Raw genomic sequence first — 448,602 nt, forward strand, 5'->3', positions numbered from 1 at the left:
CTCATAACCTGAAACTCAGAGGTTCAATTCCTACTCCCGCAAGCAAAAACACCGTGCAACATCAGATGTTTACGCACCGCCCTAGGGCGGTGTTCCTATTTGTGCCAATACTTCTAGAAGCACTGTGGAAGCAACGATAGGAAACTTCTTTTCGTAACTAGCCACTTACCCCCTCAGCTCTTTTTTGCCAACTTCTGTGCTTCGCCCACGGTGACCTTGCCGTGACGACCGATGGAAATCCTCTCCTTAGAGCGTGTTGAAGCATTCAGGGAACGAACAACTGGTTCGGCGAACTGCTGTCTTTGGTATCAACTATTTTGGTAATAAAACGATAGCCTGCGGCTTGACCCGCTTGGTGGGCGGGGAAATGGAGCGGCGCGGATGACCTGATCTCTGGCGGCGCGTTCGATTTCAGGTGAGCCAGAGCTATCGACGATATCAACCCAAGCCAGTGATCCATCAGGATTAATTTCGAAGAATACCTGCGCAAACCCGCGGACTGGGACATAGACGACGGGCGTTTGATTGAGGTGGACCAGGACTTGTCCGGCATAGTTAGTGGTATCGGAGTTTCCAACGCCGCGACCCGAGGATTGATTTCGGCCACTGCTGGTTCGGAACGGGTCAGCCCCTTCCTTTTGATAAAGGCTAAGCGGCGACTCCAATGTTTGCGTAGGGTTGCGCAAATTGTCGAAATTACTGAACCCATCGAGCGATTTTGGCGTATCCGTTGCGGGCCTTCTGTCCGGGAGGCGGGGGCGTTTGGAAACAGATACGGCCTGATCGGAAGGCGCGGCTTGTTCTTCTGGTGGCTCGTTTGTTGGCTCATCGACCGAACTTGGGATTTCTGGTTCGACTGCCGTACTCTCGAGTGGAGGGACCGGCGCAGTTGAGGCGTCTGTGGGCGGTAAAGCTGCCAAGCGCTCGGGTTCCGGATCGACCGCTGACGTTACGGAGGTATCTGCATCTGTGGCTGGTTCCGGATTGGACGGGGCGACCGGTTTGGTCGGCACCTCTTCTTGTAGCTCTGATCGTGGGGCGACGGGCGCTCCGACATCGGGTGAAGATACCTGCTGAGGATTGGGGGAAGCGACGAGTGTATCGCTGATCGGGATGTCGGCGGTATCGGGCTTAATAGTGTCTTCAACCGGAGGCTCGGGGCCTTCAGCAGAGTCCGGCTGCACCGGGTCCGTCGTGTCTTCGGTGAATTCCTCGAATGTGTTGCCAAGCTCGATCAAACTGACCGATTCCTCACTGGCCCGCAGTTCTGGCAGACTGGAACCGTAGAAACTGATCCCAAAGATATGCAGGACAAGCGAAAGCACACCCGCCAACGCAGCGATGGCCGCTGACTTCCGGATCATTTCAAAGCCTGCTGGGTCACGAGGTACACAGATGGCGCCCCATGCCGTCGAAGGGCACCGGTTACCTCCATCAATCGTTGGCCTGAAACATTGCGGTCGGGGACAATCCTGACGGGTCCGTCATCATGGCTGGCCATAAAAGCCTCAGGGTCGGTTTGCACTCCGCGAAAGCTGAGGATGCCATCAGCGTTCAAGACAAGCGCATCGGGAGGGTCGCGGCCTTCGAGTTCCGATGTGTCGACAAGCTGAAGCTCGGGATCAAGCGGTGGTGCCAGGGTGCCTGCAATCAGAAAGAAGATCAGCATCAGAAAGACGACGTTGATCAGAGGGATGGTCGAGTCTCGTTTGCGGCTTGGGCGACCAAAGCGGATCATCGGTCTACTCCAACACCGTGACGGTCAAGCCATCGCGGCCACGCAAAACAACCAGCAAATCCACAAGTCGTTGGGCGGACGTATCCGCATCGAGGCTTACCAGTGCCTGACCGGCCCCGATCCGCGTAGACAGTTCATCCAGCGCCAGTGTTTCGCCATTCAAAGTCACGCGCTCGGTACCGATCTGGATGAATATTCGCTCGACGGGTTCAGCCGATTCTGATGCGCCTGAGGTTGCGCTGCTGATTTCGATCTCCGCGAACTTTGAGAAAGTTGAAGACAACATGAAAAACAGCAACAGCAAAAAGATGACATCGATGAGCGGGGTCATCGACATCGGTCGTCTGACAAAGGGTTCCGTGTTACGCATGTTCAGCGTTCAGAATCTCGGTCCTGCCTGAGGCGGCCTGGTTCGAGTTGTTCGGGACCAGAACCGTACGCAGTGCTTTGTCCGCAAACACCCGTTCCCGGGCAGTTCGGCTTTCAAACCAAGACAAGACCATTGAAGTCGGCATTGCCACCGCAAGGCCAACGGCTGTTGTTACCAGAGCAACCCAGATGCCACCTGCCAACAATGAGGGATCGACAGAAGACCCGGCAGACTGAAGGCTTTGGAATGCATTGATCATTCCCAAAACTGTTCCGAACAGTCCAAGCAGGGGTGCAAGCTGGGCGACCGTATCCAAAAGCCGAAATCCGCGCTCCAGCCCGGCCAGTGCCAATCCAGCTTCGGCATCCAGTCGAGCGTCCAGATCAGGAGTGTCCGGCGCGTCCATGGCGGCTTCGACAAGCGGTGCAAGATAGCTGCTGCTCTGAGCGAGGCGCGCGCGTGCAGTGGCTCGATCTCCAGCATCCCAGGCCTGCAGCGCTTGTGACAGAACCTTGTGCCGACCTACGCCACAGGCAGCGAACTGCCAAAGCTTGTAAAGACTAACTGCTACGGTCAGGACCGACATGACAATAAGGATAGCCACAACGGGCCCGCCAAGGGTCAGGATCTCTCGAAGAGAAGAGAGAATATTCATCCAAGCAACTCCACTTCAATCCGGCTGCTGAGCGTTAGGGTCGATTGACAGATGTCGCTCTGGGAGCCTTTTACCACGCATGAACTCGCGCCATTGATCAATGCGCGCCCAACAGTCGTGCAAGACATCTCTGGCAGATCGAACTGACGGACACGTGGGCGATCCAAAGGTAAGTCGCGAAAATCAAAAAGCGAGAGGGTAACGACACTGCCTTCGGTGTCAAATATCACCGTCTCGAATACGGCTTCATCGATAGTGGTTCCGGATTGGTTGGTCACCAGAAAGGTCAATCTGCAGGCACTACCAACGTCTTCCAAGGCATTGAGCTCTAACGAAATCTCAGCGGCAGGTGCCTCAGCGGATTGGGCCAGAGCTGCAAAAGGAAGCAGGCATGCGAAACAGGTAAGCAGGACACGGAGAGATCTCATTGAAGGCACCTATATGCTTGGGCGAAGCGCGATTGCCTGCGTTGTATAGCCGACAATGGTCCTGTCATACCTGATAGTACAATCACTTCAAAGGAGCGCTGAAACGATTGTGACTTCGACCATGTTCGAAGTCATTTTCGAATAAGCTATTTAGCAAAGTGACGCGTAATACGGCAAAATGACGGAAAATTACCTCATTTCGTCAAGATACGATCTGCAATCCGAACAAGTCGCCCGTCATAATCAAAAGAAACACAGAATGGAGGCGCGTTTTGAGCTGGAGTATTTGCGTAGTCGGGGCGGGGAAGATCGGTCAGATGATCGCGACTTTGCTGAAAACCTCGGCACATTACACGGTGACTGTTGCCGATCACGATCTTGCGGCCCTGTCAGCATTCAAGAAGCGAGGCATTTCTACGCGGCAGATTGATGCCAGCGATAGCGCGGGCTTGGAGAAAGGCCTTAAAGGTTTTGATGCGGTGATCTCTGCCGCGCCGTTCTTTCTGACACCGGCAATTGCAAGCGCAGCTAAAACTGTTGGGGCGCATTACTTTGACCTGACCGAAGATGTCGCCGCCACCAACGCGGTGCGCGAGCTGGCGCAGAACAGCGAGACGGCATTTATGCCGCAATGCGGGTTGGCCCCCGGGTTTGTCGGGATTGCAGGCGCTGCGCTGGCGGCGGAGTTCGATGAAATCGACAGCCTGCATATGCGGGTCGGGGCGTTACCGCTCTATCCGACCAACGCGTTGAAATATAACCTGACTTGGTCAACCGATGGGCTAATCAACGAATACTGCAACCCCTGCGATGCCATTGTGAATGGCGAGAGGGTTAAGACAGCCCCCCTCGAAGATTATGAGCTGATCGGCCATGACGGAGTCGAGTACGAGTGCTTCAATACATCGGGCGGGCTGGGCACCTTGCCCGAGACGCTAGACGGTAAGGCGAAGGCGGTATCCTATCGCTCGATCCGCTATCCGGGCCATCGGGATATCTTGCGCTTGTTGCTCAGTGACCTGGGACTAGAGCGTCGCCGCGATCTGCTGAAAGAGATTTTTGAAACGGCCTTGCCGCGTACGGATCAAGACGTCGTGTTGGTCTATTGCACTGCAAAGGGCATCGTTGACGGCACGTTGCGTGAGAAATCCCTGATCAACAAGTCCTTTGCGCGCACCATCGATGGACAAGTCTGGAGTGCGATCCAAGTAACCACTGCGGCAGGCGTATTGGGTGTCGTCGATCTGATGCGGACAGGGGTTCTGCCCTCGAAAGGCTTTGTTCGGCAAGAGCAGGTAAAGCTTGCCGATTTCCTGAACACCGAATTTGGCCGGCTTTATCGCGCCGGTGACGTTACCGAACAAAACAAGGCGGCTTGAGATATGAAAGACATTATAATGACTGCTGAAACCACGCTTGCGAATTTGGACCTGACTGCAGCGGAGCTTAGCGGCGGGTCGCTGCGGGTAACCTCTCCGATAGATGGCAGCCTGTTGGCCGAGGTTCACGAAACTCCGGTTTCCGAGATGGGGGCCATCTTTGCCCGCTCGAAAGCGGCGTTCAAGGAATGGCGCGTTGTGCCGGCTCCGCGCCGGGGTGAGTTGATCCGACTGCTGGGCGAAGAGCTGCGGGCCGCCAAGGACGACCTTGGCGCGCTTGTCAGTTGGGAGGCAGGCAAGATCACCTCGGAAGGTCTGGGCGAAGTGCAGGAGATGATCGACATCTGCGATTTTGCAGTTGGTCTGTCGCGGCAGCTTTATGGTCTGACCATTGCTTCGGAACGCCCGGGTCACCGGATGATGGAAACGTGGCATCCGGCGGGACCGGTCGGAGTGATCTCGGCCTTTAATTTCCCCGTGGCGGTATGGTCGTGGAATGCTGCGCTGGCGCTGGTTTGCGGCGATCCGGTGATCTGGAAACCGTCCGAGAAAACGCCTCTGACCGCGTTGGCTTGCCAGAAAATCTTTGAGCGGGCGTTGGCCCGGTTTGGTGACGCCCCCGAGGGGCTTTTGCAGACCCTGATCGGTGGTGCCGATCTGGGTGAGGTGCTGGTTGCCAGCGAGGATGTGCCGATCATTTCAGCCACCGGCTCGACCCGGATGGGCCGCGCGGTTGCGCCGATCGTGGCGCAGCGCTTTGGCAAGTGTATTCTTGAGCTCGGCGGAAATAACGCGATGATCGTTGGGCCGTCGGCTGATCTGGAAATGGCGGTGCGCGCGATCGTATTCTCGGCTGTCGGGACAGCAGGGCAGCGCTGTACGACACTGCGGCGGTTGATTGTACACAACTCGATCCGCGAGGAACTGGTTGGGCGTCTGAAGAAAGCCTACGCAGGTCTGCCCATCGGTAATCCGTTGACCGAGGGTACGTTGATTGGGCCGTTGGTGGATGAAGCTTCGGGCAATGCGATGATCGCAGCGCTTGAATCAGCAAAGGCCGAGGGTGGTGCCGTGTTCGGGGGTCAGCGCGTGACCGAAGGTGTGCCGGGCGGTGTTTATATGCAACCGGCTATCGTTGAGATGCCTGGCCAGACCGCGACTGTGAAGGCCGAGACCTTTGCTCCGATCCTTTACGTCATGGGCTATGACGATTTTGCCGAGGCGATCGATATCCAGAACGACGTGCCACAGGGTTTGTCGTCCTGCGTTTTTACACTGAACATGCGCGAAGCCGAGCAATTCCTGACAGCGGCCGGGTCGGATTGCGGGATTGCCAATGTGAACATCGGCCCGTCCGGGGCCGAGATCGGTGGCGCATTTGGTGGCGAGAAGGAAACCGGAGGCGGGCGCGAAAGCGGATCAGATGCCTGGAAAGCCTACATGCGCCGTCAGACCAACACGGTAAACTATTCGGCCGAGTTGCCATTGGCGCAAGGTGTCAAATTCGACATCTGAACTCGAATGTCCGGCGGCACCTGATCGTGCCGCCGGATTCAATCAGCGAACAGGTAATCCAGTTGCATGATCGCTTTGGCCTGATCGGCACTGATCCCCAGAAATTCCGCAATAATCACCTCATTCTCCGAACGATCCGCCGCCTCACGCAAATGGAACAGCCCATCATTCTGGGTGCTGCGGATCAATTCGGATTCGTAAGACAGCGCGTTGCGAAGGGTCGGTAGCAGACGTGCAAGAGAATCCTGTGAGCTGTTCTGGCCCGCAAGACCGACACGATGGGCATGGCCCGTCAGATATTCATCTGAATAGGCACATTCGATTTCCAGAACTCGTGTTTGGGCCTGATCTGCACAGAAATCCTGAATGACGTCCAGATTGGCCGGATCTATGCAGAGTACCAGCCTGTCGCTTTGGAAATAATCGAACAACATACGTGCAACCGCCCGCCGATGGCGCGACCGCTTAATCAGGGTCGTCTCGATTCCACCCAAATCGGGCAATGGCGTATCCTGCTCATCATAGATGTATTCGATGCAGGGAATGGGGGTTTCGGATGCGATCTGGTCAACAAGCCGTTTGGCGACATGCCACTTCTTGCAAACAATCAAAAACGCCTGACGCTCGGGGCCTAACGTATTGCCGACCTCCCAAAAGCGCTGAGCGAAACGTCGTCCTACCCGACCGCGACCGGCAAGGAAGTGATACAGATTACGCCCTTCGTCCGAGATGTGGAACGTGACCCCTTCGCTGGCATAAAGCTGACCCAACCGTTCCTTCAACTCATGGGCCTCGGGGCTGATCTTGCGAGCGAACAGGTAGTTCTGCCCCAACAGCATGTCATAGTGATCATTGTAGAAGGTGACAGGCATGCCATAGTCGGAAAACATCAAAAATGTCAGTGTACGGTTTTCGATTTCCTGCTTCGGGACGAGGTGGCGAACAAGCGTCTGAAAGAACGTCTCGTCCGGAATCCAGGTGGTCGAGAAAAACCGGACCACATCGCGGCGTTGGCGCAGGAAGTCCAGAATCATCTCGACTGTGCGACGGCGCAGGCACCACCACTGGCTACCGATCTTGACCTGCAGGTCTGCAGGTGTGCCGCGGGTCAGACCGAAACGCTTTTGCATTTCGTATGCGGCATAGAACAAGCGCGGCTGATTGCGTTCGTTGAAATAGTGACGATAGATCAGCCGGTCTTCTTTCATTCCGGTCTTAATCCAATTGCTTTCGAAGAAGTCATGGCTTTCGATGAAATCCATGTCGCGTTCATCAAGAAAGCTGTGCACATACTCGGCGGTTTTAATTGCCATGCAATCGCCGGACAGCATGTAAAAATGGGTGACCCTTGGGAACTGATCCACCGCCGCCTGTAATGCATGGAGCGTGGCCTGAACCAGTGACCATTCGCCCCATCCGCATTTGATCCGCTTCGTTGCAAATGTGACATTGCGGTTATCTTTCAGGGAGTCGCGTATCTGCGCATAATCCGTATCGTTGGCGCGGGCGTCAAAATGGATCGCCATACAATCGCCGGCAGCCGTCAGCTGACGTGCCTGCGCAATGATCGCGTCAGGATCTTTGTGGCACAGCAAGATATAGGCAATCTTTGCCATTTGCGTCTCGTAATTCCCCGTTTCTGCCCAATTGCAACCGTGATACTGAGGATGAGCGATTGAATAAACAGAATATTTTTGGTTCTTTGGGTCAAAATGCCGGAGTATCAATGCGATAACTGGCTAAGGAGGCGCAGTAGATGGGTTTTCCCGGAACGTGGATGACCGAAAGTCAAAGCATGGTCTACCGTGTTGTGCCGAAATGCGCCTGCTCGACGATCGGGCAAATCATGTATTTCTCGGATCATGGCAGCTTCTTTGATGGTGACATTCACGACGCCAAGGACGGAATGCACAAGTGGGCCTTTGGTGCCAGTCAGGATCCGATTGCCAGAAATGTTCAATCGCACCAGTCCTATACGTTTACCTGCGTGCGTAATCCCTACACACGCATTCTCAGTTCCTTTTTTGACAAGATCTGTGGCATTCAGCGCAACGGCAAACGCTATCGCGGCAATCTGGTGCCAACGCTGATCTACAATTATGGGATCGAGGTTGGCGGTGACGATGGCAAAGGCGAGTTCGATCAGATCGCCAGTTTCCGCCGGTTTCTGTTATTTGCACGTGACACGATCCGTTGGCGGCGTCCGATGGACCCCGACATTCACTGGTCGGCCATGTCTGGCCATGTCTCGACGCTGATCGCTAATGGCGGGCGATATGATCGGATTTTTTGGACCGAGAAGTTCAACGATGGGATGCAGGGGGTGTTGGACAATCTTGAAACCTCGCATCCCGTGACTCTGTCCGAAATCCCGCGCTTCAACGAATCCGAAGGCCATGGGCCAAAACGCGTGCATCCGGTCGAGGATTACTTTGACGATTTGTCGATGCATCTGGTCTACGAGATCTACAAACAGGATTTTGAACTGTTCAAGTATGATTTCGAAAATCCCGCCAACAAAATGCCGACGGGTGAGATCGATCTAGATGAGATTCACGCCAAGCTGGGTGATTAAGACGCTCGAAGTGTGAGGCTCCCGCCCATCGTCAATGTCTCTTGTGAGACATCTCCTCTGGTTGGGCCCGGCGCCGCGCAAAGCGCGGCGCCGGGCCCAAATTCCGAAAGTGGAATCGGCGCAGCCGATTCCATGTATCGGGTGCGGGAGTATTCGCTCACCCGCAGTGCTTAGACCTGACGGACGGCCCCTTTCGCGGCACTGGTCGTCAATTTGGCATAGGCTTTTAGCGCGGTGGACACTTTACGCTTACGTGGTGCAACGGGCTGCCAGCCCTTCTCGTCCTGCTCTTCGCGCCGCGCTGCCAGGTCTTCGTCGGAGACCGCCAGATGGATGCTGCGGTTGGGAATGTCGATTTCGATCGTGTCGCCGGTTTTCACCAAACCGATCTCACCACCTTCCGCTGCTTCGGGCGAGACGTGGCCGATTGATAAGCCCGAGGTGCCACCCGAGAAACGACCGTCAGTCAGCAGCGCGCAGGCTTTGCCCAGCCCCTTGGATTTCAGATACGAAGTCGGATACAGCATTTCTTGCATTCCCGGCCCACCACGCGGGCCTTCGTATCGGATCACCACCACGTCACCTTCCTTGACCTTGCCGGTCAGGATGTCATTGACAGCCTGGTCCTGGCTTTCGCAGACATAAGCTGAGCCCGTGAATTTCAGGATGTTCTCATCCACACCCGCAGTTTTCACGATACAGCCGTCGCGCGCAATGTTGCCGAATAATACCGCCAGACCGCCATCCTGGCTGAATGCATGCTCTTTCGAACGGATCACGCCGCCTTCGCGGTCAGTGTCCAGCTCCTTGTAGCGGTTCGACTGGCTGAAGGCTTGTGTAGTACGCACGCCGCCGGGCGCCGCTTTGAATAGGTCCTGAGCCTTCGGGTTGTTGGCGACTTTGATGTCCCAGTTGGCAATCGCTTCGCCCATGGTTCCGGAATGCACCGTGTGACAATCCTCGTGCAGCAAGCCCGCGCGGCTGAGTTCACCAAGGATCGAGAAAATGCCACCAGCGCGATGGACGTCTTCCATGTGCACGTTTTCGATGTTGGGCGCGACTTTGCACAAACAGGGCACTTGGCGGCTCAGGCGGTCCATGTCGGACATGGTGAAATGCACTTCACCTTCGTGCGCGATGGCCAGCAAATGAAGCACCGTATTGGTCGATCCACCCATTGCGATATCCAAGCTCATGGCATTTTCGAACGCGTCGAACGTGGCGATTTCACGCGGCAGGAAGCCTTTCTCGTCCAGATCATAGTGGCGCTTGGTGATCTCGACGATGCGGCGACCAGCTTCCAAGAACAACTCTTTACGGTCGGCATGTGTGGCCAGGGTCGAGCCATTGCCCGGCAGCGCCAGACCCAGTGCCTCGGCCAGACAATTCATCGAGTTCGCGGTGAACATGCCCGAGCATGAACCACAGGTTGGACAGGCGTTTTCCTCGATGTGTTGAACCTGTTCATCGGTGAACCGGTCGTCGGCCGCAGCAACCATCGCGTCGACAAGGTCGATCTTCTTGGCGTCCAGGTCGGCGATGTCGATCTTGCCCGCTTCCATCGGTCCGCCCGAGACAAAGATCGCCGGGATGTTCAGACGCATGGCCGCCATCAACATGCCGGGCGTGATCTTGTCGCAGTTCGAGATACAGACCATAGCGTCCGCGCAGTGGGCGTTAACCATGTATTCAACAGAATCCGCAATCACCTCACGCGAGGGCAGCGAATACAGCATCCCGTCATGGCCCATGGCGATCCCATCATCGACCGCGATGGTGTTGAACTCTTTGGCGACACCGCCAGCGGCTTCAACCTCACGCGCAACCATCTGTCCCAGGTCCTTCAGGTGGACGTGACCGGGTACAAACTGGGTGAACGAGTTGACGATGGCGATGATCGGTTTGCCGAAATCGTCGTCTCCCATACCGGTGGCGCGCCACAGGCCGCGGGCACCGGCCATGTTACGGCCATGGGTGGAGGTTCTGGATCGGTACATTGGCATGATGCTGTATCCCTATTGCCCAAACTGCGATATTGGGTGTGTACGTTATAGCGCACGTATCATATGTACGTTATAACGCACAAGACAAATCGCAGGGCGTGGGTATGGAATCGGACGAACTAACGCTAAAACTAAGGGATGTGCGGGCGGCATCCGGGCTGAGCCTGTCAAAAGTCGCGGAACTCACCGGGGTCAGCAAAGCTATGCTGGGCCAGATCGAGCGTGGCGAATCAAGCCCGACCATCGCGACCCTGTGGAAGATCGCGAAGGGTTTCCAGCTCCCGCTGAGTGCTTTGATTGGTACTGCTGCAATGCGTGACACGACAGATGCCGATGTGTTCAGTACCGTGAGATTTCCAGGAAGCATCGAAGTCAAGATTGTCTTTCCCTTTGATCCCGCATTGGGGGCCGAAACATTTCATGTCGAGTTGTCACCCAATCAAAGCCACGAATCTCCGGCCCATGCAGCAGGCGTAACCGAAGAGGTTTTTGTTCTGAGCGGAGCTTTGGACGTGCTGCGAAATGGAAACTGGGTTCCGCTACAATCCGGTCAAGGGTTGCGATTTTCTGCGGATGTGCCGCATGGATACCGCGCTGGTGATCAGGGAGCTGCTTTTCTAAATATGCACCACTATTCGCAACCAGCGGAAGTTTCAGAATAGGAAAGCCCCATACAATGACCGCACTACTGGACAGTTTGACCGTCGTCGATGCCATCGGCTCATTCGGGGCTTTGATCGTTGTTGCGGCGTATTTTGCGACCCAGATGCGAGTGATGAACTCGGAGGATCTGGCCTTTCCGCTGGTGAATCTTATCGGTTCGGTGCTGATCGTGTTCTCACTGCTGCAGAACTTCAATCTGGCGTCGATGCTGATCGAAGGCTTCTGGATCATCATCAGCGTTATTGGGATCATCCAGTATTATCGCCTGCGTCGATTGCGATAAATCCAGTGTGGTCGGGACGCTAGCGCTATCCAGCCTTGAACCTGCATCCCGCCAAGTATAGGGAAAACCCAAGCTCGCTTAGGGGAGGCATAGATGCAGGACGATCCAAAAACCCTCGTTTCTACCGAATGGCTTGCCGCACATCTCAAGGATCCGGATCTAAGGATTCTGGATGGGTCGTGGTACCTGCCGCAGCAAGCGCGAGACGCCAAGGCAGAGTATGACTCTGCCCACATCCCTGGTGCGCGGTTCTTTGATATTGATGAGATATCCGACCATCGTTCTGACCTGCCGCATATGGCACCTCCGGTCGAGAAGTTCATGTCGCGCCTGCGCGCGATGGGCGTTGGCGATGGCCATCAGGTCGTGGTCTATGACGGCGCGGGGCTGATGTCGGCGGCGCGGGTCTGGTGGTTGTTCCGTCTGATGGGACAGGACAATATTGCCGTTCTGGATGGTGGATTGCCCAAATGGCAGTCCGAAGGGCGCGAGATCGAAGACCTGCCCCCCATTATTCGCGACCGTCATATGACGGTGCGGGTTCAGAACCACCTTGTCCGCGATGTGACGCAAGTTTCATCAGCCGCGAAGCTTGCGGATCACGAGATCATCGATGCCCGTTCGGCGGCCCGTTTCTTCGGGACCGAAGCCGAACCGCGCGAGGGGTTGCGCTCGGGTCATATCCCAGGCTCGCGCAACGTGCCTTTTGGAATGCTGTTGAACAAGAATGGCACGATGAAGTCGCCCGAAGACTGCCGCGCGGTTTTTGAAGATGCCGGCGTCGACTTATCGAAACCCGCGATCACATCCTGTGGCTCTGGTGTGACTGCCGCAATTCTCAGCCTTGCATTGGAACGCATGGGCAAGAAAGACCACGCGCTTTATGACGGCTCCTGGGCTGAATGGGGTGCCTTCCCAACCCTGCCCGTCGCAACCGGAGAGAACTGATGTTCGAGAACCTTAAACCGCAGCCAGCAGACAAGATTCTGGCATTGATGCAGATGTACCGCGACGACCCACGTGATCACAAGATCGATCTGGGCGTTGGCGTCTACAAGAATGCCGAGGGGGTCACTCCGGTGATGCGCGCGGTGAAAGCAGCTGAAAAGCGTATTCTCGAAGAGCAGGAGAGCAAGGCTTATACCGGTCTGGCTGGTGATCCAGCCTTTGCGGACGCGATGATCGACTTGATCCTCGGAAATTCTGTCCCGCGTGGCAACATTGCAGCCGTAGCCACCCCCGGTGGTACCGGAGCCTGCCGTCAGGCGTTTGAGATGATCCGTATGGCCAACCCCACCGCGCGTGTTTTCGTGTCGAACCCCACATGGCCGAACCATTTGTCGATCCTGAACTATCTAGGGATCGAGACAGTCCAATACCGTTATTTCGACGGAGAATCGCGTGGCGTCGATTTCGACGGTATGATCGAGGACCTGAAAACTGCCAATGCAGGCGACGTGGTTCTTCTGCACGGCTGTTGCCACAACCCAACGGGTGCCAACTTAAATATGGTGCAATGGCAAGAGGTCGTGAACCTGATCAACGCGCGTGGCCTCGTCGCAATGATCGACATCGCCTATCAGGGCTTTGGCGACGGTCTGGAAGAAGATGCGCAGGCAACCCGTCTGGTGGCATCGTCAGTGAAGCGCTGCCTGATCGCGGCGTCTTGTTCGAAGAACTTCGGCGTCTACCGTGAACGCACCGGCCTGCTGATGGCGATCAGTGACGATCCGGCACAGACTGCACTGAACCAGTCTACGCTGGCATTTCTGAACCGCCAGAACTACTCGTTCCCGCCTGATCACGGCGCGCGGGTGGTGACGACGATCCTGAATGACGATGCTCTGCGGGCAGATTGGGCGACCGAATTGGAAGATGTCCGCCTTTCCATGCTGGGCCTGCGTCAGCAACTGGCTGATGAGTTGCAGAGCCTTAGTGGATCGGATCGATTTGGATTTATCGCCCAGCATCGCGGCATGTTCTCGCGACTGGGGGCCGCGCCAGAACTGGTTGGAAAGCTGCGTGCCGATCACGGCATTTACATGGTCGGTGACAGCCGTCTGAACATCGCTGGTTTGAACGCCAATACTGTGCCCATTTTGGCGCAGGCGATTGTCGATGTCGGCGTCTGAGCGATATCTTTGAATGAACGAAAACCCGGGCGCGAACGCCCGGGTTTTTTTGTTTTTACTTGGTTGGCTATTAGCCTTTGGAGAATTCCGGATACGCTTCCATACCCAGTTCAGCCATGTCGAGGCCGTTGATCTCGTCCTCTTCGCTAACACGGATACCTACGGTGGCCTTCAGGATCGACCAAAGGATAAGAGCAGCACCAAAGGTGAAGACACCATAAGCAATGATCCCGGTCAGCTGAGTGATCAGGCTGGCTTCGCCATAGAAGATCACGGCGATGGTGCCCCAGATGCCAGCGAACAGGTGGACCGGGATGGCGCCGACTACGTCGTCGATCTTGAACTTGTCCAGCATCGGAACCGCGAAGACCACGATGATACCGCCCACAGCACCGATCCACAGAGCGCCGAACAGGGTTGGGGCCAGCGGCTCAGCAGTGATCGACACCAGTCCCGCCAGCGCGCCGTTCAGCACCATGGTCAGGTCGGGCTTTTTGTACAGCAGCTGTGTCATGATAAGGGCGGCAACGGCACCGGATGCAGCAGCCATGTTAGTGTTGGCAAAGATGCGCGATACGTCCGAGACATCTCCTACAGTGCCCATCGCCAGCTGCGAACCACCGTTGAAGCCGAACCAACCCAGCCACAGGATAAAGGTACCCAGAGTGGCCAGAGCCAGGTTCGAACCAGGCATCGGGTGCACTTTACCGTCCTTGTACTTACCGATGCGCGGCCCAAGGATGAGGGCACCTGCCAGAGCCGCCCAGCCACCGACCGAGTGCACGATGGTCGAACCAGCGAAGTCCGAGAAGCCTGCTTCGGACAGCCAACCACCACCCCACTGCCACGAGCCCGAGATCGGGTACATGATGCCGGTTAGGACAACAACGAAGGCAAGGAAGGGCCACAATTTGATCCGTTCAGCCACCGCACCGGACACGATCGAGGCGGTCGCTGCGACAAAGACCAGTTGGAAGAAGAAATCCGAACCGATTGAGGCGTAGTCAAGCGCCGCAGCATCTGCACCGACACCCACTGGGTCAAGCACGGTAGTCGAGAAGAACGGGCCCAGCCAGCCAGAAATGGTCCAACCATCACCGGGGTACATCAGGTTGAAGCCGATCAGCCAGTACATGATCGCGGCGATTGAAAACAGCGCGATGTTTTTGGTCATCTGCATCGCGACGTTCTTTGAGCGCACCAGCCCGCCTTCGAGCATGGCAAAGCCTGCAGCCATGAAGAACACCAGGAAACCGCCCATCAGGAACAGCAGCGTGGTGAATATATATTGGGTGTGTTGCGCGGGCTCTCCGGTAGCGGCCTCTTGCGCAAGACCCATCTGCGGCAGTGCGACGATCGCAGCGGCAGGGATGAGAGATTTCATCAGGTTCATTGTTAGTCCTCGAGTGATTGTGAGTAAGCGCGCTTAAAGCGCCTCTTCGTTGGTTTCCCCGGTCCGCACGCGCAGGGCTTGCTCGACATCGAGGACGAAAATCTTGCCGTCACCGATCTTGCCGGTCTTGGCGGTTGTGGTGATGGTTTCGACGATCTGGTCGGCCATGGTGGCGGGCACCACGATCTCAAGCTTGATCTTGGGAACGAAATTCACGGCGTATTCGGCACCGCGATAAATCTCGGTGTGACCCGATTGCGAGCCAAACCCTTTGATCTCAGTCACCATCATGCCGCGCACGCCTGCATTGGTCAGTGCTTCGCGCACCTCCTCAAGCTTGAACGGTTTGATTGTCGCAATGATCAGTTTCACGTCTTTCCCCTCTACTACTCCGGGCGGCCCGGCATTTTGCACCTGCAGAAAAATGCGCGACAGAGGTTCAGATGGAACGTTTTCGGAGGGTAAATGAGGGTAAAAAATCAGCAATTATGCACAATTTTTGCACAAAACACGCTATTTGGTGAAAATATAGGCAAACTTGTGAGGGGAAATACGGGTATTTCACACCTCTACATGGCCGTTCCGGCGGGGTATGGTGCCCCAAAAGCATAACCGGGCAGAGTTTGAGCATGACTGAGTCCAACCGTCGCAAATCGCGCCTTGTCGCGGATAAAAGGTACCCGTCCAAAGGCCGAAAGCCTGCGGCGACCAAGCGGGCAGCAAAACCTGCTGGTAAGAAGTCGACGGCCCGAAAAGCCGCTCCGCGCAAAACGGCGCGGAAGAAAACGCGGCGCAGTTCTGGTGGGAAGGGCGGTGGCATTTTCCGCCGGCTGTTCCGCTGGCTCTGGCGCATAATTTGGGGGATCACTTGGAGGGTCGGCGCAGTGGCGGGGTTGCTGTTGGCGCTGGCGGTGGGTGTTGTTTACACCTCATTGCCGGATGTCGATGCCCTGCTTGATGGGCGGGCACGTGGTTCGGTGACCTTGCTGGATCGCGACGGCAAGGTCTTTGCCTGGCGCGGCGATCAGTTTGGCGGCGTGATTACGGCGGATACAGTTTCGCCGCATCTCAAGAACGCCGTGATTGCAACCGAGGATAAACGGTTCTACCGCCATTTCGGCGTCAGCCCGCGCGGTGTCGCCAGCGCGGTACGCATCAACCTGAGCGAAGGACGTGGACCGCTGTCTGGTCACGGTGGTTCAACGATCACCCAGCAAACCGCGAAACTTCTATGCCTGGGTGTGCCTTATGAGCCCAGCGAATGGGAGTCTGAGGCTGCATATGAAGCCGATTGCCGTCAGGGTTCGCTATGGCGCAAGGCGAAAGAGGCAGTTTATGCGATTGCGATGGAGGTCAAATACTCCAAGGATGAAATTCTGACGATCTATCTGAACCGCGCCTTCCTCGGTGCGGGAGCCCGCGGCTTCGAGGCCGCCAGCCAGCGGTATTTTGGTATTTCGGCAGCCGAAGTGTCTCCGGCCGAGGCGGCAATGCTGGCAGGTCTATTGGTGGCCCCGACACGCTATGCGCCAACGAACAACCTGCAACGTTCACAAGATCGGGCACGTTTGGTGGTTGGGCTAATGGAGACTCAGGGCTATCTGAGCAGCGCGCAGGCCAGCGAGGCCCGCAGCCGTCCGGCGCAGTTGTCCGAGGCCGCTGCCGCGCGTGCTGGTGGTTACTTTGCCGATTGGGTCATGGCCAGCGGGCCTGAGTTTTTCACACGTAACACAACCGAGGACGTGGTGATCCGAACCACACTGGATCAGCGCATTCAAACGTCGGCGGAAGAGGCGCTTAAATTCATCTTCCAGGAGAAAGTGCGCGAAGGGTCCAAAGCGCAGGCCGCTATTGTGGTGATGTCAGCGGATGGCGCGGTTCGAGGTATGGTCGGTGGGCGCAAGACTCGTGTTTCGGGGGCGTTCAACCGGGCTACGCAGGCTCTGCGTCAAACGGGTTCGTCGTTCAAACCGTTTGTCTATGCGACGGCCTTGGAGTTGGGATATTCACCGCTGGACACGGTGATGGATGAACCAACGTGCTGGAACATCGCAGGTTCAGGTCAGTGGTGTCCGAAGAACTACACCAATAAGTTCTATGGCCGGGTGACATTAGCAGATGCGTTGAAGAACTCGTTGAATATTCCCGCAGTCAAAGTGGCGGATATCTCGGGGCTGGATAACGTGCGCACGGTTGCCAGTGGTTTTGGCCTTTCAAGCGATCTGGCCGAGGGCCTCGCGCTGGCGCTCGGCGCATCGGAAAGCACGCTGATAGAGATGACGGGCGCTTACGCTGGTATCCTGAACGGCGGTTCAGCGGTGGAACCCTATGGTCTGACCGAGTTGAAGCTGCTTGGTGAGACCGATCCAGTTATGATCACGACAACCGGTATTGGTGAACGCGTCATCAACGACAAGGCCGCCAAACAACTGACCTGGATGATGGAGCGTGTGGTCTCTGAAGGTACGGGTGGGCGCGCGAAGCTGCCGGGCTGGCAGGTGGCGGGCAAGACCGGCACGACCCAGGCCGCGCGGGATGCCTGGTTTATCGGATTTACCGCGGACTACGTTACAGGCGTTTGGATGGGGTATGATGATAATACGCCGTTGTCAGGTGTCACGGGTGGAGGCTTGCCGGCGGAGATATGGAAAGAGACCATGCTGCGCGTGACAGAAGGGATGACGCCCACGCCGTTGCCCATGCTGGCGCCGGACCCACCGGTCAGAACCGCGCAGCCGCAGCAACAGCGCCGTAAGAATCAAACCGGTTTGGACCGTGCGATCAACAACCTGCTGAACAACATCTTCGGAAACTGACAAACAAAAAAAGGCGGTGCACTGGGCGCCGCCTTTGATGTCTGAATGATCGTAAGATCAGACGCTTTCGTCCAGCGCTGCCAGAATTGCATCACCCATTTCGCTGGTTGAAACCGGCTCAACACCATCTTCGGCCAGCAGATCAGCCGTGCGAACGCCGTCGGCCAGAACCTTCTCGATCGCGGTTTCCAGACGATCCGCTTCGTCGCCCTGGTCAAAGCTGTAGCGCAGTGCCATGGCGAAGCTGAGGATACACGCAATTGGGTTGGCCTTGCCTTGACCTGTAATGTCCGGGGCCGAGCCATGAACGGGTTCATACATGGCCTTAGGGCGGCCATTCGCCATCGGTGCGCCCAGCGAGGCAGACGGCAGCATGCCCAAAGACCCGGTCAGCATCGCTGCGCAATCGGATAGTACATCGCCAAACAGGTTGTCGGTGACGATCACGTCAAACTGTTTGGGCGCGCGCACAAGCTGCATCGCGCCGTTGTCTGCATACATGTGTGACAGCTCGACCTCGGGGTATTCCTGACCGACACGTGTCACGACCTCGCGCCACAGGATGCCCGATTCCATCACATTGGCTTTTTCCATCGAGCACAGTTTCTTATTCCGGCGCATCGCCAACTCAAACGCGGAACGTGCGGCGCGTTCGATCTCGGATTCGGTGTAGCGCTGGGTGTTGATGCCAACGCGCTCATTGCCTTCTTCAAAGATGCCGCGCGGTTCACCGAAGTACACGCCAGATGTCAGCTCGCGCACAATCATGATGTCGAGGCCAGCGACCACATCCTTCTTCAGCGACGAGAAATCCGCCAGCGCGTCGAAGCACTGAGCTGGGCGCAGGTTGGAATACAGGTCCATTTCCTTGCGCAAACGCAGCAGTCCGCGTTCGGGTTTCAGGCTGAAATCCAGATCGTCATACTTAGGGCCGCCAACAGCCCCCAGCAGCACAGCGTCGACCTCTTGTGCCTTGGCCATGGTCTCATCCGATAGGGGCTTCCCGTGCGCATCATAGGCAGCGCCGCCGACCAGATCCTCGCTCACGTCAAATTGAAGACCGCGATTGGCGCCGAACCAATCGATGATTTTGCGCACTTCGGCCATAACTTCCGGGCCAATTCCGTCTCCGGGCAGGATGAGGAGCGAGGGGTTGGACATCGACAGTCTCCTTGCGTTTTGTCGCACAGGCCCTAGCGTTTGCGGCGCATCGGGTCAATGAGACGAACCCATCAAATCACGAGGAAACCACATGCTGACACCCGGAAATCCGGCCCCATCGCTAAAAATCGAAACAGTAAGCCATGGCACCTTTGATCTTGAGCGCGACACTGGCGAAAACGGAACGCTGGTGATTCAGTATCGCGGTCTGCATTGCCCGATCTGCGTTCGCCAAATGGGTGAGGTCGAGGCTGCGGTGGATGAATTCGCCGAGCTGGGGATTGAGGTGATCATGATCACCACGGATACCGACGAACGTGCGGCCGAGACGGTTGAGAAGGCCGGAGTGTCGAAGCTGCGCGTAGGATACGGCCTGTCCATGGCCGACGCGCGGGATGTCTGGGGCCTGAACATCTCGGTGGCTCGTGAAGGTAGTGCCGAGCCAGCGTTGTTCGCTGAGCCGGGACATTTCTATATCAAACCTGATCAGACCCTCTGTTACGTCTGGCAGCAGACAACGCCTTTTGCGCGACCGCCGATGTCGGACATCGTCGGCGGTTTAAAATTCACCTTGGCCAATAACTATCCTGCGCGCGGCACCTATACCGGCACGCTGTAGGCGGTTTTAAAGCCGGGCCTTCAACCCGTCGGCCAGCAGATCCCAGACTCTGCGAATGCGCGGGGTCTGTCGCATCGCCTGAGGGGCAGCCAGCCAGACCGGTAGCACCGGTATCTCGACATCAATATCTAGCACTTCGACCAGAGGATCGGACTGTGCGATGCTGAGTTGGCTGAAGCCCACCCCACACCCTGCGCGGATCAATTCCCAATAGGCAGTCTGGTTGTCGCATCGCGTGGCAAAGCTGTCCCGGCTGGCAGGCCAGCCCTTGTTCCGCATAGCGGTGATGATGTCTTCATTGGTGTCAAATCCCACAAGATCGTGCTGCATCAACTCTGTCGGGGTCATTGGTCGCCCTGCACGATCCAGATAGCTTTGGGCGGCGCAGAAACATAACGGCACCTCGCCGATATGCTTTGCCACGATGTCGACCTGTTCGGGCCGATACATGCGCACGGCAATATCGGCCTCGCGGAACAGCAAGTTTTCGCTGGCATCCGAGGCGACCAGATCAAGCTGAATGGCCGGTTCTGCCTCACGGATTGCGGCAAGTATCGGCGGCAACAGGTGATGCGATACAAATACCGAAGCGGTGATCCTGACCGACCCTTCCAGCTGTTGCGCCTGACCCGCTGCCGTCAGCCCCAGGGCATTGACTGCGCTGTACATCTGCTGCGCCATTGGCAGCACTTGCTGCCCCACCTCGCTGAGCGTCAGTCCACGCGCGTGACGATCAAACAGCGAGACCCCCAATTCTTCTTCCAGCGCATGCACCTGACGACCAAGCGTCGGCTGGCTGCGACCCAGTTGCTTTGCGGCTGCGGATAGTGAGCCGGTTTCGGCAACCGCCAGAAAGCTTTGAACTAAGGACCAGTCGGATAGTTGGAGTGTTTTAGCCATTCAAAAACGAATACATAATCTGCGATTTTTCGCAATTTCCAAAACATCGTGAATGAATAGATTGATCCGGAACGGAGGGATCAATGCCACAAACGGTACTTATTCTCGGGGCCACCGGTCGATTTGGACGCAACGCTGCAAGAGCTTTTTCGGATGCGGGATGGATTGTGCAAAAGTTTGATCGACGCAGGGAGGAATTGCGCACGGCGGTACATGGAGTAGACGTCATCGTGAACGCCTGGAACCCGCTTTACCCCGACTGGGCGGAGCAGGTGCCAGAGTTGCATCGTCAGGTAATCGCCGCTGCATCAGAGCGTGACTTGACGGTCATTGTCCCGGGGAACGTTTATGTTTTCGGTGCGGATACGCCCGGCCCCTGGTCGACCAGGACACCGCATCTTGCGCGAAATCCGTTGGGACGCATTCGGATCGAGATGGAAGAGGCTTATCGTGCCTCGTCGGTTCGGACCATCATGTTGCGGGCAGGTGATTTCATAGACACCACGGCCTCTGGCAATTGGTTCGATCAGATTCTCATCAAACACTTGCGGCGCGGGCGCTTTGTGTATCCCGGCAATCCGGATATCGAGCATGCTTGGGCCTATCTGCCCGATTTAACTCGCGCTGCTGTGGAGTTGGCAGAAATGCGCAGCCTGCTACCGCGTTTCTGCGATGTCCCCTATGCTGGATACACCTTGACCGGCAATGAAATGGCATTGGCGCTTTCGCAGGTTGCGGGGCGTGAACTCACCCTTAAACAGATGGCATGGTGGCCTTTGCATCTGGCCCGCCCGTTCTGGCGTATGGCGCCTCATTTGCTTGAGATGAGGTATCTATGGAATACTTCTCACCGGCTGGACGCACGCCTCTTTGATGCTCTGCTCCCGGAATTTGCGCAGACCGACCTAAATGACGCGTTGAGGAACGCCGTGTCTGAACCTGTGCAATATGAATCCCGCCAGCGATTCGGCACAGTCATACGGTCATGATCGAAGCCTATTCGTCGAATAGATCGACCCAGACAAGCCGGTGACGGCTTGCGGCGACGGCCGCGTCACGGGATGTGGGTTCCGGCCAGTAAATGCCCGCATCGTGCACACGCCAATCCGCCGAAGGTAGGACATAATCCACTCTCATCTCGCCAACGCCCTTCCACAAAACTGTTGAAGTTGACCCCGCAGGGTCAACAGGCATCGGATCCTGCAGTTGCGGATCGGCCAGAAGATTACGGATTGCTGATTTGCGACCCTCGCCTTTGTAAGGATCCTGGTTCGCATCACCTGCGATGACAAAACGGCCTGTAGGTTTCTCACCCAGATCACCGTTCAGCAAAAGCGACCAGAGCCGAATTTCATCCCGGTTGCGCAGTCCGTTCCGATCTTCAGGTCCATCAAAGACAGGCGGGCTGGCGTGAAACGTCATCAGGTTTAGGCGACCACTCGGGGTGTCGACCGGAACGACCCAATGCGATGTAGAAGACAGCCGCTGAACAGCCTGCGCTTGTGGTGATGGGAAGGGCTCTCCATCCTCGGCTGGCAGCTGGGCATTCGGCAAGTCGCGCCACCGCATCTGGGTGAATGACTGCACTTGATCAGTAGCGATAGGATAGCGGGACAGCACTGCCAGCCCATTCTGGCCGGTGAACCGCCCCCAGCCTTGTGCATCGCCCGGGCCGCCCGTCTCGCCGTCCCCATCCAGATCCAACGCGGTTTCGATCCCGGAATTGGGTTGCTCGGCGTAACTGTATCGATAATCCAAGCCGTTGCTTTTCAGCGCCTCGACCAGCGCAGCAAGGGCAAGCCCGTCTAAATCCCAATCGATGCCTTGCAGCGCGACGATATCGGGACGGGTTGTCATCAGCACCTCGATCACCGCAGCGACCTGAGGGTCGTTCCGCCGAATATCACGCAGCAACAGGCCGGGACCTTCGCGACTGAGTTCTGTATTGAAACTTGCGATGCGCAATGTCTCTGCCTGTGCCGTAAACGGCAACAGCAACAGAACCAGCAGTCGGATCATGCGATCTGAGTTGACTCGGAAGTTGAGTATGCGCGGCGCTTCTCAACGATCAGGCCGGCAATGCGCAGTGTCGCCATACCTCGCATGATCATGCTGGCAGGCAGGAATGCCCATGCGCAAAGCGTCCAGATCAATGTCTGCGGATTGCTGAGCGCGATCGGCGTGATGAAAGCAGCCATCAGTTTGATAAGGGCGGGAATCAGGAAAGGCAGCAAAGCCCCAATTGCGATGTTGAGCCGCCCGTCACGCTGCAGACGGGTGACCACATCACCACCCTTGGTTGGGTCAAACAGCGGTAGATTGGTCCAGACGTTGAACGCGCCGTTGCCTGTTGGCCATCCCCGAAGCTTCACTGCATAGGCAAAGCTGGCGATGGTAACCAAGGCCGCGACATAAGCGACGCTGGCGGAGATACGCACCAAATCTACGAGGGGCTGGCTGGCGTCGGCGGGCAGCATCAAAACCACCAGACGAACGGGGGAGTAGGGGAAATCCACCACATTCGCGACCATCAGGCCAACTGAATAAAACAGGCCAGTAAGTTCCGAGGGGGCATAGGCGTTTTTGCAGATCAGCGTCAGGAAGGTAACCATCGACATCAAACCGACAAAGCGCAGCCTGTTCACAGGTGGTGCGTCACGAAATTCGATAAAGCTTGGAAAGGCCGAGTTGTATTCCGAGAAAGTCAGGATAAACGCAAGGATCGCCAGAAAGACGACAATCTCAGTCCCATTCGACGTCGATGTAGGCAGGTACAACGCAGGGGTAAGCACCATAAGTGCTACCAATAATCCACGTATCGCCGCCCCCGTTGTGCGTGCAATCACTATCCGAACCCTTTTTCAAACCGGCGTAGTCGATTCTGTGCCGACTTATCGTCCAACTTGTGCTCACCGCTCGTTCGTTGGCGGCTACCTCATGGGTGCCAACTTTGCCGATAAGCGGTATTTCGCTCAAGCCAATGAGCAAATAACACGCAATTTCGGGCAAAATGATGGCGCAACTGGTGCGGGATTGCATCAATTTCGACGCAAATCCGACGTGTATCTCAAATTGATACCTACATGTTGTGGTGCTCTGGGTTTTTGCCCCAAGAATGCGAACAGGGCCGCGCTTGCGACCCTGTTAGGTTGAGTATCAACAGATTCGTCCCCAGAGTCATACCCAGGGGCGGGCCTGACTCGCATGATCTTCGAACTTGTCGATGTGATGGTCTTTTTCCATCGTCAGGCCAATATCGTCCAGACCGTTCAGCAGGCAGTGCTTGCGGTGTGGGTCAATGTCGAACTCGATGACCATGCCATCCGAAGTGGTAATCTGCTGATCTTCCAGATGCACGGTCATGCGGGCGTTTTCACCCTTGTGCGCGTCATCCATAAGAATCGCGTGATGCTCTTCTTCGACTACGATGGGCAGGATGCCGTTCTTGAAGCAGTTGTTGAAAAAGATGTCGGCGAAGCTGGTCGAGATCACCACCTTGATGCCGAAATCCTTGATCGCCCATGGCGCATGTTCCCGCGACGAGCCGCAACCGAAATTGTCGCCGGCCACCAGAATCTCGGTGTTGCGATAAGCGGGTTTGTTCAGAACGAAATCTTCGTTCTCGCCGCCATGATCGTGATAGCGCATCTCATCAAACAGCACGACACCCAGGCCAGAGCGTTTGATGGTTTTCAGGTGCACTTTGGGAATGATCATATCGGTGTCGATATTGATCAGTGGCATTGGGGCGGCCACCCCGTGGACTTTTTCGAACTTTTCCATTTCTACACTCCTGCGGGGTAGGGCCGCGCCCGTGCTCCGCGTTTAAGCTTCTTTCGCTTCTGTTGTTTCGTCCTTGGGTGCGTTCTTGACGAAGAACGCCATGAAGACCAATCCGAACCCGTTGAACAGCATCTCAATGCCCAGGAAGATCCCCAGTATACTCAGCAGAGCAGCCGGTTCCTTGCCCACATAGGTCCAGATGATGCCGGCGAGGATGATCGACAAGATGCCCGAGATCATCGTGGGCCAGAAAAACTGCGTTCCTTTCATCTGGAACGACAGAATGACCCGCGCGATGCCGCCTGCCATAAACAGGATCAGCATCACAGTTGCCAGCGTCAGCGTGCCCTGCAGCGGGTGATCCAGAAAGGACCAGCCCAGAAACAGCATGACCGCACCCATGATGAGTGACAGGATCTTGTTGCCAGTGCCTTCAACCGTGAAGCCACCAACGATCTGCATTCCGCCCGCAATCAATAGCAACACACCAGTTACTACTGTTACGGCAACGGACGCCACGACCGGTGCGCCCAATACGAACACCCCGAATGCTATGGACAAAAGTCCAAGCAGTAGCCATTTGACCCAATCACTCATGTTAGTCTCTCCATCAAATATCTAGATATGAGAGACTCTTACATCAATTCACGGACGTCTGTCAGCCGTCCTGTGATTGCCGCAGCGGCAGCCATTGCAGGGCTCAGCAGATGGGTACGCCCACCGCGACCCTGACGGCCTTCGAAGTTGCGGTTCGAAGTCGCGGCACAGCGCTCGCCCGGTTGCAGCTGGTCGGGGTTCATCGCCAGACACATTGAACAGCCCGCGAGACGCCACTCGAAACCGGCATCTTTGAAGATCTCGGCCAAACCTTCTTCTTCGGCCTGTGCACGCACCAAGCCCGAGCCTGGTACGACCATGGCGCGCATGCCGTCCTTGATCTTCTTGCCTTTCAGGATTTCCGCCGCAGCGCGCAGGTCTTCGATCCGACCGTTGGTGCAAGAGCCGATGAAAACAGTGTCGATTTCAACATCGCTCAGCTTTTGACCGGCTTCCAAGCCCATATACTCGATCGAACGGCGGGCCGCGTCGACTTTACCGCCTTCGAAATCTTCGGGATGCGGTACGGATGCGGTGATCGGCAGCACATCTTCGGGACTGGTGCCCCAAGTGACGACCGGCGCGATATCTTCACCACGCAGCGTGATGACTTTATCGAAATGCGCATCTTCGTCGGTGTAAAGCGTCTTCCACCAGTCCATCGCGGCTTCCCACTGCGCGCCTTTGGGGGCATGCGGGCGGCCTTTGACATATTCAAAGGTGGTCACATCCGGCGCGATCAGGCCAGCGCGGGCACCGCCTTCGATGGCCATGTTACAGACGGTCATGCGCCCTTCCATCGAAAGATCGCGGATCGCTTCGCCGCAATACTCGATGACATAACCCGTACCGCCAGCAGTACCGGTCTCGCCGATCACAGCCAGAGTGATATCTTTGGCGGTCACACCCGGCTGCAGTTTGCCGGTGATTTCGACCTTCATATTCTTGGACTTCTTCTGGATCAGAGTCTGGGTGGCCAGAACGTGTTCAACCTCGGATGTGCCGATGCCGTGCGCCAGAGCGCCGAATGCACCATGAGTCGCCGTGTGGCTGTCGCCGCAAACAACGGTCATGCCGGGCAGGGTCCAGCCCTGTTCGGGGCCGACGATATGCACAATGCCCTGACGGACGTCGTGCACAGGGTAATAGTGAATGCCGAAATCTTTGGCGTTCTTGTCCAGTGCCTCGACCTGAATGCGTGATTCCGGGTTTTCGATACCATTCACACGGTCCGGCGTGGTCGGAACGTTGTGATCCGGCACGGCGATGGTTTTTTCTGGCGCGCGCACCTTGCGGCCCGCCATGCGCAGGCCTTCGAATGCCTGTGGGCTGGTCACTTCGTGCACCAGATGGCGGTCGATATACAGCAGGCAGGTGCCATCATCGGCCTCGTGGGCGACATGGGCATCCCAGATCTTGTCATAGAGTGTTTTGGGGGACATCGGTCCTCTCCCGTATGTAATGAGAAATAGCTGGCGAGTTGGCTTAGGCCGCCGATAGGCGGGCCAAGACCGTGCGGGCAGCCCCAAAGAACCGTTCACGCAGACGCGCGCGATCTTCCAGATTCTGTTCTTGGGCCACATTGAGTCTCATACGCACCAGATATAACGGGCATTCGTGTCAATCAAGGTTCAATCCCAACCGTCTCACTGCGGGCTTGCATCATCCAGCATCGCTGTCCAAGCTGACCTGCAGGAGAGGTGAATGAACCAGGATTTACTACCGGAGACGCTCTCGGAGCTTTACGCCAACATGACGGCGGCGTTTTCCTCGCAAATTGAAGGTCTGGTCGAGTTGATCGTCACCCCAGGATGGCGGCAGTATCAACTCATCATCATCCTGTTTCTCTGGGCAATCTCATTCTTGCTGAAACTGCTGACGCAGGGCCGATGGGAAACCTGGGCGAGGGCCCGGGTGGGATGGCCGAAATGGCGTCTGCGGATATTGATCCAACTGATGCGCCGTCTGACGTTGGTCTATTTTGTGTTGCTGTCTGGTGGGCTTTATCTGGTGATGCAACAGGTCACATGGCCGTCGCGGAGCTATATACTTGGTGTCTTCGCAACGCTGGCTGTTGCATGGCTGGCCATCGCGTTGGTTTCGCGATTGGTGAGAAACCGAACGCTGCGACAAATATTTAAATGGTCTATGTGGGTCTATGCCACGCTGATTGCGTTGAACCTGACGGATGATGTAGCCGGTTTCCTAGACGGCGTCGCCATTTCAATCGGTGATCTTCATATCTCGGCGCTGGGCATCATCAAGGCTGTACTGCTGATCGGCGTCCTGCTGACTTTGGCGCGTGTCGGCACACGCGCGGCTGAGCGCGGCCTAACGAACAATCAAGACATAACACCATCGATGCAGGTTCTTCTGGCCAAGGGTATTCAGGTGCTGCTCTACGGGGCGGTGTTCATGGCGGCGATCCGCACCCTCGGGTTTGATCTGACTGGCATAGCGTTGCTGTCCGGGGCCATTGGCGTCGGGATCGGGTTTGGCCTGCAAAAAGTGGTTTCGAACCTGATCTCAGGCATCATCATCCTGATGGACCGGTCGATCAAACCGGGCGACGTGATTTCACTCGGGGACACATTTGGTTGGATTAACGCGCTGGGCGCGCGCTATGTCTCGGTGGTTACGCGGGATGGTCGGGAATATCTGATTCCAAACGAAGATCTGATTACCAATCAGGTTGTAAACTGGTCGCATTCCGACCGTTTCGTGCGGTTGGATCTCGATTTCGGCACCAGCTACGACGACGACCCGCACAAAGTCCGCGCGACAGCGATCCGTGCCGTCAAGACGGTTGGTCGAGTGCTGAGTGGAGGCAAACATGAACCTGTCTGCCATATCACTGGTTTCGGTGACAGCAGCGTGGACTATGTGTTGCGCTTCTGGATCAGTGATCCGAACAAGGGTCTGACAAACATTCGGGGCAATGTTTTCCTGGCGCTGTGGGATGCGTTCAAGGTCGAAGACATCTCGCTTCCGTTCCCGCAGCGTGAAATCCGCGTATTGGGCGGCCTGGAGGCCGACGCCGAGGTGCAACATCTCGCCAAAGAGTGACTGGATGTGGGGCGCAGCGTCGGCCCTTTCATTGAAATGTTGCAATCCCCTTGTTACCTTATTAGTACCCCGGCGCCGGGGTTTGGCGGCGCGCAGCAAAGGAGGACTATGTCCTGTCTCTACATACACAGGCGGGTTTGCCCGCCGATGATGGGGCCGATGTAATGGCCCACTCTCAGTCAATCAGCGACAAGCTGCTTGAACGTATCCTTTCCTCACTTTCCGATGACAAGGCCGAAGACGTCGTGCAGATCAACCTGCAAGGTAAGTCTTCTGTTGCGGATCACATGGTGATTGCCTCAGGTCGGTCGACCCGTCAGGTCTCGGCCATGGCGGAAAAGCTGACGGATCGCATCAAGCAGGAATTCGGTTTCACCTCGAAGGTCGAAGGCAAGGATGCCGGCGACTGGGTGCTGATCGATACGGGCGACGTGGTCGTTCATATCTTCCGCCCCGAAGTGCGTGAATTCTATCAGCTGGAAAAGATGTGGCTGCCTCAGGGCGGCAGCGCCTCGGCGAATTGAGGCGCCATCCCGGCCTGTATTGAGGGGCCGGAGGCGAGAGAGACATGCGTATCAGCATCGTTGCGGTTGGGCGATTGCGCGCCGGACCGGAGAAATCCCTGCTTGACGACTACCTGACCCGATTTGACAGGACCGGCCGCGCGCTGGGCCTTGGTCCTGCGAAGGTGATCGAGGTCGAAGACAAGAAAAACGCAGGCATAGGGGCCGAGGCGGCCCTGCTGCGCAAGGCGCTGCCCAAGGGTGTGGTGATCTGTACGCTAGATGAGCGCGGACGGGTGTTGTCCTCGCCTGATTTTGCAAAAAAGCTGGGTGGATGGCGCGACGCGGGCCGACAGGATCTGGCGCTGATCATCGGCGGAGCGGACGGAATAGACCCTAATCTGCGGGCGGAGGCTGATTTTTCCCTATCCTTTGGGTCAATGGTCTGGCCCCATATGTTGGTCCGTGTGATGCTGGCCGAGCAACTTTACCGGGCCGCGACCATCCTTTCAGGCGGCCCTTATCACCGGGTCTGACATGGCGCAGCTATTGATCGTCTACCACTCGCGCACCGGCGGCACCCGGCAAATGGCTGAAGCCGCAGCCGAAGCAGCGCGGGATGAAGCGAACACCATCCTGAAAACCGCCGATCAGGCCGGTCCGAACGACTTGCTGGCCTCCGATGGCTATATCTTCTGCGCGCCCGAGAACCTGGCCGCGATCTCTGGGCTGATGAAAGAGTTCTTTGACCGCTGCTATTATCCGGTGCTGGGTCAGATCGAAGGTCGACCCTATGCGCAGATGGTCTGCGCCGGATCAGATGGTGAGAATGCCGCGCGACAGATGGCACGGATCGCAACGGGGTGGCGGTTGAAAGAGGTGCAACCGCCCCTGATCATCTGCACTCATGCGCAAACACCCAAGGCGATCTTGGCCGAAAAGATCATTCCCGAAGAACAACTTGAAAACTGTCGTGAGGTTGGAGCGGCCTTGGCCGCAGGTCTCAGCCTCGGGGTGTTCTGAGGGTCAGTTCAGATCGACCACGGTCGTGTCTTCGCTCCAACCACCGACATTGTCGCGCGCCTGAATTTGCACCTGCGTGGTCCCGTCCGGGAGAACCACCCCGCCAAGTGACCGTGTAAAGGGCTGCTCATCGACATGAGGGTGATGCAGCACACGCATCCCCAGCTCGTTCCCCTGCATATCCAGAACACGCCAGCCGTCGGCATAGTCATCCCATCCGGTGTCGGAGTGGCGGATCGTGACGTCGAACCGCCAGGTATCCCCATTTGATTGGGCTGAAACCTGTTCGACCGTCGGAGGGTCGGCGAATGCGGGGCTGGCCAGTAAGGCGCTGAGAATCAGATATCGCATGGGGTCAAACTATGCTCTCGCGCATGGCATTGCGATCACGACTCTGTGTTTGGTGGCGCAGTCATGATTACGGTGCGTGAATGCGAGGCGAATTCGCGACGATAGAGCACACCGAATGTGACGATTGAGCTTAGGAACAAGGCTACCGGTCCAAGTATCCATGCAATTGAAGCCAACGCAAAATATGTCGCCCGCAACGCGCGATTGAAACTACGAGCCGCCGTGATGCAGATATCAGCGGATTGTGTGGCGCGTGGATAGGCCTGTGGATCATCGGGATCATTTGGAACAGCGGCCATCAGGATTGCGCAATACCCAAACAGGCGATGCGACCAGACAAATTTCAGAAAAGCGTTCGACAGAAAAAGCAGAATAATCAGTATCTTGATTTCCCAAACCATGGCAGGCGCACGGCCGATGGCAAGATCTTCAGCAACCCCAGCAAGGCGTTCGGTATTGCCAAGCAATGCCAAGCCGCCGCCTATTGCAATCATGATTGTCGAAGCGAAGAACGTGCTGCCCTGACGCATGGCCGAGATCACTTGTGCATCGAACACACGCGGCTGGCGCGTCACCATTTCACGCATCCAGACCTTGCGAAAATCATCCATCATCAATGAAACCGATGGTTTCTGAGAGGACGGATTTTCGATCCTCCACCCAATCCCCAGCCATGTCGCGAACAATAGCAAAACGGCTGCATAGTCCAGCGAGGAAAACAGTAATGTGCGGTCGATCCAGGTCATGCCGCGACACTATTGTTGGATTCGGCAACTTGCCAGTCGATAAAATTGGTAATATAATTTTACCAAATGGAGGATCAGCGATGGAAATGCCCAAGCCAAATCCGGATGTCTTAGCACGCAAGCAGGCATTGGTTGCGCGACTACAGCAAGTGCTGCCGAAGGATGCTGTTATCCATGAAGAGGCCGAGACCAGGGCTTATGAATGTGATGCGCTGACCGCCTATAAATGCCCGCCAATGCTGGCTGTACTGCCTTCGACCACGCAGCAGGTTTCAGATGTCTTGCGCATTTGCCATGAACTGGGTGTGCCGGTTGTACCGCGCGGCGCGGGCACGTCATTGGCGGGTGGTGCCCTGCCGACGGCAGATTGTGTGATTCTAGGCGTTGCACGGATGAACGAAGTTCTGGAAATCGATTACGACAACAGGTTTATCAAGGTGCAATCCGGCCGAACCAACCTGAGTGTAACCGGTGCCGTTGAAGAAGAGGATTTCTTTTACGCCCCCGATCCCTCATCCCAGCTTGCCTGCGCCATTGCCGGAAATATCGCGATGAATTCGGGCGGGGCGCATTGCCTGAAATACGGGGTGACGACCAACAATCTGATGGGTGTGACTATGGTCATGATGGATGGCAGCGTGGTCGAAATTGGAGGTGCTTATCTGGATGCAGGCGGGTTGGACCTGTTGGGTGTTATCTGCGGATCCGAAGGGCAATTGGGTGTCGTAACTGAAGCAACGTTGCGCATCCTGCGCAAACCTGAGGGCGCGCGGCCCGTTCTGATGGGCTTTGACGATAATGAAGTGGCCGGTCAATGCGTCTCTGACATAATCAAATCGGGCATATTGCCTGTCGCGATCGAGTTCATGGACCGCCTTTGTATTCGAGCCTGCGAGAATTTCGCCCAAGCGGGTTATCCTGATTGCGAGGCGTTGCTGATCGTCGAAGTTGAAGGATCAGAGGCAGAGATCGATAGCCAGTTGTCGAAGATTATCGAGATCGCCAAGCGGCATAATCCGGTTGAGCTGCGAGAAAGCCAATCGGCTGATGAAAGCGCCCGTATCTGGCTGGGTCGGAAATCGGCCTTTGGCGCGATGGGGCAAATCAACGATTATATGTGTCTGGATGGGACGATCCCGGTCTCATCGCTACCCTTCGTCCTGCGCCGGATCGGGGGGCTGAGCAAAGACTATGGCCTGCCAGTCGGCAATGTGTTCCATGCCGGTGACGGCAACATGCACCCCTTGATCCTGTTTGACGCCAACAAACCCGGCGATCTTGAGAAATGTGAAGCGTTCGGGGCGGACATCCTGAAGCTTTGCGTTGATGCGGGAGGCTGCCTGACTGGTGAGCATGGGGTCGGCATCGAAAAGCGTGATCTGATGACACACCAATATGAACCACAGGATCTTGAGGCGCAGATGGCGGTGAAAGATGTGTTTGATCCGAATTGGCTGTTGAACCCAGCCAAGGTGTTTCCGCTAAAGGCGTCTGCCACGCGCAGGATGGCCGCGGAATAGATGAGCCTTCCCCATCAATACCCAGAGTATATTCGAAAAGATGAAGTGCCATGACACCTGAAACCGAGGCTGAACTTGCGGACATCGTTGCCGGCCTGGATGGCCCAGTGCGTATTGCCGGAGGCGGCACGCGCGGCCTTGATGGGCCCGAGCCTGTGCTGAACCTATCGGGACTGCACGGAATCACACAGTATGAGCCGGGCGCATTGACTCTGGTCGCACATGCCGGGACTCCAGTGACTGAGATCGAGGCGGCTTTGGAGGCCGAGGGTCAGCAAATGGCGTTCGAACCGATGGATCATCGCGGTTTGCTGGGCACCACGGGGGAACCGACAATCGGCGGTGTTGTCGCGGCCAACATCTCGGGGCCGCGTCGAATTCAGGCGGGCGCGTGCCGGGATTTCCTGTTGGGCGTACGTTATGTCGACGGGTTGGGGCAGGTGATCAAGAATGGCGGGCGGGTGATGAAGAACGTCACCGGTTACGATCTGGTCAAGCTCATGGCGGGTTCCTGGGGCACGCTAGGGGTGCTGTCAGAGGTCTCGCTGAAAGTGCTGCCTAGACCTGAGATCGAGACCACTCTGGCAGTCGGGGCCGCTGATGTAGGAACCGCAGTTGATCTCATGTCCACTGCCCTGAAATCCCCCTTCGAGGTGAGCAGCGCAGCCTATGATCCACTGGATGGGCAGGCGCTGTTGCGGATCGAAGGATTTGCCGACTCTGTTGCCTATCGGGTAGGTCGATTGCGCGAAATCCTTGGGGGCGAATGCACCGAGTTAGAGAATTCGAGGAACCGCTGGGTCGATCTGCGTGATCTGCGTACATATCAGGATCTGGAAGGTGATGTCTGGCGCTTATCGGTGAAACCCGGCGATGCAGCCAGCCTTGCAGAACGGATCGACGCGGATCGAACCCTATTTGACTGGGGTGGGGGCTTGATCTGGGTATTGGTGCCAAAGGGCACCAATCTGCGTGCACGACTGGGTCACTTTGAAGGACATGCAACGCTGGTACGTGCAGAGGCTGACACCATCGTTGAATTTGGGCGATTCCAACCAGAGAGCACGCAGATTCAGGCTCTAACAAAGGCAATTCGGAAGAGATTTGACCCTCGGAACGTGTTCAATCCGGGTCTGATGGGGTAGGCGATGCAGACGAAATTTACCGAAAAGCAGTTGCAAGACCCAGCGATTCAGCGATCCAACGAGATACTCCGAAATTGTGTTCACTGTGGTTTCTGTACAGCAACCTGCCCGACTTATCAGGTGCTAGGCGATGAGTTGGACAGCCCTCGCGGGCGCATCTATCTGATCAAGGACATGTTGGAGAATGAGCGTGTTCCGGACGAAAAGACTGTCAAGCATATCGATCGCTGCCTATCCTGCCTCGCCTGCATGACCACGTGCCCCTCGGGCGTGCATTACATGCACCTCGTGGACCACGCACGGGAATATATCGAAGACAACTACAAGCGCCCGATCTCGGATCGTGCTCTGCGCTGGATATTGGCCAGAATCCTGCCTTATCCGTCACGCTTTCGCTGGGCTCTAATCGGGGCAAAGCTGGGTCGTCCGTTCCGGTTTCTGATGCCGGATGCCCGGCTGAAGGCGATGCTGGACATGGCGCCGAGATATATTCCACCGGTTAGTCGCAATGATGACCCTCAGAGCTTTGCAGCAAAAGGCGCTAAGAAGAAACGCGTCGCCCTGATGACGGGCTGTGCGCAAAAAGCGCTGAACACCGACATCAACGACGCCACGATTCGCCTGCTGACCCGATTGGGCTGCGAAGTTGTTGTCGCCGAAGGTGCCAGCTGTTGTGGCGCATTGACCCATCACATGGGTAAAACCGGTGAAAGCCATGCGTCTGCTGCAGCAAATATCCGGGCCTGGACACGCGAAATGGATGGTGATGGTCTGGACGCGATCGTGATCAACACCTCGGGGTGTGGTACCACGGTCAAAGATTATGGGCACATGTTCCGCAGTGATCCGCTGGCGGCGGATGCGGGGCGTGTATCCGCCCTGGCGATGGATATCAGTGAGCTTTTGGTGCAGCTGGAGATGCCGGACAGCGACAAGAAAGAACTGGTTGTTGCCTACCACGCGGCGTGTTCATTGCAACATGGGCAAAAGGTTACCTCTTATCCCAAGAACCTGCTGAAATCTGCTGGATTCACAGTGTTAGAGCCTAAAGATAGTCATTTGTGCTGTGGCAGTGCAGGAACCTACAACCTGATGCAGCCTGAGATTTCGGGTCAGTTGAAACAACGAAAAGTGCGCACGCTTGAGGCTAGAAACCCTGATGTTATCGCGGCAGGTAACATCGGATGCATGATGCAGATCGGCTCTGGGACTGACACGCCCGTTGTCCACACAGTCGAGCTGCTGGACTGGGCCACCGGAGGGCCGGAACCGCGCGCATTGCGCGACGGCATGGCTGGGGTACCCCAACTGCGCTGATCGATTGCTGCACCCGCGCATCAGGTCCGGTTGAATTTCATCCAAGGGGCAATTGCCCTATTTTCGCCGCACCAACGGCATACGAATCTTGGTCGGACCTCATGACCGGAGACCCGCGTGCGCAACTGGATCACGGCTATTGTCTTCAGCTTGCTGCCCTTGGCAGGACAGGCGCAGGATACTGGGCTTAGGAGCCTGGAAACCACCGATGCTGGGCGCGAGTGGATGGCAGTTGGTCGGCTGGATATCGACGGCACCGGGTTTTGTACCGGATCGCTGATATCTCCGACTCTGGTACTGACGGCCGCGCATTGTCTGTACGACAAAACCACAAAACAGCGAATTAATCCGGCCCGGATCGAGTTTCTGGCCGGTTGGCGCCTCGGTTCCGCCTCGGCTTATCGCCCGGCGCGTCGAACAGTGGTTCACCCCGACTATGTGTATGAAGGCAAAGTTTCTGCAACGCGGGTGCGTCATGATATTGCGCTGATCGAGCTGTGGCAGCCGATCCGCAACACCTCGGTCATTCCTTTCGAAACCGGACGTCGTCCTGCCCGCGGTCAAGAGGTGGGGGTTGTCTCGTACGCGCATGACCGCGCCGAAGCGCCAGCACTGCAGGAAGTCTGTTCCGTCATTGGGCGACAGGCTGGAATTCTGGTTATGTCCTGCAACGTGGATTTCGGGGCATCCGGTGCGCCGATCTTTTCGTTTGACGGTGAGCGGCCCCGCATTGTGTCGGTCGTTGCAGCGAAGGCCGAATTGCAGGGTCAACGCGTTGCGCTGGGCACCGCATTGGATGAATCGCTGGAATTGTTGCGGGCCGAGCTTTCGCAGGGGCGGGGTATGAACGCCACATTGGACAACAACACCAAAAACCTCGGAGCAAAGTTCATTAAGCCATGATGCGTGTTTTTCTAAGTATCACCTTGCTTGTTTCTATTCTCTTAACTGCCGCGCAGGCCCAGACCAGTGGCAAGCGCCGACTGACGGATCGCGATGATCTGTATGGGTGGGAGGCGGTCGGACGTCTGGATATCGGCGATCAGGGCTTTTGCACCGGTACTTTGATCGCAAAGGACATTGTGCTGACAGCGGCGCATTGCGCTGTGAGCAAGGCCACCGGAAAACCCTATGCCCCCGGTGAATTGACCTTTCGCGCCGGTTTGAGCGACGGTCAGGCGCTTGCGGATCGCAAGGTCATCCAGATTGCGACCCATCCCGATTTTGTTGCCAATGCGCCGGTATCGGCGTCACGTGTTCGAATTGATGTGGCTCTAATGCGGCTGGAAGAGCCGATTCCCTATTCGATTGCTGATCCGTTCGCCCTGCACAGCGGCCGCGTCAGCGACAGCGAAATCAGCGTCGCCTCGTATGGTCGCGGTCGGGCCGAGGCGATCACGCGCCAACGCTCTTGCCGCATCCTGCAACGCGGGCAGGGGCTGATCAGCTTTGATTGCGATATTACATTCGGTTCGTCGGGCTCCGCTATTTTAGCAAAAAAAGGCCCGCGTTGGCAGATCCTGTCGGTTGTTTCGGCGGGCGCATCGGATGGTCAACGCAAGATCGGCTACGGGATGGAGCTGTCGGGGATTGTCTCGGAACTCAAGGCGATATTGCGTCGTGACGCGCCCCGACCCACGGCAACAATCCGCAGATTGCAGCCGGGTTCAGCCAAGTCCAGTTCGGGTGCTAAATTCCTCAGCGCGGGCGGGTCTTGAACCCGGTCCTTTTACTTCCCATCTGAGTTTTACCGGATCGCCAAAGCTGGGGTCCGGCATAAATCACCGCCCGTCCATTTCGGAGGGCAATTTCGTGAATCGCTCAAAGATGAGGATACGACATGCGTACATTTGACTTCGCACCACTTCACCGCGCAACCATCGGTTTCGACCAGATTGCAGACATGATGGACCGGGTTTTGACCAATGACGTGGCTCAGCCCAGCTATCCCCCTTACAACATCGAAAAGACCGATGCTGATACCTACCGCATTTCGGTCGCTGTTGCCGGGTTTTCCGAGGCCGATCTGTCGGTTGAGGTAAAGGAAAATTCTCTGGTGGTTTCCGGCAAGAAAGCTTCGGACGAAAAAGAGCGCAGCTACCTGCACCGTGGCATCGCCACCCGCGCGTTCGAGCGCCGCTTTGCTCTGGCCGACCACGTTCGTGTCACCGGCGCGAGCCATGAAAACGGCATGCTGAACATCGATCTGAAGCGCGAAGTGCCAGAAGCGCTGAAACCGCGCCGGATCGAAATTTCGTCTGGCAAGGCCATTGAAAAGGACGTGGTTGACGCCAAAGCCGTGAACTGAGGCTGTTGATCACTTAGCGACAGTCCCGCCTCTCTGGGTTGTCGCACCACACGCCCCGCGTTCCTCCAGGCGCGGGGCGAAGTTGTATCCATCGCAACACGGACATGGTGGGCAACACGTTTTCACGAAAATCTGGCAATAGTTTAGGTCGTCAGGCTAGTCTCTTCTGGAACACTTCAATGAACTGAATTTCGTTCAGTGCCTTCAGAGGGAGACGAAATAGATGCGAATGAAATCCGTTTTTGCCGCTATAGTCTGTGCCGTTGTTGCATCGACCACACTGACCGCGACATCAACCCGTGCCAACGATACAGGAGCGCTTATCGCTGGGGTCGCGTTGGGTGTGCTGGGAGCGTCGATCGCCAAACACCATCACAAGCACGGATCAAAGTACCAGAAGCACCCGCATGTTTCGCCCGAGGAGAATGCGATCGGGCTTTGTATGCATCGGACCCACACCGCCATGAGCAATCAAGGCTACTATGCCGTCGATTTTGAGCGGACGCTTTCCTATACGACGAATTCTGATGGCATCGATCTGATTGATTTGGAGGTCGCGCGCTCGAAGGACAGCAATGATGCGCGGAGCCAAATAAAAGCCCATTGCGCTATTCAAGATGATGCTGTGGTCAATTTCCGGTATTCGAACTACTGAGCTTGCCATCGGCAGCTTCAACTTAAGAAATCCAAGAGCTTCTATTTTCCCTTCTGAAAACCAGCGGGCAATGTGTCTCGGCCTTGTCTCTGCGTCTATCTTTTTAGCGTCGAGTTTGTCACAGTCTTGGTGATTTGGAGACCCAAGGGGATGTAAATTGCCATAACATTCCCTATGTCATTGGATGATAAGAAGAATAGGGATAGCAGATGTCGAACCAGCAATTCGAAGCATTGATTCAAGAGACGCAACAGAAAGTCCGCGAAAGCCAGTCGCAGATTGAAGGCTTGACCTCACGGATCGAAGCGGCGCGTACCAAGATCGGAACCGCAGAGGCAGATATCGACATTGAAAATGCCACTTTGGAAGATGTGCACGCCCATACCGAGGTGATGAACGCCAACATCGCTGAGCTGATCATGGGGCTCGACGACGTGACCAACGCGTTTTCCAAGGATTTCGACGAAATGCGTTCGAAAACCGGGTGGGAGTCGTTCGTCGGCATCTTCGCCAAGGCCAAATCCGAGTCCATGCGGCAGGAACGCATGCGCACCGCCAATATTGATGACAAGCTGCAGGACCTGATCGCCAAGTCCGATGTGATCGTAAAGTTGCTGGAAGGGCAGTTGTCGGTACTGGAGGAACAGCGCGTCAAGGTCGAAGACAACCTGACTGTCACGCTGGATGACCGTGAGGCGACGGTGGCCGAGCTGGAAGCACTGCGCGCCGAGCTTCAGGGTATGGACCCGACGATCATTACTCTGGAAAACAAGATCAGCGTCGAACAGGACGCCGCCGCGCGCACCCAGCTGGAAACCGAACTGGCCGAATTGAACAAGCAATACAACGCCAAGGTTCAGGAAGAGCAGGTCAAGTTGGCCAAATCCCAGACGCTGGAACGCTATATCGAAAAGGGCAAAACCTGGGTCGACTCACTGCAAAACCAGGCGGCGACGCAGATGGTGCTGATCAACAAGCTGCAGACAGACACGCAACAACGCGTGGTGCTGTATGACGCCCTGACCAAGTCGCTGAAAACAGCGCAGCAGCAGGACGTGGCCCACCGCATCAACGAGATTGGCGTGCAGACGGACCAAGAGGCGCAGACGGCGATGGCCGCTATCGGCACCGCGACCAACCAGAAAATGGCCGACATGCTTGAGGCGCATGAGGACCACATGGTCTTCGCCCGCGACGTGCTGGAGAAAAAAGCCAAGGCCGATGAGCGTTTTGCCCGCCGGTTCGCCTCGATTGTCGAGAAGCATGATAAGAATTTGTATGGGGGTTGAGGAAAGGGTCGGGAGTTACCATGAAAACAACGACTCTTTTGCTTGCGACGGTCCTGTTTCTGACGGTGCTAACATGCCTGGTAATAGGTTCCGTGACTTATCAATCTGCAGGTTCCCCCAACTGGCAACTTGTTCAGATAGTTTCGGCTATTGGGTTGGGACTGCCGATATTCGCATGGCTTTGGGTTAGGATGTTCAACGTATTCTTCCCGCTACTTCTTTGGGTATCTTGGAAATACTTCTGCCTGATCGAATGGGCCTTCGGAATTCGAATTGGGGCTTGGTTCGGCAAGCAACTCATTGGCGATCCTATGATCCAAGGTAACGAAAGAGGATTCTGGCCTTTTTTGCATCGAGAAGTAGCGGGACCATTTGAGCCAAAAGAATCGCATGACTGACCCCACCCAAGACCATGTCGGCCTGACCGACACTTTCGCCTCACGCCGTTATTTCCGCAAATTCGAGGTGATCACCGTCCACCTTCTGCGCGTAGCCGCAACGATGGAGGCGGAGGGCGCGATCAGCAAGCAAGAGGTGCGGATCGTGTCGCGCTACCTTTCGGGGCTGCTCTACACCTTCCGCGCGCTATCCATGAAATACCTGCTGGTCGGGCGCGATACGGGGCGGTTCTTTGGCAGCCTCGCCATGGACAAGCGCGACAGCGGATTTCCGGTTGCGGCCGAGCTGTTGACGATGGCCAATGACGCGCAGCAGGCGCAGGTGCATCTGGCGAATATGCCCTCCGAGGATGATCTGAAAACCGACATGGTCCGCACGATCATCGGTGATCAGGAGATCCCGACCAAGCTGCAATTCGCGCTGTCCCAAAGGCTCTATTATGAGGAATTGCTGAAGGGTCAGCTGTTCTGGGCCCGCAATGATCCCGAATGTCACTGGATCGGGAATGAGGGCGAACGGCGTAAGTTCATGATCCACTGGGCGGTCTATGACAGCCAGATCAACCTGCCGGTCATTTACCTGATGCAGTTGGAGGACAGCGGCAAGACGGCGTTGCCCAAAGACCAGCGTCGCTGGCCAGAAGTACAGGCGCATCTGATGGCGCAATCACTGGGCGGACTGAAACTGGTCACCATCGCCAAGGGGTTTGATCAGGATTTCGACGACTTGCACCCCAAGCACCTGCGCCGCATCCACGTGGGGCCGATGTATTCCTCGGCCTATACCGAACAATCCGGCCCGCTGCGCCAGGTGCTGGAGGATGCGCAATCTCCGCAAGGTCAGGACTGGGCGCTGGCCTGGACCACCGAGGAACTGGAAAGCGAAGACGTGATCGAAGAGCGTGCCGGGTGGTTCTCGACCGTCGAACGCGAGGTTTTTGCCTTGGATTCGTTCGGTGGGCAGGGGGCCGAAACCGGGGCCACGCGCACCCAGCGGTCGATCATCGTGCCGCAACGTCCGTTTCAGGTGCTGGCTGAACGCAAGCCACCGGGCTTTGCCGATGTGCGCAAGTTTGTGGTCAGCAAGGCCGGTCAGGTGCTGAGATATTGAGACCAGAGGCGGGCTGAAACCCGCCCTACGTGATAAGAGTAGGCCGGGCTTCAGCCCGGCATTGCGAGGAAGAAGATGAGTTTGACGTCAGATCAGATGGAATTGCGCGAAGACGACATTCGTAAGCACTATCCGGCAGCGACCGCTTTGCTGAGCGGTTTCGAGCACGCTCCGCGTATTGCCAAAGCGGTTGAAACGACTGTCGAACGATCCCCTGGTGTCTCTACCGGGCGGCGGTTTCGGTCGACGACGCCGGGTCTGGTGACACGCCGTACTGCCCGCAGGGACGGGGTGCATCTAGTCGAACGGATCGAAGCGTCAGATGACGGGGATACTCTGGTCTCGCCGCCACAGGCGACTTCGCAACAGGCGATACGACGTGCCATCGCAATCGCTCTGGCCGTGGCCGAGGCTTATGCGGAACAGACTCCGCTGGCGGATCTGAAGCGCGCGAATTTGGCCGGAGATCTACCTGCCGCCCGCAAGACCGAATTCTCGGAACTGCTGACTGCCGAGGCTCTGATCACCTCGCACACCTTCGGCAATGCGCTGGCGTACTTGATGTCCTCGCATCTGGGAGAGACCACTGTCGATATCGGTGAGATCGAAGAGGTCCTGACCGACAACGGCCAACTCGCCTTGCACGGCGCGCTGTGGGAGTTGGACCAGACCATTGCCAAACACGCCCCCGATGATGCCCACCTGATCGCGGCCACCAGCGCCTATGCCGAGCAATTGATGGAGAAAGCCGCCCTGCGCGCGCAATCGGCCGGCCATCTAGCCCCGTTCCAGAATGCCGCGTGGCATATCGAGGCCGATGACCTGACGATCCGAGGGTTTGAACCGGCCTCCAAGGCCAAATCCACCACTCTGACCATGACGTTCAAGAAACCGAACGAGGTGGTCGGCAACCATATCGCCAAATATCAGGCCATGAAGCTGGCCAAGATGCTGATGGCATATGACTTTGATCGCCGTCTGAACCCGTTTGCGGAGCTTGGCGGGTTCATCTTTACCTTCATGGGCGACGGTAAACCGGGCACCGGAAAGACCACCCTGATCCAGATGATGGCCGGGCTGATCAACGACTATTGTCAGAACGCGGGCTATCCGTTTCGCTATCAAAACCTGAGCACCGATAATATCGACAGCTATCAGGGCAAATCCGGCCAGAACGCCAAAGCTTTCATCAACACGATCATCGACCCTTCGGTCATCGGTTTCGGCACAATCGACGATATCGACCAGCTTGCGGGCAAGCGCGGCGATCGGCAGTCGTCAGCCGGACAGTTGGAAATCACGGCCGTGCTGATGGAGAGCTTTGCGGGGGCCAACACCGTCGTGCGCGGCAACTGCACCTTTGGCATGTTCTCGAACTACCCAGAGAATGTGGACGACGCCCTACGCCAGCGGGCGGGCGCGCGGTTCCTAGTGGACGGTCCGCAAACGCGTGAGGACTACATCGACATCCTGCACCTGCTGATGGGCCGCAACCACGACATTCCGCTGGGCGAACACGACGCCTATGCCGCGCAGGAGATCAAAAAGGCCGTCGTCGCCAGTTTCGAAAGCCACGCCCGCCCGCATGAGGATGCCCTGCTGCAGGTCTTTGACCGCGTCTCCGGCGACATCGGCCAGATGGACACGATTGCCAAACTGGGCACCTACCTCAAAGCGATCCAACAGGCGGATGAGCGGTTCACCGGGCGCGCGATCAAGAACATCACCGACGCGGTCAAGGTCCGCGCGATGGATTTCGAACTGCCCGACGAATGGATGGAAAACCCCGACCTGTTCCTGTTCCGTGACTACGACACCAAGAAGGCCATGATCGAGGACCTGCGCCAGCCGATCACGGTTGAGATGGTGATGCAGGAAATCAACCGCTACGCCGACAGCGAGTTCCGCTATGCCGACAAGAGCGACGAGGTCGCCATCGAGAACGCGGTGCGTGAGATGGGTCGGATGGAGGAGGCTAAGCGGCGGTATCTGGAGGGGAAGGGGTGACTGAAAGTCTAGTCCACTTCCATGAGTTTAATCTGAAGAAGTCTGATCTTGGTTCGATGACCAAGGAAGAGATAGCTGTATTGGGTATGCTGTCTTACATCTGTAATGAACTTAACGTTTTCGCGCGGTTCCTCAGGCTTACGGAGCGGCAAGATGACGAAAGAGGTCCAGTAAAATTTGCTTCGGATCTTCAGTTCCATGTGGTCCTGAGAACGTTATCTTCCCGCGTTTTTGAGGCATACGAGTTCCTCAAAGAAGCAACCAAGAAAAATGAAAAGCTAGATCCGGAAATGCTGGCGCTCATCCAAAAAAGTACGGAAGAAATTGAAAGATTGGGCGCTTCGGAAGGTCACGCAATAAACCGCAACATTAGAAACGAAACGAGCTTTCACTATAAACTTAATACGGCCCTAAAAAATGCAGGAAGTCTGCCCTGCGATGCAGATGCATCAGTCTATGTCAATTCTCTGGACGGCAACACATACTTCGTGCTCGGAGAAAGCTTGGTGTTTTTTGAAAGACTGCGAAGGTTCTCCGCTGCTGACAAGAAATTTGAAGACCCTGAGATACTGGCAGAAAGCTGGATAAAATGGTCTTTAGAGGTCGTTATGCTTATCAAAGACTTACAAGCGAATTTGTTTGGTATCGTTCTGGATAGGGCGAAGAAAGTACCGAGGAAAACCCACTACTTCGTAAAATCCGAAGTCGTCGCAAAGGATAGGCGTGCAGTAATGCCAGTATTTATACAGAGCGACCAATGATCCGCCTCATCGAAAAAGGCCTGATGTTCGGCAACCTCGTCCACATTTCCAGCCCGGCTCTGGTCGAGCGGTATAACCGCGCGCTGCAGCATCTGTCGGGCAAAACCACGGCGCTGACGGATTTCCATGTCGATATCTCGGGCTATTCGCCGGAGGTGGGGATTGAGCTTGAGGACGAGCTCTACCTCAACCCCAACGGGATTAACCGGCAGTTCATCCTGCTGACGACCGAGCAGAAACGCGCGCCCCTTCTGAACGTCAAGTTCTCGACCTCGCGCGATATCCTGCGTGAGTTCATCGAGATGAACGAGGCGCAGCTGTTTGCTCTAACCGCCACCGATGCGGTGGCCGGAGAGCTGGTGAACTCGGTCATCAAACTCACCACCCCGCGCGACCTGTTGAACCTAAGCAAGATCGAGATCGAGGCCGACACCGTGGGCGGCACCCTGCGCAAAGCCCAGCAGCTAGCGGGCATGGTCGAACGCTTCAAAACCGAAGAGGATGCATGGTTCGACGATGTGCTGATCGCAAACATGATCGAAACGGCCAAGGAAACCGGCGACGTCACCCGCAACCCCGTCCGCCTGCGCCACACCGCATTCGAGCAGCGTAATTTCTGGACGGCACACTTTGGCGGGCTCTACCTGTTCCCGGATATGGATCACCCGGCGGCGATTTGCATAGGCGAAAAGCCCGACGATATGCCGATCAAATATATTTTTGACCCGTCGCAGCGGAACCAGATTGCCAAGTTTCTCGACTACAACGATCTGGTTGAACCTATCGTTAAGGCGCGCGGCGTGGATGCCGCAGCGATCTTACAACAGAAGATGGACTTTCTGACCATTTCTGCGGCTGCTGACGCAGATGTTGATCTGAGCGGGCTGGATCGCAGCGATATGCGACGACTGGCCCGCAATCACGCCGATCGCCTACCCGAGGCGTATCACGGCCTCGCACAACTGTTGCGCTGGGCGACGGATGGCGGGCGCTGGCCACGCATCACCTCGGATCATCCCGCTTATTTCTACACATTGCGCGCAGCCGATACGCCGAACCGCGATCTGGTGAATATGCTGTTGACCGAATTGGCTCCGCTGGATCCGCGGCAGATGTTCATCTGCCACAAGGAATTGTTTTATAGTACTTACAGGACCTGGCCCGAGACCAAGAAAGCCTATGTTGCCGACTTCCTTGCCCGCGAGTATCAGGTGGACAAGGCTGGTGCGCGGGCGGCTTTATTTGGTCATGAACCTGATATGTTAGGCAATGACCGGGTCAGCGAAACAGTGATCGCACGGGTCGGCCCTTGGGGCGCGGTCAGGAGAGATTAAGATGTTCGGAGCGTTGCGCCTGTTTCTGATCCTGCTGGTGATCCAGACGATTGCCTATTTCGCGCTGTCCTTTTATTCGCGCGGAGTTAGGCGGCGAAAGTTGGAGACGTGGTGGGACGAAAAGGGCAAAACCGGTAACAAAGAAGCGTTTGTTGCGCGTGGTTTGCACGTCTACGACAACTCATTCCGGCGCAAACTGATTTTGGGTGTCTATATTGTACCTTGGGTGGCGATTGGCGCGCTGATCTACATCGTGAATTACATGTGAGGGTTAAGGCATGGCCTATGTGAAATGGGCGTTCATTATCATCTTCTGGGGCACGATCGCCGTGATCTTGCAGTATTCCCTACCGCAGCACGATGTGGTGCGGATCGTCAACACCTATGAGGAACGTCAGGACCTGACGGACTGGACGCGAATCTTCTGGTCCGAGCCTGAAGATCAATCCACCAGCCTGTCAAACCGCGATGTACAGTTCATTCAGGCCGTACGCGCCAACGGGAAGCCGATTGTCTATCGCAACGAAGACACCGGTTGGGGCTGGCCGCCTTATTTCAAGTTCGACACTGCGAACCTTTACACCGAGGCCAACGATGCCAAGTCGACCAAAGATAACCCCGATTGGGTGGTCGTAACGCACTACGGCTGGCGGAATGAATTCATGTCGATTTTTCCCAACGCAATTTTCATCCGGCATGTCGAGGGGCCGGATGTCCGCATCATCCCGTGGTTCAATATTGTTTTCCTGACTGTGTTTGCTGCGCTGGTTTGGGCCATCTGGGTTCGATGGCGGCGGTTTCGGCAAAAGAAGATCGATCCTGTTTTGGAGAACATGGAAGATGGTCTTTACGCCGCTGGTGATGCAATAGATGAAAAGCGCAAGGGCTTTCGCCGCTGGCTGGACAGTTGGAAATCCAAGTAAAACCGTATACCAAAAGGCGCACGCTGTGGTCTGACTGCTCATCTCACGATGAACTCAGCATGAAGCGCCCCGGCAGCCTTGATGGTTTTCAGGATGTCGATCATATCGCGTGGCGACACGCCCAAGGCGTTCAACCCGGCGACCACTTCGGACAAGGTGGTAGCCTCGGGGATTTCTGCAAGCCCCGTTCCTTCTTCCTCTTCGATCCCAGCGTAGGTGCGCGGAACAACGACTGTTTCGCCTCGCGCAAACGGATTTGGCTGAACAGCAATCGGGGCTTCCTCGACTGTGAGGGTCAAGTTGCCCTGCGATACCGCCACGCGTGAAATCCTGACGTCCCGACCCATGACAATTGTGCCCGATCTTTGATCCACCACGACGCGGGCTTTGCTTTCGGGTTCGACCAGAATGTTTTCAATACGTCCAATGGCATGCGCGGTTGATACGGCCCGCGTCGCCTCAATGCTCAACTCCACAGTGCCGGAATCGCGCATGAGTGCGACCGCTCGGTTGAATTCCTTATTGATGGCGGCCTCTATGCGGCTTGCAGTCGTGAAATCCGGTTCTCTCAACGCCAGTCTGAATTGAGTCAAATCAGCAAGCTGAAAATCGATCTCGCGCTCCACACGCGCGCCCGAGGGTATGACGCCCGATGTCGGCACCCCGCTTACAACCGACGCTGCTTCGCCTTCAACCGCAGCGCCTCCGGCTAGCACTGTCCCTTGCGCCACGGCATAAATCTGACCATCTGCTGCATTCAGGGGTGTCATGATCAATGTCCCCCCAAGAAGTCCTTTGGAATCTCCGATGGCAGAGACGGTGACGTCAATCTGACCGCCGACGCGCGCGAAGGGTGGTAGGGTGGCGGTGACCAATACGGCGGCGACGTTTTTGGGGCGAAAATCTTCGCCATTCACGTTTACGCCCAGCCGTTCGAGAATGTTGGACATAATCTCTTCGGTGAACGGAGAATTGCGCAAGCCGTCACCGGTGCCATTCAGGCCAACCACAAGGCCGTAGCCAACCAGATCATTGCCGCGGACCCCGTCGAAATCCACCAGATCTTTCAGGCGTATAGCCCCGGCATTGGCAATGCACGGTAAGACTATCAAAAGGAATGCGAGTATCTTCATCTCAGGAAATTCACCAGTGACAGGTTGGCGTTGCGAACGGTCACGGAATACAGACTCTCCAGTTGGAACTGCACGGTTTGCAACTGTGCCGCAGTCTCATAGGGATCTGCAGCGATCAACGCATTGCGCGCATGCTCAGCGCTGGTCTTTGCGGCGGCGTTGCGCGTTGCGGCTTGCTCCACACGCGCCTCAGCCGCGCCGACCTGGGCGCGCAAATTGACCGTCGCATCCTGTGTATTGGCCAGCTCAACACCAAGCTGCGTGAACATTGCGGTTCGTAGATCAGGCGTCCATCCAAGCGCATCATTTGTGGCCAGAGCCGCAACCGCAACATCGCGCAAAGCGTCCTTGAGCGCGGGGTCTGTCGCAATGATCGGAAGCGTGATCCGCTCGTTCTCGGAAATCTGCATCGGAGCCAAGGTGCCCGTACCACCTTGATATATCACCGCATCAAATCCGGCGGGGTCGTTGAACCAATCCTCAGCGGCCTGTTGGATATCTGTTAGGGAGGTCAGCCCTATCAATTCGGCCTGCAGCGCTGTCAATAATGTTTCAGCGGAGGGCAGAGGTGAGACGTCAGTCGACGTTCCGGAATACAGGCTGCGCCCTCCCGCCCGCGTATTCAGGGCTGAGATCATTGTGTCGAGCTCATTTCGTGCCTGAACCGATGCTTGTTCATGTGTCACGGTCTGGTTCGCCGTGCCGAATGATAGCAGCGACGCTGACATCTCGGCGACCGAGCCGCTTAGCGTTGTCAGGCTCAATTGCATTGCGTCCGTGAATAGCCGCGCCTCGGCGGTGGCGATGGAAAGCGCGTCCAACCGTTCCAGGCTGCGATCTAGATCCAGTAGGTGCGAGTAATCACCACCCAGACGGCCCGAGACATCCTGCACCTTGCCGGTGGACATCTCATACGACAGTGTTTCGATTTGTGATTTGATCTCGGCGCTGCGAGTTCTGAGGGTAAGGCCGCGGGCCAGATCCCCGATCGAATTCAGTGTCATGTTCATAACCTCAACAGGGTATCCATCAGTTCATCCACGACAGCGACGATGCGTGCGTTTGCGGCATAGGCTTGCTCGATCTGCATCAAGCGCTGCAGTTCCGCGTCACTGTCAACACCTTGCTCCGCGACGACTTTTTGCATCTCCAGCTGCGCGTTTGCTGCAAAACTGCTGCGCTGGTCAGCTGTGTGTGCGTTTGCCCCGGCTTTGGAAAGCAACGCCTCGGCGATCTCCGCCGCGCGCATCGTGCCTGTCCCAAACCCCACGCTGGGGGCCGGGCGCGAGTCGGTCAGAACGGCCCCAAAAGCTTGCAACTGGCTGGCATCACCCGGCGCACCGGGGGTCAATGCCCCCAGACCCGCGCGTAATCTCCAGCTGTCACCCCCTGCATCCGGGTCGACCACAACATTTAGTGAGATGCGCGACGCAAGACCGGTTTCAGAAACCGGATCAAAGCGGCTGCCGTCATCCGTGAAGACGCCCGGATCGGTCGCGGCAGCGGTCGGGTCCAACCCGGTGGTTTCAAACCGCTCGATCAGGTCGCGGGCGACGGCGTCCAGATCGGCTTGCGCTTCGACGGTCAGTTCGTCGCGGACCGAGAACTGGGCCATCAATGCGCCGCCTCGGATTTGGGCGAACTCTCCGCTCACGCGAACGGGTCGGCCGTTGATCTCAAGCCCGGACAGCAACCCGTTGCCAACGGTCATATGCGGCATGGTATCGCCTGTGGTCGAGAACGAAAACTCGGCCGCGGTTCCTTCCAGCAGGATCAACCCGCCATCGGAATAAAGGGAAATCTGATCATTATCGCGCGCGATCGCGTTGACAGGCACCAACTCGTTGACTTGATCGACCAGAATCTGACGATGATCCAACAGCGCGCCAATATCACCGCCCGAATTGCGGACAGCGGGGATACGAGCATTCAGTTTCTCGATGTCTTTCAGAGTCTGATTCAGCGTATCGACCTGTTTGCCTATCGTGCGATCCGCATCGGATCGCATTTGCCGCACCCCTTCGGACGCTGTATTGAGCGCTGTGCTCAATGTACCGCCTGCACGGGCGGCCTGATCCAACCGTTGGGCTGAGCCGGGCAGGCTTGCAGCTGTAATCAGGCTGCTTTCGAATTGGGCCAGTCTGGCCGAGATCGAAGTGGCATCGTCGGCTGCCCCCAACAGTTTCTCGTAACCTGAATGAAATTGCGCCACGGTTTTGGCTGCCATCAGGTCTGCATCGGTCGCACGGCGGTTTGCGATCAGTACCGGATCCTGGTGCCGAGTGATACCAACGACACGAACGCCATTACCGGAAACTGTGCTGGTCGCCAATTCAAGCGATCTGCGGGCATATCCCGGGGTCAACGCGTTGGCGATGTTTCCTGAAACCACCGCCGCACCACGGCTGGCTGCGCTCAGCCCGCCCAGAGCGTTGTTCAGTGCTGTCGACATATTCATCGGACGCATCCCTTTCGTTGATCAATCATCAGATCAGCGTTTGATATTGGTGGTTTCCTGCAGCATCTCATCCACAGTCTGAATGACCTTGGCGCTTGAGGAATAGGCCCGCTGGGTCTGGATCATTGAGGTCAACTCGGTGGCGACATCGGTGGTCGATTCCTCGCGTGCGAAAGACACGAGATCGCCTGTCGGACCTTCACCCGCGTTCCATAAGAAAAAGGTGCCGCTGTCGCGCGAGGGGGCATAGGTCTGACTGTCCAACGCCGTCAGACCGTTTGGATTCGGCACATCGGCCAGCGGAATCTGGAACATCCGGCGGCTGACCCCAGTATCATAGAAAGCATAGACATAGCCGTTCTCATCAACCTGTACGCTTGTCATCGTGCCAACGGCCGAACCATCGCGTGTGATCGAAACCGGAGCAAAGGTATCGGAAAGCTGTGTAATGCCGTCCGCATCGCCGATCTGGCCGATGTTGATCTCCATCGGTCCGCCGGCGACGTTGACGACAACGCTGCCGTTTGCCGGGTCATAGGCACCGCCGGTCACGGCGGTGACGCTGGCTAGTGTACCACCGGCTGTACGGCTATCGGTGAAGGTCAGGGTATATTCTCCGATGACAGCGCCGCCCGAGGCTGAATCGCGCAATGTCATGGTCCATTCATTGCTGCTGCCGGTTGCAGGAACGGTGGGGACCAATTCGATATCGACGCTTTCAGACTTGCCCAAATTGTCAAAATACTCGACCGACAAGGGCTGCGTGTCACCCGGAGCACCGGCGTCGGTCGCTGTTGCAGGCAGGTTCATCCGCAGGTTCATGGATGTTGTGGGGGCGCCCGAAAGTTGATTAACGCTTAGCTGAATGGGTTCCAGAGCGGCGGGCGTATCCCTCGGGACGCTGGGGATCGAGCCATCTGAATTGGCACGCCAGCCAAGAAGTACAAGGCCGGATTGTGTGACCAGATACCCCTCCTCATTGGTGCGGAATGAGCCTGTCGTGGTCAGCAGCATCTCATTTGAACCTGACGCGATCTGCGAACTGGGACGGACAGGCAGCATGCCTCTACCGCGCACGGCCAGATCGGTTGAATTGTTGGTGTTTACCAACGATCCGCGCTGATCTATCAGGCGTTGGCTGGTGGTTCTGACCCCGCCTGCCGAATAGCTGCCGCCCTGACCAGACGTGACCATGGAGTGAAAGTCGGTCTCGACCCTTTTATAGCCAAATGTCGATGAGTTGGCGATGTTGTCAGAGATCGTGGCCAGCCTGTTGGCGTTGGCCTTCAACGCTGCCACACCGGCATTCAGCGAAGAGGATATGGTCATCGGTACGCCCTTTTGTTGCGTCATTCGTTGATGCAACACGTACCGCACTGGCCCTTAACAGCCGGCTAACAGCTAAAATGCTGTCTATCCTTTACCCCTTAAGGGTTGCGTAAAAAGATGATCTCAATCCGATTATTGCGTATCGCCATGGGGTTTTTATCCGAAAGCTCTCGGTCCGCGTGCCCAGTCACGCGGTCCAACCGCTGTGGCTGGATGCCTTTGTTCTGCAGCAGTTGGCGGGTGCTTTGCGCCCGCGCGGTCGACAGATCCCAGACCGGGTTATTCGCCAACACGACGGGCGCAGACCGCACATGCCCTTCTACCGCGATTGCGTTTGTCACCAGATCAGAAGACCGCGCTACCAAAAGTGTCAGCGCGCGCATCATTTGGGTTGGCGTGTCTGTCCCCGCTTCGAACAACGGTTGATCCTCAGTGGCGAACAGCTCGACCACCAGCCCTTCGTCGGTGACGCGGGTCACGATGTGCTTGCGCATCTTATCGGACACAAGGCTTTCCCCAGCGCGCCCCAACAACTGCGCCTCGAGCGACGAGAAATCTTCGAACGCACCCTTACCGCCGCCTTTCGCATCCACGCCGGTTGATCCGCGCGCCTGTTTCGCCTCGGTGGGGTTCCGATTGCTGGCACCTGATCCATCCATAACCATGGTTTTTTCCGAAAACATGTTGTCACCGCCGAAGGCACCATCGCCACCGCCCGAGACCGGATTGACCGGAATCGTGGGCGAAAAATAATCCGCCAGACCCTTGCGTTGCGTCTCGGTCGTTGCATTCAGCAGCCACATCAACATGAAGAACGCCATCATGGCAGTGACAAAGTCCGCATACGCGACCTTCCACGCACCACCGTGGTGAGCATCGCCACCCGATACACGTTTCTTCTTGATGATGATTGGCGCCGCATTGGATTGCGCACCCATCTCCACCACCTTCTATTCACCCGCTTACTGGCCTAGCAGGGCAGGTGTTAAGGTGGTCCTAACACTTAAAACTGTTCTGAATTCTAAGACTGCGACACCGGGTTTACACCAGCGCGCCTTAAAATCAGAGATAATCGATTAAAGCTGTTTTCGATACCATCGGGATCGGCCTTCGCAAAAAAGCTATCTAGCTCTTCGTGGACTCGGACGGCGCGATCCAACAAAGGATCTGTTCCTTCGGCATAGAGACCGGCTTTGATCATCACCTCAGATTGCTCATAACTGCCGACCAGCTTGCGGGTTTCTGTAATCAACTGGTTCTCATCTGCGGTCGCCGCACCTGGTAGGCTGCGTGATACGGATCGGCTGAGGTCAATCGCTGGGAAGCGCCCGCGTTCGGCGATGTCCCGGCTCAGCACGACATGTCCGTCCAAGACGCCGCGCAGAATGTCCGCAATGGGTTCGTCCATGTCAGAACCAGCGACAAGTACACTGAAGACTGCGGTGATGTCACCTTGATCGGCAGTTCCGGGACCCGCCCGTTCGCACAGGTTTGCAATCAGCGGCGTGACCGATGGCGGGTAGCCACGTAGCGATGGGGCCTCACCCATTGCGGCGGCAATCTCGCGGTGCGCTTCGGCAAAGCGGGTAACTGAATCGGCCAGAAACAGAACGTTTAACCCTTGATCCCGCAGGTATTCCGCCACCGACATGGCCGACCATGCGCACCGTCTGCGTATCAGGGCCGATTGATCCGAGGTTGCGGCCACGACGACCGATCGTTTCAGACCTTCGGCACCCAGGGCGTTCTCGACAAACTCATTCACTTCGCGCCCGCGTTCGCCCACTAATGTAACGACCACCGCATCCGCCTGGACGGAGCGGGCAAGCGTCGCCAGAAGTGTCGATTTGCCAACGCCTGAACCAGCGAACAGGCCGATTCGCTGACCCTGGACAATGGGCAGCATCGTGTTGAGGATGGCCAACCCGGTTTCCATACGACCACCCAGCGGCTTGCGCGATACCGCGGTTGGCGGGGCCTGTATAAGGTCACGTTCAAGCGTGCCAGGCAGTAGGGGCTTGCCGTCCAGAGGTTTGCCAAACGGATCGATCACCCGCCCAAGCCAATGCATTCCGGGCGCAAAGGCAGGCATCTGGTCGAGAGAGACCTGATCCCCCAGGCTTACGCCATCGGGTGCGGAGGCTGGCAGCATATGGATCGCGCCTGATTCGACATGCAGGACCTCGCCCGGCAGGTCCGGGCCTTTTTGTCGGCGCAGCGTCAGATGATCCCCGATCCGGGCTTGGGTGGTCAGACCATCGATTTCAACCACGCCGCGCGCAACACCGGTCACACGCCCGATATGGTGTACCGCCGACATCCTATCGAATTCGCATTTCAGACGCATCGGATCGAGATCGGCCATCGCAGGTCCTCCAAATAGATTTGTTGAAAACGGTTTCTAAAGGAATCGGGGTTAAGCCTTGATTGAAATTGATCGAGGGAGAAGCCCCGATGTTCAATGACCTGAACGTCTTTAAGACTGCGTACGCAATGGCAACCCATGCCGGACAACGGCAAGCGGTTGTCGCGCGCAACATGGCCAACGCGGATACGCCGGGATACAAGCCCCGCGATATTGAAGCCTTCCAGACAGCGTTTGAAAACACGAGCCGAGAGGTCGCGATGACCGCGACTCGGACGGGTCATCTGAATGGTGATGTGCGCGCTCAGCCTTGGGCTGAATTCACGGTCGCGGCTTCGAGCGATCCGAATGGCAATGGTGTTTCATTGGAAGAAGAGATGCTGAAAGCTGTCGAGGTCAAGCGACAACATGACCGGGCATTAGCGATCTACAAGTCTTCAATCGGTGTGCTGCGCACGAGTCTGGGCCGGGCATAGGGGGTTTCACGATGAGCGATTTTTCCTACTCGTTGGACGCGTCGGCTAGCGCACTGCGTGCGCAAGCAGCGCGGTTGCGTCATGTGTCCGAGAACATCTCGAACGCCGATACGCCCGGATACCGGCGTAAGACAGTCCCGTTTGAGACAGTCGAACGGGACGGAATAGAGATGGTCCAGGCGGGGCGCGTCAAACTCGATCGTCGCGACTTGAGCCGAATTTATGATCCTGGCCACCCTATGGCTGATGAGACTGGCCATTACAGAGGATCAAACGTCGATCTGATGATCGAAATAGCAGACGCCCGAGAGGCGCAGCGCAGCTATGAAGCCAACCTCAAGATGTTCGACCAGACCCGGCAGATGTCATCAAGTCTGATGGATCTACTCCGAAAATAAAGGAATACCAGAATGGATGTTCGCTCACTTACCGCCGCACAGAATTATACGGGTGCGCGCCCAGCAACGCAGGCCGCCCCCGAACATCAGGGGACAGCGCAAGGGCTGCGATCCTCGTTTCAGGATTTCGTGGCGACGCTGAAACAAAGCGAGCAAGTCACGCAATCTTCGATGGTTGGGCAGGCCGACCCGCACGCTTTGGTTCAGGCACTGGCGCAGACTGAGTTGGCAGTGGAAACGGCTGTGATTGTTCGGAACAAAGTCGTTGAAGCCTATCAGGAAATCTTGCGGATGCCGGTCTGAACGATGCTGAGCGAAGGTCTGTTCTACGACATCGTGCGCCAGGCGCTTTGGGTTGCAGTCATCACGTCGGTTCCGATCCTGGCGGTGGCGCTGATCTCGGGCCTTACAGTTGGTTTGTTTCAGGCCTTGACCTCGGTTCAGGAGATGACCCTGACCTTCGTGCCTAAGCTGATTGCAATCGTGGTCGTGTTCTGGATGTCGATGGGCTTCATGACCCAGACCCTTGTTACGTTTTTTACCGGGACATTGGTCCCGCTTATTGCCGGAGGTCGCTAATGGACACCGCTTATGTCACCTTGTCCCGCCAATCCGGTCTCATGGATGAGATGCGAATGGTGGCCAACAATATCGCCAATGCCAACACGACCGGGTATCGTCAGCAGGGGCTGGTGTTCTCCGAATTCGTCCGGGATATGCCGGGCAATCCTTCACTATCGCTCAGCCGTGCGCAGGTTCGAAACACTTCTCTGCAACAAGGTGTGCTGACCGAGACAGGCGGGTCCTTCGACTTTGCCATCGAAGGGGACGGGTTCTTTATGATCGAAACGCCCGCAGGGAACCGCCTGACGCGTTCCGGCAGTTTCTCACCCAATGCTGAGGGCGATCTGGTGACGATGGACGGGCACCGGGTTCTGGACAGCAATGGCGCGCCGGTCTTTGTCCCGCCCGACGCCGCAACGATCGATGTTGGCAGCGACGGCACGATGAGCGCCGATGGACAACTTCTGAGCCAGATCGGTGTCTACAACGTCGCCGATCCCGAAAACCTGGTGCGCGAAGGAAGCACACATTTTCGTGCAGGCGGGCAGGTGGAACCGGTGGGCGAACCGGTCGTGCTGCATCGGTTCCTCGAAGGATCGAATGTCAATGCCATTGGTCAGGTGACCCGGATGATTGAAATTCAGCGGGCCTACGAGCTCGGGCAGAGTTTTCTTGAGGCCGAAGACGAACGGGTTCGCGGGGCGCTTAAGGCATTGATGCGCTGATTACCGGAAGGAGAATACGACATGCGAGCATTGAAGATCGCGGCTACGGGCATGACCGCACAGCAGATGCGGGTTGAGACAATTTCAAACAACCTCGCGAATATGAATACAACCGGCTACAACACCCGCCGGGCCGAGTTTGCCGATCTGCACTATCAACAGATGGTGCGCGCCGGGGCGGTCAATGCCTCGGATGGAACGGTCCTTCCGACAGGTATACAGCTGGGGTTGGGCGTGCGCCCTGCCGCGGTCACCGTACAGCTGCAACAGGGTGGGCTCTCGGCAACGGGCAGTGATCTGGATATCGCCATCGAAGGGCGAGGTTACCTTGAAGTCACCATGCCGAATGGCCAATCCGCCTTTACCCGAGACGGAAGCCTGAAACGTTCGGCCGAAGGTCTGATCGTAACTTCTGATGGCTTTGCCGTTGCCCCTGAAATTACCATTCCAGACGATGCCAGATCGATCTCGATCAATGCGGCGGGTGAGGTCTATGCCTATTTCGATGATACGGCCGAGGGGCAGTTGCTGGGCGAGTTTACGCTGGCCAGCTTCTCGAACGCCAAGGGTCTTGAGGCCATTGGTAGCAACCTCTTCAAGGAAACCGAAGCCTCGGGCGCTCCGGTTGTCGGCACCCCGGGCGAAGATGGGCTGGGCACATTGCGGCAGGGCTATCTTGAGGACAGCTCTGTCGATGCGGTGCGCGAGGTCACGGAACTGATCGAAGCGCAGCGTGGCTATGAAATGAACGCCAAAGTTATTTCCGCCGTCGACCAGATGATGGGCGCGACCACGCAGGTGCGGTGATGCGCCTGTTAACCCTCATACTATGCATGATGCCGATGCCAAGCTTGGCCGAGATCGTTGTGCCGACCCGCACGATCCGCGCCAAAGAGGTCATTGTCTCATCCGACATCGAAGTCAAAACCTCTGAGGTCAATGGGGCGGTTCGTAGGCCAGAGGATCTTATCGGTCAGGAGGCACGTGTCGCGCTATATCCAGGTCGGCCAATCCGCCCTGCCGATGTCGGTCCGCCTGCGATCGTGGACCGAAACGATCTGGTGACGCTGGTGTTCGATCACGTCGCGCTATCGATCACTGCCGAAGGCCGCGCGTTGGGCCGGGGCGCAGCAGGCGAGCGTATCCGTGTCATGAATCTGGCGTCTCGCACAACAGTAACGGGCGTAATCCGTCCCGATGGACAAATTGAGGTTAAATGATGCCGAGCCTTTCGAAACCCCTGCTATTTGTCGTTCTGAGTGTTGCGGCGTGTGGACGATTGGACCACCTTGGCAAGCCGCCCAGCCTGACACCAAACACGGAATCGCCTGAGCATGTTGCGATGCTGTGGCCCGGACTACCTTTGCACAGCCAGCCTCAGCGAACCGTTGATCAGTCATCTTTGTGGAGTGGCGGTCAGCATTCCTTGCTTGGTGATCAACGGGCGATGAAAAAAGGGGATATTCTGACAGTCGTGATCGAGCTGGATGAAAAGGCCGAAATATCCAACGACACCAACCGGTCGCGGGCCGGGTCAGAAAGTCTTGCGGTGCCGGAACTCTTCGGCCTTCCTCAGCGCGCAGGTGAACGCCTGCCGGAAGGCGCCTCACTTGATGATGCCGTTTCAATTGACTCCGCTTCGGTCAGCAAAGGGAAGGGATCGGTCAAACGCAAAGAGAAACTGACCTTGCGCGTGGCGGCAACGGTCGTCGACGTGCTGCCTAACGGTGTGCTTTCGATTTCTGGATCGCAAGAACTGCGGGTGAATTTCGAACTTCGGGAACTGCTGGTCTCGGGCTATGTCCGCCCCGAAGATATCTCGCGCCAGAATGAAATCACCTATGACAAGATCGCGTCAGCGCGGGTGTCTTATGGTGGCCGCGGGCAGATCACGGATGTGCAGAAACCACGCTATGGACAACAGATACTTGATACCTTGCTACCGTTCTGAGGGCCGTTCTGATGGGAAAACTACTATCGATCGTTTTTCTGGTTTTCGGCCTGGCTGCCGGTGCGGGCGCCCGGATCCTATTGTCCCCGTCCGGGGAAGCTGAAGATCTTGCGGAGGCTGGGCAAAAACCCAATGAAGACAAGAAAAACAAAACTAAACCCGGCAAAGATGATCAATCAGAAACACATGAGTATCTGAAACTCACCAAACAGTTCGTGGTCCCCGTGGTTTCCGAGGACGAGATATCGGCGCTCGTCACCATGTCCCTCAGCCTTGAGGTGAGGCCGGGGATTGCCGAAGCGTTTTATGAGATCGAGCCAAAATTAAGGGACCGGTTTCTGCAAGTTCTGTTTGATCACGCCAATATCGGCGGGTTTGACGGCGCATTCACGCGGTCAGACAACCTGACGGCATTGCGCAATGCGTTGCTGGAGGTTGCGAGAAAGGATCTGGGCGAAGATGTCTCGCAAGTTCTGATCATGAGTGTCAGCCGACAGGATACCTGAACGGGTTGGGGTTACGATTCCAAAGCTTTAGATTGTCGCACGCGTCGCTTGTGTTCCTGCAGGCGGCGCGACAGATCGGCAACGGCCAGTTTGCGCCCAAATGCCCCACGCAATTCTTCCATTGCCGCAAGCTTTTGTGATCGCAGGCGCGCCAACTCGGTGTTCAGGTTGCGCCGTGTCAAAGATTCCCAGCCGTGCCACAACAGGTCTGCGCCGGTGACCTGATAGCCATCCGACTGTGAACTCGTCGATTTTACTTCGGCTAATTGAGAATCCAGACGCGTCAATTGCTGAAGCAACTGGGCTTCGCGCTGCAACAAAGGGTGCAATTTTTGGTGTTCCCGTTGATAAACAGCTTCAGCGACGGTCAAAAGGTTGTCCATGTGATCTTGCGTCATCCGACCTGACCCTTCGCTCGTTTGCGCATGGATTCGGCAAACCGAATAGCAGCTGCAACGGGTCGGTAGTATTCTTCGGTAATTTCCTGTCCGATCCCGACGGTCGCGTGCAATGCGCGTGCTGTTGGTGGATCGGAATGAATAGGAATGCCTGCGTCTCCGGCCGTGGCCCTGATTGTTGCCGCGATTTCATCTACCCCTTTGGCGACGCAAACCGGTGCGCTGCCACTTGCTCGCGACCATTTCAGCGCCACCGCATAATGCGTCGGGTTGACGATCACCACATCGGCCTTGGGCACATCCACCATCATCTGATTGGTTGCTATGTCCTGCGCGCGTTGGCGACGCTGCTGTTTGACGTGCGGATCACCCTCGGAATCCTTGGTTTCATCCTGAATTTCTTTGCGTGACATTCTGTTTTTGCGAAGGTGTTCGGCATGTTGCCACAGATAGTCGATCACGCCGATCGCCAGCGCGATCATTATGGCGATAAACAGAAATTGGCTTAGTAAGTTCGTCATCAACAGAATTGAGGATCTCGGAGCGGCTGCACTAGCTGTCAGAATCTCTGGCAGGTGGACGTGTAAAAATAGGGTCAGGCATGTTCCATAGATCAACAATTTAACAAAGCTCTTGGCGAATTCGAACAACCCGCCCCTGCCAAACTTGTTCTTTGCGTTTGAGACGATCGAGATGCGTGAACCGCGTGGTTTCAGCTTTTCCGGCGCGAAGATCAGTGCGCGCTGGGCGATCAGGCTGAGCAACACCGCGACTGCCGGAACGATAAACAACGCGGCGATTGGTGCCATAGTTGATCTCAGAATCCCAGCGACGGTGGATGTCGCGGGTCCGACGGTCAGCAAGATTGCGAATTGATCTGATTGGTCGATCAAGACCACGAACAGAGTCCCCAGATGCTCTGCCGTGAATTGACCCGTGAGCAAAAATGCGACGAGCAGTCCCATGTATGCAGCCACCACCGACAGATCATTGGACTTCGCCACCTCGCCTTTTTTGCGGGCTTTTTCCAGCTTTTGCGGGGTCGCCTCAAATGACTTATCACTGTCGTCGTCTGATGTGCTCATCTCAGCCCTCCCAGAGGATTTTGGAGAAAGGTAAACAAAGCGTCAGACCAGGTTGCCAGGATCAATGGTGCCCCGGCGAAAAGCAGGAAAAGGCCTGCGAAAGTGATTGCTGGGGCACCGACAAAAGCGACCATGAGCTGCGGCATGGCGCGGTTAATTACGCCCAGTGCGAGGTTGTAGATCAGCGATGCGATGACAAAGGGCGTCACCAGCGCAAAGGCCAGTCCAAAGCTGCGGGCGACTTGCGCAACGCCCCATTGCGACAGATCAGGCGCAGTTGGAAGCGCGCCCATCGGAAACAGCATATAGCTGTGGATCATGAACTGCGCTGCACGGATATGAAGGCCAAGCAATACCGCCAGCGCCAAGCCGGCCAGCGTCAGCAGATACCCCATCGCCGGGACAGGTTCTGCGGCCGCTCCGCCCAGGATCTGAGACAAGGATGTCGCTTGCGCCGCGATTGAACCTGCAGTTTGTAATGCAAGGACAAAAAGGCGCAACCCGATGCCGAGCATAAGACCGATCAAGACTTCGATGGTGATTAATCCAATCATTTTGTGAAAGCCCGGCATAACACCCGATGCGGGTATGGCGGGAATGACAATCATTGTGAAAGCAACTGCCACGCCCAGTTTGACCCGCACAGGGACGCTGCGTTCACCAAAGGCCGGTAGCAGCGAAACCAATGCGGACACACGAAGAAATACGGCGAACAGATGCCACAGGTTTTGCCCCAGATGTGGCAAAAGCTCTGACGGGACTGAGATCACGCGGGCACCGTTCCGACCAAGGCGGGGCGCGCCTCAAGCCCGATCTCTTCAAAAGACAGGACGGGGTTGGCGACGCCGCGCGCGTGCATAATGGTCCTGAGCAATCTGCGTCGGCGGGTCGTGGTTACGACCGCCGGGAACAACCCGTGATCTGCTGATTTTGCGACGCTATCGACAACTCCATCGGCCAGCTTATTGAACAGGTTGGGCGGTAGTGCCACGTCGATACCTGCGTTCGCGGCGTCGATCTGGTAGGTGGCAAATGTGTCCTCCCATTCCGGCGCGAGTTGGATCAGAGGGATCGAGCCGTCCTCGCGCTTCATGTCGGCAACCAGTTGAAAGCCCAGCCGCTGGCGGACCAGTTCGCAGATCCCTTCGGGCTGGGTGGTGGCCAATCGTGCTTCGGCCATGCTTTCAAGGATCAGCGCCATGTTTCGGATCGAGACCCGTTCGTCTAGCAACAGCCGCAGAACAGCATGCAGTGTGTCGATCGGCACCTTGTCTGGGATCAATTCGTCCAGCATTTTGCGGTTGGCTTCGGCTCGGGTCGGATCGCTGAGCCGCGTCATCTCGGACAGCAGGCGGCGAAGGGATTTCAGGGTCAAAAGGCGCGAGAAATTCTGTTTGATGATCTCTAGCAGATGGGTCGCCAGAATTTCAGGAGGGGTGACGATGGTGGCCCCATTCAGTGCGGCGACCTCCTGGTCCTTGGGCAATATCCAGCGCGCCGGGGCACCGTAGACGGGTTCGATCACATCGGTGCCATCAGGTAGAAAGTCGTGCCCGTCCTGTACCAGTGCGAGCACAAGTTCAGAATTCAGAACACCACGCGCCTGTTCGACCCCTTGTACTTTGATCACATAAGTTCCGGTCGGAAGATCGGCGCGGTCAGTCAATCGAATTTCGGGCAGGATAAGCCCAAAGCTTGAGGCGACATAGGTCCGCATGTTGGCGATCCGCGCGTCAAGGCCGGTACCGGGATTCAGCACCATGCTGACCAGATCGGGGGCGAATTCTAAGTGAACGTCGTCGAGGTCAAGGATATCACCGATGGCCTGTGAAACCGGAGTGTCAGACTCGGCCTCGGGCGTCTGTGCCTCTGCCTCGCTGGCGTTGCGTTTTCTGAGGCCTGAATAAGCCGCATAGCCCAGTACCCCGGCCCCAAGAATGAACGGTAAGAACGGCAATCCAGGCACCAGGGCGAACAGCACCATCAGAACCGCTACGGTGCCCAACGCCGCCGGGTGGCGTCCAAGCTGCGAGAAGATCGCATTGTCGGTTGCACCCTGCGTACCGCCACGCGCCAACAGCAAGGCGGACGCAATCGAGATGATCACTGCTGGTATCTGGGACACCAACCCGTCCCCAACGGTCAGGATTGCATAGGTTTCGAAGGCGGACGATACCGGCATCCCATGCACGATGACCCCCATGACCAATCCCATCACGAGGTTGAGAAGTGTGATCAGCAACCCGGCAATCGCATCGCCTTTGACGAATTTCGACGCGCCGTCGAGCGAACCAAAAAAGGTGGTTTCCTGCTGCTCGCGCTCGCGCCGTTCTTTGGCTTGCTGGTGATCGATGGCTCCAGCCGACATATCACTGTCGATGGCCAACTGTTTGCCTGGCATCCCGTCCAGCGCGAACCGGGCACCCACTTCGGCCATGCGGGCCGCACCCTTTGTGATGACCATGAAGTTCACGATCAGCAGAACGCCAAACACCACAAGGCCCAGAAAGATGCTGCCGCCCATGACAAACTGGGCGAAACCTTCGATCACGTCACCAGCGGCGTTGGTGCCGGTGTGCCCCTGACCGATGATCAGCTTGGTTGAGGACACGTTCAGCGACAAGCGCAACATCAGTGAGGCCAGCAGGATCGTCGGGAAGGATGAGAAATCCAGTGGCCGTTCGATGAACAGCGTCAATGTGAAGATCAGTATCGCCAGCGCAAAGGATGCCGACAGCCCCACGTCCAGTACCCAGGCTGGCATGGGCAGGATCATCATCACGATGACCGCCATCAGCGCCAGCGCCAGCAATATGGTCGGAGAGAACAAGGTGCGGGGATCGATACGGGGCACTATCTGCTCCTAATTGAAAGCGATAAAGGCGGTGGCTGTAGAGGTTTCGGGAACCAGTGACCCCAGCGCGTTCTGGCCGACCGGATGAGCGTTCAGCGGGATGAGCGGACTGGCAGATGCTGTGAATGGATCGCGTTCGTGGGCTGTGCCCGAGCCAACCAGCTGCGCCAGGACGGTCTGAAAACGGTCAGAATATGAGGCTGCGAGATGCTGCGTGCGCGAGTGGTAAGCCCCGGCAGCGGCGGGCCATGATCCAAGTTCCGCATAAAGCTGGGCCAGAAACCGTGCTGCATAGGTTGCGTTTTCATCCGGATCGAACATCGCGTCGATCGAGCGAAAAGCCTTACCATGCCAACGATAATTGATCTGAAAGCAACCGACATCAAAGCTGCGTACACCGGATTTGAAGATGTCGAACACGTAAGACTTTGCCTCAACCTCGGAGGCAAACCAATATCCCTGTCCTTCACGATTGACGGTCCATGGCCAGGGTTCCAGTGATCCGTTCTGCGTGCGGCCTGTTTCTACGCGGGCAATTGCCTTGAGAACATCAAGCGGGACGCCTTCGGCCTGCGCAGCCCGCCGGGCCGCTTGATCACACAGCGCCGATGTTGGCGATGCGTATCCGGCCTGCGCCAGAAGGGCCTGCGCCAAGAGCGCGGAAACTAGTAGGTTTTGAGTTGGCATTCTGCCGGTCCGGAATTCTAATCAGTCCGGGCCAAGCTATCCAATCATCTGTTTACAGAGAGTTAGCGCGCCTTAGTTTCGATCAATCTTTCGGCCAAAAACCACACTGGTGTTGGTACGCAATACGCCGGGGATGCGCGCAAGTTCGTCGACCAGAATGTCGAGATCTTCGATCCGTGGCGCTTCGGCGGAAAGCAGCAGGTCAAATTCGCCATTGATTGATAAACACAGTTTGACCTCGGGATAAGCTTCAAGCCGCTTGATGATCCGTGTGGTTTCTTTCTGCTGCACTTCAAGCAGAACGATGATCTGAACGCGTGGCGTATCTTCGGTTTCGCGCAGGACGACCGAGTAACCAGCGATGACGCCCCGCTCTTCCATTCGATTGATGCGTTCATGCACCGTTGTCCGCGCGACGCCAAGTGTTGTTGCAATGCGGGTCGTCGAGTCGCGCGCATTGTGCTGTAAGGCGGCGATGATGCGTCGGTCAAGCTGGTCCATTGCGGCTCCGGGTTCAGGCAACTTCGCCTCGGTTTAGGGTAGTTTGGTGTTTGGGCTCAAGGCTGGTGCGGATAACGGGGATGCAGTTCATCAATGATGATCGGATGCGCATGAGGTTTTGGCCCAGACAGGTGGGGGTGATCCTGTGGGAGGTCAGGATGGCCGTGAACCACCGCATTGTCTTCGCGCCGTGGCCAGGCAATGAGCACAAGAACCAGACCCAGAATCGCTGCGGTCGCCATTCCGGCCATGGCCACAGTTACGCCAAAGCGGGTCATCAGCCATCCGGCCAGGGGATAAAGCACCAGCCAGCAAGCATGAGACAGAGTGAACTGTGCGGCAAACACGGCGGGTCGATCTTCGGGGTGGGCTGATCGGGTCAGTAGGCGGCCCGAAGGCGTCAGCATGCTGGAATACCCAAAACCAATCAATAGCCATGTCGTTGTCAGCAAACCTAATGTCATCGGCAGAGTGACAGATAGCAGCGCTGCCACCGCCATGGTGCCCGTCGCCAATGATGCACCACCCAGCATGACGCGACGCTCTGGAATGTGATCCAGAAGGCGTGGCAGTGCAAATGCCGCGAGCATCGAACCGCCACCGAACCCGGCCAGCGCGATGGCAACGGCGCTTTCAGAAAGACCAAGATCGCCGCGCACGATCACGACCGTGTTGACGATGACCATCGAACTGAGCGCGGCCGCGCTCCAACTCAGCGCCAGCAGACCCCGCAGGCGCGGGGTTTTAAGGTAAATTCGAATGCCGCGCGTTGTGCGGTCATAGATGCCACGCGGCTGGGATGGTTTGGGTGAGGGCAAAGTTGCAGACACCACAAGCAGGGCCGAGGCGACAAAACCGACACAGGTGCCCAGAAACAGGCTGTCGAAACTGACGAACAGCAGCAAGGTGGCGGCCAGCATCGGGCTCAGCAGGCTTTCCAGATCGTAAGCCAGCCGCGACAGGGACAAGGCTTTGGTATAGTCCTGTTCGTTGGTCAGCACATCCGGGATGGTGGCCTGAAACGCGGGAGTAAATCCGGCTGAGGCGGATTGCAGCACAAAGATCAGCACGTAGACCTGCCAGATTTCGGACACGAAAGGCAGGCAGAGCGCAACCACAGCGCGCACCAGATCCAGTGCAACCAGCATCCGGCGACGATCCAGCCGCTCGGCAAAGGCAGCAGCAAGCGGGGCAACGGTGACATAGGCGATCATTTTGATCGTCAGGGCTGTGCCAAGGACCATCCCGGCGGCCTCTCCGGCCAGATCAAAGGCTAACAGCCCCAAGGCAACCGTCGCCAGCCCGGTTCCGGTCAGCGCCACGATCTGCGCGGCCAGCAGATGTCTGTAGGTGCGGTTTCTCAGGATGCTGAGCATTGTCGGAATTTCTCAATCGCGGTGTCGCCGATCCATAGTTCAAGTGTTGGCCACAAGGTCAAGGGGACGCTTTTCCAAGGACGGCGTTGAGTTTGCGGGCCAAACCGCCTATCTCGGGGCCGAAAGCGCACAAAGGACAATTCCGTGGCGAACCATCTGTATAAAAATGACCTGCCGGACGGGTTGGATTTGGGCCCCATCGTGGCCATTGACTGTGAAACCATGGGGTTGAACCCGCATCGAGATCGCCTGTGCGTGATCCAGATGTCAGGAGGGGACGGCAACAGCCATATCGTTCAGGTCGAGATTGGGCAGACGCAGGCGCCGAACCTCTATGCGATGCTGGAAAATCCGAATGTTTTGAAGCTGTTCCACTTTGGCCGCTTCGATATTGCTGCGATGTATCACACCTTCGGCGCTTTGGCCGCCCCGGTCTATTGCACCAAGATCGCCAGCCGCTTGGTGCGCACCTATACTGATCGTCATGGTCTTAAGAACCTGTGTCAGGAACTGATTGGCGTCGATATCTCGAAACAACAACAGATGAGCGATTGGGGTGCTGAAACGCTGACCGATGCCCAGTTGGACTATGCGGCATCGGATGTTTTGTACCTGCACCAACTGCGGGATGCACTGGACGGACGTCTGGCCCGCGAAGGCCGCACCGAAATGGCGCAGGCGTGTTTTGACTTCCTGCCAATGCGTGCGAAGCTTGACCTCGCAGGCTGGCCCGAAACCGATATTTTTGCGCACTCATGACTGACACCGAAGCATTCCTCAGAACCGCCCGGCAGGTCGTTACCGACGAAGCCCGCGCATTGGAGGTCCTTGCCGAAAGCTTGGACGAGCATTTCGCCGAAGCCGTGCAACTGATCCTGCAGGCCACTGGCCGCATCATTATCAGTGGTATCGGCAAATCCGGCCATATTGGCCACAAGATCGCGGCGACTCTGGCCAGCACTGGTACGCCCGCCTATTTTGTCCATCCCGCCGAAGCCAGCCATGGTGATTTGGGCATGGTATCGAAAGGCGATGTGGTCCTTGCGATCTCGAACTCAGGTGAAGCGCCGGAACTGGCGAACTTACTGGCCTTTACGCGTCGCTTTGGAATTCCGCTGATCGGGTTGTCGAGCAAGCCGGAAAGCACCTTGATGAAACAGGCGGATGTGCATCTGCTTATCCCGTCACTGGGAGAGGCCTGCGGCTTTGGGATGGTGCCTTCAATTTCGACGACGCTGGCCCTTGCGATGGGCGACGCGCTGGCGATTGCGCTGATGAAGTACCGGGATTTCAAACCCGAAGATTTCCGCGCTTACCACCCCGGTGGAAAGTTGGGGGCGCAACTGTCAACTGTGCGTGATCTGATGCATGAAGATTTGCCCTTGGTGACCGCTGGCACCCCGATGAGCGAGGCGCTGCTGGTCATGAGTCAGAAGAGCTTTGGTGTTGTGGGAGTCACTGATCAGGCAGGTCGTTTGCTGGGTATTGTGACCGATGGCGACCTGCGCAGGAACATGGACGGGCTATTGAGCAAAAACACCGAAGAGGTGATGACCGAAAATCCAATGACCATTGCGCCAAGTGCTATGGCGGAGGAGGCGGTTGCAATCATGAACGATCGCAAGATCACGTCACTCTTTGTGGTTGATCCTGACACAAATGGCCCAGCCTTGGGTCTGCTGCACATACATGACTGTCTGCGTGTAGGATTGGGTTAGGAAGATGGCTGAAGTTGATCGCCATTCCCGATGGGTGCAGTTCCTGAAGGTACTGCTACCGCTTGTGGCGATTTTGTTGCTGTCTTCTGTCTTTCTTCTTTCTCGCAGCGTCGACACCAATGTCTCGGTGCCGTTCAGTGATCAGGATATTGACGACCGGCTGACAGACCAGGTTGTTACGCGGCCCGACTATAAAGGTGTCACCCGCAAGGGCGAGGAAATCCGCGTCGAAGCCCGAAGGGCCAGTCAGGGTGGCGATGGCGACACACCGACGGCAGCCGAAGTGCAGGGCCGCTTCGGACTAAGCAACGGGGGCGAGATCACACTCGAATCCAACACAGGCATCATCAGGCCAGACAAGGGTACTGCAACGTTTGCAGGGGATGTGGTCATCACCACCAGAGACGGCATCCAGGTCACCACCGACCTGTTGAATACGTCGCTGGATGAAATACGTGGTGATAGCCCTGGACAGATTGACGGAACCGGTCCGATTGGCGACTTTACTGCCGGAAGAATGGTGTTTGGGACCGAAAAAAAGGACGGTCCGGTTCATATTCTTTTTACAGGCGGCGTGAAGTTGATATATGAGCCGCAAAAAGCAGAAAGATAACTTGTGTTCGATTTACGTGTCGCCTTTTTGTGTCTAGCCGTGGCTGTCGGAGCCACACCTGTTTCTGCACAAGAGGCTCAGGTGGCGTTCGGCTCTGTCAATGCCGACCCGACGCTGCCAGTCGAGGTGACGTCCGAGACATTGAACGTGAATCAGGAAGATGGATCGGCCGAGTTTATCGGCAACGTCATTGTCATCCAGGGTGAGATGCGCCTGACGGCAGACCGGGTTCTTGTCATCTATAACGAAGAACGCTCGGCCATCGAACGGATGGAGGCCACCGAAAACGTGGTTCTGGTCAGTCCGCCCGACGCAGCCGAGGGCGATTGGGCAGAATACACCATCGACTCCGGCGTGATTGAGATGAAGGGCAACGTGTTGCTGACGCAGGGCCCAAGTATCATCAGCGGCGACGAGATGATTGCAAATCTGACGACGGGAACTGCGACGATGTCAGGGCGTGTCAAAACCATTCTGCAACAAGGTGGCAACTGATGAACCGGCCCGAACTCTCCATCGCTGAAGGTTCTTCCGGTCTGAAGATCGAAAAGCTACGAAAGTCTTATCGCAAGAAGACCGTCATTCGCGATGTGTCCATGGAATTGAACCGCTCCGAGGTCGTGGCGTTGCTAGGCCCGAACGGATCGGGCAAGACCACCACTTTTTATTCTGTCGCGGGTCTGGTTTTCCCCGAAGCAGGCACGGTCACGATTGATGGGCAGAGCGTCACGACCCTGCCGATGTATCGTCGTGCCCGGATGGGGATCGGATATCTGCCGCAGGAGATGTCGATTTTCCGCGGGATGAGCGTTGAAGACAACATCGCTTCGGTTCTAGATATCACGGTTAAACATGCCCATCGCCGCAAGGAGCGGCTGGAAGAGCTGCTATCGGACTTTTCCATCGAACACCTGCGCCGAGCGCCTGCATTGGCATTGTCCGGCGGGGAACGCCGCCGGGTCGAAATTGCGCGCTGTCTGGCCGCCGATCCGAAATATCTGCTGTTGGACGAACCATTTGCGGGTGTCGATCCGATCAGTGTCGGTGATATCCGTCATCTAGTGGCCGATCTGAAAAAGCGTGGCATCGGAGTACTGATCACGGATCATAACGTCCGGGAAACGCTGGAGATTGTGGATCGGGCTTATATCTTGCATGACGGCCAGGTTTTGATGTCAGGCACGCCCGATGAAGTTGTCGAAAACGAAAATGTTCGCCGGGTCTATCTGGGTGAAAACTTCCGTATTTCATAAGGTTGTGCGGAGATGCGCCTGATGCATGACGGAAATCACGTATATACACACCTGTTTTGATTGACTCTTCCCTCACCTCTTGGCTCAATTGGCATATGGCATTTCTTCGGTTCCAAACTGGATCTCGATCTCCCTTCGTTGAAGGGCCGGGCCAACGGCAACCGCAGAACATGCCGATACCCCCCACCCGATAAAAACAAGTCAGTCGCGTTACGCGACGTCAGAATGGGTGTGAATTGTGAAGGAGATCACATGCGTTACCAAATCAGCGGAAAACAGATCGACATCGGCGCGGCCCTGCAGACCCATGTGCAGACCGAACTGGGCGAGGTCGTGGGCAAATATGCCCAGCGGCCTACAGACGCCAATGTCGTCTTTTCCCGTTCGGCGCATGAATATGTATGCGAAACCACCGTGCATCTGTCGACTGGCCTGACCGCACAGGCCAAGGCGCACGCGACCGAGATTTACGCGGCATTCGAAGGCTGCTGCGACAAGATGGAGACACAACTGCGACGCTATAAGCGCCGCCTGAAAGACCACCATAAGGATCGGTCCGAGCCGGTTGAACTCTTTGGCGCGTCCTCTTATATCCTCGCCTCTGACGAATCGGAGACGGCAGACGAACCCGAATCGCTGCAGCCCATGATCGTGGCTGAGATGGAAACCAAGATCCCATCGCTCAGTGTTGGTGAAGCCGTCATGCAGATGGAACTCGCTGGTGCTCCGGTACTGGTGTTCCGAAATGAGAACAAGGACGGATTGAATGTCGTTTATCGCCGCGAGGACGGCAATATCGGTTGGATCGATCCGTAACAGGCAAGACAAATCGGCCTGCCCCCGAATAGCCGGGGGCACGGCTTAGGAGCAAAATGATGGAGCTTTCGAGCATTCTAAAGCCAGAAGCGGTGCGTGTACTGTCCGCTGCTTCCAGCAAGAAGCGTTTGTTTCAGGAAATTGGCGATGTGGGCGCCGCGACGCTTGGGCTGGATGCTCAGGCGATCGTAGACAGCCTGCTTGAGAGGGAGAGCCTTGGCCCAACTGGTGTTGGACATGGTGTTGCACTTCCGCACGCACGGCTTTCCGAACTGGAATCGGTTTCGGGCGTGTTTGTCATGCTGGAAAAGCCCATCGACTTCGGGTCGGTCGACCGTCAGCCGGTCGATTTGGCGTTTTCCCTGTTTGCGCCAGAAGAGGCGGGGGTTGAACACCTTAAGGCGCTGGCGTTGGTCTCGCGCACGCTGCGCGAGCAATCGGTCTGCGCCAAGCTGCGGGCCAACCCTGACCCGGTAAAGCTGTATGCCATTCTGACTGAAGCGCAATCGATGCAAGCTGCCTGATTGGCCCACTTATCAACAAAAAAAGCCCCCGATTTGTCGGGGGCTTTTTTTTTTTGTTTCTTTAGCTGGCGTGATCAGCCGCCGGATCCCATTTCCAGCGTCCACCAGATCTTGCCACCGCCTTCTTGGTGCCAGGCGAATCCCATCTGGGTGGCGCGCGGGTCCATGATCACAGCACGAGGACCGGGTTCCTGCATCCATGCGGCCAGCGTTTCGGTCTCGGTCTCAAAGGTTTCCGAGATCGCTTCACCCAGGAATGTACCGAAGTAACCGGCACGCGCCGCGCGATCCAACGGAGACGAACCGTCCGAACCGAAATGCCATGGCCGATTCTGTCGCGCCATGTCTTTCGCATGAGTGGCGGCAGCTGCATTCAGTTGCGAGTTCAATTGGACCTGTTGCAAGCCAGATGCCTGCCGCAAGGCATTCACCGAATCCAGCATTCTGAACTGCAGCTTTTCAGGGTTGCCACGAATTTTGTACACGGATGGCAGCGGCCTGCCATCGGCGCCAATAGCGGATGTGCCCGAATCGGTACATGCCGCAAGTGCGACAAAACAAATCGCTAGTAGAGAAAGAATACGTGTCATGATCGGCCTAAATATTGTGTCGAGAAGGGAAATAGCCTGCTTGACCGCCCGGAGCAAACCTACAATGCCCCAACCTTGCGTGATTCTGCCGGTTTGATTTGCGACTGAAGCATTCTGGCCATAAAATGCCTTAGATTTTGCATTTGCTGTTAGCAGAGGACCGATCTCCATGGTCAAGAAACATATTCTTACATCGACGCGCCGGGGATTCCTGGCCGGTGCAACCGCCAGCTTGGCCTCGCCTGCGTTGGCTCAGTATATTCCGGGCGACCCGCTACGCCCCGCCCCGGAACCGGAAGCTCCGGTACGCCGCAATGTGTCGGGATTCCGTGCGCTGGACTGGCAGCCCTATTTTTCGAACACTCGAAACGGTGCTATTCTGGTGGATACCGTATCCAGAGCGCTGCATTATTGGTCAGATGATCAATCCGTATACAAACTGTACCCCTCTTCGGTGCCTCTGACCGAGGAATTGACCCGTCGCGGACGCACCAGTGTCATTCGCAAGGTGGAAGGCCCAAGCTGGTCACCGACGCCATCGATGAAGAAGCGCAACCCTGAATGGCCGGATTATATTCCGCCGGGTCCTGATAACCCGCTGGGAACACACGCTTTATATCTGAGCTGGAAGTACTATCGCATCCATGGCACCCACGATACGCGTAAAATTGGACGCCGGTCGTCGAACGGGTGCATTGGCTTGTTCAACGATGACATCGCCGAACTGTTTTCTATGGCCAAGGTCGGCACGCAAGTGTTGCTAATTTGACGACATTTTCGCGCACGAACCCGCTTGCGGGACAAGTTGCAATTGCAATCCGCCTGCATTGCTGATTAGAAAAACTCACGAGGTAAGTCTTAGATGCGTGGTTTCGCTATTGGGAATCGCGCAAATTCTGGAGGTTAATATGAAGAAACTCGTTCTCGCTGCTGCTCTGACTGCTGCTGCTTCGACCGCATATGCTGGCAACCTGGAAGAGCCGGTTGTTGAAGCACCTGTTGTTGTCGAAGAGACCCAAGGTTCGTCGCAGGGCATCATCCTGCCGCTGATCCTGCTGGTTGTTGTTGCCGCAGCTGTTGCAGCAAGCTAAGTCGACGAGACTTTATGCACTTAAAAGGCGGTGGTGCAAACCACCGCCTTTTTTCGTGTCTGGTGAAAGCGCGCGACTAGTCTAACCAACCACGCAGATTGTCTTCGATCACTTTACTCAGCGCGGCGATATGCGAATCATCGTCGTTAAGGCAAGGGATATAGGTGAACGATTCACCACCCGCCTCTTCGAAGCTCTCTTTGATCTCTTCGTTGATCTCTTCCAGCGTCTCAATGCAATCGGCAGAGAAGGCAGGTGCGATGACGGCGATGTTCTTCTTACCCTGACGCGCCAGATCAGCCACGTGATCGACGGTGTAGGGCTTCAGCCATTCTTCAGGTCCAAAGCGCGATTGAAAGGTCGAGATCAGCTGATCATCCGTCCATCCCAGACGCTCTTTCAGTAGCCTTGATGTTTTCACGCATTGGCAGTGATAGGGGTCCCCTTGCTGCAAATAACGCTGGGGCATCCCGTGATACGAGCAGACCAGGACATCCGGTTTTGTCTCTATATCTGCATAGGCGCGCTCGACCGAGCTCGCCAACGCATCGATATAGGCAGGTTCGTCGAAATAGGCCGGAACAGTTCGGCTGGCAGGCTGCCATGACTCTTTCATCAATGCGCGGAAGAACTGATCATTTGCTGTAGCAGTCGTGGCACCGGCGTATTGCGGGTAGAGCGGGAAGAACAGGATGCGATCACAGCCTTCTTCTACCATCTCCCGGACCTTCGACGGAGTTGAAGGATTGCCGTAGCGCATGCAAAAATCCAGCATCACCCGATCGCCATACCGCTGCTGCATCGCTGCGCGCAGCTTGGCAGTCTGATCTTTGGTGATCGTCATCAACGGGCTTTCGCCCTTATCGTGATTCCAGATTGACTTGTACGCCTCACCCGAACTGAAAGGCCGCTTGGTCAGAATGATGCTTTGCAGAATCGGCTGCCACTTCCACGCCGGGTAGTCGATCACGCGCTTGTCCGACAGGAACTCGTTCAGATACCGCCGCATAGGCCAATAACTGTAGTCATCTGGAGTTCCCAGATTAGCCAGCAGGATGCCGACGCGGCCCATCTTGACCTTGGGATGGTCTGCAGGGGCATGGGTTGGACGAGTGGCATCAAACATTGAGAGCTTCCTGATTTGTGGTGTCTGGCCTGAGATATAGGGAAAAGGCCGGTCGTCAATCGGGCAGTTTGCCCTCATCCGTACCTAGCGCATCAGCCAGCCGCATCTTGGCGGATCCCGGACGCAAAGGTTTGGGTTGGCTGTCATCGGGGGCCCAGCCCGTCAGACAGATCAGTTCAAAGGTTGCCGTCAGGCGGCCCTGTGGCGATGCGTAATGCCCGGCGTAGATGTCCTGCGCTTTGTCAAAAACAGCGCGTCGGGTCGGGTGTTTCAGGCGATCCGCCAAAGCGTTGGTTTCCCCCATCGCACGCAGATCACGCATCAGATGCACCAGATCGCGATATTCTGCGGACAGCGTCGCCTTGTCGGCGACCGGCAAAGCCAGCCCGGCCCGTTGTAGCAGCCCCCCCAGATCACGAAGCTCGGCCATAGGAGCAATACGGGGGCTGAGACCGCCAGTCACCTCGATCTCGGCTTGACCCAAGGCCGCGCGTAATTCCTGAAGGGTGTCACCCCCCAAACATACCGCCAGTAGCAATCCATCGGGTTTCATGGCGCGATGGCATTGGATCAGTTGCCCGACCGGGTCGTTTGCCCAATGCAGCGCCATCGCATGTATCACGAGATCATGCGCACTTGGCGTCAAGTCGAGAACATCTTCATCCCCAATTACCCGAGCCTCGGGCCACAACCCCTCCCAGATATGGGGGAAGGGGGTCACGACGGCGGGCGCCTTAAAGGTTTTGTTAACCATGGACAGACGATCCTGCACTTCGTCGACAGCGGCATGGTGCAGGAAAAGCGCGTCGTCCCGCGCGCGGCTGCGGTGAAGCGCAAGGACGGCGCGGTCAAACAGAGAGGGTGTAGTGTCGGACGGAAGCTTCATAAGCCGCAAGTATCGCATTCGTCAGGGGATTCAAACCGCTGTCGAGATGATCTACCCACCGCGTTGCCTGTCCTGCGGAGCACTGACCGAATCCGATTTCGGCCTCTGCGGCGCATGCTGGCGCGACACGCCGTTCATCGGTGGCACCGTCTGCGAAAGCTGCGGCATGCCACTTCCCGGCGCGCAGGACGGACACCGGATTGAATGTGATGACTGTCTCAGGGCACCGCGCGCTTGGCAGCATGGTCGGGCAGCGTTGCTGTATCAGGGGGGCGCGAAGGCACTCATACTTGCCTTTAAGCACGGGGATCGGCCTGAGCTGGCCCGCCCTGCCGCCCGCTGGATGGCCCAAGCCGGGCAAGAGCTGTTGCACCCGAACATGCTGATCGCACCGGTTCCGCTGCACTGGACCCGGCTGATCAAGCGTCGCTACAATCAATCGGCGCTGCTGGCGGGGCATCTGGGCCGGGAAGCGGAGTTGAGTGTCTGCCCCGATCTTCTGGTACGCACGGTACGCACCCCTGTTCTGGATGGAAAAACTGCGGTTGAGCGATCCCTTGCGTTGTCCAACGCCATATCCCTGCACCGAAAACGTGCTCCCATGATCAGAGGCCGGGATATTCTTCTGGTCGATGATGTTATGGCCTCGGGTGCGACGTTGGACGCCTGCGCGCGTGTCTGTCGCGCGTCGGGGGCAAATCATATTTTCGTGTTGGTACTGGCGCGCGTTGCCAAGGATGCCTAATTCGCCCAAGAATGTGCGAAACCCAAAGGGACGGAATATGAAGCCGGTAGAAATCTACACCTCGCCGCTGTGCGGCTTTTGTCATGCGGCCAAGCGGTTGCTGAAACAGAAAGGCGTCGAATTCAAGGAAATCGACGTGCTGATGCATCCGAAACGCAAACCTGAAATGATCCAGCGCGCGGCAGGAAAACGCACTGTGCCGCAGATTTTTGTGGGCACCACCCATGTTGGTGGGTGCGACGATCTTTACGAGCTTGAACGTCAGGGCAAGCTGGATCGCCTGCTGGCGGCTTGATGAAAACCGCTTTGCTGCAGATCACCGCGTCGGATGATCCGACCGAGAATCTGGACATGGTGCGAACCATGATGGCCGATGCGGCTGCGCAAGGTGCGCAGTTCATTCTGACGCCTGAAGTCACGAATTGCGTCTCAACCAGCACCACTCGGCAGCGCGAGGTTTTGCAGCATGAAGAGGACGATATCACTCTGGCGGGCCTTGGCGAACAGGCCGCCAATTTGGGTGTTTGGCTGCTGATCGGGTCACTAGCGATCAAAACGCATGATACCGATGGCCGCTTTGCCAACCGTAGCTTCATGATCGACCCGCAGGGGCAGATCGTGGCGCAGTATGACAAGATTCATATGTTCGACGTGCAGGTCACGGAATCCGAGACCTTCCGCGAATCGAAGAACTACCGCCCCGGCCAGAAAGCAGTGATTGCTGACACCGATTTCGGCAAGGTTGGTTTGACCATCTGCTATGACATCCGCTTTCCGCACCTCTATGCCGCTCTGGCGCAGGCCGGGGCACGGATTCTGACGGTTCCTGCCGCGTTTTCTCCCGTCACCGGCGCGGCCCACTGGGAAGCGCTGCTGCGTGCGCGGGCGATTGAGACCGGCTGCTGGGTGCTGGCTCCGGCGCAGACGGGTGAGCACCCTAAAACTCGAGGAAAGACCCGTTATACACACGGCCACAGTATGGTTGTCGCCCCGTGGGGAGAGGTGCTGATCGACGCAGGCACCGATCCGGGCATTCACTTTTTTGATTTGGATGATAGGTCTGTTACAGAGGCGCGACGACGCGTGCCTTCACTAACACATGTCCGCCCCTTTGACGGACCCTGATCCAGAACCGGACCATGACTGACGAAAAAAATGCCCTTGCGGTCACGCTGTTCAGCGAGATCTTGACCGCCGATCAGCTATTGCGCAACCGGCTGAGCCGGGTGCTGCCCAAGGGCATGGAAATCTCGCATTTCTCGGTGCTGAACCATCTGGTGTTTGTCGGCGACGAGCGCACCCCGGCGCAACTTGCCAACACGTTCCATGTGACGCGCGGGGCGATGACCAACACTTTGGCCAAGCTGGAATGGGCCGGTTATATCCACATCCGCCCCGACTGGGACGACGCCCGCCGCAAGATGGTCGCCATCAGCCCCGCAGGCCGACGCGCACGCGATCAGGCGATTTCCTCGATTGCCCCGCTGATCAACCGCGTGGTCGGAGAGCTGGGGCTGGAGCGGGTGCGCAGCACGCTGCCCGTGCTACGGGATTTGCGGTTGCAGTTGGAGGGGGAGTAGGGGCTTTACGCCAACTGCGCCAAAGGATCGTAAAAGATGACGGATGAAATTTGGGTTTCAGACATTACCGTCGGGATGGACCTGCAGAGGCCATTCCGGGCTCTTGTCCCCGATGATTTTCCTGAAGAACCAAGTGAACGCTTCAAGGCCTTCAGGTGGCAACCCGGATCAGGTTATCATGCGAATCTGTATCGTTGGCAGCGCCACGGGGAGCCGCTGGAGCAGCAGGATATCTTGCCGGATTTCTTTCAAGAGGTTGCTCCTGAAGATCATGATTTTGAGCCTCACTACGGGAAGTATTCTCCTGTAATCACTTTGTTTGGAATTCTGGCGATCCGATCAGATGTGGCTGATATCCTCAAAAATCTCGAATTAGGGCAAGGGGGGCTTTATCCCGTCAACCTGTTCGAAAGAGACAAGATCACACCGATTGAGCAGGACTACTCGATCCTGTGGATCGCAAACAAATCCGGCACGCTGAACATTGCTGAGTCAAAAAGTCTTCGACGAGCCCGACCCGACCGGGATGACCTTTTTCGACTTCCTGAATGGAAGGATGCCAAGCCCGGGGACGTTGTCTGCAATGCAGATGCGGCGTCCGGGATCGACATTTGGCGCGACCCGGGCGTACCACATCGCGTTTTTCTAAATGGGCATCTCAAACGCTCGTTGGACGAAGCTGGTTTTGCCTCAGCGTTTTACCTTCACCGTTTAGCCGTAAAATAATCAAGCGTAGGATGGGTTTTAACCCATCGCTTAAGATCGAAAACGCTTGCAAGATGGGTTGAAAACCCATCCTACCTAGGCTTCACACTCGCCGTCACGTAATTCACGCTCAAATCCCGGTCCGAGATCGACCAGCTCCACAGGATCGGGTTGAAGACGAACCCCTTGCGGTCCACCGGATCCAGCCCGGCCTGGCGCAGCAGGTCGAACAGCTCATCCGGGGTGATGAACTTGTTCCACTCGTGCGTGCCGCGCGGCAGCCAACGCATGACGACCTCGGCCCCGATGATGGCCATCGCGTAGGATTTTGGGTTGCGATTGATGGTTGAGCAGATCAGTAACCCGCCCGGTTTCAGCAATTGCTGCGATGCGGTCAGGAAACCCAACGGATCAGCGACGTGTTCGACCACTTCCATATTCAGCACCACATCGAACTGTTCGCCTGCGGCGGCCATGTCTTCGGCGGTAGTGTGGCGGTAGTCGATCTGCAGCCCCGATTGCTCGGCATGGATGCGAGCGACCGGCAGGTTGCCTTCGGCGGCGTCGGCGCCCACGACCGTGGCGCCCAAACGCGCCATCGGTTCGCTCAATAACCCGCCGCCGCAGCCGATATCCAGCAGGCGCAAGCCTTCGAAGGGACGCGGAGCTTTCAGATCACGGTCGAACTCGCCTGCGATCTGCTGTGTGATATAATCCAGGCGACACGGATTCAGCATGTGCAGAGGTTTGAATTTCCCATGCGGGTCCCACCATTCCGCAGCCATCGCCTCGAATTTTGCGATCTCGGACGGGTCAACCGTGTTCGGATGCGCTTGCATTCCTGTCTCCGTGTGCTCTTTTACGCTTAAGGACTATATAGGGCCGTAATGGATAAGTACCCGGACCAAAAGCGCGCAGTTCAATATCTTTACCCGCCGATCGATCCGTTCGATCAGCGCGTGGTCGATATGGGCGATGGGCACCGTATTTATGTGGAACAATGCGGTAATCCCAATGGGATACCAGTGGTGATCCTGCATGGCGGGCCGGGCGGCGGCTGCAGCCCGGCGATGCGACGGTATTTCAATCCGGATGCCTATCGGGTGATTCTCTTTGATCAGCGCGGATGTGGCCGGTCGCGGCCAACCGCGTCAGTCGAAAACAACACGACATGGCATCTGGTGGCGGATATCGAGCGTCTGCGCAAATTGTTCGACATCGAAGATTGGATCGTCTTTGGCGGCAGCTGGGGCGCGACACTGGCGTTGATCTATGCCCAAACACATCCAGATCGGGTAAATCGGCTGGTATTGCGCGGCGTGTTTCTGGCCACACAGGCCGAGCTGGACTGGTTTTATGGCGGTGGTGCGGGCAAATTCTGGCCTGAACAATGGGCCAAGTTCACCTCTCTCTTGCCCGAACATGAAGTAAATGACGCAATTTCGGCCTACAACAAGCGCCTGTTTTCGGGCGACCGCGCGACCGAGATCCTCTATGCCCGCGCGTGGTCACATTGGGAAAACGCTTTGGCTTCGATCCACACCAACGGATCGGTCGGGGAAAGCCCCGGCGAATACGCGCGAACTTTTGCGCGGCTTGAGAATCACTATTTCACGAACAAGGCGTTTCTTGAGTATGACGGGCAAATTCTGGATCAGATGGACCGGATTGCCCATATTCCCGGTCATATCGTTCAGGGACGCTATGACATGATCTGCCCACCGCAGGCTGCATGGAACCTGTCCGAGCGCTGGCCCAATGTCGAACTGAAGATGGTGCGGCAGGCCGGTCACGCCCTGTCAGAACCGGGCATCAGCGCGGAACTGGTTCGGATCATGGATCGCGTGTCGGAGGAAACGGTATGACTCGCATCGACCGTCGCGCATTATTTGCCTCGGGCGCCGCCGCCGCTTTGCTGGCGGCGACAGGAGCGTCTCTGGCCGATACGCCGAAACAGGGTGGCACCTTGCGGCTGGCGGTGCCACGCGACAACAGTCTGGAACAGGTGGCTCGGGGCGCAGTCTTTGACAGCCTGACCGAGATCGCGCCCGATGGTACCCTGCGCGGAGAGCTGGCTAAAAATTGGCAGACCGATGCTGATGCGCGGGTCTGGAACTTTGATCTGCGCGATGATGCTGTGTTCCACGATGGCACCAAGCTGGACGTGAACGATGTTCTAGCTGTTCTGGAAGATATTGGTCAGGCCGAGGCCATTGCACCTGATCGTGTGCAGCTGCAATTGGCCGAAGGCAACCCGGGATTACCATTCCTGCTGGCTGGGCCACGGTTTGTCATTGCGCGAGGGGGCGTGACGCCACTGGCTCAGGCCAACGGCACAGGATGCTACCGGGTTGAGCGGGCCGAGGATGAACGTCATTTCCGCGCACGCAGGGTGTCCAATCACTACAAAAGCGGAACGGCAGGATGGGTTGATACGCTTGAGATTATCGTGATCCCGGACGCCGGGGTGCGGGCCGAAGCATTGCGCGATGGATATGTAGATATCGCAGCGCTCCCGGCTGGTGAGGAGCTGACCGCGCAACGCGGGCTGCGATATCATCCGTCTGAGGCCGAGATGGCGTTGGCAATGGCCTCTCATGTCGGTATGCCGCGCCAGATCAGCCGGGCTGCGCTGGATGATGGGCGCATCGCCGAACGGTGGTGGCTGGCGTAAATTTGATCACGATTTGCGCCGGGGGTTGCAGACTCAGGAACTCCTGCGTATATGCAGTTGCAACAGCGGCGCGTCGGACTTCTGGTCCGGGGCTCCACCGGAAAATTCGACGGGCCGCGCGCCCGTTTTTTTGTGCCCGATAGCAGGGTAGAGAACCTGAATGACAAACGACCTGATAGCCAAAGCTGCCATCGACCGGCGACTGGCCGAGATCATCACCCCTGTGATCGAGGATCTGGGGTATGAGCTTGTCCGCATTCGGCTGATGAGCGGCAAGACCACCACGATGCAGATCATGGCAGACAAGCCCAATGGCGGCATCGAAGTGGATGACTGCGCCGAGATTTCCAATGCGGTCAGCGCCACGCTGGACGTCGAAGACCCCATTTTGGACGCCTACACGCTTGAAGTTTCCAGCCCTGGAATTGACCGCCCTCTGACCCGTCTCAAAGATTTTGAGACGTTCGAAGGGTATGAGGCCAAAATCGAAACCGCAGAACTGATCGACGGTCGCCGCCGCTTCAAGGGCGAATTGGCCGGGATCGAAGGGGATGAGGTTCTGATCAACATCCCCGAGGGAGACGAGACGATCACCATCGGTTTGCAATTCGACTGGCTGAGCGATGCCAAGCTGGTCCTGACCGATGATCTGATCAAGGAAATGCTGCGCCAGCGCAAAGACGCTGGTGCCCTGAACGAAAACGCTTTCGACGAGATTGAGACCGAAGGGTCCGAAGAGGAGACGAACTGATGGCAATCACCTCAGCCAACCAGCTGGAGCTGCTGCAGACCGCCGAGGCCGTGGCCCGCGAAAAGATGATCGACCCCGGTCTGGTTGTCGAAGCGATGGAAGAATCGCTCGCCCGTGCCGCCAAGAGCCGTTACGGCGCCGAGATGGACATCCGCGTGTCCATCGACCGCAAGACAGGCAAGGCGACCTTTACCCGGGTCCGCACCGTGGTCGAGGATGAAGAGCTTGAGAACTATCAGGCCGAGATGACCGTCGAGCAGGCCAAGCAGTACATGGAGGCGCCCGAGGTTGGTGACGTCTTCGTTGAAGAAGTGCCGCCGGTTGAAATGGGCCGTATCGCAGCTCAGTCCGCCAAGCAGGTCATCTTGCAAAAGGTTCGCGAAGCCGAGCGTGATCGTCAGTACGAAGAATTCAAGGATCGTGCAGGCACCATCATCAACGGTGCCGTCAAGCGCGAGGAATTCGGCAATGTCATCGTCGATCTGGGCGGTGCTGAGGCCGTTCTGCGCCGCAATGACAAGATCGGTCGCGAAAGCTATCGCCCGAATGACCGTGTGCGCGCCTATATCAAAGAGGTTCGCCGCGAGGTGCGTGGTCACCAGATCTTCCTGTCGCGCACTGCGCCGGAATTCATGGCCGAGCTGTTCAAGATGGAAGTTCCGGAAATCTATGACGGCATCATCGAGGTCAAGGCCGTTGCTCGTGATCCCGGCTCGCGCGCCAAGATTGCCGTGATTTCTTATGACGGCTCGATTGACCCCGTCGGCGCTTGCGTTGGTATGCGCGGCAGCCGCGTGCAGGCCGTGGTAAACGAGCTGCAGGGAGAGAAAATCGACATCATCCCGTGGAACGAAGATCAGCCGACTTTCCTTGTGAACGCTCTGCAGCCCGCCGAAGTTTCAAAGGTGGTTCTGGACGAAGAAGCCGGCAAGATCGAAGTTGTGGTTCCCGAGGAGCAACTGAGCCTCGCCATTGGCCGTCGTGGTCAGAACGTGCGTCTGGCCAGCCAGCTGACCAATCTGGACATCGACATCATGACCGAAGCCGAAGAATCGGCGCGCCGTCAGAAAGAATTCGAGGCCCGTACCCAGTTGTTCATGGAAACGCTGGATCTGGACGAATTCTTCGCTCAGCTGCTGGTTTCTGAAGGCTTCACCAACCTCGAAGAAGTGGCATACGTTGAAATCGACGAACTGCTGGTCATCGACGGTGTGGATGAAGGTACCGCGCAAGAACTTCAGACACGTGCACGCGAATTCCTGGAAGCTCAGGCCAAGGCGGCGCTGGATGCAGCCCGTGCGCTGGGTGCCGAGGACAGTCTTATTGAATTCGAGGGCCTGACACCCCAGATGGTAGAGGCGCTGGCCAAGGATGATGTGAAAACTCTGGAAGACTTCGCAACCTGCGCCGACTGGGAACTGGCCGGTGGCTGGACTACGGTCGATGGCGAACGCATCAAGGATGATGGTGTACTGGAGCCCTTCGGCGTGACGCTGGAAGAGGCGCAGGATCTGGTCATGACCGCGCGCATCATGCTGGGCTGGGTTGATCCGGCCGAGCTGGAGCAGGCCGAAGAAGACGGTGAAGCAACCGATGAGGAGGTCGAGGCCTGATCTCAGGCCTCGGGTGGCTGACATGGGTCGCGGTGGCGTCCATAAGGATCGGTCGGAAGGCCCTGAACGCAAGTGCATCGCAACGGGCGAGGTTCAGCCCAAATATGGCTTGATCCGCTTTGTGACGGGGCCGGATGGTCAGGTCTTTCCCGATGTCGCGGCGAAATTGCCGGGGCGTGGGGTTTACGTGGCGGCGGATCGTGCGGCGCTGGACAAGGCGGTGAACAAGAAACTGTTCTCGCGCGGGTTTAAGGCACAGGTGAGTGCCGCCAAGGACCTGACTGATGAGGTCGAGAAACAGGTGGCGCGTCGTGTGATCGAGCTGATCAGTCTGGCGCGCAAGTCCGGTGACGCGGTCGCCGGGTATGAAAAGGTCAAGTCGTGGCTGGACCGGGAAGAGGCCCAGGTGCTGATTCAGGCCTCAGATGGATCGGGGCGCGGCAAGTCGAAACTCAGCACGCCGCACTTCGGGAAATACATCGGCTGGCTGACCGCAGACGAGCTTGGGGCGGCATTTGGGCGCCAAACCGTGATTCATGCGGCCTTGGCCTCTGGCGGACTCGCCAAACGTGTTGTAGAGGAAGCGCAGCGCCTGCGTGGCTTGCGCGAAAAGGATGACGGCGGCAAGGGCCGCTCGGAAGGGTAAGAAGCTTTATGAGCGATAGTGACGGCAAAAAGACATTGGGTCTTCGTGGCGGGGCACGCCCCGGAAATGTGAAACAGAGTTTCAGCCACGGACGCACCAAGAATGTCGTGGTGGAGACCAAACGCAAACGCGTGGTCGTACCCAAGCCGGGCGCGACCAAACCAAGTGGTGGTGCGACACCTTCGGGTGATCCTTCGCGTCGCCCAGCGGGTATTTCCGATGCGGAAATGGCGCGTCGTATGAAGGCGTTGCAAGCCGCCAAAGCGCGCGAGGCTGAAGAGGCCGCTGCCCGCGAGGCGCAGGAAAAGGCGCGCGAAGAAGAACGCGCACGCCGCCGGGCCGAACAAGAGGCCAAGGAACGCGAGCAGCGTGAAGCTGAAGAGCGTGCCCGTGCCAAGGCCGAAGAGGAAGAACGCAAGCGTAAAGAGGCCGAGGAAGCAGCCCAGCGTGCTGCCGCAGCCCCGGCACCCGCCGAGCCCAAGGCCGCACGCAGCCCATCCAGCAAGCCTGCACCTGCTGCGGCACCGCGCAAGCAGGATCGCGAGCGTGAGCAGCGTGGCCGTGGCAAGGGCCGTGACGACAACCGCCGCTCGGGCAAGCTGACACTTGGTCAGGCCACTGGCGGCGAAGGCAATCGCCAACGCTCGATGGCCGCGATGAAACGCAAGCAAGAGCGGGCGCGCCAGAAGGCCATGGGCGGCACGGTCGAGCGGGAAAAGGTGATCCGCGACGTTCAGCTGCCCGAGGCGATCATGGTCTCGGAATTGGCCAACCGTATGGCCGAGCGTGTCGCTGACGTTGTCAAATCGCTGATGCAGATGGGCATGATGGTCACGCAGAATCAGACCATCGACGCTGACACCGCTGAACTGATCATCGAAGAATTTGGCCACAAGGTCACGCGTGTCTCTGATTCGGATGTTGAAGACGTCATCAAAGAGGTCGAAGACAGCGATGACGATCTGCAGCCCCGTCCGCCGGTCATCACCATCATGGGTCACGTTGACCACGGCAAAACCTCGTTGCTGGATGCGATCCGCGACGCGCGTGTTGTTGCCGGCGAAGCTGGTGGCATCACCCAGCATATCGGCGCCTATCAGGTGAAAACCGATGGTGGCACCACGCTGACCTTCCTGGATACACCGGGACACGCGGCCTTTACCTCGATGCGCTCGCGCGGGGCTCAGGTCACGGATATCGTGGTTCTTGTTGTTGCCGCCGACGACGCGGTGATGCCGCAGACGATCGAGGCGATCAACCACGCCAAAGCGGCCGAAGTGCCAATGATCGTGGCGATCAACAAGATCGACAAGCCCGACGCGAACCCCGACAAAGTCCGCACTGACTTGCTGCAGCACGAAGTGATCGTCGAGAAGATGTCGGGTGAGGTTCAGGACGTTGAGGTCTCGGCCATGACTGGTCAGGGTCTGGACGAATTGCTGGAAGCCATTGCACTGCAGGCCGAGATTCTGGAACTGAAAGCCAACCCAGATCGCGCCGCCCAAGGTGCCGTGATCGAGGCGCAGCTGGATGTGGGCCGTGGTCCCGTCGCCACCGTTCTGGTTCAGAACGGCACGCTGCGTCAGGGCGATATCTTCGTTGTGGGTGAGCAGTACGGTAAGGTCCGTGCGCTGATCAACGACAAGGGCGACCGTGTCAAAGAAGCTGGCCCCTCAGTTCCGGTCGAGGTTCTGGGTCTCAACGGTACGCCCGAAGCAGGTGACGTTCTGAACGTGACCGAGACCGAAGCGCAGGCCCGTGAGATCGCTGCTTATCGTGAGCAAGCCGCCAAGGACAAACGCGCCGCTGCTGGTGCCGCGACCACCCTTGAACAGCTGATGCAGAAGGCGAAGGAAGACGAAAACGTCACCGAGCTGCCTATTCTGATGAAAGCGGATGTGCAGGGATCTGCCGAAGCCATCGTTCAGGCGATGGAGAAGATCGGCAACGACGAAGTGCGCGTACGCGTTCTTCACTCGGGTGTTGGTGCGATCACCGAGACGGATGTCGGCCTGGCCGAAGCCTCTGGTGCACCGATCTTTGGCTTCAACGTGCGTGCGAACGCATCGGCGCGGAACACTGCGAACCAGAAGGGCGTCGAGATCCGGTATTACTCGGTGATCTACGATCTGGTTGATGACGTGAAAGCAGCCGCATCGGGCCTGCTGAGCGCCGAGATTCGCGAAAAGTTCATCGGTTACGCCGAGATCAAAGAGGTCTTCAAGGTTACCGGTGTTGGCAAAGTTGCCGGCTGTCTGGTCACCGAAGGTGTTGCCCGCCGCTCGGCTGGCGTACGCCTGCTGCGCGACAACGTGGTGATCCACGAAGGTACGCTGAAGACCCTCAAGCGCTTCAAGGATGAAGTGGCCGAAGTTCAGTCGGGTCAGGAATGCGGTATGGCGTTCGAGAACTACGACGATATTCGCGCCGGCGACGTGATCGAGATTTTCGAACGCGAAGAGGTCACGCGTACGCTGGACTGATCCGGTTCAGAGAAGAAACTTGAAGCAGCGGCCCCACGAGGCCGCTGTTTTCTTTTGCCGGTTACTCGCCGCGCGACGACAGAAACGTGCCCGATGGCATGATGATGTCGAAGTGGTGTTTACCCTTCTGCAGATCAAAACTGACCGAATGCCCGGCCTTGCGCAGTAATTCCGCGTAGTCACGGCTTTGGCGGATGAACTCGGGCGTATCCCGCTCGGCGACGGTTACCCTGTAACGCGGTCCCGGTGCGGGCAGGTTGAGGCAGGGTGAGAGATCGTGAACCTCGACCTTGGTCAGTTGCAGCGGATCATTCACCGAGGTCAGGCTGATCGGAACAAGGTCATAGATCCCGCTAATCAGGATCACATTGCGCACCCGCAGGCCAGCCTGCGCAAATGCCTTCGAAGACGTCGCCATCACCATCGCAACCAGATGGGCACCTGCACTGTGACCCGATAGCGTGATGTTTGATGGATCAAAACCCAGTGTTTCGGCCTGTGACGCAAGCCACAACAAGGCGGTACGGCATTCTTCGACCATCTGCCCCAATCTGGCATCGGGGGCGAGCGTATAATTCAGCGTGGCAAAGGCTTGCCCGTTCTCATGCAATACCGGTGCCATAGGGGCCGACTCACGCTGGCTAAGCGCCTGCCAATAGCCACCATGAATAAAGACATGCAAAGGCGCGTTGGCGCCAGGTGCGGGGAAGAAATCCAGAACTTGCGTCGGGCTGTCGCCATAGGAACGGTTTTCCTGCATCCTAATTTCAGACCGTGCCTGTGCGCTGAGGGCAGAATAGCTGGCTAGATATGGCGTCAGATCACCGCCAATCATTGAGCTAGGGGAATACTCCTGCTCAAGCTCTTCTTGGGTGAATCCGCGATACAGCATGGCCTATTCCCCAGTATACATCAGTTCGGTTCGCACGTCGTAGAGGTCGTGGAAGAACCGCAACTCCAGCGCCTTGCGCAGGAAGGCCACGCCGCTAGATCCACCCGTTCCGGGCTGCATTCCGATCACGCGCTCAACCGCGGTTGCATGATCGAATCGCCACCTCTGGAACAGAGATTCCACATCCATCAGTTTTTCGGCCAGCGCGTAAAGATCCCAGTATTGTTCCGTGTTGCGGAACACTTCGACCCAGATTTTGACGATACGCGGATCGCCGGAATAGGGCTTTGCGTAATCCCGCTCGATCAGCTCATGCGGCACGTCAAACCCTTGCCGGGCCAGCATCCGCAGCACTTCGTCATAGAGCGAGGGTTTGGTAAGAGCCGCGTTCAGCATCTCCATCACTTCTGGGTCATGCGCATGCACTTTCAGGGTCGCGGGATCTTTGTTGCCCAGAATGAACTCGATTTGGCGATAGCCATAGCTTTGAAAGCCTGACGAACTGCCTAATGCGTCCCGAAACGTCATGTAGTCCGCGGGAGTCATAGTCAGTAGCGTCTCCCACGCGGCGATCAATTGCCGTTGGATCGCCTTGATCCGGTCGAGGTTCTTCATCGCGGGACCGAAATCGTCCTGCTGCAGGAACCGGCGGACTTCGACAAGTTGATGGTGCATCAGTTTCAGCCACAGTTCGCTGACCTGATGAATGATGATGAACAACATCTCATCAGGTTGGGCCGGGTCCTGAAAGGTCTTTTGCAGGTTCAGCAGAGTCTTAAGTTGCAGAAAATCCCCATAGCTTTTGCGGTGAGTTTCTGTGAAATCGGTGACCAGAGACTCTTCGATTCCCCGTTCTGTATACCTGTCTTTGTCGCCCATGTGCTCCTCCAGACGCGCGGATTTATCCATGTTTAGGGACAAAACCCGCACGGTTCCAGAGCGTTAGGTCCAGTCCAGAACCACCTTGCCTGATTGACCGGATTTCATGGCCTTGAATCCCTGAGTAAAGTCATCGACTGCGAACTGGTGGGTGATTACGCGGCTGACATCCAGCCCGTTCTGCAACATGGCGATCATTTTGTACCAGGTCTCGAACATCTCGCGCCCATAGACACCCTTGATGGTGATAGCTTTGAACACGATGCGCGACCAGTCCACCGGAGATTTTCCGGGCGGAATCCCCAACAGTGCGATCTTGCCGCCCATCACCAGTGCTTCGACCATCTGGTCCAGCGCGGCTTGCGAGCCCGACATTTCAAGCCCGACATCAAAGCCCTGAGTCATGCCCAGTTCCGCGATGACATCCTGCAGATCCTCTTTGGACACATCAACGGTGCGTACCGTTGGTACCACGTGTTCGGCCAGTTTCAGGCGGTCGGGGTTGATATCGGTGATCACTACATGCCGAGCACCGGCATGACGGGCAACGGCGGCGGCCATGATGCCGATGGGGCCTGCGCCAGTAATCAATACGTCCTCGCCCAGCAGATCGAAGCTGAGTGCAGTGTGCACGGCATTGCCCAGCGGATCGAGGATCGCTCCGATCTCATCCGGTACATCGTCAGGCAGGGGCACCACGTTAAAGGCAGGCAGTTTCAGGTATTGCGCAAAGGCACCCTGTTCATTCACACCGATACCGCGCGTGCCGGGATCAAGGTGGAACTTGCCCGCACGGCTCTGGCGGCTGTCAGGGGTGATCAGATGCCCCTCGCCTGAACAGCGCTGGCCGACCGTCATCCCTGTCACGTTGCGACCCAATTCAACAATTTCACCAGCGAACTCGTGGCCGGTGATCATCGGGATCGGCACGGTGGCCGCAGCCCATTCATCCCAGTTCCAGATATGAATATCCGTGCCGCAAATCCCGGTCTTGTTGATGCGGATCAGAACCTCATCGGGGCCGATCTCGGGTACCGGGGCCTGCACCATCCACAGACCTTCCTCGGGCTTGGATTTCTCAAGGGCTTTCATCGTGTTGGGCCGCATCAGATTATCCCCAATTCTTTGCCGACCTTGCCAAATGCCGCGAGCGCCCGGTCTAATTCGTCGCGTGTTAGAGCCGCATTCATCTGCGTTCTGATCCGGGCCTGTCCACGCGGCACGACAGGGAAGAAAAAGCCCGAAACATAGACGCCTTCGTCAAACAATCGCGATGCCATATCCTGCGCCAGGGTCGCTTCACCCAGCATGACCGGAATGATCGGGTGTTCACCCGGAAGTAGGTCGAAGCCCAGATTCTCTAACCCGGCGCGCCAGTATTTGGCATTGCCGAACAATTGGGCGCGCAGCATGTCACCTTCTTCAACCAGACGGATTGCCTCAAGCCCTGCGGCAACGATGGACGGCGGCAGCGAGTTTGAGAACAGATAGGGCCGCGCCCGCTGCCGCAGCAGGTCGATCACTGGCTGCGGCCCGGCGATATAACCGCCGATTGCCCCCCCAAGTGCCTTGCCCAGAGTTCCCGTCAGAATATCCACGTCGACGCCGAAGTGGTCCGGCGTGCCCGCCCCGTTTGGCCCCATAAAGCCGGTAGCGTGGCAGTCATCGACCATCACGATGGCGTCGTATTCGTCGGCCAGCTCGCGAATCTTCGGCAGATTGGCCAGATAGCCATCCATTGAGAACACGCCATCGGTTGCGATCATGATATGCCGCGCCCCGTCCTCGCGCGCTTGTTTCAGCCACGCTTCGAGGTCGTTCATGTCGTTGTTCATGTAGCGATAGCGTTTTGCCTTACACAGCCGTACCCCGTCGATGATCGAGGCATGATTCAGACTGTCAGAGATAATGGCGTCTTCGGGCCCTAACAAAGGCTCAAACAACCCGCCATTGGCGTCGAAGCAGGCAGCGAACAGAATTGAATCGTCCTTGTTCAGGAACTTTGCCAGCTTCTGCTCAAGTTCGCGATGAATGTCCTGCGTACCGCAGATGAACCGGACCGAGGCCATGCCGAACCCCTTGGGCTCCATGACGCTTTTGGCGGCGTTGATCAGCGCGGGGTGATCGGCCAAACCCAGATAGTTGTTGGCGCACAAGTTGATCACCTGCTTGTCGCCCACCGTAATCTCACCGCCCTGAGGCGAGGTGATCATTCGTTCGCGCTTGTACAGACCCTCTGCCTCAATCTGCGCGAGTGTATCCGAAATATGGGACAGGAATGCATCAGCCATGGCGACCTCCGTTAATCTGAGTCGCACGTCTAACATAGCGGATGAAATTCCCAAATAGGAGAATTACAGTATTTGGGAAAAATATCCGTGAAGGCGGAATCTTGCCCGTTCAGGCGTTTTTTACGATCAGGAAAACGCGGGCCGGGTTTTCAGCGCTTATCGAATGCGTAATATCGGCGGCATACCGGGCGGTATCCCCTTGTTTCAGATCGCTGGATGCCGTTCCCGAAGTGACACGAACGGCGCCTTCCAGCACAGTCAGTTGCTCCCGCGCGCCGCGCGCATGAGGTTGGCTGTTCAGGCTCCCATTGGCCTGAAACTGAATATCATAGACCTCGTGTCCTCCGGCCTCTTCGGGGGGAGAGAGGATGCGAATCCGGCATTTCTCGCCCATATTGTCGATACTTGGCACTTCTGCTTGACGCAGCACTTCGATCTGGTCGGTCGTTTTGGCGTCTTCCAAAAGTCCGGCGAAATCCACCTGCAGAGCGCGTGTCAGGTTCCACAGGGTAGAAATTGTGGGGCTGCTTTCGCCACGCTCGATCTGGCTGACCATGGAACGGGAGACGCCGCTGAGGTTGGCGACCGCCTCAAGCGACAGGCCTTTGGCGCGGCGCGCCTCTTTCAATCGGGCGGGCAGGCGCGTCAGAATATCGTCTGTGTTTTCCGTCATGACGGAATCCATGGGTGTTGCGCAACGTAATGTCAATTCCGGCGTGACAGTGAGTCTAATATGAAGATCATGCTGCAGGTGCATAATGGGCGCGAGACTTGGAGGAGAAAACATGACGGACATAGTAATACTGGACGGTGCGCGCACAGCCATCGGGACCTTTGGCGGTGCGTTGGCCTCGACCGCTCCGATCGATCTGGCGACCGTGGCGACCGAGGCGGCAATGGAGCGTTCGGGCGTTGAAGGCGCGCAGATTGATCATGTTGTCTTTGGTCATGTGATCAACACCGAACCGCGCGACATGTATTTATCGCGAGTCGCCGCAATGCAGGCGGGTATTCCGAACGGGACTCCGGCGATGAACGTGAACCGGCTGTGCGGTTCGGGGGCGCAGGCAGTAGTGTCGGCGGTGCAGGCGCTGATGCTAGGCGATGCCGAGTTTGCCGTGGCGGGCGGTGCCGAAAGCATGTCGCGCAGCCCTTATGTCGTGCCGCAGGCCCGTTGGGGGGCGAAGATGGGCGATGTCAAATCGCTCGACATGATGCTGGGCGCGCTGAACTGCCCATTCGGCACCGGGCATATGGGGGTGACCGCCGAGAATGTGGCGGATGAACACCAAATCAGCCGCGAACAGATGGACGCGTTTGCGCTGACCAGCCAGACCCGTGCGGCTGCGGCGATTGAGGCCGGGTATTTCGACAGCCAAATCGCGCCGGTGCAGGTCAAGGTCAAGCGCGACATGGTCGACTTCAAGGTCGATGAACATCCCAAGGCCACCACTGCCGAGGCGCTGGCCGGATTGCGCCCGGTATTCCAGAAAGATGGGCGGGTGACGGCGGGCAACGCCTCGGGCATCAATGACGGCGCGGCGGCGATGGTTTTGGCGACAGCGGATGCTGCAGAAAAGGCGGGCTTGAAACCTAAAGCGCGCGTGATTGGCTATGCCCATGCCGGCGTGCGACCCGAGGTGATGGGCATCGGCCCGGTTCCAGCTGTGCAGAACCTGTTCGCAAAGACGGGTTTGTCTGCGGATGATTTCGACGTGATCGAAAGCAACGAGGCGTTTGCGGCGCAAGCTCTGGCCGTCAATCAGGAATTGGGTCTGGACGCTGCAAAGGTGAATCCGAACGGTGGGGCTATTGCGCTGGGCCATCCGGTGGGCGCCACAGGGGCGATTATCACGCTTAAGGCGTTGTATGAGTTGGAGCGTATTGGTGGATCAAAAGGTCTGATCACCATGTGCATCGGGGGCGGTCAAGGCATTGCCCTCGCCATCGAGCGGCTCTGAGTTGGACCGGGGCAAGGGGGGCTGTCTGCCCCCCCAATCGCGCCAGGGCGCGATTCCCCCCGAAGGTATTTTTGGCCAGATGAAGCGGTCGGGTTGGTTTAGCTGAGTGCGAAGATGACAAGCGTCGCGGCTATGCCTGCGGCCGCGCCGATCGCTGCTGGCAGAAGGTTTGCGATGAAACCCGGTGTCTTTGGGTCGTCTTTTTGGGTCTGGGCAATCAGGGCATTTTCCACCAGACCGGGCAAGCGGGGGCCGAAACGGGCAAGCACCAGGGCGGTTTTGCCGAAATCGCGCAGGGCGGCGCGGGGGCCGATGGATTGTTTGATGTAATCCTCGACCACCGGTCGGGCGACCTCCCAGATGTTCATGTGATCATCAAGCGAGCGGGCGACGCCTTCGACCACCACCATGGTGCGTTGCAGCAGGATCAGCTCGGTGCGGGTTTCCATGCCAAAGCGTTCAGTGACTTCGAACAGGTAGCTCAGCAGCCGACCCATCGAGATATGGGTGGCGTCCATGCCGAAGATCGGCTCACCTACCGCGCGCAAGGCGCGAGCGAATTCGTCGACGTCCTGATTGGCAGGCACATAGCCTGCTTCGAAATGGACTTCAGCCACGCGTTTATAGTCGCGGCGGATAAAACCAAAGAGAATCTCGGCATAGACCCGGCGAGTGTATTCATCGATATGGCCCATGATGCCGTAGTCATATGCGATAATGTCCCCGTTCGCAGCGACCTTGAGGTTGCCTTGGTGCATGTCGGCGTGAAAATAACCGTCGCGTAGCGCGTGCAACAGGAACAGGCGTAGCACGCGCTCAGCGAGATCGCGGCGATTATGTCCGGCAGCATCCAGCGCGTTGTTATCTCCCAAGGGAATGCCATCAGCCCAGCTGAGCGTCATGACGCGGCGGGCGGATAGCGACCAGACCACCGGGGGCAGCCAGAATCCGGCATCATCCTTGGTATTGGCAGCGTATTCCGAGGCGGCGGCACTTTCCAGACGCAGGTCCAACTCGCCGCGTACTACGCCGTCGAAATGCTCGATCACTTCCATCGGGCGTAGGCGGCGCGCTCCGGGGGCGCAAAGTTGCACCATACGCGCGGCGAAATAGAACGCGTCTACATCCTTGCGGAAGGCGCGCTCGATACCCGGTCTCAGGACTTTGACAGCAACGTCTTCGCCTGTGCTGGTCAGCGTGGCCTTGTGAACCTGAGCAATCGAGGCAGCGGCGATGGGTTCACTGAACTCGCTGAATATCTCTGACGTCGGTTGGCCTAACTCTTTCTCGACCTCTGCCATTGCTTCAGCTTTGGAAAAGGGCGGCAGCTTGTCTTGCAGAACACGCAGTTGCTCGGCCAGTTCATTTCCCACCACATCGGGGCGGGTCGAAAGTACCTGCCCGAATTTGATGTAAGCCGGACCCAATGCGGTCAGGGCACGGGTGGCGGGCGGCATCTCGGGGTCGCCCTTGTAGCCCAGCCATTGGAACGGTTTGCCAAGGGTATGCGCCAGAATACGTACGGCACGCGGTGCCTCGAATGCATCCAATACGACGTTCATGGCACCGGTACGTTCCAGTGTGGCGCCCGTCCGGACCAGGCGAATGATGTTGTGAGGGCCGCGCATCTAGATCTTCCAGCCAGAATGCAGTGCGGCAATGCCCATGCTCAGGTTGCGGTATTTGGCGTTTTCGAACCCGGCGGTGCGGACCATGTTCAGGAATGTCTCCTGATCTGGGAACTTGCGGATCGATTCCACAAGGTATTGATAGCTGTCGTAGTCGTTGGCGATCAGCTTGCCCATACGCGGGATGACATTGAAACTGTAGAGGTCGTAAAGCTTCTGCAGCCCGTCATTGGGTAACTGGCTGAACTCAAGCACCATCAGACGACCACCGGGCTTCAGAACGCGATAGGCCTCGTTCAGCGCCTCTTGCGGGCGGGTGACGTTCCGGATGCCGAAGGAGATGGTGTAGACGTCGAAGGTGTTATCCTCGAAGGGCAGCGCCATCGCATCGCCCACCACCCAATTCAGGCTGTCGGACATCTGGTCGGCCTCGGCGCGCTGGCGGCCTTCGACCAGCATCGGCTCGGTCAGGTCCAGCACGGTAGCATGGCCGTGGCCTGCGCGCTTCAGAAAGCAGAACGAGATATCGCCGGTGCCGCCCGCCACATCCAGAAGCCGCTGACCGGCGCGCGGGGCAAGCCAGTCCATCATCGCGTCTTTCCAGACCCGGTGGATGCCCATCGACATCACGTCGTTCATCACGTCGTATTTCGAGGCGACCGAATTGAACACGCCCTGTACGCGGCCGGCTTTTTCAGCCTCGCGCACGGTTTCGAACCCGAAATGAGTGGTCTTGTCGTTGGTGTCGGACATTTGCCTTGCCGTTTGTCGAATTTCGCCTCTGTTATAGGGCGATAAGAGGCGGGCACAATGCGGCCCTTTGGAATTGGAGCCCTGTAATGCCCGAATTGCCCGAGGTCGAGACAGTAAGACGCGGCCTGAGCCCCGCAATGGAGGGCGCAGTGATCGAAAGGGCGGATGTGAATCGCCCCGATTTGCGTTGGCCTTTCCCGGCTCGGATGGCCGAGCGGCTGACGGGGCAACGGGTGGATCGGCTGCGGCGACGGTCGAAGTACATTCTGGCGGATCTCAGCAGTGCCGAGACGTTGTTGATCCATCTGGGCATGTCGGGGCGGATGACGGTCTCTGGCGATCCGCTCGGACAGTATGCGCATGAGCATCCGATGGCGCAGAAACATGATCACGTGGTGTTTCATATGGCTAATGGCGCACGCATCACCTTCAACGATCCGCGCCGGTTCGGGGCAATGGATCTGCTGCCTACGGCAACGGCAGAGCAGCACAAGCTGCTATCGGTTCTGGGACCTGAACCGTTGGGTAATGATTTTCACGAACAGCACCTGATAGACGCCTTCAAAGGCAAGAACAGCCCGGTCAAATCGGCGTTGTTGGATCAGGGAATCGTTGCCGGTTTGGGTAATATTTACGTCTGCGAAGCGCTTTATCGCGGCAAGGTGTCGCCACGTCGCAAAGCGGGACAGATTTCTGCGCCACGCGTTGCGGCCCTTGTGCCGATCATCAGAAAAGTGTTGCAGGACGCGATTGAAGCGGGTGGGTCATCGCTGCGCGATTTCCGCCAAGCCGATGGAGAACTTGGATATTTTCAACACAGTTTCGACGTCTACGGCCGCGAAGGAGAGCCTTGTCGAACTGAGGGTTGTGGCGCTGAAATCAAGAGAATCACCCAGTCCGGTCGCTCATCCTTCTATTGCGCGCAATGCCAAAGATAACTTGATCCAGCGAAATCGCGTGATAAGGAATCGTACCTGAACGGAACAACCGGAAGCTTACACCTCATGGCTTTTGAGACGATCATCGTCGAAATCGAAGACCACGTCGCCCTTATCAAGCTCAACCGCCCCGATGCGATGAACGCGCTGAACACCCAGTTGCTGGGTGAGCTGTGCGAGGCGCTGGAAGATGCGGATAGCAATGACAAAGTGCGCTGCATCGTCATCACCGGCTCGGACAAGGCCTTTGCCGCCGGTGCGGACATTAAGGAAATGTCCGAGATGAGTTTTGTCGATGTATTCGACGTCAATCTGTTTGCAGACGCCAACGATAGGGTTTCCGCGATCCGTAAACCTATCATCGCTGCCGTTGCCGGTTACGCGCTGGGCGGCGGCTGTGAACTGGCGATGCTGTGCGATTTCATCATCGCTGCCGACACCGCCAAGTTCGGCCAGCCCGAGATCAATCTGGGCGTCATCGCGGGGCTTGGTGGCAGTCAGCGTCTGACCCGCTTCGTTGGTAAGTCCAAATCGATGGACATGAACCTGACAGGCCGCTTCATGGACGCGGAAGAGGCCGAGCGCGCCGGATTGGTAAGTCGGGTTGTGCCCGCCAAAAAGCTGATCGAAGAGGCAACCGGTGCGGCGCAGAAGATTGCAGAGAAATCGCAGATCACGGCCATCGCGGCCAAAGAGGCTGTGAACCGCAGCTATGAGCTGCCGCTGAGCGAAGGCATGCTGTTTGAGCGTCGGGTGTTCCATTCGATGTTTGCGACAGAGGATCAGAAAGAAGGCATGGCCGCGTTTCTGGAAAAACGTGCGGCTCAGTTCCGCGACAAGTGATCATAATCGTCGCTTAGTGATATTAGGCGGGCAGACCCCGCCTTTTTCCCTCATCACATACTGGAAGAATCAGCTTGGCAAACCTGCTAAACTTGGTTAGAGACCGCCGTCATACATGCGCGTGCGGCCCGCTTGGCCCGACTCACACTCGTGATTTCTGATCCGGTGCGGATATGTCCGTGGCGCGCAACCCAAGATAACCGTACCGAACAAAAGGTCAGAGACACATGGCAAATTCGCCCCAGGCAAAGAAACGCGCCCGTCAGAACGAAAAGCGCTTCGCCGTCAACAAAGCGCGACGTTCGCGCATCCGTACCCACCTGCGCAAAGTTGAAGAAGCGATCGCATCCGGCGACAAGGACGCGGCTACCGCAGCCCTGCGCGCCGCTCAGCCCGAGTTGATGCGTGGCGTTACCAAAGGCGTCTTCCACAAGAACACCGCAGCCCGCAAAATGTCGCGCCTGTCGGCGCGCGTCAAAGCGCTGGGCTGATTCTTTGGGAAAACGCGTCAAGCGTTGATTTGCGAAAAAGGCGTCGCTGATTGCGACGCCTTTTTCATTGTTGCCGGAAAGCCGCGTCTTCACGAAGCCGAGAGATTCTTTCGCCCAGAACCCCGAGTCAATATCAGAGTTTCGTTGCCCGGACCCTTGGGCTCTTGCTACGACTTAATCAGCGATTCACTCGCTTGGGGGGACAGGCTGTTCCAAGGATCTGACCGACGGGCATCGGAAAGATTTAGGAACGAATGTTCGAAAGCTGGCTTCGGTCAGTTGGACGATCTGCTCTGGGTCTCGGGTTAGCCGAAGATCCTGGCCCTGTCGATAAATTGGAATATCATGCGCATCCCGGATTCCGGGTGTGCCCCCATTTTGGGGCCGTGCTGTATTGGACTGCGATGATATTCGAGCGTACCCGCCAGACCATCAGGTTTGGCGTAACGTTCCCTTGTGTGTGAGCGCCATAAAGGCCCGTAATTCGGGACACATTAAAAAAGGCCTTAAGGCCAATAATGAATGGGATGCGTGAGGCGCCGAATGACACAAGAGAAATGGGGACAACTGCGTAGCAAATTGATGAAGGCGGTTGGGAAGAACAATTTTACCACCTGGATTGAACCCTTGGAGTTTCAGGAGTTGCAGGATGGTGTAGCGGTGTTCTCGGTGCCGACCAACTTCATGGGCAACTATGTCAGTCAGAATTTTGCGGACCTTATTCTCTATGAGCTGAACACATCGGGCGAAAAGGTTCAGCGCTTGGCGTTTCGCACAGCGGCCAATTCGTCAGCCCGTCCCACATTGGTGGAAGAGTCCAAGCCATCTCCCGCGCCAGAAACCCGGCCCGCTGTTACAGATACAGCCAATGATGCACTTGAAGCACTACAGGCTGCGCCACTGGATGCACGGTTTACCTTTGATAGCTTTGTTGTTGGCAAACCCAACGAACTTGCACATGCCGCAGCTCGCCGCGTATCCGAGGGCGGCCCGGTAACTTTCAATCCGCTCGTGCTCTACGGCGGTGTTGGACTGGGTAAAACCCACCTGATGCACGCGATTGCGTGGGAGTTGAAAACCAAGCACCCCGAGTTGAATGTGCTTTATCTGTCAGCAGAACAGTTCATGTATCGCTTTGTGCAGGCTTTGCGTGAACGCCGCATGATGGATTTCAAGCACTTGTTCCGTTCGGTCGATGTGCTGATGGTCGATGACGTGCAGTTCATCGCTGGCAAGGATTCGACGCAGGAAGAATTTTTCCACACGTTCAACGCGCTGGTGGATCAGAACAAGCAGATCATCATCTCGGCCGACCGCGCGCCGGGCGAGATCAAGGACCTTGAAGACCGCGTAAAGTCACGCCTGCAATGTGGCCTTGTCGTCGATCTTCATCCCACAGACTACGAATTGCGTCTGGGAATCCTGCAGAACAAAGTGCAGCAGTACAGCAGCACTTATCCCGATCTGACCATTGCTGATGGTGTATTGGAGTTCCTTGCACACCGCATCTCGACCAATGTGCGCGTGCTGGAAGGGGCGCTGACCCGCTTGTTCGCCTTTGCCTCGCTGGTCGGGCGCGAGATCGATATGGAGCTGACGCAGGATTGTCTGGCCGATGTACTGCGCGCCTCCGAGCGCAAGATCACCGTCGAAGAGATCCAGCGAAAGGTCTCGGATTATTACAACATCCGCCTCAGCGATATCATCGGCCCTAAACGCCTGCGGTCCTATGCGCGTCCGCGTCAGGTGGCGATGTATCTGTGCAAGCAACTGACCAGTCGGTCGCTGCCTGAGATTGGCCGTCGATTTGGCGGGCGCGACCACACCACGGTCATGCATGGCGTGAAGCGCATCGAAGAGCTGAAGTTGACCGATGGCCAGATTGCCGAAGATGTTGAGATGCTGCGCCGGGCCTTGGAAGCCTAAACCGCACTGAATCCTTGAAAAACACCCCGGGCTATTGCGTTCGGGGGGTTTTCTTGTGCGCTATTGTCCACGGTTGAGAATGATCTGGTGTGTTTCACGCGCGCTCCTCTTGACCACCGAGGCAATCCGACCCAGAAATCCGTAAAAAATCCTTGTGCCTCAGGGCTGAGACGCTAACGTGCCAGTCCCGCCTATTTCGGCACGCAAGTCAAAGGAACAGAGGGTATGAAGATCAGCATCGAACGCGGCACCCTTCTCAAGGCCGTTTCGCAGGCCCAGTCAGTTGTCGAACGTCGCAACACCATTCCCATACTTGCCAACGTGCTGATCGAGGCCGAAGGCGATCAGGCGCTGTTTCGTGCCACCGATCTGGACATCGAAGTGGTCGACAAGGCCCCCGCGCAGGTCGAGAAAGCGGGCGCCACGACTGTTGCGGCCACAACGCTACATGAGATCGTACGCAAACTGCCCGATGGGGCGCTGGTGACCCTAACCGCAGATAGTGCAGCTGGGCGGTTGACCGTGGAAGCGGGGCGCTCGAATTTTTCTCTGGCCACGCTGCCGAAAGAAGATTTCCCGGTTATGGCGTCTTCAGAATACCAATCGAACTTTACGGCGTCGGCGGCATTGTTGCGCCGGCTGTTCGATAAATCGAAGTTTGCCATTTCCACGGAAGAGACGAGATATTATTTGAACGGCGTTTACATGCACGTTGCGGATGGTTCCGAGGGCGGCAAGGTACTGCGTTGCGTGGCGACTGATGGTCACCGCTTGGCACGGATCGATGCGGATCTGCCGGATGGTGCAGCGGATATGCCGGGCGTGATCGTGCCCCGCAAAACCGTGGGCGAACTGCGCAAGCTGCTGGATGATGACGAGATGGACATCGCCGTCTCGGTCAGTGAAACCAAGGTGCGGTTTGCAACGCCTGACATCACGCTCACCTCGAAAGTGATCGACGGAACGTTCCCGGATTACACACGTGTCATCCCGCAAGGTAACACGCGCAAGTTAGAAGTGGACGCGGCTGAATTCGCGCAGGCCGTGGATCGTGTGGCGACAGTTTCGTCCGAGCGGTCGCGGGCCGTCAAACTGCAATTGGATGCGGATAAGCTGGTTCTGTCAGTGAATGCACCCGACAGTGGTGCGGCTGAGGAAGAGCTGGCAGTTGCTTACGGGGATGAGCGCCTGGAGATCGGGTTCAACGCTAAGTATCTGCTCGAAATCGCGTCTCAGGTGGATCGTGAAAATGCGGTGTTTATGTTCAACTCGGCAGGTGATCCGACGCTGATGCGCGAAGGCAACGACCAAAGCGCGGTATATGTCGTAATGCCGATGCGCGTCTGATTGCCTCGACTGGGTGATCTCTAACGAAAGAGAGGGGTCATGGGATTGGCCCTGACCGAGCTTACGGTCTCGCATTTTCGGTCTCATAAGCTGGCGCGCCTGTCGTTGGACGGGCGGCCAGTCGCGATCCATGGGCCAAACGGTGCCGGTAAGACCAACATCCTGGAAGCGGTTTCTCTGTTTTCACCCGGGCGCGGGATGCGGCGGGCAAGCGCCGCTGAGATGACACGGCGCCCCGAGGCGCTGGGGTGGAAGCTGATTGGGCTATTGAATGCGCAAGGACAGAATTTCGAGATTGAAACCTGGTCCGAAGGTGGTGCGGCGCGGCAAGTGCGGATTGATGAGAAAACATCAAGCCAGATTGAATTGGGAAAGCTGGCGCGGGTAGTTTGGTTAATCCCATCGATGGACCGTCTCTGGATCGAAGGGGCTGAAGGGCGGCGACGGTTCCTCGACCGGATCGCGCTGAGTTTTGATCCGGCACATGCCGAGGCATCTCTGACCTATGAAAAAGCGATGCGCGAGCGGAACCGGTTGCTGAAAGAACAAGTTCGCGATGCCCATTGGTACGCGGCGCTGGAAGGGCAGATGGCCGAGATGGGGCATCGCATCCACGCCGCGCGGTTGAGTGCGTTGGAGTATCTGCGCTCAGCACAGGATAAAGCTGAGACGGTCTTTCCGTCAGCGGATCTTGAATTGGTTCAAACCGAAGGTGCAATGCCTGAGACGGCGGAAGACTTGCGAGAAGCTTTGGATGAAAGCCGGTTTCGCGATCTGGCCGCCGGGCGGACTTTGGTCGGCCCGCATCGATCAGACCTGTATGGTGTATATTCCGCCAAGGGCGTTCCTGCCAAAGATTGCTCGACCGGTGAGCAGAAAGCACTGCTGGTATCGCTGATCCTATCAAACGCGCGAGCGTTGGCGGAGATGGTTGGAGCACCTCCTATTGTATTGCTGGATGAGGTGGCCGCGCATCTGGATGCGGGTCGGCGCGCTGCGTTGTATGATGAGATTTGTGCGCTGGGCGCACAGGCCTGGATGACGGGCACCGGGCCTGAGCTATTTGCGGAATTGGGGGATCGAGCCCAAACGCTGGTCGTTACCGAAGGCGACGAGGGCTCGGTCGTCAGCGTTTAGGCAGGCTCGCCGACTTTGCGTTCCCAAAGGAAGCCGCGCATCACTTCGTCGACCGGGGTTTTGGCCATGTGGTTGACGTAGTTCGACATGGTTTTTTGTGCCAGACCCAGTACGACATCCAGGACCGCACGGTGGGAATAGCCAGCGTCAAAGAAGGCCTGCAGCTGTTCTTCAGTCGGGTTTCCACGGGTTTCCATCACTTGCAGGGTAAAGGTGCGTAGCGCTTCCAGCTTGGCCGTGGGCAGCGGAGTTTCGTTGCGCAGCGCCTCGGTGATCTCGTCAGAGACTTTCATCATCTTTGCGATGCCGGTATGCGCAGGCACACAGTAATGGCATTCGTTTTCGACATTGATGGTTTGCCAGACAACGGTTTTTTCGTCGTTGTTGAAATCGGTCTGCAGAAACAGGCCGTGCAGAACCTGATAGCCTTCCAGATGCTGGGGGCTTTCGGCCATTACTTTATGAAGACCGGGCAGGCGGCCGAATGCAGCCTGAGATTTCTCAAGCAGCGGCTTGGACCCTTCCGGGGCGGTTTCTAGGTCGTGAGACGGGAAATTGGCCATGTCAAAACTCCTGTTTCTGGCGCGATGAGTCGTATTTAGGGTTTCTTGAGCGATCACTCAAGTATATATTTGAGCGAACGTTCAAGAATTGGTGAAACGATGCCCCGCAAACCCTCATATGACCGAGACGCGCTTATCGCGCAGGCGCGAGATATTTTCTGGCGTCACGGCTGGGCGGGGACGTCGCTTAAGGATCTCGAGCGAGAGCTGAAGCTGAAACCGGGCAGCTTCTACGCGGCATTCGGGTCGAAAGATGCGCTCTACGCCCTGGCGTTAGAGCGGTATACTCAGGAAGGGGTTGCCAATATGAAGGCTTTGGCGCAGGAATTGGGCCCGCTTGGTGCTCTTAAGGTGCAACCTCGTCGTGTGATCGAGGCGTCGGAACTGCCAACAAAAGCCTGCATGTTGGCGAAGACTTATGCGGAATTGCAAGCCAAAGACCATGATTTGGCTGATCAGGCGCAAACCCACATGGCTGACATGAAAGCTTGTTTTGCGGACCTCTTTCGCAGCGCGCAGAAGGCCGGAGAAATCGCGCCAAGTCATGACCCGGATCGCTTGGCGGCGCGCTATCAATCCGACCTTCTGGGGTTGCGATTGTCAGCCGAACGGGACGATGTGAACGCGGCAGAAATTGCCGAGGATATTGCAGCAGACCTTGATCGGCTTTGATCCGCAAATTAAGCGGATCAGAACCACAAAATATGGGGGGAGCACGTGACAATCCCCACCAGAAAACGTATAAGTTACCAAAATAATATAGGTACTAACGGCATGTCCGAAGACGCACAGGCACCCCAAGAATACGGCGCTGATTCCATCAAAGTTCTCAAAGGCTTAGAGGCAGTTCGCAAACGTCCCGGTATGTATATCGGGGATACGGATGATGGTTCGGGTCTGCACCATATGGTGTACGAGGTTGTCGATAACGGAATTGACGAGGCACTGGCCGGTCATGCCGACCATGTGACTGTAAAAATTCACGCTGATTCCAGCGTTTCGGTCAGTGACAATGGACGTGGAATCCCGGTGGATATCCACCCCGAGGAAGGCGTTTCAGCGGCTGAAGTCATCATGACCCAACTGCACGCTGGCGGTAAATTCGACAGCAACTCGTACAAGGTGTCAGGCGGTCTGCATGGAGTGGGCGTCTCGGTGGTGAATGCGCTATCCGATTGGCTGGAACTGCGCATTTGGCGGGCCGGCAAGGAACATGTGGCGCGTTTTGAGGGCGGTGAGACGGCGGAACATCTGAAAGTCGTCGGCGAGTGCGGCGATCGCACGGGAACCGAGGTACGATTTCTGGCCTCGACCAACACGTTTTCGAACCTCGAATACTCGTTTGAGACGCTGGAAAAGCGCTTGCGCGAGCTGGCTTTCCTGAACTCGGGCGTGCGGATCATCCTGATCGACGAGCGCCCTGCTGAGCGGCTGGAAACCGAGCTGTTCTACGAGGGCGGCGTCAAAGAGTTTGTCAAATATCTCGACCGGTCCAAGACCCCGGCGATGCCCGAACCGATTTATATCAAGGGCGAGCGTGACGATATCGGCGTGGAAATCGCGATGTGGTGGAATGACAGTTATCATGAGACCGTGCTGCCCTTCACCAACAACATCCCGCAGCGCGATGGCGGCACCCATGTGGCTGGCTTCCGTGGTGCACTGACCCGGACGATCAACAACTATGCTCAGTCCAGCGGGATCGCGAAGAAGGAAAAGGTCAGCTTTACCGGTGACGATGCACGCGAAGGCCTGACCTGCGTGTTGTCTGTGAAAGTGCCCGATCCGAAATTCTCGTCCCAGACCAAGGACAAGCTGGTCAGCTCTGAGGTGCGCCCGGCGGTCGAAGGTTTGATGAACGAGAAGCTGGCTGAATGGTTCGAAGAGAACCCGAATGAGGCTAAGGGGATTGTCGGTAAAATCATCGAGGCAGCATTAGCGCGCGAGGCCGCCCGTAAAGCCCGCGAATTGACTCGCCGCAAGACTGCGATGGATGTGAACTATCTGGCTGGTAAGCTCAAGGATTGCTCTGAAAAAGATCCGTCCAAGACCGAAGTTTTCCTGGTCGAGGGGGACTCGGCTGGTGGTTCTGCCCAGACCGGTCGGGATCGGCTGACACAAGCTGTTCTGCCTTTGCGTGGCAAAATCTTGAACGTGGAACGGGCGCGGTTTGACCGGATGTTGTCGAGCCAAGAGATCGGTAACCTCGTGATGGCGTTGGGCACCGGCATTGGCCGCGACGAATTCAACATCGAAAAACTGCGTTACCACAAAATCGTCATTATGACGGACGCAGATGTTGACGGCGCGCATATCCGCACCCTCTTGTTGACCTTCTTCTACCGTCAAATGCCAGAGTTGATCGAGGGCGGGTATCTCTACATCGCTCAACCACCACTATACAAGGTTTCTCGCGGTAAATCAGAGGTTTACTTGAAGGACCAGGCCGCGCTGGATGATTATTTGATCAATCAGGGCGTCGAAGGCGCAGTACTTAAATTAGGCTCGGGCGAGGAAATCATCGGCCAGGACCTGACCCGCGTAGTGGATGAAGCGCGCCAGCTGAAGCGTGTGCTGGACGCCTTCCCAACGCATTATCCGCGCCATATTCTGGAGCAGGCTGCTGTAGCCGGTGCCTTCGTGCCCGGCGCTGTTGATGCCGATTTGCAGGGCGTGGCCGACAAGGTCGCGGCGCGCCTTGACTTGATTGCACTGGAATACGAACGCGGCTGGCAAGGCCGCATCACACAGGATCACGGCATCCGCCTCGCGCGCATCCTGCGCGGTGTGGAAGAAGTGCGCACACTGGACGGCCCCATGTTGCGCTCGGGTGAGGCCCGTAAAACCGGCAGTTTCACCCAAAGCCTGCAAGAGGTCTACAACACCCCCGCAACGTTGGTGCGTCGCGATCGGGGTCAAGTCATACACGGCCCGCTCGACCTGCTGCGCGCGATTCTGGAGGAGGGCGAAAAGGGCTTGTCGCTGCAACGCTACAAAGGTTTGGGAGAGATGAACCCCGATCAACTCTGGGAAACAACGCTGGACCCGGACGCACGGACCCTGTTGCAAGTACGCGTGGATGATATGGTCGAGGCCGATGATCTGTTCACCAAACTCATGGGTGATGTGGTAGAGCCACGCCGTGAATTCATTCAAAAGAATGCTCTGAGCGTGGAGAATTTGGATTTTTGAGCGGTTGTAGGTCTCACATAGTGAGACGATTCGATACTCGATGTTCAAGGTTAGAACGGTACAGCCACGCTTGTTCAGAATCTCCGGTGGTTCGCGCCTAGATATGCCTAGCCGATACCGCAAATGCAGAAAGCGTCCGAACGGACAAGTAAACACCTCAGTTTTGCAGAAGATCTGATCATTGTTATTGTGGATGCGGAGTAATGCCGGTGTTCGAGGGGTGCAAAATGGCGCGGAGACTTCCAGGCGAGGGTGACAAGAAATTTTTGGTTTATGCAGGTACAGGTACGGACCTGATTTTTAATCACGGTATCGAGCTTCCGGGTTTTGCATCGTTTCCCTTGCTGGAGAAGCCTGACACCCGGGCTGTTCTGGCCGGACAAATGCAAGCGCTCGTGCAATTGGCCGGCGATATGGGTGTTGGGTGCATTCTCGACGCACCGACATGGATGGCCAATGCCGACCGTGCTGCACCTTTGGGCTACGATGCTGAACGTCTTCGTGAGGTAAACAAGGATGGTGTCGCACTGATGGAGGAGGTGCGCAATGCTTCTGGGCGGGAAGACGTTTTGGTTTCCGCCTGCGTTGGCCCAAGATACGATCCTTACACTGACGTCCCACCCATGACAGTTGAACAGGCGCGCAGCTACCACAGTGTGCAACTCGCTGTTCTGAAAGAAACCAGTGTTGATCTGGTGACCGCGTACACGTTCAACCGCCTAAGCGAGGCTGCTGGCTGTGTTCTGGCTGCAAGAGATATTGGTTTACCCATCATTTTGTCATTGGTCGTCGAAACCGATGGCTGTTTGGCTGACGGCACAAAACTTGTTGATGCCATAGACCAGATCGAAGCAGAAACAGACGGCGCAGCTCTGTTCCACATGGTCAACTGCGCACACCCGACGCACTTTGCCGACGCGCTCAACGCGCATCCAAGGCTCAAAGGTGTTGTTTCCAATGCATCAAGTTGTTCGCACGCAGAATTGGATGAGGCCGATACCTTGGATGAAGGAGATCCCGCGCAGCTCGGCCAAGAAATTGCGGATGTCCTGCGGGAAAACCCGTCTATCAGGGTGTTTGGCGGTTGCTGCGGTACGGATATGCGACACCTGAGGGAAATGGCTTTGGAGGTAGGTCGCAGATAGCGCTGCTATTTTACTTACGGCGGCGTATCACCGTATGCGTGAAGCTTGATGATAGGCTTTAACGGGAAAATCAGTGAACAGAGAAGAAATTCCGATAAAATGCAGGCGAAGCGTCAAGACAGGTGCTTGATTTTGCTTTGATAGACCGTGGACCAAACGCGTTCTAGGGTCAGGACTCATAGCCAATAGATAACGAGTGCTGCGAGGGCGATTGCTGACAGGAAAACCTTCGGGCACCTGTCGTAGCGGGTTGCCACACGCCGCCAATCCTTCAACCTGCCGAACATGATCTCGATCCGGTTGCGCCGTTTGTAACGACGCTTGTCGTACTTAACCGGTTTCTTCCGCTGCTTCCGGCCAGGGATGCAGGCGCGTATCCCTTTGTCTTTCAACGTTTCCCGGAACCAATCGGCGTCATAGCCACGATCCCCGAGCAGCCAATCGACATCCGGCGGGCTGCTCAGCAGTGCCCGCGCACCAATGTAATCGCTGACCTGACCGGCGGTGATGAACAGGTTGAGCGGACGTCCCCGACTGTCGCAGATGGCATGCAACTTGGTGTTCATGCCGCCCTTGGTGCGACCGATCTGGCGTCCACGCCCCCTTTTTTGACGCCCAAACTGGTTGCGGTACGGTGGGCCTTCAGGTAGGTGGCATCGATCATCACAGTCTTCTCTTCACCGTGTTCGGCAGCCAGACCGGCCATCATCCGGGCGAAGATGCCTTTGTCGCTCCACCGCTTCCAACGGTTATAGAGCGTCTTGTGTGGGCCATAAGCCGAAGGGGCATCGCGCATCTCAACCCATTGCGATTAATGAAGATAATGCCGCTCAAAACACGTCGATCATCAACGCGTGGTTTGCCGTGGGACTTGGGGAAGAAAGGCTCAAGACGCGCCATCTGCGCATCCGTCAGCCAGAAAAGATCAGAAATGGTCACCGCTCGATTTTCGAACCGTGAATCACGCAGCCAAGCGGAAATCAATGGGTCCTGACCCTAATGACCGCACTGCAGACTTTGCGGCCGAAGACATTTCTTGCACCAAGGTGCTGTGCCCAAAAAGTTAACAAATTAGACTGTTCCTCCAAGCCGATGTTTTTCCTATCGTTGGTGAGAAATTGCGTGTCGGGAGGTCTTAATGAACAAGCTTATCTCAGTAGCGGGTGCGGTCTGCTTTGCTTTCACTGGAGCTTGGGCCGACGAGCATGCCCCGCCCAACATTCTTGTCATCATGGCAGACGACGTGGGCTGGGCGAGCGTCGGCGTTTACCACGGAGGTGTCAAAAGCATCGAGACGCCGAACTTGGATCGCCTCTCATCTGAGGGCGCTCGTCTCACAGATTATTATGCCGAGCCAAGTTGTACTGCTGGTCGATCAGCTTTCATGACTGGACAATTGCCCATTAGGACGGGGATGCACACTGTAGGGCTTCCGGGCGATCCAATAGGTTTAAACCCAGATGACCCAACGCTTCCGATGTTCCTGAAAAAGTTGGGGTATACGACGGGGCAGTTCGGAAAAAACCACCTAGGCGACCTCAATGAGTTCCTACCGACTACAAAAGGTTTCGACGAGTATTGGGGCTGGCTGTATCACTTGAATGCTATGGAATATACGTCTGATCCGGATTGGCCAGACGACCCAGAGTTCAATGCGCAATTTGCGCCTCGCAACATCATTCATTCTTTTGCAACAGAAGAAGAAGACGAAACGGTCGACCCGCGATTTGGAAAAGTCGGGAAGCAGCGCATCATTGATGACGGGCCTGCGCCTCCGGAGCGCCAAAAGACTTTGGATGACGAAGTGACATCTTACACGAAGGACTTCATTTCCCGTGCAGTAGAGTCGGACACTCCGTTTTTTGTCTGGATGGCTCCTGCCCGTGCACACGTCTGGACCCATCTAAGCCCCGAATACGAAGCTATGTTGGGCAATGGGCGCGGACTTCAGGATGTTGTCATGAAGGAGTTGGACAACAACGTTGGTAACGTTCTCAGCCACCTTGAGGATCTGGGAGTTGCCGATAATACCATAGTGATGTTCACCGCCGACAATGGCCCGGAAACACTGACGTGGCCTGATGGTGGTACGACACCGTTTCATGGGGAAAAGGGTACTACCTGGGAAGGTGGCTTTAGAGTTCCTGCGATTATTCGCTGGCCGGGCAAAATTCCTGAAGGTCAAGTCTTGAACGGCATCTTCAGCGGAATGGACTGGATGCCAACATTTGTAGCTGCGGCTGGAGGTCCGACAGATCTAAGAGAGAAGCTCCTAGAGGGATATGAAGGCTATAAAGTGCATCTCGATGGCTACAACCAACTATCTTACCTGACAGGTGAGGATAAAGAGAGCAATCGCCGCGAGCTGATTTACTATCAGGGTACGGACCTCCAAGCAGTACGCTACAACGATTGGAAAGCGCACTTTGTCGTTCAAAACCATGGCTGGTCAGGCCCGAAGGAAGAGTTGGTCGCCCCCTTGCTTTTCAACCTTCGCCGCGATCCTTATGAGAAAGCTGCGGATGAAAGCGGGATGTACGTCCGCTGGATGGGCGAGAAAATGTGGGCATTCGGTCCAGCCGCCCGTCTAGTGCAGACACATCTCGCTACCTTCGAGGAGTTCCCTCCGCGCGGGAAGCCGGTCGCCAATCAAGACCATGTTGAGGAACAAACATCAACCGAAGGCGGCATCTCTCAGTAGAAGAAGCGAGGCATTCAATATGCTTTTCTGACAGTGGCGTGGGCATCCGGCTCGGATCATCGGATGCCCCAAAAACCGATTGGTAATTATGCAAAAAAGCAAAACCTCTACCAGAAGGAGTCCTCCATGAGTGCTAGATTAGTCCTTTTGCTTGCTGCCGTTGGTCTCGTGCCAATTGCGTTATCGTATGGTCTGATGCCAGGCAGTTCGATCCCAGTTTTGCTGGGCTTCCCGGTAGAAGGAACGAATCAGACGCATGTCTTCCGAGCGATTATGGGTCTTTATCTGGCAAACGCTTTGTTTTGGTTGGCAGCCGCTTCAAAACCAGAATTACAACGCCCCGCGCTGTGGGTTCTTTTTTTGTTTATGTCAGGACTGGCCGTTGGACGCATACTAAGCATCCTTATCGATGGAGTTCCGAACGGGATACTTCTCTTTTATCTTGCAGCCGAGATAGCTTTTGCAGCTCTGGCGGCGGTTTCTCTTAAAAAAGTACGGTGAAATAGGAAGTAGTAAAATGGTGAGGTTTGGCTTTGTTTTCTCGATGATTGCAACTCTATCAGTTTCGACATCCGCTTTTGCACAATCTTCATCTGCCCAGACTGCGGTGGACGAAAACTTCTTAGGGATTGAGACTGCCGTTGCCGAAGCGGGAGCTACTCCAATCGCATCGATAGATCACGCGCGCCTGGCCAAAGCCGAAGGCGTAGAAATGCCAGCATCTCGCGGACTCATTTTCTCTGTTCCAGAGATAAACACGCCCATTCTGAAAGGGAACGTGCGAGCAGGACTGGACCTTCCTTTTCGCGTACTTTCCTTTGCTCAGGATGGTAGCCCACAGATCGCTTACACAGACTCGCAATTTCTCAAAGTCCGGCATGGACTCACGGACGCTTCTTCGTTGCGTGCGTTTCAGAGCAAGATGCTCGAAGTTCTAAACGATTTGGAAGCAACACCAGCGCCGACCAACGGGTTGTTTACCGACTACGGGATCATCGAGCTGCGATCTCAGCTCAGCGTACCAGAGGCAGTCGAACGTCTCAGGACAGCCGTGATGGAGCAGGACGATACTGTCTGGTTTGGAGAAATCGATTTTGCGACCGAAGCTTCCCAACTGGGGGTGGCGCTACCGGATACGGTTCTCTTGCTGTTCGGCGGACCAGCACCCGGTGGCGTGGCAATGGCGGGCTTTCCAGCAATTGGTTTGGATGCCTTTTGCCAAAAACTACTGGTTTATGCGAATGAAGAGGGCGGCTCCGTAGTCATTTTCAATGACATCGCTGCCTTGGCGGAGTTGCACTACGGTTCTTCAGCCGAACCTCACCACGGTTTGAACAAACGGCTTACCGCAACATTTCAAAAAGCAATTGAGTAGCCGCTGTTAGGAAAACGCAATAGAAACCCGATGCCGTCGCGGTTTTGCCTAGCTTGCTTCAATATCAGGACTCGCGCTTCACAGCGGTCTAATCCAAGACTTCTTGTAACACTTCACCGCTCGCACCATTAGGACGTGCCGTGCTCAATAATGCAGACAGTGTGGATGCGAGAGCAGTCGTGCAAACACGGCGTGCGACTCGTTGCGGTTTTAAGTTCGTTCCAGCAAAGATAATCGGCACATGTGTGTCACCGCGCCACGGTGACCCGTGGGTGGATGTGACGGACAGACCATCGAAGTCTGCGATGAACCAGCCGGGTTTGAAGACTACGTATATGTTCCCGGATCGGGTGGGGTGGTAGTTGTTGCGGACCAAGCGCATGATGTCGGTATCGGGTTGGAGGTTTGCTTCGATAGCCGTACTGGGGACGGCGAATGCCACATCGGGAAAGGATAGAAGCTCTTCTGCAATAGCTGACTCCAGCGTGGGTAAATCAATATCACTGCGAGCCAATACTTCGGGGGCGATATTGAGATAGGGGTGATTATAACCTTCAAGCAATTTCCCGGTGATCCCAAACCGCTCCTTAAGCTTGGCTATCTGTTCCGTCGGGTCCCAGGTGTCCGGAGCAACAAGGCCAGTTCGGATACCAACACTCTCCAAATAGCCCGGCGCATCGGTGGTGCCGTGGTCCGCCGATAGAACGATCAAAACGTTTTCCAGCCCAATCCGTTCGTCGATAAACGCGAATAGATTCATGAGAGTCTGATCGAGGCGGTATATCGTGTCCTCGGCTTCAAGACTGGAGGGGCCAAACACATGGTTGACGTAATCCACGGACGAGAAGCTAATCGCCAGATAATCCGTTACCGCATCTTGCCCGATATCCTCGGCATCAATCAATCGTTTGGCAAATTTCGCCGTCAGATCGTCGCCAGCGGGACTAAGTGTTAATAAGGTCGTAAAGTAGGGATTTTCTAGCGGGTCAAACCCATTTTGCGTCGAGGAATAGCGATGAGGAAAGGTTATGCCGAACCCGGCGACATCCGTCTCCCATGGTTGGTTGTCGCGGTCGCCAAAGAGATAGGTTTCCTTTGGGTGCATCAACTCCCAAGAGGTTCCTTCAAAGGAGGCGCTCGGCGATGCGTCATTCCATGCGGAAACCCAATCCGGGTATTTGTCGTAGTAATAGGAGCTTGTGACAAAACGATTTGCGGCTTTTGAGAACCAGAAGGCTTTGCCGCTTTGTCCCGCCATTGTAATAGCCCCACGATCTTTGATTGAAACTCCAAAGACCTTGGCCGCACCAGCAGTGGAAGCGCTTAACTCGTCCGAAAGCGTCGTAACAAGCATAGCGCGTGGTGACCGGCCATCTGTGCCAGCTGCCGCCTGTGTTGGGTCAATTTCAATATCGTCATTGACGCCAGCGCCATCTCCAAGAAGCGCAGCGGTGCTGTCTTCAACGTTGTAGACAACGCGGTCCAAAGTTCTGTCAAACCAGATGTTTCCGATCATCCCGTGCACTGCCGGTGTTGCCCCGGTCGCCAATGTGGCGTGTCCGACAACCGTCTCTGTATTGGCATGGCAATGATGGGCGTCCAGATAGTGTACACCGTTTTCTAGTAAATACTTGAGGCCACCCTCCCCAAGATTCTCAAAGTAGCGTGTCGGCAGATCGCCCCGAAACGCGTCAACGGTCAGCTGCAAAACAAGACGAGGAGGTTCTTGCGCATACGCAGGAGCGATTGCAACCAACCACAAAGACAAACAAGCTCTCAGTGTTTTGGTCATCGTGTTTCCTTTCGCTGTATTGCGCAGCAGGTCAGTCGCGACTGCAATTGCGTGCTAGAACAACCCTCTTCAATACCAAACTGATAGCAAAAACGCTTCACGTCTACTTCTTCCGACCTATCGCGAAAGAGCCTGCAACACCCAAACCAGTGTTCATCTAAACAATTGCTTGGAACTGAGGTGCCCGGATCGGTTTTGATCCAAAACAAGGCTTTGAGTCTTTTGAGACACTAAACTCTGTGCCAGAAACCCTGTTTCAGGTGAAACGCTATGACCAAAAACCTATCGGTTTTTCTTATTTTGGCTGGTTTAGTAATTGCTGGTGCGTTGCTGTATGTCGTTGTTGCCGAGGATGGCGATGAATTGCCGGTCGGATTTGTGCAAGGAAACGGGCGGGTTGAAGCGGAACAAGTCGAAATAGCACCAACTAGTGCAGGTCGGGTTGCGAAGGTAACGGCAACAGAAGGCAGTATGGTCGCAACCGGTCAAATCCTGGCCGAAATGGACATAGATGAGCTATCTGCCGCCCTGGATCGGGCTAGAGCCGAAGTAGCCTTGGCAAATCAAACAAAGGCCGAAGCAGAAGCGCTCGTAGTGCAACGCCAAAGCGAACAGCGCAGGGCTGAGCAAGAGCTTGATCGTGCCACGGCGTTGCTGGCAGGACAAAACATCTCCAAAACTATTTTTGAAGATCGCGATACCACTCATAAGGTCGCTACAGCAGTATTGGGCGCCGCCAAAGCCCGAGTTGCAACGGCAGAAAGCCGTATTGCTGCCGCTGAGGCGGAAGTGCGCAGGATTGAGGCACAGATTGAAGACAGCGCTCTAGTGGCACCTTTGCCCGGACGCGTGCTTTACCGGCTTGCAGAACCCGGAGAGGTGGTTGGTGCGGGCGAACCAATCCTGACTATTCTTGGCCTTGAGAATGTTTACATGGAAGTTTTTCTTCCGGCGCGTGAAGCCGGACTTTTGCCCATTGGAGCTGAGGCTCGCATCGTGCTCGACGCTTTGCCGGAATATGCGATACCTGCATACGTGAGCTTTGTTTCTCCCGAGGCACAATTCACCCCCAAACAGGTCGAGACCCTGGATGAGCGAGAGCAACTGGTTTTTCGCGTTCGGGTCCGTATCCCAATAGACTTGGTTGAAAGTCGGATTGAGCACGTCAAAACCGGTCTGCGCGGTGTCGCGGTGATCCGGCTGAACCCAGCCGCTGCTTGGCCTGAGGCGCTTGAACAACGCATCCCGGAAGAGCTGTTCGAATGAGAGTAGAGGATAACGCCTGCGATATTCACATTTCAGGTGTTACGCACCGTTATCGCAAGCATGTTGCATTGGATTCTGTTTCGTTGGAACTGCCAGGCGGCCAGCTTGTTGGCTTTATCGGGCCGGATGGGGTGGGAAAGTCTACACTGCTTGGTTTGATCACCGGCGCAAAGAAACTGCAATCCGGCAATATCGACGTTTTAGGCGGCCCGATTGGCAATTCTGGCCATCGACACAGCATTTGCCCAGCCATCGCTTTCATGCCGCAAGGGTTGGGTCGAAACCTGTATCCGGAGCTGTCTGTACGCGAGAACCTCGAGTTCTTCTCAGGTCTCTTTGCTCAAGGGCATTCAGAGCGGGACGAACGTATCGCAGCGCTATTGGCTGCGACAGGGCTTGCGCAGTTTGAAGACCGTCTGATGGGCAAGCTCTCGGGTGGGATGAAGCAAAAACTAGGCCTTTGCTGTGCTTTAATCCATGACCCCAAACTATTGGTTTTGGATGAGCCAACGACCGGGGTCGACCCGTTGTCGCGTCGGCAGTTCTGGGCTTTGATTGACGCAATCCGAGAAAGAAACCCTGAACTGTCGGTGTTAGTGTCGACGGCGTACATGGAAGAAGCCGACGGTTTTGACCGGATTGTCGCAATGGACGCGGGTCAAGTCATCTTTCAGGGGAAGCCCGCTGAATTGAAAGGGAGTGATGTCGACCTCGAAGTAGCATATCGGCGTCTGAGAGCACGGAAGTTGCCCGTCGAACCGGCGGGGAAAAAAGAGAAGAATGAACAGATAGAATCTAGCCCAGTGATAGTTGCGCGTGGACTTACACGACGCTTTGGTGATTTCACGGCCGTAGACAACGTCGACTTCACAATCAATCGCGGAGAGATATTCGGGTTTCTAGGATCAAACGGTTGCGGCAAGTCCACGACAATGAAGATGTTGACTGGTTTGTTACCTTCCAGCTCAGGTGAAGCACTGTTATTTGGCAATCCTGTCGATGCGTATGATCGCAAAATGAGGCGTGAAATAGGCTACATGAGTCAGGCCTTTTCCTTATATGGCGAGTTGTCGGTACATCAGAACTTACAATTGCATGCGCGGATATTTGCAATTGCCGACCGTGAACAACGCGTTTCGGAACTCACTGAGCGCTTTGGGCTCGAGGAGCACCGGAATACGTTGGCGACGGCACTGCCCCTAGGGATCAAACAGCGACTGTCGCTAGCCGTAGCAGTGATCCACCGTCCGCGGGTGCTAATACTCGACGAACCAACTTCCGGTGTGGATCCAGAGGCACGCGATTCCTTCTGGGACTTGCTGATTGAGCTCTCTAGAAACGAGTCGGTTACAATCTTTGTGTCCACTCATTTCATGGGTGAGGCGGAACGCTGTGATCGCGTTTCTTTTATGCATGCTGGTAGAGTTCTAGCGGAAGGTACTCCGGCTGAACTGATCGCTGTTGAAGGGGCGGAAAACCTTGAAGACGCCTTCATTTCGATATTGGAAGCAGCAGAAAAACCAGTCTCTGTTGTCTCGCCAAAGGTGGGTTTTAGAACCAAATCCCACGCCGGGGGGGGAGCGTTTTCTCGTATATTGGCATATGCGCGGCGCGAAACCGTTGAAGTAGCTCGCGACCCGGTGCGTCTGGCTTTCGCGTTTCTGGGCTCTGCTATTCTAATGTTAGTTTTTTGCTTTGGAATTACGCTGGATATCGATGAGCTTGAATTCGCTGTACTTGACCTTTCTCAAGGGCCGGAGAGTCGTGCTTATTCGGCTGAATTCGCCGGATCGTCCTACTTTAAAGCCACATCGCCGCTGCAAAGCGCCAGCGAAGGGCGCGACCGTCTAGTGGCAGGTGAGGTCTCTCTGGTTGTTGAGTTGCCACCTGACTTTGACCGAAAGATGAGTACGGGTGAACCGACCCAGATACTTGCGACTGTAGACGGTGCTATCCCATTTAAGGGTGAGACGGTTGAAGGCTATGTTTCCGGACTGCACCAATCATTTCTCGCGGAATTTGCCCTTAACAACGGCAAAAGCCAGATAGGTATCGCCAGGATCGAACCCCGGTTTCGCTACAATCAGAGCTTTGAAAGCATCGCCGCGATGGCTCCGGCAATGCCTGCTATCCTACTGATTATGCTGCCAGCTGTTTTGACTGCCGTAAGCGTAGCAAGGGAACGAGAGCTGGGGTCAGTTGTCAATTTCTACGTGACACCAACCACGCGGCTTGAATTTCTAATCGGCAAACAAATTCCGTACATTTTGATCGCCTACGCAAATTTTCTGCTTTTGGCCGGAATGACCGTTCTTCTTTTCGGGGTGCCGTTAAAAGGAAATCCTTTCCCCTTGGCTGTTGGTGCCCTTCTTTACGTTTGGGCAACGACATCCTACGGGCTGTTGATCGCTACAATGACATCCAGTCAGGTGGCCGCAACATTTGCAACTGCCATCGCCTCAGTTGTCCCAACAATCCAGTTCTCAGGTCTGTTGCAACCTGTTTCAACGCTCGAAGGAGGCGCACAAGTGGTGGGCTCTCTTTGGCCTTCCTCATATTTCCTACACCTAAACGTTGGTGCCTTCACTAAAGGTTTGGGTTGGGAAGCCCTTGCGCCAGACATTCTGGCCCTCGCCTACTTCGGACCCGTTCTGACACTGATCGCAGCCCTATGCCTTCGGGCGCAGGAGAAGTGAATGCAGCGCTTCTACTGCATATTCTGGCTAGGCTTGAAGGAAGTGATGAGCCTGCGCCGTGATTGGGTGATGATGGCATTGTTGGTTTGGTCTTTCACGCTGGCCCCGATCATGGAAGCAACGGGAGTGGCAAGTTCTGTAAACAACGCCTCGATAGCGTTTGCGGATGAAGACGACTCGCCACTTTCTCGAGCACTTGCCACAGCGTTTTTTCCACCAGAGTTCCAACCGGTCGTCCAAATCGAACCCGGAAAAGGACCTGCTTACATGGATGCCGGGCGCTTTATTTTCGTTGTGGCTGTGCCCCCCGGATTCGAAAAGGATCTGCGCGCAGGGCGCAGTCCGGAGATTCAAGTTCTTATTGACGCAACCGCTATGGAACAGGCCGGTATTGGTGCAAACTACATCACCAGTATCTTGAGCGCTGAAATACATCGCTATGCAATAGGTATCGATCTAGTAGATGCTCCCTCAATCAGTGTCATTCTAAGAAGCGCCTTCAACCCAAACAGAGACACCGTACGTTTTGCTGGTATCGTTGCTTTGATCGGCCAGATCATGTGGCTCACAACTATATTGACCGGAGCGGCAATGATTAGAGAGCGAGAGCACGGGACCATTGAACATCTCCTTGCCATGCCGCTTGCTCCATTTGACATTGCCATTGCCAAAATTTGGGCGAATGCAGCAGTGGTTTTGGTCGCGGCTGGTCTTTCACTAACCTTTGTGATGCAGGGTTCTTTGGGCATCAGTATCGCTGGATCCAAGATGTTGTTTTTGGTTGGCACGGCGTTGTTTCTTTTTACTGCGACGGCGCTTGGGGTGTTTCTGGCAACCATTGCACGCTCTATGGCGCAGTTCGCGCTTCTGGTCATGTTGATTGTGCTGCCAATGCTAATGCTGTCAGGTGGAGAGACCCCAATTGAAGGTCAGCCAGCGTGGTTGCAGGCAGGTACTTTGGTTTTGCCGTCACGCCACTACATGTCAGCAAGTCAGGCTATTGTTTTCAAAGGCGCTGGTATTGAGACTGTCTGGCCGGAATTCGTTTGGATGACGTTGTTGGGAATTGCTTTGTTACTAATGAGCCTACGGCTTTTTCGGCGTTCTCTTACGCAGATCAGCTAACGCTCCAATCTGTTGGCTTTGACAGATTGGAGCGTTAGCTGATCTGCCTCTGAGGAAAGTTTGGATATCTGCTGGGCAGAAGTCAGGGCATCAGCGACTGTATGAGCGTTAGCCAAAAAATCTCTAGTCATGTTCGTACTATACGCCCCGACGGCTGGATTGCGATGCAATCGAGGTTTTCAAGGGCTATAGTCGCAAACTCAAAGGTTTGTAATGAAAGTGTGGATACCTTCTGCATCAAATGGGCAAGTCCAAGGCCTTCAAGCGACAAAAATCTCCGCCCGTTTCTGCACCCGACAAACTATGCATCCCAACTGGCACTAACGTTTCGATTGCAATTTAGAGCGACGAGATGGCCTTGATCACTGCTTTTCGGCTCTGAACAGCGCCGGTTTGTAGATACTCCATTGCTTTGAGAGCAGCTTCATGGGCTTGGACAGATGACCCGCCAACGCAATCTTCTACTACGCGGCAGAAGTAGTCTGATTGGTGGCCATCGACGAATGTGTAGTGCACACAAACATCTGTCAGCCCGCCGCACAACAAAAGTGTGTCTACCTTTAAACCGCGCAGCAGGATTTCGAAATCGGTGCCAAAAAATGCAGAATACCGTCGCTTCGGTACGATGTAGTCACCTTTGCGATATCCCATCTCATCTTTTGCAACTTCCGTTCTTGGATCACCTTCGAGACAGTGTATGTCTTCGTCACCATCCAGTTCCCTGCCGAAATCGACCTGATCGGGACGATGGACTTCCTGAACGAAGATGACGGGCACTCTGTTTTCATGCGCGGCGTCGACCAAGTCACGCGCAGCGATCATTCGCTGTTTGTAGCCCGGCATGTTGTCGATGGAGCGTACTTCGCTGTCATCAATAAACGTGCTCTTTTGAATGTCGATTACGATTAAGGCAGGTCTACCCTCGATCAGTTTCCTGGCTTGTTTGGTTTTAGTTGTCATGTTCGACCTCTGATTTGCCAGGTCGTCCTGAAAAAAAACGCCCTTGCTTGGCCGGGTCGTCCCAGCGGGCAGATCAAACTTGACTAAATGTGCAACTGATTACGGTCAAGGGTGTGCTGCGTTGTTGTGAAATGAAAAGCATGTGTCCGCGCCCGGGGCAACATTGACCGCAAAGCTGCCGCCAGGGGTAAGTGCTGTGAGTGTCTGCACCGAGCGCAGATTGAGCAATGATGCGAGCAAAACCGACGGCGGCTATACAACTTGACCCATCGTTCATAGTGTAAATGCATGAACAGATTTCGAAATGCCCAACCCTCTGATGCAATTCGATGCTTTGAGATCGAGACTGATGCCTATGAAGGCGACGAAGCAGCTACCCTCGAAAAGATAGCAAAGAGAATCGAGGTCTATCCCGATGGTTTCATTGTTCTCGAGGTCGAAGGCGAGATCGTCGGCTTTGTGAATTGCGGATGTGCATACGATGTCGAAATGTCTGATGAGGAATTCAAAGAGCTTAAGGGGCATGACCCCGGCGCGCCAAATGTCGTTATTATGTCTGTCGTCGTGGATCCGGCGCATCAAGGAAAAGGCCTATCGCGGGCATTGATGACAGAATTCGTCGGCCGCATGAGAAAAATGGGCAAATCCGCGATCTACCTTATGTGCAAAGAGCATCACGTCCCGCTTTATCAGAGATTTGGGTACAACTATCTGCGTCCATCAACCTCTGATCATGGAGGAATGACTTGGCACGAAATGTCTATGCAATTTTGAACCGTTGTTTGGTTGAGCCACGGTGAGTGGAAATTCAACCTAGCGGTAGGATTTCCCCTTCGTCCGTATAGCAATCGCTCGCGATATTCAGGCGAACGGCAGCGTCAAGCCCAAAGCAATCATAGTTCCTAGTGGAGCAGTCGCTTCGTTTGGACTAAGCCTCGCTTATGACCTTCGAGGCAGTCGCTTCATTGATAGCCAGAACAGTGTTGTACAGCGTAGCCAGTCGAAGAAGTGATTTTACGTCGACGTCGTGTGGCAACGCTGATAGTGGATCAATGAAAAAGATCAGTGTGTCGAGCTTCCCTTCGGCAATCATAGCGCCGATTTGAGCGTCGCCTCCCAGCGGACCACTTTTGAGACGCTTGATAGGCACGCCGACTTCATCTGCAATTCGCCCGCCGGTCGTGCCAGTCCCAAAAAGCTCCATCTTGCTCAATGCGGTTTTGTGGGATTTGGCCCACTTGACCATTGTGTCTTTCATCTGATCATGCGCCACAAGCGCGACTCGGTTGCGGCCGTTTGGACCGTCGCTCCCATTGCTCATGATGTTGCTTTCCTCGGTGTTGAAGTGTCCATAGCCCAACTCCATGCCAGCGGAGACTTACGCTTAAGTGCGCCACTCAAATGTTGCCGCATTCTGTAGGAGGCATCCACGGTGTTACCGGATTCCAGGAGTGTAAGGATTTCAAGATGCTCAGTACATTGTTCTATCAATCGTTGATGGTTCACTTCGGCTCGGTACTCCATAAGGCGTCGCATTCTATTCACGCGTTGGAGTGCCATGAGAAAGAACGGGTTTCCGGACAACTTGATGAGCTCCTCATGGAATAGAGCCCCGCTTTCTAGCAGCGCTTCTCCATTAACGGCGTCCATATCCATATCGAGCATTCCCTGCTGAATGCGCCGCTGTTCATCCAGGACTTTGTGATCGAGTTCAAACGAGGGCTCCAGCATGGCGGCTGGTTCTATCGCCATTCTGAACCTGTAAATCTCATCAAATGCCTCGGGTGTTTTTGCGACTGGAAGAAACCGCCAGCCGTAGCCTTCTTTGCGTTCAGCCCAACCTTCTCGAGAAGCGCGGATCAACAGTTCTCCGACCTTAGCTTTAGTCCAGCCGTACTTCTGCTTTAAGAACTGCTCAGTAACTTCTTCTGGAATTTCATTTGTTAGCCAATCGTTTGCAAGCAGTTGGTATTCGTCCAGTTCGCTCGGGTCGACAGTATCCAGGTTTTCTTTGATGGCTGGAGGCAACTTGTCGGCCACAAAGTACCCGCGGTTTTCCAGGCGGATGAGAACATCTTTTTCCTCTAAGGATATAAGCGCCTCGCGCACTGGGGTTCTGGATACGCCATACCTGTCGGCGACTTGCTGAGCGCTTATATGCTGGCCACCTTCAAGTGTACCCGCAACGATATCATGCAAAAGACGGTTCGATATCTTCTTTGACAATTCGCTGGCTCGCATCGGTACGCCTGACTCCTCTTTCCGCTCTCACCTACGTAGATTGCATCTGACAGCTAACATACAGCCAAATTTTAGGTTTTCTACACGTAAAAAGCCAAAGGAAGGTGGATTTTACACTGCTGAGACGATGATGTTCGCGTAAATTGGATTGGTTTTATGACTGTTTGAGCGAAGTTCTTTCATTTCAGGTGAGTGTCGATTCTTCGAAAACACACAATAAAACATATACTTGAAAGGTATCGGGGAATAGCAAGTTCAACTATTTTGGTTTTTCCGATTAAAAAAAGCAAAATAAGATTGGCTTTTTACGCATCAATATGCAATCAAAATAGCCAGTGCGGGATTCGCGCTGAAAAACACTTGGAAAACTGGGGAGGATTACCCGTGTTCATGAAATTTACTTGCATCGGTGTCATAGCTGCTGCGGCAGCCGTCGCCGGCGTGACTGGCGCGTCCGCCGAATTCAAAGCTGAAAGCCCGCAATGCATTGCGCCCTCAAATCCCGGTGGTGGATGGGACTTCATCTGTCGCACAACGGCGAAGTATCTCTTCGATCTCGGGATCATCGAGGATTCGATGCAGGTTACCAATATGAGCGGTGGGGGCGGCGGAGTTGCGTTCGCGCATGTCACGAAAGAGCGCAACGAAGACAACAACCTTATCGTTGCGGCTTCTATGAGTACCAGCGCTCGAATTGCGCAGGGCATCTACGAAGGCGCCCAACAGGATGACGTGCACTTTCTTGCCACTTTCGGAGCTGAATATGGAGCCATCGCTGTTCCAGCAGACTCAAAGTACACCTCTCTTTCTCAGATGATGGAGGACATTGTCGCAGATCCAAAATCAGTTGGGATCGCGGGTGGTTCGTCTGTGGGCAGTTTTGACCACATCAAGCCCATGTTGGTCGCCCGCGAAGCTGGCCTCGAAGATGTAACCCAGATGAAATACGTATCCTTTGACGGTGGCGGTGAAGCCATGACTGGCCTGCTTTCTGGTTCGGTCGAGGCGCTGTCTGGAGACTTCTCCGAGATGCTGGGTTTCCTAGAGTCGGGTGACATCCGCGTAATCTCGATCCTGGCTCCTGAACGTCTGAAGAATTACCCGGATATTCCTACTGCGAAGGAGGAAGGCTTCGACGTCGTTGGCGCGAACTGGCGCGGCCTTTACATGCCTGCCGGAGCAACTGACGAAGCTAAAGAGTTCTGGAAGAACGCGATCATTACGTTGACCGAGGATCCTGGCTTCCAGGCAGAGCTAGAAGCAGCTGCCATTGAGCCGTTCAACAACTTTGGAGACGACATGTACACCTTTGTTGAGGGCAGTATTGCGGACGTGACCAAGCTCTCGAAAGAGATCGGTATCATCCAATAAATGTCATGCGTGCCCAACCGGTCGCATCTGGATGGGCACCTAAAAGAAATTCCGGAAATCTGGGAGAAAACTATGAGTGACCGCATCTTCGGCGGTTTCGGGCTGGCCCTTGCGATATTCTATATTTGGGCCGCATCGATCATCAAAGACAGTTTCATGGTCGATGTCGTAGGTCCGCGCGCCTTTCCTTACATCGTGGGCACCGTTTTAGGCCTAACGTCGCTCTACTTCATTATCCGCCCGGATGAAGAGCCTAAGTGGCCAGGGTTGCGCGACTTTGCCGAGATATTGTTCGCCACTGCTGTGATGTTTCTGTACGCATGGTCTCTTTCCGAGATTGGGTTTGTTATCGCGACAACCTTTGCAACTGCCTACCTAACCTGGCGACTCGGAACCACTCCGCTTTGGTCGCTCGTCGTAGGCCTGCTGACAGCCATCGGTATCTACGTCGTTTTTCACCTAATCCTAGGCCTTTCTTTGGCCGAGGGACCATTGGGGTTCTGAGGGGTAGCCATGGAAACGCTTGCACTTCTTGTTGATGGATTCTCGGTTGCGTTGTCACCGCAAAATCTGTTCCTGGCTGTCGTTGGATGCTTCCTCGGCACTCTGATGGGAGCATTGCCTGGCTTGGGCCCGGCAAATGGGGTTGCTATCCTCATTCCGATTGCCTTCTCGCTCGGGCTTGGGCCCATCCCATCTCTCATCCTTCTTACAAGTGTCTACTACGGCGCCATGTACGGAGGCCGAATTAGTTCGATCTTACTAAACATCCCGGGCGATGAACCCGCGATGATGACGTGCCTCGATGGATATCCGATGGCAAAGAACGGTCAGGCCGGCGAAGCCTTGTCTTTAGGGGGCATCGCATCTTTCTTTGGGGCGTTTGTCGCAACAATTGGCCTGGTGATTTTGGCACCGCAGTTGGTCAAAATCGCGCTGCTTTTCGGACCAGCTGAGTACTTTGTCCTCTTTACAGTCGCATTTGCGACACTGGGTGGTGTGTCCTCTACGAACCAAGCCAAATCTGCTTTCGCAGCTGCACTAGGGCTGGGTATCGCGATGATTGGCAGTGATAGCCAAACAGGGTCGCAGCGCTTCACCTTTGGTGAAATCCACCTCTTCGATGGCATCGACTTCTTGATCGCTATCGTTGGATTGTTCGCACTGAGTGAAGTGTTGATTTTTCTCGAACATCACCGTGGCGGTGCCGTTGGATCAGCTGGCGCGACGAAAGTTGGGCGCATCTTGCCAGACTTCGGCATGATCAAGCGTTGCTTGCCTTCAATCGCTCGCGGCACTGGTCTTGGTTTCTTCTCAGGCGTATTGCCAGGTGCCGGAGCATCGCTGGGGTCATTCCTTGCGTACTCACTGGAGAAACAAAGCGTCGACCGGGATGGGAAATCCTTTGGAAAGGGCGATCCACGCGGTGTTGCAGCTCCGGAGGCAGGCAATAATGCGGCCGCTGGAGGCGCGTTGGTGCCGATGCTTTCGTTGGGCGTACCGGGCTCGGGGACTACCGCCGTTCTGCTGGCTGTTTTGCTGCAACTTAACATTACCCCGGGACCACTGCTCTTCACAAAGAATCCGGACGTGGTTTGGGGGCTGATCGCGGCCTTGTTCATCGGCAACATCATTCTGCTTTTGATGAACGTTCCGTTGGTCGGGTTGTTCACGCGCGTGTTGCTGGTGCCGACGCGCATTCTGATGCCTGTCGTCGCAATGATCTCGTTCGTTGGGATTTACTCGATAACGGGCTCCACCTTCGATGTAATGCTCATGGTTGGTTTCGGTTTTGCAGGCTGGCTTCTACGCAAGCTCGACGTGCCGTTGGTGCCAGTCATCCTGGGCATCCTTCTTGGCAACCAGATGGAAGTGAACCTTCGCCGTGCAATGACGATTTCGGACGGGGATTGGTTGGCGCTGGTGGGAAGCCCCCTCGCAATAATCCTCTGGCTTATCGCAATCGCTGGATTCGTATTGCCCATGTTTGTTGGCCGTCGGGTTAAGGACCGCATGGATGCGCAGCGCCATGACGAAGAGGCATCGGTGGGGGATTAGATCCACCAGATTTCAAGAATGACTGGCTTCGGCCAACAAGGAGACAAAAGATGCGTATCATGACATTGCCCTGCGATGGCATCGGACCTGAAATCATGGCGGCGACTTTGGAAGTCGTTGAGGCCGCCAACAAGAAGTACGATCTGGGATTAACGTTTGAAGAAGAAGAGTCCGGTTTTACCAGCCTCAGGAACCACGGTATCACTCTGCGTGACGACGTGTTGGAACGTGCACGAACTGAGTTCGATGGAGTCATTTTAGGGACGCAGTCCCATATGGACTACCCGCCAGTCGTTGAAGGTGGTCGCAACGTTTCGGCCGGGTTCCGTATCGGCCTCGATCTTTATGCGAATGTGCGGCCGGCCCGCAGCCGTGACTTTCTACCGAACAAAGCGCCCGGGATGGACCTTGTGATCATGCGGGAGGCGACGGAGGGATTCTATCCTGATCGCAACATGTACAAAGGCGTCGGAGAAATGATGCCCGATCCGGACATGGCTTTGTCGGTTCGCAAAATTACGCGACACGGATCAATGCGGATTTGCAGAGAGGCTTTCAAACTGGCCATGCAACGGAAGAAGAAAGTCGCCGCGATTCACAAGGCCAACTCTTTTCTCATGACCGACGGCCTGTTTCTGGAATGTTTCCGCGAGGTGGCGAAGGACTACCCTGAAGTCGAAACCGAAGAGTTGATTGTCGACGCATTTGCAGCGCTGCTGGTTCGAAAGCCGCACGAATATGATGTTATCGTCGCGACTAACTTCTACGGCGATATTCTCTCGGACCTTGCCTCTGAACTGTCAGGGTCTTTGGGGCTCGCTGGGTCGATCAATGCAAACGCTGAAACGGGCTTATGCTGCGCACAAGCACAGCATGGTTCTGCCCCGGACATCCAAGGGCAAAACGTTGCGAACCCGACATCACTTATTCTCTCCGCCGCTATGATGCTCATCTGGCTCGGCGAGCAGAAGGGTAGTCCGAAGCTTATGGAGGCTGGGCAAGCCATTGCGGATGCAGTTGATGCCGTCATCGATGATCCTGCAAAGCGCACCCGTGACCTTGGTGGCACCGTAAACACTGACGCCTTCGGGGCGCTTGTGGCCGAAATGGTCTCCAAGGAAACGATCCCGGCGTGATTGGATCTCCCGGTGGGCAAGCGTGCCCACATCAACTGGTGGCGTCGTTCCTTTCGGCGTCACCCGTCTTTAGCTGGAGCAACTATGAGACGACCAAGATTAGCGTTGATCCATGCAACCCGCGTTGCGATTGATCCAATCGAAGTTGCGGCACGCGAGCACTGGCCGGAAGCAGAAACCATTTCGATCCTAGAAGAGGGGTTGTCTTTAGACAGGTCTAAGCAAGTCGAATTGTCCGCCGATCTTTTCCGGCGCATCGTAGACCTTTGCCGGTATGCGGAAGGCGCTGACGCAGATGGTGTACTGTTCACGTGCTCAGCATTCGGAGCCGCAATCGAAAGAGCAGATTTCGAGGCGCTTATCCCAGTCATGAAGCCGAATGAAGCGATGTTCGATGCGGCTTTCTCATACGGTGATCGCATCGCAATGATTTATACTTTTCCTCCAGCTGCGGCAGGTATGGAAGAGGAATTTCTAGATGCTGCTAGGGCGCGCGGCAGCAATGCGGAGATTACGTCATACTATTGCTCTGGCGCGTTGGCTGCAAAGCAAGCGGGTGATGATGAAAAACACAATCGCCTGATTGCGGAAACCGCATCAAGTATCGACGAAACCGACGTTATTCTTCTAGCCCAGTTTTCGATGTCTGACGCCGTTGAGGATGTCCGTAAGACAGTACAGGTTCCAGTGTTGACCAGTCCACAGGCGGCGATTCACGAAATCCGACGGCGCGTCGAAGGCAATCAGTGAGGGAGGTTCAATGCTAATCGGTGTCATAGCGGACGATTTTACCGGTGCGAGTGATATTGCGAACACCTTGGCCAAGGGCGTTGAGCCGGAAGGTGGATTACGAACGGCTCAGTTCCCGGGTATTCCAACAACCCCGGCCAACGAAGAGATCGAAGCGGGTGTGATCTCGCTCAAAAGCCGCACCGCACCTGTCGAAGAAGCTGTTGCGGACAGCTTGCGAGCCCTGCGGTGGCTTAAGGATCAAGGATGCCAGCAGTTCATCTTCAAGTATTGCTCGACCTTTGATTCCACTAGGCTGGGAAATATCGGCCCGGTTGCGGAAGCGTTGGCCAACGAACTGGGCGCGCAAAAGGTGGTTTTCTGTCCAGCCTTTCCGACAACGGGGCGCACCATCTATCACGGCCATCTATTTGTGTTCGGCAAGCTGTTAAACGAGTCCGGGATGGAAAATCACCCTCTTACTCCGATGACGGATGCCAACATCAAGCGTTGGTTGCAGTATCAGACCCAAGAAGCGGTTGGGTTGGTTTCAATTGACGCCGTGACGCAAGGACCAGAGGCGATTGCTACTGCTTTGCGGAACGTCGACGAACGCTTTGTGATCGGTGATGCGATTTCGGACGAGGATTTGCTGGCCTGGGGCGAGGCTCTGAAGGATGCCCAGCTCATTACTGGGGGATCTGGGATAGCGCTGGGGCTACCCAAGAACTTCGTCAGAAAAGCTTCGTCCAAAAGAGGTGGCAGTGTATTCACAGGTATCGCTGGGCCCGCCGCTATCCTTGCAGGGTCTTGCTCAGGTGCGACCCGTGGTCAGATCGATGTTCATGCTAAATCCCATCCGACCTTCGCCATTGACGTTCCGGGTGTTATGTCCGGGGATGTGACTACGCAAACGCTTCTGGATTTCTTTGAAACGCATCCGGGTCAGGCACCGCTCGCCTATTCATCGGGAAGCCCGGATGATGTGCGGGCGATCCAAGACCAATTCGGTCAGGAAGCGGTTGCAGAAAAACTGGATAGTCTCTTTGAAGATACCGCCCGAGAACTTGTCCAAAAGGGCTACAAGCGATTGGTGGTGGCAGGGGGAGAGACGTCGGGAGCTGTTGCCAAGGCTGTCTCTGAGGCACTGGGGTCTCCGGCCATGTCAATTGGACCAGAGATAGACCCGGGCGTACCAGTCCTGAGCGTTGGAAAAACTAAACCCATTGCGCTGGCTCTAAAGTCTGGAAACTTCGGCGCTCCGGACTTTTTCCCGAAGGCCCTCAGAATGATGGGGGCCGGCAAATGAGTTCTGAAGAACAGGCACTAAGGCAGCAAATGTCGGAGCTGTGTGCCTCGCTGTTTGCACGTGGCTTTTCCGTTGGCACTGCTGGCAACGTCTCTGCGCGTCTGCACGACGGCATCCTCATGACACCAACCAATTCCACCTTGGGCGATATCGACACCGAGCGCATCGCCAAGATTGATTTGGATGGCAATCACGTCTCCGGCGACAAGCCGACCAAGGAAGTCTTTCTGCACCAAGCCTTCTATGAGACGCGGCCAGAAGCTGGCGCCGTGGTCCATCTGCATTCGACCTGGGCCACCGCACTGTCCTGTCTGGAAGACACCGATCCCAATGACTGTATTCCGCCGCTTACACCTTACGTGGTCATGCGCGTCGGCACGGTCAAACTTGTTCCATACGTTAAGCCGGGTGATCCGAACTCCGGTGATTTGATCCGCGAACTGGGCGGCCAGTATAGTGCGGTGCTGTTGGCTAATCACGGCCCCGTCGTTTCAGGGAAGGATCTGTTCTCAGCGGTCTGTGCAGCAGAAGAGCTGGAAGAAACAGCCAAGTTACTCTTGGCACTGCGAGGTATGCCAACCCGAATGCTGGATGTAGCTCAAGTTGCAGAACTCAAAGATTCTTTCGGAAGGATGTAATCCATCATGAAAACCGCTGACCTTATCGATCACCATGCGTCAGAGCTTACACTTGTCCACCTGCCGTTTCGGCAGTTCGGGATAAAACCATTCTTTGCGGCGCACATACAGACAGTGAAGTGCTTCGAAGATAACACGGAACTTAGGGCGCAACTGGAAACACCCGGTGAGGGGCGCGTCTTGGTTGTCGACGGCGGAGCATCAACGCGAATTGCAATTCTTGGCGATATGTTGGCTGATCTTGCGATCAAAAATGGATGGGCTGGTCTCATCCTGAACGCCGCAATTCGAGACAGTGCCGAAATCAATCAAATGGACACTCTGGTATTCGCCTTAGCGACCAGCCCCGTCAAAAGCGCGAAACGTGGATGGGGCGTAATCGGGGAGCCGGTGACTTTCGGTGGGGTTAAATTCCATCCTGGTGATTGGGTTTACGGCGATGCGGACGGCGTGTTGCACAGCAAGAAGCGATTGGTCTGATTTCAAGTTTCGCCAAATTCTCACAGCATGGCGCTATCATAGTCACGGCAGCTGTTGCTGGCTGGCTTGTATCGCTCACAGGCATTCCACTGGGGTGGATGATCGGGTCAATGTTGGTGACCATCGCCGGGTCGTTGAAGCAGTTTCCTGTCAAACTACCGGGCCCTATGTTGGACCTGGTAAGAGCAACTGTAGGTGTGATGTTAGGAGCATCCTTTACGCACGAGTTGCTTTCATCTTTTGGTGCTTGGTGGGTGTCACTGGCCTTCTTACTGTTAGCCCTTGGAATAATGTACGTCCTTGGTTTCTACCTTTTACGACGTATTTCGCGCTTTGATGCATTGACAGCTTCTCTTTGCGCAATGCCGGGTGGCATTGCCGAAATGGTGTTGCTGTCCGAGCAAAAAGGTGCGGATCAGGCTCGTGTCGCTATCGTTCATGCGTTGCGCATTGCATTAGCAATTTTGCTGATTCCGCTACTAATCAACCTGATTGCAGACTTCGAAGTCATTCCACCCGAAGCTCAAACACAGCTGGCTTCGATCACGTTCACCGATTGGATTTGGATCATCGGATGTATTGTTGTGGGAATGCTAGCACGGGGTAGGGTGAAGCTGCCGGCACCTATTGTGGTAGTGCCGATGATATTCAGCGCGGCCGTCCACTTGCTGGGATGGACAGAATTCGAGGTTCCGGTTTCTGTGACTGCGTTGGTGCAAATCTTCATAGGCATTAATGTTGGTGCACGGTTTTCCGGAGTGCCCATCAACGCGTTGATCGCGGCTCTAGGTGCAGCGGGCATGGTTGTCGCTCTCCAGATTTCTGTGGCCTTTTCAGGCGCATTGGCTGTTGCGAACGTGTTGGAAACAGACCCGGTCGCACTCGTCTTGGCCTATTCACCTGGAGGCTTGGCGGAGATGTCAATCATAGCGGTGAGCGTTGGTCGCGATGTTGCATTCGTCGGCGTGCATCACGTCTTTAGGGTCTTGGCGGCGCTTGTTTTGGCACCTGTCCTCATAGCGGCTCTGTCAAAGCGGGATATCAGGCACTGAGGAATCCGATGGAGTTCACTTGCTCAGCAATCGATGCCGCCTTTACTGCGAAGCTTGTATGTCGCCAAAGTACTGGTTGGCTGCCTGCTAGAAATTCGACCGAGCCGCGCTTCATTGAAAGGAATCTACCACAACCTCGCAGATGAGGTGTGTTGTTCGGTTTTGGGTTGAATTACTCCAGTCAAAATGCGCTTTTGATTAAATTTTGGTGCGTTCAAGTTGATCGAGCTATGCTAAAACAATCGAAAATTGAGCGCGTATGGTGAACCGTGCAAACTTATGCGCAAATCGTGCAAACTTATGCGCAATTGCTGTGCAAAATTATGGGCGACGACACCCAGATTTTCTGAATGAAATCAATGATAGGAATGCAGCGTTATGCGCGTCCCTACAGCGGTTGTAGGTTTGCGCATAACACTTCGCACACCCCATAAATTTGCGCAGTTCGCCCACAGTTTTGCACTGCGCGATTGTCGGCATTGGCGACGAATTCAATCAGTTTTGGCCTAGTCGTTGTGGTTTCGACCCTTTGCATTTCTCAATCCCGCAAAGGGCAACTCTAAGGAAACTTGGATTCTCGCGAAGGTCTGCGATGCGCAGAAAGCTGACATTGCAAAGTTGCCGTCCAAAGTTTCGCTTGCCCGACCTGACCGTCCCAGATGGTCGGAGGCTCTTCTTGGAAGTGCGGCACTTTAGATTGTTGGCCTAATTGAGGCAAATTTAGGTACAGAGCATTTTTGGGCTACGTCAGCCAACGTAAACGCCAGGGAATATGGGCAATACGAAATCCAATTATCCAGATGACAATTGACGAACTATTGGTCGACTAATCTCATTGTCCGAGTAAAACCTACCATGCGAGCCTCAGCGCTGCTTTCGTTTGACCGAAATAATGCATCCAGAATGTTTTGGATGCCTTGCAGGCACATCCCTTGCCATAGCGTCCACGTTTCCGAGGTGCCGCAACGCTCCGTTGTTCAGCAATACGCCTCGCCCAGCATCATACCGGCGCTGTCCAAATCCGCTGGCAACGCATTCCCAGTCTTCCTTGGCCGCCGCGTTGCGGAATCTCGGTAGGTCGTGCGGGTCATGTCGTCCAGGTGTTGCTGCGACGTGATCATGTTTCTTCGCATTGCTTTGGTGGGTTAAATGGTGGGTCACTTGTGTTGTGCTAGGTTGCTGGACACTACCGGTTGTCGGCCTCGGCTTGGGGCGCATGATTGTCACGACGCCTTGAGGTTTCGGATGTCCTGGGACTGCCACGTGAGTTGCCGTCGGTTTCGGCGTCAACTGTGGAACCTGGCTAGGAACCGCCGTGGGAACCTGATTGGGGGTTGCGGTTGGGGCAAGCGGTGGTGTCGCCGTAGTACCGCTGGGTTGCGGAACACGGCCGGGCACTGCGACCGGAATCTGGTTTGGTGTTGCAGTCGGGACGAGCGGTGGCACAGCAGTTTGTCCAGTGGGCTGAGGTGGGACCTGACCAGGAACTGCGACTGGTATTTGGTTTGGCGTTGCGGTTGGCACAAGTGGCGGTACCGCTGTTGGGCCGGTAGGTTGAGGCGGAACCTGGCCAGGGATAGCTATCGGAACTTGATTAGGAGTTGCAGTCGGAACTTGCGGCGGCACCGCGGTAGGACCGGTAGCCAATGGTGGAACCTGATTGGGAACGGCTGTCGGAACCCGGTTTGGTGTCGCGTTTGGTGCCAAAGGCGGAGTTAGCGTCGGCGCTACTATCGGTGTGGGAACCTGACCAGGAACCGCTATTGGCGTCGCAATAGGAACCTGACCGGGAATTGCGTTCGGTACCGCGCCCGGCGCAAGGACTGGAACAGTAACGGAAGTGGGTGTTTGCTGCGTTCCCTTAGGCGGCAACTGATTTGCCACCGGCTGAGTAGGGCCAGTAACTTGATTACCTGCCCCTTGCCCACCAGACTGCCCGCATCCTTGGCTCGACTGGTGCGGGTTCCCTACGCCTCGGCACCACCCGTAGTGATTTCCGCGGGCAACGACCTGGGTAGCGGCCAGTTCTGCGATCAAACAAGCTGCAGTAAGTAAAACAATGCGGTTCCGTTTCATAACATCCTCACCAACTTGTTGTCAGAGCAAGATACGCGCCAGGATCGCCAGATTCGGTTAAAGGGCCGTCTCTCAAAGGGACACCGACGTATCCGGACAGAAATAGGTTTCGCTTGAACTCGATGTCCAAACCCAGACCTGTGGATGCCAGTGTAGCATTATCAACTTCAAAACTCGCAGGGTCATTGTTCGAGATGTAACCCACGTCGAAAAAGGCAAAGGGCGTTAGCCGATGAATGCTCTGAGAGCTGGGGAAGTAGGAGTGAGATATTTCGAATATCGCAGAAATCCCGGAATCACCGTCTACTTCGTCAAATCGATATCCGCGCAAAGCATAACGATCACCAAGGAAGTACTCTTCAACAGAGGGCAACCGGTCTGTTGTGTACTGCCCCCAAATCTCGGTGCGCCAAGCTGTGTTGGGCGACAAGCCCGTAAGTGGGCTTTCGTATCCGACGCCGCCTCGTAGGTGCCAGAACGAAGAGTCCCCGTCGTCAAAGTTTGCGTCTGTGGTGTCGTTGTCATTGTCGCCAAAAGACAGTGTTAACCCGGCTTCAAGGGCTTGCCCTTTGGAATAGTTTTGCCCGTACAGATAGGTAAGGCCAACAACACTTGCGTCACTGGACAATGGAACGCCACCGCTAACAGAATCCGATTCTGAAAGGCGATAATCCAAAAGCAGGTATCCATAACGAGCAACATCGCGGATCACAGGATAACCCAACGCAAGGGTGAAGTTCTCGCCGTCAATATCTGTTCTGGCAAAGTCCCCTGAAATGTCGCGTTTTGCGTTGACGTTCCCATAAAAAATCTCACCGTATAGACCATTGCTGTTCAGCGGCGTGCGATAGGTAAGAGCGCCCCACAATGAGTGTTCATCGTCTTTGTCCCAATTGTAATTGCCTGATCCCTCAAATCGCAGCAAATCTCCGACGGTCAGCGTCGAATAAAACTCTTGTACGACATAAAAACTAAGCGCTTCTCCAAGCTCACGCGGAGGGTTGTCGAGTGTCGCACTACCGGCTTGTTTTCGCAGTGGCTCTCCCAATACTCTCAGCCGAGCACCAGTCTGATCCGGGTAATCAAGTTCGGTCGACAATTCCAAGTCAGGTATGTCCTCGGCCAGCATCACTGCCCGCTCAAATCGTTTCAGCGTTATGGGATAGGAGGTGGTGAGGGGCTGAAAAATCTTCTCTAGTGATTGGAATGTACGCGTATCTACACCTTCAATTTCGATGGTTTGAATGCGCCCTTCATTAACAATTATGCTCTGCCCATCAGGACCGGGCCAGGCCTCAGCCAAAAAATAACCGTCTTCTCGGTAGATCTGAGTGATCGTTGATGCGACGTCCACCGCTGTGATGCGCCCTGACCGATTGAAGGCCAATTGACCGGCAAAAGTTAACAGCTCATCCGTATCATACACCGTTACGCCGTTGACCGAGTGCCGTGATGCTATGTCCCAGGTTTGTGCAATGCTGTATTTTGGAACCGAAACAATGGCCACAAAAGTGCAAATGATCGCAATTACAACTGAGTTGGTTACGGGCATTTTCTACAACCTTTGCATGATTGAGAATGTTAGAGCCTAATCCTATTACGAGGTTTGAATGTCTGAGCTTGCCGTTATTCAAATTTGATCACGACTGGTGCTTTCGAGATACACAGCAAACAGACTACAATGCGCCTTCGTCGCCCAGGAACTCGATACCAGCGGTCGCGCCATCACTGTAGGCAATGCAATTCCAAGGAGCACGATCCTCGCCAACACCGACAGTGACTTGTGTTCCAGCCTCGCTAAACGCGGATGAGAGCACAACGACTTGCGAATTGTTCGTCGTCTTGGCTACATCTCGCAAACATGCTTGCTGAGCCGGTGTGAGCTCGGCGGACGCACTGGATGTACTCGCGTCGTCACAGGCCGCAAGCATTGCGAAACAAGTTGCGCCTGAAATCATCACCATCTTGTTGGTCATTTTCTTCTCCCTCTGGGTCCGTTGAAATTAGTGAAATTGGATGCGTTTATTTGAAGCTCTCGCGTCTGCGCAGCCAATAGAACTTACCTCGATCCTTTGACTATCTTTCCCAAAACTTGCCGCGTGGGGCTTGCTCGGCGGAACAACATTTCGTTGACCATCGGGGCCGCCAACAACGTGTGAAGGCCGAATGACGACACTGGCGAAAGCTAGAGCAAACTCTGGAAAGAGGGGGAGTACGTTAAGTTTCAGCATCGCGTCCTCCCAATGCTTGATCTTTGTTTGAGGACCTCCGACCGCCAGCACTCACTCCAGCAGTCGGAAGGGCCCGACAAATCGGGCGACAGCGACATCAACGGAGGTAAAATGAAAGTTGTGTCGAATTCGCATGTTTGAATCTATTTTTTCATAAATCAACATTTTTTCCGCGCGTAAATTTCTCTACGCTCTCGTACGATAGGCCTCTGCATTCAAACAAAAAGGTAAGTGAGAGCATCCATACAGGCGAGTTTGTTCTTCTAGGTGGCGAAACGTTTTGAGGCCGCACAGAGATTAAGAAAGGAATGAAAATGGGATTTAGTGAGGCCGTTAAAACGTGTTTTTCAAAATACTTCCAGTTCTCCGGCCGGGCTATACGTTCAGAATACTGGTGGTTCTTCTTGTTTGTGGTTCTCGTGAGTGCTGCTTTGGCTGTGCTCGATACGATCCTATTCGGGACTAACCCCGAGACAGGGCAAGGATCTCGGGTTCTGTCCTCTGTTTTTCAACTGGCTGTTCTCATACCTATGCTGGCCGCCGGTTGGCGAAGGCTGCATGATACAGGACGACCTGGCTGGTATTTGCTGCTGCCGATGGCGCTCAGCTTTACAACGCTTTTTGTTATGCTGGGTGGCGTGGCGTTCTTTTCGGTATTGGAGCAAGGAACCGAAAACCCCGATGCATTACGAGGACCCGCGGCAGTACTGGGCGTGACCGGTATTGTTGTTGTCTCAATTCTTCAATTGGTTCTGTCCATTCTGATGATCTGGTGGTTGACGCGCCCTTCGGAAGAAGGCGCAAACGAATACGGCGAACCTGTTTCCTGACCTGGTTGCCGGGGCAATTGGCCGGAATCTCAGGCTGAATGACAGTGCGAACCGTAACACCATGGAGAGAGAAAATGAGTTTCAAAACGATTTCCACTGGGACGCTAATGATGGTTATGGCGACCACTGCATCAGCGGAGTGGTCGTTCAACTCTGGGCCTATTCCCAATGCATTTATTCAAACCGGAAACATGACGCTGGAACTTCAGTGTAACCGTATTCGCTTTGCTCCGGCTGGATATGAGGACAGCCAGGACATTACGGACAAGCAGGGGCTTTCCATTCGTTTCTTGAAGAACGGAGCCACCGAAGTTGGAGCATTTCAGGTTGGCGCAGAAAACGCTGCCGTACAGATCGTTGATAACTATCCCGTCGAAGTCAGTTTCAATAGTCAAGAGGACTATGGTTTTGTACTGGGCCAGCTTGCGGCCAATGCATCTGTTAACCTGTCGATGATTGATCAAGATGTCAGCTACGGAATCTTTGACTTGAAAGGTTCCAGCGCGGCAATTCGGTCCCTTCGTTCCGCCTGCGATTCAGATCCTAGCCAGCGGTCCTCCTACGAACCCCCCGAAGGCATCGTATATTGTGGTGGCGGAGCGATAAAGCGCGTGATCGAACCCGTAATTTTGGACAACTCGGGGGAAGAGTGGGACGCGCGAGTAACAGTCAACGGCGAGTCGATCAGAGCCATGACTGCTTACAGTTACTTCGGAAATTCTGAGCCGCCAGCCGGATTTGTCGTGGCCCTGCTTGGGGAGGACAGGTCCGAGTTTCTGATTTTTAACGAAGGCTCGGCAAACTGGCTGGAATATGGGGACTACCGATATGATCAGTGCAATTGATACCTTGTGCCAACCAGCTTTCCAAATAGCGCGTCAGATGAAGTGTTTGGTCGCCGGGATTGTGCTTGCTTCGGGCCTTGTTTGGACCTCACCAGATGTCGCGGCTGATGTATCGCGCCTTCCGCCCGGTTTGCAGGCGAAGGTTGATCTGGCGGCACGAGCCTTTGCGGAATTCAACGACGCTCAATTTGACTTAGATTGGGGTGCGGTTGAAAAGGTCGATCTCGACGGAGACCTACAACGCGATTGGGTTCTGAATGAGTCCGGTCTTGCGTGTTCAAGCGCCGCCTCTCTTTTTTGCGAAACGGGGGGTGCATGTCGCACTTCCTGGTAGAAGAGGAGGCTCATTCCTTGCTCAATCAAGGCTGGACTGTTGCTGATTTTGGGCGTCAACGCGTTGTCCTCGCAAACGTCCATGGATCCAATTGCGACGGAATAAATCCCACGTCATGCGTCAGCGCCAGTGCTTGGGATGGCCAAGCAAACACTTGGCGCTCGTCTGCTAGTTATTGGGAGTAAGTTGCATTTGGGCATCGCAGATAAACCTGAGAGCCTGTTTGTTCAACGAGTTCTATGTAGCATGCAAACTTATGGGCAAATCGTGCAGACTTATACGCAAATACCGCGCAGAGTTATGGGCGAACTTCCAAGATTTTTTTAATGAAATCAATGTCGGTATTGCAGCGTTATGAGCGCACCTACAGCGGTTTGTAGGGGCGCGAATAGCTTTGCATTTCGTCTAAAGAATTGCGTATTTGGACCAAAGCCTTGGGTGCAACAGCCGCCCATTGAATTTGGCATCCAAAGATAATTCTGCACAGTGCAAATTCTAGTTGGATTCATGCCATGATCATGGCTCACGTGAAGCTTGAAGTCTGCCGCTTCCAGCTCAATGCAGCCTTTCGCGGTGCGACCCGCAACAGTATTCCGCAGTAGAGAAGATCAGGATCGTGCTGGACGGCCTAAAAGGCGAGGACAGCAATGCAGAGCTGAGCCGTCGTGAGGGCATCGCGCAGAGCGTTCCCTACTTGGCAAGTATAATTGACTGGATATGAATGATAACGATACGGAAAATCCATTTGTGTGTATTTTAGAAAGTGTGAAAGTTCATTTCGCATTGTGATGCTTAGTTAGGCTTATGAATTTGTCATCTACCTCTCTTTGGGTTGGCAGAATCCAGGTTTCAGCAGATACCGCGCCCGAAAAAGCGAGCCGCGTAAGCAAGCCCAATGTCTATTGGCCTTATCTGCCGCGCAGAGTTGGTCCTTCGTATTTGCTGGTAGTCAGGTAACGTTAGTTTGGGAGTAAGATATGGAATTACCAACACTAACGTACGAAATGATAGCCGTGCTGAGTCTATTGTCTTTTACGGTCTTACTTTTTGTTACCGAAATCATACGGATTGATGTCGCAGCAATTCTCGTAATGGTGCTGCTTGGTGCACTGAGCTATCTCCCTGGGCTGGGTAATCTAGCCGATGTATCTAAGCTCTTTGAAGGTTTCTCCTCCAACGCTGTGATGTCCATCATCGCAGTTATGGTAATTGGGGCGGGGCTTGATAAGACTGGACTTATGTCAAAGGTTGCGGCCTTGATCCTCAAGAATGGTGGCACGACAGAGGCCCGGATAATCCCCATAATATCAACAACGGTTGGTGTCATCAGTTCCTTCATGCAGAACGTGGGAGCTGCTGCGCTTTTTCTGCCTGTTGTCAGCCGCATCTCAGCACGTACAGAAATCCCGATGAGCAGGTTGCTGATGCCCATGGGGTTTTGCGCGATACTGGGTGGTACCATCACATTAGTCGGGTCGTCGCCCCTCATCCTGTTGAATGACCTGATTGTTTCGGCAAACTCATCCCTTCCTGCTAACCAGCAAATGAAGACATTTGGGTTATTTTCAGTCACGCCTATCGGTGTGATGTTGGTGCTGACTGGGGTGCTTTACTTTGTGCTCTTCGGTCGTTGGGTTCTCCCTGCGCAGCGGGATCGTGGAGAAGACGCAAGCTCAGCGCGGTCCATGCAGACCTATGTCGAAAACACCTATGGGCTAAGGGCTGATATGTTCGAAATACGTGTCCCGGAAGGCTCGATCATCATTGGGCAAACGCTCGCGGATCTAATGGTAGCCCATAACATGTACATTCTTGGCACGTCCTATCGTGGCCACAAGGTCATCGCGCCGATGGCTGATACCAAGATCGAAGCCCCGGCGCGGCTCGCAGTGCTTGGCCTGCGTCGGGTGGTTGAGCATCAGTTTGCTGAGCCTTACGGATTAGAGATCCTGCCCCAACTAGATGTCTTTGCGGATGATTTCGCCGCGACCCAATCCGGGGTGGCCGAGGTTGTTATTCCGCCCGGTTCTTCAGTGATCGGCCAGACTCCGATTGATTTGCGCCTCCGTCAGACACATGGTTTGTCTCTGCTGGCCATTCAGCGCGGAGAAGAAACACTGAGCCACGTTGAAACCGAGGATCATTCAGCTACGCATATCGGGCAAGTCCCTTTGCAGGCCGGTGATACGTGTGTGGTTCACGTGCAGTGGGATCGTCTGACACGACTGAAGTCAGACAGGGATTTCGTCGTTGTCACCTCGGACTTTCCCCAGGAAGAGTTGCGGCCCCACAAGGTCGGATGGGCGCTCGCCTTCTTCCTAATAGCGTTGAGCCTAATTCTGTTTTCAGATCTGCGCTTGTCGTTGTGCCTATTAATTGGCGCTGTTGGCATGGTGTTGAGCAGGGTGCTCTCGATTGACGAAGCCTACGAGTCGATTAGTTGGAGTACAGTTTTTCTACTCGCTTCACTGATTCCGTTGGGCCAGGCAGTCCAGAACACCGGCACTGCGGATTGGATTGCCGCGCATGTGTTGGCCCTTCTGAAGGGGTGGCCGATCTGGTCGTTGCAAGCAGGAATAGCCGTTTTGGCAACGGCATTCACCCTGGTCATGTCCAACGTAGGTGCGACCGTCCTGCTGGTGCCGTTAGCGGTTTCTATTGCGGTATCGGCGGGTGGTAACCCGGCTGTATTTGCCCTCACAGTAGCAATTTCAACGTCCAACTCATTTTTGATCCCAACACACCAGGTGAACGCGTTGATCATGGGCCCAGCAGGCTACCGGGTGGTGGATTTCGTTCGCTCCGGTGGAATTATGACTCTCCTTTTCTTGGTTGTCTCAATGACCGGGCTTGCGATTTTCTTCTGAGCCGCCTCTCGGCGATCCGTACAGAAGAACTCGCAATATAAGGTTTTTGAGACCAAATTTTTGGGCGCGGATTCAATACGTCTGCAAAAAGGGCCTCCTCCGCGAGGGACCGAAGTAATGTGTCCAACTCAACCAAACCTGAAGTCGGTATACGCTGGAACTGGACCGTTCTTGTTTTATCGATCACTGTTATTGGACCAAGACCGTCGGCATTTTTGGAGAGTTCACGATGAAGTTCCTTCGTACACCGGACCATCGGTTTGACGGGCTGCCAGATTTCAACTTTGGCCCGAACTATCTTGATGTGGATGACACCGAGGGAAGTCTTCTCCGACTGCATTATTTGGACGAGGGACCGGCTCATGCATCACCAGTATTGTTGATGCATGGAGAGCCAACCTGGTGCTTCCTTTACCGGCGCATGATTCCGTTATTCAAGGACGCTGGCCATCGAGTTCTGGCTCCTGATTTGATTGGGTTTGGAAGGTCGGATAAACCAACAGAGCGATCCGATTACACCTACCAACGCCATGTAGACTGGATGTCCGAGTGGTTGCGGAAAGTTGACCTGACGGGCATCACGTTGGTTTGCCAGGACTGGGGTGGTCTAATAGGCTTGCGGTTGGTTGCGAGTATGCCCGAGCGGTTCTCGCGCGTAGTTGTGGCAAACACGGCCTTGCCCACCGGTGACGCACCCTTGAGTGAGGCATTTCTTTCATGGCGGGAATACTCGCAGTCCGTGCCTGAATTTAATTCGGGACGCATTGTATTCGGCGGCACATCATCCAAGATTTCCGATGAAGAAGTCGCAGCATACAACGCTCCGTTCCCAGATGCGCGCTATCTGGCAGGCGCTCGAGAGTTTCCAGTGTTGGTGCCCGACTCGCCCGACAATCCAGCTTCAGAAGCCAACCGAGCCGCATGGAAAACCTTCAAGACCCTCAACACTCCGTTTCTGACTGTTTTTGGAGAAGACGACAGGGTTATGGCGGGCGTAGACAAACTGTTCCAAAGGTCGGTCCCTGGGGCAGTTGGTCAAAATCATATCCTTGTGCCTAGAGCGGGGCATTTCATCCAAGAAGATGCTGGCACTGAGCTAGCACATGCGACTTTGAAATTCATTGAGCAGACATAGCAGCTATCAGATTAGTGTCTTCCCCTGCGGCCTCAACTCACACTAAATTTGCGACGCAAATGCTCAGCTAAGGCTGTTATGCGACGTGGTTGGGCCCGGCTCGGTGGAAACATCATTTGCAAAGGTTTCGGCGGTGGGAGGAAGTCGCGCAAGACAGAAACAAGTCTGCCAGATCGAACATCGTCGCCCACATCCAGCTCGGACTTCAATACGACCCCATGGCCTGCAATCGCCCAATCGCGGATGAGTGAACCATCATTGACTATTCGATTTCCCTTTACCGAAACGCGCTGGGCATTTGGTCCTGATCCAAACTCCCAAACGTTGTCGATCATGTCGCCAAACCTCATGACCAAGCAGTTGTGGTTTAATAGATCTTCTGGTTTTTCAGGCGTTCCAAATGAGGCCAGGTAACTTGGGGACGCACAAACGAAACGTTGGTAGCTTCCCAGATTTCGCAACCTGAGCGAGCTGTCTGTGATGTTGCCGAAGCGAACGGCGAGGTCAAAACCCTGGCCTACGAGGTCGACATAACCGTCCGAGAGGGACAGTTCGATTGAGACGGCAGGGTTCTTTTCGGTGAATTCGGCAATAACCTTGGAGACAATGCTCCGTCCCAAGTCAATGGGCGCGCTTATGCGAATTGGACCAGACAGAGTTTCGGCGCCGTGCCGAACAAGTGTGTCCAGGTCCGCAACCTCACTGAGAACGTTTCTTGCTCCATTAGCGAGTGTCCGGCCTTCTTCGGTCAGGCTAATGGAACGGGTGGTGCGGTTGAACAAAACCACGCCGTAATGTGCCTCCAGAGCCGCGAGCCGTTCGGACACTGTCGTACTCGACAACCCTGTCTCGCGCGCCGCGGCCACTAGACTGCCTTTCTCGGATATGGTCAGAAACAAGCGAAGATTGTCAAAAAGCATTAAACGGAATTTCCGGATTATATGTTCGATCTTGCCCTGTTTATCCCGAAAGAACTGCGGCGTAAATCTTGCGCATCGCTCAAGAACACATGGGACCTATTCCAATGGCCAAGCTGACAATCGTCGCCAACATCAAAGCCAACCCCGACAAGATCGACCTCGTAAAGGCTGAGCTTATGAAGCTCATCGACATAACCCGTGCCGAAGAGGGTTGCATTAACTACGACTTGCATCAGGACAACGACAATCCGGCTCATTTCGTGTTCTACGAAAGTTGGGAAAGCCGGGAGCTTTGGCAAACCCACATGGGTGCTCAGCACCTTGCGGCTTACCTGGAAGCAACAGAAGGCGCCGTTGCAGAATTCACGCTAAATGAGATGACAGTCATCGGTTGATAAAGAACCGGACAAAGGAGCACGTTATGAAAGCCGTGGGATACCTTATGACAGGATCGATTGATCGGGCGGACGCCTTAATCGACTTCGAGGCCGACAAACCGACGCCAAAAGGGCACGACTTGTTGGTGAAGGTGCAGGCCGTGTCAGTGAACCCAGTCGATACGAAAATTCGTCAAAACCGTGCTCCTGCAGGTCCAGCACCTGATATTCTAGGGTGGGACGCAGTAGGGGTCGTCGAAGCCGTTGGCGAAGCGGTTGAGACTTTCAGTCCGGGAGATACAGTTTGGTACGCCGGGGCAATAAACCGGCCGGGAACCAATGCCGAGTTTCATCTGGTGGATGAACGTATTGTCGGGTCAGCGCCAAAATCCATACCTGCAAAAGCAGCTTCTGCGATGCCGCTAACGACGCTTACTGCCTTTGAGATGCTTTTCGACCGCTTGCGAGTCCAAAATGCCGTTTCCGGCGGAACCAAGACGTTGCTGGTTATTGGTGGCGCAGGCGGTGTCGGGTCTATCACCATTCAATTGGCGCGGGCCCTCACTGACATGACGGTGGTTGCAACTGCGTCCCGACCCGAGACACAAGACTGGGTTCGAGAGCTAGGCGCACACCAAGTCATCAACCACGCGGAACCTTTTGGCTCACAACTCAAGGCTCTCGGTATCGACAGCGTGGATTTCATCTATTCAACAAACCAGTCCCAGCTTTATGCTTCCCAAGCTGGAGAGGTGATGACGCCCCAAGGTCGCTTTGGGTTGATCGATGATCCTGAAACCTTCGACATCGCGCCGTTTAAACCCAAATCGATCTCATTGCATTGGGAGTTCATGTACACTCGGTCGCTTTTTGGGACTGGAGATATGAATCGTCAAAGCGAAATCCTGAATCGAGTCGCCGCGATGATAGACGATGGAAAGATCAGATCCACAGCGACCGATACACTTGGTAGGATCAATGCTACAAACTTAATGAAAGCGCATGCTATCCTCGAAAGCGGAAAAGCCAAAGGTAAGCTTGTGCTTGAGGGTTTTTAATGAGAATTGAACGGCTGGATCATGTGAATATTGTGACGACTAGGTTGCCTGAGATGGTTACTTGGTATGAAAATGTCCTGGGTTTGAAACCCGGGGCCCGCCCCGATTTTCCGTTTCCCGGAGCATGGTTGTATACGGGTGATGACGCCGTGGTTCATCTTGTGGGTCACGAAGGAACACCTAACGTTGGCTCCGAAGTGAAGCTCAAGCTCGAGCATTTTGCGCTCTCAGCCACGGGGTTGAGCGCATTCGAAGAAAAACTGATCTCGAGTCAGATCCAGTATCGCAAAACTGAAGTCCCTGGGACTCGAATGGTCCAAATCCATGTGGCCGATCCTGATGGAAATCACATTCATATTGACTTTGATGACACCGAGTAATTGGCCAACTTTCGAAATAGTCGGAGCACAAAATCAAGCTCGCAACTTCTTGTCGATTAGTAATTGAGATTCTTGCCGGGTTGCTCCCCGGAATTGCGTGGGCCAACATTTTTGGGTGGTACAAACGTCGATTTGGAGATCAGCATGCCGGACCTCGAAACAAACAAGAAAAACGTCATCGCTTTCTACGAAATGATGTTCAACGAGTGTCGACCTGCCGAGGCCATAGATATCTTTGTTGGGGAAACCTATACGCAGCACAACCCACATGTTGGCGACGGCAAGAAAGCGTTTATCGAATATTTCGAGCGCATGGCCGCCGAATACCCGGGAAAGCGTGTGGACATCAAACGTGCGTTTGCTGAAGGCGATCACGTTGTTCTGCATTGCCATCAAATCTGGCCCGATGGTCTCGAGTACGCAGGGATCGATATTTTTCGCCTGGATGCTGATGGCAAGGTTGTCGAACACTGGGACGTTCTTCAGGAAGTTCCAGCAAACAGCGAGAATGACAATGGTATGTTTTGACTTCGTCGTTCTGACAGCGGTGCATGGAACTTCGAAAGGGCCTGTCAGCTAAACCACCATAGTCAAAGGGCATAAGTCTGATCCAAGAGATCCGCCGAAGCGTATCTATCAAGAACCAATAAGGAAGGAGATAAATATGCTCCCGAAGAGTATTCTTGCGGCGACCCTTGGACTATTTGCAGCCACTTCGCTTCAAGCCGGAGTTCAAATTCGCTTCATAGAAGGCGCACCCAAAGACCGTTTTGTTCTGACAAATGTAGGAACGTGCGAAGTAGAAACCTCGACCGTCAAAATTGACTTGTCGCAATCTGCTGGACGTCTGATTTTCGACGTTACCGAAAAAGGCGCGGGTGTAGAGGTATTCCAACCGCTCGAATTCGTTGAGGGTGCGGATGCACTGCGTCAATTTCCTTCGGTCGTGGACGGGCAGAATACAATTGAACTTGAGATCGTTTCCCTCGCAGCCGGGGACAAATTAGCCTTTACCATCGATGTGGACGACACGATCGGGCAACGCGAAATCACCGTAACGGAGTCGGAGATTGAAGGCGCCACGGTGTCATATACCGACGCGGATGAGACCAGTACTGCGACCTTCTCTTCCGAAGCGCTTGTCAACGTGACGACCAAGGGCTGCTGAAAGCTATCCCACAATGTCGAATTGGATGGTCCGCATAGCATTTCTTGCGCTCGTGTTGGGAGGCGGCATCCTGATCGGGATATTGACCGCGCCTGGCGATTGGTATGCGCAGCTTTCTAAACCTGCTTTCAATCCACCAAATTGGATATTTGGCCCGGTCTGGACGGTGCTTTATGTCTTGATCGCCATGGCGGGTTGGCGCCAGTTCGAAACAGACCGAAGCTCGACTGCCATGAAGCTGTGGTGGGCACAGATGGGTCTAAACTTTTCGTGGTCCCCAATCTTTTTCATACTGCAACTACCGTGGTTTGCGTTTGTTGTAATTGCCGCGTTGCTGGCTGTCATCGTCATGTTCATCGCTCTGGTCAGGAGCTCGGATCAGGTTTCCGCACTAGCCTTCCTGCCGTACTTTGCATGGGTCGCATTTGCCAATGTCTTGAATTTTTCTATTGCAATACTGAACTGAGAAAAAACGATATGCGTGGAAACTTCGCTGGGCTTGTTTCAGGTCTTGTTATCATCGGATCTATAATGGCACAGGCTGATGAAAATCTTGCAGAAGACTTCTCCAAGTCTCCGGAGACGAGTTGGGACTACGTTGCCGACACCGTCATGGGAGGAGTTTCTTCAGGACAGGTGCAGTTTCGTTCGGAACGTGATGTTGCGTTCGCCCGGTTGACCGGAACCGTCAGCACAAAAAACAACGGCGGCTTTATCCAGTTCCGACGCAAGTTGTCTGATCGACCAGATGAGGGTGTATCGGGCGTCAGGCTGTTGGTACGGGGGAATGGCGAGCAATACTTCGTCCACCTCAGGACACGTGGCACGGTGCTTCCATGGCAATACTATCAGGCCGCGTTCGCAACTTCTGACAACTGGACCGAAGTCTGGTTACCTCTCTCAGGCTTCAAGGCTTCAGGTGCCATGTTGCGCGCTATTCCCGTTGCTGACGAAATCACCTCAGTTGGAGTTGTAGCCTACGGGAGAGATCACGAGGCCCGCGTAGATGTCAGCGAGATTGGTTTCTATTGAAGGTTTCCCAAGAGAGGGCTGCAATCTTCAAATAGGTCTGTTTGGAACCGCGCGGGATCTAAATTTACAAACCATCTTCCCGATGGAATACATTCCGTTGATGCCCGAGCATCAATTTGGACAGGTCTGATCAGGCTGCTCAACAACAGCAACCGACATTGCCAATCCAATTGTCTTTGCTCATCGTTTCCAAGCGACTAAATTGGGTCCATGGAAGAAGTCACTCGACTGACCGAATGGATGATTACAGAAGGTCGTCGCTCCGGTGATCCTGTAAAGGTGGTGTCACAGTTTTGTTCCTACTTGATCGAAGCCGGAGTGCCGCTATGGCGGGCAAACATTGGCCAGCGCTTTGCCAACCCATTGCTTATTGCCTGGGGGGTAGTTTGGACGCCTGAAGGCACCGACAGCTACGACGTCACGCATGAGACGATGTTGACAGATGGTTATGTCGGGAGTTCATTCGAGTATATTCTTGCGAACAGAAAGCCACTTCACAAAAGTCTCCGGCGACTGGACTCGGAAACAGAGCATTCATCCTATCTTGAATTTGCAGAGCAGGGTGGCACTGACTACTACGCTACTTTGCTCTATTACGGCGATGGATCGCTGCATGGATGTACGTTCGTTACTCAGGCAAAGGATGGATTCTCGCCCGAACAACTTAGGCTGATTGAAGCGGCCTTACCGGCCCTTTCTTCCGCCTTGGAACCTGTCACGATGCGAAAATCGTCTAAAGGTCTGCTTCGAACTTATTTAGGAGATGGACCTTCCGAGGCCGTCTGGAGCGGCAATATAAAGCGCGGAGAGCGAACAACTTTGGATGCCGTGGTGATGTTCTCTGATCTGCGAGGCTTTACAGCACTTTCCGAGACCTCTCCGGAAGAAGATATCTTCGACACGCTTAGCGACTATTTTGATCTGGTGGTTAAAGCCGTAGAGGACAACGGTGGAGACGTCCTCAAGTTCATGGGCGATGGCATCCTGTCGATCTTTACTATTGAAGCGCAAAAAGACCATGCCGACCGCTGCAGAATGGCGGCTCTTGCAGCGCAGAGTGTGCTGAGTGGTTTGAACGATCTCAACACCAGACGAGACGGGTTTCAAAAACCGCCTTTGGATGTTGGTATTGGAATTAACGTCGGGCAGGTCAGCTATGGTAATATCGGCAGCCCCGGCAGGCTTGATTTCACAGTTCTGGGCGGGGCGGTGAACGTTGCAAGCCGAATTGAAGGTTTAACAAAATCAACTGGTCGGAGAGTGTTGGCGACGTCAGCCGTTGCAAGTGCTGCTCCGAACATGTTCGTTAGCTGTGGGGATCACGAAATACGTGGCCTTGCGCAGCCCATTGAATTGTTCTTTCTCACTGAAGATGCACAATAATCAGCTATAGTTATTCAAAACAATCTACCTTCGGCATCTTACGAGATTAGACGATCGCTAGAAATGAAACACAAAGCGCAAAAATCCACTAAGGCGCGGCACGCTGAACGTAACTGTTTGCGTAACCGGAAAACGGGACTTGCCCGTTGTCGTTCAGCTTCCCTGGAATGATGAACATGGCCATTGACTTTGGTAGCAGGCATTTTCCCGCCAGCATTTGATGAAATGAATATCTAGTCTGTATTAAGAACTGGATATTGGGAAATATCTGCGACTGATGACCTATTTCTTTTTTGCTGCCATATTCGCAGGCGCCGGTGACGGAGCAGCGATCAAGTAGTTTGCAGAGACCTAAAGCTGGGACCCAATTGGTAAAATACTTAATAGCCCGGCAACAATGTGATCCCAGGCCGATCCTGTCGGCTCGAATTGGTATTCAAGAATGGTGCCATCATTGGCTCTTGTCGTCCATTTAAGCTGACCAGCTTGCTCGAGCGTCACGTTATATGTGTATGCGGGTAGTGCGTCGTCCAAGGCCCCCATCGTCTGCGCAGTCAATGCTGGCGAGTCAATCAGAATTCCCATCTCGGTGTTGATGTTGACAGATCGCGGATCCCAGTTGAATGAACCCACGAACAAGTACTGGTCATCAATTGCAAATGCCTTGGAGTGCAGGCCTGACCTGGACTGAGCCCAGTTAATACCGCGGCGTTGGACTTGATAAGCGTCGGGTCGCAGCTCGTAGAGTTCTACTCCACCGCGTAGTAGTGCTCGGCGTTTCTTGGCGTAGTGTGCGTAAACGGGTGCGACGTCGTTAGATGCAAGTGAGTTGGTTACAACCTTTACGTCGACCCCGCGGTTCTCGAGTTCGGTCAGCCATTTCACACCGTTGTTGCGCGGCACGAAGTAGGCGGACACGATGTTCACTTCACTGCTGGCATTCTCAAAGTACGGAAGCAATTGAGATGCAAGAACGGGACCTGAGTTCTCGAGGCCCGCGGCCTTTGAAGGCGGATCAGCATAAAGTTTCGCTGGCAGCCAATCCAGTAACAGGGCGCCATCCGCGAAGTTCTCTTTTGCCGACTTTCTGAGCGCTGCGCCGTACTGCGTTTGCTTCGCTTCCTCGACGAGTTCATTCAACCTGCTGCGTGCATCGCTCAGGTCAAATTCTTCGGGTTCTCCGACAACAACGCGAGCCGGAACTGCGAATTCGCTGTTCCAGTAAGCGTCAAAGCTACCTGACACTTCGCGTACAACTGGGCCTGCGGCCAGCACATCCAGATCAGCATAGTTCATTTCTTCCCGCGCCAAAAAATACTCGGCACCGATGTTTCTCCCACCCACAATCGTGAACACGTTGTCTGCTGTCATGGACTTGTTGTGCATTCTGCGATTGATGCGTTTGAAATCAGTCAGACCCGCGATCAAAAGGCTCTGATCTCGCCAGAACGGGTTGAATAGCCTTATTTCAATGTTTTTGTGATTGTCCAACGCGGCGGTCATCGCGTCGTAGCCGGACGTATCCATATCATCCAACAACAGCCTGACACGAACACCTCGATCCGCCGCTTGCAATAGGCTGGCAGCGAACAGGTGACCGGTTGGGTCGTCGTGCAGAAGATAGTATTGCGCGTCTATCGTTCGCTCGGCCGCAGTGGCCAACAACAGCCGTGATACGAGCGCTTCTTCTCCATCACTGATCAGCTTGATGCCTGACCGACCGTCTTTAGGATCCCCAAGGCGATTGGCCGCCTGACCCAGAGCAGTGCTGGAATTTGCCGGTAGCGCAGCAGATACAGTCTTTTCATACGTGCGGGTTTTCGGAGCGCAAGCGACAAGAAACAGCGCGCAATAAACACTAATCACGAACTTCCACAGCGCCATTGGCTTTCTCCAACCCTATGCCCTAGGTGACTACGCCCGAGCACGCGATTGCAAGTTTGTTCTTTGAAGCCTGAGGTTGTTTCGTTCGCTAGTGTTGATTTCGTAACTCTCACAAGCGCCATGTTGTTGGTTTGCGATTTCGACACACCCCTAGTTCCAACGGACTATGGCAGAACCCAGATGCGTCGAACCACACCGCTCGTAACCAGTTTCCGTGTTATAAGTCTTTGATCAGGTAAAATGATGCTCTCTGATTTTGGAAGTTTAGGTGCTCTTAGCATTGACGTGTTACGATTCCGCCCCACAGTTTTGATGCAGATTTTCGGAGCATCCTGAGTGTTTGTGAGGACCACCGCCTTAGTGATTTTTGCTGTGTCGACCCCGGCCACGGCATTGCAGCTTCGCGAAACAGGGCGTTATGAACTTAATCAGCCCGCAAGTCTTGACTACGATCCGACCTTTTGTGGGTTGTGGATTGCGAACGAGGGGCCCGAGGCAATTCTCGTTACATTGCAAGGTGATGAATTGCGCCGTATATCCAGCGATCTCTTTCGGATCAAAGCAATTGCTGTTGAAGGGGATCACTTGTTGCTGGGCGATGGTCTCGGCAGTCTTCAACGTGTCACCAAGGACGGATCACGCCTGGGAGCACCCTTCGAATTGGAAGGTGGTTTCGCGGATACGGAAGGAATTGCGATCAACGCCAAGGGACAGATCGTGACCGTAGAGGATGACCCCGAACGGTTGTCGTGGTTCACTTCAGAGGGTGCTTTGACGGCGAGGTTGGATACCATGAAGCTCTCTCCTCCCTTGAGTGAGGCGCAGGGGATTGCGATTGATCCGCGTACCGGCCACATGTTGATTGTTGATGACTGGGAAGGGTCAAACAGCCTGTATGAGTTCACGGCAGATGGCCAACTTCTCGCCCAGCAAAGTTTGTTGGAATTCGGAACCGATCCAGAAGGCATCGCCATTAGGCCGGGGTCCAATCAACTGTTCGTTGCATTCGACGGCGGCGCGAAGATTGTGACATTTGACTACACGCCCACTTTGCCTGAAGGATCGCCGCCGCTCCCGCCGGGCGCGGATTGCATGATGTTCTGAAAATTTGGTTGCTTGCTTCGGCTGGCACAGGTTTCGGCTAGTCGCGCTCGCTGTCCAAAGTTTCGCGTATGAGCGTCAGATTAGGCAATGATTCCTGGAACGGTTCAGGCCCGAGTTCGGACAAAACTGAAGCCAGGGATTCCGACATCCGCTCCATACAAGCTTTCAAAAACTCAGCGCCTTGCGGTGTAGGCCGAGCAATTTTCGAACGTTTGTCATTGGGGTTGGCTTCAAGAGTAACCAGGTCATGATTTTCAAGACTGGAGAGCATGTGCGTCATCGAAGTTTTAGGCACTTGAAACGCGTTCGAAAGTTGCTGTGGAGTTTCACCCTCGGGACGCCGTACCAGATGGCCCAAAATTCCGAATTGAGTCGCCGTCATTCTACCAGGCAAGAACGCTTCCAGCTTGGTCGAGATCAACTGATTGATGATCCCGACCTCGGTGAAGAATCGGTAAACTTCGGTGGTCTCATCTTCAGGCTTCATTCAGAATTCGTGTCTCCAGCGGCCAGCGGGGTGTGGCAATTGGTTCAGGTCCATACCCCAAACGCAGCAACATTTGCACCGTGTGGTCCGGTGACGCAAGAAGCTCATGCGCCAGAGCGTATTCATCGGCCATCTCAGGATATTCCTGAAGGGCCTGGCTGACAGGATGAACGCCTAGGCCCATTTCGGTTGTCTTCAGGTAGAAACGCATCAACTGACGTCCAGCATCAAGTTGATCGCTTCGCGTATTTGTGGCTGTCGCGAGGACTGCGTATTGCGGTGTCGCGTCTAGCATAGCGAAGTAGTCTTGCATGTGCGCCTGAGTGCCTGGGTGATCAACGTTCATCAGGGTCTCGTTGTCCAATAGGCCAGTAAGTCGCAGCGTTTCCAGCATGGGATCACGCAGTTCAATCCCGTCTGGGTTTGCGTTGATTTCTGCTTTGCCGATCCGCATCAGGTCGACGGATTCTCTAAGGGTCTGTGGAGTTCGCATTTCGATTTCAAAAGCGCGTTTTGTGAGGTCTCGAATACGGGCCACTAGATCCTCATCGGAAATCAGAGTGGCATAGTTTTCAAGGACCGATATTTCCGCCTCAGAGAGCCGCTGTTCAGTGTACGGTTCTTTATTTGAATGTCGGTTGAGGATTTGATCTGAGAGTGGATCGGATGCCCCGCCAGATACAAACATCGCTTCTGCGATAGGTCCGTCATTCCCACCTGGCAGTAACTCGACCTCTGTATCAAACCCCTGTGCACCTGCTGCTAGAACCATCGTCTCAACAAATGCACCGAGGCCAATATAGAGCTGGCGGTGGTAAGGATCGGTTTCAGGAAGCTCACGTTCAGGATCACGGTGGATGCGCACTTTGTCTTGCCCAACCAACTCGATCAGCCAAGGTTGCAAATTGTGCGGATTGGGGGCGAGAATTGCGTAGGACAAAGCAGCCTTGCGTGGGTCATCATACGGTTTTGGCGTCCACGGAGCTAAAGCTTCATGGGGCGTACGTGTCGTGAGAAACCCAGCCGCGCCCGTTGCCGCCAGTATTGTGCCTCCGCCTAGAATCTTGAGAAAACGTCTTCGGTTTGGCATCTTGACTCTCCAATAGTACGATATCGAACTAAATTAATACGAAATCGTACTATTTCAACCCCAATCGATGCAGTGATTGTTTGAGCGACTAGAAAAAAGAAAATCAGAGCAGCCGGAGGCAACTGCGGGTTGCCGTTATCGACAAGTATTCGGAGCGCCTTTAGTACCGGAAATAAGCAGTTACTTTAGTTGACTAACGACCGGATACGAGAAGATCAGAGGCTGTTGAGCCGATGCTTTTCGAGTATCTCGCAAAGCATAGCCTTGGCTTGCAGCCTGTGTTCTCGATGACGTTCACGGGCGACATCCGGACGACCTTCACTAATCGCTTGGAAAACAACCCGATGATCTTCATTGGATTTGACGGGCAGGGGTCTGATGAACAAGGTCGTTGCGCGCGCGCGGCGCACCTGGTCGCTCATCATGGCGACAATCGCTTCGACCCGTTTGTTGCCGCCCAACCGAACGAGCTCTTGATGAAATAACTCATCGGCCTCGGCCCAGGCTTCAAGATCTTCGGCTTCGATGGCTCGGTCCATCTTCGCAATTGATCCAGCAAGTACTGCCAGTTCATCTTCTGAATAACCCGCTTCGGCAGCGCGTTGTGCAGCGAGGCTCTCGAGCTCCGTCAGGATGTCGTAGATTTCACGCATATCGTCTGATGAAACCGGCAGTATCCGCACGCCTTTGCGGGGCCGCATCTCCAACAACCCCTTGCTTTCCAACATCAGCGCAGCTTCCCGTATCGGGGTGCGGGACATACCAAGGGTTTCGGCGAGTTCCGACTCCAGGTGGTCAGTTCCGGCTGCAAGTTCGCCGGACAGGATCATCTGCCGCAAATCCCTAACGGCGCGTTGCGTATTGGAAAGAGTTTTTGCGTCTTGACCCTTCACGGCGTCTCCAGGTTGATCTTTCGTCCCTCCGCAGCCGAAAGATAGATGCTCTCTTCGATGCGGATCACGTCCAAATAGTCTCGGGCCGTGTTTTCCAGCGGCGTGCCCTTTACAAGGCCTGAAACGACGTGACTTTGCAAGGCGTGGACGCAATCGCCGCCAAATCCATTATGATCGCTTGGAGGTAGAATTTGCTGCTGCGCCTGCTTTCCAAAAGCGCGGAGTTCAACTGAACCATCGCCGTTAAGAACCAATGATCCTGTTGTTCCTTCAATGAGGGCTTCACCCATAGTTTGACGCAGGTTTTTGGCGCTGTGGTCAAGACACCTGTTCCCATCGAACAGAGCTTTCAAACCGTTGGGATGATCAAACAGGATATAGCCGGCATCCTCACCCGCGATAATGGGGTTCACTTGGCGCAAGTCCGCATAAACTGCGCTGGGCGCATCGAACAAGAATCGGAATGTGTCTACCCAGTGAACTGCTGTTTCATGAACCAGGAAACGCGGCATGTCCTGAAAATACGGCTGCCGGTCAAGATAGGCGCGTGGTCCTTGTCCGTCGCCAGGCCGAAGCCGGAAAGTAGCTTGTAGAGGTGTACCAATTCGACCCTCGGTCATCGCCTCTTTGATCGCGCGATACCAAGGTTGAAAGCGAAAGTTCTCGTGTACAACAATAGTTGCTCCTACCGCTTCGGCCTCTGAAACAATTTTCTCAGCTTCATGCAACGACATGCAGAAAGGTTTTTGGCAGATCAACCACTTTATTCCAGAGTGCAGCGCCGTTCGGATGGCATCGGCCTGCGCCACAGGCGGGAGGATGATGTCAACGAGATCTGGTTTTTCCGCCTCCAGCATTTTTGACAGATCATCGTAAGCGACCAGTCCTGTTTCCTTCGCCTTGTTGATATCACGGTTGCAGGATGCAATCGGAACCGCTCCGGGCATTCGAGACCAGCTTTCGTAGTGGAACTTGCTGAAATACCCCGCACCTACGCACGCGACCGTGATGGCTTGTTGAGTATTCATGCCAACAATGCTTCCAATACCGATGAGGCTGCGTCCTGCGTTCCGGCGGTGCCACCAAGGTCACGCGTCAGGTTTTGACCGCTCTCAGTCACCATTTCCACGGCTTCCCGTAAACGTTCGCCATCTTTGGACAGTTCTGGATGATTATGGGTCAACCCTAACCATTCAAGCATCATTGCCGCAGACAAGATCATCGCGAAAGGATTGGCAGTGTTTTGTCCCGCAATGTCCGGAGCAGAGCCGTGACAGGGTTGGAACACGGCGTGGTTCAACCCGATATCTGCTGAAGGAGCCAATCCAAGACCGCCCATAAGGCCGGCGCCAAGGTCGGAGAGAATGTCTCCGAACATGTTCTCAGTGACCAAAACATCAAATTCCCAGGGTTTTTGAACCATCCATAGAGCGGTGGCATCAACATAAGCATGGTCTGCCTGCAATTCGGGATGGTTTGCAGCTTCTGCATCAAACATCGATCTGAAGAACGCAAAGGCGCGGAATACATTGGCTTTGTCGACACATGTAACTCGACCCCGACCGCGCCCGGTTCTTTTGCGGTTCTGGGCGAGTTCAAACGCAAACCGGAACAGTTTTTCGGACACCTCACGAGTGATCAGCAGAGTTTCACGTGCTTCGTGTTCGGTAACTTCTCCAGCGCCTTGGGTGAAGAACAGTCCTTCTGTGCTTTCGCGTATCAAGACAAAGTCGATCTCTTTTCCGGGAGGCAGCGCCAAGGGGGTCATTTGTCCGCTGCTAACCTTTACCGGACGTACGCCGGCAAAAAGGCCGAGCTGCTTCCGCAGGTCGATCTGTGGTGAAATCTCGGTTCCGTCAGGGTAGCGAACATCCGGCAAACCCATTGCAGATAGCAGAATCGCATCAGCCTTGCGTGCAGTTTCAAGTGAACCAGTCGGAAACGATTCTCCAGTTTTGGCGTAGTGGGCTGCGCCCGCTGGAGCGTCTGTAAACACCAGTTCGTAGGAAGGACTGCCGCGCGAGAGCTGACGCAGAATTTCAAGCGTAGGGGCCATAATTTCCGGGCCGATTCCGTCCCCGTGGAACACTGCCACATCATAACTTTTCTTCATCTTAGCCCGCTTCCTTCCCGTTTCGCATTCATAGCGCGATAGCAGCTTTCACTACAGTCCGTTGACAACGCATTCTTTAATGTATACGCAAATAAATGCAATAATAAACGCAAAGATGTTTGGGAGGACTTGGAAATGAAACTGAAGTTAGGGCAGTTGGCGGCCGCAGCCGTGATTGCAACCGGGATTTCAGGGGCTGCTACCGCGCAGGATTACCCTTACCGTGATATCACCACAGCTGTGGTCTGGGGGGCCGGTGGCGGCACGGACACGATCAACCGAATGATCATGGCCGAAATGGAAAAACACCTTCCAGTCTCGATCAGTGTGATCAACCAAACCGGTGGAGTCGCAGGCTCCAACGGCATGGTCTACGTCATGAACCAACCAGACGATGGCTACACATTGGTTGGTCTGTCTGAATCAAACGTCACCGCTGCTGTGCAGGGTGGTTGGGATAAGAAATTTGACTTTTGGTATCCGTTTATTGTTGGCGGATCACCCGATCTGATCTCGGTTCCGGCGGACAGCCCTTACAACACTCTGGAAGAACTGGTCGACGCTGCCAAAGCCGCTCCTGGCACTATTCCCGCTGCCGCGTCCGGCGCGGGTTCGATCCACCACTTGAATCTTCTCGCCATCGAGAAAGGGTCCGGTGCAGAGTTCAAGTTTGTTCCATACAAAGGATCAGCGCCCGGGCAGGAAGCGGCGATAGCAGGTGAGGTTGCGTTGGTTGTGACTTCGCTGGCTGAACAAGCTCCTTTGATCGAAGGCGGACAATTGAAGCCACTTGCGATGTTGACACCGGAAGATGCGCAGATTGCCGGAGCTACAGTGCCATCTGCCTTTGGCATCTATGACGGTCTCGACAAGTATCTGCCGCTAAAACAAGCCATCGGATTTGCCGTTCACAGCTCGGCTGGAGATGATGTGAAGGCGGCCCTCGGCGATGCGTTCGAGCAGGCGATTGCATCCGATACCGTCGCTGAATGGGCTGAGGCAAACAATTATGATGTCGGTGGTCAACACGGCGAAGAAGCTCAAGAATTGTTTGCGAACCTTGAGGCTACTTTTGCCTATACCTTGCAAGATTTGGGCGCTGCCACGGTCGATCCAGCCTCGCTGGGTATCGAGAAGCCCTAATCCGATCAACTTTGGAAGGGCGCGTCTGATCGCGCCCTTTCCTCTAGGAGGCAGGCATGGACAAAATCGACGAAACACTGGTCATGCGGACCCGCGATTTCTGGGCTGCGATTGTTCTAATAACAGTGTCCGTCTTTTTCCTTTGGAAGACGTTGGACATCCCACTTTGGGGTGAAAACCGCGCAGGTGTAAGTGGGTCGGACTGGTACAACTCGGCTGCAATTGTACCGTTGTTCATCTTCTGTGGATTGCTTGTGTTGTCCTTCGTCTTGCTGGCTAATTCGATCCGCTCAGGTGGAGCCCAGAACGCACTCACGGCTTTGGGGGTTGGATGGGATAAGTCGGAAGCCTATCGAGCAACAACAATAGGCCTGATCCTTCTTGCATACGTCGTCGGGCTGGTTCCCAGAGTGGACTTCATATTGTGCTCGGGGTTACTGATTACAGCTTTGACTTACGGCTACTACGGCGGTCACGCGCGGCGTGCTTTGGTAGCCTGTATTGCAGTTGTTTCTGCCGGGGTTTTTGCGTTCGCCGTGTTTCCCGCGCAGGCGGAATGGAATGCACACAGTGATGATTGGTTTACACTGGCCCTATGGGTCTCGCTATCACTTGTGGTGTTGACCAAAGCGGCTTCCGAACGCGTTTTGCGGTTTGTGCCAGTCGTCGCAATACTGGCCCCGCTGATCCTCGTTTGCGCGATGGCCTTTATTTTCCGACAGAACGTGCCCGCGCGCGGGGGGCTGATCTTCAAGCAAATCGAATACCACTACTACGTGACGCTTCGTCCGTTTTGGAAAGACTGACCGGATGGACTTTATCCTTTCGCAACTGGCTGGGTTTGGGACCGCATTCGTTGGTCTGGCAGTGGACCCGCTGACCTATCTGTATTTGATTGCTTCCGTGTTCCTAGGCATCACGTTCGGCGCCTTGCCCGGCCTGACCGCAACGCTGGCAGTGACGATCCTGACGGGATTTTTCGGCAACAAGATCCCATTGGACTATTCGCTTATCGCTTTGCTCGGGGCCTATGTCGGCGCGATTTACGGCGGCTCTTACCCGTCTATTCTGCTGAACATACCTGGCACAGCAGCCAGCGCGGCGACGGCCATGGATGGCTACCCTCTGGCCAAAGCAGGTCGAGGGGGCGAAGCACTGGGTCTGACCACAACGGCCAGCTTTATCGGTACGGTTATCGGGACTATCACGCTTTTGATTTTTGTCTGGGCACTGCTTTTGGTTTCGAAGAACATCGCGAGTCCGGAAAAAGCACTCTTGGCTTTGTTTGGCATCCTTCTATCTGGCACACTTATGAGCGAGGATCTGGTGATCAAGGGATGGATCGCCGGTCTGATCGGGCTTGCGATGTCCATGGTGGGACTCGACCCTCTGTTGTCTGAACCGCGCTATACTTTCGGCTGGTCTTACCTGTTGAGCGGGTTTCAGGTCGTGCCAGTTTTGATGGGGGCCTTCGCCATCCCCCAAATCATCGACGGCTTGAGGCATGTTGAGGCCGGGAAAGTTCTGGCCCTGAAAGGTCGCATCCTTCCGAACCTACGCTCCATCCGACGCTACCTGCCCACCATTGGCCGGTCAGGAGTGATTGGGACCGGGGTAGGAGCGCTACCTGGCGTCGGCGAAGATGTCGCCGGTTGGGTCAGCTACGGTGTCGGCAAGACCGTATCTGCCGAGGGCGACAAGTTCGGAAAAGGTTCATTGGAAGGTCTGCTATGCTCTGAAACAGCAAACAACGCCTGCATTGGGGGCGCGCTAATCCCGCTTTTGGTTTTGGGCATTCCCGGTTCACCACCCGCCGCGGCTTTGATGGGGGCTTTCAAGATCAACAACGTGATCCCGGGCCCCACGATAGACCCCGAGATCATTCTGCGCGTAGTCGCAATCCTAGTGCTGGCATCCCTGACTATGTTCTTGATGGGCCTGTTCACTGCTCGGGTCTTTATCAAAATACTCGCCATACCGCAGACCATCTTCTTGCCGGTTGTGATGGTTCTGACAACAATCGGGTCCTTCAGCGTCGGTGGTGGCATCAATGATCTCTACCTGATGCTTGGTGTCGGCGCCGTCGCCTATTTTATGAACCTGATGAAGTACCCAATCGCACCATTGGTCATTGGGGTAATACTGGGAAGCCTGTTTGACGAAACTTTCCGCCGATCGCTGTTCTTGTCGGACGGGGATCTTTCGGTCTTCTTTTCGCGACCCGGTGCGGTCATTCTACTTGTGCTCAACGTTGGTCTGATCCTCAGCCAACTGCCCGTGGCAAAGCGCGCTTTCTCACGTTTGAAAGGACTTTCCGTCTGATGTTTGTGGTTACCGTCACCTTCACTCTCAAGCCCGGTACGAGAGAAACCTTTTTGCCGCTAATGGTCGAAAACGCTTCAACCACTTTGCGTGAAGAACCCGGATGCCAGCAGTTTGACGTTTGCCTAGGCGACGATCCCGAGACAGTTTTTCTCTATGAGGTTTATGATGACAGCGTGGCGTTCTCCGCCCACCTGGAAAGCGCGCATTTCCAGTCCTTCGATACGGCTGTGGCTGATATGATCGCCACCAAGACTGTTCAACAGTATTCCGAGGTCATCCGATGAACGATTGGGAAATTCACGCCGTGAAATACGCGGATCGCAATGCCCGCACTCGACGCGACAGCTTCATATTGGATGACAATCACGATGCACCTCACGCGATGGACTATTTCGTTTGGGTGCTCAAGCGTGGCAACAAAGTTATACTGGTCGATACCGGATACGACAGCGACGAGGCAGCCGCCCGTGGTCGTCCCATTGCGATGGACCCACGCGAGGCTTTGCGCCCATTAGACATCATGCCTGAAGCGGTGACCAAGGTTATCGTGACCCATCTCCATTATGACCACGCTGGGGGGCTGCATATGTTCCCAAATGCGAAGTTGCACATGCAATCGGCGGAAATGGCCTTCGCCACAGGTCCCTGCATGTGCCACGACCACTTACGCGCGCCTTTCTCGGCGGGCCATATCTGCGAGGTCGTAAAGCGCCTCTATACAGGCAAGGTCGTGTTCTACGACGGAGAGGCCGAGATAGCAGATGGGGTGACCGTACACTGTATCGGCGGGCATTCGCGGGGGTTGCAATGTGTTCGTGTAAGAACAGCAGCCGGGTGGATGGTTCTGGCCTCGGATGCCTCGCATTACTACGAGAATTTCATGGCGCGAAAAGCTTTTCCCATCGTTGTCGATTTGCAGGACATGATGGATGGTTTCAAGACCCTAGAGAGGTTGGCCTCACATCCTCGACTTATCGTGCCCGGCCATGATCCACTTGTGCGCGAGATTTTTCCCGTCGGAGCAGCACCGCACATCCATAGGCTGGATCCAGGGCCGACGAAGGACATTAAGATATGCTAATCGGCGTCATAGCGGACGATTTCACTGGTGCGAGCGACATTGCGAACACCTTGGCAAAGGGCGTCGAGCCGGAAGGTGGATTAAGAACCGCGCAGTTTCCAGGTATTCCGGATACCCCGGCCGACAAAGAGATCGAAGCGGGTGTCGTCTCACTCAAGATCCGCACTGCACCTGTCGAAGAATCTGTTGCGGACAGCCTGCGAGCCCTGCGATGGCTTAAAGATCAAGGATGCCGCCAGTTCATCTTCAAGTATTGCTCGACCTTTGACTCCACTAGGCAGGGAAATATCGGCCCGGTTGCGGAAGCGTTGGCCAACGAACTGGGCGCGCAAAAGGTGGTTTTCTGTCCAGCCTTTCCGACAACGGGGCGCACCATCTATCACGGCCATCTATTTGTGCTCGGCAAGCTGTTGAACGAGTCCGGGATGGAAAATCACCCTCTTACTCCGATGACGGATGCCGACATCAAGCGTTGGTTGCAGTATCAGATCCAAGAAGCGGTTGGGTTGGTTTCAATTGACGCCGTGACGCAAGGACCAGAGGCGATTGCTACTGCTTTGCGGAACGTCGACGAACGCTTTGTGATCGGTGATGCGATTTCGGACGAGGATTTGCTGGCCTGGGGCGAGGCTCTGAAGGATGCCCAGCTCATTACTGGGGGATCTGGGATAGCGCTGGGGCTACCCAAGAACTTCGTCAGAAAAGCTTCGTCCAAAAGAGGTGGCAGTGTATTCACAGGTATCGCTGGGCCCGCCGCTATCCTTGCAGGGTCTTGCTCAGGTGCGACCCGTGGTCAGATCGATGTTCATGCTAAATCCCATCCGACCTTCGCCATTGACGTTCCGGGTGTTATGTCCGGGGATGTGACTACGCAAACGCTTCTGGATTTCTTTGAAACGCATCCGGGTCAGGCACCGCTCGCCTATTCATCGGGAAGCCCGGATGATGTGCGGGCGATCCAAGACCAATTCGGTCAGGAAGCGGTTGCAGAAAAACTGGATAGTCTCTTTGAAGATACCGCCCGAGAACTTGTCCAAAAGGGCTACAAGCGATTGGTGGTGGCAGGGGGAGAGACGTCGGGAGCTGTTGCCAAGGCTGTCTCTGAGGCACTGGGGTCTCCGGCCATGTCAATTGGACCAGAGATAGACCCGGGCGTACCAGTCCTGAGCGTTGGAAAAACTAAACCCATTGCGCTGGCTCTAAAGTCTGGAAACTTCGGCGCTCCGGACTTTTTCCCGAAGGCCCTCAGAATGATGGGGGCCGGCAAATGAGTTCTGAAGAACAGGCACTAAGGCAGCAAATGTCGGAGCTGTGTGCCTCGCTGTTTGCACGTGGCTTTTCCGTTGGCACTGCTGGCAACGTCTCTGCGCGTCTGCACGACGGCATCCTCATGACACCAACCAATTCCACCTTGGGCGATATCGACACCGAGCGCATCGCCAAGATTGATTTGGATGGCAATCACGTCTCCGGCGACAAGCCGACCAAGGAAGTCTTTCTGCACCAAGCCTTCTATGAGACGCGGCCAGAAGCTGGCGCCGTGGTCCATCTGCATTCGACCTGGGCCACCGCACTGTCCTGTCTGGAAGACACCGATCCCAATGACTGTATTCCGCCGCTTACACCTTACGTGGTCATGCGCGTCGGTACAGTCAAACTGGTTCCATACGTCAAGCCGGGCGATCCGAAATCTGGTGATTTGATCCGCGATCTGGATGGCAAATATAGTGCGGTTCTGTTGGCCAATCACGGTCCCGTCGTATCGGGAGAGGATCTGTTTTCAACGGTCTCTGCAGCAGAAGAGCTGGAAGAAACAGCCAAGCTGCTCGTGACACTGCGCGGCCTGCCAACCCGCCTACTGGATGCAGAACAAGTCGCAGAACTCAAAGAGACTTTCGGAAGGATTTGATCTGGCACCAAAATGGTGCGTGTGCAAACTATCGGGCAAATCGTGCAAAGTTATCCGGTGACTTACCTCAGCAGATCTCAAGCGATACAACCCAGCAAACGATTGGCGGAGAACGAGTTTTTCATAAGGCCACGTTCACCACTATAGACGGTACTGATAACTATGTCCTCTACCCTTTAGAGGTATCGACGACAGCGGGTGACTATTATGGCGGGGCAAGTAGCTGGTTCTTTTCGACGACCGGGCCTTGCTAGAAGGCGTTCCGCTTGCATTAGCCAGCATAAGCACAAGCAATCCGAACAAGATGAATTACGTATGCTTTGTCGATGGAACAGCAATCGAAACAGCCACAAGTAGCGTAATTGTTGAAGGCCTCTCAGGCGGTGATGAGATGATCCAGGCGGATGGGAGACCAGTTAAGATTTGATGGGTTGGCGCTAATGATGTGAGCCTTGCAGAATGCCTTGCAAATCAGAAGCTTTGGCCTGTGAAAGATTGATATGAATGCGCTTGGACGCGGAATCCCGAATTGTGATCTCTTTGTCTCGCAACAACACTAAGTTTCTAGCGGCCAAAACGGACTTTCGCTGCGGTGGAACGAATGTCGGTTTTTGGATTTCAGAAACTTAATGAGCGCTGATCTCCCCCGGTTTTTTCCCCTTGTTTATGCTGTGTTTGCCTTAGTAATTGGACTTTTTTGAACCAGTGATAAGTTCATTATTGACAATTTTGGACTCCATTTTACAGAATCGGCCATGATCCATCCAATTGATCGCAAGCTAGATATCGTTGTCCTGGTGAGTCCGCATTTCAATGTTTCGGCGACTACGTCTTTCGTGGATCCTTTCAGAATAGCCAATTACCTGACAGGTTCGGCTCGATTTTCTTGGACCTATGTCTCGGACCTCGGTGGACCAGTTGAGTCTAGCAGCGGCCTAGTCGTTGATACTGCCCCATTGGCGGCCGTGACGGGGCGCAAGCCCTGGCTGGTTCTGGTGAGTACAAGTTGGTCACCTGAACGTCACGGAACATCTCAGTTTAAGGTGGCCCTTCAGAAGTGGGAGGCGTGCGGAGCAATCGTTGGCGGCTTGGATACTGGTGCGATTGTTCTTGCGGCTGCTGGACTGCTTAAAGGCAAGACAGCGACGGTTCACTATGAACACATCGATGCCTTTGCTGAAATGGCCCATGATACCACAGTGTCAGAGAACATGATTGTTATGGATGGAAAGTTGTTCACTTGTTGCGGGGGTTCCGCAGCGACTGATCTGGGTTTGCGGTTTGTGCACTCTGTCGATGGTGAGAGTATCGCCAATGCATCTGCGCGATATCTTTTTCATCACAATGTACGCGGTGAGGGCCAATCACAGAACCCCAAAGACGTGGAGCCACTGGGGTATGTCACCTCTGGGGTGGTAAGGGACGCGATCGACTTGATGGAGGCACATTTGGAAGCCACTTTGTCGATCCCTGAAATATCAGCGAGGTTGAAGATTTCGCAACGACAACTTAGCAGATTGTTTCAGCAATATGTCCAGAAGTCGCCGATCGAGTACTACCGTGACATACGCCTTGATCGCGCGCGTGGACTAGTAACCCAAACAGAGTTGAAATTCAGCGAGATTGCAGAAGCATCAGGATTTAACGGGCAAGTTCATTTCAGCCGGGCATATCGAAGCCGTTTTGGCCTCACACCAACTGCAGACCGTATTGAAGGCCGTACTCCATTCGAGTTCCGCGCTTGGCCAATGTTCAAGCCTGATATTAAGTCCGAAGGTGTTGGGTAGCTTTTTGCATCGCGGTAAGCATCTTGTCGCGTTGCGCTGATAACTCTTCGGTACTTTGCCCCTGAGTTTGATCGTTAATGCCATCGACCAGTTTATTGATGACATCCTCATCAAGACGAGGGTTGCCCAGGTCGTCCCACCAGCCATTGAATGTATCCTTGAAATGGTCACAGAAGGCCCGCAGACCGCCGTCGCCTGCACCCAGGTGGAAAAGCGTCGTCGGACCCATCGCGGCCCACCGCAATCCGGGGCCGGCCCACATCGCTTTATCGATGTCTTCGACACTGGCAACGCCTTCAATCGCCATATGGACGGCCTCGCGCCATACTGCAGCTTGTAAGCGGTTTGCGACGTGTCCGGGCATGCCCTTCTTGATCCGGATCGTGACTTTGCCCAGGTCTTCGTAGAACGTCTCCGTTCGGTTCAGAACATCTGAACCGGTGGCGTCGTTCGCCGTCAACTCGACCAGCGGAATGAGATGTGGCGGGTTGAACGGATGACCTAAGATGAGCTTACTCGGATCGCGCCATCCCTGTTGGAGAGCCTCGAGTGTTAGGCCGGATGTTGAGCTTGAAACTATTGCATCAGCGCTCAACTCTGGCTCAACTTCCGCATAGGTGGAATGTTTGATCGGCAACCGCTCGGGCACATTCTCCTGAATGAACTGCGCGTTTCGCACGGCCTCAGCTGCGGTCGGTGCGAAGGTGATCGCATCTCGGGTGGCGTGGCCAACTTGGCCCAATTCTTCCAACGCAGGCCACGCCTTTTCAATGTATTTACGGACGGATGCTTCAGCGTTCGGATCGGGATCAAATACGGTCACACTGCGACCCGACGCGAGGAACAGCGCTGCCCAGCTTGCCCCGATGACACCGGCTCCGAGAATGGCGGTTCTTTCGATTTCCGACATCAGAACAGTCCCGGATTCAGGGGGGAGGCCGCAGTCATACCACCGTCTACAGTGAACAGTTGGCCAGTCGCAAAAGACGACTCGTCAGAAGCTAGCCAAACAGCCATCGCAGCAATGTCTGCGGGCTTACCAAAGCGTTTGACCGCATGGCGTGCCAGCGCGTCTGATCTAGCCTTTTCTGGGTCATGGGCGAGTTCGAATGCTGCGTCCAGCATGCCCGTCTCAATCCATCCCGGGCAGATTGCATTGCAGCGCACCGCAGGTCCATGGTCCACCGCGATAGAGCGTGTAAGCCCATGCACAAACGCTTTTGAAGCATTGTAGAGCGCCATCGATGGGTCAGCGGCATTGCCCGAGATCGAACCAATGTTGATGATCGAACCACCCTGAGACATTTTCGGAATAAAGGCGCGGCAACAGTTAAAAACGCCTCGTGCGTTTACTCCCATCACCAAATCCCAATCCGCGTCTGTGCTTTCGGTCACTGTTTTTTCGACCTGAACGCCGGCGTTGTTGACCAGGATATCTACCAGGCCGATTGTTCGGGCAGTACGTGCAACCGCTTCGGGATTGGATACATCCAGCGTATACCATGCTACGTGATCCGGTAGATCATCTGGCTTAGGGCCGCGCCCGCAGGTGGCGACAGCCGCACCTTCGGCTGCGAAGGCCTCAACGATGCCGCGACCAATGCCCTGTTTGCCGCCGGTAACAAAGGCGCGTTTCCCAGCTAACCGCATCAGTGTGCCACCATAACGTGACGGACTGCGGTGTAAGCATCCAGCGCATAGACCGACATATCGCTGCCCGTGCCTGAGCCCTTCATCGCGGCCCAAGGCATCTCGGGGGTCGCAACCCCATGCGTGTTTACCCAGGTGAATCCATAGCGCAACTTGGACGTCATTTGCATTGCTCTCCCAACATCTCGTGTCCAGACCGATGAGGCCAAACCGTAAGCTCCGGTGTTGGCGATCCTCAACGCATCTTCTGCCGCAGAAAACCGAGAGACAGTTACAACGGGTCCAAAAACCTCATTGCAGGCAATCTCTGCAGTGTTGTCGACATTGGCGATGACTGTCGGCTGGTAGAAAAAGCCGTCTTCTTCGCCAGAGGCCCCACCGGAAACGATTTCAGAGCTGCTGCGTGCGCGATCAACAAAACCCGCTACACGATCCCGCTGAGCCGCAGAGACAAGCGGGCCCATTTCCGTTCCTTCAGCTTTCGGTGCACCGATTTGGATCTGGCCAACCTGACCGGCAATCGCGGCCACAAGTTTGTCATAAACTCTGTCTGCAACCATCACGCGGCAAGGCTGTGCGCAGTCCTGACCGGCATTGAAGTAGCTGCCATATCGGATCGTCTCGGCCACAGCATCGAGATCAGCATCATCAAAGACAATGACTGGCGCCTTGCCGCCCAATTCCAGATGAACGTGTTTAATTTTCTGGGAAGCAGCCCGCATTGCAGCCATGCCTGTCGCCGGAGAACCCGTAACACTGATCCCCTCCATCTGTGGGCTGTTCATCAGGGTATTCCCCACGCCGGGCCCGCGACCATGGATCACGTTAAGCACACCTTTTGGCAGAACATCTTGTAACAATTCTGCAAGTCGCAGAGTAGATAGCGGCGTGATCTCGGACGGTTTCAATACCACCGAACATCCTGCCGCAATTGGTGCAGCAATCTTCCAGGACGCCATCATCAGCGGGTAGTTCCAAGGGGCGATGGCTGCGACAGGGCCAATGGGGTCGCGCCGGATCATCGACGTATGACCCGCGACATACTCTCCAGAGGCAGACCCCATCATGGTGCGCGCAGCCCCGGCGAAAAAGCGAAAGACATCAATCGTCAGCGGCATTTCATCATCATGAGCCGATGGCCAGGGTTTTCCCACATCTAGGCTCTCAAGTTCTGCCAACTCCTGGCTGTTCGCCTCGATAACATCAGCTATCTGAAGCAAGATTGCAGCGCGTTCTGCAGGGGTCGTAACCGAAAAGGTTTCAAATGCCTCTGCTGAGCCGCGCACCGCCGCCTCGACCTGTGCATCGCTGGCTTCTTTTACAGCACCGACTACCTCGCCTGTTGCAGGGTTCAGGACGTCCAAGGCCTCTCCGATCCCTTCGACCATTTCACCGTTGATCAACATGTTCGTCTGCATATGCATCTCCTTAGAAGCCAACCTGATCGCCGCCTTTTAGTGCGAGCCGCATGCGCGCTTCTGCTGGCGACGCGACCGTAAGGCCAAGGTTTTCAACGATTGATCGGATGCGCGTGACCTGTTCCGCGTTAGATTTTGCCAACTCACCCTTGCCGATGAACAGGCTGTCTTCGAGACCGACACGCAGGTTACCGCCCCGCATGGCGCTTTGGGTCGCAAATGGCATTTGGTGACGACCAGCGGCAAGGACCGACCATTCGTAATTCTCTGCTCCGAACAGCTTATCGGCTGTGTTGTGCATGTGGGTCAGATGGTCGGCATCTGCGCCAACGCCACCCAAGATGCCAAATACCATCTGAATGAAAAATGGCGGTTTAATCAGGCCCTGATCCACGAACCATTTGACGTTGTAGAGATGTCCAAGATCATAGCATTCGAACTCGAACTTGGTGCCGTGATCTCCACCAAGTTTTTCGATGGCGTAACGAATTGTTTTGAAAGTGTTGGGAAAGATAAAGTCTTCCGTCATCTCCAAAAATGGCCGTTCCCAGTCGTGCTGAAACTCGGTGTATTTCTGCAGCATCGGAAAGATACCAAAGTTCATGGATCCCATGTTGAGCGATGCCATCTCTGGGCTGGTAGATGTCGCCGCCCGCAGCCGCTCATCCATCGACATCCCCAAGCCGCCGCCGGTCGAGACATTCATCACAACATCGGTGGACTGCTTGATTACGGGTAGAAACTGCTTGAACAGCTCAGGTCGGGGATCGGGTTTTCCTGTCTCCGGGTGCCGTGCGTGCAGGTGAATGATTGATGCCCCTGCCTGGGCCGCCTCAATACTGGCCGTCGCAATCTCGGCCGGTGTAATCGGCAGATGCGGAGACATTGACGGCGTATGGATGCCTCCGGTCGGCGCGCAAGTGATAATGACTGGCTTGGGCATCAGAGCTTCATCTGCTGCACTTGTGCAGACAGCCCCCCGTCCAGAACCCACAACTGGCCAGAGGCATAGCGCGCCTCGTCCGAGGCAAGCCAGTTGACCAAATTTGCAATATCCTCGGGCGTCCCGTAGGTCCGCATTGGATGAACATCGCGCACGGCCTTTTGCAGCGTTTCAATGTTGCCACCTCCTCCGCCGGATCCATCGCCGTTGAAGAAGCTCTGCAGCATTGGAGTGTCGATATAGCCAGGGCAGATGGCATTCACCCGGATACCTTCTGGGCCATGATCGCAAGCCATTGCGCGGGTCAAAGCGTGAACTGCACCCTTGGTCGCGCAATAGGCCGCAAGCCCTGGATCTGCGATGAACCCGTCGTAGGAGCCAAAATTGATAAGGCTTGCGCTATTCCCTGTCTTCGCCGCTTCGCGCATCAATGGGATGGCGTATTTCGAGGTCAGGAACGTGCCCGTGGAATTAACCGCAAAGCTTTGATTCCATTCCTCCAACGTGGTCTCTTCAACCGTTTTTTCGATCTCGATCCCCGCCGCGTTCACTAGGATGTCCAACTTTCCGTGTGCGGCGCGCACATGATCCATCGCCGCAACCGAGTCTGCTTCTTGAGTCACATCCAGCTTAACAAAATGACTGCCATCATCATCGTGCTGATCTAACGACCCTTCCGGTGTGAGGTCAGCGGCAAATACCGTTGCGCCTTCTCTTAGAAACCGAGCGACAATCGCGCGCCCGATTCCACCGCGGGCACCAGTCACGAGAGCAACTTTTCCGTTCAGCATCATTGGTTTCAATCCTTCAATGGCGGATAGCGGTAGCGGCGTGCAGCCACTGTCCAATCCAAATTGTTGCGTACATACTGCTGACTTGCATCGGACGGCGGGTTGTAGTCCCAAGGCTCGCTGGCACCGGCCTCCATCGCGGCATGTAATGCACGGCGCGATTTTTGCGTGGCGATTATCTTCTTTCGCAAAGCACTGCCGTCCCAACGCTCGACGACTTCAGCTGCAAAACGAGTTTTCGCGTCAGAGTAGCTTGGGTCCGAAGCTAAATTCTTCGTTTCCATCGGGTCAGCACTCAGGTCATAGAGCTGCGGTGGGTCGCTATCACAATGAATATATTTTAAGGGCCCGCGCCGGATCATGATCACAGGATAGCCCGTCATCTCGGCACAGTATTCTCCGATCGCCTCATCAACTGGATCATCTTCACCCCGAGCCAGAGGCATAAGGCTACGACCGTCGATCGGCTCTCCGATCATCGCCTCATCACCGCCACCGAGGTCGATAAATGTCGGCAACAGATCGACCAGTGACACTGCATTCTGCGCCGTTCCAATCGCAATGCCCGGCCCGGCCATGACTAACGGAACTCGCGCGGAGTGCTCAAAGAAGTTCATTTTGTACCACAGCCCACGTTCACCCAGCATGTCGCCATGGTCGGCTGTGACAATCACAATGGTGCTGTCCAACTCGCCCGTTTCTTCGAGGGTTTGAACCAGCTCTCCGATTTTGCTGTCGAAGTAACTGACGTTTGCCAGGTAGGCATGGCGCGCGCGCAGGATTTCTTCCTCGGTCAGTGGCACATAAGACGCTTCGATCCCATCCAATAAACGTCGTGAAAAGGGGTCTTGATCCTCCAACGCGGGCACAAAGGCGGGCAAGTCAATTTCATCATCTGTATACAGGTTCCACCATTCTGGTCGGGCTACATATGGATCGTGCGGGTGAATGAAGCTTGCAACCATCGCAAAAGGCGCGTCATTGCCAAGCGCTTTGTCTCGGGCCGCATCGAACAGCCAGCGTTTGGCAGCAAAACCGACCTCGTCGTCATAGTCGATCTGGAAAGTCGCGTGGGCAACGCCGCTTTCCTTCACCGTTCGCATGTTGTGATACCACTTGTCGATCCGCTCGTCCGGGGCCTCCCAATCCGGGGTCCACGCGAAATCAGCAGGATAGATGTCGGTTGTCACACGATCCTCAAATCCATGCATCTGATCCGGTCCGACAAAATGCATCTTGCCTGCCAAACATGTACGATAGCCCAGCGATTTCAGATAATGCGCAAATGTCGGCACCGAAGCCTTGAACTCGGATGCATTGTCGTAAGCTGCGATGCGACTGATGTGCTGACCCGACATAAAGGAAAACCGTGAAGGCGCACAGAGAGGGGAATTGCAGTAAGCTGCATCAAAGCGCATGCCGCGCGCGGCCAACGCGTCAAGATGTGGCGTCTTGGCGACCTTATGCCCGTACGCCCCTGTGAAATGCGGAGCCAATTGGTCCGCCATGACCACAAGGATGTTTGGCCGCGTCACGTGGCACCTTTTGCGTAAGCGTCCAAGACTAAGCCATGGAAGTGATGAACGGCGTGCTCGGACTTGCCGGACCCGTCCGGGTCATTGACGATCCGACCTTGGGTGAACGCAGGTGTATTCATCCCGCGCTGCACACTTTCGACGAGGCTGATATCTTCGACCTGAAGTACCTCGTCCAGATAGCGAATTGCATCCAGCTCCATCGCGTCAGGTTCCGGCGTCTCAAGGAAGAAGTCATAGGTCTCAAGCGTCCGATCTGGCCCAACAGGGATAATGTTCAACACGATCATGCTGGACCGTCCCGGATATCGCATCAGGCAAGTGGTAGGATAGAGCCACCAAACCGCGTGGGTTTTTACCGTGGCGTTTGAGACGTCATAGGCGGTATTTGGACTGTTGCCTGCGTCAGCCATATGGCTGGAGTAAATGCCGTAGGTTGTAACCTTGTAGGTATCCATATCCACGAGGTCACAAAAATCCTTATGGGCCGTAGGGCAATGATAGCACTCAAGGAAATTGTCCACGACGTTCTTCCAATTCGACTTGATGTCGTAGGTCAGACGGTGGCCAAAAGTGAGTTGATCCACATCTGGTGCCCAATGGCGCACCTCGGTTTCCAGGTTTCCGGATTGCTCTGACAAAGAGGCAGCCGTCGGATCCAAATTGACAAAAACAAAGCCGCAAAACTCTTCGACCTGCACTTCGTCGAGGCAAATCTCATCCTTGTTGAAGTCTTCGAGGTTTTCAGTATGTGGCGCACGCGCCAATTGCCCGTCAAGCTTATAGACCCAGGCATGATAGGGGCACATAATCCGTGTGGTATTGCCTTCGCCTGATAGCAGTTCATGAGCACGGTGTTTGCATACGTTGTAAAAGGCGCGGAGCTTACCCTCTTTGTCGCGCACAACCGCAATAGGTTGACCGGCAATATCCACTGTTACATATGATCCCGGCTCTTGTGTTTTCTCGACATGACACACCCATTGCCAAGTTTTGGAGAGGATGGAGCGAAGGTCTGCGTCAAACCACTTGCGCTCGGTGTAGGCAGCAGCCTGCAATGAGCTGGAGCGCGATGGGTCAGCATGATAGCCAAAGAAAATTGCACCTGAATCAGTCATGATAGCGTCTCCGATGTTAGGTTAAATCTATTGCGCGTGGGATTCGAAGCTATGTTTAATCAGCCGCTAGTTTGATTATTTTCGCTAAGCATTTGGCTTTCGGGGACACCGTACTAACCCATCAAGCACTGCGTTTAGCTGCCAAGCGAATGCTGGGCCCTTGACTGCATCTGTTATGCGGTCATTCGTGCACACTGCAGGAATCGGCAAAATGGGCTCAAACCGAACATTCTCTGCACTGCGGTTGTGGGAATCTGGCGGAGTGTCTGGATTGCGGGACAAAGTCGCCTTTTGTTGACGCCGCTTTTGCTCACGCAGCATTTCCTCGCATCTGCGGCAGCGTCCTCTCGTTGGCGCAGAAAATTTCACGAGACCGGACATTGAAGCCATTCGGTTAGTCGGCTTTCAATCCGACCTTTCGCCGCGACCAACCTCAATCACCAAGGGGCGGACGAAGCCAACATTCATTCGTTGAACGCTTTCGACGGGTCGTCCAGTGTTAAAGGGCGTGAATCGCACATAGCTGTACGTGGAGTAGTATTGACCCTTTGGAAAAGGCTTGTGAGAACGTTCAAGCGACCGGAATTCGCTGGGCCTGATCACAGGAGCAGGGAAGCATTTATACGCAGCTTTTGTCAGGACTACAAAGCCTGGAATGATTATTGCATGGCGATAAGCACCGCAACCGAGTGTCTCAAACGTCCAGAAATGATATCAGAGTTATCGAAGGCTCACTCTGATTTCGTTGGCATATACGCCACTCCCGACATCGAGCTACAATTGATATCTTTCGGAACAGATGCATCCTTCGACCCAAGCAGGCTGACGTGCGGAACTGCGGAAATAGAAGGCTCTCGTCTGAAGCAACCGTTTTTAATCAAAAGTGTGCACGGGGATTGGTCTGATAAGTACATTGCACATAACAAGGAAAGCGTGGACGGCTCGTTTCGGCTAGAACAGATTTACTTTATAGATCCATTTCCTGAGGATAATAAGGAGAACGAAGCCGCTTTTCTTCCTATTTTGTGAACGTCAAAGTTGGGCTCTTCTGGCACCTTCGTCGCAAGATCTATGAACGACCGCTCCAGGATGGAGCTCCCTTTGCTGTGCGTCGTATGAATGGGCAAGATGCAGGACAAATCTGCCGTTCAACTTTTCTGTGGTGGTGTCTGCTTATCTAATAGCCGTATAATCCGTTCAGTCAGTTATGCTTGAACCAGAACAGGTAATTTGATCGTGCAATTTGGTGTTGTTGACCTTCAAACCTGACAAATTTGGATTTTCTATCAGGTCGCTGCTCAGACTCTCACATCGCTCGACGAACACCCACCTTGGCGTTAAGTTGCCCGAACAGGTTGGCGAAAATGATCAACCACGAAGGCACGGATTGGGCGGAGGCAACAAAGCATTATGCCTGAGAAAATTTAATGACATCGAGATTAACGCATTTCTTCCAAAAAGCACTTGGCCGTAAGCGCAATAGTCACAGGTTATCGAATGAGGACGAAAATTTCGTCGGCAGCGCAGCCGCGGGAATGTTGGCACAAATTCAGCACGAAACGAATATGCGCGCCGCGCGTGGGAACGAGCCGATCTCCGTTCGTCTTGTCCCCCAAGTGCCAGTACGGGATGCGGATGCCGCGGCGGGTTGGATCGGAGGAGGGGCTTGTCGGTTACTTTGCCCTCTGGCGCCATAGCTCGTGTAGAAGCGATTTCAGACCTGAATGTCGAGAGCTTCGCGCCAGGCGAGGACAGAAATCAGCACCAGGTTCTCGCCAATTGGACTGCCCGTGTAAGCGGCGGTCATTGGGGGCATCTACATAGGCAAACGGTTTCTTATCGCGGCTTGCTGGATGTTTCGCGGCATGGCGACCATTGAATGCTTGATGACCTGACGATTATCAGCGCCAAAACAGGAGGGTAATTCAGTGGCTGAAACGCGACCTCAAAACCAGTCATTTGAGCACTTATCGGAAATTGGACTCACAATGCGAGCAGGGAGCTGACATTTCAGTGTTTCGGCATTCACTTGAATTGCCACCAATCGCCAATGTCCCGAAAGGCACCAAAAGTACGGCAGTGCGTTGGCAGTTCATTTTGAGGCCGAAACGTCTTAGGCTGTGAAATGGGCCGTAAACGGAGGAACCAATCGTAATACGAACAATCGCACTCGCGCTTGTGGCAAGCGTCATTGCAAACCCTTCTTTTGCAACGTTTCTTGTTTCCTGCGAAGCGCCTGATGAGTCAGGCGTTGCGGTAGCATTTGGCTTTGGATCTGTACCCGGCCTTGCGATTATCAGCGCGACGATCCACGCGGATGGACAGGACTGGAGCATGACAGAGACAGAAGGTGCGCTGCCCATTGTTTTGGCGCAGGGGGCCTCGGAGAACACACACACATTGCTGGATTTCGCCGATCCTGAGTTTGATCGCATTGTTGCATCCGTGCGGCTGATTACGGCTGATGAAGGCGATGACCAAATCACCGTTGGCACGCTTAAGATCCCAGAGGTCGGGGTCTTTCCGCTGGTCTGCGAAGGACCATGACCCATATCTGTGCCAGAAACGTGTGGGCGGGGCAGAGAGAGAATTCCGATGCCCATGACCTGGTGAAAGAACATCCAGTTATAGCTTCATTCTCCGTTTTTTGGCGATCTCGGCCCGCCCTGACCTATAGATATGAGGTCAACACCCCGGACAAATTCAGACGTGGCATTTTCTAGCTGGATTCCACACCACGCCCACCCGGCAACCTTCTAGCGGCCACGCCACCTCAGGAGACAGTCGCATGATCCAAGAAATACAACAACCTGGAGATCCAGTAGCCGACATTCTCTTCAATTGGCTTCCATTTCTTGGGATGGTTGCGCTTGGCGTAGTAGGATTGATCATCACCGCGCGGGGCTATCGGCACTATCTCAATTCGACGTATCTAAAGCGAGCCGGCCGACCTGGGCAGGCGCGCGTGACCGACAAGTGGGTCAAGAAGGGCCACGTTGGTCGCAACGAACGGCATCGTACGAAACCTTCGAAACGTTACTTTCTGCGCTTCCAACTTTTGGATGACCCGCGCGCATTTTCCCTAAAAGAAGTCGCTCCGGTAGACCTTTGGAACGCGGTCGAGGTCGGCGACGCGGTCGACGTGCTCTATCACCCGAGGCGGCGCTTGATGCGCCTTGCTGCCTGGACGAAGTACAGCGGGACAAACGCAGGTGCGGCCCAGATGGCGATTGGTGCGATCATGCTGTCAGCAGCCATCGCTTCGGTTGCAGAAGGCGCAGTCTCCGCTTTGCGAAGTCCTGAGCAGCGCATTGCTGGCGAAAGATGGGTTCGCAGCAAGGCAGAGGTTTTGAACATGGGCAAGCCTGCGGATCCGTATCTGCGTATGTTTGCCCCAGGGTCTCGGATGATCCGTGTCGTGTTCGGAGAGACCCATGGCGGCGCATTCTTAGGGAATGAGCGCTTTATCCGTGTGACCCCAGCAGAAATTGAAACTTACGCCATCGACGACGAAGCGATCCTGGTTGCCTGGATGGACCCGGAGAATGAACTCAATGCCGTTCTGGACCTTGAGAGGCGTGACACAGATTTGCGCTGATTGTTTTGACTAAAAGTAAGGCGACAAATACACTCAGATGGCGAGTTGGCCCGAATTACGTGACTGATCTTGGTTGCAAAGAAAGTGCACTTTTGATTCTGGAAAAGTCGAAGTGCTGAATAACCAGATTGGCAATGCAAGCATCAATATCGCTTTATGTCTGCCGCATGTGAACACGTGCTGCGACAGCGCTCTCTGAAATTCAAAAATCTAGAAGGTCCGCGAGTCGCACGTTGATTATTGGTCTGATGCTGCGTTGTTGATGAATGTCCGGTTCGAAGGGCCTCGCCGCAGCAACTTGACCAGGATGTGTAGGTCGGCTTTAGGCCGGGCATGTAGCCTTAGATTGGAGGTACGGCGCGTTCGGTGACCAACTGTCTGGCCGCCACCCTTTCGCGATGTATCATGTACGGCCCTGCACTGATGATGATCGCAATGCCAATCAGGCTAAGCGTATTCGGGAAGTCATTGAAGACAAGATAGCCGAACAAGGTCGCGACCGGCAGCTCAAAATACTGCAGCGGTGCCAGCGTGACGGAAGGCGCAAAAGACAGCGCATAGGTCATCATCATGTGGCTCACCGTCGCGAAGAAGCCAGCGCCCAAAAGCCACAACAGAGCGGTGTCTGTTGGCCAAACGGGATCAAACAAATCAGAGCCGGAACCTTGCGCAACAATTAGAGCTGGAATGCAAAACAGGCTGGCGATCAGACCGGTGTGGAATTGCAGGGTCACGGGGTGCACCCGACGCGACAATCCCCGGGTCACAAGAATGTAGAAAGCGAAGGCAACTGCCGTTCCTACCGGAATAATAGCGACCGCGCCGAAAGCTGCGAAACTGGGCTGGATGACGAACAACACCCCGACAAACCCCACAAGCGCCGCGCAGACGCGACGCGGGCCGACATCTTCACCAAAATAGAACTTGCCGACCAACAAGACGATGAACGGGGCCACGAACACGATTGCTAATGCATCGGCAAGGGGCATCACCGCGGATCGCGGCAATGAAGCAAAATGTTGCGAACACCAACAGCAATGAGCGGAAAACCAGCACCATCACCTGACCTTTCGCCACGCGCAACGACAGTCCCATTATCCAGATGAAAGGCGCCATCAACGCGCATTGTACCACAAACCGAGCAGCCGTAATCTGCCCAACCGGCACACTGGTTGACGCGAGTTTCGCAGACACATCCAGCAAAGGAGCGGTTAGGCAAAACGCCAGCATCAGCGCAACGCCAACAAGTGTGCGATCCGGAGATTGAGGTATGCGTTCAGCTGAGGTCATCACTTTATTTAGAGATGTCGCCAAATGCGTGTCTGTTCTCAATACGACGACAGGCAAAAATCCCGCTATCCACGAGTTCGGGTTGAATTGGATATAGCGCTCGCGGCGAATGTCTCTTCTGACGGTCCGCACAGTCGCATCAGATGGCCGGGCCAAATGGCAGCTAGGGCCGTTATCACACATCCCAACAAACTGACTTATCGGAAGCTTTGTCCGCAGAGCGGTCATTCGGGGTGAGGCGATCAGTGTCTGCTGTGCGGACAAAGTTGCCATAGGCTCAATGGTTGTTGAGGACCGGTCTCAGCTCAAACCGGACATTCGTGACAAGACTTTGCAGTTTCCGAGATCAGGACAAAGCGGTCGATGACGAGAAGCTTAGAGTTTTCAAATTCCAGTATCGAAAATCAAAGGGCGCACGGCATCTTCTTACCTTCGAACAATAAAGGCTTGGCAAAGAAAAACGTACACTGCTCAAATTGAACTCAAGAAACGCTCAATTTCCACTAGGGCTTTAGGCCAGGCAGGATCATACTCTGGCATCGTGTTGTTTGCTGTTTCAAGGCCAATAAAGCGCGCATTCTCGATGCCGGAGGCGAATATCCTACCTTGTTCAACACTGTGCATCCTGTCTCGATTAGCGTGCATGACAAGAGCCGGACAGGTGATCCGCGGAAGTAGATCGGTTACGTCGACCCCTGCGACCAGTGGTCCAATCTTGAGCCAATCCTGATGGTCCATTGCCACTTTCATAAACTCTGCATAAGTGCGCTGGTCATGCGGACTTGCGGTTGGAGCAAAAGACTGGGCCATCAAGTCTCTTGCAGAAGGGTATTCATCGTTCCAGCCTTCAAGACTCATATCCATCATTGCTTGCCCAAGAGCGGCAATTCCAGGCTGTGAACGCACCGCGAGTCCTTGTGCAAATCCACCGAGTAGAACCAACCCCGAAACACGGTCAGGATTATGTGCGGCAAAAGCCGCCGCAATGGTTGCCCCAAAAGATATGCCAAACAATGGCATTTTTTCGATCCCGACTGCGTCCAGTACGGCCTCAACATCTTCGACGATTCGATTCAAAGACACATCCTGCACGCCCCGCTGGGACAAGCCATTGTTTCTACCATCAAACCGATAAAGGCAGTGATTTTCAGAAAGCAGCGGCAACCACCCGGCGATGGTGTTCATCGTCCAATCGTATTCCAGATGCCTGAGCCAGTTTGGTGTGACCAGTAACTTTCTACCGCTTCCAGTGGATGTCCAGGCAAGCGTTGTACCGTCTTTTGATTTTGCAAAGCGGACGTCTTGAGAGTTAGCCAGCAGCTTGTTCTTTGCGTGTCTTTTGTCACCATCTAAGTCAATAGAGTAGGCTTCCACTGGATTTGGAATTCCCTTCAACCGTATCGAGCTTTCTGGTCGCAAAGCAACCGCCAGCGAAGTTCCTGCAACTTCAGCAGCTGTCTTGCTGACGAGACAACTTCCAATATGCGCGCTGGACTGAAGGCGCGACGCAACATTCACGGCCTCTCCGAACAAGTCTGCGCCATTTGGCATTACGTCGCCAACGTGGAGACCTCCTCGAAGTGTTACGTCTTCATCTCTCATCTGATTGAAAATCTGGCTGGCAGCATTAATTGCGTCAGTGGCTGCAACAAACTCAACCAAAGCACCATCTCCCATCAGCTTGAATATTCGTCCATTGTTTTCATGGACCAACGGTCTGATCACATCGTCCAAAATGCGTTGTAGAGTGTTCAGCGTGGTCTCAGCATCCTCTGACATGCGCTTGGTATATTCGACGACATCGAGGCTTAGGATCGCAGCAATTTTCCGCTTCATCAGTCGATGTGATCCTTTTAGCTAAACCAATTCCTCTGAACCAAAATTAACAGACGAATAGATTTTTGTGGCTAAAACATGTGCCTGGGTATTTTGCTAAGCCGGCAAGTTCCAAAACTTGCGTTGAAACACACAGCCGAGCAAAATGTCTAATTGGCTGGCGAAACCTAGAATTGAGGTGGAGTGGTTAGCGCGTTTCGCGTTACTAACAAAGGTTCACTTTGCAATATCCATTCTGAAAGTGTCAGCCCGTTGCTCTCTTCATCTGTGACCGATGGCGGCCCGAAGCGGAACTTCGACTCTGAGCTTTGCAAAATCTAACAAGCGGACGGCCGCTTCCATTAGTGTGAATGGCTTGAAGGTATCGAGCGCTTCGCCACGGCGACAATTTAATAAAAAATGACTATGAGAAACAAGGTGGCTGAAACTGCTCTCTGACAGGAAACAGGTGTCCCCGCACACTTTCGCACAATTCGAGCTTAGCCCAATGTCTTGCCGGTGATGAAGGTGTACGAGCTTTCTACCAGATCGATGACGACATCCAACTCTTCTGGTGTGGTCGGTGTATATATCAAGACAAAGCCGCTCCACCCAGGACGTTGCTTGGCCCAAGGGTGAGCTACGGCCCAGCCAGCCTCAATTGCCCGCCGCGCCATTGCCGGATGCAGCGAAGCGTGCAAGCTGCCATCAGGATGCATATGCGCAAATTCAAACCCACCGACGATAGAGCTCGGTTGAGACAACAACATGTCGGGATCAAGCTGAAAACCAATTGCGCCAGGTAGTGATATGCGTGTGGGGCCAAGTGTAACCCCTGGGAATTGAGCAACTCGCTCCAGCAATAGCTGGGCCAATTCGGCATCAATTTTGACACCAATCTGAGTATGCGGTACGCCGCTTGTCGTTTCAGGACGGTGCGAGGTGCGCTCCGGCAAAGAGCGCTCTTGCGCGGACGCCATCGAGCACATCAATGCCACTACCGTCGTCGCAACCGCCAATGTTCTCAGGTGCACATTCATTTTGTTGTCAGCCCGTCAAAAGTAAAGATTGAGTGCTCAGCGCGGTTTCGGTGCCCCTGCACGCATCATTCAGCTTTTAACGCCTCGATATTGATCAAGAGATCTATTTCGTTGCTCACCGCTGGTGCAAAGGCCCCAAGTCCGAATTCAGACCGCACGATAGTCGCCGTTGCTGCCAGCCCCAAGGTTGGTGTGCCCTCCTTTTCGCCAAAAGGGTATGGCGCTGACTTGTTAAGCGTTGTTTCCAGAACAACAGGTTTGGTGATGCCATTCATGGTCAGGTCGCCAGAAATATTCGCGGAATTGTCCCCGGTGACTTCGATGCTGGTTGAGGCGAATGTGACCACGTCACCGTCAGTCGCGCCAAAAAAATCATCGGACATGAAGTGTTGCAAACGGGCATCCCAGCCCGTGATCATAGATTTTACAGGCATAGACACTGTGACAGATGATGCAGACGGATCATCTTCGTTGAACTTTATCTCACCGCTAAAACCTGAGAACATTCCAAATGTTTCTGAGAACCCGATGTGGTCGTAGCTGAACAATACCTGGCTGTGTCCAGGATCCAGCTCGTAGGTGCCACTCTCGGACAAAGCGGTTGTCGGGCCCATCGATAAGAGTACCGCCAGCGGGGTTGCTGCCACTTTGAACATTGATACGCTCCCATTTTGACAAGACGTGTTTGTGGAATTGAGTTTTGCGATTTAGGTATTGGCTGACCATACTTTTAGGGCAAAATGTTCTACAGCGCAACAAAATGTTCTATAGGAGGGGCGATTGAAAGAAGATCCCAGGCTGATCGCCACACGACAGGCCGCACTTGATGCGGCGCAAAGGATACTGATGGATGAGGGCGTGCTGCACGTAACTCATGGCGCGGTTTCAAAGGCAACGGGCATTTCGCGCAGCACACTTTACAGGCACTGGCCAGATGCGCGCGGTCTGCGTGATGCAGCATTCAGGCGCATCGCAACACCGCCTAACATACCACCCAAAACAGATGGCCCGCTGCGATCTGACCTGCGCTGGTTACTCGGAGTACTGATGGGAGCCTTGAACGACACACCATGGGGCCAAATTGCACCTCAAGTTGTCGCTGCTGCGTCCACCGATGCAGAAGCGCGCTTGGTGATCACTGAATTCATGAAAGACAGGTTTGCAAGTGTTGAAGCCGTGCTTTCAGCCGCAATAGATCGGGGTGAGATCGCCGCCGACGTTCCGGTTGACCAATTCATAGAACTGGCAGTCGCTGCACCTTATTTCCGCAAGCTCATTCGTCACGAGGCGCTGAACGAAGAATGGTTGGACAAACATGTCGATCTGCTTTGCAGTATCGCGAAAACCAATTCAGGACAGTGACCATCGCCTGACTTTGCAATCACAGCGACCTTCAACTGGCGCGAGATTTCGACAGAACAGCAAGTTGTGATCAATAGCCTGTCCAGCCAGTTCCTCATAACTGCTGCTCCAAAAGGTCTCGGCAAACGTTCCCTATGATCGTTCGTTGAGGATTGCAAAGTCTGCTTTCTGCGCATTTCTGTAATTCGGCCATCCTCAATTTTTTGGTAAGTAACGATCCAACAGAGCGTCGACCAACCCATCCTGAAGTTGGTAGCCAGTTGCTTCGTCCACGCGCAAAATGTCTTCAAGAATAACAAGTTGTTCCATGCCCGTCGTCATGGACAATCGCTTCGCCAGGTCGTCAATTTCCTTCGGCTCCATCAATGGGTGAACTGGCGCAAGTGCTTCCGAAAAAGCCGCCACTCTTCTGGCGCCACGCATTTTGACAGTTCCATCCTCAAGAGATGCCTTGAGTGATTCAGCTAAAAACTGCCGGAAGTGCGCCTCATGAACCCGAGAAAAATCCAGGTAGTAGCGCGCGACGACATGTACACGACTCCTGACGTCATCCAGCCCAAAAAGAAGTTCTGACGTTGGAGTGACATCTAGATCGAGCGTCGCATCCAAAGCCAAAACACTTGGGTCAGAAAAATAACGATAGACCGTCGCACGGCTGGTTTTGGCGCGTTCGGCAACTTTTGCCAGCGTGACTTCCTTGCCTTCCGACATCAGGTCACGTGCTGCCGATAGAAGTGCTTCTCGCGTCCGGTTGATTTGATTTGTACGAGGCGCCAATCTCAATCCCTTTGTGATACACTTGTCTCATAAGTAGATATGTGTATCATAAGTGCAGTGTTATTCAAGTAAAGGGAGTCGCAGCAATGACAGAACCTCGCCCGCGAATTTATCATCTTCTTGGGAACCTGCTGACCTTTCACGCCTTTCCCAGTGAGACCGGAGATCGTTGTACTATCATTGAGATAAAGACGGCGCCTGGTGCCGGTGCGCCGCCTAATCATCACGCTGGCGAAGATGAGAGCTTTTATGTGCTCGATGGAGAATTCGAGTTCTTTTTGAATGGCGAGACAGTCAACGTCAAATGTGGTGACTTCGTTAAGGTTCCGGACGGCGCAGTGCACGCCTTTACATGCACCGGAGAGCGGCCTGGCCGGCTACTTTGCATTAACGCCCCCGGCGCGATGCATGACACTTTTTTTACCGAAGCCGGTGAAGCAATGCCTGACGGCACGACTGATATTCCGGCACCAGATGGACCACCAGACATTCCGGCGATCATGGCTGTGGCAGGTCGAGTGGGAATGACGATCCTGGCGCCTGCGGACGTTCCCAGCTAACGAACGCGCGTGCATAACTCCGGGTTGCGAAACGGAGGCTTTGGAACAAAGCTTCTGCCGTACACCCTAACTTGTAATACTGGCTCAACCCGAAGCCGACATTCACGACGAGACCTTGCGATTCTGGATAGCCGACATTGGCGGCGCTTTCCAAAAAATGTCTTCTATGTGAACCTGAGCAATCGTTTAGGCGCAGGCGTGACAGCGGCTTAGATCGTCTGCTATGAGTGCTTGGTTGAATTCGTTTTAGTGTGAGAACGCTCAACTCAACATTCTTTCCGAAACGTCCTCAAGAAGGGTATGAAGATCGAATTCTTCACCTTTCTCTGCAAGCCCTTTGTCATGCAAAATGAAGGACAGCCCGTGCACGAAACTCCACAACAAAAAACCACGGCGGCGAACTTCGTCTGTGATTCCCGGTTCACCGAGACATTTTGCTACTTCAGTCAAAAGAATCCCGAAACTTTGCTGGCCGCCTTCCTCCAGCCGGGGATCCGCGATGCGGTCTGTGAAGCCGCCAAATTTCAGTCTGAAGATCCCGGGCTCATTTAACGCAAAGGCAATATACTCCATCCCTATGGCAGTAATGCGCTCGGGAGATCCTTCAGGAACGCCTTCTAGCGCAGTAAGCATTTTGTCTCGGTGCCGATCCATTCCCTCAAGGACAGTGGCGACCAGCATTTCTGTCTTGTCTTTGAAGTGCTTGTAAGGTGCCGCAGTCGATACGCCCGCGCGTCTGCACGCCTCGGATACGGAAAAACTGTCCGGACCTTTTTCTTCTACCAACTGTCGGGTTGCTTCGATCAGTGCAGCGCGGAGATCACCGTGATGATAGGCTTTCTTGCTGACGGAAAGACCAGCCGTTTGTCTGCTAGTCGAATGATTTTTTTCGATGCTGCTCATGATCCAACATGTGCCAGATCACGTATCTCTTGTCAAAGTAAGAACTTCTAACATATGTTAGAGACGCTAACTTGATGAGGTCCCCAAATGCCGAATCCTGCTAATTCATCTACTGAAGCGACCAAACCGAGCCTATTTGCACGTGTGTTACGCGGCACTGTGCGTTTGGGAGTGACCGTCAGTTTTATAGCCGTTGCAGCGGCCGCCGTTCACTTTGGCGCATCCGAGCTCACCCGTAGAGCGGAGGCGGTGCCCGCACCGGATGCCGCCGCTGTGACCCCGGTATCCGTGACGCCGATAACGTCCGAGAGCGCTTACACGGTCGACCGTGTGTTCATCGGGCAGGTCGAACCTCAGCGTTCGGCAGATATCTCTTTCGAGCTGAACGGGACGCTCGATCAAATTCTGGTGGATGAGGGTGACAAGGTTGCCAAAGGTCAACTTCTTGCGACACTGGACATTGCACTGCTGGAGGTCGAACGCGACCGTCTGACATCATCACGCGATGCCATTGCAGCCCAGCTTGCATTTGCAAGAAAGACGGTCGAGCGAAACGCGAAACTCATTGAACAAGGCTTTACCAGTCAAGCCCGTTTGGACGAAGCCGTTTCTCAGCAAGATGAATTGTTATCCAGAATTGGCGAGTTGGATGCGGCCTTGCGCGATGTTACCGTTCGGATTGAGAAATCCAGCATCGAGGCCCCATTTGCCGGTCAAATAACCGCGCGACACGTGGACGGCGGCGAAACTCTGCGCTCGGGCGAGCTGGTTCTAGGAATGGTCGAGGTCGTGTCGCCGCAGGTTCGGATCGGTGTTCCTCTCGATGTTGATCCGGCGCTTCTGACTGATGTTGAGATCGAAATATCAGCTAAAAGCTACCGGGCTGAGCTTGCAACCTTGCGGCCCGATATTGACCCGGTGACCCGAACCCGCACTGCGCTGTTCGATCTGAAAAACGCTCCCGACGTTGCTTTCGGACAAACCGCACGTGTGCATGTACTCGATCCTGTCCAAAGTGCGGGGACCTGGGTGCCCACAACATCGCTGAAGGAAGGAACGCGCGGGCAATGGACACTGCTGGTTGCCGACGCGCAAAAGACTGTGCGCCTGGCGACGGTCGAAGTGCTGCATGCCGAAGACGACCGCGTCTTTGTGCGTGGCGCGTTTCCGGAAGGCACCGTCCTGATCGATCAGGGTCCGCAGCGGGTGAGCGTTGGTCAGCGCGTCGCCTTCGACACTGGCGAGTAACGGAGCGATCTGATGGAAACCCTAACCTTTCGCCATCCCCGGCTGGTTGCTCTCATCATTTTGGTGCTTGTGTCTGCAGGGCTGTCTTCGTTCCTATCGCTTGGGCGACAGGAAGACCCCACGATCACCAACCTCTTCGCAACCATAACCACGCAGTTTCCTGGCGCAGACCCCGAACGGGTTGAAGCACTGGTTACCGCAGAAATCGAAGAAGAACTGCGAAAGATCGCCGAGGTGGATGAGATCAGTTCTGTCTCCCGCTCGGGCGTGTCGGTCGTTTCTGTTGAATTGCTGGAAACACTAGACGAAGCCACCATTGAGCAGGTTTGGGCCGAGGCTCGGGACGCCGTGGAAGATGCGCGCCAGAACTTCCCGGCAGGAGTATTGCCACCGGAATTCGATGCCGAAGGTATTGCTGCCTATTCCGCTGTCATTGCAGTTGCGGCCGAGGACCCCGACTTCCCGATAACTTTGCTGTCTCGTCATGCCGAAGCATTGGGTGACAGATTGCGCGCGATACCTGCGACACGAGCCGTCGACTATTTCGGTCAGCCAGAGGAAGAGGTGCTCGTAAGTGTCGATATGGACAAGGCCGCTGCGCTTGGGCTTGGCGCCGCCGAGATTTCCCAGCGGATCGCCGAAGCAGATGGGAAGGTTCAGTCTGGGCGGCTGCAATCCGATGTCGACCTAACCATTGGCGTCAGCGGAGAAATTGAGAGTCTGGATCGTATTCGGAGCATCGTCCTGCGTGAAAACGCGGACGGTGCAGTGGTGCAGCTCGGCGATATTGCCAGCGTAGACCGGGGCGCACGCGAACCGCAGTCCTCAATCGCTTTTGCCAACGGGATGCCCTCCGTTTTGGTCGGAATTCTGGCGCAGGACGGCGTGCAGATCGACCGCTGGACAGGCTTTCTACGGGATGAGCTTGAGGCCGGCGCCGCAGCGGTACCTTTGGGCATGCAGGAAATACTGCTGTTTGATCAAAGCCAGTACACGACGGATCGTTTGTCAGAGGTTGGGGTCAACATGGCCATTGGCGTGGCTCTGGTTGTGGCAGTTTTGTTTGTTACGTTAGGTGTTCGGGCAGCCGCGATCGTGGCTTTGGTTTTGCCGGTTGTCTCATTGGCGACCCTGGCGACGATGAACATGATCGGTTTGCCCATTCACCAGATGTCCGTGACGGGTCTGATCGTTGCCCTCGGTCTGCTTGTTGACGCAGCCATCGTGATGACCGATGAAATTCGACGTCGTCTGCAGGATGGGATGGAGCGACTTTCAGCCGTGCGAGATGCTGTTCGCCGGTTGGCCGCGCCTTTGCTGGCGTCGACCGTCACTACAGCGCTTGCCTTCACGCCGATGATCTTGCTGCCGGGACCCGCCGGCGACTTTGTCGGTGCTATCGCTATCGCCGTGGTGCTGATGCTTGCTTGGTCCCTGGTTGTGGCCTTGACTGTGACTCCAGCGATTGCGGGCTGGCTACTGTCCGATCGCCCAGACGCAGGAATGCTGAGCCGCGGTATCAGCATCCTGCCACTTGCCCGTATGTTCGAGGCCTCAATTCGATTGTCAGTCACCAATCCGGTGCGATCTATCGCGTTGGCATTGATCTTGCCGGTGCTTGGCTTTGCGGCCTTTCCAACGCTGACCGCGCAATTCTTCCCGGGCGTCGACCGCAACCAATTCTATATCGAAGTCGACATGCCGGGTGGAACGTCAATTGCCACCACCGAAGCAACCGCCCGCCAAATCGATGAAATGCTGCTGGCTGACGACGGCGTCAAAAGTGTCTACTGGACCGTCGGAGAGTCCGGCCCGGCATTCTACTACAACATCGTTGGAAACCGCTCACGAGAGCCTGGGTTTGCACAAGCTATGATCACGACCGGCACGGCAGACGACGCCGCCCGCCTTGTTGGAACTTTGCAGAGTCGTCTGGATACCGACTTTCCTGATGCGCAGATCATCGTTCGCAGTCTTGTTCAGGGCCCTCCGGTCGCCGCACCGGTTGAAGTCAAAATTCAGGGGCAGGACATCACGGTTTTGCGTGATCTGGGCGACGAGGTGCGTTCAGTAATGGCCAATCTCGATCTAGTAACCCAGGCGCGCGCCAGCGTGAACGGCGGCAACCCTCAAATCCGGTTCGAGATTGATGAGGTCAAAGCGCGTCTGCTGGGACTGGATGTGGCGGATATAGCTGGTCAGCTGGACACGGCGCTTGTTGGCATTACCGGTGGATCACTGATCGAAGGGACCGAACAGTTGCCGGTGCGTGTTCGACTGGGTGACGAGGTGCGATCAGACCTAAGCGCCATTGTCAGTATGCCCATCCTGCTGCCCAATGCTGCCGCCGTATCCGCCACAAGTGTTTTCCCTGCTGTGCCGTTGTCGGAACTAGCCAGGCCGGTGATCGAACCAGCGGAAAGCGTCATAACCCGAACGGATGGCGTGCGCGAAAACACTATCCAAGCGTTTATCGTCCCCGGTGTTTTACCCGAAGAGGCGTTGCAAGACGTACTAGAAGCGCTTAATGCGTCCGGGTTTGTGTTACCGCAAGGCTATTCGATGTCCTTAGGTGGCGACAGTGATGCCCGATCCAACACCGTGGGCAATCTGCTTGCCTCTGTTGGATTGATTGTCACACTCTCCATTGCGACCATCGTTCTCACCTTTAACTCGTTCCGGCTGACGCTCGTGACCTTGGTCGTGTGCGTGTTGTCTGCAGGCCTTTCAATGCTGTCGCTGGCCGTTATGCAATTCCCGTTCGGAATAACGGCGATTATCGGTGTCATCGGCTCGATCGGGGTTTCGATCAACGCGGCGATAATAATTTTAACCGGGTTGCAACAAGACGTTGACGCAAGCCAAGGCGACCGGGTGGCGATGGCGCGTGTTGTGACTGGTTCAAGTCGGCATATCATCTCGACAACGGTCACAACCTTTGGTGGTTTCCTACCCCTGATCATAGCTGGAGGAGCATTTTGGCCGCCATTCGCCGTTGCAATCGCTGGGGGCGTACTGTTGTCGACTGTCGTATCGTTTTATTTCACTCCGCCAATGTTCGCCCTGGTGCATCGTGGAAAGCTTGACCAACCGCTTGAGGCAAACAACCAGCATTCCCAGCCTCAAGAAGCTATTGTTGCGCTTGTGGCAGAGTGAGGTTCGAGACTACTTCTCCTTGCAAATTGGTATGTTTCAAAGCCGCCGTTGTTCGAAGCGGGGTTCACTTTCTGCTATGGGCCGCACCCCGGACTTTGCATAGTCTGGTTTCTGCGCATTGCTGTAATTGGGGCATCGCGCAGCATCGGTCAAAGTGGGCTCGGTGCAGACCTTCGCTGCGTTCCAGCTAACAGACCTCTTTGCGGACAAAGCGGACGTTCGAACTCAGACGCAATAATAACTCCGCGCACAATTGGCAAACAGGCTCAATGCTGTGATCAGAACCTGACCCTAAACGCCAGCCCAACCAATGGCGCTGTTTCATAGGTCTGACGACTAATTTCCGCTCCATTCGCATCATCTAGCGTCAGGCGGCCGTCAAATTCTGCGCCTGCAAATACGCTCAATGAAACTCCAGGATTTGGGTTGTATCCAACGGAAAGTACGACGGGGACACTCTTGTCCTCGCCCACCCCGTCCTGCGCGAGACCTTCCCCATCCAACCTGAATCGAATTCTCTCCGATCGTGCGGTTAAGGAAAGATCTATGGTCTCAGTCAACGTATAGCTCAGGGTCAACCCGGGGCCTTGTGTCGCTCCAATCCCTGAGCCAGTGTTCAAGTTCCAGCGATCATTTAGGTCCCAATCGATCAGCAGGGCCGGAAAAAAATCTGTACCACCATCGTCAAATTGAGAGAACGCGCCAAAGGCCGGTCCTATCGTCAGACGCTCGTTAAGTTGCCAAGCAATACCCGCAAAAACACCGTAGGTCCTGCCATCAGATGAGGAAGCTCCACTTTGATAATCCCACCTGATCTGCGGTGACACAAAAACTGTTGCTGTATCGCTCGCACGAAATCGCAGGGGAACAGAAACGCGAAAGTCACGGATGTTCTCCCATGGCTGATTGTTCGATTGACTGAAGCTATAGTCCAGCTTGCCGAAGCTGGTTGAAAGCCCAATGGAGTTTCCTCCTTCCAGATTGTAAAGTGCGGTAGCACGTAGAAATGCTCGGCTTGCAGAGAATTCACCGCCGTCGCTCAAATCCGCGTCCCCCTGAAACGCAGCAAGTCCATCAACCTGATACGCCCAACCTAGCCGGGGCTGCGCGGCTGAAGGTGACGCTGCAAATCCTAGAGAAATAGCTCCAAAGCAGCACGTCAGAAAAAGGTTTTTCATTTGGCATTTCCCACGTGACGCTGACTCCTTTTGGGTTGCCATTCCTGAACGAGCGTTTCAAGCCCCTTATGGTCTGCTCTGTGGACTGCGGAGACATGGCTACTCAATGACATATTCATACAATACGAAGCTTAAGCACTGACACTGATAACCTGTTGCCGAATGCAGTTTATTCAGCGTGATGAGCAAGCTTGCCATCCCATTCTTCTGTCGAAACTTTGGGTTCCGGCGGGTCCGCAATGTACGACGGCGTCATTATCTGTGTTCCGTTTTCATTAAACACATCGACAATGTTTTCGCGCAAATCGGACAAAATCTTAGGCAAGCTCGATCCGCGCGAAGTGTATGCGTTGATCTCATAATTGATTGCGTAGTCAGCCAGCTGTGTCCAAAGCACAAAAGGTTCAGGGTTCTTTCTTAACCCTTGAGTACGATGAGCTGCCTCTATCAGCATCGCTTTGATTTTCTTTGGTGGCTCCTCGTATCCGATCCCTACTGTCGTGTGAACCAACAGCCCTCGACCATCCACTTTGCGCGAATAGTTTACGACTTCGGAGTTGAGCAGCTGTGCATTTGGAATGCTAATCATCTCGTTCTTTATCGACTTAATGAGTGTTTCCATCAGTTTGATCTCGGTTACATCCCCAATCTTGTCGCCAACCTGAATTCGATCACCGACATTGGTACTGCGTCTATAGATGACAAACAGACCGGCCATCATATTCGAGACGACCGTATTCGACCCTAACGATACCATGATACCGGCAAGGATAGTCAGGCCTTGGAAAGCTCGAGAGTCAGATCCGGGAATATAAGGGTAGGCAAACACCAGCGCGATAACAATCAGCAAAGCCCTGCACAGCATTTTTGTTGGTGCAATCCAATGATCTTCAAAATCTTTCAGTTGGAAAGCACCGCTTTCGACGTTGTCGAAAAAAAGATCGAGGCCGCGAATTCCTAACCGTGTCACAGCTGCGATGATTGCGAGCATGATCAAGTTGGGGATATATTCAACAATTGCCAAAACGACGGTAACGAGCGGCTCGCTGACATACTTCAAGAGGATCTGGGCTATGCCCTGGGTTTCGGCAAAGGAGAGCAGCACCAATGAAAGGTAGTAGTAGAAAAAGAACAGAAACAGGACCCACATCAATATGTGTATTGAATAGACGATAATCGACGCGATTGCCCTGCTTCTCAAGAGTGATTTCGTGGCTTCCTCAACACCTTCAGCTCTCTTTTCCAAGATGTTTCTAAAGTAGTCTAATAACATTCGCCGCTTCGCAAAAAACGCATAAGAAGTGAGGGCAAAGACTGCTGTCCAAGCAAAGGCAGCCATCGCACTATCTACTCTGCCCTCATTGGACCGAGCATCTCGGTATTGAAGGATTGCAGCCTCAATCGCTTCGGACTGAAGCCCAGCTAGAACTTCAATAGCCATTTGTTCGTGCTCAGCATCAGCTTGGGTGGTTATCGTAACCATCTGCCCGTCAACGCGTATCATTTTCCCAAATTCGGCGTCCGATATCTCAAGCTGAACTGAAGCTTTCGTGGATGCATTGGCAACTTGAGCGATCCGCTCCTCAATTTTTCTCGCTCGTTCGGTTGCGGGCAGCGCACTTGAACCGCGAACCACGAACAATTCTTCGCCATCCACTATCACCGGCGCAATAAACTCGGGATCCTCTCTCTCTTCAGCCGGTGCGAGGATTTCTTCAGACTGTGCAAGCGCAAAAGTGCAGGAAAATAGAAGAGGCAGTAACCATAGCGTAAGAAACCTCATGATTTTGCTCCTTCTGCGGGAATAATATGCACATCGCGTTGCGGGAACGGTATAGATATGCCCTCTTTATCAAACCGCTCTTTTGCTTGACCGGTCAGGTCCCAATAAACGGTCCAATAGTCATCAGACTTGGACCATGGACGGCAGAAGATGTTGACGGAGTTGTCTCCCAACTCACCCACGAAAATTTCTGGTTCTGGTGCCTTCAGACAAAGCTGGTGATGCGCAACCAAGTCTTTGAGCACTTCAATTGCTTGGGCAGCGTTGTCCGAATAGGCGATACCAAAGACCAGATCGACCCGACGTTCTTCGGACGCACTTACATTGGTAATGACATCCCCCCAAATCTTGCTGTTGGGAACTATAATAATCTGGTTGTCGAATGTTCTGATCTTGGTTGAAACCACCGACATCTCATCCACAAACCCAGATGAACTGCCCACTTGGATATAGTCGCCAGTGTCGAATGGCTTGAGGACCATGATCATCAGACCGCTTGCGAGGTTTCCCAGTGTTTCCTGTAAGGCAAAACCTAGGATGAACGATAAACCACCGAGCACGGCAAAAAGCGGTGTGACGTTAACTCCGAACAAAGCTAAAACGACGAGTATACCAAGGACGAAAACGGCCCAGTATACGGCGGTGGCAATGAAGCGTTTCAGCATTCTGGAGATAGTTGGAATTTTGTTCAGACCCCGTTCAGTGACCCGGCGCACCATCCGAGCAATGAACATCATGGCCCAAACTGCCAACAAAACACCCAGACCGGCCATCAGCAGGCCTACGCCCCCATCCCACGAGAACAACCAGGCCCAAGCGTTCTGAAAAAGCGTTTGAAGGTCAGTAGTTTTTAGGGCTCCCGTTTTCAATGCGAGAATGTAATCAGTATGCGGTTCTAGATCTTCCGCCTTTGCGCCTTTCAGGGTCCATGCTTCGAGCACCAGGCGATACTTGTCGAGAATGTCTGATCCAGAGTCGTTCAAGGAGGACAACTGAGACCGCAAATTGTCTTCCCGAGTTCCGCTCGCCGACCGAAGTTGCAAGTTTATTTGCGCGACTTCTTCGAGCCGAGAGCGCACATAACTCTGCCAAGTACCAGCGACTTGGGAAAGCTCTTCCGCAGTTAGGGGAACAAGTAGGATCTCGAGATCGTCAGCCGCAATCATCTCATCAACGACTGCATTTATTAGATCGTCATTCTCGACTTCCACAGCCTCTTGGTCGGCCTCAGTCTGTTGCGCGCCGGCAGGAAAAGCACTCGCTAATGCCGCGAACCAAATGAATGACCAAATCGTCAACGTTCTCAGTGCTCGTCTCATCTGTCTGTCCCCTACTTCTTTAACGGTCGAAGAGAGCACACACAGACGTAACAAATCCAGAATTATGTTTATGTTTGAATATTTCCCTGTGATGAAAACCACAGATCTTTGGGTCGCTTTCGATATTGAGAACCGCTCAATTTGGCAGAACCACGGTTTTGCGAACGAAACTGAGATTTGCACGGAGAGGTCATAGATTTGCTGTGCACGTCGAATTTAGAGCTTTCTCTATTAGACCCATTAAGCCGAAAATAACGGCCTCCTGGCGACATCACTCACTTGCGTCTCCAGGAGGCAACCAGACAAGTCTGGCGATTGTGCGAGCAACAGAGGTAATACTAATTTGCCACGCATTCGAATACTTGAATCTAAAATACAACATTTCAAGTAATTTTACGCGCGCCAAAAAGTTTGCTCTCGCGTGCTTGAGAATTTCTTGTTTGTTTCAAACTACACATCCGCGACAGAAAACGTGGCTGCGCTGTGCAGATGGCAGGTGAAGAACTTTGACTGTAGCGAACAGAATTTGCGCTCATGCTAACTTGGTTGACTAACAGTGGCCAAGTGCTCATTCGACTTAGTCTGGCTAGTCCCATGGTCAGACTAAATCCCCGCGTTGCCCATCATCCCAGATAGAGGTGACGCGGGGAACTTTGATCCATCTTTCAATCAGTACCGTAACACCAACACCCCAAAACTACCGCCCGCGTTGTTCAATTGGTTTCCCTCCGAACGATGCGGGTTTTTTTGGGGATGGGGATATAATGAGTTTCCATTTTGCAGAGCAAACGACCGGACCTTCTACTTCTGGTTTGTCCATGGTGCACGTGTTGGCCTCATTACCACCTGCTTTTCAAACCATTCGAAAGGACCAGCCATTCATTTTAGTTTGAAGATTCGCGTTTACGGTTTTCCCTCATATCTTCATTCTGCAATATTATAATGGGATTGTTCCTATGAAAACGACAACTAAGACCCTTGTTGCCGCTGCCGTTCTTGCATGCGGAGCAACTGTAGGACATGCCAAGGACAAAAAATATTCTGCCAAAAGACAACGCAGAGTTCGTAAACTATGGCGAGGAATCCGGCTGGAATATATTTGTGGATAAGAGCCGAAATACTTGCCTGATCGAACGGGTGGATGAAAATACCAACGTTGTTCAAATGGGTCTGACCCCAGACAAAGATTTTGGCTACATGGGTGTTTTTACAAAGGCAGACATCGAATTTGAGGATGATAAAGTCTAGCTGCTCATGGACAACAAATTATACTATGGCGATACAACAGCGGCGCCACCTAATTTGGCGGACGGGTACAAAGGCGGTTATCTCATTGCCAACAATCCCGACTTCGTCACAGACGTGATGGAGCGCGAAACCATGATTGTAATGCCACAGTCTATTTTTGCCTTCGAATTAAGCCTTGCTGGCACCAAGAAGGCAATTGAAGCGGCGCGTGAGTGCAATGCTTCTCTGACCAACTGATCGGTGTCGATACTTCAAGGCCGTCCACTTTGTGGGCGGCTTCGTTTGTGACTGCGCGAACCCTGTGTATCGAGGAAGCCTATAATCGATTTCAGGCTTCAATTTCGATCAACTCTGTTTTGTAACTTAGATAGTTTGTCCCTTTGTTCCAAAATAACTTCTTAGAGGCGCAAAAATACGTCCGCTTCGGGCTCGAAGGGGACGTTCGCCTCACTTTACATGGGTGACTGCTTACTTCCCCAAGCACTCACATGGGAGTGAGCGATGACGCCCCAGTTACTGACCTGAGCCCGATGATCCTTGCGGGAGATTCAACTCAATCGACGACGATGGTGACGCTCGTCTCGGCTCGAAAGTCCGGTGGAAAGTCATCACTTATGCGACAATTGCCAATCACGAAATGCGGACGACTCTTGCTGCTCGCTCAATCTTCAAACGTCGATCTTTTCTGCGATATTCAGCGCGTCTTCCAATTCAACGCCAAGATATCGAACTGTGCTGTCAACCTTGGTGTGGCCAAGCAAAAGCTGCACCGCGCGTAGATTACCTGTTTTCCGGTAGATCAGTGCCGCTTTTGTGCATCTCAGCGAATGCGTGCCGTATTTGCTCAATTGAGGGAGGGCTTAAGCTGAACCGAAAAACGGACAGCATTTTCTCCAACCTTCTAAGTAGCCTTTCGTGTTCCCCGGCACTTGGGAAATTCCACGCACCCAAAGAAAGCACTACCCGATTTCCTGTTAGTGCGTTTGACCATATTAGCGCCGCATCTCGGGCAAGATGTTCGGCCTATTCGCCCGCTAGGCCTGTCTGTCGAGCTTTTTACTTTGGAAGCAGCCATCCTCTCCAGGTTTTTCAGGTGTTCTTTCTTCGTCTCCCTGCTGTTTTCCAATGCTATGTTGCGTAGTTTCGCTACGTACGCGGTCACTTGTACGTCCGAGAGTGCAATCTTCTTCTCGACTGCAATTAGCCTTCCGAGGTCTTGCAGTCCCCAAGCGACGCTTTCTGGCATCGCCGTTTTTGGTCGGGCCGAGCCCGTAAACACCACAAAGTTGTGTAAAAGACTTTCCTCAATACCCAAGATGACTTGGACGGCCTTCACGTGGGCATAGTTCTGCCGAAGCGGATTTTGAAAACTGCGGCGCTTGCCGCCTTTTAGCACTTGGGTCCAACTACGTTGGTCGGAACTGCCAAAAATCCGACCGGACATGTTCTTTGTCTCAACAACAAAGATGCCATAGCGAGAGATCAGGAGATGGTCGATCTGAGTAGTGCCACCGGCTACGGGAAGCGTTAAATCGGACAAGACCTGATAGTCTTTTTCGTTCAATACTGATGTGAGTGCTGAATGCACCCGACGTTCACCTCTGGCGCCTTTTCTTTCAGGTGTATTGTAACTTGCTTCAAGTGCCCAAAAAGCGGATTTCAACAGGAATTTTAGCATAACAATTCAAACCATTCCTTTGTTGAAGTTGATCTAACGCTGCACTGCTGTGCACCAGGCTCAGAATTTGAATGGACATTTTGTTACTTGGGTTTTTTGAAGTGCGACCGCTTGTTAGCGGGCGCCAAAAGGTTGTTAGATTATGACAAATCTGGTGCACCCTAAGTGCAAAGAAGATAGATTGTTTTGAGCAATGCGCACCAAACAAGAGCCTTTATACATCTCGAAGAAAAGCTATTGTCGAGCACTAAGTATCCGATACACGGACGCCCGACCTATACCCAGCCTACGCGAGATTTCCGTAGCGCCGATCCCTTCACTTGCAAGAGCAATCACATCAACCGACTTTGCCTTTGCCGTAGGTTTGCGACCCTTGTACTTACGCGTCTTTGCCTTATCTATTACTACCGCAAAGTACTTATACACTTGTGTGCGCAGTTCGCCGTGGTTCATGCCCGATGCTTCTATGTGCTTTGTTATTGTGTCGCCGCACACTGCAAGACGCCGTGCCAGAGTACCAGCCTCTTTAGGGCGTCGAGTACGTAAAGACACCCGAAGGGTCCTACGTGTGGTGCATGGTCTAGTGTGGGGTTTTGGTCTTGTGTCGGGCAGTGGCCAACGGAAGTAATAGATGCCGTGTCTGGACAGTGAGAGATACGCATGCAGCTTCATTTTGTGTCACGCCTGTGTGTCACACCGCTCTAATGCTTGCTATCTAGTTGTATTGTTAGGTTTTGGTGGAGCCTAGGGGATGCGATCCTGAGGTGATAGATTTGAATAAATTCAGTGGCTTAAGTGTAGGAAGATTCCTGCACTGTAACAACCCACTGTAACACTTTTTCAGTCGTTGGCAGAGACGCACGGTGCGATTTGCATCCTAGTGAAAATTGCAGTTTTATCCTCTGCCTCGTAGGTAGATGGCTGCAGAGAGGACCTTAGGAACAACGACCTTTGCGATTGGGATGCGACCGAAGCAAACTTTCGCTTCAGCTACTGCGATGGTTGCTTCCGTCGGCGCGGTGGACACGTATGAGTTTTAACCTAACCTACTTAATCTGTACGTCGCTTGTCCCAAAAGCTCCAGCGATCTCGTCCAATCTTTGTCGAAAGCGCCAAGATCAGAATAAATGGCCAAATATTTGATGCCCATATTCTAACCCGACTAACCGCGCCAAACTCCGTCTCCAAGTCCAGTTTTCGCTTGTTGCGTTCAAACACACCTCTAACACGGGAGAGTCGGCTTCGAAGCGCTTCCTCGAAGCTGGCCATCTGCTCTTGCGTGCCGTCTACATCGAACGGAAAAGTAAACAAGTATTCGGCCGCAAGAACGCTTTGGAGCCGGACACCGTTTGCGTCGCGACCAACTGTGCTTGGGATGTGAACCCTTACTGGGATGCTATCCAGAACCCTCTCGAATTCCTCAGAGAAATAGCAGCATGTCCGCGCTCTCGAGGCTCGCAGCGTTCCCGAAGATACAGCCGACTGCGCTGTCTTGTAGAGGCGTTTTTCGGTTTCGCAGAAGTCATACTTGTCCCAATTTGACGGCGAGCATTCGGATCGATTGGCCTCAACGTTTTCTAGATATCGATCCAAGCCAAGAATGATCTGCTCTTGCAAGTCATCTCTGACCGGTGCTTGGGAAAATAGTGAACGCGGGTTGTCGGCATAGTCGGATAAATCCTCGACCATGGCTGTCAAACGAGCATGGCGCTCACGCAAGTCAACTTCATACGTCGAAATATTCTCAGACAGAAAGAAAAGACCGACGCCAATCATACCTAGGGAGTAGTAAAAGAAGTCCACATGATCTCTATCCAAAGGGCCAAACAGGAAACTCACTCTTCCGCTTGATAAGCGAGGAAACAGAAGCGCATTCAAAATCGACACAACTAGGAAAATGAAAATATCCGCCTCTGACGTTCCATCCCGTACTAAAACAAACGCAGAAAGTGTAGGCACACAGATGAAAGCCAAAATCCGTAAGGCTTTCTTATAGTTGAAATTTATTTCTGGCCTCATTTGCACACTCATCAGTTGTGAGTGTACACTTATTGGACGTCACCGATGATCTGTCCAGACCTTCCAGGCCAGTCCACACGCACTACAATAGGTAAGGGTCTGTTGGCGGTCTCGTATTGAAAAGTTCAATACTACAGAGGCTAAAGGCCTGTAGCAGAATCGCCGTTGATCCGTTCATGTATTTAGCCAGAATTCGACGCGCCGAACTTGATGAGAGGCGTAGAAATCGGTATTTTGAGCTTCGAAACTGATGTTCAATGATTTCTTCTGAATGACCATTCTCTGGGAATAGCTTGTAACTTACCTACAGTACCTAGCCCGATTCAAACGAGATTTGGCCGCAGATGTCTCCAAGTGCCTGTATCGCCCCCCCGAGTACCTCGCGCAATCCAGAGCATGCCCCGCAGCAATCACTGCAGCACCAATGTCTTGTCCGTCCGCGTAACAAATACCAACCCAGCGATCATGGGTGCGCTCGCCATTGAGACTGCACTCGATGTTCTTGCCGCGTAGGAAGTTCACCATCCAGCGTTTAGCATCCTGACCAGAACGAGTGCCAAGCTCCGGCGCATCCACTCCGTTCAAACGGACCGGAGTGCCATCGACGACGATCGTGTCCGCGTCGCGTACTTGGAGGCCACCAGCGGCAGCAGTAGTGGCGAAAAATGCCAAGGCAGTGGTTAGCTTCTTGAACAAGGCGAGGTCCTCGGTGTCACATGTTAATCGATAATTTGGGTTGCTATGCGGGTATCCACGAGTTCTTCCTCGATAAGCGCATAAATTTCTTCGGGTGGGGTGTTCAGTGAGAACAGCATCAGTGAAGGGTCCACACCCAAGTCAATCAGGTGCTGCATCGTTTCTCCTTGCCCCTTCTGGATGCCCTCTACTGCGAAGACGACAGGTATTAAGCGAGGCTGGTCGTAGTAGTGCTGATGCATACCTACAATACCGCGAAGAGAGACGATGCGTTCCTCACCGCCTGCAAGAACGTAGGGACATGACGATACACACATCGAGCCAGCTAGAACGGCTGTAGCAAGCTCAGCACCTCTCACCTGCTTACCAATGGACAGTGCCTCGGAAACCACTCCTCCCGGGCTGTGGAGAGCCACAAGGTCGGGCTTTTCCTGCATGTCAGACAGGTACGAAGCGAAGCGGACCGAGTCGTCCACCTCTATCTGGCCGCTAAGAAGAAGTATTCTCCCCAGCCCTTCGACTTCCTGAACTGAGAAGTCCAATCGGTTTGGAAAGGCCTCTGGCACGGGTACGTCCAGAGGTCCATCCTGCGGCAAAAGCGACGGATCGCTGCGATCATTGCGATACTCTCGACGTTGATCGCCGGGAGATATCGGGCCAGTTGGGAGTTCAACGCGCTCCTTGAACGGGCTGGGCATTACACCAAGTACGTCCGACGCTATTAGAACGGCCGCAATCGCGAGCTGCAGGATCAGTACGTAGCGCAGCCCTGAACGAGGATCGAGACGACTTAGTAAGTTCATCAAGTTTCATCTTTTTGTGGAGTGGCGCGGTTGAGGATAGCTGCGTCGGCCACGCCCATTGTCGCCTCTACGTCCTTCATGGCGTTCATTGCGGCTCTTAGGTCAGCAAGTGTCAGAGTATCCTCGATGCTCATGCCGTCCTTGCCGCTGCGGATTGCGGCCTGTGTGATAGCCAGCACAAACACCAACACGGCGGGTAACAAGTCGATGGCAATAGCTCCTGCCCACGAAGGTACGAAGTTGTGGGCGTACTTGATTACTGCATCGGCGCTGGAAATCGGGTTGTACGCCGTCTCGATGGGCGGCTCCATGTCCAATACCTCGTCAGCGGCGTTCTTGAGTGTCTTGCTGCGTTGGTCCAGCGCATTCAAAACGGAGTTGATTGTGGACGATTGCGCGTCTCGTACGTCGGAACTGCGCCCATCAAGCTCTGGAAGTACGACCGAGGATGGCAGGTCCTCAGCAGCACGAGCAACAAGTGGTGCCACGCTGTACTGGTTGAGGCGCGAGATAACACCCGCCAGCTTAACGCTTTCCTCGGAAAACTGAACCGAACGGCGATCCACTGGACCGGGGGCTACAGTAAGCTCGCGCATCTTTGCGAGGATTTCGTTGCCTTGTTGGAAGGCTTCCTCGATAGGTTCTTGCTGCGCCGCGATCTGCTCTTCAAGGTTTCGCAACTCCTCAGCTTTTTGTGTCAGCACACGAAACACGGCACCCCGACCGGCGGTACCTGAGAGGTCTCCGGACTGCTCGAGTTCAGCCAGTTCTTCAAAACTCTGGCGGGCGCGTTCCACCTCGCGACCCAACGCTTGGCCACTGAGGGCTATGTCGTGGGCTTGTTCGAGAGCAGCTTGGTAGTCACGGACAGTGTTCTCCAAGTGTTGTTCGACTGCCGCCGAACCTGCCAGCGCGGCTGCGTTCAGCCAGCTAGACATGGCGATAATGGCGACAGAGCCAACAATCGTGGAGATCGTCAAACCAATGAAGCCACTAGCCGTACGCATTGAAGGAAGCAGGCGGAGCATGTAGCTCCAAAACACGAAGATGCCCACAGAGACAGCGATTGAGTACGCGACGGCTGCGAAGAAAGAAACCGCACCATTGTCTTCGAGCAATGAGGACACGCCGAGATAGGTGTAGATCCCAGATGCGATGGCTAGGACACCCAAGGCTGCGGGGGTAAAAGTGTCCAACCACGCAAGATGACCTTCTAGTTCTTTTGCGGTCCGAAGTCCCTTAGCTTCCTCAGCCGTCAAGCGATCCTTGTTCTCCGTCATTCTACAACATGCTCCACACTCATCACGCGATAGTTCGTCACTTAATCATTTATTAAGACTTTTCACCCTGGGTTGCACATCTGGACGATACGAATTGATTGCTTTTGCGAAACTGCCATTCTTCTGCGATTTTCTGCCAAATTGCGCCGCCAGCTCTAGAAGACGGGAAAAACATCAACCAACTGAAATTCCAGTTGCTATTCTGGGAGCGGCAATGAGCATAGATCAGATGCCTCGTTGTCACACGCGTGAATTCGCTCAGCGGGGTAAATCCGTCACATCTCCCTGAGTGAATATGAGGTGTCCCTAGCATATCAACCCAAACGTGTGCTTGGTTCCATCCTGATCCAGTGCGCAAAATTTGATTGACCTAACTCTTGGAGACCTGGCTCGTGGAAATCTTGATAGTTTTGGGTTTGGTTTTGGCTTTTGCTGTGTATTTGGCAATTCGCAGTAACAGGCCGGGCGATACAACTGCTCCGCCGAGTCAGTCAGGTGTGCATGAGATACCTAGATTGACTACGAACCTACGGCAGCGCACATCGCTGCCAGAGCGTTTTGATCCAGACCATACGGTCCCGAAACCCGACGCTACGATACTAACGGGTTCAGCGTACGTTGTAGATGGCGATACACTGGTCATTAAGAAAACACAGGTTCGTCTGTTTGGCGTCGATGCTCCCGAGATGAACCATCCATATGGCAAGAAGGCGAAATGGGCGCTCGTTTCGCTTTGCAAGGGTCAAAAAATTAGGGCTGAAGTGACCGAGCAAGACACCCACGGACGGACTGTTGCAAAGTGCTACCTTGAGGATGGCCGTGATCTATCCGCTGAAATGGTCAAACTTGGTCTAGCGATAGACTGGCCAAAATTCTCCGGTGGACAGTACCGGTCTATGGAAATGCCCGACGCTCGAAAGAAGCTATGGCTGGCAAACGCGCGGCAAAACGGACATATGGGGCTGTGGAAGCAATACGACGCGAAGCAGGCCGCTCGGAAAGTGAACAACTGACAGTACATCCAAAGCCGTAGCTGATATCGCTTAAGTAGGAGCGGCCACGGGGTTCACCCTGAGCCGCTTGAAACCTGTGATTTGAGGTTTTGAATTTGTCCATCGTCACCTCAAAACCTCAGGCATAGCTAAGTTACGGCTACGGGCAATTGCGCGAACTTCTGCGCTCAAGGCCGCGTGAGAGTTGTTGAGAGCGCTCACCAAATCAACCCGCTCCCAATGGCCGGGTTTAATCCACTGATCAGGATAAACCGCTTCGATCTGGCGAGCTTCCGCACGTACCTCAGTGGCAACCTGTTTGATACCAGCGAGAATAGACAGAGTGCGCTTCCAGACCTCAGTGTCGTCTGTCAGTGGTCCCGGAGTGTAGTCGGTCTTTGATGTCATGTTATTAGTCCTTTATCTGTTGACTAAGCAGCTTGATTGACTGCTGTTTTATCCATCGCTTGGTACTTCGCGAAGTGGACGGAACCCCTGTCGGGTTCCTTAATCGCGACACCTGCCCACCAACCGAGCGAACTCGGATGAAAGCAGAGGGTTTCTCCGCGATAGAATGTGATCTGGGTTTCGGGGTCGTGACCTTCGGCTATCAACTGGCGGCACACCTTGGGCGCCACGCCGCCGCGATCAACGCGGTAACCGTTGGGTGTCTTGAAACTGGTGCAGTCGAACATTCGACCGCCGATCTCGGCACCGTGCGAGCCGACAAACTGAGCTTTGATCATGAGTTGTCCTTTGGGTGTCATCACCCACACCTCGAGAAAGCCCTCAGATTGGGCCTGAGAGTTCTCCGGGGGTGGTCAAATTCTGGGAGTTGAGGGGCCTCGGGTATCGGTACCCCCGAGACGGGCATTAAGGCGCTCTATGGCGTATTGTTGCTGTTGGCGTTAGCGAAGCGCGACCGCTTCGAGTTCTTCCTCGATGATCTCGTCGAGGTACTCGGGGCCGCCCGCTAGATGAACCAGAGCTTCCTGAGATTGGGCGTAACCGATAGCAAGAGACCACCTCCAGTCCGTCATCGTCTGCCGATGGACAAGCGCGGCAATTGCGTAACCCGCCTCGCTGCCTGGGGGTAACTCTGAGGCTATCTGTTTGAGGAGTTGAATGCGGGGCAGCAGGTCTTTGACGTAGCGCCTTTGGTTTGATCTCTTGTTGATCTCGGCGCGTTTCTCGGGGGTCTTCCGGTGATACACGGCTTTCCGAGCGCAGTTTCCATGACAGTAGATCGCGCTGCGTCGCTTGTGAGATGGAATTGGTCCTGCGCAGTGGCGGCAGCTACGAGTTGTGTCGGGTGTTTCGCTTTGGGTTTCCATGGGCGAGCTTTCTTATGGTTGTAGTTGGGCGTCAGTGGATGCCTGCGGTCATTGCGTCGGTACGGTCGAAGGTTTCTTCGAGTTCAGCCTCGGCAGCTTCGGTTTGCTCGTGCTGCGCAAACGAGAACTTCTCGAGGCTTTCGTCGATCTCGAGAGGTACACCGAGTGTATCTGCAAGTTTCTGATAGAGAGCCTCGAGTGCAGCACGCTGGGCAGTCGTGAGGGTCTCAGAGAACTTGCCGGTCTCCCGGTCTCGGCCCCCCACTACGCCAATAAGGATATGGCTCCTGGTGAAGTTTTCTCGACCGACTGCGCCACACGTCAGGGGGTGCCTACAGAGTTCAATCGTACCATCGACTAGTACCAAGTAGTGCCAGCCGATGCCGAAGCGGCCGGTCTTGGCGTGTTCGACATCAATGGTTGCCGCATCAATTCGAGGATCGGCTGGATGATGGGTGTAACGGGCCATACAACCCGTGGTCTTGTCGCGGGGCAACGTAGCGAACATCGATGTCCGCAGGTAGGTGTCGGCTCTTTTGATCCTGAGCATCGGCCTTGGTTCCTTTCTTCACACGTTCTGCCCATACTTGGAGTTCACTTTGCGTCAACTGCCCCTCCCCTTTTGGTGAACGACCGTCTTCAATCAGATCGACGGTTGCATAGAAGTACTCCGGGTCGGCGCAGTTGCGGGGTTGGATATGGTTTAGGACCAGAGCGACGTCTGTGTCCCAAACCGTGTCGGCTAAGTCGTTATTCATCGGTGACCAAGGTCAGTGACCAAGCTGCTCTCGGATATGCTGCGCAAACTCGGTCCAAGTTATGCCGTCTGCGCGACCCGCTGCCCGATCCACGGCAAACTGGCGTACGCAACGATCAACACCGGGATGCGTGTCTGATGCCTGTTTCAGGAAATCGAAGCCATCTTGTCCAAGTTCCTGCATTGCGCTCTGTGTTGCTGCCTCGGTAATTGTGCTTTGGACATTCGCGAACATGGCGCGAGTGCTACCATCCACGTCTAGCTCCGATACCGAACCCTCAGCCAAACCGCGCATGGTTTCAGTAACCTCATCGACGGACATACCGGATATAGCAATCTGACCGAACGCTGTTTCATACGTCTGGGCTTCTTCCATCGTCATGATGCTGTCATCAAGCGAGGAGTTCAGCCCGTCGATGACATTGTCAAACTCATCATGACCCGTGTCGCTGCCTTTGGGTTCCTCGGGCGTCTCAACTACCGCCGAACTATGCTCCCGCGCTGCCCTTTGAGCCGCGCCAATCGACAGACCTTCGTCAAAGACGGTGTTGAGCAATCCAAGTTCTTTAGCCTGCGCGACCTTCATCGACATGCCCTGTACGTTGATCACGTCGCTGTCTCTGAGATCGCCCTGTGAGTGGACATCGCGTTGCGTGTTCTTGGTGTCGCGGACGGTGACGCCCCCGCTCACGTAGTCTGCGCTGGAAGCGTACGATTTGGCGGATGGCATCGATTGTTCAATGGGGCCGTTGCCGCCGAATATTACACGTGTGGTTGTCATTTTCTTTGATCCTTTGTTGGGGGGGGTGTCAGTGAAGACCGAGTTCGATCTCAGTCATTCTTTGAGGCGTTGGTGGGCTTGGGTTTTCGTCGAGAGGCAGACTGCTGATCGCCTTGTCCTTATCAAGCGACATGAGGTGAACGGGGCAGAGCCTTGCCAGAGCATCCAAAGCGAAGCCTTTGAGCCGCAGTCGTGTGAAAGCCATAACGAGCCGCAGCTTTGTGTCGTCGCCGATATCGCTTTCATGAAGTTGCGACAGGGAGGAGACCTGTCCATCACGACTCACGAGCTCTAACCATGCCCCGCCGATGGTGCTTTCTGTTACTTTGGTGGTCATCTTACGTGTACCTCTAGGTTTTGCGTTGCTGCGTTCATGGAGCGTTGCCTCGAGTATCTCGACCTTGTTCTTCCATCGAGCGAGCGTCTCCTCTGCTTTGATGATCTCTCGTTGTTCGGGGGTTAGTTCAGCCTGCCCAATCCCGTGAACTTCAGCACAGGATAAGCAGTTGTATTCATCGCCGAATGGAGCGGGGAACTTCACACCGCACGAGATGCAAGACTTGTAGTTGATCCTGCAGTCTTCAGAGATGCACCGGGTACACCTCGATGCCTTGGGTCTGTGGGTTTCGTGTTCTTCACCGCATGCATTGCAGGTCTTGAGGTACATCTGCCGGGGCGGCTTCTTGGGTTTTGCTCGCGGCATGTCGGGTGGTCCTTACGTGTCAAACAGCCAGCTTGGGTCTGGCATCGGAAGTGCCTTCAGCACTGCGTTGGGTTTGGCCGGGGGTGTCGGTCGGGGTGTTAGATCGGACACGGGGTCGAAGCCCTCGGGCCACCTTCCCGCGATCAGTCCAGAGGACCTGCGGATGACCTTGTGGTATCTCACGGGTATCGTTGGGGACCTCGGCAAAACGTGATCGAACAGGCTATCTCCGAGGAAGTCGGTACGCATTGAGCGCAGTGGTACGGAGACCGGTGGATGCGCATCACCAGAGGCAAGGAGACGACCGTAGGTGGTGGTTATGAATGCCGGTAGGTCTTTGTCAGTTCTATGCAGACCGAGCTTCTCAGCGGCCTTGAGGGTGTGTGTGCCGACAATGGCAAAGTCAGCGTAGTTCAGACGGTATTTCGAGTATCGAACATCGCCGGTCGGTACCTCATCCTTCTGACCGGGCGGAACACAAAGACCTTGGCGGCCCATGAACGTGCCACCAGCAAGGAAGACGTTATAGCGATGACCGGTATCGAGGAACTCTCGAGCGAGCATGTAGTGGACGAAAGCCCTGACGATCACTGACGGGTTCGGTTCATACCGCCTTCCGACCAATAGATGCGGCAACCTTGTTCTTGCTCGACCGTATCTCAGCGGAGCCATTCTGTACGTTGGGCGATCATCCCAATCGCCGTCACGATGGCGAGTGCCTCGGGCAAACCGAACAGCCTCGGTGATCTCTGATGGTGTTGGCTTGATGTGCTTTAAGACCGAGCGGGCGACGGTGTTGATCGCACCGCCGGCGACGAAGCCACCGAGGGGAACACCACGGTTCCTGACGACCGATTGGCAGCGGGAACACAGGCCCCATCGCTGCGGTGGTCTTTGTCTGAACTCGTAGGCTGGTAGTGGGTTGTCGCATGTGGCTGAGGCACAGGTGATCATTGTGGCCTCGCTAAGTTGTACGTTGGGATTATTCGGGGGTCTCTGCGAAACAGTCGCCAAGGAACAGAGACCCCCATCAGTTCGTCCATGTGTCATGCTCACAAAGACAACACGAACGGAGTGAAGCGGTAATAGGTCTCAGTACATCGACCCGTCAGGCAAGACGGGGATGCGTGTGAGACCTGAACCAGCATCGACCAAGGACCAAGATCGATGCGCTATAGGGATTAGGATTGATGGTTATCGGTGATGGACATTCACCGGACGTACACAGACGGGGAACTGTGAAGCCTTGAGAGGAACCTGATCGTGTAACTATAGGTATATCTCTTGGTATCTGTGTCTCATAAGGGGGCAGTAATTCCAACTCATTGATTTACAACGAGGTTTACCTTGAGAACTACTTACCAGTGATGATCATCAGCGCAGAGGAAATACTGGGGGTGAACCTGAGGTGGCGCTTGGGATGAAACTAAGAGATATAACTCTTGGTTCTCCTCTTACTTCATTGGGGAGGGAGAATTGGTTTGATCAACAACGCTGAGGTTATGCCGCTCGTTGAGCCGATTGTGATACCTAGAGGTATAACTTTCGTTTCTTCTGTCTCATGAGGGAGCTGTAATTCAGAACCCTTGTTTCATAGGGCCTTCGGGTAGTCCGGTCCTGGCCAGCAGATCACCAGCCGGGACGTTCCGAGTGTTTACTCAGTGGGGAGGGATTAGCCCACAAACCTGTGGCTTCTTGCCCTTAGTTTACGGATACAAAACGCTGCATTGAAAGGACAAGAACACACGCAAAGGGAGAAGGGAACTAAGTGTTCACCTCCAATCTGTCGATAATCCGTTTCACCTGAGCGGCACTCCAAGCACCGCCCCGCGCAGTCGCCACGCCTACCTTATCAAGCTCAGCAGCGATCTCTCGTAGCGACCTCCCAGCATCTCTCAGGGGTAGCACGAGGCCCCGAACTTTCTCAGCTCTTGCAGCAGCGTTGGCCTTTACAGCTTCGTTCCGCTTCATCGTAGCATCACGCATACCACCGAGCTTCTGACCTCGGGCCTTTGCGGTCTGCAGCGCAGCCTTGGTGCGCTTGGATATGAACTCACGTTCCTGTTCCGCCAATGCCGCGTAGACATGCAGTTGGAATTTGTCTGCATGAGGCATCGAAGCGACACGCAGAGACAGCTTCTTGTCGTCCATCAGCGTTGCAATGAAGGATACCTTGCGCGACAGACGGTCCAACTTAGCGACCAGCAACTCGGCCCCTGCCTGCTTCGCTAGGATGATCGCCTTGGTCAACTCAGGGCGCTCATTGTCTGCCCCGCTCAGGACGTCTGTGAACTCTCCTATGACCTCGAATGGTTCGTCTGAGTAGTTAGCCAGGAACAAGTCTATGTCGCGTGTCTGGGCCTCTAGGCCAAGCCCCGAGCGCCCCTGTTCGGTCGTGGATACTCGTCGATAGGTGACGTACTGCTTCATTGAATGGCCTTCCTCTGATGGCTCAATTCAAGCAGACAGGCGGCCCTGTTGCAATCGTCAAGGAAGGTTGTGCATGATACAGCGGGGCTTGCCGCAGGTACTATGTCCTCGATATTTTGTTTGCTCACATGGGCCACGGGGGGATGCCCTGCAGGAACACGTATGTGAAACTCAATCAGATTTTTGACCTGAAATACGAGCTCCTTAACTACATACCTAAATATTCTTTGACTGCCTGCGTTATTACCGACTTCGCTACTTCCTTACCTATCCCCCACGCCTCCACAGCTCCCTGCTTGAGCTTCCCTTGAAGCCAGTTCTCAGTGCCATCTTCGTTGAGTTTCTCGGGTGTAGTGCGAGCTATCTCTGCAAGTTCTCTTGCGTCTTGTTCCGGAATTCCATTGGCAGCCAGAGCGTCCACCAACGAAGAAACGTCGCCTTTTTTTACACTCACTTGCAATGCGACTTTATCTCCGGAAGCAGTGATGTTCGTCACGCCACCATAGATGACTTGTTGTGTAAGATGGGTAACCGTCTCCATGTCATTGGCGGATACGTCAGCAACTGCGCCACCGATTTCTATATCGACAACCGACGGTATTTCCTTCTCCAATTTCAGCACGAAATCCAAAGCCCTTGCTCGTACTGTATGCTGAATATTCAAAAAACAACCAATATCGATGTCGCTGTTAATACTAATGACCGACATACCTTCGAAAATCTTGCCTTCTAAAAGCAGCGCAAGGTTGCTGGCGTCTATACCAAACCTAGCTTTTTCTCCTTTTTCCTTCATTTGCTGATCGATTATGGAAAGGCTCGATCTGATCTCGTACTGAGTCCACGTCTTCCCGGCATGTTCCTCAATTAGGTAGCTAGGAATGGGTACATTATTCATTTGCCTGACGGCATTCACGAAAGTTCCCGTGTATGTGATTTTTGCTTCCCTATAACTTGGAACGGGGAGGCCATCCGGGTAGCCCCCTATTTCGTGTTGGACCCAATCATCGAGGATGTCTGCACCGAGTTTTGAAGCCAAGAATTTTAGCTTCAGTAGAACGAAACCAACGCTCTTGTCCTCATTAAGTAGTTCTGCCTGAAGATCGTGGATAAGTGCCATGATTTACCTATAAATTTTCTCAGAACATATGATACCTACCTGCCCACCACAATTGCCAAAGGCACTAGGATGAACCACGCCCGGGGCATGCACTAACTATCAAATTTAACCACCAGCCGAGTTGATCAGATACATTGCCAAAACGCAGTAAGAACCACCACTACGTTCCAAAAGTCTTACAAAGGCAATTCTTGGCCGAAGGAGAGCAAGTTTGGTACTCACAGAGAGGCCCTAGTGGTGAGTTTTACCCCCCATACCTGAAGAACATCTCCAAGGCATTTTATGCCCGCAACTACTATACGATCACGGATGGTTCCGAGCGCTCAGATGTAGTCGAGCGTGACTACTATGGGCAAATCGACAACTATCTAGGACAGGTAATTCCGAAAATAGTTGACTGCCTAAACCGCGAAGTCGCGCCGGTATTCGAAGGTCAAGCGTTGGACTCTGTTCGCCGTGTTGTGGTTGAGATGGCGAAAAGAACACCTGAATTCACAAAGAAGTATGATGAACATGCTTTAGGTCTCGAAATTGCCGACGCAACTCTCGCTGCGCTGCCAGATGACCCAGAGAACGAAGAACGAAAGGAAATGTTGTCGGCAAAGAATGACGCCCAGATGCTCAAAGCAATCGGGCGTTCCGTTCGTGTTCGTGCTACCATTGATGTTTCTGAAAAGGTTGAAGCAATTCTCAAAGAGTTCTCTGTCCGCTGGTCGACAATCCCGTCGCACCATTCATACATTCTTTCAAGTCGGATGGCTTATCAAATTGGGAACGGAGGTTCGAACGGTCTATCCAATCCCAATGCTGAACTTTGGATGCCAGTTTCGCCCAAATATGCACTCGTTCTTGTGAGAGACCCACAAAACGAGATCCCATTGATGCTCAAGGAAACCCCTGAGCATGTGAGGCAGGTAAACGAGTTTGCCGCTAGGAACAGCAACCAGATAGCCTCGCACAGCATGAAACTAATAGAGTCAATCACCGGTAAGAGAGCGGTCTTGCGAAAAGCTGAACGACCTTGAGTTTAGGTGCGGTCGAATAGTGCCATTGCTTTGTAATCGGCGTTGTCCACGGCTTCCTTCAACATCTCCAATCGGAAAACTCCGTCACCGTATCTTCCTGACATGCCTTGTTCCGCGTGACCTTGTATCGCGTTCATTATGTGAGGGAGAACACCACCATTGCGACAGGCATCCTCAAAATTGTGCCTGAAGGAGTGAAATGATGTCTTCTCTGTTTTCACACCGATACGCTCGAGGTAGCGGCTAAAGAATTTTGAGAACTCTCCCGACCTATACCCTGCGGCATCCACCTTGAGTTCAGGGAAGAGTTGATCCTCGTCTGCCTGCCGTTGCTTGGTTACAAACTCAAGGAACCCAAGCTCAACAAGTCGCCGGTGAATAGGTATCCGACGCCGACCGCTCGCTGATTTGACCTTTTGGCCTTCTGCTTCGTCCGTGATGTCTAAGAACATGATGCCGTCCTCTTCACGTACATCCTTGACGTTCAACTGACAGAGTTCGTTGAGCCTTGCACCCGTGAATAATCCGAGGAGCGGCAACCAGTATCGCGCAGTTCCACGCATGGAGTGATCTCCCGGTTCCGCGCAGAACCGTTCTGAACGGCAACCGGTGTATAGGGGGCTATTGAACAGCTTTGACAATTGATCCGTAATGAACGGGTCGCGTTGCTCACGGGCATTGATCGTCTCTTTGATCGTTAACCCTTTGAATAACCCGGTTCTGATCCCATCATGATGCGCCTCTGCCCAATTCCAGAAGGCACCCACACGACGCAGAGCTTTGTTCAAAGTCGCACTGCTCATCGGTGCCATACGCGCCTCAGCGGCCTTATCAGCGGCTTCGAGTATTGAGAGTTCTCTCACCTCGGGTTTCTTCTTCCAGTTCGCCGGGAGCTTGAGAAGGACCGTCTTGAAGCGCCGAGCATCGTCCTTGTTGTACAGAGAGAGGGCCTTGTCGCCTGCGATATCCTTGAAGGCGGCCATCCAAGCCAAATGATCATCGCGTACCTTGGGTGACCATGCGCCTCGTGACTTCTCCGCTTCCCAACTCGTTACCGCCTCAGACAGGAGAAGACCCTCCGAGTCACCGCCAGTTCCGCTAGGGGGAACGTCGGGGTAGGGCGGGGTAGAAACTGGGTTGCCAAGGTCTCTATCCTTCGTCGCCTCATGGGCTTCCACAGATGCCTCTTGGAGCGCCCTGATTAACCTTGGCCAACTTTGGGAACCCTTGGCCAATTTCAGGTCAATGCCTTCCCACGTGAGAATCTCCTCGGCCTCTGACCGGAAGAACTCATCGCGTTTGCCTCGAGCGAGGTTGGTTCGGTTGACCTCGTTCATGTCTTGTTTGACCTTTTGCCATTCCTCAAAGGTCGGGCGTGGCTCATAGGCGATGGGTTCGTCTGGATCGTCTGGGTCATCGAAGCCTTCCAGCCGAGCCTCTTCGTCTTCATCCAAGAGGTGATGCAGGTAGGCTTGCTTTGCCCGAGCTATCTGGATGGGGGTGAGTTCTTCCAAAGGCTCTTCCGCATCCTTCTCCTGTTTCCTGCTCTGCGCTCTCCGGTGTTCCTCAAACAGGCGGTCAATGCGGGCTGCTTCGATACGGACCCTAACGAGAGCTTCAGCCCTGTTTTTGGTGCGTAGAGAGAAGGTTTCTTCGACCTTACCGTACGAGTCAGCGATATCTTTGGGGACGGCTGCACGATGATAATAGGTCGATCCGCGGCGGTACAGACGGGGGTGTCCAGGCATCTTCTCAAGGTTCCTCACTGTAACACCTCAATGTAACAGACCCTTGGGAAAACCATTGAAAACCATGAAGTTATTGAGTTCAAAGCATATCATGGGGATTTGGTGGAGCCTAGGGGAGTCGAACCCCTGACCTCTTGCATGCCATGCAAGCGCTCTCCCAACTGAGCTAAGGCCCCATAAAGGTACCGTCGTAACGGTGGACGGACGTTTATGAGACGCCGTCGATGAGTGCAAGTCCTAAAATCGGAATCGGCAAAAAATTCAGACCGACTTCGCGGACCGGGTCGAGGCGGCGGGGCCGCCTCGGGATCCATCAGTTTTCGTCTTCTGACGACATGTCCTTTATATCGTCTAGTGAAACGTTGTCGCTGTCGTCATCGTCGTCTAGCAGATCGTCGTCCAATTCGACATCGACATTATCGTCATCATCCAAAACGATGTCTTCGTCCGACGACGCTTCGCGCGCCTTGACCGATGCGGCATCTTCAGCATCCGCGGCGATCATCCGGCTTTTTCCGGTATCCAGCTCCACGACCTCGCCCGTATAGGGGCTGACGATCGGGTCCTTGTTCAGGTCGTAAAAACGTTTGCCGGTTGTCGGGCAGACACGCTTTACGCCCCATTCTTCCTTGGGCATATCAAATCCCCTTGATATCAGGTGAATCTCATCAATGATTCAGGTCACCTGCCACATGCGGCAGGCACTGTCAAAGCCTTTGCGCAAAGGAGGCCCACCCATGGGGCGACACGCATTGCCCGGAACGCCTCCGGTGCCACTGACACTGCGCAAATCGGCGCGCGCACGGCGGATCAGTTTGCGAATTTCCCAATTGGATGGACGGGTTACGCTGACCTACCCGACAGGGGTGGCTGAAGCCGAAGCGCTGGATTTTGCACAACAGAAAGAGGGTTGGATCCGCGGGCACCTGCAGGATCGACCCAGCATTGAAGCAGTTGGCGTAGGGCAGTTCATTCCGATCGAGGGTACGGCGCGGCGAATCGTTCCTGCATCGGGGCGGAGGGTCTTGCTGAGTGGCGATGCGATCGGGGTTCCGCCCGGTGCTGAAGCACGGCGACTAGCGCGGTTTCTAAAAGAGCTTGCCCGCGATCGTCTGACCGGTGCGTGCGATGATTACGCGGCGATGCTGGGGCGGTCGTACAGTAGCCTTACTTTGCGCGATACGCGTTCGCGCTGGGGGTCGTGCAGTTCTGCGGGCGGGTTGATGTTCTCGTGGCGGTTGATCCTCGCCCCGACAGAGGTTCTCCATTATGTGGCCGCGCATGAAGTGGCGCATCTTGCCGAAATGAACCACTCACCTGCGTTCTGGGCGCAGGTCGAGCGTATTTTTGGCCCTTACAAAGAACCACGCCGCTGGCTGCGAGACAACGGGGCTGAACTGCACAGATATCGCTTCGACTCCGTCGCTTGACCTCGGCGCGATTTGTGATCACATAAACTCATGTTAACCTCACGCCCCGCCGAGTCTCATACGGCAACCCATGATCGCGTTTATCGCGCCCTCAGATCCCGCATCATGCATGGAGAGATTGCCCCGGGGCAGGCGTTGACACTGCGCGGGATTGGCAAGGAATTCGGTGTGTCGATGACTCCGGCGCGCGAGGCGGTGCGGCGTCTGGCGGCAGAAGGTGCTTTGTTCCTGTCCACCTCCGGTCGGGTATCAACGCCGGAACTCACGCGCGATCGGATCGAAGAGCTGGCGGCGCTGCGCGCGCTGCTTGAGGTTGAACTGGCCAGCCGGGCCCTGCCGCGCGCGCATATGGCGCTGATTGACCGGTTGCAAAGCATCAACATGGCAGTGGCCGAGATGGTCACGAAACGCGATGGGGTGGGATATATCCGTGCAAATCTGGAATTTCACCGCACGCTGTATCTACGCGCACAGGCCCCTGCGATGCTTGCCATGGCCGAAACTGTCTGGCTGCAGCTGGGTCCCACGATGCGTGCCCTATACGGTCGGTTGCGGAGGACCGAGCCACCGCACTACCATCGTCTGATCATCGCAGCGCTCAAGGCCGGGGATGAGCCTGGATTGCGACTAGCAGTGCGTTCGGATGTGACCCAGGGCTTGCGGCTGCTTGTGACCTGAGCGGCTTGATGCCCATCTTCCAATTCAGTTGATTTCGGATGTCGCTTTGCTGGCTTGAGCGACCGGGCTGCGCTATTCTGAACGCAAATCACAACAAGAGCAGATTTAACCATGATTAATCGAAGAGTGTTTTCCTTAGGGCTTGGTTCAACCCTGTTGGCGGCCTGTTCCACAGGCACCGCACCCAACAGTGCTCCGGCTTCGCGGATGCGTGCGGTTCCGAACGCAGGATGGGATGCCTGGGTGGCCAGTTTCAAAAACCGGGCAGCGTCACAGGGCATTTCACAAACGACCCTCAACCGGGCGTTTCAAGGCGCAGGATATTTGCCTGAAGTGATCGAACGCGATCGCAATCAGGTCGAATTCAAACGCTCGCTTGAGGATTATCTGGCGATTGCTGCCTCGGAAGAACGGATCAACACTGGCAAGCAAATGCTTGTGCGGCATGCAGGAACCCTGTCGCAGATCGAAGCCCAATACGGTGTCGACAAAGAGGTCGTCGTGGCTGTTTGGGGCCTGGAAAGCCGCTATGGCGCACGGCGGGGCGATGTACCGGTGATCTCGGCAACGTCGACTCTGGCCTATGACGGGCGGCGCGGAGCGTTTTTTGAGAAGCAACTGGTGGCAGCGCTGAAGATCATTCAAGAGGGCGATACGACCCCGTCTAACATGACCGGCAGCTGGGCCGGAGCGATGGGCCACACACAGTTCATTCCGACGTCTTACCTTGCTTATGCGGTCGATTTCACCGGCGACGGGCGGCGCGATATCTGGTCCGATGACCCAGCAGATTCACTTGCGTCAACGGCGGCTTATCTGGCACGTGCCGGTTGGGTGCGAGGGCAGCCTTGGGGCGGTGAAGTGGGCACGGTTTCGGGTACGCCGGCGGCAGTGCTGCAACCGCAGACGCCCGGCCCACGTATTGTTGTGTTCCGCAATTTTCAGGTGATCAAGCGCTACAACAATTCGGACAGCTACGCGATCGGCGTAGGTCATCTTTCTGATCGCATTGCTGGCGGCGCGCCGTTCCAAGCGTCATTCGGGCCGGATGCGACCGGTTTGACGCTGGAGGATCGTAAAGAACTGCAGCGCCGCCTGACATCCGCGGGCTATGACACACAAGGCGCAGATGGTGTTATCGGCAAGAATACTGAGGCGGCAATTAGCGCCTACCAGCGCGCCAACGGGTTGTCCGTGACTGGCCAGCCTTCGGTGGCTCTGTTGCAGCGGTTGGGTGGCTGACGGGTTAAGCCGCCAGCCCTTTCGAACCGATATCCAGGAACTTCTGACGGCGGTCCTTGATCAGGGCTGCCGCGTCTTTCCCATCAAGCTCTTCCAGCATCGAGGTAATTGCAGACCGCACGGCTTCGACCGCCGCCGGGCGGTTGCGATGTGCACCGCCCTTGGGCTCGGTGATGATGTGGTCACAAACGCCCAGCTTGTGCAGATCCTGAGCGGTAAGGCGCAACGCTTCGGCGGCCTCGCGCATTTTTTCGGCATCTTTCCAAAGAATCGACGCGCAGCCTTCGGGCGAAATCACCGAGTAGACCGAATGCTCCAACATCGCTACGCGGTTCGCAGTCGCAAAGGCGACCGCGCCACCAGAACCACCTTCGCCGATGATTACGGACACCAAAGGAACGCCAATCTTTAGGCACATCTCGGTTGAGCGCGCGATCGCCTCGGACTGGCCACGTTCTTCCGCCCCCTTGCCGGGATAGGCGCCAGCTGTATCGATCAAGGTGATTACCGGCAGGCCAAAGCGGTCCGCCATTTCCATCAGGCGTACGGCCTTGCGATAGCCCTCGGGGCGGGCCATGCCGAAATTGCGTTCAATCCGCGATTTGGTATCGCTGCCTTTTTCGTGGCCAATCACCATGACGGGTTGATCGTTGAATCGCGCCAGACCGCCAATTACCGCCAGATCGTCGGCAAAGTTCCGGTCACCAGCCAGAGGAGTGAATTCGGTGAACAGCGCATCCACGTAGTCGTTGCAGTGTGGACGTTCAGGATGACGCGCCACCTGACATTTCCGCCATGGGGTCAGATCGGCATACAGCTCGTCCAGAAGCTTGGCGGCCTTGGCGTCCAGCGCGGCGGCCTCTTCCGTCACATCCATTTCTTCATTGGCACGGGCCAGCGCGCGCAGCTCTTCAGCTTTGCCTTCGATCTCGGCCAGCGGTTTTTCGAAATCCAGATACTGGGTCATGACGCCTCTCAACGCGGAAGTTCCCTGCTATATGACCAAAGGTGGTCCGGGATGCAACTCAGCAAGATTTGTGGTCGCGGAATATGCGACCACGGACGGGCAAAGAGAAGGAAGGATACCGATGGCCGCCAGCTACGAAGATCGCGTGTTGCGCGTGTTGGCCTACATCCATGATCACCCCGCCGGGGATCTGTCGCTGGATGCTTTGGCCGAGGTCGCAGCCATGTCGCGGTTTCACTGGCATCGCGTGTTTCGCGCCATTACTGGCGAGACCTGCGCGCAGGCCACCCGTCGGATACGCCTGCACCGTGCCGCCTGCTGGCTGGTGCAAACAGACAGACCGGTTACGCGGATCGCGACCGACATTGGCTATCCGAACCAAAAATCCTTTGCGCGGGCCTTTTCCGAGGCCTACGGCAGCAGCCCCACCGCGTTTCGACGTGCGGGGCAAATACTGCCGGCCCATCCAATGTTCAAAACCGGAGGATATCCGATGCATCCCGTAACAACCCGAACCGAACCGTCCCGCCGAGTCATAGCGCTGCCACATAAAGGGGCGTATGCCGAGATTGGCCGCAGCTTTGAGGCCTTTGGTGCCCTATGCGAATCCCGCAAACTGTGGCCGCAAGTCGGCCCGATGATCGGGCTGTATCTCGACAGTCCGGACGATGTGCCCGAGGATGAATTGCGCAGTTTTGCAGGTGCTGAATTCTGCGGTGATGATACGCCCGAGGGGATGGAAGACCTTGAAATTCCGGGTGGCAAAACAGCGGTGCTGACCTTCAAGGGCCCTTATTCCGGCCTTCACGGCGCGTATCAGGCATTATTTGGCAATTGGTTGCCCGAGTTTGGCGAAGAACCTGCGGACCATCCGTGTTATGAGATCTATCTCAACGATCCACGAGAAACGGCCCCCGAGGATCTGTTGACCGAAATTTGCCTGCCGCTCAGGTAACCTAATTCGGCCACAGCACCGGATAGAGCGAGGCCACAAGCAGGGCCGCCATCGTCCAGTTGAAAACCAGCAATCGGTGCGGGTTTGTCAGGATTCGCGCCATTTGCTGTCCAAGAACCGTCCAGGTGCTGACCGAGGGCAGGTTAATGGCGCCGAACACCAGCGCGACCAGCAGAATGGCGTTCAGCGATTGTTCAGGCGCATAGGCGGCTGTCGCGGTTAACGCCATCGCCCAGGCTTTTGGGTTCACCCATTGGAAGGCTGCAGCTTGCAGGAACGTCATCGGGGTGCCCGCAGTATCGGCACCTTTAGCGGGCGCTGCATGGGCGATTTTCCATGCCAGATACAGCAGATACAGAACCGAAAGAACTTTCAACACGGTATGACTAATCGGATACCGGTCAAAGACCTGAACCAGCCCCGCCCCCACCAGAAGCACCATAAAGGTGAAGCCCAAACCGATACCCAGCATATGCGGGATCGTGCGGCGAAAGCCGAAATTCGCACCTGATGCCATCAGCATAAGGTTGTTGGGGCCTGGAGTGATTGACGAGACAAAAGCAAACGCGATCAGGGCCATCAGGATATCGTAGGTCATGGCTGCATTTTCTCGCTGAACCCGGCAAATGAAATTGCGTATTCGTGCGCTCAAAGGTTAATGTTGCAATAAATGGCGAAGATTGATCAGATCAACCAACATATATTGCAAGAGCTTTCGCGGGACGGTCGCATCAGCAACCTCGATCTTGCCGAGCGGGTGGGCCTGTCGCCCTCCGCTTGCCTGCGCCGGGTGCAGGAGCTTGAGCGGGCAGGGATCATTTCCGGCTACCGAGCGGTGCTGAACCCGGCGGCGCTGGGGGTGGGTTTCGTTGCCTATATCGGCGTTGGTCTGGGCGAGCACACAAAAGCGGCGCAGGAAGGGTTCGAAAGGGCCTTGCAACAAGCGCCCGAAGTGGTGGAATGTCACAACATCACCGGCACGATCGAATACCTGTTACGGGTCGAATGTGCCGATCTGCCTTCCTACAAAACCTTCCACACCGAGGTGCTGGGTACATTGCCGCATGTGACCTCGATCACCTCATATGTTGTGATGGGATCGCCTAAGGATATGCGTGCGTGACCATTAAAAAGTGATTTTTAACCATCTTGCGAGGTCAAAGTTCAGCGCCTAGTGTCATCTCAACAGGATCGTCGGCAGGGATTAACCCCGAAGCAGGCGCAAATTCAGGGAGTAGACCATGACATTTTTCCGCACCGGAGCGCTGGTGGCTGCCTTGGCAATGTTTGCCGGCGCTGCGACAGCAGCACCTTTGAAGTTACAGCCAGCTAGCCCTCAGCCCAGCCCAAAAGCCGGTTTGAACGTAAAATACAGTTGGGAAGGTAACCCGCCTCGCAAAATCCAGAACCTCTCGAAGGTCAATCATCTGCTGAAAAAGGCAAAGCCGGGTCAGCCCCTCCGAGGTTTGGACTACAGAGACACGAACGAAGGTGATCCTGTCCTGACCTACAATCAGGCGTTCAATGTTGCCGCGGAAATCAGCGGATATATCCGGTTTGATTCACCCGGAGTTTACGAGCTTGAGACCTGGTCGAACGATGGGATTGACGCCTGGGTCGGTGGTCAGCAGATCGGCTATGTCAACGGCCGTCAGGGCTGCGAAGCCAACCAACGCACCGAGGTCGAGGTGCCGCAGGCGGGTTGGTATCCAATCAAAATCAAGTATTTTCAGAAATACGGTACCTCGTGCCTGATGATGAAATCAGGAAAGAAGGGTGAGCGTTTCACATGGACACCAAACAATGTATTTGGACGCTGATCAGATCGATTGGGGCGCTCAGCTGAGCGCCCTTTTTTCTTAGTTACCCGCCGCGATTAATTCCGCCTGCGCCACAATAACCTCGGCTTGTTTGATCGAAGCAATATCGACCAAACGCCCTTTGTAGACCGTCGCGCCTTCGCCATTGGCTTTTGCCTGTTCCATGGCGGCCAGAATCTCGCGCGCTTCGGACACTGCTTCATCCGACGGTGTGAAGACCCGATTGGCCAATGCGATTTGCTTGGGGTGGATGGCCCATTTGCCGACCATCCCCAGCGTGGCAGACCGTTTGGCCTGTGCGATATAGCCCTCATCGTCTGAGAAATCGCCGAACGGACCATCCACCGGCAGCACGCCATGGGTGCGGCAGGCGGCGACAATTGCGGCCTGCGCCCAGTGCCACGGGTCGGACCAGTGCTTCTCACCCTCGCGCAGCATATAGTAGTTTTCCTGCGTACCCCCGATGCCGGTTGTTTGCATGCCCATTGAGGCTGCAAAATCTGCGGCACCAAGGCTCATGGCCTGCAGGCGCGGGGATGAGGCTGCGATTTCTTCGACATGCGCCAGTCCGGCGGCAGATTCGATGATCACTTCGAATGAAATTGGCTTGGTTCGGCCCTTGGCACGCTCGATTGCGGTAACCAGAGCGTCCACGGCATAGACATCGGCCGCGTAGCCTACCTTGGGGATCATGATCTGATCCAGACGGTCGCCTGCCTGTTCCAGCACATCAACCACGTCACGGTACCAATAGGGTGTATCCAGCCCATTGATCCGAACCGACATGTATTTATTGCCCCAATCGACTGTGTTCAGCGCCTCGATTACGTTAGCGCGAGCGGTATCCTTGTCGGAAGGAGCCACCGAATCTTCTAGATCCAGATTAATGACGTCTGCAGCTGATGCAGCCATCTTGGGAAATAGCTTGGTGTTCGAGCCCGGGCCAAACAGTTGGCAGCGATTGGGCCGGGCCGGAGCGGCAGGTTGGATGCGGAAGCTCATTTGGACCTCATGCGAGTAAGGAAATTGCGTTCAGGGTTGGTCATGGGATATTAAATTGCGCAATGCTGCGCAAGCTTGATTGTGCATATGCGGCAATGCGTATGCAGCAAGATTGAAGATACTGGCAAAATGGGGTGCTTAAAGTTTGATCAGTTTAAAAACTTCGAACAATCTTGTGTAAGAATGCCCAAATGCGCAAAAACTTCCCGCTGTGGGCTGGCAGGCAAGAAGAATTTGAGAAACCCTCGTCAAAACGGTTCTCTAGCTTAAGCCAGAATCAAAGGAGTGCACCGCAATGATCGAGACACCGTACCTGTTGTTTTTGGGCGATGCGCCCGACTTGTTGGCGGCCAAAGTGGCCATTGGTATCCGGGACTGGCGTCCTGAGAATGCAGTGGGTCAAATAAGGCTGGATGGTTGCAAGACTGATTTGGGTCTTACCGAAATGACACTTGCCGAAGGTAAAGCTGCTGGTGCCAAGACTCTTGTCATTGGTGTTGCCAACCGGGGTGGGGTCATCAGTGAGGCCTGGAAAGAGGTCCTGATCGCAGCGTTGGAAATGGGTTATGATCTGGCGTCGGGCCTGCACAACCTGCTGCGCGACGAAGGCGATCTGGTTGCTGCGGCACAGACTCACGGCTGCACGTTGCACGACGTCCGTGTGCCGACCGTAGGATATCCTATCGCAAACGGCCGCAAGCGTACCGGTAAGCGGTGCCTGGCCGTTGGAACCGACTGCTCTGCCGGCAAGATGTACACTGCGATGTCCATGGATGCTGAAATGCGCAAACGCGGCATGAAATCCACCTTCCGGGCCACCGGTCAGACCGGAATTCTGGTCACGGGTCAGGGCGTCCCGCTGGATGCGGTTATCGCCGATTTCATGGCGGGATCCGTTGAGTATTTGACACCGGACAACGAACCGGATCACTGGGATCACATCGAAGGGCAGGGCTCGTTGTTCCATGTGTCCTATTCTGGCGTGACCATGGCGCTGATTCATGGCGGTCAGCCCGACGCGCTGATCCTGTGCCACGAGCCGACCCGGACCAATATGCGAGGATTGCCTGAGTATTCGCTGCCGACGCTGGAGCAGTTGCGCGACACAGCACTGCCGCTGGCGCGCGTGGCAAACCCGGAATGCCAGGTTGCAGGAGTGTCGATCAACACCCAGCATCTGAGCGAAGACGACGCACATGCATACATCGCCAAGGTTGAGACCGAGATGGGTATCCCAGCAACCGATCCTTACCGGTTTGGTGCCGGTAAACTGGTGGATGCGCTGGCCGCACTGTGATCTAAGCAGGTTGCCGATCGCCCCTTGCTGTCGGCAACAGACACCACTTTCGATGAAAGGTTGAACGCGTGCAGATTGACGTTTCCCGCGATGTATTTCGGCTGGCGCAGGTATTCACTATCTCGCGCGGCTCACGGACTGAGGCAAAGGTCCTGACGGTTCGGATCTCGGATGGTGTGCATCATGGTTGGGGCGAATGCGTGCCCTATGCGCGCTATGACGAAACACTGGATTCAGTCGTGGCCGAGATTGCCGGCCTGCCCGACGTATTCTCTCGCTATTCCCTGATGGATCTGCTGCCTGCCGGCGCGGCTCGGAATGCAGTGGATTGCGCGCTTTGGGACCTTGAGGCGAAACGCTCCGGCAAACGGGCGTGGGAGCTGGCGGAACTTGCCGCACCGGGGCCTGAAGTTACGGCCTATACTCTTTCCCTGGACACTCCCGAGGCAATGCAGGCACAGGCGGCAGAAAATGCGTTCCGACCCTTGTTGAAGATCAAACTTGGTACACCGGACGACATGCCTCGGCTTGAGGCCGTGCGGGCTGGTGCGCCGGACTCCAAAATCATTATCGACGCCAATGAGGGTTGGTCTGCTGAAGTGTACGCCGATCTTGCGCCGCATCTTGTGCGACTGGGCGTTGCTCTGGTTGAACAACCTCTGCCAGCCGGTGAGGATGATGCGCTGATCGGTATGGATCGTCCGGTGCCGGTATGTGCCGACGAATCCTGTCACGATCGGGCCAGCTTGCCTAAGTTAAAGGGCAAATATGATGTGGTGAACATCAAACTCGACAAGACCGGCGGTCTGACCGAGGCGCTGGAGCTGCGCAAGGCCGCGCTGGCCGAGGGCTATGGCATCATGGTCGGATGCATGGTTGGAAGTTCGCTGGCCATGGCACCTGCAACGCTGGTCGCGCAGGGTGCGATGGTGACGGACCTTGACGGACCGCTTTTGTTGGCAGAAGACCGCGACACACCCCTGATTTTTGATGACGCCGGAGTGCATCCGCCCAAAGCGGCACTTTGGGGCTGAGGAGAAGAACATGACCCGCACCGTTTATGTGAATGGCGAATACCTGCCTGAAACCGAAGCAAGCGTCTCGATTTTTGATCGGGGTTTCTTGTTTGCAGATGCCGTCTATGAAGTGACCAGTGTGCTGGATGGCAAGCTGGTCGATTTCGAAGGCCACGCTGTGCGCTTGAAACGCTCGTTGGACGAGTTGCAGATGGCCGAGCCCTGCAGCAAGGATGAACTTCTGGAAATTCACCGCAAACTGGTCGAGCTGAACGACATCGAAGAAGGTCTGATCTATCTGCAGGTTTCGCGCGGCAGTGACGGCGACCGGGATTTTGTGTTTCCGTCAGCGGATACCAAGCCTACGCTGGTTCTGTTCACGCAGAATAAGCCAGGTCTGGCCGACAGCCCCGCGTCGAAGAAAGGGGCCAAGGTCATTTCGATCGATGACATCCGTTGGGGCCGCCGCGATATCAAAACCGTGCAATTGCTGTATCCGTCCATGGGCAAGATGATGGCGAAAGCGGCTGGCTGTGACGATGCCTGGCTGGTTGAAGATGGCTATGTCACCGAAGGCACCAGCAACAACGCCTATTTCGTCAAAAACGGCAAGATCGTCACCCGCCCGCTGTCCAACGACATTCTGCACGGCATCACCCGCAAGGCGGTTCTGCGCATGGCAGCCGAGGCGCAGATGGAGATTGAGGAACGCCTGTTCACCATCGACGAGGCGAAAGAGGCGGATGAGGCCTTCACCACTTCGGCCAGCGCCTTTGTCATGCCGGTGGTTGAGATTGACGGCGTGGCACTGGGTGATGGCACGCCGGGCCCGATTGCCAAACGCCTTCGCGAGATCTATCTGGACGAAAGCCGAAAGGCCGCAATCTAAAGCAAAGGCCCGCCAAAACGGCGGGCTTTTTCGTTTTCGGGGCGTCAGCCTTTTTTCGTGACGTTCTCTTCAAACGCGACCTTGAAGGCGGCTTGTTTCTCTGCGTTCGCTTCGGTCTGGTAGTTGGCCTTCCACTCATCCATGGTCATGCCATAGAAAATCTCGCGCGCTTCGTTTTTGTCCATGTCGATGCCCTTGGCATTGGCGGCTTCCTGATACCAGCGCGACAGGCAATTGCGGCAGAACCCGGTCAGATTCATCATGTCGATGTTCTGTACGTCGGTGCGATCCTGCATCAGATGCTGCTGCAAACGGCGAAACGCTGCGGCCTGAAGTTCGATTTCAGTTTGCTTGTCCATTGTCGGGCTCCGAATGATTGTCTTGCGTTCTGAACCTGACCTAGCAATCCGTGGGCCATGTTACAACGAACAGCGGGGGCCTTATGGCCCCTTGGAACGTCAGGTTTTGATGCTTTATGCCAGTTTGAGGGCCAGCCACGGCACAAGGCAAAAAATGATTGTCAGGATTTTGTAGTTCGCAAGATACCTGAAATAGGCCCTCTTTACGTCGGCCCGCTCCATTTGGAACATTCTGCCATGTACGCCTGCGATCCAGTCCTGCATGATGATGATCATCAGCGTGCTGAACAACAAAACCGCAATGTTAAGGGCGGTCATCCAGCCGAAGACAGTTGTCAGGAATTCCTGAGTCATGGTCGTCTCCTTTCCCTTAATATATGGGTGTCAGTATATTGGCTCACAATATTTCGAGGATCGGAAGCGGCACGAAGTGACCTTACGTCATAGTCCGCTATCGTTCAGTGCATCCTGCAGAATAACGGCCAATCGTTCGGCCCAGCTGCGTTGCCCGACATGATCCGCAATCAGATCATTACGCAGCTCGATCAGTGCATTAGGACGGCCGAAACTGCTGCAATGCTTGTCGATCGCATCGCCGGGTAGCACACCTGTATAGGGTTCATTTACCCCAACGCACAGATCATCCTCGGCGTTCAACCGGTTAATCAGCGGGCGCGAGAACCGCTCATCCGGTGTGTGCAAGACGCCGATGTGCCACGGCCGAGGATCGCGGCCACGGAGCTGGCGCGTAAAGGAATGCATCGAGATGATGACCGCATGCGGCAAGGCCGCAAGCTGTGCCAGCGCATCGTGATAGGGCCGGTAACACATATTTAGACGACGCTCACGCTCGGTCGCATCTGCGTGTCGGTTACCGGGGATGATCGAGCCGTCATAGAGCTTCATCAGCAGCGTCGGATCGTCCTCGCCCCGGTTGGGGTCAATCACGAGGCGCGAGAAGTTGGCTGCGATTACGGGGGCGTTCAGGACCTCACCCAGATGTTTAGAGACCTCGTAGGCGCCCACGTCATAAGCGATGTGACGCTCCATATCCTCGCGCGGCAGGCCTAGGTCTCCGCCGTTGATATCGGGCGGCACCATGTTGGTGGCGTGGTCGCAAGTAATCAGCCAACGCGACGGGCGATCCGCGCCGTGAACAAAAAACGGAGAGTATGTCATGAGCCTGTCATCTTGTTTGTCGCAGGTGTAGGACAGTTGCGTTGGAAAGGGAATTGCGCAATAAGCAGCCTGAGCAATGTTTGCGGTAACATTTACGCGTTTGAGGAGAGCCTGATCAATGCGACGCCTGAGAAATGTGAAAATCGTGGCGACGCTGGGACCGGCGTCCAATGACTATGACACCATCCGTGCGCTGCATGAGGCAGGGGCCGATGTATTCCGGCTGAACATGAGCCATGGCAGCCACGATGAGATTCGCGAGAGGCACCGTATAATCCGGCAGATCGAAAAGGATCTGGAAAGCCCGATCGCGATTCTGGCTGATCTGCAGGGGCCAAAGCTGCGCGTTGGCGTGTTTGCAAATGATGCGGAAGAACTGGAGGAGGGCGCCGCATTCCGTCTGGATCTTGATCCGGCAGCCGGGGATATCACCCGGGTCTGCCTGCCACATCCCGAAATTTTTGCCGCATTGGAGCCAGGTGCGCGCCTGCTGGTCAATGACGGAAAGATTCGTCTGATCGTACAGGATTGCGGACAGGATTTTGCACATTGTACCGTTGAAGTCGGCGGCACGATCTCGAACCGAAAGGGTGTGAACGTGCCTGACGTGGTGCTGCCATTGGCAGCGCTGTCGGCCAAGGATCGCGACGATCTGGAATTTGTCTGCCAACTGGGTGTGGACTGGTTGGCGCTGAGCTTCGTTCAGCGTGCCAAGGATGTGTTCGAGGCGCGCGCACTGGCGGATGGCCGAGCATCGATCTTGTCCAAGATCGAAAAACCTGCTGCGGTCGAAGCTTTTGACGATATCCTTGACGCCTCAGACGGGATCATGGTTGCGCGGGGTGATCTGGGCGTCGAACTGCCTGTTTCGGCAGTCCCCCCGATCCAAAAACGTCTGGTGCGTAAATGCCGTACAGCCGCGAAGCCTGTGATTGTCGCAACCCAGATGCTGGAAAGCATGATCGAAAGCCCAATGCCCACCAGAGCAGAGGTTTCGGACGTGGCCACCGCGATCTACGAGGGTACCGATGCAATCATGCTGAGTGCTGAATCGGCTGCTGGTTCTTATCCCATCGAGGCGGTTCAGACGATGAACAAGGTTGCCATCGAAGTTGAAGCTGACCCGACCTATACGCAGATTATTGCCGCGTCGCGTACCGCCAAGGGGACGACCATCGCTGATGGTATCGTGGCTGCGGCACGCGAGATTGCCGAAAAGACTGACATCAAAGCCATCTGCTGCTTCACTCAAAGCGGGACCACCGCCTTGCTCACCGCCCGTGAGCGTCCCGGTGTGCCTATCATCGCGATGACCCCCGCCACCGGCACCGCCCGCAGGCTTTGCCTGAGCTGGGGTTGTCATTGCGTCTTAACCCCTGAACAAGAGCGGTTCAAAGGTGCGGTCGTCAGCGCCGCTCGCGCCGCCCGATCGGGTGGTTTCGCCGCTGAGACTGATCAGATCGTGGTCACCGCCGGCGTCCCTTTCAATGTTCCTGGCACTACCAACATCTTACGTATCGCCCCTTGTGATGAACGGCTGATCTACAACACTGATCCGGGCTAAGCCCGGATCACCACTACTAATTTCAGTTTGATACCAAGCGTATGCCTAATATTTGGGCATATAATAATATTTATTTACAGTGCCTTAGAAGTTTGAGGGTTGTATCCAGCAATAATCTCTCTGTTTTTGCGTGTTTTTTCGGGATACTTGCCCTTAGGGCGGTCTACTCAAGCAAGTTCCAGGTTCCGGCTGCCCTGCCGGGGGCGAGGGCCCCGGCCAAAGCAACAATAACGGAGGAACGGCATGACAACGAAAATTGTCATAGGACTGGACGGGACAGAAACCGGAGAACGCGCGATCGCCTTTGCCAAAGACTTGGCCGGGCGTATCGGTTCATGCGAGCTTCTGGCGGTTTACGTCATCGAATGGTCTCCTTTCACATTCCAGACACCAGAAGAGAACGCCCTGCGCCACAAACGGCGCGAAGAAGAGGTTGCGTTAGCTACGTCACGGATCATCGAGCCAGCGGTCGAAGCGTTGAAGGCTGCAGGATTCGAGGCGCGCGGCATCGTCCGTCACGGAGATGTGGCGGAAACGCTGAATGCAATCACGGTTGAAAACGGTGGCTCCCAGATCGTTGTGGGTCGGGCCTCGGCAGATGGGTTTAAAAAACGCCTGTTTGGCAGTTCGACCCAGAACCTTGTCATGCACGCCGATGTTCCGGTTACGGTCGTGAACTGAGGGGAGAGATTATGATGAATATTCAGAACAAACTGAGTCTGGCAGCACTTGCCGCTCTGGTTGCGAGCCCCACTGCCGCACAGGAGGCGGTCGGGTTGGACGATAAAATCAACCAGGCCTTTGCTGATTTCACCGGGCCTTTCGTCAGCTTTATTTTTGCCCCGTTTCCGGGCACCGGGTTCCCTTGGATCGTGGGTTGGCTGGTCATCGCCGCGACCGTCTTCACGCTTTATTTTGCCTTTGTACAATTGCGTTTCTTCGGTCATGCGATCAGCCTTGTGAAAGGTGACTATTCTGATCCCAATGATGCGGGTGAAGTTAGCCACTTTCAGGCGCTGGCAACGGCGCTGTCCGGTACAGTTGGCCTCGGTAATATTGCCGGTGTTGCGGTCGCCGTCGGTATCGGCGGGCCAGGTGCAACTTTTTGGATGATTGTCGCAGGCCTGTTGGGCATGGCGTCGAAATTCACCGAATGTACGCTGGGTGTAAAGTACCGCAACGAATATGATGACGGCACCGTTTCTGGTGGTCCAATGTATTATATGTCGAAAGGGTTCAACGAACTTGGCCTGCCGGGCGGTAAAATTCTGGCCGTTCTGTTCTCGATCTTCTGCATCCTTGGCGCGCTTGGTGGGGGCAATATGTTCCAGGCCAATCAGGCGCATCAGCAGATCGCAGGCATCGTCGGAGATTACCCGGGCTGGATCACTGGCCTGGTCTTTGCAGGCATCGTCTTTGCAGTGATCGTGGGCGGCCTGAAATCCATCGCGCGCGTGACTGAGAAAGTCGTTCCTTTCATGGGCGTGATGTATGTGGCCGCGGCTCTGGTGATCATCCTGATGAACGCGGATCAGATCGGTTGGGCCTTTGGCCAGATCTTCGCAGGAGCCTTCACCGGTCTTGGTGTTGCTGGCGGTATGGTCGGCGCATTGATCCAGGGCTTCCGGCGTGCGGCGTTCTCGAACGAAGCGGGCGTTGGTTCTGCGGCGATTGCCCACTCGGCGGTTCGCACCAAAGAACCGATCACCGAGGGCTTTGTGTCTCTGCTGGAGCCGTTCATTGATACGGTTGTGATCTGTACCATGACCGCGTTGGTGATCATCATCACGCAGCAGCTGATCGTCGATCCGGAGACCGGAAACTATATGCTGAACGAAGCCGGTAATGCCATCGCAACGGTTGACGGAAACTCGGGCGTCAGCCTGACTTCAGCCGCCTTTGGCAGCGCGTTCAGTTGGTTCCCTTACGTTTTGGCAATCGCAGTAGTTCTGTTCGCCTTCTCGACCATGATCAGCTGGTCCTACTACGGCCTCAAGGCCTGGACCTACCTGTTCGGTGAGGGGCACACCAAGGAACTGGTGTTCAAGGTCATCTTCTGCATCTTCGTAGTCATCGGTGCAGCGGCTAACCTTGGCCCCGTTATCGACTTCTCGGATGCGGCGATCTTTGCCATGGCGGTTGTGAACGTCTTCGCGCTCTACTTCCTGATGAAAGTGGTACGTCAGGAACTGGCGTCCTACGCCGAACGGCTGAAGAGTGGCGAAATCCGCAAATTCGAACATTAATCCAAACTACCGGGGCGGCGCGCGTCGCCCCGGTGCCTAGCCAGCCTGCAAAAAGCGCAGATTCTGGCCCAAACCCCCTTGCCAGTATGACCGAACTTGCGTAAACGGCGCTTCTGATCGCGTGACCGGCCGAGATGGCATGCCGAGTCGCGTCTGAAACCGAACCCCGAAAGGAGACGGAAATGCCTAAGATGAAGACAAAGTCGAGCGCCAAAAAGCGCTTTAAGGTGACTGCGACCGGTAAGGTCCTTGCTGGCCAGGCCGGCAAACGGCACGGCATGATCAAGCGGACCAAGAAATTCATCCGCGACGCCCGTGGCAACACCACCCTGTCCGCCCCCGACGCCAAGATCGTCAAGGGCTACATGCCCTACGACCGCTAAGAGGAGATTAAGAGATGTCCCGCGTTAAAGGTGGAACCGTAACTCACGCCCGTCACAAGAAGGTCATCAAGGCTGCCAAAGGTTACTATGGCCGCCGCAAGAGCACCTTCAAGGTTGCCCGTCAGGCCGTAGACAAGGCCAACCAGTATGCAACCCGCGACCGCAAGAACCGCAAGCGCAACTTCCGCGCGCTGTGGATCCAGCGGATCAACGCCGCTGTCCGTTCGCATGACGAGGCACTGACATATTCGCGCTTCATTAACGGCCTGAACCTGGCCGGTATCGAAGTGGACCGCAAAGTTCTGGCCGACTTGGCTGTGCACGAACCGGAAGCGTTCGGCGCGATCGTCGCCAAAGCACAGGCCGCGCTGGCTGCCTGAACCTCTTTCGAGAGACAGTGAATGAAAGGCCGTCCCAGCTGGGACGGCCTTTTTTTTGAATCCGTAACGGGTGTCGATTGCGCCAGGTTGGCAAATTGAGCTCCCTAGGGCGATGAAGATAAATATCTCACCGCCTCCAACATCCTGGGCTGAATTGTACTGCAGAGAACGCACCAAGCTCCGGCATCAGGGTGCAATGGTTGATGCGAGAGATCCAATCCGCCTTGAGAAATGGTAGTGTGCAACGCCCGTGAAATGTCGTGAATTCAGTGGGATGATTTTATGAGATCGTTCAGACCATGGCAGGCATCGCAGGTGATGCCCGGTATGGGTGGCGGAGACGAAGGGATTCGAACCCTCGAGACGGTTTCCCGCCTACTCCCTTAGCAGGGGAGCGCCTTCGACCACTCGGCCACGTCTCCGCTGGCCGGTATATCCTTGCCTGTCATCCAGATACAAGGCGATTTTCTATGTCTGGAAAATTTTTCTGAATACCGATGATCAAACCCACAAGAAGGAGCGCTGGGGCTACCGGAAGCAGGGGTGCGAAACCCCCGAAATGCTGAAAAACATGCAAAACCTTGCCAACTCCACCTGTTCTGGCGCATATTTGTCTAGTTTTAAGGCTCTAATAACTATTCAGATTTAGCTTTCTGAGGCGACAGATATCGGGCATGGGGTGTTTGGCACCCTGGTAGGTACCTTTTGGGGGAAGGGGACTTGGGTTTGGCCTGGTTGAAATTGTTTTGTGTTTTCTTGGTTCTAGCGACGCTGCCTGCGTCGGCCATCGCATCAATCGGAAAAGTGCTCAGTGCTAAACCGGGCGCGGATATTATCCGGGCCGGTAAAAAGATACGCTTGCGTGAAGGGATGGATGTTGTTTCAGGCGATACTATTTCGACCGACAGATCAGGCGTGGTTCAATTGGTGTTCGTAGATGAAACCAAGATCGCGGTTGGTCCGAACGCGCGAATGATCCTGGATGTCTCGATGCTGCGAGGCAATCGGAAGGCAAAAAACTTCACCGTGCAGGCGCTGGGCGGCAGTTTCCGTTTCATTTCGGGCAAAAGCAGAAAGCGCGCTTATTCGATCAAAACGCCCGATGCCACCATGGCCGTGCGGGGAACGACATTTGACATGTGGATTACATCCGGCAGCCAAAGCGCGATGCTGGTAATCGAGGGCACCGTTCAGATGTGCGGCCGACGCGGGTCGTGCCGGTCGGCAAGCCGACAGTGCAGTCTCTTTGCGACCGGTTCGGGCGGTCAGGTGGGGCGCCCGATAGATCAGGAGCAGTATGACAAAGCGCTAAAAGGTGGTTTCCCCTTCATACGCTCGCAAACGCAACTGCTGCCACCGTTTCGGGTGAGTGCCGAAGGGTGTTCGGGCAGACAGGCTCAGGCCCTAAAGATTGAATCTGAAAGGCCAGAGCGGCGCGAAGCACGGCGGCAAACGGAACAAGGTCGTTCTGAGGTGTCGGCGGCCCGCGAAAGCGGGCGATCCGAAGCGCCAGACCGGGCCTCAGCCAGCGCCGAAGGGCGTTCCGGGACATCAGCGCGCGCAGGTGTAAGCGCCTCGGGTGAAACGAGAACATCCGTAAACGCATCCAGTGGAGATAGCGGTGGATCGGGTGTCAGGGCAACGGCGACGGCAGGTAACGCTTCAGCGATAGCTGGTTGGTAGCATCAGGTTACATATATTTTCATGTTCCCCTGCGCCTGGAAGGTGAACGTGGTGGGTAAGATAAGAGACAAAATTGGGCATCGATTAGTATTCAGGCTTGTGGGCTTGGCGCTGATCCTGATGGGCTGCTTCATTAGGGTCGCGGATCCGTATCCCGTTCAAATGTCCAGATTGATTTACTTCGATATCCTGCAGCGTATTTCACCACGGGCTTACAACCCGGATCTGCCGGTCCGCGTGGTGGATATTGATGAAAGGTCTCTGGCAGAATGGGGCCAATGGCCTTGGCCTCGTACCCTGTTGGGTCAGATGGTCGAACGATTGGGCGAATACGGTGCCGCTGCGATTGCCTTTGATATGCTGTTTGCCGAGCCCGACCGATACTCTCCGATGCGACTGTTGCAAGACCCGACCTTGTCCGGACTATTGCAGGTGGATCAGGCCGCGATCGATCTGGACAATGACGTCAGATTTGGGGACGAAGTTGCGAAATGGCCAGTGGTTCTGGGTGTGGCAGCCCGGCAAACCGATAGCGGTTCGGCCATTGTACCGAAGGCGGGGTTAGTCGAAATCGGAGAGAACCCCGCAGCTGGCCTTGTCAGCGTTGCCCACTGGACCTCTCTGGCACCGCCATTGGGGGAAGAAGCGGCCGGGATCGGGGGTGTTAATGTTTCGCCCCAAGGAAGTTTGGGTGTGGTGCGACGGGTCCCTGTGCTTTGGTCCGGGCCCAACGGTGTATTACCTGCGCTTGGGGTTGAAGCCCTGCGGGTGGCCATGGGCGAATCCGTTTATTTTGCCGAAGGATCGCAGGACGAGATCGGCATCATGCTTGAGGTTGGTCTGGGTGATTTTGTGCTGCCGACCACCGAGAATGGCGAGATTTGGGTGCGTTACAGGCGGGACAATCCTGGCCTCTATCTGTCGGCCGATGATGTCATGCGTAGCGGTAGTGATCCAACGCTTCAGTCAGAGATAGAAGGACGGATCATTCTGGTCGGCACCTCTGCGGCGGGCCTGTTCGATATGCGCGAAACGGCACTGGGTGAATCTGTTCCCGGTGTTTCGATTCACGCCCAGATTATCGAACAGATCATCCTTGGCGATGTGCTGAGCAGATCGGATGTTACCTCAGCGCTTGAGTTGTTGGCGTTCGTGATCCTGGGCGTCGTTGTCACAGTGGTCATGTCCAACTATGGGGCGGTCGCTTCTTTTGCTGCAGGTGGTGTGGCCGCATCGGCCGTGATTGCCATCAGTTGGTTGGCGTTCCAGAACCAGTCGGTTCTGTTTGATGCGACCTTCCCTTTGGCCGGAGGTATGGCCAATTTCGGGCTTCTGGCCGGGTACCTCTTTGTTTCGACCGAGCGGGAGAAGCGGGTGATCCGCCAGACTTTCTCGCATTATGTCGCACCGGAAATCCTCGATGAGATGGAGGCCAACGGGCATCAGCTGCAATTGGGAGGTGAATCTCAGGAGATCACGGTGATGTTTTCGGACATTCGGGGCTTCACGCCATTGTCCGAGTCTGTATCAGCCACCGATCTGGTGGCCTTGCTGAATGCGCTGTTCTCAGAGATCGGGGATCAGATTCTGGTCGAGCGTGGAACGATCGACAAGTTCATCGGCGATGCGGTTATGGCTTTTTGGAACGCACCGCTGCCCGTGGATGATCACCCGTGCCGCGCTGCTTTGGCCGCGCTGAAGATGCGCGGCGCGCTAGATAAGTTCAACACTTTGCCCATCATGCGCGGGCGTCCTCCCATCGCTCTGGCGACAGGCTGCGCAACCGGAGCCGCCTGCGTAGGCAATATCGGCTCGCGGCGCCGGTTCAATTATACAGTAATCGGAGATGTGGTGAATGTGGCAGCGCGGATCGAACAAAACTGCCGACATGTGGATTATGATATTCTGGTCTCAGACTCTATTCGCCGTGTCACCAATTCTGATCTTGCGCTGCTAGAGGCGGGCTTCGTGGATTTGAAAGGCAAAAGCGAGCCAGAGCCTGTTTATGTACTGGTCGGAGATCGAGAAGTTGCAGGCAGTGCATCGTTTCAAAAGCTGCAGACCGCACACATAGGTCTACTAGAGGCGATACGCGCACGGAAATCACAGACCGTAGTCGCTGGGTTGTGCAAGGAATGTGCCAAGCATGCGATGGCGGTTGAGCCAGGTTTGGCATCATTCTATCGCGCGCTACCGGGGCGCATGGCGGATTTCCGATCAGAGGTGCTTCATGCGCGGCCGGTGTTTAGTCATCATCATGGTCTGCGCGAAGGTGCAGAGTAAGTACTTCGCCATATGCTTTGGAAAAGAGAACGGGGCGCTGTTGAAAATCAACTGCGCCCCGCCGGAAGTATCAATCTCGCCCCCTCGAATACCATCTAAAACAACACGGGCTAAAACTTTCGATATATTCGAGATCGACCTTCTGTCCCCATATTTAACGAATTCGGCAGGGTAGACAGTGAAGAAGTTCACATTACCCTGAAATTGTTTAAATTTTTTCTTAGCGCCAGTCGAAAAACCCTGGTCCGGCCTGTATCAGCAGAGAGGCGGCCATTGTCTGACCCAGTTTTGCGCCGTCTTCGAGCGCCCCGGTGGCCTCTTCGCTGATCGCCTCGGAACCGTCCGGGCGCAGAACTTCTCCGCGCAAAGTAAGTTGGCCATCCTTAACCTGCGCCAAACCGGCGATCGGTGTTTCGCATGAGCCATCCAGCCCGGCCAGAAGGCTGCGTTCAGCCGCAAGGCGTTGGCTTGTTTCAACATGATGAATCGCCGCCAGCATCTCGGCGGTGCGGCTATCGTCGCTGCGCCGTTCAATGCCGATGGTGCCCTGCGCAATGGCAGGTAGCATGTCATCAGGCGATATAGCAGTCGCGGGGACGTCTTTCATATCCAAGCGGCGCAATCCGGCCATGGCCAGGAAGGTACAATCGGCCACGCCATCTGCCAGCTTCTTCAGGCGAGTCTGCACATTGCCGCGAAACTCGACCACTTTCAGATCGGGCCGCCGATTCAGCAACTGCGCCCGGCGGCGCAACGATGAAGTCCCGACAACTGCGCCCTCTGGCAGATCGTGAATCGAACTCAGAGTCGGCGAGATAAACGCGTCGCGCACATCTTCGCGCGGCAGGAATGTATCCAGCACCAGCCCGTCAGGCTGTTCGACGGGCATGTCCTTGGTCGAATGTACGGCGATGTCGATCTCACCTTTCAGCATCGCCTCTTCGATTTCCTTGGTGAACAGACCCTTGTTGCCAATCTCTTTCAGCGGCCGGTCCGCGTCGATCATGGCGCGGTTGTCACCGGTGGTCTTGATTACCACGATCTCAAACGCGTCCTCAGGCAGGTCGAAAGCGGCGCCAAGTCTCTGACGGGTTTCATAGGCCTGCGCCAGCGCCAGCGGAGATCCACGGGTGCCGATTTTCAGAGGCGATGCGGGGGTAGGCAATATCAGACTCATGTGCACAGCTTTAGTCGCGTCACATTGCCCTGACAATGGGGGCAGCGCTTGACAAATTGCCACTGAGGGCCGACGCGTTGCACCAAACCGGAACACTGGGGGCACGAATGGCCGAGACAAAGAAATTGCTACGGGCGCTGGCGGGGGAAGTGCAGGATGTGCCGCCGATCTGGATGATGCGGCAGGCCGGGAGGTATTTGCCTGAATATCGTGCAACGCGCGCGCAGGCCGGAGATTTCCTGTCTCTTTGCTATAACCCCGAGCTTGCCGCCGAAGTCACGCTTCAGCCCATTCGCCGCTACGGCTTTGATGCCGCGATCCTGTTTGCTGATATCCTGCTTGTGCCGCAGGCGCTGGGTGCAGATTTGTGGTTTGTCACCGGCGAAGGTCCTCGCCTTTCGACTATTACACGGGAGTCGGAGTTTGATACGCTGAAGCCGGTTGATGCAATTCATGAGACGCTCTCTCCGGTGTATGAAACCGTGCGTATTCTTTCGCGTGAGCTTCCTTCTGAGACAACTCTGATCGGATTTGCAGGCGCGCCCTGGACAGTGGCGACCTACATGATCGCCGGACGGGGCACCCCGGATCAGGGGCCAGCCCATGCGCTGCGCGAAGAAAACACTGCGCTGTTCGAGGCGCTGTTGGATCGGATCACGGCCGCGACAATAGAATACCTGTCTGCCCAAATCGAGGCAGGGGCCGAGGTTGTCAAAATATTTGATAGTTGGGCGGGATCATTGAAGGGCGAAGCGTTTCAGAAATACGCCGTAGAACCCTGTCGCGTGATTACTGCCGCCATAAAAGCCCGCCATCCGGGCATTCCCGTCATCGGTTTCCCACGCGAAGCGGATCAGGGTTACATCGGTTTCGCCAAGGCCACCGGTGTGGATTGTGTCGCGCTGGACAATTCTGTGTCGCCCGAATGGGCTGCTGCGAATGTGCAAGTCGATGGGTGTGTGCAGGGCAATCTGGCTTCATCGCATATGGTGACAGGCGGGCAAGCGCTTGTCGATGAGACGCGGCGGATTGTCGAAGCCTTCTCAAAAGGACCGCATATCTTCAATTTGGGTCATGGTATTACGCCAGATGCGGACCCTGAGAACGTTCAATTGATGATCGATACGGTGCGCGGGCGGTAAGCCTGGCGAGGGGGCCAGCCCCCTCTTGGCCTGCGGCCAATTCACCCCCGAGGTATTTTTAGCCAGATGAAGCGGGAGGAAGTTCGTTCAAAATCTCATTTGTATGCTCTCCGCGTTTGGGGCTGGGCCGCGGTTGCCAGTTGTAGGTTGAGAATCTAGGAGCGGCTGCGGCTTGACGTGTTTCGTCGTGGTCGACCCATGTTTGGCGAGCCGAATTCATGGGGTGATCTCGTGCTTCTTGTGGACTTAGGACCGGCGCAACGCAGGCGTCTGTCCCCTGGAATAGCGCCGCCCATTCGTCGCGCGGTTTTCTGGCAAAGACTTCGCTCAACCGTTCCGTCAGATTGGGCCAAGCGGTCTGGTCGTATTGCTGAGCGAACTCCGCATCATCGCTGAGCCCGAGGATGTCCAGGAAGTGAGCATAGAATTTTGGCTCTAGACATTGAACTGAGATGAAGCCGCCATCTGCGCAGGCGTAGGTTCGGCTCCAATGCGGTCCGTCAAGCAGGCTTTGACCCCGGGTGTCGGACAGGTTGCCGGTTTGGCGCAGGCTCATCAGCAAATTCATCATGTGTGCCGAGCCATCGTAGATGGCGGCGTCCACCACCGTGCCTTTGCCTGTGCTCCGGGCATTCAGAAGCCCGGCGAGCAGACCTGCAACCAGATACATCGCACCACCGCCGATATCCCCGACTAGTGTTGCGGGCGTCAAAGGCGGTTGGCCGGGCGGCGACGCGTAGGATAAAGCCCCTGAAAGGGCAATATAGTTGAGATCATGGCCCGCTGTCTCAGAAAGTGGGCTATGCTGCCCCCAGCCTGTCATTCGGCCATAGACCAGCTTTGGGTTCAGGTGATGACAGTCTTCCGGCCCCAGCCCCAGCTTTTCCATCACGCCGGGGCGAAAACCCTCGATCAGCGCATCAGCCGTTGCGATCAGCCGTTTTGCAACGCTAAGATCCTGCGGGTCTTTGAGGTCCAGTGCAATTGATCGTTTGCCGCGATCCAGCAGCGAACGTTCAGGCATACCCGGAGTGACGGCGGACCCTTTGCGATGGATGGTGATGATATCGGCGCCCATATCCGCCAGCAGCATGGCCGCGAAGGGGGCTGGGCCCAGCCCTTCGATTTCGATGATGCGTATGCCGTGCAGCATGTCTTCCTCCTGCGGCGCAGGGTTTCTGTTGGGCGGAGCGAATGCAAGCGAAGAATCCCGATCCAGTGCCTTGGTGTGAGCAAACTGGTTGCCTGCATCGATGTTTCAGGGCTAGGTCTTTGTGGTCTGCCGTAGGATTAAAAAGAGGTTGAGAGATGCAGTTAAGCGATACCCGTGAAATTCAGGCGCCGCCTGCCGCCGTTTACGCTGCGTTGCTGGACCCTGAAGTATTGAAAGCCTGCATCAGCGGCGCGCAGGAGATTACCGGCGATCCAACCGAGGGGTATAATGCGACCGTGGTGCAAAAGGTTGGCCCTGTGAAGGCGACTTTCAAAGGCACTGTGACCATGTCCGACATGGTTGAGCCTGAACGCCTGACCATCGCTGGTGAGGGCAAGGGGGGCGCCGCAGGCTTTGCCAAGGGAAGCGCAGATGTAACCTTCGCGCCCAGCGAGGCTGGTGGCACCCTTCTGACCTACGAGGTCGAGGCTAAGGTGGGTGGCAAACTGGCTCAGCTGGGCAGCCGCCTGATTGATGGGTTTGCCAAGAAGATGGCCGATCAGTTTTTCGCCAATCTTCAAGAATATTTCGAAGGTCCGCCACCGCAAGAAGACGCTGCCGAAGAAGAGACCAAGTCAGGCTGGCTAGGTCGCCTGACGGGACGAGACTGAACCCTGCGCACACGCGCATGGCACTGTGCGGAATTGGACTGTTCGACGATGGTCCGTCACGATAGGTTGCGGGGTCAGAACGAGGGTACGCATGACGACCATATTGTCGATCCGGGATTTGCGGAAGTCTTATGCCGATGGGTTTGAGGCGCTGAAAGGTGTGTCTCTGGACATTGAAGAAGGTGAGATTCTAGCGCTGTTGGGCCCCAATGGGGCGGGTAAAACAACGCTGATCTCGACTGTGTGCGGTATTACCACGCCGACTTCGGGCTCGGTCACCGTAGGTGGCCATGACATCCAGACCGAGTATCGCGCGGCCCGCAAGATGATTGGGCTGGTGCCGCAGGAAATCGCGCTGGAACCGTTCGAGAAGGTCTGGAACACTGTCCGCTTTTCACGCGGGCTGTTCGGTCATAGCGGAGACAACGCTAGGATCGAGGAAATCCTGCGCAAGCTGTCCCTATGGGACAAACGCCGTAACGCAATCAAGGAACTATCCGGAGGCATGAAGCGACGTGTGCTGATCGCGAAAGCCTTGGCGCATGAGCCAAGGGTGCTGTTTCTGGATGAACCCACCGCCGGCGTAGATGTCGAGCTACGTAAGGACATGTGGGAGATCGTGGCCGAATTGAAGCAGGCTGGTGTCACCATCATCCTGACCACTCACTACATCGAGGAAGCCGAGGCAATCGCCGACCGTGTGGGTGTCATCGACAAGGGTGAACTTTTGCTCGTGCAGGACAAAGACACATTGATGGCGCAGATGGGCAAAAAGCAGATTGAGGTCATGTTGACCGAGCCTATTTTATCGGTTCCCGACGTTCTGTCCGATCATCAACTGACGCTCAACGGTGCAGGCGATGCGCTGATCTATACTTACGACACCAATGCCGAGCGCACGGGCATCACCACTCTTCTCAATGATGTTGCACAGGCCGGTCTAGTGCTGCGTGATGTGCAGACGCGGCAATCGAGCCTTGAAGAGATTTTCGTCAACCTCGTGTCCGGAGAACCCGCATGAACTGGTCCGCTATTACTGCCATCTACCGGTTTGAAATGGCCCGGTTCTTTCGCACACTGGCGCAGAGTTTTCTGTCGCCGGTCCTGTCGACCTCGCTTTATTTCGTGGTGTTTGGCACTGCCATCGGCAGTCGCATTCAAGAGATTGAAGGCGTGTCCTACGGGGCCTTCATTGTGCCGGGTCTGATCATGTTGTCCGTAGTGATGCTGTCAATCTCGAACGCGTCCTTTGGCATCTACTTTCCCAAATTCTTGGGTACGATTTATGAGTTACTTTCAGCCCCCATCAATTTCATCGAGATTGTGATTGGTTATGTGGGCGCGGCCGCAACTAAGGCACTGTTTGTAGGTCTTGTCATTCTGGCCACTGCGACGTTCTTTGTGGACATTCGCATTGAACACCCGTTTGCCATGGCGGCTTTCCTGATCCTGTCCTGCCTCAGCTTTTCCTTGCTGGGTTTCATCGTGGGTATCTGGGCGGGTAATTTTGAACAGATGTCGCTTGTCCCCCAGCTTGTTGTGACGCCCCTGATTTTTCTGGGTGGGACGTTTTACTCGATCTCGATGCTACCTCCGCTTTGGCAGACGATCACTCTGTTCAACCCCGTGGTTTATCTGATTTCCGGGTTCCGCTGGTCATTCTACGGTATCGCAGATGTCCCGATATTTTGGAGCCTTCTGGCCATACTGGCCTTCACCGGAATATGCCTCGCGATCATTGGCTGGATCTTCAAAACCGGTTGGCGCATCCGCAGCTAGTGCGTTGCATTTTTGCCCATCAGGTGTGTGAAATTGGTTCACGTCGCGTTTATGGCGCTTCGGGTCTCTTGTTTACGGCTCCGGCGCGCTCTACATCGGCTTCCATGAAACTCAGCCTGCCCTTCATGAAAAAGCCGCCACTTGTGGCCGTTGTTCGCCTGTCCGGTGCCATTGGAATGGCCGGGCGAGGGTCGATGAACGCGACCGCTCTGGCACCGGTGTTGGAGAAAGCCTTTCGCAAGGGCAAGCCCGCTGCGGTCGCGCTGGAGATCAATTCGCCGGGCGGCTCCCCCGTTCAAAGCTCATTGATCGGTGCGCGTATCCAACGGCTGGCGGAAGAGCTTAAGATCCCTGTCTACGCCTTCGTCGAAGACGTGGCGGCTTCGGGTGGATATTGGTTGGCGGTTTCAGCGGATGAGATTTGGGCCGATGACAGTTCGGTTCTGGGGTCGATCGGCGTGATATCGTCGGGATTTGGCGCGCATGTTTTTCTGGCACGTCAGGGCTTTGAACGACGCGTACATACTGCGGGTCAGTCGAAATCAATGCTCGACCCGTTTGCTCCGGAAAAGAAAGAAGACATTGCACGGCTCAAAGTGCTGCTGGGCGATATCCACGAGAATTTCATAACCCATGTGAAATCTCGCCGGGATGGCAAGCTGGACAGCAGCGCTGATCTGTTCAATGGCGAGGTCTGGCTGGCCCGTCGCGCGCAACAGCTGGGCCTGATTGATGGTATTGCCCATCTGAAGCCCAAGATGCAGGAGAAGTTTGGCGACAAAGTCAGGTTCCGCCGCTATGGCCTGCGCAAACCGATCTGGTCGCGCTTTGGCGCGACGCTGGCGCAGGATGCCATAGCCGGTATTGAGGAGCGCGCTGCCTACGCGCGTTTCGGGTTGTAGAGTGATCATCAAAGCAGTCACCTTGTTCCTGATCGCCATGGGCGTTCTGGCGATGTTCGGCAAGCTACGCTTTCCTGGACAGAAACGATTGAGTTCTGCGAAATGTCCGCGTTGTGGGCGGTTTAGGATCGGCAAAGGCCCGTGTCCTTGCGAAGAAGGAGGCCGTGGATGACGGCATGGCTGTTCTCCGGCCTCGGGCTGCTGATCCTGTTGTTGGCAGGTGACGCGCTGGTGCGTGGGGCCGTGAACCTCAGCCTGCGGTTGGGGGTTCCCGCCCTGATCGTCAGCCTGACAATCGTTGCATTTGGAACTTCGGCCCCTGAGCTGCTGATAGCAATCAGCGCCATCAAGGAAAACGCGCCGGGCATTGCGTTGGGTAACGTGGTGGGCTCGAATACAGCGAATATCTTGCTGGTTCTGGGATTGCCCGCGCTTCTGGCGACCTTGCACACAAGTGAGTGCGACAGCCGCAAAAACTACATCTTCATGCTTCTGGCGTCGGTGTTATTTATCGGGTTGGCTTTTTGCGGGGTCTTTAATCTGCTCAGCGGGGCAATTTTGCTGGCTGCGTTGGCTCTGATCCTCGGCAACGCGTTTCGCGAAGCACATGCGCACCGTAAAGCCTGTGGTGAAGCTTGTGCCGATGAGGACGAGCTTGAGGGTCTTGAGGAAGCAGATCCTGACATGCCTTATTGGAAGGTGGCGATCTACCTGATCCTCGGCTTGATCGGACTGCCAATGGGTGCGCATCTGCTGGTCGAAAATGCGACCGTCATTGCCCGGAACTATGGTGTGAGCGAAACAGTGATCGGCCTTACGCTGATCGCGGTGGGTACGTCCCTGCCGGAACTGTCGACAACCGTCATGGCTGCCCTGAGGCGACAAGCGGATGTGGCACTGGGTAACGTCATCGGATCGAACATGTTCAATCTGCTGGCCATTGTCGGCATTACGACCTTGTTTGGGCGTATTCCCGTCGATCCTGAATTCCTGCGTTTCGATCTGTGGGTGATGCTCGGCGCGTCGCTCTTGTTGGTTCCTTTTGTATTCTTCAAGAAAGATATCACACGCGTCTGGGGCCTGATCTTGACAGCGCTCTATGTGATCTATGTTGCAAGCCTGTTAGCCTGACCTGACGAGGAGAATGAGCCCATGACCCGAGCATTGGTGACCGGTGCCGGTAAACGCCTTGGTCGTGCCATGGCGCTGTATTTGGCGCAGCGCGGAATGGATGTCGCTGTGCACTATTCCAGTTCGGATCAGGCCGCGCGTGAAACGGTTGATGAGGTTCAGGCGCTGGGCCGAAGGTCAGTTGCGCTGCAGGCCGATCTGCTTGATGAGGGGCAAGTCAGCTCATTGCTGCCGCGTGCAGCTGAGGCGCTGGGTGGTCCGATCACCTGTCTGGTCAACAATGCATCGATATTTGAGTATGACAATATACACACAGCTACCCGCCAAAGCTGGGATCGGCATCTCGACAGCAATCTGCGCGCACCATTCGTACTGACCCAAGCCATGGCCGAGCAGGGGTTGCAGTCGGAGCTTGATGATCAGGGAGAGCCTCTGGCGATTGGGCTGATCGTGAACATGGTGGATATGCGGGTGCGTAAACTGACGCCTGAGTTCATGTCATACACGATTGCCAAGATGGGGTTGTGGGCCTTGACCCGGACTGCAGCGCAGGCTCTGACACCCGCAATCCGTGTGAACGCGATCGGCCCCGGTCCAACGCTGCAGGGTCATCGCCAAAGTGATGCTCATTTTAGCGCTCAGCGGCAGAACACGATTCTGGAGCGCGGCGCGAACCCGTCGGATATTACTGCTGCGCTGGGATACTTTCTGGATGCACATGCCGTTACGGGGCAGCTTCTTTGCGTCGATGGTGGGCAACATTTGGGTTGGCAAACACCCGATGTTCTTGGTGTAGAATAAGTAAATCTGCTGCAAGTTTTGCACCGCTCTCATCTCTGTTACTCGAGCGTTACAAAAATGTCTTAATTTTCATACACTTGTCGCAGATCAAGAAAATTATCCTTTAAAAACAACGTCATAATTTCCTGCCTATTTTTTGTGCAGATCAACGAAAAGGCAAGGATTCAAGGGAAAATCGTGATGCCCCAAAAGTTATCTGCACAGTTATCCACAGAAGCCGTGGATTTGTTTTCTCTTGATCTGAAGCGCACAAGATTGCAGCCATGGTCAGAGAATCATATCTCAGACTCATGACCGCTAGCACTGATTCCGAATCGTCGACCCAAGCCAACGGCTATGCCTGCATTCAGCGTTATGTGAAAACGCTGGACAGCTCGCCGGGTGTGTATCGGATGTTGGATGGGGACAGCCGAGTTCTTTACGTAGGTAAAGCGCGAAACCTGAAGGCGAGGGTATCGAACTACACGCGCCCGGGGCACTCGGGTCGGATCGAGAAAATGATCGCCGCAACTGCCTCGATGATGTTTCTGACCACTCGGACCGAGACCGAGGCGCTGCTGCTGGAACAGAACCTGATCAAGCAGCTCAAGCCCAAATACAACGTATTGTTGCGGGATGACAAAAGCTTCCCGAATATTCTGGTCGCCAAGGATCATGCTTTTCCGCAGATCAAAAAGCACCGAGGGGCAAAGAAAGAAAAGGGGGCTTATTTCGGCCCCTTCGCCAGTGCAGGCGCGGTGAACAGGACGCTGAACCAGCTGCAAAAGGCGTTCCTGCTGCGGAACTGTTCGGATTCCATGTTCGATAGCCGGACCCGGCCGTGCTTGCTCTATCAGATCAAGCGATGTTCTGGGCCGTGCGTCGGACTGATCTCGGAAGCCGATTACCGTGAAAGCGTCAAGGATGCGGAACGGTTCCTGTCAGGCCGATCCACCAAGGTGCAGGAAGATCTCGCCCAGCAGATGATGGCTGCCTCCGAGGCGATGGAGTTCGAACGCGCCGCCGGTTTGCGCGACCGTATCCGGGCGCTAACGCAGGTGCAGACGTCTCAGGGCATCAACCCGCGCGGCGTGGCCGAGGCTGACGTCATTGGCCTCTACATGGACAGCGGTCAAGCCTGCGTTCAGGTGTTCTTCATCCGCGCCAACCAGAACTGGGGTAACCGCGATTTCTATCCGCGCGTCGGCCCGGATGTGTCACAGGCTGAGGCGATGGAAGCGTTCCTGGGCCAGTTCTATGACAACAAGGAACCACCCCGGCAGTTGATCCTGTCTGATGCAATCGAGAATGCCGATCTGATGCAGGAGGCATTGTCCGAAAAAGCTGGACGCAAGGTGGAAATCCTGGTGCCCCAACGCGGTGAAAAGCAGGAACTGATCGCCGGTGCCTTGCGCAACGCACGTGAATCGCTGGCCCGGCGGATGTCGGAAAGTGCCACGCAGGCCAAATTGCTGCGCGGCGTGGCCGAGGCCTTTGATCTGGACGGGCCGCCCAACCGGATCGAAGTTTACGACAACTCTCACATTCAAGGCACCAACGCCGTGGGTGGCATGATCGTCGCGGGCCCAGAGGGGTTCATGAAAAACGCCTATCGCAAGTTCAACATCCGCGGCGATGATCTAACCCCCGGCGATGACTTCGGCATGATGAAAGAGGTCCTGACCCGCCGTTTTACGCGCCTGCAAAAGGAAGATCCGGATCGGGACAAGGGGCATTGGCCCGATCTGCTGCTGATCGACGGTGGTGCAGGGCAGGTGAGCGCCGTGAATGAGATCATGGCCCAGCACGGGGTCGAGGATATCCCGATGGTCGGTGTCGCCAAGGGTGTCGATCGCGATCACGGCAAGGAGGAATTCCACCGCATCGGGCAGCGCCCTTTTGCGCTGAAACGCAACGATCCCGTATTGTACTTTATCCAGCGCTTGCGGGATGAGGCGCATCGCTTTGCCATCGGGACCCATCGCGCGAAACGCGCCAAGGCGGTTGGTGCAACGCCACTGGACGAAATCCCCGGCGTCGGGGCCGCGCGCAAACGCGCCCTGCTGACTCATTTCGGCAGCGCCAAAGCGGTGAGCCGAGCCAATTTGGCGGATCTTAAAGCCGTCGAGGGGATTTCAGCCGGGTTGGCGCAGAAGGTCTATGACTTCTTCCATGACAAGGGCTAGGCCTTTCGCCCCCGCCAAAGGATATAGAGGCCCGACGCCACGATGAGGGCGCAGCCAATCCACATGGTCTGATCCAATCGCTCGCCAAACATCACCACGCCCAAGCCGATACCGAACAACAGCCGCGAATAGCGAAACGGCGTCACAGATGAGACCTCGCCGGTGCGCATCGCCTTCATCAGCGCGGCATAGGCCATGACCCCCATCACGATCGCCCCGCCCATGTGCAGGCTGACATTAGGCGTCAGGGTTTGCAGCGATGTTCCTTCCCAGAATCGATAAGCCAAACCCGCGACAATGATGCAGAGGAAGCCATAGAACCCCAGAACCTCAGTGCCCAGTGTTGCGGGTGCGGCGCGGCTGGCCAGATCGCGCCCCGCAAAGCCGAGCATCCCCAGCACGGCAAGGATTGACAGGGCCGAGAAGCTGTCTCCGGTCGGTTGGATGATGATCACAACGCCAACAAGACCGATCAAAATGGCGCTCCATCGCCGCCAGCCGACGGATTCTCCAAAGAACAACGCGGCCCCTGCGACGACAACCAGTGGTGTGGCCTGAAGGATCACCGTAGCCGCGGACAGTGGCGTCAAAGCGATCGCCAATACATAGAAAAGCCGTCCAAGGATCTCGAAGACCACACGTACCTTCATCGGGCGCGACAACACGTCGGGCTGGAACAGTCGCGTGCTACGTACTGTGGCAACCGCTGCGTAGATTACTGCACCGCCCGCACCGAAGAGAACAAGCACTTGCCAGATCGGGATCGACGCCGAAGCCGCCTTAAGCAGCGCATCCTCCAGCGCGAACAGTGCCATTGCGGCGACCATCCAGGCGCTGCCGATCAGATTTGACCGGGGATCGGTTTGAATATGCGGTGTCATGTCAGCTCTGGGGTGTTGTCTGGTTGGCCAGCCGACAATCTGACGCCAAAGCAATCAAGTGCCAAGATGAAACCTGTAATGTGACCACCGCTGCGACGCTTTGACTTTTAAGACAGCAAACGCTTGTGCTGGGTCAGTTTTTTAAGACCCTGTCTTTTCTGTCTTGAACCGGCGATGTAGGGTCCAAGCCATGAAATGGAACCTGCCGAATATTCTGACTGTACTGCGCCTTGTGGCGGCCCCCGGTCTCGCCGTGATGTTTCTGTATTTCACCCGTCCCTATGCGGATTGGTTTGCTTTGATTCTGTTCCTGTCAGCGGCGATCACCGATTGGTTCGACGGGTATCTAGCGCGCGCCTGGAAACAGGAAACGAAGATTGGCGCCATGCTGGATCCCATTGCCGACAAGGCAATGGTGGTAATCGCGCTGATGATATTGGTGGGCTATTCGACTGAACACTGGACACCATGGCTGGTCCTGCCCGCGACAGTGATCCTGTTTCGCGAAGTCTTTGTCTCAGGCTTGCGAGAGTATCTGGGCGATGTGGCCGGAACCCTGAAGGTCACCAAGCTGGCCAAGTGGAAAACGACGGCACAGATGGTAGCGATCGCGATCCTGTTCTCGCAGGGGATATTCGAGCACCATTTTGTGATGGCCACGTTTGGCATGGATGCGACAACCATTGATCAGGTTCTGGCAGGGCAGGTCGAGGACCTGAACAACATCCGCTGGCATCTTGAGGCCATGTTCTGGTCAGGTCGTATCGGGCTATGGCTGCTCTGGATTGCCGCGACGCTGACATTGATCACGGGCTATGACTACCTACGTAAAGCCATGCCCCACCTGAAGGAGAGCTAACCGATGAACGTGTTGTATTTCGCTTGGATGCGCGAACGCATCGGCCTGCCGAAAGAGAAGATTGAAACTGAGGCCGCAACAGTCAGCGATTTGGTCGCGGAACTGAGCGCGCGTGAGGATCGCTATGCTGCTGCCTTTGCCGATCTGTCGGCCTTGCGCGTGGCGCTGGACCAAGAGCTTTCGGATTTTGACGCCCCACTGACCGGCGTGCGCGAGGTTGCGTTCTTTCCGCCCATGACGGGTGGCTAGAATGCGGATCGTCGTGCAGGAGGCCCCGTTCGATCTGGGGGCCGAAGCCAACGCTTTTGCCGCCGGGGACGATGCCAACGGGGCCATCGTGACCTTCACAGGCGTTGTGCGCGATCTGGCTTCGGGCGATCTGGATGTGATGGAGATCGAGCACTATCCCGGCATGACCGAACGCGCCCTAACCAAGATCGCGGAAGAGGCGCAAGCCCGTTGGTCACTGGGCAACGTTCTGGTGATCCACCGCCACGGAAGGCTTGCTCCGGGTGACCGTATCATGATGGTCGCCACCGCCGCACCGCACCGCAAAGATGCGTTTGAGGCGGCGGAATATCTGATGGATTACCTTAAATCTCGCGCGCCATTCTGGAAGAAGGAAATCACCACGTCCGGAGCAGAATGGGTGGTTGCCAAGGACGAGGATGAAGACGCGCTGACCCGCTGGTAGGGTGCCTAGTCTGCGTTGTTGATCCGCCCGCGCATCTCTTCGGCTTCCTGCCGCGCGGCGCGCAGCCCTTCCATTGCGGCATTCAACTCGGCTTCGGTTTGCGTCAGCTGGTTGGTTAGCTCTGCCTCACGCTGCTGAAGATATGTGATTGCCTGATCGCGTGTTTCTTCGGCCTCGTGCAGCTCCTGACTCATGCGGTCCAGATCGGCTACGTCGCTTTGGCGAACACGGGACAGCCGATGCGCCAGCCAGTTGGCGAACCAACCCATGCAGAAAGCTGCGAACAGGATGATGGCTGTGGCGATGATGAATTCTGTTCTGTTCAACTTACTGGTCCTCTGAGCCTGCATCCGGTGCGTCGGTTTCAGGTGTCTCGATTTCGGCCTCAGATTCGGCCTCGGCTTCCATCGCCTCCAGCCCGGTCAGGGTGTTGGCCACGGGTTCAGGACGGATCAGGCGAAACTCGATGCGGCGGTTCTCTTCGCGGCCTTCTTCGGTTTCGTTATCGGCGATGGGCTGCGTCTCGCCATACCCGACCGCAGAAAAGCTTGAGGTCGGCACGCGCCGTCCGCGCAATTCGTTCAGGATCGACTGTGCGCGCGACTGGCTGAGCTGCTGGTTCATCTCTTCACGGCCCTGACTGTCGGTATGGCCCTGAATCTCCAACCGGATGGGGCCACATTCGCGCAGGATGTCAGCGATCTGGTTCAGGGCATCGCGCGAGTCGGCGGCTACTGTGGCTGAACCCGGTTCGAACGCAATCTTTCTGGCGGCCTGTACCTCTGCCAGCTGCTCTTCGCAGACCTCAGGGTCGGGTGGCGCGTCGGCGGGTGCGGGCGGCTCCTGATAGGTGATTGACAGGGTGTAATCCTGCGCCTCGCCCAGCTTGTCCGACAGCATGCCGGCGATCCGGGCCTTGGCGTCGGGATCATGGCTGATGCCCGACAGCGCTACATTGTCCGGCGTAACGGTCAGGGCGCCATTGTGCAGTTGCGACAGTGCCTCCAGCCCGGCCAAGACGCGTATGGGCCAATCCGCGGGCAGGTCCGGTGCAATCCGGGTGGCTGTGTGCACCTGCAATGATCCAAAGGCGGCACGTGCAAAGCTGTCGGTCATTTCACGCAGCGTTTCGTCACTCAGACGGCCACGCAGTTGAACCAAACCCTCAGGGCTACGTGTTGCGACGAATTCAATAGGCCCAGTCGGGTCATCCGGTTCGGGTTCGGGAAGAATTGCATGCAAGGCGAAGACCTCGGGCAGCGTATTTTCGAGCTCTCCCACGATGCGGTCGAACTCCAAAGGGTTAGTCCCTTGTGTGGCAACTAGAGTGATATCTGCATCCGACAGAGTAACTGAACCCTGACCAAGTTCGGATAGCGCACGAATGCTGAGTTGCGCTGCATTCGCCCAACGCGGAGATGGTACGCCTAGCCCAATGGTGCAGGAATAGGGGCCGGTCAGTCCGGCCTCTCGTGCTGCAGCGACGATGATGTCGCGCGCAACTTCATCCTGGGCCGAGCACGCATCAAACTGCCCGCCATCTTCATCAATCAAATAGCGCAGCGTGAATGGTGTGATTACCGGGCGAGGTGCCGAAATCGAAAGGCCAATTCGCAGACCTGGTGGCGCGGCGCGGCTCAGGTCTTGTTCCAGCTGGTCTTTCTCTTGCTGGCTATCGGCAATGGCCGTGATACGCACCAACCCTGGGCTGGCAGATATCTTGGCCCGTGGCAAATCCGAGAGCGCTTCGATCGCATAGTCGATTGCCTGATCCCAACCGTCTGGCTTGGGATAGTCGGCACTTTCCATCAGGTCCGAGACTGACGCGTCCCGATCAAGGCGTTGCAGCCTGTCTACCAGATCATCGCGATCCAGTGCCGCAGGTACTAGCCCGATAATCGAAATTCCGCTGTCATTGCGCAGGATCTCGGTAGAAAAGCGGGGCGGTGTCAGATCGGCGGTGGGAGCAACCTCCATCTCGTCAATGACGCGCGAGGTGTCGACCTCGGTGCCCGCAGCGATCAGGGCGTTGAATCGGGTCGCCTCAGTCGGAGCTGTGCCGGTCAGAACGACACGCAGGCCATCGGATTCGACTTCGGCCCAATCATGGCCCTGCAAGTTCAAGGCCTTTCGCACGGCCAGTTCCGAGGCGTCTTCGATCTTGCTGACCGCAAATCCAGCGACCACCAGCGATAGCAAGGCGGACACCGCGAAAATCAACGCAACAGCTAGGGCGTAAGGCAAACGCATGGGCGAAATCGAGACTCCTCGGGCGGTTGGTTCCGGGAGTCATACAGAGCGCAGCACAGAGGTGCAATCAGAGGAAAAGGGCGACGCAGAGGAAGATCAGCGGAATCAAGCCGGTGTCACGATTGGCCCGGAAAAGCTGTAGCAATTTGGCGTTGTCCTCCGTGTCCAGCCCCCGCAATTGCCAGGCCAGATGCCACCCCATCGCCCAGGGCCCGCCAAGGGCGACCGCCAAAGCAAGAACCGATGTCCCGGGCAAAGCCGCGTCGATAATTGCAAAGGCCATTAGACTGACGGTTCCAATCAGAAAATACTTGAGCCAACGGGCGGTATCGGTGCCAAACAACCGTGCGGTGGACTTGATGCCGATCAGCTCGTCATCCTCGGCATCCTGATGGGCGTAGATCGTGTCGTAGAACAAAGTCCAGGCGATTCCTGACAGATAAAGCATGATCGCAGGCCAGCCCACGGTGCCGGTATGTGCAGCCCAGGCCAGCAATGCGCCCCAGTTGAAGGCCAGCCCCAGAAAAATCTGCGGCCACCAGGTAAATCGTTTTGCATAGGGATAGATGGTAACAGGCAGCAAAGACAAAACTCCCATCGCAATCGCGGCCCGGTTGAAGGTCAGAAGGATGGCCAGGGCCAACAGACATTGCAGCACCATCCAGAATACCGCCTGACGGACACTCACCTGACCCGAGGGAATCGGGCGCGACCTTGTACGCTCGACCTTCCCGTCAAACTCTCGATCGGTGATGTCATTCCACGTACAGCCCGCGCCACGCATCAAAAACGCACCAATGGCACAACCAACTGCGATCCAAAGATCCTCCCATCGTGGTGCGCCGTCGCTCAGGATGGCCAAGGCCAGACCCCACCAGCAGGGAATCAGCAGCAGCCATGTGCCGATGGGTCGGTCTGCACGGCTGAGCCGCAGGTAAGGGCGGGCAAAGGCGGGGGCGTGGGTGTCGACCCAATTGCCGGTTACGGCATCGGCGACCTGACCGTCTGGTGTTGGGGCATTGCCTTGCATATGTAGGGTCTCATGAATGCGAAGATCAGACTGTATGTAGAGCACCCTTTGGGTCCGGGGCAATCGGTTCCTTTGACGCGTGAGCAGGCGCATTATCTGTTCGGTGTCATGCGCCTGTCGGTTGGGGGCCGGGTCGCCCTGTTCAATGGCAGCGATGGCGAGTGGCAGGCAGAGGTTGCAGAAGCGGGCAAACGAGGCGGTATTCTGTCGTGCGTGGAGCAATCGAAACCTCTGCAATTACCGCCCGATCTGTGGCTTCTCTTTGCACCGATCAAGAAGGCGCGGACCGATTTCATCGTTGAAAAAGCAGCTGAAATGGGGGCCGCACGGATCATACCGGTTCAGACCGAATTCACCAACTCTGAGCGCATTCGACAGGATCGCTTGCAGGCCCACGCAATTGAGGCGGCCGAACAATGTGGCGGCACTTTTGTGCCTGAGGTCGCTGACCTCCAGCGATTGGATCGTATCCTGGGCGCGTGGCCCGATGATCGCCAATTGATGTTCTGTGACGAGGCTGAAGCCGGCTCGGCCCTGCGCTTGGCAGAGAATGAGAAAGGCAAGCCGTGGGCGATCCTGATCGGCCCCGAGGGCGGGTTTTCCGAGCCAGAACGTAAACGGTTGGCGGAGCTACCATTTACCCATGTGGTCAGCCTCGGCCCACGCATCCTCCGCGCCGATACAGCAGCCGTTGCGGCGATGACAATGTGGCAGCAAGCGTTGGGAGATTGGACGTGACGTGGCAATTGGCGCAGGAAACGGACCTGTCCAGGATCGACTCGTTTTTGTCCCAACATATCCAAACATCGATGTTCCCTTTGGCCAATCTACGGGATTTTGGCCTGTGCGGTACGCATCCCCGGTCGTTGAATGCATGGACGCTTGGCAGCCCGTTGCGTGCGGTCTTTGCCATAACAAATGAAGGCATGATCCTGCTGCAATGTCCCGACTGTTCGGATACCGAACTTGCCGCAGCGATTGACCTTATTCGAGGCCGGGCCCTGTTCGGCATCGCGGCTGAGGCAACGCAGGCTCGTCGGATAATGCAGTTGGCAGGTTGGGAGGGGCGACCCGCGACCCTGAACAGCGATGAGCCGGGGTTTTCCCTAGCGTTGGATCGACTTCAAATACCGGATTTCAGTGGGGCAGATCTCATGCCGCTTACTGATGTAGACCGTTCGGTCTTTGAAGACTGGCGAGAATGCTACCTCATCGAAGCCATGGATTTTGATGCTGTGCGCGCACAGACGCAGGCTAGGAAGGACATCAAGACCTATATCGAGCGGGATTCGCATCGAGTTTTGCTACAGAATGGCCTACCGGTCAGCATGACCGGCTTCAACGCCCGCCTGCCTGATGTGGTGCAGATCGGCGGTGTCTACACGCCACCAGATTTACGAGGGCGGGGCTATGCGCGTTTGGCTGTTGCCCTGCATCTGGTTGAGGCGCGCGACGCGGGAGTTTCCAGAGCTGTCCTCTTTGCGGCTTCCGATGCGGCCGCGCGTGCCTATATATCCATTGGGTTCCAGCCTGCAGGTCAATACTCGCTGATCCTGTTCAAAAACCCGGAGGACGTGGCATGAGTTTCTTTCGACCCGAAGCCAAACTGGCCCTGTGGCGCTGGCGCGAAGTGCTGGTTGCAGGGTTTGTTCTGATCCTCGGCCTCAGCTGGATCAGCGGCCCCGGCGGAATGCTGGCGTGGTTGGGGTGGCTGCTGATCGTCGTCTCGATGGCACTGGCGGTGATCGGAGTGCAACGCGCGCGCTTTCGCAATGGTGCGGGAGGACCGGGTGTGGTGACTATTGATGAAGGCCAGATCACCTATCTGGGCCCGCTCGACGGCGGCATCGTTGCAGCCCGCGAAATCGAGCGGTTGGCGTTGGATCCGACCTCGCAACCTGCGCATTGGGTTTTGGATCAGCCGGGGCAGCCGACCCTTCACATTCCGGTGAACGCCGAAGGGGCCGAGGCACTGTTTGATGTGTTCTCAGCACTTCCGGGGCTTAAAACCGAGCAAATGCTGTCGGAACTCAACGGTCGTGCGGCACATCCGGTGGTGATCTGGGAACGCACGCCGTCACGGCCTGCGCACCTTAGGCTGCATTGACACTGGCGCGGTTTGCGCTCAGGACTGACCGCCAAGACAGACACATCAGGATCGGAGCACGGGTCACATGTCCATCCCCCAGTCCGGCGGCGGACCGATCGAACGCCATGAGCAACTGGCCGAATATCTGGAATCGGGCTGCAAGCCCAAGGAAGATTGGCGCATCGGAACCGAGCACGAAAAGTTCGGCTATTGCAAAGACACTCTGAAACCACTGCCGTTTGAAGGCAAACGGTCGATTGTGGCCGTGCTGGAAGGTCTGCGAGACCGCCATGGCTGGGCTGAAGTGCGTGAAGCTGGACATTTAATCGGGCTTGAGAAGGACGGCGCGAACGTCAGCCTGGAACCAGGCGGTGCGTTGGAACTGTCCGGCGCTCCGCTCGAGACAATTCATGAAACGTGTGATGAGGTGAACACTCACCTGCGTGAAGTGAAGGATATCGCCGATGAGATCGGTGTAGGCTTTATTGGTCTAGGCGCAGCCCCGATCTGGACCCATGAAGAGATGCCGTTGATGCCTAAGGGCCGTTACCGGCTGATGAACGATTATATGGAGAAAGTCGGCACCATGGGCCGCGCCATGATGCGGCGCACCTGCACGGTTCAGGTCAATATCGACTTCGGGTCCGAGGCCGACATGGTGCAGAAGCTGCGCGTCGCGCTGGCCCTTCAGCCGGTCGCGACGGCGCTGTTTGCGAACTCTCCGTTTTTCGAGGGCAAGGTGAACGGCCAGAAAAGCTGGCGCAGTTATATCTGGCGGCATCTGGACGATGCACGGACGGGCATGCTGCCCTTTGTGTTCGAAGAAGGCTTCGGGTTCGAACGCTATGTACAATATGCGCTCGATGTACCGATGTATTTCGTCTATCGCGACGGCCAGTATATCAACGCGCTGGGCATGTCGTTCCGCGACTTCCTGCAGGGCAAACTGCCTGCGCTGCCCGGTGAGACGCCGACTCTGTCCGATTGGGCCGATCACCTGACCACGGCATTTCCCGAAGCGCGGATCAAGAAATTCATGGAGATGCGCGGCGCCGATGGTGGCCCATGGCGCAGGCTCTGTGCGCTGCCTGCCTTCTGGGTTGGTCTGACCTATGATCAAACCGCACTGGATGCCGCTTGGGATCTGGTCAAAGGCTGGGATGCCGAGACGCGCGAAGCGCTGCGGGTTGAGGCTGCCAAGGATGGCCTGCAAGCGCAGGTCGGCAACATCAACATGCATGATCTGGCGCGCGAAGTGGTCTCGATCGCCGGCGCCGGTCTGGCGTCGCGCGCGCGCTCCGGTGCGGGTGGTCTGGTGCAGGACGAAACGCATTTCCTGAACGCGCTCAAGGACAGCATCGATACGGGCAAGGTGCCCGCAGATGAGTTGCTGGATCACTACAATGGCGACTGGAATGGCGACCTGACCCGGATTTATCCCGAATACAGCTATTGATCCCCACCGTCCCGCTTGCATTCGCGGGGCGGGGCCGATAGCAGGTTGGCGACCAAATTCAGAGGGCGTCATGGACGATCTTAAGGCAAAATATCTGGGCCAAATCGCCGAAGCTGGCGATGAAAACGCGCTTGAGGCGATCCGCGTCGCCGCCGTCGGCAAAAAAGGCGAGGTCGCGCTGAAGATGCGCGAGCTAGGCAAGATGACCCCCGAGGAACGTCAGGTCGCAGGCCCCGCGCTGAACGCCCTGAAGGATGAGATCAACTCGGCGCTTTCTGCCAAAAAGGCCGCGCTTGCCGACGCCGCGCTGGATGAGCGTCTGCGCACCGAGTGGCTCGACGTTACACTACCGACCCGGGCACGTCGTCAGGGCTCGATCCACCCGGTCAGCCAGGCGACCGAGGAACTGACCGCGATCTTTGCCGAACTGGGTTTCTCGGTGGCCGAAGGGCCGCGGATCGAGACCGACTGGCACAACTTTGACGCTCTGAACATCCCCGGCCACCACCCTGCGCGGGCCGAGATGGACACATTCTACATGCACCGCGCCGAGGGCGACAATCGCCCGCCGCATGTGCTGCGCACCCATACCTCGCCAGTGCAGATCCGCTCGATGGAACTGCAGGGCGCGCCGATCCGCGTGATCTGCCCGGGCGGTGTCTACCGCGCCGACTATGACCAGACTCACACGCCGATGTTCCATCAGGTCGAGGGGCTGGCCATCGACAAGGATATCTCGATGGCGAACCTGAAATGGGTTCTGGAAGAGTTCGTGAAAGCGTTCTTCGAGGTCGACGACGTCGAGCTGCGCTTCCGCGCATCGCACTTCCCCTTTACCGAACCGTCGGCCGAGGTCGATATCCGCTGCTCGTGGGATAACGGTCAGCTGAAGATCGGCGAGGGCGACGACTGGATGGAAATTTTGGGCTCCGGCATGGTCCACCCCAAGGTGATCGCCGCCGGTGGGATTGATCCCGAGGTCTATCAGGGCTTTGCGTTCGGCATCGGTATCGACCGTCTGGCGATGCTGAAATATGGCATTCCGGATTTGCGGGCGTTCTTTGATTCCGACCTCCGTTGGCTGCGGCACTATGGGTTTGCGGCATTGGATATGCCGAATTTGCATGGTGGTTTGAGCCGATAGAGTGCGTGTTGGATAGCTGTCTGATAGCATGCCAAGACTGGTGGAAGCAGCGAGTTTCCAAAAGACCATTGGTTTGGTTCTTGGGTCTTTTTATCGCCAGTGTATTGCCTCTCATGCTCACTTCTTGGGTATGGGGTAACGACTCAGCGGCAATCTTTATTGTGTTTATTGGATCTTTACTGCTGTTTTTGCCTGGAATGATAGTTGCTGGCATGGAGTTTGCACGACCAGGTGCGTTTCAGCTTCGCGACAGAATTCAGAGAGAAAAGACGCGGGATTTGATAGACAAAAGGAAGGGCGGATTTTGGAATTGGTGGTGATCCGTTTGGTTTTCTGACCAGCGCGGCTTTGTGATTTGATCCGTTGTAGGGTGGGGTTTCACCCCGCCGTGGGGTGGTTGGTGGGGTGAAACCCCACCCTACACCAATAAGTTACGTGACAGGGCGGAGCATGTCGCTAGGCTCCGGCGTATGATCTATCAACTGCTTTTTCTTCTGCTGACCGCGACTCCAGCCATCGCTATGGGGCCGTGGAAATCTGACTGCCACGGCGATACTGCCTGTGAGATCGGCGACCGTTCTTACCATGTGCTGGAACCCGATGGCTGGGATGGCGAAACGCCTCTGCCGGTGCTGCTGCATTTCCACGGCTGGGCGCGGCAGGGCGATGTGGTGGTGAACCATGAACGTATCGCCGGGGCGACCAAGCTGCGCGATGTGCTGTTGGTGGCTCCGAATGGGCTGGGCAAAAGTTGGAACTTCTGGACTGCCGATACCGCAGACGTGCCGTTCGCAGATCGCGTGCTTGAGGACGTCGCCAAACGCTATCCCATTGATCTTGAACGCATATATGTCTCGGGTTATTCTTATGGCGGCGCAATGGCATGGCGCTATGTCTGCCAGTCGGGCAATGACATCGCCGCGCTGTTGGCGGTTGCGGGCTCGATCCGCCAGACCGAGGACTGCCCGGAAGCCCCGCGCGAGGTGCGCCATGTGCATGGGCTGGACGATACGGTGATGGATTTTCCCTTTGGCCCGGACGGCGATACGACCTATCCGGTGGCGCTGTGGAAGGCCAAGTTCAACTGCAACGGCGCGACCCCGCGCGGGGATTGGAGCGTGAAGCCGTTCCTGACGCTCAGCCGGGTAGAGTGGACCGATTGCGCGCAAGGGCAGGTGACACTGGACACCCATCCCGGCGGGCACTTTATTCCCCACGGCTGGATCGGCTGGCAGCTGGACGAGCTTTTGGGTCGCACCCCCACCTATCCGTGAGCCGCAGCGCTTGCACCTCGGCGCAATCTTTGCCATTGCCTGTGCCGACTGAATGTTTGCCGAAAAAGGCCCGCTGCAATGAAATTCACTCTGTCCTGGCTGAAAGACCACCTCGATACGGATGCGTCGGTTGATGAGATCGCCGAAGCGCTGACCGATCTCGGGCTTGAGGTCGAAGAGATCGTCAACCCGGCGGACCGTCTGGCGGGCTTTACGCTGGGCCATGTGAAACATGCCGAGAAGCACCCGGACGCCGATAAGCTGCGCGTTTGCACGGTTGAAACCGACGAGGGCGATCTGCAGATCATTTGCGGCGCGCCCAATGCGCGCGAAGGCATCACCGTGGTGGTTTGTAAACCGGGTATGTATATTCCCGGCCTGGATATCACCATCAGCGTCGGCAAGATCCGTGGCGTCGAGAGCTTTGGCATGATGGCATCCGAGCGCGAGCTTGAGCTGTCGGATGAACACGACGGGATTATCGAGCTGCCCTCGGGTGAGGTCGGTGATCGGTTTGTCGATTGGTTGGCTGAGAACGATCCGTCAAAGGTTGATCCGATGATCGAGATCGCGATCACGCCGAACCGCCCGGATGCGCTGGGTGTAGCGGGTATTGCGCGAGATCTGGCTGCACGTGGATTGGGCACGCTGAAGGTGCGTGACTATGTCCCCGTGCCGGGGGACTTTGAAAGCCCGATCAAAGTGTCGATTGATGAAGATACGCTGGATGGCGCGCCGCATTTCACCGGTCGGCTTATCAGGGGCGTCAAAAACGGCCCCAGCCCGCAATGGCTGCAGGACCAGTTGAAGGCGATTGGTCTGCGTCCGATCTCGGCCTTGGTGGATATCACCAACTATATGACCTTCGATCACAACCGCCCGCTGCACGTATTCGATGCCGACAAGGTGCAGGGTAACCTACGCGTTCACCGTGCCAAAGGTGGCGAGAAGCTGGTTGCACTGGATGAGAAAGAATACACACTACAGCCCGGCATGATGGTAATTTCGGACGACGAAGGCCCGGAATCTATCGCGGGCATCATGGGCGGCGAGGAAACCGGTTGTACCGAGGAGACCGTGAACGTCTTCCTTGAAAGCGCGTTCTGGGATCATGTACAGATCGCCCTCACAGGTCGGGCGCTGAAGATAAACTCGGACGCGCGGTATCGATTCGAGCGCGGCGTCGACCCGGAATACACGCGCGAAGGGTTGGAGCATGCGACGCAGATGATCTTGGATATCTGCGGCGGTGAAGCCTCGAATGTGGTCGAGGCGGGCAAAGCGCCGAACCACGCGCGGGCCTACAAACTGGACGCGGCGCGCGTGCAGTCCTTGGTCGGGATGGAGATTCCGGAAAGCGAGCAGCGGCAGACACTGACCCGTTTGGGCTTTCGTCTGGATGGCGAGATGGCGCATGTGCCCAGCTGGCGACCCGATATCATGGGGGAGGCCGATCTGGTGGAAGAGGTTGCGCGGATCGCTTCTCTGACCAAGTTGAAGGGTATTCCGCTGCCGCGTACGACAGCAGGTATCCCCAAACCGGTCATGACACCCACGCAGCGTCGCCAGTCGATGGCGCGCCGGACCTGTGCAGCGCTGGGGTACAATGAATGTGTGTCTTATACCTTCATCGATCAGGCCTCGGCAGCCTTGTTCGGGGGCGGTGACGCAGCAACCATGTTGGAAAACCCGATCTCGTCCGAGATGAGCCATATGCGCCCTGATCTGCTGCCTGGTTTGCTGCAAGCGGCGGCGCGCAATCAGGCACGGGGTTATGCCGATCTGGCCTTGTTCGAGGTCGGGCCGGTGTTCCACGATGGTGAGCCGGGGGATCAACAGACACAGATTACCGGCCTGATGGTTGGGCGTAGCGGTCCCAAGGATGTGCACGGTGCGTCCCGCCCGGTTGACTTGTTTGACGCGAAAGCTGACGCCGAGGCGGTATTGGCCGCAATTGGCGCGCCCGCGAAGGTTCAGATTCTGCGCGACGGCGATGCCTGGTGGCACCCGGGCCGACATGGAAAAATCTGTCTGGGTCCGAAAAAGGTACTGGGCGTCTTTGGCGAATTGCATCCGCGCGTGTTGCAGGCGATGGACATCAAGGGCCCGGCGATGGCGTTCACCATTTGGCCGGATCAGGTGCCGATGCCACGTAGATCCGGTGCGACCCGTTCTGCCTTGGAATTGCGCGACCTGCAGGCGGTCGAGCGCGATTTCGCCTTTGTTGTAGATGCGGATATCGAAGCTCTGACGTTGGTCAATGCGGCTGCGGGTGCTGATAAGGCTCTGATCGAGGACGTGCGCGTCTTTGACGAATTCATTGGCGGTAGCGTCGGCGAGGGCAAGAAGTCTTTGGCCATTACCGTAAGGCTCCAGCCGTCGGACGCGACCCTGAAGGAGAAGGATATCGAGGCGGTCAGCACCAAGATTGTCGAAAAAGTGGTGAAAGCCACTGGCGGCGTCTTGCGGGGATGAGTTGGTTTTCGCCTCCGGCGGGAGTATTTTTGAAATGATAAAGGGGCCATTGCGCCCCTTTTTCACGGGAGGAGAGAAAAATGCTGAAGGTCTATTTGTCCGGAGAGATTCACACGGATTGGCGCGAGCAGATCATTGCGGGCGCCGATGGGTTGGATGTTGAGTTCAGTAGCCCGGTCACCGATCACGGTGCTTCGGACGATTGCGGTGTCACGATCTTGGGGGCCGAGCCGAACAAGTACTGGCACGATCACAAGGGTGCTATGGTCAACGCGATCCGGACCCGCAAGGGCATATCAGACGCGGATGTTGTGGTTGTACGCTTTGGGGACAAATACAAGCAGTGGAACGCGGCATTTGACGCGGGCTATGCGGCAGCACTGGGCAAGTCGATCATTGTTCTGCACGGGGCTGATCATCAGCACGCGCTGAAAGAAGTAGATGCAGCAGCACTCGCCGTCGCTGAAGAACCCGCGCAAGTTGTTGAGATCTTGCGCTACGTTCTAACAGGCGCGCTGCCTGGGTAACCCGATGGCCCGTGGCGGCGGATTTGGATCCCGCCGCACAGGCCTTGGGTATCAATCCCGTGAGGGGATGTTCAGTCCTCTTTGCACTGCGGGTCGATCCAGGAACCTGTCCAGATAGCGCGTAACGTTGCCATAGCTTTCCCAGCCTATGACATCCTTGACGCCGTAATAATCTAAACCGCGCAGCCAGGGCGCGATTGCGATATCGGCGATCGAGAATTCTCCGGCGATCCAATCTTGGCCGTCCAGTTGCCGGTCGAGAACGTTCAGCAGGCGTTTGGCCTCGGACACGTAGCGTTCGCGCGGGCGGGGGTCTTCGATTTCAGCCCCTGCGAATTTGTGGAAATACCCAAGCTGGCCAAACATTGGTCCGATACCGCCCATCTGAAACATAACCCATTGGGTGACCCGGTGCTTGTCGCCTTTGTTCTGACCCAGCAGCTTACCGCTCTTTTCAGCGAGGTACAGAAGGATTGCACCGCTTTCGAACAAAGCCAACGGAGCATCGTCGGGCCCGTTGGGATCAATGATCGCCGGGATCTTGTTGTTCGGGTTCAGCGAAAGAAACTCCGGGCTTTTGACATCTGCATCGGCCAGTGTGACACGATGTGCCTCATAAGGCAGGCCGGTTTCTTCCAGCATGATCGACGCCTTTACCCCGTTGGGTGTGGGGAAGGAATAAAGCTGAATCCGCTCGGGGAACTGTGGGGACCATTTATTCATGATCGGGAATTGGATTGTGTCCAGCATGATGAGCTCCTTTTATCGCGCGTGTTGCAGTCAATCTGGTAATTTGTGGCGCTTTTGTAAGGTCCAATTCTGTGCGTGATCGGTCAGTCGATGTTTGCTGGGGAACAGCAGGGGGGAAAACTCGGAAATCCCGCACCTAGACCTGCGCGCAAAATTAGCCCAGACTTTTCAGCGATCCCGCGCCAAAAGGCGCGGGTTTGCTGTTGGCGCAAAGGAGAAGCGTGTGGAAGATGTCGTAACACAGGTGGGCGCATTTGGTCCGCTGATCATGAGCGCGATCAAAGCGTTGATCGTTCTGGTATTGGGTTGGATCGTTGCCGGAGCCATTAGCGGTCTGGTGCGGCGGCGGATCAACGCCACGCCACATATCGACCCGACTTTGGGGAATTTCGTTGCGAGCCTCGTGAAATGGGTGCTGCTGGCGATTGTCTTTGTCGCCGTTCTGGGCATTTTCGGAATCGAGGCGACCAGCATCGTGGCCATTCTGGGTGCCGCATCCCTGGCCATCGGTTTGGCGCTGCAGGGAACACTCAGCGATCTGGCCGCGGGCGTGATGCTGGTGGTGTTCCGGCCCTATAAGCTGGGCCAATATGTAGATATTGGTGGCACAGCGGGTACTGTGAAAGACCTGAACCTGTTCACGACCGAGCTGGTGACGCCGGACAACGTGCAGATCATCGTGCCAAACGGTCAGGCTTGGGGTTCGGTGATCACCAACTATTCCGCCCATGACACCCGCCGGGTCGATCTGGTGTTTGGCATCGACTACGGCGATAGCGCGGATGAGGCTATGAACATCATCCTGGATGTGGCCAAAGCTGACGATCGTATCATGGCTGATCCTGAGCCCTGGGTGCGCGTGACAAATCTTGGGGATAGTTCGGTTGATCTGACCGCGCGCCTGTGGTGCGCAGCGGCTGACTATTGGGATGTGAAGTTTGAACTTACCAAAGCGATCAAAGAAGCGTTTGACGCCAAAGGCGTATCCATCCCGTATCCGCATTCTGTGGAGATTCACAAAGAGGCGTAAGCCTCCCGCCCGTCGATCGGGCATTGAAATGCCCTCTTCCGGTTGGGCCGGGCACCGCGCTAAGGCGCGGTGCTTTTTTGCGCGAACCTTGGTCCAGAAAAAACAGCGCCGCGCTATTGGCGCGGCGCTGGGCCCAAGTCTGTAAAGCGTCCTTTGGAAAAGGACGCTTTCAGAGGCGGGAGCGCTCTTAGTTCAACAGAGTTGTTGGATCGACAGAGGCGATGTTGAGGGCGGTGCCCACCGCTTCGTAAGTCAGCTTGCCGGCGTGGACGTTCAAACCTGCCAGCAGGTGTGCGTCGTCCTTACAGGCCTGCTTCCAGCCCTTGCTTGCCAGCGACAACATAAACGGCATGGTTGCGTTGCCCAGTGCGATGGTCGAAGTCCGGGCAACCGCACCGGGCATGTTGGCGACGCAGTAGTGCATGATGCCGTCAACTTCGTAAACCGGATCGGCGTGGGTGGTGGCTTTCGAGGTTTCAAAACAGCCGCCCTGATCGATCGCAACGTCTACCAGAGCCGCGCCGGGCTTCATGGTCGACAGCTGTTCGCGCGAGATCAGTTTGGGAGCAGCTGCGCCCGGGATCAGGACCGCACCGATGACCAGGTCGGCATCCTGGATCAGCTCGGCTGTCGCACCAGCGGTTGAATACTGGTTCTTGAAGGTTCCGCCGAACACATCGTCCAGATAGCGGAGACGCGGCAGCGAACGGTCCAGTACGGTCACATCCGCACCCATGCCTGCGGCAATCTTCGCTGCGTGGGTGCCTACGACGCCTCCGCCGATGACGATCACTTTGGCAGGGCCTACACCCGGAACACCACCCATCAGAACGCCGCGGCCACCGTTGGCCTTCTGCAGAGTCCAGGATCCAACTTGCGGAGCCAAGCGACCGGCAACCTCGGACATCGGCGCCAGCAGCGGCAGGCCGCCATTGGAGTCAGTCACGGTCTCATAGGCAATCGCGGTGCAGCCGGATTCCAGCAGATCGTGAGTCTGGTCTGGATCGGGTGCCAGGTGCAGATAGGTGAACAGCAACTGACCTTCGCGCAGCATTTTACGCTCGACCGCCTGAGGCTCCTTGACCTTGACGATCATATCAGCCGTGGCGAACACTTCTTCTGCAGTGTCGACGATGCGGGCACCTGCCGCTACATAAGCATCGTTATCAAAGCCCGAGCCCATCCCGGCACCGGTTTCGATGATGACTTCGTGACCGCGGGCCACAGCTTCGCCAGCAGCGTTCGGGGTCATCCCGACGCGGAATTCCTGAGGTTTGATTTCCTTGGGGCAGCCGATTTTCATGTGAGACTCCATTCATAAACTGCCTAAATTATGGGCATAAATTGGCGCAATTTTTGTGAAACCCCACTTGCTAAACACACAATCTGCGGGAAAATATTCAGCGTATAGACAACTTGACGCAATGGATGTGCGCAAATGACGATTGACGCAACAGATCGGAAGATTCTGGCAGCCCTGCAGCGCAAAGGGCGGATGTCAAATTCGGAATTGTCCGAACAGGCGAATCTATCCCCTTCGGCCTGCCACCGGCGCGTGCAGCGACTTGAGGCTGAGGGTTATATCAAGGACTACGTCGCCCTGTTGGACGCACGGAAGTTGAACGTTCCAACCACCGTGTTTGTCGAGATCACGTTGCAGGGTCAGGCGGAAGAAGTGCTGGAGGCGTTTGAAAAAGCCGTAGCACGGATTCCGGATGTGCTGGAATGCCATTTGATGGCGGGCACGGCGGACTACATTCTGAAGGTCGTCGCAGAAAATACTGAGGATTTTGCTCGCATCCATCGGCAATACCTGTCTCGCTTGCCTGGGGTGGCGCAGATGCAAAGCTCATTTGCTTTGCGCACGGTGTTTAAAACCACGGCTTTGCCTGTCTGAAACCAACTATTGGGGGTTAGCCTTGCGTCAATTCTGCCGCTTGTATCTGTCGTGCGGTCGGGCCAAAATCCATGTTTCCGACCTTATGTACGACCTCGGCACTTTGCGCTGACACTCCGTGGTTACACTGGCCGTGTACGGTCCGAACCCGATGAACGATAAGGAGCAGACCTTGGCTTACGAAAACAACAGCACGCCGAAAGATTGGCTGGAAGCTGAACTGGAAGACACGCTGGACGAAGATTTCGAGATCGAATTCAGCGAGCCCATGCTTTCGATGGAAGTGCGCAAGATTTACAAGGACCAGCATCCTGACATGCTGGATCGCAAGGTCTATTTTCGCAACCTTTTGCGGCTGCAGGCTGAACTTATCAAAGTTCAGGATTGGGTGGTCCATACAGGGGCCAAGGTCTGTATTCTATTTGAAGGGCGCGACAGCGCCGGGAAAGGGGGTGTGATCAAGCGGATCACGCAGCGTTTGAACCCTCGTGTAGCGCGTGTGGTCGCCTTGCCTGCACCCAGCCGACGCGAACAAAGCCAGTGGTATTTTCAGCGCTACGTGCCCCATTTGCCTGCGGCCGGTGAGATCGTGTTCTTCGATCGGTCCTGGTACAACCGCGCTGGTGTTGAACGCGTGATGGGATTTGCCAACGAGGATCAGGTCGAACAGTTCTTTCAGGACGTTCCCGAATTCGAACGGATGCTGGTGCGGTCGGGGATTATCCTGCTGAAATACTGGTTCTCGATTACAGACGAAGAACAGCAATTGCGATTCCTGATGCGTATTCACGATCCGATGAAGCAGTGGAAACTGTCACCGATGGATCTGGAATCCCGCATCCGGTGGGAGGCATACACCAAGGCCAAAGAGGATATGTTCTTTCGCACCAACATATCCGAGGCGCCTTGGTATATTGTTGAAGGCAACGACAAGAAACGCGAACGGCTCAATTGTATCGAGCACCTGCTGACCAAGATCCCCTATGAGGATGTGCCGCAGGAAAAGGTCAATCTGCCGGATCGGCGCTATAACCCCGAATACGAACGGCGCATTTTGCCGGATGAGCTACACGTGCCTAAGATATATTGATTTGGCAGGAAAGTGGTGCGGGAAAAGGATCCCCGCACCTGAACGGTTTGATTAACCCCAATCAAATCCGCAGTTCGTTTCGAAAACAAACACGCCGCACATGTCGTCATTCATGTCTTCGACTGTGGCTTCAACGGTTTCGATCATGTAGTCAGCGAAGTCGGTGTCGAACACCAGATCGAAATCATCCATCTCCGGGGTCGTGTCAGCCTGCTGCACCGGAGACCATTCGAACTGGTCAAATTGGGCTTGCAGCGCATTAACAAACGCTTCGATCCCGGCAAGGAAGGCCTGAACGTCAAAGCAGTCCGCGCCCGGTGCACCATTGTCAACGACAACTTCAGGTGTTTCTGGCTCGGGTTCTTCGACCTCGGTGACGTCGGTCTCCGGAGTTTCGGGTTCCTCGACCTCGACGACTTCAGTATCCGGCACATCGGGTTCCGGGTCTTCAACTTCAGTCACATCGGTATCAGGCGTTTCCGGCTCTTCAGTTTCGGTCACGTCTGTTCCCGGAGTCTCCTCAACCGGGTCCTCGGTCTCGTTAACCTCAGTTTCTGGCGTTTCGTCTGCCGGTTGCTCGGTTTCCGTCACATCGGTGTCGGGTGTTTCGTCCGATGGTTCTTCGGTTTCGGTGACGTCTTCCTCCGGGGTCTCCTCTGCCGGTTCTCCGGCATCGGGAACTTCCGCTACCGGTGTTTCGTCAACTGGTTCCTCAGTCTCGGTCACATCGGTTTCCGGCACTTCTGGTTCGGTCGGGGTGGTAACCTCTTCCTCCTCTGGCTCAACAACTTCTTCAACCGGAGGCGTCACCGGCGGGGTGGTGCCGCCGTTATCAAGATCGACATCGCCCTGAGTCGCCGCAAAGTTCTGCGTCACCATGACGGCGTCGTACCCCTGCATGTCGCCTTCTTCGATCCCGATGCCGATATATTTGAAATCGGGGTTCAGAATGTTGGCGCGGTGACCGGGGCTATTCATCAGGTTCTCGTGCAACTGGGCGACATCATCGCTGATACCGGGTGCGCCACGCTCGGATTGCCAGGCGATGTTTTCTCCGGTGCGCCAGCTCCCGGACAGGTCGAACCCTGCGGCTTGCATCCGTTGGGTCGCGGATGAACCACCCTGACCGGTGTGGCTGAACCGGTCGGTGTCCAGCATCCAGCTGCTGTGGTCCTCGGAAGATTCGTTCAGGTTGCGTTCAAGTTCCAGGGGATCAAGACCGCGGGATGTGCGCTCTTGGTTGATCAGCGCGAGCATTTCGCGCTCGACCGTACTTGCTGTCGACATCAGTGCCTCCGTTTTTGGTTATGTCTGAGTGGACGGCCTCACTTACAGACGATCAAAGAACGCTGAATAGGGCGGGTACGGCGATGGGCGTTTTTCGGCGGCAGAATGCAACCGAACGGCGATTCGCTGCGCTGTAAAATGCCGACTGCGGCGATTGCATTAAAATCGGCAGGTTGCCGCGAGGGTAAAGCCGGGAATTGGCGGGATCATCCGCCCTAAAAACGACAAACCCCCGGGCAGGGCCTCGGGGGTCGTCAAATAGTGTCATCCAAAGCTGGACGAGTCGCAGTAAGCTCTTAGAGCAAACCTTCGCGCTGTGCTTTCTTACGTGCCAGTTTACGGGCACGGCGGATCGCTTCAGCTTTCTCGCGCGCTTTTTTCTCGGACGGTTTCTCGAAATGTTGCTTCAGCTTCATTTCACGGAACACGCCTTCGCGCTGCAGCTTTTTCTTCAGGGCACGAAGCGCCTGATCGACGTTATTGTCGCGAACACTAACCTGCATGTGGTTGTCACCACCTTTCTAGATAGAGTTGCAAGGAAATTGCAGGAAGTGGCCGTATAGCAAAGCACGCCTAACTTGTCTAGTACTGGACCCGCAGCCTCGGAGACCCGACATGACAGCAACCTATGAAGACACCAAAGAGAAGCTTCTCGATGCGATTCTGAACCATGTGCCGTTCGACGGCTGGTCGGAAACCAGCTTTCGTGCGGCCATCAGCGATTGCGATCTGGAGCCCGCGCTGGCCCGAGCGATCTGTCCGCGTGGTGCCGTCGATCTGGCACTGGCCTTTCATGCGCGCGGGGATGCCGCGATGTTGGAGCGGTTGAAATCCGAAGACCTGAGCGGTCTGAAATTCCGTGAAAAGATCGCCGCTGCCGTCCGTTTCCGCCTGCAGGCGGTCGAAGACAAAGAAGCAGTGCGCCGAGGTATGACTTTGTTCGCGTTGCCGATCCATGCCGCGGATGGGGCCAAGGCGGTCTGGGGCACCTGTGACCAGATCTGGACAGCGCTTGGCGATACTTCGGACGACGTGAACTGGTACACCAAACGTGCCACTCTGTCGGGCGTCTATTCTTCGACACTGTTGTATTGGCTGGGTGATGACAGCCCGGATTATCAGGCGACATGGGAATTCCTGGATCGGCGGTTCGAGGGCGTAATGCAGTTTGAGAAGTTCAAGGCGCAGGTGAATGGCAACCCGCTGCTGAAACCGTTTCTGGCCGTCCCCAACTGGCTTGCGGGTCAGGTGAAGGCTCCGACGAAGTTGCCCAACAACCTGCCCGGTTCGCTGTCATCGGGTAAATAGTCGCAGCGTTTCCACTTGCCGCTGGGCCTCTGCGTTTTCGCCTGCTAGGCATTGGGCAAAGGAGATATGCCCATGACCCAGACAATGCGCGCTGTCGAGATCACCGAAGCTGGTGGCCCGGACGTTCTGCAACTGACGGAACGCCCGATGCCGGAACCGGCAGAGGGTCAAGTGGTTCTGAAAGTCGCGTACGCCGGGGTGAACCGTCCTGATGCGCTGCAGCGGGCAGGGGCGTATGATCCGCCTCCCGGTGCAAGCGATTTGCCGGGGCTAGAGGCCTCGGGCGAGGTCATCGCCATCGGCTCGGGTGTCGAAGGTCTGGTCGTTGGCGATCGGGTTTGCGCCCTGTTGCCCGGCGGCGGTTATGCTGAATATGTCGCAACGCCCGCCGCTCATTGCCTGCCTGTGCCTGCGGGTATGGGTTTGAAAGAAGCTGCCTGCCTGCCCGAAACCTTCTTTACTGTTTGGTCCAATGTCTTCACCCGTGGCGGCTTGAAGCCGGGGGAGCGGTTTCTGGTCCATGGCGGTTCCAGCGGGATCGGCACGACGGCTATTCAGCTGGCCAATGCGTTTGGCGCCCGCGTCTTTGCAACCGCCGGGTCGGCTGAGAAATGTGAGGCTTGTATCAAGCTAGGTGCCGAAAAGGCGATCAACTATCGCGACGAAGATTTCGTGGCTGCGATGCGCGCCGAGGGCGGGGCGAACCTGATTCTGGACATGGTCGGTGGTGATTATATCCCGCGCAACATCAAGGCTTTGGCGGAAGACGGGCGGCTGGTTCAGATCGCTTTCCTGCAAGGTCCGGTGGTCGAACTGAACTTTGCGCTGATGATGGTGAAACGCCTCACCCTGACGGGCAGCACCTTGCGCCCACAAAGCGATTTGGCCAAGGCGCGAATCGCGCAAGACTTGCGTGAAGCCGTGTGGCCATTGCTTGAGGCCGGGAAGGTCGCACCGGTGATGGATTCAGAATTCGATCTTTCTGATGCCGCCGCTGCACATACGCGGATGGAAGCATCGGGCCATATTGGCAAGATCGTTCTGAAGGTCTCTGGTTAAGCTGCTGCCATGTAGTCAGGCGACCGCCCGGCGATACAGGTGCCATGTGGCGTGGCCTAGAACGGGCATGACGACGATCAGCCCCAGCAACATCGGGATCGCGCCCAGTACCAACATCGCGGCCACAATGGCCCCCCAGGTCAAGATCACACCCGGGTTCTGACGCAAGACCCGTACCGAGGTTACGACGGCCACGGGAACGCCCACTTTGCGATCCAGCAACAGCGGAAAGCTGACCACGCTTAGCGCCAATGCGACCAGTGCAAACAGGAAACCGGTGACGGTGCCGATGATGATCATGCTCCAGCCTGCTCCGGTGGTGAACACTTCTGTCACGAATGCCATGGCCGAGGCCGGAGGTTCTGGCCCTAGGGTTTGCGCGTAGATGCCTTGCGCGACCATCAGCCAGATCATCAATAGCATGACCAGATAGAAGCCCAGTGCCAGTATGGCTCCGAAGGAAGGCGAACGGAATACGCCGAACGCGTCTAGCCAATGAACGTCTCCGCCCTGTTCCCTCTTGCGACTGATCTCATAAAGCCCGACGGCGGCGACCGGCCCGATCAGGGCAAAGCCCATGACAAGCGGGGCCAGCAGGGGCACCATGTCTTTGTTGAGCCCAATACCGAACATCAGCAGACCTGCGATTGGATAGATCAGAACGACAAAGATCGCATCGGCCCGGGTTTCGAGAAAATCATTATATCCAGCTTTCAGGCATTCGCGCAGATCCTGCAGGGTCAGCGTATGCACCGTCGGCAGAGCCTGAACATCCGCGCTGCCGATCTCGGTCATGGATTCAGTGACATGATCGCTGGTTGCCCGCAGATTTCGGGCGACCCAGGTGATTGGGTTACCGATTGTCTTGTCCATGTTCATCCCCTTTTCTGGCGTGGGTGCGCCGCGGGATGCATCCGGCGTGGCAATTCGCGTGACCGGATCAGCCGGCAACGTCTGCCCAATTACAACGTCTCGTTGCATTATAGCACATATTGCGAAATTTTGCCCGATCACCCTTGCAGAGCCGGAAGGATTGCTCTGCCGCACAGGCGTGTTAGCTTTGTTTCCACAGGCAAGGGAGGCATTCATGCAGCAGACAGCACGCACAGTCGTCATACACGAATCCGGCGGCCCCGAGGTTCTTCGGATTGAGGATCGCCCGCTTGGCGATCCCGGCCCGGGTGAGGTGCGCATTCGCCATCATGCCTGCGGATTGAATTTCATCGATGTGTACCAGCGTACCGGCCTTTATCCGCTGGAGTTGCCTCATGCGTTGGGAATGGAAGCGGCCGGAGTCGTTGAGGCGGTAGGCGAAGGCGTTACGCATCTTGCCCCCGGCCAACGCGCGGCCTACGCCGCAGGCCCATCGGGAGCATATTCCGAAGCGCGCGTGATGCCTGCAGCACAGGTTTGTCCGCTGCCCGAGAGTATCTCGTTCCGCACCGCAGCGGCCATGATGCTAAAGGGCATGACGGTTGAATACCTGTTTCACCGCACAACGCCGCTGCGGCGCGGAGATACCGTGTTGTTCCACGCGGCTGCCGGAGGTGTGGGACTGATCGCCTGCCAATGGGCGAAATCCGAAGGCATCAAACTGATCGGGACAGCGGGAACGGATGAGAAATGCAGCCTGGCGCAATTCAATGGCGCGTCACATTGCATCAACTACCGGACCGAGAATTTTGTCGAGCGTGTGGCCGAGATCACCGGAGGCAAAGGGGTTGATGTGGTGATGGACTCCATCGGTGCGGACACGTTTGAGGGATCGCTGGATTGCCTGAAACCCTTGGGCATGATGATTTCATTCGGAAACGCTTCGGGGCCAGTGCCGCCTGTCGATCTGGGAATGCTTGCGCAGCGGGGATCTCTGAAGGTGACGCGGCCAACCTTGTTCACGCATATCTCGGATCACGCCACCTGTCAGGCGATGGCGCGACGCTTGTTTGGCAAAGTGGACGGGCGCGAGGTCAAGATCCATGTCGATCAGGAGTTTCCGTTGGATCAAATTGCTGATGCGCATCGTGCTTTGGAAGCACGACAAACCACCGGCAGCACAGTCTTGGTGCCCTAGTGGCACGGGCCCGGCGCAAATAGCCGGGCCCAACTTTCTCATCAAAACCGATATGCTACACGCAGTTGAACTGTAGTTGCGTCAACATCGACGCCCGATGAGTTGAAGTCGTCGAACTCATGATACAGAATCTCGCCTCCAACGCTGATATTGGGGGCTACGATCTGCTCATAGCCTGCGCCGATGAACCAGCCATCGTCACTGCCCAGATTATCGGTATCCGCATCGGCATAACCGGCGGTGCCATAAAGCAGGCCCTGCGGGTTCAACTTGTAGCCCGCGCGCGCTTTGAGCCGCCAGACATTCTCGACCGTGGCGGCGCCGGAAAGGTCTACGTCGCTCCAGTCATAGTCGAAGCCACCTCCGACGACCCAATCGCCCAGATCGTAATCATATCCAAGGATGATACCGCCGATCGCACCATCGCCGTCGACGCCTGATACGTTTGTGTCGATGTCCGCATAACCAAACTGTGCACCGCCGTAGAATCCAGTCCAGTTGCCTGAGGATTGCGCCATGGCGGATCCCGCAGCCAATACGGCGACCGAGGTGATCAGTGCCAATCTTCCTGTCATCGTCTCATTCCTTTCGCTCGAAACCTGCTGCCAATCAAATCTAATGGCAGCGTTATGATTGAATCTACGTTCCGGCCCTTAGGCCGGATCAGTGATGTTTTGACTGTCCCGAACAAATTTATTCTGGCCGGTGCCCCGGCGTGGGCCCACTCAGGTTGGGCTCTTTTCTCATATGCTAGATAGGGTGAAACATGATGCCTTCAAACGAAGATCGGCGGCAGATACGATCTGCCGCCGATGCACAAAGGTCTTGTCAGCGAATTATTGCTGTAGTTCAGCCGGGTCTTTGTCGGCGATGTCTTCCCAGTTCGCGCTGGCTTTCTCAACAAAGCCCGGAATGTCGCCTTCCCAACGCTCCTGAATGTCTTGTGACAGGTTCAGATACAGCTTGTTGTCGACGATTTTCCAGTAGTTCGGGTCACCATCGAACTTGAAGCCCATTGCGGTGCCAAATGCGCAGTAGCCGCCGTAGGCAGGCAGATAGGCCTCTGGGTTCGCCTCAAAAGCGGCTTTGTTCTCTTCTGATGCAAAACGGTACAGGGCGTCGTTGTGCAGCGTGGTGATTTTGTAATCACCCTTGGTTGCTTCGCCAACGGTGAAATAGGCGACCGGGTCATAGCCCTGCATTGCCAATCCGGTCGAGCTTGCGTTGATTTCGACGCCAGCCGCCATTGCTGAGCTTGCGATCGCAACAGACAGCGCGACTCCGCTGATGATGGATTTGAACGTGTTCATGACTTCACCTTTCGTGAATAGGCTCGCTGAAGAGCACTGTAATTTTGCCCGGGCGAACCGGATTTGATTGTCGCGACGCCTGTAATTGGCCGTCACAAAATCCCAGTTGGGGAATGGCCCGATCACGTTCAAAGCAATCAATTGTGATTGTGCAATCACAAAGACCGGTTGTTCATTCCTGCACGTCAGGCACCAGCGCCAGGACAAAATCGACCACCTTTTCCGCAGGCATTTCGCAGGGGCGAAGCAATGCGCCGCTTTTCTGTGTGAGATAAAGGTTCAGGCTGATGTAATCCGGCCCGCCCAATTGATGAGCCACCAGTTTGTGAGATTTCCCGCAGGCCATGATCTGATGCGATACCAAATATCGATGCGGCCCAACGGAACCGGTGAACGTGCCGACCGGCAGATCATGGAACGCTTTCAGAAACGCGCTGGGCGCTGTCACGATTTCCCGATTTTCGGTTCTGTCCCCGCCTTGATCCGCGCTAGGTTGTCGCTGTGCCGCCAGTAGAGCAGCAAGGTCAGAGCAATTCCAAGAACGAAGGTACTGCCATCTGTCAGCACCATGATCCAGGTGGTGGATAGGGCGGCGGCGGCCAGCGCACCAACGGATGAAATACGCCAGATCAGCGCCGCGACCAGCCATGTCAAGCAGCAGGCGACACCCACGCGCCAGTCAAGTGCCAGCCAAAGGCCCAGAAAAGTCGCAACGCCTTTGCCGCCTTTGAAGCCCAGCCAGACCGGAAAGCAATGCCCGAGGAACGCGGCCAACGCGGCGATCTGCGCGGCATCTTCACCAGCCAAAGCGCGTGCCAGCAGAACAGCAACGGCACCCTTGGCTGCATCAAACAGCAATGTCAGCGCTGCCGCTGCCTTATTGCCGGTTCGCAGGACGTTGGTTGCGCCGATATTGCCCGACCCGATTTGCCTCAGATTTCCCAGACCCATCACGCGCGCGACGATCATGCCAAAGGGTATGGAACCTAGCAGGTATCCCAACGCGGCCCACAGGATGAGCTGAGTCATTGTGCTGTCGATCAGGGGCATCAGGCTCTCCGGTACACTTCTTGTCCAGCGACATAGGTTGCGGTGACCTTACCCTGCATCCGCTGGCCGTCAAACGGTGTGTTCTGCGATTTCGATTTCAGCGTAAAGCGGTCCAGAACAAAGGGAACATCCGGGTCGAACAGTACCAGATCAGCGGGCGCGCCTTGGGACAGGCGACCACTCTCCAAGCTCAGCCGTTTGGCCGGATTGAGGGCCATGGCGCGGAACAGGGTCGGCAAGTCCAGCTGTTCGGAATGATATAGCCGAAGCGCAGCAGGCAGCAGTGTTTCCAGCGCCACCGCGCCCGAGGCCGCCTCTTCAAACGGCAGACGCTTGCTTTCCTCATCCTGCGGCGTGTGCATCGAGCTGATCGTATCGATCAGACCGGTTCGCACTGCTTCGATCACGGCTTGCCGGTCATCTTCGGATCGCAGCGGGGGCTTGATCTTGAAGAAGGTGCGATAATCGGACACGTCCAATTCGTTCAACGTCAGATGGTGGATCGAGGTGCCTGCTGTGATGTCCAGCCCGTTGCGCTTGGCGCGCTCCAGTGCGGGTAGGGCGCGGGCCGTGGTGATCTGATCGGCGTGATAGGCGGCCCCGGTCATTTCAAGCAGGGCGATGTCGCGGTCCAACCCCATACGCTCGGCCATAGGCGATACGGCGGGCAAGCCTTGCAGTGCGGCGAACTTGCCGCTGGTGGCCGCGGCTCCGCTGCTCAGGCCCGGCTCCTGCGGGTGGGCAATCACAAGAGCGCTGCAGGATTTGGCGTAGGTCAGCGCGCGTGAGAAGACCTTGGTATTGGTGATGACATGATCGCAATCGGTGAAGGCCACAGCTCCCGCGTCTTGCAGGAACCCGATCTCGGTCATCTCACGCCCTTCGCGCCCTTTGGTCAGGGCGGCCATCGGCAAGACGTTTACCGGCGCGTCCGCTTGCGCGCGGCGGGTGGCAAACTCCAGCGTTTCGGGTGTATCGACGGCAGGCAGCGTGTCTGGACGGGTGACGATGGTCGTCACTCCCCCGGCGGCAGCGGCCAAACCCGCAGATTTATAACTCTCCTTGTGTCGCTCACCGGGCTCGCAAACCTTAACGCCAATGTCGACGATACCGGGCGCAAGGCACTGCCCACCGCAATCGACCACCTGCGTGTCAGCGTCTGGGGCCGTGCCTTCATCAAGCGCTGCGATCCGACCATCGGCAATCTGCAGCCAGCCGATGCTATCTGTGCCAGCTTCGGGGTCGATCAGGCGAGCGTTAGTAAAAATCAGATTGCTCATGCCATGGCCCTTTCGATTGCAGCTTTGGTGGCGGCGGGGTCCGCCTGATATTTGATCAGGTGCTTGTCGCCGCCTTTTGTGACGATCTGGACAAAGCTGCCAATGGTATTGACCGCCTGAATTTGGTTCAGCGCCACCTTACGCGGACCAGGACCGGTGAGAGTGGTGCCCGTCATTTCCCACTTGGCGACCAGTTCTTCCGAAGCCAAATACCAAGCGCGGATGGTGATGGCGGCCAACCCTGCGGGCGCGCCGGTCCAGACGTAAGGGTTGCCTATCAACCAAAGCAAGACCATCGCGGCCGCCATTGCAAACGCGGCGAGCCATGCGTTGGTGCGGATATAAGCGCCCTTGTCTGGCGTGAATGTTACAGGATCAGCCACAAGGCACCTCCGACGGCGATCAGAATCAGTATGGCAATGACGGCTGAACCGATGCGGCTTGGTTTATTATCCACTGGCGGGCTTTGCGGGGCCGAGAACGGTTTTGCGCTTTCGGTCTCAATCGTGCCGCCGGACCAGTTGGTAGCCTCTTCGGTGAACAGGCCAATCAGATGCAGGCGGGGATCGAGGGAAAGGGTTGCAGATCGACCACCCAGCGCCGCACTGCGCAGGACCATCACCCAGCCTTCAATGGCGTCCAACTTCGCGCGATCCAACTGGTCTTCCGAGACACCACAGCCTTCGCTGAGATAGCCATAAAGCCCGAGATCTTCGAGGTCGGATACCGGAAAAATGTCGATCTGTTCTGGATCCAGCCCCTCGACACCCAACACCTGATCAACAGCCCCCGGTTCGCGCAGGAATTTCGCCTCTTCTGGGCGCATGTCCAGCGAGAACAGGCGGATCACGCCGCGCTCATGGGGGGCGATGGCCAGATCGTTCATGCGGCTTCTCGTACGTTGCGCGCTAGCAGGTCCATGGCGGCCATGCGGACGGCGACGCCCATCTCGACCTGCTCTTGAATAACGGATCGGTTGATGTCGTCCGCCAGCGTCCCGTCAATCTCGACCCCGCGGTTCATTGGACCGGGGTGCATCACGATGGCGTCTGGCTTGGCCAGCGCCAGCTTTTCAGCGTTCAGACCGTAGCGGTGATAATACTCGCGTTCCGAGGGGATAAAGCCGCCGTCCATCCGTTCCTTCTGAAGACGCAGCATCATCACAACGTCGACGTCTTTCAGACCCTCATTTATATCATCATAGATCTCGGCCCCAAATTCCGCGAATTGCGACGGCACCAGCGTCGGCGGGCCGATCAGACGGATGCGGTTTTCCATCTTGCCCAGCAAGATCAGGTTCGAACGCGCCACGCGCGAATGCGCCACGTCTCCGCAAATCGCGATGTTCAGCCGGTGTAGGCGGCCTTTGGCACGGCGGATGGTCAGCGCGTCCAGCAGGGCTTGCGTCGGGTGTTCGTGCCGCCCGTCGCCTGCGTTCAGCACAGCGCAGTTTACCTTCTGCGCCAGCAGGTCCACCGCGCCGGAATGAGGATGCCGTACCACCAGCAGATCGGGATGCATTGCGTTCAGCGTCATTGCTGTATCAATCAGCGTCTCGCCCTTTTTGATCGAACTGGCCTGCATCGCCATGTTCATCACATCCGCGCCCAATCGCTTGCCCGCAATTTCGAAACTCGCCTGCGTACGGGTCGAGTTTTCAAAGAACATGTTGATTTGAGTCAGGCCCGACAGCACATCGGAATGCTTAGCCGATTGCCGGTTCAGATCGACATAGGTTTCGGCCAGATCAAGGATAGCGGTGATATCGGATTGCGACAGATGCTCGATGCCAAGAAGGTGACGATGGGCGAAACGCATGGGCGGGCTCCTGTCTGACAATCGGACCGCTTATAAGAAGCCATGCAGGCCAAGGCAACCTAAGGTTCCGACCCTTCGGTTAGTTTCTCACATCCGCCTTCGGGCAGGCATTGTTCGCCGGGTTTGCACCACTTGCCGTAGCCGCAATCGATAGCCTTGATCGGAACGCAGCCCTGATGAGCCGAGCATTTAAAGCCGGGTCGGCATTGCGAACCGGTTTCTTCACACAGAAACCAGCCTGGGCGCGAACATCCGCCGCCCGGCAAGCAGGATGAACCGGCTCCGCAACTCCTGCCATCGGCGCAGGTTGTGGGTGGAGCGGGGACCAAATCCGGTCTGCTGCGCTCGCATTCACCGCGTCCGTTGCAGAAGCTACCACCGGGGCAATCCAGGCGCGAGGTGCACTTATTCGCCCCAGCAGGGGCGCAACGGGTTCCTCCTGCCACGCAGCGCTCGAACGGGCCGCAGGTGCGCCCACCTCCACAATAGGTGTGTCCCGGCGGGATACAGCGACCATCAAAGCTGCAGCGTTGGCCTGCGGGGCAGCAACCGCGCCCGCATTGCAACTGTCCGGCGCGGCATTGAGTATTCCGATCAAACAGCTGCGCACTCGCCGAACCGCCAAAGGTTGCCAGCAATAGAGCAATCAGAAGGAATCGCAGAAATGACAGCATGACCCTGCCATGGTCGGTGCGACCCTGTGCCATGGCAAGGTCTATTCGCTTTCCCTCGGTCAAAAGCTGGTTAGATTGAGGGTTATGGAATCGGGTTTGGACCATCATACCGCGCGGGCGCTGCTGGAATGGCAGATCGAGCTGGGCGCAACCGAGGCGATCGGCGACGCGCCGGTGGATCGCTATGCGTTGCCGGACAAAGCGGCCAAGGCTAAGAAACCAGCTGCGGTTGAACCTGCGAAAAAACCAGAACCGGTCGATGCCGCAGCTGTTGCAAAACAGGCGGCGAAAACCGCTGGATCGCTCGTCGATTTGCGTGCGGCGATGGAGGCGTTTGATCTTTGCGACCTCAAACGCGGCGCGCGGCAGTTGGTGTTTGCCGATGGCACCCCCGGTGCACGGGTAATGATCATCGGCGAAGCGCCCGGCCGTGATGAGGATCGCGAAGGTAAGCCCTTTGTCGGGCGCGCTGGGCAATTGCTGGACCGGATGCTGGCCGCGATTGATCTGGATCGGCGCGAGAATGTCTACATTACCAACGTGTTGCCGTGGCGGCCCCCGCAGAATCGCGATCCCAAGCCGGAAGAGATTGGCATGATGAAGCCGTTTCTGGAACGGCATGTGGCGTTGGCCAAGCCCGAGGTGCTCGTGGTGATGGGCAATATTAGCTGTCAGGCCTTGCTGGGCAAACGCGGTATCACGCGGCTGCGCGGGAAATGGGATCAGGCGCTGAACCTGCCGGTCATCCCGATGTTCCACCCGGCCTACCTGCTGCGTCAACCGCAGATGAAACGTCAGGCCTGGGCCGATTTGCTGGATTTGCAAGCAAGGCTGAGGGGCGCGGGATGAGAGTTCTGGCGTTTTCCGATCTTCATATGGCGCGCAACCGGGCCGCTGATCTGGTGGTCGCTAGCGCCGAGGCTGATCTTGTCATCGGTGCGGGGGACTTTTGCAATGCGCGGCGGGGCCTGAATGAAGCGATGCAGATGCTGTCGGTCATTGCAGCGCCGCTGATCCTGGTGCCGGGCAACGCTGAGAGCGCCGAGGAACTGACAGCCGCTGCGCCCGAAGGCGCGCATGTTCTGCACGGGACGGGCATGACATTGGATGGTCTGCGCCTGTTCGGGCTGGGCTACGGCGTGCCGGTGACGCCTTTTGGAGACTGGTCCTGCGATCTTACTGAAGCTGAAGCATCGGAACTGCTGGACCGGTGCGAGGCTGCGGATGTTCTGATCGCGCACTCTCCGCCAAAAGGATATGGGGATGTGACATCACAAGACGTGTCGGTCGGCTCGACCGCAGTTCGGGACGCGGTTGAACGCATCCAGCCCGATTTTGTCTTTTGCGGTCATATCCACGACAGTTGGGGATACCGCGGCATGCTCGGGCGGTCTCAGATCGCCAATCTGGGCCCAAAACCACATTGGTTCGAGGTAACAACGTGATCGAGACAGTGACATTGATGGCCTTCGTCCCAGCCGCACTGGTGCTGAATTTCACACCCGGCGCTGACATGATGTTCTGTTTCGGGCAAGGGTTACGGTCTGGGTCACGCCCAGCGATGATGGCCAGCCTCGGTGTTTCGACGGGTCTGATGGTGCAAGTTTTGCTGGCGGGGCTTGGACTTGGGGCGTTGGTATCAGCCGTGCCTTGGCTGTTTGACGTTATCCGGTGGATGGGCGTTGCTTATCTATTGGTTCTTGCATGGGGCGCAATCCGGAAAGGGGCAGTGTCGGACGATGCAGCAATCAAGCCTGCTCATTTCGCGTTTCGCGAGGGGTTGCTGGTGAACCTGACCAATCCCAAGGTCATTCTGTTTGTTTTGGCCTTTATCCCTCAGTTCGTGGACCCAGCAAACGGCCCGGTTCTGCTGCAATTCCTAACCTTTGGTGCAATTATCACCTTAGGCAGCATTCTGGTGAACGGGGTGGTCGGTATCTTTGCGGGCGGAGCAGGGCGCATTTTGATCTCAAACCCACGCGCTTCACGTATCATTGGATGGGTCACGGGCGGGATATTCGCGGCTCTTGCCATCCGGCTTGCCATTATGGAAAGGGCTTGACGACATATGTCGCGCATTGACGAAAGCATTGAGTTCATCCCCGTCCGCATTGCGGTTCTGACTGTGTCGGATACTCGCTTGCTGGACGACGACCGCTCGGGCCAGACGCTTGTCGACCGGATCGAAACGGCTGGACATTCAGTGGCGGACCGCAAGATCATTCAGGACGAACGCGCCCAGATTGCCGAGCAATTGCGCAGTTGGATCGCGGATCCTGAAATCGACGTCGTGATCTCGACCGGCGGCACAGGTCTGACGGGTCGCGATGTTACAGTCGAGGCGCACCGGGACGTTTATGAAAAAGAGATCGAAGCGTTTGGCACCGTTTTCACCATCGTGTCCATGGAAAAGATAGGTACTTCTACCGTGCAGTCACGCGCCACAGGCGGAGTTGCAGGCGGAACCTATCTGTTTGCGTTGCCGGGCAGCCCGGGTGCCTGCAAAGACGCTTGGGATGCGATTCTGGAGAAGCAGTTCGATTATCGCCACCGGCCCTGTAATTTCGTTGAAATAATGCCCAGATTGGACGAACACCTGCGACGGAAGTAGACTGGTTCTGCGTTTAACGGATCATAACCGCTTTGTGGCTTGGCATTTTTTGCGACCCGGCTACCTTTGCGGAAGGCAGCGTGTGCGACCAAAGGTGAGTGACCGATGCGATTTCTGCGGCAAAGCCTTGTTGGGGTCTTCCTGGCGTTTCTGACGCTGGGCCTGTTGATCGTTGCCGCACAGATGATCTCGGGCGCGGTTCAGGATGTGCTGACGCGGGACAATCAGGCACCTGAGGCGCGGGAACGCATATTCGCCGTTACCGTACGAACCGCCGAGCCGGAAACCGTCACTCCTTATCTGGAAGCGTTTGGCCAGATTCAAAGCCGCCGCCGGTTAGAGCTGCGCGCGGCCTTGGGTGGGCGCGTTGTATCACTGGCCGAAGATTTTGAAGATGGCGGTACTGTAACGGCGGGAGAATTGCTGGTCGAACTGGACCCAGCCGATATGCAATCTGCTCTGGACCGTGCCAAATCCGATCTTCTGGATGCCCAGTTTGAAGAGCGGGACGCCGAACGCTCGCTGCTGTTGGCGCAGGATGAGTTGAAATCAGCCGAGGCACAGGCCGAACTGCGTGACCGGGCGCTGCAGCGCCAGCAGGATCTGCAGACACGTGGTGTCGGGGCTGCTGCAAGCGTCGAAGAAGCGGAACTGGCCGCAACATCGGCTCATCAGGCAGTTCTCGCGCGCAGGATCGCTTTGGCGCAGGCCGAATCTCGTGTGGATCAGGCAACAACCTTGTTTGCGCGGGCTCGTATCGCGTTGGAAGGGGCCGAGCGTGACCTGGAGGATATGACGATCCATGCCGGGTTTGATGGGACGCTGACCGAGGTCACTTTGGTTGAAGGCCGCTTGGTCGCGGCCAACGAAAAGCTGGCCGAACTCGTCGACCCCAATGCGCTTGAGGTCGCGTTTCGGGTTTCCACCGCGCAATTCGTGCGGTTGCTGGACGCGCAAGGTGATCTGATCTCAGCCCCGGTGACTGTATCGCTTGAGGTCACGGGGACCGATCTCACTGCCACCGGCCGGATCAGTCGCGATAGTGGCGCGGCGGGTGAAGGGCAAACCGGGCGTCTGATCTATGCGCGTCTCGACGACGCGCCGGGATTCAAGCCGGGGGATTTTGTCACCGTTTCGATTGAAGAACAGCCGCTCGATAATGTGGTCCGTCTGCCATCCTCGGTTCTGGACGCCACGGGCAATGTGCTTGTTCTCGGCCCCGATGACCGGCTGGAACCGTTGGCTGTGCAATTGATCCGTCGTCAGGGCGATGAGGTGCTTTTGCGTGGTGAAGGCCTGGAAGGCCGCGAGGTTGTGATTGGCCGGACGCCTCTGCTGGGTTCGGGTGTACGTGTGCGGCCCCTACGGATTGAGGCGAATGCCGAAGCTGATCCGGGCATGGTCGAGCTTTCGGACGAAAAGCGCGCTCAGCTTGTGGCTCAGGTCGAGGCCAGTGATGCTATGTCTCAGGAAGACAAAGCCCAAGTATTGGGCCAGTTGAGCGAGGCCAAAGTGCCCGCCACCCTAATACGCCGTCTTGATGACAATCGGGCCGGAGGCTAAGCGCGATGATCCGCGACATTCCCAACGCGGCGGGCGGTATCCTCAGCTATTTCACCCGGCACCGGACTGCGGCCAATCTGTTGCTGCTGATCATGCTGGTGCTGGGGGCTGCCGCGATCCCCAACATGCGGGCACAGTTCTTTCCTGATGTGATTCTCGAACGCGTCGATGTGAACGTTCAATGGGACGGCGCAGGCCCCGAGGATGTCGACAATGGCATCATCCAATTGTTGGAACCTGCGCTTTTGGCGGTTGAGGGCGTTGCCAGCACGGAATCGACCTCACGCGAGGGAACGGCGCAGGTCAGGCTGGAGTTTGAGCCCAACTGGGATATGTCCCGCGCCGTCGAAGAAGTGCGGACAGCTGTCGATAGCGTCACCAACCTGCCCGAAGACGCCGAGGAACCAACGATCCGGCGCGGCGCTTGGCGGGATCGTGTCACGGATGTGGTCATCACGGGGCCCATCGAAGCTGAACAACTGGCCAAATTCACCGATGAATTGATAAGCCGCCTGTTTGCGGTTGGTGTCACGCGGACAACGATCCGGGGACTGGCCGCGCCGCGTGTGGTGGTCGAAGTCCCCACCGCACAGTTGATCGCCAATGATATCTCGCTTTCGGATATTGCCGAGGCCATTGCGGCAGAAGTCACCGCGAACCCCGCGGGCGATGTCACAGGTGCCAATGCGCGTATTCGGACAGGTGTTGAGAAACGCACCCCGGAAGAGATCGAAGGTATAGCCCTGCGCAACTTTGCCGATGGTTCAAAGCTGGTTGTGGGCGATGTGGCGGAAATTCGGGTCGAAGGGGTCACGCGCAACCGCAGCTATTTCGTCGGTGACAATCCGGCGATGTCGATCCGCGTCGACCGGTCCAATTTGGGCGATGCCATCGGAATTCAGCGCGATGTCGAGGATGTCGTGGCCGAGATGCAGGCCAGCCTGCCCGAAGGTATCACGGTTGAGCTGATCCGCACCCGCGCGCAAGCGATCACCGACCGACTGGATATTTTGGTCGACAATGGGCTGGTTGGGCTTGGGCTGGTGGTTTGTCTACTCTTCCTGTTTCTGAACGCCCGCATCGCTTTCTGGGTGGCTGCCGGTATTCCGGTGGCAATGTCTGCGGCGATTGCGCTGATGTATCTGGGCGGGTTGTCGCTGAACATGGTGTCTCTGTTCGGTTTGATTATTACCTTGGGCATCGTGGTTGATGACGCCATCGTCGTGGGAGAGCACGCCGATTTCCGTGCCCGCCGTTTGGGCGAAGCGCCAATCGTCGCCGCAGAACGCGCTGCCCGCCGAATGGCGATGCCGGTGTTTGCTGCAACAGTGACCACGGTCATCGCCTTTTTTGGTCTCACCGCCATCGGTGGCCGCTTCGGAGAGCTGATCCGAGACATCCCGTTCACGGTTATCGCTGTCCTGATTGCCTCACTGATCGAATGCTTCCTGATCCTGCCGAACCATATGGCCCATGCCATCGCGCATTCGGCTAAGGAGCATTGGTATGACTGGCCCAACCGGGTTGTGAACAAGGGCTTCCGCTGGGTGCGCGACCACCTGTTCCGCTCGCTGGTCGCGTGGGTGGTCTGGGCACGGTATGTGGTTGTTGCACTGATGGTGGTGATACTGGCCAGTCAGATCGCTCTGTTCATTCGGGGTGATGTGAATTGGCGGTTCTTCAACGCACCGGAACGCGGTTCGGTCACTGGCAATTTCATCATGGTCGAAGGCGCGACGCGTGCTGAGACGCTGGAAATGATGCGCATGGTCCAGAAAGCCACGGAAGAACTGGGTCAGGTTTACGAAGAACGCCATGGCCGCAACCCGATCGAATACGTTCTAGCCGAGGTTGGCGGTTCGGCCGGATGGGGGCTGCGCGCGGCGGATGGCAAGGATGACGATCTACTGGGCGGCATCTCGATCGAGCTGATCGATGCCGACTTGCGCCCCTATTCCAGCTTTGAATTTGTGGGCGAGCTGCAGGATTTCGTGCCGCGCCACCCGAAGGTTGAGCTGCTTAGCTTCCGTGGTTGGCGTTCAGGGCCCGGTGGCGACGCGATTGACGTGCAGTTCTATGGTGCGGATGTGAACACGTTGAAATCTGCATCCGAGGACCTCCAGGCGGAACTCGCGAAATACCCTGAAGTTTCAGCGCTCGAGGATAACCTCGCCTATGACAAGGAAGAGTTCATTCTGGACCTCACCGCGCAGGGTCAGGCGCTGGGTTTCCGCATCGAAACACTGGGCCGCGTGTTGCGAAACCGGCTGAACGGGATTGAGGCCGCGACCTTCCCGGATGGTCCGCGTAGCACCGAGATTCGGATCGAACTGCCTGAGGGCGAACTGACGGCTGATTTCCTCGAACGCACATTGATGCGGACTCCGGATGGCGTTTATGTCCCGCTCGCCGATATCGTCTCGGTCGAGCGTAAATCGGGTTTCTCGACCGTCCGGCGCGAAAATGGTCTGCGGGTCATCTCGGTGAATGGTGATATTTCCGAGGACGACCCGGCGCAGGCTGCCGAAATCGCCCGCGCCATGCGCGAAGAGATATTGCCAAACATCGCCGCCGAACGGCAGGTCGAATGGCGCATGGCTGGCCTGAGTGAGCAGGAGGATGAATTCCTGTCCGAGGCCCGCACAGGCCTGATCCTGTGTCTGACCGGAATTTATCTGGTATTGGCTTGGGTCTTTGCCAGTTGGACAAGGCCCTTGGTGGTCATGGCGATCATTCCCTTTGGCCTCGTGGGCGCGATCTGGGGGCATTACCTGTGGGGCGTGCCGTTAAGCATGTTCACCGTCGTCGGCCTGTTGGGCATGACCGGGATCATCATCAACGACTCGATTGTTCTGGTGACCACAATCGACGGATACCGGAAAGAGCGCGGGTTGGTGCCGTCAATCGTAGAAGGTACGGCAGATCGTTTGCGGCCTGTGATGCTGACCACGCTGACCACGGTACTGGGGCTGACGCCCTTGATGTATGAAAGTTCGCAGCAGGCGCAGTTTTTGAAACCGACCGTGATCACACTGGTCTATGGGCTGGGCTTTGGCATGGCCCTGATCCTGCTGCTGGTGCCTGCGTTGCTGGCCATCCTGAACGATATCTCACGCCCGATGACATCGATGAGACGGGCCTTGCGCGCGCCGGACAGGGTGGTGCGCAATGCCGTGCGCGCAACGGGCGCAGCGTTGGCGATCTGGCTGGGGGCCTCGATGATCTGGCCCGCAGTGACAGGTGCGCCGTTGGCGCTGCTCTCGGGTCTCTACCCAGCCGCCGAAGGTCCAGGTGTGCTGCAAATGGGCTTTGGTGTATTCGTGGCGGGTGCGACCGTAATCCTGCTGTTGGGTGTCGTGCTGTCCAGCGTGCTTTATGCGCGCTTGTCGGATCGGATCGAGGCTTGATCCATCTCTAAAGCTCGCCGCAAAAGATCGGGAACGCGGTCGCTCATTGGCAGGTCGCCGCTGGTGATCTGGTCCACCGGAAACCACTGAGCGTCCTGCGCGTCGTCTGCAGCGACAGGCGTGCCGGTTACATAGCGACACGCAACTCCGACCAGCAGGTAGTGCGCCCGGGTCTGCCCGCTATCATCGCGCAGCAAAAGGTCGAGATTGTCGAGATAGACCAAAGGCTCAGCAATCACACCAGTCTCTTCCCGCAGCTCGCGGGTGGCGGCGTCCAGAACCGTTTCACCCCATTCCACATGGCCGCCTGGAAAACCCCACAGCCCCTGATCGGGTTGCTTGCTGCGTTGCACCAAAAGTACCTGGCCATCGTGCAGCACGACAGCCAAGGCACCGATCTTTGGGGTCTGGCTCATCCGGTCAGCCTGCGCTGCATCCTTGGATATCGACAGCGTGGTTTGCCCCCAGAACCGTGATGCGCACTTCGGACCGATCCAGCGCAAATGGCCCGCCGGAGGCGCCGATAATCTCTGAGCTTGCGATCAGGGTGTTGCCCTGACGGCGTGTATCGGGCTGCGATGCCCAGAGTGCCGGGTTTCCTGGTTCAATGACGGCGAATTCGGACCCGCCCGCTGAAGGCATGGTGATACGCGCCTCGATCCGCATTCCGTCTGCAGTGGGAGTCAATTGGCACGTCGCATCCGCCACGCCTGCTTCGCGTTCGGAAAACGGGCGCTGGGCGAGGGCTGCGGCGATGGCCGGATTGCGTGCAGCGTCGGCATCCATTGTGTGATCGAATTCCAACCGACCCGGCACGCAGACATCCTTACACACGCCCAAGTCCATCTCGCCGCGCAAACGCACGGGTTTGGCAGGGTTCTTAGGCGTAATTTCAACGGGCAGTACAAGTTGATCCTCATACCCGACCGAGCGCAGCCCGTTCTGATCAAACACATGCGGCGCGGGCCATGTGAAGGCTATGTCAGCAATATTGCGAGAGCCTTTCCAATCAAACTGTGGCGGAATGCCCGCATCGCCGGGTGCGCGCCAATAGGTCTTCCACCCGTCCTTGAGCTTTAGACGCAAGGCCCCCTGATAGGTACCTTCGGCGGTTTTGCCGCCGTCCAACACCTCAAGCTGAACCAGATTATCAACCCCCTGCGCAGTGGCGGGGGCACCAAAACAAAGGCTGACGGCCAACACGGCTGCAGCAGATTTGCAAAGCGCTTTCATATGCAGAACATGCGCATTCCGGTCGGGATTGCCAAGTCACGTTCCGGTCACTTCTGTGAAATGCACGGAAATCCCGGCTGATCCCTTGCCATTCCCCGGTTCACAGGGTCATTCTAGGGATATCCTATGGCGCAAGAGATATCTGCTGATGGACCTTACGGGAAAACTGTTGATTGCGATGCCCGGAATGGGCGACCCGCGATTCGAGCATTCGGTCGTCTATATCTGCAGCCATGGTGATGACGGCGCGATGGGATTGATCGTGAATAAGCCTTCGGACTTGCGGATCAAGACCTTGCTGGAACAGCTCAACATTCCGTGTCGGATACCTGTAATTGGCGAACGGCTGGTGCAGTTTGGCGGCCCGGTCGAGATGTCGCGTGGCTTTGTCCTGCATAGCGCAGATTACGAGGCGAATCTGCATTCAATGCAGATTTCCGAAGATTTCAGCATGACCGCAACGCTGGATGTGCTCGAGGATCTGGCCTCGGGCAAGGGCCCGCTGAATTCGATGCTGACTTTAGGTTATTCCGGCTGGGGGCCGGGTCAGTTGGAAGATGAGATCGCGATGAATGGTTGGTTAACGACTGATGCGTCGTCGAAACTGGTCTTTGATGTCCCTGATGACGAGAAATGGGAGGCGGCTTTGGCCACGCTTGGTGTTGATCCGCTGACCCTTTCAGCCAGCGCAGGCCGCGCCTAATCGCGAGGGGCTGCTGCGCGGCGTAGACGGTCGTTGATGGCCGTACCTAATCCGTGTTGGGGAATAGGTGATACGGCGATTGGCCGACCGGTATCGTTAAGTTTGTGAAGGGCGGCAAACAGGTTGGCGGCGGCCTCGGGCAGGTTGCAGGTGCTGGAGAGGTTCAGATCACAATCAACGGGGCCAAAACCCAGCAACACCTCGTCCCCCTGCCGTGACCGGGCGTTCAGCCGCACCGGCGCGTCCGGCGCGTAATGGGATTGCAACTGCCCCGGCGCAGAAAGCAGATCGCCGGGTCGGTGGTGATGCAGTTCTGCCTTTAGAACCTCTTCGATTTGTTCCAATGCGACACCACCTGGACGCAACAAGGCAGGGGTGCCGGCCAGACCCACAATAGTGGACTCAAGCCCGACACCGCACGGCCCATCGTCCAGAACTGCGGCTATGCGTCCCTCCAGCCCCGCTCGGACATGGGCCGCCGTCGTTGGGCTGATCTGACCAGAGGGGTTGGCCGATGGCGCTGCCACAGGACCGTCAAAAGCGGCCAGTAAAGCCTGCGCTGTGGGATGCGCAGGCACACGAACGGCCAGAGTATCCAAGCCAGCTGTGACCAGCGACGAAATCCCGTGATCGGGGCGCAGAGGAAGAACCAGAGTTAACGGTCCGGGCCAGAAGGCATCAGCCAACAAATCAGCCTGATCGGTCCATTCGACGAAGCGTTTTGCGGTCTCGGTTGAGGCGACATGGGCGATCAGTGGGTTAAAACTGGGTCGCCCCTTGGCCTCATAGATCGCGGCCACAGCCTCGCCGTTCCGTGCATCGCCACCCAGTCCATAGACGGTCTCGGTCGGGAAAGCGACCAGCAGCCCCTGTCGCAACAGGTCAGCGGCCTTGGCGAGCCCGTCGGCGTTTGCTGGTAAGTCTTGAGTACCGAGAAGGGTCATGGATCGTGACGCCGCGTTTTGGTTGCTTGCAGTTCAGGTAACGGTAGGTAATCGTGCCAGCCCAGATGAATACCGGCGTGGGGCCGGGATTCCAACCCCACGCTGACAACTTGCCAGAACCAGAGGGAAACCATGCCCTATCGCGCCCCGATCTCAGACTATGAATTCCTGTTCCGCAACGTGATCGGCTTTGACCAGATCGCCGCGACCGAAAAGTTCTCGGAAGCCAGCGAGGATGTGGTTAGCGCCATTCTGACCGAAGCCGGGAAGATGTGCGAAGAGATCATGGCCCCGCTTCAACGCCCTGGTGATCTGGAACCCGCGCGGCTGGAGAACGGCGTGCTGCGGACCTCTCCGGGCTATGCCGAGGGCTGGAGGGCGATTGCCGAAGGCGGCTGGATCGGGATGAGCGGCGATCCCGAATATGGCGGTATGGGTCTGCCCATGACCATGACCACTGCCGTGAATGAGATGATGAGCGCGGCCTGCCTGTCGCTGCAACTGGCCCCGCTGATGACCCAAGGCCAGATCGAGGCGCTGGAGCATCACGCAAGCGATGCGTTGAAGGCGCTCTATCTGCCCAAGATGATGGCGGGTGAATGGTCAGGCACCATGAACCTAACCGAACCGCAGGCCGGATCGGATGTGGGCGCGCTGACCTCGAAGGCCGAAGACAATGGCGACGGCACCTATTCGGTGACCGGGCAGAAGATCTATATCTCTTGGGGCGACAACGACTTTGCCGAGAATGTCTGCCATCTTGTTCTGGCCCGCCTGCCAGACGGTGTTCCGGGAACCAAAGGGATTTCGCTGTTTCTGGTGCCGAAATACATACCCGACGAGAACGGCAACCCCGGCGTGGCCAATGACCTCAAGGTGGTCTCGCTGGAACACAAGATGGGTCTGCACGGCTCGCCCACCTGCGTGATGCAGTATGACGGGGCCAAGGGTTGGCTGGTCGGCAAGGAACATGGCGGCATGGCCGCGATGTTCACCATGATGAACAACGCGCGTTTGGGCGTTGGTGGCGAAGGTGTGGGTGTCGCCGAAGGGGCCTACCAGCATGCGCTGGCCTATGCGATGGAGCGTAAACAGGGCAAGACGCCCTCGGGCACCATCATCGACCATGCGGATGTGCGGCGGATGCTGATGTCGATGCGCGCGGATGTGTTTGCGGCGCGGGCGATCATGCTGGCCAACGCAGCTGCAATCGACATGGCGCAGGCCACGGGTGAGGCCGATTGGGCGGCACGTGCGGCGCTGCTGACGCCGATCTGCAAGGCTTTTGGCACCGAGACCGGCATGCGCGTTTCCGAGACCGGCGTTCAAGTGCATGGCGGCATGGGCTTCATCGAAGAAACTGGTGCTGCACAATATTATCGCGACGTCCGTGTGACCGCGATCTACGAGGGCACAAATGGTATTCAGGCCATGGACCTAGTAGCGCGCAAGATGATGGATGGGGGTGAGGCGGCCTCGAACCTTCTGGATGAGATCGAGGATCAAGCCGAGAAGGCGCGCGCCACGATGCCTGAACTTGCTGGTCCTGTTTGGGAAGCTTCCGAGTCGCTGCGGGAAGCGACGGAGTGGCTCGTTGCTCAATCGGATATGAACAACCGGTTTGCTGGCGCGGCTTCGTATCTAAAAGCGTTCGCGCGGGTTCTGGGCGGGCATTACCATTTGTCAGCGGCGCTGGCCGATCCCGATGGACCGCGCGCCAAGTTGGCACGTTTTTATATCAATGTGCTGCTGCCTGAACATACGGGCTTGCTTGCGCAGGCGCAGAACGGGGCGGATGACCTCTATGCCCTCAGCCCAGAGGAACTGGCGGTTTGATGGATGGCGAGGCTCCGCAAGTGATGCGATATCCGTGGGAGGAACCACCCGCTCCTGGCGAATGGGTCGAAGTTGCAGAAGGAGTTCTGTGGATCAGGCTGCCTTTGCCGATGGCGCTGGATCATGTGAATGTCTATGCATTGGATGATGGCGACGGTTGGACCATAGTCGACACAGGGCTTTCTTCAAAGAAAACACGGGGAATCTGGCAGACCCTGATGGAAGGGCCATTGGCTGGCAAACCCGTCCGTCGCGTTGTCGTGACTCATCACCATCCTGACCATGTCGGCAATGCGGGCTGGTTCCAGTCCGAGCATGGTGCAGAACTGGTCACCAGTCGTACCGCATGGTTGTTCGCACGTATGCTGACGCTGGATGTGCAAGAGAATTGGCCGAAGGAAACGTTGGATTATTACCGCAGCGCGGGGATGGATCCGGACGTGCTGGCCGGTCGGATGGCCGAGCGTCCGTTCAACTTTGCCGACGCCGTGTACCCTATGCCGCTGGGATTTACCCGTGTCAAACAGGGCGACGTGATCCGCATGGGTGGCCGCGACTGGGATGTTCACATGGGCAACGGCCATGCGCCCGAGCATTGCACCTTCTGGAGCCGCGAGGACAATCTGGTGCTGACCGGTGATCAGATCCTCAGTTCGATCAGTTCCAACTTGGGCGTCTATGCCACCGAGCCGATGGCCGATCCGGTGGCCGACTGGTTGGAGGCGTGCGAACGCCTGCAACCGCTGGCCCGGCCCGATCATTTGGTTTTGGGCGGGCACAAACTGCCGTTCACCGGGTTGCCGATCCGCATGCGGCAGTTGATCGATAACCACCACGGCGCGCTTGAGCGTCTGCTGAACGATCTCGATCAACCCAAAACCGCCGCCGAGTGCTTTGCCCCGCTGTTCAAGCGCCAGATCAGGGGCGGGGAATACGGCCTCGCGCTGGTCGAGGCGGTTGCACATATGAACCATCTCTACCACATTGGAGCGGTCACCCGGACGCGGCGCGCGGACGGAGCTTGGGAATATCAGCGCAAAGGGTAGAGCAATGGACAAGATCGAAACCTCAGCCGAGGCAGCGGAATCTGCGGCGTTGCCGCGGTGCTATGAGGTGCACGCCAACCCTGAAGCGGCATCGGGGAACAAGGATTTGCCCAAGCCATTGCAAAAGCCGGTCGAAAGCAAAAGCCCTGCTCAATGGGCCTATGAGCGGCTGATCATGTATATTCAGAATTTCGAGAAGACTCTGGATGGCGATCACGAGGTTGCCATGGGATTCACCGGTGGTGATGCCGGTGTAATGCGGATCGAGGGCATGGGCTATTTCGATCCGGATGTGATCACCTTCTATGGCTCGGACGGAGGCGGCGCCAAAACGCAGCTCGTCCAGCATGTCAGCCAGTTGAATGTGATGCTGCGTGCCTTGCCGAAATCGATCGAGGATAAACCAGCCAACCGCATTGGTTTCCGGCTGGCGGCTGATCTGGAAGAAAGCTGACGCCCACTCTTGCAATTCACACTTACGCAGCCTTGAATGGATAGACCATTCAGGAGGCAACCGCGTGACCAATTTCTCAGCCGTTACAACTGCCTACCGGGGCGCATGGGCGCGGCGGCGCGTGTTTGTGCCAGTTTATGTCGCTGTCCGGTTGCTGCTGGTTGCACTGATCGCTCCGGGCGTTGCCATTGCCGTCAATCTTGCTGTTTCATTGTCTGATCAATCGGCGCTGACGGATCAGGACATTGCGATGTTCCTGCTGTCACCAGCAGGCTTCATCGCGGCGGTTGTAGTTCTCAGCCTGTTCTTACTGGCCGAGGTCTTTGTCTTCTCGGTCATGGCCGGATCATTGCGGATGGGTGAAAGCGACCCGTGGCGCGCGGGCAGTGCTTCCATCCGGTTGATCCTGACGCGTTTACCTGCACTTTTTGGCTTTGCGGCGCGGTTCATTCTGCGTGTGCTGGTGCTTGCGCTGCCTTTTGTCGCCGTGGCTGGCCTGATCGCCTGGTGGATGCTGACTGAATACGACATCAACTATTACCTCACCTTCCACCCGCCTTCATTCTGGGTCGCAGTGGTGCTGATCGGATTTGTGGTGCTGTGTCTGGCTTGGGTTCTGATCCGCAGGCTCTCGGCCTGGGCGCTGTCGCTGCATCTTGTATTATTTGAGGGCTGCCAACCCGCCGAGGCCTTCTCCGCCAGCACGGATCGAATGGAAGGCAAACGCGGTCGCCTCAAGATCGAGCTTGGCCTTTGGCTTGCGATGCGTCTCGTGATCGCCGCACTGATTGCCTTTGTGGCCGGACTGTTGTTCGATCTGGTGCCGTTGCAGGAAAGCACGAACCTGCGCTTTGCGCTGATCTTCAGTATGATCGTAGCGGGCCTCTGGTCGCTGGCTGGGCTTGTGCTTGCAGCCGTCGCTCTGGGAGCATTGGCGGTTCTGCTGGATGGGTTCTTCGACACACAAGGCCGAGAGGTCCCTCATCCCGAACCCGGCAACCTGCGCGCGCCGCTTTACGCTGTGGTCGGTGGCGCGGCAATCGCCCTGCTGATCGGGCTCTGGTCCGGGCAGGAGTTGCTGGCCCGCATTCAGGCCCCCGATCATGCGGATGTCATTGGTCATAGAGGTGCGGCGGCGATAAGGCCGGAAAATACCATGGCGGCAGTGTTGAAGGCTATCGAAGATGGCGCCGATTGGGTTGAGATCGACGTTCAGGAGACCGCGGATGGTGTGGTCATCATCGCGCATGACAGCGATTTTATGAAACTGGCTGGTGTGCCGCTCAAGGTCTGGGACGCGACCATGGAGGATGTGGCCGAGATCGATATCGGCAGTTGGTTCGGCCCCGAATATGCCTCGGAACGGACGCCCACGCTGCGCGATGTTCTGGAAGCTGCGAAGGGCAAATCCAAGGTCATCATCGAGCTGAAATACTATGGCCATGACGTCGACCTGGAAAACCGAGTCGCCACAATTGTCGAAGAGATGGGGATGCAGGACGACATCGCCACCATGTCGCTGAAATACCCGGCAGTACAGAAGATGAAAGCGCTGCGCCCCGATTGGCGGGCAGGCGTTCTGGCCGCGACCGCCATCGGCAATCTGTCGGGGCTTGAGGGCGATTTTGTGGCCGTAAATGCGGCGACGGTGTCACCGGGCCTGATCCGCTCGGTCCATGAGGCGGGCAAGGACATCTATGTCTGGACGGTGAATGACCCGTTGCAGATGTCGGCGATGGCATCGATGGGGGTCGACGGGCTGATCACTGACCGCCCGGCCATGGCCCGTGAAGTGCTGCGTGTTCGTGCCGAGATGGGACCGGGCGAACGCCTGATGCTTTGGTTGGCGACGACATTCGGATTGTCCATTGATACTGCCGAGATGCGCGATGCGAACCCGTGAACTCACCCTCATTCTGGCCTGTTGCGCGCTGCCTGCAGCCGCGCAGGACCTGATGCGTAGCGTGGAAATGCCCGCTCACCGGGCGTTGGCCGACACGATAGAAGGCGCTGAACTGACCCCCTTCGAAACGGACGGCTGTTCGGGCGGATTATCTTCCAGCTGGCGTATGGTTGCCGAGACCTTTCCGAAGTTCAGTCTGCTTTATGAAGAACACCCGCCATGGGAGTACTGCTGCGTTACCCACGATCGCGCCTATTACAACGCAGGCGGCGCATCGCAGGCCGAGGCCAGCTTTGACGCCCGGCTCGCTGCCGATGACGCGCTGCGCACCTGTGTCAAAACCCACGGCGAAAGCCACGCCGATGAATACGCCGAACGTTATGACATGACGCCGGATCAGATACGCTCGGTTCATTCGATCACCTCCGAGGCGATGTTTCTGGCCGTGCGTTTTGGGGGTGGTCCCTGCAGCGGGTTGCCCTGGCGCTGGGGGTTTGGTTATCCAGGCTGCACGATTTTTGGACCAACTGCGCGCGAATGACGTCGTGACAGGCCCTGAGTTTTGCATTATCCAACATTTCAAATACGCGAATTGGGATTCTAATAAACATGGCTGATCACAAGCACGGCGAGATGGACATCACCGTTCAAACAAAAACCTTTGACGGTTTCATCAAATTCACCACGTGGTGCGTGGTGGCAATTGTACTCCTTTGCCTGTTCCTGGCGGTCTTTGCGGCCTAAACGGTACACGAGGCGCATCTCTTGTTCAGGATTCTGATTGCCTGCCTGCTGGCAGTGACAGTTGCGGGTTGCGCGGGATCGCAGCGCCCGCAGGCTGATCCCTCGGAAATCTCGGCCCGGTCCTATCGTGATCCGGGGCCATCGACACTGACGCTCTATACGATGATCAGCACGCGCACCGGGTCGGGGGCACACACGTCGCTGATGATCAGCGGGAGCGAGCGGGTCATATTTGATCCTGCCGGATCGTTCCGGGCGGATGTGGTGCCGATCAAGAATGATGTCCTTTATGGCATCACGCCAAATGTCGAACGCGCCTATCGTAGCAGTCATGCGCGCGAGACGCATTATGCCCGTATTCAGACGATCGAAGTGACGCCACAGCAGGCCGAGATCGCGCTGCAATTGGCCAAGCAAATGGGCCCGGTTTCGCAGGCTTTTTGTGCAAATTCGACCTCGCAATTGCTGCAACAGGTCCCGGGGTTCGAGCAAATCAAAACAACATTCTACCCGGTGAAGCTATCCGATCAGTTTGGTCAGATTCCAGGCGTTGTCACCACGGATTATCGTGAGAATGACTCGGCTGATCTGCAGCAGGGGCTGGCGGAAAACAATGCGCGACTCAATCAGCTTGAAGCGGTCTCAACCAACTAGGTAAAGCAGACCGTAAAGCGTGGCGGCCCCTGAAAAGATGGCCGCTATGACGTTTTTCGTTACAATTCCCACCGTCAACGCAACTGCCGCAGCCGCCATGCGCGGCATATCCGGTTGTCCTTCGGTGGCTGTCGGCCAGACTACCAAAGGTGCGATCAGGGCAGGCAGAATCGCCACTGCTGTGTATCTCAGGTGCCGCAGAAGCCAGGGCGGCATCGGGCGGTCGCCAACCAGCCCGATAAAGGTAAAGCGCAGAAGGTAGCTGCCTATCGCCAGACCTACGATGATGATCCACATGGTTGTCGGGTCGATCTGCGTCATGACTTTTTTCGCTCTAACATCAATTCAGCCTGCGCACCTGCCATCATCCCGGCTATTCCTGCGATCAACAGTCCAAGATTGAACGGCACTGCCACGCAGAGCAGGGCGACAACAATCGCCACCAGCGCGGCTACAACATGCGCCATGGTGCGCATCATCGGTCCGATCATGGACAAGAACGTGATCGGCAGCGCAAAATCCAGAGCCCAGCTTTCCGGAATCTGCGCCCCCAGAACAGCACCCAGATAAGTGGCGAGTATCCAAAGCGGCGTGATCGGCGTGACCGAGCCGACAAAGTACGCCATGCGCTGAGGCACGGACATATCCGGTTCTTTCTCGAATCGGACAATCGAACAGGCGTAAGACTGATCAACAATAAGATAGGCTCCAAGGGCCCGTTGCCACAGCGGAGCCGCCCCCAGATAAGGGGTCAGTGAAGCCGAATACATGGCCACCCGCAGGTTCACAGCCAGGGCCGAGATCAGAACGATAACCGTTGGTGTATTGTCCTGCAGCAATTGCAATGCGGTGAACTGAGCAGCGCCGGCAAACACGGTGGCGGAAAAGGCCATCGTCTGGATGATATCCAGCCCTGCTTCTGTGGCAAAAACACCAAACAGAAGGCCAAAGGGCATGGCGACGAAGATAAACGGCGTCCCGTCGCGAAAACCTTTCCAGAAGTATGACTTGGATGTGGCAGAGGCCATGGCTAAATCCTATGGTGACGCGAGCAGCAGTAGCCGTCTTGGGAAGGGGTTGCAATTGGCCACGGAGATCGACCTGTCAGACTACCTCATTGCGCCCGATCCGGGGGCTGCGCGCCTGACGCGCGGTGTCGAGGGTGTGGACCAGAATGGTGAGATAAGTCAGATCTCGGTGGTCGAGGAACGCCCGCTGACCATTTTCCTCAACTCACAGGAAATCGTGACGGCAATGACCATCGGCGACTATCCCGAATACCTTGCGCTCGGGTTTCTGCGTAATCAGGGGATGCTGCTTGCAGATGATGAAATTACTCGGGTCGACTATGACGACGATCTGGAAACCGTGGTCGTGCGTACCGCGCGTGAGACCTCATACGAGGACAAGCTGAAGAAGAAGACCCGTACCAGCGGTTGCGCAGTAGGCACTGTGTTCGGAGACATGATGGAGGGGCTAGAGGACGTGCGCCTGCCACAGGTCTCGGTGCGCACCTCGTGGCTGTATGAGTTGGCGTCCAAGATCAACCGCACCCCGTCTCTGTACCTTGAGGCGGGTGCCATCCATGGTACGGTGCTTTGTCATGAAAGCCACCCGTTGGTTTATATGGAAGACGTGGGCCGCCATAACGCAGTCGACAAGATCGCAGGCTGGATGCTCTCCGAGAGTGCGAGCGCGTCTGACAAGATCCTCTATACGACCGGTCGTTTGACCTCGGAAATGGTGATCAAAACGGCGATGATGGGCATCCCAGTTCTCGCTTCGCGATCGGGATTCACCGCCTGGGGTGTCGAGATCGCGCGCGAGGTCGGTTTGACTCTGATCGGCCGGATGCGCGGGCAGCGGTTCGTGTGTTTGTCGGGCGAAGACCGATTGGTGCGCGATGTTGATCCGTCGAGCGTGGCGATTGAGGACAAAAAACATCGCAGGAAAAGTGCCGATGGCTGAACAGTCGCAAAAACCGCTGGGGGTTATTCTGGCAGGCGGCCTCGCAACGCGAATGGGAGGCGGCGATAAAGGGCTGTTGCGGATCGGCGGGCAGAGCCTGCTGGATCGGGTGATAGACAGGCTGCGCCCTCAGGTCGGCGGGCTGGCTTTGAACGCCAACGGCGATGCCGAACGGTTTGCTCGCTTGAACTTGCCGGTTGTTTCGGACTCGATCGAGGGCTTTGCAGGACCGCTGGCCGGCGTTTTGGCCGGGCTTGATTGGGCCGCTGAACAGGGCGCTCAATCTATCGTGACGGTTGCGGCGGATACTCCGTTCTTTCCGCATGATCTTGTGGCGCAACTGGTGAACGCATCCAAAGGGCAGAAATACCCCCTTGTTCTGGCAACCACCCCGCGCACGAGTGACGAGGCATTAAAATCCGGCGGCGGCAAGCGGATCAATCGGCATCCGACCTTTGGGCTCTGGCCGGTAGTATTGCGCGATGATCTGAGGGAAGCGTTGAACGCTGGATTGCGCAAGGTTGTCCTGTGGACCGACCAGCATGATGGGCGAGAGGCGCTGTTTTCGGCCCAGCCGTTTGATCCGTTCTTCAACGTCAACACTCCCGATGATCTGGCCCGCGCTGAAACCTTGTTGGAGCAGGTATGAGGGTCTACGGCGTCACCGGTTGGAAAAACGCGGGCAAAACCGGCCTAGTGGAACGGCTGGTGGCTGAAATCACCGGACGTGGGTATACCGTTTCCACCGTTAAACATGCGCATCATTCCGTCGACGTAGACCATCCGGGTACCGACAGCCAGCGGCATCGCGCGGCGGGTGCGTCCGAAGTGCTGTTGGCATCCGGCCAGCGGATCGCACTGATGCAGGAGTTGCGCGGTGCGCCCGAGCCGAAGCTGGACACCTTGCTGTCGCGGTTGTCTCCTGTCGATCTGGTGTTGATCGAAGGCTTCAAACGCGAGCGTCACCCCAAGATCGAAGCGTTTCGCGCAGAACCCGGAAATCCGCTGATCGCCACGGATGATGACACGGTTCGCGCGGTTGCAAGTGATACGCCTTTGGAATTGGATTGTCCGGTGTTTGATCTGGATGATACGGCGGCCATTGCAGATTTTATCCTGGAAGAGGTCGGATTATGAGCACGCCGGATATCTCACCTCCGCCCTTGCGCAATGATTGTTTCGCCTTGCCTGCAGGGGTGAACTGGACACCCGTTGATGAGGCTCTGGCGCTTTTGCGAGACAGATTGTCGGTGGTAGCTGGGGTTGAAAACGTGCCCGTGATGCGGGCGGCGGACCGAGTTCTGGCGGTGGACGTGTCGGCCAAACGATCAAACCCGCCTCAGCCCAACACCGCTGTCGATGGGTACGGATTTGCCGGTCCGGTGCCGGACGGACCCTGTGTCATGCCATTGGTTGAGGGCCGGGCGGCTGCGGGTGTACCCTTTGACGGTGAGGTCCCAGAGGGCCATGCGATACGCATTCTTACCGGAGCTGCACTGCCAAAGGGTGTTAATACGGTCATATTGGAAGAGGATGTGACCTTTGATCAGGGGCACATTGCATTCCGAGGTCCGTTAAAACAGGGCGCGAACACGCGAAAGGCAGGCGAAGACGTGGTTGAAGGCGCGCTGACCTTGCCAGTTGGGCGGCGTTTAACACCAACGGATCTGGCGCTTTTGTCGGCGGTTGGTCTGGCTGAGGTTTCCGTCCGCAAGGTTTTGCGCGTCGGGGTACTATCGACCGGGGATGAGCTGGTCGAGCCGGGTGACAGCGCCGGACTGGGGCAGATTTATGATGCCAATCGTCCGATGCTGCTGTCACTGGTCGAGCGGATTGGATTCAAAGCGGTTGATCTTGGGCGCGCCGAGGATGATCGCGCGGCGCTGAAACAGCATTTGGATCGCGCGGCTCAGCAAGTGGATGTAATCCTGACCAGTGGCGGGGCCTCCGCCGGCGATGAAGATCACGTCTCGGCATTATTGCGAGAGGCCGGGGCGATGCAGGAATGGCGCATCGCATTAAAACCCGGGCGACCATTGGCGCTGGGCATGTGGGATCAGACGCCGGTGTTTGGCTTGCCGGGCAATCCGGTGGCAGCACTGGTTTGCACGTTGATCTTTGCCTGCCCGGCACTGAACCTGCTGGCCGGTGCAGGCTGGCAAGAGCCGCAAGGCTTCGACGTGCCCGCCGCGTTCGAAAAGCGCAAGAAACCGGGGCGTCGCGAATATCTGCGGGCGCGCATCCGTGAAGGACAGGCCGAGGTATTCCATTCGGAAGGATCTGGCCGGATCAGCGGGCTGAGCTGGGCCGAAGGCTTGGTCGAAATCGAGGACGGTGCCCGCGATATCAAGCCCGGCGATCTGGTGAGGTTCATACCCTACGGGAATTTTGGGCTTTAATCGAACGTCCCTGCGACACGCCCCACCAGCATGAAGGCACGCGCTGTGCGGGTTTCGCTCAGGGCTGTAAGCTCGGCATCGCTGGCATTAGGTTCGAACTCGACGATCATATGGTCAAAGCGGCGCAGGAAATGGTGTGCGGCATCGCGAAAGATCGGATCCTGTTTCATCCGCGCCGCAGTCAGCGCCAGTGACGAACGGTCCCGAATGCCACCCAAGGCAGCCACCGACCGCCCGCGCGCGCCTTGGGCAAATTGCCGCCAGACTTCGGGTCGCGCCATATCGGGGCGCAGGTCATCCATATAGATGCCTTCCTGGCTGAGAAGGGTCAGAACATCTTGTGAGGCCTGCACAAGTTTCGAGGTCTTGCGATCTTTCAATGCAAGCCGCAGCGCGTTAAATCCCTCGGCATCGCTTTGCGTCTCGGGGAAGTTCAGGGCGCGGATAAAGATGTCGGTGGGCAACGGGGGCGCCATTTCTTCCGCTGAGGTGCCAAGTTCCAACGAAGTCTGATTGGCCATGTCCGGCGCGGGCCTTTGGGTGCGCCCGGGTTCACCGCGATTGGTCGAGAATGTCGCCAGCGCGCTCTCGGTCTTTTTTGCGCTTTCGGCGATTTCATCCAGTTTCTTGCCGACCGTCGGCTCATACGTGCTGGCCGCGCGTTGTTGCTGTACGACATAGCTGTTGCGGATCGCATCGATGGCTGTCTGCAGGCGGGCGCTTTCTTCGCGCATCACGCGGCTGGCGCGCATCGCAAGGGCTGCGACCCAGATCATTGCGACCGGCATGAACACCGCCAGGAAGGTGACGATGAACCCTCCTTGTTGCCCGCCGGGCAGTACCAGAAACACGACCGACACCACCAGCCAGATCAGGCTGAGAACAACTGCTGCAATCTCGATCTCGGTGACCGAACGGTGCGCCGGACGGTCGTAGATACCCAGCGAGGTGGGTTTCTCGGGTTCTTGCTCAGGTTCAGACCCTGACATGACAAACGCTCCGGTCAGGCGTATTCGATACTCAGAACTTCATAAGAGCGCACGCCTCCGGGGGTGCGGACCTCGACACTGTCGCCTTCTTCTTTGCCGATCAGGGCGCGGGCGATGGGGGATTTGATGTTCAGAAGGCCCGCTTCGATATTGGCCTCATACTCACCCACGATCTGCCAGGTCTTTTCTTCGTCGGTATCTTCATCCACCAACGTGACCTTCGCGCCGAACTTGATGGCCCCTGACAGTTTGGCCGGATCAATGACATCTGCCAGCGACAGGATGCCTTCAAGCTCTTTGATGCGGCCTTCGATAAAGCCCTGCTTTTCGCGCGCCGAGTGGTATTCGGCGTTTTCTTTCAGGTCGCCCAGTTCGCGGGCTGAGGCAATCGCCTCGATGATCGCCGGGCGCTCGACGGATTTCAGATTCTTCAGCTCTGCCTCGAGCGCGGCATTGCCCGAAGGCGTCATGGGGATCTTTTCCATTGTCTTGTCGTCCACGCAGAAATTGTTACGCCCCGCCGCACAATAGCGTCGGGGCGAAGGATGGGTTGGCAATTACCTGACCCAAATGAGGCGTGAATTGCAAGAGGGGAGGTGTGCGTTGTCAGTAAACTCGCAACTTAGCGCCGCCGTTCCGGGGGGCGGGTGCGCCTGTGGCGCTGTCCCAACAATTCCCCATTTCGCCAGCGGCTGGCTTCGTGCCCAAGCCACAGCATCTCAATCATACTGAACCACTTCGAATTCGATGCCATTGTCATCTTCGAAATAGAACCGCTTGCCTGGCTCATAGTCTGCGTGGTTGTGCGGTTCAAATCCCGCTTTGCGGACCTTTTCCTCGGTGGCGTCGATATCCTCGACCAGCACACCTACATGGTTCAAGCCGCCCACGAAATCATAGCTGTTTTCGCCTGATGGCTTGGGATCGCCGGGGGCGTAGAGTGCCAGATAGGTATGTGGGCTGCCCACATGCACCGTATAGCCACCGGCAATGGCAGGGCCTTCCCAGCGTGTTTTCCAGTCGAAGACTTTCTGCATCCACGCCGCAGATGCCTTTGGGTCGCGGACCGTGAAATTAGTATGTTCCAGCGTCGCCATCATGGGATTCTCCTTCCAATTTGAGGCTTGTCCCGACTCACTGTAATTTCTAAACCTAACTTTAGGTCAAGAGATTTCTTTGGGAGGATGTAATGGTTTTTTCGGAAGGTCTGGCGATTGGAGCATTGGCCCGGCGCACCGGGTTGGCGGTGTCGGCGATCCGATACTACGAGGCGCAAGGTTTGATATCTCCATGGCGTAACGCGGGTGGGCAGCGGCGTTATCAGCGCGCCGATATCCGACGGCTAAGCTTTGTGATGATCGCGCAGCAATTCGGTCTGACTTTGCCCGAGATCCGCGAGGTATTGTCGGGCTTGCCAGGAAACCGCACACCGACGCCTCAGGACTGGAAGAGTATCAGCGAACGGCTGCGCACGCATCTGGATCAGCGAATCGATACGCTGATGCGACTGCGCGACAATCTGGATGGATGTATTGGTTGTGGCTGCCTCAGCCTGCCGAAATGCAAGCTTTACAACCCCGATGACAGGGCCAAATCCCATGGTAGCGGTCCCAGATACCTTATGGGGGACGCACCCGAAGCCTGAAGTGTCGAATAGCGGCGTTGTTACGCCGTGTTTCGATTGACCAAAGTCTTTATGACCATGTAATCAGCCGAGAAACAATATTGCGCCGACCGCATGAAGAAAGCGCCAATTCGGAAAGTTAGCTAAGGAGCCCGCGATGGCCGAGATTGAACGCGAAGCGATGGAATATGACGTGGTGATCGTGGGCGCTGGCCCTGCGGGCCTGTCTGCGGCCATCCGTCTGAAACAGCTGGATGCCGACCTGAATGTCGTGGTTCTAGAGAAGGGTTCGGAAGTGGGTGCGCATATCCTGTCGGGTGCGGTGCTGGACCCTTGTGGTCTGGATGCTCTGATCCCCGATTGGAAGGAAAAGGGTGCCCCGCTGAACGTGCCTGTGCATGAAGACAATTTCTACATGCTGGGCGAGGCTGGCAAGATCCGCATCCCCAATTTCCCGATGCCGCCGCTGATGAACAACCACGGCAACTACATCGTCTCGATGGGCAATGTCTGCCGCTGGATGGCAGAGCAGGCCGAAGAACTAGGCGTCGAAATCTTCCCCGGCATGGCCTGTTCCGAGCTGGTCTACGGTGAGAACGGTGAAGTCAAAGGCGTTGTAGCCGGTGTATTTGGTCTGGAGCCAGACGGATCCTACGGCCCCAACACCGAGCCGGGCATGGAACTGCATGGCAAATATGTCTTCCTGTCGGAAGGCGTGCGCGGCTCACTGTCCAAGGAAGTCATCGCCAAATACGACCTGTCTGCCGGTAAAGAGCCGCAGAAATACGGCGTTGGCATGAAAGAGATCTGGGAGATTGATCCGGCCAAGCACAAAGAAGGCAGCGTCACGCACACCATGGGCTGGCCGCTGGGCAGCAACGCGGGTGGCGGGTCGTTCATCTATCACCTTGAAAATAATCAGGTCTATGTCGGTTTTGTGGTCCACCTTAACTACAAGAACCCGCACCTGTACCCCTACATGGAATTCCAGCGTTTCAAGCACCACCCGATGGTGGCCGAGCTGCTGAAAGGCGGCAAGCGTGTGGCTTATGGTGCCCGCGCGATCACCGAGGGTGGCTACCAGTCGATGCCGAAACTGGTCGCACCGGGTGTTGCGCTGTTGGGTTGCTCGGCGGGCATGGTCAACGTGCCGCGCATCAAGGGCAACCACAACGCGATGCTGTCAGGCAAGGCCGCGGCCGAAGCCGCCTATGATGCCATCAAGGCCGAGCGTTCGGGTGATGAGCTGACCGCTTATGAGGCCGACGTTCGCGATGGTGCAATCGGCTCGGATCTGAAGAAGGTGCGCAACGTCAAACCGCTGTGGTCGAAATACGGCCTGACCGCCAGCCTGGTACTGGGCGGTATGGACATGTGGACCAACACGCTGGGCTTCTCGCTGTTGGGCACGCTGGGCCACGGCAAGAACGACGCGGAATCGACCGAAGATGCCAGCAAGCATCAACCCATCGACTATCCGAAACCCGATGGCACACTGTCCTTTGACCGCCTGACGAACGTATCGTTTGCGGCCACCAACCACGAGGAAAGCCAGCCTTGCCATCTGAAACTGGCCGACCCGGATATCCCGGTTAAGGTCAACCTGCCCAAATTCGACGAGCCGGCGCAGCGTTACTGCCCCGCAGGCGTCTATGAGATGGTCGAGGATGAAGACGGGCCGCGATTCGTGATCAACTTCCAGAACTGTGTTCACTGCAAGACCTGTGACATCAAGGATCCCAGCCAGAACATCACCTGGACTACACCGCAGGGCGGCGACGGGCCGAACTACCCCAATATGTAGGCAAGAACACGGGCGTTGGCAGGGTCGTGAAGGCTCTGCCATTGCCTCTCGCCCAGCAAAGCCCTAGCTTGTCGGTCAGTCAACGACAGCAAGGCAGATTATCAGTGGTTTCCCTGGTTCGACGTGCGGCACTGGCCGTGATCCTCAGCTCTTCAATTGCGCTCCCTGCGGTATCGGATACCGGATCGGGGTCGTATCTGGCTGGACGTCAGGCGATTTATCAGAGCGATTATCCCGCTGCCGAGCGTTACTATGCGCAGGCGCTGCGCGCTGATCCCCAAAATCCGAAACTGCTGGAAAACGTGGTCGTCGCCCGGCTCGCTTTGGGTGAGATTGAGCGGGCCCTGACCGTCGCCGAAGTTATCGAGGAAAATGAACTGCCCAGCCAGGCCGCTCGGATGGTGATCGCCGCCAATCTGGTGGCAGATGGCAAGCTGGATGAATTTCTGGCCCGCGATCCTGAAACGCAAGGGGTTGGACCGCTGGTTGATGGCCTGATGATTGCTTGGGCTCATATGGGGCAAGGCGCCATGACCAAAGCGATGGAACAATTTGACGTTGTTACCACGCAGGAAGGTCTGAAAGAATTTGCACTTTATCACAAGGCCATGGCGTTGGCGTCAGTCGGAGACTTTGAGGGGGCCGAGGCGATCCTTGCCGCAGATGATGGCCTGGTCGCCCGTTTTTCACGCCGGGCTGCGCTGGCGCGTGCCGAAGTGCTGTCGCAGCTGGATCGCAACGACGATGCGCTGGAATTTCTGGATAACGTCTTTGCCGCCGGCAGTGATCCGACCATCGAAGGTTACGTCACTCGGCTGTCTGATGGCGAAACGCTGCCCTTTACCCATGTCCGTTCTGCACAGGATGGCATGGCCGAGGTTTTCTTCACCGTTGGCGCTGCGCTGAGTGCGGAGGCCGCGCAGGATTATGTTCTGCTATATGCCCGCGTCGCGGCCTTTCTGCGGCCTGACCATATTGATGCGCTTTTGCTAAGCGCTGAGTTGTTGGATGGGCTGGAACAATATGATCTGGCGGTTGATGTCTATCGGCAGGTGCCTCCGAACAGCAGCGATTATCATGCCGCCGAGCTGGGGCGCGCCGAGGTCCTAAGTCGCTCTGACAGAAAAGAAGCTGCCGCCGAGGTCCTGCAAAACCTTGCCGCTCAAAGCCCCGATTTGCCCGGTGTGCATGTAGCCCTGGCCGACCTGCGGCGCCAGCAAGAGGATTACGCGGCAGCGGTCACCTCTTACGACAAGGCGATTGGCCTGACGGAAGAGGGTGCAGGCGGAAACTGGTTCCTGCATTATGCCCGCGGGATATCGCATGAACGCCTGAAGAACTGGGACGAGGCCGAGGCCGATTTCCGCCGCGCGCTTGAGTTGAACCCGGACCAACCACAGGTGCTGAACTATCTCGGGTATTCGCTGGTCGAGCGGCGCGAGAAATTGGACGAAGCGTTGAATATGATCGAACGCGCCGTCGCAGCGCGCCCTGACAGCGGCTATATCGTTGACAGCTTGGGCTGGGTGTTGTTCCGCCTGGGCCGGTACGACGAAGCAGTTGACCACATGGAGCGCGCCGTTGAGCTGATGCCGGTCGATCCGGTGGTAAATGACCATCTGGGCGATGTTTACTGGGCCGTAGGTCGTGGGCGTGAAGCCGAGTTCCAGTGGAAACGAGCACTGTCTTTCATTGATCCTGAAGATACCGACGGCGAAGCCGATCCTGAACGCATCCGCCGCAAGATCGAAGTCGGATTAGATGCGGTTCTGGCCGAGGAAGGTGCCGAACCCCTGAAGGTCGCCAATGAAGGCTGAGGCATTTGCCCCCGCCAAGATCAACCTGACCCTGCATGTGACCGGCCAACGCGCGGATGGCTATCATCTGCTTGATTCGTTGGTGGCCTTTGCCGATGTTGGGGATCAGTTGAGCCTCAGTTCCGGCCCCGAGCTGTCTCTGTCGGTCACGGGTGAGTTTTCGGATGGCGTACCGACCGATGATCGCAATCTGGTCTGGCAGGCCGCCGAGGCCGCAGGCTGGACCGGTCGCATTCATCTGAACAAACAACTGCCGCACGGTGGCGGTGTCGGGGGCGGCTCCTCGGATGCTGCGGCGGTTTTGCGCACCGTGAAGAAGGGGGGAGAGTGGCCCGATAGCGTGTCGCTGTCGCTCGGCGCGGATGTCCCGGTATGCATACATGCTGCTGCAGCGCGTATGCGCGGGATTGGTGAACAGATTGAGCCGATGGCGTTGCCGCCCCTCCCGGCGCTTTTGGTCAATCCGGGTATTGAAGTTCCCACCGGCCCGGTGTTTTCCGCTTTGCACAGCAGAGACAACGCACCGATGCCTGCTGAGATCCCTGCATTCAAAACACCGGAAGACTGCGCCACGTGGTTGCAGGTTCAGCGGAATGATTTAGAGGCACCTGCAATATCTGTAGCGCCGGGCATTGCGGAGGTCATAGCGGCGTTGGAAGGCACCCGAGACGCGTTGATGGTTCGTATGTCGGGTTCAGGCTCAACCTGTTTCGCACTTTTTCCAACGCTCAAAGCAGCCCATTTTGCCGCCTATGAGATCGGCGCGGCCCAACCCGGTTGGTGGTGCCGCGCAACGACGCTCAGTTAAGGCGCGATACGACGTAATCGGCCAGATCGCCTAACAGGGTGCGGATTTCGTGATCCGGAAGAGGCGCCAGCGCAGCCTTGGCCTTGGCCGCCCAACCAAACGCATCCGCGCGGGTTGCATCCAGCGTGCTGTATTTGGCCATCAGCGACAAAGCGTGATCCAGATCACCCTCTTCCTGCCGCCCGCGACCGATCGTCCGTTCCCAAAACGCGTGTTCCTCGGCAGTTGCCTGAGCCACGGCTTTGATCACTGGCAGGGTCAATTTGCGTTCACGGAAGTCGTCGCCGACGTTTTTGCCTGTGGCCGCACTATCGCCCTGATAATCCAAAAGATCATCTGCGATCTGGAACGCGATTCCAAGCGCGTCGCCATAGTCATACAGCGCCTTGACCTGCGCCTCGGTCGCGCCTGCGATCACACCACCCACTTCGGTTGCGGCAGAAAACAGCGCCGCCGTTTTGCCGCGCACAACCTGCAGGTAGACACCTTCATCCGTGCCCAGATCGGTGGCTGCTGTCATCTGCAGCACCTCGCCTTCGGCAATTGTGGCCGATGCATTTGCAAGGATATCCAGAACCCGCAACGAACCGGTTTCGACCATCAACTGGAAGCTGCGGGAAAACAGGTAATCGCCAACCAGAACACTGGATTTATTGTCCCATAGCAGGTTTGCCGTGGGTCGCCCGCGCCGCTGCCCGCTTTCATCGACGACATCGTCATGCAGCAGGGTTGCGGTATGAATGAACTCGACCGTTGCAGCCAGCTTGACGTGATGGTCGCCTGAATAGCCGAACAGCTGCGCCGCCGCCAGGGTCAGCATCGGGCGCAGACGCTTGCCGCCCGCCTCGACCAGGTGCGCGGTCACTTCGGGAATGCGCGGGGCATGTTCCGACGCCATACGCGTCCGAATCAGCGTATTTACCGCTGCCATTTCGCCCGCAAGCATCTCTGCCAGACGCTCATGCGGTTTCGAGATCGTGCTGACGTTCATCACTCTCCTGATACAAGGCTCGACATCCCTGTCACCTTGCCCTTACATCCATCCCCATGAAAGAACTATTGCGCAGCACCGATCCGACAATCCTAGCCTTTGCAACGGCTCTCCTTGAGGGCGAGGATATAGACTGCTTTCAGATGGACGTAAATATGAGCATCCTAGAAGGCGGCATCGGAATCTTTCCCCGTCGCCTGATGGTGCGGGCAGATGATCTGACCCGCGCCGAACGGGTCATGCGCGATAACGAGATCCCGCTGGGGCGATGAGCAGCTTTTCCGACAGTGATCTGACCTGCAATGATTTTCTGGGCGGGCGTGTGCGTCTGTGGCAGCCGCGCTCAGGATATCGTGCAGGGGTCGATCCGGTCTTACTGGCGGCATCGGTCCCGGCACAAGCTGGCCAGTCGGTGCTGGAATTGGGCTGCGGGGCAGGGGCTGCTATTCAGTGCCTAATGGCGCGAGTGCCGCACCTGAAGGCAACTGGGGTTGAACTGCAGGCTGGCTATGCAGATCTGGCCCGCCGCAATTCGGAACAAAACGCAGCGATCACCGTGGTTGAGGCGGATTTGAACGCACTACCGAATGATCTGCGACAAGAACAGTTCGATCATGTGATCGCCAATCCGCCCTACTACCGGGCAGGCGCGCATAGCCCTGCCACCGACGCGGGTCGGCAGATCGCACTGGGTGAAGACACGCCGCTTGAGGACTGGATCAATGTCGCCGCCCGACGTCTGGCGCCGCGCGGTTATCTTCACATGATCCAGAGGGCAGACCGGCTGCCCGATATGCTTGCGGGGTGCGCGGGCCGCTTGGGCTCGATTCAGGTGCTACCTCTGGCCCCCCGTGTGGATCGCGGGGCTGAGCTAGTGGTTTTGCGCGCCAGAAAGGGCGGACGCGCCGCATTTCGGCTGCACGCTCCGCTGATTCTGCACCTCGGTGAACAGCACGTAGAAGACGGTGAAAGCTATACTCCTGTGGTTTCGGCGGTGTTGCGCGATGCGGCGGATTTGACCGGGCACTTTGCCTGATCGGCAATGACCAGCCGAATTTGTCGGATTTATTATAGATTTCGTGCGTCTGTAGCGTGACAGGCTGGAAATGATGTGATCAACTTCTTACGTGACACTTACAAACCAGAGAAGGAGGACCGCCATGAGCGTGAGCGCACATCTGACGGAGTTGAAGAAAAAACACGAAATTCTCGGTCTTGAAGTGGAAGAAGCGCAACGCTCACCTGGTATTGACGATCTCCATATCGCACAGCTGAAGAAGCAAAAGCTGAAGCTAAAAGAAGAGATCGAGCGCCTGTCGACCTAAGGTTCTAGGCCTTCAGGCTGGCGCGGGCCGCGATGGCAGCGCCACCGGTGACAAACAAGGCCGCGATCGCCAGGCCCCAGGACGGGGCGGCGATCCCGGCCAGAACCAACACAAGCGTCGATAGCAAAGGTGCCGCGTATGAGGCGGTGCCCAGTATTTGAATGTCCCCGCGCTTGACGCCGATATCCCAGACATAGAACGCCAGCCCAACCGGTCCCAGGCCAAGTGCAAAGGTCGAGGCCCAGCCAAATGTGCCTTGCGGCCAGATCGTTTCTTCCACCGTGAAATGCAAGGCCCATGAGGCGATCGCCGTCAAAATGCAGAACACCGCGACCGAACTTGTCGGCACATCACCCAGCCGTCGCGATAGAACCGAGTAGCTGGACCATGTAAGCGCGCACAGCAAGGCCAGCCCGTAGCCGGGCAGATGCTGGACCTGAAACCCTGCGCTGCCACCACCCGTGATGATGACGGCGGCTCCAGCAAAGCCAAGGCAGGCTCCGATAAGGTGACCAGGTTTCAGATGTTCTCCGGGCAGCAGACCTGACAGAAGAACGATCAGCAAAGGCCAGAGATAAGCGATAAGCCCAGCCTCGGCTGCAGGGGCCATGCGAAGGGCTGAAAAGTACAGCGCGTGGTAGCCAAAAAGGCCAATTGATCCAAGCAGGTATGTCGTCCACGCGACCCGGCGCAGTTGAACCAGCCCGCCGCTGGCGAATGTCCAAATCAGACCCAGCGTACCGCCGATGGTAAAACAGATCGCGTTCAACAACAAAGGCGGCGTCGGGGCCGAACCCACAGTGAACAGCGCCAGCAGAGACCACAGCAAAACGGCGACAAAACCAATCGCGGTCGCGCCCATTCGGCTCATTCACCAGCTACCTTCTCAACAGGGATGATTTCAAACTCATCCGATATATGCGCGGTCTTTTCAATCTCGGAAATGAACCAGTCGCGGAACGCTGCGATCTGCGGTCGCTTCTCTGCCCCTTGCAGGCAGAGGAAACGAAATCGCCCGGCGGTCTCCAGTGCCACTTTGAACGGCGCGACCAGTCGCCCTTCGGTCAGGTCTTTCAGGATCATGGCGCGCCGCCCCAGAACCACGCCCACCCCGGCCACGGCAGCGTCGATGGCGTGATCGGCGTTCGAAAAATGCGCCCCATGGGTCGGAGTGAAATCCAATCCAACCGCACGGAACCACGCGGGCCAGTCGCAACGCGGCTTGAGGAAACTGATCGAATCGTCATGGATCAGGGGGGCGTCGCGCAACGACGCAGGCGTGGGGAATTGTTCGGCCAGCTCCGGGGTCATAACCGGTGTCAGCCACTCCTTGCGGACGGGAACCGAATAGAGCCCCTCATCCGGCCCGTAGCCAAAGCGGATCGCCACGTCCACGTCATCCCGTTCAAGGTCCATGTTGCGCAGAGTGGCCGAGAATTTCAGGTCAATCCCCGGATTTGCACGGGCGAATTCATAAAGGCGCGGTGCCAGCCATTTCGCCGTCAGGGCAGGGCCAGCGGTAACCGTTAGGCTGGTTTCATCCTGCAGCCTCCGCGTCGCTTGCCACGCGGCTTGCAGGGCGGCAAAGCCATCTGCGGTTCCGGGTGCCAATGTGCGCCCGGCTTCGGTCAGTTCGACGGCGCGATTGAGCCGGCGAAACACGGGGTGGCCCAGATGCTCTTCTAACGACTTGATTTGAAAGGACAGGGCCGCAGGTGTCACATTCAGCTCCTCCGCCGCCTTGGCAAACGACATATGTCGTGCGGCGGCATCGAAGGCGCGCAAAGCAGTCAGCGGAGGCAGGCGGTCGGTCATGGCGGTTAAGTTTTTCTGAACTGAAGGATCGAAAACTCTCGTTTGTGTAATTTAAAATCAAAGGCCATGTTGATGGCAAGACAAATCCAACTTGATTGAGAAGGGTTCAGCATGATCGAGATGACAACAAACCCAGCAATTCAGAACGCCATTCACCGCGCGCATGAAGAGCGCGGCAAGGCGGTTGTAGGATTCTGGTCCTGGCTATTCGGTTCCCGCTGATCGCAGCGCGCGTGATCTTACGGGATAAAAGAAGGGCCGGTCCTTGATGGACCGGCCCGTTTTCATTCTCAGATCGTCGGTTTAGACGAAGAACTGTGCACCGTTTGCGGAAATGGTCGAGCCGTTGATGAACTGCGAATCGTCCGACGCCAGGAAGGCCACGCAACGCGCGATTTCTTCCGGTTCACCCAGACGACCAGCCGGGATTTGACCGATGATCGATTCGCGCACTTTTTCCGGCACGGCCATGACCATTTCGGTCGCGATATAACCGGGGCAGATCGCGTTGGCCGTGATACCGGCCCGCGCACCTTCCTGCGCCAGAGATTTCACGATGCCCAGATCGCCCGCTTTGGTTGCGGCATAGTTGACCTGCGCAAACTGGCCTTTCTGACCGTTGATCGAGCTGATCACGATGATACGACCAAATTTACGCTCGCGCATACCCGGCCATACCGGGTGCACGGTGTTGAAAACACCAGTCAGATTGGTGTCGATGACCTGATGCCACTGTTCAGGTGTCATCTTGTGGAACGGTGCGTCGCGGGTGATACCGGCGTTGGCGACCACGATGTCGATCGGGCCGACCTCGGCTTCGACTTTTTCGATACCCGCTTTGGATTCGTCGTAATCCGCAACATTCCATTTATAGGTTTTGATACCGGTTTCGTCGGTGAACTTTGCGGCGGCTTCGTCATTGCCTGCATAAGTGGCGGCAACATTGTATCCTTCGGCCTTCAGCGCCTTGGAAATTGCTGCGCCGATGCCGCGGGAACCGCCGGTTACGAGTGCTGTACGTGCCATTTAGGACTCCTCCAAATTTAGTCGTCTTGGTAATTCTGTTACTCTGAGAGTTAAGGGTGCGCAATATCGTTTCGTGATCGATCTTGTCTTTCTGTCCGGCGATATTGTCGCATCTAAGGGGTATGATCCGATTGTAACAAAAAAGGGCGCCCAGTGGACGCCCTTTTGTATTTAGTTTTCAGCGCACTTAGTCACGCTCCACACACAGGGCGACACCCATGCCGCCGCCGATGCAGAGGGTCGCGAGACCTTTCTTGGCATCCCGGCGCTTCATTTCGAACAGCAGGGTGTTCAGAACCCGGCAGCCGGACGCGCCGATTGGGTGTCCGATGGCAATTGCACCACCATTGACGTTTACGATCGACGGATCCCAACCCATGTCTTTGTTTACAGCGCAGGCTTGCGCTGCGAAGGCTTCGTTTGCTTCGACCAGATCCAGATCATCGACCGACCATCCAGCTTTCTCCAGCGCCTTGCGCGAAGCGTAGATCGGGCCAACGCCCATGATCGACGGGTCAAGTCCGGCGGTCGCGTAGGATGCAATTCGGGCCAAGGGCTCAATCCCACGCTTTTCGGCATTCTCAGCCGACATCAGCAGGGTGGCTGCGGCACCGTCATTCAGGCCCGAAGCGTTTGCGGCCGTGACAGAACCGTCCTTGGCGAAGGCGGGGCGCAGTTTGCCCATGGCTTCGATTGTCGCGCCGTGGCGGATGTATTCGTCCTTGTCCATCACGATGTCGCCCTTGCGGGTCTTGATGGTGAAGGGCACGATTTCATCGGCGAACTTGCCAGCGTTCTGGGCCGCTTCGGCTTTGTTTTGCGAGGCGACCGCAAATTCATCCTGCATATCGCGGCTGATCTGCCATTTCTCGGCGACGTTCTCAGCCGTTTGACCCATGTGATAGCCGTTGAAGGCATCCCACAGACCATCGCGGATCATCGTGTCGATGTATTTCATGTCACCCATCTTATGACCGGCGCGCAGGGCGGCGGCATGGGGCGACAGGGTCATGTTTTCTTGTCCACCAGCCGCAACGATGTCGGCATCGCCCAATTGGATATGCTGTGCACCCAGAGCAACAGCACGCAGACCCGAACCGCAGACCTGGTTGATGCCCCAAGCCGCGCTTTCCTGCGGCAAGCCCGCATTTATATGCGCCTGGCGCGCTGGGTTCTGACCTTGGGCGGCAGTCAGGACCTGGCCCATGATGGTTTCGCTTACTTCGCCCTTGTCAATCCCGGCACGTTCGACAACTGCTTCAAGGACGGCAGCGCCCAGATCATGTGCGGGGGTGTTCGCAAACGAACCGCTAAAGCTACCGACGCCCGTACGTGCGGCGGATGCGATTACTACGTTGGTCATAAAGTCAATCCTTTACCGTCATGGTCCTGTGGGAAATCTGACGGCGCGGTTTGAGGAGAAGTCTTCTCCGGGTGCAAGAGCGCCTCGTGATCCCCCGCTCAAGCATCTTCTGCAATAGCGCAATGCTGCATCTGCAGCAACGGACAGCTTGTCTCAGAGTGAGCCTTGGCGGTGTTCCGCGCGACCAGCTGCTATCAACTGCCCGTTTTTGCAGCTTTTTCCGAGCTCCAGGGCGGAGTGACTGAAGGCGCTCCATACAGAAAGCCCTGCAGACAATCGACACCGTTTGCGATCAGGAAATGAGCATCTTCGTCACTTTCGACCGATTCGGCGGTGACAAGAATTTCGAATTCCCGCGCAACTGCAATCAGTGCGCGCACCAGCGATTGATTGTCGGGATTGCTGCTGATGCCCCTGATGAACTGCCCATCGATCTTGGCGGCATCGAACAGAAATTCACGAAAGTGGCGAAAGCCAAAGTTACTGGCCCCAAAATCATCCAGCGCAAAGGCGATACCGCGGGCTTGTTGGCGATCCATGAAATCTACCACCAGTTCGGGCACCTGCATCGCCGAAGATTCTGAGATTTCCAGAATCAACCTTTCGCCCAAGCTTGCGTCTTTTTTCAGAAACCTATCCAGCACACGCGACCAGTTGGAATAACCGATGGACCGCGCGGACATGTTGATCGACAGGCGGATGCCGGGGTTGCGGATCAGAGTGCGCAGCCCCATTTCAAGCGCGACGCAATCAAGGTCCCGGCCAATTGGCGTGTTCTCAACCTGTGGCATGAACTCGCGCGCGGGGATGACGCGGCCGGTTTCATCCAATACACGGATGAACCCTTCGTAGAACGCGATGCCCTGAGGAGGATGTGCTTGAACGACAGGCTGAAACGCCAGCCTGCATTGTCTATGCTTTACGGCTTCGGTCGCCATCTGTACCACCGATCGATCCCGTGAAGTGACGGCGGCGCTCAAAGGGTCGTCCGATCCCTCGGGCAGGTCTGCGCGTTTCCTGTTTCCCATGACGTACCGTTCCCCTGATCCCGATGATTTTGGCCGGGGCCAGTTTCAGGGAAGACAGGTAAAACCGGGGTTAACGCTCAAAATTTTATCGCAGGTGGCGGGGCGGAAGATCAGTGTGTTGATTGCCAAGCATGACGCAGCGAAGCAGCCGCACCGATAAGCGCTCCTAAAAGTCCCAGCGCGGCCATGACAAATCCCAGCCCCAATAGCGCGGGCATTGCTCCGTTGAGTGCGGCGGTCATTGTGATGACGAGGCCCAGCAAACCTGTGATCGTAGAAATTCTCATCAGCTTTGACATGCGGACCTCCGGAAATGCACTCTTAAAACATCTCAGGGGATATGGAGCGCTTGTGCCAAATTTCAAGCAAAGAAAAGGTCTTTTTGAGACCTAGGCCCGCTTGGCTGTGGAAGCAGGTGATTTGGTGCCGAACTGCTCGAATCCCGGTGTGCCGTGATCTTGCGGATGGCGGACAAGGTGCTTGGCCTTGATCTGTTGGGAATTGTCGCGGCTGCCATCGTGGCTATAGCCCGGAGGGGCAAAACAATAAGCCAGACGTTGGCGCAAGGTCAGGCCCGGTTGGGTGGCGTCCCGCCAGATTCCAACCCATTCATGAAACGCCACGCGCAGCGGATTGAACGTGCCGATATTGTGGACAAGCCCATAGTCGACCTTGTCATCTTCTTGCTCGGGGACAAATGTGCCGAACATCTTGTCCCAGATGATAAAGACACCCGCATAGTTGCAATCAAGATATCGCGCATTTCGCCCATGATGGGCGCGGTGGTGACTGGGCGTATTCATGACGGCTTCGAACCAGCGCGGCATTTTGCCGATCGCTTCGGTATGGATCCAGAATTGGTAGATCAGGTTCAGACCTCCGACGAACAGCACCATCGCCGGGTGAAAGCCCAGCAGGATCAGCGGCGCACGTACCACCATCATGAAGGTGAATGTATAGGTCCAGGTCTGCCGCAGCGCCGTTGTCAGGTTGTAATGCTGTGAGCTGTGGTGGTTCACATGACTGGCCCAGACCCAGCGAATGCGGTGCCCAAAGCGGTGCACCCAGTAATACCGCAGATCGTCCAGTACAAAGCACAAGATGATGACCGGGATCGAGGTCCCTAGGTTGAGCGGTGTGATCTGCCACAGCCACATGAAAAACGCATATGCGATGAAGCCCAGCAAAAAGCCCGAGGCGATATTGCCTGCCCCCATGATTAGCGAGGTCAAGGCATCGCGGGTTTCGTACCTACCGCCCCGGCCTTTGATCGCGATCCAAAGGAATTCGGCAAGAATGGCCGCGATGAAGAAGGGCACGGCCCATTGCACCGCGTCGGGAAAACTCACGTGATCGGTCATGCGGGATCCATCAGATTTTGCCAGTGCTGGCGTTCGGTCTCATCAAGGTGGACGATGACCCGAGGAGTGCTGAAATCGTGGAACAGGACTTCAAAGCCTTCGGGATGATCCAGCCAATCGAAATCCCGTAAATGGCGGGCCACGGTATCGGCACCAAAGGACCACAGCAGGCCGGCTCCGGTTTCGGTTCGGATAAGGGCGGCGTGACCATCATGGGCAACGGTCACGTCAATGATGGAATCATCTGGAAAGTGACGCAGCCACTGTTCGTGCGCTGTCTCGGGCGTCAGCACTTGCAAGCGAGACTTGCCCGTCAGATGCAGCAGCAAGGCGACCCCGGCAATGCCGCCGACGACGAGGATCAATAGTATTTCCAGCGGCATTCCATCCTCCTGCAGATAACCTGCAAGCGGCCGATTTGTCTGTCAAAGGTGGCGTGGCGTCAGCCGCTTTCCAGGCTTTCCAGAATCTCATGCTGGACGATGCGTGCGACAAACGGCATTAACCCGTCAGGGCCAGAGGCCCGATCTTTGAGATGGATGCAGATATCGGGCCTGCGCGCGGCGATGATGCCAACCATTTCTCCGCGTATCTTGTCATCAAGACCCGCGCCCATGATCGCACAGGCGATGCGCGGTTCCGCGTCCAGCTGCCGCCGCACCTCATCCTGATCATGCGCGCCCAGCCACTGAATTGGCAGGTGATCCAGTTGTTGTGCCACGTTGCCGATTACATTCGGCAACCGCCCAATCAACAGAACTACCGGTTTCATCGGAGTCTCCCTTTCTTCCGGTCGCAAACGAAAACCGGCCCGTTGGGGCCGGTCTCATTCTAACACAGATTTTCTGCAAGAGCGCGCGGGACCTCAGCTATTGCCTTCGACAAGCGCTGAAATTATCGCCTTGGCACTGTCCGAGTTCCATTCTGCATCACCGATCAGGCGTGCGATCTCATTGCCATCGGGGTCGATGATCACAGTGATCGGCAGGCCAATCACTCCCATTTCGCGTGCAACCGCCTGTTTCGGATCCTGATGACGCGGCAAGTTGTCGATGCCGTTTTCGTCAAAGAACTTCTTGATCCCGGCAGGTGTGTTGCGACCGGTCGCCAGGGTCAGAACCTCGAATTTGTCACCGCCAAACTCCTGTTGCAGTTCAGCGATCTGAGGCATTTCTTTGCGGCACGGCGCACACCATGTGGCCCAGAAGTTCAGCAGCACATACTTGCCTTTGTAGTCGGCCAGCGATCCGGTGCCACCATCATCTTCTAGTTCAAAATCGACCACTTTGACCGGCTTGGGTTCACTATGCAGGATCAGCCGCTTCAGGCTGCCCTCACGCAATGGGCCAAGCGTTGCCGCATCTGTTGCCAAAGCGGCGTTTGCACCCAGCGCTAGGGCCATATAAAGGGGGATCAGACGTAACAGGCGCATATCAACTCCGGGTTTTCTTTCATGACCGATCAATCTTCGAACCAGATGTGGGGCGGCCGCTTTGCCGCTGGTCCAGACGCGATCATGGAGGCGATAAATGCCTCGATCGGGTTCGATCAGCGGATGGCAGCCCAGGACATCGCAGGCTCGCGCGCCCATGCCGCCATGTTGGCTGCCACAGGCGTTATTACTGATAGTGATGCGCACGCCATTCGGGAAGGCCTGCTCACCGTTTTGTCAGAAATTCAGAACGGAGAATTTCAGTTCTCGACTGCGCTGGAAGACATTCACATGAATGTCGAGGCGCGACTGAAAGAGGTGATCGGAGAACCCGCAGGCCGTCTGCACACGGGCCGGTCGCGAAACGACCAGGTGGCGACCGATTTCAAACTCTGGGTTCGCGACCAGCTAGATGCCGCAGAATCCGGTCTTCTGGCCCTGATCCGCGCGCTTTTGGCGCAGGCCGAGGCCGGGGCGGATTGGGTCATGCCCGGTTTCACCCATTTGCAAACCGCGCAGCCGGTGACATGGGGCCACCACATGATGGCCTATGTCGAGATGTTTGGTCGCGATCTGTCCCGCGTGCGTGACGCCCGTGCCCGGATGAACGAATCCCCCTTGGGCGCAGCCGCGTTGGCCGGGACCTCTTTCCCAATCGACCGCCAGATGACAGCTGAGGCGCTGGGCTTCGACCGCCCCGCAGCCAATTCACTGGACGCTGTCAGCGACCGCGATTTCGCATTGGAGTTCCTGTCGACCGCCTCGATTTGCGCCATGCACTTGTCGCGCTTTGCCGAGGAACTGGTAATCTGGTCCTCGGCCCAATTCCGGTTTGTATCACTGTCTGATCGCTTCTCGACTGGTTCATCAATCATGCCGCAAAAGAAGAACCCCGATGCAGCTGAGCTCATCCGTGCCAAGGTTGGCCGCATATTTGGTGCGAATACTGGCCTGATGATGGTGATGAAGGGGCTGCCGCTGACCTATTCCAAGGACATGCAGGAAGACAAAGAACAGGTATTTGATGCGGCAGATAACTGGATGCTGGCACTTGCCGCGATGGAAGGCATGGTCAAGGACATGACCGCCAATCGCGAAAGCCTGGCTGCCGCTGCCGGGTCTGGCTTTTCAACTGCGACCGACCTAGCCGACTGGTTGGTCCGCGTGCTGGGCCTGCCCTTCCGCGACGCGCACCATGTCACTGGATCGCTGGTGGCCATGGCTGAAAGCAAGGGCTGCGACCTACCGGATCTGACGCTGGAGGACATGCAATCGGTCCACGCGGACATCACCGACGACGTCTATTCTGTTCTTACCGTCGAAAATTCGGTAAACTCTCGCCAATCCTATGGCGGCACCGCACCGGATCAGGTGCGGGCCCAGATCAAGCGATGGAAGGCGCTGGTGTAATGCAGATACGACGGGTGGTGCTATTGATTGCGGTCGCAGCGGCCTTGGCTGGGTGTGGTGCCGATGGCGAACCCATACAGCCCACCATGAGCGCAAGCGTCGGCGTAGGCAGCAGCGGCACCTATGGCGGTGTTGGCGTTGGTCTCAGACGCGGTGGGCTGGGCGTTTATCTGGGGCTCTGAACTCCAAAATTGCAATTTGCTGATCGCACACCCATCTGCATCTGACACGTCCTGAATGACAAAGAGAAAATGCATGAGACCTGTCGGCCTGATCCTCTGCCTCGCCGTACTTGCAGCTTGCGACCCGTCAGGCGCACCCCGAACGGAACCAACGGCCGCACCTAGCGGGTCCGGGGTCTCGGTTTCAGGATATGCGAGGGTTGGCGCGTCAAAGACGTTCTGAACCGCGACGGTGACGACAACCCTACCGGAATCATTTGATCCACATACCTCTTTTGGTCTAAGCGCGCAGGCATGGATCATTTTCTCTACCGCGACGGCGCGCTTTTCGCCGAGGATGTGCCAATCTCCGAAATCGCAGCCGCGGTCGGAACCCCGTTCTATGTCTATTCGACGGCGACGCTGCAGCGGCATTTCAAGCTGTTCGATGACGCGCTTGAGGGCACTGATCACCTTATCTGCTATGCGATGAAAGCGGCCAGCAATCAGGCCATCCTGAAGACGCTGGCGCAAGCTGGCGCGGGGATGGATGTGGTTTCGGGCGGGGAATATCTGCGCGCCAAAGCCGCAGGCGTACCCGGAGACAAGATCGTCTTCTCTGGCGTCGGCAAAACGGCGGATGAGATTCGCACCGCTCTGACTGGTGGCATTCGTCAGTTCAACGTCGAATCTGAACCCGAAATGCAGGTGATTAACGCGGTTGCACAAGAATTGGGCAAGGTTGCGCCGATCACCGTCCGGGTGAACCCGGACGTGGATGCAAAGACCCACGCCAAGATTGCCACCGGCAAATCTGAAAACAAGTTCGGCATCCCGATCTCGCGCGCGTCCGAGGTTTATGCGCTGGCCGCCAGCCTGCCGGGGTTGGAGGTGATTGGGATCGACGTCCATATCGGCTCACAACTGACCGAGCTGGAACCGTTTGAACTGGCCTACAATAAGGTCGCCGAGCTGACCGAGCGTCTGCGCGCAGAGGGGCATAACATCCGCCGCCTTGATCTGGGCGGTGGCTTGGGTATTCCCTATGCCCGTTCCAACGACGCGCCTCCGCTGCCGGTTGAATATGGTGCGATGGTCAAGAAAACACTGGGCCATCTGGGCTGCGAGATCGAGATTGAGCCCGGTCGGCTGATCGCTGGCAATGCGGGTCTGATGGTGTCCAAGGTCATCTATGTTAAATCCGGCGAAGACCGCGATTTCCTGATCCTCGATGGCGCAATGAACGACCTGATCCGCCCCGCGATGTATGAGGCGTATCATGATATAGTGGCGGTCGAAGAACCTGCCGCAGGGGTCGAACAGCGCCCGTATGATATCGTTGGTCCGGTCTGTGAATCCGGGGATACCTTTGCAAAACAACGCAACATGCCGGCTTTGAAATCGGGCGATCTTATCGCATTCCGCAGTGCAGGTGCCTACGGTGCAGTCATGTCTAGCGAATACAATACGCGGCCCCTGATCCCTGAGGTTCTGGTGAACGGGGATCAATTTGCCGTAATTCGTGAACGCCCAAGCTTTGACGAAATCATAAACCGCGATACCATACCTGAGTGGCTTTGACGCGATAGGCGCGTCGGGCCGATCAGGAGGCCCGCCTTGCGCGACAACCAGACCTTGCCAATTCCAAGACTGTCCCTGTGGCTGACGCACGGGGGTATGCTGGCTGAGCAGGTGATGCGCGCCTTCTGGCCGTTCTTTTCTATTCTTATGGCGCTGCTGGCCGCCCTGATGCTGGGTCTGCACGATCTTGTGCGCATTGAAGCCGTTTGGATTTCTGCAGCGGTCGGATTGATTGCTTTAATTGCGACAGCGGTTTTGGGAATCAGACGGTTCCACCTGCCAACCCGGGCCGAGGCGCTGGTTCGGCTGGATGAAACCCTGCCCGGACGCCCGATACAAGCACTGATGGACGATCAGGCAATCGGTGCGATGGATGCGGATTCGGTGGCACTGTGGCATGCGCACCAGACGCGCATGGCAGATCGTGCATCAAAGGCCGATCCGGTGAAACCCGACTTGCGGCTGGCGTCTCGCGATCCCTATGCGCTTCGCTATGCTGCCTTATTGGCACTCGTCGTTGCGGCTCTGTTCGGCTCGTTCTGGCGGATAGGCTCGGTCGCTGACATGACGCCGGGGACCGCTCAGGCGGGGCAGGGCCCGACTTGGGAGGGTTGGGTTGAACCGCCGCGCTACACCGGGCTGCCAACGCTCTATCTGGCCGATCAGACCGATCCAACATTGACAGTGCCCAAAGGCAGCCGCATCACGCTTCGATTTTATGGCGAAGTCGGCGCACATAGTCTGACGGAAACTTCGACGCCTCTGGGCACACAAGCCGCGACGGACCCGGAACAAGAATTTGTTGCGGAACGCTCGGGCCAGATGCGGATTGATGGCCCGGCAGGGCGCGATTGGGCGCTTGAGATCCTTCCAGACACTGCGCCCAGGATCGCGACGGCAGGAGTGGCGCAATCAGAGGCTGGCGGACAGATGAAGCTGCCCTTCGCTGCTGCGGATGACTATGGAATCGTCTCCGGCACAGCCCGGATTGAATTGGACCTGCCAGCGGTCAACCGTCAATTCGGTCTTGCGACCGAGCCTGAACCGCGCGAGATCATTACGGTCGAGTTGCCAATGCCGATTACAGGCGATCGGACCGATTTCACCGAAGACTTGATCGAGGATTTCTCGCAGCACCCTTGGGCACATTTGCCGGTAAAAATAACCCTCATGGCTATCGACGCGTCAGATCAAGAGACGGTGGCAGAACCTTATCTGACAGAACTGCCAGCCCGTAGGTTCTTTGACCCATTGGCTGCTGCGGTGATCGAACAGCGGCGCGATCTGCTCTGGTCGCGCGAAAATGCGCTGCGTGTATCGCAATTGCTGCGTGCGGTTTCGCACCTACCCGAGGACCTGTTCCGCTCAGATACAGCGTATCTGCGTCTGCGTGTGATCCTGCGGCGGCTGGAGACCTTCGACAAATACGGCGCACTGAACGTCAAACAGCAGGAAGAAGTTGCGCAAGCACTGTGGGATCTGGCGGTTCTGATCGAGGATGGCACGCTGGCCGACGCATTGGAACGGATGCGTCGTGCGCAGGAGCGTCTGACCGAAGCGATGCAGAACGGTGCCAGCGACGAAGAGATTGCCGAACTGATGCAGGAGCTGCGCGAAGCGACACAGGATTACATGCGGCAACTCCAGCGTCTGGCGCAGGAAAACGGTGAGACGCAGCAAGGACAGCAGGGCCAGAACGGCGAAACCCTGCAGATGACGCAGGATGACCTGCAGCGAATGATGGACCGCATTCAGGAGCTCATGGAACAAGGCCGCATGGCCGAGGCGCAGCAGGCATTAGAAGAGTTCCAGCAAATGATGGAAAACATGCGCGTCACACAAGGGCAGGGCCAAGGTGGCCAGTCCGAAGGACAGCAGGCCATGGAAGGGCTGGCAGAAACCCTGCGCGAACAACAGGGCCTCAGCGATCAGGCATTCCGCGACCTGCAGGAACAGTTCAACCCCGGTGCGCAAGCGGGCGAAAGTCAGGACAATGAGGGTCGCAACGGTGGTCTGGGACGCGGCCAGAGCCATGAAGGCCAAGGCGGCCAGGGCCAGGGTCAGGATGAGGCTGGTGAAGGCCAGCAAGGTCAGGGGACACTGGCGGATCGGCAGCAGGCGCTGCGGGATGAGTTGAGTCGGCAACAACAAGGTCTGCCCGGCGGTGGTACACCCGAAGGCGACGCTGCGCGCGAAGCATTGGGCCGTGCGGGCCGGGCCATGGACGACGCCGAAGACGCCTTGCGCAGCGATGATCTGGCCGAGGCGATTGACCGTCAATCCGAGGCGATGGAAGCCCTGCGCGAAGGCATGCGTTCACTGGGCGAAGCCCTGGCGCAGAACCAGCAGAACCAGCCGGGTCAAGGGACCGAGGCCGGCGACATGCAGGCCAATAACCGCGATCCATTGGGTCGTACGCCAGGTTCCGCGGGATCAATCTCGACCGACGACAACTTGCTGCAAGGCGAAGATGTATATCGCCGTGCGCGCGAGTTGCTGGATGAAATCCGCCGTAGGACCGGTGAACAGGATCGGCCTCTGATCGAGTTGGAATACCTCAAGCGATTGCTCGAAAGGTTCTAGTTCTGCCCTGCGCCCCCGGTCTGTGTCTCAAGCCAAAGGCGCGCTTGATCGACCAGTGAGACATATGATTTCAGCATCGGATCAGCCTGAGGAACCGCCTCGCTGATCTGATTGGCGTTTCCATATATCAGAAACAGAATGACGCCGATGATAATGATCAAGGCAAAGCCACGCAGAAACCCACCGGATTTGCGGGCCGGAGCAACGGCTTCAGCTTCGTCCGATGTCAAGTCGCTGCGCAGACCCGAGTTGATCGCCTCAACATCCGGCAGCTCATCTTTCTGACCTGCGTCAGCGGCGGTTTCAGTGGCCGAGGGCCGTTTCGGTTTGACCTTGGGCTCTTCAGGCGGATCCAATGCCAGATCAGGTTGGCTTTCCAGATTGCTGCCTTCACGCTCGCGCAGCTCTGCCTCGCGTGCAGCCTCTTCCTTGAGGATGCTAGATACCGCCGGGTCTACGTTTCCAACACTCAATTCCTCGGGCGCATCGGGTTCTGGTGTGTCTTCTGCCTTAACCTTTTCTGGCTCGGCCTTGGCCGCATCGGGTTCTGGCGCATCTTCTGACTTAACATCTTCCGGTTCGGCAAAGGCTGCCTGGATTGCAGGTGCAGATTTCGCTTCCGGCTCTGCTTTGCTGGCGACTGGATATTTTTCCTGAAACCAGGTCTCTTCGCAAGCCGAGCATTGAACTTCGCGCCCGTCCTCGGGGATCACTTCGTCCGGGACTTCGTACTGGGCGCTGCAATTCGGACACGTTAAACGCATTCTGCCTCCTGGCCTTCAAGGCTGGCCTGATAATAGTTTTTTCAGGGATGATATTCCGTTAAGACCCAACAGCAAAGCGTGTTTTCGGTTTCGCGGGCCAAGTGTCGCCAATTGGCCCCGCCCAAGGCATTGAATCCACCGCTGCGCTCGGGCAAGAGGTGAGCAGAACAAAGGGGGCAGGCGTGATCGAGCTGGAGAATATCAGCTATACCTACGGCGGTGGTGAGTTGCTAAGCGATGTTTCGCTGCAATTACAGCCCGGATCGTTCCACTTTCTGACCGGGCCTTCGGGTGCGGGCAAGACCACATTGCTGAAACTCTGTTATGGCGCGTTGTTGCCAACCTCGGGCAGGTTGATGGCCTTTGGCGAGGATATCGCCCGCATGGACCGTGATCAGATGGCGCTGCTGCGCCGCCGAATTGGCGTGGTGCATCAGGATTGCCGATTTTTGGATCACATGACGCTGGCCGAGAATGTCGCGTTGCCGCTGATGGTCTCGGGGCGCTCTGAAAATGGGCAGCAGGACGATCTGACCGAACTGCTGGGCTGGGTCGGGCTTGGCAGCAGGCTTGAGGCGCACCCGCCTGAACTATCGGGGGGCGAACGCCAGCGTGCCGCATTGGCCCGCGCAGTCATCCTATCGCCCGATGTGGTGCTTGCGGATGAACCCACCGGCAATGTGGACTGGGAGATGTCGCAACGACTTCTGCGCCTGCTGGTTGAATTGAACAGGATGGGAAAAACCGTGCTGATCGCCACCCATGACCTAAGCCTGATCCGCGCCGCCAAAAGCCAGGTTCAGGCTCGCGTTCTGCGCATCGCGCAGCGCCGGGTGCAGCTTGCGGGGGCGGATCTATGAGCAAGGGCACGATCCGCAACCTGCTGCGCCGCGACACCCGTGCCGACCGGGTGGTGCCACCCACGGGCTTTACGGCGCAATTGACCCTGTTCGTGTCTGGCGCAATGGCCTTTCTGGCGGTGTTTGCGCTGGCTCTTTCGTTAGCCTCGGGCCGTGTGGCGGATCGTTGGGCTTCAGAGTTGGCGGGGGCAGCGACCTTGCGGATCAATGCCCCTGCAGATCAACGTGCGGCGCAAACCGAGGCTGCTTTGAACGTCCTCCAGCAAACGCCGGGTGTGGCTTCGGCTCGCGCGTTGACGAGCGAAGAGCAGGCCACACTGCTGTCACCCTGGTTCGGACCGGACTTGCCTCTGGACACTTTACCAATCCCGCAGCTGATAGAGATTATCGAAGGTGAGCCGGGTCTTGATGCGGCTGGCCTGCGGCTGCGGCTAGGGGCTGAGGTGCCGGGCGCAGTGCTGGATGATCACACTCGCTGGCGCGAACCATTGGTTGATGCGGCCAATTCACTGCGGCGTCTGGGCTGGATTTCGATCCTGCTGATCGGTGGCGCCACTGCCGCCATGATCACGCTTGCCGCCAACGCCTCGCTTGCCGCCAACGCGCAGATAATCGAGGTTCTGCGCCAGGTCGGCGCGCGGGACCGGTTCATCGCCGGAGCGTTCGTGCGCCGCTTTACGTTCCGGGCGCTGTTTGGGGCAGCGGTTGGCACTTTGCTGGGCATGACGGGTGTATTGTTGCTCCCTGAAGCCTCGGATGCGGGTGGTTTTCTCACTGGCCTTGGATTTCAGGGTATCGGTTGGATCCTGCCCGTGCTGATCCCGGTATTGGGCGCGGCCGTTGCGTTTCTGGCCACATGGTCAGCCGCGCAGCGCAAGTTGAAGGAGCTTTCGTGATGTTCATGGCTATTCAATGGGTCCGGTCGCTGATCTTTATGATCACCATCTATGCCTGGATGCTGGTGCTGGGGCTTGTCTTTGCCCCCTATGCGCTGTTCGCCAAGCGTGGCGCATTGCGAGCATGCAAAACCTATGCGCGCACAACTAAGTGGTTGGCCCGCTGGATGGTTGGTATTCGCTGCGAAGTGCGCGGGGAAGTCCCACATGGCGAGGTTGTGATCGGCGCCAAGCACCAGTCGTTTCTGGACATCATTATAATCTTCGACGCCATCCCACACGGCAAATTCATCATGAAGCGAGAGCTTCTGTGGACGCCGGTCATTGGCATGTATGCGCGCCGTCTGGGATGTATCCCGGTCAATCGCGGAAAACGAGGGGCGGCGGTTGCCAAAATGGTCAAGGATGTTGCGCGCGAGTTCAGCGAACCCGGTCAGTTGGTGATCTACCCGCAAGGTACGCGCGTCGCGCCAGGGGTACACAAGCCTTACAAGGTTGGAACGGCGGTTCTGTATGAAGGGCTCGGGTTCCCGTGCGTACCCGTTGCCACAAATGCGGGCGTCTTCTGGCCCAGAACCGGTGTCATGCGCAAGCCCGGCACGGCGATTGTCGATTTCCTAAATCCAATCGAACCCGGCGTTGCGCGGAATGCCTTTCTGGAACGGCTGGAAAACGTGATTGAGACACGCTCGAACGAATTGATGAGAGAAGTGGGGTTTGATCCGGATGGAATTCGTTAAGGATATCACTGCCCTTGAGGCTCTGTATGGCACGCCCGGCGCAGCCTCCATACGCAAAGTGGCGCGGCGGCTAACACCGCTCTACCGCAAATGGATTATGGCCTCACGCTTGTGTATCCTCAGCACCGTCGGCTCCGAAGGTGTCGATGGCAGCCCGCGTGGAGATGAAGGGCCAGTTGTGTTGGAACTGGACCAAGGCACCCTGGCACTGCCGGATTGGCGGGGAAACAACCGCTTGGATTCCCTGCGAAATATCGTACTCGATCCACGCGTCTCATTGTTGTTCATGGTGCCCGGTTCGAACAATGTGGTTCGGGTAAATGGGAACGCTCAACTGACTGCTGATGAAGCCCTGCGCGCCCGGTTCGAAAAACACGGAAAACGCCCCGCAACCGTCATCGTAATCGAGATATCCGAGATTTACACACAATGCGCGCGCGCCCTGATCCGGGCCAGAACCTGGAGTGGCCACGATGAAAGCGAGGGCCTGCCGACGGCTGGCGAGATATTGTCGGAAATGACGTCAGGAGAGGAAGGCGGCGCGCAATATGATCAGGAATGGGGTGCCCGCGCCGCTAAAACCATGTGGTAGGCAAGGATGGCTCTGATTCAGCCGATCACCTCACCGATCAGCATCTGCGGTTTGACATTGGTGAAGTTTGGCAGATCGGCCAGGACAGGGCCTGCCTTTGACATAGCGTCGTTCATGGCGTCCTGATCTTCAAACATGATCGTTGCGATCGCGTAATGACCTGCTGGCGCTTCAGGGCCTCCCGCAATGCCTTTGGTTACGACCGTACGTTCGATATGTGACCCCATGTGCTCGCCGACAAGCGGAAGATGTGTGTCGACATAATAGTCGAAATCGAAATGTGTTTCTGTACCTATGGGATAGATCACCTGTAAACTGACGCTCATCTGACTTCCTTTCCAAAAGCAATGGAGTCAGTAAACCGCGTCTGATCACCTGCCGCAAATGGTTTTGAGCGACACGGGGTGCCGCTCAAGGAGACTAGGTAGAGGACCTGCTCAGGTTTGGTCAGCTATGAATTGGCCCGTCACCACAGGCGAGCGCTGCCTCGCGCACTGCTTCGGAATAGGTCGGGTGAGCGTGACAGGTCAGGGCCAGATCTTCGGCTGATGCGCCGAATTCCATGGCGACGCAAACCTCGTGGATCAGGTCTCCGGCCGCGGGGCCGATGATATGCGCGCCCAGAATGCGATCGGTTTCTTTGTCTGCCAGAATCTTGACGAACCCGTCGGCTGCGAAATTCGCCTTGGCCCGGCCATTGCCCATGAACATGAACTTGCCGACCTTGTAGGCGCGGCCCTGTTCTTTGAGTGTCGCTTCGGTCTCACCCACATTGGCCACCTCGGGCCAAGTGTAGATGACCCCCGGAATGACACCATAGTTCACATGACCATGCTTGCCTGCAACCTGCTCGGCTGCGGCCATGCCCTCGTCTTCAGCCTTGTGGGCCAGCATCGGGCCTTCGGTCACGTCGCCGATGGCGTAGATGCCCGGCACGTTGGTCTGCCAATCACTACCGACCTTGATCTGGCCGCGCGGGGTCATCTCGACGCCCAAAGCGTCCAGCCCCAGCCCATCCGAATATGGCTTGCGCCCGGTGGCCACCAGCACGGTATCAGCATCGATGACGTGCTCGCTGTCATCCTTGAGCAGCTTGTACGTTACCTTGGCTTTGGTCTTGGTGGCTTCGGTCTTTTGCACCGCAGCGCCCATGACGAACTTCAAACCCTGTTTCTTCAGGATGCGCTGGAAAGTCTTCTGAACCTCGGGGTCCATACCCGGCGTGATTTCCTTGAGGAATTCGATCACCGTCACCTCTGCGCCCAAACGGCTGTAGACCGAGCCCAATTCAAGCCCGATCACACCGGCACCTATCACAATCATTTTCTTGGGAACTTTGCCCAGAGACAACGCGCCAGTCGAAGTCACTACGACCTTTTCGTCAACCTCGACGCCGGGCAGCGCTGACGGCTCAGAACCCGACGCGATAATGATGTTCTTGGTCTCATGGACCTCATCACCAACCTTGACCTTGCCCGCAGCAGGGATTGAGCCCCAGCCTTTCAGCCAATCGATCTTGTTCTTCTTGAACAGAAACTCGATGCCCTTGGTGTTGCCATCGATCACCTCGTCCTTGTAGGCCTGCATCTGCTTCCAATCGACCGAAGGTGACTTCCCCTTCAGACCCATCTTTGCAAAGTTGTGTTCGGCTTCGTGCAACTGATGGCTGGCATGCAACAATGCTTTCGAGGGGATGCAGCCAACGTTCAGGCAAGTCCCACCCAGCGTCTCGCGCCCCTCGACAACTGCGGTTTTAAGGCCCAGTTGGGCGCAACGGATGGCGCAGACATAGCCGCCGGGTCCGGCGCCGATTACGATGACGTCATAATTTGCCATTACATTCTCCTAAATCGACCGGGTGATCCGGCAGCGTCCCGATCCGGTATGGCGGGTCGGGTACCTATATTTCAAACGGGTTCCAGCAGCTTGATTGATATATGCGCAATTCCGCCGCGTTCATGGTGCATCGCCAGTTCTTCGGACCCAAAAAAGGCTTTGGCCTTATCCAGATTCATAACCTCGAACATCGCTATCGCATGATCCCGCTGATCTGGATCGCGCCAGACATGCAGGTCGCGGATACCCGCGGCCTTGCGCATCGGTTGATCCTCGCGGAACACTTTCAGCCAGGCATCGAAATCGGCCACATCGGCTTGCCACAGTACATGAGTCGCCATCTTACAGATCCATCAGCAGACGGCGCGGGTCTTCCAGCGCCTCTTTTACGCGGACAAGGAATGTCACAGCACCCTTGCCGTCCACAATACGGTGATCATAGGACAGCGCCAGATACATCATCGGGCGGATTTTGATCTCACCATTGATGACCATGGGACGATCCTGGATCTTGTGCATGCCCAGAATGCCCGATTGCGGCGGGTTCAGGATCGGTGAAGACATCAGCGAGCCGTAGACGCCTCCGTTCGAGATCGTGAAAGTGCCGCCCTGCATTTCCGCCATCGAGAGTTTACCATCACGGGCGCGCTTGCCCTTTTCGGCGATGGCTTTCTCGATCGCTGCGAAAGACATCGAGTCCGCATCCCGGATGACTGGAACCACCAGCCCTTGCGGCGTACCTGCGGCCACACCCATATGCACGAAGTTCTTGTAGACGATGTCAGTGCCGTCGATCTCGGCATTCACTTCGGGCACTTCTTTCAGCGCATGACAGCAGGCCTTGGTGAAAAAGGACATAAAGCCCAGACGTACGCCATGCTTCTTCTCGAACTGGTCCTTGTACTGGTTGCGCAAAGCCATCACCTCAGTCATGTCCACCTCGTTATAGGTGGTCAGGATCGCGGCGGTGTTCTGCGCGTCCTTCAGGCGCTTGGCGATGGTCTGGCGCAGACGGGTCATGCGCACGCGCTCTTCGCGGCTCGCATCCTCGGCAGCCACAGGCGCGCGCGTAGCTTGGGCAGCGGGGGCAGGCACAGCCGCCGCAGGCGCTGGGGCCGTAGCTGCTGCAACTGCCTTTGCCACGTCTTCTTTCATGATACGACCATCGCGTCCGGTGCCAGTGACCTGATCCGCAGACAGACCGGCTTCGGCCATCGCTTTCTCAGCCGATGGAGCGTTGGACACGTCTTTACCTGTGCTGGCTGCAGCCGGAGCGGCGACGGCTGCCACCGGAGCCGCTGCCGCACCTGCGGCTGCGCCCGAGATCACCGCCAATTTGGCAGAAGCATCGACCGTGCTGCCTTCAGGCGCAACGATTTCAGCCAGAACGCCTGACGCCGGGGCAGGGACCTCGACCGAGACCTTGTCGGTTTCCAGTTCGCACAGCATTTCATCCTGTGCAACGCTGTCGCCGACCTGTTTGAACCATGTCGAGACTGTAGCCTCGGTGACGGATTCACCCAATGTCGGCACCATCACATCTACACTGCCGCCTGATGCTGCGGGTGCCGCTGCCGCCGGGGCCGGGGCCGCCGCTGCCGGAGCAGGCGCAGCTCCTTCGCCCGCCGCAATCGTGGCAAGCAGGGCATCGACGCCCACGGTCTCACCTTCGGCTGCAACGATCTCGCCCATCACGCCAGCAGCGGGTGAGGGCACTTCGACCGTGACCTTGTCGGTCTCAAGTTCACATAGCATCTCATCTACGGCGACTGCATCGCCGGGTTTTTTGAACCAAGTCGCAACGGTGGCTTCGGTGACAGACTCGCCCAGCGTGGGAACACGAACTTCAATCGTCATCGTTTACTTTCCTTCAATGCTCAGCGCTTCGTTCACCAGCGCTTCTTGTTGGGCTTTGTGTTGGCTGGCCAAACCCGTCGCGGGCGAGGCCGAAGTTGCGCGACCGGCATAGACCGGACGAGTGTGTTTTGCGCCAATGCGGGTCAGAACCCATTCGATATTGGGCTCAATAAAGGTCCAAGCCCCCTGGTTCTTGGGTTCTTCCTGACACCAGACCATCTCGGCCCCCTTGAAGCGCTCAAGCTCGTTGATCAGCGAATGCGCGGGGAAAGGATAGTATTGCTCGATCCGCATTAAGTAGATGTCGTCGATGCCACGCGCGTCGCGTTCCTCAAGCAGATCAAAATAGACCTTGCCCGAGCACATGACGACCCGCTTGATCTTGTCATCTGCCACCAGTTTAGTGTCCGAGTTGCCCTGTTGAGCATCATCCCACAGCACCCTATGGAAGCTCGAGCCTGTGGTGAATTCCTCGGCCTTGCTGACCGCCAGCTTATGGCGCAGCAGCGACTTCGGCGTCACCAGGATAAGCGGCTTGCGGAAGGTCCGGTGCAATTGACGGCGCAGGATGTGGAAATAGTTCGCAGGCGTTGTGCAGTTCGCCACGATCCAGTTGTCCTGACCGCACATTTGCAGAAACCGCTCAAGCCGTGCAGATGAGTGTTCTGGGCCTTGCCCTTCGAACCCATGCGGCAGCAGCGTGACCAGACCAGACATCCGCAGCCACTTCGATTCACCCGAACTGATGAACTGATCGAACATGATCTGCGCCCCGTTGGCGAAATCGCCAAACTGTGCCTCCCAGAGAACAAGCGCGTTGGGCTCGGCCAGTGAATAGCCATACTCAAACCCAAGCACCGCGTATTCGGACAGCATCGAGTCAATCACGTCATAATGTGATTGGCCCTTGCGGATATTGTTCAGCGGGTAATACCGTTCCTCGGTTTCCTGATGGACAAATCCGGAATGGCGTTGGCTGAATGTGCCCCGCGTCGCGTCCTGTCCGGCCAAACGTACAGGGTAGCCTTCGGTCAGCAGAGAGCCAAACGCCAGAGCCTCGCCCGTTGCCCAGTCAAAGCCGGTTCCGTTTTCGAACATCTGTTTCTTGTGGTCCAGCAACCGGCCCACGGTTTTGTGCATCGCAAAACCTTCGGGGGCGCTGGTCAGAGCGGTGCCGATCTCGGCCAGCGCCTCTGGTGTAATTGCGGTTTCACCGCGCATGTATTCGTCTTTGTGCTTGTCCAGATGCGACCAGCGCCCATCCAGCCAGTCGGCTTTGTTTGGCTTGTAGTCTTTCCCGGCATCGAACTCTTCATTCAGATGTGCCTGAAAGGCCGCCTTCATGTCTTCAATCTCGCCTTCGGGGATAAGCCCGTCCCTGACAAGGCGCTCGGTATACAACGACAACGTGGTTTTATGCGTCTTGATCTTCTTGTACATGATCGGGTTGGTGAACATGGGTTCGTCACCCTCGTTATGACCAAACCGGCGGTAGCAGAAGATATCCAGCACCACGTCCTTGTGAAACTTCTGACGGAACTCGGTCGCCACCTTAGCGGCATGCACCACCGCCTCGGGGTCGTCGCCGTTCACATGGAAGATGGGAGCTTCAACCATCAGCGCGATATCCGTGGGATAAGGGCTGGAGCGGCTGAAATGTGGCGCGGTGGTAAAGCCGATCTGGTTGTTTACCACGATATGCATGGTGCCGCCGGTCTTGTGCCCCTTCAGGCCCGACAGGCCAAAGCCTTCGGCGACAACGCCCTGACCGGCAAAGGCCGCATCACCGTGCAGGAGGATGCCCATCACCTTGGTGCGGTCTTCGTCGTTCAACTGGTCCTGCTTGGCACGGACCTTGCCCAGAACCACCGGGTTCACTGCCTCAAGGTGGCTTGGGTTTGCGGTCAGCGACAGGTGAACGCTATTGCCATCGAACTCCCGGTCGCTTGACGCGCCGAGATGATACTTCACGTCGCCTGATCCATCCACGTCTTCGGGCTTGAAGCTGCCGCCCTGAAACTCGTTGAAGATCGCGCGATAGGGCTTGCCCATCACATTGGCCAGAATGTTCAGACGACCCCGGTGTGGCATACCGATGACGATATCGCTGAGGCCCAAGGCGCCGCCGCGCTTGATGATTTGTTCCATCGCGGGGATCAGTGCCTCGCCACCATCCAGACCAAACCGCTTGGTGCCCATGTATTTCACATGCAGGAATTTCTCGAAACCCTCGGCTTCGACCATCTTGTTCAGGATCGCCTTGCGGCCTTCCTTGGTGAAGGCGATTTCCTTACCGAACCCCTCGATGCGTTCCTTCAGCCACGCGGCCTCTTCCGGGTTCGAGATATGCATGTATTGCAGCGCGAAGGTGCCGCAATAGGTCCTCTTCACGATCTCGACGATTTGGCGCATGCTGGCCATCTGCAGGCCCAGCACGTTGTCAATAAAGATCGGTCGATCCATGTCAGCATCGGTGAACCCGTAAGTCTTCGGGTCCAGCTCGGGATGCGTACTGGCGGCGCGCATGCCCAGAGGGTCCAGATCAGCTGCCAGATGGCCCCGGATACGATAGGCCCTGATCAGCATCAGCGCCCGCAGGCTGTCCAGCACCGCGCGCTTGATCTGGTCATCGCTGACCTCAACACCCTTGGCCGCCGCCTTGTCCTTGATTTTGTTGCCCGCTGCTTTGGCGTCGATCTCGGCCCACTCGCCAGTCAACGCACCCGTCAGATCATCGGCAGGCATCGGAGGCCAATCGCTGCGCGCCCACGAAGGGCCCTCGGCCTCGCGCTGCACATCCGGCGCGTCATCGCCCATGGCCTTGAAGAACTCGACCCAGGCTGCGTCGACCGCACCGGGGTTCTTGGTGTACTGGGCATAAAGCTGCTCCAGATATTCGGCATTATGCCCCTGCATGAAGCTTGAGGCATGAAAGGCGGTGTTGGGCGAGTGTTCGGTCATTGGGCTACCTCATATGGGTTGGGACCGTATTGGTTGGTGCCTGGTTCGCTGGGGTGGGTCAGCCACCACAGAACCAAGAGGGGCGACACAAACAGGACAAGAAGTGTCGGAATGACAATAAGAAGAGTTGCGCGGGTGAACAGGATATCCAACGTGCCGCCATGGAACTGGCTGGCAAGGCCGATGCCAAAGATCAGGACGGCAAGCGCACCAAGTATCAGCAGGATCGGCAGCAGAGCATAAAGCCCGCTGCGCCCGGTATCATGCATCCGCCGCCATGCAACGGCCAGATGCGGGAAGAAGACAATCAGGCTGACGATGCTTTGGACCGGGCCTGTTGAGGTGGCCGTGACGGATTTGGATGTTTCGGTTTCAGTCACTGCGACCTGAGTGAAGAACTGCCAGTCGATGATCCCGGCAATGATGCTCCAGATCACGATGAACAGGAAAAAAAACCAGTATTCGGGCCGCGAGGCACGGCCCGAAAAGGTGAAAAACTTGGAGAAACAGGTTTTAATGGCTTCGCCGAAAGTCATGTTTACCGCTCCTCCCAAAGCAGTCAAATTCTGGTCAACCGATGGCTTCCAGCACAGCCTCACCCAGCTGCGCCGGGCTTTCGGCCACGACGATACCAGCCGAGCGCATGGCTTCGATCTTGTCCTCGGCGCCGCCTTTGCCGCCGGCGACGATGGCGCCCGCGTGGCCCATGCGGCGGCCAGGAGGGGCCGTGCGGCCCGCGATGAACCCTGCCGTGGGCTTCTTGCGGCCTTTCTTGGCCTCATCCGCCAGGAACTGTGCAGCTTCTTCCTCGGCCGAGCCACCGATTTCACCGATCATGATGATCGACTCGGTTTCGTCATCCGCCAGGAACCATTCCAGCACGTCGATATGCTCGGTCCCTTTGATCGGGTCGCCGCCGATGCCCACGCAGGTGGACTGGCCCAGACCCACATCGGTGGTCTGTTTGACGGCCTCATAAGTCAGGGTACCCGAACGAGACACAACACCGACCGAGCCGCGCTTGTGGATGTGGCCGGGCATGATGCCGATCTTGCAGGCGTCGGGCGTGATGACACCGGGGCAGTTCGGGCCGATCAGGCGCGAGTTCGACCCTTCCAGCGCACGCTTCACCTTCATCATGTCCAGAACGGGGATGCCTTCAGTGATGCAGACGATCACTTCCATCTCGGCATCAATCGCCTCGAGGATCGAATCCGCTGCAAACGGCGGCGGCACGTAGATCACGCTGGCATTGGCTTCGGTCACATGCTTGGCCTCGTGGACCGAGTTGAACACGGGCAGGTCAAGATGTGTCATCCCGCCTTTGCCGGGGGTCACGCCGCCGACCATCTTGGTGCCATAGGCGATGGCCTGTTCGCTGTGGAATGTGCCCTGCGAGCCGGTAAAGCCCTGACAGATCACTTTGGTATTTTCGTCGATGAGGACTGCCATCTGGCGTTCTCCTTTATACGGCAGGCTTCTGCCCGCCAAAATCTTGGGAAAGGCGGGCTGAAGCCCACCCTACGGGATGACACTCAGCCTTTGACGGCCTTCACGATTTTCTCGGCACCGTCTTTCAGATTGTCCGCTGCGATCACATCGAGGCCCGAGGTGTTGATGATCTCTTTGCCCTTCTCGACATTCGTGCCTTCCAGACGCACGACCAGCGGGACCTGCAGGCCCACCTCTTTCACCGCGGCAACGACGCCCTCGGCAATCACATCACAGCGCATGATGCCGCCGAAGATGTTGACCAGAATGCCTTTGACGTTGGGGTCCGAGGTGATGATCTTGAACGCCTCGGTTACTTTCTCTTTGGTCGCGCCACCGCCCACATCCAGGAAGTTGGCAGGCTCGGCACCGTAAAGCTTGATGATGTCCATCGTGGCCATCGCAAGACCGGCACCGTTGACCATGCAGCCGATCTCACCGTCCAGCGCGATGTAGTTCAGGTCGTATTTGGACGCTTCCAGTTCCTTGGGGTCTTCCTCGGTCGTGTCGCGCAACTCGGCAATATCCGGGTGGCGGTATACCGCGTTACCATCAAAGCCGACTTTTGCGTCCAGTACTTTCAGGTCGCCCTTGTCCGAGACGATCAGCGGGTTGATCTCCAGCATCTCCATGTCCTTCTCGACGAAGGCATTGTAGAGCTGGTTCATCAGCTTGACGCATTGCTTGACCTGCGCGCCTTCCAGGCCCAGCGAGAACGCGATGCGGCGGCCGTGATAGGGCTGGTAACCAGTGGCGGGATCAACCGAGAAGGACAGGATTTTCTCAGGCGTCGCAGCGGCCACCTCTTCGATGTCCATGCCGCCTTCGGTCGAGCAGACAAACGAGATGCGGCTGGTCTGGCGATCCACCAGCAGGGCCAGGTAGAGTTCGCGTTCGATGCCGGAACCGGCTTCGATATAGATGCGATTGACCTGCTTGCCTGCGGGGCCGGTCTGATGTGTGACCAGAGTGCGGCCCAGCATCTTCTTGGCTTCCTCCGCCGCTTCTTCCACCGATTTGGTCAGACGGACACCGCCTTTTTCACCGGCGTCGGCCTCTTTAAAGGAACCCTTGCCGCGACCACCCGCGTGGATTTGCGCCTTGACGACCCAAAGCGGCCCGTCCAATTCACCGGCTGCGGTTTTGGCTTCCTCGGCGCGCAGAACTGCGCGACCATCGGAGACCGGAGCGCCATAGCTGCGAAGAAGCGCTTTGGCTTGATATTCGTGAATGTTCATCGAAATTGTCCCGTCTGACTACGATTACACCGTTATAGGGGTGTCTAAGCGCCAAAATTAAAGAGTTTTTTGACGGGTCACGGGAAATTGTCGAAGATTTTCAGTATTTGTGATCACAGGTTTTTGGGGTGTGATCACAAAAATTGCGGGGCGTGGAAATTGATTCGATGATCCGGGATCATGCCCACAAAACACATTCATAGATGAGTTTTGCGACGTTTGCGCGAACATCTTTTAGCCAGCTTGGCACCGTGTAAAAGAAAACCGGCCCGTGAAGAGGGCCGGTTCATTGGTTCTAGGGTTCGTGACTTAGGCCAGCGAGCTGTCGATGCCCTTGCATGCTTCGATCAGGCCCTTAACGGCATTGACCGAATTGTCGAAACCGGCCTGTTCTTCTTCGTTCAGCTTGATGTCGACGACGCGCTCGATGCCACCTGCACCGATTACGGTAGGCACGCCGACATACATGCCGTCGACACCCAGTTCGCCGTTGCAATAGGCAGCACAGGGCAGAACGCGTTTCTGGTCTTTCAGGTAGGCTTCGGCCATTTCGATCGCCGAAGTCGCCGGTGCATAGAAAGCCGAGCCGGTCTTCAGCAGGCCAACGATTTCTGCGCCGCCGTCACGGGTGCGCTGAACGATGGCGTCCAGTTTTTCCTGCGTGGTCCAGCCCATCTCAACCAGATCGGGCAACGGGATACCGGCAACGGTCGAGTAGCGCACCGAAGGCACCATTGTGTCGCCATGGCCTCCCAGAACAAAGGCGGTGACGTCGCGCATGGACACATTGAACTCTTCCGACAAGAAGTGTGCGAAACGGCCCGAGTCCAGAACGCCCGCCATGCCGCAGACTTTGTTATGCGGCAGGCCCGAGAATTCACGCAGCGCCCAAACCATCGCGTCCAGCGGGTTGGTGATGCAGATGACGAACGCATCCGGAGCGTTTGCGGCGATGCCTTCACCGACCGATTTCATGACCTTCAGGTTGATGCCCAGCAAGTCGTCGCGGCTCATGCCCGGCTTGCGCGGCACACCAGCGGTGACGATGCAGACGTCGGCACCGGCGATGTCCTCATAGGACTGGGTGCCTTTTAGCTTGGCGTCGAAGCCTTCCGAGGGGCCGGATTCGGCGATGTCCAGCGCCTTTCCTTCCGGGGTGCCTTCGGCGATGTCGAACAGCACGACGTCACCAAGTTCTTTCATTGCAGCGAGGTGGGCGAGCGTGCCGCCGATCTGACCTGCGCCGATCAGCGCGATCTTGGGTCTGGCCATTTGGAATATCTCCGGTCGGTTTTGAAATCGCGGTTGTGCTAGTCGCAAAAGCGGCGTCACGCAAGCCTTCTGCGGCGCGGCATGCCACCGCATACCGTTTGCACACACCCCGCCGATTGCGCTAAACCGCCTGTGAATCATGCATATTTCCGGGGTGCCTGATGTTCGACATGAACCTGATGTTTTTTGCAGTGGCGATCCCGGCGGTGATCTTCGCGGGCATCTCGAAAGGTGGGTTCGGCTCGGGAGTGGCGTTTGCATCTTCGTCGATTCTGGCTCTGATACTGACGCCAGGACAGGCGCTAGCGCTAATGCTGCCGATACTGATGGTGATCGATCTGGCGACGTTAAAGCCGTATTGGAAACGCTGGAGCTGGCCGGATTCGCGCCTTCTGATGTTGGGCGCAGTACCCGGTATCGCGCTGGGCGCGTGGCTTTATCGTGCGACGGATGACGATCTGCTACGTCTGTTGATTGGCGGAATATCGGTCGGTTTTGTGATCTGGCACGTTGCCCAGACCAGAGGCTGGGTGCGGGGCTTTGCCAACCGGTTGCCTCCATCGGCGGGCCTGTTTGCCGGGCTGATCGCTGGATTCACCAGCTTTGTCAGCCATGCGGGCGGCCCACCCGCCGCCGTGTACCTGCTGTCACAACGCCTGACGAAAACCGAATTTCAAGCCTCGACCGTGCTGGTCTTCTGGGTAATCAACGCCGTCAAATTCGTGCCCTTCGCCTATCTGGGCCTCTTCACCTGGCACACAGCCTTGGCAGACCTGTTGCTGACCCCGTTTGCGATCCTCGGGGCCTGGCTGGGCGTCCGGGCGCATTTCATGCTCTCCGAACGATTGTTTTTCAACATTGCCTACGTCTTGCTGACCCTGACGGGAAGCAAACTTATTTGGGATGCGCTGGTTTAGGCGTTGGGCGGCAATGCTTCGGCCAGTGTTTCATAAGACTGGCCTGAGGCGATCAGGCAGGTCACACCTTCCGGCAAGGTCACAACAATGGTCCAGCTGCCGGTTTGGTCCGAGGCAAAAACCTCCATCACCGCTCCCCGACGCGCAATACCGATGCCTCGTCGGGTTTCGCCATATGACTTTGTCAATCGCTTGATCACGTCTTCGCGTGGCGCACAATTCTGTGCGCTGACTTGTTGCGCTGCCAGTACCATGATGCCCAAGCCAATCGTCATTTTCAGCATAATCGTTTTCATTGGTCACCCCTTTCAAGCTCTTCCTCAAAGCAGCGTGCCGTAGGCAAAAGGACATCGCGTTAAGGCAACGCACGTTGCGCAGCGCAGGAAATGCTGCGCTGCGGCGATTTTGTTCTTGAACTTTCCGTCAAAAAATGCCCCATTCCGCGCAACATTATTTCAATGGGAGAGTCCAGTGGACCCGCGCCAACGACCCTATCGCTCGGTACTATACATCCCCGGCTCGCGTGAACGCGCGCTTGATAAGGCCCGCACCTTGCCGGTGGACGCCATCATCTTTGATCTCGAAGACGCGGTTGCGGCTGATGAGAAAGAGAACGCGCGCGAGACCCTCAAGGCGGCTTTGGCCGCCGGAGGCTATGGTGCTCGGGTCAAGATTGTGCGGATCAACGGGCTTGATACCGAATGGGGGCGCGCGGATGCCGAAGCCTCGCGCGAGATGGATGCGGATGCCGTTCTGTTGCCAAAGGTGAGTTCTGCTGCGGATGTGGATGCGCTGACCTCAATCACCGGAGACCTGCCGATCTGGGCGATGATGGAGACGCCGCGCGGGATGCTGAACGCAGCCGAAATTGCCGCACATCCGCTGATGGCAGGCTTTGTCATGGGGACCAACGATCTTGCGAAAGAGCTGCAGACGCGCTTCCGCCCCGACCGTTTGCCGATGATGACCTCGCTTGGCCTGTGCCTGTTGGCGGCCAAGGCCGAGGGGCTGATCATCGTCGATGGCGTCTACAATGCCTTCAAGGACACCGACGGTCTGGCCGCCGAGTGTGCCCAGGGCCGCGACATGGGCTTTGATGGCAAAACCCTGATCCACCCGGCCCAGGTCGACATCGCAAACTCCGCCTTTGCCCCTTCCGAGGATGAGATTGATCTGGCTCGCCGTCAGATTGCCGCTTTCGAGGAAACCGAGTCGCAGGGGCAGGGGGTCGCCGTTGTCGATGGCAAGATTGTTGAAAACCTACACGTTGTAACTGCCCGCGAAACTCTGGCAAAAGCAGAGGCGATAGTAGCTTTGCAAGCGGGGTAAGCCAGTATGGGCTTTGTTCTTCTAATCCTTGGTGTGGCACTTTGGTGGGCCGCACATCTTTTTAAGCGCGCGATGCCGGAACGACGTGCCGCCATGGGCGACGCGGGCAAGGGCGTCGTGGCGCTCGCCTTGGTGGCCTCGGTATTGTTGATGATCTTCGGTTATCGCATGACCGATTTCATATATGTCTGGGCGCCGCCAACCTTTCTGATTCACGTCAACAACCTGCTGGTGTTGATCGCGTTCTATCTGGCCAGCCCTGCGGGAACCAAAGGTCGCCTGTTGAACAAGGTCCGTCACCCCATGCTGGGTGGCTTTAAACTCTGGGCATTTGCGCACCTGTTGGTGAACGGTGATCTGGCCTCGATCATCCTGTTTGGTGGCTTGCTGGCCTGGGCAATTGTCGAAGTGATCGTGATCAACAAATCCGAACCAGACTGGGCACCGGGCGAACCCGGCACATACGGCAAAGATGCCATGTTCTTTGTGGGCTCCATCGTGCTGCTGGGCGTTGTGGGCTATATTCACGGGCTGGTTGGTCCGTCTCCGTTTGGTGGATAAGGGGCCTAATCAATGGCGAAACTTTATCGTTTGTTGACCGAGGAAGACACATCAGCCTTCTGCCACAAGGTCTCGGACGCGTTGGCAAAGGGATGGGAGCTTTATGGCGACCCGTCTTATGCCTTTGACGCCGCAAATAACGTGATGCGTTGCGCGCAGGCTGTGACCAAAGAGGTCGCCGCTGATTACACCCCCGACATGAAACTGGGACAGCAATAATGGCAAAAACCAATCCGGGTAACTTTTTCGAGGATTATTCAGTCGGGCAGATCCTGCATCACGCCGTGCCGCGCACGGTGACAGATGGCGAGCGCGCGCTTTATCACGCGCTCTATCCCGCGCGACACGCACTCTATTCCTCGGATGAGTTCGCCCGGAATTGTGGCCTGCCGCAAAGTCCGATTGACGATCTGGCGGCCTTCCATGTGGTGTTCGGTAAAACGGTTCCCGATATCTCGCTGAATGCGGTGGCTAATCTGGGTTATGCCGAAGGGCGCTGGCTGCAACCGGTCTACCCCGGTGATACGCTGCGCGCTGAATCTGAGGTGATCGGCCTCAAGCAGAACTCGAACGGCAAAACCGGTGTCGTCTGGGTCCGCACCCGCGGGCTGAACCAACGCGACGAAGTGGTGATCGAGTATGTTCGCTGGGTCATGGTGCGCAAATCAAACCTCGATGCGCCTGCACCAGAGACGGTGGTGCCCAATCTGAAAAAGGCGCTTGATGTCAGCGATCTGGTGGTACCACAGGGGCTCGATTTCTCGAAATACAATTTTGTACAATCCGGCGAAAACCACCGCTGGGATGCGTACAACACGGAAGAAACGATTGATCACGTCGATGGCGTGACCGTCGAAGAGGCCGAGCACATGCTGGCCACCCGCCTGTGGCAGAACACCGCCAAAGTGCATTTCGACCTCACCTTCCGACCAGAGGGGCGGTTGATCTATGGCGGCCACGTTATCTCGATGGCGCGTGCCTTGTCGTTTAATGGCCTGGCGAATGCGCAGATGATCGTTGGCCTGAACGGCGGTGCCCACGCCAACCCTTGTTTCTCGGGCGATACGATCAAAGCCTGGTCCGAGGTTTTGGACAAGGCCGAGACCGGAACTCCCGGAATCGGTGCCATCCGCTTGCGCTTGGTTGCGACCAAAGGTGGCGAGCCTTTCACTTTGCGCAATGATGAGGGTAAGTACCTGTCTAACGTTCTGTTAGATTTGGATTATTGGGCTCTTATGCCAATGTAGCCAATGCCTTCTGGCGGCTGACATTCATGTGATCACGGTCCGCGAAATCCATGCTACGCTTGGCGCATGATGATGTTTCGTGCGCTCGCCGCCAGCCTGTATCTGGCATCTCAGGCCTATGCTTGTGATTTGGCCTTGGCCTTGGCCGTAGACGTTTCAGGCTCGGTTGATTCCGAGGAGTATCGTATCCAAATGGACGGTCTTGCCGCAGGTCTGCGGGACCCTATCGTATCCGAGGCCTTGGTGCGCGGACAGGCTCGGCTGATGCTTGTGCAATGGACAGGCAGTTCTCGCCAGAGGATCACGATCCCCTGGACCCGGATCGATAGTTTTAACACCCTGGACAGTTTTGCTGATCTGGTCGCAGCTGACCCTCGTGTCTGGCGTAACTTCTCAACTGCGATAGGTGAGGCGCTCGATATGACGGTTGCCAGCTTTGACGACGTGCCCGAATGCGAAAGGCATCTTATTGATCTTTCGGGCGACGGAATTTCGAATGAAGGAATCGAGCCGTCGACCATCCACGCCAAACTGCGGGATCGCGGCATCACGGTGAACGCGATCGCGATTGAAGAAAGTGAACCCGATCTGACAGCCTATTTCTTCGAGAACGTCATCGTTGGCGAGGGGGCCTTTGTCGTCTCTGCAGCAGGCTTCGCGGATTATCCCGAACGTATTCGCAAGAAGCTTTTACGCGAGGTGACACAGCAGACTGCAGGGCTGACGCCGCTCCAAAAATAGATTCGTGATCACATTGCTTTTTCATTGAAAACGCTAACATTGGCGGTATCGAATGTGATTTGTGATCACGAGAATATTTTGTGTGATCACAAACACGGCTTATCAGCGATTTTGCGTTAAATTTACTGGATTTTGCAACTGCAGCGCGTGACAGAGTCGTAAAAAACAGTAAAACGTTCGGTAGCCAACCGAAAAGGAGCCAACATGGCCGATGTAAATCGAGGCAACCGCCCGCTTTCTCCACATTTGACGATCTATCGTCCACAGATGACGTCCATATCTTCGATTATGGTGCGCATCACGGGTCTTGCGTCTTTTGGTTTGGCTTTGTTGGTCGTCTGTTGGTTACTTGCTGCGGCCACATCGGAAAGCGCCTTTGAGCTGATCAATGGATTGATGACCAGTTTCCTGGGTGATCTGGTCATGTTTGGCGCGGCATGGGCCATTTTCTATCACATGTTGGGCCGTTTGCGGCACGTCATCTGGGATCTGGGATATTGCGTGGATGTTGAGGTGTCCGAGAAGATGGGCATTGGCATGTTCGTGCTGGCAACTGTTCTGGCTCTGATCACAGCCGTAGCGCTTTAAGGGGAGGTTCGCGATGCAGTTTCTCACAGACCGTAAACGCGCGCAGGGCATGGGGGCCGGACGTGCAGGTACACATCACCACTGGCAAATGATGCTCAGCTCGGCGGCATTGGTCATCCTTGTTCCGCTGTTTGTATTTACCTTCGGGCACGCCCTAGGTGGAACCTACGAAGAGGCTCTGGCCTATTACAGCCGCCCGTTCCCGGCGATTATCATGGGTCTGATACTGGTTGTTGTCGTCCCGCATTTGTTGCGCGAAGCCCAGGAAGCGATCGAGGACTACGTGCATGGCGTCGCGGAAAAGCTGGCGCTGATGGCAGCGCAGGCTTTTGCATACACACTGATTGCTGCGGGTCTCTTTGCGCTCGCGCGTCTGGCTCTCGGATATGCGCAGTAAGGAACAAGAACAATGACAGCAGCATATGAATACGAAACCCACGAATATGACGTGGTGGTTGTCGGTGCCGGTGGCGCGGGTCTGCGTGCAACATTGGGCATGGCCGAGCAGGGTTTGCGCACCGCTTGCGTGACGAAGGTATTCCCGACCCGGTCACACACTGTGGCCGCCCAAGGCGGCATTGCGGCGTCCTTGTCGAATATGGGGCCAGACCATTGGCAGTGGCACATGTATGACACCGTCAAGGGCTCGGACTGGCTGGGTGACACCGATGCGATGGAATACCTCGCGCGTGAAGCACCCAAAGCTGTATATGAGCTAGAACATTACGGAGTGCCATTCAGCCGGACCGAAGAAGGCAAGATCTATCAGCGCCCATTTGGTGGCCACACCACCGAATTTGGCGAAGGCCCCGCTGTGCAGCGGACCTGTGCGGCCGCCGACCGGACCGGTCATGCGATCCTGCACACGCTGTATGGTCAGTCGCTGAAGAACAACGCTGAGTTCTACATCGAGTATTTCGCCATTGATCTGATAATGTCTGAGGACGGACAGTGTCAGGGTGTCGTGTGCTGGAAGTTGGACGACGGCACGATGCACGTCTTCAACGCCAAGATGGTTGTTCTGGCGACCGGCGGCTATGGCCGCGCCTATTTCAGTGCAACCTCAGCACATACCTGCACCGGCGACGGTGGCGGTATGGTGGCCCGCGCGGGTCTTGCGCTGCAGGATATGGAATTTGTTCAGTTCCACCCAACCGGCATCTACGGATCGGGGTGCCTGATCACTGAAGGTGCACGTGGTGAAGGCGGATACCTGACCAACTCGGAAGGCGAGCGGTTCATGGAGCGCTATGCGCCCCAGTACAAAGACCTCGCGCCGCGCGACTACGTTAGCCGTTCAATGACCATGGAAATTCGCGAAGGGCGCGGACATGGTGACAACGGCGACCACATCCACCTGAACCTCAGCCATTTGCCAGCCGAAGCTTTGGCGGAACGCCTACCGGGCATTTCAGAATCTGCGCGCGTTTTTGCAGGGGTTGATGTTACCAAAGAACCGATTCCGGTTCTGCCGACCGTGCACTATAACATGGGCGGTATCCCGACGAACTATTGGGGTGAAGTTCTGAACCCGACAGCCGACAACCCGACCGCCGTGGTCCCTGGCCTGATGGCTGTGGGCGAGGCCGGGTGTGCCTCGGTTCACGGGGCAAACCGTCTTGGTTCAAACTCGCTGATCGACCTCGTGGTGTTTGGCCGTGCGGCGGCGATCCGGGCGGGCAAAGTTGTGGATGCCGACGCGTCGAACCCGGTTCTGAACCAGGCCTCTGTAGATAAAGCGTTTGACAGGTTCGATGCGGCGCGCAACGCCAGCGGCGCAATTCCAACCGCAGATCTGCGGCTTGAGATGCAGCGCACCATGCAAGAGGACGCGGCGGTTTTCCGCACCTCGAAGACCATGGCTGAGGGCGTCGAGAAGATGACCGCGATCGCTGCCAAGATGGACGACCTGAAGGTTTCTGACAGATCGTTGGTCTGGAACAGCGATCTGATGGAGACGCTCGAGCTTACCAACCTGATGCCAAGCGCGCTCGCCACCATCGTTGGTGCCGAAGCGCGTAAGGAATCCCGCGGTGCACACGCCCATGAAGATTTCACCGAGCGTGACGATGAGAACTGGCGCGTCCACACGGTCAGCCGTGTCGATGGCAATAAAGTAGAGCTTAGCTACCGTCCGGTTATCGTTGATCCGCTGACGACCGAAGACGAGGGCGGCATCAGCATGAAAAGAATCGCGCCCAAGGCGCGGACGTTCTAAGGAGAGGAACCCATGGTACAACTGACCCTCCCCAAGAATTCCCGGATCACCACCGGTAAAACCTGGCCCAAGCCCGACGGCGCGACCAATGTGCGCAAATTCCAGATCTATCGCTGGAACCCGGATGATGGCCAGAACCCGCGCGTCGATACTTATTTCCTCGATATGGATACTTGCGGCCCGATGGTTCTGGACGCTCTGATCAAGATCAAGAATGAGATCGATCCGACTCTGACCTTCCGCCGTTCGTGCCGCGAAGGCATCTGCGGGTCCTGCGCGATGAACATCGACGGGATTAACACGCTGGCCTGTATCTATGGGATGGATGAGATCAAGGGCGACGTGAAGATCTACCCGCTGCCCCATATGCCGGTGGTCAAGGACCTGATCCCTGATCTGACTCATTTCTACGCCCAACACGCCTCGATCATGCCGTGGTTGGAGACTAAGACCAATCGTCCGGCAAAAGAGTGGAAGCAATCCATCGAAGACCGCAAGAAATTGGATGGTCTCTATGAATGTGTGATGTGTGCCAGTTGCTCGACCTCGTGCCCCAGCTACTGGTGGAACGGCGACCGCTATCTCGGCCCTGCCGCGCTGTTGCATGCTTACCGCTGGATCATCGACAGTCGGGATGAGGCCACCGGTGAGCGTTTGGACGAGCTGGAAGATCCTTTCAAGCTGTATCGCTGCCACACCATCATGAACTGCGCCAAGACCTGTCCCAAGGGTCTGAATCCGGCCAAAGCGATTGCAGAAATCAAGAAGATGATGGTGGACCGCGCGGTCTGATCACGCACCAAAACAAAGCACTTGCCGGGTTGCGGCAAGTGCATGCCGCCTCTGCAAAACTATGCGATGCGCTTGTACGAGCGCGGATCTAAAGTTGGCGCAGGGAGGAGTGATGAGTTCGAAAAGAGGTCACTCCGATGAACATGCAAAACCAAAAACACGACGCGGCCAAAGCGTTGGAATTTCTGGAGCAAGCTTGGGCCTATTATACGCCCGAGCCCAAAGTTCCGGCCAAAGACGAAACACCAGAATTGTTTGAATATGCGAACGCGGCTTAACCGTGTCGCGCGGGCTTGAAAATTACGACACAATAGGCAATGCAGAGCTATGCCCGTTCTATTGCTTCTGCTCGCCGCTGGCGTTTTTGCCTATTTTTTCTGGCGGTCCCGCACGTCGTCTCTGACGCGCGACTGCAGGTGGCGGCAACATCGAAGCGAGGGCCAGTGGCGCTGTGCTTACTGTGGCGCGGTGTCAAAATCTGATGTTGAGCCCACACAGTGTCTGAAAGGACAATAGCTGCTGTTGGGGGTTTCCCACCGGGCCGAACTGCGCCACTCTCGGCCCATGTCAGAATCTCGGAATACTCCCCGCCCACCCATGGATGCAGATGCGCGCCGCGCGATTGCGCCCGTTATTTGCTACCCGAATGAAGGGCTACCAAAACCCGATCTAGGGCTCTATCAAACTGCGCGTGATACAGCGCACAAAACGGGTGAGGTGTTGGTGCCACCGCGAGATGCGCAATGCTTTGAGGTGCCTGCAGGGCATTTCTTTCGGATCACTTCTGTTGAAGGATCGCAAGTTGGCGATCTAAACCTGTGGAACCTCAACGACCTTTCCGAGCGGTTCTATTCCGGCAAGACGCGCGCGTTGCATGGCACACATATCACCGTGGGTGAGCGCATGTGGTCGAGCTTTCCACATATGCGACCGATGGCGACAATCATTGCAGATACGCTGGGGTGGTACGGAATCGATGATTTCGGCGGGTCGGTGCACGATGTGATCGGGACCCGATGTGATCCCTATACCGGTAATCTGCTAGCTGGATCCCAGTACCATCACTGTTGCCATTCGAATCTGACACGCGCGCTGGCGGATCATTTGGGCGTCTCTTTGGCCGAAGCCGAGCCTGCGGTACATGATGTATTGAACGTGTTCATGTGCACCGGTTTCACGCGTGATACCGGGCAGTATTTCATGAAAGCCTCACCTGTCCGTCCGGGAGACTATCTTGAGTTTTTCGCCGAGATTGACCTGCTGGGAAATCTAAGCGCGTGCCCGGGCGGTGATTGCTCGTCCGAGCATTCATCGGATACCGCAGCCTGTTATCCCCTGCTGGTAGAAACCTTTGCCCCGGCTGAAGGTGCGCTTGAGGGATGGCGCAGCCCCGCGCGCAACGGATATGACCGCACGCACGGGCGCTAGATATCGCGCAATTCAGCTGTCCGGGAACGCCGCCTGCAGCGCGATTTCGACCATGTCGCCAAAACTGCTTTCTCGGTCCGAGGAGGGCAGGGCTTCGCCGGTCAACAGGTGGTCCGAGACTGTCAGTACCGCCAATGCGCGGCATTTGTGACGCGCGGCAAGGATGTAAAGCTCTGCCGCTTCCATCTCGACACCCAAAATACCGTGCCGAACCATTTGTTCGTTCAGGTCCGGGCGTTCGTCATAAAAGACATCGGATGAATAGATGCCGCCAACATGGGTTGGCGTACCTTTGGCTTGTGCAGCCAATGCTGCAGACTGCAAAAGACCCCAATCCGCGCAAGGGGCGAAGTTCATTTCTCTCATGATCCCGCGCGAAGGGGTGCTGAGTGTGGTCGACGTCATCGCCAGAATAACATCACGCACATTCACACTGTCTTGCATCCCGCCACAGGACCCGATCCGGATCAAAGTTTTGGCGCCGTAGTCACGGATCAATTCGTTCACGTAGATCGACAGAGACGGCATCCCCATGCCACTACCCTGAATGGTAACACGATTTCCTTTCCAGGTGCCGGTGAACCCCAGCATGCCACGCACTTCGTTTACCAGCTTTACGTCTTCAAGAAACGTTTCGGCCGCCCATTTTGCACGATACGGGTCGCCGGGCAAAAGAACGGTTTCGGCAATCTCGCCTTTTTGGGCTCCAATATGGATAGTCATTTTGCCACTTGCCCCCGATCAGATTTCCAGATCAGTAATATCGGTACCGGCTTTTATGGCGTCATGAACCCACTGCGGTTTGCGGCCCCGCCCGGTCCAGGTTTGCGACGGATTGTTCGGATTTTGATACTTCGCTTTAGATGATTTTACCGATTTAGCGCTGTCTCCTGACAATTCAGACAACGAAAACCCATATTCCGCCGCCGCCTTTTCGGCGGCTTTCAACGCTTCTTTTCGCTCACGCACTTCGGCGGTTTTTAGCGCCTTTTCGACCCGATTGCGCAATTCGAGCAGTTCTTTGCGCGACATTTTTTCAAGATCGATTGCCATAATCTTCTCCATTTCGGCTATTCCCCTACTTATTGCAGGGGAAATTGAATAAACCCGAACCTATCTATTCCCATTTTACCGGAAATAGAAATGGAGATTTCTGTAATATGCTTTTCTATTCAGCCGCAATTTCCGTTGGGTCAACCAATGTGACGATATCGCCCATGATTGCATTCAATTCGAAATTTTTCGGCGTATAGATTTTCGATACACCCATGGAACGCAATTGATCCGCGTCCTCATCGGGGATGATCCCACCTACAATGACGGGAATATCGCTTAGCCCTGCTGCTTTCAGCCGCGTCATCACGTCCTTCACCAAAGGCAGGTGGCTGCCAGAGAGGATCGATAGACCAATCACATGCGCTTTGTCTTCTTGTGCCGCAGTTACGATTTCTTCGGGCGTAAGACGAATACCTTCGTAACTGATGTCCATGCCACAGTCGCGTGCGCGGAAGGCGATCTGTTCGGCTCCGTTCGAGTGTCCGTCCAGACCAGGTTTGCCAACAAGGAACTTCAGCCTGCGCCCCAGTCGGTCGCTTACCGCATCTACGGCTGCGCGCAGGTCTTCCAGTCCTTCGGTTTTGTTCGAAACAGATCCCGAGACGCCGGTTGGTCCACGATATGTACCGTAGGCCTTGCGCATTTCCTCGGCCCATTCGCCAGTTGTGATACCGGCCTTGGCCGCAGCGATTGAAGGTGCCATCACGTTGGCACCGGATCGCGCTGCTTCGCGCAATGCTTGTAGCGCCGCGGCCACTGCTGCGTCATCCCGATCCGCACGCCAGTCGTTCAAGCGCCCGATTTGTTCCTGTTCAACCGCCGGGTCGACGACCATGATGCCGCCATCCTCGGTCTGCAAAGGCGAGGCTTCGCCCTCGGTCCATTTGTTTACGCCAACGACGACGGTTTCATTGCGTTCAATACGGTTCAGGCGCTCGGCATTGGACTCGACCAGCCGCGATTTCATGTATTCGATCGAGGCTACTGCGCCGCCCATCGATTCGAGATTAGCCAATTCGGCTCGTGCGCCATTTTTAAGTTCTTCGACTTTGGCGTCGACAACCGGATTGCCGTCGAACAAATCGCCATATTCCAGCAGATCGGTTTCATAGGCGAGGATTTGTTGCATCCGCATCGACCATTGCTGATCCCAGGGACGAGGCAGGCCGAGCGCTTCGTTCCATGCAGGCAACTGCACCGCACGTGCGCGGGCACGTTTGGATAGCGTCACCGCAAGCATTTCAATCAGTATGCGATAAACGTTGTTTTCCGGCTGCTGTTCGGTCAGTCCCAGCGAGTTTACCTGAACGCCATAACGGAATCGGCGGAACTTAGGGTCTTCAATGCCATAGCGCTGCTGCAGAATTTCGTCCCAAAGATCCACAAAGGCGCGCATTTTGCACATTTCGGTGACAAACCGGATGCCCGCATTCACAAAAAACGAAATCCGCCCGCAGAGTGCCGGGAAGTCTTCAGCCGGAACGCGCGGGCGAAGTTCGTCCAGCACTGCAATGGCAGTCGCCAGAGCATAGGCCAGCTCTTGCTCGGGCGTCGCGCCTGCTTCTTGCAGGTGGTACGAACACACATTCATCGGGTTCCATTTGGGCACGTTATCGTAGCAATATTCGGCCACGTCCGCGATCATCTTCAGCGATGGCTTGGGTGGGCACACATAAGTGCCGCGGCTCAGGTATTCCTTGATCAGGTCGTTCTGGACGGTCCCCTGCAATTTCGAGACATCCGCGCCCTGTTCCTCGGCAACTGCGATATATAGCGCCAAAAGCCAAGGAGCAGTCGCATTGATCGTCATCGAGGTATTCATCTGTTCCAGCGGAATTTGATCGAACAGAACCCGCATGTCCCCCAGATGGCAGATCGGAACCCCAACTTTTCCAACTTCGCCGCGCGCCAAAGTGTGATCGCTGTCATACCCTGTTTGGGTTGGCAGATCGAAGGCCACGGACAGGCCGGTCTGACCTTTGGCTAGGTTCGCACGATAAAGCGAATTTGACGCTTTGGCCGTTGAGTGACCGGCATATGTACGGATGAGCCAGGGGCGATCTTTCTGCAACTGCGTCATGGGTCGGGCCTCGCGGATCGATGGGGTAACAAAATTACGTTCTATGGTGGTAAATAGTAATTTTCAGTACATGTCAATTCGCTGCGTTGCGGCATCGACGGTTTCTGCAGATTGTGGGTGGTCGCGTTTGATGGCACTGTGCCCGAATGATGCAGACTGTGGAAATCCCGCTTTGGCTGTTTGTGCTGATCGTGCTGTTTGCCGCGGTCACATTTGCCTCGCATTTTTTGTTTCCGTCGGTGCGCTGGTTTTTCCGCCGCCGCCTTGAGCGCGCCGTCGCACGGTTGAACAAGCGCCTTCAGCGCCCGATCCAACCGTTCAAATTGGCGGGGCGGCATGACATGATTCAACGGCTTATCTATGACCCGCAGGTTAGCCGGGCGGTGCAGCAGCATGCCAAAGAAGAAGGTGTGCCTGACGCTGTTGCCTCAGAATTGGCACGGCGTTATGCGCGCGAGATTGCGCCCTCATTCTCGACAGTGGCCTATTTCAGCATCGCGATCCGTTTTGCCCGCATGCTGAGTAACGCCTTTTACAAGGTGCAGTTGGGTTACGAGGACAAAGCCGCGCTGGACAATATCGATCCCGATGCGACGGTCGTTTATGTCATGAACCACCGCAGCAATATGGATTACGTGCTGGTCACCTATCTGGCGGCAGACCATTCGACCTTATCCTATGCTGTGGGCGAGTGGGCCCGTGTCTGGCCTCTAAGTCGATTGATTCGCGCGATGGGGGCCTATTTCATTCGCCGCAAGTCGGGTAGCGACCTATATCGACAGGTCCTTGCAAGCTATGTAAGACACGCGACCGAAGCGGGCGTGACGCAGGCCATGTTCCCTGAGGGCGGGCTGAGTCTGACTGGCAAACTGGGGCGCCCCAAGCTGGGATTGTTGAAGTATATCCTTGACGGAGTCGAACCGCAGGGGCGGGATGTGGTGTTTGTTCCGGTTGCTTTGAACTATGATCGGGTGCTTGAAGATACCGTATTAACAGCGGCAGCGAAGGATAGTGAACGCCGCTTCCGCGCGCGGATCGGGGTTATCACCCGCTGGTCGCTCAAGCAGATTTGGCGCAGGCTTGTCGGGCGCTACAAGAGATTCGGGATTGCCTCGGTGCGGTATGCGACACCGATTTCTCTGAAAGAATTTCGAGTCGCGCACGAACGGGACCTAACGACCGATCTGGCCCGCGAGTTGATGCGCAGGATCGGTGCCGCAATTCCCTTTGTTCCAGTGCCTGCAGCGTGTCGGCTGGTTCAGGAAGAAGGTGAAATGTCAGAGCAGGAGTTGAAGGCGCGTTTGCTGACGTTGGGCGGCGACGCGGTTGCCCAGGATGATGGAGAGGCTGTTGACGATGCCATCAATCAGTTGGTCGAGCGACGGATTCTGCGTCGCGAGGCTGGAGTGTTGCGCCCATCAGGCGAGCGATCAGAGCTGCTTGCTTATTACGCGGCAGCATCAGAACCCGTTGTTCGGGCTGAGAATGATGCAAGTGCAGAAAGTATTTCTGCAACTGCTGGGTCATAAAATTACAAAATAGATACCAAAAACGGTTGCAATATTACTCAGGGGCTAATATTTCGTCTTTGGAAAGCCGCGATTCTGCGGCGCGGCAACAGTTGGAAAAAGGAGGCCAGCATGGCTTTGGATGTCGACAGCGGTATCGCGTCGTATGAGGCGCCGGAAAAGGACCTCTACGAGATGGGTGAAATCCCCCCGATGGGGTATGTTCCCAAGCAAATGTATGCCTGGGCCATCCGGAAAGAGCGCCACGGTGAGCCAGACACAGCGATGCAGTTGGAAGTCGTTGATGTCCCGAAGCTGGACAGCCACGAAGTGCTGGTTCTCGTTATGGCGGCGGGTGTGAACTACAACGGCGTCTGGGCATCGCTTGGCAAGCCGATCAGCCCGTTTGATGGCCACGGCCAACCCTTTCACATCGCAGGTTCAGATGCGTCGGGCATCGTCTGGGCGGTTGGTGACAAAGTGAAGCGCTGGAAAGTCGGCGATGAAGTCGTGATTCACTGCAACCAGGACGATGGCGATGACGAACACTGCAATGGTGGTGATCCGATGTATTCGCCCAGCCAGCGCATCTGGGGATATGAGACACCTGATGGCTCGTTCGCGCAGTTTACAAATGTTCAGGCACAGCAGCTGATGCCGCGTCCCAAGCACCTGACCTGGGAAGAAAGCGCCTGCTACACGCTGACCTTAGCAACAGCCTATCGGATGCTTTTTGGGCACGAACCGCACGATCTAAAGCCGGGCCAGAACGTCCTGGTTTGGGGCGCATCGGGCGGTCTGGGCTCTTACGCGATACAGTTGATCAACACTGCGGGTGCCAATGCGATCGGCGTGATATCGGATGAAAGCAAGCGTGAGTTTGTGATGGACCTTGGCGCCAAAGGCGTCATCAACCGCAAGGATTTCAACTGCTGGGGCCAGCTGCCCACGGTGAATACTCCGGAATATGCTGAATGGTTCAAAGAAGCCCGCAAGTTTGGCAAGGCCATCTGGGACATTACCGGCAAAGGTGTGAACGTCGACATGGTGTTCGAGCACCCCGGCGAAAGCACGTTCCCGGTGTCCACTTTTGTCGTGAAAAAGGGAGGTATGGTTGTGATCTGCGCCGGGACCACTGGCTACAACCTGACCTTCGACGTGCGTTACATGTGGATGCACCAGAAACGCTTGCAGGGCTCACATTTTGCGCATCTCAAACAGGCCTCGGCTGCAAACCAGCTAATGGTCGAGCGCCGCTTGGATCCGTGCATGTCCGAAGTGTTCACTTGGCAGGATCTGCCTGAGGCGCACATGAAGATGATGCGCAACGAACACAAGCCGGGCAACATGTCGGTGCTGGTTCAGGCTCCGCATACAGGCATGCGCACCCTTGAAGAAGTATTGGCTGCCCGCGACTAACGGTCTCAGGCAAACAGCAGCTGCAACACCCGCAGGGCGCAAACACGCCTTGCGGGTGTTCATCGTTTCTATCGATGATTATGCATTTTCAATGCTTTAAGAAATCGCACCCCGCTATTTCTGGGGAGTAGAAAGCAGCGAGTAGGCCGAATTAGTCTGCACATGTTATGGTTGTGTTAACCCTTCGTTAACTATTTCGGGGACACCCTGATGGCGCAAAATGAGTGGATTTTGGACGTTCTGTCGGACCTCAACGCCTTTGCTGTGGCGAATGGGTTGAGCGCGCTGGCCGAGCAGCTTGACGACACAAGACTGATCGCCGCGGCCGAGATTGCGTCCTCAAAGGATGAGGCTTGCGCGCCCGCGAATGGGAAGAAAATTCGATTTGAGCCAGATCCTAGGGGATTTGGAAAGCACCAGCACGCTTGACGAGCTGACCAGCGTAGCAGTCCAGTTGCGGGACAAGCTGCAAATTGACCACATGACATATCATTGGGTTGATGGGGCCGGGGATCAATACGGGTTCACGACTTATTCGGATGCCTGGGATGAACGGTATCGAGACAGGAATTATCATCGTATTGATCCGGTTATTCTGGGTTGTTTTCAGCGATTTCACGCTGTGGACTGGAAACAGTTGAATTGGTCGGGCAAAGCAGTAAAGGCCTTCCTGCAGGACGCGCAGGAACATGGCGTCGGCAATCAGGGCTATTCGATCCCGCTGCGGGGGCCAGGCGGGCAATTCGCGCTGTTTACGGTCAACAACAGCTGCGATGACATCGCATGGCAGGCATTTGTCGAAACGTATGGCCGCGATCTCATATTGGTGGCGCATTTCCTCAATCGAAAAGCGCTGGAATTTGCAAAAGAACGGCAGCCGGACAACATGCGGGGGCTCTCGCCCCGCGAAATCGATGCAATGACATTGCTGGCGCTGGGGTATAGCCGAGCGCAGGTGGCGCACTCGCTTTCCATTTCTGAGCATACGCTCAGGGCCTATATCGAAAGCGCACGCTCAAAACTCGGTGCGCAAAATACGACTCATGCAATCGCCACTGCACTCAGTAGAGGATTAATAGTCGTTTAACGACCGTACGGTGGTCTCACCTTAAATTAACCACGTGTTCGTACCCCCTTTGTTCCAACTATGGACGACAAGGGGAACACGTCATGTTGCGTTATTTGTATGCCGATGAGCTGCATAACTTTCCGGAATTGGCCAGGGGGATGTTCAGGGATCGCGCGGATCAGTTCAAAACCCGCCTTGGCTGGGATGTTAAGGTTAATGAAAAGGGGGAAGAGCGGGATCAGTACGATGACCTGAACCCGCTCTATGTGATTTGGGAAGAGGCAGATGGCAGCCATGGCGGGTCCATGCGGATCCTACCGACGACCGGTCCGGTCATGGTGAACGACATATTCGGACATCTCACCGGGGGCAGTCCGATCCGAAGCCCACTAATCTGGGAGGTCACTCGCTTTTGCCTCTCGCGCAACGCCAGCGCTCATACCGCCGGGGCCATCATGCTGAGCGGCGGTGAGGTGATGGAAGGGTTTGGCCTGACCCACATAGCGGGCGTTTTTGATGCCCGCATGATCCGGATCTACCGTATGATCGGATCGTCTCCGGTGGTTTTGGGCACCGAAGGGAAAGGGCGCGATCAGATCTCGGTCGGCCTGTGGCCTTATTCAGCGGATGATTGCAACCGTGTAGCAGCCCGCGCAGGCATCCCGCGAGAGTTGTCGCGCCTGTGGTTCAAGACAGCATTTGGCCATGGCGCACAGCACCGGTTCGCTTTGTCGGCATAAGCATACGGAAAAACCAATCGGCATCTGGCAGCGCGCGGCGCGTCCCTGTAGGGTCGCGCCATGTCCTTGCCCCAAGTCACATTTTCCGAAGATCAGGCTGCCGCTTTTGACAACATTGCCGAGATGTTGCGAGGTGCCGGAGTAGACCTTGAAGACGACGCTCTGCTGAAACTGCCCGGCAGCGGAAAGTCTGGTGTTATGGCCGTTATTGGCAAGGCTGGATCGGGCAAAACCCTGTTGCTGGCAGAGCTTTACAAAGCTTTGGCCGAGACGGGGGTCAACCTGATCTCGGGCGATTTCGAAAGCCGCAAATCCCGCGACAAGCGCAGCCTTGCGATCCTCGCGCCGACGAACAAGGCCGCCAGCGTATTGCGGCTGCGTGGGGTGCCCGCGACGACGATCCATCGCATCCTTTATACGCCTGTTTACGACCCTGAATACGAGCGGATCGCCGAATGGCTCGCGGGCAATGACGAACGGCCCGAGATCGAAGGGCTGACAGACGAAGCGCTGGACCGCGCAGCCGCGTTCTATGCCAACAACAAATCCATCCCTGGTGCGCTGGCCGCTGCTGGGTTGCGCGGTTCGGATTTCATCACCGGCTGGAAACGTCGGGAAGAGCCGCTGGATATCGGTTTTGTGGACGAAGCCTCGATGCTAGACGACCGGCAATTCGAGGATCTAAAGGAAATCTTTCCAACCTTGTTGCTATTTGGTGACCCGGCGCAGTTGGCGCCGGTCAATCAATCGGGCTCGATGGTGTTCGACGGGTTGCCAGAGCCGCGCAAACAAATCCTGCATCGAGTGCATCGGCAAACTGCGGACAACCCGATCCTAGACCTCGCCCATGCTCTGTCCGATCCGGTCATGGGGTTTGAGGATTTCGAACGTCTGATCGAGGACACTGCCCGAAAGGATGACCGCGTTGTCTGGGGACAGCGGGTAGAAGTTGATCTGATGGCGCGCAGCCCGGTTCTTGTCTGGCGCAATACGACCCGAATCCGGCTGATTCAGGCGTTCCGCACCGTACATGGCGCGCCGGAAACTGAACTACTGGAAGGGGAACCGTTGATTTGTGACGGCATTGAGCTGCCGTTGAAGCACCGCAAAAAGCGGCTGGACCTTGAGGCGCGCGGGCTGATCAAAGGCGCACAGGTCATCTATCTTGGCCCTGGTCGCAAGCCGGGTTTTTCGCGGTTGCATGTGATGGGGGCCGAAGACCCTCAGGTCTCGGCGGCGTCGATCGTGCAGATTGAAAAGCCCGATGAGGAGGAGCCGTTCATTCCCTATGCTGCCCGTATGGGGGCAACGTTCCTGCATGGTGCCGCTGTGACGATCCATAAGGCGCAAGGGTCGCAATGGGACACGGTTCAGGTCTTTGCGCCAGACATCTACGCAGCCGCCCGCATGGGCCGTACTGAGGCCGGGCAACCGTTGTGGAAGCGCTTAGCTTATGTCGCCATAACCCGCGCACAGGAGAGGCTAATCTGGGTAGTGCGGAACCGCTTGTCGAAACCGACCCACCCGTTGCGTGTGGATGACCTGCGTGCGGTTGCGGCACCATCCCTGACATTGGAGGCGGAAGAGACATGAAGACGATCATCGTGACCGGCGCAAGCTCGGGCATAGGCCGCGCCACCGCCGAGCTGTTTCTGTCAGAAGGATGGACTGTCGGGCTTCTGGCCCGCAGCGCTGACAAACTTCATGCTATGGCACAGCATAACGCCTCGGCGATCCCGCTGGTTGCCGATGTGACTGACCCGGATGCCGTTGCAAACGCCTTTACTGCATTCACCCGACAGACCGGGCGATTGGACGTGCTGTTCAACAATGCCGGGATTTTTTCCCCTGGTGGCACCATCGACCAGATCGCGCTTGAGGATTGGTACAGCTCGGTCAATGTGAACCTGAACGGCATGTTCCTATGTGCACGGGCTGCATTTGCTGCGATGCGGGCTCAGGCGCCGCAGGGGGGGCGTATCATAAACAACGGTTCAATCGCTGCTCATGTGCCGCGCCCGAACTCGGTGCATTATTCTGCGACGAAACACGCGATTACCGGTCTGACGCGCAGCCTTTCTCTGGACGGGCGGAGTTTTGGAATTGCCTGTGGTCAGATCGACATCGGAAATGCGCGCACCCCGATGGTGCAGGGGCTGGTCGATGAGGCGCTTGCCGAAGGCCGCGACCCTGATCCCACCATGGATGTCGGGGATGCCGCCCGCTCGGTACTGCATATGGCCGAACTGCCGCTAGAGGCGAATGTGCAGTTCATGACCGTTATGGCCACGACCATGCCCTATATCGGTCGCGGGTGACGATCAGTTCTCGCGCAGTAGGCGGAAGGCTGTCGAAGCGCCCCAACCGGCGGCAATCGCGATGGCCAGTGACATAAGCCCGTACCAAATGGGTTGTTCACGCGACATCGCGTACAAGAATCGCTCAAGCCCGACTTTGCGTACTCCGATCGAGGTTTCAAAGGTTGAGACCACCTTTCCGTCTCGCGTCAGGAAGATTCGGGCGCTGTAGTCGCCTTCGGTCAGGTCCGATGGCATGTCGATTGATGTGCGGAACAACGTCTGTTCGTCCACAGCCACTGTGTTTTCCCGGATCGAGTATAGCCCTTCATCTTCGCGGATGCGGATGACCGCCTCGGAAAAATCCTGTGCGCCCTGAATGCTCATGTCCGCACCGACCGACCGGATGGCACGCTCGATCGAAACCTTATAGCGTAGGTCTTCGGTCTGGGTCAGAACCTCGGAAAACGGGGCGCTGGTGGCAACGGCGTAGAAGCTTGGTGCCAGATCAACAACAAGGCTGTCGGTGTTCACCCAGATACCGAACCGTTTCTCTTTGCGGCGTACGGTGACAGGTTCGGATGGGCCGACCACCGATACGATGACCTCAAGCGGTGGACCGTCCGGGATTGGGGCTTCGCGCTTTACCGCGCCGAAAACCAGTATTTCGGACCCGTCAAAATTGGCGGTAATCGAGACGCGATCCTGACTTAGGCCCAGAACAACCTGTTCTTCGGCTGCGTAGGCTGGCAGGCAGATCAGACAAAGAAGAGCAATCAGGCGTAGCATCTTAGTGCCCTCCCGCATCGCCAAGCGAGTACAACTCGGCGGGTTGAAGCAGAAGATCAAGCGCCAGCTTGCCGCAGACAACAAGTACCAGAGCCGCCAACAAAACGCGCAGTTGTTCAGCCGGCATTCGGGCGCCGATGACTGTTCCGATTTGGGCACCAACTACCCCACCGACGAGCAGAAGAACCGCCAACACGACATCAACGGTATAGTTGGTGGTGGCGTGCAGCATCGTGGTGAAGGCGGTTACAAAGATGATCTGAAACAGCGAAGTTCCGACAACAACCTTGGTCGGCATGCCCAATAGATAGATCATCGCGGGCACCATGATAAACCCGCCGCCGACACCCATGATAGCAGACAGGACACCGACAAACAGGCCTACGACAAGCGGTGGAATGACCGAGATGTACAGGCCCGACGTCCGAAACCGCATCTTGAACGGCATGGCGTGCACCCAACCGCGCTGGCGTCGTTTCGGAGGCGGCGTGCCGCCTTTCCGCGTTTTTCTAATCGCGTTCAGGCTTTCGACAAACATCAGACTGCCGATGATGCCCAGAAATACGACATAGCAAAGTTTGACCAGCAGATCGACCTGTCCGAGGCTCTTGAGATAGTTGAAGACAACAACACCCAACGCAGCGCCTGTCAGCCCTCCGACCAAAAGGACTGTACCCATTTTAAGGTCCACGGTTCGGCGCCTGAAATGCGCCAGCACCCCAGAAAATGATGAAGCAACAATCTGGTTTGCCTCGGTTGCAACCGCCACTGCAGGCGGAATGCCGATGAAGAACAGCAGTGGGGTCATCAAAAATCCACCGCCAACGCCAAACATTCCAGACAGAATGCCCACCATTCCACCCAGTCCAAACAGTAGAAACGCGTTTACGGATACTTCGGCAATCGGGAGGTAAATCTGCATGGCTTCTTCTAGACAGGAGAGGCCGTACCACGCGGTGTGGCAAAGCCATTGGTAACATAAATCTCAACAGACGAAGCGCGCGTGCCAGGTGGGGCCATCTAGTTGTTTCCGTGGCTCAACCTGAAAATAGTCGATAGCATGGCTGCGGAACTGATGCGGGACACGTCCATACCCCCTTAGAGCGGTTGCGGCATACAAAATCAACTCTGTATGCCGCTTTGCAGCAAACAGGACTGAGGGGCAGTCCTGAACTGGCTCTATCAGCGTTCCTTTACATATGGTTCGCCGCCTGCGCGTGGCGGTATTGCCTTGCCGACGAACCCGGCAAGAATCACCACGGTCAGGATATAGGGCAGGGCGTCCATGACCTGCACCGGGATCACGACCCCGCCCAGATCGATGTTCTGGAACCGCAAGGCAATGGCCTGCAACAGCCCGAACAACAGGCATGCCCACATCGCGTGCCACGGACGCCATTTTGCAAAGATCAGAGCAGCCAGTGCGATAAATCCGCGCCCAGCAGTCATCTCTTTCACAAAGCCTGCTTGCAGCGCGGTGGCCAGGTAGGCACCTGCGATGCCGCAAAGTACGCCGCAAATCGCAACCGCTGCGTAGCGGAGACCTACAACCGAAACTCCAGCAGTATCCACCGCCGCAGGATTCTCTCCGACCGCGCGCAGACGCAGCCCGAACCGGGTGCGGAACAGAATCCACCAAGTCAGTGGCACCATAAGGAAAGCCACGTACACCAGAATGGAATGGCCAGACAGAAGCTCGGAATAGGCCATATGCAGGGGATTGGTTTCAGACATCAGCTCGGAAACTGGACGGCCTGTCAGTTCGGCGTCAGCCGGACCGATCGCATAAGGGAATTCTGCGGATTCAAACCGCCCTTCACCGAACAATGATGGCGTACGACCACCCTGCTTGAACCAGCTTTGGGCGACAAGAACGGTCATACCTGAGGCGAGAAAGTTGATCGCAACCCCCGAGATAAGCTGATTGCCCCGGAACGTGATCGACGCAAACCCGTGTAGCGCCGAAAGGACCAGAGATGCCGCGATCCCGGCCAGCAATCCCAGCCACACCGAACCGGTTACGGCGGCGACGGCAGCCGAGAAGAATGCTGACATCAGCATCTTGCCTTCAAGGCCGATGTCGAAGATGCCCGCGCGCTCGGAGTATAGACCGGCCAGACAGGCAAGCAGCAAAGGCGTAGCCAGTCGGATGGTCGAATCCAGAACCTGGATGAGTGTCAGGAAGAAATCCATCAGGCCGACCCCTTCCGAAGCGCCATGAACAGCTTTTCAAGCGGCATGCGCACCATGTTGTCCAGTGCTCCGGTAAACAGAATGACCAGCGCTTGGATGACCACGATCAGTTCGCGCGGAATCGATGTCCAAAGCGCCAGTTCGGCCCCGCCCTGATACAGAAACCCAAACAGAATAGCGGCTAGAAATACCCCGAATGGATGCGACCGACCCATCAGTGCCACGGCAATTCCAATGAAACCCGCGCCTTCGGTTGCGTTCAGCACCAACCGCTCGGCTTCGCCCATCACGTTGTTGACTGCCATCAGGCCCGCCAGAGCGCCCGAGATCAGCATGGCAATAATCGTGATGCGTACAGGCGAGATACCGGCGTAGACGGCACCGGTTTCCGAATGGCCGTAGGCGCGGATTTCATAGCCCAACCGAGTTCGCCAGATCAGCGCCCAGACAACAAAACACGCAAGGATTGCGACGAAGAACGAGATGTTGGCAGGCGCACCTCGGAAAACGATGTTTTCGGCGCTCGAGAACATCGACTGGAAAGTCGGGAGATGCACTGCCTCGGGGAAACGAGCCGTTGCTGGGTCTTGCGACCCTTGCGGGCGCATGACGTTGACCAGCATGTAATTCAGGAAAGCGGCAGCGATGAAATTGAACATGATCGTGGTGATCACGATATGGCTGCCCCGCTTCGCCTGCAGATAGGCCGGGATCGCGGCCCAGGCTGCACCGAAGATCATCGAAGCAGCACAGGCGGCCAGCAAAGCTATTGTCCAATGCGGCCAAGGAACCGATAGGCAGACGATGGCAACGCCCAGTCCGCCCAGCATGGCCTGACCCTCGCCGCCGATGTTGAACAAGCGCGCGTGAAAGGCAACTGCAACCGCGAGTCCGGTGAAGATGAAGTTCGTTGCATAATAAAGTGTATAGCCCCAGCCGTAGGTTGACCCTAGGGCCCCAGTGACCATCAGATTTACCGCCTCAAGCGGATCTTCCCCGATGGCAAGGATGACGATTGCCGAAAGGATTGTGGCCAGAAGCAGACTGATTAGCGGGATCAGCACCACATCGGCCCATTTGGGCATTTTTTCCATGGTTCAGGCGGCCTCTCCTGCAACACCGGCCATCAGCAGGCCCAGTTCTTTTTCATCCGTCTCGGCGGGCAGACGCTCGCCCATGATATGTCCGTCAAACATAACCGCGATCCGGTCCGAGAGTGAGAAGATCTCTTCCAGCTCGACCGAGACCAGCAAGATTGCTTTGCCCTGATCCCTCAAGGCGACGATCTGTTTGTGAATGAACTCGATGGCACCGATATCCACGCCGCGTGTGGGCTGGCCCACCAGCAGCAGATCGGGATTGCGCTCGATTTCTCGTGCAACGACGATTTTCTGTTGATTGCCGCCCGAGAAGCTTTTTGCCGTCAGCCAGCCATTGGGCGGGCGCACATCGAACTTCTCGATCTTGGCTTCGGTGTCGGCACGCAGGGCAGCGTTGTCCATGAACAGCCCGCGTTTGTAAGCAGGGTCGCGGTGGTAGCCGAACGCCACATTCTCCCACGCGTGAAAATCCATGATCAGGCCTTCGCGCTGCCGATCCTCGGGGACATGAGCGATATGTCGGGCGCGCCGCGCTTGCCCGTCCGATCCGGGGCCGTGCAACGCCAGAGGCTCGCCGTTCAGTTTGATCGAGCCTACCCCGGGTCGCATACCGCCCAAAACTTCAAGCAGCTCGGACTGCCCGTTGCCAGCAACGCCCGCGATGCCAACGATCTCACCCGCGCGAACGGTTAGGTCGATGCCTTTGACACGCTCGACACCGGCCGAATCGGTGACACTGAGGTTTTCGATTTCCAGAACCGGTTTGCCCGGCTGTGCAGGCACCTTATCAACCTGTAGCAAGACCTTGCGGCCAACCATCAATTCGGCCAGGGCCTGCGGATTGGTATCAGCTGTTTTGACGGTGGCGGTCATCTCACCACGGCGCATAACCGAAACCGTATCGGTGTTCTCCATGATTTCGCGCAGCTTGTGCGTGATCACGATGATTGTTTTACCCTCGGACCGCAGCCGGTCGAGAATGCGAAACAGCTGGTCCGCCTCGGCAGGGGTAAGAACGCCCGTGGGTTCGTCCAGAATCAGAATTTCGGCCTTGCGGTAGAGCGCCTTGAGAATCTCAACCCGCTGCTGCATGCCCACACCGATCTCATCGATGCGTTTGTCCGGGTCGACGAACAGTTCGTATTCTTCCTCTAGGTCTTTCAGCTCTTTCCGGGCTTTCGCGAGCGACGGAGCCAACAGCCCACCGTCCTCCGCACCCAGAACGATGTTTTCCAGAACGGTGAAATTCTCGACCAGTTTGAAATGCTGAAACACCATCCCGATGCCCGAGGCGATCGCCGCCTGGCTGTCAGGGATGTCGGTCTTGGTGCCGTTGATCCAGATTTCGCCTTTGTCGGCTTTGTAAAATCCGTAGAGGATGCTCATCAGCGTGGATTTGCCCGCTCCGTTTTCACCGATGATCCCGTGGATCGCTCCGCGGGCGACGCTGATGGAAATATCTTTATTAGCCTGAACCGGCCCAAAGGCTTTGGAAATCCCTTTGAGTTCAATGGCGGGGACGGTCATATCTTGTCCTTGGGTTGCCGAAAGGGCCGCATGCGGCAGAGTGGTGCAGGGCGGAGGCCATGGCCCCCGCCCCCAGTTACATCAGAACTGCAGTGCAGGGCAGCTGTCGTTCTCGTAGTAGCTGACAACGCTTACGTTGCCATCGATGATGTCGCGACGGGCACTTTCAATGGCCGAGCTCATTTCTTCGCTCACCAGTTCCGCGTTGTTTTCATCCATCGCAACGCCAACGCCATCTTGTGCAAGACCCATGGTGTAAACACCGGTCTGGACGTCTTCGCCAGCTTTCATGGCGTCATATACAGCAACGTCCACACGCTTGAGCATCGAGGTCAGGACCTTGCCCGGGTGCAGGTGGTTCTGGTTGCTATCGACACCGATTGACAGGATGCCTTCGTCGGCTGCGGTTTGCAGAACGCCAACACCGGTACCGCCCGCAGCGGCGTAAATCACGTCAGCACCCTGGCTGATCTGTGCTTTGGTCAACTCCGAGCCCTTCACCGGGTCGTTCCATGCTGCAGGGGTGGTGCCTGTCATATTAGCAACAACGTTGATGTCCGGGTTCACGGATTTCGCGCCTTGTGCATAACCACAACCAAAGTGACGGATCAGAGGGATATCCATACCACCGATAAAGCCCACTGTGCCGGATTGGGACGCCATCGCCGCCATCATGCCGACCAGGTATGATCCTTCATGTTCGGCAAATCCTATCTGGCGAATGTTCGGGGCTTCCAGCCAGGTCACGTCGACCGCAACGAATTTGGTATCCGGATAGTCACCTGCCACTGCAGCCAATGGATCGGCCATGGCGAAGCCCATTGTGATAATCGGGTTTGCGCCCGCTTCGGCAAAGCGGCGAAGCGCTTGTTCGCGTTGCGCTTCCGACTGAAGCTCGATCTCGCGATAGCTTTTGCCGGTCTGTTCCGCCCAACGCTGAGCGCCATTATGCGCGGCTTCGTTGAACGATTTGTCGAACTTGCCACCCAGATCAAAGATAAGGGCCGGTTCTGCCATAGCAGCACCTGCTGTTAGTGCAACCGCAGCGGCTGCGCCCATCAAGGATTTCATAAATGTCATTTGTTACTCCCGTTGGCTGTTATCGGTCCGGGGCTTAATCCCCCGGTACCCACTCAGAGCGAGCATACCTGTTGTGATGGCGGGAATTGAAGCTGTTTGCAACAGCTTCGGTCAACACATTTTTGACCATATGGTCTAAAAAAGCGGATATTTTTCGCTCAAGGGGCGTTCCATGACGATCGCATCGGCGTTTGGGCCACTTTTGCGATGATAATAGGCTGCGCGATTGCCGCATGGCGTGTATCCGCTGGTTTGGTACAGAGATATCGCCGAATGGTTATCTGAGGCAACGTCCAGAAATGCACGGATTGCACCGAGTTCTCGTGCCTTGGCGTGCCAGTCTGCCATGATGCGCCGCGCCAGCCCGCGTCTTTGATAGTCTGGACGTGTCGCGATCGTGAGCAGCTCGGCCTCTTCGCCGATCACTTGAATGAGAGCGAAAGACCGTTTGTCACCAACTACATGGGTAAAGCGATTGGCGATCAGATTGCTGAATTCTTCAGCGTTCCACGGGCGTGACTGTGTGAAGGCTGCGGCGTGGGTTTCTGCCATGTCCTGTGGTGTCATTCGTCCAAAAGCACCGGTGGTACATCGCTGGAGGGGGCCGCATCTGCAGGGCGGACATAAAGCGGAGCAGGTGGCGCTTGAACTGTCGTCCAACGACCAGCAGCCACCTGGGCGATCGCACGAACCTGCTGTTCAGGGTCATCGCAGAAATACAATGGCCCAATATCGGACGCAGCATGACGTGAGGTCAGGTAAGGCAATTCCCCCTGAGGCTGCAGATAAACCTGATCGCGCGGTGCGACAATCGCCGGGAGATGCCCGTCGGGCGCAATTTCCGCAATTGCATCAAACCCCGACACCCCAACCGCCGGCACACCAAGCCCAAGCGCCAACCCGCGCGCTGCGGATACCGAGATTCGGATGCCGGTGAAATTCCCGGGGCCGATTCCGACGCCGATCGCGTCAAGGTGCCGCCATGTGCAATTGTTCCGGGTCAGGATTTCTTCAAGCAAGGGCATCAACCGTTCCGCCTGCCCACGAGTCATCGCCTCGGCGTGCGATGCGATAATCTTGCCCTCTCGCAGCAAAGCGGCCGCGCAATGCGCGGCCGATGTATCGAATGCCAAAATCGTCGGTTCAGACGGCAACAGGGCGAACCTCGGTCACTTCGGGGATATAGTGACGCAACAGGTTCTCGATCCCCATTTTCAGCGTTAGGGTCGAGGACGGACAGCCCGCGCAGGCTCCCTGCATGTGCAGATAAACAACGCCGCGGTCGAAGCCGTGGAAGGTGATGTCACCGCCGTCCTGAGCCACAGCAGGACGCACGCGGCTATCCAGCAGATCTTTGATCTGGTTGACAATCTCTGCATCTTCGCCGGTGTGTTCAGCGTGGCCCGAGGCGGTCTCTGCGCCTGCGCCCATAACCGGTTGGCCGGACTGGTAATGCTCCATCACAGCGCCGAGAATTGCGGGCTTGATGTGATCCCACTGCACGTCATCAGATTTGGTTACCGTGACAAAATCGTTGCCGAAGAACACGCCTGTTACGCCGTTTACACCGAATATGCGTTTGGCGAGCGGAGATTTTTCTGCAGCGTCGACGCTTGGAAAATCAGCGGTGCCTGCTTCCAGAACCGTCTGGCCGGGTAGGAATTTTAGTGTGGCCGGGTTGGGTGTGGATTCGGTTTGAATGAACATGGCGCGGCTCCGTCTAAGATGCACCTGATATGCGCGTCCGTGCGGGGGAAGTCAAGATTTGGAACCGTTCTAAATTGCGGCGGCGTAAGAAATCGCATCATCCAGACGATCATCACCCCAGAATAGCTCGTCCCCAATAACGAAACTCGGCGCACCAAAGATGTGTTTATCCTTGGCCTGAGTAACTTGCTCGAACAAGGCAGCCTTGATCGCGGGGTCGCTTATCCGATCCATCAGATCAGTCGAAACGCCAGATTTGGTAAGGCACTCAACCAGAACCGCCGGATTCGATATGTCACGACCGGAACCAAACTGTGCAGAATAGACAGTGCGTACAAAGGCTGCCCGTTGATCAGCTGGTTCGATCGCCAGCGCTAGCCTTGCTGCTTTCAAGCTGTTTTGCGGAAATGGCTCAGGCCGCCGAAATGGTAAATCGCGCGCGGCGCAAAGCCGTTCCATGTCCCGCCACATGTACCGACCTTTTGCAGGGTAGAGGTTGAACGGCGAGTTGTTCCATCCCTGTTCAGCAAAGATCGGCCCCAGAAGGAATGGGTGCCATTCTATGGCAACTCCATATTCCGAAGCCGCCTGCTGGATACGCATCGCGCTGAGATAAGAATAGGTCGATGCGAAGTCGAACCAGAACTGCAGCTTCGCGGACATAAATTCACCTCAGGTGATGGCTTCCAGCTTCTCTTTGCTCAGATCGCCGGGCACGATAGTAATAGGAATGGGCAAGCTTCCAGAGTTCCGGGTCAGTTGTGTCACCAACGGTCCGGGGCCTTTTTTGTCAGTACCTGCACCCAGAACCAATACCCCGATCTCGGGATCGGATTGGACATGTTCAATGATTTCGGCCACCGGATCGCCTTCACGGATTGCCAATTCGGGCTCGACACCCTGTTTGTCGCGCATCCATTTGGCGAACACCTCGAAATGGGCGTGAATACGTTCACGCGCTTCTTCGCGCATCACCTCGGCAACACCGATCCAGTGGTTGAATTCGTCCGGTGGAATTACCGAAAGAACCGTAACCCCGCCGCCAGTATGTGCCGCACGCATAGCGGCAAAGCGCATGGCGTTCAGGCATTCACGGCTGTCGTCCAGAACGACTAGGAACTTGCGCATGTTTGTCCTCGTTTGTTTTCGGGATCATGCCCCACAGGGTAAGCAGTGGCAACTGAAACAGAAAAGGAGCAGATCAGCAATTGCTTGCAGCCCAATCCCAGTACATCTCGCGTGTGCGACGGGCGATTGGGCCCACCTGATACTGGGTGTCATCCAGCGCGGTGATGGGCGTCACTTTGCTCATGTTACCGCTCATGAACACTTCGTCCGCGTCGTGAAAGTCATCGAAACTCAGCACGGTTTCATGCACGGTTACACCGTCGGCGCGCAGGTTTTTAATATGCCGCGCGCGTGTAATCCCGGCCAAGAATGTCCCATTGGGGATTGGAGTAAAAACCTCACCATCGCGCGCCATGAAGATATTTGCGGTCGCAGTCTCGGCCACATGCCCCATCGCGTCGGCCACAAGGGCGTTTGAAAAGCCCTTGCTGCGTGCCTCCTGCAACATCCGGGCATTGTTCGGATACAGGCACCCTGCCTTTGCGTTGACCACAGCGGATTCCAGAACAGGGCGGCGGAACCGAGTGGTTGTCAGCGTCGCCGAGGCGGTTTCGGGTGCCATTGGGATTTCTTCAAGACAGATGGCAAAGCCAGTGCTGTTTTCCTGAGGGACGATGGCGGTGTGATCCCCGTCGATGCCCCAATACATGGGGCGAATGTAAACGGCGGTGTCAGGTGCGTAACTCTGCAACCCTTCGTGAACCAGATCGACCATCTGTTCGGTCGTCACAGATGGTGTGAGCATAAGCGCCTCGGCCGATCGGTTTACGCGGGCGCAATGGGCATCAAGATCCGGGGTCATTCCATCGAAGAAGCGGGCTCCGTCAAACACCGATGAGCCCAGCCATGCGCCATGGTCAGCAGCACGCATGATCGGTGCGTCCCCGTCATGCCATTGGCCGTTGAAATAGGTGCGGATGTTTTTGCCGACTGCCATTGCGCCCTCCCTCAAGCTTCGGGGAAACCTAGGTTGGGGCTGACGCAAGGTCCAGCAGATTATCCGTGGTGCTGAGGCAGCGCTTCGCGTTTGACCATGGTGCGCAAAGCGAAGTTTGATCGTAGGTTTCGAATGCCCGAAATTTTCATAAGTCGGTTTTCCAGAAATGCATCAAACGCATTGAGGTCTTTGGCAACCACGCGCAGCAGAATGTCGCGTGATCCGGTCATGAGGTAGCAATCCATCACCTCATCACAGCGGCGAATGGCCTTTTCGAAGGAATCGATGGCGTTGCGATCCTGTTTCTCCAACTCCACAGACACAAAGATTGTAACGCCGAATCCAAGCCGCTCGGGGTCGACCTGAGCGGAGTAGCCGGTGATAATCCCGTCCCGCTGTAGTCGATCCAAACGCCGTGCGCAGGGTGTCGGGGACAGCCCGACATGCTCCGCCAAATCAATGACAGTCATACGGCCATCGTTTTGAAGGGCGCGGATTATCTTGGAATCGATATCATCCATGGCGAAAAACTCCACAAAAGTTTTCAATTTTAGATTTTAGCACCAAAAATTTCCCTGATATAGTGACAAAAGGGTGAAAATCACTCGACGATAGGTGGCAAACTCTCGGAAGCATTCCGGAGGAGAAGAATGGACATCACCATCGTAGACGCGCCAGAGCACGAGCGCGTGGTCGAATTCAAAGATAACTCACTTGGTCTATTGGGCTACATCGCGATCCACTCAACGCAACGTGGCCCCGCTGCGGGCGGTGTGCGCATGCGCCCTTATGGCCACCGAGCCGAGGCCCTGGACGATGCTTTGCGACTGGCAAGGGGCATGACGTTCAAGAACGCCGCGGCAGATCTGCCGCTCGGGGGAGGCAAGGCTGTCATTATCGGGGATCCTCATGAGGATAAATCACCTGAACTTTTGCAGGCCTTTGGGCGCGTGATTCAAGGTTTGAACGGTCTGTACTGGACGGCAGAAGATATGGGTATGACGCCTGCAGATATGGCGCATATCGGGTCTGAAACCGAATTTGTGGCTGGGCTGGCGGAAGGTGAGTTCGCCAGCGGTGATCCGTCTCCGATAACGGCGCGCGGGATATTCAATGCTATCCGGGTGACAGCGCAGCACCGGTTCAGGCTTTCTGGCCTTAAAGGCCTGACGGTATCGGTTCAGGGTCTTGGCCATGTAGGCGAGCATTTGTGCCAGTTGTTGCACGATTCTGGTGCGCAGTTAATCGTAACTGACATCGACACCCGGCAAGCGGCCCGCGTGGCCGAACGGTTTGCGGCACGGGTCGTTGCACCCGATGCGATCTACGGCGTTGAAGCGGATATCTTTGCGCCTTGTGCGATCGGCGGCATCCTGAACGAAACGAGTATTCCATTACTGAAAGTCGGCGCTGTGGCCGGAGGGGCAAATAATCAGTTGTCCAGCGATCGGGACGCGCAGTTGCTCCACGAGCGTGGCATTCTTTACGCCCCTGACTTCGTCGCCAATGGCGGTGGTATCGTGAATGTGGCGACGGAAATCCTCCGTGTCGCAGAGCGTGAAGCTTGGGTCGCCGGTAGGTTGCAGGCGCTGGAGCAGACGATGGATCGCATCCTGACACGGGCCAAAGCCGAAGCGGTCAGCCCGCACGAAGTTGCGGAATCCATCGTGCACGAGATGCTGAGCCTGCAGGCGGCATAAGAGCCGACGGAACGAAAAACGCCGCCCGAGAAAGGGCGGCGTTCTTTTTGGATTGCGATCGCGTGGTCAGGACTTGCCCGCACCGACCATCCCTACAATCTCGTAGGTCTGCTGCAGAATCGGGGCCGCGATTGCACGTGCCCGTTCAGCACCTCGGGCGAGAATCTGATCAATCTCGGCCTCTTCGCCCATCAGGCGCGCCATTTCGGTTGAAATGGGCGAGAGTTTCGAGACCGCAAGTTCTGCCAACAATGGCTTGAACTCACCGAATTGCTTCCCGCCGACCTCAGCCAGCACTTGTGCGGCCGTCTGGTCGCTAAGCGCGGCATAGATATTCACCAGATTGCGCGCCTCGGGACGGTCTTCAAGGCCATCGACCTCCGATGGCAAAGCGTCCGGATCGGTCTTGGCTTTACGGATCTTCTTGGCGATGGCGTCGGCATCATCGGTCATGTTGATCCGCGTCATATCAGACGGGTCTGACGACGACATCTTCCGGGACCCGTCACGCAGGTTCATCACACGGGGCGCAGGCCCACCGATGACCGGTTCGGTTACCGGAAAGAAATCGACGCCATAGTCATGGTTGAACTTGATTGCGATGTCGCGCGTCAGTTCCAGATGTTGCTTCTGGTCTTCACCAACAGGCACATGGGTCGCGTGATAGACCAGAATGTCTGCCGCCATCAGGGCAGGATAGGCGAACAGACCCAGCGAAGCATTCTGCGCATTCTTACCGGCCTTGTCCTTGAACTGTGTCATTCGCTGCATCCAGCCGATACGGGCGATGCAGTTGAAGATCCATGCCAGCTGTGTGTGCTCGGGCACCTGGCTCTGATTGAACAGGATGGATTTCTCGGGATCCAGACCAGCGGCAATGAACCCCGCGCAAACTTCGCGGGTCTTTTCACGCAGACGATCCGGATCTTGCCAGACAGTAATCGCGTGGAGGTCGACCATGCAGTAGACGGTCTCGTATTCCGGCCCCTGCATATCCACGAAACGTTTAAGTGCACCCAGGTAATTACCCAAGTGCAGGTTTCCTGAAGGCTGGATGCCGGAAAACACGCGCGGCGTGAATTGGGTCTCGGTCATCGAAGGAAACTCCTGTCTGGAAAAATCAGCCCCCGTCGCTTACCCATGAGGCCAAGGGACGTCAACAGCCGCGAAAGGCCAGCCCAATGAGCAGTGAGCATTATACACCGCCCGTGAACCCTCTGCCGCCGGTCGTGGTGGCGCTGGTTCTGTTCATCATCGGGATTGAACTGATCTTCTTGCTTGGCAGCAGGGGCTTGGTCGGAGGGCCGACTGCTGTTGGTTGGCGCTTGGATGCGTTGCAGCAATATACCTTTTCGCCCGATATATTCGATTGGATGGTCCAGAACGGGCGCTGGCCGTTCGAACATGTGATCCGCTTTGTCACATATCCCTTTGTTCAGGCCAATTTCACACAAGCTGTGTTTGTCTGCGTGTTTGTTCTGGCGATGGGGAAGATGGTGGCTGAGGTCTTTGGCAGCGTCGCCATGCTGATCATATTCGTCTTGTCCGGTGTCGGCGGAGCGTTGGCCTATGCGGTGCTGTTGAACCCGCCATATCCATTGGTTGGTGGGTTTCCTCCGGTCTACGGGCTAATCGGTGCGTTCACGTGGTTGCTATGGCGCAAGCTTTCTCTGGTGGGTGAAAACCAATCGCGCGCATTCAGCCTGATCGCGGTTCTTATGGGCATTCAGTTGCTGTTCGGTCTGATCTTCGGTGGGACCTCGGATTGGGTCGCCGATCTGGGCGGTTTTGCCACCGGGTTTGGTTTGTCTTTCTTTCTGGCTCCGGGTGGATGGGCGCGTATCCTTAGCAAAACCCGGCGGGATTGATGCGCCTTAGCTACGGCGCAGCGCTGTTCGGAATTCCGAAATCCTGAAGGCCCCCAAGAGGTGCCCCAATAGGAAGTAGGCCACCGCCGCAGTTACAATGAGCACGATCAGCGCAAGGTAACGCCAGCCTGGTACGCCGAACGTCGAGCCGAAGAGGTTAATGGCCGTAAACAACACCACCCCCATGCCAGCCGATGCCGCCACGACCCGCCAGATCCGCTGTTTGAACCGGTCATCAAATCGGGCTTCGTCGCCCATTCTGCGCGCGCCGATTGCAAGCAGCGCAACCATGGCCCAGCCAGCAGTCGACGCTGCGATTGCGGGCGCAATCCACCCGAAAATGGGATAAAGCCCAAAGGCAAGCCCGGCATTCACCACCATCGCAACCACAGCGTATCGAAACGGTGATTTGGTATCCTCGCGGGCGAAGAACAACGGTTGCAGCAGCTTCTGCAGCATGAATGCGGGCAGCCCGATACCATAGATGGCCACGGCCAAGGCGGTCGCCGCTGTATCTTCGGCGCTGAACTGGCCACGTTGGAACAGGACCGAGACCAACGGGCCGGGGATGATCATAAAGGCGACTGTCGAAGGCAAGGTCAGCAGCAAAGTAAACTCTCCGGCTCTTGAAAAGGCGTTGCGTGCTCCATCTTTGTCGTCTGCGCGCAGGCGGCGCGACAGGTCGGGTAACAGCACGATGCCGACGGCAATGCCAACCACTCCGAGCGGCAGTTGATACAAACGATCTGCGGCAAACAACCAACTGACTGCCTTTTCGGTTTTTGATGCCACAAGCTGTCCGACTACAAGATTGACTTGCGTTACGCCCATCGCCAACGCCGCAGGAACCGCGATCCGCACCATGCGGCGCATTTCTGGGCTGAGCTTTGGCCGACCGAGCCGAATGCGAATTCCGGCGCGTTCAGTCGCAATCCAGACAAGCGCCAATTGCGCGATGCCTGCGACTGGGATGACCGCGATGAGCCAGCGTATGATGTCTCCACCAGATATCGCGCCAAAGATTAACGCGGAGCAGGCGAATATGTTCAGCAGCACAGGGGCGGCGGCTGCAGCGGCGAAGCGTCCGGTTGCGTTCAATACTCCGGAAAACAACGCAGCGAGGGACATAAACAGGATGTAGGGGAACACGACGTAACCATAATCCACCGCCAGATCGAAGCGTTCATCACCATAGAATCCTTCGGCGGTTATCCAAACCAACGCGGGCATGAAGACCATCGCCAGACCGACTAGCGCCAACACCGCCACCGCCAACAGGTTAAACGCATCCTGTGCGAAACCTTCGGCGTCTTCGCCGCCTTCAAGGCGTTTTGAAAACATTGGAACAAAGGCTGCGTTGAATGCGCCCTCGGCAAAGAAGCGGCGGAACATATTAGGCAGTCGGAAGGCTGCGACGAAGGCATCCATCACAGGTCCGGGCCCGATATAAGCGGTCAGCAGGATTTCCCGCAAAAAGCCCAGAATGCGGCTTGCCAAGGTCCAGAACCCAACGGTGAAAAAGCCTGAAATCAGGCGGATCGGCTTCATGATGCGGCCCGCTCGGCACCTTCGGTGATGGCCGCGCGCAGCTTGGCTTCCAACCCGCGTTGCTTGGCCTCAGAGTGGTATTTCAGGCCGAACATATCCTTGACATAGAACGTGTCGACCACCTGTTCGCCATAGGTGGCGATCACTGCGTTCGCGATATAGACATTGGCGGCTGCCATCGTGCGCGTCAAATCATATAGCAGTCCGGGCCGGTCGCGGGTGTCGACTTCGATGATCGTGTAAATCTCTGAACCTTCGTTGTCGAAGGTGATATGGGTCGGGACGTTGAAGGCGCGTTCGCGCTTCTTGATCTTGTCGCGGGATTTCAATGCGTCCCGTGCGACCACCTCACCCCTGAGTGTCTTGTGAATCATCTGGGTCAGCCGAGGCAGGCGCGTGGCCTCGAAGGGATGGCCCTCGGCGTCCTGAACCCAGAACGCATCAGTTACATATCCGTCTTTCGTCGTATAGCTGCGGGCATCAACCACATTGGCTCCGACAAGGGCAAGTGCCCCTGCAATGCGAGAAAAAATACCCGGATGATCACCCATGGCAAAACACGCGCGGGTGGCGTCGCGATCCTCATCCGGATGCAGACGGATTTCTACGGCACCTGGATCGCCGCTGTCCTCCAGCGATTTCAACATTTCCGCGAATTCGACATGTGTCGAAAGGTTCAGTCCCTGCCAATACGGATCATAATGCCGCCCGGTTTCGGTTTTCAGATCAGATTTGGACCAGTTTTCCAATTCGGCCCGCAACCGCTTTTTCGCCCCATCTCCACGATTGGCTCGGTTAAGCGCCTCCATCCCGGATTCCAGTGCGTGTTTGGTGTCAGCATGCAAAGCGCGCAGCAATGTAGCCTTCCAGTTGTTCCAGGTCGTTGGTCCGACACCGCGGATGTCACAGACTGTTAGCACCGTCAGCAAGTCCAGCCGTTTGACGGTTGCAACAGCTTTCGCGAAATCGCGGATTGTGCGCGGGTCTGAGATGTCGCGTTTTTGCGCCATATCGGACATCAGCAAGTGATAGCGTACAAGCCATTCGACGGTTTCAGAATCCGCCTTGCTCAGCCCTAATCGTGGTGCCACTTTGCGCGCGATTTGCGCACCCAGAATCGAATGATCTTCGGGGCGTCCTTTGCCGATGTCGTGCAGCAACAGAGCCACGTATAGAACCTTTCGGCTAACACCACCCTCCAGGATGGATGACGCCAAGGGCAGTTCCTCGATTAACTCTCCTCGCTCGATCTGCGCCAAATTGACGATGCACTGGATCGTATGCTCGTCCACCGTGTAGCTGTGATACATATTGAACTGCATCATCGCCACGATGTGCTCAAACTCGGGCAAAAAGGCTGACAGAACCCCCAACTCGTTCATTCGTCGCAGGGCACGTTCGGGGTTGCCGTGTTTCAGCATCAGATCAAGAAAGATGCGCCGCGCCTCTTTGTCGTTGCGCATCTCATCGTCGATCAGGTTCAGGTTGGCCGTTACCAACCGCATTGCGTCGGGATGGATCAGCATACCCGTGCGCAAACCCTCTTCGAACAACCGTAACAGGTTGACCTTGTCTGACAGGAACGTGTCAGGGTCCGCGATATCCAGACGGCCATGGACCACGCGGTAACCGGCCTTGACGCGGGGGCGACGGCGGAAAATACGTTCCAGCAAGGCCGCGCCCTTCATGTGCGAGGCTTCCAGTTTGGTCAGGAAAATCCGTGTCAATTCGCCCACACGGGTGGCTTCGCGGAAATAGCGTTGCATGAACACCTCGACGGCGCGCCGACCGGCGCGGTCTTGATATCCCATACGATCGGCCACCTCGACCTGCAGATCGAAGGTCAGTTGTTCCGTCGCGCGGCCTGTCACCAGATGCAAATGAGACCTGACAGCCCAGAGGAATTCTTCGGCTTGCGCGAACTCGTCAAACTCTTCGGGCGTAAAGAGGCCCATAGGGACCAGTTCGGCCACATCCGTTACGCCATAGATATATTTTGCGATCCAGTAGAGCGATTGCAGGTCGCGCAAGCCGCCCTTGCCCTCTTTGACATTGGGTTCGACCATATAGCGTTCACCCTGCTTCAGGTGCCGCTCATCGCGCTCTTTCAGCTTGGCTTCGATAAATTCCCGCTCGGTGCCTTTGAAAAGATCGGTCTTCAGGCGCGCTTCAAGTTCTTGCGCAAGGGGCTGATCCCCGACGAGATACCGTTGTTCCAGCATGGCGGTACGGATGGTGAAGTCATCGGCCCCCAGACGCAGGCAATCTTTGATCGTGCGTGAAGAGTGACCGACCTTCAGCCGCAGATCCCAGAGAATATAGAGCATGGATTCGATCACGCTCTCGGCCCAGGCGGTGATTTTGTACGGCGTCAGAAAAAGCAGATCTACATCGGATGACGGGGCCATCTCACCCCGGCCATAACCTCCCACTGCCAGCACAGCGATTTTCTCGCCTTGCGTGGGATTTGCCAGCGGATGCAGATGCTCGCTGGCGATGCGCATTGCTGTCCCGACCATCTGATCCGTCAGATAGGTATAGGAATGCGTCAGCGGCAGTGCATCAAATGGGCGCTCGGCAAAGGCGTCCGCAATCGCCTTGCGGCCTGTCTTTTGCGCCTCTCGCAGAATGCGCACCGTCTCGGTGCGCAAGGCTGCGTTGTCCGAACTGATTTCAACAGCGGCGGACAGGTTGGCATTGACCTCGGCGTTGTTAAAAATCTCGTCAGCCGCGCAGATCAGATTGACATCGGGCGCAGAGCCCTGCGCCGGTCGATTAGAATCCGGCGCCAGAGAAGCTTTGTGGGGCAGGGTCAATCACAACCACCTGTTTGTTCTGGATCGTGGCAACAGCCAGACCGCGTTCGTTCGTACCGTTTGGCCGCAGGCGGAAAATACCGCCGACACCCTGAAAACCGGCGTTCTGGGTTAATGCTGCACCTGTCAACGCGTTCGATTTGCCCTGGCTGACCAAGGCTCCGATCGCAGCGATTCCGTCATAGGCAAGCCCGCTGATCGGGTGTGGTGCCTCACCATAGGTGTTGTTGTAACGCTGGCGATAAGCCTGTGCCTTTGCCGGATCGGGAAGTGCGAACCAGCCACCTTGTACGCCAGGCAATTCCAGCGTTTGGGCCGGAATGTCCCAGCGTGTCAGGCCGATATACTGAGTTGTCGCAGGAGATACACCAGCCTCGGGCAACAACTGGCTGTAAAGCGGCAGCGCGCCTGCGGTTGTCGCGGTCAGGAAAATTGAATCCGCGCCGGTCGAATCGACCGTTGCTTTGATCGCCGAAACCGAATCGATCACGCCCTGCTGAGACCGGTCATATCCAACTGTGCCCGCATTGTTGACGCGGCTGTTGCTGAGCGCGGCAGCGATGGCAGACTGGCCTAGCTGGCCTGCTGAGTCATTGCTGTGCACAATGACAGTACTGTTTTTACCCTGCTGTCCGGCGTAGTTCACCAGCCTGTTGGCCGTGTTCTGGAAAGTGGGGCCAAGCACATAGACATTGCCGCCCGCAATGCTGGTGTTGTTCGAGAAGGACAGCACGTTCACATTGTTGTTTAGCACCGCAAGTCCTGCCGCGTTTGCGGCTTGTGCGTACACTGGCCCAAGAATGATCTTGGCCCCGTCCGCTACAGCTTGCTGTGCAACCGCCGAGGCCGTTCCGGCATTTCCGGCCGTGTCGTAGACGCGCAGATCAATCTTGACGTTCGGCAAATCCGCTATAGCCAGCCGCGCTGCGTTCTCAAGGCTACGGGCAAGGGCCGCATCGCCAGACTGAGGTGATCCGCTTGGGACCAACAGGGCCACCGGAACCGGGTCAGAGGTGTCGATCGAGGGGCCTCCGCTGATGCCGCCGACTTCACAGGCGGCCAGAAAAGCGGCCGTGGCCAGTACAATGGCGGATTTCGCCAGTTTGCGTGCGGGCTTGCAAACGGTAAACATCTAAAAGAAAACTCCCTGATCCGGCGTCTGAGGGCACCTTGGTCTATTGAACCGCGATAATAAACGTCACGCTGTGAGGGTCCAGCTTTGAATTTCCAAAAGATCAGATTGGCCGCTGGGCTGTACTTTATTGCCACCCCAATCGGGACGGCACGCGATATTACGCTCAGGGCGCTCGATGTTTTGGCCTCGGCAGACATGATTGCTGCCGAAGATACACGCAGCTTGCGACGTTTGATGGAAATCCATGGCGTGCCGCTCGAAGGGCGCCGCATATTGGCCTACCACGATCACAGCGGCGCGGGCGCGCGGGGCAAAATACTTGAGGCGCTGGAACAAGGGCAATCGGTGGCTTACGCGTCCGAGGCGGGAATGCCGCTGATCGCCGATCCCGGCTATGATTTGGGCCGTCAGGCGGCTGAGGCTGGGCACAACGTGACATGTGCACCGGGACCGTCTGCTGTTTTGACGGCGCTGACATTGGCGGGGCTTCCCACGGATGCATTTTTCTTTGCCGGGTTCTTGCCCAATGCCTCTGGCGCACGGCGTTCACGAATCGAATCCCTGCGCAGCGTCCCCGGAACGCTCGTCTTCTATGAATCGCCGAAGCGCGTGGCTGCCTGCCTCTCTGATCTCGCGGATATTTTGGGTGGCGACCGACAGGCGGCCCTGTGCCGTGAACTCACCAAAAAGTTTGAAGAAACTCGCCGAGGGACGCTCGCTGATCTGGCAACAGAGTACGAGGGCTTATCGGTTAAGGGCGAGGTGGTTCTGCTTGTGGATCGCGCCCATTCGCAATCTGTTAAGGACTCTGATGTAGAAGGGGCATTGAAAAAAGCTTTGCAAACGCATTCGGTGCGGGATGCGGCAGATTTGGTGTCAGAGATGTTCAGCCTGCCGCGCCGTCCGATCTATCAGATGGCTCTGAAGCTGGGAAAGGGATGATATGGCACAGAGATCCGTTCGGGGTTCTGTATCTTATCACGCTGGACAATCCGCCGAACTTTGCGTGGCCGCCGAATACGTGCGACGGGGTTATTCAATCGCAAGACGCAGGTGGTGCGGTGCTGGCGGTGAAATAGATCTGATCGCGCGCAACGCAGATGGGTTGGTCTTCATTGAGGTTAAGAAAAGCCGTAGTTTTGACCGTGCAGCCGCTCGGATTAGTCGCCGACAGATGGATCGAATTTGCGCATCCGCTGCCCAGTTTCTTGAACAGGAGCCTGCTGGTCAGCTGACGAATACTCGGTTTGATGCGGCACTGGTTGATGACACTGGAACTGTTCAAATCATCGAAAACGCCTTTGGTTTGGACTGACCCCCATTGAACCCGTCAAGCCTCTGCGCCATGTATCGAGCGTGGAATTGAGGGATACACCATGAAGATCGCCTTTCAGATGGACCCAATCGGGGCCGTGGATATCAACGCCGACAGCTCTTTCCGTCTGGCAGAAGAGGCTCAGGCGCGCGGCCACCAGCTGTTTTTTTACGGCCCGGATCAACTCGCTTACCAGGAAGGCAAGATCACGGCGCGCGGCCATGACATGACGGTGCAACGAGTCGCTGGCAACCCGGCAGTGTTGGGCCCTGAGCGTGAAGTGGACCTTGCTGAATTTGATGTCGTCTGGCTGCGCCAAGACCCCCCGTTTGACATGCACTACATCACCTCGACCCATTTGCTTGACCGGCTAAAGGGGCAGGCCCTGGTGGTTAACGATCCGTTTTGGGTGCGAAACTATCCCGAAAAGCTGCTGGTTCTGGATTTCCCTGAACTGACTCCGCCCACCACGATTGCGCGGGATTTGCGAACCATCAAGGCGTTCAAGGAAAAGCATGGCGACATCATCCTCAAGCCGCTTTACGGCAACGGAGGTGCTGGCGTATTCCGTCTTGATGCGAATGACCGCAACCTGACGTCGCTGCATGAGCTGTTCACCGGCTTTTCTCGTGAGCCTCTGATCGCGCAGAAATTCCTGCCCGATGTGCGCAATGGCGACAAGCGGGTCATACTTGTCGATGGTGAGCCGGTGGGCGCCATCAACCGGGTTCCAGCTGAGGGCGAGACCCGCTCGAACATGCATGTGGGCGGGCGCCCCGAGAAAATCGGCCTGTCCGAGCGAGATATGGAAATCTGCGCTGCGATCGGACCGTTATTGAAGGAACGTGGTCAGATCTTTGTGGGGATCGATGTAATTGGCGACTACCTGACCGAGATCAACGTGACCTCACCCACTGGTATTCAGGAGCTTGAGCGGTTCAATGGCGTGAACATCGCCGAGAAAATCTGGCAAGCGATTGAGGCGAAACTTTAAGCTCCTGCTTTGGCGCTGATGCGAAAGCTCAGCGCCTCGGCGACATGGGGGCGGCGCACATCCGGCTCACCTTCGAGGTCGGCAATGGTGCGGGCCACGCGTAGGATGCGGTGAAAGGCGCGGGCCGACAGGCCAAAGCGTTCCGCGGCTTTCAGTAATAGTTCTTTGCCCTGGGCATCAGGGGCGGCGATTTCTTCCAGCACATTGCCTTCGACATCTGCGTTTTGACGGGTATTTGGCGTGTCGCGAAAGCGATCTGCTTGTATGGCGCGCGCCGCTTCGACCCGCTCTGCGACGGTCGCAGAGCTGTCGCCGGTAGGCGGCAGATCGAGATCGGTAAATCCGACCGGAGGGACTTCGATGCGCAAATCGAACCAGTCCATCAACGGCCCTGAGATACGCCCCAAGTAATCCTCACCACAGACCGGCGCGCGTGAACAGGCGCGGGATGGGTCCGTCAGGTATCCGCATTTGCACGGGTTCGCGGCGGCTACCAGCATAAAGCGGCATGGGTATTTCAAATGGGCGTTGGCGCGGGCGACCATTACCTCTCCGGTTTCAATAGGTTGGCGCAGGGTTTCCAAAACTGTGCGCGGAAATTCGGGAAACTCGTCCATGAACAGGACGCCGTTATGCGCCAGTGAAATCTCACCGGGTTTCGCGCCTTTGCCACCGCCCACGATCGCGGCCATCGAAGCGGTATGGTGCGGCTCGCGAAACGGTCTGGCGCGGCTGATGCCACCTTCGTCCAGTAAGCCGCAAAGCGACTGGATCATCGATGTCTCTAAAGCTTCGACCGGGCTCAGAGGCGGCAAAATACTCGGCAGACGCGCCGCCAGCATGGATTTGCCGGAACCCGGTGTCCCGATCATGATCAAATGATGCCGCCCGGCTGCGGCGATTTCCAAGGCGCGTTTGGCGCGCTCTTGCCCCTTCACGTCCCGCAGGTCCCGTGCGTTGGGTGATAGTTTCACTTCGCCCGGTGTCGCAGCGGGCAGCGCAGACTGACCGGTAAAGTGCCGCACCACATCCCCCAACGAGCCCGCTCCGATTACCTGCGTGGCATCCACCCACGCGGCTTCGGCGCTAGAGGCGCTGGGACAAAGCAAGCTGCGATCATCGGCGGCTGCTGTCATGGCTGCGGGCAGCGCGCCGACGACGGGTACCAGAGAACCATCCAAAGACAACTCGCCCAACGCGACAGCGCCCTCGGCAGCATCCGCTGGAATGATTTCCAACGCAGTCAACAAAGCGACGGCGATAGGCAGGTCGAAATGGCTGCCCTCTTTGGGCAGATCTGCAGGCGAAAGGTTAATCGTGATCCGTTTCGACGGCAGCGCGATCGCCATCGAACTTAGCGCACTACGAACACGGTCCCGTGCTTCGGAGACTGCCTTGTCCGGCAATCCCACGATGGAAAAGGCCGGAAGGCCCGGTGAGACGGCGCATTGCACCTCGACCGGGCGGGCATCGACCCCTTGAAAGGCAACGGTGTAGGCGCGGGCGACCATGGCAATCCTGTTCTTGGTTAACAGGACGTTGCTGCCATGGCTGCAGTTTAAGAATCGTTAACGTCAGCAACCATCGCCGTAAATTTCGGCCACGCCTCAGGGTCGGCAATGGTCTTGTCTCGGCAAAACGGATTACAAAGGCCCCAAATCTTGCCATCGAGTTCCAGATAGTCTTGTACAGGCTTGCCGGAATAGGGGCAGGCTGTGTTGACCGAGGGGCCTGTGCTGACTGCCAATGCCCCTGAACCCCCGCCAATTGGCCAACTGTGTGCGGGAAGGTCTTGCGGATACGGGAAGGGCTCATACGCGACCGTCATGCCCATGGCGCGCCATTGCCGAACTGCGATATCAGAGAGCAGGTGCATGCAGTATGCACGATTGACCTCGGACACGGGCAGGCCATAGCCGACAATCCGCGCAGCGACCGGCGTGTAGAAAATATCAGCCAGAGAATAGGCACCAAACAGCGGGCCCGACGCGGCGCCAGAGACCTTCCGTGCATGGGCCCAGAGGGTTTCGATCCGCTGCAAATCAGTCATCGTTTCAGGTGAAGGTTTGAACCCTTCCCAGCAACGTTTCAACTGCATGGGGCATTGCCCCCGCAGCGCTGTGAAACCGGCAACCATTTCAGCACAAAGCCACCGGGCTGTGGCGCGCGCGGCGGGGTCTGACGGCCAAAGCCCTGCTTCGGGGTGGCGTTCGGCCAATGTCTCTGCCATCGCGAGGCTTTCGCCGACCACGGTTCCATCTGGTAGACGCAGCGCAGGAACAAGGCGCGCCGGGGCCAGTGGTTCCATATCCGCCGCCATTGTGCCGGAATAAAGGCCAATCATGTGGGTGCGGTATGGCAGGCCGAATTTCTCAAGCATCAGCCATCCGCGCATGGACCAGCTCGAGAACAACCGGTCACCGATAAAGAGATCATATGTCATGCGGCAACGATGTCGGACAGAGACGCGTCGGTAAATCAGAGATTTGTGCGCAACCTTATCACGGTCGGTGATTAATCCGACCTACAGTCCAACCATCGTTATGGCGCGTGATCTCGGTGACGGACAGGTTGTCGATGCGGTGACCAAACGCGTGTTGGGCGTCCACGTCCAGAGCGCGTTGGACCTGAGTCAGGATCACTCCGAAATGGGCGACCAGGACTAGGTCACATCCGGTATGGGCCGCGATCAGGGTGTCGACGATCCTATCGACACGCGCGCGGACCTCATTCCAGCTTTCCCCGTTTGGAGGCCTGACCTCGCCCGGATTATCCCAGTAGGCAAAGCAAAGCTCGGGGTCTTCCGCCTCGATCTCGGCGAAGGGGCGCATCTCCCAGTTGCCGAAATTAATTTCGCGCAGATCGCGGTGGTGCGGAAGGCGGAGTCGCGTGCCTTGAATGGCGCTGGCCGTATCGCTGGCGCGTGACAAGTCTGATGAGATTACGACGGCATTGGAAGGCAGATGCGCATCAAGCCGTGCAATCGCGGCCTTATCACTCAAGTCGGCAGGAAGGTCGGACCAGCCTACCATAGTTTTAGCATGGGTGGGGCCGTGCCGTACCAAATGCAGGCGCGTCATAGGGGTTGCCCTTTGAGAACCAGCGGCAGCCCGGCCGTAACCTGCACCACCCGATCTGCCTGCGCAGCCAAAGCGATGTTCAGCCGTCCCTGCGCCTCGCGGAATCGACGGGACAAGGCGTTGTCGGGGACGATCCCGTGGCCGACTTCGTTTGATACCACGACGATCTGGGCGGCACAGGTCTTCATCGCCTCAAGCAGCCCGGCCTGTGCTTCCTCTAGGTTATTCTCTGCCAGCAGGTGATTTGTCAGCCACATGGTTGCACAATCGATCAGGCAAATCTGATCATTTGTCAGCTTGGCGAGTTCCGGCAATAGATCAAATGGCGCTTCGATCGTCGTCCACCCGCTGCCGCGTTGTGCAATATGTTGCCTGATTTTTAGGCGCATCTCGTCATCAAACACTTGTGATGTCGCAAGGTAAACGCGACTTTTCCCAGTTGAAACAGCAAGTTGCTCCGCAAAAGCAGATTTTCCGGATGCAGCGCCGCCTAGGATAAAGGTTAAATCGGCATGCACTTTTATTACCTTTCTGGTGATCCACCCGGTTTTGTCCTGCGTATCGACCTCAAGTCGGCAAGGCAAGCCCGGCCCATCGCCTGTGATAAAAGGGGAGAATTGCATGGCACTCGACAACGCACATGATTTTTCGATGTCCCGTAAGGCAATGAAGGCTGAGTTGCTGGATGCCGAGACAGAACTGAAACTGGCCTATGCCTGGCGCGATGAACGCGATGAACAGGCGCTGCATCGCCTCATTACGGCTTACATGCGGCTGGCGATATCAATGGCGGCGAAATTCAAACGCTACGGCGCGCCGATGAATGATCTGATTCAGGAGGCGGGACTGGGCTTGATGAAAGCCGCCGACAAGTTCGATCCGGATCGGGGTGTGCGGTTTTCAACGTATGCAGTGTGGTGGATCAAGGCCAGCATTCAGGATTACGTGATGCGCAATTGGTCGATGGTGCGCACTGGTTCGACCTCTTCCCAGAAATCGCTTTTTTTCAATATGCGTCGGGTACAGGCGCGTCTGGAGCGCGAAGCCGCAACTGAGGGGCTGGAGCTGGATCGCCATCAGTTGCATCAGAAGATTGCCGCCGAAATCGGAGTCCCGCTGCGTGATGTCGAGATGATGGAAGGCCGTCTGGCAGGGTCCGATTTCTCGCTGAATGCGGTGCAGTCTGCAGATGAGGACGGGCGCGAGTGGATTGATGCGCTGGAAGATGACAGCGAACAAGCCGCCGAGGTAGTAGAGAACAGCCACGACAACCAGCAACTGCGCGAATGGCTGGTGGCGGCGATGCAAGCTTTGAACGATCGCGAGCGGTTTATCGTTCGCGAAAGAAAACTGCGTGAGCCTGCCCGGACGCTGGAAAGTCTTGGGAAAGAGCTTGGCCTGTCGAAAGAGCGTGTGCGCCAGCTCGAGGCGGCAGCATTCACAAAGATGCGCAAGAACCTTGAAGCGCAATCGCGCGAGGTGCAACACTTCTTCGCATGAAACCTCTTGCGATTCTTACAGCTTTTGTGTTGCTCGCCACTTTGCCTCAAACGGTTCGAGCTGCTGAATTTATCCCTCAGGACGTGTTGGCCGACATGCGGGCCGCGGATGTCGTCATTCTGGGCGAGATACATGACAACCCTCAGCATCATCTGGTCCAAGCCGAAGCAGTTGAGGCAATCACGCCCACGGCGGTTGTCTGGGAGATGGTGACCGAAGAAGGTGCTCAGCGGTTGGCTCAAAAAGCGGCAACCAATCCCGAGGAACTGTCCCGAATTCTGCGCTGGGCAGAATCCGGCTGGCCGCCTCTCAGAATGTACTACCCCATTTTTCAGGCCGCGGATGTGCCAGTGTATGGCGCGATGGTTCCGCGTGAAGCGGCCCGCGCTGCTATGGAACGCGGGGCGGCCACAGCGTTGGGGGCTGATGCGGCCAGATATGGATTGACTGTACCTCTGTCGGATGAAGATCAAGCCGCACGCGAGGCTGATCAACTGGCGGCACATTGCGACGCATTGCCCGCTGAAGTTCTACCGCAGATGGTAGCCATTCAACGTCTGAGGGACGCTGTGTTGACCCGAGCCATTCTGCGCGCCACCGACGAAACTGGTGGGCCTGTCGCGGTTATCACTGGCAATGGCCATGCCCGTAAGGATCGCGGAATTCCGACTTTTCTGTCGCGACTGCGCCCCGGTTTGAAGGTCTTTGTACTGGGACAATCCGAAGATGGGGTCGTGAGCGGGGATTTTGATGCTGTTATCGATAGCCCCACAGTCGAGCGAGAAGACCCCTGCAAAGCCTTTGAGATGCAGAATTAACTGCTGGAACTGCCCGCCAGCGTTGCCTAATGTCAGGGCCGACCGGGAGGGGAAGGGCGAGCCATGCTGTCATCGAAACGTATTCTGCTGATCATCGGTGGTGGAATCGCGGCCTATAAGTCGCTGGACCTGATCCGGCGGTTGCGGGAACGTGGTGCAGCGGTCACGCCGGTTTTGACCCGTGCTGCCGAAGAATTCGTAACTCCGTTATCCGTGTCTGCCCTGGCCGGTGAAAAGGTCTATCGAGATCTCTTTGATCTGACCGATGAAGCGGAGATGGGTCATATTCAGCTTTCCCGTTCGGCTGATCTGATCGTGGTTGCTCCGGCAACGGCCGATCTGATGGGTAAGATGGCAGGCGGGTTAGCTAATGATCTGGCCTCGACCCTTTTGATGGCGACCGATACGCCGGTTCTGTGTGCGCCTGCGATGAATGTCCGCATGTGGGAGCATCCCGCAACCCGGCGTAACCATGCGCAACTGGAAGCAGACGGCGTGCGTTTTGTCGGCCCGAACGAAGGCGATATGGCTTGCGGTGAATACGGTCCGGGCCGCATGTCGGAGCCACTTGAAATTGTCGCGGCGATCGAGGCGCAGTTCGGGGATGGGCCTTTGGCTGGCAAACGTATTCTGGTGACATCGGGTCCGACACATGAACCAATTGATCCGGTACGATACATCGCCAACCGATCATCGGGCGCTCAGGGAACAGCCGTTGCACGCGCGCTATCTGCGCTGGGGGCCGATGTTACATTTATCACGGGTCCGGCTGACGTGCCTCCTCCAGACGGCGTGAAGGTCGTGCGTGTAGAGACCGCGCTGCAAATGTCGGATGCGGTCGACGCAGCGCTTCCGGTGGATGCGGGGGTATTTGCAGCTGCAGTGGCCGATTGGCGGGTATCCAGTGCCTCGGACCGGAAGCTGAAGAAAAGCCGCGACGGGGTGCCCGCGCTAGAGTTTGCCGAGAATCCCGACATTTTGAAGCGCATCGCGCGAATGGGAAATGGCAGGCCCGTTTTGGTGGTGGGTTTTGCCGCCGAAACAGACAACGTGATCGAACATGCTACGGCCAAACGTGCCCGCAAGGGCTGTGACTGGATAGTTGCGAATGATGTCAGTCCCGCGACAGGTATCATGGGCGGTTCTGAGAATGCGGTGATTCTGATCTCAGAGCAAGGTGCCGAAGAATGGCCGCGTATGGGCAAGGATGATGTGGCAAAGCGGTTGGCAGCCAAGATCGCCGGCGCGTTGACCAGATAGCAGCCATAAAGACAAGAGGTACAGGTATGGTGGCAATTCGCGTGATCCGAGAGGAGGGGGCTGACCCGTTGGTGCCATTGCCTTCATACGAAACCGCGGGTGCTGCCGGGGCGGATGTGCGCGCCAATCTGCCGGATGGTGAGTCTGTTATTCTTGAACCGGGCCGTCGTGCGCTGATACCGACAGGCCTTAGGATCGAAATTCCGCAGGGGTTCGAGGTTCAGGTGCGTCCACGATCGGGCCTAGCCTTGAAACACGGGATCACCTTGCCCAACACTCCGGGTACAATCGACAGCGACTATCGCGGGCCGTTGGGCGTGATCGTGATGAATGCGGGTCAGGACCCCTTCGAGATTACGCATGGCGAACGTATCGCGCAACTGATCGTCGCACCGGTGGTGCAGGCCATGTTCCAGGACGTTGAGGCTCTGACCGAGACTGATCGCGGCGCGGGTGGCTTCGGCTCGACCGGGCGCGGCTGATGCTACTGGTTCTGATCCTTGCCACCGGGCTTTGGGGTGTCGGCTATATCGCCGGGGTGTCGCGCAGCGCGCGTCTGGTTTCCATTGGCGCGCTCCTGATAGGCGTGATTATTGCTCAACTTCTCCTGCCTGAGGGAAACCCGTTGCGTCAGGCGACCGGTGGGTCGGCAGCGATGTGGCTGATCCTCGCTGGAGCGGCTGTGCTGGTGCTGCTTTATGGGCGGGGTTTGAAGGCGTTGCGAAATCGCGCCGCGTCCGGCCAGACGTCGGAGCCCGCCAAGCCATCCGAACAGTTCAGCGAGACCGAGCTTGAACGCTATGCCCGCCACATCGTTCTGCGTGAACTGGGCGGTCCCGGCCAAAAGCGAATGAAACAGGCGCGCGTGCTGGTAATCGGTGCGGGGGGGCTCGGCGCGCCCGCCCTGCAATATTTGGCTGCCGCCGGAGTGGGAACAATCGGCGTGATCGACGATGACGTGGTCGAGAACGCCAACCTACAGCGGCAGGTGATCCACCGCGACGCAGATATCGGCATGCCCAAAGTGTTCTCGGCCCAGCAGGCGATGGTGGCGCAGAATCCCAACGTGGTCGTCTTGCCGTACCACCGTCGCCTGACCGAAGAGATTGCAGCAGATCTGTTTGCTGATTTTGATCTGATCCTCGACGGCACTGACAATTTCGACACCCGCTACCTTGCAAACCGTACGGCGGTTGCACTGGGAAAACCCCTGATATCTGGCGCGCTGTCGCAGTGGGAAGGGCAGCTCAGCGTCTTTGACCCTGCCACCACCGGCCCATGTTATCAGTGCATTTTCCCCGAAGCACCCGCCCCCGGCCTTGCGCCTTCTTGCGCCGAGGCTGGAGTAATCGGCCCACTGCCGGGTGTGGTCGGCTCGATGATGGCGGTTGAGGCGATCAAGGTGATCACCGGCGCCGGGCAGGCATTGCGAGGTGAGATGTTGATCTACGATGCGCTATACGGCGAAAGCCGCAAGATCACCCTAGCACGCCGCACCAATTGCCCGATTTGTGGGTCAGCACACTAACGCCGCCTCAAATTTTCGGGTAGCTCTGGATCATTTCGACGGACGGTCTTAGCTATGAGGTCAAAGGAGACCTCAATGACCAATCCGATCCTTTCTGACTGGAACACGCCCTTCGAAATCGCACCGTTTGACACAATCTCGGATGATGATTTTTCCCCTGCGCTGGATCAGGCGATGCACGCACATGATGCCGAGATTGAGGCGATAGCAGCGAGTCCGGACACGCCCACATTCGCCAATACGATCGAAGCGCTGGAGGCTGCAGGCGAGCAGTTGGATAAGGTTCTGTCGGTCTTTTTCACCGTTGCAGGTGCGGACAGCAACCCCAAGCGTGAAGAACTGCAACGCGAATTTTCGCCCAAGCTGGCGGCACACTACTCGCGCATCTCATCAAACAAAGCACTGTTTAAGCGCGTGGCGGATTTATGGGACCGGCGCGATAATCTAGACCTGACCGATGAACAGGCGCGCGTTTTGATGCTGTCTCATCGCGGGTTCATACGGGCGGGGGCGGCGTTGACCGGCGCCGACGATGCGAGAATGCAAGAGATCAAGGCCCGTTTGGCGTCTCTGGGCACGTCCTTCACGCAGAACTTGCTGGTGGATGAACGCGACTGGTTCATGGATTTGACCGAAGAAGACCTGCAAGGCTTGCCGGATTTTGTTATCGATGCAGCGCGCGCAGCGGGTCAGGAAAAGGGGGCGGATGGCCCGGTGGTGACCCTCTCTCGGTCGATTATCGTGCCCTTTCTGCAACTCTCGCCCCGCCGGGATTTGCGTGCAAAGGCTTATCGCGCGTGGACTGCACGGGGGGCAAATGGAGGTGAGACCGACAACCGCGAGATTGCGGCGGACATCCTGCGCCTGCGCGAAGAACGCGCCAAGCTGCTGGGGTATGCCAGCTTCGCCGCCTACAAGCTTGAGACCGAGATGGCCCGCACACCAGATCGCGTGCGAGAGCTGCTGCTGGATGTGTGGGAGCCCGCCAAATCCCGCGCCGACGCAGATGCCGAGGTGCTGACGGCAATGATGCAAGAGGATGGCGTAAATGGCCCGCTGGAGGCGTGGGATTGGCGCTACTATGCCGAGAAACGCCGCAAGGCCGAACATGATCTCGATGAAGCGGCGCTGAAGCCGTACCTGCAACTGGACCGGATGATCGAGGCGTCTTTCGCCTGCGCCACACGGCTGTTCGGGCTGGAGTTCGCGCCGCTTGATGTGCCGCTCTATCATCCCGATTGCCGTGCGTGGGAGGTGACCCGTGACGGGCAGCATATTGCGGTGTTCATCGGTGACTACTTTGCACGCGGATCGAAACGGTCGGGTGCATGGTGCAGCGCAATGCGCGGGCAGGCGAAATACCCGAAAGAACAGGCTCCGGTCGTGATCAACGTCTGTAACTTTGCCAAAGGTGAACCAGCGCTTTTGTCCTATGATGACGCCCGAACGTTGTTTCACGAGTTCGGCCATGCCCTGCACCAGATGCTGTCCAATGTGACCTATGAGAGTATCTCGGGCACCTCGGTGGCGCGTGATTTCGTTGAACTGCCCAGCCAGCTTTACGAACATTGGCTGGAAGTGCCCGAGGTATTGGCTGAGTTCGCCACTCATGCCGAAACGGGCGCACCGATGCCGCAGGAGATGTTGCAGAAGGTGCTACAGGCCGCCAATTTCGATCAGGGGTTCCAGACGGTGGAATATGTTGCCTCGGCCCTGGTCGATCTGGCGTTTCATGAGGGGGCTGCCCCCGCTGATCCGATGGAGAAACAGGCCGAGGTGCTGGCCGAAATCGGCATGCCTCGGGCCATTGGAATGCGCCACGCCACCCCGCATTTCGCCCATGTCTTTGCGGGCGACGGTTATAGCGCGGGTTACTACAGTTATATGTGGTCCGAAGTCATGGATGCCGACGCCTTTGCTGCCTTCGAAGAAGCAGACGGCGCGTTTGATCCCGAACGCGCCAAGGCACTGGAGGAACACATCCTGTCAACTGGCGGATCCCGCGAGGCGGAAGAGCTGTATCTGGCCTTCCGTGGACGTCTGCCTGGCGTCGAAGCCTTGCTCAAAGGCCGCGGGCTGATCGCGGCCTAGTACCCAAGCTTTCGGTCAACGAGGTGGAGAAAGGGTTCACCCGCTTCACCTCGGCGAATGTTCTCGCAGATCACCTGAGCTGCGGTAACAGGTCTGGTTTCCGAGGCTATATGTGGCGTCACCGTCACACTGGGATGTGCCCAATAGGGATGCTCGGTCGGCAGGGGTTCGGTGCGGAAGACATCCAGCGTGGCGTGCCCGACCTGCCCTGAATTCAGCGCGGCCAGCAGGGCCTCATCATCGATAAGCGGCCCGCGACCCGGATTGATGATCTTGGCCTCTTCCGGCAACAGCGCCAGTGTTTCGGCGTTGAGCGTGTTTTCGGTCGCCGGAGTATCTGGCAGCAGCAAAACCACTATCTCGGCCTGGGACAGTGCATCGCGCAGCCCGTTCTTACCATGCAGACAGGTCACGCCGGGAATAGTCTTGGCGGTACGGCTCCAACCGATGACATGGAAATTCAACGCTGCCAACGCGTGGGCCGATGCTTCACCCAATGCGCCCAAACCCAAGATGCAGACGGTGCGTTGCTGGGCCAGTGGTGGCGCATCAGGTGTCCAGACCCCATCCTGTAGCGTAATGTGTTGGTCCATCCCAAGGTGATAGCGCAGCACATGGCCCACCACCCATTCCGTCATGCCTTGCGTTAACCCCCCGTCAACCATACGCGCCAGCGGAACGGTCAAGGTTTCATTGCCCGAGATTTTCTCAACCCCCGCCCAGAGGCTCAGCACTGCCTTGAGCCGTGTGAAGGGGGTGAAATCCTGCACCCCTCCGTTCGGGGCGTAAACGATGTAGTCGACCTGATCTGCAGGGATGTCCGTGGCCAGATGAAAATCTAGCCCTGCGTCCGACAAGTATTGATGCATCAGAGCTTCATACTCAGGCCACAACTCAGGGCGCGCGGAAAACAGGACATTCACGGGCATGGAAAACCTTTCAGCGGGGACGATGTATATGGGCGCTTTGAACGATGCCAAAGGCGGCCATCAGGACCAGCATGGCCGAGCCGCCATAACTGACCATCGGCAGCGGTACTCCGACCACAGGGGCCAGCCCCATCACCATCGACATATTGACGGCAAAGAACAGGAAGAAATTCAGCGCGATCCCAAGTGTCACCAGAGACGAGAAACGATCCTTGGTCGACAGCGCCGTGACCATGCAGAAGATCAGGATCAGACCGTAAAGGATCAACAGTGTGATGCCGCCGACAAAGCCGAACTCTTCGGCCAAGGTGGTGAAGATGAAATCGGTGTGTTTTTCGGGCAGGAAGTTAAGACGTGATTGCGTTCCCTGCATGAAACCGCGCCCATTCCAGCCCCCCGAACCAAGAGCGATCTTGGATTGCGTGATGTGATATCCCGCTCCCAACGGATCGGTTGAAGGATCCAGAAACGTATCGATGCGTCGGAACTGGTAATCTTTGAGCAACTGCCATTCTGTCCCTCGGCTGTTGAACACCGCAGCTATCAGGCCAACCCCCGCTGCAATCACGGCAGCGAAATAGGCCCAATGCACCCCGGCAAGGAACATCAGACCACCACCAGCAGCCAATAACAGGATCGATGTGCCTAGGTCGGGCTGGCGCAGCACCATGAATGTCGGGATCAGAATCAAAATGACCGGGATAATCACCCAGAGCGGGCGCGACGTTTTGTGCGCCGGCAGCCAGTCGTAATAAGCGGCCAGCACCATCACCAACGCCACTTTCATTACTTCTGAGGGTTGCAGCCGCATGAAGCCCAGATCAATCCAGCGCTGCGCCCCCATGCCGATCGTTCCAAACAGTTCGACCACGATCAGTAGACCGATCGCGCCCAGATAGGCCACAACCGACATGTTCCGCCAGAACCAGATAGGCACAAGCGCGATGATAAACATGGCTGCCAAGCCCAGACCGAACCGTTCCATTTGCGGTTCCGCCCACGGCATCCAGGATCCACCCGCGACCGAGTAGAGCATTAGGAACCCCGCGCTTGCCACGCTGATCAGCAATAGGGTGAGCGGCCAGTTCATATAAAGGAACTTGCGAAACCCCGACGGCGTGGATTTGACGGCATATTCAAGATAGCTCATGCGCGGTCCTTCTCGTCAGGACGCGCTTTGGGGCGACGGTCACCCTCCAGCCGTTTCTGTTGTTCTTTGATGCGCTCTCGGTCTCCGGCCGGATACGCCTCGAGCGGTGGCGTGCCATCGTAGAGTGCCTGCAGCATGATATCGCGCGCCACTGGCGCCGCGGCTTTGGAGCCGCCGCCGCCGTGTTCCACCACCACAGCCACAGCGTATTTCGGATTGTCATAGGGGGCGAAGCTGACGAACAGGGCATGGTCTCGACGCTCCCATGGCAGGTCTTCGTTTCGGATCACACCTGCGGCGCGTTCTGCCTTGGTAATATTGCGCACCTGACTGGTGCCGGTTTTGCCTGCCATGCGGAACTCATCGGCGATGATGCGACTGCGATACGCGGTGCCACGCCTGTTATTCGAGACTGTGAACATGGCTTTGCGCACTTGCTCAAGGTTGTTGCGGTTCACCTGCAGCGGTTCACCCGCGCCCGAGGGCTGTTCAACCCCATTGATTGTTCGAACAAGGCGTGGTTGCACGGCGCGACCTGTCGCCAAACGCGCCGTCATCACGGCCAATTGAAGCGGTGAGGCAAGCATGAACCCCTGACCGATCGAAGCGTTTGCAGTATCACCCACCAGCCAGTCCTGTCCGTGAACCCGCTGCTTCCATTCCTGATTGGGGGCAAGCCCGGCAGCAACGGCAGACATCGGAATGTCATGTTTGATACCCAGTCCGAAGGTGCGTGCCATCTCGGAAATCCTGTCGATCCCGACACGTATTGCCACGTCGTAATAGTAGACGTCGCAACTGCGCTTCAGCGAAGTTTCAAGGTCGACCGTCCCGTGCCCGCCGCGTTTCCAGCAGTGAAAGCGGCGGCTGCCCACTTTCATGTGACCCGGACAGTACACCGTGCTGGAAGGGCTGATCACCCCGGCTTCGAGCGCAGCCATGGCTGTGATCATTTTGAAAGTCGATCCAGGAGGGTAGGTGCCCTGTACTGTCTTATTGGCAAGCGGGCGATACTTGTCCTGCGTCAGCATCTGGTAGTCCGCCACCGAGATCCCACGCACGAACAGGTTCGGATCGAAGCTGGGGGCCGAGCTGATGGCGCGGATGTCGCCGGTTTCGCAATCGATCACGACCGCAGCGGCGCTTTCCCCAGCCAATCGCGCCTGCGCGTATTGCTGCAGATTGGCGTCGACTGACAATTGCAAATCTGCCCCGGCTTCGCCGACCTGGCGGTCCAGCTCGCGCATCACCCGGCCTGTGGCGTTGACCTCAACCCGCTTGGCCCCGGCCTTGCCGCGCAAGGTGATCTCTTGCTTGGCTTCCAGCCCGACCTTGCCGATCTGGAACCGTGGGATGCGCAGTACCGGCTCGGGGTCTTCAATCTGGCTCAGATCATAGTCGCTGACCGGGCCGACATAGCCGACCACATGGGCGAAATCTTCATAGCGCGGATACTGGCGTGTCATGCCGACCTCGGGCGTGACACCAGGCAGTGCGGGGGCATTGACCGCGACTTTCGAGATATCCTCCCACGTTACTTGATCGGCCAGCGTGACCGGCAGAAACGGGGCCGATCGACGCATCTCGGTTTTGGCACGTTCGATCTCATCCTCGGTCAATGGGATCAGTTCCGAAAGCTTGGCGATAACCTTGTCGATATCGCCTGCATCCTCGCGCACGATGACGATGCGATAGGACTGAGAGTTTAATCCTATGATCTGCCCGTTCCGGTCATATATCCGGCCCCGGGTTGGTGGGATCAGACGGATGTTGATCCGGTTTTCTTCGGCCAGCAGACGGTATTCATCCGCTTGATCCACCTGCATGAACCGCATGCGGGCTGCCAGCCCCCCGATAAAGGCCGCTTGTAGCCCACCGAGGATCAAGGCGCGACGCGGCAAACGTTTGTAAGCAAGGCCCTTGGGCTTTGGTTTGCGCTGCTTCATGACCGCACCCGTGGCATCGTGCTGTCGGCAACAGATTTGCGCCTAACGCCAAACACAGTTTGGCTCATCAAAACCATCACAGGATAGATTGCGATTGTCAGAATAACTTGCACCACTACCGGTCCCAGAGTTGCCTGTTGCACCGAGAGGATAGCAAGAATGAGTCGATTGAGCACAAACACAACCGTGATCACGGCCCCGACGGTTGCCCATTCGCCCACAAACCCGCTGTCTTTCATGCCAGCTGCAGTGGAATGAAGATAGGCTGCACCCAGAACCACTAACGCAGCAAGCAACCCCGGTGGGCGTTGCAACAGCAAATCGGCCATGAACATGACCATGGCAATGATCAGGATCGGAATATATTCCGGCCGCCGCAGCACCCATGCGTAGGTAAGAGCGATCAGTAGGTCAGGAAAGGGCAGGCGATCAGGTTTTGTATCCAGCGGCAACAGGTGCAGAAACACCACAAATACCGCCAGCGCGACATAGAGACCGCGCTTGGCCCACAGATCTGAGACCGACCTATCCATCATTGACCTCGGATGGGGTCAAGGATGCTTCGGGTTGACGGGGGCCGACGATATCACCGGATTCCGTGATCGGTGGGGCCGACTGATAGCGTAGTACGCGCAGAAACTCGAGCCGCTCGAAATCTGCCGACAGCCGCACGCGCAACCTGCCACCGGGATCAACCGTGATTTGACCGATCAGCAAGCCACCGGGGAACACGCCACCATCGCCTGATGTAACGACCCGGTCGCCCGGTCGCACGAGTTCCCGGTTTTCCAGAAACTCCACTGCAGGGGCCGAAGTATTGTCACCTGCGATCAGCGCCGTCTGCCCCGAAGGCTGGATCGTCGCCGGGATCGCGCTTGAGGCATCGGTCATCAGGATCACGCGCGCGGTATCCGGGCCCACGCCCGAGATGCGCCCGACCACTCCGATCCCGTCCATCGTTGCCCAACCATCCACGATCCCGTCACGCTCGCCTACGTTCAACAGCACAGATTGCCTGAAGGGTGAGCCGCTATCCGCCATCACCACCCCGGTGACATAGGTCAGGCGCGGATCGAGCCGTACGTTGTTGAGATCCAGCAGGCGGGCGTTTTCCTGTTCCAGCTGCAGCGCGGCCTCTTTCCAGGCGCGCATCAGGCGCAGCTCGCTGCGCAATTCCTGGTTCTGCTCGCTGAGCCGCTGATAGCTTTGGAAATCACGAGACAAGTTCACCAGCGCAGTGACCGGAACCATTGCCCACTCCATCGAGGGGACAACCGTATCCACCACCTGCGCGCGGAACCGTTCGACGCGCGGGCTGTCGATGCGCCAGATCAGGAAGATACCCAGCAGGCACAGGACCACGATCCCCAGCAGCAGGCGGCGCAAAGGGGTCGTGTATTCATCGCGCTGTGATCGGTCCTTTGCCACAGGTTACCTTCCCGTGCTGCTCGTGCCCGAGTTCTCACCCCATCAGGGTGCGCGCCTTAGCTTTCGTAGTCAATCGCGTGGCGCAGTTGTTTTTCGTATTCGAGTGCTTTGCCCGTGCCCAAAGCCACACAATTCAGGCTTTCATCAGCAATAGAAACTGCCAAACCGGTTTGCTCGCGCAGCGCCAGATCCAGATCACCCAGCAGCGCACCGCCACCGGTCAGCATCACGCCCCGGTCCACAATGTCCGCCGCCAGATCGGGCGGCGTGGTTTCCAGCGCGGTCATCACCGCCTCGCAAATCTGCTGCACGGGTTCAGACAGCGCTTCGGCCACCTGAGCCTGACTGATCTCGATTTCCTTAGGTACACCATTCAACAAGTCGCGCCCGCGAATATGCATCGACTGGCCACGCCCGTCGTCTGGCATCCGTGCGGTACCGATGGTGGTCTTGATCCGTTCCGCAGTTGATTCACCCACCAGCAGGTTCTGTTGACGCCGCAGGTACGAGATGATCGCCTCATCCATCCGGTCGCCACCAACGCGGACCGAGCGGGCATAGACGATATCGCCCAGCGACAGAACCGCGACCTCGGTGGTACCGCCGCCGATATCGACAACCATGTTGCCAGTTGGATCGGTAATCGGCATTCCTGCACCAATCGCAGCAGCAATCGGTTCGGCAATCAGGCCGGCGCGGCGCGCGCCTGCAGACAGAACCGACTGGCGGATTGCGCGTTTTTCAACCGGGGTTGCGCCATGAGGGACGCAAACGATGATCTTGGGTTTCGAGAATGTCGAGCGTTTATGTACCTTGCGGATAAAATGCTTGATCATCTCTTCGGCGGTGTCGAAGTCCGCGATGACACCCTCGCGCATCGGACGGATGGCTTCAATGGAGCCCGGGGTCCGGCCCAACATCAGCTTGGCGTCCTCGCCAACAGCAAGGACTTTCTTGACCCCATCCTTGACGTGGTAGGCAACAACCGAGGGCTCAGACAGGATCACTCCGCGCCCTTTGACATAAACCAGCGTGTTCGCTGTTCCAAGGTCGATAGCCATGTCCGCTGTGAACAGGCCGCCTAGATTGCCAAAGATGCCCATATTTCCCTGATCCCGTTTGTCAGAATTTCCACTGCCCGCGACTCGACGGTTCCGGGACGGATGCCTTATAGGGTGCCAACTCGCCCGGTTAAAGGGCTGATTCCGCGACAATCAGCACCTTTCCGCCTTATTGATGGAGACTTTAGAAGGCATAATGCTCTCATATCAACACATTTACCACGCTGGAAATCTGGCTGATGTGCAAAAGCACGCTTTATTGGCGTGGACGCTGCGTTATTTGACCCAAAAGGACAAACCCCTCAGCTATATCGAAACGCACTCCGGGCGTGGACTATATCACCTTGACGCGGCTGAGGCGGTTCGAACGGGTGAAGCTGTCGCCGGGATCGGGCGCGTCAGGCGCGAAGGTTGGTTTGATTCCGATCATCCAATGGCGCGGGTGCTGGATACCATACAGGCCAGTCACGGCGTGCAAGCGTATCCCGGTTCACCTCTGATTGCGGCCAACCTGCTGCGAAAACAGGATAGCCTGCATTTCGCCGAGTTGCATCCGCAGGAACATACGGCACTTTCTCTGGCGCTGTCTCCTTTCGGGGCGAAGGTCTATCGGCAGGATGGGTTTGAGTTGGCCCAATCGTTGCTGCCTCCGACCCCGAGGCGGGGCATGATGCTGATCGATCCCAGTTATGAAGTGAAAGCTGAGTATGACCGTTTGCCTGGGGTGATCGCGAAGCTGCACCGCAAATGGAATGTGGGTGTGATCGCACTTTGGTATCCAATCCTGACGGACGCACGTCACAAGGCTATGATTTCGTCTCTGAAATCCGCTGGATATCCCAAAACAATTTGCCATGAGGTCACGTTCCCTCCGGCGCGGGAAGGTCATCGCATGGTCGGATCAGGTATGTTCATGTTGAATGCGCCCTTCGGGATCGAAGACGAAATGCGCCGCTTGTCGGAGCTGTTCGCTCAGCTTTGAAAAGCAAGAATTAAACAGGGAAGGCTCCCGCTCCGTTTGCCTGCATCAAAGATGCCGTCAAACGCGTTGGGCCCGGCAGCGGGCCCGAGGCGCGCTGCCGGGCCCAAAACCCAAGAAGGGTCGGCGAAGCCGGGCCGCCGCGGGTGCGGGAGCCATTCGCCTTACCCTTCAATCAGGTCAGGTCTTTGTAGCTGATCTCGCGTGTATCTGCTCCCGGACCAGCCTTTTCACGACGCATGATCAGGCGGTTCAGCGCGTGGATATAGGCTTTGGCCGACGCAACCACCGTATCTGTATTTGCAGACTGACCGGTGGCGATCATACCATCCTCTTCCAGACGGACCGAAACCGTGGCTTGCGCGTCCGTACCTTCGGTTACCGCATGCACCTGATACAGTTGCAGCCGCGCAGTGTTGGGATAGATCGCCCGGATCGCCCGGAAGGTTGCGTCGACTGGGCCGTCACCGTTTTCCGTGGCGATCCTGTCTGCACCCTCTACCTCCAGTTCGACCGTCGCTTCGGCCTGACCTCCGGTACCGCAGGTCACTTTCATCGACACCAGCTGAAGATGATCGTCCGCTTCGTCGTCGACGCTCATCAACGCGATGAGGTCATCGTCAAAGACTTCTTTCTTGCGGTCGGCCAGATCCTTGAAGCGCACGAAAATGTCCTTTAGCTGGTTGTCACCAACCTCATACCCCAGCGTTTCGAGCTTATCGCGCAGTGCAGCGCGACCCGAATGCTTGCCCAGCGGCAAAGAGGTGCCAGAGAGCCCAATGTCTTCAGGGCGCATGATCTCGAAGTTTTCGCGGTTCTTCAGCATGCCATCCTGATGGATGCCGCTTTCATGGGCAAAAGCGTTCTTGCCGACAATGGCCTTGTTGAACTGCACCGGAAATCCGGCCACGGTCGCGACCCGGCGTGAAATATGCATGATCTTGGTAGTGTCGATGCCAGTATGCCACGGCATGATGTCGTTGCGTGTGCGCAACGCCATCACAACTTCTTCCAGCGCGGTGTTGCCTGCGCGTTCACCCAACCCGTTGATGGTGCATTCGATCTGACGCGCACCACCTGCGACCGCTGCCAGAGAGTTCGCTGTCGCCATGCCAAGGTCGTTGTGGCAGTGGGTGGCAAAGATTACCTCATCCGCGCCTGGAACCGTCTCGATCAGGCGCTTGATCAGATCTGCAGACTCGACCGGGGCAGTATAACCGACAGTATCGGGGATATTGATCGTGGTAGCGCCAGCCTTGATCGCAATCTCGATCACACGGCACAGATAATCCCATTCGGTCCGGGTCGCATCCATCGGCGACCACTGCACGTTTTCGCAAAGGTTGCGCGCGTGGCTGACCGTTTCGTGGATCTTGTCGGCCATCTCGTCTTGCGTCAGATTTGGTATCGCCCGGTGCAGCGGAGAGGTTCCGATAAAGGTGTGGATCCGGTTCTTCTCGGCGTGTTTCACCGCCTCCCAACACCGATCGATATCGGCGAAATTGGCGCGGGCCAGACCACAGATGCGGCTGTTCTTCGAGCGCTCGGCGATCTCGGACACCGCTTTGAAGTCGCCTTCCGATGCAATGGGGAATCCGGCTTCGATGATGTCGACGCCCATCTCATCCAGAAGCTCGGCAATTTCGAGCTTTTCGTTGTGGGTCATGGTCGCGCCGGGGCTCTGCTCGCCGTCGCGCAAGGTGGTGTCGAAGATCACGACGCGGTCTTGGTCGGTCACGTTTGTCATGGGGTTCTCTTTCTTCTTCTGTCCTAAAGCCTCTTGGCGCGCGGGCGTCCTCCTCTGAGCGGGCGCGCCGGATGGCACGCTCAGAGGCGGATTAGGATCAGTAGACCACGCAGCAACGCGCCGCTGGGTGCGGCGTTTGCAAAAGCGATATCTGCGCGGTTGATCATGGGGATCAGCTTATACAGGGCGCGCGGCGAATGAAAAGCGGGAAATTTACGGGGGAACAAAAATGACGGTGGAGTTGAAGCGATGAAGCTTTCGGCTAACTTCTCGAGCATGAAAACAGCATTAATCATCGGAGCTTCTGGCGGTATCGGGCGCGTTTTGAATGACCACCTGACAACGGATGGTGTCAAAGTCACCCGACTGGCCAGATCAACGGATGGGTTTGACCTGACCGACCCGGATGGCGCAGAGCGTATGCTGGCGTCCCTTTCTGATCCGTTTGATCTGATCCTGGTAGCCTCAGGGGCGCTTGAGATTAACGGTATGGGTCCGGAAAAATCTATGCGCACCTTGTCCGCGCAGGCGATGATGGACCAGTTTGCACTGAACGCAGTTGGCCCGGCCTTGGTGTTGAAGCACGTGCACCGCCTGCTGCCACGCGACCGCAGATCGGTGATCGCCGTGCTGTCGGCCCGGGTTGGTTCAATCGGGGACAACCGGCTGGGTGGGTGGGTCAGTTATCGTGCGGCCAAGGCGGCTGTGAATCAGATAGTACATACGGCTGCCATCGAATTGGCGCGCACGCACAAACAGGCCATATGTGTCGCTTTGCACCCCGGAACAGTCAAAACGGCCTTTACCGAAAAGTACCTTGCCCGCCACCCGGCTGTTGAACCCAATGAGGCCGCAGCCAATCTGCTGTCCGTCATCAATGGACTTACCCCCGCTGACTCGGGCAGTTTTTACGATTGGGCTGGCAAGCGCGTGCCGTGGTAAGGCTGATTTAGCCGTCGTTTGTATCCGGGTCCGTCGCGTCAGGGGCGGGCGCGTCGGGGGTAGAGTCGGGCTCAGGGGTTTCGGCGCTCGAAGCGGGTGTTTCGGGCGCAATCTCTGTCTCGGTCGCCAGCGTGTCATTTTCCCAGACGCCGGTCTCAACCTCGCCGCCTGCGAAACGCATCGTGCCGTCACCATGGCGTTTGTTTTCCAGGAAATTGCCCTCATAGACATCCCCGGTCTCATAGGTGGCGGTTCCAAAGCCAGTGATCTTGCCGTCGGCCCAGTCGCCTGTGTAGCTGTATCCGCCCGGTCGGTTCAGTGTTCCCTTGCCGTGACGCTTGCCATTCAGAAAATCGCCTTCGTAAATGATCCCGTCCGGAAACGTAGCCTTGCCCTTGCCCTGTCGGACACCGTCTACCCAATCGCCATCATAGCGATAGCCATTTGCAAAGGTCAGAATACCTTTGCCGTCGAAGCGGGCGTTTTTGAACTGGCCCTTATAAGCCGTTCCGTTGGGATAGGTTGCCGTGCCGGTGCCCTCAAAAATCCCGGCAATCCAGTTGCCGTCGTAAACTGATCCGTCGGGGTATGTCGTTTGTCCCGTGCCATGAGGCAGGTCATCCAGAAAGTCGCCGATATAGACCGAACCATCAGGATAGAGCATCTCACCCAGGCCCTCAATCTGGCCCTTTTGCCAGGCACCTGTGTACGCAAACCCGTCGCTACCATTGTAGGTGCCCTGACCATGGCGCTGGTCATCAGCATAGTCGCCTTCATAGGTCGCACCGTTGGCATAGATGGATTTGCCTTTGCCCTGTCGGCGATTTTCGACCATTTCGCCTTCGTAGACATCTCCGTTGGGTTGAACCAAACGGCCTGTTCCGGCCATCTGGTCGTTGGCCCAGGACCCAGCATAAGTCATGCCGTCGACCCAGACTTGACTACCCTGACCATGCCGTTGCCCGCCATTCAAGTCGCCCTCATAGGTACTTCCATCGGCGTAGGTGATCTTGGCGCTGCCGGTTTTCTGGCCGTTTACCCAGTCGCCCTCATAAACCGAGCCATCCGGGCCGGTCAGTACGCCGTGACCGTGATATCTGGCGTCCTTGAAGCCGCCCTCGTATCGCGAGCCGTTGGAATATGTCGCGATACCGGTACCGTTTATCGTGCCGTTGGCCCACTCGCCCTCATAGGACTGGCCATCAGAATAGACGATTTTGCCGCGCCCTTCTGGTTGGCCCTTGGTGAATGTCCCTTCATAGACAGAGCCATTGGCGTAGCGCGCGGTGCCTTGTCCTTGAATCTCGCCCTCGACCCATTGACCGGAATATTCAAAACCGTTCGGCAGGCGGTAAGTGCCGGTGCCATGGCGCAGCCCGTTTTCGAACGTGCCCTCGTAGACACCTCCGACATCATCATCAGCGATGACAATCTGACCGTCCTGTTGGGCGATAGCAAAAGACGCCAGCATTGTAAGCGTTGCAGCGGTAAGGGATGTGCGGATCGCTTTCATTTTTGTACCTGCCTGCGGTGTTTGTGTTGGCGCAAAACTAAGATACCGCCGAGGGCAGAGCAACGGCTTTTGGCGCATTTGCCTTTCACTCGCGGTGTGATCTGCTAAATCCCTGAAAGACATGAGGGCAAGAGGGCAAAAATGGCCGATCGTTTCCGCATCACTCTGGCGCAATTGAACCCAACGGTTGGGGATATCGACGGTAATGCCGCCAAGGCTGCTGCAGCCTGGCAGCAAGGGCGCGCGGCGCAGGCTGATCTTGTGGCGCTGCCCGAGATGTTCATAACCGGCTACAATACCCAGGATCTGGTGATGAAGCCCGCGTTTCATCGGGCCGCGATGAATGCGGTGCAGGCGTTGGCTGAAGACTGTGCCGGCGGCCCGGCGTTGGCCATCGGCGGCCCCTGGGTCGAAGATGGGAAGCTTTATAACGCCTACCTGATCCTCAAAGGTGGGCGGATTGTCAGCAAAGTTCTTAAACATCATTTGCCCAATGAAACCGTCTTTGATGAAGTTCGTCTTTATGATGCGGGTCCTATGGGCGGCCCTTATGCGGTTGGAAATGTTCGTATCGGTAGCCCGATTTGCGAGGATGGCTGGCACGAGGATGTCGCTGAGACACTGGAAGAAACCGGGGCCGAGTTTCTGCTGATCCCCAACGGCTCGCCCTATTTTCGAAACAAATACGATATCCGGTTGAACCACATGGTGGCTCGCACGGTCGAAACGGGCCTGCCGGTAATCTACCTGAACATGGTCGGCGGGCAGGATGATCAGGTTTTCGACGGTGCTACGTTTGGATTGAACCCGGGTGGAGAGCTTGCGTTCCGCATGCCCGTCTTCGATGAGGCCGTCAGCCATATCGATCTGTCGCGCCAAGATGACGGATGGCGTATTGTGGCTGGTGAAGTCGTGCCGCAACCCGACGAATGGGAGCAGGATTATCGCGCGATGGTGCAATCTCTGCGCGATTACATGGGCAAGACGGGGTTTGGCAAAGCTGTGCTGGGGTTGTCGGGCGGCGTCGACTCGGCGCTGGTGGCCGCAATAGCCGTGGATGCGATCGGTGCGGAAAATGTACGCTGCGTAATGCTGCCTTCGGAATATACAAGCCAAAGTTCTTTGGATGATGCCGAAGCCGTCGCCAAGGCGCTGGGCGTGCACTACGACTTTGTGCCGATCTCTGAGGGACGCGCAGCGGTAACCAACACTTTGGCTCCGCTTTTTGCAGGGCGGAATGAGGACCTGACCGAAGAAAATGTCCAGTCTCGCCTGCGCGGTCTTCTGCTAATGGCGATTTCGAACAAGTTTGGCGAGATGCTGCTGACCACCGGCAACAAGTCCGAGGTCGCAGTGGGATATGCCACCATTTATGGAGACATGAACGGCGGCTATAACCCGATCAAGGATCTGTACAAAACTCGCGTGTTCGAGACCTGCCGCTGGCGCAACGCCAATCATCGCGACTGGATGATGGGACCCGAAGACGAAGTCATACGCCCTTCGGTGATCGACAAGCCGCCAAGTGCTGAATTGCGTGAAGATCAGAAAGATAGCGACAGCCTGCCGGACTACCCTGTTCTCGATGCGATTCTTGATATCTTGGTGGATCAGGATGGCTCAATCGCCGACTGCGTTGCAGCCGGATTTGACGAGGCCGAGGCCCGGCGGGTCGAACACCTAATTTACATTAGTGAATACAAGCGCTTCCAGTCCGCGCCTGGCACACGGTTGACGCCACGGGCCTTCTGGCTGGATCGTCGCTATCCGATTGTAAATCGCTGGCGAGATAGAACGTAAGCACCGCTCTGGTTGAAGAATTTACCATTGTTTCGAAAGTGCATGGTAATGCGGATTTCTGCGGCAGTTTGTTTTTCCATTTCAGCCAGTTGTGCGGTGAAAAGACTATGTTTCGCTTGTACGCGCGTCCTTTTTTTGCCACATTTACGACAGGGGTCTGCCTCATATGGGGCGGATGTGACGCAATCCGGTAGGTTGTCCTGCCATTTTCAGAGCCGATGACCGGGATTGTGGAACTGGGAAAAGGCATCCGTGTTTGGGATGTCAGTAAAGGTATTGGTGGTCAAATGACGAATGGATACGATAAGCCGCTTCATTCTCCGTTGCAGTTGAAGCCTATGGAATCAGCGCCGCGCAAGTTGGATGAACAGGCGCTGGATGCTGCGATTGCAGACATTATGAGCCAGGAAGAGCCGACGCCCGACGCGGTGGCAGGCCCGGTTCCGTTGCGATCGGAATTTCCGGTGTTGCAGCCACAGGAATCGCTTGCATCAAAGTCCGATCCCAAGCTCAGCACGGTACTGCGCCAGAAATGGGCGCAACTTTCCGGGGCGGCGTAATCTGAACGCATCTGCGCGGCTTAATTCGCCGCGCATTGGCCAATTGGCCACAGGTTCCGGCAATTGCCCGGGACCAATCGTTTTCTACATTGCCAGTGAAATCGCCTTCAGGCTGGATGTCGCTCCGATGAACGAGCACCGAGCGGTTAATGCCAGGCCCCACACCGACACCCGTCGAATCTGATCTCACACTTCCCAAACACGTAGATGTTGTCGTCATAGGTGGTGGAATCATCGGGGCTTCGGCTGCCTTCGAGCTTGCTGAGCGAGGTGTTTCCGTTCTGTTGTGCGAGAAAGGCCGGATTGCGGGCGAGCAAAGCTCGCGCAATTGGGGCTGGGTGCGCCTTGGGACACGTGATCCGCGCGAAATCCCCCTGATGCAAGAGGCGCTTCGAATCTGGCAAGGGCTGGATGCGCGATTGGGACGCGCCACAGGCTATGTTCAATCAGGAATCGTGTTTGGCGCATCTGGCGCACGAGACGATGAAAACCTGACGCGATGGCTGGACCATGTTGAAGGGCTGCAAACAGGTGCTCGCATGGTATCCGGCCCTGAACTGGACGGGTTGCTGTCGGATAACAGTATGAAACTGCGCTCAGCGCTTTACATGCCGCAGGACGGGCGGGCCGAGCCGCAATGGGCGGCCCCCGCAATCGCCGAGGCGGCGCGCGACCGTGGGGCCGCGATCATGACGCAATGCGCGGTGCGAAGTGTCGATGTTGCTGCGGGCCGGATCGCAGGTGTTTTCACCGAACGCGGCCGCGTTCGGTGTAGTCAAGTCGTACTTGCAGGCGGAGCCTGGTCTCGGCTGTTTGCGGGGAACGCTGGAATCGCTCTGCCACAGCTCAAAGTGCTCAATACGGTCATGCGGACCTCTCCGGTTGCAGCAGGGCCAGAGGTGTCGCTTTGGAGTGATGATTTTGCCATTCGAAAGCGCTCGGACGGGGGATACACCATAGCTTCGGGTCACGAGAATACAGTGGATATCGTTCCTGACAGTTTCCGACTCGGGTTGCAGTTTCTGCCCGCATTCCGGCAAGAGTGGCGGTCCTTAAGGTTTCGCTTTTCGAGACGCTGGATGGTCGAGGCGAATGAGGACCGAAGCTGGCTGCCGACCGATGTGACACCGTTTGAACATTGCCGAGTGCTCGACCCGGAACCTTCCCAGAAAGTGTTGCGAAGGGCGTGGGCCAACGCCCGCAAGGCGTTGCCTGCGCTTGATAGTGCGGAGATCGTGCAAAGCTGGGCCGGCCTGATCGATGTGACCCCGGATGCGATCCCGGTCATCTCGAAAGTGGACGCGGTGCAGGGCCTGCATATTGCGACCGGTTTCTCCGGCCACGGTTTTGGCATCGGTCCTGCCGCAGGTCGATTAGTGGCGGACCTTGTTACGGAAAGCACGCCTTGCGTTGATCCGACCGCATTTCGCCTGTCCCGTTTCACGGATGGGTCAAAAGTGCGGCCGGATGCTGGTTTTTAGCCTCTAACCCATCATTTGATAGCTGACCGGCACGAACCGGAACCCGTCGCCACGGGATTCGACATACCCAGCGGCCGGGAAAGGCATGTGATAGCCGATCATAGGCACTTTGTCCGCAGCCAGCATGCCCAGCACATTCCTGCGCGATTCCGTTGCAGCGGCTTTGTCCATGTCGAATCGCACTTCCCATTCAGGATGTGCAAAGGACCAGACATAGTGATTTGCAAGATCCGCCGTCAGGACCAGACGCTGACCGTTGCTTTCTAGGTGATAGACCATATGGCCCGGAGTATGCCCAAACGCTGCCATACCGGTGACGCCGGATGCGACTTCACCACCATCCCCGATAAAGGTCATCTTCTCTGCCATCGGGGTGACTTTGGCTGCAACCATATCACCCACTCGGTTGCCCGCGTCTTGCGCTGACCAAAAGTCGTATTCGGGTGCTGCTGTTACATAACGCGCATTGGCAAAAGTCGCGGCATCATTGGTTGTCATACCACCGATATGATCGGGATGCATGTGGGTAATGACCACCACATCGATCTGATCAGGCGTTACGCCGGCGTCGGCCAACGCGGCCTGAATTCCACCTTGGCCAAGCCCAGTATCAAACAGGATCATCTCGGACCCCGTATTAACCAGCGTTGGTGTGAAGAAGAACTGCGCAACATCTGGCGAGATGAAGTTGTCAGCCGATACACGGGCGAAATCTTCATCCGAGGCGCCGCCGCCGAAAATGTCCTGCGCACCATCACGAGGCAGGCTGCCATCCAACAAGGTGGTGACGGTGAAATCACCCAGTTGAAACGATTTTGCTATTGTAGAGTTGGCTTTGGTCTCGGTACCTGCGGCCAGAACAGGCGAAGTAGCTGCCGCAAGCGGCAGAGCCGCAACCGTTCCAAGCGCCGCCCGGCGAGTCAATCTGATGGTCATGGTCGTTCTCCCTGTCAGAGCATGTTTGACTGAATTAGGTCAGTCTGGGCCTGTGGCCATACTATGGCACTGTTATATGGGCTGCGTGGTTGAACATTACGTGTTAATTTTTGTTCATGCCGCGATCTGCGAATAAAACCGTACCCACCGGGCAAAACGTTGCTGATTTACTGGCGAGCATTCAGCCGACCCGCAAGGCGGAAGAGGCGCACGTGCTGGACAGGCTGTTTCGTGAAACCACAGGTTATGCGCCCGTAATGTGGGGCCCGTCGATCATTGGCTATGGTCGATATCATTATCGCTATGCGTCAGGGCGTGAGGGCGACTTTCTCGCAACTGGGTTCTCTCCGCGTAAGGCGGCGCATTCTATCTACATCATGCCGGGTTATGCTGATTTCGAAAATATCCTGTCTCGACTGGGCAAACACAAGCTGGGGAAATCCTGCCTCTACGTGAATAAGCTACCGGATATCGATCTCGACGTGCTTGGTGAACTCATCAAAGCCGGGCTCGAACGCCTAGATGGCATTTGGCCGGTTGAACCAACCTGAAAGCCTCTTCTGGACAAAAACGCGCCCATGTGAGATGAGCCGCGCCAACAGGAGACTTCCATGACCACCACCCGTTTTGCCCCGTCGCCCACCGGTTACATCCATGTGGGCAACCTGCGCACCGCCCTGATGAACTATTTGATCGCCCGCAAGGCTGGCGGTACGTTCATTCTGCGCATTGATGACACCGATCCCGAGCGGTCGAAGGAAGAATATGTCGACGCGATCAAGCAGGATCTGGAGTGGTTGGGCCTGCATTGGGACCGGGTCGAGCGACAGTCGGAGCGTCTGGACCGCTACGCCGAGGCCGCCGACAAGCTGCGCGAGATGGGCCGGTTCTACGAGGCGTTCGAGACGCCCACCGAGCTCGACCTTAAGCGCAAGAAGCAACTGAACATGGGCAAGCCGCCGGTCTATGACCGTGCCGCGCTGAACCTCAGCGATGCCGAGAAAGAAGCCCTGCGCGCTGAGCGTGGCAATGGCGTCTGGCGGTTCAAACTGAACCACGAGCGTATCGAATGGAACGATGGCATTTTGGGCGACATCTCGATCGATGCAGCTTCAGTATCCGACCCGGTGCTGATCCGGGGCGATGGTCAGGTTCTCTATACGATTGCCTCTGTGGTCGATGACACCGAGATGGGCGTAACCGATGTCGTGCGCGGCTCGGACCATGTCACCAACACCGCAACGCAGATTCAGATCATCGAGGCCTTGGGCGGGACCTGTCCGCGTTTTGCGCACCACTCGTTGCTGACTGGCCCGCAGGGAGAGGCGTTGTCGAAACGCTTGGGCACTCTGGCCTTGCGCGATCTGCGAGAGCAGGGCGTGCAGCCAATGGCCTTACTGAGTCTGATGGCGCGTCTGGGGTCGTCAGATCCGGTTGAGCTGCGCTCGGATATGGCAGAGTTGATCGACGGCTTTGATGTTACACGCTTCGGTGCAGCCCCAACCAAGTTCGACGTGCAGGACCTGTTCCCGCTGACTGCGAAGCATCTACAATCGCTGCCGCTGACCGATGTGGCCGATGCCGTTGCTAAAGCAGGTGTACCTGCTGAACTGGCCGAGCCTTTCTGGACCATGGCGCGCGAAAACATCACGACGCTGAGCGATCTGGAGGGATGGTGGGAATTGTGCCGTGATGGGGCCGAACCCCTGATCGCTGACGAGGACCGTGAGTTCATTGCTCAGGCTGTCTCGTTGCTGCCCGAAGGCCCATTCGATGGGGAAACTTGGGGCACATGGACCAAGGCCGTGAAAGAGGCCACAGGCCGCAAGGGCAAAGGCCTGTTCATGCCGCTGCGCAAAGCGCTAACGGGGATGGAGCGCGGGCCCGAAATGGCGACCTTGCTGCCGCTGTTGCAGGTGATCCGCGCTCGCGGCTGACTTCAGGGTCAGTGCTTAGAATACGAAGGAGGCAGGTAAATCACCTGCCTTTCTTTGTTCTCCGGGTCGCAAAACTTGCGCCGAAACGCGTTGCAGGCGGTCATCCACGAATTCGGTCTCTGCCTGCTTCAATTGTTGGTGACGGGGATAACTGGGCTCGGCGCGGTCGTTCAAAATCGGAGCATCCCAACCATCGGTTGTTGCAAAGAAGCGATCGGCGCCCTCTGGTCCAAAAGCCCGCAGATACCCTTGCACGACAACATCAATATAGCTGAGCAATAGGGGATGGTGATTGCTGGGCGCGGTGTGTCGATCATGCGGGACTGCGTAGACAGCGATTTCCACCTCTTGCGTCAGAGTGTGCGTGACCGACCGTGTGGCTGGAACGCGGTCATAGGCCCATTCTCTTTCATCCAACGCGGCCCAGTCGTTTTTAGGAACATGGGCGATCATACCATCGATCTCGGAATCAGCATCCGGCACAGCGGTCAAAAACGCCACCGGGCGCAGATCCGTGTGCCGCCATGCGCGTCGCCAACCTTTCAGTCGCGCTGGGCGCGGGTCGGGGAAATCATGCGTCGACAGGTTCACGAGGCTGCCATAGCCGAAGAAATAAGGGTCTGCCATGCGGGTCGCGTCCTTCTTTGACGATTGATGTATGTCAAACAGTCTTTTTACGAGACATGCAATAAAGCTTCACCTTGAGATTCGGGAGGCCCTAATGCGGATTACCAAACGGACGAATATCGCGGTGCGTGTTTTGATGTATTGCGCCGCACATCAGGAACGGCTGGTCACGAAGGCCGAGATCGCCGATGTCTGTAATATTTCAGAAAACCATCTGGCACAGGTGATCAACCAACTGAGCCAGCTGGACTATCTCAGCACACAACGCGGCCGCAATGGCGGCATGACGCTGGCGCGCCCGGCGGATCAGATCCGGGTCGGGTCCGTGTTTCGCCATGTCGAAGGCGGATTGCCGATTGCCGAGTGTTTTGCGGATGCTGACAACACCTGCCCACTGACCGATGCCTGCCGCCTCCGGTTGGCGCTGCGGGATGCGGCTGAGGTGTTTTATGCGTCGCTGGACGAAATCACGCTTGATGCGTTGGTGTGCGACAATGACCAATTGCTGAAAATATTGCAGCCTGTCGCTTGTATGCGCTGAACTCAGTCGCTGGCGCGCAGTATGCGCGCAGGGCGTACTGAAAGCGGGCGCAGGGCAAAGACCATCCCCGCGCCTAAGGTAACGCCAACACCGGCGATGACGATCCCAAGCGCGGATGGCCAGATGACCGCGAACTCTGTGTCGAATATATAAGTAGCCACGGCCCAACCGCCCAGAATTCCGGTCAGCAAAGCAACGCAACCTGCGGCTGCTCCCAAAAGGATTGCCCGCAGGGCAAAGCTGCGCAATATGCGCCCACGGTTGGCACCCAGAGTCTTGAGGATCGCTGCCTCGTACCTACGCGCCGGTTCGCCCGCTGCCGCCGCACCGATCAACACTAAAAACCCGGTCAACAAAGAAACCCCTGCGCCATATGACGTGGCTGCCGCAAGCCCTGCTAGCAGGCCTGATACCCGGTCGATGGCGTCCCTGACCCGGACTGCCGTGATGTTGGGGAATTGACCGGCCAAATCACGCAGAATGGCGGCCTCGGCCTGTTCTTCGGCATAAACGGTAGCGATGAAGCTATGTGGGGCACCAGCCAGTGCAGAGGGGTTCATCGACATGACAAAACCCATTCCTGCAGTAGAGAAATCAACCTCGCGCAGCGATGTGAGTTCAGCTGTGATATCGCGGCCCAGGATATTAACGGTCAGCTCATCGCCCAGTTTCAGGCCCATCTCGTCGGCCTCTTCTGCGGCAAAGCTGACTTGCGGTGGGCCGCTGTAGTCCTCTGGCCACCAAACCCCGTCAGTCACGCGGGCATTCCGTGGGGGGCGGGCAGAGTAGGTTACGCCCCGGTCGCCGTCCAGAACCCAGTGATCGCCTGCAATCTCGCGCGCGGGTCGCCCATTGATTTTGGTAATGATCCCACGCAGCATCGGAGCGCTTTCTACCCGACTGACGGCAGGGTCGGTGTCGAGACGTTCGCTGAACCCGGGCATCTGATCCTTCTGGATATCGACGAAGAAATACGAGGGTGCGACCTCGGGCAAGTTGCCCGAAATCGCATTGCGTAGCGTGCCGTCGATCTGCCCCACCGCCGCAAGGACCGAAAGGCCGAGCCCAAGGGACAGGACCACCGATGCTGCGCCTTCGCGTGGGTCAGAGATTGCGGACAACGCCCACCGCAGGGCTGGACGCCCTCTGGCCCAAGGAGCGCCCGCGCGGGCCAATTTGCGAATGGCAATGGCAGAAAGGGTCAGCAAAGTGAGCGCCCCCGCCAGACCTGCGCTTGTCCAGAGGGTCAACCGGGTTGAACCGCTGAACCAAGCGGCGGCTCCGATCAGTACGGCCAGGCCAATTGCAGTCGCAATTACATAGATCAAGCGCGGGAAGCTGCTTACCGAAGTCAGCGCATCCCGGAACAATGTTGCCGCACGCACCTCCTCGGTTCTGGCCAGAGGCCAAAGCGTAAACAGGAACGCGGTTAGCACACCATAAAGTGCGGCCTCGAACAGGGGCTGCGGATATAGCGAGAATACAGCGGGGATCGGCAGTTGGGTTTCGATAACCGGTGCCAGCAGCATTGGAAGCGCCGCGCCCAGGGTCAAACCCATGACGATACCAACGCCTGAAAGAACGGCGATCTGGATCATGTATGTCTGAAAGATTGTGGCCCGATCAGCGCCCAAAGTCCGCAATGTCGCAATGGTTTCCGTTTTCTGGGACAGATAGGCGCGCACGGCAGCCGATACGCCGATCCCCCCAACCGCCAATCCGGATAGACCAACCAGCACCAGAAACGCGCTGAGGCGCCCTACAAACTCGGATATCCCCGGTGCACCATTGCGGGCATCAGTCCAGCGCATGCCGGTTCCCTCGAAGGCCTGCCTGGCTTGCTGCGACAGCGCCTCCAACTCGGCGGTTTGCGGCAAGTTCATCCTGTATTTGGTGGAAAACAAAGTACCCGGAGCCAGCAGGCCCGATGATTGCAAATCCTCGGTTCGAACCAACGTGCGCGGTCCCAGCGAGAACCCATCTGCCGCACCATCCGGTTCGTGTTCCAGCGAGGCCATCAAAACGAACCTCTGCGTGCCGAGATCAAATTGGTCCCCAATCGCAAGGTTCAGGCGGTCAATCAGGGACGGAGCCATCAAGGCGCCGGGCAGCCCATCGGCGCCCGCCAAGGCCTCGGGCAAAGAAACTGCGGGTTCCAGAGCCACCGATCCCAACAGCGGATAGGCCCCGTCCACGGCCTTCACCTGAGTTAACGCCCGTTGCGCGCCTGCGCCATCACCCGTGACTGCCATGGACCTGAAATCGACGACCTCCGACACTGCTTGCGCGGTGTCCGCCATCCAGTCACGTTCCTCATCATTTGCAAAGCGATAGGTGAACTCCAGCTGGGCATCGCCGCCTAAGAGCGACGCGCCCTCTTGTTGCAATCCGGTCTGAATGGCTTGGCGCACCATGCCAACCGCAGCAATTGCTGCAACACCCAAAGCCAGGCAGGCCAGAAACACTCGAAACCCGCGCAACCCACCGCGCAGTTCGCGCCGGGCCAGGCGACCGGCCAGACGCAGGCTCATTCGGCGGCCTCACGCTGGGATTCCTCGGCGATACGCCCATCGCGCAAGCGCACAACGCGGTCGCATTTCTGAGCCAGCGTATGGCTGTGCGTGACCAGAACCAGAGTTGCCCCGTGACGGTCCCGCAGTCCGAATAACAGATCAATGATTGCTGAACCGTTGGTTTCATCCAGATTTCCCGTTGGTTCATCTGCCAGTAATATATGCGGGCGCGGGGCCGAAGCGCGGGCCAGCGCCACACGCTGTTGCTCGCCGCCGGACAACTGCGCCGGGTAGTGATCGATACGATGTGAAAGGCCCACGGCCTCCAACTCGGCCGCGGCGCGCTGGAAAGCATCTTTGTGTCCCGCGAGTTCTAACGGGGTCGCCACGTTCTCAAGCGCGGTCATCGTCGGAATCAAGTGGAAATTCTGAAACACTACGCCCATGGCATCTCTTCTGAACCGTGCCAGCGCATCCTCGCTCATTTTCGTCAAATCTTGGCCCAATGCGGTAACGCGTCCACCGGTTGCCTGTTCTAAGCCGCCCATTAGCATCAGTAGCGAAGACTTTCCGGAACCAGAGGGACCGATCAGCCCCAGAGTTTCACCCTTGCTCACAGTCAAGGTGATGTCGTGCAGGATATCCACTCTTCCGGCATTGCCATCCAGCGATAATGCGGCATCTTGGAGGGTGAGAACGGGTGTCGTCATCGATCAGGCCATCAAGAGGGGTACAGTCCATTGGGATATGGCGCGATACAGAAGCTGCGCAAGGGTTTGATGTCAGGCGTGTTCATCTGTTGCGGATTTGCCGCGACGGCTGAGCCGGTGGTGATTGCGGCGCTCGGAGATTCCCTGACACAAGGATATGGACTTCCGCAACAAGACGGGTTTGTGTCCCAACTGCAACGCTGGTTGCAGGAGGAAGGGGCGGATATTCAGCTTATCAACGCCGGTGTTTCCGGGGATACGACCGCAGGAGGAGCCTCCCGCGTTGATTGGACTCTGACGCCAGAGGTCGATGGCATGATTGTAGCCCTCGGCGGCAATGATCTGTTACGCGGTATCGATCCGGATGTGTCGCGCGCCAATCTTGAGGCAATCCTGAACACCGCTGAAGCTGCGAATGTCGAAGTTCTGCTGATCGGCATGCAAGCCCCCGGGAACTATGGGACGGATTACAAGCAAAGTTTCGATGCCATGTATCCGGAACTGGCGCAGCAGTATGGCGCGATCTATGCGCAAAGCTTCTTTGACGGGATCGCGACCGAGGGCGATCCTGCAGTCGCGCACCAGTTCATGCAATCTGATGGCATCCATCCAAATGCCCAAGGCGTTGCGCTGATCGTTGACGCGCTAGGACCTTTTGTACTGGCTTTAGCGGAGCGCGCTGCCGATTAGGAGGATCCTATGCCAGGCCGGTTTTTTCTCACACGACCAATTGGCGAGATTGCTAAGTTCCTGAACGTGAAAGATAACGTAGGGCCTCAACCCCCGCGCAGGAACATTCAACCGGGTCAGGAGGTGACGGTATTGACCGGAGAAGGCTTGAAGATGATGCGTTGGGGGATGATCCCGGTCGGCAGGGTCAATGCGCGCGGACGTCCGGTGATGGAGACCATTATCAACGCTCGCTCTGAAACGGTTTTTGACAAAAGCGCATTCGAAGGTGTTGGGCGCGCAGTTATACCAGTTGATGGCTGGTACGAGTGGATCGGAGAGAAACGGCGCAAAACTGCATGGCGTATCGCAGCGAAGGATGGCATGCCGCTGTTATTTGCTGCAATTACGGATAGTTGGGAGGCCCCTGGTGGGCAGCGTGTGGATCAGGTCGCCGCAGTCACCTGCGAGCCAAATGCCGATGTAAAGCCGATCCACCACCGTATGGGTGTGTTGCTGGGGTCGCAGGATGTGGATTGCTGGTTACATGGATCCGAAGAAGAGGCGCAGAAGCTGATGCGCCCATGGCCAGAAGGTCGCCTGAGGATTGAACAAGCCGACGATGTGGATTGGTCGGCGGCTTAGACCACGGTCACCACGGTTCCAATCGGCACCCGGTTGTACAGATCGATTACATGCTGATTCAGCATCCGTATGCAGCCGTTCGAGGCCGCGCGACCGATGGTTTGCGGTTGTGTGGTGCCATGGATGCGGAAATAGGTGTCGACTCCGTTTTGGAACAGATACAAAGCGCGCGCGCCCAGTGGATTATCGCTCCCTCCGGGTTGGACATAGTCGTTGTCCTTGAACCGACCATAGGCCACCGGGTCGCGTTCGATCATCTCATCGGTCGGTCGCCAGGTGGGCCATTCCTTCTTTACGTCGATAGTTGCGGTTCCTGTAAACTCCAGTCCGGCTTTGCCGACGCCGCAGCCATAGCGGATCGCTTTGCGGGGTTCGGTTATGTAATAAAGGTAGAAGGAACGGGGAACGACCAGCAGCTGACCGGGTAGGAATTGCTTTTTGACCCGCACGAATTGTGGCGTGGGATCATACTCGACCGCTTTCTTGGCGCTGACAACGCCCGGAAGCAGGCTGACGGCAGTACCGGCCAGAAATACGCGGCGTGTGAACATGGTGACATCCCTCAAATGACCAAAGAAATCATAACGCTAGTTTTGAAATGATAGCGGATTTGGTCAATCACCGGGGAGGGATAACCCGATTGTGATGTATTCCCTATGCCACACAATCAACGAGGGAATAGCAGAGAGGGCGGGAAAAATCCCGCCCTTTGAACGGCTTAGGCCAGTTCGATATTGTCGGCGCTTTCGCGGCCGTCACGACCAGCGCGCAGCTCGTACGTGACTTTCTGGTTGTCGGCCAGACCGGTGAGGCCCGAACGCTCGACTGCCGAGATGTGTACGAAGATGTCTTTGCCGCCATCTTCGGGTGCGATAAAGCCATAGCCTTTGGTGGTGTTGAACCATTTTACGGTGCCTGCGGGCATATCCGTTGTCTCCTGTTTAGTGCTGCCCACGTGGATGCGGCAGCCCGGCGTCGTTGTCTGGATCGATAGACTGAGCGCCGTAGAAGGAGACTGCAGGTCGAAATAGAAAAACGTAAGCCTCATGGATATGGCATCGGTCAGGCGGTGTGGCAAGGGCGGATTGTACGGTTTGTACAGGGGTTTGAGGGGCAATCGTCCGACTTGTACAAGAATCCGCCGATGGTTTTGGTTATTAGTTGGCGGAGCTTTGATAAGGTCCGGTTATTTATCTGGCGCGTTGGAGTGGCATTCAGAATCCGTTAACCCTCGTCATGATCAAGTTACAGCATGAGCGATTATCGACACGTCCGCGTTCCCGGAGCCAAGTATTTTTTCACCGTGTCTTTGGCCGACCGGTCGTCGGATTTGCTGGTGCGTGAGGTAGCGCATCTGCGGGCGGCCTTTGCAGCAACGCAGATAGAGCGGCCGTTCTGGTGCGATGCGTTTGTTGTATCGCCGGATCACCTGCACGCGGTTTGGACCTTGCCGCCGGGGGATGCGGATTATTCGACGCGGTGGCGGTTAATCAAAAGCCGATTTGTGCGTGCCGTCGGAGAATTCGGTCCGCGAAGCGAGTCCAAGGTTGTCAAACAGGAACGCGGGATTTGGCAACGCCGGTTTTGGGAGCACACCATTCGGGACGAACGAGATTACCGCAATCATGTGGTTTATTGTTGGGGCAATCCGGTCAAACATGGGTTGGTGGAGCATCCAACCGATTGGCCGTATTCGTCGATTTATCGTGATATCCGCGCAGGCCGGGTTGATCCGGTATGGAGTGGCGTTGTCACCGAAGGAGCGTTTGGGGAAGCGTAGGATGGGTGATTTCACCCATCAATTTATGTGGTGGGATATTGGAGAATTGAGGAGTGATGGGTGAGAGCACACATTCTACACTTGCTAAAAAAAACGTTTCCAGTCGTTAGCCTGTTGAATAAACTTGGTTGATAGTTGTCCGAAAAAGTTTGGAATTTGTTTGATGGATGTTCTTTTGAAATTGATTATCGGAATAGTGTTGTTGCTTGCCAGCTCTATGCAGGCACAATCGCTTGAAGACGAAGATCTAAGGAGAGTCAGAGAGGCAGTTGTAGTCGTTTGTGGCGAATTCGCGCAAGGCGGTTCTTCGAGTGAAATAAACGCAAGTGGCGCTGCGGGAGTCGAATTGAAAAATCTGGCTCGAATATTGGCAGATCTTGGTCTGGAAGGCGATGGTGACTTTTCAGCCGAGGAATATGTAGGGGTACTAAGGGAAGAACTTGGTGAAGAAATACTGAATAACAGAGCTTGCCGTCTGAAAATTTGGAGCGATATTGTTTCCGGCGTTAATTCGAGTGACCAGACTGATGTAGCGGAAAAAGCTCAGCTTACTTCAGATTACGGGAATTCGTCCGGGCTATTTGATTGTAAATCAACACAGAATTTTGAGGTTTGTGTTGATAGTTCAAGAATTAGAGGTGCGTTTGCAGATTTGAGTCTGACACTGCGCAACAGGACCGACAAAACTTTAGATGTTTGTCAATCCACACCTCACGCGTACGCTATTTCAGAAGAAGGTAAAAAAACTGAAGTAGGTATTGGACCGGATTGCAGGAGGGTTGTTGGAGGGGGGCTCGAATCGTTTAGTTTTCTATTTGAGTTTGAAAGTAATGTTGGTGGATTTTATGATGCTACGGTGGTATTTTCACGCCCCTCAACACAAATTACATATCGAAACTTGCGTTGAGGGTAATCAGACTCAACACTAGTTCACCGCGCAAACTTCTTATGCTTCAACCGCTTGGGCTCCAGCGCGTCCGGTCCCAGACGGCGTTTTTTGTCCTCTTCGTAGTCCTCGAAGTTGCCCTCGAACCACTCCACATGGGCATCGCCCTCGAACGCCAGAATATGCGTGCAAATCCGGTCGAGGAAGAAGCGGTCGTGGGAGATGACGACGGCGCAGCCGGCGAAATCGACCAGCGCGTCTTCCAGCGCGCGGAGGGTTTCCACGTCCAAATCGTTGGTCGGTTCGTCGAGCAGCAGGACGTTGCCGCCCTCTTTCAGCAGGCGGGCCATGTGGACGCGGTTGCGTTCACCCCCTGACAGCAACGAGACCTTTTTCTGCTGGTCGCCGCCCTTGAAGTTGAAGGACGAGCAATAGGCGCGGGAATTGACCTGCGCGTCGCCCAGTTGGATGATCTCGGCGCCGCCGGTGATCGCCTCCCACACGGTGTCGTTGTCTTTGAGGTCATCGCGGGATTGGTCGACATAGGACAGCTCGACCGTGTCGCCCAGCGTGATGGTGCCGCTGTCGGGCTGTTCCTGCCCGGTGAGCATCTTAAACAGGGTCGATTTACCTGCACCGTTGGGGCCGATGACGCCAACGATGCCGCCGGGGGGCAGGGCGAAGTCCAACCCTTCGATCAGTTGCTTGTCGCCCATGTGTTTCGACAGGCCCTCAACCTCGATCACTTTGCCACCAAGGCGCTGGCCGTTGGGAATGACGATCTGGGCGCGGGTCAGCTTTTCGCGTTCGGACTGGTCGGCCAGCTCGTTATAGGCGTTGATCCGGGCCTTGGATTTGGCCTGACGGGCCTTTTGGCCCTGACGCATCCATTCCAGCTCGCGCTGCAGGGTCTTCTGCTTGGACTTGTCCTCACGGGCTTCCTGTTCGAGGCGTTTGGCCTTTTGTTCCAGCCATGCGGAATAGTTGCCTTCGTAGGGAATGCCGCGACCCCGGTCGAGTTCCAGAATCCAGCCGGTGATGTCGTCCAGGAAATAGCGGTCGTGGGTGACGATCAGGATGGTGCCCTTGTAGTCGATCAGGTGTTGTTGCAGCCAGGCGATGGTCTCGGCGTCCAGGTGGTTGGTCGGTTCGTCGAGCAACAGCATGTCGGGCGCTTCCAGCAGAAGCTTGCACAGCGCCACGCGGCGTTTTTCACCGCCCGAGAGGTTGGCAATGTTGGCATCGTCCGGCGGGCAGCGCAGCGCTTCCATCGAGACATCGATCTGACTGTCGAGGTCCCACAGGTTTTCCGCGTCGATCGCGTCCTGCAGGGTGGTCATCTCTTCCATCAGCTCGTCCGAGTAGTTCTCGGCGATCTCCATGGCGATTTCGTTGAAGCGGTCGACCTTGGCCTTTTTCGCGGCCACGCCCAGCATGACGTTCTCGCGGACGGTCAGCGATTCATCCAGCTGAGGTTCCTGCGGCAGATAGCCGACCTTGGCGCCTTCGGCCGCCCATGCCTCACCGGTGAAGTCGGTGTCGAGGCCCGCCATGATCTTCATCAGCGTCGATTTACCCGCGCCGTTGACGCCCACGACACCGATTTTCACGCCGGGCAGGAAGCTCAGGTGGATGTTTTCAAAGCACTTCTTGCCACCGGGATAGGTCTTGGAGACACCCTGCATGTGGTAGACATATTGATAGGCGGCCATGTCGCGTCCTCTGGGTCGGGGAAATCAAGTTGGAACGCTGGATATCCGAGGCGAGCGGGCGGGGCAAGCTGGTGGTTTTGTGAATTTTCTGTGGTCGTTTGATCCGGTAGAACCAACACGACAAGGAGTGGTGGGGTTTTGGCAGAACTTGCGGAACTGATTGCCGGTTGGGCGCAACCGGGCCGGGTGACATGGATTGGTTTACGTCCCGGCCGCAGAGCGGAAATGGATGGGCGCAACGAGGTTTGGGTATCAGCCGATGGGCTCGACGGCGACCGCAGCCGGGCGGGCAAGCGGGCGGTGACTTTGATCCAGCAGGAACATCTGGCGGCGATTGGCTCTTATCTGGGGCAAGGATCGGTTAAGCCTGAGATCCTGCGGCGCAATCTGGTGGTTTCTGGGATCAATCTGGCGGCGCTAAAGGGGCGGGAGGTGCAGGTCGGGGAGGCCGTTTTGCGCTTTACCGTGATATGCGCTCCGTGCAGTCGGATGGAGGAGGCGTTGGGCAAAGGCGGCTATTCTGCTGTGCGGGGGCATGGGGGATGGTGTGCCGAAGTAGTGCAACCGGGGCAAGTCAGGCTTGGCGATGTGGTGCAGCCGATTGATTGACAACACCTCTCAGTTCTGAACATCAGCAGAGGATGGAACGCAGTACCATTCCATATGCGGGGCCCGGGCAGGTCGTGGGGTTGTTCGGAGGGTCATTTGATCCTCCGCATCAAGGTCATGTGCATGTGACGCGCGAGGCGATGAAGGCGTTCGGGCTGGATCGGGTGTGGTGGCTGGTGTCGCCGGGCAATCCGTTGAAGGAGCGGGGGCCTGCGCCTTTGGAGCGGCGGGTTGCGGCGGCGCGGGACGTGATGCAGCATCCGCGCGTTGATGTGACGGATATTGAGGCGCTGACGGGGACGCGGGCGACGGCGGATACACTGGCGGCGCTGCGGCGGCTTTATCCGCAGGTTCGGTTTGTATGGCTGATGGGGGCCGACAATCTGGCGCAGTTTCACCGCTGGAAGGACTGGCGACAGATCATGGACAGCGTGCCTGTGGGCGTTGTGGCGCGGCCGGGGGATCGGATCTCGGCGCGGATGTCTCCGGCGGCTCGGCTTTATGCCAAGTACCGTATCGACGGGCAGGCGCGGCATTTGCTGGGGCGGGCGGATGCTCCGGCGTGGTGTTTTGTGAACGTGCCGATGGTTGACGTCAGTTCGACCGAGTTGCGCAATCGCGGGAATTGGAGCGATGGGGTGTTGCCCGAATGACTCCACTTGGCGCATAATCTTAATCAAGTGATTGTCTGCATTTAAGCTCTGGGATTCTAATAGACCCATGGTCGATCGAATTTCGCGTCGTTTGTTTCTGGGTGGATTAGGGGCGTCTCTGGTTCCGGGCGCAGGTCTGGCCGAGGCGCCTTCGGTGTCTCTGCGCCCTGTGCTGCGTGGCCCGCAGCCCAGCGGGGCCGAGCGACTGGTTCAGGCAGCGGGGCTGAAGGGCGAGGTTGTTTTCGCCGTGGCCGACGTGGAAACCGGAACGCCGCTGGAGGTGTTCGGCGAGGGCCAAAGCCTACCACCAGCCAGCGTCGCCAAGGCGCTGACCGCGCTTTATGCGCTGGATGTGCTGGGTCCGGAGTATCGGTTCGAAACGCGCTTGATCGCGGATGGACCGGTCGAGAATGGCATTCTGAAAGGTGACCTGATCCTTGCGGGTGGCGGTGATCCGCTGCTGGATACAGACGCGCTGGCCACAATGGCAGCCAATCTGCGCAAGGCCGGGATCACCGAGGTGAAGGGCGCGTTCAAGGTCTATGATGGTGCGCTGCCCTACGTCTTCAGCATTGATCCGGGGCAGCCGGATCATCTGGGCTATAGCCCGTCGATCAGCGGGATTTCCCTGAATTTCAACCGTGTGCATTTCGAGTGGAAACGCGAGGGCACCGGCTATGACGTGACCATGGATGCGCGCAGCGCAAGTTACAGGCCGTCGGTGGATATGGCATCAATGCGGGTCGAGAACCGCAGCCTGCCGATCTACACCTATCAGCCAAGCGCGCGGCAGGATCGCTGGACCGTGGCCAAAGGGGCGCTGGGCAATGGCGGTGCCCGGTGGCTGCCGGTGCGCAAGCCTGCGCTTTATGCCGGGGACGTGTTCCGTACGCTGGCACGCGTGAACGGGATCATACTTGGCCGGGTGCAGGTAACGCGGCAAGCAACGCAAGGGACCGAGCTGGTGGTGCATCAGAGTGATCCGTTGGAGAGCATCCTGAAGGGGATGCTGAGATATTCGACCAATATAACCGCCGAAATGGTGGGTTTGGCGGCCACCAAGGCGCGCGGGGTTGCGCCGCAGAGCCTTGAGGACTCGGCCGCAGAAATGAACCTATGGGCGGCAGAGCGTTTTGGCGCAGATGGGATCGCGATGGTCGATCATTCCGGACTTAGCGGTTCCTCACGTATGGCCCCCTTCGGTCTGGTCAATACGCTGGTGGCGGCGGGGCAGTCAGAGGAGCTGCGGCCGTTGCTTCGGTCCTTTACGCTGGCCGACAAAAACGGGCAGCCGGTCAAGGATCATCCGATCAAGGTCGACGCAAAAACGGGTACTTTGAACTTCGTCTCGGGTCTTGGCGGTTACATGACAACGGCAGATGGGGTGGATCTGGCCTTTGCGATCTTCACCGCCGATACCGCGCACCGTGCCACGATCCCGCGTGCGTCGCGCGAGCGCCCGGACGGCGCGCGGGCCTGGAACCGACGGTCTCGCACTTTGCAGCGCAATCTGATTGAGCGGTGGGGTACGCTCTACGGCAGCTAGGTCGTATGCCGCGCCCGTGCCCCGCGTTCGATAGCGGCAGCGTGCAGGCGGTCGATGCTCAGCTCGTACCGGATTTCTTCCAGCAGGCGCAATTCGGTTTCGGCCAGAGTGCCGTCAGCGGCGGCGACATCACAGGCCAGCGCGTAGGCGGTTTCGTTCAGGCGTTCGGGCAGGTTGTCACGGATCAGTCCGAACAGGGCATCCAGCCCGTCCACCTGCTCAAACAAATCAAACACGATCTGCGAGACGCGGCGGGTTCGGTCGATGTCGTAGCCTGCAAACACCGGCAGCATGTTGACCGCGCCTTCGATCTTGACCAGCTCGGCGGTTCGGATGTTCTCGTCCGAAGCGGAAATCGCCACCATGATCGCCACAAGGCAATCCTGCGGGGACATCGGATGTGGGGTTTGCTCGGTCATGGTGTCGTCCTGAATGAAACATTTGTTGCCGCACGATAGGAGCGGGTGCAAGGAGGTTCAACTGGTAGTTTTGGGGTGCAATGAATGCGATCGATGAGGGTGGGTGATTTCGGCTGCGATGTAAACGTCCGTTGAGAGCTTACACCTGCCGTCGACCAGGCTTCTATTCTTTGCATGTGCTGCGCGTCGCGAACCAAGCATTTCGGACTTTCACCGCCAGCATTCCAAAGCAGAACTTCGCCAAGTTAATTGGCCATACGGAAACGACCAGGCACTAGCTAAGATGCGTTTCAGTTGGGCGTCTTTCTATGCCTTGCACCGCCGGTCATGCCCGATATTTAGCAAGCTCACTCCAGAATAATTCTACAGCATCCGAAGTGTTCTGTGACTTACGCGCTGCGCAGATGTTCCACGTAAGGTTCTGTGCCATAGACACGGGTTTCACCGTCTTTGCATGGATCAGATCCGCAAATGTGTCCGCCATCCCTCCCACGATGTAGTCCGGTTCTGCCAACAATCCGGTCAGGAGGTTGTAGTCGTCGCATTCGATATGCGGCTGTGCATTCACCTTTTCGACGGCTTCAGCACCGCCACCAAGTGCTTTTGTCAAAGCGGCTTTCCAGTGTTTGTGGAGATGCGGAGATGCAAAGGGAAAATCGAATATGCCTGCCATCGTTTGCGGGCCACGCTGATGAATCTTATGGTCGCGATGTGCCACAAACTGGATTTGTTGTTTCTCCATCACCATAATCTCGACGTTGTCAGCTTCGGGTGTGTAGGTCAGGTCACCGAGGAACATGTCGAACTTTCCCGCCTGCAACAAATCAAGCGGTCGTGCGTAGGCGCTTACCAGAATTCGGAAACGAAGATCAGGCATCACTTGCCGCACTGATCGCAGGGCGGGCAGGATCAGGGTTCTCGTGGTCAGAGGCCCACAACCGATCAGCAAAGTGCCCGGCCCGGTTTCGCGCAAAGCGGCCACGCGCGTTGCATACTGGTTCAGGTCTTCGCGCAGCGCCTGGGCGATTGGCAAGAACTCCTGCCCTGCGCGTGTCAGAGTGCTGTTGTTTCGGCTTCGATGAAACAAAACAAGCCCCGTATAGTCCTCGGCCTGCCCGACATAGCGGGACAATGATGCGTTGGACACACCCATCGCACGGGCAGCATTTTGGAAACTGCCGATTTCAGCCAATGTAAGAAAAGCGGTCAAAGAGTTTTCGTTCATCATGCCGTCAAACACATTTCAGGTTTTGCTCTTTAGATTTCACAATATGAAATTCCGGTAAAGCTCTGTTGCGACGCGAAAGTTTCGACCGCTATCCCTGATCGGACTTTCGATATTCCCTTCACCGGTATCGTCTTCTACGTTCGCAGAGGTAAAAATGTTCATTTTTCGATCTATTGTGGTTTCCGCCACGCTGGCTACAGCTTCGGTCTGTGCCCTGCCAGTTTTGGCCGAAACCGACCAGCCCAATATCCTTGTCATCATGGCCGACGATGTCGGCTGGGCCAGTCTGGGCAGCTATCATCAGGGTGTGAAAAGTATCAAAACCCCCAACCTTGACCAGCTTGCTGCGGATGGTATGCGCCTTACGGATTACTATGCTCAGCCAAGCTGCACCGCCGGGCGATCTGCCTTTATCACCGGACAATTGCCAGTTCGGACGGGGATGCACACAGTCGGGCTGCCCGGAGATCCGGAAAAAGGTCTGAATGAAAAAGACCCTACTCTGGCCAACATCCTTAAATCTCTAGGCTACACCACCGGGCAATTTGGCAAAAATCACTTGGGCGATATGAACAAGTTTCTGCCAACTGTGAAAGGTTTCGATGAATATTGGGGCTGGCTTTACCACCTGAATGCGATGGAATACACCTCTGACCCCGATTGGCCCAAAGATCAGAAATTCAACGACACATTTGGCCCACGGAACATCATCCACGCCTATGCCACGGATACAATTGATGAAACTGTAGATCCTCGCTGGGGCCTGGTTGGAAAGCAGCGTATAATCGACGATGGCCCGGCTCCGCCCGATCGGCAAAAAACGCTCGACGATGAGGTGACGGCCCATACTCTGGACTTCATCAACCGCGCGGTCGATAGCGACACGCCCTTCTTTGTCTGGATGGCCCCGGCCCGAGCACATGTCTGGACACATCTGAGCCCCGAATACGAGGCAATGCTGGGCGACGGGCGCGGTTTGCAGGATGTCGTAATGAAAGAGCTTGACGACAACGTGGGCAAGGTCATGGCCCGTCTGGACGAACTTGGCATCTCGGACAACACTATTGTAGTCTTCACCTCGGATAACGGCCCCGAAACCATGACTTGGCCTGACGGTGGAACAACACCGTTCCGAGGCGAAAAAGGTACGACATGGGAAGGCGGCTTCCGCGTTCCTGCTATCATTCGCTGGCCCGGAAGAGTTTCCGCCGGGACCGTAAGCAACGGAATTTTTGCTGGTCTTGACTGGATGCCTACCCTCGTCGCCGCCGCCGGAGGACCTGACGATCTGCCTGGATCACTACTGAAGGGCTATGAGGGCTATCAGGTGCATCTGGATGGTTACAACCAACTGCCTTTCCTGACTGGTAAAGGTGAGAGCAACCGGGACGAGATTATCTACTATGAAGGTCCGGACCTGCAAGCGGTACGCCATGGTGATTGGAAAGCACATTTCACGATACAAACCGAAGGATGGGCAGGTCCAAAAGAGGAACTGAACGCGCCCCTGCTGTTCAACCTGCGCCGCGATCCCTATGAGAAGGCAGCTGAGGAATCGGGGATGTATACCCGTTGGATGGGCAACAAAATGTGGGCCTTTGGCCCTGCTGCCAAAATCGTCCAAAACCACCTGTCTACCTTCAAGGACTATCCTCCGCGGGGGCCGGACATAACCAACCAGGGCCATGTCGAAGAGCAGATATCGACCGAAGGTGGGATGTCGCAGTAGAAATCAAACCTCGGGGGGCATCACCTGTTGCCTCCCGATCTGTGTCAAGGATTTCATCGAGGGCCGCGAAAATCACGCTTCACCGCCTTTTTGCTATCGCACTGCCCGGTTCATCCCGCCGTCGGACAGTATACTCTGACCGTTGATATACCGGGCTGCATCGCTGGCGAGAAACACGCAAGCCTGCCCAATTTCTTCGAACGTTGCGGGCCGCTGAGCGGGGATTTCCCGGCGTGCCTGTTCGGACAGGTTCACGTTTTCGCAGAACCCCGGCAGCAGGTTGTTCATGCGAATGTTGTGCCGTGCATATCGGTCCCCGTAAAGCTTTGAGAAACTATGCAATGCTCCACGCAGCATGCTCATGGGATAGGGCGCACGTGGCTCGATTGTGTTCATGGATGAGATATTTACGAATGCACCGCCGCCTTGTTCGATCAGAATGGGCGTGACGATACGGGCGATCTTGACGACATTTAGCACATACATGTCCAGACTTTCGTGCCATAACTCGTCGCTGAGTTCCAATAGCGGTCCGTCAAAGTCAGGATCGAAACCGACGGTTTTGATGGCTTCAGGCACCGTTCCACCGTGACCCATATTACTGACGATTGCATCAATCCGTCCATATTTGCTCATGGTGTCGTCGACCATCGCTTGCAAATCATCGACATCTAATACAGAGCCGCGACGGCCAATGCCCTCAAGTTCCTCCGCCAATTCAACCGAGCGGTTGGACGGAGACATAAGCGAAACCTTATAGCCGGCTTTCGCCATTTCAATGGCACAACCCCGGCCAATTCCCTGTCCTGTACCTGTCATCAAAGCAACTTTGGTATCGGGCATGGTATGTCCTTTCTTTGGGCGCACAGTGTGTGAGGTTTATTGATCTGTGGTCAGTGTAACTGCCGGAAACAAAGCAGACCTATCGAGTTTTTGGGGCAATGCTGTTAGGTTTTCTCACATGCCGGAGAACCTTAGACATCTACGTGCCCTTCAGGCCTTTGATGAAACCGCAACCCACTCCAGCCTGACCAAGGCAGCGGATGTTCTGAACGTCACCCACGGGGCGATCAGTCGGCAAATTAAGCTGCTGGAACTGCATCTTGGCGTAACGCTTTTTCATCGCCGCCCAAATGGGGTTGAACTGACCAGTGCCGGGGAGCTTCTGCATCAATCGACGCGCGGGGCATTTTCGGCGTTGCAACTGGGCGTGATGGAGGTGAAGCGGCTGCATCACCGCCAGTCGATTACGGTGTCGTTGTCAACATCGCTGGCGCTTAAATGGCTTGTCCCGTTGCTCAGTTCATTTCAGCAAGAACATCCGAGTATCGCGTTGCTGCTGGACACAAATGATCGATTTGCGGATTTTGATGCGTCTGAGGTCGATGTCGCCCTGCGGTTCGGGGAACCCGGTTGGGACGGGCTCTATCATGAGCAGATAAGACAAGAGGACCTGATTGTTGTAGCAGCGCCATCCCTTGTTGGTAAAACCCGACTGCCGATGCCCGCCGAGAATGTGGCTGATCTTCCACTCTTGCATGATGCCTACAACGTCGGGTGGGAAAGCTGGGCTGCGCAGGTCGGGCTGGGCGCTGACCGGATCAATTCGCAGAGCATCAAGTACGTGGACAGCGCGGTTCTGTTGGAGGCTGCGATTGACGGGCAAGGTGTAGCGTTGGCAAGACATCTCTTGGCGGAGAGGGATTTGGAACTTGGTCGCTTGATCCGCCTCGATGAAAGCCGGGTTCCATTGGATCGGGGGCTCTATTTCGTCTGCCGCCCCGGCGATCAGGAACGGGTCACCGTGAGAATTTTCAGGAAATGGCTTATGTCGATTTAATCTTTTGCCTTGCTTGCAAATCCGCGAGAGCGATCAACAGACTACGTTTTTCAGAATGCCGCAATGCCCCGTGCTGCGGACACTTGTAACCAAGACCAGATATGGATTGTACGCCGTTCATGCGCATAGAGGCATGAAAATCACCACCCTTTATTGACTCATACTGCACCTGCACAATAACAGGGGCCGGTCCGGGCGCATGGGGTGTCTGGCACGTTTCCCGATGGAGTATCCAAATGTCTGACCTGCGTGAAACCGCGATGACGTCCAAGGCGTGGCCGTTTGAAGAGGCGCGGCGGTTGCTCAAACGGTATAAGCAGGGCGCTCCGGAGAAGGGATATGTGCTGTTTGAGACGGGTTATGGCCCCTCGGGTCTGCCGCATATCGGGACCTTTGGTGAGGTGGCGCGGACCACGATGGTCAAGCGCGCGTTTGAGGCGCTGTCGGATATCCCGACCAAGCTGATCTGTTTCTCTGACGATCTGGATGGGATGCGGAAAGTTCCCAGCAATGTGCCGAACCCCGAGGCGCTGCAGGATTATCTGCAATGTCCGCTGACCTCGGTGCCGGACCCGTTTGGTGAATATGACAGCTTTGGTGAGCATAACAATGCGATGCTGCGCCGGTTCCTCGATACTTTCGGGTTCGAGTATGAGTTCTATTCGGCTCGCGAGTTTTACCGCTCGGGCCAGTTCGACGAGATCCTGAAGCGCGCCGTTGAGAAGTATGACGACGTGATGGCCATCATGCTGAAAAGCCTGCGCGAAGAACGTCAGCAGACCTACTCGATCTTCCTGCCGATCCATCCCGAGACCGGGCGGGTTCTGTATGTGCCGATGAAGAAGGTTTGCGCCGATACCTACACTGTCACCTTCGATGACGAGGATGGCAAGGAATGGACGCTGCCCGTGACTGGCGGCAATGTGAAGCTGCAGTGGAAGCCTGATTTTGGCGCGCGCTGGGCCGCTTTGGGCGTTGATTTCGAAATGTATGGCAAGGAACATGCCACCAACGAGAAGATCTATGACGCGATCTGCCGGGCTTTGGGAGGTCGTGCGCCTGAGCATTTCTCGTATGAACTGTTCCTCGATGAGAACGGCCAGAAGATTTCGAAGTCGTCGGGCAATGGTGTTTCGATCGATGAATGGCTGACCTATGCGCCCACCGAGTCGCTGGCCTATTTCATGTATCAAAAGCCCAAGACCGCGAAGCGGATGCATTTCGATGTGATCCCAAAGGCGTATGATGAATATCATCAACAGTTGCGGGCCTATCCGGGACAGGACCTGAAGGCTCAGCTGAATAATCCCGTCTGGCATATCCATGGTGGCGACGTTCCGGAATCCACCCTGATGGTTCCGTTTGCGATGCTGTTGAACCTGGCGTCCGTGTCTGGGGCCGAGGACAAGGAGGCGCTGTGGGGCTTTATCCGCCGTTATGCGCCCGAGGCCACTGCCGAGACCCATCCCGATCTGGATCAGGCGGCGGGCTTTGCAGTGAGGTACTTCAACGATTTCGTCAAGCCGACGCGCCAGCATCGCGCGCCGACGGATCAGGAGCATGAGGCGCTGGAAGCATTGAGGGCGGCCTTGGAAGCCTATGACGGGCCGATGGAAGACGAGGCACTGCAATCGGTGGTCTATTCCATCGGGCGTGAGCGGTTCGATCCGATGCGCGGCTGGTTCACGGCACTTTACGAAGTGCTGTTGGGGGCGTCGCAAGGGCCTCGGTTTGGTGGGTTCATCGCGCTTTATGGCGTGCCAGAGACGATTGCTCTGATCGACAAGGCGCTGGCCGGGGAATTGGTCTGATTTGACCTGATCCAGTGTGGGGCTACCCTTGCATCAGGAGGTGGCCCCATGCGTCGACTATTGCTTGCTGTATCCCTGAGTGCCGGACTGGCAACCGGAGCTTTTGCTCAGAGTGACGAGATTGAGGCCAATATCTCGGCGCAGATTCAGGCCTTCAAGGCGGATGACTTTGCCACCGCCTTCACCTTTGCTAGCCCCAATATCCAGCGGCTGTTCGGCGATCCCGAGAATTTCGGGATCATGGTGCGCCGCGGCTATCCTATGGTCTGGCGGCCTGCGGATGTGAGGTTTCTGGAGCTGCGCGAAATTAGCGGAGCCCTGTGGCAGAAGGTCATGATCACTGATGGTGACGGACGGGTGCATCTGCTGGACTACCAGATGATCCGGCAGGAAAACGGCTGGAAGATCAACGGTGTACAGTTGCTGGGCAACTCCGACCCGGCGGCCTGAGGCAACACCACCGTCACGGTGGTAAGAGCCGCGATTAATCCCTTTTCGATACTCAGACCCATGCGCTTGGGCTCAGGGCCCGGGCGGTTTCGGGTTTTGGCGCGCGTGCTTGGCGCGATTGGGAAAGGGATTTTACATGAACAAGGCAATCACCGACGGCATCGTGTTCATGCCGCCCGCCTATGCGGCTGGTCTTGGGGTCTGGTCCAGTGGCGACGGCACGCCGGGCTCTCCGACCTATGAGGGGTCGGGCACGGGGGTGTTCGTTCCGGCGGATGCGGATTTCGCTGGCTGTCTGGAAATTTATAAGACGGCAGAACCGCAGCGACTGCGGTATATGGGGCAAACGCCTTTGTTGCCGGGCTGCTATCTGCAGATCAAGGCGCGGGTGAAGGCGATCAGCGGGCCGCTGCCCGAGGTGCGGATCGCCGGCTGGGCCGGAGGAGCCGGAGATGCGCACGTGGACGGATTGGCCGAGCAGGGTCCGGCGGTGCAGCTGACCGGCTATGGCACCGTGCATGAGGTGACGGCCATCGTGGGCACGGGCCTGCGCCCCGGCGTGGATATGCCCTGGGGCAATGCGGCGCTTTATGGCCATTTTGGATTAGATATCGAAGGCACCAACGGTGCGGTGGTGCGGGTGGATGATATCGAGATCGAGGATGTGACCTCGGTCTTCCTGCGCGATTTGATTGGTCTGGTCGACGTGCGCGATTTCGGCGCTGTGGGTGACGGGGTCACCGATGACTCGGCAGCGTTTGAGGCGGCGGATCAGGCAGCGAATGGGCGCAAGGTTTATATTCCGCAAGGTGAGTTCCGGCTGGAAGAGAACACTAACATGGCGTCCGAGGTCGCGTTTGACGGCACCGTCACGATGCCGGTCGACAAGATGCTGCTGCTGACCAAGAATTTCGATCTGCCCACCTATATCACCGCCTTTGGTGATGAAATGCTGGCGTTTAAAAAGGCGTTTCAGGCGTTGCTGAACAGCTCGGACCATGAATCGCTGGATCTGGGCGGGCGCAAGATCGCGGTGACCGAGCCCATCGATATGGCGGCAGCGGTGCCGAACCGGACGGGTTATGCCACCCGTCGAGTGGTGCGCAACGGGCAGTTTGATGTGAAAAGCAGCTCGAATTGGGATACCGAAACCTTCACCTCGGTTGCGACCTACAGCCCGTCTGATCCTGATACGCTGACCAACGTGGCCAATGTGGCGAATATACCGGTGGGGTCGCTGGTCACCGGCAGCGGGGTCGGGCGTGAGGTTTATGTGCGGTCGAAAAACGAAAGCACCGGTGAAATCACGCTGAGCGCGCCGACCTATGATGCTGCGGGGACGCAGACCTTTACCTTCACGTCGTTCAAATATCTGCTAGATTTCAGCGGTTTCAGTGCGCTGCAGAAGTTCAACATGGAAGGGATCGAGTTCCAGTGTAACGGTCGGTGCAGCGCGATCCGGCTGTCTCCGGGCGGGAACACTTTTGTACTGAAAGACTGTTTCATCAGTCGCCCGAAGGACCGGGGTATCACATCAATCGGGCGCGGATGTCAGGGGATGCTGATCGATGGCTGTCAGTTCCTATCGACCGAGGAAAGTCTGGACGTGCCGGACCGAAGCTCAATCGCGCTGAACGCCAATGCCAACGACGTCAAGCTGCGCCACAACCGGGCCACGCGGTTCCATCATTTCGCGGTGCTGAGCGGCGACAACAATCTGGTGCTGGGCAACCACTTCTTCCAGGGCGACAACGTCGCGAACGGGGTGCGCAACGCTGGGTTGGTGATCATCGGCGGCTATAACAGTTCGTCCATCGCCGAGAACTATGTCGATAACTGTTTTATCGAATGGACCAACGAGCACGATGCCAACCCGGATTACTTCACCAGCTTCTCGTTCAGCGCGCTGAGCATCACTGATAACATCTTTTATGCCAGCGATGTTGCCCCCTGGTTCAGCTATCTGGTGATCCGCCCCCATGGCACAGGGCATTTCCTGAACGGGCTGACCGTGACCGGCAACAAGTTCCGCGTCAACAACGTGCGGATTGACCGAGTGGACCGGGTCGATACCAGTTTTGCCGATCTCGACCCGGAAAGGCACAAGAGGGTGTGTTTCGAGAACAATACGTTCCACGGCATCGATACGCCTTGCGCCAATCCATTGCGGCTGCAGCACACGCAAAGCTCACCGTCATCAGCCTGGACCGTCAGTTCGCAGGGCCAATTGCCGTTCGGGGGCAGGGCGCGCGGGTGTGATGCGGTTGTTGCCCTGGGAAGCCTCAGGACATCGTTGAATGCGGTGCGCTATACCGCGCCATATGTCGAGTTGCGACAGGGATCGGGCCAGAGCGATATCCGCCTGCGCTGGTCCGAAGGCTTGCGTGGTGCGGTTTCGACCATTCTGCGGATTGATACCTGATTGATGTGGTGGGCCGCCTGAATGTAGGCGGCCCATCTTTAATAGCTGCGCCACAATCCAAATTTGATCCCGATGTTATCATCAGCCGAATTGCGCTCGGCACCCAGAATCCAGGTGAGTCTGCCCGTCTTTGGGCGATACATCAGCGAAGGTCGCACCCTCCAGTACCATGGTCGGTCCGAAACATAAGAAGTTTCGATCTGCAGGAGCGGGTCAAACCGTCGACCCGAGGACAGACCGGCCGTGAAATCCAATTTGCGGATCACTGCCTCATGGGTGCGGTTTTCGAGCGCTGCGTCGACATTGATCCATCCGCCTCCCAATCCGGTTTGAATGCTTTTGCCGTAGGAAAGTGTTGCTTTGTACATTGCCCAACTACTGTACTGGCGATGGTGCGCGCCAACGCCGAACTCGGCCGCCAGACGCCCTGCTGACCCCATGTCTGCAACCGGCACGCGTGCAAAGACCAGCGCGTGCCCATACAAATCCTGATGCTCCTCGGCATCCAGTCCGATCGTGAGTTTCGGCCGCAATCCCCACTCGGTATAAAGCGAGGATTTGTACTTGTAGACGTCTTCCTCTTTGAAAGCGGTCACAGATAACGCGGTGAAGCTTGACCCCTTCTCGCGGAGCCACGCACCGGACCATGCCGGAGTGCACACCATAAAAAGCAGCGGAATGACGAGAACCAGACGAGCCATGGGGGCAGCATCGGCAGACATGGTTAACGGATGGTTAGTTTCTTGTTCATCTTTGAGAAAGATTTTTTGATCCAAAAACATTGTCTATGTGCAGGAAAAGGGTGGCGTTTTCAAAAGCTGTGCTAGGCTCGGGTCAGCTATAAAGGAGGAGCCTTATGCCGCAGATTTCCAAAACCAACAGCTATCAGACTGTCATCACCACCTTCGAGATGACCCCCGGAACCTGCCAGGACCTTCTTGAGGCGCTGACCGATGCTTATGCCGAGTTCATTTCGAAACAGCCGGGTTTCATTTCAGCCGGATTGCATGTGAATGATGCCCAGACGCGGATTGCCAATTATTCACAATGGGAGCGCCGCGAGGATTTCCTGGCGATGTTGCGCACACCGGAGATGCGAGAGCGGAATCGCAGGGTTAACGAGCTGTGCAAGAGCTTTGAACCGGTGATGTACGATGTCGCCGAGACATTCGGTGAGACCTGATCTGAGTCAATGCACGGCCGCCACCGGTCGCGCAGTATAGCGGCACAACTACGGAGGCGCGAGCCATGTATCATAACATTCTTGTTCCCATTTCCTTTGATGCCGAACGGGACAGCTCGGCAGCGTTGAAGATGGCAGAGCTACTGTCGACGCCCGAGGCTGCGGTTACGCTGCTGCATGTGGTAGAGCACATTCCGGATTATGCGATCTCGTACATGCCCGCCGAGTATCTGTCCGAAGCGCGCAAGGCCATCCAGACCGAGCTTGATGCTCTGGCGGCGCGCGTCCCGAATGCGAAGGGGCTGGTGGTTGAAGGCCATTCCGGGCGAACGATTCTGGACTGGGCCGAAGTGAATAAGCCTGACCTGATAATCCTGGCTTCGCACCGCCCGGGGATGCAGGACCTGCTGTTGGGTTCAACCGCGACCCATGTGGTGCGCCACGCCAAATGTGCCGTGCATGTGGTGCGATAAAGTCGAGCTTTTTCCAAGCCGACCCCGATTGCGGCCATGGCTTTGCCACATACCGCGTGTAAGACCTATGGCATGACAACCGGGAAACCAACGAAAGACACCGATCCGAACCCTCGTCTTACACGGCGGCAACGGCGGGCAGACGCGTTGCGCAGGCAGGCTCTGTCTCCGGTGCGTATTCTACTGATGGTGCTGGCCTTGCCCTTAACCACAGGAATGATCGCAATCGGTGTCTACCTGCGCGTTTCAGACTACGAACGTCATGAAGCGGTGATCCATCTGGTGGCGCTGGCTGGGTGTGATGCTGTGGAGATGCTGGGTTTCGGGCCTTTTCGCGAAGGAAGGCCCGGATACCATAAGCGCAATGATCCCGATGGCGATGGTGTCGCCTGTGGCTCGTTTGCCTTGCAGAAACCACGCAATGTCGCGATGCCGGGAGATATCCAAGCCAATCCCCGGAATCTTCAGACCCCGAAACAGCGCACTGTCGGAACGGCAAAATTTTTGAAGCCTTGAATCGGAGGGGGGCGAAATCTTGAGAAGATTTCGGTGCGCTTTCTTTTCAAGAAAGCGTTGCGTGGCTCAGGTGAGCCAACGCACGGGCGCGCGGTTGCAGAAGATTACGATCTGGCCCGAGTTTTCCACCACTTGATAACCACGACGATTGATTTCGGCCATAAAACGCTCCATCCCGGCAAAGCGCTCTATATCGCGCGCCTTGCGACGGATTACGCCACCTTGCTGCACCGCCTTGGAGGCGAATAGATCACTGAGCCAGACCTCAGGCGAGAGGGGAGAATTACAGTTATACATCGCCTATGATTTGGCGCAGCTAGGTTAATGCCGGGTAAAGAAAGTTGCGCCCGCAAAGCGGGTCTTGCCTTGTCCTGACCAGAGCGCCACAGTCGCCGCGATGACTCGTGATGAATTCAATGCCTTTTGCTCGGACCTCAAAGCCACCAGCCATGTCGTGCAGTGGGGCAACGCAGATGTCTGGAAAGTAGGCGGCAAAGTCTTTGCCATCTGTGGTTGGAACGACGGAAAGGATGCGTTTACCTTCAAGGCTACCGATCTTGCCTTTGAGGTCCTCGGAGATGAGCCAGGTATCCGCCCAGCGCCCTATCTGGCATCGCGAGGTATGAAATGGCTGCAGGTTTACGATGAACGTGGCATGAGCGACGCGTCGCTGCGAGATCATATTGTAATCTCATACGATCTGGTCGTAGCTAAGCTGACCAGAAAGGCGCGGGCAGAGCTGGGCCTTTAAGGCGGTCAGTCTTTCATGGCGTGCAGCAGCTCAAGCAGTTTTTTCCGGTCATCATCGTCGGCATAGTCTCCGCTGGCCAGCCGTTCGGCGATGCTCAGGCGCAGACGGTCATGTTGTGTGCGAACCTCTTCGCCCGCCGTTTCCGCGAGGGTCTTCATGATCACTGCCACCGCCTGCTGCCGTTTGGTGGTGGGATTGGCGATGTAGTCCACAAGGCTTTGCTGTCCGGAATCAAGGATGTTTTCGGCCAGATCACGCAGTTGATCCCCATTTGGAAGCAACGGCGTAGGGGCATCTTGCGGTGGCAGAATCTCAGGCGGGTTGCGCGGGGTTTCCGCGAGCGCATTGGTGCCGTCAACAAAGGCTTCGGTGATCATCCGCGTGATCCTGATCGCGCGCGGATCTTTAAACAAAGTCGAGGCAATAGCTACGCCGTAGTCGGTATAGACCCACGGATTGACCCGTCGGCCACCGCGGCCTTCGGGTTTTGAGATCACTTTCTGTGATTGCAAATCCGCGACCTCTGCGTCGGAAAGCTGAAAGCGGTAGCCTTCGAACAGATCCTTATTGCGCGAGACGGCCTGATTGAAGGCGCTGACGGATTTCCCGTAAAACTGCGCCAGATCTTCTGCCAGAACCACGCGTACACCGCGCACCCGATGAATGGCGTTTTGGACCTCTTGAGGGCTGGGCAGGTTTTCCGGGTTCGTCATCATATCCGTTTGGAATCACAATTTGTGATTTCAAACGTGACGCAGGGAGCGCTGGGCTGCAAGTTTGAACTGCAGGTAGGTTCGATGTCTCTTGCCGAGAGGTCTGCCAGATTCGGCCAATACCCTGATGGAAATAACCTTTTTGAAAGAACAAGCTTGCCCTCTATCAAGTTGACAATCCTAATGGATTGACTGATACAAACGGAACAAGACCGGGCCGTTAGCTCAGCTGGATTAGAGCAGGGAACTTCTAATTCTCAGGTCGGGGGTTCGAGTCCTCCACGGCTCGCCATTTTTTCAGATGTTTTTCGAAACGGGGCAAGGGTACGGCCCTTATATCTGAATTCAAAGCGGTCGGTCAGACTGCACCAAGCGGGTGCATTCAGCTTTTCCCTCAGCGTTTTGGGCTGGACGTAAGGTCCAACCGCATAAACGCGCTGTTTGGATCGGCGTCATAGCCGTAGATCGGACCGCAATAGGAATATCCCAATGTTTCATATAGCTTGCGTGCTGCGTCATATTCCGAGAGATGATTTGCGCCAGTTTCCAGGACAAGTGCGGAAACGCCCTCGGCTCGGGCCAGATCGGCAAGATGGTTCATGATCACACGCGCCAATCCTCGGCCGCGCGCAGCAGCAACCACGTGCACCGATTTAACTTCGGCAGTGCCATCCGGCAGCGCCTTAAGCGCACCACAACCCAAGGGTTTACCCGCCTCATAAATAGCCCAAAAGCGAATGCCCGGCTCGCGCAGGGCATCAATGTCCAGCGTATGATTTGAGGTTTGCGGTGTCGCGTCCCAGCTATGGGCGAGATGCGCTTGAATGATCGGGCGCAGATCCTTGGCGCCGGGGTCTGCTTGGCGGATGTCGATCATTCACTGGGCCTTGTCAGTGGGTCCAGGGAGCGCGCCGGTCAGTGGCGAAATTCTCACCATAGCCGCGCGCCCGCAGGTTCGGTTTGCGCTTGTGCGGCTCGCATACCTGCGCGTCGATACCGTTGTCTTTGGCATAGTCCAGCGCCTCTTCCTTGGTATCGAACTTCAGACGCACCTGCGTTTGGGTGTCATTGGACGATGTCCAGCCCATCAGCGGATCGACCTCACGCGCAGAAGCCGGGGCGTATTCCAGAACCCATTTGCGGGTTTTGGCCATCCCCGAGGTCATCGCGTTTCGCGAAGGCTGGTAAATCCGTGCGCGCATGTCGCCTCTCCGTACTCACTTGGTGGGCTTGTTTATGCGTCAGAGCGCGCGCCGGGACAAGATGACAATTGTCGCGGGTCGCATGGACTGCCTAATGACAGGTATTGTCATTAGTTCGGGGTAGAAAATGCGCAGACTTATAAGGACAGCAGGATGCTTCACCAAGAACGCCACCTCGACATCAACGCCCGACCCAATGAGATTTGGGCCATCCTCCGCCGCTTTATGCATATCGATGAGTTTGCCCCGCAGGTGACATCGGTTGATGCTTTGACTGCCGGATCGGATGGTGTTGGGTCACAGCGCCGGTGTCACTTCGCGAACGGCACATCATTGGTCGAAGAGGTGACGGATTGGCAGGTTGACCGCGGCTACACCGTGCGGTTGTCGCAGATGGCGATGCCTCTGCGCGAAGCAAAGGCGGCGATTGCCATCACACCGCTGTCCGACACGCGCAGCCGTGTTATCTGGAGTATGGATTTTCGTATGAAATATGGACCGTTGGGCTGGCTAATGGGACAAACCCTGTTGAAGATGATGATGGGCCGCGTGCTGGCCGAGAACCTGTCGGCCTTGGCGGCGAAGGTTCAAACGCACCGCGAAGCCCAACCCCGGACCGCTTAGCTGAAAATGAATCCAGATCAGCCCTTGCAGATGGACAAAATAAGAACAAATGTAGGGGCCTGACCCGGAGCCCGCCCATGCCTTATGCCCATTCCGACAAGACTCAACTGACCGCAGACGACGTGCGCGCGCGTCTGAAACTGGAGGGCGGCAAGCAGTTCGTCATGCACACCGAGTTCGCACCGGCTGGCGACCAGCCGACGGCGATTAAAGAGCTGGCAGGTGGTGTGAATGATGGTGAGCGAGATCAGGTCCTGCTGGGTGCGACCGGGACGGGCAAGACCTTCACCATGGCCAAGGTGATTGAAGAAACGCAGCGGCCTGCGATCATCCTGGCGCCAAATAAGACGCTGGCAGCGCAGCTGTACGGGGAATTCAAGGGCTTCTTCCCAGAGAACTCGGTCGAGTATTTCGTTTCCTATTACGACTATTACCAGCCAGAAGCCTATGTGCCGCGGTCGGACACGTACATCGAGAAAGAATCGCAGATCAACGAACAGATCGACCGGATGCGCCACTCGGCCACGCGGGCGCTGCTGGAACGCGATGACGTGATCATCGTCGCCTCGGTCTCGTGCATCTACGGTATCGGTTCGGTCGAGACCTATGGAGCGATGACACAGGATCTGAAGGTGGGTCATGAGTATGACCAGAGGCAGGTGATGGCTGATCTGGTTGCCCAACAGTACCGCCGCAACGATCAGGCTTTCCAGCGCGGGTCCTTCCGGGTGCGTGGCGATTCCCTGGAAATCTGGCCGACCCACCTTGAGGACCGTGCTTGGAAATTCTCGTTCTTCGGCGAGGAACTGGAAACCATCACCGAGTTCGACCCGCTGACCGGCGAACGCGCGGCAACGATGGAGCAGGTGCGGGTCTATGCGAATTCGCACTACGTCACGCCGAAGCCAACGATGAATCAAGCGATCATTGGGATCAAAAAGGAACTCCGCATCCGGTTGGATCAGCTGGTTGGCGAGGGCAAGCTGCTGGAAGCTCAAAGGCTGGAACAGCGTACGAACTTCGATCTGGAAATGCTCGAGGCCACCGGCGTCTGCAACGGGATCGAGAACTACTCGCGCTACCTCACGGGTCGCGCGCCTGGTGAACCGCCGCCAACCCTGTTCGAATTCATTCCGGACAACGCGATTGTCTTCGCCGACGAGTCCCATGTCAGCGTCCCGCAGATCGGCGGCATGTACCGTGGCGACTATCGGCGCAAGTTCACGCTGGCGGAACACGGGTTCCGCCTGCCATCCTGCATGGACAATCGCCCGCTGAAGTTCGAGGAATGGGACGCCATGCGCCCGCAATCCGTCTTTGTCTCGGCCACCCCGGCGAAGTGGGAGATCGAACAGACCGGCGGTGTCTTCACCGAACAAGTGATCCGCCCCACGGGTCTACTGGACCCAGAGGTTGAAATCCGCCCGGTGTCGATGCAGGTGGACGACCTGCTGGACGAGGTGCGCAAGGTGGCCGCCAACGGATTCCGCACGCTGGTGACAACGCTGACCAAACGCATGGCCGAGGACCTGACCGAATACCTGCACGAACAGGGCATCAAAGTGCGCTACATGCACTCGGACATCGACACGCTGGAACGCATCGAAATCTTGCGCGACCTGCGGCTTGGCGCATTCGACGTGCTGGTCGGCATCAACCTGCTGCGCGAAGGGCTCGACATCCCAGAATGCGGGCTGGTCGCCATTCTGGACGCGGATAAAGAGGGTTTCCTGCGCTCGGAAACCTCACTGATCCAGACCATCGGTCGCGCCGCGCGCAACGCCGATGGGCGGGTGATCATGTATGCCGACAAGATCACCGGCTCGATGGAGCGCGCCTTGGGCGAGACCAACCGCCGCCGCGCCAAGCAGCTGGCCTATAATCAGGAACATGGCATCACCCCGGAAACGGTGAAAAAGAATGTCGAGGACGTTCTGGCCGGTCTCTACGAAGGCGATGTCGACATGAACCGCGTCACCGCCACCATCGACAAACCGATGCACGGCGCGAATCTCGAGGCGCATCTGGACGGTCTGCGCGAGAAGATGCGCAAAGCCGCCGAGAACCTCGAATTCGAAGAGGCCGCCAATATCCGGGATGAGATCAAACGTCTGGAAGCGGTCGATCTGGCCGTCGCCGACGACCCCATGGCGCGCCAATGGGCGGTCGAGAAAGCCTCGGAAGACGCGGTGAAATCGCGCGGGCGGTCAACGGCTGGCAGGCCGGGGCAGCGGGGTGGGAATGTGAAGAGACGGAAGCGGTGAAGAATTTGCTCCACTAATATTTAGGAAAAGGTATGAAGTTAGATATACTTAACGAGATCAACCTCAAGAACGAGAAATGTGTTAGCGAAAAACAGATCGCAGAACTGATAAAGAAGTCACCGGGGTGTCTCGGGCTAGGTGAATTGGATTTGGTCGGCGTAGAAGTACCGCAGGTTGGTGGCGGCTTTCTAGATCTTCTTCTTCAGGATGGTGAACCGACTCGTTACTGCGTGGAAGTTCAACTTGGCAAAACTGATCCTTCTCACATTATTCGAGCAATAGAGTATTGGGATTTGCAGCGTTCGCGTTACAAAGGGATCGATCACGTTTGCGTGTTGATTGCAGAAGAAATCACTGGACGCTTCTTCAACGTTATCACACTGCTAGGAAACTCAGTGCCGATAGTTGCAATTAAGCTTTCGGCCACAAAAAACGATCTCGGATTGAGTATCATGTTCTCTAAAATCTTGGATACCCGGCAAGAGTATTATGGAGGCGATAAGGAACTCGACGAGTACGTTGAGGTAGATCGCTCATATTGGGTTGAGCGCGCATCCTCAGCGTCGATTGGTGTTGTCGAACGGATTTTCACTTTAATGAAAGATCAGATATCTAACTCTGAGCTAAATTTTGCCAAACATTATATTGGACCAAAAATCGAAGGTCGTTCGAGAAATTTTTGTGTCTTTCATCCTAGAAAATCGACGATGGTTCTTGAGGTTAAATTACCTCTGGAAGCAGAGATTTTGGCGTCAATCGAAGAATCTAAGTGTGATTATCTTGGCTACAACCAAAGGTATGGGACCTATAAATTCAGTTTGAAGTCCGATGATGAAGGGCTGAATGATCAGTTTCTCGTAGGGCTGATCTGCAAAGCTCACGATCAAATGATGAACTGATTTTTGTAGCAAGCGTAGGATGGGTGCTCACACCCATCTCACCCGTGACTATACAACAACCGATAAAACCCTCTCAGATCACGGTGCCAACGTCTTAGAAGTCAAACAGCTCATCCAGAAAGCCGCCGCGTTTCTTCTTTTTACGGTATCCGTGATCAGATCGGTCATCATAACCCCGCTGCGGCGGTGGCGGCGGCGTATGGTCGGCAGAGCGATCGATGATTTTGTCCAGCTCTCCACGGTCCAGCCACACGCCACGACATTGCGGACAATAATCAATCTCGACCCCGCTCCGCTCGGTGATTACCAGCTGAGTTCCATCAATCGGACATTGCATCAGACGCTCTCCTTTTTCTGTCCTGAACAGATGGGAGCGCGCGCAGGGATTTTCACCCCACTGCGACCGCACGTCCCGCTATGGGCAAAGCTATAGGGCAGAGTTGGCCCGGTCCCGCGCTGCCCCCTTCAGCATTGGAATTCACAAATTGAGGTTCCAAATGGTTGCCATGGCGAACCCTAAGAAATTTCTCAGCAGCTGATGGGTGCAAAGACCGATTGTCTCTGTCTTCGAGCCCTCAATGCTGGGTTGGATACTCCCCAAAACGCGATGGAAATGCGCTTGGGGCTCACCTCAAAACGCAGGCGAAACCCAAACGTGAATTGGTCTAACGAGATGCGTGCTACGAGACCGCAGAACGACCCGAGTTTGGACAAAATTCCGCCCAAAATCGTCAATAGCCGCCACAGTGCAACAGATCGAATACAGATTGGAAATCAATGAAAAAGGCAGCTCTTCTTCTTGCCCTATTGCCAGCAGCCGCAGTTGCTGAGGAGCGGGTGTTTGAATGTGAGGCACCGGATGCGGAACACCCGGAAATGGCCGCTCGGCTTGTGAAGTATGATGGCCAGCAAAAGGGCCACATTACGATCGGGGACATCGACAAGGATGTGGATGTGTTTCCCGGCCTCGACACCCTGACCTATCTGTATGTCGGTGAGGATTACACGCTGAATTATAACGTTCACCCTGAGAAGGGCACGTTCGACTACTCTGCCTCGGGCAGCAAGTCAGGATGGGGCAAGGGAACGTGCGTAGAGACCACGGGCCAATAATGGCGTTCGAATAGAATGGTTTAAGGCGCGGTCGAGACGGGAGTCTGGTCGCGCCTTTGCTTTTGTTCCGAGATCAAGTTCGCACAGCTGATCCAAGCATTTGCAACATAATTACGAGCCAAGGCGGAACTTGGTCGGTGTCATTCCGGTCTGGCCCCTGAAAAAGCGTGTGAAATGGGATTTGTCGGAGTAGCCGAGCATCAGACCGATCTCAGCTATTGTCATTTTGTCTTCTCCGAGGTGTTCCTTGGCGACATCGACACGAAGCCGTTTGATTTCGCGGGGCAGCGTTGTGCCTTGCTGCTGAAGCGCCTTAAGAAACCGTTCCGGCTGTATTCCCAACAATCCAGCCACCACCTCTGGTCCCAAATCGGTTTCATCCAGCTTATCGCGTAAAACAGATCGCAAAGCAGCTACTACGGTTACTTCTTCATCTTGTCGCGGTGAGGCGATGGGCTTGGCAGAGCCCTCAGAGACATGGTGCAAAAACAACCATTCCACAGGAAAACTAATTTGCATTCCGGGATCGGTCCCAAGGCCGACCTCGATCCCTTTGTAATCGATAGGTAGTCCGTTGATGTATCTGCTTTCCCATCGCACACGAGAAGAATCCCAGGCATCTCCGACGACGGTCTGCAATAGGCGTACATAGATTGCGGCACCAAATCCGGTCACCTGAATGGGTGGGACAGTAGGCTCTTGTTGCCTCTCGATACGATAAGTCGCTTTGTCCGCTTCAATGACAAGGCTATGTCGCACAGAATTGGATTCCTGCGGTACAAGCCCCACGAAACGGGTAAAGAACTCGAACAGCGTCTTTGTCGATTGCAGGGCCTGAGCGAACGGAGGCCACTGTTGCAGGTCAAACGTCTCCCCTACTTTCAGTCCAAGGTATCGATCCCCTGATACTTCTGAGAAGGCATTTACCAAACCATAGACCAACTCTGAGTGCACGAACACGGCTGGGTCAGACAACAGTTCGGCTTTCAGGCCGACCTGATCCAATGCTGGTTGCGGATTGATCTTACGTTCGGTGAGATATTGCAGGAACGGAGCAGCTAAGGAGAGGCGAATAAAGCCCTCGCTATGCTCTTGAGAGGTGGAGTTGAAAGGCAAGCTCGTCACCCTTGTCTGGATTAGTTTTAAGAAGTGGCCATTTTTTCAATCACTTTCGAACATCCTAATTCGAAAGTGGCAACCGAGCCAAGATTTTCCGGACTACAGTTTGCAAAACACGAATATGAAGGGAGTGCTTATGTCCGGTCTACGAATGTCCCTTTGCTCGGCGGTAATTGTCGCTGCAGGTCTATCTTTTTCAACGTCCGTGCAGGCTCAGGATCAAGAAGAACCTCAAACGCTGTTTACCAATGTGCATGTCTTCGATGGCGTGAATGAACAGCGTATCGAGAATGCCAGCGTATTGGTCGAGGGTAATCTGATTAAGGCCGTATCAACCGATGCGATCGATGCCCCCAATGCTACGGTCATTGACGGAGAGGGACGGACACTGACCCCCGGGTTTATTGAACTGCACGCGCACCTCATGCTGATGGGGCCTACGTTACCTGCGATGGAGGCCAACACAACGTGGGAGGACTTTGCCATACACGGTGCACGGATGGCCGAGATGTATTTGATGCAGGGCTTCACCACAGTCAGGGATGCGGGTGGCGCCAATGGCGGGTTACGTCGCGCAATTGACGCAGGCCAAATTGACGGCCCGCGTTACTTTCCATCTGGTGCATTTATCGGAACGCGAGGTGGTCACGCTGACTTCGCGAATTTCACCGCACCGCCCGGGTCTGAAACAAACATGAGCAGGCTGAACTTGGCGCAGGAAATTAGCGGTGTTGATGACGTTTACAAGTTCGCACGCAACAATTTCCGCATGGGCGCGACGCAGTTGAAGTTCATGCAATCTGGTGGCGTCGTATCGGCCTTCGATCCGTGGCAGTTGCTGGCTGGATCGCCTGAGGAAATCAAAGCTGCGGTACAGGTGGCAAACGAGTATGGCAGCTATGTCATGGCGCATTCCTATCGGAAGGAAGCAATCCTGAGCGCGCTAGAGGCGGGTGTGATGTCGATCGAACACGGCTTCTCGTTTGACTGTGAAATTGCCCAAGTCATGAACGAAAAAGGGGCATATATTACGACCAACCTGACGGCCTTCGATCCCGGATTGCTTGATATTCCGGCAGTGGCAAATGTCCCGTCGAGCCTTGCCAAAGCAAAATCCGCCTCGGCCACATTTGCGGGCTACATCGACAATATGAAGGAATGCCCGGTGAAGCGAGGGTTCCAGACCGACTGTGTTGGTTCGGTCGAGGCATGCAATATCCAGATTGCCTACGAGAAGCACCTGAACAATGAGTTTTTTGGACCCTACACGTCGATGGTGACGTTGACATCGACGGGTGGTGAGGTGGTCGCTTTGTCAGGTGACTTTATGAACCCGTATACCGCCGGAAAACTCGGCGTTATCGAGGAAGGAGCTTATGCGGATATCCTGCTCATCGATGGTAACCCACTTGAAGACTTCTCGGTTGTTGGCACGGGTGATCAATGGTTCGGTGCCGACCCGAGGCCTGAAAGCCCAGATACGATCCGCCTGATCATGAAGGACGGCGTCATCTATAAAAACACACTGGATTGACCTGTCTGAACAGCCGGAGAGTATTTATGCGACATTGCTTCCGCTCCGTAGTATTCGCAGGGTTGGTTTGGTGTGCTCATCCTGTCATTGCGACGCCAGGAACCGCGTTAGACTGGTCTGACCTGCCTGACCCGTCCGCGCAGGTCTTTGAAGACCCCTATCGCGAACTTAGCGCTGAACAATTCGACGATGTCCTTTACGTCGTACGACTGCGCGGCAGATTGCAGCGGGAATCTGGTAGCGATGAAGAAAGGCAGAAATGGCAAGAGCTTCTGACCGAGATTGAGGATGCCTTGGTGGCAGATGGTATTGATGTCGACTGGCTGCTGGATCAGCGAGAGGTCGTAACGGAACGTCGAAGAAAAGCCGGTACAAATGGAAATCCGCAATTCGACGGTCAAACAATCACCCTCGTGGGCTTTGCCATTCCCGCCCCGAGCGATCCGGATGGGCGACCTGTCGCCTATCTGGTGCCGGAACGCGGGATGTGCAGTCACATGCCTCCACCTCCGCCCAACCAAATGATCCGTGTACGGCTGAACGGCGACTGGACGCCCAGCTATTTCCACGAACCCGTTCGGCTGACGGGCACTTTGACCATCAATCCTTCTGTTCAGAACATGATGGTTGTGGACGGCCTTATGCCTATGAATGCGACGTTCCAGTTGGAGACGGAACGTGTCGAAACTCTGGAGACTGAAGCAGACAGGCTTGAATGGAGGCAGCGCGCCGCCGATCGCATCCGGGCGGCGGGAGCTCGCAAGACCAGCGGGGCAAAGACGTCTGAATGATAAGACTTCTGTTTGCCGCATTGAGTATTGCCTTTGCTGGCGCAGCATCGGCTCAGGGACTGTCCGGGCCATCTTCGGTTGAAGCTGATCTAGAGCCCGGAGATGGGCTAACCGATCCGCAATACCGTTCCGATTTTCCACGCAATATCGCACCAGGTTGGTTTCAGTGGAAAGACCGACTGGCCGAGGGCGGTTTTCGCTTCAATATTGATTACCTGGCATTGGGCCAATCCACGAATGCTGATCTGGGAACCGGCGAAGCGGCCAGTGGGATTGCTCGTTTTTACGGCAGTTGGCAGGCAACTGAACGCGGCTCTTTGACATTCAAGATCGAAGACCGGCACAGTTACACCGATGTTGCCCCGCAATTCCTTGGGCTGGATGGCGGAGCACTTTCGATCACTGGGACAGCCTTCAACGATAATGGTTTGCTGCTGACCAATCTATTCTGGACGCAAAGGGCCGAGAACGGCGCGTGGACGCTGCAAGTCGGGCAGATTGATGTAACGGACTTTGTGGACATTTACGGGTTGGTCAGCCCATACAGTGGTTTCCAAAACCTGTCTTTCAATACCAGTCCGACTATTAACACACCCAATCAAGGCCTTGGCATTGCCGGTGGAGTAAAGCTGAGCGAAAACTTCTACGCTGTTGCGAGCATCTCAGACGCAAACGCCGACCCGTCTGATCCAAACTTTGATGTGTTTAGCGATGGCAATCTCTTCAAGTCACTCGAGCTTGGTTACACCTCCGGCTTTGATCGCATCTACTTTGACAATATCCACCTGACCCTTTGGCACGCGGATGCAGCCGACGATGGCAGCCGTCCAGAAGACTACGGGGCCGCGTTTTCAGCGGCGTGGTTTGTTGGCAATAAATGGATGCCGTTCTTCAGGGCCGGGGCCTCAAAAGGGACAGCGGCGCTTTATGATCGGTCTGTTTCTGCAGGTCTGGGATATTACGGTCGTAATACCGATCTGGCCGGGCTGGGACTGAACTGGGCCGAGGCAAGGGGCATAGACGGTGATCAGTTCACGCTCGAAGCATTCTATCGTTTTTCAATATCACCCGGGCTGCAGATCACGCCATCACTGCAGTTCATTTCTGACCCGCTGCTGAACCCCACGCAGGATAGCATTATGCTGTTCGGTCTAAGAACTCGGATCGTTTTCTGAGATGGTTCGAGAGTGACAACCAAAAAGCAAAGTAGATTGGGAGGTTCGGACATGAAGACCTTGTTAGCCCTAGGTGCCATAGCGATTGCTATTGGGGGCGCATTGAACGCCAGCGAGGAAAGCAAGACTTGGGAAGCGTCAGATGAGGCGAAGCAATTTGTGCAGGACGCAATTGTCCTTGGCATGTTGGCCAGCCCCCACGGCACCGGCTGGACCGAAGACGAGCAGCTTCACACATACTTTGAGCGTGCTCGCGAGAACGGTATCACAGGGCACGAAATGACGCTGGCTGCTGCAGATATGTCTTTCGAAACCTTTCTGGATCAGCATTACCACTTCCGTGCGGCCATGGCGCAGCAACCGGAAAACTACCTGATTGTGAATGAAACCCGCGATATCGAAGCTGCCCATTTACAAGGCAAAACGGCGGTCATCTGGAACAGCCAAACGGCTACGATCCTGGACGGCGACCTTAAGAAGATGGCGGTGCTCAAGGATATGGGGATCAAGAGTATGATCCTGGCCTACAATGACATCTTCCGCACAGGTTCAGGACAATTGGCGGCCTACAACGGGCGCGATATTGGTCTGACCCCTTGGGGGAAGTCGGTCATCGATGAAATGGTGAGGTTCGGTATCCTGCTGGACCTGAGCCATACTGGCTCAAAAACGGCCAATGACGCAATGGACTACATGGATGAGACCTATCCCGGTGTGCCTTATGTTTACACGCACTCTGTCCCTGCTGGTCTTTACGCGAATGAACCGAATGCGACGCTGCGCGGGTGTTATCGTGCCATTCCCGACGACGAGGCGCTGCGCGCGGCCAAATCGGGCGGCTACATTTCTCCGACCTTCACTGAATGGATGATGGACGGCGTCTGGCCTGAAGATATCTCACCCAAGCAGGCCGCTGACATGATCGACTATTACGTCCGACTTGTAGGAGTTGACCATGTCGGAATCGCAACGGATGACATGTTCTCACTTGAACTCGTCGTGCAGTGGGCGACTGACAATGCGAGTATGTACGATGATGGCGGCTACATGATCGACGCGTTCAACAAAGGGGCTACCGGCAACGGCGAACTCGCCAAAATCCTTGCGGCGATAACCGATGACCTTTGGGCGCGGGGCTATTCAAACGAGGACCTTGCAAAGATCTATGGCGGCAACAAGATGCGGGTTTATGCGCAAGTTTGGGAAGGCAAACCACCCGAACAATTCATGAAAGAATACCCTGAGCGTTTGCGCCTGAGGCAAGAACTTCGTGATGGATACTATTCACGGTAACCGTCTGGAGCTTGCCTCTACCCTCCCAAAAAATGTGCCGTAAATTCTCGTCCGGTCCCAAAGCGGACGTTTTTACGATCGGTTGCGAATGACCGAGTTTAGCTCTTAGCGGACGTTCGCATGAACGGATTAGCCTAATGTTGCGGCGACCTGAACTGCCGGGCTTTTACAGCAACGACGTAGGTATTTGGTATATTTCACCCCCCCGGAGTATACCAAATTGGCGAAGTGTAAGCGCGTTCCTGTGTTGAGGTCGGCACTTCAGCAGGCAATTCGTCTCCGAACCGAACGGCATCGTAAATTGTCCACCTCGGTGTGGGAATTTCCAGGACGCGGGCGTAGTAGAAAGCCCGCACAGAAGGATCGAATTCAGGGTCCGTCCAAACAGTGATCAGTTCCGGGGATCCTATCGAATTGGTAAACGTACCCGTTGCAACATCCACGGTATTCCCCACCGCCGGTAGGTTGCCGTCCGCATCAGGTTCGCGGTCTCCCGACCATGCCACGTCATAAACCCGCTCTTCAGTGTCGCCGTTGGCATTTAACCAGCCTTTCACAATCTGAATACGGTCGAGATTGCCGGAAAACGGGTCTTTCAGGGCAGCAACCAGGAATGTCGGGGCGTCCGCGCCTTCTGTAGCGGTTGCGAGGTCCCCACCCATCGGAACGCCTTTTTCATATCCGACGTCGGCGGGCAAACGAGATTTTGCATCAGCTTCAGTAAAGTCCCAGCCACCAAAGAAGCGAACCGCGATGCGACTACCAGTCGTCCCATATATTTCTTTCCTCTCCATGGCATCGAATATCGCTTCGCGCGTGTTATCTTCTGCCCAGACTGCAGCATAACCTGAGGCTGCCATTTCCCATCCAAGAATCCTTGTCGTATCGAACTCGCCAACGACATGCTGCCAACGGCCAGGTTCCGGTTCGACACCGGAGTGTTTGCCAAAGAAATTGTCTTCTTCCGCCGTTGCCAAAGCCGTATGGCTGTCGGTCGAGCCCACTACTCCGAACTTGTATGGATTGGTGCCGAGTTGAGCCTCTAGTTTAAGACCATTCTTCAAAGCCTCACGCGCGTATTCGTACTGAAGCATCCAGTCTTCTTTGGGTGTCGGACCCAGGTTTGACTTATCCCAGGTTTCATAGTCCGCGAACTCATCATTCGGGCTGAGAAACGGGTGGGTTTCTCCATCGCCCTTGATCTGGGTGATCTCGTACATCGGCTCCCACTTGGCACGCCGCTCTGCGTAATCTTCTGTCAAAGGTTCACCCGTTTCAGGGTTGGTCTCGACAGGAAACATCAGGCCATTGGAGACGTTACCGTTGTGGGCAAGGGCCAGTACACGACCGCCAGTCTCTAGTTCATAAGTTTCCATCCAGTCCCATAACCGTTCTGGATTAAAGGTTTCAGCGGTTGTGAAGGGCAGCATTTGCCGCGCGCGAATGGCATCATCCCGGTAGATCACATTGCGGTGGAGGTTGTTGCCAGCTTCGGTGGACGTCCACTCGTATCCGATGAACGCAGTGAATGTGCCGGGGGCGTTGTGATGATCTGCAGTTTGCGTGAACTCGTCCCATACGGATTGTACGAACCTGCGATCTGAAACAGCCTCGGGAAGAGCATCACCGGTTATACCCGCAAATGTTTCTATGACCTCCATTGTTGCGCCGAGAGCAACATCTCCACCGGCATTAAGACGTTCGTTCCAGTCTCGAAGTGTTGGATCACGCATCAGCGTAGAATTCCCTGCGACGATCTCATTCATGGCGCCCATGGCGTCCGAGTGATCGGATACGACAAGCCAGTCGAGGGGACGCGATAACTGCACCCGAAGGCCGTGCGACGTAGTGACTTCCTCACCGCGTGCAAATCTATAAGCATCGTCTGGGCTCAGGATGACGCCAAACCCCCGCGCGTCGAGCGAATTTGACGTGTGCAGGTGAGTGTCACCCCACAGAGGTCGTGTAGGAAAGTTTCGACCTGCATAAGGTGAGAAATCAGCAGGCGCGGGTTCACGCATATCATCAACTGATATGGTCATCTCTCCAACTTGCCCACCTTGAGCGGCCTCTTGAGCATGTGAAGAGCTTGTTATGAATGCTGCGGAAACTATTGCTGTTGATGTCGTCAGAAAAAACTTCATTTGAACCTCCCAGCCGAGCTGAATGCCAGCCCATGGCAACATCTGAGCTGGCTGTTCGTCAAGGAAAACAACAGTTTTTCTTAGTTTTGCACAAGGACCGCGGGGGAAGTTCGACCAAAATCGGACCGCAGCTTCGCCCAATTCTTTAACGCTCAGCCGTTGTGAGAAAATACCGCAACGAGTGGGTGTTCTTGACGACTTGTGGCCTGGATCGTCAGACTTGAACCTGTGATCTTGATTGGAGGCGTTGTTATGAAATGGTTGTCGCGAACATTCCTACTGGCCTTATCCCTTCAATTTGCCACGGGAGCTTCAGCTCAAGATAAACCAAACATCGTATTCATATTTCTAGATAATTTTGGTTGGGGTGAACCCGGGTTCAATGGAGGTGGCATAATCCGAGGTACAGCGACCCCCGAGATGGATGCCCTCGCTGCGGAGGGACTGCGACTCACGAACTTCAACGTGGAAAGCCAGTGCACGCCGTCCCGCGCAGCGACCATGACGGGACGATATGGCATCCGGAGCGGCAACCACACGGTCCCACTAGGCGGCGGTGTCTACGGCCTAACTCAGTGGGAACTCACGATGGCCGAGATGCTAAAGGATGTGGGATACAACACGGCCATGTACGGCAAGTGGCACCTTGGCTGGACCGAAGGACGATATCCAACGAATCAAGGATTCGACGAATTTTTCGGAGTTGAGACCACTGACGTTACAGTCTGGCGCACGCTTCCGGGATTTGCTGAAGCCAACTTGGAAGAGCCTGTTGTGATGCAGGGTGTTGCAGGTGAGCCAGCAACCATCGCGCGGGACTACGATCTCGACTATCGCGGCGAGATAGACGGCGACCTGACGAAAAAGGCTATCGAGTTTATCAAAGCGAAGAGTGCCGAAGAAGCGCCGTTTTTTATCTATCTTGCCTATACTCAGACTCACTATCCAAATATCGCGTCCGAGGAATTTGAAGGCGCCACCGGTAATGGTGTTTGGGCCGATATTCTGCTTCAAACGGATACCTATGTCGGGCGCATCGTTGATGCGATCGAGGCGGCAGGTGTTTCCGACGACACTGTGGTGATATTTACTGCTGACAATGGCCCCGAAGCTCTTCCGGTTGGAAACGCAAATGTCTCGCCCGTGCCAGCGGTACATGGCACCGCCGGGCCCTGGCGTGGCACTCTGTTCACAAGCCTCGAAGGAAGCATGCGGGTGCCTTTTGCGATCAAGTGGCCGGGTAAGATTCCCGCGGGTTCAGCAAGTAACGATGTTGTCCATTCGATGGACCTCTATCCGACACTTGCGGCATTTGCAGGCGGCAAGGTGCCTGATGACAGGGCCTTTGATGGTATCGACCAGTCGAAGTTCTTTCTTGGTGTCCAGCCAAATTCAAACCGAGAAGGCGTGATCGTTTACATGGGAGAGCAAATATTCGGAGTAAAATGGAAGGATTGGAAAGTTCTTTTCAAAGAGAATACGACGGCTTTTGGTGCAACGGAGTCTTTCGACACACCAAGGGTCTACAATCTATTGAACGATCCACACGAGCGCGAAAGTGTACTTTTCCCTTACACGTGGGCGGTCGAAAAGGCGCTTCCGCAGCTGCAAGAGCACATCGCTACCTTCGAGGAATACCCTCCGATTCCACCGGGAACGCCCGATCCCTACGAACCACCCAAAAACTGAACGGCGTCTTTGTCTGCACACTCGCCTTTAGTCGTCATTAGGTCTAACGACCTTTTTTTGCAGTTCGCGACTTGCTGCAAGAGCGAAACCCTAAACGGCGATCAAGGTCCGCTCAGGGCTCTCACCACCAGTCCAAGCGCACCACAGTGAATGGCCGCAGCGAGTCCATACTTTCGACTGCCGCAATCCAACCGAATGGCCGCAAACAGTGCTTCAAGGTGGTGAGCGATACCAGCTCTCAATTCAGAACGTCGGCGATTGCCCCTATCAGGTTCAGCACTTCATGTGTTTCACGGTTTACTTCGTAAACATAGTCTCCGGCACGCACGTAATATCCGTTGCGCCGTAGTCCCCAACGGCTGGGATCATCAATGCGGACATACCCATCGTAGATGTAATCGCCACGTCGATATTTCTTTGCCTGTCCCGGCGGTACGCACGGGATTGCCTTTTTTGCCAAGCCCGGCGGACAATGTCCGGATTTGGATTTCACATGGATCGGCGAGGTAGCGCCGGTTCCGCTAACGTGCCCCGTGCTAAGGCTCCACAAGCTGACACTGGCGTTCGCAAATGACGCGCCTTGCACGGTAAGTGCCACCGCTAGAATCCCAACAATCTTTTTCATTCCCAGCGCCTTTTTCAGCTTCTTAGCCTAGATATGATCTTGAATGGGCCTTGGCGAGTTCATAAGCGAAGAGTCGCTTTCCGATGCAGCAGTTTGTTCACGAGCTGAAATCATCGGCTGCGATTGTCATCGCAAATTCAACTAAAGCACCAAAACAGGATGTTCTTCCTCCATCTGGTCGCCCGCCTATTCGTTTGTCTTTATTTCGCGAACAACATTAACTGAACGTGAACAATGTATTCTCAGAGTGTTCAAATAGTCTCAGGCATAGTGATGGTGTTGGATCATTCGGGACGTTGTTCCATTTGATCGCTGACAAGGGGAAACGCATGATCAAGTCTGCCTTTGTGACTGAAGAGTCCAGCACAACAGCTGTGATGCAAACCTCCGGCAAAATCGCCGAAGAACGTTTGCCAACCACGACCAAATCGAGCAGTGGTCGCTTCCCTCCTATCGAAAATGCATTAACACAGATCGTCAAAAACAAGCGGCTTTCCGAGGCACATAACAACGTCTGAAGGCAGTTCAGCAGACCCCCACACAATTCCCGGTATTCGTCCTAGATATTGGAATTGAAAACTAAATCCCGCTCCAGTTATGGGGCGGGGTTTCTTTATTATGCCTTTGGGAAAAAGGGCGTAGCCTTTGATATGCAAAAGTATCCGGCCAGCTGCTACCCATTCTGTGAAGCCTTTGGCCGACCCGGGTTTCAGTACTTCCGTGAGTGGTCAGTACTGAGGGTTGATTGACGCAGAGAGTCGTTGTCTTTCGTTACAGACCCAACAGCACCTTTACCTCGTGTTCAACGGCGTCGGTCACGGGTTTGTTGGCGGCGGCTTCCAGGGCTTCCCGTTCGGTCAATTCCTGTTCCTCGACCTGGTCAGCCAGTTCTTGCACTTGTTCAGTCGCTTCTTCGTATTCGACGGCAGCCTGACGTTCATCGTTCAGGTCCTGCGCTGCTTCGATCGAAGAGTCCAAATCAGCGCGGGCTTCATCCAATTGCTCCTCAATCTCTGGGTCAGTTCCGCCTGCGTCTTCCAGAGCTTGTTCGAGATCCTCGACGCGTTCCTGGTTTTCCTGGACTTCACTCAACGCGGCTTCCAGGTCTTCTTCAATCTCAGGAACAGTCCGCTCCGGCGGCTCCAAGCCAGCGAGCTCTTCCAATTGTTCCTCAAACTCTTCGCGCAAGGGTTCTCCGGCCAACACGGTATCTCGATAATTGGCAATTCGGCCTACGCGGGAATTGGGTGCTGCATTTTCTAATGCAGTTGCGCTGGCGTTGGCGGCATTGAGCGCCCCTAACTCAGACGGGTGGGCACCAAGAAGTGCCGCCATCTTGTTCCCCTTTTCCCTGACCGCTGGGCGAATGGACTCTTCGACAATTACTGTTTTCGAAGGCTTCTTGTACGTCCTGGGCTTTTGTTTGCTACCGCTGGTGGTCGAGCGTTTTCCAGATGTGGCAACCGTTCTCGACTTGCCTTTGCCGCTAAAGATATCCTTCAAGGAAAAACGACCGCCCTTGCCCAAAGCAGAGCGCGAAGATTTTGTCTTGGATTTACCGGTGTTTCGGCCACCAAGACTTTTGTCGGCACCTTTCTTTCCGCCTTTGTTACCGGCGAAACTGTGGTCATCACGATCTCCGCTGGCGGAGTTCCCTTTGCCACCGCTATTGCCTTTTCCGCCGCCGTTGCCTCCACCGTTTCCTTTATCGCCGCCTTTGCCGTTGCCTCCACCGTTACCCTTTCCACCGCCATTGCCTTTGCCCTCCTTTGCAAATGCAATATCCGGCACCGCAACGGTGGCTACGATGGCTGTAGATCCCAACAACGCGATTGCCAGGGTCGATGCTTTTAGCAGTCTCAAACTGGTGATTTTCATATCGACCTCCTCGGTGGAAATCAGCGGGTATCAGTTTTCTGAAACAACTCGCTATGTTCAATAGTCTCGATTCACGCACGAATCCCCAATGCTTCTTGCCATTTAACTTGAGGGTGCTTGAACGCAGGGCTAACTGCTTGTTCATCATCGGTTCATGTCGAAAGACGTAGTCTCTAGCCGCGAAATACGAGGACTTTCATGCGCGCGAAGGTGATCTTGGTGGTAGCAAGCCTGATTGTTGCTTTGCCTTTTAGGGAAGCGGCTGCCCAGACACGCGAGCTCAAGCAAGGTGAACTGCGCAAAGCGACCCTGACCGGGGACACCATTCGTTTGAAACGGGTTATCAAAGGTGTCGAAAAAGCCTATGGCGGCACCCCTGTCGATGCGCGCGCGTTTCAGGCTGATCAAATTTACTATCGTATTCTAGTCAAAAAGCCCGATGGAAAAATTGTCAGTGTCATTGTGGATGCACAGACCGGTACAGTCGTTTCCAATCGATCCAGTGTTGGGCGTCAAATATCGAAAGCAGCCCGTTCGAACCCCGCCAACGCCAACAACAGCCGCGACACCAACAGCAATCGTGGAGCTTCTGCGAGCCGTGGAAACAACGGCAAAAGCAGTGGCAATAGCAATGCTGGTGGAAACGGCGGTGGCAATGGCAACGGCGGTGGCAATGGCAATGGCGGCGGCAACGGTGGCGGCAATGGAGGTGGAAATGGTGGTGGAAACGGAGGAGGTAATAGCGGTGGTAACGGCAGCGGCAATGGTGGCGGAAACAGCGGTGGAAACTCTGGCGGGAACGGCAAGGGCAACGGTAAAAAATAGGGCTTAAACCAAAGCAGTTGTGACTGTAGTTTTTGAATATGAGAGTACTTCTGGCCGAAGATGAACCGCAGCTATGCGAGCAGATTAAGAAACTTCTTAGCGCAGAAGGCCGCGTGGTAGATGTGGCCAAGAATGGTACTGACGCCCTGCACCTAGGTGCGACCGAACCTTACGACATGATCATCCTCGACATCGGGTTGCCGGAACGCGACGGTATTTCTGTCCTGCGCGAATGGCGCAGCGCGGGCGTCAAGACACCCGTGTTGATCCTCACCGCCCGCGATGGGTGGAGCGAGCGGGTGGATGGTCTTGATGCAGGTGCTGATGACTATATGACCAAGCCATTTCACATGCCCGAGCTGGCCGCTCGTGTACGGGCCATCCTGCGCCGACAAAGCGGTCAGTTAAACCCGGTTATCGAAATGGGGGACGTTATGCTCGATACGCGAAACGGTCGCGTCAGCGTGGGCGGCATTCCTGTTGATCTGACGGCGCAAGAGATCGCAGTTCTGACATACCTTGCCCACAACATCGGACGCATGGTGTCACGTACCGAGTTGTCAGAGCATATCTATGAATATGACGGTGACAGGGATTCGAACACCATTGCCGTCTTCATAACCCGGCTGCGAAAGAAACTGGGCTCTGACCTTATTACAACGGTCAGAGGACGCGGCTATATGATCGATACGGCCTGATGTTATCGCTGCGCCAACGCGCTTTGCTTGGCGGCCTTGCGACAGGCGCGCTTTCTGTCGGCGTCGGAACGTTGATTGTGTTTTCGTACATCAACACACGTGTTCTGGAACAATTCGACCAGACGCTACGTGACCGGCACACCCAACTCGTTGTCGGTTTGAGCGCAACGACGCATAACCCTGAGGCATTGCGCGAACTGATATTCGATCCAGCCTATGGAACGCCGTATTCAGGCAGATACTGGCAGGTTACCGATGGAAACGGGGCTACATTCACTTCAGCCTCGCTCTTTGACGAGACAATTTCCGAACCTGTACGTGTGAGCGAAGAGGCAATCGTTTGGAACACCACAGGTCCGGACAGCGAAGCCGTTCGTAGCGCATATCAGAGAATCACATTCGAAGACGGAACTGAGTGGGGCGTAACGGTCGCCGAAAGCAGGCGAGAGCTGATAAGCGAACGCAGAGCCGCGCAAAACAACTTGCTACCGGTTTTTGGATTGGTTGGTTTGATTGGAGTTGCCGGTTCGTTGTTGTTGATGTCAGCAATTATCGGCCCCCTCAGGAAGTTGCGTGCAGATGTGGCGCATCGCTGGGACAAGGGAGATGACTTGATTCCGGAAGACTACCCAGAAGAGGTTTCGCCGCTTGTTGAGGACCTAAATAAATTGCTTCACAGGAATCGTGAAATTGTGTCTGGTTCTCGGCGACAAGCTGCGGATCTGGCACATGCGCTCAAAACACCGACGACAATTCTCAGAAATGAACTGGCGACTTTGTCGGACGCGGGTGCAGATATCGAACCTGCAGATGACGCGTTAAATCGAATTGATGCTCAGCTAAAGCGCTCACTTGCGCGTATGCGTGCATCGAACACCGCAGAACTTACGCATTCACGAACTGACCTTACCAATTCCGTCAACAGGTTATCCAGACTGTTTTCGGTCATGGCAGAACGCGAAGGAAAATCTCTGACGACAGATTGCGAGGATGGGATTCAGGTTCGAATGGATACTCAGGACATCGAAGAGGTGATTGGAAACCTCCTCGACAACGCGCTCAAGTGGTGTCGGACAACAATTCACATCGCCGCAAAGCGTGTAGACGGCGGCATTGAGATTTGCGTTGAGGATGACGGACAAGGTATTCCGGAGGATGCACGTGACGGGGTAGTTCGATCCGGAGGTCGGTTGGATACCTCTGTCAGCGGCACAGGATTGGGTTTGGCAATCTGTGTTGATCTGATGAACGCTTACGGTGGCAAACTGAAACTGGAGAAATCGGCGGACCTTGGCGGCTTGGCCTGCCGAGTACTTATATCAAGCTAAAGGTGGCCGCATCTGGTTAGAAATAGTCGTTGATCGCAAGCAATCAAAAGGCGGCTTTGTCCGTAGAGCAGACATTGAGTTGAATTCAAACAACGACTGCTTCGTGCCCAATCTCCCAAATGCTGCGCCTCACCCCAAACGCACCGATGCGCCCAGAGCTGACATTGAGCCATAAACGAACGACCCAAACTTGCTTTCCAGTTACCTTTAGATACCCGGCTACGTAGCTCCTAAGAATGGAAATTCGGTGCAAACGCGAAATCGGAGCAGTATCGAACCGAAAAATTTGTGGACATTCGAGTTCTTGTTTGAGTGCGGTTTGCCAGAGTTCATTGTGCTCAAGTCTGACACTGGTAGGTGACTTGTCGGACGGCAGATCCAACGTAAGAGCTTTCACGTATTCTATCAAAAAGGAGATTACGTGCAGGTTGTATGGTTCAAACGCGATCTCCGGGTCGATGATCATGAGGCGCTGGCGCAGGCGTCTCGTAACGGTCCGGTTTTGCTGCTTTATGTGGTTGAGCCCGAGCTTTGGCAGCAACCCGATGCCGCGGCGCGACATTGGGACTTTGTTGCCGAAACACTTGCTGAATTGCGTGGAGATTTAGCGGACTTGGGCCAACTGCTCATCGTACGTATGGGGCGGGTGACACAGGTGCTGTCTGATTTGGCGACCTGCCGACTGATCGAAGCCCTTTGGTCACATGATGAAAAGGGAAATGATTGGACCTATCGGCGGGATCGTGAAGTTAGCGCGTGGTGCGGGCAGAGAGGTAATCCTTGGACCCAGGTTCAGAACCATGGTGTGTTTCGCCCGCTTAAATCCCGCGATGGCTGGGCGGCCCGTTGGACAGAGTTTATGGAGCGGCCCGTGTCTTCGTCAACGCAACTTACCCCTTTAGACATAGAGCTCGGCCCCACGCCGATCCGGTGTGACCTTAACCTGGCGGATGATCCATGCGCCCACCGCCAATTTGGTGGCCGCCGTGCGGGACTTGATTCCTTGGATAGTTATCTGATCAGCCGCGGCAAACGATATCGGCGCGAAATGTCGAGCCCTATTGAGGGCTCAGTCGCGTGCTCGCGCATTTCGCCTTATCTTGCATGGGGTGCGTTTTCGATGCGTGAAGTGAAGCAAGCGACGGATCGACAGCGTCGTTCAATGCCTGCGAATGCCAGAAATTGGCGCAAATCTCTCCGATCATATTCCAGCCGGCTCCATTGGCATTGCAACTTTATTCAAAAGCTTGAGGACGAACCGCGGATGGAGTCGGAGAATTTAAATCCGCTCTACGATGGTCTTCGTCCTCGGGAGCCCCACGCGGATTTACGTTCCACATGGTCAAGGGGGGAAACGGGGTATCCGTTTTTTGATGCCTGCATGCGGTCATTTTCAGCGACTGGGTGGCTGAATTTTCGGATGCGGGCAATGGTGACGGCCACGGCTAGCTATCACCTCTGGCTTGATTGGTGGGCTCGGGGTTTGCATTTGACGCGGATGCTTTCGGATTACGAGCCGGGTATTCATTGTAGCCAAGTGCAGATGCAATCGGGAACCACGGGCATCAATACGGTGCGCACCTACAATCCAGTGAAACAGGGGTGCGATCAGGACCCGCATGAGCAGTTCATTCGAAAATGGGTGCCCGAATTGGCACCGATCTCTGACCCGTACATCCATGAACCTTGGACGGCACCGAACGCAGGGCAGATCATAGGCTTTGCCTATCCTGTACGCGTCTTTGATCATTTGGCGGCCGTCAAAGCCGCGCGCGAAAGGGTCTGGGGGGTCCGCAGAGGCGATGAATTCCGCGATGGATCCAAAAAGATCATGTCAAAACACACCAGCAGAAAATCCGGTAAAAGAACACTTAAACGCACAGGATCGACAGAGGATCTAGCACAGCTCAGTCTACCACGCGGAGACGCCGAATGAAGATGCGAAAAAAAGCGAATCTACCACAGAAAATCTGCTTAGTCTGTCAGCGTCCGTTTGTTTGGCGCAAGAAATGGGAAAAGGTCTGGGATGAGGTTAAGTACTGCTCAAAAAAATGCAGATCCGCCGCATGACTGAACTGTTCCCGGAACTTATTACTTTACCCGAGACCGTCGATTTCAGCCCGACGCGCGCGGGTGGCCTCAAACGGCTAGAGAAATTCGTGACGCTTGCTGGACAGGACTATGCTCGCACGCGGAGCTACGATTTTGGGACCGAGCGGCGCAACA

Annotated in this window: 457 protein-coding genes, 3 tRNA genes and 3 pseudogenes (1 of these 463 only partly in view); 261 read left to right on the forward strand and 202 right to left on the reverse strand. The window is 56.3% G+C overall.

The genetic code is table 11. The features are described from left to right. Positions 1-308: 308 nt before the first annotated feature. The 5 genes from ACR0DE_RS13830 to ACR0DE_RS13850 are packed head-to-tail and all read right to left on the reverse strand — an operon-like array spanning position 309 to position 3,191. The gene (locus tag ACR0DE_RS13830; protein ID WP_480753814.1) at positions 309-1,364 is read right to left on the reverse strand and encodes an energy transducer TonB family protein; all 1,056 of its coding nucleotides are present in this window, start codon (positions 1,362-1,364) and stop codon (positions 309-311) included. Then, on the reverse strand, positions 1,361-1,738 hold the full coding sequence (locus ACR0DE_RS13835) for an ExbD/TolR family protein (RefSeq protein ID WP_170597127.1): 378 nt from the start codon (positions 1,736-1,738) through the stop codon (positions 1,361-1,363). Before ACR0DE_RS13835 ends, ACR0DE_RS13830 begins: the two co-directional genes overlap by 4 nt. Before the next feature lie 4 nt (positions 1,739-1,742). Further along, the gene (locus tag ACR0DE_RS13840) at positions 1,743-2,069 is read right to left on the reverse strand and encodes a biopolymer transporter ExbD (RefSeq protein WP_170395115.1); all 327 of its coding nucleotides are present in this window, start codon (positions 2,067-2,069) and stop codon (positions 1,743-1,745) included. 31 nt (positions 2,070-2,100) lie between these two features. Continuing rightward, a complete protein-coding gene (locus ACR0DE_RS13845; protein WP_170636491.1) occupies positions 2,101-2,763 on the reverse strand; it encodes a MotA/TolQ/ExbB proton channel family protein in 663 nt (220 codons plus the stop codon). Next, a complete protein-coding gene (locus tag ACR0DE_RS13850; protein ID WP_170395121.1) occupies positions 2,760-3,191 on the reverse strand; it encodes a hypothetical protein in 432 nt (143 codons plus the stop codon). Before ACR0DE_RS13850 ends, ACR0DE_RS13845 begins: the two co-directional genes overlap by 4 nt. 272 nt (positions 3,192-3,463) lie before the next feature. On the opposite strand from ACR0DE_RS13850, the gene ACR0DE_RS13855 reads away from it, so the two are divergent. Next, the gene (locus ACR0DE_RS13855) at positions 3,464-4,570 is read left to right on the forward strand and encodes a saccharopine dehydrogenase family protein (RefSeq protein ID WP_480753817.1); all 1,107 of its coding nucleotides are present in this window, start codon (positions 3,464-3,466) and stop codon (positions 4,568-4,570) included. A gap of 3 nt (positions 4,571-4,573) precedes the next feature. Beyond that, on the forward strand, positions 4,574-6,085 hold the full coding sequence (amaB, locus tag ACR0DE_RS13860; protein ID WP_480753819.1) for an L-piperidine-6-carboxylate dehydrogenase: 1,512 nt from the start codon (positions 4,574-4,576) through the stop codon (positions 6,083-6,085). A gap of 38 nt (positions 6,086-6,123) precedes the next feature. On the opposite strand, the gene ACR0DE_RS13865 is transcribed toward amaB, so the two are convergent. Further along, positions 6,124-7,701 carry a DUF5928 domain-containing protein gene (locus tag ACR0DE_RS13865; protein WP_480753820.1) on the reverse strand — a complete coding sequence of 526 codons (1,578 nt, stop codon included), beginning with the start codon at positions 7,699-7,701 and terminating at the stop codon, positions 6,124-6,126. A 140-nt stretch (positions 7,702-7,841) separates the two neighbouring features. Between ACR0DE_RS13865 and ACR0DE_RS13870 the strand changes: the two genes are divergently transcribed. Further along, positions 7,842-8,660: a sulfotransferase family protein gene (locus ACR0DE_RS13870; RefSeq protein ID WP_170423261.1), complete on the forward strand. Its 819-nt coding sequence runs from the start codon at positions 7,842-7,844 to the stop codon at positions 8,658-8,660. A gap of 170 nt (positions 8,661-8,830) precedes the next feature. Here ACR0DE_RS13870 and ilvD read toward each other — a convergent pair whose 3' ends face one another. Continuing rightward, the gene (gene ilvD / locus ACR0DE_RS13875) at positions 8,831-10,663 is read right to left on the reverse strand and encodes a dihydroxy-acid dehydratase (protein ID WP_170395133.1); all 1,833 of its coding nucleotides are present in this window, start codon (positions 10,661-10,663) and stop codon (positions 8,831-8,833) included. Positions 10,664-10,767: 104 nt separating this feature from the next. On the opposite strand from ilvD, the gene ACR0DE_RS13880 reads away from it, so the two are divergent. From ACR0DE_RS13880 to ACR0DE_RS13895, 4 genes are all read left to right on the forward strand, one after another. Beyond that, complete coding sequence (locus ACR0DE_RS13880) at positions 10,768-11,325, forward strand: XRE family transcriptional regulator (RefSeq protein ID WP_170395136.1); 558 nt, start codon at positions 10,768-10,770, stop codon at positions 11,323-11,325. Between the two features lie 14 nt (positions 11,326-11,339). Then, complete coding sequence (locus ACR0DE_RS13885) at positions 11,340-11,609, forward strand: CBU_0592 family membrane protein (protein WP_170395139.1); 270 nt, start codon at positions 11,340-11,342, stop codon at positions 11,607-11,609. A gap of 93 nt (positions 11,610-11,702) precedes the next feature. Then, the gene (gene sseA / locus ACR0DE_RS13890; protein WP_170515509.1) at positions 11,703-12,557 is read left to right on the forward strand and encodes a 3-mercaptopyruvate sulfurtransferase; all 855 of its coding nucleotides are present in this window, start codon (positions 11,703-11,705) and stop codon (positions 12,555-12,557) included. Next, a complete protein-coding gene (locus ACR0DE_RS13895) occupies positions 12,557-13,741 on the forward strand; it encodes an amino acid aminotransferase (RefSeq protein ID WP_480753822.1) in 1,185 nt (394 codons plus the stop codon). Before sseA ends, ACR0DE_RS13895 begins: the two co-directional genes overlap by 1 nt. 70 nt (positions 13,742-13,811) lie before the next feature. Here ACR0DE_RS13895 and ACR0DE_RS13900 read toward each other — a convergent pair whose 3' ends face one another. Further along, positions 13,812-15,134, reverse strand: a complete 1,323-nt coding sequence (locus ACR0DE_RS13900; RefSeq protein WP_170395150.1) for an ammonium transporter — start codon at positions 15,132-15,134, stop codon at positions 13,812-13,814. A gap of 33 nt (positions 15,135-15,167) precedes the next feature. Next, on the reverse strand, positions 15,168-15,506 hold the full coding sequence (locus ACR0DE_RS13905) for a P-II family nitrogen regulator (protein WP_039541190.1): 339 nt from the start codon (positions 15,504-15,506) through the stop codon (positions 15,168-15,170). Between the two features lie 257 nt (positions 15,507-15,763). Between ACR0DE_RS13905 and ACR0DE_RS13910 the strand changes: the two genes are divergently transcribed. Beyond that, positions 15,764-17,950, forward strand: a complete 2,187-nt coding sequence (locus ACR0DE_RS13910; RefSeq protein WP_170647320.1) for a PBP1A family penicillin-binding protein — start codon at positions 15,764-15,766, stop codon at positions 17,948-17,950. A 57-nt stretch (positions 17,951-18,007) separates the two neighbouring features. On the opposite strand, the gene leuB is transcribed toward ACR0DE_RS13910, so the two are convergent. Continuing rightward, positions 18,008-19,111 carry a 3-isopropylmalate dehydrogenase gene (gene leuB / locus ACR0DE_RS13915; protein WP_480753824.1) on the reverse strand — a complete coding sequence of 368 codons (1,104 nt, stop codon included), beginning with the start codon at positions 19,109-19,111 and terminating at the stop codon, positions 18,008-18,010. A 91-nt stretch (positions 19,112-19,202) separates the two neighbouring features. Here leuB and ACR0DE_RS13920 point away from each other — a divergent pair, with 91 nt between their 5' ends. Next, complete coding sequence (locus tag ACR0DE_RS13920) at positions 19,203-19,730, forward strand: redoxin domain-containing protein (RefSeq protein ID WP_480753826.1); 528 nt, start codon at positions 19,203-19,205, stop codon at positions 19,728-19,730. A gap of 6 nt (positions 19,731-19,736) precedes the next feature. On the opposite strand, the gene ACR0DE_RS13925 is transcribed toward ACR0DE_RS13920, so the two are convergent. Beyond that, positions 19,737-20,630: a LysR family transcriptional regulator gene (locus ACR0DE_RS13925; RefSeq protein WP_170408710.1), complete on the reverse strand. Its 894-nt coding sequence runs from the start codon at positions 20,628-20,630 to the stop codon at positions 19,737-19,739. 83 nt (positions 20,631-20,713) lie between these two features. On the opposite strand from ACR0DE_RS13925, the gene ACR0DE_RS13930 reads away from it, so the two are divergent. Continuing rightward, positions 20,714-21,619 (forward strand): sugar nucleotide-binding protein, encoded by a 906-nt coding sequence (locus ACR0DE_RS13930; RefSeq protein WP_170734176.1) that lies wholly within the window; start codon positions 20,714-20,716, stop codon positions 21,617-21,619. 7 nt (positions 21,620-21,626) lie between these two features. On the opposite strand, the gene ACR0DE_RS13935 is transcribed toward ACR0DE_RS13930, so the two are convergent. The 6 genes from ACR0DE_RS13935 to ACR0DE_RS13960 all read right to left on the reverse strand — a co-directional run bounded on the left by ACR0DE_RS13935 (position 21,627) and on the right by ACR0DE_RS13960 (position 26,591). Continuing rightward, positions 21,627-22,649 carry an endonuclease/exonuclease/phosphatase family protein gene (locus ACR0DE_RS13935; RefSeq protein ID WP_480753830.1) on the reverse strand — a complete coding sequence of 341 codons (1,023 nt, stop codon included), beginning with the start codon at positions 22,647-22,649 and terminating at the stop codon, positions 21,627-21,629. Then, positions 22,646-23,476: a hypothetical protein gene (locus tag ACR0DE_RS13940; protein WP_170395166.1), complete on the reverse strand. Its 831-nt coding sequence runs from the start codon at positions 23,474-23,476 to the stop codon at positions 22,646-22,648. The genes ACR0DE_RS13935 and ACR0DE_RS13940 overlap by 4 nt, the downstream gene beginning before the upstream one ends. Before the next feature lie 331 nt (positions 23,477-23,807). Continuing rightward, a complete protein-coding gene (leuD, locus tag ACR0DE_RS13945; protein ID WP_170395169.1) occupies positions 23,808-24,413 on the reverse strand; it encodes a 3-isopropylmalate dehydratase small subunit in 606 nt (201 codons plus the stop codon). Positions 24,414-24,455: 42 nt separating this feature from the next. Continuing rightward, positions 24,456-25,010 (reverse strand): HdeD family acid-resistance protein, encoded by a 555-nt coding sequence (locus ACR0DE_RS13950; protein ID WP_170395171.1) that lies wholly within the window; start codon positions 25,008-25,010, stop codon positions 24,456-24,458. 38 nt (positions 25,011-25,048) lie between these two features. After that, the gene (gene leuC, locus ACR0DE_RS13955) at positions 25,049-26,452 is read right to left on the reverse strand and encodes a 3-isopropylmalate dehydratase large subunit (protein ID WP_480753832.1); all 1,404 of its coding nucleotides are present in this window, start codon (positions 26,450-26,452) and stop codon (positions 25,049-25,051) included. Between the two features lie 43 nt (positions 26,453-26,495). Next, on the reverse strand, positions 26,496-26,591 hold the full coding sequence (locus ACR0DE_RS13960) for an isopropylmalate isomerase (RefSeq protein WP_260023663.1): 96 nt from the start codon (positions 26,589-26,591) through the stop codon (positions 26,496-26,498). A 123-nt stretch (positions 26,592-26,714) separates the two neighbouring features. Between ACR0DE_RS13960 and ACR0DE_RS13965 the strand changes: the two genes are divergently transcribed. The 4 genes from ACR0DE_RS13965 to ACR0DE_RS13980 all read left to right on the forward strand — a co-directional run bounded on the left by ACR0DE_RS13965 (position 26,715) and on the right by ACR0DE_RS13980 (position 29,602). Then, entirely contained in the window at positions 26,715-28,076 is a 1,362-nt protein-coding gene (locus tag ACR0DE_RS13965) for a mechanosensitive ion channel family protein (protein ID WP_170395177.1), read from the forward strand. Positions 28,077-28,240: 164 nt separating this feature from the next. Further along, on the forward strand, positions 28,241-28,600 hold the full coding sequence (gene rsfS, locus ACR0DE_RS13970) for a ribosome silencing factor (protein ID WP_039541351.1): 360 nt from the start codon (positions 28,241-28,243) through the stop codon (positions 28,598-28,600). Positions 28,601-28,644: 44 nt separating this feature from the next. Then, entirely contained in the window at positions 28,645-29,115 is a 471-nt protein-coding gene (rlmH, locus tag ACR0DE_RS13975; protein WP_480753834.1) for a 23S rRNA (pseudouridine(1915)-N(3))-methyltransferase RlmH, read from the forward strand. Between the two features lies 1 nt (position 29,116). Continuing rightward, entirely contained in the window at positions 29,117-29,602 is a 486-nt protein-coding gene (locus tag ACR0DE_RS13980) for an NAD(P)H-dependent oxidoreductase (protein WP_170664335.1), read from the forward strand. A gap of 3 nt (positions 29,603-29,605) precedes the next feature. On the opposite strand, the gene ACR0DE_RS13985 is transcribed toward ACR0DE_RS13980, so the two are convergent. Then, complete coding sequence (locus ACR0DE_RS13985; RefSeq protein WP_170567471.1) at positions 29,606-29,953, reverse strand: hypothetical protein; 348 nt, start codon at positions 29,951-29,953, stop codon at positions 29,606-29,608. A 35-nt stretch (positions 29,954-29,988) separates the two neighbouring features. Beyond that, positions 29,989-30,699, reverse strand: a complete 711-nt coding sequence (locus ACR0DE_RS13990; RefSeq protein WP_170818477.1) for a DUF599 domain-containing protein — start codon at positions 30,697-30,699, stop codon at positions 29,989-29,991. 80 nt (positions 30,700-30,779) lie between these two features. On the opposite strand from ACR0DE_RS13990, the gene ACR0DE_RS13995 reads away from it, so the two are divergent. The 15 genes from ACR0DE_RS13995 (at position 30,780) to ACR0DE_RS14065 (ending at position 45,467) form a co-directional block, all read left to right on the forward strand. Further along, positions 30,780-32,219: an FAD-linked oxidase C-terminal domain-containing protein gene (locus ACR0DE_RS13995; protein ID WP_480753838.1), complete on the forward strand. Its 1,440-nt coding sequence runs from the start codon at positions 30,780-30,782 to the stop codon at positions 32,217-32,219. A 50-nt stretch (positions 32,220-32,269) separates the two neighbouring features. Continuing rightward, entirely contained in the window at positions 32,270-33,364 is a 1,095-nt protein-coding gene (locus ACR0DE_RS14000) for an FAD-binding protein (RefSeq protein ID WP_480753841.1), read from the forward strand. A 3-nt stretch (positions 33,365-33,367) separates the two neighbouring features. Then, a complete protein-coding gene (glcF, locus tag ACR0DE_RS14005) occupies positions 33,368-34,681 on the forward strand; it encodes a glycolate oxidase subunit GlcF (RefSeq protein ID WP_480753843.1) in 1,314 nt (437 codons plus the stop codon). 117 nt (positions 34,682-34,798) lie between these two features. After that, entirely contained in the window at positions 34,799-35,584 is a 786-nt protein-coding gene (locus tag ACR0DE_RS14010) for a trypsin-like serine peptidase (RefSeq protein WP_480753845.1), read from the forward strand. Continuing rightward, positions 35,581-36,399 carry a trypsin-like serine peptidase gene (locus ACR0DE_RS14015; RefSeq protein WP_480753847.1) on the forward strand — a complete coding sequence of 273 codons (819 nt, stop codon included), beginning with the start codon at positions 35,581-35,583 and terminating at the stop codon, positions 36,397-36,399. The genes ACR0DE_RS14010 and ACR0DE_RS14015 overlap by 4 nt, the downstream gene beginning before the upstream one ends. Before the next feature lie 122 nt (positions 36,400-36,521). Then, positions 36,522-36,989, forward strand: a complete 468-nt coding sequence (locus tag ACR0DE_RS14020; RefSeq protein ID WP_170395206.1) for an Hsp20 family protein — start codon at positions 36,522-36,524, stop codon at positions 36,987-36,989. A 223-nt stretch (positions 36,990-37,212) separates the two neighbouring features. Further along, a complete protein-coding gene (locus tag ACR0DE_RS14025; RefSeq protein WP_480753850.1) occupies positions 37,213-37,644 on the forward strand; it encodes a hypothetical protein in 432 nt (143 codons plus the stop codon). A 209-nt stretch (positions 37,645-37,853) separates the two neighbouring features. Next, complete coding sequence (locus ACR0DE_RS14030) at positions 37,854-38,933, forward strand: hypothetical protein (protein WP_480753853.1); 1,080 nt, start codon at positions 37,854-37,856, stop codon at positions 38,931-38,933. A 20-nt stretch (positions 38,934-38,953) separates the two neighbouring features. After that, positions 38,954-39,331 carry a hypothetical protein gene (locus ACR0DE_RS14035; RefSeq protein ID WP_480571188.1) on the forward strand — a complete coding sequence of 126 codons (378 nt, stop codon included), beginning with the start codon at positions 38,954-38,956 and terminating at the stop codon, positions 39,329-39,331. After that, positions 39,324-40,442, forward strand: coding sequence for a hypothetical protein (locus ACR0DE_RS14040; RefSeq protein WP_480753856.1), 1,119 nt, complete (start codon positions 39,324-39,326; stop codon positions 40,440-40,442). Before ACR0DE_RS14035 ends, ACR0DE_RS14040 begins: the two co-directional genes overlap by 8 nt. A 75-nt stretch (positions 40,443-40,517) precedes the next feature. Next, positions 40,518-42,449 (forward strand): AAA family ATPase, encoded by a 1,932-nt coding sequence (locus ACR0DE_RS14045; RefSeq protein ID WP_480753858.1) that lies wholly within the window; start codon positions 40,518-40,520, stop codon positions 42,447-42,449. Continuing rightward, complete coding sequence (locus ACR0DE_RS14050; protein ID WP_170609116.1) at positions 42,446-43,210, forward strand: hypothetical protein; 765 nt, start codon at positions 42,446-42,448, stop codon at positions 43,208-43,210. The genes ACR0DE_RS14045 and ACR0DE_RS14050 overlap by 4 nt, the downstream gene beginning before the upstream one ends. Next, positions 43,207-44,544 carry a DUF6638 family protein gene (locus ACR0DE_RS14055; protein ID WP_480753860.1) on the forward strand — a complete coding sequence of 446 codons (1,338 nt, stop codon included), beginning with the start codon at positions 43,207-43,209 and terminating at the stop codon, positions 44,542-44,544. Before ACR0DE_RS14050 ends, ACR0DE_RS14055 begins: the two co-directional genes overlap by 4 nt. A gap of 1 nt (position 44,545) precedes the next feature. Next, positions 44,546-44,812, forward strand: a complete 267-nt coding sequence (locus ACR0DE_RS14060; RefSeq protein WP_223117442.1) for a hypothetical protein — start codon at positions 44,546-44,548, stop codon at positions 44,810-44,812. 10 nt (positions 44,813-44,822) lie between these two features. Continuing rightward, positions 44,823-45,467, forward strand: a complete 645-nt coding sequence (locus ACR0DE_RS14065; RefSeq protein WP_170395244.1) for a DUF1523 family protein — start codon at positions 44,823-44,825, stop codon at positions 45,465-45,467. A 38-nt stretch (positions 45,468-45,505) separates the two neighbouring features. On the opposite strand, the gene ACR0DE_RS14070 is transcribed toward ACR0DE_RS14065, so the two are convergent. The 6 genes from ACR0DE_RS14070 to ACR0DE_RS14095 all read right to left on the reverse strand — a co-directional run bounded on the left by ACR0DE_RS14070 (position 45,506) and on the right by ACR0DE_RS14095 (position 52,734). After that, entirely contained in the window at positions 45,506-46,600 is a 1,095-nt protein-coding gene (locus tag ACR0DE_RS14070) for a flagellar basal body P-ring protein FlgI (RefSeq protein ID WP_170664341.1), read from the reverse strand. Continuing rightward, the gene (locus ACR0DE_RS14075) at positions 46,597-47,604 is read right to left on the reverse strand and encodes a flagellin (RefSeq protein WP_480753863.1); all 1,008 of its coding nucleotides are present in this window, start codon (positions 47,602-47,604) and stop codon (positions 46,597-46,599) included. Before ACR0DE_RS14075 ends, ACR0DE_RS14070 begins: the two co-directional genes overlap by 4 nt. Before the next feature lie 2 nt (positions 47,605-47,606). Next, a complete protein-coding gene (gene flgK / locus ACR0DE_RS14080; RefSeq protein ID WP_480753865.1) occupies positions 47,607-49,058 on the reverse strand; it encodes a flagellar hook-associated protein FlgK in 1,452 nt (483 codons plus the stop codon). Positions 49,059-49,091: 33 nt separating this feature from the next. Beyond that, positions 49,092-50,387, reverse strand: coding sequence for a flagellar hook protein FlgE (locus ACR0DE_RS14085; protein ID WP_480753867.1), 1,296 nt, complete (start codon positions 50,385-50,387; stop codon positions 49,092-49,094). A 98-nt stretch (positions 50,388-50,485) separates the two neighbouring features. After that, positions 50,486-51,325 carry a flagellar motor protein MotB gene (locus ACR0DE_RS14090; protein ID WP_480753871.1) on the reverse strand — a complete coding sequence of 280 codons (840 nt, stop codon included), beginning with the start codon at positions 51,323-51,325 and terminating at the stop codon, positions 50,486-50,488. 83 nt (positions 51,326-51,408) lie between these two features. Next, positions 51,409-52,734, reverse strand: a complete 1,326-nt coding sequence (locus tag ACR0DE_RS14095; protein WP_480754271.1) for a FliI/YscN family ATPase — start codon at positions 52,732-52,734, stop codon at positions 51,409-51,411. A gap of 107 nt (positions 52,735-52,841) precedes the next feature. Between ACR0DE_RS14095 and ACR0DE_RS14100 the strand changes: the two genes are divergently transcribed. From ACR0DE_RS14100 to ACR0DE_RS14140, 9 genes are read left to right on the forward strand one after another with little or no spacing between them, the layout of a single operon-like run. Continuing rightward, on the forward strand, positions 52,842-53,228 hold the full coding sequence (locus ACR0DE_RS14100; protein WP_170567490.1) for a FlgB family protein: 387 nt from the start codon (positions 52,842-52,844) through the stop codon (positions 53,226-53,228). 11 nt (positions 53,229-53,239) lie between these two features. After that, the gene (flgC, locus tag ACR0DE_RS14105) at positions 53,240-53,626 is read left to right on the forward strand and encodes a flagellar basal body rod protein FlgC (RefSeq protein WP_480753873.1); all 387 of its coding nucleotides are present in this window, start codon (positions 53,240-53,242) and stop codon (positions 53,624-53,626) included. A 12-nt stretch (positions 53,627-53,638) separates the two neighbouring features. Beyond that, on the forward strand, positions 53,639-53,929 hold the full coding sequence (gene fliE / locus ACR0DE_RS14110) for a flagellar hook-basal body complex protein FliE (protein ID WP_170408685.1): 291 nt from the start codon (positions 53,639-53,641) through the stop codon (positions 53,927-53,929). 3 nt (positions 53,930-53,932) lie between these two features. Continuing rightward, the gene (locus ACR0DE_RS14115) at positions 53,933-54,205 is read left to right on the forward strand and encodes a flagellar biosynthetic protein FliQ (protein WP_170395271.1); all 273 of its coding nucleotides are present in this window, start codon (positions 53,933-53,935) and stop codon (positions 54,203-54,205) included. After that, entirely contained in the window at positions 54,205-54,915 is a 711-nt protein-coding gene (locus tag ACR0DE_RS14120) for a flagellar hook-basal body complex protein (RefSeq protein WP_480753876.1), read from the forward strand. Before ACR0DE_RS14115 ends, ACR0DE_RS14120 begins: the two co-directional genes overlap by 1 nt. A 21-nt stretch (positions 54,916-54,936) precedes the next feature. Continuing rightward, the gene (gene flgG / locus ACR0DE_RS14125) at positions 54,937-55,722 is read left to right on the forward strand and encodes a flagellar basal-body rod protein FlgG (RefSeq protein WP_170626328.1); all 786 of its coding nucleotides are present in this window, start codon (positions 54,937-54,939) and stop codon (positions 55,720-55,722) included. After that, positions 55,722-56,135, forward strand: a complete 414-nt coding sequence (gene flgA / locus ACR0DE_RS14130) for a flagellar basal body P-ring formation chaperone FlgA (RefSeq protein ID WP_170818494.1) — start codon at positions 55,722-55,724, stop codon at positions 56,133-56,135. The genes flgG and flgA overlap by 1 nt, the downstream gene beginning before the upstream one ends. After that, the gene (gene flgH / locus ACR0DE_RS14135; RefSeq protein WP_480754273.1) at positions 56,135-56,866 is read left to right on the forward strand and encodes a flagellar basal body L-ring protein FlgH; all 732 of its coding nucleotides are present in this window, start codon (positions 56,135-56,137) and stop codon (positions 56,864-56,866) included. The genes flgA and flgH overlap by 1 nt, the downstream gene beginning before the upstream one ends. An 11-nt stretch (positions 56,867-56,877) precedes the next feature. Continuing rightward, positions 56,878-57,372 carry a flagellar basal body-associated FliL family protein gene (locus ACR0DE_RS14140; protein ID WP_480753878.1) on the forward strand — a complete coding sequence of 165 codons (495 nt, stop codon included), beginning with the start codon at positions 56,878-56,880 and terminating at the stop codon, positions 57,370-57,372. A gap of 11 nt (positions 57,373-57,383) precedes the next feature. Here the strand turns inward: ACR0DE_RS14140 and ACR0DE_RS14145 are convergent, their stop codons facing one another. The 7 genes from ACR0DE_RS14145 to ACR0DE_RS14175 form a co-directional block, all read right to left on the reverse strand. Continuing rightward, entirely contained in the window at positions 57,384-57,755 is a 372-nt protein-coding gene (locus ACR0DE_RS14145; RefSeq protein WP_480753880.1) for a hypothetical protein, read from the reverse strand. Between the two features lie 11 nt (positions 57,756-57,766). Continuing rightward, a complete protein-coding gene (flhB, locus tag ACR0DE_RS14150) occupies positions 57,767-58,855 on the reverse strand; it encodes a flagellar type III secretion system protein FlhB (protein ID WP_480753882.1) in 1,089 nt (362 codons plus the stop codon). Beyond that, entirely contained in the window at positions 58,852-59,625 is a 774-nt protein-coding gene (locus tag ACR0DE_RS14155) for a flagellar biosynthetic protein FliR (protein ID WP_480753885.1), read from the reverse strand. Before ACR0DE_RS14155 ends, flhB begins: the two co-directional genes overlap by 4 nt. Further along, entirely contained in the window at positions 59,622-61,709 is a 2,088-nt protein-coding gene (flhA, locus tag ACR0DE_RS14160) for a flagellar biosynthesis protein FlhA (RefSeq protein ID WP_480753887.1), read from the reverse strand. The genes ACR0DE_RS14155 and flhA overlap by 4 nt, the downstream gene beginning before the upstream one ends. 9 nt (positions 61,710-61,718) lie before the next feature. Continuing rightward, positions 61,719-62,396, reverse strand: a complete 678-nt coding sequence (locus ACR0DE_RS14165) for a lytic transglycosylase domain-containing protein (protein ID WP_480753889.1) — start codon at positions 62,394-62,396, stop codon at positions 61,719-61,721. 72 nt (positions 62,397-62,468) lie between these two features. After that, complete coding sequence (locus ACR0DE_RS14170; RefSeq protein WP_170515708.1) at positions 62,469-62,897, reverse strand: Lrp/AsnC family transcriptional regulator; 429 nt, start codon at positions 62,895-62,897, stop codon at positions 62,469-62,471. 56 nt (positions 62,898-62,953) lie between these two features. Then, the gene (locus ACR0DE_RS14175; RefSeq protein ID WP_480753891.1) at positions 62,954-64,273 is read right to left on the reverse strand and encodes an MFS transporter; all 1,320 of its coding nucleotides are present in this window, start codon (positions 64,271-64,273) and stop codon (positions 62,954-62,956) included. Positions 64,274-64,417: 144 nt separating this feature from the next. On the opposite strand from ACR0DE_RS14175, the gene ACR0DE_RS14180 reads away from it, so the two are divergent. The 7 genes from ACR0DE_RS14180 to ACR0DE_RS14210 all read left to right on the forward strand — a co-directional run bounded on the left by ACR0DE_RS14180 (position 64,418) and on the right by ACR0DE_RS14210 (position 69,197). Continuing rightward, positions 64,418-65,032, forward strand: a complete 615-nt coding sequence (locus tag ACR0DE_RS14180; RefSeq protein ID WP_170408673.1) for a ribonuclease D — start codon at positions 64,418-64,420, stop codon at positions 65,030-65,032. Further along, positions 65,029-65,991: a KpsF/GutQ family sugar-phosphate isomerase gene (locus ACR0DE_RS14185; RefSeq protein ID WP_480753894.1), complete on the forward strand. Its 963-nt coding sequence runs from the start codon at positions 65,029-65,031 to the stop codon at positions 65,989-65,991. Before ACR0DE_RS14180 ends, ACR0DE_RS14185 begins: the two co-directional genes overlap by 4 nt. Before the next feature lie 4 nt (positions 65,992-65,995). Next, the gene (locus tag ACR0DE_RS14190; RefSeq protein ID WP_170408672.1) at positions 65,996-66,604 is read left to right on the forward strand and encodes an LPS export ABC transporter periplasmic protein LptC; all 609 of its coding nucleotides are present in this window, start codon (positions 65,996-65,998) and stop codon (positions 66,602-66,604) included. Between the two features lie 3 nt (positions 66,605-66,607). Continuing rightward, positions 66,608-67,099 carry an LptA/OstA family protein gene (locus ACR0DE_RS14195; protein ID WP_255611996.1) on the forward strand — a complete coding sequence of 164 codons (492 nt, stop codon included), beginning with the start codon at positions 66,608-66,610 and terminating at the stop codon, positions 67,097-67,099. Then, on the forward strand, positions 67,099-67,857 hold the full coding sequence (lptB, locus tag ACR0DE_RS14200; RefSeq protein ID WP_170395315.1) for an LPS export ABC transporter ATP-binding protein: 759 nt from the start codon (positions 67,099-67,101) through the stop codon (positions 67,855-67,857). Before ACR0DE_RS14195 ends, lptB begins: the two co-directional genes overlap by 1 nt. Before the next feature lie 252 nt (positions 67,858-68,109). After that, positions 68,110-68,673: a ribosome hibernation-promoting factor, HPF/YfiA family gene (gene hpf / locus ACR0DE_RS14205; RefSeq protein ID WP_039541074.1), complete on the forward strand. Its 564-nt coding sequence runs from the start codon at positions 68,110-68,112 to the stop codon at positions 68,671-68,673. Positions 68,674-68,732: 59 nt separating this feature from the next. Beyond that, positions 68,733-69,197 carry a PTS sugar transporter subunit IIA gene (locus ACR0DE_RS14210; RefSeq protein WP_170590595.1) on the forward strand — a complete coding sequence of 155 codons (465 nt, stop codon included), beginning with the start codon at positions 68,733-68,735 and terminating at the stop codon, positions 69,195-69,197. A 74-nt stretch (positions 69,198-69,271) separates the two neighbouring features. Here the strand turns inward: ACR0DE_RS14210 and dalA are convergent, their stop codons facing one another. After that, positions 69,272-69,787: a divisome-associated lipoprotein DalA gene (gene dalA / locus ACR0DE_RS14215; RefSeq protein WP_255611997.1), complete on the reverse strand. Its 516-nt coding sequence runs from the start codon at positions 69,785-69,787 to the stop codon at positions 69,272-69,274. A gap of 169 nt (positions 69,788-69,956) precedes the next feature. On the opposite strand from dalA, the gene ACR0DE_RS14220 reads away from it, so the two are divergent. Together ACR0DE_RS14220 and ACR0DE_RS14225 are read left to right on the forward strand one after the other, a co-directional pair. Then, positions 69,957-70,556: a L,D-transpeptidase gene (locus tag ACR0DE_RS14220; RefSeq protein ID WP_170395325.1), complete on the forward strand. Its 600-nt coding sequence runs from the start codon at positions 69,957-69,959 to the stop codon at positions 70,554-70,556. Positions 70,557-70,695: 139 nt separating this feature from the next. Next, positions 70,696-70,878 (forward strand): hypothetical protein, encoded by a 183-nt coding sequence (locus tag ACR0DE_RS14225; protein ID WP_010442520.1) that lies wholly within the window; start codon positions 70,696-70,698, stop codon positions 70,876-70,878. A gap of 76 nt (positions 70,879-70,954) precedes the next feature. Here ACR0DE_RS14225 and hemH read toward each other — a convergent pair whose 3' ends face one another. After that, positions 70,955-72,004: a ferrochelatase gene (hemH, locus tag ACR0DE_RS14230; RefSeq protein ID WP_480753897.1), complete on the reverse strand. Its 1,050-nt coding sequence runs from the start codon at positions 72,002-72,004 to the stop codon at positions 70,955-70,957. Between the two features lie 55 nt (positions 72,005-72,059). Next, positions 72,060-72,890, reverse strand: coding sequence for a methyltransferase domain-containing protein (locus ACR0DE_RS14235; protein ID WP_170465815.1), 831 nt, complete (start codon positions 72,888-72,890; stop codon positions 72,060-72,062). Between ACR0DE_RS14235 and ACR0DE_RS14240 the strand changes: the two genes are divergently transcribed. Genes ACR0DE_RS14240 through ACR0DE_RS14260 form a run of 5 tightly spaced genes read left to right on the forward strand, consistent with a single transcriptional unit; the run spans position 72,871 to position 75,941 of the window. Beyond that, positions 72,871-73,635, forward strand: a complete 765-nt coding sequence (locus tag ACR0DE_RS14240; protein ID WP_480502786.1) for a double zinc ribbon domain-containing protein — start codon at positions 72,871-72,873, stop codon at positions 73,633-73,635. The genes ACR0DE_RS14235 and ACR0DE_RS14240 overlap by 20 nt on opposite strands. Before the next feature lie 37 nt (positions 73,636-73,672). Continuing rightward, positions 73,673-73,930 carry a glutaredoxin 3 gene (grxC, locus tag ACR0DE_RS14245; protein ID WP_170395334.1) on the forward strand — a complete coding sequence of 86 codons (258 nt, stop codon included), beginning with the start codon at positions 73,673-73,675 and terminating at the stop codon, positions 73,928-73,930. Further along, on the forward strand, positions 73,930-74,760 hold the full coding sequence (locus tag ACR0DE_RS14250; protein ID WP_480753900.1) for a carbon-nitrogen hydrolase family protein: 831 nt from the start codon (positions 73,930-73,932) through the stop codon (positions 74,758-74,760). Before grxC ends, ACR0DE_RS14250 begins: the two co-directional genes overlap by 1 nt. 14 nt (positions 74,761-74,774) lie before the next feature. Further along, entirely contained in the window at positions 74,775-75,215 is a 441-nt protein-coding gene (locus tag ACR0DE_RS14255) for a MarR family winged helix-turn-helix transcriptional regulator (protein ID WP_170395340.1), read from the forward strand. 36 nt (positions 75,216-75,251) lie between these two features. Next, positions 75,252-75,941 carry a hypothetical protein gene (locus tag ACR0DE_RS14260; protein ID WP_480753902.1) on the forward strand — a complete coding sequence of 230 codons (690 nt, stop codon included), beginning with the start codon at positions 75,252-75,254 and terminating at the stop codon, positions 75,939-75,941. Positions 75,942-76,012: 71 nt separating this feature from the next. Here ACR0DE_RS14260 and ubiG read toward each other — a convergent pair whose 3' ends face one another. Then, positions 76,013-76,759 (reverse strand): bifunctional 2-polyprenyl-6-hydroxyphenol methylase/3-demethylubiquinol 3-O-methyltransferase UbiG, encoded by a 747-nt coding sequence (gene ubiG / locus ACR0DE_RS14265; RefSeq protein WP_170664356.1) that lies wholly within the window; start codon positions 76,757-76,759, stop codon positions 76,013-76,015. 48 nt (positions 76,760-76,807) lie between these two features. On the opposite strand from ubiG, the gene pip reads away from it, so the two are divergent. From pip to infB, 6 genes are all read left to right on the forward strand, one after another. Further along, positions 76,808-77,785: a prolyl aminopeptidase gene (gene pip, locus ACR0DE_RS14270; protein WP_170636522.1), complete on the forward strand. Its 978-nt coding sequence runs from the start codon at positions 76,808-76,810 to the stop codon at positions 77,783-77,785. Then, positions 77,782-78,594 carry an ABC transporter substrate-binding protein gene (locus tag ACR0DE_RS14275; protein WP_480753904.1) on the forward strand — a complete coding sequence of 271 codons (813 nt, stop codon included), beginning with the start codon at positions 77,782-77,784 and terminating at the stop codon, positions 78,592-78,594. The genes pip and ACR0DE_RS14275 overlap by 4 nt, the downstream gene beginning before the upstream one ends. 160 nt (positions 78,595-78,754) lie before the next feature. Continuing rightward, positions 78,755-79,345, forward strand: coding sequence for a ribosome maturation factor RimP (gene rimP / locus ACR0DE_RS14280; RefSeq protein WP_170408664.1), 591 nt, complete (start codon positions 78,755-78,757; stop codon positions 79,343-79,345). Further along, positions 79,345-80,958 carry a transcription termination factor NusA gene (gene nusA, locus ACR0DE_RS14285; RefSeq protein WP_170423355.1) on the forward strand — a complete coding sequence of 538 codons (1,614 nt, stop codon included), beginning with the start codon at positions 79,345-79,347 and terminating at the stop codon, positions 80,956-80,958. Before rimP ends, nusA begins: the two co-directional genes overlap by 1 nt. Before the next feature lie 22 nt (positions 80,959-80,980). Beyond that, entirely contained in the window at positions 80,981-81,604 is a 624-nt protein-coding gene (locus ACR0DE_RS14290; RefSeq protein ID WP_170395356.1) for an RNA-binding protein, read from the forward strand. Positions 81,605-81,612: 8 nt separating this feature from the next. Continuing rightward, complete coding sequence (gene infB / locus ACR0DE_RS14295; RefSeq protein ID WP_170395359.1) at positions 81,613-84,087, forward strand: translation initiation factor IF-2; 2,475 nt, start codon at positions 81,613-81,615, stop codon at positions 84,085-84,087. Positions 84,088-84,148: 61 nt separating this feature from the next. Here the strand turns inward: infB and ACR0DE_RS14300 are convergent, their stop codons facing one another. The 5 genes from ACR0DE_RS14300 to ACR0DE_RS14320 all read right to left on the reverse strand — a co-directional run bounded on the left by ACR0DE_RS14300 (position 84,149) and on the right by ACR0DE_RS14320 (position 88,822). Continuing rightward, the gene (locus ACR0DE_RS14300) at positions 84,149-84,979 is read right to left on the reverse strand and encodes an alpha/beta hydrolase (RefSeq protein WP_170734140.1); all 831 of its coding nucleotides are present in this window, start codon (positions 84,977-84,979) and stop codon (positions 84,149-84,151) included. 3 nt (positions 84,980-84,982) lie between these two features. After that, the gene (locus ACR0DE_RS14305; RefSeq protein ID WP_170515354.1) at positions 84,983-85,858 is read right to left on the reverse strand and encodes a tryptophan 2,3-dioxygenase; all 876 of its coding nucleotides are present in this window, start codon (positions 85,856-85,858) and stop codon (positions 84,983-84,985) included. Between the two features lie 63 nt (positions 85,859-85,921). Next, positions 85,922-86,950, reverse strand: coding sequence for an L-threonine 3-dehydrogenase (gene tdh / locus ACR0DE_RS14310; protein ID WP_170515826.1), 1,029 nt, complete (start codon positions 86,948-86,950; stop codon positions 85,922-85,924). Between the two features lie 14 nt (positions 86,951-86,964). Further along, positions 86,965-88,149 carry a glycine C-acetyltransferase gene (locus ACR0DE_RS14315; RefSeq protein ID WP_170818508.1) on the reverse strand — a complete coding sequence of 395 codons (1,185 nt, stop codon included), beginning with the start codon at positions 88,147-88,149 and terminating at the stop codon, positions 86,965-86,967. A 109-nt stretch (positions 88,150-88,258) separates the two neighbouring features. Next, entirely contained in the window at positions 88,259-88,822 is a 564-nt protein-coding gene (locus ACR0DE_RS14320; RefSeq protein ID WP_170395365.1) for a helix-turn-helix domain-containing protein, read from the reverse strand. A gap of 112 nt (positions 88,823-88,934) precedes the next feature. Between ACR0DE_RS14320 and ACR0DE_RS14325 the strand changes: the two genes are divergently transcribed. After that, the gene (locus ACR0DE_RS14325; RefSeq protein WP_170408660.1) at positions 88,935-90,110 is read left to right on the forward strand and encodes an acetyl-CoA C-acyltransferase family protein; all 1,176 of its coding nucleotides are present in this window, start codon (positions 88,935-88,937) and stop codon (positions 90,108-90,110) included. A gap of 98 nt (positions 90,111-90,208) precedes the next feature. Here ACR0DE_RS14325 and ubiB read toward each other — a convergent pair whose 3' ends face one another. Continuing rightward, positions 90,209-91,738 carry a 2-polyprenylphenol 6-hydroxylase gene (gene ubiB / locus ACR0DE_RS14330; RefSeq protein WP_480753907.1) on the reverse strand — a complete coding sequence of 510 codons (1,530 nt, stop codon included), beginning with the start codon at positions 91,736-91,738 and terminating at the stop codon, positions 90,209-90,211. Continuing rightward, positions 91,739-92,491, reverse strand: coding sequence for a bifunctional demethylmenaquinone methyltransferase/2-methoxy-6-polyprenyl-1,4-benzoquinol methylase UbiE (ubiE, locus tag ACR0DE_RS14335; protein WP_480753908.1), 753 nt, complete (start codon positions 92,489-92,491; stop codon positions 91,739-91,741). A gap of 86 nt (positions 92,492-92,577) precedes the next feature. Between ubiE and mutM the strand changes: the two genes are divergently transcribed. The 6 genes from mutM to recF all read left to right on the forward strand — a co-directional run bounded on the left by mutM (position 92,578) and on the right by recF (position 99,173). Next, entirely contained in the window at positions 92,578-93,429 is an 852-nt protein-coding gene (mutM, locus tag ACR0DE_RS14340) for a bifunctional DNA-formamidopyrimidine glycosylase/DNA-(apurinic or apyrimidinic site) lyase (protein WP_170408657.1), read from the forward strand. A gap of 66 nt (positions 93,430-93,495) precedes the next feature. Beyond that, positions 93,496-94,272, forward strand: a complete 777-nt coding sequence (locus tag ACR0DE_RS14345; RefSeq protein WP_170395375.1) for an enoyl-CoA hydratase — start codon at positions 93,496-93,498, stop codon at positions 94,270-94,272. A gap of 227 nt (positions 94,273-94,499) precedes the next feature. Continuing rightward, positions 94,500-94,763 carry a 30S ribosomal protein S20 gene (gene rpsT, locus ACR0DE_RS14350; protein WP_010442545.1) on the forward strand — a complete coding sequence of 88 codons (264 nt, stop codon included), beginning with the start codon at positions 94,500-94,502 and terminating at the stop codon, positions 94,761-94,763. Between the two features lie 543 nt (positions 94,764-95,306). After that, positions 95,307-96,689, forward strand: a complete 1,383-nt coding sequence (dnaA, locus tag ACR0DE_RS14355) for a chromosomal replication initiator protein DnaA (protein WP_170395377.1) — start codon at positions 95,307-95,309, stop codon at positions 96,687-96,689. A gap of 225 nt (positions 96,690-96,914) precedes the next feature. Continuing rightward, positions 96,915-98,036, forward strand: a complete 1,122-nt coding sequence (gene dnaN / locus ACR0DE_RS14360; RefSeq protein WP_010442547.1) for a DNA polymerase III subunit beta — start codon at positions 96,915-96,917, stop codon at positions 98,034-98,036. A gap of 39 nt (positions 98,037-98,075) precedes the next feature. Further along, positions 98,076-99,173: a DNA replication/repair protein RecF gene (recF, locus tag ACR0DE_RS14365; protein WP_480753911.1), complete on the forward strand. Its 1,098-nt coding sequence runs from the start codon at positions 98,076-98,078 to the stop codon at positions 99,171-99,173. Here recF and ACR0DE_RS14370 read toward each other — a convergent pair. Next, positions 99,170-99,736: a carboxymuconolactone decarboxylase family protein gene (locus ACR0DE_RS14370; protein ID WP_170423365.1), complete on the reverse strand. Its 567-nt coding sequence runs from the start codon at positions 99,734-99,736 to the stop codon at positions 99,170-99,172. The genes recF and ACR0DE_RS14370 overlap by 4 nt on opposite strands. Before the next feature lie 99 nt (positions 99,737-99,835). On the opposite strand from ACR0DE_RS14370, the gene ACR0DE_RS14375 reads away from it, so the two are divergent. The 3 genes from ACR0DE_RS14375 (at position 99,836) to ACR0DE_RS14385 (ending at position 104,073) form a co-directional block, all read left to right on the forward strand. Continuing rightward, positions 99,836-100,408 carry a TetR/AcrR family transcriptional regulator gene (locus ACR0DE_RS14375; protein ID WP_170395383.1) on the forward strand — a complete coding sequence of 191 codons (573 nt, stop codon included), beginning with the start codon at positions 99,836-99,838 and terminating at the stop codon, positions 100,406-100,408. A gap of 102 nt (positions 100,409-100,510) precedes the next feature. Continuing rightward, positions 100,511-102,928: a DNA topoisomerase (ATP-hydrolyzing) subunit B gene (gyrB, locus tag ACR0DE_RS14380; protein WP_170395385.1), complete on the forward strand. Its 2,418-nt coding sequence runs from the start codon at positions 100,511-100,513 to the stop codon at positions 102,926-102,928. A 227-nt stretch (positions 102,929-103,155) separates the two neighbouring features. Further along, positions 103,156-104,073 carry a homocysteine S-methyltransferase family protein gene (locus tag ACR0DE_RS14385; RefSeq protein WP_480702825.1) on the forward strand — a complete coding sequence of 306 codons (918 nt, stop codon included), beginning with the start codon at positions 103,156-103,158 and terminating at the stop codon, positions 104,071-104,073. A 176-nt stretch (positions 104,074-104,249) separates the two neighbouring features. Here the strand turns inward: ACR0DE_RS14385 and ACR0DE_RS14390 are convergent. Next, a pseudogene (locus ACR0DE_RS14390) lies at positions 104,250-105,006 on the reverse strand (IS5 family transposase). Between the two features lie 205 nt (positions 105,007-105,211). Here ACR0DE_RS14390 and ACR0DE_RS14395 point away from each other — a divergent pair. The 3 genes from ACR0DE_RS14395 to ACR0DE_RS14405 all read left to right on the forward strand — a co-directional run bounded on the left by ACR0DE_RS14395 (position 105,212) and on the right by ACR0DE_RS14405 (position 108,149). Next, entirely contained in the window at positions 105,212-106,774 is a 1,563-nt protein-coding gene (locus ACR0DE_RS14395) for an arylsulfatase (RefSeq protein ID WP_170515908.1), read from the forward strand. 63 nt (positions 106,775-106,837) lie between these two features. Further along, a complete protein-coding gene (locus tag ACR0DE_RS14400; protein ID WP_480702827.1) occupies positions 106,838-107,275 on the forward strand; it encodes a DUF4345 domain-containing protein in 438 nt (145 codons plus the stop codon). Positions 107,276-107,291: 16 nt separating this feature from the next. Further along, on the forward strand, positions 107,292-108,149 hold the full coding sequence (locus ACR0DE_RS14405; protein ID WP_170689367.1) for a DUF302 domain-containing protein: 858 nt from the start codon (positions 107,292-107,294) through the stop codon (positions 108,147-108,149). 88 nt (positions 108,150-108,237) lie between these two features. Here ACR0DE_RS14405 and ACR0DE_RS14410 read toward each other — a convergent pair whose 3' ends face one another. Then, positions 108,238-109,941, reverse strand: coding sequence for an alkaline phosphatase family protein (locus tag ACR0DE_RS14410; RefSeq protein WP_480753914.1), 1,704 nt, complete (start codon positions 109,939-109,941; stop codon positions 108,238-108,240). 270 nt (positions 109,942-110,211) lie between these two features. Here ACR0DE_RS14410 and ACR0DE_RS14415 point away from each other — a divergent pair, with 270 nt between their 5' ends. From ACR0DE_RS14415 to ACR0DE_RS14425, 3 genes are read left to right on the forward strand one after another with little or no spacing between them, the layout of a single operon-like run. Then, entirely contained in the window at positions 110,212-111,207 is a 996-nt protein-coding gene (locus ACR0DE_RS14415; RefSeq protein WP_170689365.1) for an HlyD family secretion protein, read from the forward strand. After that, positions 111,204-113,903 carry a ribosome-associated ATPase/putative transporter RbbA gene (rbbA, locus tag ACR0DE_RS14420; protein ID WP_480753916.1) on the forward strand — a complete coding sequence of 900 codons (2,700 nt, stop codon included), beginning with the start codon at positions 111,204-111,206 and terminating at the stop codon, positions 113,901-113,903. Before ACR0DE_RS14415 ends, rbbA begins: the two co-directional genes overlap by 4 nt. Continuing rightward, a complete protein-coding gene (locus tag ACR0DE_RS14425; protein WP_480753918.1) occupies positions 113,904-115,028 on the forward strand; it encodes an ABC transporter permease in 1,125 nt (374 codons plus the stop codon). 339 nt (positions 115,029-115,367) lie between these two features. Here the strand turns inward: ACR0DE_RS14425 and ACR0DE_RS14430 are convergent, their stop codons facing one another. Further along, positions 115,368-115,988 carry a cysteine hydrolase family protein gene (locus tag ACR0DE_RS14430; RefSeq protein WP_480753920.1) on the reverse strand — a complete coding sequence of 207 codons (621 nt, stop codon included), beginning with the start codon at positions 115,986-115,988 and terminating at the stop codon, positions 115,368-115,370. 288 nt (positions 115,989-116,276) lie between these two features. Here ACR0DE_RS14430 and ACR0DE_RS14435 point away from each other — a divergent pair, with 288 nt between their 5' ends. After that, complete coding sequence (locus ACR0DE_RS14435) at positions 116,277-116,762, forward strand: GNAT family N-acetyltransferase (protein WP_170594452.1); 486 nt, start codon at positions 116,277-116,279, stop codon at positions 116,760-116,762. A gap of 154 nt (positions 116,763-116,916) precedes the next feature. On the opposite strand, the gene ACR0DE_RS14440 is transcribed toward ACR0DE_RS14435, so the two are convergent. Together ACR0DE_RS14440 and ACR0DE_RS14445 are read right to left on the reverse strand one after the other, a co-directional pair. Next, entirely contained in the window at positions 116,917-117,309 is a 393-nt protein-coding gene (locus tag ACR0DE_RS14440; RefSeq protein WP_480753922.1) for a methylglyoxal synthase, read from the reverse strand. Beyond that, the gene (locus ACR0DE_RS14445; RefSeq protein WP_170636541.1) at positions 117,306-118,229 is read right to left on the reverse strand and encodes a GntR family transcriptional regulator; all 924 of its coding nucleotides are present in this window, start codon (positions 118,227-118,229) and stop codon (positions 117,306-117,308) included. The genes ACR0DE_RS14440 and ACR0DE_RS14445 overlap by 4 nt, the downstream gene beginning before the upstream one ends. Positions 118,230-118,619: 390 nt before the next feature. Between ACR0DE_RS14445 and ACR0DE_RS14450 the strand changes: the two genes are divergently transcribed. From ACR0DE_RS14450 to ACR0DE_RS14490, 9 genes are all read left to right on the forward strand, one after another. Then, entirely contained in the window at positions 118,620-119,600 is a 981-nt protein-coding gene (locus ACR0DE_RS14450; protein WP_170595265.1) for a tripartite tricarboxylate transporter substrate-binding protein, read from the forward strand. Between the two features lie 72 nt (positions 119,601-119,672). Continuing rightward, a complete protein-coding gene (locus ACR0DE_RS14455; protein WP_170594446.1) occupies positions 119,673-120,104 on the forward strand; it encodes a tripartite tricarboxylate transporter TctB family protein in 432 nt (143 codons plus the stop codon). A 9-nt stretch (positions 120,105-120,113) separates the two neighbouring features. Continuing rightward, positions 120,114-121,658 (forward strand): tripartite tricarboxylate transporter permease, encoded by a 1,545-nt coding sequence (locus tag ACR0DE_RS14460; protein WP_039522586.1) that lies wholly within the window; start codon positions 120,114-120,116, stop codon positions 121,656-121,658. Positions 121,659-121,708: 50 nt separating this feature from the next. Beyond that, on the forward strand, positions 121,709-122,794 hold the full coding sequence (locus ACR0DE_RS14465; RefSeq protein ID WP_170594444.1) for an isocitrate/isopropylmalate dehydrogenase family protein: 1,086 nt from the start codon (positions 121,709-121,711) through the stop codon (positions 122,792-122,794). A gap of 12 nt (positions 122,795-122,806) precedes the next feature. Continuing rightward, complete coding sequence (locus ACR0DE_RS14470; protein ID WP_170636542.1) at positions 122,807-123,544, forward strand: aspartate/glutamate racemase family protein; 738 nt, start codon at positions 122,807-122,809, stop codon at positions 123,542-123,544. A gap of 10 nt (positions 123,545-123,554) precedes the next feature. Beyond that, positions 123,555-124,832 (forward strand): 3-oxo-tetronate kinase, encoded by a 1,278-nt coding sequence (otnK, locus tag ACR0DE_RS14475; RefSeq protein WP_480753926.1) that lies wholly within the window; start codon positions 123,555-123,557, stop codon positions 124,830-124,832. Further along, entirely contained in the window at positions 124,829-125,470 is a 642-nt protein-coding gene (gene otnC, locus ACR0DE_RS14480) for a 3-oxo-tetronate 4-phosphate decarboxylase (protein ID WP_480753928.1), read from the forward strand. Before otnK (ACR0DE_RS14475) ends, otnC (ACR0DE_RS14480) begins: the two co-directional genes overlap by 4 nt. A gap of 6 nt (positions 125,471-125,476) precedes the next feature. Beyond that, positions 125,477-125,950 carry a ribonuclease E activity regulator RraA gene (gene rraA / locus ACR0DE_RS14485; protein WP_480753930.1) on the forward strand — a complete coding sequence of 158 codons (474 nt, stop codon included), beginning with the start codon at positions 125,477-125,479 and terminating at the stop codon, positions 125,948-125,950. Further along, a complete protein-coding gene (locus ACR0DE_RS14490) occupies positions 125,896-127,002 on the forward strand; it encodes an AbrB family transcriptional regulator (RefSeq protein ID WP_480753931.1) in 1,107 nt (368 codons plus the stop codon). Before rraA ends, ACR0DE_RS14490 begins: the two co-directional genes overlap by 55 nt. Before the next feature lie 2,083 nt (positions 127,003-129,085). On the opposite strand, the gene ACR0DE_RS14495 is transcribed toward ACR0DE_RS14490, so the two are convergent. Together ACR0DE_RS14495 and ACR0DE_RS14500 are read right to left on the reverse strand one after the other, a co-directional pair. Further along, positions 129,086-130,630 (reverse strand): ShlB/FhaC/HecB family hemolysin secretion/activation protein, encoded by a 1,545-nt coding sequence (locus ACR0DE_RS14495; RefSeq protein ID WP_170597177.1) that lies wholly within the window; start codon positions 130,628-130,630, stop codon positions 129,086-129,088. Positions 130,631-130,754: 124 nt separating this feature from the next. Beyond that, positions 130,755-131,054 (reverse strand): hypothetical protein, encoded by a 300-nt coding sequence (locus ACR0DE_RS14500; protein ID WP_170408154.1) that lies wholly within the window; start codon positions 131,052-131,054, stop codon positions 130,755-130,757. 569 nt (positions 131,055-131,623) lie between these two features. On the opposite strand from ACR0DE_RS14500, the gene ACR0DE_RS14505 reads away from it, so the two are divergent. The 4 genes from ACR0DE_RS14505 to ACR0DE_RS14520 all read left to right on the forward strand — a co-directional run bounded on the left by ACR0DE_RS14505 (position 131,624) and on the right by ACR0DE_RS14520 (position 137,320). Next, positions 131,624-132,139: a DUF805 domain-containing protein gene (locus tag ACR0DE_RS14505; protein WP_170425262.1), complete on the forward strand. Its 516-nt coding sequence runs from the start codon at positions 131,624-131,626 to the stop codon at positions 132,137-132,139. Positions 132,140-132,213: 74 nt separating this feature from the next. Beyond that, complete coding sequence (locus ACR0DE_RS14510; RefSeq protein ID WP_480753932.1) at positions 132,214-132,984, forward strand: hypothetical protein; 771 nt, start codon at positions 132,214-132,216, stop codon at positions 132,982-132,984. Between the two features lie 1,311 nt (positions 132,985-134,295). Continuing rightward, positions 134,296-136,185, forward strand: a complete 1,890-nt coding sequence (locus ACR0DE_RS14515) for an SLC13 family permease (RefSeq protein WP_170567630.1) — start codon at positions 134,296-134,298, stop codon at positions 136,183-136,185. A gap of 229 nt (positions 136,186-136,414) precedes the next feature. Beyond that, positions 136,415-137,320, forward strand: a complete 906-nt coding sequence (locus ACR0DE_RS14520) for a haloalkane dehalogenase (RefSeq protein WP_480753933.1) — start codon at positions 136,415-136,417, stop codon at positions 137,318-137,320. Positions 137,321-137,352: 32 nt separating this feature from the next. Here the strand turns inward: ACR0DE_RS14520 and ACR0DE_RS14525 are convergent, their stop codons facing one another. After that, the gene (locus tag ACR0DE_RS14525) at positions 137,353-138,240 is read right to left on the reverse strand and encodes a LysR family transcriptional regulator (RefSeq protein ID WP_480753934.1); all 888 of its coding nucleotides are present in this window, start codon (positions 138,238-138,240) and stop codon (positions 137,353-137,355) included. Between the two features lie 104 nt (positions 138,241-138,344). On the opposite strand from ACR0DE_RS14525, the gene ACR0DE_RS14530 reads away from it, so the two are divergent. From ACR0DE_RS14530 to ACR0DE_RS14565, 8 genes are all read left to right on the forward strand, one after another. Then, the gene (locus ACR0DE_RS14530; protein WP_480615277.1) at positions 138,345-138,635 is read left to right on the forward strand and encodes a putative quinol monooxygenase; all 291 of its coding nucleotides are present in this window, start codon (positions 138,345-138,347) and stop codon (positions 138,633-138,635) included. Positions 138,636-138,661: 26 nt separating this feature from the next. Further along, on the forward strand, positions 138,662-139,675 hold the full coding sequence (locus ACR0DE_RS14535; protein ID WP_480753935.1) for a zinc-binding alcohol dehydrogenase family protein: 1,014 nt from the start codon (positions 138,662-138,664) through the stop codon (positions 139,673-139,675). Next, entirely contained in the window at positions 139,675-140,055 is a 381-nt protein-coding gene (locus ACR0DE_RS14540; protein WP_170776375.1) for a VOC family protein, read from the forward strand. The genes ACR0DE_RS14535 and ACR0DE_RS14540 overlap by 1 nt, the downstream gene beginning before the upstream one ends. A 144-nt stretch (positions 140,056-140,199) precedes the next feature. Further along, complete coding sequence (locus ACR0DE_RS14545; RefSeq protein ID WP_480753936.1) at positions 140,200-140,583, forward strand: nuclear transport factor 2 family protein; 384 nt, start codon at positions 140,200-140,202, stop codon at positions 140,581-140,583. A 136-nt stretch (positions 140,584-140,719) separates the two neighbouring features. After that, the gene (locus tag ACR0DE_RS14550) at positions 140,720-141,223 is read left to right on the forward strand and encodes an aggregation factor core (RefSeq protein WP_170408449.1); all 504 of its coding nucleotides are present in this window, start codon (positions 140,720-140,722) and stop codon (positions 141,221-141,223) included. 13 nt (positions 141,224-141,236) lie between these two features. Beyond that, entirely contained in the window at positions 141,237-141,689 is a 453-nt protein-coding gene (locus ACR0DE_RS14555; protein WP_480753938.1) for a TspO/MBR family protein, read from the forward strand. A 65-nt stretch (positions 141,690-141,754) separates the two neighbouring features. Continuing rightward, positions 141,755-142,255, forward strand: coding sequence for a CIA30 family protein (locus tag ACR0DE_RS14560; RefSeq protein WP_170626246.1), 501 nt, complete (start codon positions 141,755-141,757; stop codon positions 142,253-142,255). Positions 142,256-142,465: 210 nt separating this feature from the next. Beyond that, positions 142,466-143,638: an adenylate/guanylate cyclase domain-containing protein gene (locus ACR0DE_RS14565; RefSeq protein ID WP_480753940.1), complete on the forward strand. Its 1,173-nt coding sequence runs from the start codon at positions 142,466-142,468 to the stop codon at positions 143,636-143,638. 351 nt (positions 143,639-143,989) lie between these two features. Here the strand turns inward: ACR0DE_RS14565 and ACR0DE_RS14570 are convergent, their stop codons facing one another. Beyond that, positions 143,990-145,522, reverse strand: coding sequence for a phospholipase D family protein (locus tag ACR0DE_RS14570; protein ID WP_480562745.1), 1,533 nt, complete (start codon positions 145,520-145,522; stop codon positions 143,990-143,992). A gap of 393 nt (positions 145,523-145,915) precedes the next feature. Between ACR0DE_RS14570 and ACR0DE_RS14575 the strand changes: the two genes are divergently transcribed. After that, positions 145,916-146,626 carry a hypothetical protein gene (locus ACR0DE_RS14575; protein WP_480753943.1) on the forward strand — a complete coding sequence of 237 codons (711 nt, stop codon included), beginning with the start codon at positions 145,916-145,918 and terminating at the stop codon, positions 146,624-146,626. Between the two features lie 37 nt (positions 146,627-146,663). Here the strand turns inward: ACR0DE_RS14575 and ACR0DE_RS14580 are convergent, their stop codons facing one another. The 5 genes from ACR0DE_RS14580 to ACR0DE_RS14600 all read right to left on the reverse strand — a co-directional run bounded on the left by ACR0DE_RS14580 (position 146,664) and on the right by ACR0DE_RS14600 (position 151,209). After that, positions 146,664-147,113, reverse strand: coding sequence for a MarR family winged helix-turn-helix transcriptional regulator (locus ACR0DE_RS14580; RefSeq protein WP_480753945.1), 450 nt, complete (start codon positions 147,111-147,113; stop codon positions 146,664-146,666). Beyond that, positions 147,103-148,203, reverse strand: coding sequence for an Acg family FMN-binding oxidoreductase (locus ACR0DE_RS14585; protein ID WP_170408444.1), 1,101 nt, complete (start codon positions 148,201-148,203; stop codon positions 147,103-147,105). Before ACR0DE_RS14585 ends, ACR0DE_RS14580 begins: the two co-directional genes overlap by 11 nt. Positions 148,204-148,418: 215 nt before the next feature. Continuing rightward, positions 148,419-149,096, reverse strand: coding sequence for a GntR family transcriptional regulator (locus ACR0DE_RS14590; RefSeq protein WP_170408443.1), 678 nt, complete (start codon positions 149,094-149,096; stop codon positions 148,419-148,421). Further along, the gene (locus ACR0DE_RS14595) at positions 149,093-150,124 is read right to left on the reverse strand and encodes a Gfo/Idh/MocA family protein (RefSeq protein WP_480753947.1); all 1,032 of its coding nucleotides are present in this window, start codon (positions 150,122-150,124) and stop codon (positions 149,093-149,095) included. Before ACR0DE_RS14595 ends, ACR0DE_RS14590 begins: the two co-directional genes overlap by 4 nt. Continuing rightward, complete coding sequence (locus ACR0DE_RS14600; RefSeq protein WP_480753950.1) at positions 150,121-151,209, reverse strand: isocitrate/isopropylmalate dehydrogenase family protein; 1,089 nt, start codon at positions 151,207-151,209, stop codon at positions 150,121-150,123. Before ACR0DE_RS14600 ends, ACR0DE_RS14595 begins: the two co-directional genes overlap by 4 nt. Positions 151,210-151,344: 135 nt before the next feature. Here ACR0DE_RS14600 and ACR0DE_RS14605 point away from each other — a divergent pair, with 135 nt between their 5' ends. The 8 genes from ACR0DE_RS14605 to ACR0DE_RS14640 all read left to right on the forward strand — a co-directional run bounded on the left by ACR0DE_RS14605 (position 151,345) and on the right by ACR0DE_RS14640 (position 159,454). After that, the gene (locus ACR0DE_RS14605) at positions 151,345-152,352 is read left to right on the forward strand and encodes a Bug family tripartite tricarboxylate transporter substrate binding protein (protein WP_480753952.1); all 1,008 of its coding nucleotides are present in this window, start codon (positions 151,345-151,347) and stop codon (positions 152,350-152,352) included. 56 nt (positions 152,353-152,408) lie between these two features. Then, positions 152,409-153,158: a hypothetical protein gene (locus tag ACR0DE_RS14610; protein WP_480502811.1), complete on the forward strand. Its 750-nt coding sequence runs from the start codon at positions 152,409-152,411 to the stop codon at positions 153,156-153,158. Between the two features lie 4 nt (positions 153,159-153,162). Beyond that, positions 153,163-154,674 carry a tripartite tricarboxylate transporter permease gene (locus ACR0DE_RS14615; RefSeq protein WP_480753954.1) on the forward strand — a complete coding sequence of 504 codons (1,512 nt, stop codon included), beginning with the start codon at positions 153,163-153,165 and terminating at the stop codon, positions 154,672-154,674. Further along, on the forward strand, positions 154,674-154,961 hold the full coding sequence (locus ACR0DE_RS14620; protein ID WP_480753956.1) for a putative quinol monooxygenase: 288 nt from the start codon (positions 154,674-154,676) through the stop codon (positions 154,959-154,961). Before ACR0DE_RS14615 ends, ACR0DE_RS14620 begins: the two co-directional genes overlap by 1 nt. Then, the gene (locus ACR0DE_RS14625; protein WP_480753959.1) at positions 154,958-155,758 is read left to right on the forward strand and encodes an N-acyl homoserine lactonase family protein; all 801 of its coding nucleotides are present in this window, start codon (positions 154,958-154,960) and stop codon (positions 155,756-155,758) included. Before ACR0DE_RS14620 ends, ACR0DE_RS14625 begins: the two co-directional genes overlap by 4 nt. Continuing rightward, positions 155,752-157,029, forward strand: coding sequence for a 3-oxo-tetronate kinase (gene otnK, locus ACR0DE_RS14630; protein WP_480753960.1), 1,278 nt, complete (start codon positions 155,752-155,754; stop codon positions 157,027-157,029). Before ACR0DE_RS14625 ends, otnK (ACR0DE_RS14630) begins: the two co-directional genes overlap by 7 nt. Continuing rightward, positions 157,026-157,667, forward strand: a complete 642-nt coding sequence (gene otnC / locus ACR0DE_RS14635) for a 3-oxo-tetronate 4-phosphate decarboxylase (RefSeq protein ID WP_480753963.1) — start codon at positions 157,026-157,028, stop codon at positions 157,665-157,667. The genes otnK (ACR0DE_RS14630) and otnC (ACR0DE_RS14635) overlap by 4 nt, the downstream gene beginning before the upstream one ends. 755 nt (positions 157,668-158,422) lie before the next feature. Beyond that, positions 158,423-159,454 carry a GlxA family transcriptional regulator gene (locus tag ACR0DE_RS14640; protein ID WP_170567666.1) on the forward strand — a complete coding sequence of 344 codons (1,032 nt, stop codon included), beginning with the start codon at positions 158,423-158,425 and terminating at the stop codon, positions 159,452-159,454. On the opposite strand, the gene ACR0DE_RS14645 is transcribed toward ACR0DE_RS14640, so the two are convergent. Genes ACR0DE_RS14645 through ACR0DE_RS14675 form a run of 7 tightly spaced genes read right to left on the reverse strand, consistent with a single transcriptional unit; the run spans position 159,432 to position 166,909 of the window. After that, on the reverse strand, positions 159,432-160,364 hold the full coding sequence (locus tag ACR0DE_RS14645) for a 3-hydroxyacyl-CoA dehydrogenase NAD-binding domain-containing protein (protein WP_170408433.1): 933 nt from the start codon (positions 160,362-160,364) through the stop codon (positions 159,432-159,434). The genes ACR0DE_RS14640 and ACR0DE_RS14645 overlap by 23 nt on opposite strands. Continuing rightward, positions 160,364-161,104, reverse strand: a complete 741-nt coding sequence (locus tag ACR0DE_RS14650; protein WP_170662990.1) for an SDR family oxidoreductase — start codon at positions 161,102-161,104, stop codon at positions 160,364-160,366. The genes ACR0DE_RS14645 and ACR0DE_RS14650 overlap by 1 nt, the downstream gene beginning before the upstream one ends. Further along, positions 161,104-162,522, reverse strand: a complete 1,419-nt coding sequence (locus tag ACR0DE_RS14655) for an aminobutyraldehyde dehydrogenase (protein WP_170662988.1) — start codon at positions 162,520-162,522, stop codon at positions 161,104-161,106. The genes ACR0DE_RS14650 and ACR0DE_RS14655 overlap by 1 nt, the downstream gene beginning before the upstream one ends. A gap of 10 nt (positions 162,523-162,532) precedes the next feature. After that, positions 162,533-163,465, reverse strand: a complete 933-nt coding sequence (gene kce / locus ACR0DE_RS14660; protein WP_170648587.1) for a 3,5-dioxohexanoate:acetyl-CoA acetone transferase — start codon at positions 163,463-163,465, stop codon at positions 162,533-162,535. Further along, positions 163,465-164,259, reverse strand: a complete 795-nt coding sequence (locus ACR0DE_RS14665; protein WP_170395498.1) for an SDR family oxidoreductase — start codon at positions 164,257-164,259, stop codon at positions 163,465-163,467. Before ACR0DE_RS14665 ends, kce begins: the two co-directional genes overlap by 1 nt. A 5-nt stretch (positions 164,260-164,264) precedes the next feature. Next, positions 164,265-165,791 (reverse strand): choline-sulfatase, encoded by a 1,527-nt coding sequence (gene betC / locus ACR0DE_RS14670; RefSeq protein WP_480753967.1) that lies wholly within the window; start codon positions 165,789-165,791, stop codon positions 164,265-164,267. After that, the gene (locus ACR0DE_RS14675) at positions 165,788-166,909 is read right to left on the reverse strand and encodes an aromatic ring-hydroxylating oxygenase subunit alpha (protein WP_480753969.1); all 1,122 of its coding nucleotides are present in this window, start codon (positions 166,907-166,909) and stop codon (positions 165,788-165,790) included. Before ACR0DE_RS14675 ends, betC begins: the two co-directional genes overlap by 4 nt. Before the next feature lie 666 nt (positions 166,910-167,575). Here ACR0DE_RS14675 and ACR0DE_RS14680 point away from each other — a divergent pair. From ACR0DE_RS14680 to ACR0DE_RS14690, 3 genes are all read left to right on the forward strand, one after another. After that, positions 167,576-167,938 (forward strand): hypothetical protein, encoded by a 363-nt coding sequence (locus ACR0DE_RS14680; RefSeq protein ID WP_480753971.1) that lies wholly within the window; start codon positions 167,576-167,578, stop codon positions 167,936-167,938. A gap of 1,305 nt (positions 167,939-169,243) precedes the next feature. Continuing rightward, positions 169,244-169,456 carry a hypothetical protein gene (locus tag ACR0DE_RS14685; RefSeq protein WP_170395513.1) on the forward strand — a complete coding sequence of 71 codons (213 nt, stop codon included), beginning with the start codon at positions 169,244-169,246 and terminating at the stop codon, positions 169,454-169,456. A 241-nt stretch (positions 169,457-169,697) separates the two neighbouring features. After that, complete coding sequence (locus ACR0DE_RS14690; RefSeq protein WP_480753973.1) at positions 169,698-170,507, forward strand: hypothetical protein; 810 nt, start codon at positions 169,698-169,700, stop codon at positions 170,505-170,507. Between the two features lie 341 nt (positions 170,508-170,848). On the opposite strand, the pseudogene ACR0DE_RS14695 reads toward ACR0DE_RS14690, so the two are convergent. The 4 genes and pseudogenes from ACR0DE_RS14695 to ACR0DE_RS14710 all read right to left on the reverse strand — a co-directional run bounded on the left by ACR0DE_RS14695 (position 170,849) and on the right by ACR0DE_RS14710 (position 175,308). Further along, positions 170,849-171,797, reverse strand: a pseudogene (locus ACR0DE_RS14695) (DMT family transporter). Between the two features lie 471 nt (positions 171,798-172,268). Then, positions 172,269-173,633, reverse strand: a complete 1,365-nt coding sequence (locus ACR0DE_RS14700) for an alpha/beta fold hydrolase (protein WP_170612273.1) — start codon at positions 173,631-173,633, stop codon at positions 172,269-172,271. A gap of 479 nt (positions 173,634-174,112) precedes the next feature. Then, positions 174,113-174,652: a luciferase domain-containing protein gene (locus ACR0DE_RS14705; protein ID WP_480753975.1), complete on the reverse strand. Its 540-nt coding sequence runs from the start codon at positions 174,650-174,652 to the stop codon at positions 174,113-174,115. A gap of 65 nt (positions 174,653-174,717) precedes the next feature. After that, positions 174,718-175,308 (reverse strand): YceI family protein, encoded by a 591-nt coding sequence (locus ACR0DE_RS14710; RefSeq protein ID WP_480753977.1) that lies wholly within the window; start codon positions 175,306-175,308, stop codon positions 174,718-174,720. A gap of 124 nt (positions 175,309-175,432) precedes the next feature. Here ACR0DE_RS14710 and ACR0DE_RS14715 point away from each other — a divergent pair, with 124 nt between their 5' ends. Beyond that, positions 175,433-176,014, forward strand: coding sequence for a TetR/AcrR family transcriptional regulator (locus ACR0DE_RS14715; protein ID WP_170408611.1), 582 nt, complete (start codon positions 175,433-175,435; stop codon positions 176,012-176,014). Positions 176,015-176,209: 195 nt separating this feature from the next. On the opposite strand, the gene ACR0DE_RS14720 is transcribed toward ACR0DE_RS14715, so the two are convergent. Next, positions 176,210-176,797: a TetR/AcrR family transcriptional regulator gene (locus ACR0DE_RS14720; RefSeq protein WP_480753979.1), complete on the reverse strand. Its 588-nt coding sequence runs from the start codon at positions 176,795-176,797 to the stop codon at positions 176,210-176,212. A gap of 80 nt (positions 176,798-176,877) precedes the next feature. Between ACR0DE_RS14720 and ACR0DE_RS14725 the strand changes: the two genes are divergently transcribed. Further along, on the forward strand, positions 176,878-177,351 hold the full coding sequence (locus ACR0DE_RS14725; protein ID WP_480459832.1) for a cupin domain-containing protein: 474 nt from the start codon (positions 176,878-176,880) through the stop codon (positions 177,349-177,351). 261 nt (positions 177,352-177,612) lie between these two features. Here the strand turns inward: ACR0DE_RS14725 and ACR0DE_RS14730 are convergent, their stop codons facing one another. Continuing rightward, complete coding sequence (locus ACR0DE_RS14730; RefSeq protein WP_170424007.1) at positions 177,613-178,254, reverse strand: TetR/AcrR family transcriptional regulator; 642 nt, start codon at positions 178,252-178,254, stop codon at positions 177,613-177,615. Between the two features lie 87 nt (positions 178,255-178,341). Between ACR0DE_RS14730 and ACR0DE_RS14735 the strand changes: the two genes are divergently transcribed. Both ACR0DE_RS14735 and ACR0DE_RS14740 read left to right on the forward strand, forming a co-directional pair. Then, positions 178,342-179,502: an efflux RND transporter periplasmic adaptor subunit gene (locus ACR0DE_RS14735; RefSeq protein WP_480502827.1), complete on the forward strand. Its 1,161-nt coding sequence runs from the start codon at positions 178,342-178,344 to the stop codon at positions 179,500-179,502. A 12-nt stretch (positions 179,503-179,514) separates the two neighbouring features. Next, positions 179,515-182,658: an efflux RND transporter permease subunit gene (locus tag ACR0DE_RS14740; protein WP_480753982.1), complete on the forward strand. Its 3,144-nt coding sequence runs from the start codon at positions 179,515-179,517 to the stop codon at positions 182,656-182,658. A 278-nt stretch (positions 182,659-182,936) separates the two neighbouring features. Here ACR0DE_RS14740 and ACR0DE_RS14745 read toward each other — a convergent pair whose 3' ends face one another. The 3 genes from ACR0DE_RS14745 to ACR0DE_RS14755 form a co-directional block, all read right to left on the reverse strand. After that, a complete protein-coding gene (locus tag ACR0DE_RS14745; protein WP_480753984.1) occupies positions 182,937-183,836 on the reverse strand; it encodes a hypothetical protein in 900 nt (299 codons plus the stop codon). Between the two features lie 169 nt (positions 183,837-184,005). Next, entirely contained in the window at positions 184,006-185,619 is a 1,614-nt protein-coding gene (locus ACR0DE_RS14750) for a mechanosensitive ion channel domain-containing protein (protein WP_170636883.1), read from the reverse strand. Beyond that, positions 185,616-186,938 carry a mechanosensitive ion channel family protein gene (locus tag ACR0DE_RS14755; RefSeq protein WP_480753986.1) on the reverse strand — a complete coding sequence of 441 codons (1,323 nt, stop codon included), beginning with the start codon at positions 186,936-186,938 and terminating at the stop codon, positions 185,616-185,618. The genes ACR0DE_RS14750 and ACR0DE_RS14755 overlap by 4 nt, the downstream gene beginning before the upstream one ends. A 1,020-nt stretch (positions 186,939-187,958) precedes the next feature. On the opposite strand from ACR0DE_RS14755, the gene ACR0DE_RS14760 reads away from it, so the two are divergent. Both ACR0DE_RS14760 and ACR0DE_RS14765 read left to right on the forward strand, forming a co-directional pair. After that, positions 187,959-188,186 (forward strand): hypothetical protein, encoded by a 228-nt coding sequence (locus tag ACR0DE_RS14760; RefSeq protein WP_170636881.1) that lies wholly within the window; start codon positions 187,959-187,961, stop codon positions 188,184-188,186. A 6-nt stretch (positions 188,187-188,192) separates the two neighbouring features. Then, a complete protein-coding gene (locus tag ACR0DE_RS14765; RefSeq protein WP_223117491.1) occupies positions 188,193-188,423 on the forward strand; it encodes a hypothetical protein in 231 nt (76 codons plus the stop codon). A 431-nt stretch (positions 188,424-188,854) separates the two neighbouring features. On the opposite strand, the pseudogene ACR0DE_RS14770 reads toward ACR0DE_RS14765, so the two are convergent. The 7 genes and pseudogenes from ACR0DE_RS14770 to ACR0DE_RS14800 all read right to left on the reverse strand — a co-directional run. Further along, positions 188,855-189,031 (reverse strand): annotated as a pseudogene (locus ACR0DE_RS14770) (integrase); the annotation flags it as partial. A gap of 56 nt (positions 189,032-189,087) precedes the next feature. Beyond that, entirely contained in the window at positions 189,088-189,864 is a 777-nt protein-coding gene (locus ACR0DE_RS14775) for a nuclease-related domain-containing protein (RefSeq protein ID WP_480753989.1), read from the reverse strand. Between the two features lie 234 nt (positions 189,865-190,098). Continuing rightward, positions 190,099-190,536 (reverse strand): helix-turn-helix domain-containing protein, encoded by a 438-nt coding sequence (locus ACR0DE_RS14780; RefSeq protein WP_480753991.1) that lies wholly within the window; start codon positions 190,534-190,536, stop codon positions 190,099-190,101. Between the two features lie 378 nt (positions 190,537-190,914). After that, a complete protein-coding gene (locus tag ACR0DE_RS14785; protein ID WP_480753993.1) occupies positions 190,915-191,883 on the reverse strand; it encodes a hypothetical protein in 969 nt (322 codons plus the stop codon). A 300-nt stretch (positions 191,884-192,183) separates the two neighbouring features. Beyond that, on the reverse strand, positions 192,184-192,579 hold the full coding sequence (locus ACR0DE_RS14790) for a thermonuclease family protein (protein WP_480753995.1): 396 nt from the start codon (positions 192,577-192,579) through the stop codon (positions 192,184-192,186). A 23-nt stretch (positions 192,580-192,602) separates the two neighbouring features. Beyond that, entirely contained in the window at positions 192,603-193,382 is a 780-nt protein-coding gene (locus ACR0DE_RS14795) for a COG3904 family protein (protein WP_480753997.1), read from the reverse strand. Next, positions 193,382-194,662, reverse strand: a complete 1,281-nt coding sequence (locus ACR0DE_RS14800; protein ID WP_170385602.1) for a hypothetical protein — start codon at positions 194,660-194,662, stop codon at positions 193,382-193,384. The genes ACR0DE_RS14795 and ACR0DE_RS14800 overlap by 1 nt, the downstream gene beginning before the upstream one ends. 515 nt (positions 194,663-195,177) lie before the next feature. Between ACR0DE_RS14800 and ACR0DE_RS14805 the strand changes: the two genes are divergently transcribed. Continuing rightward, positions 195,178-195,675, forward strand: coding sequence for a thermonuclease family protein (locus ACR0DE_RS14805; protein ID WP_480753999.1), 498 nt, complete (start codon positions 195,178-195,180; stop codon positions 195,673-195,675). Positions 195,676-195,780: 105 nt separating this feature from the next. Here the strand turns inward: ACR0DE_RS14805 and ACR0DE_RS14810 are convergent, their stop codons facing one another. The 9 genes from ACR0DE_RS14810 to ACR0DE_RS14850 form a co-directional block, all read right to left on the reverse strand. After that, entirely contained in the window at positions 195,781-196,062 is a 282-nt protein-coding gene (locus ACR0DE_RS14810; protein WP_480754001.1) for a hypothetical protein, read from the reverse strand. Between the two features lie 23 nt (positions 196,063-196,085). Continuing rightward, positions 196,086-196,400 carry a hypothetical protein gene (locus ACR0DE_RS14815; protein ID WP_480754003.1) on the reverse strand — a complete coding sequence of 105 codons (315 nt, stop codon included), beginning with the start codon at positions 196,398-196,400 and terminating at the stop codon, positions 196,086-196,088. A gap of 162 nt (positions 196,401-196,562) precedes the next feature. After that, positions 196,563-196,988, reverse strand: coding sequence for a hypothetical protein (locus ACR0DE_RS14820; protein ID WP_480754005.1), 426 nt, complete (start codon positions 196,986-196,988; stop codon positions 196,563-196,565). A 31-nt stretch (positions 196,989-197,019) separates the two neighbouring features. Further along, positions 197,020-197,538, reverse strand: a complete 519-nt coding sequence (locus ACR0DE_RS14825) for a peptidoglycan recognition protein family protein (RefSeq protein WP_480754007.1) — start codon at positions 197,536-197,538, stop codon at positions 197,020-197,022. A gap of 220 nt (positions 197,539-197,758) precedes the next feature. Continuing rightward, positions 197,759-198,526, reverse strand: a complete 768-nt coding sequence (locus ACR0DE_RS14830; RefSeq protein WP_480754009.1) for a hypothetical protein — start codon at positions 198,524-198,526, stop codon at positions 197,759-197,761. Positions 198,527-198,554: 28 nt separating this feature from the next. Then, a complete protein-coding gene (locus tag ACR0DE_RS14835) occupies positions 198,555-199,229 on the reverse strand; it encodes a hypothetical protein (RefSeq protein WP_480754011.1) in 675 nt (224 codons plus the stop codon). A 12-nt stretch (positions 199,230-199,241) separates the two neighbouring features. Continuing rightward, positions 199,242-199,820 (reverse strand): hypothetical protein, encoded by a 579-nt coding sequence (locus tag ACR0DE_RS14840; RefSeq protein ID WP_480754289.1) that lies wholly within the window; start codon positions 199,818-199,820, stop codon positions 199,242-199,244. 1,173 nt (positions 199,821-200,993) lie between these two features. After that, positions 200,994-201,659, reverse strand: coding sequence for a recombinase family protein (locus tag ACR0DE_RS14845; protein ID WP_480754013.1), 666 nt, complete (start codon positions 201,657-201,659; stop codon positions 200,994-200,996). A gap of 208 nt (positions 201,660-201,867) precedes the next feature. Continuing rightward, on the reverse strand, positions 201,868-202,776 hold the full coding sequence (locus ACR0DE_RS14850; RefSeq protein WP_480754016.1) for an AbiTii domain-containing protein: 909 nt from the start codon (positions 202,774-202,776) through the stop codon (positions 201,868-201,870). A gap of 134 nt (positions 202,777-202,910) precedes the next feature. Between ACR0DE_RS14850 and ACR0DE_RS14855 the strand changes: the two genes are divergently transcribed. Beyond that, positions 202,911-203,801 carry a DUF4238 domain-containing protein gene (locus ACR0DE_RS14855; protein ID WP_480754018.1) on the forward strand — a complete coding sequence of 297 codons (891 nt, stop codon included), beginning with the start codon at positions 202,911-202,913 and terminating at the stop codon, positions 203,799-203,801. A 2-nt stretch (positions 203,802-203,803) separates the two neighbouring features. Here the strand turns inward: ACR0DE_RS14855 and ACR0DE_RS14860 are convergent, their stop codons facing one another. The 3 genes from ACR0DE_RS14860 to ACR0DE_RS14870 all read right to left on the reverse strand — a co-directional run bounded on the left by ACR0DE_RS14860 (position 203,804) and on the right by ACR0DE_RS14870 (position 206,186). Further along, the gene (locus ACR0DE_RS14860) at positions 203,804-205,567 is read right to left on the reverse strand and encodes a DUF6538 domain-containing protein (RefSeq protein WP_480754020.1); all 1,764 of its coding nucleotides are present in this window, start codon (positions 205,565-205,567) and stop codon (positions 203,804-203,806) included. Positions 205,568-205,649: 82 nt separating this feature from the next. Then, positions 205,650-205,725: transfer RNA gene (locus ACR0DE_RS14865), tRNA-Ala, on the reverse strand. 137 nt (positions 205,726-205,862) lie between these two features. Next, complete coding sequence (locus ACR0DE_RS14870) at positions 205,863-206,186, reverse strand: TIGR02300 family protein (RefSeq protein ID WP_170395552.1); 324 nt, start codon at positions 206,184-206,186, stop codon at positions 205,863-205,865. A gap of 100 nt (positions 206,187-206,286) precedes the next feature. Here ACR0DE_RS14870 and ACR0DE_RS14875 point away from each other — a divergent pair, with 100 nt between their 5' ends. The 3 genes from ACR0DE_RS14875 (at position 206,287) to ACR0DE_RS14885 (ending at position 208,899) form a co-directional block, all read left to right on the forward strand. Next, on the forward strand, positions 206,287-206,979 hold the full coding sequence (locus ACR0DE_RS14875) for a M48 family metallopeptidase (RefSeq protein ID WP_255612001.1): 693 nt from the start codon (positions 206,287-206,289) through the stop codon (positions 206,977-206,979). A 30-nt stretch (positions 206,980-207,009) separates the two neighbouring features. After that, positions 207,010-207,657: a GntR family transcriptional regulator gene (locus tag ACR0DE_RS14880; protein WP_480754023.1), complete on the forward strand. Its 648-nt coding sequence runs from the start codon at positions 207,010-207,012 to the stop codon at positions 207,655-207,657. A gap of 111 nt (positions 207,658-207,768) precedes the next feature. Then, a complete protein-coding gene (locus tag ACR0DE_RS14885) occupies positions 207,769-208,899 on the forward strand; it encodes a lytic murein transglycosylase (RefSeq protein ID WP_480754025.1) in 1,131 nt (376 codons plus the stop codon). 4 nt (positions 208,900-208,903) lie between these two features. Here the strand turns inward: ACR0DE_RS14885 and ACR0DE_RS14890 are convergent, their stop codons facing one another. Further along, positions 208,904-209,866 carry an acetyl-CoA carboxylase carboxyltransferase subunit alpha gene (locus ACR0DE_RS14890; RefSeq protein WP_480754026.1) on the reverse strand — a complete coding sequence of 321 codons (963 nt, stop codon included), beginning with the start codon at positions 209,864-209,866 and terminating at the stop codon, positions 208,904-208,906. A gap of 121 nt (positions 209,867-209,987) precedes the next feature. On the opposite strand from ACR0DE_RS14890, the gene ACR0DE_RS14895 reads away from it, so the two are divergent. Then, positions 209,988-210,821 carry an AraC family transcriptional regulator gene (locus ACR0DE_RS14895; protein ID WP_480754276.1) on the forward strand — a complete coding sequence of 278 codons (834 nt, stop codon included), beginning with the start codon at positions 209,988-209,990 and terminating at the stop codon, positions 210,819-210,821. A 1-nt stretch (position 210,822) separates the two neighbouring features. Here ACR0DE_RS14895 and ACR0DE_RS14900 read toward each other — a convergent pair whose 3' ends face one another. Next, on the reverse strand, positions 210,823-211,419 hold the full coding sequence (locus ACR0DE_RS14900; protein WP_170566138.1) for a LysE family translocator: 597 nt from the start codon (positions 211,417-211,419) through the stop codon (positions 210,823-210,825). A 72-nt stretch (positions 211,420-211,491) separates the two neighbouring features. Here ACR0DE_RS14900 and ACR0DE_RS14905 point away from each other — a divergent pair, with 72 nt between their 5' ends. Together ACR0DE_RS14905 and ACR0DE_RS14910 are read left to right on the forward strand one after the other, a co-directional pair. Beyond that, the gene (locus ACR0DE_RS14905) at positions 211,492-211,944 is read left to right on the forward strand and encodes an Lrp/AsnC family transcriptional regulator (RefSeq protein WP_170513733.1); all 453 of its coding nucleotides are present in this window, start codon (positions 211,492-211,494) and stop codon (positions 211,942-211,944) included. Positions 211,945-212,062: 118 nt separating this feature from the next. Next, positions 212,063-212,641 (forward strand): PA14 domain-containing protein, encoded by a 579-nt coding sequence (locus ACR0DE_RS14910; protein WP_170395568.1) that lies wholly within the window; start codon positions 212,063-212,065, stop codon positions 212,639-212,641. A 39-nt stretch (positions 212,642-212,680) separates the two neighbouring features. On the opposite strand, the gene ACR0DE_RS14915 is transcribed toward ACR0DE_RS14910, so the two are convergent. Next, positions 212,681-213,643, reverse strand: a complete 963-nt coding sequence (locus tag ACR0DE_RS14915) for an L-malyl-CoA/beta-methylmalyl-CoA lyase (RefSeq protein WP_480754029.1) — start codon at positions 213,641-213,643, stop codon at positions 212,681-212,683. A gap of 295 nt (positions 213,644-213,938) precedes the next feature. Between ACR0DE_RS14915 and dgcN the strand changes: the two genes are divergently transcribed. The 3 genes from dgcN (at position 213,939) to ACR0DE_RS14930 (ending at position 216,845) form a co-directional block, all read left to right on the forward strand. Then, positions 213,939-214,940 carry an N-acetyltransferase DgcN gene (gene dgcN, locus ACR0DE_RS14920; protein ID WP_480754031.1) on the forward strand — a complete coding sequence of 334 codons (1,002 nt, stop codon included), beginning with the start codon at positions 213,939-213,941 and terminating at the stop codon, positions 214,938-214,940. A 68-nt stretch (positions 214,941-215,008) separates the two neighbouring features. Then, complete coding sequence (gene dgcA / locus ACR0DE_RS14925; RefSeq protein WP_480754033.1) at positions 215,009-215,974, forward strand: N-acetyl-D-Glu racemase DgcA; 966 nt, start codon at positions 215,009-215,011, stop codon at positions 215,972-215,974. Positions 215,975-215,984: 10 nt separating this feature from the next. After that, positions 215,985-216,845, forward strand: a complete 861-nt coding sequence (locus ACR0DE_RS14930) for a D-amino-acid transaminase (protein ID WP_480754035.1) — start codon at positions 215,985-215,987, stop codon at positions 216,843-216,845. 44 nt (positions 216,846-216,889) lie between these two features. Here the strand turns inward: ACR0DE_RS14930 and ACR0DE_RS14935 are convergent, their stop codons facing one another. The 3 genes from ACR0DE_RS14935 to ACR0DE_RS14945 all read right to left on the reverse strand — a co-directional run bounded on the left by ACR0DE_RS14935 (position 216,890) and on the right by ACR0DE_RS14945 (position 218,383). After that, complete coding sequence (locus ACR0DE_RS14935; protein WP_170395578.1) at positions 216,890-217,204, reverse strand: DUF1244 domain-containing protein; 315 nt, start codon at positions 217,202-217,204, stop codon at positions 216,890-216,892. Between the two features lie 114 nt (positions 217,205-217,318). Further along, positions 217,319-217,558, reverse strand: coding sequence for a DUF6868 family protein (locus ACR0DE_RS14940; protein ID WP_170395580.1), 240 nt, complete (start codon positions 217,556-217,558; stop codon positions 217,319-217,321). 87 nt (positions 217,559-217,645) lie between these two features. Next, the gene (locus ACR0DE_RS14945) at positions 217,646-218,383 is read right to left on the reverse strand and encodes an N-formylglutamate amidohydrolase (RefSeq protein WP_480754037.1); all 738 of its coding nucleotides are present in this window, start codon (positions 218,381-218,383) and stop codon (positions 217,646-217,648) included. 118 nt (positions 218,384-218,501) lie between these two features. Between ACR0DE_RS14945 and pyk the strand changes: the two genes are divergently transcribed. From pyk to rplT, 5 genes are all read left to right on the forward strand, one after another. Further along, positions 218,502-219,947 (forward strand): pyruvate kinase, encoded by a 1,446-nt coding sequence (gene pyk / locus ACR0DE_RS14950; RefSeq protein WP_170395584.1) that lies wholly within the window; start codon positions 218,502-218,504, stop codon positions 219,945-219,947. Positions 219,948-220,190: 243 nt separating this feature from the next. Further along, entirely contained in the window at positions 220,191-220,628 is a 438-nt protein-coding gene (locus ACR0DE_RS14955) for a universal stress protein (protein WP_170395586.1), read from the forward strand. Between the two features lie 14 nt (positions 220,629-220,642). Next, complete coding sequence (locus ACR0DE_RS14960; RefSeq protein ID WP_170465878.1) at positions 220,643-222,193, forward strand: alanine/glycine:cation symporter family protein; 1,551 nt, start codon at positions 220,643-220,645, stop codon at positions 222,191-222,193. A gap of 182 nt (positions 222,194-222,375) precedes the next feature. After that, positions 222,376-222,576 carry a 50S ribosomal protein L35 gene (rpmI, locus tag ACR0DE_RS14965; RefSeq protein WP_010443552.1) on the forward strand — a complete coding sequence of 67 codons (201 nt, stop codon included), beginning with the start codon at positions 222,376-222,378 and terminating at the stop codon, positions 222,574-222,576. A gap of 14 nt (positions 222,577-222,590) precedes the next feature. Beyond that, on the forward strand, positions 222,591-222,956 hold the full coding sequence (gene rplT, locus ACR0DE_RS14970) for a 50S ribosomal protein L20 (protein WP_008756009.1): 366 nt from the start codon (positions 222,591-222,593) through the stop codon (positions 222,954-222,956). 332 nt (positions 222,957-223,288) lie between these two features. Here rplT and ACR0DE_RS14975 read toward each other — a convergent pair. Then, positions 223,289-223,378, reverse strand: a tRNA-Ser gene (locus ACR0DE_RS14975). A 304-nt stretch (positions 223,379-223,682) separates the two neighbouring features. Here ACR0DE_RS14975 and ACR0DE_RS14980 point away from each other — a divergent pair. Further along, a complete protein-coding gene (locus ACR0DE_RS14980) occupies positions 223,683-224,639 on the forward strand; it encodes a FecR family protein (protein WP_480459840.1) in 957 nt (318 codons plus the stop codon). 21 nt (positions 224,640-224,660) lie between these two features. After that, on the forward strand, positions 224,661-226,922 hold the full coding sequence (locus ACR0DE_RS14985) for a CHASE2 domain-containing protein (protein ID WP_480754039.1): 2,262 nt from the start codon (positions 224,661-224,663) through the stop codon (positions 226,920-226,922). Positions 226,923-227,142: 220 nt separating this feature from the next. On the opposite strand, the gene hemC is transcribed toward ACR0DE_RS14985, so the two are convergent. Beyond that, complete coding sequence (gene hemC, locus ACR0DE_RS14990; protein WP_480754041.1) at positions 227,143-228,099, reverse strand: hydroxymethylbilane synthase; 957 nt, start codon at positions 228,097-228,099, stop codon at positions 227,143-227,145. Between the two features lie 107 nt (positions 228,100-228,206). On the opposite strand from hemC, the gene hemE reads away from it, so the two are divergent. After that, on the forward strand, positions 228,207-229,241 hold the full coding sequence (gene hemE / locus ACR0DE_RS14995; RefSeq protein ID WP_170802314.1) for a uroporphyrinogen decarboxylase: 1,035 nt from the start codon (positions 228,207-228,209) through the stop codon (positions 229,239-229,241). Positions 229,242-229,299: 58 nt separating this feature from the next. Here the strand turns inward: hemE and ACR0DE_RS15000 are convergent, their stop codons facing one another. Next, on the reverse strand, positions 229,300-230,394 hold the full coding sequence (locus ACR0DE_RS15000; protein ID WP_480754042.1) for a CaiB/BaiF CoA transferase family protein: 1,095 nt from the start codon (positions 230,392-230,394) through the stop codon (positions 229,300-229,302). Positions 230,395-230,549: 155 nt separating this feature from the next. On the opposite strand from ACR0DE_RS15000, the gene ACR0DE_RS15005 reads away from it, so the two are divergent. The 7 genes from ACR0DE_RS15005 to uvrC all read left to right on the forward strand — a co-directional run bounded on the left by ACR0DE_RS15005 (position 230,550) and on the right by uvrC (position 237,843). Next, positions 230,550-231,065: an SRPBCC family protein gene (locus tag ACR0DE_RS15005; RefSeq protein ID WP_170423597.1), complete on the forward strand. Its 516-nt coding sequence runs from the start codon at positions 230,550-230,552 to the stop codon at positions 231,063-231,065. Positions 231,066-231,156: 91 nt separating this feature from the next. Next, the gene (locus ACR0DE_RS15010; protein ID WP_170395599.1) at positions 231,157-232,086 is read left to right on the forward strand and encodes an ABC transporter ATP-binding protein; all 930 of its coding nucleotides are present in this window, start codon (positions 231,157-231,159) and stop codon (positions 232,084-232,086) included. After that, complete coding sequence (locus ACR0DE_RS15015) at positions 232,083-232,844, forward strand: ABC transporter permease (RefSeq protein ID WP_170395601.1); 762 nt, start codon at positions 232,083-232,085, stop codon at positions 232,842-232,844. The genes ACR0DE_RS15010 and ACR0DE_RS15015 overlap by 4 nt, the downstream gene beginning before the upstream one ends. Before the next feature lie 104 nt (positions 232,845-232,948). Further along, a complete protein-coding gene (locus ACR0DE_RS15020; protein ID WP_170423599.1) occupies positions 232,949-233,746 on the forward strand; it encodes a S49 family peptidase in 798 nt (265 codons plus the stop codon). A 168-nt stretch (positions 233,747-233,914) separates the two neighbouring features. Beyond that, the gene (locus ACR0DE_RS15025; RefSeq protein ID WP_170395605.1) at positions 233,915-234,877 is read left to right on the forward strand and encodes a calcium/sodium antiporter; all 963 of its coding nucleotides are present in this window, start codon (positions 233,915-233,917) and stop codon (positions 234,875-234,877) included. Between the two features lie 21 nt (positions 234,878-234,898). Beyond that, entirely contained in the window at positions 234,899-235,678 is a 780-nt protein-coding gene (locus ACR0DE_RS15030) for an SDR family oxidoreductase (protein ID WP_170395607.1), read from the forward strand. A 290-nt stretch (positions 235,679-235,968) separates the two neighbouring features. Next, positions 235,969-237,843, forward strand: a complete 1,875-nt coding sequence (uvrC, locus tag ACR0DE_RS15035) for an excinuclease ABC subunit UvrC (RefSeq protein ID WP_480754046.1) — start codon at positions 235,969-235,971, stop codon at positions 237,841-237,843. Here uvrC and ACR0DE_RS15040 read toward each other — a convergent pair. Further along, positions 237,840-238,724 carry a DMT family transporter gene (locus ACR0DE_RS15040; RefSeq protein ID WP_480754048.1) on the reverse strand — a complete coding sequence of 295 codons (885 nt, stop codon included), beginning with the start codon at positions 238,722-238,724 and terminating at the stop codon, positions 237,840-237,842. The two genes, uvrC and ACR0DE_RS15040, sit on opposite strands and share 4 nt — an antisense overlap. Before the next feature lie 190 nt (positions 238,725-238,914). On the opposite strand from ACR0DE_RS15040, the gene pgsA reads away from it, so the two are divergent. Genes pgsA through ACR0DE_RS15055 form a run of 3 tightly spaced genes read left to right on the forward strand, consistent with a single transcriptional unit; the run spans position 238,915 to position 240,277 of the window. Next, positions 238,915-239,583: a CDP-diacylglycerol--glycerol-3-phosphate 3-phosphatidyltransferase gene (gene pgsA, locus ACR0DE_RS15045; RefSeq protein WP_170395613.1), complete on the forward strand. Its 669-nt coding sequence runs from the start codon at positions 238,915-238,917 to the stop codon at positions 239,581-239,583. 3 nt (positions 239,584-239,586) lie between these two features. Next, positions 239,587-239,832 (forward strand): molybdopterin converting factor subunit 1, encoded by a 246-nt coding sequence (gene moaD, locus ACR0DE_RS15050; RefSeq protein ID WP_480754051.1) that lies wholly within the window; start codon positions 239,587-239,589, stop codon positions 239,830-239,832. A 1-nt stretch (position 239,833) separates the two neighbouring features. Further along, positions 239,834-240,277 carry a molybdenum cofactor biosynthesis protein MoaE gene (locus ACR0DE_RS15055; RefSeq protein ID WP_223117504.1) on the forward strand — a complete coding sequence of 148 codons (444 nt, stop codon included), beginning with the start codon at positions 239,834-239,836 and terminating at the stop codon, positions 240,275-240,277. A gap of 5 nt (positions 240,278-240,282) precedes the next feature. Here ACR0DE_RS15055 and ACR0DE_RS15060 read toward each other — a convergent pair whose 3' ends face one another. The 3 genes from ACR0DE_RS15060 to ubiA all read right to left on the reverse strand — a co-directional run bounded on the left by ACR0DE_RS15060 (position 240,283) and on the right by ubiA (position 243,557). After that, a complete protein-coding gene (locus ACR0DE_RS15060) occupies positions 240,283-240,603 on the reverse strand; it encodes a hypothetical protein (RefSeq protein WP_170395619.1) in 321 nt (106 codons plus the stop codon). Between the two features lies 1 nt (position 240,604). Beyond that, positions 240,605-242,527, reverse strand: coding sequence for an OmpA family protein (locus ACR0DE_RS15065; RefSeq protein ID WP_480754052.1), 1,923 nt, complete (start codon positions 242,525-242,527; stop codon positions 240,605-240,607). A 67-nt stretch (positions 242,528-242,594) separates the two neighbouring features. Then, positions 242,595-243,557, reverse strand: a complete 963-nt coding sequence (gene ubiA, locus ACR0DE_RS15070; RefSeq protein ID WP_170597229.1) for a 4-hydroxybenzoate octaprenyltransferase — start codon at positions 243,555-243,557, stop codon at positions 242,595-242,597. Between the two features lie 12 nt (positions 243,558-243,569). Here ubiA and ACR0DE_RS15075 point away from each other — a divergent pair, with 12 nt between their 5' ends. The 8 genes from ACR0DE_RS15075 to ACR0DE_RS15110 all read left to right on the forward strand — a co-directional run bounded on the left by ACR0DE_RS15075 (position 243,570) and on the right by ACR0DE_RS15110 (position 252,522). Beyond that, entirely contained in the window at positions 243,570-244,295 is a 726-nt protein-coding gene (locus tag ACR0DE_RS15075) for a 16S rRNA (uracil(1498)-N(3))-methyltransferase (protein WP_170663995.1), read from the forward strand. Then, the gene (locus tag ACR0DE_RS15080; RefSeq protein WP_480754055.1) at positions 244,292-245,140 is read left to right on the forward strand and encodes a GNAT family N-acetyltransferase; all 849 of its coding nucleotides are present in this window, start codon (positions 244,292-244,294) and stop codon (positions 245,138-245,140) included. The genes ACR0DE_RS15075 and ACR0DE_RS15080 overlap by 4 nt, the downstream gene beginning before the upstream one ends. Further along, positions 245,137-245,664 carry a hypothetical protein gene (locus tag ACR0DE_RS15085; RefSeq protein ID WP_480754057.1) on the forward strand — a complete coding sequence of 176 codons (528 nt, stop codon included), beginning with the start codon at positions 245,137-245,139 and terminating at the stop codon, positions 245,662-245,664. The genes ACR0DE_RS15080 and ACR0DE_RS15085 overlap by 4 nt, the downstream gene beginning before the upstream one ends. Before the next feature lie 67 nt (positions 245,665-245,731). Further along, a complete protein-coding gene (locus tag ACR0DE_RS15090; RefSeq protein ID WP_480754059.1) occupies positions 245,732-247,102 on the forward strand; it encodes a glutamate--cysteine ligase in 1,371 nt (456 codons plus the stop codon). A gap of 70 nt (positions 247,103-247,172) precedes the next feature. After that, the gene (pheS, locus tag ACR0DE_RS15095) at positions 247,173-248,246 is read left to right on the forward strand and encodes a phenylalanine--tRNA ligase subunit alpha (protein ID WP_010443591.1); all 1,074 of its coding nucleotides are present in this window, start codon (positions 247,173-247,175) and stop codon (positions 248,244-248,246) included. A 470-nt stretch (positions 248,247-248,716) separates the two neighbouring features. Beyond that, positions 248,717-249,520, forward strand: coding sequence for a CE1 family esterase (locus ACR0DE_RS15100; protein WP_480754060.1), 804 nt, complete (start codon positions 248,717-248,719; stop codon positions 249,518-249,520). A 78-nt stretch (positions 249,521-249,598) separates the two neighbouring features. Further along, the gene (pheT, locus tag ACR0DE_RS15105; protein ID WP_480754062.1) at positions 249,599-251,995 is read left to right on the forward strand and encodes a phenylalanine--tRNA ligase subunit beta; all 2,397 of its coding nucleotides are present in this window, start codon (positions 249,599-249,601) and stop codon (positions 251,993-251,995) included. Between the two features lie 80 nt (positions 251,996-252,075). Next, positions 252,076-252,522 carry a YtoQ family protein gene (locus ACR0DE_RS15110; protein ID WP_170423625.1) on the forward strand — a complete coding sequence of 149 codons (447 nt, stop codon included), beginning with the start codon at positions 252,076-252,078 and terminating at the stop codon, positions 252,520-252,522. 51 nt (positions 252,523-252,573) lie between these two features. Here the strand turns inward: ACR0DE_RS15110 and ACR0DE_RS15115 are convergent, their stop codons facing one another. Continuing rightward, positions 252,574-253,272 carry a glutathione S-transferase N-terminal domain-containing protein gene (locus ACR0DE_RS15115; protein WP_170423627.1) on the reverse strand — a complete coding sequence of 233 codons (699 nt, stop codon included), beginning with the start codon at positions 253,270-253,272 and terminating at the stop codon, positions 252,574-252,576. A 223-nt stretch (positions 253,273-253,495) separates the two neighbouring features. Between ACR0DE_RS15115 and ACR0DE_RS15120 the strand changes: the two genes are divergently transcribed. Further along, the gene (locus tag ACR0DE_RS15120; protein ID WP_170423629.1) at positions 253,496-254,302 is read left to right on the forward strand and encodes a mechanosensitive ion channel family protein; all 807 of its coding nucleotides are present in this window, start codon (positions 253,496-253,498) and stop codon (positions 254,300-254,302) included. Positions 254,303-254,489: 187 nt separating this feature from the next. Here the strand turns inward: ACR0DE_RS15120 and ald are convergent, their stop codons facing one another. Then, entirely contained in the window at positions 254,490-255,605 is a 1,116-nt protein-coding gene (gene ald / locus ACR0DE_RS15125) for an alanine dehydrogenase (protein ID WP_170647155.1), read from the reverse strand. A gap of 135 nt (positions 255,606-255,740) precedes the next feature. Here ald and ACR0DE_RS15130 point away from each other — a divergent pair, with 135 nt between their 5' ends. Next, the gene (locus ACR0DE_RS15130) at positions 255,741-256,199 is read left to right on the forward strand and encodes an Lrp/AsnC family transcriptional regulator (protein ID WP_170395646.1); all 459 of its coding nucleotides are present in this window, start codon (positions 255,741-255,743) and stop codon (positions 256,197-256,199) included. Positions 256,200-256,350: 151 nt separating this feature from the next. Beyond that, on the forward strand, positions 256,351-257,289 hold the full coding sequence (gene ppk2 / locus ACR0DE_RS15135) for a polyphosphate kinase 2 (RefSeq protein WP_170395648.1): 939 nt from the start codon (positions 256,351-256,353) through the stop codon (positions 257,287-257,289). 51 nt (positions 257,290-257,340) lie between these two features. Here the strand turns inward: ppk2 and ACR0DE_RS15140 are convergent, their stop codons facing one another. Both ACR0DE_RS15140 and rpsU read right to left on the reverse strand, forming a co-directional pair. Beyond that, positions 257,341-258,576, reverse strand: coding sequence for a CAP domain-containing protein (locus ACR0DE_RS15140; RefSeq protein ID WP_480754064.1), 1,236 nt, complete (start codon positions 258,574-258,576; stop codon positions 257,341-257,343). Positions 258,577-258,872: 296 nt separating this feature from the next. After that, positions 258,873-259,079, reverse strand: a complete 207-nt coding sequence (gene rpsU, locus ACR0DE_RS15145) for a 30S ribosomal protein S21 (RefSeq protein WP_005614280.1) — start codon at positions 259,077-259,079, stop codon at positions 258,873-258,875. A 112-nt stretch (positions 259,080-259,191) separates the two neighbouring features. On the opposite strand from rpsU, the gene ACR0DE_RS15150 reads away from it, so the two are divergent. Both ACR0DE_RS15150 and ACR0DE_RS15155 read left to right on the forward strand, forming a co-directional pair. Then, the gene (locus ACR0DE_RS15150; RefSeq protein ID WP_480754066.1) at positions 259,192-259,884 is read left to right on the forward strand and encodes a COQ9 family protein; all 693 of its coding nucleotides are present in this window, start codon (positions 259,192-259,194) and stop codon (positions 259,882-259,884) included. A 72-nt stretch (positions 259,885-259,956) separates the two neighbouring features. Beyond that, a complete protein-coding gene (locus ACR0DE_RS15155; protein WP_480754067.1) occupies positions 259,957-260,943 on the forward strand; it encodes an NAD(P)H-quinone oxidoreductase in 987 nt (328 codons plus the stop codon). A gap of 15 nt (positions 260,944-260,958) precedes the next feature. Here ACR0DE_RS15155 and ACR0DE_RS15160 read toward each other — a convergent pair whose 3' ends face one another. After that, complete coding sequence (locus tag ACR0DE_RS15160; RefSeq protein WP_480754069.1) at positions 260,959-261,816, reverse strand: DUF2189 domain-containing protein; 858 nt, start codon at positions 261,814-261,816, stop codon at positions 260,959-260,961. 214 nt (positions 261,817-262,030) lie between these two features. Between ACR0DE_RS15160 and ACR0DE_RS15165 the strand changes: the two genes are divergently transcribed. Next, positions 262,031-263,014, forward strand: coding sequence for a quinone oxidoreductase family protein (locus tag ACR0DE_RS15165; RefSeq protein WP_170597238.1), 984 nt, complete (start codon positions 262,031-262,033; stop codon positions 263,012-263,014). A 41-nt stretch (positions 263,015-263,055) separates the two neighbouring features. Here ACR0DE_RS15165 and ACR0DE_RS15170 read toward each other — a convergent pair whose 3' ends face one another. The 8 genes from ACR0DE_RS15170 to ACR0DE_RS15205 form a co-directional block, all read right to left on the reverse strand. Next, on the reverse strand, positions 263,056-263,589 hold the full coding sequence (locus ACR0DE_RS15170; protein ID WP_170465891.1) for an outer membrane protein: 534 nt from the start codon (positions 263,587-263,589) through the stop codon (positions 263,056-263,058). A gap of 261 nt (positions 263,590-263,850) precedes the next feature. Beyond that, a complete protein-coding gene (locus tag ACR0DE_RS15175) occupies positions 263,851-264,324 on the reverse strand; it encodes a YHS domain-containing (seleno)protein (protein ID WP_170395661.1) in 474 nt (157 codons plus the stop codon). A 172-nt stretch (positions 264,325-264,496) separates the two neighbouring features. After that, positions 264,497-264,772 (reverse strand): hypothetical protein, encoded by a 276-nt coding sequence (locus tag ACR0DE_RS15180; protein ID WP_170395663.1) that lies wholly within the window; start codon positions 264,770-264,772, stop codon positions 264,497-264,499. Then, positions 264,769-265,374 (reverse strand): glycerol-3-phosphate 1-O-acyltransferase PlsY, encoded by a 606-nt coding sequence (gene plsY / locus ACR0DE_RS15185; protein WP_480754072.1) that lies wholly within the window; start codon positions 265,372-265,374, stop codon positions 264,769-264,771. The genes ACR0DE_RS15180 and plsY overlap by 4 nt, the downstream gene beginning before the upstream one ends. Then, a complete protein-coding gene (pyrC, locus tag ACR0DE_RS15190; RefSeq protein WP_480754074.1) occupies positions 265,374-266,654 on the reverse strand; it encodes a dihydroorotase in 1,281 nt (426 codons plus the stop codon). The genes plsY and pyrC overlap by 1 nt, the downstream gene beginning before the upstream one ends. Beyond that, the gene (locus ACR0DE_RS15195; protein WP_170597242.1) at positions 266,651-267,037 is read right to left on the reverse strand and encodes a hypothetical protein; all 387 of its coding nucleotides are present in this window, start codon (positions 267,035-267,037) and stop codon (positions 266,651-266,653) included. Before ACR0DE_RS15195 ends, pyrC begins: the two co-directional genes overlap by 4 nt. After that, complete coding sequence (locus ACR0DE_RS15200; protein ID WP_480754077.1) at positions 267,022-267,540, reverse strand: hypothetical protein; 519 nt, start codon at positions 267,538-267,540, stop codon at positions 267,022-267,024. The genes ACR0DE_RS15195 and ACR0DE_RS15200 overlap by 16 nt, the downstream gene beginning before the upstream one ends. Then, positions 267,537-268,472: an aspartate carbamoyltransferase catalytic subunit gene (locus ACR0DE_RS15205; RefSeq protein ID WP_170566212.1), complete on the reverse strand. Its 936-nt coding sequence runs from the start codon at positions 268,470-268,472 to the stop codon at positions 267,537-267,539. The genes ACR0DE_RS15200 and ACR0DE_RS15205 overlap by 4 nt, the downstream gene beginning before the upstream one ends. Before the next feature lie 758 nt (positions 268,473-269,230). Between ACR0DE_RS15205 and ACR0DE_RS15210 the strand changes: the two genes are divergently transcribed. The 6 genes from ACR0DE_RS15210 (at position 269,231) to ACR0DE_RS15235 (ending at position 276,727) form a co-directional block, all read left to right on the forward strand. Next, a complete protein-coding gene (locus tag ACR0DE_RS15210; protein ID WP_170514155.1) occupies positions 269,231-269,995 on the forward strand; it encodes a uracil-DNA glycosylase in 765 nt (254 codons plus the stop codon). Beyond that, the gene (locus ACR0DE_RS15215; RefSeq protein WP_480754079.1) at positions 269,992-270,591 is read left to right on the forward strand and encodes a metallophosphoesterase family protein; all 600 of its coding nucleotides are present in this window, start codon (positions 269,992-269,994) and stop codon (positions 270,589-270,591) included. Before ACR0DE_RS15210 ends, ACR0DE_RS15215 begins: the two co-directional genes overlap by 4 nt. Continuing rightward, on the forward strand, positions 270,588-271,208 hold the full coding sequence (locus ACR0DE_RS15220) for a LysE family translocator (protein ID WP_480754081.1): 621 nt from the start codon (positions 270,588-270,590) through the stop codon (positions 271,206-271,208). The genes ACR0DE_RS15215 and ACR0DE_RS15220 overlap by 4 nt, the downstream gene beginning before the upstream one ends. Before the next feature lie 6 nt (positions 271,209-271,214). Next, a complete protein-coding gene (gene moaB, locus ACR0DE_RS15225) occupies positions 271,215-271,757 on the forward strand; it encodes a molybdenum cofactor biosynthesis protein B (RefSeq protein ID WP_480754084.1) in 543 nt (180 codons plus the stop codon). Positions 271,758-271,862: 105 nt separating this feature from the next. Continuing rightward, a complete protein-coding gene (locus tag ACR0DE_RS15230; protein ID WP_170597249.1) occupies positions 271,863-273,320 on the forward strand; it encodes an RND family efflux transporter in 1,458 nt (485 codons plus the stop codon). A gap of 5 nt (positions 273,321-273,325) precedes the next feature. Beyond that, complete coding sequence (locus ACR0DE_RS15235) at positions 273,326-276,727, forward strand: efflux RND transporter permease subunit (protein ID WP_480754086.1); 3,402 nt, start codon at positions 273,326-273,328, stop codon at positions 276,725-276,727. On the opposite strand, the gene ACR0DE_RS15240 is transcribed toward ACR0DE_RS15235, so the two are convergent. Continuing rightward, complete coding sequence (locus tag ACR0DE_RS15240; protein WP_170664009.1) at positions 276,694-277,143, reverse strand: NUDIX hydrolase; 450 nt, start codon at positions 277,141-277,143, stop codon at positions 276,694-276,696. The genes ACR0DE_RS15235 and ACR0DE_RS15240 overlap by 34 nt on opposite strands. A gap of 4 nt (positions 277,144-277,147) precedes the next feature. Continuing rightward, entirely contained in the window at positions 277,148-277,960 is an 813-nt protein-coding gene (locus tag ACR0DE_RS15245) for a protein-disulfide reductase DsbD domain-containing protein (protein WP_170395691.1), read from the reverse strand. 148 nt (positions 277,961-278,108) lie between these two features. Here ACR0DE_RS15245 and ACR0DE_RS15250 point away from each other — a divergent pair, with 148 nt between their 5' ends. Continuing rightward, the gene (locus ACR0DE_RS15250) at positions 278,109-278,663 is read left to right on the forward strand and encodes a YqgE/AlgH family protein (RefSeq protein ID WP_170395693.1); all 555 of its coding nucleotides are present in this window, start codon (positions 278,109-278,111) and stop codon (positions 278,661-278,663) included. Here ACR0DE_RS15250 and ACR0DE_RS15255 read toward each other — a convergent pair. Next, the gene (locus tag ACR0DE_RS15255; protein ID WP_480754088.1) at positions 278,660-279,607 is read right to left on the reverse strand and encodes an L-threonylcarbamoyladenylate synthase; all 948 of its coding nucleotides are present in this window, start codon (positions 279,605-279,607) and stop codon (positions 278,660-278,662) included. The two genes, ACR0DE_RS15250 and ACR0DE_RS15255, sit on opposite strands and share 4 nt — an antisense overlap. A 132-nt stretch (positions 279,608-279,739) precedes the next feature. On the opposite strand from ACR0DE_RS15255, the gene ACR0DE_RS15260 reads away from it, so the two are divergent. From ACR0DE_RS15260 to ACR0DE_RS15290, 7 genes are all read left to right on the forward strand, one after another. Further along, on the forward strand, positions 279,740-281,443 hold the full coding sequence (locus ACR0DE_RS15260) for an acyl-CoA dehydrogenase family protein (protein WP_480754090.1): 1,704 nt from the start codon (positions 279,740-279,742) through the stop codon (positions 281,441-281,443). Beyond that, on the forward strand, positions 281,443-282,489 hold the full coding sequence (locus ACR0DE_RS15265; protein ID WP_480754092.1) for an MBL fold metallo-hydrolase: 1,047 nt from the start codon (positions 281,443-281,445) through the stop codon (positions 282,487-282,489). Before ACR0DE_RS15260 ends, ACR0DE_RS15265 begins: the two co-directional genes overlap by 1 nt. 4 nt (positions 282,490-282,493) lie before the next feature. Then, positions 282,494-282,943 (forward strand): DUF6173 family protein, encoded by a 450-nt coding sequence (locus ACR0DE_RS15270; protein ID WP_170395701.1) that lies wholly within the window; start codon positions 282,494-282,496, stop codon positions 282,941-282,943. A 64-nt stretch (positions 282,944-283,007) separates the two neighbouring features. After that, on the forward strand, positions 283,008-284,846 hold the full coding sequence (locus tag ACR0DE_RS15275; RefSeq protein WP_480754094.1) for a glycerophosphodiester phosphodiesterase: 1,839 nt from the start codon (positions 283,008-283,010) through the stop codon (positions 284,844-284,846). Continuing rightward, complete coding sequence (locus ACR0DE_RS15280; RefSeq protein WP_170423670.1) at positions 284,833-285,387, forward strand: hypothetical protein; 555 nt, start codon at positions 284,833-284,835, stop codon at positions 285,385-285,387. Before ACR0DE_RS15275 ends, ACR0DE_RS15280 begins: the two co-directional genes overlap by 14 nt. A gap of 68 nt (positions 285,388-285,455) precedes the next feature. Further along, positions 285,456-285,590: an aa3-type cytochrome c oxidase subunit IV gene (locus tag ACR0DE_RS15285; RefSeq protein WP_170395707.1), complete on the forward strand. Its 135-nt coding sequence runs from the start codon at positions 285,456-285,458 to the stop codon at positions 285,588-285,590. 21 nt (positions 285,591-285,611) lie between these two features. Continuing rightward, positions 285,612-286,244, forward strand: coding sequence for a hypothetical protein (locus ACR0DE_RS15290; protein WP_480754096.1), 633 nt, complete (start codon positions 285,612-285,614; stop codon positions 286,242-286,244). Here the strand turns inward: ACR0DE_RS15290 and ACR0DE_RS15295 are convergent. Together ACR0DE_RS15295 and ACR0DE_RS15300 are read right to left on the reverse strand one after the other, a co-directional pair. Further along, on the reverse strand, positions 286,233-286,565 hold the full coding sequence (locus tag ACR0DE_RS15295) for an AzlD domain-containing protein (protein ID WP_170395711.1): 333 nt from the start codon (positions 286,563-286,565) through the stop codon (positions 286,233-286,235). The two genes, ACR0DE_RS15290 and ACR0DE_RS15295, sit on opposite strands and share 12 nt — an antisense overlap. Next, complete coding sequence (locus ACR0DE_RS15300; protein WP_170423672.1) at positions 286,562-287,272, reverse strand: AzlC family ABC transporter permease; 711 nt, start codon at positions 287,270-287,272, stop codon at positions 286,562-286,564. The genes ACR0DE_RS15295 and ACR0DE_RS15300 overlap by 4 nt, the downstream gene beginning before the upstream one ends. Positions 287,273-287,321: 49 nt before the next feature. On the opposite strand from ACR0DE_RS15300, the gene ACR0DE_RS15305 reads away from it, so the two are divergent. Genes ACR0DE_RS15305 through ACR0DE_RS15320 form a run of 4 tightly spaced genes read left to right on the forward strand, consistent with a single transcriptional unit; the run spans position 287,322 to position 290,611 of the window. Further along, entirely contained in the window at positions 287,322-288,212 is an 891-nt protein-coding gene (locus ACR0DE_RS15305) for a formate dehydrogenase accessory sulfurtransferase FdhD (protein WP_170396088.1), read from the forward strand. Next, positions 288,205-288,861 carry a molybdenum cofactor guanylyltransferase MobA gene (gene mobA, locus ACR0DE_RS15310; RefSeq protein ID WP_480754099.1) on the forward strand — a complete coding sequence of 219 codons (657 nt, stop codon included), beginning with the start codon at positions 288,205-288,207 and terminating at the stop codon, positions 288,859-288,861. The genes ACR0DE_RS15305 and mobA overlap by 8 nt, the downstream gene beginning before the upstream one ends. After that, entirely contained in the window at positions 288,858-289,349 is a 492-nt protein-coding gene (mobB, locus tag ACR0DE_RS15315; protein ID WP_223117526.1) for a molybdopterin-guanine dinucleotide biosynthesis protein B, read from the forward strand. The genes mobA and mobB overlap by 4 nt, the downstream gene beginning before the upstream one ends. Further along, the gene (locus ACR0DE_RS15320) at positions 289,346-290,611 is read left to right on the forward strand and encodes a molybdenum cofactor synthesis domain-containing protein (RefSeq protein ID WP_480754101.1); all 1,266 of its coding nucleotides are present in this window, start codon (positions 289,346-289,348) and stop codon (positions 290,609-290,611) included. Before mobB ends, ACR0DE_RS15320 begins: the two co-directional genes overlap by 4 nt. On the opposite strand, the gene ACR0DE_RS15325 is transcribed toward ACR0DE_RS15320, so the two are convergent. The 3 genes from ACR0DE_RS15325 to ACR0DE_RS15335 form a co-directional block, all read right to left on the reverse strand. Then, complete coding sequence (locus ACR0DE_RS15325; RefSeq protein ID WP_170395720.1) at positions 290,608-291,600, reverse strand: hypothetical protein; 993 nt, start codon at positions 291,598-291,600, stop codon at positions 290,608-290,610. The genes ACR0DE_RS15320 and ACR0DE_RS15325 overlap by 4 nt on opposite strands. 14 nt (positions 291,601-291,614) lie before the next feature. Beyond that, entirely contained in the window at positions 291,615-292,085 is a 471-nt protein-coding gene (greA, locus tag ACR0DE_RS15330) for a transcription elongation factor GreA (protein WP_170395722.1), read from the reverse strand. Between the two features lie 234 nt (positions 292,086-292,319). After that, positions 292,320-292,700, reverse strand: coding sequence for a VOC family protein (locus tag ACR0DE_RS15335; RefSeq protein ID WP_170408363.1), 381 nt, complete (start codon positions 292,698-292,700; stop codon positions 292,320-292,322). A gap of 89 nt (positions 292,701-292,789) precedes the next feature. Between ACR0DE_RS15335 and soxR the strand changes: the two genes are divergently transcribed. From soxR to ACR0DE_RS15355, 4 genes are all read left to right on the forward strand, one after another. After that, positions 292,790-293,245, forward strand: coding sequence for a redox-sensitive transcriptional activator SoxR (gene soxR, locus ACR0DE_RS15340; RefSeq protein ID WP_480754103.1), 456 nt, complete (start codon positions 292,790-292,792; stop codon positions 293,243-293,245). A 136-nt stretch (positions 293,246-293,381) separates the two neighbouring features. Next, complete coding sequence (locus ACR0DE_RS15345; protein ID WP_480754105.1) at positions 293,382-295,028, forward strand: electron transfer flavoprotein-ubiquinone oxidoreductase; 1,647 nt, start codon at positions 293,382-293,384, stop codon at positions 295,026-295,028. A 104-nt stretch (positions 295,029-295,132) separates the two neighbouring features. After that, complete coding sequence (locus tag ACR0DE_RS15350; protein ID WP_480754107.1) at positions 295,133-296,845, forward strand: tetratricopeptide repeat protein; 1,713 nt, start codon at positions 295,133-295,135, stop codon at positions 296,843-296,845. Then, positions 296,835-297,653, forward strand: coding sequence for a 4-(cytidine 5'-diphospho)-2-C-methyl-D-erythritol kinase (locus ACR0DE_RS15355; RefSeq protein ID WP_170395733.1), 819 nt, complete (start codon positions 296,835-296,837; stop codon positions 297,651-297,653). Before ACR0DE_RS15350 ends, ACR0DE_RS15355 begins: the two co-directional genes overlap by 11 nt. Here the strand turns inward: ACR0DE_RS15355 and ACR0DE_RS15360 are convergent. After that, positions 297,646-298,644 carry a polyprenyl synthetase family protein gene (locus ACR0DE_RS15360; protein ID WP_170395734.1) on the reverse strand — a complete coding sequence of 333 codons (999 nt, stop codon included), beginning with the start codon at positions 298,642-298,644 and terminating at the stop codon, positions 297,646-297,648. The two genes, ACR0DE_RS15355 and ACR0DE_RS15360, sit on opposite strands and share 8 nt — an antisense overlap. 56 nt (positions 298,645-298,700) lie before the next feature. On the opposite strand from ACR0DE_RS15360, the gene ACR0DE_RS15365 reads away from it, so the two are divergent. The 3 genes from ACR0DE_RS15365 to ACR0DE_RS15375 all read left to right on the forward strand — a co-directional run bounded on the left by ACR0DE_RS15365 (position 298,701) and on the right by ACR0DE_RS15375 (position 299,969). Further along, the gene (locus tag ACR0DE_RS15365) at positions 298,701-298,916 is read left to right on the forward strand and encodes a putative signal transducing protein (RefSeq protein ID WP_008755664.1); all 216 of its coding nucleotides are present in this window, start codon (positions 298,701-298,703) and stop codon (positions 298,914-298,916) included. Continuing rightward, positions 298,913-299,680: a methyltransferase gene (locus ACR0DE_RS15370; RefSeq protein ID WP_170395736.1), complete on the forward strand. Its 768-nt coding sequence runs from the start codon at positions 298,913-298,915 to the stop codon at positions 299,678-299,680. Before ACR0DE_RS15365 ends, ACR0DE_RS15370 begins: the two co-directional genes overlap by 4 nt. Positions 299,681-299,804: 124 nt before the next feature. After that, positions 299,805-299,969, forward strand: a complete 165-nt coding sequence (locus tag ACR0DE_RS15375) for a YdcH family protein (RefSeq protein ID WP_170395738.1) — start codon at positions 299,805-299,807, stop codon at positions 299,967-299,969. A 4-nt stretch (positions 299,970-299,973) separates the two neighbouring features. Here the strand turns inward: ACR0DE_RS15375 and yddG are convergent, their stop codons facing one another. The 10 genes from yddG to ACR0DE_RS15425 all read right to left on the reverse strand — a co-directional run bounded on the left by yddG (position 299,974) and on the right by ACR0DE_RS15425 (position 307,994). Next, positions 299,974-300,840, reverse strand: coding sequence for an aromatic amino acid exporter YddG (gene yddG, locus ACR0DE_RS15380; RefSeq protein WP_170423689.1), 867 nt, complete (start codon positions 300,838-300,840; stop codon positions 299,974-299,976). Next, positions 300,837-301,784 (reverse strand): transcriptional regulator GcvA, encoded by a 948-nt coding sequence (locus tag ACR0DE_RS15385; RefSeq protein ID WP_170513880.1) that lies wholly within the window; start codon positions 301,782-301,784, stop codon positions 300,837-300,839. The genes yddG and ACR0DE_RS15385 overlap by 4 nt, the downstream gene beginning before the upstream one ends. A 303-nt stretch (positions 301,785-302,087) precedes the next feature. Beyond that, on the reverse strand, positions 302,088-302,810 hold the full coding sequence (phbB, locus tag ACR0DE_RS15390; RefSeq protein WP_170395744.1) for an acetoacetyl-CoA reductase: 723 nt from the start codon (positions 302,808-302,810) through the stop codon (positions 302,088-302,090). A gap of 187 nt (positions 302,811-302,997) precedes the next feature. Next, a complete protein-coding gene (locus ACR0DE_RS15395) occupies positions 302,998-304,173 on the reverse strand; it encodes an acetyl-CoA C-acetyltransferase (RefSeq protein WP_170395746.1) in 1,176 nt (391 codons plus the stop codon). Positions 304,174-304,367: 194 nt separating this feature from the next. Beyond that, positions 304,368-305,201 (reverse strand): EAL domain-containing protein, encoded by an 834-nt coding sequence (locus tag ACR0DE_RS15400; RefSeq protein ID WP_170626183.1) that lies wholly within the window; start codon positions 305,199-305,201, stop codon positions 304,368-304,370. Positions 305,202-305,311: 110 nt separating this feature from the next. After that, positions 305,312-305,500: a hypothetical protein gene (locus tag ACR0DE_RS15405; RefSeq protein ID WP_170395750.1), complete on the reverse strand. Its 189-nt coding sequence runs from the start codon at positions 305,498-305,500 to the stop codon at positions 305,312-305,314. A gap of 90 nt (positions 305,501-305,590) precedes the next feature. Further along, positions 305,591-306,562 (reverse strand): sterol desaturase family protein, encoded by a 972-nt coding sequence (locus tag ACR0DE_RS15410; protein ID WP_170395752.1) that lies wholly within the window; start codon positions 306,560-306,562, stop codon positions 305,591-305,593. After that, positions 306,559-306,945, reverse strand: coding sequence for a hypothetical protein (locus ACR0DE_RS15415; protein WP_170408353.1), 387 nt, complete (start codon positions 306,943-306,945; stop codon positions 306,559-306,561). Before ACR0DE_RS15415 ends, ACR0DE_RS15410 begins: the two co-directional genes overlap by 4 nt. Before the next feature lie 59 nt (positions 306,946-307,004). Next, on the reverse strand, positions 307,005-307,334 hold the full coding sequence (locus ACR0DE_RS15420; RefSeq protein ID WP_170395756.1) for a hypothetical protein: 330 nt from the start codon (positions 307,332-307,334) through the stop codon (positions 307,005-307,007). A 93-nt stretch (positions 307,335-307,427) separates the two neighbouring features. After that, the gene (locus ACR0DE_RS15425) at positions 307,428-307,994 is read right to left on the reverse strand and encodes a TlpA disulfide reductase family protein (RefSeq protein WP_170395758.1); all 567 of its coding nucleotides are present in this window, start codon (positions 307,992-307,994) and stop codon (positions 307,428-307,430) included. Positions 307,995-308,015: 21 nt separating this feature from the next. Between ACR0DE_RS15425 and argH the strand changes: the two genes are divergently transcribed. The 4 genes from argH to ACR0DE_RS15445 all read left to right on the forward strand — a co-directional run bounded on the left by argH (position 308,016) and on the right by ACR0DE_RS15445 (position 313,729). Continuing rightward, positions 308,016-309,404, forward strand: coding sequence for an argininosuccinate lyase (gene argH / locus ACR0DE_RS15430; protein ID WP_170408352.1), 1,389 nt, complete (start codon positions 308,016-308,018; stop codon positions 309,402-309,404). After that, positions 309,404-309,586 (forward strand): argininosuccinate lyase, encoded by a 183-nt coding sequence (locus ACR0DE_RS15435; RefSeq protein WP_170395762.1) that lies wholly within the window; start codon positions 309,404-309,406, stop codon positions 309,584-309,586. Before argH ends, ACR0DE_RS15435 begins: the two co-directional genes overlap by 1 nt. A 294-nt stretch (positions 309,587-309,880) precedes the next feature. Then, positions 309,881-311,146: a diaminopimelate decarboxylase gene (lysA, locus tag ACR0DE_RS15440; protein ID WP_480592449.1), complete on the forward strand. Its 1,266-nt coding sequence runs from the start codon at positions 309,881-309,883 to the stop codon at positions 311,144-311,146. A 96-nt stretch (positions 311,147-311,242) separates the two neighbouring features. Next, positions 311,243-313,729, forward strand: coding sequence for a TIGR02302 family protein (locus ACR0DE_RS15445; protein ID WP_480754278.1), 2,487 nt, complete (start codon positions 311,243-311,245; stop codon positions 313,727-313,729). On the opposite strand, the gene ACR0DE_RS15450 is transcribed toward ACR0DE_RS15445, so the two are convergent. After that, positions 313,726-314,493: a zinc-ribbon domain-containing protein gene (locus ACR0DE_RS15450; protein WP_480754112.1), complete on the reverse strand. Its 768-nt coding sequence runs from the start codon at positions 314,491-314,493 to the stop codon at positions 313,726-313,728. The genes ACR0DE_RS15445 and ACR0DE_RS15450 overlap by 4 nt on opposite strands. 182 nt (positions 314,494-314,675) lie before the next feature. Between ACR0DE_RS15450 and ACR0DE_RS15455 the strand changes: the two genes are divergently transcribed. Genes ACR0DE_RS15455 through ACR0DE_RS15470 form a run of 4 tightly spaced genes read left to right on the forward strand, consistent with a single transcriptional unit; the run spans position 314,676 to position 317,581 of the window. After that, a complete protein-coding gene (locus tag ACR0DE_RS15455; protein WP_170423929.1) occupies positions 314,676-315,353 on the forward strand; it encodes a cell division ATP-binding protein FtsE in 678 nt (225 codons plus the stop codon). Continuing rightward, complete coding sequence (locus ACR0DE_RS15460; RefSeq protein ID WP_170566285.1) at positions 315,350-316,249, forward strand: FtsX-like permease family protein; 900 nt, start codon at positions 315,350-315,352, stop codon at positions 316,247-316,249. Before ACR0DE_RS15455 ends, ACR0DE_RS15460 begins: the two co-directional genes overlap by 4 nt. Next, positions 316,249-316,989: a lysophospholipid acyltransferase family protein gene (locus ACR0DE_RS15465; RefSeq protein WP_480571499.1), complete on the forward strand. Its 741-nt coding sequence runs from the start codon at positions 316,249-316,251 to the stop codon at positions 316,987-316,989. The genes ACR0DE_RS15460 and ACR0DE_RS15465 overlap by 1 nt, the downstream gene beginning before the upstream one ends. Further along, a complete protein-coding gene (locus ACR0DE_RS15470; RefSeq protein WP_170612867.1) occupies positions 316,976-317,581 on the forward strand; it encodes a pyridoxamine 5'-phosphate oxidase family protein in 606 nt (201 codons plus the stop codon). The genes ACR0DE_RS15465 and ACR0DE_RS15470 overlap by 14 nt, the downstream gene beginning before the upstream one ends. 17 nt (positions 317,582-317,598) lie before the next feature. Here the strand turns inward: ACR0DE_RS15470 and ACR0DE_RS15475 are convergent, their stop codons facing one another. The 9 genes from ACR0DE_RS15475 to mdh form a co-directional block, all read right to left on the reverse strand. Continuing rightward, complete coding sequence (locus ACR0DE_RS15475; protein ID WP_170513910.1) at positions 317,599-317,907, reverse strand: EthD family reductase; 309 nt, start codon at positions 317,905-317,907, stop codon at positions 317,599-317,601. Between the two features lie 121 nt (positions 317,908-318,028). After that, positions 318,029-319,417: a dihydrolipoyl dehydrogenase gene (gene lpdA / locus ACR0DE_RS15480; RefSeq protein ID WP_170465907.1), complete on the reverse strand. Its 1,389-nt coding sequence runs from the start codon at positions 319,415-319,417 to the stop codon at positions 318,029-318,031. Positions 319,418-319,488: 71 nt separating this feature from the next. After that, positions 319,489-319,758, reverse strand: coding sequence for a hypothetical protein (locus ACR0DE_RS15485; RefSeq protein WP_170395780.1), 270 nt, complete (start codon positions 319,756-319,758; stop codon positions 319,489-319,491). A 1-nt stretch (position 319,759) separates the two neighbouring features. After that, positions 319,760-321,274 (reverse strand): 2-oxoglutarate dehydrogenase complex dihydrolipoyllysine-residue succinyltransferase, encoded by a 1,515-nt coding sequence (gene odhB / locus ACR0DE_RS15490; RefSeq protein WP_480754115.1) that lies wholly within the window; start codon positions 321,272-321,274, stop codon positions 319,760-319,762. A 3-nt stretch (positions 321,275-321,277) separates the two neighbouring features. After that, a complete protein-coding gene (locus ACR0DE_RS15495) occupies positions 321,278-324,235 on the reverse strand; it encodes a 2-oxoglutarate dehydrogenase E1 component (RefSeq protein ID WP_480754117.1) in 2,958 nt (985 codons plus the stop codon). After that, positions 324,232-324,771 (reverse strand): DUF805 domain-containing protein, encoded by a 540-nt coding sequence (locus ACR0DE_RS15500; protein ID WP_480754119.1) that lies wholly within the window; start codon positions 324,769-324,771, stop codon positions 324,232-324,234. The genes ACR0DE_RS15495 and ACR0DE_RS15500 overlap by 4 nt, the downstream gene beginning before the upstream one ends. A gap of 34 nt (positions 324,772-324,805) precedes the next feature. Continuing rightward, entirely contained in the window at positions 324,806-325,687 is an 882-nt protein-coding gene (gene sucD, locus ACR0DE_RS15505; protein ID WP_010443702.1) for a succinate--CoA ligase subunit alpha, read from the reverse strand. A gap of 83 nt (positions 325,688-325,770) precedes the next feature. Then, positions 325,771-326,964 carry an ADP-forming succinate--CoA ligase subunit beta gene (sucC, locus tag ACR0DE_RS15510; protein WP_170395786.1) on the reverse strand — a complete coding sequence of 398 codons (1,194 nt, stop codon included), beginning with the start codon at positions 326,962-326,964 and terminating at the stop codon, positions 325,771-325,773. Positions 326,965-327,273: 309 nt separating this feature from the next. Continuing rightward, on the reverse strand, positions 327,274-328,236 hold the full coding sequence (mdh, locus tag ACR0DE_RS15515; RefSeq protein ID WP_170353522.1) for a malate dehydrogenase: 963 nt from the start codon (positions 328,234-328,236) through the stop codon (positions 327,274-327,276). 161 nt (positions 328,237-328,397) lie between these two features. On the opposite strand from mdh, the gene ACR0DE_RS15520 reads away from it, so the two are divergent. Continuing rightward, the gene (locus ACR0DE_RS15520) at positions 328,398-329,153 is read left to right on the forward strand and encodes a sulfite exporter TauE/SafE family protein (protein ID WP_480707112.1); all 756 of its coding nucleotides are present in this window, start codon (positions 328,398-328,400) and stop codon (positions 329,151-329,153) included. On the opposite strand, the gene ACR0DE_RS15525 is transcribed toward ACR0DE_RS15520, so the two are convergent. Further along, positions 329,150-329,449, reverse strand: a complete 300-nt coding sequence (locus ACR0DE_RS15525; protein ID WP_170408338.1) for a hypothetical protein — start codon at positions 329,447-329,449, stop codon at positions 329,150-329,152. The two genes, ACR0DE_RS15520 and ACR0DE_RS15525, sit on opposite strands and share 4 nt — an antisense overlap. A 175-nt stretch (positions 329,450-329,624) precedes the next feature. On the opposite strand from ACR0DE_RS15525, the gene ACR0DE_RS15530 reads away from it, so the two are divergent. The 11 genes from ACR0DE_RS15530 (at position 329,625) to ACR0DE_RS15580 (ending at position 338,057) form a co-directional block, all read left to right on the forward strand. After that, entirely contained in the window at positions 329,625-330,482 is an 858-nt protein-coding gene (locus tag ACR0DE_RS15530) for an HpcH/HpaI aldolase/citrate lyase family protein (RefSeq protein ID WP_480754122.1), read from the forward strand. 6 nt (positions 330,483-330,488) lie between these two features. After that, positions 330,489-331,043 carry an NnrU family protein gene (locus ACR0DE_RS15535; RefSeq protein WP_170395794.1) on the forward strand — a complete coding sequence of 185 codons (555 nt, stop codon included), beginning with the start codon at positions 330,489-330,491 and terminating at the stop codon, positions 331,041-331,043. 12 nt (positions 331,044-331,055) lie between these two features. Beyond that, positions 331,056-331,262: a DUF1737 domain-containing protein gene (locus ACR0DE_RS15540; RefSeq protein WP_170408336.1), complete on the forward strand. Its 207-nt coding sequence runs from the start codon at positions 331,056-331,058 to the stop codon at positions 331,260-331,262. Further along, the gene (locus tag ACR0DE_RS15545) at positions 331,262-332,290 is read left to right on the forward strand and encodes a MaoC family dehydratase (RefSeq protein ID WP_480754125.1); all 1,029 of its coding nucleotides are present in this window, start codon (positions 331,262-331,264) and stop codon (positions 332,288-332,290) included. Before ACR0DE_RS15540 ends, ACR0DE_RS15545 begins: the two co-directional genes overlap by 1 nt. 66 nt (positions 332,291-332,356) lie before the next feature. After that, positions 332,357-333,031, forward strand: a complete 675-nt coding sequence (locus ACR0DE_RS15550) for a DUF1194 domain-containing protein (protein ID WP_480754127.1) — start codon at positions 332,357-332,359, stop codon at positions 333,029-333,031. Positions 333,032-333,235: 204 nt separating this feature from the next. Beyond that, the gene (sdhC, locus tag ACR0DE_RS15555) at positions 333,236-333,619 is read left to right on the forward strand and encodes a succinate dehydrogenase, cytochrome b556 subunit (RefSeq protein WP_480754129.1); all 384 of its coding nucleotides are present in this window, start codon (positions 333,236-333,238) and stop codon (positions 333,617-333,619) included. A gap of 13 nt (positions 333,620-333,632) precedes the next feature. Continuing rightward, positions 333,633-334,016 carry a succinate dehydrogenase, hydrophobic membrane anchor protein gene (locus tag ACR0DE_RS15560; RefSeq protein WP_480754131.1) on the forward strand — a complete coding sequence of 128 codons (384 nt, stop codon included), beginning with the start codon at positions 333,633-333,635 and terminating at the stop codon, positions 334,014-334,016. 12 nt (positions 334,017-334,028) lie between these two features. Continuing rightward, entirely contained in the window at positions 334,029-335,837 is a 1,809-nt protein-coding gene (sdhA, locus tag ACR0DE_RS15565; RefSeq protein WP_170395802.1) for a succinate dehydrogenase flavoprotein subunit, read from the forward strand. Between the two features lie 12 nt (positions 335,838-335,849). After that, positions 335,850-336,629 (forward strand): succinate dehydrogenase iron-sulfur subunit, encoded by a 780-nt coding sequence (locus ACR0DE_RS15570; protein WP_480754133.1) that lies wholly within the window; start codon positions 335,850-335,852, stop codon positions 336,627-336,629. Positions 336,630-336,766: 137 nt separating this feature from the next. Further along, on the forward strand, positions 336,767-336,907 hold the full coding sequence (locus ACR0DE_RS15575; RefSeq protein WP_170395806.1) for a hypothetical protein: 141 nt from the start codon (positions 336,767-336,769) through the stop codon (positions 336,905-336,907). A 286-nt stretch (positions 336,908-337,193) separates the two neighbouring features. Continuing rightward, positions 337,194-338,057 carry an urea carboxylase-associated family protein gene (locus tag ACR0DE_RS15580; RefSeq protein ID WP_480754280.1) on the forward strand — a complete coding sequence of 288 codons (864 nt, stop codon included), beginning with the start codon at positions 337,194-337,196 and terminating at the stop codon, positions 338,055-338,057. A 12-nt stretch (positions 338,058-338,069) separates the two neighbouring features. Here ACR0DE_RS15580 and deoD read toward each other — a convergent pair whose 3' ends face one another. From deoD to ACR0DE_RS15595, 3 genes are all read right to left on the reverse strand, one after another. Continuing rightward, positions 338,070-338,780 (reverse strand): purine-nucleoside phosphorylase, encoded by a 711-nt coding sequence (deoD, locus tag ACR0DE_RS15585; RefSeq protein WP_170395810.1) that lies wholly within the window; start codon positions 338,778-338,780, stop codon positions 338,070-338,072. Between the two features lie 18 nt (positions 338,781-338,798). Further along, positions 338,799-339,110 (reverse strand): H-NS histone family protein, encoded by a 312-nt coding sequence (locus ACR0DE_RS15590; RefSeq protein ID WP_170395811.1) that lies wholly within the window; start codon positions 339,108-339,110, stop codon positions 338,799-338,801. A gap of 115 nt (positions 339,111-339,225) precedes the next feature. After that, on the reverse strand, positions 339,226-341,193 hold the full coding sequence (locus ACR0DE_RS15595; RefSeq protein WP_480754135.1) for a methylmalonyl-CoA mutase family protein: 1,968 nt from the start codon (positions 341,191-341,193) through the stop codon (positions 339,226-339,228). Positions 341,194-341,339: 146 nt separating this feature from the next. On the opposite strand from ACR0DE_RS15595, the gene ACR0DE_RS15600 reads away from it, so the two are divergent. The 6 genes from ACR0DE_RS15600 to ACR0DE_RS15625 all read left to right on the forward strand — a co-directional run bounded on the left by ACR0DE_RS15600 (position 341,340) and on the right by ACR0DE_RS15625 (position 348,247). Then, positions 341,340-342,722 carry a 1-acyl-sn-glycerol-3-phosphate acyltransferase gene (locus tag ACR0DE_RS15600; protein WP_480754137.1) on the forward strand — a complete coding sequence of 461 codons (1,383 nt, stop codon included), beginning with the start codon at positions 341,340-341,342 and terminating at the stop codon, positions 342,720-342,722. A 111-nt stretch (positions 342,723-342,833) separates the two neighbouring features. Then, on the forward strand, positions 342,834-344,120 hold the full coding sequence (gene ccrA / locus ACR0DE_RS15605) for a crotonyl-CoA carboxylase/reductase (protein ID WP_170395824.1): 1,287 nt from the start codon (positions 342,834-342,836) through the stop codon (positions 344,118-344,120). A 367-nt stretch (positions 344,121-344,487) separates the two neighbouring features. Next, positions 344,488-345,207, forward strand: coding sequence for a helix-turn-helix transcriptional regulator (locus ACR0DE_RS15610; RefSeq protein WP_170395826.1), 720 nt, complete (start codon positions 344,488-344,490; stop codon positions 345,205-345,207). 83 nt (positions 345,208-345,290) lie between these two features. Then, positions 345,291-345,929: an acyl-homoserine-lactone synthase gene (locus ACR0DE_RS15615; protein ID WP_170423735.1), complete on the forward strand. Its 639-nt coding sequence runs from the start codon at positions 345,291-345,293 to the stop codon at positions 345,927-345,929. 60 nt (positions 345,930-345,989) lie between these two features. After that, positions 345,990-347,522, forward strand: a complete 1,533-nt coding sequence (locus tag ACR0DE_RS15620; protein ID WP_480754139.1) for an ATP-dependent DNA helicase — start codon at positions 345,990-345,992, stop codon at positions 347,520-347,522. Further along, the gene (locus tag ACR0DE_RS15625; RefSeq protein WP_170818604.1) at positions 347,519-348,247 is read left to right on the forward strand and encodes an SDR family oxidoreductase; all 729 of its coding nucleotides are present in this window, start codon (positions 347,519-347,521) and stop codon (positions 348,245-348,247) included. The genes ACR0DE_RS15620 and ACR0DE_RS15625 overlap by 4 nt, the downstream gene beginning before the upstream one ends. A 3-nt stretch (positions 348,248-348,250) precedes the next feature. On the opposite strand, the gene ACR0DE_RS15630 is transcribed toward ACR0DE_RS15625, so the two are convergent. The 13 genes from ACR0DE_RS15630 to ACR0DE_RS15690 all read right to left on the reverse strand — a co-directional run bounded on the left by ACR0DE_RS15630 (position 348,251) and on the right by ACR0DE_RS15690 (position 359,208). After that, positions 348,251-349,015: a TIGR02186 family protein gene (locus tag ACR0DE_RS15630; RefSeq protein WP_170395832.1), complete on the reverse strand. Its 765-nt coding sequence runs from the start codon at positions 349,013-349,015 to the stop codon at positions 348,251-348,253. Between the two features lies 1 nt (position 349,016). Continuing rightward, positions 349,017-349,937 (reverse strand): sulfite exporter TauE/SafE family protein, encoded by a 921-nt coding sequence (locus ACR0DE_RS15635; protein WP_170395834.1) that lies wholly within the window; start codon positions 349,935-349,937, stop codon positions 349,017-349,019. Between the two features lie 260 nt (positions 349,938-350,197). Next, positions 350,198-351,208: an ABC transporter permease gene (locus ACR0DE_RS15640; protein ID WP_170408321.1), complete on the reverse strand. Its 1,011-nt coding sequence runs from the start codon at positions 351,206-351,208 to the stop codon at positions 350,198-350,200. Further along, positions 351,208-352,302, reverse strand: coding sequence for an ABC transporter permease (locus ACR0DE_RS15645; protein WP_170513031.1), 1,095 nt, complete (start codon positions 352,300-352,302; stop codon positions 351,208-351,210). The genes ACR0DE_RS15640 and ACR0DE_RS15645 overlap by 1 nt, the downstream gene beginning before the upstream one ends. Positions 352,303-352,305: 3 nt before the next feature. Further along, entirely contained in the window at positions 352,306-353,835 is a 1,530-nt protein-coding gene (locus ACR0DE_RS15650; RefSeq protein ID WP_170395839.1) for an ABC transporter ATP-binding protein, read from the reverse strand. An 81-nt stretch (positions 353,836-353,916) separates the two neighbouring features. Continuing rightward, the gene (locus ACR0DE_RS15655; protein ID WP_170395841.1) at positions 353,917-354,915 is read right to left on the reverse strand and encodes a BMP family lipoprotein; all 999 of its coding nucleotides are present in this window, start codon (positions 354,913-354,915) and stop codon (positions 353,917-353,919) included. A 135-nt stretch (positions 354,916-355,050) separates the two neighbouring features. Beyond that, positions 355,051-355,482: a GNAT family N-acetyltransferase gene (locus ACR0DE_RS15660; protein ID WP_480754143.1), complete on the reverse strand. Its 432-nt coding sequence runs from the start codon at positions 355,480-355,482 to the stop codon at positions 355,051-355,053. Next, positions 355,479-356,069 carry a tRNA (adenosine(37)-N6)-threonylcarbamoyltransferase complex dimerization subunit type 1 TsaB gene (tsaB, locus tag ACR0DE_RS15665; protein WP_170802375.1) on the reverse strand — a complete coding sequence of 197 codons (591 nt, stop codon included), beginning with the start codon at positions 356,067-356,069 and terminating at the stop codon, positions 355,479-355,481. The genes ACR0DE_RS15660 and tsaB overlap by 4 nt, the downstream gene beginning before the upstream one ends. Further along, a complete protein-coding gene (locus ACR0DE_RS15670) occupies positions 356,059-356,622 on the reverse strand; it encodes a NifU family protein (RefSeq protein WP_170733587.1) in 564 nt (187 codons plus the stop codon). Before ACR0DE_RS15670 ends, tsaB begins: the two co-directional genes overlap by 11 nt. A gap of 69 nt (positions 356,623-356,691) precedes the next feature. Further along, positions 356,692-357,285: a DsbA family protein gene (locus ACR0DE_RS15675; RefSeq protein WP_480754145.1), complete on the reverse strand. Its 594-nt coding sequence runs from the start codon at positions 357,283-357,285 to the stop codon at positions 356,692-356,694. A 9-nt stretch (positions 357,286-357,294) separates the two neighbouring features. Beyond that, positions 357,295-357,750, reverse strand: a complete 456-nt coding sequence (locus ACR0DE_RS15680; protein ID WP_074736907.1) for a universal stress protein — start codon at positions 357,748-357,750, stop codon at positions 357,295-357,297. A 73-nt stretch (positions 357,751-357,823) separates the two neighbouring features. Next, positions 357,824-358,687, reverse strand: coding sequence for a branched-chain amino acid aminotransferase (locus ACR0DE_RS15685; RefSeq protein ID WP_480754147.1), 864 nt, complete (start codon positions 358,685-358,687; stop codon positions 357,824-357,826). Positions 358,688-358,746: 59 nt separating this feature from the next. Beyond that, positions 358,747-359,208, reverse strand: coding sequence for an Lrp/AsnC family transcriptional regulator (locus ACR0DE_RS15690; RefSeq protein WP_170664041.1), 462 nt, complete (start codon positions 359,206-359,208; stop codon positions 358,747-358,749). A 129-nt stretch (positions 359,209-359,337) separates the two neighbouring features. On the opposite strand from ACR0DE_RS15690, the gene ACR0DE_RS15695 reads away from it, so the two are divergent. Then, positions 359,338-360,387, forward strand: coding sequence for a Glu/Leu/Phe/Val family dehydrogenase (locus tag ACR0DE_RS15695; protein WP_480754149.1), 1,050 nt, complete (start codon positions 359,338-359,340; stop codon positions 360,385-360,387). A gap of 66 nt (positions 360,388-360,453) precedes the next feature. Here the strand turns inward: ACR0DE_RS15695 and trpS are convergent, their stop codons facing one another. Continuing rightward, on the reverse strand, positions 360,454-361,482 hold the full coding sequence (gene trpS, locus ACR0DE_RS15700) for a tryptophan--tRNA ligase (protein WP_170408313.1): 1,029 nt from the start codon (positions 361,480-361,482) through the stop codon (positions 360,454-360,456). Positions 361,483-361,568: 86 nt separating this feature from the next. On the opposite strand from trpS, the gene ACR0DE_RS15705 reads away from it, so the two are divergent. Beyond that, positions 361,569-362,255, forward strand: a complete 687-nt coding sequence (locus tag ACR0DE_RS15705) for a rhomboid family intramembrane serine protease (protein ID WP_170423757.1) — start codon at positions 361,569-361,571, stop codon at positions 362,253-362,255. A gap of 6 nt (positions 362,256-362,261) precedes the next feature. Here ACR0DE_RS15705 and murJ read toward each other — a convergent pair whose 3' ends face one another. Genes murJ through ACR0DE_RS15720 form a run of 3 tightly spaced genes read right to left on the reverse strand, consistent with a single transcriptional unit; the run spans position 362,262 to position 367,751 of the window. After that, on the reverse strand, positions 362,262-363,803 hold the full coding sequence (gene murJ, locus ACR0DE_RS15710; RefSeq protein ID WP_480754153.1) for a murein biosynthesis integral membrane protein MurJ: 1,542 nt from the start codon (positions 363,801-363,803) through the stop codon (positions 362,262-362,264). Beyond that, a complete protein-coding gene (locus ACR0DE_RS15715) occupies positions 363,800-366,619 on the reverse strand; it encodes a [protein-PII] uridylyltransferase (protein ID WP_480754155.1) in 2,820 nt (939 codons plus the stop codon). Before ACR0DE_RS15715 ends, murJ begins: the two co-directional genes overlap by 4 nt. Continuing rightward, the gene (locus ACR0DE_RS15720; protein WP_170395865.1) at positions 366,579-367,751 is read right to left on the reverse strand and encodes a penicillin-binding protein activator; all 1,173 of its coding nucleotides are present in this window, start codon (positions 367,749-367,751) and stop codon (positions 366,579-366,581) included. The genes ACR0DE_RS15715 and ACR0DE_RS15720 overlap by 41 nt, the downstream gene beginning before the upstream one ends. Before the next feature lie 87 nt (positions 367,752-367,838). On the opposite strand from ACR0DE_RS15720, the gene rsmI reads away from it, so the two are divergent. From rsmI to gshB, 3 genes are all read left to right on the forward strand, one after another. Beyond that, positions 367,839-368,696: a 16S rRNA (cytidine(1402)-2'-O)-methyltransferase gene (gene rsmI, locus ACR0DE_RS15725; RefSeq protein WP_480754157.1), complete on the forward strand. Its 858-nt coding sequence runs from the start codon at positions 367,839-367,841 to the stop codon at positions 368,694-368,696. A 1-nt stretch (position 368,697) separates the two neighbouring features. Beyond that, a complete protein-coding gene (locus ACR0DE_RS15730) occupies positions 368,698-369,069 on the forward strand; it encodes a YraN family protein (protein ID WP_223117558.1) in 372 nt (123 codons plus the stop codon). Between the two features lie 61 nt (positions 369,070-369,130). Then, entirely contained in the window at positions 369,131-370,063 is a 933-nt protein-coding gene (gshB, locus tag ACR0DE_RS15735; protein ID WP_170626154.1) for a glutathione synthase, read from the forward strand. Here the strand turns inward: gshB and ACR0DE_RS15740 are convergent. The 4 genes from ACR0DE_RS15740 to cobU are packed head-to-tail and all read right to left on the reverse strand — an operon-like array spanning position 370,060 to position 373,661. Beyond that, positions 370,060-371,574 carry a YifB family Mg chelatase-like AAA ATPase gene (locus ACR0DE_RS15740; RefSeq protein ID WP_480754160.1) on the reverse strand — a complete coding sequence of 505 codons (1,515 nt, stop codon included), beginning with the start codon at positions 371,572-371,574 and terminating at the stop codon, positions 370,060-370,062. The genes gshB and ACR0DE_RS15740 overlap by 4 nt on opposite strands. Positions 371,575-371,621: 47 nt before the next feature. Further along, positions 371,622-372,506 (reverse strand): glutathione S-transferase, encoded by an 885-nt coding sequence (locus tag ACR0DE_RS15745; RefSeq protein WP_480754162.1) that lies wholly within the window; start codon positions 372,504-372,506, stop codon positions 371,622-371,624. A 58-nt stretch (positions 372,507-372,564) separates the two neighbouring features. Further along, complete coding sequence (locus tag ACR0DE_RS15750) at positions 372,565-373,143, reverse strand: histidine phosphatase family protein (RefSeq protein WP_480754164.1); 579 nt, start codon at positions 373,141-373,143, stop codon at positions 372,565-372,567. Beyond that, the gene (gene cobU / locus ACR0DE_RS15755) at positions 373,140-373,661 is read right to left on the reverse strand and encodes a bifunctional adenosylcobinamide kinase/adenosylcobinamide-phosphate guanylyltransferase (RefSeq protein ID WP_170514161.1); all 522 of its coding nucleotides are present in this window, start codon (positions 373,659-373,661) and stop codon (positions 373,140-373,142) included. The genes ACR0DE_RS15750 and cobU overlap by 4 nt, the downstream gene beginning before the upstream one ends. Positions 373,662-373,764: 103 nt before the next feature. On the opposite strand from cobU, the gene ACR0DE_RS15760 reads away from it, so the two are divergent. The 6 genes from ACR0DE_RS15760 (at position 373,765) to ACR0DE_RS15785 (ending at position 380,340) form a co-directional block, all read left to right on the forward strand. After that, a complete protein-coding gene (locus ACR0DE_RS15760) occupies positions 373,765-374,643 on the forward strand; it encodes an RNA polymerase factor sigma-32 (RefSeq protein WP_170566354.1) in 879 nt (292 codons plus the stop codon). Further along, positions 374,640-375,461 (forward strand): ChaN family lipoprotein, encoded by an 822-nt coding sequence (locus ACR0DE_RS15765; RefSeq protein ID WP_170566356.1) that lies wholly within the window; start codon positions 374,640-374,642, stop codon positions 375,459-375,461. The genes ACR0DE_RS15760 and ACR0DE_RS15765 overlap by 4 nt, the downstream gene beginning before the upstream one ends. Positions 375,462-375,524: 63 nt before the next feature. Further along, positions 375,525-376,721, forward strand: coding sequence for a bifunctional phosphopantothenoylcysteine decarboxylase/phosphopantothenate--cysteine ligase CoaBC (gene coaBC / locus ACR0DE_RS15770; protein WP_170818615.1), 1,197 nt, complete (start codon positions 375,525-375,527; stop codon positions 376,719-376,721). A gap of 26 nt (positions 376,722-376,747) precedes the next feature. Next, entirely contained in the window at positions 376,748-377,203 is a 456-nt protein-coding gene (gene dut / locus ACR0DE_RS15775) for a dUTP diphosphatase (protein ID WP_170423776.1), read from the forward strand. Then, entirely contained in the window at positions 377,203-378,249 is a 1,047-nt protein-coding gene (locus ACR0DE_RS15780) for a HesA/MoeB/ThiF family protein (RefSeq protein ID WP_480754166.1), read from the forward strand. Before dut ends, ACR0DE_RS15780 begins: the two co-directional genes overlap by 1 nt. Before the next feature lie 75 nt (positions 378,250-378,324). Further along, positions 378,325-380,340 carry a M3 family metallopeptidase gene (locus tag ACR0DE_RS15785; protein ID WP_480754168.1) on the forward strand — a complete coding sequence of 672 codons (2,016 nt, stop codon included), beginning with the start codon at positions 378,325-378,327 and terminating at the stop codon, positions 380,338-380,340. On the opposite strand, the gene ACR0DE_RS15790 is transcribed toward ACR0DE_RS15785, so the two are convergent. Genes ACR0DE_RS15790 through ACR0DE_RS15815 form a run of 6 tightly spaced genes read right to left on the reverse strand, consistent with a single transcriptional unit; the run spans position 380,337 to position 386,896 of the window. Continuing rightward, complete coding sequence (locus ACR0DE_RS15790) at positions 380,337-381,269, reverse strand: 2-hydroxyacid dehydrogenase (RefSeq protein ID WP_170423782.1); 933 nt, start codon at positions 381,267-381,269, stop codon at positions 380,337-380,339. The two genes, ACR0DE_RS15785 and ACR0DE_RS15790, sit on opposite strands and share 4 nt — an antisense overlap. A gap of 10 nt (positions 381,270-381,279) precedes the next feature. Further along, entirely contained in the window at positions 381,280-382,419 is a 1,140-nt protein-coding gene (gene rodA / locus ACR0DE_RS15795) for a rod shape-determining protein RodA (RefSeq protein WP_170395892.1), read from the reverse strand. Further along, complete coding sequence (gene mrdA / locus ACR0DE_RS15800; RefSeq protein ID WP_170647095.1) at positions 382,416-384,365, reverse strand: penicillin-binding protein 2; 1,950 nt, start codon at positions 384,363-384,365, stop codon at positions 382,416-382,418. The genes rodA and mrdA overlap by 4 nt, the downstream gene beginning before the upstream one ends. Beyond that, on the reverse strand, positions 384,362-384,898 hold the full coding sequence (locus ACR0DE_RS15805; RefSeq protein WP_480754171.1) for a rod shape-determining protein MreD: 537 nt from the start codon (positions 384,896-384,898) through the stop codon (positions 384,362-384,364). Before ACR0DE_RS15805 ends, mrdA begins: the two co-directional genes overlap by 4 nt. Next, positions 384,891-385,793 (reverse strand): rod shape-determining protein MreC, encoded by a 903-nt coding sequence (gene mreC, locus ACR0DE_RS15810; protein ID WP_170423788.1) that lies wholly within the window; start codon positions 385,791-385,793, stop codon positions 384,891-384,893. The genes ACR0DE_RS15805 and mreC overlap by 8 nt, the downstream gene beginning before the upstream one ends. A 56-nt stretch (positions 385,794-385,849) precedes the next feature. Next, positions 385,850-386,896: a rod shape-determining protein gene (locus ACR0DE_RS15815; RefSeq protein ID WP_039523195.1), complete on the reverse strand. Its 1,047-nt coding sequence runs from the start codon at positions 386,894-386,896 to the stop codon at positions 385,850-385,852. A gap of 154 nt (positions 386,897-387,050) precedes the next feature. Between ACR0DE_RS15815 and ACR0DE_RS15820 the strand changes: the two genes are divergently transcribed. Then, positions 387,051-387,836 carry a 23S rRNA (adenine(2030)-N(6))-methyltransferase RlmJ gene (locus tag ACR0DE_RS15820; RefSeq protein ID WP_480754172.1) on the forward strand — a complete coding sequence of 262 codons (786 nt, stop codon included), beginning with the start codon at positions 387,051-387,053 and terminating at the stop codon, positions 387,834-387,836. Positions 387,837-388,008: 172 nt separating this feature from the next. Here ACR0DE_RS15820 and ACR0DE_RS15825 read toward each other — a convergent pair whose 3' ends face one another. Together ACR0DE_RS15825 and ACR0DE_RS15830 are read right to left on the reverse strand one after the other, a co-directional pair. Further along, entirely contained in the window at positions 388,009-389,580 is a 1,572-nt protein-coding gene (locus tag ACR0DE_RS15825; protein ID WP_170395900.1) for a 2-isopropylmalate synthase, read from the reverse strand. Between the two features lie 80 nt (positions 389,581-389,660). Further along, positions 389,661-389,876 (reverse strand): hypothetical protein, encoded by a 216-nt coding sequence (locus tag ACR0DE_RS15830; protein ID WP_170395902.1) that lies wholly within the window; start codon positions 389,874-389,876, stop codon positions 389,661-389,663. Between ACR0DE_RS15830 and ACR0DE_RS15835 the strand changes: the two genes are divergently transcribed. Beyond that, positions 389,857-390,522: an SDR family NAD(P)-dependent oxidoreductase gene (locus ACR0DE_RS15835; RefSeq protein WP_480754173.1), complete on the forward strand. Its 666-nt coding sequence runs from the start codon at positions 389,857-389,859 to the stop codon at positions 390,520-390,522. The genes ACR0DE_RS15830 and ACR0DE_RS15835 overlap by 20 nt on opposite strands. 7 nt (positions 390,523-390,529) lie before the next feature. Here ACR0DE_RS15835 and ACR0DE_RS15840 read toward each other — a convergent pair whose 3' ends face one another. After that, complete coding sequence (locus ACR0DE_RS15840; RefSeq protein ID WP_480754176.1) at positions 390,530-392,035, reverse strand: MORN repeat-containing protein; 1,506 nt, start codon at positions 392,033-392,035, stop codon at positions 390,530-390,532. 141 nt (positions 392,036-392,176) lie between these two features. Between ACR0DE_RS15840 and ACR0DE_RS15845 the strand changes: the two genes are divergently transcribed. The 3 genes from ACR0DE_RS15845 (at position 392,177) to ACR0DE_RS15855 (ending at position 395,876) form a co-directional block, all read left to right on the forward strand. Then, on the forward strand, positions 392,177-393,835 hold the full coding sequence (locus tag ACR0DE_RS15845; protein ID WP_480754178.1) for an NAD+ synthase: 1,659 nt from the start codon (positions 392,177-392,179) through the stop codon (positions 393,833-393,835). A gap of 218 nt (positions 393,836-394,053) precedes the next feature. Further along, a complete protein-coding gene (locus ACR0DE_RS15850; protein WP_170408289.1) occupies positions 394,054-394,395 on the forward strand; it encodes a hypothetical protein in 342 nt (113 codons plus the stop codon). 149 nt (positions 394,396-394,544) lie between these two features. Further along, positions 394,545-395,876, forward strand: a complete 1,332-nt coding sequence (locus ACR0DE_RS15855; protein WP_480754180.1) for an NAD(P)/FAD-dependent oxidoreductase — start codon at positions 394,545-394,547, stop codon at positions 395,874-395,876. A 3-nt stretch (positions 395,877-395,879) separates the two neighbouring features. Here the strand turns inward: ACR0DE_RS15855 and ACR0DE_RS15860 are convergent, their stop codons facing one another. Next, the gene (locus ACR0DE_RS15860) at positions 395,880-396,812 is read right to left on the reverse strand and encodes an MBL fold metallo-hydrolase (RefSeq protein ID WP_170395914.1); all 933 of its coding nucleotides are present in this window, start codon (positions 396,810-396,812) and stop codon (positions 395,880-395,882) included. A gap of 212 nt (positions 396,813-397,024) precedes the next feature. On the opposite strand from ACR0DE_RS15860, the gene ACR0DE_RS15865 reads away from it, so the two are divergent. Beyond that, positions 397,025-397,363, forward strand: coding sequence for a DUF1801 domain-containing protein (locus ACR0DE_RS15865; protein ID WP_480754182.1), 339 nt, complete (start codon positions 397,025-397,027; stop codon positions 397,361-397,363). Positions 397,364-397,423: 60 nt separating this feature from the next. Next, positions 397,424-398,749 carry a glutamate--tRNA ligase gene (gene gltX / locus ACR0DE_RS15870; RefSeq protein ID WP_170395918.1) on the forward strand — a complete coding sequence of 442 codons (1,326 nt, stop codon included), beginning with the start codon at positions 397,424-397,426 and terminating at the stop codon, positions 398,747-398,749. A gap of 15 nt (positions 398,750-398,764) precedes the next feature. On the opposite strand, the gene ACR0DE_RS15875 is transcribed toward gltX, so the two are convergent. Continuing rightward, positions 398,765-399,376, reverse strand: coding sequence for a gamma-glutamylcyclotransferase family protein (locus ACR0DE_RS15875; protein WP_170395920.1), 612 nt, complete (start codon positions 399,374-399,376; stop codon positions 398,765-398,767). 94 nt (positions 399,377-399,470) lie between these two features. Here ACR0DE_RS15875 and ACR0DE_RS15880 point away from each other — a divergent pair, with 94 nt between their 5' ends. Continuing rightward, positions 399,471-399,917: an Rrf2 family transcriptional regulator gene (locus tag ACR0DE_RS15880; protein WP_170423813.1), complete on the forward strand. Its 447-nt coding sequence runs from the start codon at positions 399,471-399,473 to the stop codon at positions 399,915-399,917. A 2-nt stretch (positions 399,918-399,919) separates the two neighbouring features. Here ACR0DE_RS15880 and ACR0DE_RS15885 read toward each other — a convergent pair whose 3' ends face one another. Continuing rightward, entirely contained in the window at positions 399,920-402,448 is a 2,529-nt protein-coding gene (locus tag ACR0DE_RS15885; protein WP_480754184.1) for an ABC transporter permease, read from the reverse strand. Then, a complete protein-coding gene (locus ACR0DE_RS15890; protein WP_170395925.1) occupies positions 402,445-403,140 on the reverse strand; it encodes an ATP-binding cassette domain-containing protein in 696 nt (231 codons plus the stop codon). The genes ACR0DE_RS15885 and ACR0DE_RS15890 overlap by 4 nt, the downstream gene beginning before the upstream one ends. A 69-nt stretch (positions 403,141-403,209) precedes the next feature. On the opposite strand from ACR0DE_RS15890, the gene ACR0DE_RS15895 reads away from it, so the two are divergent. Beyond that, complete coding sequence (locus ACR0DE_RS15895; protein ID WP_480754283.1) at positions 403,210-403,830, forward strand: arylesterase; 621 nt, start codon at positions 403,210-403,212, stop codon at positions 403,828-403,830. A 9-nt stretch (positions 403,831-403,839) separates the two neighbouring features. After that, positions 403,840-404,454 (forward strand): SOS response-associated peptidase, encoded by a 615-nt coding sequence (locus ACR0DE_RS15900; protein ID WP_480754186.1) that lies wholly within the window; start codon positions 403,840-403,842, stop codon positions 404,452-404,454. Here the strand turns inward: ACR0DE_RS15900 and ACR0DE_RS15905 are convergent. Both ACR0DE_RS15905 and ACR0DE_RS15910 read right to left on the reverse strand, forming a co-directional pair. Then, positions 404,451-405,005 carry a L,D-transpeptidase gene (locus ACR0DE_RS15905; RefSeq protein ID WP_170408281.1) on the reverse strand — a complete coding sequence of 185 codons (555 nt, stop codon included), beginning with the start codon at positions 405,003-405,005 and terminating at the stop codon, positions 404,451-404,453. The genes ACR0DE_RS15900 and ACR0DE_RS15905 overlap by 4 nt on opposite strands. A 167-nt stretch (positions 405,006-405,172) precedes the next feature. Beyond that, the gene (locus tag ACR0DE_RS15910) at positions 405,173-405,379 is read right to left on the reverse strand and encodes a cold-shock protein (protein WP_010442474.1); all 207 of its coding nucleotides are present in this window, start codon (positions 405,377-405,379) and stop codon (positions 405,173-405,175) included. Positions 405,380-405,706: 327 nt separating this feature from the next. Here ACR0DE_RS15910 and ACR0DE_RS15915 point away from each other — a divergent pair, with 327 nt between their 5' ends. After that, complete coding sequence (locus ACR0DE_RS15915) at positions 405,707-406,234, forward strand: REP-associated tyrosine transposase (RefSeq protein WP_480754188.1); 528 nt, start codon at positions 405,707-405,709, stop codon at positions 406,232-406,234. A 163-nt stretch (positions 406,235-406,397) separates the two neighbouring features. After that, positions 406,398-407,141 (forward strand): hypothetical protein, encoded by a 744-nt coding sequence (locus ACR0DE_RS15920; RefSeq protein WP_480754190.1) that lies wholly within the window; start codon positions 406,398-406,400, stop codon positions 407,139-407,141. A gap of 23 nt (positions 407,142-407,164) precedes the next feature. Here ACR0DE_RS15920 and ettA read toward each other — a convergent pair whose 3' ends face one another. Beyond that, complete coding sequence (gene ettA, locus ACR0DE_RS15925; protein ID WP_170514038.1) at positions 407,165-408,832, reverse strand: energy-dependent translational throttle protein EttA; 1,668 nt, start codon at positions 408,830-408,832, stop codon at positions 407,165-407,167. 138 nt (positions 408,833-408,970) lie between these two features. On the opposite strand from ettA, the gene ACR0DE_RS15930 reads away from it, so the two are divergent. The 3 genes from ACR0DE_RS15930 to dacB all read left to right on the forward strand — a co-directional run bounded on the left by ACR0DE_RS15930 (position 408,971) and on the right by dacB (position 411,640). Beyond that, complete coding sequence (locus ACR0DE_RS15930; protein WP_223117574.1) at positions 408,971-409,441, forward strand: MOSC domain-containing protein; 471 nt, start codon at positions 408,971-408,973, stop codon at positions 409,439-409,441. 32 nt (positions 409,442-409,473) lie between these two features. Beyond that, entirely contained in the window at positions 409,474-410,094 is a 621-nt protein-coding gene (locus ACR0DE_RS15935) for a nicotinate-nucleotide adenylyltransferase (RefSeq protein WP_480754192.1), read from the forward strand. A gap of 67 nt (positions 410,095-410,161) precedes the next feature. Beyond that, entirely contained in the window at positions 410,162-411,640 is a 1,479-nt protein-coding gene (dacB, locus tag ACR0DE_RS15940) for a D-alanyl-D-alanine carboxypeptidase/D-alanyl-D-alanine endopeptidase (protein ID WP_480754195.1), read from the forward strand. Here the strand turns inward: dacB and ACR0DE_RS15945 are convergent. Both ACR0DE_RS15945 and ACR0DE_RS15950 read right to left on the reverse strand, forming a co-directional pair. Continuing rightward, complete coding sequence (locus ACR0DE_RS15945; protein ID WP_170395941.1) at positions 411,637-412,059, reverse strand: tellurite resistance TerB family protein; 423 nt, start codon at positions 412,057-412,059, stop codon at positions 411,637-411,639. The two genes, dacB and ACR0DE_RS15945, sit on opposite strands and share 4 nt — an antisense overlap. Before the next feature lie 325 nt (positions 412,060-412,384). After that, positions 412,385-413,284, reverse strand: a complete 900-nt coding sequence (locus tag ACR0DE_RS15950; RefSeq protein ID WP_480737016.1) for a LysR family transcriptional regulator — start codon at positions 413,282-413,284, stop codon at positions 412,385-412,387. Between the two features lie 157 nt (positions 413,285-413,441). Between ACR0DE_RS15950 and ACR0DE_RS15955 the strand changes: the two genes are divergently transcribed. Further along, a complete protein-coding gene (locus ACR0DE_RS15955) occupies positions 413,442-415,016 on the forward strand; it encodes an arylsulfatase (RefSeq protein ID WP_480754197.1) in 1,575 nt (524 codons plus the stop codon). Between the two features lie 93 nt (positions 415,017-415,109). On the opposite strand, the gene ACR0DE_RS15960 is transcribed toward ACR0DE_RS15955, so the two are convergent. Next, entirely contained in the window at positions 415,110-415,859 is a 750-nt protein-coding gene (locus ACR0DE_RS15960; protein WP_170395947.1) for an SDR family oxidoreductase, read from the reverse strand. Between the two features lie 118 nt (positions 415,860-415,977). On the opposite strand from ACR0DE_RS15960, the gene ACR0DE_RS15965 reads away from it, so the two are divergent. The 4 genes from ACR0DE_RS15965 to ACR0DE_RS15980 all read left to right on the forward strand — a co-directional run bounded on the left by ACR0DE_RS15965 (position 415,978) and on the right by ACR0DE_RS15980 (position 421,539). Beyond that, positions 415,978-416,856 carry a LysR substrate-binding domain-containing protein gene (locus tag ACR0DE_RS15965; protein ID WP_480754199.1) on the forward strand — a complete coding sequence of 293 codons (879 nt, stop codon included), beginning with the start codon at positions 415,978-415,980 and terminating at the stop codon, positions 416,854-416,856. Positions 416,857-417,092: 236 nt separating this feature from the next. Then, on the forward strand, positions 417,093-418,667 hold the full coding sequence (locus ACR0DE_RS15970; RefSeq protein WP_480754201.1) for a lysine--tRNA ligase: 1,575 nt from the start codon (positions 417,093-417,095) through the stop codon (positions 418,665-418,667). 48 nt (positions 418,668-418,715) lie between these two features. Next, positions 418,716-419,117 (forward strand): DUF4864 domain-containing protein, encoded by a 402-nt coding sequence (locus tag ACR0DE_RS15975; protein ID WP_480754203.1) that lies wholly within the window; start codon positions 418,716-418,718, stop codon positions 419,115-419,117. 136 nt (positions 419,118-419,253) lie between these two features. Next, the gene (locus tag ACR0DE_RS15980) at positions 419,254-421,539 is read left to right on the forward strand and encodes a glycosyl hydrolase family 28-related protein (protein ID WP_480754205.1); all 2,286 of its coding nucleotides are present in this window, start codon (positions 419,254-419,256) and stop codon (positions 421,537-421,539) included. A 38-nt stretch (positions 421,540-421,577) separates the two neighbouring features. Here the strand turns inward: ACR0DE_RS15980 and ACR0DE_RS15985 are convergent, their stop codons facing one another. After that, positions 421,578-422,240 (reverse strand): hypothetical protein, encoded by a 663-nt coding sequence (locus ACR0DE_RS15985; protein WP_170408267.1) that lies wholly within the window; start codon positions 422,238-422,240, stop codon positions 421,578-421,580. Between the two features lie 155 nt (positions 422,241-422,395). Here ACR0DE_RS15985 and ACR0DE_RS15990 point away from each other — a divergent pair, with 155 nt between their 5' ends. The 5 genes from ACR0DE_RS15990 to ACR0DE_RS16010 all read left to right on the forward strand — a co-directional run bounded on the left by ACR0DE_RS15990 (position 422,396) and on the right by ACR0DE_RS16010 (position 424,462). Beyond that, positions 422,396-422,722 carry an antibiotic biosynthesis monooxygenase family protein gene (locus tag ACR0DE_RS15990; protein WP_170395957.1) on the forward strand — a complete coding sequence of 109 codons (327 nt, stop codon included), beginning with the start codon at positions 422,396-422,398 and terminating at the stop codon, positions 422,720-422,722. Positions 422,723-422,787: 65 nt separating this feature from the next. After that, a complete protein-coding gene (locus ACR0DE_RS15995; protein WP_480754207.1) occupies positions 422,788-423,195 on the forward strand; it encodes a universal stress protein in 408 nt (135 codons plus the stop codon). Positions 423,196-423,267: 72 nt separating this feature from the next. Next, the gene (locus tag ACR0DE_RS16000; protein WP_480459914.1) at positions 423,268-423,711 is read left to right on the forward strand and encodes an excalibur calcium-binding domain-containing protein; all 444 of its coding nucleotides are present in this window, start codon (positions 423,268-423,270) and stop codon (positions 423,709-423,711) included. Positions 423,712-423,744: 33 nt separating this feature from the next. After that, positions 423,745-423,960: a hypothetical protein gene (locus ACR0DE_RS16005; protein ID WP_480754210.1), complete on the forward strand. Its 216-nt coding sequence runs from the start codon at positions 423,745-423,747 to the stop codon at positions 423,958-423,960. A 148-nt stretch (positions 423,961-424,108) separates the two neighbouring features. After that, entirely contained in the window at positions 424,109-424,462 is a 354-nt protein-coding gene (locus ACR0DE_RS16010) for an MmcQ/YjbR family DNA-binding protein (protein ID WP_170423840.1), read from the forward strand. Between the two features lie 5 nt (positions 424,463-424,467). Here ACR0DE_RS16010 and ACR0DE_RS16015 read toward each other — a convergent pair whose 3' ends face one another. After that, entirely contained in the window at positions 424,468-425,175 is a 708-nt protein-coding gene (locus ACR0DE_RS16015; protein WP_480754212.1) for an ORF6N domain-containing protein, read from the reverse strand. A 214-nt stretch (positions 425,176-425,389) separates the two neighbouring features. Between ACR0DE_RS16015 and ACR0DE_RS16020 the strand changes: the two genes are divergently transcribed. Then, positions 425,390-425,467, forward strand: a tRNA-Arg gene (locus ACR0DE_RS16020). Positions 425,468-425,569: 102 nt separating this feature from the next. On the opposite strand, the gene ACR0DE_RS16025 is transcribed toward ACR0DE_RS16020, so the two are convergent. Both ACR0DE_RS16025 and ACR0DE_RS16030 read right to left on the reverse strand, forming a co-directional pair. Next, positions 425,570-426,052, reverse strand: a complete 483-nt coding sequence (locus tag ACR0DE_RS16025; protein WP_170408263.1) for a GNAT family N-acetyltransferase — start codon at positions 426,050-426,052, stop codon at positions 425,570-425,572. Positions 426,053-426,065: 13 nt separating this feature from the next. Next, the gene (locus tag ACR0DE_RS16030; RefSeq protein WP_170395965.1) at positions 426,066-426,377 is read right to left on the reverse strand and encodes an ETC complex I subunit; all 312 of its coding nucleotides are present in this window, start codon (positions 426,375-426,377) and stop codon (positions 426,066-426,068) included. 153 nt (positions 426,378-426,530) lie between these two features. On the opposite strand from ACR0DE_RS16030, the gene ACR0DE_RS16035 reads away from it, so the two are divergent. The 3 genes from ACR0DE_RS16035 to ACR0DE_RS16045 all read left to right on the forward strand — a co-directional run bounded on the left by ACR0DE_RS16035 (position 426,531) and on the right by ACR0DE_RS16045 (position 430,164). Beyond that, the gene (locus tag ACR0DE_RS16035; protein ID WP_480754213.1) at positions 426,531-427,001 is read left to right on the forward strand and encodes an SRPBCC family protein; all 471 of its coding nucleotides are present in this window, start codon (positions 426,531-426,533) and stop codon (positions 426,999-427,001) included. A gap of 77 nt (positions 427,002-427,078) precedes the next feature. Beyond that, positions 427,079-429,265: an excinuclease ABC subunit UvrB gene (gene uvrB / locus ACR0DE_RS16040; protein ID WP_480754215.1), complete on the forward strand. Its 2,187-nt coding sequence runs from the start codon at positions 427,079-427,081 to the stop codon at positions 429,263-429,265. Positions 429,266-429,297: 32 nt separating this feature from the next. Then, the gene (locus tag ACR0DE_RS16045; protein ID WP_170612987.1) at positions 429,298-430,164 is read left to right on the forward strand and encodes a hypothetical protein; all 867 of its coding nucleotides are present in this window, start codon (positions 429,298-429,300) and stop codon (positions 430,162-430,164) included. A 94-nt stretch (positions 430,165-430,258) separates the two neighbouring features. Here ACR0DE_RS16045 and ACR0DE_RS16050 read toward each other — a convergent pair whose 3' ends face one another. Further along, the gene (locus tag ACR0DE_RS16050) at positions 430,259-430,501 is read right to left on the reverse strand and encodes a TFIIB-type zinc ribbon-containing protein (RefSeq protein WP_170408258.1); all 243 of its coding nucleotides are present in this window, start codon (positions 430,499-430,501) and stop codon (positions 430,259-430,261) included. Between the two features lie 440 nt (positions 430,502-430,941). Here ACR0DE_RS16050 and ACR0DE_RS16055 point away from each other — a divergent pair, with 440 nt between their 5' ends. Then, the gene (locus ACR0DE_RS16055) at positions 430,942-431,277 is read left to right on the forward strand and encodes a hypothetical protein (protein ID WP_170514092.1); all 336 of its coding nucleotides are present in this window, start codon (positions 430,942-430,944) and stop codon (positions 431,275-431,277) included. Positions 431,278-431,388: 111 nt separating this feature from the next. Here the strand turns inward: ACR0DE_RS16055 and ACR0DE_RS16060 are convergent, their stop codons facing one another. Continuing rightward, complete coding sequence (locus tag ACR0DE_RS16060; RefSeq protein ID WP_170637487.1) at positions 431,389-432,393, reverse strand: helix-turn-helix domain-containing protein; 1,005 nt, start codon at positions 432,391-432,393, stop codon at positions 431,389-431,391. Between the two features lie 139 nt (positions 432,394-432,532). On the opposite strand from ACR0DE_RS16060, the gene ACR0DE_RS16065 reads away from it, so the two are divergent. Genes ACR0DE_RS16065 through ACR0DE_RS16080 form a run of 4 tightly spaced genes read left to right on the forward strand, consistent with a single transcriptional unit; the run spans position 432,533 to position 437,189 of the window. Beyond that, entirely contained in the window at positions 432,533-433,930 is a 1,398-nt protein-coding gene (locus tag ACR0DE_RS16065) for an amidohydrolase family protein (RefSeq protein WP_170637485.1), read from the forward strand. Between the two features lie 26 nt (positions 433,931-433,956). Next, positions 433,957-434,721 carry a DUF3299 domain-containing protein gene (locus ACR0DE_RS16070; protein WP_480754219.1) on the forward strand — a complete coding sequence of 255 codons (765 nt, stop codon included), beginning with the start codon at positions 433,957-433,959 and terminating at the stop codon, positions 434,719-434,721. Continuing rightward, on the forward strand, positions 434,718-435,896 hold the full coding sequence (locus ACR0DE_RS16075; protein WP_480754221.1) for a carbohydrate porin: 1,179 nt from the start codon (positions 434,718-434,720) through the stop codon (positions 435,894-435,896). Before ACR0DE_RS16070 ends, ACR0DE_RS16075 begins: the two co-directional genes overlap by 4 nt. A gap of 51 nt (positions 435,897-435,947) precedes the next feature. After that, positions 435,948-437,189 carry a membrane dipeptidase gene (locus ACR0DE_RS16080; protein WP_480754223.1) on the forward strand — a complete coding sequence of 414 codons (1,242 nt, stop codon included), beginning with the start codon at positions 435,948-435,950 and terminating at the stop codon, positions 437,187-437,189. A gap of 197 nt (positions 437,190-437,386) precedes the next feature. Here the strand turns inward: ACR0DE_RS16080 and ACR0DE_RS16085 are convergent, their stop codons facing one another. Continuing rightward, positions 437,387-439,231, reverse strand: a complete 1,845-nt coding sequence (locus ACR0DE_RS16085; RefSeq protein ID WP_480754225.1) for a DUF3604 domain-containing protein — start codon at positions 439,229-439,231, stop codon at positions 437,387-437,389. Positions 439,232-439,585: 354 nt separating this feature from the next. On the opposite strand from ACR0DE_RS16085, the gene ACR0DE_RS16090 reads away from it, so the two are divergent. Next, positions 439,586-441,022 (forward strand): arylsulfatase, encoded by a 1,437-nt coding sequence (locus tag ACR0DE_RS16090; protein WP_480754227.1) that lies wholly within the window; start codon positions 439,586-439,588, stop codon positions 441,020-441,022. A 238-nt stretch (positions 441,023-441,260) separates the two neighbouring features. On the opposite strand, the gene ACR0DE_RS16095 is transcribed toward ACR0DE_RS16090, so the two are convergent. Continuing rightward, on the reverse strand, positions 441,261-441,647 hold the full coding sequence (locus ACR0DE_RS16095) for an excinuclease ABC subunit A (RefSeq protein WP_480754229.1): 387 nt from the start codon (positions 441,645-441,647) through the stop codon (positions 441,261-441,263). 329 nt (positions 441,648-441,976) lie between these two features. On the opposite strand from ACR0DE_RS16095, the gene ACR0DE_RS16100 reads away from it, so the two are divergent. Further along, positions 441,977-442,165, forward strand: a complete 189-nt coding sequence (locus ACR0DE_RS16100; RefSeq protein ID WP_170424798.1) for a hypothetical protein — start codon at positions 441,977-441,979, stop codon at positions 442,163-442,165. Positions 442,166-442,418: 253 nt separating this feature from the next. Here the strand turns inward: ACR0DE_RS16100 and ACR0DE_RS16105 are convergent, their stop codons facing one another. Beyond that, positions 442,419-443,525 carry a hypothetical protein gene (locus tag ACR0DE_RS16105; RefSeq protein ID WP_480754232.1) on the reverse strand — a complete coding sequence of 369 codons (1,107 nt, stop codon included), beginning with the start codon at positions 443,523-443,525 and terminating at the stop codon, positions 442,419-442,421. Positions 443,526-443,723: 198 nt separating this feature from the next. On the opposite strand from ACR0DE_RS16105, the gene ACR0DE_RS16110 reads away from it, so the two are divergent. The 3 genes from ACR0DE_RS16110 to ACR0DE_RS16120 are packed head-to-tail and all read left to right on the forward strand — an operon-like array spanning position 443,724 to position 446,376. Next, on the forward strand, positions 443,724-444,350 hold the full coding sequence (locus ACR0DE_RS16110) for a PepSY domain-containing protein (RefSeq protein WP_480754234.1): 627 nt from the start codon (positions 443,724-443,726) through the stop codon (positions 444,348-444,350). Positions 444,351-444,388: 38 nt separating this feature from the next. After that, positions 444,389-445,048: a response regulator transcription factor gene (locus tag ACR0DE_RS16115; RefSeq protein WP_170395997.1), complete on the forward strand. Its 660-nt coding sequence runs from the start codon at positions 444,389-444,391 to the stop codon at positions 445,046-445,048. Next, positions 445,048-446,376, forward strand: a complete 1,329-nt coding sequence (locus ACR0DE_RS16120) for a sensor histidine kinase (protein ID WP_480754236.1) — start codon at positions 445,048-445,050, stop codon at positions 446,374-446,376. Before ACR0DE_RS16115 ends, ACR0DE_RS16120 begins: the two co-directional genes overlap by 1 nt. A gap of 85 nt (positions 446,377-446,461) precedes the next feature. Here the strand turns inward: ACR0DE_RS16120 and ACR0DE_RS16125 are convergent, their stop codons facing one another. Then, entirely contained in the window at positions 446,462-446,938 is a 477-nt protein-coding gene (locus ACR0DE_RS16125) for a hypothetical protein (protein WP_480754291.1), read from the reverse strand. On the opposite strand from ACR0DE_RS16125, the gene ACR0DE_RS16130 reads away from it, so the two are divergent. The 3 genes in view from ACR0DE_RS16130 to ACR0DE_RS16140 are tightly spaced (at most 2 nt apart) and all read left to right on the forward strand, a layout consistent with a single transcriptional unit that may run on beyond the window. Beyond that, the gene (locus ACR0DE_RS16130; protein WP_480754285.1) at positions 446,849-448,312 is read left to right on the forward strand and encodes a cryptochrome/deoxyribodipyrimidine photo-lyase family protein; all 1,464 of its coding nucleotides are present in this window, start codon (positions 446,849-446,851) and stop codon (positions 448,310-448,312) included. The genes ACR0DE_RS16125 and ACR0DE_RS16130 overlap by 90 nt on opposite strands. A 2-nt stretch (positions 448,313-448,314) precedes the next feature. Next, on the forward strand, positions 448,315-448,446 hold the full coding sequence (locus tag ACR0DE_RS16135; protein ID WP_480754287.1) for a DUF2256 domain-containing protein: 132 nt from the start codon (positions 448,315-448,317) through the stop codon (positions 448,444-448,446). Next, positions 448,443-448,602, forward strand: partial view of an FAD-binding domain-containing protein gene (locus ACR0DE_RS16140; RefSeq protein WP_480754238.1) — the beginning only. It continues 1,082 nt past the right edge of the window; 160 of the gene's 1,242 nt are visible here — the first part of the coding sequence; the start codon lies at positions 448,443-448,445; its stop codon lies off the right edge, out of view. The genes ACR0DE_RS16135 and ACR0DE_RS16140 overlap by 4 nt, the downstream gene beginning before the upstream one ends.

The sequence above is a fragment of the Ruegeria sp. C10 genome, from assembly GCF_056537805.1.

Bases quoted from the DNA above. Each gene is read 5' to 3' on its own strand.
- mrdA (WP_170647095.1), bottom strand. From the start codon at position 384,365: ATGAAGCAGCGCAAACCAAAGCCCAAGGGCCTTGCTTACAAACGTTTG.
- ACR0DE_RS14765 (WP_223117491.1), top strand. From the start codon at position 188,193: ATGGACAACAAATTATACTATGGCGATACAACAGCGGCGCCACCTAAT.
- ACR0DE_RS15270 (WP_170395701.1), top strand. From the start codon at position 282,494: ATGGACAAGATCGAAACCTCAGCCGAGGCAGCGGAATCTGCGGCGTTG.
- ACR0DE_RS16075 (WP_480754221.1), top strand. From the start codon at position 434,718: ATGATAAGACTTCTGTTTGCCGCATTGAGTATTGCCTTTGCTGGCGCA.
- ACR0DE_RS15845 (WP_480754178.1), top strand. From the start codon at position 392,177: ATGGCCGATCGTTTCCGCATCACTCTGGCGCAATTGAACCCAACGGTT.
- ACR0DE_RS13895 (WP_480753822.1), top strand. From the start codon at position 12,557: ATGTTCGAGAACCTTAAACCGCAGCCAGCAGACAAGATTCTGGCATTG.
- ACR0DE_RS15090 (WP_480754059.1), top strand. From the start codon at position 245,732: ATGTCCATCCCCCAGTCCGGCGGCGGACCGATCGAACGCCATGAGCAA.
- ACR0DE_RS15720 (WP_170395865.1), bottom strand. From the start codon at position 367,751: ATGTTTACCGTTTGCAAGCCCGCACGCAAACTGGCGAAATCCGCCATT.
- leuB (WP_480753824.1), bottom strand. From the start codon at position 19,111: ATGTCCAACCCCTCGCTCCTCATCCTGCCCGGAGACGGAATTGGCCCG.
- yddG (WP_170423689.1), bottom strand. From the start codon at position 300,840: ATGAGCCGAATGGGCGCGACCGCGATTGGTTTTGTCGCCGTTTTGCTG.
- ACR0DE_RS14460 (WP_039522586.1), top strand. From the start codon at position 120,114: ATGGAAACGCTTGCACTTCTTGTTGATGGATTCTCGGTTGCGTTGTCA.
- ACR0DE_RS15210 (WP_170514155.1), top strand. From the start codon at position 269,231: ATGGAATCGGGTTTGGACCATCATACCGCGCGGGCGCTGCTGGAATGG.
- pgsA (WP_170395613.1), top strand. From the start codon at position 238,915: ATGAAATGGAACCTGCCGAATATTCTGACTGTACTGCGCCTTGTGGCG.
- ACR0DE_RS15465 (WP_480571499.1), top strand. From the start codon at position 316,249: ATGTTCATGGCTATTCAATGGGTCCGGTCGCTGATCTTTATGATCACC.
- ACR0DE_RS15780 (WP_480754166.1), top strand. From the start codon at position 377,203: ATGCTACTGGTTCTGATCCTTGCCACCGGGCTTTGGGGTGTCGGCTAT.
- ACR0DE_RS15450 (WP_480754112.1), bottom strand. From the start codon at position 314,493: ATGCGTTTAACGTGTCCGAATTGCAGCGCCCAGTACGAAGTCCCGGAC.
- mobB (WP_223117526.1), top strand. From the start codon at position 288,858: ATGAGGGTCTACGGCGTCACCGGTTGGAAAAACGCGGGCAAAACCGGC.
- sucD (WP_010443702.1), bottom strand. From the start codon at position 325,687: ATGGCAGTCCTCATCGACGAAAATACCAAAGTGATCTGTCAGGGCTTT.
- ACR0DE_RS15985 (WP_170408267.1), bottom strand. From the start codon at position 422,240: ATGGCTCGTCTGGTTCTCGTCATTCCGCTGCTTTTTATGGTGTGCACT.
- ACR0DE_RS14210 (WP_170590595.1), top strand. From the start codon at position 68,733: ATGGAGCTTTCGAGCATTCTAAAGCCAGAAGCGGTGCGTGTACTGTCC.
- ACR0DE_RS15835 (WP_480754173.1), top strand. From the start codon at position 389,857: ATGAAAACAGCATTAATCATCGGAGCTTCTGGCGGTATCGGGCGCGTT.
- ACR0DE_RS15115 (WP_170423627.1), bottom strand. From the start codon at position 253,272: ATGCTGGACACAATCCAATTCCCGATCATGAATAAATGGTCCCCACAG.
- ACR0DE_RS15760 (WP_170566354.1), top strand. From the start codon at position 373,765: ATGGCACTCGACAACGCACATGATTTTTCGATGTCCCGTAAGGCAATG.
- ACR0DE_RS16125 (WP_480754291.1), bottom strand. From the start codon at position 446,938: ATGTCGCGCCGCGGCATCGGGTTGCTGCCAAAGCTCGGGCTCAACCAC.
- ACR0DE_RS14650 (WP_170662990.1), bottom strand. From the start codon at position 161,104: ATGCGGTTAGCTGGGAAACGCGCCTTTGTTACCGGCGGCAAACAGGGC.
- ACR0DE_RS13835 (WP_170597127.1), bottom strand. From the start codon at position 1,738: ATGATCCGCTTTGGTCGCCCAAGCCGCAAACGAGACTCGACCATCCCT.
- ACR0DE_RS15140 (WP_480754064.1), bottom strand. From the start codon at position 258,576: ATGTCGACAGCAAGTACGGTCGAGCGCGAAATGCTCGCGCTGATCAAC.
- ACR0DE_RS14385 (WP_480702825.1), top strand. From the start codon at position 103,156: ATGGCGCGGAGACTTCCAGGCGAGGGTGACAAGAAATTTTTGGTTTAT.
- ACR0DE_RS15980 (WP_480754205.1), top strand. From the start codon at position 419,254: ATGAACAAGGCAATCACCGACGGCATCGTGTTCATGCCGCCCGCCTAT.
- ACR0DE_RS14425 (WP_480753918.1), top strand. From the start codon at position 113,904: ATGCAGCGCTTCTACTGCATATTCTGGCTAGGCTTGAAGGAAGTGATG.
- moaD (WP_480754051.1), top strand. From the start codon at position 239,587: ATGAACGTGTTGTATTTCGCTTGGATGCGCGAACGCATCGGCCTGCCG.
- ACR0DE_RS15215 (WP_480754079.1), top strand. From the start codon at position 269,992: ATGAGAGTTCTGGCGTTTTCCGATCTTCATATGGCGCGCAACCGGGCC.
- ACR0DE_RS13865 (WP_480753820.1), bottom strand. From the start codon at position 7,701: ATGGCAAAGATTGCCTATATCTTGCTGTGCCACAAAGATCCTGACGCG.
- ACR0DE_RS15175 (WP_170395661.1), bottom strand. From the start codon at position 264,324: ATGAACACGTTCAAATCCATCATCAGCGGAGTCGCGCTGTCTGTTGCG.
- pyk (WP_170395584.1), top strand. From the start codon at position 218,502: ATGCGACGCCTGAGAAATGTGAAAATCGTGGCGACGCTGGGACCGGCG.
- ACR0DE_RS15750 (WP_480754164.1), bottom strand. From the start codon at position 373,143: ATGACGCGCCTGCATTTGGTACGGCACGGCCCCACCCATGCTAAAACT.
- ACR0DE_RS14730 (WP_170424007.1), bottom strand. From the start codon at position 178,254: ATGAGCAGCATCGAAAAAAATCATTCGACTAGCAGACAAACGGCTGGT.
- otnK (WP_480753960.1), top strand. From the start codon at position 155,752: ATGCTAATCGGCGTCATAGCGGACGATTTCACTGGTGCGAGCGACATT.
- ACR0DE_RS15385 (WP_170513880.1), bottom strand. From the start codon at position 301,784: ATGACCGACCGCCTGCCTCCGCTGACTGCTTTGCGCGCCTTCGATGCC.
- rpmI (WP_010443552.1), top strand. From the start codon at position 222,376: ATGCCTAAGATGAAGACAAAGTCGAGCGCCAAAAAGCGCTTTAAGGTG.
- ACR0DE_RS15485 (WP_170395780.1), bottom strand. From the start codon at position 319,758: ATGGCGACTCATGTACTGTGGCAAGCCGATGTGGCCGATTTCGATGCC.
- ACR0DE_RS14445 (WP_170636541.1), bottom strand. From the start codon at position 118,229: ATGCGAGCCAGCGAATTGTCAAAGAAGATATCGAACCGTCTTTTGCAT.
- ACR0DE_RS15015 (WP_170395601.1), top strand. From the start codon at position 232,083: ATGAACTGGTCCGCTATTACTGCCATCTACCGGTTTGAAATGGCCCGG.
- ACR0DE_RS15880 (WP_170423813.1), top strand. From the start codon at position 399,471: ATGCGGATTACCAAACGGACGAATATCGCGGTGCGTGTTTTGATGTAT.
- dnaA (WP_170395377.1), top strand. From the start codon at position 95,307: ATGACACAAGAGAAATGGGGACAACTGCGTAGCAAATTGATGAAGGCG.
- hemC (WP_480754041.1), bottom strand. From the start codon at position 228,099: ATGAGTCTGATATTGCCTACCCCCGCATCGCCTCTGAAAATCGGCACC.
- ACR0DE_RS16000 (WP_480459914.1), top strand. From the start codon at position 423,268: ATGACAACCGGGAAACCAACGAAAGACACCGATCCGAACCCTCGTCTT.
- ACR0DE_RS14935 (WP_170395578.1), bottom strand. From the start codon at position 217,204: ATGGACAAGCAAACTGAAATCGAACTTCAGGCCGCAGCGTTTCGCCGT.
- gyrB (WP_170395385.1), top strand. From the start codon at position 100,511: ATGTCCGAAGACGCACAGGCACCCCAAGAATACGGCGCTGATTCCATC.
- ppk2 (WP_170395648.1), top strand. From the start codon at position 256,351: ATGAACGATAAGGAGCAGACCTTGGCTTACGAAAACAACAGCACGCCG.
- ACR0DE_RS15345 (WP_480754105.1), top strand. From the start codon at position 293,382: ATGGCCGAGATTGAACGCGAAGCGATGGAATATGACGTGGTGATCGTG.
- ACR0DE_RS14275 (WP_480753904.1), top strand. From the start codon at position 77,782: ATGACTCGCATCGACCGTCGCGCATTATTTGCCTCGGGCGCCGCCGCC.
- ACR0DE_RS14540 (WP_170776375.1), top strand. From the start codon at position 139,675: ATGAGAATTGAACGGCTGGATCATGTGAATATTGTGACGACTAGGTTG.
- ACR0DE_RS15475 (WP_170513910.1), bottom strand. From the start codon at position 317,907: ATGAGCGTCAGTTTACAGGTGATCTATCCCATAGGTACAGAAACACAT.
- ACR0DE_RS14620 (WP_480753956.1), top strand. From the start codon at position 154,674: ATGTTTGTGGTTACCGTCACCTTCACTCTCAAGCCCGGTACGAGAGAA.
- ACR0DE_RS16035 (WP_480754213.1), top strand. From the start codon at position 426,531: ATGCTTCACCAAGAACGCCACCTCGACATCAACGCCCGACCCAATGAG.
- soxR (WP_480754103.1), top strand. From the start codon at position 292,790: ATGGTTTTTTCGGAAGGTCTGGCGATTGGAGCATTGGCCCGGCGCACC.
- ACR0DE_RS14820 (WP_480754005.1), bottom strand. From the start codon at position 196,988: ATGGAAACCCAAAGCGAAACACCCGACACAACTCGTAGCTGCCGCCAC.
- ACR0DE_RS16080 (WP_480754223.1), top strand. From the start codon at position 435,948: ATGAAGACCTTGTTAGCCCTAGGTGCCATAGCGATTGCTATTGGGGGC.
- ACR0DE_RS14185 (WP_480753894.1), top strand. From the start codon at position 65,029: ATGACTGACACCGAAGCATTCCTCAGAACCGCCCGGCAGGTCGTTACC.
- ACR0DE_RS15955 (WP_480754197.1), top strand. From the start codon at position 413,442: ATGTTCATTTTTCGATCTATTGTGGTTTCCGCCACGCTGGCTACAGCT.
- ACR0DE_RS16085 (WP_480754225.1), bottom strand. From the start codon at position 439,231: ATGACCATATCAGTTGATGATATGCGTGAACCCGCGCCTGCTGATTTC.
- ACR0DE_RS16095 (WP_480754229.1), bottom strand. From the start codon at position 441,647: ATGAAAAAGATTGTTGGGATTCTAGCGGTGGCACTTACCGTGCAAGGC.
- ACR0DE_RS14780 (WP_480753991.1), bottom strand. From the start codon at position 190,536: ATGAAGCTGCATGCGTATCTCTCACTGTCCAGACACGGCATCTATTAC.
- ACR0DE_RS15860 (WP_170395914.1), bottom strand. From the start codon at position 396,812: ATGACCATCAGATTGACTCGCCGGGCGGCGCTTGGAACGGTTGCGGCT.
- ACR0DE_RS14985 (WP_480754039.1), top strand. From the start codon at position 224,661: ATGTTCCCCTGCGCCTGGAAGGTGAACGTGGTGGGTAAGATAAGAGAC.
- uvrB (WP_480754215.1), top strand. From the start codon at position 427,079: ATGCCTTATGCCCATTCCGACAAGACTCAACTGACCGCAGACGACGTG.
- ACR0DE_RS15970 (WP_480754201.1), top strand. From the start codon at position 417,093: ATGTCTGACCTGCGTGAAACCGCGATGACGTCCAAGGCGTGGCCGTTT.
- ACR0DE_RS13980 (WP_170664335.1), top strand. From the start codon at position 29,117: ATGGCGCAGCTATTGATCGTCTACCACTCGCGCACCGGCGGCACCCGG.
- ACR0DE_RS14120 (WP_480753876.1), top strand. From the start codon at position 54,205: ATGGACACCGCTTATGTCACCTTGTCCCGCCAATCCGGTCTCATGGAT.
- recF (WP_480753911.1), top strand. From the start codon at position 98,076: ATGGGATTGGCCCTGACCGAGCTTACGGTCTCGCATTTTCGGTCTCAT.
- ilvD (WP_170395133.1), bottom strand. From the start codon at position 10,663: ATGCCAATGTACCGATCCAGAACCTCCACCCATGGCCGTAACATGGCC.
- ACR0DE_RS14900 (WP_170566138.1), bottom strand. From the start codon at position 211,419: ATGACCTACGATATCCTGATGGCCCTGATCGCGTTTGCTTTTGTCTCG.
- ACR0DE_RS15680 (WP_074736907.1), bottom strand. From the start codon at position 357,750: ATGCGCAAGTTCCTAGTCGTTCTGGACGACAGCCGTGAATGCCTGAAC.
- ACR0DE_RS14955 (WP_170395586.1), top strand. From the start codon at position 220,191: ATGACAACGAAAATTGTCATAGGACTGGACGGGACAGAAACCGGAGAA.
- ACR0DE_RS15815 (WP_039523195.1), bottom strand. From the start codon at position 386,896: ATGGGCATCTTTGGCAATCTAGGCGGCCTGTTCACAGCGGACATGGCT.
- ACR0DE_RS16135 (WP_480754287.1), top strand. From the start codon at position 448,315: ATGCGAAAAAAAGCGAATCTACCACAGAAAATCTGCTTAGTCTGTCAG.
- ACR0DE_RS14250 (WP_480753900.1), top strand. From the start codon at position 73,930: ATGAAAACCGCTTTGCTGCAGATCACCGCGTCGGATGATCCGACCGAG.
- sdhC (WP_480754129.1), top strand. From the start codon at position 333,236: ATGGCCGATGTAAATCGAGGCAACCGCCCGCTTTCTCCACATTTGACG.
- ACR0DE_RS15435 (WP_170395762.1), top strand. From the start codon at position 309,404: ATGCAGATACGACGGGTGGTGCTATTGATTGCGGTCGCAGCGGCCTTG.
- ACR0DE_RS14535 (WP_480753935.1), top strand. From the start codon at position 138,662: ATGAAAGCCGTGGGATACCTTATGACAGGATCGATTGATCGGGCGGAC.
- ubiA (WP_170597229.1), bottom strand. From the start codon at position 243,557: ATGCAAGGCAATGCCCCAACACCAGACGGTCAGGTCGCCGATGCCGTA.
- ACR0DE_RS15660 (WP_480754143.1), bottom strand. From the start codon at position 355,482: ATGACACCACAGGACATGGCAGAAACCCACGCCGCAGCCTTCACACAG.
- argH (WP_170408352.1), top strand. From the start codon at position 308,016: ATGACCGATCAATCTTCGAACCAGATGTGGGGCGGCCGCTTTGCCGCT.
- lptB (WP_170395315.1), top strand. From the start codon at position 67,099: ATGAACCGGCCCGAACTCTCCATCGCTGAAGGTTCTTCCGGTCTGAAG.
- ACR0DE_RS15240 (WP_170664009.1), bottom strand. From the start codon at position 277,143: ATGAGCCAGACCCCAAAGATCGGTGCCTTGGCTGTCGTGCTGCACGAT.
- dalA (WP_255611997.1), bottom strand. From the start codon at position 69,787: ATGACACGTATTCTTTCTCTACTAGCGATTTGTTTTGTCGCACTTGCG.
- ACR0DE_RS14940 (WP_170395580.1), bottom strand. From the start codon at position 217,558: ATGACTCAGGAATTCCTGACAACTGTCTTCGGCTGGATGACCGCCCTT.
- kce (WP_170648587.1), bottom strand. From the start codon at position 163,465: ATGCCCAAGCCAGTCATTATCACTTGCGCGCCGACCGGAGGCATCCAT.
- ACR0DE_RS14100 (WP_170567490.1), top strand. From the start codon at position 52,842: ATGTTCAATGACCTGAACGTCTTTAAGACTGCGTACGCAATGGCAACC.
- ACR0DE_RS14015 (WP_480753847.1), top strand. From the start codon at position 35,581: ATGATGCGTGTTTTTCTAAGTATCACCTTGCTTGTTTCTATTCTCTTA.
- ACR0DE_RS13995 (WP_480753838.1), top strand. From the start codon at position 30,780: ATGGAAATGCCCAAGCCAAATCCGGATGTCTTAGCACGCAAGCAGGCA.
- ubiB (WP_480753907.1), bottom strand. From the start codon at position 91,738: ATGCGCGGCCCTCACAACATCATTCGCCTGGTCCGGACGGGCGCCACA.
- ACR0DE_RS14000 (WP_480753841.1), top strand. From the start codon at position 32,270: ATGACACCTGAAACCGAGGCTGAACTTGCGGACATCGTTGCCGGCCTG.
- ACR0DE_RS15685 (WP_480754147.1), bottom strand. From the start codon at position 358,687: ATGGCAGTCGGCAAAAACATCCGCACCTATTTCAACGGCCAATGGCAT.
- ACR0DE_RS14625 (WP_480753959.1), top strand. From the start codon at position 154,958: ATGAACGATTGGGAAATTCACGCCGTGAAATACGCGGATCGCAATGCC.
- leuD (WP_170395169.1), bottom strand. From the start codon at position 24,413: ATGGAAAAGTTCGAAAAAGTCCACGGGGTGGCCGCCCCAATGCCACTG.
- coaBC (WP_170818615.1), top strand. From the start codon at position 375,525: ATGCTGTCATCGAAACGTATTCTGCTGATCATCGGTGGTGGAATCGCG.
- ACR0DE_RS15690 (WP_170664041.1), bottom strand. From the start codon at position 359,208: ATGGATGATATCGATTCCAAGATAATCCGCGCCCTTCAAAACGATGGC.
- ACR0DE_RS15825 (WP_170395900.1), bottom strand. From the start codon at position 389,580: ATGACAAACGTGACCGACCAAGACCGCGTCGTGATCTTCGACACCACC.
- ACR0DE_RS16100 (WP_170424798.1), top strand. From the start codon at position 441,977: ATGATCAAGTCTGCCTTTGTGACTGAAGAGTCCAGCACAACAGCTGTG.
- ACR0DE_RS14675 (WP_480753969.1), bottom strand. From the start codon at position 166,909: ATGACTGATTCAGGTGCAATTTTCTTTGGCTATCATGCTGACCCATCG.
- ACR0DE_RS15030 (WP_170395607.1), top strand. From the start codon at position 234,899: ATGACCCGAGCATTGGTGACCGGTGCCGGTAAACGCCTTGGTCGTGCC.
- ACR0DE_RS14725 (WP_480459832.1), top strand. From the start codon at position 176,878: ATGACAGAACCTCGCCCGCGAATTTATCATCTTCTTGGGAACCTGCTG.
- ACR0DE_RS13985 (WP_170567471.1), bottom strand. From the start codon at position 29,953: ATGCGATATCTGATTCTCAGCGCCTTACTGGCCAGCCCCGCATTCGCC.
- ACR0DE_RS16015 (WP_480754212.1), bottom strand. From the start codon at position 425,175: ATGACGAACCCGGAAAACCTGCCCAGCCCTCAAGAGGTCCAAAACGCC.
- ACR0DE_RS14875 (WP_255612001.1), top strand. From the start codon at position 206,287: ATGGGGCGACACGCATTGCCCGGAACGCCTCCGGTGCCACTGACACTG.
- ACR0DE_RS15590 (WP_170395811.1), bottom strand. From the start codon at position 339,110: ATGGCAATCGATCTTGAAAAAATGTCGCGCAAAGAACTGCTCGAATTG.
- ACR0DE_RS14235 (WP_170465815.1), bottom strand. From the start codon at position 72,890: ATGAAGCTTCCGTCCGACACTACACCCTCTCTGTTTGACCGCGCCGTC.
- ACR0DE_RS14115 (WP_170395271.1), top strand. From the start codon at position 53,933: ATGCTGAGCGAAGGTCTGTTCTACGACATCGTGCGCCAGGCGCTTTGG.
- greA (WP_170395722.1), bottom strand. From the start codon at position 292,085: ATGGAAAAGATCCCCATGACGCCTTCGGGCAATGCCGCGCTCGAGGCA.
- ACR0DE_RS14030 (WP_480753853.1), top strand. From the start codon at position 37,854: ATGTCGAACCAGCAATTCGAAGCATTGATTCAAGAGACGCAACAGAAA.
- ACR0DE_RS13990 (WP_170818477.1), bottom strand. From the start codon at position 30,699: ATGACCTGGATCGACCGCACATTACTGTTTTCCTCGCTGGACTATGCA.
- ACR0DE_RS15160 (WP_480754069.1), bottom strand. From the start codon at position 261,816: ATGGACAAGACAATCGGTAACCCAATCACCTGGGTCGCCCGAAATCTG.
- ACR0DE_RS15840 (WP_480754176.1), bottom strand. From the start codon at position 392,035: ATGAAAGCGATCCGCACATCCCTTACCGCTGCAACGCTTACAATGCTG.
- pip (WP_170636522.1), top strand. From the start codon at position 76,808: ATGGATAAGTACCCGGACCAAAAGCGCGCAGTTCAATATCTTTACCCG.
- dnaN (WP_010442547.1), top strand. From the start codon at position 96,915: ATGAAGATCAGCATCGAACGCGGCACCCTTCTCAAGGCCGTTTCGCAG.
- ACR0DE_RS14405 (WP_170689367.1), top strand. From the start codon at position 107,292: ATGGTGAGGTTTGGCTTTGTTTTCTCGATGATTGCAACTCTATCAGTT.
- ubiG (WP_170664356.1), bottom strand. From the start codon at position 76,759: ATGCAAGCGCATCCGAACACGGTTGACCCGTCCGAGATCGCAAAATTC.
- ACR0DE_RS15360 (WP_170395734.1), bottom strand. From the start codon at position 298,644: ATGAACGTCAGCACGATCTCGAAACCGCATGAGCGTCTGGCAGAGATG.
- ACR0DE_RS15245 (WP_170395691.1), bottom strand. From the start codon at position 277,960: ATGAAAGCGCTTTGCAAATCTGCTGCAGCCGTGTTGGCCGTCAGCCTT.
- ACR0DE_RS14075 (WP_480753863.1), bottom strand. From the start codon at position 47,604: ATGACACTGAATTCGATCGGGGATCTGGCCCGCGGCCTTACCCTCAGA.
- ACR0DE_RS14885 (WP_480754025.1), top strand. From the start codon at position 207,769: ATGATTAATCGAAGAGTGTTTTCCTTAGGGCTTGGTTCAACCCTGTTG.
- ACR0DE_RS15100 (WP_480754060.1), top strand. From the start codon at position 248,717: ATGATCTATCAACTGCTTTTTCTTCTGCTGACCGCGACTCCAGCCATC.
- gltX (WP_170395918.1), top strand. From the start codon at position 397,424: ATGACCACCACCCGTTTTGCCCCGTCGCCCACCGGTTACATCCATGTG.
- ACR0DE_RS14815 (WP_480754003.1), bottom strand. From the start codon at position 196,400: ATGATCAAAGCTCAGTTTGTCGGCTCGCACGGTGCCGAGATCGGCGGT.
- ACR0DE_RS14665 (WP_170395498.1), bottom strand. From the start codon at position 164,259: ATGATGCTGAACGGAAAAGTTGCTCTCGTGACTGGTGCCCGCGGTGGA.
- ACR0DE_RS15640 (WP_170408321.1), bottom strand. From the start codon at position 351,208: ATGGATTTCTTCCTGACACTCATCCAGGTTCTGGATTCGACCATCCGA.
- ACR0DE_RS14165 (WP_480753889.1), bottom strand. From the start codon at position 62,396: ATGCCAACTCAAAACCTACTAGTTTCCGCGCTCTTGGCGCAGGCCCTT.
- odhB (WP_480754115.1), bottom strand. From the start codon at position 321,274: ATGACGATTGAAGTTCGTGTTCCCACGCTGGGCGAGTCTGTCACCGAA.
- ACR0DE_RS15410 (WP_170395752.1), bottom strand. From the start codon at position 306,562: ATGACCGATCACGTGAGTTTTCCCGACGCGGTGCAATGGGCCGTGCCC.
- ACR0DE_RS14530 (WP_480615277.1), top strand. From the start codon at position 138,345: ATGGCCAAGCTGACAATCGTCGCCAACATCAAAGCCAACCCCGACAAG.
- gshB (WP_170626154.1), top strand. From the start codon at position 369,131: ATGAAGATCGCCTTTCAGATGGACCCAATCGGGGCCGTGGATATCAAC.
- ACR0DE_RS15655 (WP_170395841.1), bottom strand. From the start codon at position 354,915: ATGACATTTATGAAATCCTTGATGGGCGCAGCCGCTGCGGTTGCACTA.
- ACR0DE_RS13900 (WP_170395150.1), bottom strand. From the start codon at position 15,134: ATGAACCTGATGAAATCTCTCATCCCTGCCGCTGCGATCGTCGCACTG.
- ACR0DE_RS15170 (WP_170465891.1), bottom strand. From the start codon at position 263,589: ATGACAGGAAGATTGGCACTGATCACCTCGGTCGCCGTATTGGCTGCG.
- flgK (WP_480753865.1), bottom strand. From the start codon at position 49,058: ATGAATATGTCGACAGCACTGAACAACGCTCTGGGCGGGCTGAGCGCA.
- ACR0DE_RS14055 (WP_480753860.1), top strand. From the start codon at position 43,207: ATGATCCGCCTCATCGAAAAAGGCCTGATGTTCGGCAACCTCGTCCAC.
- ACR0DE_RS13885 (WP_170395139.1), top strand. From the start codon at position 11,340: ATGACCGCACTACTGGACAGTTTGACCGTCGTCGATGCCATCGGCTCA.
- ACR0DE_RS16065 (WP_170637485.1), top strand. From the start codon at position 432,533: ATGTCCGGTCTACGAATGTCCCTTTGCTCGGCGGTAATTGTCGCTGCA.
- ACR0DE_RS15005 (WP_170423597.1), top strand. From the start codon at position 230,550: ATGCAGTTAAGCGATACCCGTGAAATTCAGGCGCCGCCTGCCGCCGTT.
- ACR0DE_RS14400 (WP_480702827.1), top strand. From the start codon at position 106,838: ATGCCCCAAAAACCGATTGGTAATTATGCAAAAAAGCAAAACCTCTAC.
- ACR0DE_RS15110 (WP_170423625.1), top strand. From the start codon at position 252,076: ATGCTGAAGGTCTATTTGTCCGGAGAGATTCACACGGATTGGCGCGAG.
- ACR0DE_RS14305 (WP_170515354.1), bottom strand. From the start codon at position 85,858: ATGGGCGACAAAGACAGGTATACAGAACGGGGAATCGAAGAGTCTCTG.
- ettA (WP_170514038.1), bottom strand. From the start codon at position 408,832: ATGGCCGCCTATCAATATGTCTACCACATGCAGGGTGTCTCCAAGACC.
- ACR0DE_RS15025 (WP_170395605.1), top strand. From the start codon at position 233,915: ATGACGGCATGGCTGTTCTCCGGCCTCGGGCTGCTGATCCTGTTGTTG.
- ACR0DE_RS15520 (WP_480707112.1), top strand. From the start codon at position 328,398: ATGTTCGACATGAACCTGATGTTTTTTGCAGTGGCGATCCCGGCGGTG.
- ACR0DE_RS14960 (WP_170465878.1), top strand. From the start codon at position 220,643: ATGAATATTCAGAACAAACTGAGTCTGGCAGCACTTGCCGCTCTGGTT.
- ACR0DE_RS14065 (WP_170395244.1), top strand. From the start codon at position 44,823: ATGGCCTATGTGAAATGGGCGTTCATTATCATCTTCTGGGGCACGATC.
- ACR0DE_RS15075 (WP_170663995.1), top strand. From the start codon at position 243,570: ATGAATGCGAAGATCAGACTGTATGTAGAGCACCCTTTGGGTCCGGGG.
- rpsU (WP_005614280.1), bottom strand. From the start codon at position 259,079: ATGCAGGTTAGTGTTCGCGACAATAACGTCGATCAGGCGCTTCGTGCC.
- ACR0DE_RS15405 (WP_170395750.1), bottom strand. From the start codon at position 305,500: ATGTCAAAGCTGATGAGAATTTCTACGATCACAGGTTTGCTGGGCCTC.
- ACR0DE_RS15600 (WP_480754137.1), top strand. From the start codon at position 341,340: ATGATGCAGACTGTGGAAATCCCGCTTTGGCTGTTTGTGCTGATCGTG.
- ACR0DE_RS14705 (WP_480753975.1), bottom strand. From the start codon at position 174,652: ATGAATGTGCACCTGAGAACATTGGCGGTTGCGACGACGGTAGTGGCA.
- ACR0DE_RS15830 (WP_170395902.1), bottom strand. From the start codon at position 389,876: ATGATTAATGCTGTTTTCATGCTCGAGAAGTTAGCCGAAAGCTTCATC.
- ACR0DE_RS15765 (WP_170566356.1), top strand. From the start codon at position 374,640: ATGAAACCTCTTGCGATTCTTACAGCTTTTGTGTTGCTCGCCACTTTG.
- ACR0DE_RS14760 (WP_170636881.1), top strand. From the start codon at position 187,959: ATGCCAAGGACAAAAAATATTCTGCCAAAAGACAACGCAGAGTTCGTA.
- ACR0DE_RS15705 (WP_170423757.1), top strand. From the start codon at position 361,569: ATGAGCAGTGAGCATTATACACCGCCCGTGAACCCTCTGCCGCCGGTC.
- mdh (WP_170353522.1), bottom strand. From the start codon at position 328,236: ATGGCCAGACCCAAGATCGCGCTGATCGGCGCAGGTCAGATCGGCGGC.
- ACR0DE_RS15935 (WP_480754192.1), top strand. From the start codon at position 409,474: ATGGAACGCAGTACCATTCCATATGCGGGGCCCGGGCAGGTCGTGGGG.
- ACR0DE_RS13965 (WP_170395177.1), top strand. From the start codon at position 26,715: ATGAACCAGGATTTACTACCGGAGACGCTCTCGGAGCTTTACGCCAAC.
- ACR0DE_RS14800 (WP_170385602.1), bottom strand. From the start codon at position 194,662: ATGACGGAGAACAAGGATCGCTTGACGGCTGAGGAAGCTAAGGGACTT.
- ACR0DE_RS15670 (WP_170733587.1), bottom strand. From the start codon at position 356,622: ATGTTCATTCAAACCGAATCCACACCCAACCCGGCCACACTAAAATTC.
- ACR0DE_RS14560 (WP_170626246.1), top strand. From the start codon at position 141,755: ATGGCACAGGCTGATGAAAATCTTGCAGAAGACTTCTCCAAGTCTCCG.
- ACR0DE_RS14585 (WP_170408444.1), bottom strand. From the start codon at position 148,203: ATGCCAAACCGAAGACGTTTTCTCAAGATTCTAGGCGGAGGCACAATA.
- ACR0DE_RS14655 (WP_170662988.1), bottom strand. From the start codon at position 162,522: ATGCAGACGAACATGTTGATCAACGGTGAAATGGTCGAAGGGATCGGA.
- ACR0DE_RS15320 (WP_480754101.1), top strand. From the start codon at position 289,346: ATGAGCACGCCGGATATCTCACCTCCGCCCTTGCGCAATGATTGTTTC.
- moaB (WP_480754084.1), top strand. From the start codon at position 271,215: ATGTCGCGCATTGACGAAAGCATTGAGTTCATCCCCGTCCGCATTGCG.
- ACR0DE_RS16055 (WP_170514092.1), top strand. From the start codon at position 430,942: ATGAAAAAGGCAGCTCTTCTTCTTGCCCTATTGCCAGCAGCCGCAGTT.
- ACR0DE_RS15730 (WP_223117558.1), top strand. From the start codon at position 368,698: ATGGCACAGAGATCCGTTCGGGGTTCTGTATCTTATCACGCTGGACAA.
- ACR0DE_RS15335 (WP_170408363.1), bottom strand. From the start codon at position 292,700: ATGATGGCGACGCTGGAACATACTAATTTCACGGTCCGCGACCCAAAG.
- ACR0DE_RS14945 (WP_480754037.1), bottom strand. From the start codon at position 218,383: ATGACATACTCTCCGTTTTTTGTTCACGGCGCGGATCGCCCGTCGCGT.
- fliE (WP_170408685.1), top strand. From the start codon at position 53,639: ATGGATGTTCGCTCACTTACCGCCGCACAGAATTATACGGGTGCGCGC.
- ACR0DE_RS14505 (WP_170425262.1), top strand. From the start codon at position 131,624: ATGGGATTTAGTGAGGCCGTTAAAACGTGTTTTTCAAAATACTTCCAG.
- rsfS (WP_039541351.1), top strand. From the start codon at position 28,241: ATGGCCCACTCTCAGTCAATCAGCGACAAGCTGCTTGAACGTATCCTT.
- ACR0DE_RS15635 (WP_170395834.1), bottom strand. From the start codon at position 349,937: ATGCAGATTTACCTCCCGATTGCCGAAGTATCCGTAAACGCGTTTCTA.
- rimP (WP_170408664.1), top strand. From the start codon at position 78,755: ATGACAAACGACCTGATAGCCAAAGCTGCCATCGACCGGCGACTGGCC.
- ACR0DE_RS13830 (WP_480753814.1), bottom strand. From the start codon at position 1,364: ATGATCCGGAAGTCAGCGGCCATCGCTGCGTTGGCGGGTGTGCTTTCG.
- ACR0DE_RS14465 (WP_170594444.1), top strand. From the start codon at position 121,709: ATGCGTATCATGACATTGCCCTGCGATGGCATCGGACCTGAAATCATG.
- ubiE (WP_480753908.1), bottom strand. From the start codon at position 92,491: ATGTCCGACACCAACGACAAGACCACTCATTTCGGGTTCGAAACCGTG.
- ACR0DE_RS15260 (WP_480754090.1), top strand. From the start codon at position 279,740: ATGCCCTATCGCGCCCCGATCTCAGACTATGAATTCCTGTTCCGCAAC.
- ACR0DE_RS14915 (WP_480754029.1), bottom strand. From the start codon at position 213,643: ATGAGCTTCCGCATCCAACCTGCCGCTCCGGCCCGGCCCAATCGCTGC.
- ACR0DE_RS14910 (WP_170395568.1), top strand. From the start codon at position 212,063: ATGACATTTTTCCGCACCGGAGCGCTGGTGGCTGCCTTGGCAATGTTT.
- otnC (WP_480753963.1), top strand. From the start codon at position 157,026: ATGAGTTCTGAAGAACAGGCACTAAGGCAGCAAATGTCGGAGCTGTGT.
- ACR0DE_RS14025 (WP_480753850.1), top strand. From the start codon at position 37,213: ATGCGAATGAAATCCGTTTTTGCCGCTATAGTCTGTGCCGTTGTTGCA.
- rbbA (WP_480753916.1), top strand. From the start codon at position 111,204: ATGAGAGTAGAGGATAACGCCTGCGATATTCACATTTCAGGTGTTACG.
- ACR0DE_RS14375 (WP_170395383.1), top strand. From the start codon at position 99,836: ATGCCCCGCAAACCCTCATATGACCGAGACGCGCTTATCGCGCAGGCG.
- ACR0DE_RS14020 (WP_170395206.1), top strand. From the start codon at position 36,522: ATGCGTACATTTGACTTCGCACCACTTCACCGCGCAACCATCGGTTTC.
- ald (WP_170647155.1), bottom strand. From the start codon at position 255,605: ATGAAAATCGGCTGCCCCAAGGAAATCAAACCTCAGGAATTCCGCGTC.
- ACR0DE_RS14325 (WP_170408660.1), top strand. From the start codon at position 88,935: ATGACGGACATAGTAATACTGGACGGTGCGCGCACAGCCATCGGGACC.
- ACR0DE_RS15620 (WP_480754139.1), top strand. From the start codon at position 345,990: ATGTCCTTGCCCCAAGTCACATTTTCCGAAGATCAGGCTGCCGCTTTT.
- ACR0DE_RS15960 (WP_170395947.1), bottom strand. From the start codon at position 415,859: ATGCCCGATACCAAAGTTGCTTTGATGACAGGTACAGGACAGGGAATT.
- rodA (WP_170395892.1), bottom strand. From the start codon at position 382,419: ATGAGCTATCTTGAATATGCCGTCAAATCCACGCCGTCGGGGTTTCGC.
- ACR0DE_RS15905 (WP_170408281.1), bottom strand. From the start codon at position 405,005: ATGTTCACACGCCGCGTATTTCTGGCCGGTACTGCCGTCAGCCTGCTT.
- ACR0DE_RS15650 (WP_170395839.1), bottom strand. From the start codon at position 353,835: ATGACCGTCCCCGCCATTGAACTCAAAGGGATTTCCAAAGCCTTTGGG.
- pyrC (WP_480754074.1), bottom strand. From the start codon at position 266,654: ATGAGCAATCTGATTTTTACTAACGCTCGCCTGATCGACCCCGAAGCT.
- tdh (WP_170515826.1), bottom strand. From the start codon at position 86,950: ATGAAAGCCCTTGAGAAATCCAAGCCCGAGGAAGGTCTGTGGATGGTG.
- ACR0DE_RS14255 (WP_170395340.1), top strand. From the start codon at position 74,775: ATGACTGACGAAAAAAATGCCCTTGCGGTCACGCTGTTCAGCGAGATC.
- ACR0DE_RS14870 (WP_170395552.1), bottom strand. From the start codon at position 206,186: ATGCCCAAGGAAGAATGGGGCGTAAAGCGTGTCTGCCCGACAACCGGC.
- rpsT (WP_010442545.1), top strand. From the start codon at position 94,500: ATGGCAAATTCGCCCCAGGCAAAGAAACGCGCCCGTCAGAACGAAAAG.
- ACR0DE_RS15375 (WP_170395738.1), top strand. From the start codon at position 299,805: ATGAGCGTGAGCGCACATCTGACGGAGTTGAAGAAAAAACACGAAATT.
- ACR0DE_RS15285 (WP_170395707.1), top strand. From the start codon at position 285,456: ATGGCTGATCACAAGCACGGCGAGATGGACATCACCGTTCAAACAAAA.
- mobA (WP_480754099.1), top strand. From the start codon at position 288,205: ATGGCTGAACAGTCGCAAAAACCGCTGGGGGTTATTCTGGCAGGCGGC.
- ACR0DE_RS15470 (WP_170612867.1), top strand. From the start codon at position 316,976: ATGGAATTCGTTAAGGATATCACTGCCCTTGAGGCTCTGTATGGCACG.
- ACR0DE_RS14415 (WP_170689365.1), top strand. From the start codon at position 110,212: ATGACCAAAAACCTATCGGTTTTTCTTATTTTGGCTGGTTTAGTAATT.
- ACR0DE_RS14785 (WP_480753993.1), bottom strand. From the start codon at position 191,883: ATGAGGCCAGAAATAAATTTCAACTATAAGAAAGCCTTACGGATTTTG.
- ACR0DE_RS15975 (WP_480754203.1), top strand. From the start codon at position 418,716: ATGCGTCGACTATTGCTTGCTGTATCCCTGAGTGCCGGACTGGCAACC.
- murJ (WP_480754153.1), bottom strand. From the start codon at position 363,803: ATGAAGCCGATCCGCCTGATTTCAGGCTTTTTCACCGTTGGGTTCTGG.
- ACR0DE_RS16070 (WP_480754219.1), top strand. From the start codon at position 433,957: ATGCGACATTGCTTCCGCTCCGTAGTATTCGCAGGGTTGGTTTGGTGT.
- flhB (WP_480753882.1), bottom strand. From the start codon at position 58,855: ATGAGCACATCAGACGACGACAGTGATAAGTCATTTGAGGCGACCCCG.
- ACR0DE_RS14035 (WP_480571188.1), top strand. From the start codon at position 38,954: ATGAAAACAACGACTCTTTTGCTTGCGACGGTCCTGTTTCTGACGGTG.
- rlmH (WP_480753834.1), top strand. From the start codon at position 28,645: ATGCGTATCAGCATCGTTGCGGTTGGGCGATTGCGCGCCGGACCGGAG.
- ACR0DE_RS14750 (WP_170636883.1), bottom strand. From the start codon at position 185,619: ATGAGGTTTCTTACGCTATGGTTACTGCCTCTTCTATTTTCCTGCACT.
- rplT (WP_008756009.1), top strand. From the start codon at position 222,591: ATGTCCCGCGTTAAAGGTGGAACCGTAACTCACGCCCGTCACAAGAAG.
- ACR0DE_RS15365 (WP_008755664.1), top strand. From the start codon at position 298,701: ATGAAAGAACTATTGCGCAGCACCGATCCGACAATCCTAGCCTTTGCA.
- ACR0DE_RS15950 (WP_480737016.1), bottom strand. From the start codon at position 413,284: ATGAACGAAAACTCTTTGACCGCTTTTCTTACATTGGCTGAAATCGGC.
- ACR0DE_RS15010 (WP_170395599.1), top strand. From the start codon at position 231,157: ATGACGACCATATTGTCGATCCGGGATTTGCGGAAGTCTTATGCCGAT.
- ACR0DE_RS13845 (WP_170636491.1), bottom strand. From the start codon at position 2,763: ATGAATATTCTCTCTTCTCTTCGAGAGATCCTGACCCTTGGCGGGCCC.
- ACR0DE_RS15420 (WP_170395756.1), bottom strand. From the start codon at position 307,334: ATGAAACCGGTAGTTCTGTTGATTGGGCGGTTGCCGAATGTAATCGGC.
- ACR0DE_RS15165 (WP_170597238.1), top strand. From the start codon at position 262,031: ATGCAGCAGACAGCACGCACAGTCGTCATACACGAATCCGGCGGCCCC.
- ACR0DE_RS14145 (WP_480753880.1), bottom strand. From the start codon at position 57,755: ATGGACAACCTTTTGACCGTCGCTGAAGCTGTTTATCAACGGGAACAC.
- ACR0DE_RS15945 (WP_170395941.1), bottom strand. From the start codon at position 412,059: ATGACCGAGCAAACCCCACATCCGATGTCCCCGCAGGATTGCCTTGTG.
- otnK (WP_480753926.1), top strand. From the start codon at position 123,555: ATGCTAATCGGTGTCATAGCGGACGATTTTACCGGTGCGAGTGATATT.
- ACR0DE_RS14640 (WP_170567666.1), top strand. From the start codon at position 158,423: ATGATCCATCCAATTGATCGCAAGCTAGATATCGTTGTCCTGGTGAGT.
- deoD (WP_170395810.1), bottom strand. From the start codon at position 338,780: ATGACTATCCATATTGGAGCCCAAAAAGGCGAGATTGCCGAAACCGTT.
- ACR0DE_RS14685 (WP_170395513.1), top strand. From the start codon at position 169,244: ATGACAGAGACAGAAGGTGCGCTGCCCATTGTTTTGGCGCAGGGGGCC.
- flgA (WP_170818494.1), top strand. From the start codon at position 55,722: ATGCGCCTGTTAACCCTCATACTATGCATGATGCCGATGCCAAGCTTG.
- ACR0DE_RS14290 (WP_170395356.1), top strand. From the start codon at position 80,981: ATGGGTCGCGGTGGCGTCCATAAGGATCGGTCGGAAGGCCCTGAACGC.
- dgcN (WP_480754031.1), top strand. From the start codon at position 213,939: ATGATCGAGACACCGTACCTGTTGTTTTTGGGCGATGCGCCCGACTTG.
- trpS (WP_170408313.1), bottom strand. From the start codon at position 361,482: ATGACCGAGACCCAATTCACGCCGCGCGTGTTTTCCGGCATCCAGCCT.
- ACR0DE_RS14395 (WP_170515908.1), top strand. From the start codon at position 105,212: ATGAACAAGCTTATCTCAGTAGCGGGTGCGGTCTGCTTTGCTTTCACT.
- infB (WP_170395359.1), top strand. From the start codon at position 81,613: ATGAGCGATAGTGACGGCAAAAAGACATTGGGTCTTCGTGGCGGGGCA.
- lpdA (WP_170465907.1), bottom strand. From the start codon at position 319,417: ATGGCAAATTATGACGTCATCGTAATCGGCGCCGGACCCGGCGGCTAT.
- ACR0DE_RS15300 (WP_170423672.1), bottom strand. From the start codon at position 287,272: ATGGCCTCTGCCACATCCAAGTCATACTTCTGGAAAGGTTTTCGCGAC.
- ACR0DE_RS16110 (WP_480754234.1), top strand. From the start codon at position 443,724: ATGCGCGCGAAGGTGATCTTGGTGGTAGCAAGCCTGATTGTTGCTTTG.
- ACR0DE_RS14795 (WP_480753997.1), bottom strand. From the start codon at position 193,382: ATGAACTTACTAAGTCGTCTCGATCCTCGTTCAGGGCTGCGCTACGTA.
- ACR0DE_RS14430 (WP_480753920.1), bottom strand. From the start codon at position 115,988: ATGACAACTAAAACCAAACAAGCCAGGAAACTGATCGAGGGTAGACCT.
- ACR0DE_RS15000 (WP_480754042.1), bottom strand. From the start codon at position 230,394: ATGCTGCACGGCATACGCATCATCGAAATCGAAGGGCTGGGCCCAGCC.
- ACR0DE_RS15230 (WP_170597249.1), top strand. From the start codon at position 271,863: ATGCGATTTCTGCGGCAAAGCCTTGTTGGGGTCTTCCTGGCGTTTCTG.
- grxC (WP_170395334.1), top strand. From the start codon at position 73,673: ATGAAGCCGGTAGAAATCTACACCTCGCCGCTGTGCGGCTTTTGTCAT.
- ACR0DE_RS15535 (WP_170395794.1), top strand. From the start codon at position 330,489: ATGGGCTTTGTTCTTCTAATCCTTGGTGTGGCACTTTGGTGGGCCGCA.
- ccrA (WP_170395824.1), top strand. From the start codon at position 342,834: ATGGCTTTGGATGTCGACAGCGGTATCGCGTCGTATGAGGCGCCGGAA.
- sucC (WP_170395786.1), bottom strand. From the start codon at position 326,964: ATGAACATTCACGAATATCAAGCCAAAGCGCTTCTTCGCAGCTATGGC.
- ACR0DE_RS15625 (WP_170818604.1), top strand. From the start codon at position 347,519: ATGAAGACGATCATCGTGACCGGCGCAAGCTCGGGCATAGGCCGCGCC.
- glcF (WP_480753843.1), top strand. From the start codon at position 33,368: ATGCAGACGAAATTTACCGAAAAGCAGTTGCAAGACCCAGCGATTCAG.
- ACR0DE_RS14825 (WP_480754007.1), bottom strand. From the start codon at position 197,538: ATGCTCAGGATCAAAAGAGCCGACACCTACCTGCGGACATCGATGTTC.
- ACR0DE_RS16050 (WP_170408258.1), bottom strand. From the start codon at position 430,501: ATGCAATGTCCGATTGATGGAACTCAGCTGGTAATCACCGAGCGGAGC.
- ACR0DE_RS14370 (WP_170423365.1), bottom strand. From the start codon at position 99,736: ATGGCCAATTTCCCGTCTCACGACCTAGAAACCGCCCCGGAAGGGTCC.
- ACR0DE_RS14315 (WP_170818508.1), bottom strand. From the start codon at position 88,149: ATGGCTGATGCATTCCTGTCCCATATTTCGGATACACTCGCGCAGATT.
- plsY (WP_480754072.1), bottom strand. From the start codon at position 265,374: ATGCCCCTGATCGACAGCACAATGACTCAGCTCATCCTGTGGGCCGCG.
- ACR0DE_RS15895 (WP_480754283.1), top strand. From the start codon at position 403,210: ATGTCAGGCGTGTTCATCTGTTGCGGATTTGCCGCGACGGCTGAGCCG.
- ACR0DE_RS15370 (WP_170395736.1), top strand. From the start codon at position 298,913: ATGAGCAGCTTTTCCGACAGTGATCTGACCTGCAATGATTTTCTGGGC.
- ACR0DE_RS15575 (WP_170395806.1), top strand. From the start codon at position 336,767: ATGAACATGCAAAACCAAAAACACGACGCGGCCAAAGCGTTGGAATTT.
- ACR0DE_RS15645 (WP_170513031.1), bottom strand. From the start codon at position 352,302: ATGGAAAAAATGCCCAAATGGGCCGATGTGGTGCTGATCCCGCTAATC.
- ACR0DE_RS16010 (WP_170423840.1), top strand. From the start codon at position 424,109: ATGACTCGTGATGAATTCAATGCCTTTTGCTCGGACCTCAAAGCCACC.
- ACR0DE_RS15580 (WP_480754280.1), top strand. From the start codon at position 337,194: ATGTCAGAATCTCGGAATACTCCCCGCCCACCCATGGATGCAGATGCG.
- ACR0DE_RS14045 (WP_480753858.1), top strand. From the start codon at position 40,518: ATGAGTTTGACGTCAGATCAGATGGAATTGCGCGAAGACGACATTCGT.
- flgH (WP_480754273.1), top strand. From the start codon at position 56,135: ATGCCGAGCCTTTCGAAACCCCTGCTATTTGTCGTTCTGAGTGTTGCG.
- pheS (WP_010443591.1), top strand. From the start codon at position 247,173: ATGGACGATCTTAAGGCAAAATATCTGGGCCAAATCGCCGAAGCTGGC.
- ACR0DE_RS15885 (WP_480754184.1), bottom strand. From the start codon at position 402,448: ATGAGCCTGCGTCTGGCCGGTCGCCTGGCCCGGCGCGAACTGCGCGGT.
- ACR0DE_RS14775 (WP_480753989.1), bottom strand. From the start codon at position 189,864: ATGCTAAAATTCCTGTTGAAATCCGCTTTTTGGGCACTTGAAGCAAGT.
- ACR0DE_RS15545 (WP_480754125.1), top strand. From the start codon at position 331,262: ATGGCAAAAACCAATCCGGGTAACTTTTTCGAGGATTATTCAGTCGGG.
- ACR0DE_RS14745 (WP_480753984.1), bottom strand. From the start codon at position 183,836: ATGAAAAACCTTTTTCTGACGTGCTGCTTTGGAGCTATTTCTCTAGGA.
- ACR0DE_RS14440 (WP_480753922.1), bottom strand. From the start codon at position 117,309: ATGAGCAATGGGAGCGACGGTCCAAACGGCCGCAACCGAGTCGCGCTT.
- ACR0DE_RS13840 (WP_170395115.1), bottom strand. From the start codon at position 2,069: ATGACCCCGCTCATCGATGTCATCTTTTTGCTGTTGCTGTTTTTCATG.
- ACR0DE_RS15415 (WP_170408353.1), bottom strand. From the start codon at position 306,945: ATGCCGCTGGAAATACTATTGATCCTCGTCGTCGGCGGCATTGCCGGG.
- ACR0DE_RS14060 (WP_223117442.1), top strand. From the start codon at position 44,546: ATGTTCGGAGCGTTGCGCCTGTTTCTGATCCTGCTGGTGATCCAGACG.
- ACR0DE_RS16115 (WP_170395997.1), top strand. From the start codon at position 444,389: ATGAGAGTACTTCTGGCCGAAGATGAACCGCAGCTATGCGAGCAGATT.
- ACR0DE_RS16090 (WP_480754227.1), top strand. From the start codon at position 439,586: ATGAAATGGTTGTCGCGAACATTCCTACTGGCCTTATCCCTTCAATTT.
- ACR0DE_RS15235 (WP_480754086.1), top strand. From the start codon at position 273,326: ATGATCCGCGACATTCCCAACGCGGCGGGCGGTATCCTCAGCTATTTC.
- ACR0DE_RS15055 (WP_223117504.1), top strand. From the start codon at position 239,834: ATGCGGATCGTCGTGCAGGAGGCCCCGTTCGATCTGGGGGCCGAAGCC.
- amaB (WP_480753819.1), top strand. From the start codon at position 4,574: ATGAAAGACATTATAATGACTGCTGAAACCACGCTTGCGAATTTGGAC.
- dacB (WP_480754195.1), top strand. From the start codon at position 410,162: ATGGTCGATCGAATTTCGCGTCGTTTGTTTCTGGGTGGATTAGGGGCG.
- ACR0DE_RS14070 (WP_170664341.1), bottom strand. From the start codon at position 46,600: ATGAAGATACTCGCATTCCTTTTGATAGTCTTACCGTGCATTGCCAAT.
- ACR0DE_RS15890 (WP_170395925.1), bottom strand. From the start codon at position 403,140: ATGACGACACCCGTTCTCACCCTCCAAGATGCCGCATTATCGCTGGAT.
- ACR0DE_RS15915 (WP_480754188.1), top strand. From the start codon at position 405,707: ATGAGCGATTATCGACACGTCCGCGTTCCCGGAGCCAAGTATTTTTTC.
- ACR0DE_RS14515 (WP_170567630.1), top strand. From the start codon at position 134,296: ATGGAATTACCAACACTAACGTACGAAATGATAGCCGTGCTGAGTCTA.
- ACR0DE_RS16025 (WP_170408263.1), bottom strand. From the start codon at position 426,052: ATGATCGACATCCGCCAAGCAGACCCCGGCGCCAAGGATCTGCGCCCG.
- ACR0DE_RS14600 (WP_480753950.1), bottom strand. From the start codon at position 151,209: ATGAAGAAAAGTTATGATGTGGCAGTGTTCCACGGGGACGGAATCGGC.
- ACR0DE_RS15150 (WP_480754066.1), top strand. From the start codon at position 259,192: ATGACAGCAACCTATGAAGACACCAAAGAGAAGCTTCTCGATGCGATT.
- ACR0DE_RS14835 (WP_480754011.1), bottom strand. From the start codon at position 199,229: ATGCCGCGAGCAAAACCCAAGAAGCCGCCCCGGCAGATGTACCTCAAG.
- ACR0DE_RS15630 (WP_170395832.1), bottom strand. From the start codon at position 349,015: ATGCTACGCCTGATTGCTCTTCTTTGTCTGATCTGCCTGCCAGCCTAC.
- ACR0DE_RS15990 (WP_170395957.1), top strand. From the start codon at position 422,396: ATGCCGCAGATTTCCAAAACCAACAGCTATCAGACTGTCATCACCACC.
- ACR0DE_RS15295 (WP_170395711.1), bottom strand. From the start codon at position 286,565: ATGACGCAGATCGACCCGACAACCATGTGGATCATCATCGTAGGTCTG.
- ACR0DE_RS14880 (WP_480754023.1), top strand. From the start codon at position 207,010: ATGTTAACCTCACGCCCCGCCGAGTCTCATACGGCAACCCATGATCGC.
- flgC (WP_480753873.1), top strand. From the start codon at position 53,240: ATGAGCGATTTTTCCTACTCGTTGGACGCGTCGGCTAGCGCACTGCGT.
- ACR0DE_RS15675 (WP_480754145.1), bottom strand. From the start codon at position 357,285: ATGTCCGCGAAGCTGCAGTTCTGGTTCGACTTCGCATCGACCTATTCT.
- ACR0DE_RS14455 (WP_170594446.1), top strand. From the start codon at position 119,673: ATGAGTGACCGCATCTTCGGCGGTTTCGGGCTGGCCCTTGCGATATTC.
- ACR0DE_RS14850 (WP_480754016.1), bottom strand. From the start codon at position 202,776: ATGGCACTTATCCACGATCTTCAGGCAGAACTACTTAATGAGGACAAG.
- sdhA (WP_170395802.1), top strand. From the start codon at position 334,029: ATGACAGCAGCATATGAATACGAAACCCACGAATATGACGTGGTGGTT.
- ACR0DE_RS15460 (WP_170566285.1), top strand. From the start codon at position 315,350: ATGAGCAAGGGCACGATCCGCAACCTGCTGCGCCGCGACACCCGTGCC.
- ACR0DE_RS16105 (WP_480754232.1), bottom strand. From the start codon at position 443,525: ATGAAAATCACCAGTTTGAGACTGCTAAAAGCATCGACCCTGGCAATC.
- ACR0DE_RS15920 (WP_480754190.1), top strand. From the start codon at position 406,398: ATGGATGTTCTTTTGAAATTGATTATCGGAATAGTGTTGTTGCTTGCC.
- ACR0DE_RS14615 (WP_480753954.1), top strand. From the start codon at position 153,163: ATGGACTTTATCCTTTCGCAACTGGCTGGGTTTGGGACCGCATTCGTT.
- ACR0DE_RS15995 (WP_480754207.1), top strand. From the start codon at position 422,788: ATGTATCATAACATTCTTGTTCCCATTTCCTTTGATGCCGAACGGGAC.
- ACR0DE_RS14555 (WP_480753938.1), top strand. From the start codon at position 141,237: ATGTCGAATTGGATGGTCCGCATAGCATTTCTTGCGCTCGTGTTGGGA.
- ACR0DE_RS13880 (WP_170395136.1), top strand. From the start codon at position 10,768: ATGGAATCGGACGAACTAACGCTAAAACTAAGGGATGTGCGGGCGGCA.
- ACR0DE_RS14570 (WP_480562745.1), bottom strand. From the start codon at position 145,522: ATGGCGCTGTGGAAGTTCGTGATTAGTGTTTATTGCGCGCTGTTTCTT.
- pheT (WP_480754062.1), top strand. From the start codon at position 249,599: ATGAAATTCACTCTGTCCTGGCTGAAAGACCACCTCGATACGGATGCG.
- ACR0DE_RS14520 (WP_480753933.1), top strand. From the start codon at position 136,415: ATGAAGTTCCTTCGTACACCGGACCATCGGTTTGACGGGCTGCCAGAT.
- ACR0DE_RS14220 (WP_170395325.1), top strand. From the start codon at position 69,957: ATGGTCAAGAAACATATTCTTACATCGACGCGCCGGGGATTCCTGGCC.
- ACR0DE_RS15395 (WP_170395746.1), bottom strand. From the start codon at position 304,173: ATGACCAACGTAGTAATCGCATCCGCCGCACGTACGGGCGTCGGTAGC.
- ACR0DE_RS15130 (WP_170395646.1), top strand. From the start codon at position 255,741: ATGACGATTGACGCAACAGATCGGAAGATTCTGGCAGCCCTGCAGCGC.
- ACR0DE_RS15265 (WP_480754092.1), top strand. From the start codon at position 281,443: ATGGATGGCGAGGCTCCGCAAGTGATGCGATATCCGTGGGAGGAACCA.
- ACR0DE_RS14605 (WP_480753952.1), top strand. From the start codon at position 151,345: ATGAAACTGAAGTTAGGGCAGTTGGCGGCCGCAGCCGTGATTGCAACC.
- ACR0DE_RS15495 (WP_480754117.1), bottom strand. From the start codon at position 324,235: ATGACCGAACACTCGCCCAACACCGCCTTTCATGCCTCAAGCTTCATG.
- phbB (WP_170395744.1), bottom strand. From the start codon at position 302,810: ATGGCACGTACAGCACTCGTAACCGGCGGTTCCCGCGGCATCGGCGCA.
- lysA (WP_480592449.1), top strand. From the start codon at position 309,881: ATGGATCATTTTCTCTACCGCGACGGCGCGCTTTTCGCCGAGGATGTG.
- ACR0DE_RS14930 (WP_480754035.1), top strand. From the start codon at position 215,985: ATGACCCGCACCGTTTATGTGAATGGCGAATACCTGCCTGAAACCGAA.
- ACR0DE_RS15445 (WP_480754278.1), top strand. From the start codon at position 311,243: ATGCTGGCTGAGCAGGTGATGCGCGCCTTCTGGCCGTTCTTTTCTATT.
- sseA (WP_170515509.1), top strand. From the start codon at position 11,703: ATGCAGGACGATCCAAAAACCCTCGTTTCTACCGAATGGCTTGCCGCA.
- ACR0DE_RS14710 (WP_480753977.1), bottom strand. From the start codon at position 175,308: ATGTTCAAAGTGGCAGCAACCCCGCTGGCGGTACTCTTATCGATGGGC.
- ACR0DE_RS15525 (WP_170408338.1), bottom strand. From the start codon at position 329,449: ATGAAAACGATTATGCTGAAAATGACGATTGGCTTGGGCATCATGGTA.
- ACR0DE_RS15695 (WP_480754149.1), top strand. From the start codon at position 359,338: ATGGACATCACCATCGTAGACGCGCCAGAGCACGAGCGCGTGGTCGAA.
- ACR0DE_RS15540 (WP_170408336.1), top strand. From the start codon at position 331,056: ATGGCGAAACTTTATCGTTTGTTGACCGAGGAAGACACATCAGCCTTC.
- ACR0DE_RS15355 (WP_170395733.1), top strand. From the start codon at position 296,835: ATGAAGGCTGAGGCATTTGCCCCCGCCAAGATCAACCTGACCCTGCAT.
- dut (WP_170423776.1), top strand. From the start codon at position 376,748: ATGGTGGCAATTCGCGTGATCCGAGAGGAGGGGGCTGACCCGTTGGTG.
- ACR0DE_RS13950 (WP_170395171.1), bottom strand. From the start codon at position 25,010: ATGAGTGATTGGGTCAAATGGCTACTGCTTGGACTTTTGTCCATAGCA.
- rraA (WP_480753930.1), top strand. From the start codon at position 125,477: ATGAAAACCGCTGACCTTATCGATCACCATGCGTCAGAGCTTACACTT.
- ACR0DE_RS14905 (WP_170513733.1), top strand. From the start codon at position 211,492: ATGGCGAAGATTGATCAGATCAACCAACATATATTGCAAGAGCTTTCG.
- ACR0DE_RS15790 (WP_170423782.1), bottom strand. From the start codon at position 381,269: ATGCCCGTGAATGTCCTGTTTTCCGCGCGCCCTGAGTTGTGGCCTGAG.
- ACR0DE_RS15615 (WP_170423735.1), top strand. From the start codon at position 345,291: ATGTTGCGTTATTTGTATGCCGATGAGCTGCATAACTTTCCGGAATTG.
- ACR0DE_RS14545 (WP_480753936.1), top strand. From the start codon at position 140,200: ATGCCGGACCTCGAAACAAACAAGAAAAACGTCATCGCTTTCTACGAA.
- ACR0DE_RS15085 (WP_480754057.1), top strand. From the start codon at position 245,137: ATGAGTTTCTTTCGACCCGAAGCCAAACTGGCCCTGTGGCGCTGGCGC.
- ACR0DE_RS14740 (WP_480753982.1), top strand. From the start codon at position 179,515: ATGGAAACCCTAACCTTTCGCCATCCCCGGCTGGTTGCTCTCATCATT.
- ACR0DE_RS14645 (WP_170408433.1), bottom strand. From the start codon at position 160,364: ATGTCGGAAATCGAAAGAACCGCCATTCTCGGAGCCGGTGTCATCGGG.
- ACR0DE_RS15740 (WP_480754160.1), bottom strand. From the start codon at position 371,574: ATGGTCGCCCGCGCCTACACCGTTGCCTTTCAAGGGGTCGATGCCCGC.
- ACR0DE_RS14410 (WP_480753914.1), bottom strand. From the start codon at position 109,941: ATGACCAAAACACTGAGAGCTTGTTTGTCTTTGTGGTTGGTTGCAATC.
- ACR0DE_RS15065 (WP_480754052.1), bottom strand. From the start codon at position 242,527: ATGCGTTTGCCTTACGCCCTAGCTGTTGCGTTGATTTTCGCGGTGTCC.
- ACR0DE_RS14595 (WP_480753947.1), bottom strand. From the start codon at position 150,124: ATGAATACTCAACAAGCCATCACGGTCGCGTGCGTAGGTGCGGGGTAT.
- ACR0DE_RS14170 (WP_170515708.1), bottom strand. From the start codon at position 62,897: ATGGACCAGCTTGACCGACGCATCATCGCCGCCTTACAGCACAATGCG.
- hemE (WP_170802314.1), top strand. From the start codon at position 228,207: ATGGCCGAGACAAAGAAATTGCTACGGGCGCTGGCGGGGGAAGTGCAG.
- ACR0DE_RS14895 (WP_480754276.1), top strand. From the start codon at position 209,988: ATGGCCGCCAGCTACGAAGATCGCGTGTTGCGCGTGTTGGCCTACATC.
- ACR0DE_RS15255 (WP_480754088.1), bottom strand. From the start codon at position 279,607: ATGACCCTTCTCGGTACTCAAGACTTACCAGCAAACGCCGACGGGCTC.
- ACR0DE_RS15875 (WP_170395920.1), bottom strand. From the start codon at position 399,376: ATGGCAGACCCTTATTTCTTCGGCTATGGCAGCCTCGTGAACCTGTCG.
- hemH (WP_480753897.1), bottom strand. From the start codon at position 72,004: ATGTTTGATGCCACTCGTCCAACCCATGCCCCTGCAGACCATCCCAAG.
- ACR0DE_RS15250 (WP_170395693.1), top strand. From the start codon at position 278,109: ATGGACCTTACGGGAAAACTGTTGATTGCGATGCCCGGAATGGGCGAC.
- ACR0DE_RS15560 (WP_480754131.1), top strand. From the start codon at position 333,633: ATGCAGTTTCTCACAGACCGTAAACGCGCGCAGGGCATGGGGGCCGGA.
- ACR0DE_RS15805 (WP_480754171.1), bottom strand. From the start codon at position 384,898: ATGGATAGGTCGGTCTCAGATCTGTGGGCCAAGCGCGGTCTCTATGTC.
- ACR0DE_RS15900 (WP_480754186.1), top strand. From the start codon at position 403,840: ATGCCAGGCCGGTTTTTTCTCACACGACCAATTGGCGAGATTGCTAAG.
- ACR0DE_RS14090 (WP_480753871.1), bottom strand. From the start codon at position 51,325: ATGGGTGCGCAATCCAATGCGGCGCCAATCATCATCAAGAAGAAACGT.
- ACR0DE_RS14320 (WP_170395365.1), bottom strand. From the start codon at position 88,822: ATGACGGAAAACACAGACGATATTCTGACGCGCCTGCCCGCCCGATTG.
- ACR0DE_RS13910 (WP_170647320.1), top strand. From the start codon at position 15,764: ATGACTGAGTCCAACCGTCGCAAATCGCGCCTTGTCGCGGATAAAAGG.
- ACR0DE_RS14565 (WP_480753940.1), top strand. From the start codon at position 142,466: ATGGAAGAAGTCACTCGACTGACCGAATGGATGATTACAGAAGGTCGT.
- ACR0DE_RS15500 (WP_480754119.1), bottom strand. From the start codon at position 324,771: ATGACTTTCGGCGAAGCCATTAAAACCTGTTTCTCCAAGTTTTTCACC.
- ACR0DE_RS15205 (WP_170566212.1), bottom strand. From the start codon at position 268,472: ATGCGTTTCGCCCATCGTCACCTTCTTGGCATCGAGCATCTGTCGCAA.
- ACR0DE_RS15155 (WP_480754067.1), top strand. From the start codon at position 259,957: ATGACCCAGACAATGCGCGCTGTCGAGATCACCGAAGCTGGTGGCCCG.
- ACR0DE_RS14450 (WP_170595265.1), top strand. From the start codon at position 118,620: ATGAAATTTACTTGCATCGGTGTCATAGCTGCTGCGGCAGCCGTCGCC.
- ACR0DE_RS14680 (WP_480753971.1), top strand. From the start codon at position 167,576: ATGGCGATAAGCACCGCAACCGAGTGTCTCAAACGTCCAGAAATGATA.
- otnC (WP_480753928.1), top strand. From the start codon at position 124,829: ATGAGTTCTGAAGAACAGGCACTAAGGCAGCAAATGTCGGAGCTGTGT.
- ACR0DE_RS15855 (WP_480754180.1), top strand. From the start codon at position 394,545: ATGCCAGGCCCCACACCGACACCCGTCGAATCTGATCTCACACTTCCC.
- ACR0DE_RS16045 (WP_170612987.1), top strand. From the start codon at position 429,298: ATGAAGTTAGATATACTTAACGAGATCAACCTCAAGAACGAGAAATGT.
- ACR0DE_RS14435 (WP_170594452.1), top strand. From the start codon at position 116,277: ATGAACAGATTTCGAAATGCCCAACCCTCTGATGCAATTCGATGCTTT.
- ACR0DE_RS14300 (WP_170734140.1), bottom strand. From the start codon at position 84,979: ATGCTGTATCGCGGATTCACCCAAGAAGAGCTTGAGCAGGAGTATTCC.
- ACR0DE_RS14690 (WP_480753973.1), top strand. From the start codon at position 169,698: ATGATCCAAGAAATACAACAACCTGGAGATCCAGTAGCCGACATTCTC.
- ACR0DE_RS14175 (WP_480753891.1), bottom strand. From the start codon at position 64,273: ATGCTCAGCATCCTGAGAAACCGCACCTACAGACATCTGCTGGCCGCG.
- ACR0DE_RS13850 (WP_170395121.1), bottom strand. From the start codon at position 3,191: ATGAGATCTCTCCGTGTCCTGCTTACCTGTTTCGCATGCCTGCTTCCT.
- uvrC (WP_480754046.1), top strand. From the start codon at position 235,969: ATGACCGCTAGCACTGATTCCGAATCGTCGACCCAAGCCAACGGCTAT.
- ACR0DE_RS13925 (WP_170408710.1), bottom strand. From the start codon at position 20,630: ATGGCTAAAACACTCCAACTATCCGACTGGTCCTTAGTTCAAAGCTTT.
- ACR0DE_RS13870 (WP_170423261.1), top strand. From the start codon at position 7,842: ATGGGTTTTCCCGGAACGTGGATGACCGAAAGTCAAAGCATGGTCTAC.
- ACR0DE_RS15200 (WP_480754077.1), bottom strand. From the start codon at position 267,540: ATGAACGATCTGGCCATCGCCCCCCATGAGCGCGGCGTGATCCGCCTG.
- ACR0DE_RS14610 (WP_480502811.1), top strand. From the start codon at position 152,409: ATGGACAAAATCGACGAAACACTGGTCATGCGGACCCGCGATTTCTGG.
- mutM (WP_170408657.1), top strand. From the start codon at position 92,578: ATGCCCGAATTGCCCGAGGTCGAGACAGTAAGACGCGGCCTGAGCCCC.
- ACR0DE_RS13920 (WP_480753826.1), top strand. From the start codon at position 19,203: ATGCTGACACCCGGAAATCCGGCCCCATCGCTAAAAATCGAAACAGTA.
- ACR0DE_RS14260 (WP_480753902.1), top strand. From the start codon at position 75,252: ATGACGGATGAAATTTGGGTTTCAGACATTACCGTCGGGATGGACCTG.
- ACR0DE_RS14085 (WP_480753867.1), bottom strand. From the start codon at position 50,387: ATGACCATATCCTCTTCGCTGAATGCCGGTGTGGCAGCGTTGAAGGCC.
- ACR0DE_RS16030 (WP_170395965.1), bottom strand. From the start codon at position 426,377: ATGCGCGCACGGATTTACCAGCCTTCGCGAAACGCGATGACCTCGGGG.
- ACR0DE_RS16120 (WP_480754236.1), top strand. From the start codon at position 445,048: ATGTTATCGCTGCGCCAACGCGCTTTGCTTGGCGGCCTTGCGACAGGC.
- ACR0DE_RS13935 (WP_480753830.1), bottom strand. From the start codon at position 22,649: ATGATCCGACTGCTGGTTCTGTTGCTGTTGCCGTTTACGGCACAGGCA.
- ACR0DE_RS14095 (WP_480754271.1), bottom strand. From the start codon at position 52,734: ATGCGTCTGAAATGCGAATTCGATAGGATGTCGGCGGTACACCATATC.
- ACR0DE_RS14890 (WP_480754026.1), bottom strand. From the start codon at position 209,866: ATGACCCAGTATCTGGATTTCGAAAAACCGCTGGCCGAGATCGAAGGC.
- ACR0DE_RS13930 (WP_170734176.1), top strand. From the start codon at position 20,714: ATGCCACAAACGGTACTTATTCTCGGGGCCACCGGTCGATTTGGACGC.
- ACR0DE_RS14700 (WP_170612273.1), bottom strand. From the start codon at position 173,633: ATGAAGCGGAAAATTGCTGCGATCCTAAGCCTCGATGTCGTCGAATAT.
- ACR0DE_RS15745 (WP_480754162.1), bottom strand. From the start codon at position 372,506: ATGACATATGATCTCTTTATCGGTGACCGGTTGTTCTCGAGCTGGTCC.
- ACR0DE_RS14190 (WP_170408672.1), top strand. From the start codon at position 65,996: ATGGCTGAAGTTGATCGCCATTCCCGATGGGTGCAGTTCCTGAAGGTA.
- ACR0DE_RS14040 (WP_480753856.1), top strand. From the start codon at position 39,324: ATGACTGACCCCACCCAAGACCATGTCGGCCTGACCGACACTTTCGCC.
- nusA (WP_170423355.1), top strand. From the start codon at position 79,345: ATGGCAATCACCTCAGCCAACCAGCTGGAGCTGCTGCAGACCGCCGAG.
- flgG (WP_170626328.1), top strand. From the start codon at position 54,937: ATGCGAGCATTGAAGATCGCGGCTACGGGCATGACCGCACAGCAGATG.
- ACR0DE_RS14735 (WP_480502827.1), top strand. From the start codon at position 178,342: ATGCCGAATCCTGCTAATTCATCTACTGAAGCGACCAAACCGAGCCTA.
- ACR0DE_RS15910 (WP_010442474.1), bottom strand. From the start codon at position 405,379: ATGCCCGCAGGCACCGTAAAATGGTTCAACACCACCAAAGGCTATGGC.
- ACR0DE_RS14810 (WP_480754001.1), bottom strand. From the start codon at position 196,062: ATGACATCAAAGACCGACTACACTCCGGGACCACTGACAGACGACACT.
- ACR0DE_RS14830 (WP_480754009.1), bottom strand. From the start codon at position 198,526: ATGACAACCACACGTGTAATATTCGGCGGCAACGGCCCCATTGAACAA.
- ACR0DE_RS15785 (WP_480754168.1), top strand. From the start codon at position 378,325: ATGACCAATCCGATCCTTTCTGACTGGAACACGCCCTTCGAAATCGCA.
- ACR0DE_RS14500 (WP_170408154.1), bottom strand. From the start codon at position 131,054: ATGACCAACAAGATGGTGATGATTTCAGGCGCAACTTGTTTCGCAATG.
- ACR0DE_RS15280 (WP_170423670.1), top strand. From the start codon at position 284,833: ATGCGAACCCGTGAACTCACCCTCATTCTGGCCTGTTGCGCGCTGCCT.
- ACR0DE_RS15595 (WP_480754135.1), bottom strand. From the start codon at position 341,193: ATGACGCAGTTGCAGAAAGATCGCCCCTGGCTCATCCGTACATATGCC.
- leuC (WP_480753832.1), bottom strand. From the start codon at position 26,452: ATGTCCCCCAAAACACTCTATGACAAGATCTGGGATGCCCATGTCGCC.
- ACR0DE_RS14550 (WP_170408449.1), top strand. From the start codon at position 140,720: ATGCTCCCGAAGAGTATTCTTGCGGCGACCCTTGGACTATTTGCAGCC.
- ACR0DE_RS15040 (WP_480754048.1), bottom strand. From the start codon at position 238,724: ATGACACCGCATATTCAAACCGATCCCCGGTCAAATCTGATCGGCAGC.
- ACR0DE_RS15425 (WP_170395758.1), bottom strand. From the start codon at position 307,994: ATGCGCCTGTTACGTCTGATCCCCCTTTATATGGCCCTAGCGCTGGGT.
- ACR0DE_RS15610 (WP_170395826.1), top strand. From the start codon at position 344,488: ATGGGAAGAAAATTCGATTTGAGCCAGATCCTAGGGGATTTGGAAAGC.
- ACR0DE_RS15400 (WP_170626183.1), bottom strand. From the start codon at position 305,201: ATGGGAAACAGGAAACGCGCAGACCTGCCCGAGGGATCGGACGACCCT.
- ACR0DE_RS14140 (WP_480753878.1), top strand. From the start codon at position 56,878: ATGGGAAAACTACTATCGATCGTTTTTCTGGTTTTCGGCCTGGCTGCC.
- ACR0DE_RS14525 (WP_480753934.1), bottom strand. From the start codon at position 138,240: ATGCTTTTTGACAATCTTCGCTTGTTTCTGACCATATCCGAGAAAGGC.
- ACR0DE_RS14755 (WP_480753986.1), bottom strand. From the start codon at position 186,938: ATGAGACGAGCACTGAGAACGTTGACGATTTGGTCATTCATTTGGTTC.
- ACR0DE_RS15570 (WP_480754133.1), top strand. From the start codon at position 335,850: ATGGTACAACTGACCCTCCCCAAGAATTCCCGGATCACCACCGGTAAA.
- ACR0DE_RS15325 (WP_170395720.1), bottom strand. From the start codon at position 291,600: ATGTCAGGGTCTGAACCTGAGCAAGAACCCGAGAAACCCACCTCGCTG.
- ACR0DE_RS15965 (WP_480754199.1), top strand. From the start codon at position 415,978: ATGCCGGAGAACCTTAGACATCTACGTGCCCTTCAGGCCTTTGATGAA.
- ACR0DE_RS15020 (WP_170423599.1), top strand. From the start codon at position 232,949: ATGAAACTCAGCCTGCCCTTCATGAAAAAGCCGCCACTTGTGGCCGTT.
- hpf (WP_039541074.1), top strand. From the start codon at position 68,110: ATGCGTTACCAAATCAGCGGAAAACAGATCGACATCGGCGCGGCCCTG.
- ACR0DE_RS14510 (WP_480753932.1), top strand. From the start codon at position 132,214: ATGAGTTTCAAAACGATTTCCACTGGGACGCTAATGATGGTTATGGCG.
- ACR0DE_RS15820 (WP_480754172.1), top strand. From the start codon at position 387,051: ATGCTCTCATATCAACACATTTACCACGCTGGAAATCTGGCTGATGTG.
- ACR0DE_RS14345 (WP_170395375.1), top strand. From the start codon at position 93,496: ATGGCTTTTGAGACGATCATCGTCGAAATCGAAGACCACGTCGCCCTT.
- ACR0DE_RS14580 (WP_480753945.1), bottom strand. From the start codon at position 147,113: ATGAAGCCTGAAGATGAGACCACCGAAGTTTACCGATTCTTCACCGAG.
- ACR0DE_RS14495 (WP_170597177.1), bottom strand. From the start codon at position 130,630: ATGCCCGTAACCAACTCAGTTGTAATTGCGATCATTTGCACTTTTGTG.
- ACR0DE_RS14225 (WP_010442520.1), top strand. From the start codon at position 70,696: ATGAAGAAACTCGTTCTCGCTGCTGCTCTGACTGCTGCTGCTTCGACC.
- ACR0DE_RS15550 (WP_480754127.1), top strand. From the start codon at position 332,357: ATGATGATGTTTCGTGCGCTCGCCGCCAGCCTGTATCTGGCATCTCAG.
- ACR0DE_RS15850 (WP_170408289.1), top strand. From the start codon at position 394,054: ATGACCGGGATTGTGGAACTGGGAAAAGGCATCCGTGTTTGGGATGTC.
- ACR0DE_RS14845 (WP_480754013.1), bottom strand. From the start codon at position 201,659: ATGAAGCAGTACGTCACCTATCGACGAGTATCCACGACCGAACAGGGG.